We start from the raw sequence: 461373 nt of genomic DNA, 5'->3' as shown, positions 1-461373 counted from the left end.
ATCCGCACCAGCGGCCACAGCGAGCCGGGCACGGGAGGCGCCGAGTATGTCGCGGTGGCCGGCGGCGGGCGGCACCGCCAGCATTCGGCGGATGGCCGCTGGTGGGTGCTCGCACCGGACCAGGTGGTGACCCCTGCCCGCTTCGGCGCGCTTCCCGGCGCCAACGCCCTGGCGGCGCTGCAGCGGGCGGTGAATTTCATCGAGGAGGAACGTGGCCGCGGCGTCCTTGATTTCGAGGGGGGCAGCTACCCCCTGGGCGGCGGCTCGCTGGTCATCGATCCGGTGCGCACCGGGCTGCGCGGGAACGGCGCCCGCCTGACCTTCCAGGGCGGCGGCACGGCGGCGATCACCTGCCGGTCCCGCCCCGATACGCCGCCGTACGGCCATGCGGCCTTTCCCTGGGAGGGATTCACGCTGACCGGCCCGGGACGGGGCGGCAACGTCGACGGCATCCTCTTCGACACGCCCACCCCGCTGCTGAGCAGCCGCGTGCTGGCGAGCGGGCTGGCGATCCACGGCTTCCGCTGCGGGATCCGCATGGCGAACCGCGCCTATGCGCTCAAGCTGGTCGGGCTCGACATCTACGACTGCAGGACCTGCGTGGAGTTCTCCGGCGGGGACGACGCCGGGGAGAACATCTCCTTCGTCTCCTGCCTGCTGTTCAACAGCGAGCTCGCGGTGCTGAACCGGGGCGCCGAGTTGTATTTTTTCGGCTGCTCGCTGGATTACTGCAGCCGCCTGTTCGTCGGCCATGGCACGGTGAGCTTCGTCTGCTGCCATTTCGAGATCTCGCGCCCCACCGCCGCCGGGCAGATCCCCTTCGAACTGACCGATGCGGGCGACCTGACGCTCGACGGCGGCATGCTGATGATCTCGGGCGTGGATTTCGACCGCGGCCCCGCGCACGAGTACATGTTCCTTGCCAGGAACCGGTATTCCGTGGTGCGGCTGCGCAACGTCTCCGCCTGGAACTGGCGCACCACCAGCGGCGCTTTGCTCGGGGGCGCGGGACGGCTGTTCTGCTCGGGGCTGGCCGGGGGCGGCAATAAACAGGTCCCGGCCGTCACCAAGCGCGACAGCGTGCACAACCTGTTCGGCAGCGGCGGATCCTTCGAAACCGCTTCGATCGCCGTCAATTGCTGGCTCACCGGCGGCACGCGGCGGCTGGACCGCCACGGCGTGGCCTGGGCCAACGGCGAGCAGGAGTACGGCCGCGCCAGCCTCTCGATCTCCGACCGCTGCGCAGCGAGCGGCAAGCGCTCGCTGCGCTTCGCCCGCACCGGCGTCGGCGGTGGAACGGAATCGACACTGTTCCTTGCCGCCCCGATCCCACCGCGCTGTTCGGTCGGCCTGGACTTCGCGTGGCGCGTGCCGGTTGCCATCGGCGGCGCCGGCACAGCGGAGCTCTATTTCCAGGCGCTGTTCGCGCGCTTCATCGGCAGCGACGCCGCCGGCCTTCCCATGCTGGGGGAAAGCCTGCTGATCGGCGAGGCCAGCCGCGCCGTCCGCCTCGGCAGCGCCATGCCGGGCTTCGAGCGCATCGCCTTCACCACCACCTATTCCGATCCCACCAGCCCCTGCGACGGCTATGCCCCGGACTGGGCGACGCATGTCCTGCTGACGATGAATCCGGTGAACATGCCGCCGGGCATCGAGATCCATATCGACGACCTGGCCGCGTACGCCCTGTAGACCGTCGCACGCGGCCGCGCCGGGCGTCTACTTCATCAGGGCGTTGGTCTGCGCGACGATCTGCTGCAGGCCAACCTCGGGCGTGATATCGCCCCGCATGACGCTGCCGATGATGTCACGCTGCATCCGCCAGATGCGCACCGAGTCACCGCCCGGATAACCGGCCCAGGGCATCGACCTGTCGGCCTGGAGCGAGGCCGTCCGCGCGTTCGGATGCTCGGCATAATAGGGCGCGAGGTAATCGGGCCCGTTGGCGAGCAGGTTCGTCGGCAGGTAGCCGGTGATGCGCACGATGACGTTCTGCGCCTCGGGGCCGGTGATGAACGTCAGGTATTTCCACGCGGCCACCTGCTTCGCCTTGTCCTGCGTCAGGATCACCGCCGAGTTCCCGCCCGTGGGCACGCCCCCCGTTGCCGTGTTGTCGAGCGGAAAGGTCGCGGTCCTGAGCGGGAAGCGATCGCCCACCAGCCCTTCGATCGTCTGGACATGGGCCGGGGTCGAGAAGATGAACCCCGTCAGCCCCGCGCCGAATTGCTGGCGCGACTGGTCCCAGTCGAGCAGCACCTGTCCGCCCTCGATCACGAACCGGCGGCAATATTGCAGCGCCCGCAGGCCGATCGCGTTATCGAAGGCGACCTTCTTCGTCGCGCCATCCACCAGCGTGCCGTCCTGCTCGAAGATCAGCGCCTGCCACAGCCAGTCATCGGGCCAGCCATTGATGTCATAGCCCATGCCGGCGATCCTGGGATCGAGGGCGTGGATCTTCGCCGCCAGCGCGATCAGCCCGGGAAAGGTGGTGGGCATGTGGTCCGGATCGCCGCCCGCCTTCTTCACCAGATCCGCGTTGATGTACATGATCGGCGAGGACGCATTGACCGGCAGGCCGTACTGCGTCCCATCCACCCGTCCGAGGGCGGCGATCTTCGGGCTGAAGTTCCGGTCGAGAAAGGCCTGGCCGCCCTCGGCCGCGATGAACGGGCCGAGATCGGTGATCTGCCGGCGCGGGGCGAGCGTGTGGACCAGTTCAGCCGTCAGGTTGTAGCCCGAGAAATAGACATCCGGCAGGTTGCCCGTCACGGCCGCGCGCAGCACCTGCTGCTGGCCCTCGGTGTAGCTGGTCGCCGGGGCGAGGAAGTTGATCCGGATGTCGGGATTGGCCTTCATGAAGCTGTCCGCCAGCGGCTGGTGGAACTTCGTGAAGCCCGGCAGGTTGTAGAGCACGTTCAGCGTCACTGCCGGCGCCGCCACACCGGGCCTGGCGAGGCCGAGTCCGGCCAGCCCGAAGGCCAGGCTCCGCACGGCGGCGCGTCGGGTTACAGTCATGTCGGTCTCCAAGGGATTGCAGAAGGAACGGACGGGGGTCACTTGACCCCGGTCATGGTGATGCCCGCGATGAAATGCCGCCGGGCCAGCAGGAAGCACAGCAGCATCGGCGCGGTGATCATCGTGGCGCCCGCCATCAGCGCGCCGTAGTTCGCGCCGGTCTCGGCATCGGAGAAGAACAGCATGCCCAGCGGCGGCGGTGCCATGGCGGTGTCGCTGACCACGATCATCGGCCAGTAGAGATCGTTCCAGTGCGCGACGAAGGAAAAGACCGCGAAGGCCGCGAGCGACGGCAGCGAGCCGCGCAGGACCAGGCGCCAGCAGATCTCGATTTCCGAAAACCCGTCGATCCGGGCGGACTCGATGATCTCCTCGGGATAGCTGCGGAAGGACTGGTGCAGCAGGAAAATTGCGAAGACCGACAGCAGGAAGGGCGCCATCATCGCAAAATAGGTGTTCAGCAGACCGGCCTTGGCGAGGCCGATGAACAGCGGCAGTGCCAGGGCCTGGATCGGCACGCAGAGCGCGGCGATCACCAGGCCAAGGAGGATCCTGCGCCCCGGGAAACGCATCCTGGCCAGCGCATAGGCCGCGGGAACCGCCGTCAGGACCTGCACGACCAGGATGCCGGAACAGACGATCACGCCGTTCAGCATGAATCGCGCCATCGGCACCTGCGCCGCCGCGCGCGCATAGTTCGCGATCGCGTCAAAATGCCTCGGGATCGGCCAGAGCGAGACATTGAACACCTCGGCCGGCGAGCGGATCGAGGTCAGCACCATCCAGTAGAACGGCAGCAGCATGACGCAGGCGCCGAGCGCCAGGACCAGGTGCGGGAGATATCGGCGGAGGGCAGACATCAGTAATGCACCTTCCGGTCCATCAGCAGGGTCTGGCCGATCGAAAGGACCAGCACGATGGCGAGGAAGATCACTGTCAGCGCAGCCGCGTACCCGGTATTGGAATATTCGAACCCTTCCAGGTAGAGCTCGAACAGGAGGGTTTCGGATCCGGAATTCCCCTTGGTGAGCACTGCCACCGTCTCGAACACCTTGAAGGCCGAGATCGAGGTGGTGACGACGACGAACAGCGTCGTCGGCCCGAGCATCGGCCATGTCACGGTGGCGAAGCGGTCGATCGGATGCTTCGCCCCGTCCAGGCGCGCCGCCTCGTGCAGGTCCTTCGGGATCGCGGTCAGCCCCGCCAGGAACAACACCGTGTTGAAGCCCAGCACCTGCCAGATCCCGATCAGCGCCATGGTCGGAATCAGCAGCGCGGGATTGGACAGGAACGCCACCGGCTCGAAGCCCAGCCCCTTGATGGCGGCGTTCACTGGCCCGAGCGAGGGATGCAGCAGGAATTGCCAGACCGTCGCCATCGCGACCAGGGTCGCCGTGACGGGAAGGAAATAGGCAATCTCCCAGAAGGCACGGCTGCGCCGGCGGGCATGGACCAGCAGTGCGATGCCGAGCGCGAGGAAGACCCCGACGGGAATGACGAGCGCGACATAGAGCGCGGTATTGCGCAGCGCGCGCAGGAACACCGCGTCATGGAGGGCCTTGGTGAAGTTGCCGATGCCGACGAAGGCGAAGGACGGCGCGCCCAGGCGGTAATCGGTGGCCGAGAAGCCGGCGAGCACGAGCATCGGGATGATGTAGATTGCCAGCAGCAACAGGACCGCCGGCGCGCAGAACAGCAGCGCGCGCCGGATCATCCGCCGGTCCATGCGCGACAGGCGCGGGCGCGACCGGGGGATGGCGGGCGAGGTGTACCCGGTCGCGCTCATGCCGTGACGCGCTCGCACGGGACGATCTCGCGCCGGAGGCCGTCCGCCCCGAACAGGTGCACCCCATCCGGCGCGAAGCCCAGCAGCAAGGTGCCCTCGGGCGTGGCGCCGACCGGCGCGTCGGCCCCCTGGCGCAGGGTGATCCGCAGGGTTTCGTCCTGCAGCGGGGCGCAGGTGACGAAGCGGTCGGCGCCGTGCGTTTCCATGCGCAGAACGCGGACGGCCATCCCGGTCCGCCCCAGCCGCACGGCCTCCGGCCGGATGCCGAGCTGCGCCGGCCCCGCCCCGCCCGGCGCGCGGAACCCAAGCCCCTGCCCGAAGACAGTGACACGGCCGCATCCGTCGATCTCGACCGGCAGGAGGTTGATCGTCGGCGTGCCGATGAAGCAGGCGACGGTCAGGGTGGCCGGGCGCCGGTACAGCGCGTCGGGAGTGCCGAGCTGCTCGATCCGTCCTTCCACCATCACCGCGATCCGGTCGGACATGGTCATCGCCTCGAGCTGGTCGTGCGTGACATAGACGAAGGTTGCCCCAAGGCGCCGGTGCAGTGCGGACAGCTCCTCGCGCATGTGGGCGCGCAGCTTCGCATCGAGATTCGAGAGCGGCTCGTCCATCAGGAAAGCGGCCGGCGAGCGCACCAGCGCGCGAGCCAGGGCGACGCGCTGGCGCTGCCCGCCCGAAAGCTGCGCCGGCTTGCGGTCGAGCAGATCGGCGATTCGTAGCGTCTCTGCCGCCCCGCGGACGGCGGCGTCGATCTCGCGCAGGGTCTGGGCCGGAGCGACGGCCCGGCCGATCAACGGCAGGCGCGCCGCGAAGGCCAGGCGACGCATCCGCAAGGGCGCGGCGATGTTCTGCCGCACCGTCATATGCGGGTAGAGCGCATAGGACTGGAACACCATGGCGATGTTGCGATCGCTCGGATCGACATCGGTCACGTCCCGCCCGCCGATCGAGACGGTGCCACGATCCGGGGTTTCGAGCCCCGCAATGATCCGCAGCAGGGTGGACTTGCCGCAGCCCGACATGCCGACCAGCGAGAGGAATTCGCCCGGGTGGATGGAAAGCTCGATTCCCCTCAGTACCTGCGTGGAGCCGAAGCTCTTGTCGATTCCAGCCAGATCCACTGATTGAGGCACCATCCGTCGCTCCTTCTGCGAAGCGCGTATGGCGCGCCGACATGGCAGAAGGCGGTCATTGCGATGAATGTGGCGTGACAACGTCAGCGAGGTCTGGTCGGGTTTTCCCTGACCGTTCCGTTACTTGGACGGTGTGGGCGGATAGCCTGGCAATGGAGCCGGCGACGCGTTACCGTCGCCAGGATCCTTCCGGCACACCTTTGTCGCGCTCCGCGGCGGCCAGGGCCCCCAGCAGAGCCTCCCGGTCGAGCGGCATGCAGTAGGCCGGCTTCGCGCGTTCGAAGCGCCAGCTTTCGGCCAACGTGCCGGCATCAACGACGTCGAAGCCGAATTGCTCCAGCAGCCCCGCCGCGACCGCCTTGGCCGCCGGGTCGTCGCCGGCGATCGGCAGGGCGCGCCGCCGTCCCGACTCCAGCACCTGGCCGCCTTTTTCCAGGTCGGTTGCGAGGATGGCGTTGAACGCCTTGACGATGCGCGCATGCGGCAGATGCCGCGCGAGCAGTTCGCTGGTGGTGATGTGGTGGGCGTCCAGTTCCGCGATCGCCCCGTCGCGCGCGGGATAGTAGTTGTTGGCGTCCAGCACGATCCGGCCGGCCAGGGTATCGGCCGGGAGGGTGTGGATCTGGTGCAGCGGAATCGCCACCAACCCTATCTCGCCGAAGCGCGCGGCCTGCGCCACGGTGCCGATCCCCGCCCCGGTGCCTGGGGGGATGCTGGTGAGGGTGTGCGGCCCGCGCGAATTGCTGACCATGACCTCGTGGCCCGCCGCCACGGCAAGCCGCGCCACCGCCCGCCCGATGAATCCCGCGCCGATGATCCCGATCCGCATATGCGTACTCCTGTATGGCACCCGCGATGACCCACAGCGTGATCCCGCGCCAGGGTGTGATAAATCGCCGTCTCGATGCTTCTTTCCCAACCAGGAGTGGGCAATGCCGGACCGGCTCACCAGCATGGCCGTGTTCGTACGGGCGGCCGATCTCGGCTCCTTCGCCGCTGCCGCGGCGGCGCTGGGCATGTCGGCGCAGATGGTGGCCAAACACGTCCAGTTCCTGGAGGACCGGCTCGGCACGCGGCTGCTGAACCGCACGACGCGCCGGCAGAGCCTGACCGAGTTCGGCCGCGCCTATTACCAGCGCTGCCGGCTGATCCTGGCGGAGATCGAGGCCGCCGAGGCGTTGGCGCAGCAGGCCCGCGCCGCGCCGCGCGGCCGCCTGCGTGTCAACGCGCCGGTGACCTTCGGCAGCCACAGCCTGGTGCCGCTGATCACGCGCTACCTGCGCGACCATCCGCAGGTGCAGGTCGACCTGACCTTGTCGGACCGCCTGGTCGATCCCGTCGAGGAAGGCTTCGAGGCGGTGCTGCGGCTCGGGCCGATCGGCGACAGCTCGCTGGTGGCCCGCCCCCTCGCCCCCTATCGCCTGATCGCCTGCGCCGCCCCCGCCTATCTGGCGGAGCATGGGGTGCCGCAGACGCCGGCCGATCTCGCCCGTCACGAATGCCTGGGCTTCGCCTACTGGACCGGCGCGCTGCGCTGCCAGTGGCGGTTCAGCCGCGACGGACACAGCCATGACGTGGGGGTGAGCGGCCGCCTGCAGGTCAATGACTGGAAGGGGTTGCTGCGGGCAGCGCTGGAGGGATTCGGCATCACCCTCGGCCCCGAGGCGGTGCTGACCGAGGAACTGGCCACCGGCCGCCTGCTGCGGGTCCTGCCCGACTACACGGGGCCGTCGCGGCCGATGCACATCCTGTATGCCGCCGACCGGCGCATGACCCCGAAGCTGCGCAGCTTCATCGAGCGGGTGGTCGCGGAATTCGGCGATCCCGCGTCCGGGGTGGCGTGACCAGGCAGCGCCGGCCGGTCAGGCCATCGCCGGAGCCGGCGCTGCCTCCGGCAAGGGGAAGGGAAAGCGTGGCGTGACGGCACAGGCCCGCCGGAACGCCGCGGAGGCCAGACGCGCGTGGAAGGCGGGGTCCTCGGCAAGCCGGCGCAGTGCCGCGGCGGCGGCGTCGAGATCGGGCTCGGCCCAGGTGCTGCCGCGATAGATCGCCGCGCTGTCGCTGACCGGCACCAGCCGGTACGGCACCAGGCAACTGTCCGAGTCATCCATGAAGTCGAGATTGCCCGACCAGCCGGTGGCCACTACCGGCACGCCCCAGGCCATGGCCTCGGCCATCGGCAGGCCATAGCCCTCCGCCCGGTGCAGCGAGAGCAGCACATCGGCCCGGCAATAAAGCCGCGCCAGCGCCGCCGCATCGAGATGGCCCCGCACGACCTCGACATTGCCGCCCTCGAGCAGCCCGGCGAAACGCTGTTCGAACGCCAGCACGTCCTGCGGCCATCCGGTCAGCTTCAGCACCAGCCGCGCGGCGGCGGACGTGCCGAAGGCGGCGCGGAAGGCCCGCAGCGCGCCTTCGGGATTCTTGCGTTCCCAGCTCGATCGGCTGTCGGCCATCACCAGCACGGTGAACGGCGCATCCTCCGCCCGCCGCCGCGCCGCGCGCGCGGGGATATGATGCGGCACGATCTCCACCGGGCAGGCAAGGCCGCGGGCCAGACTTGCCTGCGAGAAGCCACTCGGTGTCCAGATCTCGTGGAAATTGCGTTCGTAGCCCAGCCATTCGGGCGGCGGATCGGGCAGTTCCCAGGCCCAGTAGCCGATGCGCCAGGCAGTGGCGACATGCGGCAGCACGGCCCCGACCAGCACGCCGCTCTGCGGCCCCGCGGAGTGGAAAACATAGGCCGATCCGGGCTGGTGCGGGATCCGGAACAGGGGATTGCGCAGCGCCGGCGTGGCATCGAGCAGCTCGGCCTCGATGCCGCAGGCGCGCAGCGTCGCCCATTGCCGCCGGGCGCCGGAGGTGATGCCGTTGTTCTTGCCCAGTGCGGCAACGACGACGACACGATCGAAGGCGCGCGGCCCGGACCGGCCCCGGAGCAGGCGATGCGTCATCGCCGCGACGCCGCGGCAATACGGCCCGGCCAGGACGCGTGTCACGGCGCGAGTCAGGGCCGGCATCGAGCTTCTCCATCGTGATGCATGCCCGGGCTCTAGAGCATCTCCGCCCCTGCCGATATCGGAGCGGCACGCAAATATGGAGGCCGAGTTTCCCCCGCCCGGCGCCCCCGCGCGCCGGGCGGGCGGGGTCAGGCCAGGCCCCAGACGCCTCCGCCCGCCAGCATCCGCAGCAGGGCCACGGTGTCGCCATAGACGGCGTCGAGCGCCTCCACGGCGGCGGAATAGCCGATCCCGGGCCGGCCGGTCGCCCGGACCGCCGCTGCCAGCTCGGCCATCACCGCGTCATGGGCCTGGAACAGGCGGGCCTCCAGCGCCTCGGCCTCCGCGAGGACCTCGGGATGGTCCTTCGCCTGCTGCAGCGCAGCCACCAGGCCGTCGAACAGGAGATCAAGATCGTTCAGCTCGTTGTTCATTGCAATTGGCGCCCGTCATTGCCGTTACAGTAGAAATCTTTGTCCGTAACAGTATCACGCTCGCACTTGTTGAGCGATGTTTTTCGACGGCGCAGAACAGGCGTCGGCCGCAACTCTGTCCCCGGGCGGGCAGCGCTTCAGTGCCGGCTCAGAACGTAGGCGATGACCAGCACCACCAGCACGACGACCACCGCCCCGGGCAGCGACAGCATGCCCATCACCTTGAAGCCGAACGCATACATCAGGCCACGCCCGAGGCTGCGCAGCATGTCCTCGAACACCGACGGATAGCTGCTGGCAGTGACAAGAAGATTCGCGAGCGTCGCGGTCATGGCTATGGATCTCTCCTCGTTCCGGAAACGGTTCGTCGTCCGGCGCACCATGCCGCACCGGTCGATCCGGGACGATACCGCAACATCCCGGAGCTTGCCCGCCCCCGGATCGGGTGCTACGGTCCGTCCATCACAGAGAACCAAGTTCTGCATATAGAACTTGACTGGAGACAGCCCCCGCCATGCCCTCCCCCTCGTTCCAAGGCATCATCCCGCCGGTGCCCACCATCGTCGATGACACCGGCGCGCTCGACCGGCCGGGCATGGGCCGGCTGCTCGACCACCTGATCGCGGCTGGCGTCGACGGCGTGCTGATCCTCGGCAGCGGCGGCGAGTTCTGCCACATGCCCGCTTCCCTGCGCCGCGAGGTCGCCGCCTTCTGCATCGGCCACGTCGCCGGCCGGACGAAGGTGCTGGTGGGCATCGGCGCGCCGGGCACGCTGGAAACCGTCGAATTCGGCCGCCACGCGCAGGATGCCGGCGCCGACGCGGTGCTGGTGATCAACCCGTACTACGCGCATCTGTCAGAGGCGAACCTGTTCCTGCACTACCAGCAGGTCGCACGTGCGCTCGATCTTCCCGTCCTGCTCTACAACTTCCCCGCCCTCACCGGCCAGGACGTGGGCCCGGAGCTGGCGCTGCGCCTCACCCGCGCCTGCGACAACATCGTCGGCATCAAGGACACGATCGACGTGGTCGCGCATACGCGCCGCCTGATCCTGGAGGTCAAGGGACACCGCCCCGACTTCGCCGTCATCGCCGGCTATGACGAGCACCTGCTCAACACCCTCGCCCTTGGCGGCGACGGCGGCATCCCGGCGACGGCCAATTTCGCGCCGCAGCTCGCCTGCGGGCTGTACAGGGCTTTCCGCGACGGCGACTTCCCCACCGCCTTCGCCGCCCATCGTGCCATCGCCGCCCTCGCGCCAATCTATGAGATCGAGACACCGTTCTTCGCCGTGATCAAGGAGGCGATCCGCCGCACCGGGCTCGACATCTCCGGCGCGGTGCTGCCGCCCGCCCGCCCGCTGACGCCCGAGCTCGCCGCCCGGGTCGGCGAGGTGTTGAAGGCGGCCGGCATCGCCTGAGCCTCCTGCACTTCCAACAACAACCAGACGAAGGTTCCATGCCCAGTCCACAGCCGGTCATCCTGCTGCATGAGCAGGACGACGTCGCCATCGCCCGCGAACCCCTGGCCGAGGGGCAGGTCCTGCCCTCCGGCATCCGGGTCGCCAGCGCCATCCCCTTCGGCCACAAGGTCGCGGTGCGCGCCCGCGCCAAGGGCGAGCCGGTGCGGCGCTACAACCAGATCATCGGCTTCGCCAGCCGCCCCATCGCCCCTGGCGAGCATGTCCATCTGCAGAACCTGGAGATGGGCGACTTCCTGCGCGACTACGCCTTCTGCACCGAGCCGATCACCCTGGCCCCGGCGGCACAGCCGCGCAGCTTCCAGGGCATCGTGCGCCCGGACGGCCGGGTGGCGACACGCAACTATATCGGGCTGATCTCCTCGGTGAACTGCTCGGCCACCGCGGTGCGGCGCATCGCCGACCATTTCCGTGGCGAGGCGCTGAAGGACTTCCCCAATGTCGACGGGGTCGTCTCCATCCCGCAGACCATGGGCTGCGCCGTCGGCAACGACAGCGAGGCGATGGAGATCATGCGCCGCACCATGGGCGGCTATATCCGGCATCCGAACTTCGCTGCGGTGATCGTGGTCGGGCTTGGCTGCGAGAGCAACCAGATCGCCAGCCTCTTCACCGCGCAGGGCCTGGCGGAAGGCAAGCTGCTGCGCAGCATGACCATCCAGGAGACCGGCGGCACCGGCAAGACCATCGCCCGCGGCATCGAGATGGTGAAGGAATTGCTGCCCCTGGCCAATGCCGTGACCCGCGTCAGCGTGCCGGCCAGCGAGCTGGTGGTGGCGCTGGAATGCGGTGGGTCTGACAGTTGCTCGGGCATCTCGGCCAATCCGGTGCTGGGCAACGCCGTCGACCGGCTGGTCGCCCAGGGCGGCACCGCCATCCTCTCGGAAACCCCGGAAATCTACGGGGCCGAGCATCTGCTGACCCGCCGCGCCGTCTCCGAGCCGGTGGGCCGCAAGCTGATCGAGCGCATCCGCTGGTGGGAGGAGTACTGCGCCCGCAGCGGCGCCGAGATGAACAACAACCCCTCCGCCGGCAACAAGGAAGGCGGGCTGACCACCATCCTGGAAAAATCGCTCGGTGCCATCGCCAAGGCCGGCAACAGCGCCCTGGCCGCGGTCTATGAATACGCCGAGCCGGTGACCGCACGCGGCATGGTGTTCATGGACACGCCCGGCTACGACGCGGTGGCGACCACCGGCCAGATCGCCGGCGGGTCGAACCTGATGGTCTTCACCACCGGCCGCGGCTCGGCCTATGGCGGCACCGCGGTGCCTTCCATCAAGCTGGCCAGCAACACCCCGCTGTGGAACCGGCAATCCGAGGACATGGACCTCAATTGCGGCGGCGTGGTCGACGGCACCGCCAGCATCGACGAGCTCGGCGCCGAGCTGTTCGAGATGATGCTGCGCACCGCCTCGGGCGAGAAGACCAAAAGCGAGCTGTTCGGCTACGGCGAACTGGAATTCGCCCCCTGGCACGTCGGCGCCGTCATGTAACGACCCTACGGAACAATACGAGGGCGGAGTTCGAAACCGCCCCCAGGGGGACCCCTCGTGAACAACGTGAACCGGCAAAAGGGCAGGCCATGGGCCAACGTCTGAACGGTCAGAAGCCGACCAACGTCAGATGGGGAATCTTCATCCTCATGCTGATCCTGGGCACGATCAACTACATCGATCGCGCCTCCCTCGCCATCGCCATGCCGCATATCGCGGCCGAATTCAACATCGTCGACGCCCGCGTCACCGGCTGGCTGCACAGCGCCTTCTTCTGGGCCTATGCCCTGATGCAGTTGCCCTGCGGCATCCTCGCCGACAACATCGCCCCGCGCACCCTGATCGTGATCGCGACCATCGTCTGGGGCGCCTTCCAGGGCGTGGGCGGTCTGTGCGGCACCACCTTCACCTTCGCGCTGACCCGCCTCGGCCTCGGCGTCGCCGAAGCGCCGGTGATGCCGGCCGGCACCAAGCTGATGGGCAACTGGCTCACGCCCAACGAGCGCGGCCGCGGCTCCATGCTGCTCGACGGCGGCGCGCCGCTCGGCACCGCCGTGGGCGCGGTGATCCTGACCGCGCTGATCGTCGCCTTCGACTCCTGGCGCATCGCCTTCCTGATCGCCGGCGGCGGCACCATGCTCGCCGGTCTCGCGGCCTACTGGTACATCCGCAGCCGCCCCTCCGAGCACCCGAAGGTGAACGCGGCCGAACTGGCCTGGATCGAGGCCGGCACCCAGCCCTCCGGCAAGGCCGAGAAGTTCCGCCTGCGCGACATCGGCCCCTATCTGCGCCAGCGCAACGTCCTGGCCCTGATCGGCGGCTGGTGCTGCTACAGCACGGTGTTCTACGGGCTGATGACCTGGGCGCCGATGTACCTGCAGCAGGCACACGGCTTCAACCTCAAGGCCATGGGCACCGCCGTCGCGCTGATGTTCTTCCTCTGCTTCGTCGGCCAGCAACTGGGCGGCTACATCGCCGATCGCTGGCGGCGCGCGGGCGGGCGGGCGAATACCGTCTTCCACACCATGTTCGGCATCTCCGCCGTGGTGGCCGGGATCTGCCTGTTCGCGGTGACCCAGGTCAGCAACCAGGCCGCGGTGATCGCCCTGCTCTCGATCGCCCTGTTCCCGCTGCGCTGGGCCAGCATGTACTGGTCGATCCCCGGCCTGCTCGGCGCCCAGTCCAAGGCCGGCACCATCTGCGGCGCCATGAATTTCTGCTCCAACCTCACCGCCGCCGTGGTGCCCATCCTGATCGGCACCATCATCCAGGTCACCGGTTCCTACTACGGCGCGATGATGTTCTTCACCGCCGCCGCCGCCGGCTACCTGCTCTGCTCGCTGGCGCTGAACTTCGACCGCTCCATGGCGGTCAAGCTTCCCGCCACCAACGAACCGGCCGTGCCCCCTGCGGCCGCCGGGAATTGAACCACCTCTTAAAATAAGGAAGGCCAGGGCTCTGCCCTGGACCCGGCAGGGGCCACACGGCCCCTGCACCCCTTTCTTTTCCGCCTCAGGCGGGCTGGCGCTCCTGGGCACGGCGCCAACTGGAGGGGGAACTGCCCATCTGCTGGCGGAACATGTAGGAAAACGCCGAGGGCGTGCTGTAGCCCAGCATGAAGGCGATCTCGGTGATGCTGTTCGTCGTGGTCTGCAACAGATCGATCGCGCGGAACAGGCACAGTCGGTTGCGCCATTCGCGGAAGCCGATGCCCAGCTCGTGCTCAAAGCGCCGCGTCAGCGTCCGCGCCGAGGCGCCGAACTCCCGCCCCCATTCCTCCAGGTCACGCATATCCGAAGGATCGGCGTAAAGCTGGTCGCAGATCTTCTTCAGGATCGGCCCCTTCGGCCAGGGTAGCGACAGGTTGCGCACGGTCTGGCGTGGCAACTGCTCTAGCACCAGCGCCTCGACCCGCCGGATATAGGCGTCCTTGTCACCGTTCCGCTCGATCTCCGACAGTTCCAGGATCAGGCTGCGCAACAGCGGCGTCACCGTGATCGTGGTGATGGAGTTCGGCATCCGCAGATCCGGCCGGTCGGCGATGTAGAGGCTGCGGAATTCCGCCTGCTGCAGCGCGCCGGTGGCATGCGGAATGCCCGCGGGCATCCACATGGCCTGCTCGGGCGGCAGCAGGAAACGGGAATTGTCGTCGAAAACGATCAATGTCCCGGATACCGTATAGGTCAGCTTATGCCATGCATGGGTATGGATATGCACCCGGTGACCCGGACGGATGCACTGAGAGCGAAATAAAATCGCCCGCGGCAGGTGGTCAATGTGAGGCATGTCATCGTAGACCCACTCCCTCGCCAGCCCTGTCATATCCGCACCACATTTGTCCGTTCATCGACAGCGGGCGACGCTTTGTCGAAAGCGCGTCACCTGGGCATCCTATATAACTCTTCGCGAGGTAAACCAAACGCCCATGGTGATGACAATGATAACGAACAAAACCAATCAACCGTAATGTTTTGTTGCACGCGGCGAGTGAATATACTTCGCCTTTTGTAAAGCAAAGTTGCCGGTATCCGGCGACTATAGGTAAGTATTTACCCTAAAATTACTTTGCTTCAGCCGCATATCTGACAAGTATTAGTTAGATGTCGCTGAAAATTCTAATCTGGTATTGCCAATCGCAACTTAGTCGCATGTGCGTTGTAACCGGTTTACGTGCAGACTCCGTTCGATCGGAAAGCGTCATGGCCACCTTCGCCCCACCGGCTGTTCTACGTAAGTCGCATCGCGAAGTACTGTTTTTTACTCTGAACGGCTCCAGTCATGCCGTTTCTTGCTCTTTCCGCGCCGTGCCGGTCATGTTCGTGCTAGGCTCCGCTGCCGCAACGTTGGAACCGGTTTACCTGATCCCCCTGCCGCGCCGGGCAGGCCAGCGGCACGGGCAGGAAATGTTCCGTGCCGGGCAAGCCACACATGGCAGTCACCCCCGGCATGCCGCGTCCCATGGCCGCTCGCCCCTGATGGCGAGCCCGGGACGCACACACCCCGTTTTGCAGATGATTTCATCTTCGGAGGAAGTGGAATGAACGTGATGTCAACGGTTGCGGCGGGGATCGATCCCTGGCGCGACTTCGCCGGCGAAGGCTGGCGGGAGCGTGTGGACGTGCGGGCCTTCATCCAGGCCAACTACACGCCCTATGCCGGCGACGATTCCTTCCTGGCCGGCCCGACCGAGCGCACGCTCGCGGTGTGGAAGAAGCTCGAGCCGCTGCTGGCCGAGGAACGCAAGCGCGGCGTGCTGGACATCTCGGGCGACCGCGGCTCCTCGATCACCGCGCATGACGCGGGCTATATCGACCAGGGGCTGGAGATCATCGTCGGGCTGCAGACCGATGCACCGCTGAAGCGGGCGATCATGCCCAATGGCGGCCTGCGCATGGTCGAGACCGGCATGCAGGCCTACGGCTTCACGCCCGATCCCGTGGTCGCGGAGATCTGGACCAAGTACCGCAAGAGCCACAACCAGGGTGTCTTCGACGTCTACAGCCCCGACGTGCTGGCCGCGCGCAAGTCCGGCGTGGTCACCGGCCTGCCGGATGCCTATGGCCGCGGCCGCATCATCGGCGATTATCGCCGGGTGGCGCTGTATGGCGTGGACTTCCTGCGCCGCGACAAGCAGCGCGAGTTCCACGAGCTGGACAACGTCCCCTTCACCGAAGACGTGATCCGGCTGCGCGAGGAGCTGTCCGAGCAGTGGCGGGCGCTCGACGAGCTGAAGCAGATGGGGGCCAAGTACGGCTGCGACCTGTCGCGCCCGGCGCAGGACGCGCGCGAGGCGGTGCAGTGGACCTATTTCGGCTACCTTGCCGCGGTGAAGGAGCAGAACGGCGCGGCGATGTCGATCGGCCGCATCTCCACCTTCCTCGACATCTACATCCAGCGCGACATCGAGGCCGGCACGCTGACCGAGGCCGCCGCGCAGGAGATGATCGACGACCTGGTGATCAAGCTGCGCATCGTTCGCTTCCTGCGCACGCCGGAATACGACCAGTTGTTCTCGGGCGACCCGACCTGGGTGACGGAGAGCATCGGCGGCATGGGCGAGGACGGACGCTCGCTGGTGACGCGCAACTCCTTCCGCTTCCTGCAGACGCTGTTCAACCTCGGCCCGGCACCGGAGCCCAACCTGACGGTGCTGTGGAGCGCGCAACTGCCGGAGGGGTTCAAGAAGTTCTGCGCCCGCGTCTCGATCGAGACCTCGGCGATCCAGTACGAGAGCGACGACCGCATGCGGCCGTTCTGGGGTGATGACTACGGCATCGCCTGCTGCGTCTCGGCCATGCGCATCGGCAAGCAGATGCAGTTCTTCGGCGCCCGCGCCAACCTGGCCAAGGCGATGCTGTACGCGATCAACGGCGGCGTCGACGAGAAGTCGGGCGCGGTGGTGGCGCGCGGCTTCACCCCGATTACCTCCGACGTGCTCGACTACGACGAGGTGATGGCCAGGCTCGATCCCATGATGGACTGGCTGGCGGCCACCTACGTCAAGGCGTTGAACTGCATCCACTACATGCACGACAAATACGCCTACGAGCGGATCGAGATGGCGCTGCACGACCGCGACATCCTGCGCACCATGGCCTGCGGCATCGCCGGACTGTCGGTGGCGGCGGACTCGCTGTCGGCGATCAAGCACGGCCGCGTCAGCGTGGTGCGCAACGAACAGGGCCTCGCGGTCGACTACAAGCGCGAGGGCGACTACCCGGCCTATGGCAACAACGACGACCGCGCCGACGAGATCGCGGTGTGGCTGGCGCAGACCTTCATGGAAAAGGTCAAGGCGCAGCCGCATTTCTATCGCAACGCGATGCCGACGCAGTCGGTGCTGACCATCACCTCCAACGTGGTGTACGGCAAGAAGACCGGCAACACGCCGGACGGGCGCCGCGCCGGCGAACCCTTCGCGCCGGGGGCCAACCCGATGAACGGGCGCGACATCAAGGGCTTCGTCGCGGCCGGTGCGTCGGTGGCCAAGATCCCTTACGAATGCGCGCTGGACGGCATCTCCTGGACCGCCTCGGCGACCCCGGACGGGCTCGGCCACACGCCGTCGGACCGGATCGCCAACCTCGCCAACTGCCTGGACGGCTTTGCCTGCGCCGGCGGCTTCCATGTCAACGTCAACGTGTTCAATCGCGACACGCTGGTCGACGCCATGGAGCACCCGGAGCTGTATCCGCAACTGACGGTGCGGGTCTCCGGCTACGCGGTGAACTTCGTCAAGCTGACGCGCGAGCAGCAGTTGGACGTGATCAGCCGCACCTTCCACGGCTCCATGTAACCTGCCCCGTGGCGGGAGCTTCGGCTCCCGCCGCACCCGCCCTGGTCCTTCGCGAGTGCCCCATGTTCGACGCCGCCACGCCCGTCCCCTCGCATGCCCATCCCACCGCCGACACCGGCACGGGGTTCCTGCATTCGGTCGAGACTGCCGGCGCAGTGGACGGGCCGGGGCTGCGCTTCATCTTCTTCACCTCGGGCTGCCTGTTCCGCTGCCTCTACTGCCACAATCCCGATACCTGGAAGCTGCACAACGGCCGCGCGGTGACGCTGGACGAGGCGCTGGCGGAGGTGCGGCCCTATGCCGGCTTCCTGCGCTTCGCCGGCGGTGTCACCATCTCCGGCGGCGAGCCAATGCTGCAGGCGGGCTTCGTCGGCGCGCTGACCCGGCGCATCAAGACGGAGCTGCGGCTGCACGTCGCCCTTGATACGCAGGGCTTCCTGCATGATACGCTCGACGATGCCTGGTTCGATCCGATCGACCTCGTGCTGCTGGACATCAAGCACAGTGACCCCGGCCAGTACCGCCGCCTGACCGGGCAGGAGCTGCAGCCGACGCTGGATTTCGCGCAGCGGCTGGTGCGGTTGGGCAAGCGCATGTGGATCCGCTACGTGCTGGTGCCGGGCTGGACCGACGGCGACGACGATATCCTCAAACTCGCCGACTTCCTGGCGAGCCTCGGTCCGGCGGTGGACCGCGTCGAGGTGCTGCCCTTCCACCAGATGGGCGCGCATAAATGGCAGGCGCTCGGCCTAACCTACGAGCTTGCCGACACGCCCACGCCGACCCAGGCCGAGACCGCCCGCGCGGTTGCGCTGTTCGCCGCGCGTGGCCTGCCGGTGCCTGACGCCTCACACTAGCGCGCCGCCAGGCTGGCACGGTCCGGCCTGGCGGCGCCCTCCCCTCCCTATCGTCACGCGCAATGTCATCGACCCGCAGCCCCGGCTGCGGCCGGTCACGCGCAAGGAGTGTCTTGATGTCGACTGATCCGTGCCTGATCCTCGTTCTGAACAGCGGCTCGTCCTCGCTGAAATTCGCCGTGCATGATACCGGCATGCGCACGCCGCTGATCTCCGGCCTCGCCGAGCGCCTGGGCACCGACGGCCCGCGCATCACCTTCAAGGACGTGCAGGGCAAGCGCACCGAGTCCCTGCCCGCCTCCGACCATGCCGCCGCGCTGGACGCGGTGCTGGCCGAACTGACCACGCGCAACTGGATCGACGCCCTCGCCGCGGTCGGCCACCGCGTCGTGCACGGGGGCGAGCGCTTCACCAGTTCCGCCCTAGTCACCCCCGCGGTGCTCGCCGACATCGAGGCGGTCAGCCCGCTCGCGCCGCTGCACAACCCCGCCGCCCTGCTCGGCCTGCGCACCGCGCTGGCGCGGCTGCCCAACATCCCGCATGTCACGGTGTTCGACACCGCCTTCCACCAGAGCATGGCGCCGGAAGCCTATCTCTACGCGGTGCCGACCGAGCTTTATCGCCAGCAGGGCGTGCGTCGCTACGGCTTCCATGGCACCAGCCACCGCTTCGTGGCGCGCGAGACCGTCGCCATGCTGGGGCTGGAACCGGGCAACCACGGCCTGGTGATCGCCCATCTCGGCAACGGCGCCTCCGCCACCGCGGTGCAGGACGGGCATTCCATGGACACCACCATGGGCATGACCCCGCTGGAAGGGCTGGTCATGGGCACACGCAGCGGCGACATCGACGTGGGCGCCGTGCTGCACCTGATGCGCACCGGCGACCGCTCCGCCGCCGACATCGACACCCTGCTCAACAAGCAGAGCGGCCTGCTCGGCGTCTCCGGCCTGACCAATGACTGCCGCGAACTGGAATCCGCCGCCGAGGCCGGTCACCCCGGTGCCCGCCTTGCCCTCGACGTCTTCGTGCATCGCCTCGTGCGCCATATCGGCGGGCTGGCGATGGCGCTGCGGCGCCTGGACGCCATCGTCTTCACCGGCGGCATCGGCGAGAACTCGGCCCGCGTGCGCGCGATGACGGTGGCCCGGCTGCGCCTGCTCGGGCTGGAACTGGATCCGGCCGCCAATGCCGCCATGGTCGGCGGCGCCGGCGGGGTGATCAGCAGCAACGCCGAAGGCCCGCGCGCCGTCGTGGTGCCGACCAACGAAGAGTGGATGATCGCCTGCGACACCGCCGAACTGGCGCGGCGCGCGACTGAAACCGGTTCACTGTGGAATTTCGAGCCGGAGTTGGTGCAAGCCTGAGGCTTCGCGGGGCGCTGCCCCGCCCCCGCCAGGGGGCTTTGCCCCCTGGACCTCCACCAAGGGCCAGAGGCCCTTGGATCCCATTCCTTGCCGCGCAGCGCTTTGGGGGTGCAGGGGCCTTGTGGCCCCTGCCGGGTCGAGGGCAGCGCCCTCGCCTTACTTGCTACGCGGCGGCAGCCGGTGCCGAGAAGACCGTCACTTCCGGAACAGTCCCCTTGAACTTTTCGGCCTCCGCCATGACGGTCTGGCCACAGGTGGCCATCGCCAGCTTCGAACTGGGGATGTCGGGGGTCAGAACGTTGACGTCGCCGTACTTGCACAGCGTGCCGACGACGCCCGGCTCGGCCGGATCGTACCAGCCGCCCTCGTAGACCTGCACCACGCCTGGCATGACGTCGCCGCTGATCCGAACGCCGACCAAGATTTGCCCGCGGCCGTTGAACAGCCGGACGAGATCGCCGTCCTTGATGCCGCGGGCGGCGGCATCGGCCGGGTTCATCAGGCATGGCTCACGCCCGGCGATACGATAGCCGAGGTTCAGCTTGGTGCCGCAAAGCTGCGAGTGCAGCCGGTCGTTCGGATGGGATGCCGCGACATGCAGCGGATACTTCGTGTCCGGACCAGCGAGGCGCTCCAGCGGTTCCATCCAGGCCGGGTGCGGCGGGCAGTCGTCGTAGCCCATCTTCTCGATGTTCCTGGAGAAGATCTCGATCAGCCCCGATGGCGTGCCCAGCGGGTTCAGCAACGGATCCTCGCGGAACTTGGCGTGTCGGACGAATTTGGCATTGGCCGGTGGCACCTCGAACTCGACGATGCCGGCCGTCCAGAACGCATCGAAGTCGGGCATCGGCACGCCGTTCGATTTGCCCTGGTTGTACGCCTTTTCGTAGATCGCACGCACCCAGTCGATCTCGGCCCGGCCTTCGGTGAACTCCCGCTCCTTGCCCAGCCGTTTGGCAACGCCCGCGAAGATGTCGTAGTCGCTGCGGGCCTCGAAGATGGGTTCGATGCCTTTCTTCATCGCCACGATCGCGGTGGCGGAGTAGTCGCCCACCATGCTCACGTCGTTGCGCTCGATGGAAGTTGCCGCCGGCAGGACGATGTCGGCCATCCGGGCCGTCGCCGTCCAGACGACGTCGTGGACGATGAAGGTCTCCAGCTTGCGCCAGGCCTTGACCTGCCGGTTGCGGTCCTGATGGTGGGCGAACGGGTTGCCGCCGCACCAGTAGGCCATCTTGATGTCCGGGTACCGCTCCGTCTTGCCGTTGAACTGGTACTCCTTCCCGGGATTCAGCAGCATGTCCACGACCCGGGCGCAGGGGATCGACGCGACGCCGCCGCTGGTCAGCCAGGGTGCCCCCTGCGCCACCGTTCCGTCGCTGATCACCGTCACGCGCGGCGCCCGGGTGGTCGGGTTGCCGCCGCTGGCGTAGTGGTAGCTGAAGCCGAAGCCGCCCCCCGGCAGCCCGATCTGGCCGAGCATCGCCGCCAGCGTGACGAGCATCCAGTGCGCCTGCTCGCCGTGGTGCTGGCGTTGCAGCGACCAGCCACCGGCCAGCATGGTGCGGCTCTTGGCGAAGCACCGGGCCAGGTCCTTGATCGTCTCGGCCGGCACGCCGCAGATCTTTTCCGCCCAGGCCGCGTCCTTGGGGGTGCCGTCCGACTTCCCGGTCAGGTAGGGCACGAACCGGTCGAAGCCCGTCGTGCAGCTATCGAGGAATGCCTTGTTGTGCAGTTTCTCGGTGTAGAGCGTGTGGGCGATGCCCAGCATCATGGCCACGTCGGTCTGCGGCCGCGGTGACACCAGCTCGGCGCCGAAGAACTTCGCGGTCTCGGTGCGCACGGGGTCGATGCAGATGACCTTCTTGCCCTTGGCCTTGTACGCCTGCATCCCCGGATAGGCGCCGTGCTCGGCGACCGTGTTCGAGATCTGGCAGGTCTTGACCGGATCGGCGCCCCAGAACACCAGCAACTCGGTGTTCTCCGCCACCACGGGCCACGAGGTCTGCTGCTCGTAGACCTCCAGGCTGCCCATCACATGCGGCATGATCACCTGGGCGGCGCCGGTGGAGTAGTCGCCGGAGGACTTCACATAGCCCCCGGTCGTGTTCATCAGCCGGCGCAGCAACGTGCCGGGATGGCCGAGACAGCCCGAGCTGCGCCAGCCATAGGAGCCCGCGAAGATCGAGGTGGGACCATACTTGCCCTGCACCCGCTTGATCTCGTTCGCCACGAGGTCAAGCGCCTTGTCCCAGCTGACGCGGACGAAATCCCCCTTGCCCCGGTCCTCGACCATCGCCCCCGGGCCCTTTTCCAGCCAGGCGCGCCGGACCATCGGGTACTTGATGCGGGTCGGCGAGTAGGTGATGTCCAGCACGCCGTCGAGCATGTGCGTCGGATGCGGATCTTTCTCCCAGGGCTTGATGGCGACGAAACGGCCGTCCTTGATCGTCGCCTTGAAGGCGCCCCAGTGGCTGGCGTTCATGACTTCGCCATTTGCCGGCATCGCGGCCGCGGCGCCCCGGGTCAGCAGCGAAGGCCCGAACATCGACAGCGCCGCGCCCGCGGCGCCGAGCTTCAGGAGCGACCGGCGGCCGACCGCCGTCGTGCGCTCGTCATGGTCAGAGTGCAACATCAGCATTCCTCCAGTGTTTCTTGAGATGCGGCCGGCCAGGCCGCCGCGGCCAATGCGGCCGCCAGCATCGCGGCCCCGGCATAGAAGCCACGACTGTCGCGGACGAGGCAGGCATCGCGGAAGGCAGGCAGCCAATTGCAAAGGGCGGCCAGCAGCTCGGTACGTCGTGGTGACGGCCCGGCTGCCTCAGACAGCTCCGCCATGGCCAGGAACTCGATTGCGATGTGGTCCGATGGCTCGACCACGCCCGGCGCTAGCCGCAGGCCGAGATCCGCAAGCAGGCTGCGCATCCGGGTTTCCGCGGCGCCGAACAGGCGGCCGCCCGGTTCGGTGAACGCCGACTCGTACGGCGGCACCGTCGCCGGCCCGCCCGCACCGGAGAACAGCAGCGTGTGGTCATGCGCCAGCAGCGCGACGCAGGCCGGCGCGACGGGCAAGGCCGCCAGCGCGTCCCGCATGCGCCGCAGGCCGGGCGCCAGCGTTGGGTCGGCGCACAGCGCTTCGATCTCGTCCATGCCGGTCCGGCACGCCTGCAGCGAGGTTGCATCGAGAGGGGCTGCGAACACGCCGGACAGCCAGCGCCAGAGCACCCCGCCCCCGACCAATAGCGGCGTCATCAGTGCACCTTCGCCGAAGCGTCGGCCACGACGTCGCGGGCGTGGAGCTGGAGGTATTTCTGCATCAGCCGGACCTGCTCGTCGTCCAGCGTGATGCGGTCGCGCATGCTGTTGACCGTGCCGATCCACTGATTGGCAAGGAAGTGGTCCGTCGGCGACAGCGCGTGGCAGGTGCCGCAGCTTGAGCCATACATCTCCTCGCCGTAGGCCCAGATCGCACCGAGATCGGCCACCATCCCGCCCTTGCGCACCCAGGCGGTCAGGGTGGCGGGGGTCCAGACCTGGTCCGTATCAGGGTCGGTCATGCTCTCGCCGGCCTGCACGGCTTCGAGGGCCCGCGGTCCCAGGGCGACCGCGAAGATGCGCTTGCCCTGCAGCGCGTAGATCATCCGGTCGGCACCCTGCTGCCGCCATCCCTCGATGCGGACCTGGAGGAAGTCGCCCTCGCTGGCAAGGACCTTCAGGGCCGTCGCCGCGATGAAACGACCGTCGGAGGGTGTCTCCTGGTCATCCGGGCGCTGGACGTAGAGAGGCATGGTCGCCAGCGGATAGAGCACATCGCCGGCCCGCGCCGTAGTCTGCGCCGCCGTCGCCTGGAGATCACTGAACATCTGCCGCGCGCCCTGCGACATGTCCGGCAGATGGTGAGCGATCCCTTTGTGGCAGGAAATGCAGGTCTCGCCGTTGGCGAGGCCCTTGGTCATCTGCTCCGCTTTCGGCTTCTGCTTGTGCGGGTCCATCGCCGTGGCGAGGTGGCAGGCGCGGCACTCACGCGAGTCGTTCGCCTGCATGCGCGCCCAGACCTGTTTCGCCATGCGCAGCCGGTTGCGCTCGAACTTTTCCTCGGTGTCGATCGTGCCGCGCCACTCGGCCCACACGTCCTTCACCGCTTGCAATTTGGCCAGCAGCTTCGGGCCGGTCTCGTGCGGCACGTGGCAATCGGCACAGATCGCACGGACGCCCGAGGCGTTGCGATAATGGGGCGAAGCCTGGTACTCCACGTAGGGCTTCTGCATCGTGTGGCAGGAGACGCAGAATTCCAGCGTGCTGGTCCGCTGCAGCGCCACGCCGACGGCACCGCCCGCGACCACCGTTGCCCCGACCGCCACCGCAACGACCGCTGCAGCCCCTCCCAGTCCGATTCTGAAGACCGGCTTCCGCCAAGACCTGCGCAGCCACGCCAGCATCGTTCGTCCCCGTTCGCCGCGCCGTCAGCGCGACGGCCGCTCAGGACTCTGCGTAGCCGGGGTGTGTAAACCGCGTTCGCGGGTTTTGTTAACGGAATGAAAACGAGTGCAAACAAAGCGTTAACAAGAACTTTGTTGCCAGCCACCACCTGGATTGACCCCTTATCAGGGATACTCCGGGTTCAGGCGTCAATATCGATGCTGCCGCGCCCATGCCCCGCACGTCGGCGCAAGCGCCTGGATTCGCGCTTATGGGCACTGAGCCTTCGCCTTCCTTTTTTTCTCCGGATTTTTCACCCCGGACAGACAGATTGAGTCATGCCCAAGGCTGTTCGCCTTTTGCGCACAGGCCGGCGGAGCCGCGCTGCATGATGGTCACACCATCGAAAGATGTCTTTTATCTGTTTACACGCCATTTTATCGTATGTTAGTTTCATTTCCCGATTACGTTTCGTAATGAAGCTCTGCCCGCGCCCAGGCCAGGAAGGAAGTGGCCACCCATGAACGTCGTTCGGTCCACATCCCACGCCGCCGAGGCGTTCAGCCTCGCCGATGCCTGTGCCAAATATCCTGGCTTCCCGAAGCTGATCGCACTGAAGATCGACGTGCAGCGGCGCGGCGTGCATTACACAGACCGGGCGCTGACGCTGGTTGACCCGGCGCGGCACCAGACCCGCAGCCCGGCGATCTTCGGCACGCGCACCGAGACCCTGCAGGTGCTGCTGCCGGATTCGCTGCTGCTGCGCGACGGCACCTCGATCGTCGTCGATCCCGCGCCGCTTGCCGCCAATCCCTATCTCGTCGACCGGATCGACGACCGGCTGTTCCTGGTGGATGGCGGCGAGGTGCTGGAGGAGGTCGAGCTCTGGCACAAGCCGGCCTTCTACGACAAGGTGACCCGCTCCGGCATCCGGATGAGCCTGATCGCCCAGGCCCGGCCGCAACGCATCAACCTCTTCCAGTCGAGCTACTGCTATTTCTGGGCGAATGACGAGGGCGGCTGCCGGTTCTGCGACATCGTCACCTTCCAGAAGCAGCAGCGCGACATCTTCCGCGACCGCCCGGAACGGCCACGCCCGGCCGATCTCGCCGAGACGGTGGCGGAGGCACTGAAGGAAAAAGGGCGCTTCACCACCTTCTGCCTCACCGGCGGATCAGTGCTCAAGGGCGAAGAGGTGTTCGACCTTGAGGTCGCGCAGTACATCGAGACGTTGCGGGCCATCGGTCGCAACTTCGCGACCCGGCGGTTTCCGAGCCAGCTCGTTGCCTCGGCCTTCAACGAGCGCCAGTTGCGACGGCTGTACGAGGAAACGGGGCTGTCGAGCTACACCACCGACCTGGAAGTGCTCGACGAACGCCTGTTCCAGTGGATCAGCCCGGGCAAGGCAAGGGTGCTGGGCTATCGCGAATGGCGCGACCGCCTGGTCCGCGCGGTGGACATCTTCGGGCGCGGCAACGTCAACACCGGCATCGTCGGCGGCGTCGATCTCGCGCGGCCGCATGGCCGGCAGAGCGAGGCGGAGTCGCTCGATGCCACGCTCGACGAGGCCGAATACCTCGCCGAGCGCGGCGTCAGCGTCATCCATACCGTCTGGGTGCCGCGGCCGGGCTCGGCTTTCCGCGACCAGCAGGCACCGTCGCTCGACTACTACATCCAGCTTGCCAGCCGGCTGCACGCGCTGCGGGTGAAGTACCGCCTGCGGGTCGATTTCGACGACTACCGCCGCTGCGGCAACCACCCCGATACCGATCTCGCCCGCCTGCTCTGAGGAACCGGCATGACCACCCCCCTGCCCACCGATCTGCACGCGCTGATCGCCGATCCGGCAACCGTCAAGGTGCTGGTGACCACCGATGCCGAGGCAACGCCGCACGCCGCGGTCACCGATTTCCTCGCCCTCGCCGATGACGGCAGCATCCTCTGTTTCGAGCCGCTCGAATCCTCAAGGAGCAACCGGAATTTGGTGCGGGCCATCTGGTTCGACCGCAAGGTGGCGATCGCGCTGGCAGCCCCGGACGGACGGCGCTTCGAGTTGACCGGACGCCCCCTGCGCAGCCTGATCGCCGGCCCCGTCTTCCAATGCCACTACGAAGCCTTCACCGCCGCGCATCCCGGGGCCGATCTCGCCGCGGTCTGGGTGATCGCCATCGACAGCGTCACCGACCTCGATTTCGACCGTGCCCGGCGGCAGGAAGAAGCCACGCATTTCTTCTTCCGCCATCTCGACCGCATCGCCATCCAGTAGCGCCGCCGAAAGGCCCCTCCAGATGCCCCTGCGCCGCAACTTTCTCGCGGGTGGCCTCGCCACCCTGACCGCCTTCCCGCCCCTGGCCGCCCGGGCCGCGGGCGGAGAGCCCGAGGTGAAGGAATTGCGCTACCAGGGTATGGCAAGCGCCGTCGGCTATCCCGAACTGGCCGAGAATCTCGGCTATCTCGCGCCGCTGCGGCTGCGCTGGGTGGGCAACACCATCAGCGGCCCGCAGGACATCCAGGCGACGGTGACCGGCGATACCGATTTCGGCCAGGCGTTCCACTCCGCGATCCTCAAGCTGATCGGCGTCGGCGCGCCGCTGGTCGCGGTGATCGGCAACACCGGCACCGACGCGAAAAGCTGGAGCGGGCTCTATACGCTGGAGGACAGCCCGGTGCAGGGGCCGCGCGACCTGGTCGGCCGCAAGGTGGGCGTGAACACCTACGGCGCCCACAACGAATTCGTGCTGCAGGAATACCTCCGCCGCGCCGGCCTCGCCCCGGCGGAGATCGCCCAGGTGACGCTGGTGGTGCTGCCGCCATCGAACGCCGAGCAGGCGCTGCGGCTGCGCCAGATCGATGCCGTGTTCCTCTCGCCCATCTTCCGCGAGAAGGCGGCCAGCCGCGGCGGCATCCGCCTGCTGCAATCGGATTTCGAGCTGTTCGGCGAGTTCACCACCGGATCCTATGTGCTCACCCGCCGCTTCATCGCCCGCAACCCCAATGCCGCCCGCGTCTTCGTCAGCGGCACCGCCCGCGCCATCGAATGGGCGCACACGCGCGAACCGGCGGAGGTCGTGGCGCGGCTGGCCGAGATCATCCACCGGCGCAACCGTGGCGGCGAGGACGACAGCGCCGTGCGCTACTGGAAATCGATCGCCCTGGGCGCCAAAGGCGGCGTGCTGGCCGACCGCAACTTCACCCTGTTCCTCGACTGGTTCCGCGCCAACGGCAATGCCGCGGTGGCCCGGCTGAAACCCGCCGAGGTCTACACCAACGCCTTCAATCCCTATGCCGAGGGCACGGACAGGCAGGGATGACCGCCCCCGCGACCAAGCTGCGCTTCGAGCAGGTGACCAAGACCTTCCCCCTGCCCGCCGCCACCGCCGACGGGACCACCCGTTTCGCCGCCCTCGCCCGGCTCTCGCTCGAGGTGCGCGCCGGCGAGATCCTGGCCCTGGTGGGCCCGAGCGGCTGCGGCAAGTCGACGCTGCTCGACCTCGCCGCCGGGCTGACCCGGCCCTGCAGCGGCGCCATCCTGATCGACGGGCAGCCGGTCCAGGGCCCCGGCCCCGATCGCAGCGTCGTCTTCCAGCAATACGCCTTGTTTCCCTGGCTCACCGCCCTGGCCAATGTCGAGTTCGGGCTGGAGGCAGCCGGCGTCGCGCGCGCACACCGGCGGGAGCGGGCGCGGCATTTCCTCGCCCTGGTCGGCCTCGCCGGCTTCGCCGACCGCTATCCGCACCAGCTTTCGGGCGGGATGAAGCAGCGCGTGGCGATCGCCCGCAGCCTCGCCACAGACCCGCAGGTCCTGCTGATGGACGAGCCTTTCGGCGCGCTCGATGCGCAGGTGCGGGAACTGCTGCAGGAAGAGCTGCTGCGGATCTGGCAGGAAACTGGCAAGACCATCGTGTTCATCACCCACAGCATCGACGAGGCGCTGGTGCTCGGCCAGCGCGTCGCGGTGATGGGCGCACGCCCCGGCCGCATCACCGAACTGATCGACATCCCCTTCAGCTTCGCCGAGCGCGTCGGCGATCTGCGCTCGCATCCCCGCTTCGGCGCCCTGCGCCACCATGTCTGGAGCCAACTGCGCCACAACGCCGCCGCGGCGGCCTGAGCAGGGAAGCCACCCATGTCCACCAGCCTCGCCGCCACTGCCGCCCCGGCCCGCAGCGATCGCCTCTGGCCAAGGCTGCGCGCCCTGCTCGGCGGGGCCTTCACCCGCAGCATCGCCGTGCTGACCTTCCTGGCGGTGTGGGAGGTGTTGCCGCGCAGCGGGGCGGTCGACGCGGTGTTCCTGCCGCCGGTTTCGGAAGTTGCCACCACCGCCTGGCAGATGGCGCTGTCCGGAACCCTGGCCACGCATCTCGGCGCCAGCCTGCTGCGCGTGCTGGCCGGGTTCCTGCTCGCCGTCGGCGTCTGCATCCCGGCGGGGCTGGCGATCGGCGCCAGCCGCCGGCTCGCCATGCTGCTCGACCCGGTGATGGAGATCTTCCGCAACACCGCGCCGCTGGCATTGCTGCCGGTGTTCACGCTGATCCTCGGCATCGGCGAGACCTCGAAAGTGGCAATGGTGTTCTACGCCGCGAGCTGGCCGCTGCTGCTGAGCACCATCACCGGCGTGCGCACCGTTGATCCGCTGCTGATCAAGGCGGCACGCTCGCTGGGGCTGCGGCCGGTCGCGCTGTTCCGCAAAGTGGTGCTGCCCGCCTCGGTGCCGACGATCTTCACCGGCATCCGCCTCGCCTCCGGCATGTCCATCCTGGTGCTGATCGCCGCGGAAATGGTGGGCGCCCGGGCCGGGCTTGGCTACCTGGTCAACGCCGCCCAGTTCAATTTCGAAATTCCGCAGATGTACGCAGGGATCCTGCTGCTCTCTCTGCTCGGGGTGACGATCAACGCCCTGCTGGTCAGCATCGAACGCCGGCTGTCGGCGTGGAACCGCGTCTGACGCGGCGGGAACCTTCGCCGATCAAGGAGAATTCCGGCCGGATCATTCACCCTTGGGGTGCGGGCCGAGGCCCAGGACCCGAAGGCGGTTGACAGCCCCCGCCGCCGCATCGTCACGTTCGCCCCAGCCGAACCCGCCGATGCCCAAAAGAGGGGAAACAGATGCTGGGACGACGGACGCTCGCCTCTGCCGCATTGCTGGCCGGCCTCCCGTTTGCGGCGGCGCCGGCACTGGCGCAACCGGACAGGCGGAACCCCTGGATGGTGCTGCCACCGATGCCGGACCTGCCGCCGGCCAGGGTGGCCGGCCGCGTGCCCGTCAACGATATCGAGATGTGGCGGGCCGAATTCGGCCCGGCCGAAGGGCGGCCGGTGGTGGTGCTGCATGGCGGCCTCGCCAGTTCCAACTACTTCGGCAAGGTGATCCCGGATTTCGTGGCCGAGGGCTTCCGCGTCGTCTGCCTCGACAGCCGTGGCCATGGCCGCAGCACCCGCTCGGCACAGCCCTACAGCTACGAGCTGATGGCCTCCGACGTGGTGGCAATGATGGATGCGCTGCGCCTCCCCAGGGCCGATATCGTGGGCTGGAGCGATGGCGCGATCATCGGCCTCGTCATGGCGATCCACCAGCCTGCGCGCCTGCGGCGCGTCTTTGCCTTCGGCGCCAACACCGTGCCGTCCGGGCTGGTGCCGAACTTCGAGAAGACACCGGTGTTCGGGCGCTTCGTCGCGCGCAGCGAGGCGGAGTACAAGGCGCTGTCGCCGACCCCGGATCAATACGACAGCTTCGTGCGGCAGATCAGCCATATGTGGGAGACGCAGCCGAACATCAGCGATGCCCAGTTGCAGGCGATCCGGACACAGATCACCGTTGCCGACGGACGCTACGACGAGGCCATCAGGCAGTCGCACAGCCGCACCATGGCCGCGACCATCCCGGATGCGCGGCTGGTGATCCTGCCGGGCGTCAGCCATTTCGCGATGCTGCAGAACCCACCGCTGTTCGCGCGCGCGGGGCTCGACGCCCTGACGGCAGACTGGGACAGCTAGTACGGCGTTGCCGGGAAATGGGGCTTATCCGCCGCCTCTGATCGAATGGCGGCTGTCGCCCCATAGCGATCCTTCGGCCGTAACCGACATCAGGGGGCTACATCGACGCGGAGGCTGCGTGCCGCTCTTCCAACCAAAGCCGCAGTCCTGCGTCGCGGAAGTCCTTCGCGGTTATAATTGCGCCAGCAAGTAGCGCCGTACGCTCACTCAAGGAGGCCAGCATTCCAACTGTCGGAATGCCGGCACCTGTTGCAGACGCAAGGCCCGGCAGAGAATCCTCGAAGGCAACAGCCTCGTCAGAATCAATGCCAAGCTTCATCAGGGCCGCCAGATATGGAAGCGGATCGGGCTTGCCGCGCTGAACTTCATCTCCCACAACCAATAAATCGAACGATGAAAGTAGATCTGTACCCACAAGGACAGCCTCAACACTGGCACGAGGTGAAGTTGTAACTATAGCACGGCAAATATTTTTGGATTTTGCCCACTCTATTATCTCGCGGGCTCCAGGAATAACTTTAATATCTTTCATATTTTCTCGATATATGGCTTCTTTTTTAGAAGATAATATTGAGCAATATTCTTGCGATGCACTGGGAAAGGCTTCGGCGATAACGAGATCGTTCGAGCGCCCAGCGATACGGGATCTGTAATAAGCCTCATCGACAACCACATCGGCTCCGCTCAACACTTCCGCAAAGGCAGAACGGTGCAGTGCGTCCGAGTCCACCAAGGTGCCGTCCAGATCGAACAACAAGCCAAAGCGTCGCACACCAAACTCCTTGGGGGATGCATTCTTCCAAAGGTCGTCTGCGTCTGCAAACCATCCGTTCCAGTCACTCACTCGCCACGCCCGTCTGATCCAAGGCAGCCGCCATCGGCAGGGAATCAGTCCCACCCGCGCGGGGACGGCTGGCGCGCCTGCGCAAGCAGGCCCAGCGCCTCGGCCACGCCGGGCCGGCGCAACAGCCCGGCACAGGCCTCGAACACCGCGGCATCCGTCGCCGCCGGGCGGGTCAACGGCAAAGGCGGCAGCAGTCCGGCCGGGCGGCCGGCCAGCAGTGCAACCCGGTCGCCCACCCGCACCGCCTCCACCACGTCATGCGTCACCAGCAGCGTCGCCAGATGCCGGCGCCGCACCGCCTCGCGCAGCCGCTGCTGCAACTCCGCCCGCAGGCCGGCGTCCAGCGCGGCGAAGGGCTCATCCAGCAGCAGCACCGCCGGCTCCACCGCCAGCGCCCGCGCGATCGCCACGCGCTGGCGCATGCCACCGGACAAGGCATGCGGCCGCTTCAGCAGATCCTCGTCGCGCAGCCCCAGCTCCCGCAGCAAGGACGCCGCCCGCTCCCGCCGCGCCGGGCGCGGCACACCCAGCGCCTTCAGCCCGAGCGCCGCATTGTCGAGCGCCGAGCGCCAGGGCAGCAGCCGCGGCTCCTGGAACACCACCGCCCGCCGTCCCCGCACGGCGATGCGTCCGGCGCTGACCGGCAGCAACCCGGCGGCGGCGTGCAGCAGGCTGGTCTTGCCGATACCGGACCGGCCCATCAGCACCAGCACCTCGCCCGCGGCGACGCGCAGCGTCACCCCCGAGAGAATCAACGCCCCGCCACGATGCAGGGCCACGCCTTCGAAGCTCAGCACCGCCGCCTGCCTCCCGGGGCCAGCAGCCGCGCCAGCATTGCGTCCAGCGCCAGCAGCAGCACCACCACCAGCACGATCCAGGCCAGCACCAGGTCGGTTTCCAGATAGGCGCGCGCCGTGGCGACCTGACCGCCCACCCCGGCGCCACCGCTCAGTACCTCGGCCATCACCGCCACCTTGAAGGCGAGCCCCAGCGCGGTCGCGAAGGCCGGCGCCAGATGCACCAGCAATTGCGGCAGCGCCAGCTCGGTCGCGCGCTGCCAGGGCCCGAGCGCGAAGACCCGCGCCATCTCGGTCAGGTCCGGGTCACGCGCCCGCGCGCCGTGATAGCCGCCGGCGAACAGCACCGGCAGGCAGGCCAGCGCCACGGTGACACCCGGCGCCAGGCCCTGCGGACCAAACCACAGCAGCGCCAGCACCACCCAGGCGATATGCGGCACGCCCAGGATCACCGTCACCACCGGCCGCAGCGCCGCCCCCAGCGGCGGCAGCGCCCCGGACGCCACCCCGAGCAGCAACCCGGCCAGCCCCCCGGCCGCCAGCCCGCCAAGCGCATCCGCAGCCGTGCGGGCCAGCGCCTCCGGCGTGCCGGGGGCCACCGCCAGCGCCAGCACCCGCCGCGCCACGGCCAGCGGCGAGGGCAGCACCAGCGCGCCGACATCGACATGCACCAGGTGCCAGAGCAGCAGGAACCCGCCGAGCCCCAGCGCCGGAGCGAGCAGGCCGCCCCCAGGCACGCCCCGTGCCGGGATCAAAGGTCCACGCCCCGTGCCGGGATCAAAGGTCGAGGAAGAAGTCGTCGTCGGGCAGCCGGCCGCCGATCGCTTCCGGATGCAGTTCCAGCAGCACGCGGTAGAAATCCATCAGCTCGGCCTTGAGCGTCCGCGCCCCGTACACGCCGATGCTGAAATGCGGCAAGGCCCGGGCAAACAGCGGCGCGCGGATGTCCATGCGCCGCTCGGCCAGCGCCCCGGCCTCGGCCGGATTGGCCTGGGCCCAGGCGGCGGCTTCCGGCAATCCCTGGCGCAGCGCCGCCAGCAATTCGGGCGATTCATCGATCAGCGACTGGTGCAGCGCGATGCCGGCCATCGGAATGCGCGGCTGGCCGAAATGCCGCCCCCATTCCGCCTGCAGGTTGACCGCGCGATGCAGCGTGCGGCCGGCATGCCCGGCCATGGCAATGGCCATGGTGGCCGGCGGCTCGGAGAGCAGCGCGATCGGCGCCCGCCCGGCGATGGCCAGTTGCGCCGCCTCCATCGGGGTCGCAACGTAGTCGATGCCGACGTCGCGGCCCGGCTCCAGCCCCTCGCGCCGCAGCAGGGCGCGGAACACCAGGTCGGGCATGTCGTTGCGGAAGAATGCCGTCACCCGCTGCCCGCGCAGCGCCGCCAGCGAGGTGATCGCGGGATCCTGGGCCACGATGTAGAGGTGCCCCATGCTGATCACCGCCAGCAACCGCACCGGAACGCCGCGATTGGCGAACAGCGCCGGCACATGGTTGGGCGTGCTGAAAAGCCGCGTCCGCCCGGAAGCGACGCCGGCCCGCAATTCATCGGGGTCGCGCCACAGCCGGAAGGTCGCGCCCGGCGCCGAAGGCTGCAACGCACCGGACTCGATCATCCGCACCAGCACGATGGTCGAGGCATTGGGAGCGCCCAGGACCTCGAGCCCGGGCACCGCGGCCGCGCGGGCGGGCCGGGTCGCGCCGGCAATCGCGCCGGCCAGGAAGCCTTGCAACACGTGGCGTCTCTGCACGGAATCCCTCATCGCTGCGAACGCCACAAGACATGACGCATCCGCAGCGTTCGCGCCAGACGGATATAACGGGCCGGATAGAGGGGCGATGGCCCCCGGGCCTTACTGCGGCCCGAGCGCGCGCGAGATGTCGCGGGCCACCGCGCAGACGCGCTCGGCCAGGCGCGGGAAATCGCGACGACGCAGTTGCAGCGTGGTGCCCACCGCCGAGAGCGCGGCGATGACGTTGCCCCGGCCATCGAAGATCGGTGCGGCGACGCAGCGGATATTCGGCAGGTCCTCCTCGTCGTCGACCGCCCAGCCGCGGGCACGCACCTGCGCGAGATGCGCCCGCACCGCCGCGGCATCCGGCAGGGTGTTGGGCATTTTCCGCTCCCAGGTGATGTCCGCCAGCAATTTCTCCTGTTCGGCCTCGGGCCGCCAGGCGAGCAGGACCTTGCCCAGCGAGGACCGGTAGAGCGACAGCCGCTTGCCCACCCAGGTGTGGATCTTGATCGCCTGCTCGCTTTCCACCTTGGCCAGGTAGATCGCGTCACGGCCTTCGAGGATGCCGAGATGGCAGGTCATCTGCACCTCGTGCGCCAGGGCCCGCAGATACGGCAGGGCATCGTGCTCGATCGAGCGCTGGCCGGCGGAAATCGAGCCAAGTTCGCACAGCCTGAGGCCGAGCATGTAGCCCCCGGTCTGCGTGACCTGCAGCGCGCCGAGCTCACAGAGCGCGCTGATCAGTTGATGCGCGCTGCTCTTGGGCAGGCTCAGGGTCTTGTGGATCGCGGTGAAGCTGATGCCGGCCTCGCGCGAAACCAGGTCGAGGATCGCGAACGCCTTGTGCACTGCCGGCGCGCTGCGGCGCTCGGTTTCGGGCTCGGTCTCTGCAACGGACAGGCTCATCGGCGCACGGCATCTTCTGTCATGCGGGATGGTCTAGCCCGCCGGCAGGGGGATGGAAAGCGTTGACCACCAAGGCAAAGCCGACCGTCCCGCACGAAGCATGACAGCCTCGCCGATTTGTGAACACGGTTCCTTATGTTGAACCATGCTCCCGGTGAGCGTCAACTTGCGTCGACATCGACCACCGCCTGGGCGAAGGCCTGCGGGGCTTCCTGGGGCAGGTTGTGGCCGATGCCGCCGGTGACGACACGGTGCGCGTACCGGCCGGTGAACTTGCCTGCGTAGGACGCCGCGTCCGGATGCGGCGCGCCATTGGCGTCCCCCTCGAGCGTGATCGTGGGCACCGTGATGACGGGAAATCCGGCGAGGCGCCGTTCCAGCTCGTCATATTTCGGCTCGCCCGCGACCAGGCCGAGCCGCCACCGGTAATTGTGCACCACGACGGCGACATGGTCCGGATTGTCCAAGGACGCCGCGCTGCGATCGAAGGTGGCGTCGTCGAAGTCCCATCGCGGCGACGCCAGCCGCCAGATCAGCCGGGCGAATTCACGCCGGTAGCGGGCATACCCGTCCCGTCCGCGCTCCGTGGCGAAATAATACTGGTACCACCATTGCAGCTCGGCCTCCGGCGGCAGGGGCATGCGGTTGGCCTCGGGGCTGCCGATCAGATAGCCGCTCACCGACACCAGGCCCTTGCAGCGCTCCGGCCAGAGCGCCGCCACGATGTCGGCGGTCCGCGCCCCCCAGTCATAGCCGGCGAAGATCGCGCGCCCGATGCGAAGCGCATCCATCAGCGCGATCGCATCGACGGCGAGGGCCGCTTGCTGGCCGTTGCGCACCGCCTCGCCGGAGAGGAAGCGCGTCGTGCCGTAGCCGCGCAGATGCGGCACGATCACCCGGTAGCCGGCCAGCGCCAGCAGGGAAGCGACATCGGCGTAACTATGGATGTCGTAGGGCCAGCCGTGCAGCAGCATGACGACCGGTCCACCGGCGGGGCCAACCTCGGCATAGCCGACGGTCAGGACCCCGGCCTCGATCTGCTTGAGGGACACGAAGGAGCGAACCGTCCCCGGCCGGATCGCCGGCAGCCGCATCGCCCCGGTGGCGTCGGCCAGGACACGCCCCGGCCACAGGGTGCCGGCGGCGATGGTCGCGGCCGCGGCACCGAGCAGGCAGCGCCGCAACGGATTGAGTTCCCCGGTCGTCACGCTCCTGCGCATCGGTGCTTTCCCCTCACGTGCTCCCCGGCGACAACGCGACCGGCACCGGCCCGCGCGGCATCGCGGCTCCGCCGGCCTGCTGACAAGCCAGTGAACATGCGTGTCTCCAGCACAGGTTGAAGGATCGTCCTGCCCCGGAACCGCGCCATGCAACGGTCAAAGCCGATTCGACAGGCCTGCCTGAACGTGTAACCTTGTCGCTGTCCGGATTGAGATGGGGGAGGACTGATGCCAAGTCTCGTGTTGCTCCGTCACGGTCAGAGCGTCTGGAACAAGGAAGACCTGTTCACCGGCTGGACGGAGGTCGATCTCAGCGAGCAGGGCGTGGACGAAGCACGCCTGGCCGGCAAGCGCCTCGCCGCCGCGAAATTCGGGTTCGACATCTGCTTCACCTCGGTGCTCAAACGCGCCATCAAGACCCTGCACCTCGCGCTGGAGGAGATGGACCTGCTCTGGCTGCCCGAGCAGAAAAGCTGGCGCCTGAACGAACGCCATTACGGCGCGCTGCAGGGCCTCAACAAGGCCGAAACCGCCCGCAAGCACAGCGCCGAACAGGTCCGGCTGTGGCGGCGCAGCTGGGACGTGCCCCCGCCCCCGCTCGATGACGACGACCCGCGGCATCCGAAGCACGACCCACGCTACGCCGGCCTGACCGCCGCCGAATTGCCGCGAACGGAGAGCCTGAAGGATACGGTCGCGCGCGTGCTGCCCTTCTGGCACGAGACGATCGCCCCGGCGCTGCGCCAGGACCAGCGCGTGCTGATCGCCGCCCACGGCAATTCGCTGCGCGGACTGGTCAAGTATCTGAGCGACATCCCCGACCAGGACATCCCCGGCTTCGAGCTGCCGACCGGCCAGCCGCTGGTCTACGAACTCGATGCCGCGCTGAAGCCGACGAAGCGGTATTTCCTGGACCAGTGAGGCCGGCCACCGGAGGGGCCGCCGTCACGCGGCCCTGACGCTATCGAGGAAGTTGCGCACCGTGGCGCTGAGCCCTTCGGCCTGGCGCGACAATCCGTTGGCGGCGCTCAGCACCTGACGCACCCCGTTGCCGGTCGCCTCAGCCGCCTCACTGACGATACCGATGTTCTGCGTCACCTCGCCGGTGCCGTGCGCCGCCTGCTGCACGTTCTGGGCGATGTCATGCGTCGCCGCGCCCTGCTCGGACACCGCCGCGGCGATCGCCGAGGTGATTCCGCTCACCTCCCCGATCGTGGCAGCGATCGCCTCGATGGCGGCGACGGCCTGGCGGGTCGCTTCCTGGATCTGGGTGATCTGGGCGCCGATCTCGCCGGTGGCACGCGTGGTCTGGCCGGCCAGGTTCTTCACCTCGTTCGCCACCACGGCGAACCCCTTCCCGGCCTCACCGGCCCGCGCCGCCTCGATGGTCGCGTTCAGCGCCAGCAGGTTGGTCTGGCCGGCGATATTGGTGATCAGCCCGACCACGTCGCCGACCTTCTGCGCCGCGTCGGACAGGGCGCGCACGGTCTCCTGCGTGCCGCGCGCCTCCGTCATCGCCTGCCGCGCCATGCTGGCGGACTGTTCCACCCGCCGCGTGATCTCCGCCACCGATCCGGCCAGTTGCTCGGCGGCGGTGGCGACGGTGCGCACGCTGGCACTGGCCTGCCCGCTCGCCGCCGCGACGGAACGGGCGCGATCGCTGGTGCGGCCGGCGATCTGCGACATCTCCCCGGCCGAGCCGTGCAACTGGGTGGCGGAGGCGGCGACCGCGCCGACGATCTCCCCGGCCTGGGCGTCGAAGCGCCGGGTCAGCTCGTCCAGACGGGCGGCCCGCTGCACCTGGGCGGCATTGCGCTGCGCCTCGGCGGCGGCGAGCGCGTCGGCCTGCTGCAACCCGCTGCGGCATTCGGCGATGCCCCGCTCGAGGTCGCCGATCTCGTCGGTCAGCACCACACAGGGCAGGTCAAAAGCATAGTCCCGCCGGGCAAGCTGGCGCATCACACCGGAGAGGCGGACGATGGGGGCGATAACGCGGGCACGGAGCGAAGTGGCGCAAAAAGCCATCAGTGTCGCCCCCAGCAGCAGCATGCCGCCGACGGTCCAGAGCGCGGCCTGGTATTCGGCATCGGCGGCCCGTGCCGCGTCCTCGCCCTGCCCGGCATTCAGCTCGGAATCGCTGTGCAGCGGCTTGTCCACGCCGTCGAGGAACAGGCTGCGCATCTCGCCGTTGAACAGCCGGGTGGCCCCCGCGACATCGCCGACCCGGAGCATGGCCTGCATCCGCTCGCCGAGGGCGCGATAGGACCGCCACCCTGCCTGGATGGCCTCGGCCAGTTGGCGCTCCCCGGGGGAACTGATCAGCGGCTCGTAGGCACGCCAGGCGCTGTCGGCCTTGGCAAGCAGCGCCTCCGCCCGCGCCGGCACGGCCGCCTTCTCGGCTTCGTCCAATGGCAGCAGCGACGAGGCCTGCACCAGCCGGTAGCGCAGCAGCGCCGCCTCGAACTCCCCGAGCTTCTGGACACTGGGCAGGAGGTTGCGGGCAATCACGTCGCTCGCGCCATGCAGGCCGGCACATTGCCAGAGCGCCACCCCACCCAGAGCGGCAAAGACAAGGAAAGTCGTCGCAAAAGTCAGACGAAGCCGGGCAAGGATGGACATGGGGAATTTTTGCTCCAACGGGTCAGTGCGGTTGCAGCAGACCGTCTTGACGATCCAGAGAAGCACATCCTGACCAGCCGGAGGTAATTGGCGGCGCGACAGAATTCAACTGAAAATTGTTCTACCTATATTTCCAAATTCCGAATAATTGCCATCCTCCTGGCCATCGGAACTGCCATGCGAGAAAAAACGGACAGCAACATCACCTCGGCAGCACGCGCAGGCCAGGGCACACAAGCAAAGATCAGCTTCATGCGGTCAAAGTAAAATTATCGACAATGCAAATTAAAATCCGAGGAAATACTTTCGATATTAAATCAGATACCCCCTGCCATCAGGCATTGACCGGCCAGTTTCCCCGCACACGCCTGGGCGGTGATATACGGCGGACGCGTTGCCGCCCGGCGACCATGTCGGCCTCAGCGTCGCCGACACGGCCCCCCGGCCAGGGCTGAGGCCCATGCCATAGCCCGGCAAGCGGGCGGCACCGCCGTCATCGCGCCAGCGTGGCCACCAGCCAGTAGCAAATGGCACCGACCAGCGCCGAGGCCGGCAGGGTCAGCACCCAGGCGACGACAATGCCGCGCGCCACGCCCCAGCGCACCGCCGAGGTCCGCCGTGCCGCCCCGACCCCGATGATCGAGCCGGTCAGGGTATGGGTGGTGGAGACCGGGACGCCAAGCCAGGTGGCGCCGAACAGCGCCAGCGCGCCGCCGGTCTCGGCGCAGAATCCCTGCATCGGCTTCAGATGGGTGATGCGCGTGCCCATGGTCCGCACGATCCGCCATCCGCCCGCCAGCGTGCCCAGCGCCATCGCCGCCTGGCAGGCCAGCACCACCCAGAGCGGCACGTGGAACTCGCCCTGCAACACGCCTTGCGAGAACAGCAGGACGGTGATGATCCCCATGGTCTTCTGCGCGTCGTTGCCGCCATGGCCCAGGCTGAGCAGCGAGGAGGAAACGAACTGCAGCACCCGGAAGCGCCGGTCCACGGCGAAGGGGGTGGTGCGCACCGAGGCCCAGGACACCGCCAGCACCAGCAGCAGCGCCAGCAGGAACCCGGTCACCGGCGACAGCACGATCGCCGAGGCAACGGTGGACAGCCCGCCCCAGATGACCGCACCGGGGCCGGCCTTGGCCATGGCCGCGCCCACCAGTCCGCCGATCAGGGCATGGCTGCTGCTGGACGGGATGCCGAGCAGCCAGGTCAGCACGTTCCAGACGATGGCGCCGGTGAGCGCGCCGAAGATCACCGCCGGGTCGACCAGGCCGCCCGCCACCAGCCCGTTGCCGATGGTGTTGGCGACGTGCAGGCCAAAGAAGAGGAAGGCGATGAAGTTGAAGAACGCGGCCCAGATCACGGCGAAGGACGGCCGCAGCACCCGCGTGGACACCACGGTCGCGATCGAATTGGCCGAATCGTGCAGCCCGTTCAGGAAATCGAAAGCCAAAGCGAGGCCGATCAGGGCAGCCGTCGCGAGCGTCATCCCGGTCACCGCGGCGCCGCCTAGACCTGTTCGATCACGATGCCCTCGATGACGTCGGCCACGTCCTCGCAGCGGTCCACCACCGATTCCACCAGGTCATAGACCTTTTCCACCGTCAGCTTGTGGCCGGCGGAGCTGGTGCCCTCGAACAGCGCGCGCAACCCGGCGTCGAGCAGGTCGTCGGCCTCGCTCTCGGCGGCACGCACCTGGCGCTGCATCTGGCTCAGGCGGCTGACATTGGACTGGATCGCGCCGAGCAACGGCATGGCGTCGCGGATCTCGATGGTGGCGCGCAGCGCGCATTCGGCCATGTCGCGCATCTGCGGGGTGAAGGCGACGTCGTAGCGGCGGATGCGCCGTCCGGCCTCCTTCATCAGGTCGATGGTGTCATCGAGCGCGGTCGACAGGTCCAGGATCTGCGAGCGGTCGAACGGGGTGACGAAACTGCGGTGGATCGCCGTCACCGTCTCGCGGGTGACCTCGTCGGCGGCGTCCTCGAATCGGCACAGCTCGGCATAACAGGCCTCCACGCTGGCCTTGCCGGCCAACATGTCGCGGAAAGCCATGGCGCCGCCCACCACGTTCTCCGAGTGCCGGCAGAACCGTTCGATAAAACGCTCGTCCTGCGGCATCAATGAACGGAAGAGGCGCATCAACATGGCTTTCCCGCGCCGGTGTTCCCGGCCCGGCCTTCTCGAAACAAAATCGCAGCGGCCACTCCCGCCGCGACCGGGGGAATGCACCGCCGCTTCCGGCCGGCAGGCCGGGCGGCCGCCTCATACCATCCCTCACGCGCGCTCCGTAAGGCCCGGGACGCCGCCCGCCGCGCCACCCTGCCACGCGCCGGACCGCCGGAACGGCGTTGCCAGCCCGCCGGTTCCGTGTCCTTCTTGGGGTCGTTGCAGGATGGTGGGGGAAGGGCGCGATGGCGGTCGTCACGTTCTGGGAGAAGCCCGGGTGTGCGGGCAATGCGCGGCAGAAGGCGTTGCTGGAGGCGTCTGGCCACACGGTGCAGGCCAGGGACCTGCGCGCGGAGCACTGGACCGCGGCGACGCTGCGCCGCTTCTTCGGCGCGCGTCCGGTGGCGGCGTGGTTCAACCGGTCCTCGCCGCGGGTGAAGTCGGGCGAGGTGCAGCCGGAGCAACTGGATGAAGCCGCCGCGCTGGCGTTGATGCTGGCCGATCCGCTGCTGATCCGCCGCCCCTTGCTGCAGGTAGGCGAGCGCTGCGAGGCGGGGTTCGACCCGATCCTGGTGGCCGGCTGGATCGGCCTGACCGGCGAGCGGCCCTGGCTTGGGGATGCGTGCCAGCATCCGCAAGGCCCGCCCTGTGCCGAACCGGTCGCGATTACCCCTGCAGGCGAATAAAAGAATTGGCTGGCACAAGAACTTAATGGCGCTCTTACGCAACGCGTTTTCCTGCCAAGACTAGACCGCCATGAAGTGGGTCGATGCCGCTTATATCCCGTTGCGCCTTTTTTGCTATTCTGCAGCTTTTATCGTGTGGGGAATCGTTGGCGCCTGGTTTTTATTTTCCCTGTTTTATTTTGCTGCGCTAGTGAGTGTTTATGCTCAGGCATTCCTGGGGGTGGGCTTAGAAGTTGGTAAGGTAATACTCTTCCTTGCCTTCCTTTTGCTGCCGATCGGAGCGATTGGCGGTGGCGTGGGTGGCCTGTTCTGGATGGCGAAGTTGTGGAAATGCGGCGCTGGATCCGGAAAGACACCGACCTCCAGGTTGAACTGCACCGAAAGACATGGGATCCAAGGGCCTTGTGGCCCTTGGCGGAGGTCCAGGAGGCGGAGCCTCCTGGTCGGGTTTGGGGCAAAGCCCCAATGATCAGGCCGCCAGCAGCGGCGCCAGGTTAGCCCGAACCCGGTCGAGCACCGGCCGGTCGTCCTCGGGAAGCCGGAACGCCTGTCCGGTGATGGTTTCAAACGCCTCGATGTAGACGGCGGCGGTGGCCAGCACGAGGTCTTCCGGAATGGCCGGGATCGGGTCGCGATAGGGGTCGCAGCGTGCGGCCACCCAACTGCGCACGAAATCCTTGTCGAAGCTTTCCGGCCGCTCGCCCGCCGCGAATCGGGCCGCGTAGCTGCCGGCCCGCCAGTAGCGGCTGCTGTCGGGGGTATGGATCTCGTCGGCGAGGACGATGCGGCCTTCCGCGTCGGTGCCGAATTCGTATTTGGTGTCGGCCAGGATCAGGCCGCGTGCCGCCGCCAGTTCCTGTCCCCGCGCGAACAAGGCGAGCGCGTACTCGCTCAATTGTCCCCATTGCGTCGCGCTCAGCAGGCCGCGCCCGACGATGTCGGCCGGCGCGAGCGGCTCGTCATGGCCGCCGTCGAAGGCCTTGCTGGTGGGGGTCAGGATCGGCTGCGGCAGGCGCTGGTTGTCGCGCAGGCCATCGGGCAGGCGGATGCCGTACATCTCCCGCTGCCCGGCCTTATAGAGCGTCAGCACCGAGGTCCCGGTGGTGCCGGCGAGATAGCCGCGCACCACGACTTCCACCGGCAGGATGTCCAGCCGGCGGGCGATGACGACGTTCGGGTCCGGATAGTCCAGCACGTGGTTGGGGCAGATGTCGCGGGTCGCCTCGAACCAGAACCGCGCGGTCTGGGTGAGCACCTGGCCCTTGAACGGCACCGCGCAGAGGATGCGGTCGAAGGCGCTGAGGCGGTCGGAGGCGATGATGACCCGCCGCCCGTCCGGCAGGTCGTAGTTGTCGCGCACCTTGCCGCGATAATGCCGGGGCAGTTCGGGGATGGTGGCGTCGCCGAGGATCCGGAGCGCATGCGCGCGAAGCAGGGTGGGGTCCATGATCCTCGTGATCCTCATGGCACGGCCCGGCGCCGTGCGGGGCGGGCGTCTTAGCAGGTATCGGCGACGGCGGTAATCCGCCCATGGACGCTGAGCCCCCGGCGGTTTTCGCCCCTGGGTTGCCACAACGGCGCCCCTGGGCATCCGTAATATTTGTGCTGTTGAAATAAAGTCACACTCAGGAAGAACGACGCAACCGCGCCACATCTCATAAACAAAAACCAAATTGGTGAAATTTTCCTCGCATTCTGCAATTCAAAATGCCTATGTCATTCGCCGTTATAGTGAATATTTAGGCGCAATCTAAACCCAAGATTGCGAAAATTGACATGGTGTTCCGTGCGGACATTCCCTGATCGATGCGCGCCGCGGCGCCATGCCGTCATCGGGTGCCCACCGCCACGCAAGGTCGTGTCGGCGCTGCTGCTCGCGCTGGCCGCCGGCACCCCCCTGCCCGCCGCCGCCCAGGAGCTCGATCGCGGTGCGCTGGAGCAGCTCTTCGGCGAGCCGGTCACCACCGCCGCCACCGGCAAGCCGCAGCGCGCGAGCGACGTGCCGGCGAACATGGACATCATCACGCGCGACGACATCCGCCGCTCGGGCGCGGGCAACATTCCGGAATTGCTGCGCTTCGTCACCGGCATCGACCTGCGGCGCAGCAGCTTCGCCGATGTCAGCGTGGCGATCCGCGGCAACAACCAGCCGCAGAACGGCCGGTTGCTGGTGCTGCTCAACGGCAGGCAGGTCTATCGCGACGACTACGGCTCGGTCACCTGGCAGACCATCCCGGTGGAGATGGAGGAAATCCGGCAGATCGAGGTGGTCAAGGGACCGGCCTCCGCCCTGTTCGGCTTCAACGCGGTCAGCGGCGTGATCAACATCGTCACCTATGATCCGCTGCAGGACCCGGTGAACGTCCTTGCCGCCCGCACCGGCACCCAGAGCCTCGCCGCGGGCACCGCCATCACCACGGTGCGCGCCTTCGACCGCCTGGGGCTGCGCGTGTCGGCGGGCGGCTATCTGGCGAAGGAATACGACAGGAGCGCGTTGCAGAGCGGCATCGCGGGCCAGCCTCTGTCGCCCCGGCGCGGCGTGCTCAGCGCCGACAGCAAGGTCCGCGTCGCCCCCGGCGTCGAGGTCGGGCTCTATGCCTCGGACACCAGCGCGCAGAATCTCGCCTTCTCCCCCTACGGCATGCTCAGCGCCAATTACTATCGTACCAATGCAGTGCGGGGTTACGTGCAGGCAGACACGCCGATCGGCCTGCTCGATCTCAATGCCTACCGCAACGAGTTGCGCTTCCGCTCGTCCACCAGCGCGATCGCCTGGAACAACGTGGTTTACGTGGTCCAGGCCAGCGACCTGGTGAAGCTCGGCACCGACCACGCGGTGCGCCTCGGCGTCGAGTACCGCAACAACAGCGTCGATTCCGGCTTCGTGCCGGGGGGCGGGTCGTTCGGCGGAGCGGTCGGCTACCAGGTCGTTGCCGGCTCCGCCATGTGGGACTGGCAAATCACGCCGACGCTGTCGCTGACCAACGCCGTCCGGCTCGATCACCTGATGCTGAACAAAAACGGCAACACCACCAGCACCGGCTTCACCTCCGCCTGGTACAACGACATCAGCTTCACGGCGGTCAGCTACAATTCCGGCCTGGTCTACAGGGTGACGGAACTCGACACGGTGCGGCTGACCACCGCCCGCGGCGTCCAGGCCCCGAGCCTGCTGATCCTTGGCGCCACCAACGGCGGCAATCCCGGGGCAACCCCCGCCGTGGTCACCAACTACGAGCTCAGCCACGACCGCAGCCTGCCATTCCTTGGCGCCACGCTGCGTAACTCGATCTTCTACCAGCGCACCGAGGATATCCTGAGCACCGTCTTCGGCGGGCCAACCATCCTCGCGCCGAACGGGCGATCCGCGACGGTGGCGGGCAATATCGGCGCGAGCGACGAGATCGGCTGGGAGATCGGCCTCAAGGGCCGCTCGGAATCGGGCCTGCACTGGAATGTCAGCTACGCGCTGACCTCGGTCACCGACCACACCACGGTCAACAAGGGTCCGCAGCCGAACAGCATCATCGACTACCAGCGTGGCACGCCGGTGCACAACGTCATCGTCGGCGGCGGCTATGCCATCGGCAAGTGGGAATTCGACCTGCAGGCCCGCTGGCAATCGCGCTTCCGCGACTACGCGCCCACCGACGGCATCGGACGCAGCCTGCGACCGGTGATCGTCGCCGATTACCTCACCGCGAACGCCCGCATCGGCTACGCCGTGACCGAGACCCTGACCCTCGCTCTTGCCGTTGCGCAGCTTAACCAGAGCCGGATCGTGCAGACGGCCGGCGGGGTTCCGGTGGAACGGCGCGTCCTGCTCAGCGCCACCGCCCGGTTCTGACAGGCTGCCGCCCACGATGATGCGTCGCGACGACCATCACAATCCCTTGCGCATGAAAACAGAGTATTGCAGCCTCCAAACAATTTATGTTCTGGTTCGCGATAGAGGAACATTCCGGATACCATGAATATTGACAGGCTGATCGGCGGCAACATGAGGATTGAGCATGGTCGGGTCGATGGCTTGCTCGAGCCATTGTCGACCGCATCCTGTGACATGCGACCCCTCGCTGACACCCTGCTTGCAAAACTGAATGTCGCCACGGCCGCCGATAGTGGCCTGGACGAGGCCATCGGCATCTACTTTGGCTGGCGACGCCGGAAATCATGGTTCGGCCGCAATTACTGGGTCGATCCCAATGGTCTCGCCACGCGACGCCTGCCGAAATGGACCAGTGACTTCCATGAAGCGCTGGCGCTGCTGCCGGCAGATCTCAATGTCGATGTCAGCTTCCACCCCGACGGCCGGCTGACGCTCCACAGCCACCAGGACAATCAGGCACCGCGCCGGATCTCCGACACCGCCACCCCGGCCATCAGCATCTGCATCGAGGCGATCCGGCTGCGGGAAGCCGCACGCACCCCCCAGGTCCCCGCCGCCGCCCTGGCCTGAGCGCCCTTCCCTGCGGACGGGCGCGACGGGTTAGCCCCGAATAAGACATCTAATCTCGAAAATATTATCGAATTCTCATCTTGTGACGCTCATGATGTATCCGCCAAATCCGAAAAACGGGAGCGTCAGATGCTGGTAAGTATCAAAAGCTACCAAGTCGCGAACGATCCCTCGGCGGAGTTCACCCGCAACCTCAAGGGAAAGCTGGCCCGGCAGCTGCAGTCCACCCCTGGGTTCCAGGCGATGTACATGGTCACCGACCGGGATGGCCACCTGACCACGATATCGCTGTTCGACGACCAGGACGTGGCGCTGGCCGCCGGGGAGCCGATGTACGAGGTCATCGACGCGGGCTTCGATGCCCAGGCCGCCACCTCGCCCATCGAGACGACCGGCCAGACCGTCCTGTGCATCCACGGGCCGGCCAATATCTAGCCTTTCAATCTCACCGGACGCGCCCGCCCCTCGCGTGATTCGGAACAGCGTATCGGGGACTGGTACCGGCATCACGGCGCGACGGCGTGATCCGCCGCGCCGTAGCGGCAGCAGCCATGACGCCAGCCTCCGACGCGACCGAATGCCCGGGCCAAGCGCCTAATTTTTGCGCAACCCCGCCCGGCATTGCCCCATTGGCTCAAAGAATAGCCAGATCTTGACCAGCCAGGCGACCTGCAGCACATTCCCGTGCAGACATGATGTCGTAAGGGGCATGGCCGCATGCCGTCAGAAGACCGCCTCTCCGCCGGCGACGCGACAGCCAGCGCCGTAACCGGCATCCTCCGTGCCTGGCTTGAACACATCGAGGACGGTGGCGTGCGCGCCGCCTTCATCGGCGAGGCCGACACCGACGTCGCGCCGCGCCCACCCGCCATCAAGGTGTGCGCCTCGGCAGACGAAGCCAGGAACTGGGTCGAAGGCCAGGCCGAGGCTTTCGGCGTGGACGTCGCCTGGACCGACGGCGCCTAGGGCATCATCCGACCGAACGGGTCTGCGCGTCGGATAGAGATGCCTGCCCAAACAAAGAGCCAGAGCATTTCCCGTGAGCCAATGCGAACGGTAAATGCTCCAGGGCGTGACGCGCCCACCTGAACAGACCAGAAAACAAGCAGAAATAATTGCGCGCCCATCCGGCGATTATCAGGGCATGCCCGATAGGCTAATCTGCATGAGCCGGCAGAAGCTCATGAAGGGCACGAAGCCGTACGCCGCATCATCTGGGGGAGACATGTCCAAACATCATATTCCTGGTCCGAAGCCATGGTCTTTGCGCAACCCTGTCGCCGCAGGAGCCGGACCATGACCACGACACCACCGACCGGGCTGCGCAGCTTTGAGAACGAACGGCCAAGCCGCACCGCCAGCGAGAAGACCGGCGCGGTGGAGCCGCAATCACATGCCCCGACAGACAAGCAGGCGCATCGTGCCGAGCTGGAAAAAACCCGCGCGCTCGGCCCCCAGCCCACTGTCGCCAGCGGAGAACTGGTGCCGCCGCTGCCGCTCTCCGACGCGGAGCTGATGGCCGAGGCCGGGCGTGCCTGCACACGCCAGGAAGACGGTTTCGTGCCGATCCAGACCGAGGCCGTGGACGGCCGGGCGCCATGGCAGGCCGAATCGCTGAAAGGCAGCGCCGCCGCGCTTGCAAGTGGGGGCTTCGTCGTCATCCGGCCGGCCGGCGGCCCGGAAGGCGGCTGGGAGACGGTGTTGCTGACCAATGAGGGGCCTGACGGGATCAGCAGCCATGTCCTGCTGTCCCGGCGCTCCCGGCGGGCCATGAACTTCGTCACGCGCCCTGAGACGGAAACGGCACTCCGTCCCGTCCTGGCCGCTGGCGGCGAGTTGCCGGATGAATGGTGCTGGTCATCGCCGCTGCACGATCCGGACGAAACCTGACGTTCCGGCTCTCCGGGACCTTCCCGGAGAGCCACCGCGGCGAGGGATCGCCGCCACGCAGGGCGGGCCTTCGCCGGCCGCAAGGCCGCTCCCGACACATTTGTTCTCACCTGTGCTTTCGTGCCCGTGTGGACCGACGCGGCAACGAGCCGCGCGCGGGCGGGATGTCGCGCCAGACACATGACATCGCAGTTTCAGGGATTACGAAGCACGCGGCCAGGAATGTCCTGTAAGGAACTGTATCAACGGCTGCACAACCGTCGCGCTTTTCAATCGATTGATATGCGTCAAGGCCCGTTGCGCCAATGGGTCTAATTTTGATCGGCAATATATCAACCTGAAAGGCATTGTTATGCAGCATTCGCATGTGCCCCAGCCAGGTGAAATCAAGCGGCGCGCGGCCATGAAACTTTGCGCCGCCCTGGGAGGACTTGGAGCATTGGGAAGCGGAACCGGGGTATTGCAGGCCGCCCCGGCCGCCGGAACCCCCGGCCCGGCCGGTGGGCGGATCGTCACCACCACCTGCACCGTGAACTGCGGCAGTCGCTGCGTGCTGCGCGCCAATGTCGCGGACGGCGCGATCACCCGCATCGATACCGATGCCTCCGGCGATGACACCTATGGCATGCACCAGGTGCGTGCCTGCCTGCGCGGCCGCTCCATGCGCAAGAAGGTCTACGCCCCCGACCGGCTAAAATACCCGATGATCCGCACCGGCAAGCGCGGCGAGGCGCGTTTCCGCCGCGTCTCCTGGGACGAGGCGCTCGATACCATCGCCGCGAAGATGCAGGACATCCGCCAGCGCCACGGCAACGAGGCGTTCTACCTCAATTACGCGACCGGCGCCCTGGGCGGGCTGATGTCGAAATGCTGGCCGCCGGGCATGACACCGGTGGCGCGGCTGATGAATTGCTGGGGTGGCTACCTGAACCACTACAACACGTACAGCACCGGCCAGATCACCACCGGGATGCCCTATCTCTACGGCATCAATCTCGGCAACGCCGCCTCCGACATGGCCAATTCCAAGCTCGTGGTCATGTTCGGCAACAATCCCGCGGCGACGCGCATGAGCGGCGGCGGCATCATCTACGACGTGCTGACGGCGCGGAAGCGCAGCGATGTCCGCCTGATCGTGGTCGATCCCACCTTCACCGACACCGCGGCGATCGCCGACGAGTGGATCCCGATCCGCCCCGGCACCGACGCCGCCCTGGTCGCAGCCATCGCGCATGTGCTGATCGAGGAGCGGATGCTCGACCAGTCCTTCCTCGATACCTATTGCGTCGGCTTCGATGACGCGCACATGCCGGACGGCATTCCGCCCAATTCCTCCTACAAGGCCTATGTGCTGGGCCAGGGACCGGACGGCCAGGCCAAGACGCCCGCCTGGGCGGCGCCGATCTGCGGCATCCCGCCCGAGACGATCATCCGGCTGGCCCGCCAGATCGGCCAGGCCAGGCCCTGCTGCATCAGCCAGGGCTGGGGACCGCAGCGCCATGCCAATGGCGAGGATGCCTGCCGCGCCATCGCGCTGCTCGCGGTGCTGACCGGCAATGTCGGCATCCCGGGCGGCAACACCGGCGCGCGCGAGGGCTCTTTCAGCCTGCCCATCACCCTGTTCCCGACCCTGACCAACCCGGTCAAGGACGCGATCTCGGTGTTCACGTGGACCGACGCCATCCTGCGTGGCCCGGAGATGACCGCACTGCGCGACGGCGTGCGCGGCACCGACCGGCTGAAGGCCCCGATCAAGTTCATCTGGAACTACGCCGGCAACACCCTGGTCAACCAGCACTCCGACATCAACCGCACCGCGGAGATCCTCGCCGACGACACCAAGTGCGAGATGATCGTGGTGATCGACAACTTCATGACACCGAGCGCGCGCTTCGCCGACGTGCTGCTGCCCGGCACCACCAACCTGGAGGAGGACGACTTCGCGCCCTCCGAGGCCGCCAGCGAGATGGCCTATGCGATCTTCGCGCAGCGGGTCATCGAGCCGCTGTTCGAATGCCGCGACATCTACGACATCTGCGCCGACCTCGCCGGCCGGCTCGGGGTGCGGGAACGCTTCACCGAGGGGCGCACGCGCACCGAGTGGCTGCAGTACCTGCTCGACGATTCCCGCAAGAAGCTGCCGGACCTGCCCGCCACGCTGGAGGAAGCGTGGAAACTGGGCATCTTCAAGGTCCGCAATCCGAATCCGCCGCTGGTCGCGCTGAAAGCCTTCCGCGACGACCCGAAGGCCAATCCCCTGGCCACGCCGTCCGGCAAGATCGAGATCTTCTCGAAGCGCCTGTGGGACATCGGTCATAAGTGGGAGCTGCCGCCGGGCGACCGCATTCCCGCCCTGCCGGAATTCACCCACGAACCGGAAGGCTATCTCAGCCCGAAGCGGCAGGACTTCCCGCTGCAGCTGGTGACCTTCCACTACAAGCAGCGCACCCACTCGACCTACGGGAACATTCCCTGGCTCAAGGAAGTCGCGCCGCAGCAATTGTGGATCAACCCGGTCGATGCGCAGGCGCGCGGGCTGCGCCACGGCGAGACGGCGCGCGTCTTCAACGAGCGCGGCACCAGCCTGATCCAGGTGAAGGTGACGCCACGGGTCATGCCCGGCGTGGTGCTGCTGCCCGAAGGCGCCTGGTACACCCCCGACGCCACGGGACGCGACCGCGCCGGCAGCCCGAACGTGCTGACCTCCCAGCACCCGAGCCCGCTGGCCAAGGGCAATCCGCAGCATGCCAGCCTCGTCCAGGTCGCCAGGGCGTAAGGAACCCGCGCCATGATCAAGCATCCGGCGTTTCACATCGACGTGGCGACCTGCACGGGCTGCAAGACCTGCATGATCGCCTGCAAGGACAAGAACGACCTGCCCGAGGGCGTTAAATGGCGCCGCGTCTCCGAATACAGCGGCGGCGACTGGGTCGCGCGCGCCGACGGCACCTTCACCCAGAGCGTCTTCGCCTACTACCTGTCGATCTCCTGCAATCACTGCGACGACCCGATCTGCGTGCGCAACTGCCCGACCACGGCGATGCACAAGGACGCCAACGGCATCGTCAGCGTCGACGCCTCCAAGTGCATCGGCTGCCGCTACTGCGAATGGGCCTGCCCCTATCGCGCGCCGCAGTTCAACGCGGCGCTGGGGGTGATGACCAAATGCGATTTCTGCAAGGACCGCCTGGAACAGGGCGAGAAGCCGGCCTGCGTCGCCGCCTGCCCGGCCCGCTCCCTTACCTTCGGGGAACGCGAGGAGCTGGAACGGCAATGGGGTGAGTCCGTGCCGATCGCGCCATTGCCCGATCCCGCCATCACCCGGCCGAACCTGCTGGTCTCGCCCGGACGGACCGCGCGGCCACTGGGCTCGAAATCCGGCAGGATCGCCAATCCGGAGGAAGTCTAGCCATGTATACGGAAGACTGGCCGCTCGTGGTCTTCACCCTGCTGGTCCAGACGGCGGCGGGGATGGCGGTGGTCGGCGAACTCGCGCGCCTCGCCGGCGGCCCCGGCGCACGGCGCCTGCTGGCGCAGCGGGAAATCGTCGCCCTGGTGCTCGGCGGCATCGGGCTGGCCTTCTCCTTCGCCCATCTGGGCACCCCGGCGCACAGCCCCTTCGCCCTGCTCAATCTCGGGCAATCCTGGCTGAGCCGCGAAATCCTGTGCACCGGGGCCTTCCTCGCCTGCCTCGCCGGCCTGACGCTGGCCCGTCGGTCCGAGGGCCTCGCCGGCCTGGCCGGGCCGCTCGCGCTGCTGGCCGGACTCTCCGGCCTGGCCAGCGTCTTCGCGATGAGCAAGGTGTACGCCATCGTCACCGTGCCGGCCTGGAATTCACCGGCGACGCTGCTCAACTTCGCCGGATCGGCGCTGCTGCTTGGCACCATCGCCATTGGTGCGCTGGTCTCGCTGCACTGGGCCCGCGCCACCGGGCTGGAACTGGGCGCGCCGCTGCTGCGCGTGACCACCGTGCTGCTGCTGGCCCTGGGGCTGGGGCTGGCGGCGAAGGTGGTCGAGATCCCGATGAGCCTGATCGCCGGCGCGGAGACGAATGCCCGCGGCATCTCGGCGCTGTCGGTGGTACTGGGGGATGGGCTGGGGCTGTTCGCGCTGCGGCTGGTGCTGCTGGTCGCCGGCGTGGCGCTGTTCGCCCAGGGGGCCATCCTCAAGCTGCGCAACGGCATGGCGATGGTGCCGATGCTCGGCGCCTGCGCCTTCCTGGTCACCCTGGCGGGAGAGGCGCTCGGACGGCTCGCCTTCTTCCGCATGCACGTGCTCTTCGGCCTGTAGCCGGGCCCGCACCGGAGCGGAACGATGACCGACGCGAACACCCTGTTCGCCCATGGCGCCGCCTGCGGCTTCCTGGCGCGACTGCTCCGCCCCGGCTGCGACCGGGCCCTGCTGCACCGCTGCGCGCAGGACCACATCGCCGAAACCTGGCCACCCGGCACTACGGGCGAGGCAGGCCGCACGGGGCTTGCCCTGCTGGGGCAGGCGCTCGCCTCCCTGGACACGATCACGCTGGAAGCGATCGAGCACGACAACACGCGGCTGTTCCTTGGGCCGGAGGCGCCGGTGCCGATGTGGGAATCGGTGTGGACGACCGAGGAACGGCTGCTGTTCGCCGATTGCACCCATGCGGTCGCGGCCGCCTTCACCGCGGCCGGGCTGGCGCCGCCCGGCGCATGGCGTGAACCCGCAGACCACCTGGCTTTCGAACTCGCCTTCCTCGCGACCCTGCTGACCCGCGCCGGGCAGGCAACCGCGGAGGGCGAACCGGAGCGGGCGCGGCACGACGTCGCCACCGCGGCAGCATTCTTCGCGCAGCATCCGGACCGGTGGGCAAGGTCATGCCTGCACGAGATCAATAAACGGGCAGATACGGATTTTTATCGGGGCGTGGCATTGCTGGGCATCGATACCCTGGACGCCCTGCAGGCCCTCCTCGCCTGCGCGCAAGACGAGAAAAAATAAGGCCAGGGCTCTGCCCTGGACCCGGCAGGGGCCATAAGGCCCCTGCACCCCAAAAGCGCTGCGCGGCATACCATCAGCGGTCCCGGCGCAGCCGACGGGCGAGCAGTTCCGCCTGGAACGACATCAACGACGTCGCCAGGAACCAGGGAACGGTGATCCAGCCCGTCGCCAGGAACCCCGGCGCATTGTCACAGGCCCGCAGCAGGGCGGCGCGGTAACGCACCCTGTCCTCGTCCTCGGGCGTGACGATGCGAATGACCTGCCCGGCCGCCTTGTCCGTAAGCCTCGCCATGCTGACCTCCGCAGAAGAAGAAGGAATCCCGGCAACAGGCCCGGTTGCCTGTTGCCTCGTCCACCACAGCACCGCCAGGACGGCCGGCACGCCCTGCCCCCGCTTGCGACGGGCAACGTGACGGACGAAGATAGCCTAGCGTGTCGGCCGCGGGGGATGCTGCGAGTAGTCATAGAACCCGCGCCCGGTCTTGCGCCCGAGCCAGCCGGCCTCGACGTATTTCACCAGCAGCGGGCAGGGCCGGTACTTGCTGTCGGACAATCCGTCATACAGGACCTGCATGATCGACAGGCAGGTATCCAGCCCGATGAAGTCGGCCAGCTCCAGTGGCCCCATCGGATGGTTGGTGCCCAGCTTCATGCCGCTGTCGATCGAGTTCACATGGCCGACGCCCTCGTACAGGGCATAGACCGCCTCGTTGATCATCGGCACCAGGATGCGGTTGACGATGAAGGCAGGGAAATCCTCGGCCACCGCCGTGGTCTTGCCCAGCCGGTGCGCGAGCGCCATCACCGCCTGGAAGGTCGGCTCGTCGGTGGCGATGCCGCGGATGATCTCCACCAGCTTCATGACCGGTACCGGGTTCATGAAGTGCATGCCGATGAACTTCTCGGGCCGGTCGGTCACCGCGGCCAGCCGCGTGATCGAGATCGACGACGTGTTGGAAGCCACCATCGCCGAGGGCTTCAGATGCGGCACGAGCTGCAGGAAGATCGCCTTCTTCACCTCTTCCCGCTCGGTCGCCGCCTCGATGACGATGTCGCAATCGTCGAACGCGGCGTAGTCGCCGCTGGCCGTGATGCGCGCCAGCGCCGCCGCCTTGTCCTCGGCGCTGATCAGGTTCTTGTGCACCTGCCGGTCGAGATTGCGGCTGATGGTGGCGATGGCCTTGTCCAGGGCCTCGGGCTTGGCATCCAGCATCACCACCGGCAGCCCCGCGACGGCGCAGACATGGGCAATGCCATTGCCCATCTGGCCGGCGCCGATCACGCCAACACTGGCGATGACGGGCGAGTCAAGCAAGACATCAGCAGGAGCAGGCGCAGTTTTCACGTCCACATTCATCAATGTCACTCCAATGGTAAAACAGGACAAGCGCTCTCTTCTACAGCATTGACATTATGCTGCGATCGTCAGCGGCGATGACTTGCAGTCAGACCACGATTGCGATGCGAAAAGGCGTTTTCGCTTGATCGTTTACCTTTGGATACCTGGACGACGGCCGCCCTCGTGATTCGCCCGGTTGATGCCCCGCGCCGGCACACCGCCCCCCGAAGGAACGGCATCGGGCACCCCACAGCCCGGGCACCCGCGCGCAGGCAGACCACCTGCCCCTACGGGCCCGCCCATGCAGGTCGCCCGCGGCGACCCTGGACGGATGCATCAATCGACGAGGACGATCCGTGCCCGGCGACGCGCCAAAAGATCGAGGCCCGCCTCGTCCTGCGCGATCAGCGTCGTGGCTTTCCTTGCCGTCGCCAGCGGCGGCATTGCCTCGTGTCGGCGCCTGAGCGCAGGCTTGCGTGGACAGTATCCAAAAGGTTCGCTCGCCCAGCGGTGCCCATGAACCAGACCGTCATCATATCCCGCTTCATTCATCTCCCCCCTCCAAGGCGTGTCACCGCCGTTTTGTGAAGATACTGACACCAAAGTCCAAGCAACGGCCAAGTCAGGAAATATTTAATGAACGGCAGAAGAATGCATTGAAAAGTAAAACTCCGCGTATGAAAGTTGTTGCGCGAGCGACAACCGTTTTTGTAAAATTGCAAATCCGGTAAATAACCGGGCGTTGCCGCTGCCGCGGAACGCCACCGGCCGCGCCCTGGAATTCGCAGCCACTCCTCGGATTCACGCGGGCCTGTGGCTTAGCAGTACAGTGGTGTGCGTCATCCCCCCCTGGCAGCCCCTGCATTATAACGGTTATATAACGTTTTGATTGCTTGCGGCGGCGCTATTTCCCCCGCAAATTGAATGCCATGCAGCTACGATATCGCATGCCGTGTGACATCCGGTGTCGACGTGAACCAGGCTGTTGCCTGGACGAAGCCGCCCGCCTTCGCCGCATGGCCTCGCATCCCGGGGACCCGCTGATCCGCGATATCCTGCTGCAACTGGCCGACGAGTACGAGGCCGTGGCGCGCGAAGGCGGGGATGTCGCTGGCGAAAGCAACAGCCCAGCCGCCGCCCCCGGTTCCGCCCCCGGGTGACGGGGGTGATCAGTCGGCCACGGCCAGGCGCTGGCGGTCATGGAAATCCCAGAACGACTTCTGGGTCTCTTCGTCCATATGGTCGAAGCCCAGCCGGAGCAGGCCCTCGGCATGGGCGACCACATGGCCCGGCAAGGTCAGGCCGTTCTCCAGGCGCAGCGTCACATGGCTGTCCTTCCTCAGTGCCCCCGCCGCCCCTGCCTGCAGCCGCACCGCGGCCCCACCACAGGAGACGTTGACCATCTGCCCGTGCCGCACCAGCCCGGCCTCGTCGCGGATCTCGGCGGACCCGCCGCAGGGAAACCGCCTGCCATGGCGGGTCGGGCGCTCCTGCCTCTTTGCCGTCCGCCATATCAACCATCCCAGCCCCAGCATGACCGCCCCGCCGATGGCGCCACCCCGCAGATAGAAGCCGACATCGAACCGTGGCAGCCCGCCTCCCACATCGGCCTGTGTCTTGCCTGCCCCCTCCTGGAAGTGGACCCGCCGCCCGGCCTTGAGCTCGGCGAGGAGTTGCTCCGTCGCCTCCAGCAGGGTCCCGATCGCCTGGTCCCAGTCCGCCGCCGGCCGCGCGCCTTGCGGCTCCCCGTGGGGATCATGCTCCCCGCCAGCGGCCGCCGCGATGGCATCGCCGGCGCGCAGAGCATCCCGGCCCCGCATGTCGCCCGCGGACAGCGACGGGTCCGCCTTGATCGCGGCCGTCAGCGCCGCCACCGCGACGTGCAGGTCGCGACGCGCCTGCGCGAGTCTGGCGCGGGCCCCCACGGACGCCTGGGCGGGATCGGGCGTCAGCGTCTGGCGGGCGACGCTTTCCAGCAGTGCCGCCGCCCGCACGCGAGTGGCCAGGGATTCAAGATAATCCAGGGATCCCGGAGGGGCAGCAAAAACCGCTGCGGGTACCCAAACCCCCATCATGACGATGGCCACCAGGAAAAATCCGCGCACGCGCAACATGGGACGTTCGCTCGGCATTATTTGCGAATTCAAAACTAATGCATCAGCAATAATTGCTGATGTGTTTTGTTTTCCTGTAGTAAATATGCAGTGTTTTCAGACACAGTGTCAATGAAGACGCATCGGCTCCGAATGCCACCTGATCCCCACCAATCACATGGCAGCATCGGACGGAAAGCTCAGGTCACGAAGCAGCCCGGTATGGCGCGTTCCCCGGGCGCACCGGCGCCAGGCCGCGGAAGGTCACTGTCTCGCCATAGAAACGGCTGGCCATCAGCGAAACCCGCTCGGCCGAACCGGTGGTGTAGAAGCGCACCGGCCGTGCCCCGATCGCATCAAGATCGGGATGGCGCCGCAGATAAGCGGCCAGGCTGCGCGCGGTGATGTCCGGCTGGGAGAGGATTTCCACACCCGGCAGCGCCTCGGTGAAACAGGGCTGTGCCAGCGGGTAATGCGTGCAGCCGAGCAGGGCGGCATCCGGCACCACGCCCCCCAGGCGCTGCATCAGCTCCGCCGCATAGCCGCGCACCGCGGCGCGGACCGCCTCGGCGGGGGCGGCCCCTTCGATCAGCGGCACCAGCGCCGGACAGGCCTGCTGCACCACCGTGATCTCCGGCGCGCGCTTGCCGATCTCGTGCACGAAGGCACCGCTCTCGACCGTGTGCCGGGTCGCGAACACGGCGATGGTGCGGGGCTCGCCGCGGTGCCGCCCGGCTTCCACCGTCGCCTGCCACGGCATGCCGGTGATGGCCTCGACCATCGGCACCAGCACGCCGATCACCCGGCGGTCCGGATGGGCGCGCGGCAGCCAGGTCTGCTGCAACCGGCGCAAACCGATGGCCGCGGCCGTGTTGCAGGCCACCACCACCAGCCGGCACCCCTGCGCGAACAGCCGCTCCAGCGAGGCGAGCGTGAGCTGGTAGATGTCATCGGGCGCCCGATCGCCATAAGGCGCATGCGCGTGGTCGCCAAGATAGACGAACGCGCGGTCGGGCAGCTCACGCACCAGCGCGCGCAGCACCGTCAGCCCGCCATGTCCGGAATCGAAAACGCCGATCATCGCCTGTCCCGCGCAACCCGGGCGCGTTCATGCAACGCCCGGCACAGCGGCGGAAGCGATGATGCGTCGTGGCTGGTCAGCCTGCGGGCAAGGTCGCGCGAGGCCGGCAAAAGGCCACGCCACAGATTGTCGCGACAGGCGATTATCCCCCGATGACATCGGCATCGAATCGCAAGCAAATCGAACAAAAATCTATCTTTAGTTACAAATCAGCGCTGGAAAATCGCCTCCTGGCAACGGTTTCTCAATTATAGCGTGCAGTGGAATCGTCAACACCAGCACAAGTGATCGCCATCACCTCAATGGGTTTGTTACGAAAACACCACGCGCCGTAAATATTCCATCGTACTACGAAGCGACTGCCCCGGTTTCGCCCACGCCCCCAGGCAGCGCCAGCCCGTTTCCGTGACGGAGGGTTCCAGTGGAGTTACGGTATCAGGTCAGAACGGTGGACAACCTGGACGCCTTCAGATCCATACGCCACGACTGGGATATACTCATTAATAATTCCGGGGATTATTCCTTCACCCAGACTTATCAATATTGTGCGATGGCGGCAGAACATGTCTTCGCCGGCGGTGGAACCGTAGCTGTCCTGTTGGTGTACCAGGATCATCAATTGATGGTTCTCTGGCCTCTTGCCATCCACCGCAAGGGTCCACTGCGGATCGCCCGTGTGCTCACCTGCGGCACCGGCGACGAGTACGGTGGCCCGCTGCTGCACGAAGCGGCGGGGCGGCCGGTCATCGAGCGGATGCTCGAGGCCGTGACGCACCTGCCCGCCGAGGTGCTGCAGGTCCAGGTGCGGCAGGGCACGCTGCTGCAGCAATGCCTGGAAGCGGCGCAGCCGCGGCTGTTGCTGTGGCTGCTGCGCGGGCTCGGCGCCGCCACCGGCTATGTCATCCGCCTGCGCGACGTCCCCCGCTGGGAGGATTTCCTGGCCAGCCTGTCGTCGAACGACCGCGGCAATCTGCGGCGCCGGCGCCGGCTGCTGGAAGCCAGAGGCCAGGTCGAGATCGGCTGGTGCACCACGCCCGGGGACGCCGAGGCGATGCTGACCTGGCTGTTCACCACCAAGCGCGAATGGGCCGAGGATCGCGGCATCCACACCCGCTATCCGCTCGACGACCGGATCAGGGACTTCTTCATCGCGCTGTCGCGCCAGCTCGACCTGGCCACGACCCCCTTCATCACCTTCGTCAAGGTCGACGGCATGCCGGTCGCGGCGTCGCTGAACCTGATCGGGGGCCACAGCCTCGAAGGCTTCGTCACGACCTATGACGAGGCCTTCGCCCGCTATTCGGTGGGCACCCTGCTGCTGGAATTCCTGGCGCACTGGGCCCATGCCAATGGTCGCGACCTCGACATGCGGCCGGCCTTCGGCCACTACAAATCCCGCTGGGCCACGCACGAAGAGCAGTACCGGACGCTGTTCGTCTTCCCTTCCGCCCGCGGCCGGCTGATCCGGATTCCCTATGTCTTCTTCCGGGTGCTGAAGGCCCTGCGCGGGCGCATCAACGAACGCAAGCCGGCGCTGCGGCCGGCACCGGCTTCCTGAGCGGGGCAGGGGCCGGGCCGGCTAGGGTCCGCGCACGCAGCCGCGCACCAGCGGGGCGCAGGCGGCGTCGCGGCCGCCGACGCCATCGCTGTCGCCGGCATAGCGCAGCCCGTCCACCCGCCCCCCCCGCACCGTGGCGATCACCCGGCACGACGCCACCGCCCCCACCGAGACCGAGCCCGCCCCGGCGAGCGTGACCGGCAGCGTGACCGGCAGCAACGCCAGGTCGAGCAGCGGCAGGGTCATGGAACTCGCCGCCTCGGCGCGATCCCATTGCGCGATCACCACCCCGTCCGGCTGCCGGTCGGTCCGGTCGGGCACGCCCATGCAGGATTCCAGCTCGGCGAGGGACCGCCCGGCCGCCCAGTCCCGCGCCTCGCGCGCCTGCCGCGCCGCGCAGCCCGCCAGGGCCGGACCCAGCGCCACGGTCATCAGCAGGGTCATCATCATCGGCAGGGGGGCCATGCCGTCACACTCCCCGATCAGGCCGCCAGCGCCCTGGACGCGCGCTCCAGCGTCGCGAGGTCGAGCCCCTGCGGCGAGACCCCCAGCGTGTCCAGCCAGGACCGCGACACCGTCGCCTCGCAGTTCAGTCCGTAGCGGGCAAGGAAGCTCCAGCTCATGGGCTGCTCCCGACCCCAGGTGATGCACCAGCAATGGTCGGCGTCGTAGCGTCCGACGCAGACGCGGTGCGCGCCCCAGCTCCCCGGGCTGCCATCCGGCCCCTCGCCCACCTCCCACAGCGCCGCCCCTGCCGCGCTGCGCGGCAGGGCCAGGTCAAGCTGCACCGGCCCGAGGAAAGCAACGGCACCGCGCAGTTGCTCCGGCCGCCCCGGATCGATCCAGGCGATGGCGGGCACGTCCTCCCACTGCGCGCCCCAGGCAATGCCGTCGCGCGCCCACAGCGCCGCCGCCATGTCACTGGGGGTGCCCAGGTCGGTCGCGGCGGTGCCGTCATAACCGGCCCAGGCCCGGTACAGCGCCAGCGCCGCGGCCTCGGTGGGGCGGCGCCGGTCCCCCGCCACCACGCCACGCCGGATCTGGATGGCGCGCAGCGCGGCGCAGGGCACGCAATTGCCGAGCCGGTCATTGCCCAGTGCATCGCCATCCAGGGAAATGGCGCGATGCCAGTCGCAGGCGGGCGGCGGACGCAGCCGCAGCGGCCCGGCCTGCGCCCCCAGGCGCGGCAGCGCCGGATGCGGGCGGTGGACCAGCCCGAGCCGGCCGGGGGAGCCGTGCAGCCCCCCCTCCCCCGCGCTCACGGCCGGCCCGCCGGCGCGCCCGCCGTAGAGGCGGGCGTGGTGGGCATGGCGGTGTTCGGGGCGTTGCGGGCGTGCAGGATGTTGGCACCGAGCGCGTTCACCAGCTGATAGAGCGGCAGCCAGCGCGAGCCATCGGCCGGGCGCGGCCACAGCGCGGCGATGATGGCGCTGGCCCCGCAGAGCGTGAGCATGGGAACGCCGTACTCGGCCGGCACGAGGCCGAGCACCGCCGTGACGACGGTGGTGATGTCCATGGTTCTCCTCCAGGAAGCGCCGCCTCGCCGGCGGCGGAGCGTTCACGCGGCGATGTCGGCGAGGCCGGCGGCTGCCATTGCCGCCCACAGCAGGGCCACGCCCGGCCGCCGGCAGACCGCGCCGGCGCTGAAGCGTCCGTCGGCGATGAACTGCCCGGCCGAGTAGTGGGTCGAGCCGGCCCACAGATAGGGCGAGGCCACGCCGCGCAGCCGGTAGCCCATGCCGTTGAAGCGTTCGGCCCGCCACAGCGCCGGCGCCGCCGACCAGTCGTCGAGCCCCCACACCCCGGCCAGCACCAACGCGTCGCGCGCCGAGCTCTCCCAGGTGAAGGGCGGTTGCCCGTCCGGCGGCCGGCCGCACGGCACATGCACCGTGCGCGCGCCGAGCGGGTCGCCGTTATGCAGATGCCGGCCGAAATCGGCCGAGCTTTCCATCTGGTGGATCGCGGCGATCCACCACCAGGGCACGCCACCGCCGATGGCGTCGTAGCGCGCCCGCCCGGCGGCGAGCCCGGTGGCCAGGTCCGCCGCCACCGCCGCCACGCCCACGCGCGGCTGCAGCGTCTGCCAGCGCGCGAGGTACTCGGGCCGCAACGCCGCGAAGGACAGATCCATCGCTCAGCGCCCGCCCCGCCATTGCACCCAGAGCTGCTGCAGCGCCACCAGCGCGGCCGCGACCGCGCCGACGCTGGCGAAGGCCAGCACCACGCCGCGCCGCACGCGCCCGGCCGTGACCATTCCCACCCCCAGATTGGCCAATGCCTCCAGCACCTCCGGCTCCAGCTGCGCCAGGTGGCGCAGGCGGACGAGCTCGGCCGGGCTCAGCCCGGCGGTGGATTCGATGTCGGCCATGACGGCCTCCTTCGGTGGGGAATGGATCGACGTGCCGGGAATGCCGCTCCCTGTCCGGGGCGTCCCCCGCTCCCGCGGATCCGCGCGTCGCAGGGGGCGGCCCGGTCAGGTCCCGGGCGGGTATTCCGGCCGCTCCGGCAGGGTCGCGACCGTGGTGGTGCCCGCGGCGATCGCGCGCAACGCCTCGCGATAGGTCAGCCAGACCGCCGGCACCGCCACGCCGTGCTCGGCGCAGCGCAGCACGGCGATATCGGAGGCGCGCAGCGCCAGCCGCGCCGCCGCGGCAAGGTCGGGACCGGCGGCGGCCGGCGCGGCGAAGCCCGTGCCATCCCACCGCCACCCCTCGCGCACCGCCGCGTCGCAGGCAACCCAGAGCAGCGACGGATGAAAGCGGCCCGCCGGATCCGTGGCCGTGAGCTCACGGACCATGCCGTCCTCGATGCATGCCCACATGTTCACCACTCCACGATGACCAGGCCGTTGGCGCCGCCCGACCCGACGCCACGGATGCCCTGCGGGGCCCCCGCGCCGCCGACGCCGGGCGCCTGCCCGCCGGTCAGCTGCCGTGAGGAGCGATTGGAGGTGCCGAACGGCGTGCCTCCGCCGGTGCCGCCGTAATTGCCGTTGCCGTCGTTGATGACGATGGCGTCGAGGCCGTCGCCACCGATGCAATTGTAGTTGCCGCCGGCGCAGATCCCGCCATTGCCGCCGACCGGGGCGGTGCCGCATTTGCCGCCCGCGCCCCCGGTCGCCGAGATCAGCGCCCCGAAGCTCGAGGCCCCACCATTGCTGCCGTCGGTGCCCGCCGTCGGGTTGTAGCCGCCGGCGCCGACGGTTACCGGCCAGGTGCTGCCCGGCGTCACGGCGAAGACCCCGACCGCGGTGCCGCCGGCACCGCCGCCCGAGCCGAGCGCGATCGGCGCGTCGGTGCCGCCGCCGCCCTGTCCGCCGCCGCCGACCACGGTGACCCGGATGCGGGTGACCCCGTTCGGCACCGTCCAGCTTCCCGAAGCGGTGAAGGCCCGGATGTTGCTGAAGCCCGGCGCGAGCTGCGGCAGCTTGAAGGGGATGAACGGCGCGGCCGGATGGATGGCGATGTTGCCGGCGCCGAGCGCGGCGGTCCCGTACGGGATCGTCACCACATAGAGCGGCACGCAGCCGCTGTCAGCGACCGGCGTCCCCTGCAGGCCCGCCGTGGCCGGCGTACCCGGCCGCGCCGATAGCGCCACCCGCTGCAGCCGTCGCGTCGGCTGCGCCACGCCGTTGTTCCCCGGGCCGCCAAAGGGCAGCGCGGGGTTGGCGGCGTTCAGGTAAGGCAACAGCGCGGGATTCGCGTCGGTCTCGGCGAAGGCGCCCTGGATCAGCACGTTGCACGCCTGCCCGGGTGAAGGAGCGGCCGCGAAGGGACCGATCGTGACCGGCTCGACGTTGATGCCCATGCGCACGATGCCGTCGCCATTGGTCCCCAGACTGGAGAACCCGGCGGCATCGGTGACGCCGAAGGCGGTGAGGCAGCCCTGGCCGATGACGAGGCTCATGCTCGCGGGCGAGGTCGGTGTCGCCCACAGCCCGTCCGCCACGGTCGTGGTGCCGAGGGTGGCGCCGATCAGCGCGCCGAGCGCCTGCAGCGTCGCCACCTGGGGGAACAGCAGGTCGGTTTCCAGGGGCACGGCCCCTGGATAAATGATGGCCCGGTCCATGGATTTCCTCAGTTCCTGATCACGGTCCAGACGCCTGCGCCGGCCGGTGCCATATCGGCGACCGTGGCGAGCAGGTCGGCCGCGGCGGCGCCGCCGCGGGGGATGGTGACGAAGGCCTGGCAGGGCAGCAGCGAGCCCCAGGCGCCGGCCGCGCCATAGCCGATGGCGATCACGCCGCCACCCCAGGCGCCGCAATCCGCCGGCCGCCACGGCTCGATGATCGCCGGGTCCCGGCCGGTGGCCACCAGCAGCTCGGCCGCGAGCCCGGCGCGCGTGCCGCCCTGGCGCAGCAGCCGGCGCCGGATCGCCAGGCGGTAGCTGTCATCGCCCAGGCCCCGGCGCGGCAAGGCGCGGCCGAAGAAGTCATAGGCGATCAGGTCGAGCCAGCCGCCGGAGGCGGTGGCGACGCGCAACTGCGCGCCGGCGAACTGCACCAGGTCGTGGACCAGCGTGCCGCAGGAAGCGGCCGCGGTCAGCAGCGCGTCGCGCAGCACGGCCGCGCCGGCGGGGAACCACGCGGATGGCAGCACCGCCGCCATGCGCGCGACCATGTCGTTCAGGTCCCCGGTCGGCATCAGGACACCGTGACACTGGCGAGGCTGGTGCGGATCACCTGCAAGGGGGTGGCGCCCAGGTCGGCGGTCGCGCCGTTCAGCGTCACCGCGGCGACATTGGCCACGCCGTCGGTGGCGAAGGCGGTGGCGGCGACGCGATAGAACGGCAGCGCGGCACCGGTCGGCAGGGCGTTCACCATGGCGACGATCGCGGCCCGCACGGCGGCGCGCACGGCGGTTGCGTCGTACCCCTCCGTTGCCGTCACCACCAGCGTGATCCGGGCCGTCACCACCGACGGCGCGTAGACCGCGCAGCGCACGCCCAGCGCGCGGTAGCCCTCGATCGCCTCGGCCACCGCGGTGAGCAGCGAGGCCGGCGGCGTGCCGGTGCCATCGTCGACCACGACGAAGAAGAATCCCGGATTGGCCGAACCGTCCGGATTGGCGCCCTCGGTCAGGGTCCAGGTGACGCCCTGCTGCACCGTGGAGATCGCATAGCCCACCGCCGTGCGGGTGGCGCGGGCGAGGCTGGCGATATAGGCGGCGAAGCGCGCGCGCAGCGCCGCATCCGTCTCGGCGTCGGCGCCGCCGGAAAACCCCGCGCCGTTGCTGCAGGAATCGATGCCGGGAAGGCCGGTGGCAAGCGCGGTGACGGTGCCGGCGGCGGCGTTGCCGGCCGCCCCCGCCGCGAGCGCGCGCACGCTGGCGGTCACCGCGGCCACGCCCGCCGCCACCGGATAGCCCCCGGCCGCCACGACATAGGCGGGGTTGGCCGCATCGACGATCACCTCGTAGCCCTGCGAGCCGTCATCGGTGGCCACGCGCGCGCCCACCGGCACCAGCGCGGCGGCATCCGGGGAGAAACGGGCGAAGCTGACCCGCCCGCAGGCGACGGTGGCGGGAAGCCGGGTCATGCCGTAATCGGCAACGAAGCTGTCCACGTCGGCGCCGTTCGCCGTGCTCAGCCGGGCACGGGCGAGCACCTGCAGCACCAGCCCCTGCAGCCACAGCGCCACGGAGGCGAAGGCTTCCAGGATGGCCCGCAGCGCCGAGCCCGGCGCGAGGTCGAGGCTGGCGCGCCCGGTCCGGCCCTGCACCACCGCCGCCTGCGCCGCAACCAGGGTGGTGAAGCCACGTGTGTTCAGCGAATCGCTCATGCCGCCCTCCGTGGCCGGCGGCCAGGGGCGGACTTTCTTCTGTTCGACATGGTCCCTCCGCTGTTTCGGGAACGGCGTCCACCGGCCCTGGGGCATGGCGGGCAGTGCCGGCCACGTCCCCTCCCTCTGCCTGATGATGAGGGGCAGTAATGTTTTGGTGTGATCGTCTTATGTGATTGGCAAATATGTGGTCCAGATTTCAGATTAATTAACCGCATCTATATCAAAACAATAAAGATACAAATTCTATTTGAATCAGCCGCTGGCCCGGACCACGGGGCACGCCTCGCCCCCGCCGATTCCGGCCGGGCGCTGCAACTGAGGCTCCCCGCCAACGGTGGGGAACATCCCCCAGGCCTGGCGGACAACACCCCAGGGATGGGCAGCGTCTCAATTTCAGTAAGCAAGCTCCAAGATTCGAGACGACATGCATGAAAGTATCGAAAATCGGTGCATGTCTCCATCAAGGTTGCAGCCTCTGGCACCTTACACTGCATTATTGTCGACAAGAAACCAAGTATACTCCACCTTAGGTTGCATAACATTCGTTGCCATTCGCAACCTAACGGTACTAATCACCCCCGTTAATCGCCCTTCGCTTGCAGAAGCGTAAAAGAAAGCTATTATCAAATTAGCGTGAATCGCGGGCTCATCCGCATGAGCCGGTCCAGAAGGAGCAAAGCGAGCCATGACATGCGGGGCCTGCACCATCGCCGTGATTGTCGGAGGGATGCAGCGGGTCCACGGAGCCAACGGGGATCCGCCATGCGAGGCAGATCCTTCGCACCGCGCGCTCCGGTCCGTCCCACGACGCATTCGCACTTGCCGCATGGCCCCGAGACCACATCGAGCCCCGGATCCTCGCTTCTTCGCCTGAATCGCCACCCGCCTGGTTCTTCCCCAGCCAGGCCATGTCGGTTCGGCATCGAACAGGCATCCCCCCACAGCTTCCCCTTCGACGCCGAGTGTTTTCCGGATGAGCCCTCAAAGTTCCGCTGATGTGAAGCCAACTCCGGCGACCAGTCGTGGCGGCAGGCGTGGTTGTGGGTGCCCCCGCAATCGGCACGTCCCGCTCCTTGCGGTGACGCTGGCCTGTCTCGCGGCGATGCCGGCCCATGCCACCGATCTGGTCTACGTGCTGCAATCACCGAGCTTCGGCGGCAGCAACGACACCGCGCTGTCCCGGGCGCAGCTCGAGAAAAGCCTGGTCCAGTCCCGCGACGCGGCGCGCGAAGCCGCCGCGAAGGCGGCTGCCGCGGCCGCCACCTCAACGACCACCACCAGCCCGAGCCAGACCTTCGTCAACACGGTGACCGCGCAGATCACCGCCCTGGTGGCACGCAGCATTGCCGACAAGATCGCCGGCTCGAAAGATGGTGACGCCGGCACGGTCGTCGCCAACGGCGCCACCATCACATACGTCAATGCCGATGGTCAGTTGAACGTCACCATGACCACGGCTGAGGGCACCACGACGCTGTCGATACCGACCGGGCAATAAGCTGCGCCATGCGACGACTTCGCTCACTCGTCGGCCCGACAACGGCCTGTGTGCTGATGCTGGCACAGGCGGGCTGCGTTCAGGATCCCTTGCCCTCGGCACAGCCGTTCACACTTGAATCGGAACAGATCCAACTGCCGCCGCCGCCGCACCGAGCACTGACCGTCAGCGTCTACAACTGCATCGACACCACCGGCCAAAGGCGACCAACCGGCTCCTCACAGGAACTCAGCACCGCCGTGCCGATGGACTGCACGCCGTATCTGATCGAAGCGGTCCGCTCCCTCGATAGGGGATACCTGAATCTCGTCGAACGGCAGCACGTGGACGAATTGCTGCGCGAGCGTCAGATCGCCACGCTGGCGCTGAACAACGCCGCCAATGGCACTCCCCCGCGCAAGCTGAACACGCTGCGCGTGGCAGAAATGCTGCTGGTCGGCCAGGTGGTCGCCTATGACCGCGAGACACGACAGGTCTCGGCAGGCGGCGCGTTGGGCGGCATCGGCGGCAACACCACCCTGGTGACCGACCTGATCACCTTCAGCCTGCGTGCCGTAGCCGTGCAGACCGGCGAGGTGCTCGGCCAGACCATGGTTACCAAATCGGTCACCTCGCTGAAGGTCGGCGGGCACCTGACCAAGATCTTCACCACCAACGTAATGGAAGCGGAACTCGGCGGCGCCGGCAACGAGCCGGTCGGGCTTGCCCTGCGGGTCGCCGTGCGTGGCGCCCTGGCCCAGCTGATCAACCGCGGCATCCAGGACAAGTGGTGGAGCTAACCCGACGGTCGGGCACGCAGGAGGCCCGGCTGTCGTCCAGAAAGGAGACAGCTTATGCGTAGGTTCATGTTCACTCTGGCGGCCTCGACCGCGGCCATGGCGATCGCCGTGCCGGCCTTCGCCCAGAACACCACCGAGGGCAACGCCAACAGCATCTACATCGACGCCGCCAGCAATAGCGCCGGATCGGTGAACACGCTGTTTATCCAGCAGGACAGCACTGCTCCGTCCAACACCGTGGCCGGCAAAACCGGCACCGGGGAGAGCACCGCGGCGAGCCTCGGCGCCGGCACGCCCTTCGGCGTCCGCGGTGACTGGAACAAGGTCAGCATCACTCAGAACAAGGCGAACAACACCTTGGCTGGCACGATCAAGGTCAAGAACGGCACCGGCAGCAAATTCGTCGGCACCTATACGACCGCCAGCACCGACAGCACCAAGGCCTCCAAGAATACGCACTTCGTCGACATTTCCGCCGACCAGACCTTCACCGGTGTCGTCAACGGTCAGTCGGTCGACAACATCGCCGTCAACGTCACCAATACCGACGCGACCGCGGCCGCGAAGCCGAACGTCATCAAGGACACGATCGCGGTCAATGGCAGCCTCGCCTACGGCCTGACCGTCAACGGCGCCGGCAACACCATCACCAACAATGTTACCAACACCTATGCGTCGAGCGGAGAAGGCGCCAGCTCCGGCGACACCGTGCTGAGCCTGAACGTGACCGGCAGCGACAACACCGTCACCAACAGCGTCTACGGCAGCGGTGGCAACAAGAAGGTGGCCGTCACCCTCGCCAGCAGCGGCAACTTCGTAACCAACAACTTCGGCGCCTCCGGGGCCACCGTGAACGGCGACCAGACCTCGATCCTGACCGCCGACGGCACCAGCAAGATCGACTACTCGCTGTCGTCGACCGCCGGCAACACCTATGCCAAGGTCGCCCTGAACGATGTGCGCGGCGCCAGCGGCGCCACGGGCAAGATCCAGGTGACGCAAAGCGCGACAGGCGCCTACCTGGACCTGACCGTCAACAGCGGCGGCGACACCAATACGCTGGGCACCACCCTCGCCAACAACAGCGGCATTGTCGTGACGCAGGCAAGCGCGAATGCGACCTATGTCGGCACCGTGACCGGCAACGGCGCCGGCTACACCGTGAGCATCGCCCAGTAACCGGGTGCCCGCTCATCCTTCCACCACCCTGGCCGCGGTTCCTCCGCGGCCAGGCCCCGGTGGGGTCGGCATCCTGGCGGGCGCCCTCCTGGCGCTCGCCCTCGTCGCCCCGGCGCACGCCGCCACGCTGCTCGCCTGCCGCACCCTCGACCTCGCGGCACCGGTGATGTCGTCGCTGAAGATCCCGGCTGGCACGCTGTTCCGCGACGACGGCCGCGCCGACGATCCGCTGGCACAATTCAACGGCGACAAATGGCAACTCCGGCTGGAGACCATCCTGGACGCCGAGATCGCCCCGCTCGATGAATGCATCCGCGTCCCGGTGCGCATCACCAGCGATTCCTCGGTGAAATCCGTCTCGCTCGGCGATAACCGTCGCTTCGTCTATGCCGGCTCCAGCCAGATCCTCGACGCATTGCCGCCGTCGGAGGAACTGATGACGGTGAAGGGCAAAGTGCTCGACACCGTGCCGTAACGCCCGGCCGCCGGCATCGTGCCGGCGCGTCGGCTACGCCTCCGCGGCGACGGAAAAGCCCAGCAGCACCGCCTCCCCGGTCTGCGCGTCCTGGTACTGGATGCCGATCGCCACGATGCCCGGGCTCGGCCGCGTCACCGTCACCACCGGCGGCGGATCCTGTGCTACCGCGTCCTCCTGCAGCATCTGCGTCAGCACGATCGCCTGCAGCGCCGCATCGCCGGTCAGCGCGCCGATCTGGCCCGGCAGCCCGGCGCCGTACTCGGGCTGCCAGATATACTCCCCGGGCGTGGTCAGCAGGCGGCGCAGCACGCGTTGCCGCCCCGCTTCCGACCCGCTCGCCAGCAGCAGGTCGCCGCCGGGGGCCATGGCGAAATCGCCGGACCAGACATGGGACAGATCCGCCATCAGGGCACCGTGCGGTTGGTGATGTCGCTGGTCACCGTGGCGGGGCCGGGCTCCACCCAGGGCACCGGATGGCCATGCGCGTTGTAGGCGTCACGCAGGTAGCCAAAGGTGTGATGCGCCCCGTCATGGTCGGCGATCTCGCCGGAAACCAGCAGGTCGCCGATGACATGCGTGGTCGGCGCGGTGATGGTCACCCCCGCCGGCCCGTCCACGCGCACCGCCTCGGCGCCGGTCACCTGCACCACCCGCGCGTTGATCTCCGCGGTGCCGCCGTTCAGCAGCCGGATGCGCGCACCCGACTGGTGCACCAGCCACGCCTCCCCGGCCGGCACCGCCGGCGGCCGGTCCTGCAAATTCGGCAAATGCCCGGTTACCATGCCGGTGCCGACCGCGCCGCCCAGGAAGGACACCGCCACCTGCGTCCCCGGCACCGGGCCGCAATACAGCCCCCAGCCATTGCCGGCCCAGGCCGGCGACAGCGCCAGCCACTGGCTTTCGGTGCCGTCCTCGCCGAACAGCACCTTCACCGCGTGGCGGTCGGGGTCGTAGCTGGTGACCACGGCGGCGCGCGGCTGCGCCAGCCCGCGCACCGCCCGCTCCGCCTCGCGCCGGATCAGGTTCAGCAGATCGTCCATGGTGCCCCTACAGCGTGACCTGGTTGCGCGGGCTGCTGTTCTTGCAGCGCAGGCTCATGCGCGAGCCGCAGTCGAAGCTGAACTCGCGATCCATCTCGACGATGAAGTAATCCTGGTCGAAGGCGGTGCCGGTGCCGGACAGGCGCAGCCTGCGCCGCACCGTCAGCCCCGGCACCGCCGGCAGCCCCTGCAGCAGCAACGTGCGCTCGTGCCGGCTCAGCTCCGCGAGCTTCTTCTCGGCAAGCTGCTCGGCCTGCACGCGCGTCAGTCCTGGCACGGTAAAGACGTAGCTGTGCGGTGGCAGGTTCTGCGAGCGCATGCGCTCCACCGGCCGGCGGATGCGGGTGCCGCGCCGCGTCACCGTGATCGCCGCCTTCTGCTCGTGGTTCCAGGACCGCACCGTGACCTGGATGTCGCGCGCGAGCGTCAGGTTGCGCTCCAGCGCGATCACCGGCGCGTTCGCGCGCATCGTGCCCTCGACCGCATCGGCCGGGTTGTACAGGATGCCCAGCGGCGGCAACTCCACCGCCGGCGGCTCGCGCACATGCAGCGTGCGGTCGCTCACCCACACATCCAGCCCCTCGCGCTCGACGAGCCAGGTCAGCAGCGTCCATTCCGACACTGCATCGCTCATCTGCACGTGCTCGCCCTTGTAGTAGTCGCCGGCCTTGACGGTGGTCTCGGTCACGTCCGCTTCCAGGCCGCGCCGTTCGGCGAGCATGTGCGCGATCTGCGACAGCGTCTGGTTGGGAAATTTCTCGCTGGTGCGGGTGTCGATCAGCAGGCTGGCGTAGTCGCGTCCGCGCAGCACGATGGTGCCCTGCTCCAGCCCGACCGCCACCTGGTCGACCAGGCCGCGGATGATCGTCGCCGGCTGCGTCCGGCCCTCCAGCCAGGCCAGCAATTCCAGGTCGATCGCGTCGGTATCGGCCCAGTACGCCGGGCCGTGGCCGCGCGGCAGCGCCGAACTCGCCAGGTGAGCGCTGAACAGATCCGCCGACCAGTAGTTGTTGCTGGCAACGGAGAAGCGCAGCAACCCCGGCACGAACTGGCCGTTGACCCGCATGGCGATGCGCGGCGCCCGCACATCCGGTGCGGGGATCACCAGGATGCCGCTCATGGCAGGCCGAGGATGCCATCGGTGGTCTGTCCTTCGCCGGCCGGGGCGGGGATGCGCAGCGTCACTACGCCGGTCAGCATCGGATCCCACAGCCCGTTCAGCCGGGCGATGCGATCCCATTGCGTCGCATCGCCGAGTTCCTCGGCGGCAATCCGGAACAGGTTGCCGCCGGCCACAGTGATCGTTTTCGCGCTCATCCGCTTGCTCCGAGAAGGCCAGGGCTCTGCCCTGGACCCGGCAGGGGCCAGCAGGCCTCTGCACCCCAATCGCGCTGCGCAGCAGAAAATGGGTTCCAAGGGCGGAGCCCTTGGTCGGTCCAGGGCGAAGCCCTGGTGGGGCGCGGGGCGACGCCCCGCCGCTGCCGGGCCTTACCCATTGCGGCCTTCCCGCACCCGGCGTTCGGCGTTGTCGGTGGCGTTGCGCACGCTGTCGAGGATGATGCCACGCAGTTCGCCCACGCCGCCCGCAAGCGACGTCGTGCCGCCCTTGACCTTCCCGGCCACCGAGCCGCTCGCCACGGCATCCTCCGCCACCTCGGCGATGCTGCGGCTGACCGCCAGCACCGCGGCGCTGCTTTCCGCCACGTTGCGGGCGATTTCCTGCGTGGCCGTGGCCTGCTCGGCCACCGCGGCGGCGATGGTGTCCGAGACCTGTGCCATGCGGTCAATCGCCCTGGTGATCTCGGCGACGGCGCTCACCGCTGCCCCGGTGGCGCCCTGGATATCGGTCACCTGTCGCGAGATTTCCTCGGTGGAGCGGCTGGTCTGCACCGCGAGGTTCTTCACTTCGACCGCCACCACCGCGAAGCCGCGCCCCGCCTCGCCAGCGCGCGCCGCCTCGATGGTGGCGTTCAGCGCCAGCAGGTTGGTCTGGCGGGCCACGTCGCCGATCAGGTTGACCACCGCGCTGATCTGCCCGGCCATCTCTGAAAGCGAATGGATCCGCTCCTGCGCCTGCCCGGCGCTGTGCACCGCCTCCTGCGCGAGCTGAGAGGCGCGTTGCACCTGGGTGGAAATTTCGCGCACCGAGCCGCTGAGCTGCTGGCTGGCCGCGTCAACGCGATTGGTGTTGCTCTCCGCGCGCTGCGCCGCCTCGGCGACGCGCGCGGCATTGCCGCTGACGCGCTCGGCTGCCTGTGCCATCACCCCCGCTTCGCCGGCCATGGCGTCGGTCTGCTGGCCCAGCCGCTCCATGGCAGCGCTGGCGTCGCGCTCGATGGTCTGTGCCATCTCCCGCACCGCGTCGCGACGCTGCAGCACCGCTTCCTGCTCCAGTTCGTTCCGGACGGAAGCATCGTAGCCCATGCGCGCGCGCATCGTGCGCAGCAGGCGGATGATGCTCCAGAATTCACGCGCCGACGGCATGGTGATCGGCCGGGTGAAATCGCCCTGGGCAATGTGGGTGAAATAGCTCTCGAGCTCGCGCAACGGCCGCCCGACCGTCCTCAGCAGCATCCAGCCCAACGCCACCGCGGCGGCGCAGCAAGCCAGGACGATGCCGATCACGCTCCAGAACTGGCCGTTAAAGGCAGCTTCGGCGGTATCGTACACGTCCTTGACCTGACGCACCTGGAACGCCTCCAGGGCTTCGGCCGCTTTCGCCGTCGAGCGGAACAGGGGCAGCAACTGGCGCTCGACCAGATCCTGGGCAGCGGTGAAATCTCCCACCTCGCCCAGCGCCATCACCCGCGCCACGCCGTCGCGGTTGAAGGCTTCACGCCGGGTGGCGAATTCATCGGCGAGTCGGCGCTCCTCCGCGTGCATGCCATGCGCGGCGAAGCTGCGCCAGGCGGCCTCGCCACGTTCATTCAGCTCGCGAAGAATCCGGATCCGTTCCGAGGGCGTCCGGCCGCCATGGCCCTCGCGGTCATAGGCCAGCGCCATGGCGTTGCGCATGGTGTCATGGATGTTCTTCTCGATCGCGGTGACCTGGACGATGCCGCCGACTTCTTCATGGAACACGCCCGACAACGCCTGATTGGACTGCGTGATGCCGTGCAACCCGAGCCATCCCACCAGGACCAGCGCCAGGGTCAGCAACCCGAAGCTGCCGCCAATCCGACCACTGAGGCTTAAGAAGGCCGTACGCAACGCCGCCATCAAACCCCGGCGCAGGATCTGGCCGTCGTTCAGATCGATCCCCTGGCCGGTGCCACCGCGCAGGGCGGCATAGGCGGCCTCGGCGCCGGCAATTTCCTCGCGGGCCGGCCGGCTGCGGATCGAAATGTAGCCGACGACACGCCCTGCCTCGATGATCGGCGCGACGTTGGCTCGTACCCAGTAGAAATCCCCGCTCTTGGTGCGGTTCTTGACCAACCCTTCCCACGGACGGCCGGCCTTGATGGTGGCCCACAGATTGGCGAAGGCCTCCTTGGGCATGTGCGGATGGCGCACCAGATTGTGCGGCTGACCGATCAGTTCGTCGCGGGAAAAGCCACTCACCTGCTGGAAGGCACGGTTCACGAACGTAATGCGGCCCGTCGTGTCCGTGCTCGAAACCAGCGGCGCATCCGCGGGAACCTCGATTTCCCGATTCGTGACCGGTTCGTTCAGACGCATGTCATCATTCCCAGCCCGCTCTGTCCCAGGCCACTTGCAACCAAAAGTCAACAAGCGATGTACCTAGCTAAATCCGCAGACCAAATACAAACCAAATCCACATTCCAACATTACCAAACATGATTGCCAGGAAATAAATATCTATAATCCATTTTATTTTCTGTTTTCATATTTTCCAGCAGGCCCTGGCATGACGGAGAGCGGCGTGGCTTCATCCGCCCGCCTCCAGATTGGCCCGCATCCGGCTGAACACGCCGCCGGCCTGCACCCCCGCAGCCGCCTCCTGGAAGGCGTTGCCGCTGGCCACCAGCCCCGCCCCCATCGCCTGCGGATCGCCACCGGCCTCCACGCCGCCCACCGACCCCGCCATCGTCTCCGCCGCCATGCTGGCGGTGGCCGCGACCGAAACCGCCATGGTGACGGCTGACAGCACGCCGCCAAGCCCGGAGCGGGTCGCCGTCCCCAGGCTCCCCGCCGCCGCCTGCGCCATCAGGACCGCCGCCAGGGCGTCGTTCACCGCGGCGGCACCGACCCCGAGCATCTCGGCCAGCGACAGGTCGGCCCCGAACAGGCTGTCCAGCCCGCTCGCCACCGCGGTCCAGGCGCGTGCCTTCAGGTCCTGCACCACCGTGCATTCGATGGCATAGGCGATCTCGTAGAACCGCTCGAACCGCCAGACGAAGCGCGTCACCACCACGCGGTAGCGGAAGGTCCAGTAGGACAGGATCACCGGCCGGCCGGACCGGCGCATCACGTCCAGCATGGCCACGCGGAAACTGGCATCGGCACCGCGGAAGCGGCCTCGCCAGCGGATCGCGTCGTCATCGGGGCCCAGTGCGTCGATGACGCGGGCGCCGCCGATGAAGCGGTGCAGCACGACGTGATGCGTGCCGCCGCCATTGATCGCCTCCGGCACGGTGAAGTCGTCGATGAACGACATCCCGCCGAGGGTCAGATAAGTGTCCGCCATGGGATCGGCTGCCTCCGCGCCTTGTTGCGCCGCCACGCCTTGCCGCGGGAACCGGCCGCCCCCGCTCAGGCCGCCGTCAGCATGTTGCGCCGTCCGTCGAAGCTGCCGGTGCCGGAAAGCGGCCCGTCGCCGAGGCGTGCCAGGGTACGGGCCAGTTCGTGTCCGTCCACGGCCAGCGTCACGTTCAGCACCAGGTCCCGGCCGGAGCCGGCACCGGACGCCGCCTGGTCGCGGCCACCGGCTTCGCCCTCGCGCGGCCGTGCCCGCTCGCCATCCGGCTCCGCGAGGCCACGCCACCGCAGGGCCTCGGCATCGGGCCGGGCGAAAGGCAGCCCCGCGGGTGCCACCACGCCCGGGAGGAGATGGTCGATCCCACCGGGATGCCCTGCTGCGGCGACGCCGGCGACCGGCACTGCGTCCGCCCCTCCCCCAATGCCGGGCCGCAGACCGAACCGGGTCAGCGCCGATGCCATGCCGGCCAGCGCGGTCCCGATCGATGCCTCGTGTCGCGGCACTCCGGCAGCGGCGGAAACGCGGCCATCCCCGATCATCGCCGGTCGCGGCGGCACCAGCGGCAGGCCGGTGCCCCTGCGGGGCAAAGCCCCCCCCCGCTCCGGACGCCGCGCGACAAATTCTTCGCCGACATGCAGCGGCCGCGGCAACGGCCACGATGCCGGCATCTCATGCCGCACGCCGTCACGAAGGTCGCCCCTGCTCCCGGCGATGCCATCGACCAGGCTCCCGGCCGGGGTCGCCGTCTCCGGCTGCCCACGCCCCTGCGCCAGCCGCGTCGCCTGCACCACCTCGCGCAACGCCGTGATCATGTCGCCCATGCCGCCACCAGCCGGGCTGTCCGCCTTCGCCTCCGCCGCCCCTCCCTCGCCGGCGCCACGCCACGGGCGAGGCGCCGCCATCATTGGCCCCATGTCATCGAAGAGGCCGGGCCGTGGCGGCGGCTCGGCCCGGTCGGGCAGCCCCCGCAGCATCCGCGCCAGCAAGGCCGGCGCATCCGGCATCGCGGCGCCAGCCACGGGCGCGGCACTGCCGGCACCGGCGATGCTCCGACCCGTCCGTTGCGGGTCCGGCGCGAACGGCAGCGCGCCGCCGATGGCATCGGTCGCGACGCGAACCTCCCCGCCGGCCACCGCGGTGCCGCGCCACGCCACCTGCTGTCGCGCCAGGCTCTCCCGTTGCGTCTCCAGGCTGCGCAGCAGCGCCAGCGCCGCCGGCCCGGGCGTCACCCCGGCCACCCCGGCCCAGGCCGCGCGGAACCGGCCCAGGGCCGCCGTCGCTGCGCCCGCCCCCTGCTGAACCCCGAGCAGGTCGCGGCCGATGCCGCTCAACACGTCCGGCGCGTTGCTCTCCAGGTTCAGCATCACGCCGATGCGGAAGGCTTCCAGCATGCGCGCCCCCTGCCAGGCCGCCGCCATGGCGGCCGAATGTTTGATTACAGCAACGGTGTCGTGTCAGCGTGGCGGCAGCAGCCCGGCGACGAGGCGTCGGGCGATGTCGGCGGCAAGACGCGGCGCCATCTCCGCCGCTGCCGGCCCGAGGAAGGGCCGTGCCGGGACGGCACCGGCCGCTTCGAAGGAACCGAATTCGCGCGCCACCGCCAGTTCGGCGGCATCCCGGGCAGGTCGCGGCCTGCCCGCGTCATGGCCCCCGCTCTCGGGGATACCGACAATGGCCGCACCTCCCTGCACCCGGATGCGGATGACCTCGGCAAGATCGACGGGCGGTTCGGGCGGACCGCCCGGTTCCAGGTCGGGCGGGGCGGAACCGAGCGCCGTGCCGGCCCGCTCCCGCAGCGTCAGCGCGGCCTCGCGCAGGACTGTCTCGATGGCGGGCCCCAACTCCCGCAGACCGTGATGGAGCCTGTCCACGAAGGCGGGAATGGTGGCTTCGGACATGTCCCGGTCATCCCTGGTTGCGCCACACGCCATCGTTAATGGCCAACACCGAAATCCCGCCGCACCGGTTTGATCGGCACACCGCGAGGGCGTAAATGCGAAATATATAACAATGAAACTCCCTGATTTCTGCAAAATCACACAAGAGCTTGATTTGCATCAATCGATGCAAATGCGCTTTGGTATTTATGTCTGATCTATCCGGTTAAAGAAAAATATCAGTACTACTTTTATTGGTATTTATCGATCAAATACCGACCCAGGCTTTTTCCTGACACACGAACTCAGCGTCGCATCTGCCCAGTTATGGGAACCAACAAAACCCAAGGGGGTGAAGCCATGCCGGTCAATCTGGTACTGCAAAACTATGGCCGCAACGCCGGCGGCTGGACCAGCTTCGATACGTTTCCGCGCGTGCTCGGCGACGTGAACGGCGACGGTCGCGCCGACATCGTCGGCTTCGGCGAGGCCGGCGTCTATGTCTCCCTCGGCCAGCGCAACGGCACCTATGGCCAGCCTAATCTCGTGCTGCAGAATTTCGCCCATGGCGCCGGCGGCTGGACCAGCTTCAACACCTTCCCGCGCGCGGTCGGCGACGTGAACGGCGACGGCCGCGCCGACATCGTCGGCTTCGGTGACGCCGGCGTCTATGTCTCCCTCGGCCAGCGCAACGGCAGCTTCGGCCAGCCTAATCTCGTGCTGCAGAATTTCGGCCACAACGCCGGCGGCTGGACCAGCTTCGACACCTTCCCCCGCGTGCTTGGCGACGTGAACGGCGACGGCCGCGCCGACATCGTCGGCTTCGGTGACGCCGGCACCTATGTCTCTCTCGGCCAGCGTAACGGGACCTTCGCCCAGCCCAACCTTGTGCTGCAGAACTTCGGCCGCAACGCCGGCGGCTGGACCAGCTTCAACACCTTCCCCCGCGCGGTCGGCGACGTGAACGGCGACGGCCGTGCCGATGTCGTCGGCTTCGGCGAGGCCGGCACCTATGTCGCCCTCGGCCAGCGCGACGGCAGCCTCGCCCAGCCCAACCTCGTGCTGCAGAACTTTGCCCATGGCGCCGGCGGCTGGACCAGCCAGGATCTGTTCCCGCGCACGGTCGGCGACGTGAACAACGACGGCCGCGCCGACATCGTCGGCTTCGGCGAAGCCGGCACCTATGTCGCCCTCGGCCAGCGCAACGGGACCTTCGCCCAGCCCCGCCTCGTGCTGCAGAATTTCGCCCACGGCGCCGGCGGCTGGACCAGCTTCAACACCTTCCCCCGCGCCGTTGGCGACGTGAACGGCAATGGCCGGGATGACCTGGTCGGCTTCGGTGACGCGGGCGTCTACGTGGCCCTCAGCCGCCCGCCGCTCACCTTCGGCTGACGCCGACGGGACCAGGGGGGCGGTCAGCCGGCCTCGGCCAGCCGCATCGCTTCCCAATCCCACCTGCCGCCCTTACCGCCCGGATCGCCCTGTTCGGCGAACACCACCAGATGGGCGATCCGTTCGAAAGGTTCCAGTGCGAAGGCCACATCGTAGGGGACGCCGCGTCGCACCAGTGCCAGGCACTGGCGAAACTCGGCGTCCTGCGTCAGTTTTTTGCCCGGGCCTCGATCTCGGCGAATTCCGCCTCGATGCGCGCGAGATTGGCGGCGTTGATCCGGTCGATGATATCGTCGCCGACGCGCCCGATCATCGCCTCGATCTCGCGTTCACCCTCGGGCACCGGCACCGGCTCGCCGTTGACGCGACGGATGCAGGCCACCGCCATGGCGAGCTGCATCCATAGCGGGTTGGCCTGCCGCTCCGCCGGAAGGCCGCGATAGAAGTGCATCCGCTCGCGCACGCCCAGGCGGCGGGCGGCGTGCACCACCATCCGCCCGCCAGCGTCGCGGTACTCGTCCCATCCCGCCGGCACCGGCGCCTGCGTTCGTGGCGCGTCCTCCGCCGCCATCGGCGCGGCGCCGGGCGCGGCCGGGTCCTCGATCGTCACCCGCGCCATGCTCAGGACACCTTCAGGCAACGCGAGAACGCCACAGAGACGGTCTGCGTCACCTTCTCGTCGCCGGTCCACTTGCCCGCATCCGTCAGTTTCACCGCGCCCTTGGTGAAGCGGTACTGCGAAACGGACCCGTCGGGATTGGTGACGGTCTGCTGCAGGTAGACGCTCGCTGAGGGCCGGCCGAGATAGTAATCGTTCTCGGCCTGCACGGCGTAGTCCATCAGGTCGGGGCCGCCGCGCTCGACGGTGAAGGTGCCGGTCCAGCCGGCCGGCAGTTCCGCCGTCAGGTGGGTGCCGTCCAGTTGCACCCATTTCAGCGTGCGGAAATCCGGTCGGAAATCGGCCGAGGCCAGCACCGGCCAGGTCACCACGGAGCCGCTGTTCTCGTCCACGAACACCAGCTTGATGTCGCGGCCGACGCTGTATCCCGCTACAGGCATGCGCTTTCTCCCCCTACGCTGCGACCGGCGCGCGCGTGATCTGCACCGACTGGCCGGCTTCCAGATTGACCAGCAGGTTCAGGATGACGCTCAGATACTGCACCTTCAGGTCGATCTGCTCGAAGCCCAGCGCCACCCGGTCGGGCGGGTTGTTGCTGTCATCCAGCGTCAGCGACCAGGGCTGCGGCCCGTTCGGATAATCGCCGGAGGCATTGCCGATGATGCCCTGCTGCCACAACGAGGCCAGGAACTGATCCAGCTTGGCCAGCGCCGCCCGGCGCTGCTCGCCCGATTGCAGCCGGCCGATCTCGCTGCCCATCGCCTGGTTCAGCGTGGGGGCGAGGAAATTGGTCAGCCGGCTGTAGTTGTCGCCGTTGGTCCCGGTGTTGGAACCGGCGTTGCAGCCGAAGGCCAGGGTGTAGGCGCGCTGCCCGCCGGGGCCGGGGGTGACGATCACGCCGATGCCGGCCTGGCGCAGCGCCAGCAGGTCGGCCTGGGCGTAGACCTGGTTGGCTGCCGTCTTCTGCGTGCCGACGATACCGGCGAGCGGCTTGTTCAGCCCCGAGTGCTGCGGCGAGAGATTCGCCAGTCGCCCGGCCACGAAGCCCTGCGGGCTGATTGCGCGCGTCACGGCGCTGACGGTATCGGACCAGTAGCACCAGTCGCCGTGCAGCACCTTCACCGCGTAGCTGTCCACGTTGGCCGCGGCGGTGGCGGCGACGGCGGTGCCGATCGCCGTGCCGGCGGGGTGCGCCAGCACGGCGTACATGCCCTCGGCCAGCGCGAAGGCGGCGACGTTGGCCCAGTGCGTGGTGTCGGTCAGGTCGCAGGGATCGAGCAGGGCGGTACCGCAGCCGCGCGTGGCGTAGATGCCGCTGCGGTTCGCGCCGGTGCCGTCGCTGCCGACGATACTCGCGGCGGTGACGCCATCGGCGCCGTCGGTGCCGCCGACCATGCCGGTCAGGCTGCCGCTGCCGCCATTGGCGGTGCTGCCGGCGGCGGGCGCGATCGCGGTGCGGCTGCCGACCTGGGCGAACACGATCTGGCTCGGCCCGCGGTTCGGTCCCTGGCCATGGTTCACCGCGTCGGCGAGATTGCTCCAGAACGCTGCCGGCGTGGGTGCCGCGACGTTGTCGAACACCTCGGGGACCATGCCGGGCAACGAGACGGTCAGCTTCCAGCTTCCCGCCCGCGTGCCGGGAGAAAGGGTGACGATGGTATTGTTGCCGTAGCTGCCGGTGTACAGCGACGGCAGCGCCAGGCTCGAGGTCGATGGCGAGCCGGCCTCATAGTTGAAGACGCAGACGGCGACCGTGTCGGTACCATCGGTGACGCGCACGCAGCGGAAATCGTTGGCGCCCTGCTGGTAGGCCGCGGCCACGTGCGTGCCCATGTCGAAGGGGCGGTTCTTCAGCGGCCCGAACTTCGCCGCGTAGTCGGCATAGCTGCCGACGATGGCCGGGCTGTTGACCGGTCCCCAGCTCGCGGTGCCGACGAAGGCCACGCCGTTCGACGGCACGCCGAGGATCGGCGAGATTGCCGGCGGCACGATCTGGACGATGACGCCCGGGACCTGCACGGCGGCGAGGTTGATGGCGCCCTGCTGCACGATCATGTCTCAGCCCTCCGCGACCGGCACCGCCGGCGTCTCCGCCGGGGCCGCCGTCTTCACCACATGCGCCGCGTCTTCGTCGCCGAGGATCCGCGCCACCGTGGCGGGATCTGTGATCTTGTCGCCCTTCTTCCAGTCGCCGAACGGCTCGCGCACGAACAGGTGGTAGGCCATCATTCGCTCCGGATTGTTGTGGTCAGGCCGTGGTGGCGTCGGTGATCAGGCCGAGCCCGGCCAGTGCCGCGACCAGCGATGTCAGCGCCGCGTTACCGCCGCGCGTGCCGCTGACCGTGGGCCGCCGCCCGCCGGCCGCGCCGTAGAAGCCCAGGCTCCGCGCCGCCGCGCCAAGGCAAACGTCGCCGCCCGCCTCCAGCCGCGCCGGCACCCGCACGGCGCCCGCGCCCTTGGGGACAAGCAGGATGTCGATATCCGTGTCCGCGCCGTCCGCCGTCAGCCCGACCGGCGCCCCGGCCGGCCCGGGTGTCAGCGTCGCGCCGTTGACCGCGCCGGCGACCTGCCGCACCGTCGCCAGCACGGCGCCATCGGCATTGGCGAACACCACGCCCGCATCCTCGAAGCGCAGGCTGACCGCGTTGGCCGCGTCGGCGACGGTGCTGCCGATGCGCGGACCTTCCGCGTCGTCGGCATCGTGCCATTGCAGCACATGGCCGCGCGCCAGCCGTGCCGCGTAGCCGGTCCCGCCATGGTCGGTCAGCGCCTGCGCCCCGAACACGATTCCGGCGCGGAACCGCGCGCCGTTGTCCTTGATGCCGATGGCGAAGCTCGCGTCCGCGGCGCCCGCGTGCTCGCCGCCAGAGGCGATCCACAACCCGGCCGTGCTGCCCGGGCCCTCGCCCGTGCCCCAGGACAGCGGCTGGCCCGGCGAGGCGGCCGGCGCGGCCACGCCGCCGAGTGTCACCGCGTCGATCTCGCGGCCGAAGGTCAGCCCGCCCGCCCCCGGCTGCGCCTGCGCTTCGTCATAGCCGGCATAGACCGTGACGTGCCGTCCCGAGCTGTCAGGCAGGTCGTCGTTGATGGCGAAGCTCGCCGTGCCGATGGTGGTCTGCAGCGAGCCATAGGCGTTGCTCAGGTCAGAGGCGCGCGACCCCGTGGTCAGCGCGATCTGCCCCTTCGGCGAGAGGATGGCGGTCTGCGCCCCGCCGACCGGCCAGGAGAGCTGGTACGCCGCCTGCCCGCTGAGCCAGTCCGGCGGCCCCGCCATCTCCGCGAGACTTCGCGCCGCCCCGCCACTCGCCGGCGTCACCACGGCCTGCGACAGATCCACCCCGGCGAAGCCGGCGGCCCGGATCGCCGCCACCACCCGCGCCGCGAAGGCGGCAATCGGCACCAATGTGTAGGCTGAGACGCCGCCGCTCATGGTTCCTCCATCCGCTGTCCGCCCATCGCTCATGGCGTGCCCACCAGGTCGCCACCCGCGTCCACCAGCACCGCGCCGGCCGCATCGGTCAGCACCGCGCTGGCGGCGCCGGTGCAGCCCCAGCGCACCGAGCCGCCCGGTGCGGTGAGCACGCCGCCGATGGCGCCGATCCGCCAGGCCTGGCGGATCTCCACGCTGTCGTATTCCACCTGCACCAGGAGGCGGCGCTCATAGGCGAGCGCCGCCTGGCCCCGGTCGGTGTCCGCCTCGCCGCCCACCCGCAGCAGGCCGGTGGTGCCGTCCGGCAGTGCCAGGCGCGGCGAGCGGGCCAGCGCCAGCCGCGCCACCAATCCCACCCGGTCGCGCAGTGCCGGCGTCGGTGCGTAGATCGTGGCGCAGAAGCCCTGCAGTTGCCGCAGCAGCGGCAAGGCCAGGGTGCCGGCACCGACGCAGCGCACCGCGAGCACGCCGGTGCCGGGCAGGTCCAGCACGCATCCTGCCGCCGCGACCCCGGGACAGACCTCCGCCACCAGTCGCGCCAGCGCCGCCGCCACCGACTCCGGCGTATCCGCCGCCACCGGTGCGTACGCATGGACCACGCCGTCCAGGATCAGCAGCACTGGCCAGCCCGGCGTGACACTGCCGCCGAAGGTGACGCGGCGTTCCTCCACCACCGCCGTCAGCGTCGGCTCGCCAAGGCGCAGCACCTGCTCCCCGGCCAGCGACACCGGCACGGCGCGGCCGACGCCCTCGCGGGCCTTGACGCCGACATTGACGATGCCGGCACGCAGGTCCGCATCCAGCCCGGCCGCCGCGGGAAAGCCCGGGAAGCACCGCACCACCGGGTCTGCGGCCAGCGCGCAGGCGGCGGCCACCAGCCCGGCCAGGGCGGTCTCGACCTCCATCAATGACGCCATCAGCTCGTGGCCTCCGTTGCCAGCAGCCGCCAGCCATCGGTCCGTTCCGCCGAGGTCACCACCGCGCGCCCCCCGCCCGCGCGCAGGATCACATCGGCGGAGCGCAGGGTGACGCCCGGCCAGGGTGGCAACAGCACCGCCCAGGCCCCGAGCGAGTCATTGCCCGGCAGGTCGACGCGCCCGCCGCCGCCACGCGCCCCGCGCAGCATCGCGGCGGGCCAGCCCGCCATCAGCAGCGTCTCCCCGGACGCGGTATTGCCGCCATAGGCATCCGGCCCGGCGGCCGCGACCTGAGCCGGCCGTTTCAGGCTCAGCACGTCGTTGCAACGCACGCACAGCGCGCCCCCGAGCGGCACCATCTGCCAGATGAAGTAGGTCCCGGCCGGGCCAGCCAGGTAATCGCCCGGCCGAACCAGCGCGAGATCCATGACGCCGTCGAACCACGGGTCCTGCGGGCTGTTCGGCGTGCCGAACCGGCTACCCTTGGGCCTGAACGCCGCCGGCAGCACCCCGATCGGGGCGTCCAGCGGGTCGAGCGGGTCGGCCGGGCGAAACAGCGCGTGGTTGCGTCCGATCACGGCGGCGCCACGCGCGGCACCATGCGCCAGCCGCGCCGCCAGCTTGTTGCCATCCATCGCCTTATATCCAGGTTGTGCGCCCGACGCGGCTACGTGGCCCGGGCCGGGGGCCTGTTACTCGCGATACCAGCTCCCCGCCGTCGCATCCCAGCGGATGCGCAGGCCGGTATAGGCCGCAAGTGTGGTGCCGTTCGTCCAGCCGTTGACCGCGGGTGAGAAGGTCAGGGCGGTGATCGCTCCGGCGTAGTTCACGAACTGAATGCTCTGACCATCCGCCAGCGGCGCGGGCAGCGTCACAGTGGAAGCAGCGACAGTGCTGCTCTGGGTGAAGCGGACCAGCGACGTGTTGGCGGGAACGGTGTAGCTGGAACCAAGAGACTGTCGCACGCCGCTGTTGTCGATCAAGGCACCGACCGAAAGTACTGGCGCTCCGGAACTGCCGGCGACTCCCAGTACGGTTCCGTTGCTGTTCAACAGCACCTGCCCGGCCGAACTCGCCGCCGTGAAGCTGGCGCCGAGCGTCGCCGTTCCGACCGCAGTGGGAGCCCCTGCGGAGAAGGTGACGGCCGGGGGAACAGAATAGCCGCCGCCAGCGCCTCCCACCGTCACGCCGTTCACGCCCCACAACACCGATGTCAGGTTGACGACCAATCCCGTGCCGCCCCCGCCTGTGGTGGGTGTCGCGGTTTCCTGCATGACCGCAGGGCTGCATAATCCGGTACCGGAGCCCGTCAACTGGGTGACAACGCCGCCGCTTTGCACAACGTGAAATGCAGGTTGTGTCGTGCAGTTCGGTGAAGCCAGCGTGATGTCGGCTCCGGTATAGCCGGAACCGCCGGACACGATGGTCGGCGTGGCTCCATATATCGATACTTTCGATACGTAGGCTGTGGCCTGGGATCCGCCGTCAGGCGGAGGCGCGATGGTCACCGAGGGCGGCGACAGCTTGTAGCCCCCCTTGTTGCTGCTCTGCACCGTCACACCGGTCACCGAACCTGTCGATATGATCTGGCTCGCGACCAGCGGCGACGGCAGCGACGCGTTCGACAACGTGCCGGAAAAATACGTCGTTCCGCCGATGCGCAGGGTGCCGTTGAAGTTCTTCGACAGGTTCCAGTAGTTGCTGCCGGGCAGATACACATCCTGGTTGCTGCTCCACCGCGCAGAATCGGCGAACACCACCACGCCTGGATTCAGGAACTGGCCGATTTCGAGCGAGCCGCCAACCAGAGATGCCGAAGTAATGTTGGTATCCAGCTTGAAGATGCTGTTCGTCGCCTGGTTGATGTGATCGCGGTAACGGAACCCGATCAGGGTCGGCGTCGGATCCGGCCCCGAAATCAGGAAAGTGTCGCTCGGGGATGTTTCGAAATGGACATCCATGTCAAGTTGTCTGTTGCCGGTGCCGCCGGTCCACAGCACGGCGCCGTACCCACTGCCCGAGAAGTTGGAGATGTAGCTGCTGATCCAGCGATGCCGTCCCGACCCGGAAATCCACAGCGGCGTGCACCCGCCCGACGCTGATACCCAACTGTTCTCAACGAGATTTTCGTTAAAACTGTTCACTCCATCGGCCGGCATCGACGGCGAGACGCCGAAGTGGTTCGTGCCATCCTCGATGAATGCGTAACAATTGTTCCCAGCATACGTGTTGTGGAAATATACATGCGCGAAGCTGGTCACCTCTGATGAATAATTATAGAACGCCGCCAGAGAAAAGCTGCCGGTGACGTGGATGTTGTCGAATCGGTTGCTGTCGGCGGGCTTCCCGTTGCCAGACAGGCCGATCTGGATGCCGATTGTCGGCGTGCTGAGCGAACTGCCGTAAACCGACAGATCACGGACGGTAACGTTCTGCATGCCGAGTGCGTTGATCACGGGCGCCCCGGCAGTGGCGCCGAACAGCGTGGTGCCGGCGCCGTCGATCAGCGTGCCGAACGTCGACAGGTTCGTCAGGTCGAGCGTCGAGCGCACCACGCAAGCTCCGCCCGGAAAGACCAACCGGGCGGAAACGCCGATTCCGGCGTTGCTGTAGGTTCGTGCCCGCAGTGCCATGATTGCGGACTGGATCGCCGCTGCGTCATCGGTGCTTCCATCGCACCTGGCGCCGAAATCCTTGACGTTGACGACATCCGCCGCACGCGCGGCCATTGTCCGTGCCGCCGTCGCGCCGGTCGCCGTCACCGCGGCGGCACCTGCGTCGGTCCCCGACAGCGCCCCGCCCGAGATGGTGCCAGTGAGCGTTCCGCCCGTCGCCGGCAGCGCGGCATTCGCCTTCGCCTGCGCCGCCGCCGCCGCGTTGGATGCCGCCGTCTCGGCCGCCTGCGCCCGCGTCTTTTCGCTGGCGAGGGCCGAGGCCGTGGCCGCCCCGGTGATGCGGGAATCATCACCGGCCGCGACGGTGCCGGCGCTGGTGCCGACGTTCAGCCGCGCCGCGCCGCCCAGGCCGAGATTGGCCCGCGCCGCCGCAGTATCGGCCAAGTCGCCGAGATTCGCCGCCCGCTGCACCGCAGCCGCCTCGGCCGCCTGTGCCCGCGCCTGTTCGGCCGACAGCGCCGCGGCCGGCGCCGCTGTCGCCGCGCGCTCCGTCGTGGTGCGCAGCGAGGTGCCGTCCACCGTGAGGTTCGGCACCTCGCCCGTGCTGTTGGCACCGTGGATCGTCAACTGGTCGAGACTGGTGGTGATCTCGCCCGCGCCGGCGGCGGCCGGCAGCAGGGCGAGAGGAACGGCCAGGATCAGGCGACGCATATCAGATTCCCATTCAGCCAGAGAGAACCAGAGGCCAGCCCGTCGGGGCTGGTCGGAAGATTGGACTCCACGGCAGGTTGCGGCACCACATTGATGTAGGAGCCGTTGCGCCAGAACGCGCCGGGGGCCAGCCCGTCGGGGCTGGTCGGCAGTTCGTCGCCGCTGGCCAGGCCCAGCGCGACCGCGATCATGGTGCCGTCGATGTAGACGGACCCCGAGGCCGTCGGAGCGACGGCGATGTAGGTGCCGTTGGCGAACAGCGCGCCGGGGGGCGCGCAGCCGAGCGATTGCGGCAGGCATGTCACCGCCGGCCGCGACGGCACCGTGACGGGCGCCGCCGCGGGGGTGGCGTCCACGTGCAGCGGCGTTGCCACGTCAAGCCGCCGCCCGTCGCCGGCGAGAATGGTCCACACCAGCGTCTGGTCGGAATTGGCCTCGCCGCCGCCCAGGCGCAGCGTCACCGAATCCGATGTCAGGGACAGCGACATCAGCGCCAGCGAGGTCGGCTTCACCGTCACCGCGACCCGCGCCGCGGCGACACTTGTCCCCCCGATCCAGGCCGACAGATCCAGCGTGTGGTCATCGATCGTTCCCGGGGCCTTGTCCGGCCAGCACAGCGGCGACCTCTCCCCGGACAACACGATCCCTGCCTTCGGCAGCGTCAATGTCGGCATCCGATGCCCCTTCACGCGTTTGTGGATTCGGACATGGCCTATCCCCGGACCAGCCTGTTGCCCGTCGCCAGACCCGATCCGGGCGGAAAGCCGAGGAACCGGCACAGATCCAGCCGCAGAGCCGTGAACAGGGCGCGCCGCTCGGCGATCTCGTTCGGGTTGCGGTTCCATGCCGCCGCCGCCGCGGTGTCCAGTGTCGCGGCCGCATCCTGGATGTCGCGCTCGCGCGCCGCGAGGCTGGCCAGGAAGAAGCCGGCGAGCCGCGCCTCCTCCTCGGCGGAAAGGTGCGCGAGCCGGTATTCAAGCGACATCCCCATGCCGGAGGCACCCGAATAAGCCGGCTCCCCCCACGGCCGCGAGGCCGCGTCACCGGCCACCGAATAGCCCATGTAGTGGCGGACATCGGCGAGCTGTTGTGCGGTCAGCGTCATCGCACCTGCCTCCATCCGGCGGCGAGATGGGCGTGCAGCGTCGCCGGATGCACCAGCAGCCGCCCACCTGCCTTCGCCACCTCCACCAGGCCGGTCGGCGGATCGGGTGCCCGCTCCGGCCCGGCCTCCTCCGGACGGAGGCCGGACGAAGCCGCCTCCGCCGGTGGTGCCTTCCGCCTGCCGCGCCTGCTGCCGCCCTCACAAGCGGCCATGGCTCACCCGATCAGGATGGCGGTGTGGTTCGGCTTGAGGTTCGCCACCCCCCAGGCGATCGCGACATGGTAGCTGGTCTGCCGGAACTGCCGGTATTCGCTGACCTCGAAGGCAAGTCCCGAGACCGGGTCCTGCACTGTCATCACATCCTCGGCCATGTCGCCGTTTTCCGGCCGCGCCGGCATGCGGGTGATCAGTTGCACCGCCGAGCGCGAGAAAGCCACGTTCGGCGTGTAGTTCGCCCCCACCGTCACCGCATTGCCGGTCGGAATGGTGACCAGCGCGCCCGGGGCGCCGATGCCGATCGTGCCGGGGGCGGCGATGCCGGCATTGACCACGTATTTGTTCACGGTGTCGGCGGCGAAGGTCACGATGTCGCCGGCATTCACCGTGCCGGTGCCACTGGCCAGCGCGATGCTGCCCACGCCCGGGGCGGTCGCGCCGGAGGTGACGTAGCCCGAGCCGGTGCCCTTCGCCACCAGTTGGATGGCGTTGGAGTTGTGCAGTTCGAAGCCCTCGAGCGGCAGTTCGGTGATCGCGCCGTGGCGCAGCAGCGCGGCGGATCCGGCCTCGCTGACCTTCAGCAGCAGCGACTGCCGCCCGCGCAGGTTGGCGACCGCGGCCGAGCCGAGCACGAGCTGCAGGTCGGTCTGCGGCGCACCGTTGTCGTCGAGGACCTTGCGCAGTTGTGCAAGATCGGAAAGATCGGAGGCGGTGGCGAAGGGGGCGGTGCCGGCGTTGCCCCAGGCACGCGAGGCGCCCTGGTAGGCGGCGGTGAACAGGTCGGCCTCGATCAGGTTGACCAGGGTGCGGAACGCCTGCTGGAACTGTTGCCCGAGCACCGTGCGGAACATCCCGCTCGAAGCGAGGCCGAGTTGTTCCTCGCCGTTCCAGCGGATCGGCACGTGCTTGGACCGGCTGATGGTCATGGCGACCGATCCGATGGTCTGGTCGCCGGTATTCGGCGGCATCACCGCCGGCGTGTTGTCCGCCGCTGCCTGCGCCTGCGTCACCGGCACCAGGATCGACTGGTTGAGCGCGGCGCGCTCGGCCGAGACGTTGCGGGTGACGGCGGGGATGAACCCGACCATTTCGCGCGAGACGACGTCGAGTGCCTCGTAGATGGTCGGGATCAGGTTGGTCAGGGTATTGGCCAAGTCTGCCTCCAAGCAGCAGGGAAAATATCGGGTTCCAAGGGCTTCGCCCTTGGTGGAGGTCCAGGAGGCAAAGCCTCCTGGTGGGGCGCGGGGCAACGCCCCGCCAACGGCATCAGTCGACGATCGTGCAGTCCCGTGCCGCCGCGATCTTTGCGGCCGGGGCCAATGCGTCGAACTGTGCGCGGGTCATGCTGTGCCGTCCGGACGCGGAAGGACCGGCGGCGGCGGCCCCTCCCCCGGACGCGCCGCTTCCCTTGAGGATGCTGTCGCGATGCGGATACGCGTCCACCAGCGTTTCCAGCGCCTCGTCGAAATCCGCCGGCTCGCCCGGCCGGGCGCGCGAGAAGATCCGGTTGCCGCTGCGGTCGGTGGCGACGATCCGCCCCTCTTCCAGCGCGAAAGCCGTGCCGAAGGCGGCGCGCGCGAGGTCGGCCGGGATCGCCAGCCGCTCGGCGATGAAGCGGGAGCGGCCGAAGGCGCCGCCGATCTTCTCGTCCACCAGCGCCGCGCGCAGCGTGTCGCGCTCGCCGACCACCGGCCGGTAGGCGGCTTCGACGGCCTTGACCGCCTCGGCCCGCACCCGCTCCGCCTCGCCGGCGTCGATCAGCTTCTTGGCATCGAGGTTGCGCAGCGTCTGCAGCGCCCGGCGTGCCGTGTCGGCGTCCTCAATGCCGTCGAAGTGCCGCAGCCGCGTCTCGGCCGCCTCGGCGCGTTCCTTCAGCCCGCGTGCCTCGCCGTTCAGCCGCGAGATGGTCGCGAGCGTCGCCGCGTAATCGAAGGCGACTTCCTTGCCGTCCTCGGCCAGGAAGACCGGCCTGCCGTCGGACACGACCACGTGCCCGGCATCGTCCAGTTTCAGCTTCATGGATTGCTTTCACGGCCATGCGGCCGGTTATCGTGCCTGCGCCTGTGCCCGTGCGATTTCCGTCGCGACCTCGATATCGGGCGAGAGGATGCCGCGGCGCTTCAGTTCCCCCAGCAGCGTCTGGTGGCTCAGCGCGCCGGCGGACTGCATCTGGAACAGCAGGCTGGCGCTCGCCTCCGCCAGTGTCGCCGCGCCGAAGTCGCGATAGATGCTGACGTGCCCGCCATCTTTCTCGCCCACCCACCGCGCCATCAGGGCCAGGGCGGTATCGAGGCTGTCCTCCACCGCCTGCATGATGCGCTGCAGGTCGCACATGCCCTGCTCGTTATCGGCGATGGTCTGTGCCTCGGTGGTGTTGCCTGGCCTGATCACCAGCAATTCGGCGCCGGTCTGCCGCATCCGGTCCTCGAGATCCAGCAGCGAGCGCCGCCCGGCCTCGATTGCCGCGCCCGAATGCTCGACATAGCGCAGTTCGGCGGTTTCCGACCCGGTCTGGATCAGTGAATTCGCCCCGACGGTGATCTGCGCATCCCCCAACCCGCGCGCAAACAACAGCGGCACTCGAGCAACGTGCAGGATGGTCTGCTGGTCGGACTTGTTCTGCCAGTGCTCGACATTGGCGTGCGCCAGTTCCAGCATCGGCGGCGCGCCGAGCATGAACCCGCGCCGCCGCCCGTAGACCGGCACGAAGGGGATCACCGGCAGGGTGGTCGTGCCCTCTTCGTGGATCCGCCAGGCTTCGGCGCCGTCCACCACCTGCCGGCGGTACACCGCCCAGCGCCCGGGCTCCAGCACCCGCACCTGCTCCACTTCGCGCGCGGTGAACGGCCCATCCTCCTCCTCCACGCATTCCAGCAGCCGCAACTGGGCAAGCTGCGTCGCCGCGCCATGTGCCCGGGTGCGCCAGCCCAGGATGCTGCCAGGGCGGACATGCACCATGTAGGGCCGGATCCCGGCCGCCCGTTCCTCCGCCACGCTGCGCGCCCCGCGATTCGGCGGGCAATCCACCAGGATGCCGCACAGGCCGTGCGAGAGCGCGTTGACGCAGATCTCGGCGGCAAAGCTGTGCAGGTTGCGTCCCTGCAGGTCGACGTCCTCCAGCCAGGGTCGCAGCCGCTGCGGCACGTCCTCGCCGATGGTCAGCGGCTTGCCGAAGGGCTTGCCGGCCAGCACGGAAACGGTGCGGGCATAGGCCGGGAACAGCGTCGCGCTGGCCAGCCGCGCCTGGTAGCTGGCGTCGTCCTCGGCCGGCCATTGCGGCAGATAGCGCCGTCCGGCCCGCCGCATCGCGCGGGTGCCGCCCAGCAGGGTGTCGACCAGCCCCCAGTCCGCCGCCATTTCCGCGACCTGGGCGGAGGGCATGCGGACATCGGAAGCCGGACCCGGGTCAGGAGCTGAGCTCATGCGTCCTCACATGCGATCATCGCCGCCGGCGCGGTATTTCCTTGCCAGTACGCAAGCAACCCGGGCGGGCGGTCTTGTCATGGAACTGCAACGGACGCGCGGCGGCCCCGCGCGGAAGGCGTTGCACGCGCCCCCTGCGCCTCGTTATGGGACGGCTCGAAGCCGCGTACGACCGCGGCGTCAAGGAGATCGGTGATGTCGTCCCGCCTTGCTCGCACCCTGCCCTGGCGCCTGGCCCTGCTGGCCGCCACCTGCCTCGCGGTCAGCCTCGGCGCCAGCGCCGCCGAGCCGCCCAAGGCCGCGCCCGACAAGCCCGCCGCCGACCAGCCGGCGAAGCCGAAGGCGCGCCCGGTCCAGGTGACCGAGGAAATGACCGGCGCCGGCATCGTCTCCAGCGGCGTGGAACTGCCGCCGCCGCCGCCGGTGACCGGCACGCGCGCGAATCCGGTGCCCTCCTGGGGCAAGCCGCTGCCCTGGCCGATCATCATCGCCGACCGGCGCAACAACCGGCTGCTGGAAGTCACGCCCGACAAGCGCATTGTCTGGGAGTTCCCCTCGCCGTTGCTGAAGATCTACCGCGGTAACGACGACGTGAATTTCTCCACGGATGGCAAGACGCTGGTGGTCAATGAAGAGGACAACTACGACATCCACTTCATCGACTACGAAACCCGCCGCCTGACCTGGAGCTACGGCGTGCCGGATACCCGCGGCACCGGCGAGGGCCTGCTGAACTACCCCGACGACGCCCGCCTGCTGCCGGACGGCCGCATGGTCGTCGCCGATATCCGCAACTGCCGCCTGCTGTTCATCGATCCGAAAACCTCGAAGACCCTGACGCAATGGGGCAAGCCCGGCGTCTGCCGGCACGACCCGCCGAACACCTTCGTCTACCCGAACGACATCAATTATTACGAAAACGGCGACCTGCTGGTCACCGAGATCACCGATGCCTGGATTACCCGCCTCGCCCCCGACGGCCATGTCGTCTGGAGCGTCCGCGGACCGCATCTGCGCTATCCCTCGGACGCCCGCGCCGCCAGCGACGGCAACATCATCGTCGCCGACTTCGTCAAGCCGGGCGGCATCGTGATCTTCAACCCGGCCACCAAAAAGATCGTCTGGGAATACCGGGTGACCGAGGAAGGCGAGAAGATGCTCGACCATCCCTCGCTCGCGGTCGAACTGCCCACCGGCGATATCCTGGTCAACGACGACCACCGCGAGCGCGTGCTGGTCATCGACCGCCAGACCAAGGAATTCATCTGGCAATACGGCGTCACCGATCAGCGCGGGCACGCGCCCGGATACCTTTGGTACCCGGACAGCGTCGAACTCGACGTGTTTCACGACTGGAAGGCGGCCCTCGCCGGCAAGTAAAGCGCAAGGCCAGGGCTCTGCCCTGGACCCGGCAGGGGCCACAAGGCCCCTGCACCCCACTCTCGCTGCGCGGCTTTTCTATAGCCGAAACGGCCGCACCGTTGCCGGCGCGGGGGCCGTTAGCAGCATCCCGAAGGCCCGCGACAACGCATCCACCTGATCGTCGTGGCGGCCGGAGGGAAAGTCGCGCAGCTCCTCCATCAAGGGCCGGTTCCACGCCGCCCGCTGCAGCACCACGTTACCGGCGTTCACCTGCGCCGCCAGCGGGCCAGCCCGGGTTTCCTTCCCCCCCGTCTCCGGCGTCACCGCGACACTGAAGCCGGCCAGCCGGCGTACCAGGTATTGCGCCGCCCACTTGCCGGCCTGCCCTGGGTCCTGCGGCAGGCCGACGGTGACGCCTTGCCCGTCCTGCCCGGCCGTGCCGAGGATCGCCGCCTCCACCGCGTCGGGGCCGCCCCGCCCACGCACCACATCCAGCACCGCAAAGCGGCCATCGCCGAGTCGCGCCAGCTTCACCCCGACCGTCCAGTCGGGATCCCGCCCCGCGCCTTCGGCGGTCGCCGCCAGATCCCAGGCACGCACGACCCGTGCTCCCTCCGGCACCATGTCCAGCAATTGCAACCGCTCGACCTTGAACAGCATCCCCTCCGGCGCCCGCGGCTCCTGCTGGTACAGCGCCCACCAGGCGCGCATGTCGCCCGACGCCTCGTACTCGGCCCGTACCCGCTTCAGTTCAGCGGCATAGCCGTAGCCATCATCGCCCCAGAGCGGCGCCCCCGGCACGCGGCCCAGCGGGTCGTCGGCCTCGGCCAGCGCCGGCAGCCGCACCACGCGCCAGTCATCGGGCTGGTGCAGCAGCAGCCGCCCGGCGAGGTCGTCCTCGTGCCAGCGCGTCATCACCAGCGCGACCCGCCCGCCCGGACGCAACCGCGTGCGCACGTCGTTCAGCCACCATTGCCATGCCTTCTCGCGCAGCGTCGCACTGTCGGCCTCCTCGCGCGAGGTCACCGGATCGTCGATCACGATGACATCGGCGCGAAAGCCGGTGATGGCGCTGCCCACCCCGGCGGCGAGGTACTGCCCGCCATTCGTCGTCCGCCATCGCGCCGCCGGATGCGTCGCCGCCCCCACGCCGAGGCAGTTCGCATGCGCGCGCAGATAGCCCTGCACCTCGATCGAGAACGCCTCGGCCAGCAACGAGGTATTGGAGGCGCCAATGACGGCGAGCCGCTCCGCCTGGGCGAACATCCACGGCGTGAACAGCCTGGAGGCATAGAAACTCTTGCCCGAGCCCGGCGGCATGAACACCATCAGCCGGCCTCCAGGGCTGCGGAACAGCAATTCCAGTTCGTGGATCAGCAACAGATGATGCGCGGCCGGAACGTGTCCGATGGCGGCAAGCGCATGGCGGCACCAGGCTTCAAGGCTGCGTCGTGTCTCTCTCCGGGCCAGCAGCGTCTCCGCGGCGTCCCGTGGCGATGGCAAGGAGTTGTGCATCGGTCAGGCTGTCCGGGTCCATGTCCTCGGCCGAGCCGATGTCCACCCGATCGCCGTACAGCTTCGGCTTGAGCCGTCCGGCGCGCCATTTCAGCGCGTCCAGCAGCAGCCGCTTGGCCTGGGCGTTGTCGGGACGGACGCCGCGCGCCTCGTCGAGGATCTCGTCGGCCAGCGTATCCGCCTGGTCCTCGCGGGCGCGGGCATAGCGGCGCCGGAACTCCGGGGTCTCGGCCAGCCACCGCCGCACCAGGGTGGCACTCGGCGCGCCCGCGACCGCGCAGATCCGGCGCAGGCTGGCCCCTTCGGCGATCCGCTCGCAGATCAGCGCGGCCACGGCCGCGTCATAGGCCATCCAGGGTGCGGCTGCGCCCTCTCCCGCGCGCAGCCGCGCCAGTTCGTCGGCGAACCCGTCCAGCGGATCGAAGCCGGCAGGCGTTTCCGGCACCGCCTCGGCCGGCGGCGAAGCGTCGCCCCGGGGTTGCGCGGCATGGCGTCGTTCGGTCATGGCTCGGACCCGGCTGCATCAGGTCGTCCGGCAGATGGCCGGACATGAAAACGCCCGGCAGCCAGTGATGACTGCCGGGCGCGCTACGTTGCGATTTTGCCCTTTATGCCACGGATTTCCGTGGCAGTCCAGCAGGCCTTGTTAGAAATTCAAACATGTTGCAAATCCGCCACAAGCGGCACGGCACCATCAGCGGGCCGCCTCCTCGCGCTCCATACGCGCGAGCAGGTCGTCCCTGGCGGAATCGCAGTGCTCCTGCGCCATCTGCACTGCCAGCACCGGGTCGCGGGCACGGATGGCCTGCACCATGGCCCGATGCTGCCGAATGATGTCGGCGACGCGGTTCTCTCCGAAGCCGAAGCGGTTGCGGATGCCGATCACCAGCTCCCAGCCGCGGTCGAGGATATCCGCCGCTTCCGGATTGTCGGCGATGCGGGCGATGCAGCGGTGGAAACGCAGATTGGCCTCGACCATGCGCTCCATCGCCTGCACCGCGGCCGCGGTCTCATAGGCAAGGGCCAGTTGCTCCAGCGTGTCCAGCTCCGCCTCCGTCGCCTTCAGCGTGGCGTTGCGCACCAGCAGGGTCTCGATGGCGGCGCGGGTGTCGTGCATGTCGGTGACGAATTTGCGGCTGACGCCGCGCAGCACGGCGCCCTTGTGTGATTCGATGATGACCAGCCGGTCGCCCTCGAGCTGGCGCAGCGCGTCGCGCACCGGGATGTGGCTGACGCCGTAGCGCGCGCTCAGCTCGGCCACGCGCAGCCTCTCGCCGGGCCGGATGGCGCCGCTCAGGATATCGCGACGGATGGCCTGCTCGATCCGTGTGGACATGGTGCCCACCACCCCGTTCGCCGCCGTGGACTCCGTCACTTTCCCCTCCCCTGCACGCACCCGCCGGATATCCGGAAACCGGACATAGCCCGGAACTTTGTCGCTTGCCATTCGCTATCATATATAATATCGAATTTGAAGGCGCCACAAAGGCGACCTGCCGCCCGCAAAGACGGACCGGCCATCAACAAGACAGGGAACGTTCAGGTGCCGAGCAACCTGGAATCCTGGCCGACTGGCCGCGGCATCGCCATCAACCGCCGCCTGATTCTGGCAACCGCCAGGCTGACCCTGGCCACGGCTTCGCCCACACGACCCGAAACACCGCGTCGCGCATGATGTCCTCGCCCAGTGCGGTGCAGCAGCAACGCGACGAGATCGCCATCAAGCAACTCCGCTGCCGCGGCCTCCGCGCGCACATGACCGTCGGCTCCCATGCCGACAGGGCGCAACGACGCGCCCAACCTGCCCGGCAAGCCCAGGTTCAACGACATCTGGCTCGCCGCCTGAGCGCGGCGGGTCGCAAGAACAAGGAGGATTCCCATGCAACGACGCCAGGCGCTGCAAGCTCTGGCCAGCCTCGGGACCCTGCCGCTGCTGCCGGCGGTGGCAGGGGCGCAGACAGCCGCGCCGCGGCGCGGTGGCATCCTGAAAGTAGCCGCCCCCTTCAACCCGTCCACGCTGGACCCGGTGACCGGTGGCACCGGCTCCGACCACATGCTGCTCTACCCGATCTTCGACACGCTGGTGGATTTCGTGCCGGAGACCCTGGAAGCGCGCCCGGGTCTCGCCACCGCCTGGGAGTTTCTCGATCCGCGCCGGCTGGTGCTGACGCTGCGCCAGGGGGTGCGCTTCCATGACGGCACCCCCTTCGATGCCGCCGCAGTCAAGGTCAATCTCGACCGTGCCCGTGGTGACGACCGCTCCGCCGTGCGCGGCGACCTCGCCTCGCTGCAAGCGATCGAGGTGCTGGACGCGCACCGCGTCGTCCTGCTGCTCAGCCGCCCCGACACCGCCCTGCCGCTGATCCTCGCCGACCGCGCCGGCATGATGTCCTCGCCCAAGGCGATGCAGGAACGCGGCCGGCAATATGACCGCGCCCCGGTCGGCACCGGCCCGTTCCGCTTCGTCCGCTGGAACGACAACGACATCGTCGAGCTGGTGCGCAACGAGGATTACTGGAACAAGGGCCTGCCCTATCTCGACGGCATCACCTACCGCATCATCACCGACCTCAACACCGGGCTGCGGTCGGTGATCGCCGGCGAGACCCATTTCGCCTACCGCCTGAACCCGCAGCAGAAGCTGGTGGCTGACCGCATGGGCAAGCGCGTGCGGATCAGCAGCACCCCGACCATCGCCGACTATCACCTGCTGTTCAATTACGGCCATGCCCCGCTGAACGACCGGCGGGTGCGCCAGGCGATCAATTACGCAATCGACCGCGACGGCTTCAACAAGGCGGCGCTGCTCGGCCTCGGCGTGCCGGCGCAGACCATGCTGCCGCCGGGCTACTGGGCGCATGACCCGTCGTTCGATCATTTCTACACTCATGACCCTGACCGTGCCCGCGCATTGCTGCGCGAAGCCGGCCATCCCGACGGCGTCGACATCCAGTTCTTCGGCTATTCCGACCAGGCCTCGCAGCAGCGGCACGAGATCATCATCGAGCAGTTGCGCCGCGCCGGCATCCGCGCGCACATGACCGTCGGCTCCTCGGCAGACATGTACCAGCGCTTCATGGTGCGCGGCGAGGGCGACATGCTGCTGGCGCTGTGGACCGGCCGGCCCGATCCGAGCCAGCCTTTCGTGCTGGTCTATGGTGCGGACGGCTTCAACAATGCCGGCAAGGTGCCGCCGCCGCCGGAGATGGCGCAGGCCCAGGCGGACTCGCAGTCCAGCGCCGCCCCGGCCGCGCGCAAGGCGGCCTTCGCCCGGCTGGAACGCGCCGCGCTGGAACACGCGCTGTCCTGCGAGCTGGCCTTCGTGCCGGGCATCGAAGCCTTCTCGCCATCGGTGCGCAACTACACGCCCAACCTGCTCGGCAAGCCGAAGTTCAACGAGATCTTCCTGGCCGACTGAGCCACCGCCCTCTCCACGACCATCGAGCCCGAGATGAAAATCGTCAAAGTCGAAGACCTGCACGCCGATGCCGGCTGGCGGACCACCTCCTTCCTGAAGATCACCACAGCGGACGGCATCGTCGGCTGGTCCGAGTACAGCGAGAATGTCGGCAATGCCGGCCTGACCGCGACCATCCGGGCCATGGCCGAGAAACTGCCCGGCCAGAATCCGATGCGGCTGGAATGGATCATGGCGCAGCTCTACACCCATGCCGTGCCGGCCTGGTCGGGCATCAACCAGCAGGCCATGGCCGCGATCGGCAACGCGCTGCTCGACATCAAGGGCAAGGCCCTGGGGGTTCCGGTGCATGCGCTGTTCGGCGGCGCGCTGCGCGACCGTCTGCCGGTCTACTGGTCGCATTGCGGCAGCTACCGCGTGCGCTTCCCGGAATTCTGCGGCGTGACGCCGGTGCGCGACTATGACGGGCTGCAACGCCTCGCCGAGGAAGTCCGCCAGCGTGGCTTCCGCGCGCTCAAGACTAACATCATGATGCTGGAACCCGATGGCAGCATCGGCAATTTCCGTCCCGGCTTCGGCTCCATGCCCGGCTTCCCGGAGCTGAACCCGCAGCCGTCGGTCATGCGATCGCTGCAGCGGCAGCTCGAGGCAATGCGCGCCGGTGCCGGCCCGGATGTCGAGATCATGCTCGACGCCAATTTCCATTTCCGCACCGAGGGCTATCTGCAGCTCGTGCGCACGGTGGAACCCTTCAACCTCGCCTGGCTGGAACTCGACATCTACGACGCGGACTCCCTGGCGCTGCTGCGGCGCGAGGCGGGCTTTCCGATCGCCAGCGGCGAATCCCTCTACACCCGCCGCGGCTACCGTCCCTTCCTCGACGCCTATGCCATGGATGTCGCCATCGTCGACGTTCTCTGGAACGGCTTCCTCGAATCCATGAAGATCGCGGCGATGGCGGATGCCTACGAGGTGAACGTCGCGCCGCACAACTTCTATGGCCACCTCGCCGACCACATCAGCGCGCATTTCGCCGCCGCCACGCCCAACCTGCGCATCCTGGAAATGGACATCGACGACGTGCCCTGGAAGAGCGAGTTCGTCACCCATCCTCCGGTCATCGAGAACGGCGCGTTCGTGCTGCCCGACCGGCCGGGCTGGGGCACCGATGTCGATGAGACCGCGGTGCGCCGCCGCCCACCCCGCCATTGAGGTGTCCGCCCATGCCGGACACGCCATTGCTGGAGCTGCGCGACCTCAGCATCCAATTCCGCACCGGTCGCGGCGACGTCCAGGTGACGCACCGCACCTCCTTCAGCGTCGGCCGTGGCGAGATGGTCGGCCTGGTCGGCGAGAGCGGTTGCGGCAAGACCGTGACCGGGCTTGCCATCATGGGATTGCTGCCGCGGGCTTCCACCCGGCTTGAAGGCCGGATCCTGCTGGAGGGGCAGGATCTGGTCAGCCTGCCGGAACGCGCGATGCGCCGGCTGCGTGGCCGGCGCATCAGCATGATCTTCCAGGAGCCGATGAGCGCGCTCGATCCGGTCTTCACCATCGGCCAGCAGATCACGGAAACGCTGCGCTCGCATCACGCGATCAGCCAGGCCGAGGCGCGCAACCGCGCCATCGAGGCGCTGGCGCGCGTCGGCATCCCGGAGCCGGCGCTGCGCTATGACGCCTATCCGCACCAGCTCTCCGGCGGTATGCGCCAGCGTGCCATGATCGCGATCGCCCTGGTCTGCGAGCCGCAGATCCTGATTGCCGACGAGCCGACCACCGCGCTCGACGTCACCGTGCAGGCGCAGATCGTCGACGTGCTGGGCGAACTCTGTGCCCGGCTCGGCATGGCGCTGGTGTTCATCACCCATGACCTCGGCCTGGTGTCGCAGACATGCTCGCGGCTGGTGACCATGTATGCCGGGGAGGTGGTGGAGGAAGGCCGCGTCGACGACATTCTGGTGCGGCCACGCCACCCGTACAGCTCCGGCCTGCTCCGTTCGCTGCCGGCGCTGACCCGGCGCAAGGCGGCGCTGCCGGCCATTCCGGGGCGTGTGCCGCAGCAGGGGGAGATGCCGGATGGCTGCCGTTTCCGCCCGCGCTGCGGGCACGCGCGGCCGGCCTGCCTCACGCCGCAGGCGCTGCGCGACGCCGGTTCCTCCGGCGGCCGGACGCGCTGCTGCCGGGCCGAGGAACTGGCCCTGCCTGGCGTGCTGACCGCGGAGCATGCCGCATGAGCACCGTCCCCATCCTCGAAGCTGTCGATCTCGGCGTGCATTTCCGCCTCGGCCGTGGCCGTCTGCTGCGCGCCGTCGACGGCGTCAGCCTGGTGGTGCGGGCCGGCGAAACCTTCGGCGTCATCGGCGAATCCGGTTCCGGCAAGACGACGCTGGGCCGGGCGCTGGTCTGCCTGGAGCGCCCGGCCGCCGGCCGGGTGCGGCATGGCGGCGTCGATCCCTTTGCCCTGACGCCGCGTGCCCTGCGCCGCCACCGGCGCGACTACCAGGTCATCTTCCAGGACCCGAACGCGGCGCTCGACCCGCGCATGAGCATCCTGCGCTCGGTGCAGGAGCCGCTCGATGTCGCGCGGGAACTGCCACGCGCGCAGCGGGAGGGGCGGGCGCTGGCCATGCTGGAGCGTGTCGGCCTCGGCAGCGAATTCGCCGACCGCTACCCGCACGAGCTGTCGGGCGGGCAGAAACAGCGCGTCTGCATTGCCCGCGCGCTGACGCTGCAGCCCTCCGTCATCGTCTGCGACGAGGCGGTAGCGGCGCTCGACGTCTCGATTCAGGCCGACATCCTGAACCTGCTCGCCGGGCTGCAGCGCGAATTCGGCCTGACCTATCTGTTCATCACGCATAATCTCGGCGTGGTCGCGCATGTCAGCGACCGCATCGCGGTGATGTATCTCGGCCGGCTGGTGGAGCAGGCGGAGACCGAGGCGCTGATGGCCCGCCCGCTGCATCCCTACACGGAAGCGCTGCTCTCGTCCGAGCCGGTCGCCCTGCCCTCGCATCTGCGCCGGCAACACCGCGTGGTGCTGCAAGGCGAGTTGCCGAGCCCGGTCTCGCCCCCCTCCGGCTGCCGCTTCCGCACCCGCTGCGCCTACGCCGCCGCGCGCTGTACGGCCGAGGAACCGGCCTGGCGCGAGGTGCGCCCCGGCCACTGGGCCGCCTGCCACTTCGCCGGAACCTTGCCGGAAGGCGCGCGGCCGCATCCCGTGGAGGTCCCCGCATGAGCCGGCGATCCCTGCTGCTGATCGGCTCGCGCCTGCTGCAGGTGCTGCCGGTCATCATCCTCGCCACCGTTGTCATCTTCGGCCTGTTGCAGTTGGTGCCCGGCGATCCCGCCGCCGTCATCGCCGGCGAGAACGCGACGGCCGAGCGCATCGACAGCATCCGCCGCATGCTCGGCCTCGACCGGCCGCTCTGGGAGCAATACGCGGTCTGGCTGGCCCATGCATTGCAGGGCGATCTCTCGACCTCGCTGATCACCGGCCAGCCTGTGGCGGATGAAGTGCTGCGGCGCCTGCCCAACACGCTGCTGATCACCGTGCTGGCGCTGCTGCTGGCGGTGCTGATCGGGGTGCCGCTCGGCATCCTGGCGGCAACGCGGGTGGATGGGCCGCTCGATCGCTGCGTCACCAGCCTCGCCTCGCTCGGCGTCGCCGTGCCGAATTTCTGGCTGGCCATGCTCCTGGTGGGCACGTTCGCCCTCCACTTCGGCTGGTTTCCCACCACCGGCGCCGCCCCGCTCGCCGAGGATCCGATGCGTGCCCTCGCCCACGCCGCCTTGCCGGCGATGGCGCTGGCGGCCGGCGGCATCGCCGAGATCACGCGCCAATTGCGTAGCGCGCTGATCGAGGTGCTGTCCTCGCAATACGTGCGCACGCTGCATGCCAAGGGCCTTTCCTGGGGCCGCATTCTCTGGCTGCACGGGCTGAAGAACGTCTCGCTCACCCTGCTCACCGTCATCGGGCTGGTGTTCAACCGCGCCCTTGGCGCCACCGTCGCCATCGAGGCGGTCTTCGCCATCCCCGGCACCGGCTCGCTGGTCGTCGCCTCCGCCACCAACAAGGACTTCCCGGTAGTGCAGGGCGTCGTCTTCGCGCTGGTGCTGATCGTCATCGGGCTGAACCTGATGATCGATCTTCTCTATTCGTTGCTCGATCCCCGGGTGAACCGCCGATGAGCCTCGCCATGGTCACTTCCTCGCCCCGCGCGCCGGTCCGGCGCTCCGGGCTGCGCCGCGTCCTCCGCTGGCTGCGCGACGACCTGCGCGCCAGCATCGCCCTGCTCTACCTGGCGCTGCTCGTCGCGTTGTCCCTGCTCGCGCCCTGGGTAGCGCCGCATTCGCCGGTGGTGCAGAGCCTGGACATGCTGATGCCGCCGGATGCCACGCATTGGCTGGGCACCGACGATCTCGGCCGCGACGTGTTCAGCCGGCTGATCTACGGCGCGCCGATGACGCTCTATGCCAGCTTCCTCGCGGTCAGCGTCGGCGCGGCGATCGGCCTGCCGGTCGGCATCCTGGCCGGCTGGCTGGGCGGCTGGGTCGATGCGCTGACCAGCCGCTTCATCGACGCCCTGCTGTCCTTCCCCAGCATCGTGCTGGCCATCGCCGTCACCGGCGCGCTGGGGATCGGCCTGACCAACAGCATGATCGCGGTCGGCATCGTCTTCTCGCCCGGCATCGCCCGGCTGATCCGGGTGCAGACAATCATCGTTCGCGACGAGCTGTACGTGGACGCCGCCCGCTGCTTCGGCATGGCGCCCTGGCGGCTGGTGCTGCGGCACGTGTTGCCCAACGCCATCCAGCCCTGCATCGTTCAGGTCACGCTGATGCTGGCCACCGCCCTGCTGTCCGAGGCCAGCCTGAGCTTCCTTGGCCTCGGCGTGCAGCCACCGCAGCCGAGCTGGGGACAGATGCTGGCACGCTCCTACACCTACATGGAAATTGCTCCGGAGCAGATGTACGCACCCGGCCTTGCCATCCTGTTCACCGCCCTTGCCTTCAATGCTCTCGGCGAATCGCTGCGCGCCGTGCTGGATCCGACGCGGCGGCACAGGTAGGAAGGCCAGGGCTCCGCCCTGGACCTGCAAGGGGCCACAAGGCCCCTTGACCCCAAATGCGCTGCGCGGCACAGCAACCGTCGGCCCGTAGGGTCGATCACCCCCACGGCTGGTACCTCATGCCGGAGACCGTGATGAAGTTGTCCCCGTGCTGCAGCGAGCTGAATCCCGCCGGCTGCACCCCCGCCCCGAGCGCGCCGTTCTCCCCGCCATGGGCGGCGTCGGCCGGCACGTGGTCGCTGCTGCGCCACATCTCCCGGCCGTCCACCTTCATCACCAGCAGGTCCTGCCGCCAGTCCAGCTCGTAGACATGGCGCTGCGTCACATCGACCCCGCCCAGCCTGTGCACGGCGGTGCGGTCGCCGCCATCCACGCCTTTCCAGTGCACGGTGCTGTAGGCGGTTCCGTCCCCTCCCACTTCCACGAAATCGAGTTCGGGTCCCGGCCAGGCATTGCTGGCCGGCCAAAGACAGACGAAGCCGCCGGGGATGGCGGCATGGAACTGCACCTCCACTTCGTAGCAGCCATAGCCTTGGGCACTGGCGGTGCCGGCCGGGGCCTGCATGATCCCGCTGGGCCGGAAGCCATCCCCAACCCAGGAGGAAACGATCACCTGCCCGTGGGCGGTGTCGTCCCAGACATGCCCCCAACTATGCCCGACCGGAGCCAGGCTCCTGGTGAAATCCGTGCGCCACCCTGCCCCTGACGTGATCGCGACCTGGCTCGATTGAACGGACATTCCGTGCCTCCACCCCGCAGCCGGGCCGGGTGGCGCACCCTGCGCCCCTGCAACGACCAGCTGGTTGCGTCCGCAGAACGCCACGGTCGTTGACGGCTCGCATTGAACACGATCATTGCGGAATGATCTGGATCAGATGCTATGATTTCCCAGGAACAAACACTTCTCGTCATGGTTGCAAATGGCCAGGCAATACGACGATTGTGACGCCACCGCCGGGCCTCGTGCCTGCCCTTCTCCCGCAACCGCAACAACCGTAGGGCGGATAAGCGCAGCGCAATCCGCCGTCGCAGCGTATCGCAAGATAATGTCGCGCTCGGCGCCTCAGCCCCGTCGCAGGCTCACCCCGACCGCCAGCAGCACCAGCGTGACCACGCCGAGCAGCAAACAGGACACCGCCGCAAGCGTCGGTCCGGCCTGCATCAGCATGTCGTTCCACATCTGCCGCGGCAGCGTGGTGAGGGCGCCGCCGTTGACGAACAGTGCGATGGTCAGGTCGTCGAAGGAGGTGATGAAGGCGAAGAGGAAAGCCGAGACCACCCCGCCGCGGATCAGTGGCAGGGTCACGTGGCGCAGCACCCGCCAGGGCGGTGCCCCCAGCGTCGCCGCCGCCTGGTCAAGCCGGACATCATGTGCCGCAAGCGTCGCCATCAGCGTCACCACGACGAACGGCAATGCCAGTACCACATGCCCCAGCGCCAGCCCAAGCCAGCTTCCCACCAGCCCGATGCGGCCGTACAGGTAGAACAGCGCCACCGCGATGATGATGCGCGGCACGATCATCGGCGAGAGGATCACCGCCAGCACCAGGCCGCGGCCGGGCAGCGGGAAACGCACCAGCGCCAGCGCCGCGGCCCCGCCGAGCAGCAGGGCGATCAGCGCGGCCACGGTGGCGAGGCTCAGCGAGTTCAGTGTCGCCGTCAGCCACACCGGGGACGCAAGGTAAGCGGTGTACCAGCGCAGCGAGAACCCCTGCGGCGGCACCTGCAGCACCGGCCCCGACGACACCGAGGCGGCCAGCAGCGCCAGCATCGGCAGCAGCAGGAAGCCCAGCAGCGCCAGCACCGCGCCGTGCCGCAGCCAGCCCCCCAGCCGCGGCCAGTCCGGCAGCCGCGCGCACAGATCGCCCAGCCCCCCGCACAGCGCCCGCGCCACCACGCCGCTGCCCGCCCGCCCGCCGCGCCCGGGCTGGTCGCTCAGCGCATCCGTGCCGGTCAGGCGGTTGAACGCGACCACCACGCCCAGCGTGGTCAGCAGCAGCACCACCGACAGCGCCGCGGCGAACGGCCAGTTCAGCAATTCCTGCAACTGGGTGATGATCACCTGGCTGACCATGGTCTCGCGCGCGCCGCCGAGCAGCGCGGTCATGATGAAGAACCCGAGCGAGGAGACGAACACCAGCAGCGCCGCCGCGGCGACGCCGGGCAGCGACAGCGGCAGCCACACGCGCCAGAAGCGCTGTGCCGGGCCGGCGCCCAGTACGTTGGCGGCGCGCAGCAGGCCGGGATCGATCCGGCGCATCACCGGCAGCATGGTCAGCACCGCCAGCGGCACCTGCACCTGCACCATGCCGGCCAGCGCCGCGCCGAGGTTGTACAGCAGCCGCAGCGGCACCTCGGTGATGCCGGCGGCCAGCAGCGCCTGGTTCACCGGCCCGTAGCGCCCGAGCACGATCACCCAGGCGAGGCTGCGCACCAGGAAGCTGGTCCAGAATGCCAGCAGCACGCAGAACAGCAAACGCTGTCCCGGCCGCGCCGGTGCCACGGCGATGGCATGCGCCAGCGGATAGGCGCCCAGCAGGCTCAGCAGCGTGGTCCACAGCGCGATCCGGAACGTCACGCCCAGCACCGCGAGGAAGGCCGGCGTATCGGCGATGCGCCGGAAATTCTCCAGTCCCCAGCCGCCATCCGGCGTACGCAGCCCCAGTGCCAGCAACTCGCCGACCGGATAGAGGAACCACACGGCCAGGAACAGCAGGCAGGGCAGCAGCGCGCCCCAGCCGCGCAACGGCGCGGGGATCATGCCTCGGCCCCGGCCAGCACCACCGCATCGGCCTCGTCCCAGCACAGCGTCACCGCCGTGCCCGGCGCCACCGGCGTGGCGCCGTCCGGTCGGGTCAGCAGTACCGTGCCGGCATCGGGCAGGCGCAGACGGATGCGCTCCAGCCCACCGGCGAAGGTGATGTCCTCCACCATGGCCGGGCCGTGCGCTGTCCCCGGCGGCGCCTGCGTGGTCAGGCGCAGCCGTTCCGGGCGCAGCATCCAGGTGACCTTGCGGCCGGGCGGCTCCGCCGCTTCGGGCAGGCGCAGCATGCCGAACACCGGATGCCGCACCATCCCCTCCGCCGCCACCTCGCCGCTGAAGATATTCGAATCCCCCAGGAACTGCGCGGCAAACACCGAGTTCGGCCGCCGGTACAGCTCCGCCGGCGTACCGAGCTGGGCGATGCGTGCATGGTTCATCAGGCAGATCCGGTCCGACAGCGACAGCGCCTCTTCCTGGTCATGCGTGACGTACAGGATGGTCGGCCCCAACTCGGCATGCAGCCGCCGGATCTCCTGCTGGATGGATTCGCGCAGCCGCCGGTCCAGCGCCCCCAGCGGCTCGTCCATCAGAATCACCGGCGGGCGGTACACCAGGCAGCGCGCCAGCGCGATGCGCTGCTGCTGCCCGCCCGACAACTGCCCCGGCAGGCGCGCGGCGAGCTGCGGCAACTGCACCAGTTCCAGCGCCGCCTGCACCGCGCGCGTGATGTCCTGCTGCGGCCAGCGGCGCATGCGCAGCGGGAAGGCGACGTTCTCGAACACGCTCAGATGCGGGAACAGGGCGTAGTTCTGGAACACCATGCCGATGTTGCGCCGGTGCGGCGGCAGCGTGGTGACGCGCTGCCCGTCGATCGCGATCTCGCCGGCGCTGGGCGCCACCAGCCCGGCGACGATCGACAGCAGCGTGGTCTTGCCCGATCCCGACGGCCCCAGCAGCGTCAGGAACTCGCCGCTCCGCACTTCCAGGTCGGTGGGCTGCAGCGCCACCTGCGGCCCATAGCGCTTGCTGATCCCGGCCAGATGCAGCGTGGCGCCGGTCTTCCGCTCCGACATGCAGGGCTTATTTCAGCAGCCAGGTGGTGTAGCGGTCGAACACGCGGTCCTTGTTGGCGCCCCACCAGTCGTCGTTGACCAGGATCAGGCCGGAGAAATGCGACGGCGCGGTCGGCAGGTCCTCGGCCCGCTTCGCCGGGATGAAGTCATAGGCGCCGGGATTGGTCGGGCCGTAGCTCAGCGTCTTCGTGTACAGCGCCTGCTGCTTCGCCCGCGCCGAGTACTGGATGAAGCGCCGTGCCGCGTCGGCGCGCGGAGTGCCACGCGGGATCGCCCAGCCTTCCAACCCGTAGAAGCCTTGCTGCCAGATCAATTGCACCGGCGCGCCGGTATCCACCGCCGCCTGCGCGCGCGCATTCGATGTGAACAGCAGGTCGACCTCGCCGCTCTGCAGCAACTGGGTGGTCTGCGGATAGCTCGCCCACCAGACGTCGATATGGTCCTTCACCTGGTCCAGCTTGCGGAAGGCCCGGTCCACGTCGAGCGGATACAGCTTGTCCGGCGCCACGCCATCGGCCAGCAGCGCCGTCTCCAGCGTGAAGATCGGCTGCTTGGGCAGCGCCCGCCGCCCGGGGAAGCCCTTCACGTCGTAGAAATCCGCCCAGCTCCGCGGCAGGCGCTTGCCGAAATGGTCAGTGCGCGCGGCCAGCACGGTGCCGTAGACATTGGTCCCCGCCCAGAAGGGCTGGCGGGCCTGCGGGATCAGCTGCTGCAGGTCGGGGCTGTTCCAGTCGAGCGGCTCCAGCAGGTTGCGCTCTGCCAGCAGCTTCACCGACTGGATGCTGACCGAGACCACGTCCCAGATATAGGACCGGGTCTCGACGATGGCCTTGACCTGGCTGGTCGGCTCGGCGTCGCGGGTGATGTTGCGGACGGTGATGCCGCTTTCCTGCTCGAACGGCCGGTAGAAGGCCTCTGCCCAGGCGGTGCTGTAGACCCCGCCCGGATCGGCGACGGTGATCGTCTCGGCGGCATGGCCCCGCCCGGCAACGCCGGCGAGCGCCCCGGCAGCGGCTCCGCCCAGGGCGGCACGGCGGGAAAGGATGGGCATGGTCTCGATCCTTGAGCTTCAGCGCGGGGGAAAGGCAAAGGGCCGCAGCCCGGCATGGAACCAGTGCACCAGGCTGACGGCATCGAAGACGGGGATGCCGAAGCGCTCGGTGATGGCGGCCGAGAACGGCGTGAGGTTGGTGCATTCGCTGACGATGGCGCCGATCGAGGGATCGGCGGCGAGCAGTTCCCCGGCGGCCTGCAGCACTTCCTCGCGCCATGTCTCGTACGGCACCGAATCGTCGCCGGCGGCGATCGCCCGGCGGAACTCCGATCCCGGCGGCAGCCCGCCGATTGGGGTGGCCGGATCGGCGCCGACCGCCTCCAGATGCGCCGCCGACAGCGCCTCGGCGGCATAGGTCAGCACGCCGACGCGCTTTCCGCCGGGCAGGGTGCGCCCGACCACCGGCACCTGCAGCAGGGCGCTGGTGGCGACCGGCACGCTGCTGCAGGCGGCGAGTTCGCGCTGGTACAGCGCCAGGAAGCCGCAAGTGGTGGTGATGCCGTCGACGCCGGCCTCGATCAGCTCCTGCATGCCCTGTTTGAAGGCGTCGAGCAGGCGGAAATCCTGCAGTTGCGTCATGTCCCTGGGCAGGGCGCCGCGGACGATGCGGTACTGCACCGGGAAGGGCCAGGTCTCGGCATTACCGATATCGCCGACGAAACGGCGGAAATAGGTCTCGACCATCAATATGCCGATCGTCACGCCGTAATAGGTGCGACGCCGACGCCCCCCGCCCTGCGCGGGAAGTCCGGGGGATGTCGTCATGTCAGGGCCCGTGTGTTGCATGCGGCCCGGCCGGTCTCTGCCGGCCGGGCGGGGTATCAGCGATGCGAGGCGTGGGCCTCGCTGTTGGCACGGATGCCAAGCCCGCTGTTGAGCCGGTTGGTCAGGTTGAAATAGGCGGTGACGGTTGCCGCCTCCAGGATGCCGGCCTCCGGCACCCCGGCCTGGCGCAGCGCGTCCAGGTCCGCCGGCACGATCTCCGCCGCGGCGCGGGTGATCTTCACCGCGTAGTCCGCCAGCGCCCGTTCCCGCGTGGTCAGGCTGGCGCGGCGGTAGTTCACCGCGACGGTGTCGACCCATTCGGCCGCGGCCCCTTGCCCGCGCAGCGCCGCCGCATGGGCAAAGACGCAGGCGTCGCAACGGTTCTCGGCGCTGACCACCAGGGCGATCACCTCGCGCTCACGCGGCGAGAGCACGCCGTCGGGGTCGCGGACCACCGCATCGCCGAGCGCCGTCAGCGCCGCCAGCACCGTGGGCTTCGCCGACAGCACGTGCTGCTGGTGACGGACATATCCGATCTTGGCCGAAGTCGCGGCGAAGACCTCCCGTACGGTCGGGTGATCCACCGTCACGGGCAGATCGAGCCACGACACCGGCGTGGCGGGTGGGGCAAGGTCACGGGACATCGGATTTCCTCTTTCTCCGGCCGGCGCCCGGCCGAAGCCAGCGACACGGCGTGGCCGCGATCACGATGATCGTGACAACCACCGCAAGGCATAAATCACGGAACATTTCCGTATGTCAATCCCTATTGGAGTTGCAATTGTGCGCGTGCCGTAAATTTAACTATCGTCGAATGTTAATTTCGTCAGGAACGCTCTGCCTCGGACATTTTTTCTCCTCACCGCATCGCTGGATTTCCGCAGGGATGACACGAAGGGAACTTCGCTGCACAATTCACCTTATATTTTCGTGTGTCATTTAATGATTCACGTAATGCACTTTCGTCGTATTATATTTAACTATAATTTTTAGTTATTTAACGGCAACCGACGTCGGCCTGCCGCGTGCCGTGGTCAACCGGATGCCGTCCCGGTCACCGGGCAGGTGCGGGCGAAGGGAACGCTCGACGACCTGCACATCGGACGCTGAACGGCGCGGCCTTGCGTCGTTCCTGTCGATCGGCAGGAACGACGCCGCACAGTGACAAGTGCAATATCGAAAATAAAAAAGCAGCAACTTGATTATTTAAATCATGATGTGCAATTAATGACATACCGATCGCATGCAATATCGAAATCATGTCACATCCCACGATTGACCAACCGGCGCTCCGCCGGCCTTCGCTTGTGCCGGCGCCCCGGGCCATCGCCGGTCGCCGGCAGCGTTTCGTCACCCGGATCCTGGCCGCCGCCGCGGTGGTGATCGCCGTTTCCTTCGGCGGGCTCGGCCTGTGGACCTACACCCTCACCAGCGAGGCCCTGCTCTCGGAGATCGACGCCGAGATCGCATCGACCGGCGCCGCCACCGCCGATGGCGTCCGCAAATGGTTCGAGGGCCGTTTCCTGCTGGTCCGCAGCCTCGCCGATGACGTCACCACGGCCGCCGATGCGCCGGAGACGATTCACCGCCTGGTCACCCGCGGTGTGCTGACCGAGAGCTTCTCCTCGGCCTATTTCGGCGACCAGGCCAGTGGTGCTTTCATCACCTCCAACACCCGCCCCCGCCCCGCCGGCTACGATCCCCGCAAGCGCCCCTGGTACGACGCCGCCCTCAAGACAGGGGGACTGACCCTCACCCGCCCCTATGTCGACGCGACCACCGGCAAGCTGGTGGTGACCCTGGCCCGGCCGGTCACGACGGCCCGGGGCCTCGCCGGCGTGGTCGGCGCCGATCTTTTCCTCGACGGGCTGCAGGATTTCCTTCGTTCCCTGACCCTCGGCGGCAAGGGGTTCGTCTCGCTGGTCGATGCCGACGGCACCGTGCTGGTCCATCCCGACGCCGCGAAGATCCTCAAGCCCGGCGACGCGGTGCCCACCGCCCGCGCTGAAACCGATATCAGGCAGGAGACCGGCGCCACCATTACCCGGTACTACCCGGTCGACGGGCTTTCCTCGGCGCGCTGGTACGTCGGGGTGTCGCTGCCGGCGGACCAGGTCTTCGCCCCGCTGCGCCGGCTCGCCCTCGTGTTGGTGGCCGCCGTGGTGGCAACGGCGGCGGTAGTCCTGGCCGGGCTCGGCCTGCTGATCCTGCGCATGGTCTCGCGCCCGGTCGCGGGTATGACCCGGGCCATGGTGGAGCTCAGCGACGGCCGGCTGCAGGCCGCCATTCCCGGCCTCGGCCGCCGCGACGAGATCGGTGAGATGGCGCGCGCCCTGCTGGTCTTCCGCGACCACATGCAGGAGGCCGCCCGCCTCGGCGCCGCGCAGGACCAGGCGCGCGCCCACGCGTCGGCCGAGAAGCAGGCGGCCCTGGCGCGCATGGCCGACACGATCGAGGCCGAGGCCGGCACGGCGCTCGCCCTGGTGACGCGGCGCAGCGACGACATGGCGCGGATCGCCGACGAGCTGCACGCCAGCGCCGCCCGCACCGGTGGCTTCGCCCAGGATGCCGCCGCGGCGGCCACCCAGGCGCTGGCGAACGTGCAGATGGTGGCCAGCGCCGCCGAGCAGCTCTCCGCCTCGATCCGCGAGATCGGCACCCAGGTGGGCCAGTCGAGCGCCGTGGTCGGCCGCGCCGTGGCGGCAAGCGGCGAGACCCGCGCCACCATCGGCACGCTCGACGAGCAGGTAGCGCGCATCGGCACGGTGGCCGGGCTGATCACGGAGATCGCCACGCGCACCAACCTGCTTGCCCTCAATGCCAGCATCGAGGCCGCCCGCGCCGGCACCGCCGGGCGTGGCTTCGCCGTGGTGGCGAACGAGGTCAAGCAGCTCGCCGCCCAGACCGCCCGCGCCACCGAGGAGATCACCCACCGCCTCGCCGAGGTGCGCGCCGCCACCGACGCCTCCATCGCCGCAGTCGGCCGGATCGAGCGCACCATCGCTGAGGTCAGCGGCATCGCCGGCTCGATCGCCGCCGCGGTTGAGCAACAGGGCGCGGCCACTGCCGAGATCGCCCGCAACGTGACGCAGACCGCCGCCGCGGCGCAGGAAGTGGCCGGACGCATCGGCGCGGTGTCCTCCGAAGCCGAGGGCACCGATCGCCGCTCCGCCGCCGTGCGCGCCGACAGCGCCGCCCTCACCGAAGCGGTGGGCGACCTGCAGCGTGCGGTGGTTCGGGCTGTGCGAACCTCCACCGCCGAGATCGACCGCCGGCTCACGTCACGGCTGCCGGTGGACCTGCCATGCCGCGTTGACGCCCCCGGCCAGACCCGGCAGGCCGCGCGCCTGATCGACATCTCGCCGCAAGGGGCGCGCATCGCCGACGGGCCAGCACTGCCGCCGGGCACGCAGGGCAGCCTGTTCCTCGATGCCCTCGGCCTGTCCCTGCCCTTCGTGGTGGTCGATGTCGGCAAGGACGAGCTCGGCGTCTCGCTCCGCCCGGACGCCACCGCCACGGCGAAGCTGGAGCGGCTGATCGTCGGGCTGGTCCCACGCCGCGTGGCCTGAGGAAGGATATGGCAGGGCGGGGGCCATCCCCCTCAACGGATAAGCGGAGCGCAATCCGCCATCGCCCCGCCTGTGCTCCAGGTCACAGCGTCATCGCCCGGCTGCTGCGATGGTCCGGGCCGTCCAGGAAACCGCCCACTGGACAGGACCATCGCCCAGGAGCCGCCGGAGCACATCCGGCGGCTCGCAGGCGGCCCCGCGCCGGCTACTGCACGGTGTAGCCGCGTCCCTGCATGCAGGCGGCCATTGCCCGGTTGAAGGCGGTGCCGGCCTGCTGCTGCTGGGCGGCCGCCTGCCGCCTTGCGCCGCGCTGGGCCGCGGCCCCGCCGACCGCCCCGGCGGCGGCGCCCTTGCCGGCATCGTTGCCGGTGATCGCCGCGGCGGTCGCCCCCGCCGCCGCCCCACGCGCCCGCCCGCCCACCGGCGGCGCCGGCTGCGCCCCCGGCCCCCCGCCGCTCTGCTGCGAGGCCCAGTTCCGGCAGGCCGCCTGGTCCTGGCTGATCCGCTCCGGCGATTGCCCGCTGGCGGGATAGAACACCGGGGCCTGTGCCGCCGCGCCGGCCGTGGAGGCAACCAGCAGGATCAGGGCAATCGGCGTCAGCCGCGGCATGGCACGCTCCTCCGCACACGCCGGCATCCGGCACCGGCGACATCATTCGATTATAAATAAATTGAAATCATACTCATGCGGTCAATGCAAATTACTGGCAAATGACCAATGCATATATCCAGTACAATTTGCATGCGCAGTATTGCACGCCAGCAGGACAGCACTTCCCCCACCCCCCTGCCGGGGGCGTCAGGCGCCGATCCCTCTCCGCGGCAAAATTGATGAACAACCGAAAAACACCATCGCTCCCGATCCAATCCGGATCTATAATAAAATAATAATTTGGTTCAGTTACTTATTCCTCCTGAACACCAAGCCTGGAACAGGCACAATGACACTCCGCACACGGATTCTGATCGGCTTCGGCACGGCGTTCCTCGCCTGCCTTGGCCTCGGTCTTGTCTCGCTCTACCAGACACACCGGCTCAACGACGTGGCCGCGCGCTTCGGCGCCGGGCTGCTGCCGCATGTCAGCGTGCTCGCCGACCTGCGCGCCGAGCTGAACGAACACAACCGCCTGCTGCTGCGCCACGTCATCACCGACGATGCCCAGGCCAAGGCGGCGCTCGAGCCGCAGCTCGCCGACGAGGTCGGGCTGATCGACAATTTCTTCGCCGGCGCTTCCGCCACCTTCACCGCCGAGCAGCAGCGCCGGTTGCTGGACATCGCGCGCCTTGCCTGGGGGCAGTACCGCGACTCCATCCCGGCGGTGCTGGACTCCTCCCGCACCGGCCGCCGGAGCGACGCCGATGCCGCCCTGCAGGGAAGCACCAACGCCGCCTACCAGAAGTTCCTCGACAGCGTGAACACCATGCGCCAGATGATCGTGCTGGAAGCCTGGACCGGTGTCGGCACCACCCGCAGCACTTATCAACTCGGGCTGTGGCTGATGCTCGGGGCCATGCTGGCCTGCGCGGCGATCTGCGCCGGTGGCGGCATTCTCTCCATTGCCAGCATCTGCCGCCCGGTGCTTGCGCTCGCCCGGCAGATGCGCCAGGTCGCCGCGCGCGAACTGGACATCACCGTGGTCGGCTGCACCCGCCGCGACGAGATCGGCGCCATGGCGCAGGCGCTGGAGCAGTTCCGCCAGGACCTGCAGGCGGCCGAACGCAACGCCGCCCAGCGCGAGGCGGAACGCAGCGCCCGCGAACGCCGCCAGGCCGCGATGGACCGCCACACGCATGATTTCGGCACCGCCGTCTCCGGCGTGATGGCCGGCCTCTCCGGTGCGGCCGAGGACATGCGCAAGGCGGCGGCCTCCATGGCCGAGGCGGCCGCCGGCGTGCGCGAACATGCCAGCGGCACCGCGCGGGAAGCCGAGACCTCCTCCGGGCAACTGACCGCGGTCGCCGCCGCCATCGAGCAGATGACCGCCAGCGTCGACGAGATCTCCCGCCAGGTCACGACCGCGGCCCAGGTGGCGCGTGACGCGGTCGGCCGCGCCGATGCCAGCCAGGAAACCATGAAGGGACTGGCCGAGGCGACCGCGCGCATCGGCGAAGTGGTCAGCCTGATCAGCGGCATCGCCGGCCAGACCAACCTGCTGGCCCTGAACGCCACCATCGAGGCGGCACGGGCCGGCGAGGCCGGGCGCGGCTTTGCCGTTGTTGCCGGCGAGGTGAAGGCCCTGGCGCGGCAGACCGCGACTGCCACGCATGAAATCGGCAGCCAGATCGAGGCGGTGCGCACCGCCACCGGTGGCTCGATCGCCGCCATGGCCGATGTCGCCGCCATCATCGGCCGGCTCGATCAGGTGACCGCGGTGATCGCCGCCGCGGTGGAGGAACAGAGCGCGGCGACGCGGCAGATCGCCGCCGACCTGCACACCGTCACCCTCGCCAGCACCCACACGACGGGCGCGATGCGGCAGGTGGTCGGCATGTCCGACGAGGCCGGCACCGTCAGCCGCCAGGTGCTCGATGCCGCCAACGGCATCGGCGAGGAAGCCGACAAGCTGCGCATCGAGGTCGACCACTTCCTCGCCACGGTGCGCGACGAGGACGGCGAACGCCGTGGCGACGAACGCGTCGCCGGCAGCGGCGCCAGGGTGACGCTTTCCACCGCCGGCCGCGCGCCGATCCAGGTGGAACTCCGCGACATCTCGCGCGCCGGCGCGGCCGTGCTGAGCGCCTGGGTGCCGCACCCCGGCACCGAGGTCGGACTCGATCTGCCCGGCGCGGGCGGGGCGATCGCGGGACGGGCCGTGCGCTCGGACTCCGGCGTGCTGGGACTGGTGTTCCGTCAGGACGCCGAGAACCTGGCCCGGCTCGACCGTGCCATCGCAGCCCTCGGCACCACCCGCCTGGCGGCCTGAAGGGTCAAAAAGAAAGGCCAGGGTGCTGCCCTGGACCCGGCAGGGGCCACAAGGCCCCTGCACACCAAAAGCGCTGCGCGGCAAAGCAACTGTCGCAACCGTGGGGCGGGTCAGCGCGCCGCCATCCGCCATCGCAACGCTCCGCCGTCACCCTTGATTTTGTAATTGCGATTAATTCTCATTTGCGCTAGACGATCCACCATCCCCTTCCCTCCAGATGGATCGCAGCGAAGCAACCAGACCATGAGCGTGAACGTGATCTTCGGTTCCGACGGTGGTGCCACCGAGGCGGTCGCCTCCCGCATTGCCAGGCGCCTCCAGGGCCGGGCCATCGACATCAAGGCGGCGACGCCGGACGATTTCGAGAATTGCAGCCTGCTGGTTCTCGGGTCCCCGACCTATGGCAACGGCGACCTGCAATCCGACTGGGAAGCCCATCTCGACAAGCTGACCGGCGCCAATCTCGTCGGACGGCGCGTGGCGCTGTTCGGCACGGGCGACCAGGTGACCTATCCGGACAGCTTCGTCGATGCCATGGGCATCCTGTACGACCACGTGGTCAACCGTGGTGCCACGGTGGTGGGCTTCACCGAAACCAAGGGCTACGACTACACTGCCTCGCTCGCCGAGCGTGACGGTCGCTTCGTCGGCCTCGCCCTCGACCAGGACAGCCAGGCCTCCCGCTCCGAAAAGAGGATCAGCGCATGGATCGAGAGCCTGGGCTGAACACCGCAACGATGGGCATCTTTGCCCATCACCTCTACGAACTGTCGAAGGGGTTGCGCCCGCTGATCCTGATGACGCTGACCCCGGAGGAAGCGGCGCCCATCGTCGCCCGCCTCGTTGCCACCGCCACACCGCATCACGTGCACGAGGCCTGCCCGTCCAAGGTCAACGTGCTGTTCGGGCGCCCGGCGGCGGTGCTGGCGGCGCGGCGCTTCCTCACCACCCAGTTGTGCAACCTCTCCGCCGAGCATGATTTCATGCTCGGCATCCTGCTTGGCTATGACTGCGAACAGCAATGCCTGCGCTACCTGGCGCGGACCAAGGCGGATGCCGCCCAGCCCTGGGTTGTGCCCGAAGCGGACACGCTCCGGCCCGCCGCCTGATGGCGCCGCGTTATTGGCCCTTGCCAGGCGCCCAGGTCTCGGTACTGACCTTCTTGTCGCCCTTCTCCGCCCAGAATCCGTCGTACCCGCCGTCATCGCGGGCAACATAGACCGCGATATAGGTCGACCCGCTGGCGCTGTAGGTGACGGCCAGGATGTTGCCGTCGCCGATGGCATAGCCATCGAAGGACTCGCCGGCGATCTTCTGCCGCACGCGCCATGTGCCGTCCCCGGCCTGTGTGACCGTGACCGTCCCGTCATAGGACGACTGGTCGTGGCTGTTGGTGCCGTGCACGCTGTATGTGCCGGCGCCCTTGGCCCATGCCAGCGCCGGAAGCACGAGCAGCGCCATGACCGCTGCAAGACGCATCGAATACCGCAATACAACCTCCCGCCGAGACTCCGGTCGCACTTTGTCGACGACCTGGCGGCGACGGGAATACGCAAGACCCCGGCGGTCCGGTGAAATCAATACTCCCTCGCAAATAACCCGCGCGCCGCCTCAGGCACTGGCGAGGAAGCGGCCACGCAGCCAGGCGCCGATCAGGTTGATCAGGCTCACCACCCCCAGGATCACCAGGATCAGGGCCATGGCCTCGCGGTATTCGAACAGGTGGAAGGCGGTCACCAGCTCCAGGCCGATGCCGCCCGCCCCCACCACGCCCAGCACCGTGGCGGCGCGGACATTGTGCTCCCAGCGATACAGCGTCACGTCGGCGATGCGCGGCAGGATCTGCGGCAGCACGGTGAAGCGCAGCACCGCGAGGCGCGATCCGCCATGGCTGCGCAGTGCGTCGCCCGGCATCGGGTCCACATGCTCGATGATCTCGGCGTAGAACTTGCCCAGCATGCCGGTGGAATGGCAGGCCAGCGCCAGCAATCCGGGCAACGGCCCGAAGCCCACGGCGGCGACGAACAGCACGCCCCACACCACGCCGGGGATCGAGCGGATGGTGTTCAGCATCAGCCGCACCGCCGCGCCGGCGATCCTGTGGCCGCTGCCCCGCGCGGCGATGGCGCCGAGCGGGGCAGCGGCGACGGTGGCGATCACCGTGCCGCAGATACTCATCGCCAGGGTCTCGGCCAGCGGCCGGCCCCAGGACCGCCAGCGCGAGAAATCCGGCGGCAGCGAATCCGCAAGCAGTGCCCACAGCGTCGGCAAGGCGTCGCGGTAGCGGGCGAAATTCAGGGCATCGGCATAGAAGAACGCCGCGACGATCACCGCCCCGCCCAGCAGCGCGCCGCCATAGCCCCGCAGCGCCCGCCGCCCTCCTTCGGCAAGCACCGCCTCCATCAGCCCGGAGGCGTCGGCCGGCTGGCGCGCCCCGCTCATTGCGGGGCGGGGACCGCGTCGGGGCTGTCCTTGCGGATTGCCTCGATCCAGATGCGCACGCGATCCACGTCGGAATCGACGGCGGGGATGAAGGCTTCGGCGTTGAACACCTGCAGCGCCGCCGGATCGGTCACGCCGATGAAGGCCCGACGCACCTCCTCGCGCAGCTTCGGGTCCAACCCTTCGCGGAAGGTCCACATGTATTCCGGGATCGGCGCCGATTCGGCCAGCACGCGGACCTTGCCCGCATCCAGTCGTCCCTCGCGGATCAGCCGGTTGTAGATCGGCAGCGACAGCCCACCGGCATCGGCGCGGCCATTGGCCACCGCCAGCGCCACCGCGTCATGCGCGCCGAGCACGCGCAGCGTGTAGTCGCGCCCGGCCACCAGCCCGGCCTCGACCAGTTGGTAGCGCGGCACCCAGGTGCCGGAGGTGGAGGCCGGGTCGCCGAAGGCCACTTCCTTGCCGCGCAGATCGCCGAGCGTGCGCGTGCTGCTGCCCGCCGGCACGATGATCACCGCCTGGAAGGTCGGGCCGACCAAGGCATGCGAGGGCCGTGCGAAAGGGATCAGCTTCGCGCGCCGACTTTGCAGGATGTAGGTCACCGGCCCCAGATAGGCGATGTCGAGCCGGCCGAAACGCAAGGCCTCGCTGGTGGCGGCGTAGTTGGCGCCGACCACCAGTTCGACCGGCAGTTCCAGCCGCTTCTCCAGGTAAAGCCGCAGCGGCTCGTTCAGCCGCATCACCGTCGGTGCCGATTCGGTCGGCAACAGGCCGATGGTCAGTTTCCGGGGGCGGTCGGCGGCGCCGGCGGTGCCGGTGGCAAGCGTCACGGCACCGGCGAAGACCCCGGCGAGGGCAGCACGACGGGAGAGAACGGGCATGCAGGCTCCTTTCGGTTCAATCGGCGCGCGCGGGCCGCACGGCATGGAAGATGCGTCCGCGCCCGTCCTGGTCGAAGGCGGCAGGGGTGCCTTCGAAGACCACGCGCCCCTCGGCAAGACCGACGATGCGGTCGGCCAGCGCGCGGGCGGTTTCGATCTGGTGCAGCACGATCACCACGGTCAGCCGGCGCCGGTGCACGGCCTCGCGGAAATCCCGTGTCAACTGCGCGATCAATGTGGGATCGACCGAGGCGAAGGGCTCGTCGGCCAGCAGCAGGTCCGGCTCGCGCACCAGTGCCCGCGCCAGCCCGACGCGCTGCCGTTCGCCGCCGGACAGCCGCGAGACGGGACGGTTCGCGAGCCCCAGCATGCCGACCGCGTCCAGCGCCTCGGCGGCGCGCCGGCGCAGGTCGCGGGGCCAGGGCAGCAGGGACAGCGGATGGCGCTGGTCAGCCACGCCGAGCAGCACGTTGTCGAGCGCGGACAGCCGGTCGATCAGCGCGTGGTTCTGGAACACCGTGGCGATGCGGCGGCGGTGCCGGCGCCAGCTTTCCGCATCGCCCAGCGGACCGATGCCGGCGGCGCCGATCTCGCCTTCCGCCGGCGGCACCAGCCCGTTCAGCGTGCGCAGCAGCGTGGTCTTGCCGGCGCCGGACCGCCCGACCACCGCGGTGATCGCGCCCGCGGGCACGCGCAAGGTGATGTCCTGCAGCACGGTGTGGCCGCCCAGCGCCACCGCCACCCGGTCCAGCCACACCGCCGGCCCGATCGTGCCTGTCGATGCAGGGACGCCGGAAGCCGGCTCAGAGCCGGCTGACGAGGGCATCGACATCTCCGGCCGCGGGCGGCGGCGGCAGGACACGGCCCGGCGTGCCCACATAGAGGAATCCGACGATCCGCTCTGTCTGCGAAAGCCCGAGTTCGCGCTGCAGCAGCGTGTCGTACATGAACCAGCCGGACCGCCAGATCGCGCCGTAGCCGAGCGCCTGCGCCGCCATCTGCAGCGCCATCACCGCGCAGCCCGCGGTGAGTTCCTGGTCATAGGCCGGGACATCGGGATCGGGACGCGGCGACGCCACCACGGTGATCACCATCGGCGCGCGCAGCGGCATGCGCGGCGCGCGGCGCACCACCTCCTCCGGCTTGCCCGCGGCCACGGCGGCGCGTTCCATGATCGCGCCAAGCCGTTGCAGTCCCTCACCCTCGGCGATGACGAAGCGATAGGGCCGCAAGCGCTTGTGATCGGGCACGCGCACCGCCGCCTGCAGCATCAGGCGCAGCGCCGCCGCATCCGGTGCGGGCGCCACCAGCGCGGCGCAGGACTGGCGCTCCAGCAGGAAGCGCAGGCGATCGGGGATGGACTCGGCAACAGCTTCGGTCATGTCGGGATCCTTGCATGCACCCTCCCCGCCGCGGGCAGAGACGGCGATGCGTTGGCCCAAGGCTGTGGCAGAAGCGTTATGTCCAAGTGTATATTGCGATCGATTGCCCTGACAATCCCTTTGTCGCCGCCCCGGCAAGGAACCCTGGCCGCGACATCCCCCGGCCATGCCATGCGGGCACGGGGGAATGCCACGGCCAGGGGCCGCTTACCTCATCTCAGACGGGCGTGCTCGCCCGCTGCACGTCCATGTAGACGCGGTAATGCGCATCGCCGCCGGTGAAGTCGCGAGAGAAGGCGCCACCGGGCTCCTGGGCGCCGCTGAGCCGGGTGGAACCGATATAGTCGTTGCGATCGTACCAGTGGTCGCCATCATCCTCGTAGAGGCTGAGCGTGGCCGCGCCGCCCTGCCCGAACGGGATCGCATCCAGGTAATCCAGCCGGATGGACTGGCCCTGGCTCATGTCGCCCGACCAGATCCTGGTGCCGTTGAACAGCAGATAGGGCTCGTCCTGGCTGATCTCGTTCTGGTCGATGCACTCGATGGAGATGGGTTTCAGGAAGTACATCGTGGACATCTCGTTTTTCCCCCTTGTCGGTGAACGTGCTCACACGCGCTGCGTGTGGTGCCCATACAAGCGGGACGCCGGCCGGCCGTCTGTGCCGCAGGTCACATCCCCACGGAGGATGCCGCTTGCCCGGGGCCGGGCGCGGCTTCGCCCCCGGCCTGCCGCACCCAGGTCACGAAATCGTCCACCTCCATCGGGCGGCCGAACAGGTAGCCCTGTGCCTCGTCGCAACCGACCGAAGCGAGATAGTCGCGCACCCCGACGCTTTCCACGCCTTCCGCGACCACGTGGTAGCCAAGGTCATGGCCCAGCGAGATCATCGCCGCCACCAGGGCGCGCCGGCGCGCATCGCCCATCAGGTCGCGCATGAAGGACTGGTCGATCTTGACCACGCTGGCCGGCAGGCGCTGCAGATACGCCAGGCTGCTGTAGCCGGTGCCGAAATCGTCGATGGCCAGGCGGATGCCGCCATCGGCCAGCGCCTGCAGCGCCGCGAGCGCGCGCCCTGCATCCTGCATGACCGCGCTTTCGGTGACTTCCAGTTCCAGGCATTCGGCGGGCAGGCGGTGCCGCACCAGCCCGTCCAGCACTGTCGCGGCGAACTCTCCCTCGACGAGGTTGACGGTGGAGATGTTGACCGAGATCTGCAGGGTGATGCCGCCGTCGCGCCAGGTGCGCAGTTGGCGCATCGCCGCCGCCAGCACCCAGCCCGTGGCGGGGTGGACCATGGCGGTACGCTCCACCAGCGGCATGAACTCGCCCGGCGAGACCTCGCCCAACTCGGGATGGCGCCAACGCAGCAATGCCTCGGCGCCGAGGCAGCGCCCGGACGCAAGGTCGATGCGCGGCTGGTAGACGAGGCGCAACTGGCCGGGCCGCGTGACTGCCTGGGCGAAATCCTGCAGCAGGCGGAAGCGGCGTCGGTGCGCCTTGTCCTGTTCCTGGGAATAGAGGCCGGTCCGCTGCCCCGTCAGGCGGGCATCCTCGGCCGCGCCGTGGGCGATGCGCAACACGTCGCGCGGGATCACCTTCCCCAGATGGAAGGGCGCGATGCCTGCCACCGCGTCCGTCATCAGCCCGGGCCCGACATCGCCGCCGAGCACGACGAGGGTGGCGTCGAGCCCGGCGGCGATCCGCGTCGCGTCGGCCCCGGGCGGGGCAAGGAACAGGAACTGGGTCGGACCGACGTGATAGATCCGCTTTTCCGCCCCCATCGCCGCGCGCAGGACGCGGGCCGCGCGCAGGATGGCCTCGTCGACATGGGCCGAGCCCATGACGCGCAGGGTCGCGCTCAGGCGCTCGGGGCCGGCCAGGTCGACCAGCACCACCATCCGCGGCTCATCGGCCGGGCGGTCGCGGGCGAGGTCCTCCAGGTCCTCAATGAACTGGTTGCGGTTCGGCAGGCCGCTCAACGGATCGACGCGGCCGAAGGCGTGCTGCAGCTCGATCTGCGCCATGACCATCGCCGCCAGGTCGCCCAGCGCCGCCATCTCCGCGCCGCTGGCCTGGCGCGGCTCGATGCCGAGCACGCACATCGCCCCCAGGCAATGGCCTTCCCGCGTGATCAGCGGGGCGGCGGCGTAGAAGCGCACGCCGGTGCCGGCAAGATAGCTGTCGCGGTACCAGGGATCGTCCAGCAGGTCCGGGATCACCAGCACGCCGGAGCTCTCGGCGACCTGGGCGCAGGGGGCGCGATCGCGCGGGATCTGGGTATGGCTGACCCCGACGCGGGACTTGAACCATTGCCGGTCGAGATCGGTCAGCGACACGGCGGCGATCGGCAGGTCGAACAACCGGGCCGCCATGCGGGTGATGCGGTCGAATGCCTCGCTGGGCGGCGTGTCCAGCAGGTCGAGCTGCCGCAACGCGTCCAGCCGCGCTTCCTCCTTCGCATCCTGCATCGAACCCCCGCTGCTTCCACTTATTGAAGAGATCCGATTTCTAGGCAAAACCAACCGCCACCGCAAGTATTTGCCGAATCCGAAATCTGCAATGATCGAAGAATCATTCAATAATCACTGCGATTACCTTTGTAATGATTGCTTGGTGTAAATTGAAATCTTCCTCAGCCTGCATGCGTCCGCATGCAGACCTGCTCACGCCGGCTTGACTCCAGGGATGCCCTCCGGGCCGGCAGAAGCTGGCCTCCGCGCCGGCGGCGGGCCCGGGCCGGGTCACCGTCGCATGCCGGATCGATCCGATGGCGCCAGGGCGCCGTCGCAACAACAGGAGGCGGGTTTGACGAAGAAGATGATCCTGATGCTCGTCGGCGATTTCGCCGAGGATTACGAGACCATGGTACCGTTCCAGGCGCTGCAGATGGTCGGGCTGACCGTGCATGCCGTCTGCCCCGGCAAGCAGGCGGGCGACCACATCGCCACCGCCATTCATGATTTCGAAGGTCACCAGACCTACACCGAGAAGCCCGGCCATCGCTTCACGCTGAATGCCGGTTTCGACACCGTCTCCGCCGACCAGTATGACGGGCTGGTGATCCCGGGTGGCCGGGCGCCGGAATATCTGCGCCTCGACCCGCGCGTGCTGTCGCTGATCCGTGCCTTCGCCGAGGCCAACAAGCCGATCGCCGCGGTCTGCCATGGCCCGCAGTTGCTGGCGGCGGCCGGGGTGATCGGCGGCCGCACGGTCTCGGCCTATCCGGCCTGCGCGCCGGAAGTTGCGCTGGCCGGCGGCCGCTACGCCGAGATCGCGATCGACGGGGCGGTGGCGGATGGCAACCTGATCACCGCCCCGGCCTGGCCCGCCCATCCGGCCTGGCTGGCCCGGTTCATCGCCGCGCTGGGCGTGCGCATCAGCCTCGGCTGACGCCGCCCGCCTCGCTCCTTCATCGCCCCCCAGGGCCGGAGGCACGCAGTTGCCTCCGGCCTTTTTCGTTGCTCTGCGGCCCCTCCGCTGTCGGACCTCACTCCCGACCGCCCCATGCCGCATCGCACAATAATTCCCAGCGAAACCGCCTTTTCGGGCAACAAGAAAGTCCTTGACGCAACTTTCAGGCAGGCGCTGAATGATCGGTATACAAACAAGTGTTCGCATTCCGAACATCGGAACGGGGTGCGGTTCGGGTCTCCAACCCGAAGGGACGGGCCAGCATGGTTGAGAACGGCAAGAATCTGGTGCAGTCGGCAGCGAAGGTGTTCGCCGTGCTGCGCGCCTTCGACCCGACACTGCCGGAACTGACCATCAGCGAGGTGGCCGCGCGTGCCGGGCTCGACCGCGGCACCGCGTTCCGGCTGATCCACACCCTGGTTTCGCTCGGCTATCTCTGTGCCGTGCCCACCAGCAAGCGGTTCAGGCTCACCCTGAAATGCCTGGAACTCGGCTATCTGGCGCTGGCCTCGCAGGATCTTCCCGCGCATGCGGCACCGCTGCTGCGCGAATGCGTGCCCGCCCTCGCCGATGCCGGCTCGCTCGCGATCCTCGACGGCCCCGACGTCGTCTATCTCGAACGCGTGCAATCAGGGCAGATGCGCCAGGACATCGACCGCCGCCCCGGACGGCGCATCCCCGTCTATGCCGCGGCGATCGGTCAGGTCCAGCTCGCCTACCTGCCGCAGCCGCGCCAGGTCGCGCTGCTGGAAAGCGTCGAGCGGGTCAAGCTGTCGGAGCGCACCCTCACCGATCTCGACGCGCTGCTGGCACGGCTGCGCGACATCCGTGCCCGGGGCTACGCCGTCTCCGATGGCGAGAACGCCTATGGGCTGCGTACCGTCGCCGCCCCGGTGCTCGATGCCACCGGCTCGCCGATCGCGGGCATCAGCTTCACCATCGACGCGGCGCGGGCGCCGCTCGCCGAATTCGTCGCCGCCGCCCTGCCGGCGGCGCAGCGCATCGCCGGCGAGCTCAGCACCGCCGTGCGGCTTTCAGCCGGCGCGATCTCCGTCGGCGCCACCTCGTGACAAAGGAACTGCCCCTCCGATGAACCCCTTCAAGCGTGACCTCGGCCGGCGCCAGCAGCTTGGCCTGTTCTCCACCCTCGCCAGCACCGAGCTGGTAGAGCTGTTCTCCGGCTGCGGTTTCGACTGGATCCTGATCGACACCGAGCATTCGCCGAACGAGCTGCCCAACGTGATCTCGCAGTTGCGCGCGCTGAACGGCACCGGGGTCAGCCCGATCGTGCGGCCGGCCTGGTCGGACATGGTGCTGGTCAAGCGCGTGCTCGATGCCGGCGCCCGCTCGCTGCTGTTCCCCTATGTGCAGTCGGCCGAGGAAGCCGCGCTGGCGGTCAGCTACACGCGCTATCCGCCGCAGGGCGTGCGCGGCGTCTCCGGTGCCTCGCGGGCCGCCCGCTACGGGCTCGACACCGGCTATCTCCGCGGCGCCGCCGACGACATCTGCGTGCTGGTGCAGATCGAAAACGAAGCCGGCCTGCGCAACCTGGAAGCCATCGCCGCGGTCGAAGGCGTGGACGGTGTCTTCATTGGCCCCTCCGACCTCGCCGCCTCGCTGGGCCATCTCGGCAACGCCCAGCATCCGGAGGTGCAGGCCGCGATCGACGACGCCTTCCGCCGCCTGCGCGCGGTCGGCAAGCCTTGCGGCTACCTGACCACCAACGAGGCCGAGGCGGCGCGCCGCGTCGCCGAGGGTGTCGACTTCATCGCGGTGGCCACCGACACCTCGATCATCACCCGCGCCGCCTCGGCGCTGACCCAGCGGATGCGGCAGGGCTGAATGCATCTCCGTCTCGTCGCCGATGACCTGACGGGGGCGCTGGACAGCGCGGCGTGCTTCGCCGCGCGGGCGGGGCAGGTGGCGGTGTTCTGGGCGCCGCCCGCAGGCGCCCTCCCCGCCAGCGCTGCGCTCGATATCGCCACGCGCGAGCAGGACAAGAAGGCGACCGCCGCGACGGCGGCCGCCTTCGCCGCCGCCCTCGCGCCGACGCCCGACACCGTCGCCTTCTGGAAGCTCGACAGCCTGTTGCGTGGCCATGGGGCCACCGGCCTCGCCGCCGGCCTGCAGAAGCTGCGCCCGGCGCATTGCCTGATCGCCCCCGCCTTTCCCTTCCAGGGGCGCATCACCCGCGCCGGCCAGCAATACGCCCGTGACGGTGCCGGCTGGCGGCCCGTCGGCGAGCCATTGCACGACACCCTGGCCCGGCATGGCATCGTCGTCACCCTGGTCCGGCCCGGCGATACGGTGCCGCCGGGGGTCAGCCTGTGGGATGCCGAGACCGAGGACGACCTGCACCAGATCGCCACCGCCGGCCGCGCTTTGTCCGGGCCGGTGCTCTGGAGCGGCAGCGGCGGCCTCGCGGCCCTGCTCGCCGGCGCGCCGGCCGATCTCGACGGGCCGTTTCCCGCGCCGCTGCTGGGCCTGTTCGGTTCGGACCATCCGGTCACCGCCGCGCAACTGCGGGAAGCAAGGGCGCATCATCTTCCGCTCGCCGGCGGCGACGCGGCCAGTGCGGCGGGCCTTGCCGCGCGCCTCACCGCCACCGGCACCGCGCTGGCCAGCTTCGATCTGCCCGCAGGCACCGACCGCGTCGCCGCCGCCGCCTGGATCGACCGCGAACTCTCGGCATTGCTGCCGCGGCTCGCCCCGCCCCGCACCCTGGTGGTCGCGGGCGGCGAGACGCTGCGGGCGATCTGCACCGCGCTCGGCGCCACCCATCTCGAGGTCCGCGGCCAGCTCCAGCCCGGCGTGCCGTGCTCGATCATGCGTGGCGGCGCCTGGGATGGCGTGGTTGTGGTGTCGAAATCCGGGGCCTTCGGCGCCCCCGACCTGCTGCGCCGCATCGCCGACAACATCGAACAAAACAGCAAGGAACCGGGGGCATGAAGCCACATCTCGCCATCACCATGGGTGATCCGGCCGGCGTCGGGCCGGAGATCATCGTCAAGGCCTGCGCGCACCTGCGCCCCCGCATCGAGGCCGGCGACCTGCGCCTGCTCGTCATCGGCAGCACGCCGGCGCTGCGGGCGGCGCAGGCGCAGCTCGACCTCGGCATCGACATCCCCGAAATCACCGAGGATGAAGCCTGGCCCGCGCTCGCCTGCCTGCAGGCGGGGCCGGAAGGCAACCCGATCCTGCCCGGCGTGCTCAACGAGGATGGCGGCCGCTTCGCCTATCTCGCCATCGAGCGCGCGGTGCGCCTCACCGAGGCCGGCCGCACCGGCGGGCTGGTGACCGCGCCCTTGAACAAGGAGGCGCTGAACAAGGCCGGGTACCACTATGCCGGCCACACCGACATGCTTGCCGCGCTGACCGGTGCCTCCGGTTCGGTGATGATGCTGGCGCACGGCAACATGCGGGTCAGCCACGTCACCACGCATGTCGCGCTGCAGGACGTGCCGAAGAAGCTCACGCCGCAGCGGCTGCGCTACGTCCTCGATCTTACCCACCGCGCGCTGAAGGACCTCGGTGTCGCCCGCGCCCGCATCGCCGTGGCGGCGCTCAACCCGCATGCCGGCGAGGGCGGTCTGTTCGGCCGCGAGGACATCGAGGTCAGCACCCCCACCATCGCCGCCTGCGTCGCCGAGGGCATGGACGTGGTCGGGCCGGTGCCCGGCGACACCGTCTTCGTCAAGCTGCGCGCCGGCCAGTTCGACGCGGTGGTGGCGATGTACCACGACCAGGGGCACATCCCGGTCAAGCTGCTCGGCTTCAACGTCGATCCGGCCACCGGCACCTGGGAAGCGCTGAGCGGCGTCAACATCACGCTCGGCCTGCCGATCATCCGCACCTCGGTCGACCATGGCACCGCCTTCGACATCGCCGGCCGTGGCATCGCCAACGAACTGAGCCTGGTCGAGGCGATCGACTACGCCGAGCGCCTCGCCGCCGCCCGCCTCGTCGCCTGACGCGCATCTCCAGCGGATCCCCCCCGATGCAAGACCTTCTTCGCCCCATCGAGATCCTCCGCCCCACCACCCTTGCCTTCGGCCCCGGCACGCTTGCCGGCATCGCCGGCTGGGCGCGGGCGCGCAGCTGCGCCCGCCCGCTCGTCATCGCCGATGCCTTCAATGTCAGCCGTGTCGCCGCCCTCGGACTTAGCCCGGACATCGCCGTGTTCGGCGAGGTCCGCCCGGAACCCGACGTGCCCAACCTGGAAGCGGCCCTGGCGGCGGCCGCTTCAGTGCAGCCCGACCTGGTGATCGGCTTCGGTGGCGGCAGCGCCATGGACCTCGCCAAGCTGGTCGCGGTGCTGCACGGCAGCGATCAGGCCCTGACCGACGTGGTCGGCGCCGAACGCGTGCGCGGTCGCGCCTGTGCGCTGGTGCAGGTGCCCACCACCGCGGGCACCGGCAGCGAGGCCGGCACCCGCGCCCTGGTCACCGCCCCGGCCACCCGCAACAAGCTCGCGGTGCAGAGCACGCACATGCTTGCCGACCTTGCCGTGGTCGACCCGGAGCTGACGCTCTCGGTACCGCCCGCCGTCACCGCCGCCACCGGCGTCGATGCGCTGGCGCATTGCGTCGAGGCGTACACGAACCGCCGCGCCCATCCGCTGATCGACCTCTACGCGCTGGAAGGCGTGCGCCTGGTCGGCCGCTTCCTGCCGCGCGCCATCGCCGACGGATCGGACCTCGAGGCACGCAGCGGCCTCGCTTTGGCCTCGCTCTATGGCGGCTATTGCCTCGGCCCGGTGAACACCGCCGCCGGCCATGCCGTCGCCTATCCGCTCGGCACCCGCCACCACATCGCCCACGGCGCCGCCAACGCGCTGATCTTCCCGCATGTGCTGGCCTTCAACGCCCCTGCCGTGCCGGAACGCACCGCCGCGATCCTCGCCGCTCTGGGCCTGCCGGCGGTCACGTCCGAGCGGGACGTGTTCGACGTCGCCCATCAATTCTGCGCCTCGCTGGGCGTGGAGATGCGTCTTTCCCGCCTCGGCGTGCCGGAAGCCGATCTCGGTGCGATGGCCGACGAGGCGCATGCCATTCGCCGGCTGCTCGACAACAACCCGCGCGAGCTCAGCCGCGACCAGATCCTGAACATCTACCGCGCCGCCTGCTGACCAATTTCGTCGTGGGCACGCGACGCAACGACCCTTAACCAAGAAAGCCCGTTCAAGATGAGCGAGTTTGGCAGCATCGACACGGCGATCATCGTCGCGATGATCATCGCCTACATCTTATTCACCTCCTGGCTCACGGTGCGGCTGCGCAGCCGCACCAGCGCGCAGTTCATGGTAGCCGGCCGCGCCCTGCCCGCCGCGGTCATCGGCATCCTGCTGATGTCGGAATTCGTCGGCGCGAAATCAACCGTCGGCACCGCGCAGGAAGCCTTCAATTCCGGCATTGCATCGGCCTGGTCGGTGATCGGTGCCTCGATCGGCTTCCTGCTGTTCGGCCTGTTCTTCGTGCGCAAGCTGTACGGCTCAGGCGAGTACACGATCTCCGCGGCGATCGCGCAGAAATACGGCCGCTCGACCATGCTGACTGTCTCGATCATCATGATCTATGCGCTGCTGCTGGTGAACGTCGGCAACTACATCAGCGGCGCCGCGGCCATCTCCACGGTGATGAAGATCAACCTGCCGGTGGCCATGTGCATCATCGCCGCGGTCAGCACCTTCTACTTCGTCTTCGGCGGCCTGAAGGGCGTTGCCTATGTCACGCTGCTGCACACCGGCATCAAGGTGGTCGGCGTTGGGCTGATCCTCGGCGTCGCGCTCTATGCCACCGGCGGCATCCAGCCGATGATGGACCAGATGCCGGCGCATTACTTCACCTGGGACGGCAAGATCGGCCCGGCGACGATCATCGCCTGGACCTTCGGCACGGTTGGCGCCATCTTCTCCACCCAGTTCATCGTGCAGGCGATCTCTGGCTCGGCCAGCGCCAATGACGCGCGCCGCTCCTGCCTCTATGCCGCCGCCCTCTGCTTCCCGCTCGGCGTCGCGCTCGCCTTGATCGGCGTCGCCGCGAAATACCTGCACCCTGGCATCAACAGCCTCTATGCGCTGCCGGTGTTCCTGCAGGGCATGAACCCGATCCTTGCCGGCGTCGTCGCCGTCGGCCTGATCGCCTCGGTCTTCGTCAGCGTCTGCACCGTGGCCCTGGCCATCGCCTCGCTGATCGTGCGTGACTTCTACGTGCCCCGCTTCAAGCCCACCCCGGAGCAGGAGCTGCGCGCCACCCGCTGGATCTCGCTGGTCATTGGCGTGGTGCCGCTGGTCTTCGTCTTCGCCGTGCCTGCCATCCTCAAGCTGTCCTTCTTCACCCGGGCGCTGCGCCTGTCGATCTCGATCGTCGCCCTGATCGGCTTCTACCTGCCGGCCTTCCGCAGCAACCGCGGTGCCACGCTCGGCCTGATTGCCGCCGCCGTCGCCACCACGGTCTGGTATGCACTTGGCAACCCCTTCGGCATCGACAACATGTATGTTGCCGCCGTCACCCCGATCCTGGTGATGGGCCTGGAATGGGCCCTCGGCTGGCAGAACAAGGCAGCCATCGAAGCCGTGCGCTGACCCACCCACGGTCCCGCCGGGTCGCCCCGCCGGCGGGACCACTCTCCCCGGGTCCATCCCCCCAACGAGGAACGTCGTGACCAGCCCCGCCCCCATCGACCCCGCCATTGCCGCCGCCCTCGCCGCGCGCACCGGCCACATCGCCCCCGCCGCCACCGATCCCGCCCGGGAAGAAGCCTACCTTCCCTCGCCCTGCGTGCAGAACCACGCCGCCAACATCACGCCGCTGCCCAACGGCGACCTCGCCTGCGTCTGGTTCGGCGGCACGCAGGAAGGCATCCCCGACATCTCGGTCTGGTTCTCCCGCCTTCCCGCCGGCACCGATCACTGGACGCCGGCGGTGAAGCTCTCCGACGACCCGGGCCGTTCGGAACAGAACCCGCTGCTCTTCCCCGCCCCGGACGGGCAACTCTGGCTGCTGTGGACGGCGCAGATTTCCGGCAACCAGGACACCGCCATCGTGCGCCGCCGCCTCTCCACCGACAACGGCGAGAGCTGGGGCCCGATCGAGACGCTGTTCGGCCCGCGCGAAGGCTCCGGCACCTTCATCCGCCAGCCCGTCGTCGTGCTCGACAGCGGCGAGTGGCTGTTGCCGGTGTTCTATTGCAACGGCCGTTCCGGCGTGAAATGGGTCGGCGACTTCGACACCAGTGCGGTGAAGATCTCCGCCGATGGCGGCCGGACCTGGACCGAGGCCGAGGTGCCGGCCAGCACCGGCTGCGTGCACATGAACATCGACAAGCTGGCCGACGGCTCGCTGCTGGCGCTGTTCCGCAGCCGCTGGGCCGACAACATCTATCTCAGCCGCTCGCATGACCACGGCCGGAGCTGGACGCCACCGGTGCCGACCGAACTGCCGAACAACAATTCCTCGATCCAGTTCACCGCCCTGGCCAACGGGCATCTCGCGCTGGTCTTCAACAATTCCAGCGCCGCCGATGCGGTGGCGCGCCGCATCTCGCTTTATGACGATATCGGCGAGGACGACACCCAGGCCGCCCCGGCCGAGCCGCCCACGCATCGCACGGCCTTCTGGGGCGCGCCGCGGGCGCCGCTGACGCTGGCGATTTCCGAAGACGGCGGCGCCACCTGGCCGCATCGCCGCGACCTCGAAACCGGTGACGGCTACTGCCTGACCAACAACTCGCGGGAATCCCTCAACCGCGAATTCTCCTACCCCTCGATCAAGCAGGGTTCTGACGGCAAGCTGCACATCGCCTTCACCTATTTCCGGCAGACCATCAAATACATCCGCCTCGCCGAGGACTGGAGCCACGGCAAGTGACCGCCCCGCCGCCCCGGCACGCCCTGGTCACCGGTGCCAGTTCCGGCATCGGGCTCGCGATCGCGCAGCGCCTGCTGCGCGAGGGCTGGGCGGTCACCGGTCTCAGCCGCCGCCCGCCCGACCTCGTCGATCCGCGCTTCACCCATCGCGCCTTCGACCTGCTCGACGGCGACATCGCCAGCCTCGGTGATCTCCGGCCGGATGCGCTGGTGCATGCGGCCGGGGTGCTGCGCGTCGGCCGGCTGGGTGAACTGGACCACGCGGCCGGGGCGGCGATGTGGCACCTGCACGTCGATGTCGCCACCCGCCTCGCCGATGCGCTGGCCCCCCATTTGCCGGACGGCGGGCGAATCGTGCTGATCGGCAGCCGCGTCGCCAATGGCGCGCCCGGCCGCAGCCAGTATGCCGCCACCAAGGCGGCGCTGCTCGGCCTCGCCCGCTCCTGGGGTGCCGAACTGGCGCCGCGCGGCATCACCGTCAACGTGGTCGCCCCGGGCGCCACCGACACGCCGATGCTGCACGATCCCGCCCGCGCCGGCGTTGCCCCGCGCCGCCCGCCGATCGGCCGCTTCGTGCAACCGGAGGAGATCGCCGCGCTGACCGCCTTCCTGCTCTCCCCCGAGGCCGGCGCCATCACCGGCCAGCAGATCGTCGTCTGCGGCGGAGCCTCTCTCTCCACCTGAAATCGCGTATGCTGTCCGGGCTCGGGGGGATCTCCCCCGAGCCCAGACACCATCCGAAAGAGGGCGCCTCCTGATGCCGACTCTCGCTGAGATCATCACCCACGGCGAAGACCGGCTGCTGCATCATCTCACCCGCAACGGCAAGGTGCGGGGCTACATGCAGTTCTCCGCCCCGTTCGAGGAAGCCTGGCTCGCCTCGATGCGCGGCCTCTCCGCGGCGTTGCTGCGGGCTTTGCGGGAAGGGCGCCAGCTTTCCCCGCTGACGGCCGATACGGTACCGGGGCGTGACCCCGTTGCCTGGTACGGCATCGAAGCCGGCAGCCGCCACCGCGCCCGCGGCATTCCGCTGGCGATGTTCCTCGGCAATCTCAAGAGCTACCGCCGTTCCTACCAGGACCTGCTCGACGAAGCCGGCCTCGAACGCGAGGATCTGGAATCGTACCGTCGCATCATCGATAATTATTTCGATCGCATTGAAATCGGTGTCTGCGAGGAATGGACCGGACAGACCTGCGATGCGGCCCTTGATCAGCTCCGCATCCGCAACCGCGCCCTGACCGAGGAAAAAAGCAAGTACCTGACCATCTTCGAAAGCCTGAAGGACCCGGTCATCCTGCTCGACGTCGCCGGCGAGGTCGAGAACATGAACTGCGCGGCGACCAGCCTGTTCGCCGAACGCTCCGCACCCGGCATGGTCTATTACAGCCAGGAACAGGTTCGGTTACCGCCCGGGCTGCTCGACATCGACCTGCCCGTGCGTGAGCAGCAGTTGCAGACCAATCTCGGCCCCCGCTGGTTCGAGATCAAGTCGCAGCGCCTGCTCGATGTCAGCGAGCGCGTCATCGGCACGGTGATGATCCTGAGCGATGTCACGGAATACCGCCGTGCCTGCGAGGAAGCCCGCGCCGCCGACCGCGCCAAGTCGATCTTCCTCGCCACCATGAGCCACGAGATCCGTACCCCCTTGCACGGCATCCTCGGACTCGCGGAGCTGCTCGGCCACAGCGACCTCTCCGCCGGGGACCGGGCCCGGCTGGATGCGATCACCCAGTCGGGGGAACTGCTCTCCTCGGTGATCTCCGACATCCTGGACTACTCGAAGATCGAGGCCGACGTGCTCGATGTCGAGGAGATCTCTTTCCCGGTGGCCGATGTAGCGGAGAGCGTGCTCGGCCTGATGCGGCCGCTGGCGGCGCGCAAGCCGCGGCTGCGCCTGCTCGCCACCCTGCCGCCCTTGCCCGTGGTCATCGGCGATCCGGGCAAGCTGCGGCAGATCCTGATCAACTTCATCGGCAACGCCATCAAGTTCACCGACCAGGGCAGCGTCAGCCTCGCCATCGAGGAAATCGCCGGTGCGGATGACACCTGCCGGCTGCGCTTCACCATCACCGACACCGGCATCGGCGTCGAGGAATCCAAGCTCGCGACGATCTTCGATCCTTTCACCCAGTCGGACAGCTCGGTGGCACGCCGCTACGGCGGCAGCGGCCTGGGCCTGGCGATCTGCCGGCGCCTGATCGAGCGACTGGGCGGCGAGCTGGACGTGAGCAGCCGCCCCGGTCAGGGCAGTTGCTTCTGGTTCACCCTGCCGTACCGCCGCGTAGAAGAAGCCGGCGCCCCGGCACGTCCGGTCACCGCTGCTGTGCCCTCCCCCTGCGCCGGGCGGGCACTGAACGTGCTGGTGGTGGAGGACAACGAGGTGAATGCGATGGTCGCGACCGGCCTGCTCCATACCGCCGGCCACAACGCCACCGTGGCGACGGGGGGCGAGGCCGCCCTCGCCGCCCTGGCCGCGCATGACTACGATCTTGTGCTGATGGATCTCTATCTGCCGAACATGCACGGCATCGAGGTCACGCGCCGGATCCGCGCGCTGGCGGATCCGCGCAAGCGCAGGGTGCCGATTGTCGCGCTGTCGGCGCAGGTAGTGCAGACCGACGTGCAGGCCTGCCTCGATGCAGGCATGGACATGTTCATCGGCAAGCCGTTCCGGCGCGTCGACCTCGACCGGGCCATTGCCTTCGCCTGCGGCCGCGTGGTGCCGCCCGGGCCGCCGCGCCCGCCCGCACCGGTGCCGCTGCACGAGCAGGCCGCGGATCTCGGGCTGGGCAGTGCGCAGCGGCTGCTGGCCCTCTATCGCCAAACCACGCCGGCAACCCTGGCGGCGCTGGCGGATGCCCTCGCCACCGAGGACACCGCTGCCGTCCGGGACCTCAGCCATAAGCTGAAGGGTGGCGCCAGCTATGTCGGCTGCAGTGCCGTGTTCGATCTCGCCGAGGCCACCGGCGCCGCGGCCCGGCGCGGCGATCTGAACGGACTCGCCGGACGCGTCGCCGCGCTGCGGCAGGCCTTGCCCAGGATACTTGATGCACTCGATGCGCAACTGAAGGAAGACCAGGGCGCTGCCCTGGACCCGGCAGGGGCCACAAGGCCCCTGCACCCCAATAGCGCTGCGCGGCTTGGCACAATGGCCCGATGACGTATGGCGAACATAGTCCGCCAACGCAAGGCAATCTCCAACAACCTGTGACGCTAACGAGGCACGTAAACCGCATAGCCTCGTGGTGGGGCCCAGAGGTCGGTCCATCCGTCGGAGCCGGTCCGCTTTGGCATGGGCTGGCCCAAATCCTGGCCACGCCACGCCGCCGGCCGCAGATCGGTGTCCAACCACTTCGTCTGTACTGATGCGCCGTTCCAAGTCCCTCGGTTGTTTAAAACAAACACAAGTCCAGGCTTTTCGCCATACCCCAAACGCTGCATGATATAAAGATCATCATCTACATATAAAATATGAACATCTCCTGCCGCGTAATCTTCATGAATTCGTACCAAGGCATCGATTCCACTCACCTCTCCTGGCAATGCAAGCCCCCAATTATAGTAATCTTGCCAGAAAATGGTAGGATATCCTCGCTGCGTTAGAATGAATGCATATGCCAGCATCTTGTCGTGTATGATGGGATCGTTCCGGACCACATCGTGGTTCTCCACGAAGGTGACGGCCAGGTCCGCGCCGTCTGAGCGGCCGATGAGGACGGTTCCCGGATCGGTCAGTCGTCTAAGGCTGAAGCCATATGTCTGGCACAGATCTCTAAGGCGATAGCGCAACGGGAAGTCAAAGGCACGCACGGGATTGTCCGACCACGTGTTGGCCTCGGTGAGCCAGTCATCAATGGTCCGGCTTTCGTCCCAGCACTCACCGACAGAGAATGGCTTGAACGGTTGCGTTCCGCGCAAGCCCCTGAGTTCCTGGATGGCGCGAACCATCCAGGGTCCGTAGCCTTTGACGAAGTCGAAGCGGAATCCGTCAAAGCCGACGGTGTTGATCATCCATTCCGCGCACTCAAGCAAGGCCGTATAGACGGCAGGGTTCCGATGGCAGAGGTCCGGCATGCCTCCGAATTGACCTTGGTCCCAGCTCTCGTAGCGCGATGGGTGGAAGCTCTCGCTGTTGCGCGGGAACTTGCCGCTTTTCGGCGTAAACAATGTCCAGCGGCTAACCCCATCCACAGCGCTGACCTCCTGGGCGTCCGCGCCGCTGCAATGGTCGATGACGAAGTCCGCATAGACCTGCATTCCAGCCCCGTGGGCCGTGTCGATCAGTGCGGCCAGTTCGTCCCTTGTACCGAACCAGGTTGCGACCGAACCTTTCTGGTTGAATTCCCCGAGATCGAAATAATCGTACGGATCGTACCCCATCGAGGTATTGGAGGCAGCTTTATTGGCGGGCGGTAGCCAGAGCGCGGTAAAACCCGCCGCGGCGAGCGCTGGAACCCGTTGTTTGACAAGCTTCCACCAAGCGAACGCCTGACCTTCGAGAACCGGACAGTCCCAATAGAACGCCTGCATCATAACGCCCATTGACGCTTCCTCTTTTGCTATCATCTCGCGTTCAATAGAGAACGATAGCAGACAGAAGCGGACACCAAGATCACGACGATGCAATCTGCGACAGCGAGGTGCGGCGCAATCAGAATTCCTACGTGCCGACATTCCCCGCCCACGAATTAAGAATTTCTGCGTCGCGTCGCTAACGTAGAAATTCTTAATTCGTTCTCCGCACCATTCTCAAATATGTGAAGACCTGGGTGCTGGCCGGGACCGGCAGGGGCCACAAATCCACCTTGCTCCGCTTCGCGACCCAAGCGCAGTTCGTACCTCCCCGCTCAGGTCACTTGCGCCGCGAACAGGTAGCCCAGCCCATATTCCGTGGTGATGAAGCCCGGCTGCCCCGGCCCGGGATCGAGCTTGCGCCGCAGCCGCCCAATCAGCACGTCGACGGTGCGATCATTGGGATCGAGGTCGCGCCCGCTCATCGCGTCCAGCAGTGCATTGCGGCTCATGATGCGGCCGGCATTGTTGACCAACGCGGCCAGCAGGTCGAACTCGGCATGGGTCAGCCGCACCTGCCGTCCGTCCGGGGCGATCAACTGGTGCCCGGCCAGATTGAGCTGCCAGCCGGCGAAGCGGCGGATCTCGTCGCGGTGCGGCGATGCGGCCTCGCCGCTGCCATGGGTGCGCCGCAGCACGCTGTGCGCACGCGCCAGCAGCTCGCGGGGTGAGAACGGCTTGGTGACGTAGTCGTCCGCCCCCAACTCCAGCCCGACCACGCGGTCCGCTTCCTCGGCGCGGCTGGTCACCAGGATCACCGGCACGTTCGACTGAGCGCGGAGATCGCGCATCAGCGCCAGCCCGTCCCCGTCGGGCAGGCGGATATCCAGCAGCACCAGGTCGATCCGCTCCCGCCGCAGGATGCGGCGCAGGGCCTCGGCAGTCCCGGCGCGATGCACCACGAAGCCGGCATTCTCGAAATAGTCCGCCATTGCGGCAAGGACCACCGGTTCGTCGTCGACGATGCAGACATTGATGCGTGACGGCGCGGCAGGATCAGGCGATTTCATGTATCGTTTACAATTCGTTTAAGGTTCGACCAATTCTGTTCATATTAGAACGAATTTGTCTTTACATCGCCATGGCATTGCTTGTGCCGGCGGTTCTCCCGTCCCGCCGCTTGAGGAAATGCAAGATGGACCAGTCACCATCCAGGTCAAGAACAGCCATCAAGGGTGCCGTCAGCGTCGCGGCCATCGGCGTGGCCGGATTCCTGATCCTCACCTCGCCATGGACGTGGTCGCTGACCCACCCGCGCCGTGATGTCGCCGGGCCGGGCCCGGCCGATTTGCAGAACGGCCGTAAGCTGTTCCTCGCGGCGGATTGCGCCACCTGCCACGCCACCCCCGGCCAGGACAACATGCTGCGGCTCGGCGGCGGGCGCGTGCTGGAAACCGCCTTCGGTACGTTCCACATGCCGAACATATCTCCCGACCCGAGGGACGGCATCGGTGGCTGGAGCTCCGAGCAGTTCATCCGCGCGGTGCGGGAAGGGGTCGGCCCGGACGGGGCGTGGCCGGACGGCCGGAACCTGTATCCATCCTTTCCCTACACCTCCTATCAGCGCATGACGGCGAACGACCTGCGCGACATGTTCGCCTACATCAAGACGCTCGAACCGGTCGCGGGCAAGGCGCCGGAGCACGAGCTGAAATTCCCCTTCAACCTGCGCCGGGGCGTGGGCATCTGGCGGCTTGCCTTCCTCGATGGCCAGCCCCTCCCGCCCGCCGCGCCCTCTCCCGCCGCCGGGGCCGATGCGGTGCTGGCGCGGGGCCGTTATCTCGTCGAGGGCCCGGCGCATTGCGCCGAATGCCATTCGCCGCGCACGCCGCTCGGCAACGTGCAGGCGTCGTTGCGCTACGGCGGCAGCCCCAACCCGGAAGGCACCGGCTACGTCCCCAACATCACGCCGGATGAAACCGGCATCGGCTTCTGGTCGGCCAATGCCATCGCCGATTACCTGGCCACCGGCCTCAGCCCGATCGGCAAGCGCGCCGGCGGAGAGATGGCCGAGATCGTCGCCAACACCGCGCAACTGCCGGAAGCGGACCGGCATGCCATGGCGGTGTACCTGAAGACCATTCCCGCGGTGGACCGGCCTGGCCCCGGCGTGCCGGAACCCAACCGCACCGGCAAGGTGGTGATGCTGCCGGCCAGCTTCACCAGCGCCACCCGCGCCGCCCCGCTGCCCACCTCCGACGCCCGCGCCATCGCCGAGGCCAAGGACGTCTATGTCGCCGACACCAGCAATCTCTACCTCGACGCCGCCCGGCTCGGCACGGCGGGGGCGGAGGACGGCAAGGTGCTCGGCGCCGCCCGGCTCGCCGTGCTCGGGCGTGACGGTGACCGGCTGCAGGTGCGGCTCGCCGGCTGGCAGGTCGAAGGCGTGGACTCGGTCTTCTACGCCCGGCAGGGCCAGCGCATCATGCAGGCCGTGCTCGGCCCGGCTGCCATCGCCAAGGTGGCGCGCGGGGCCTCGATGCAGGATCCCGACACCCACCAGACCTGGACGCGCGCCGAGCTGACCTTCTGGATCGACGGCGGCAAGCTCAATGCGCAGCTACCGGCGCTGTGGGGCTACAGCGCCCGCCTGTTCAACACCGCCTGCGCCGCCTGCCATACGCTGCCCTCGCCGCAGCATTACCTGGCGAACCAGTGGATCGGCACGCTGGGCGCGATGAAGCGCTTCACCTCGCTCAGTGACGGCCAGTACCGGCTGCTGCTGGCCTATCTGCAGAACCACGCCAAGGACACCGCCGCGGCGGCGCCGGCGCCATGAGCGATACGATCCAGCCCTCCCTGGAGTTCGGCGCGCTCATCGCCGACTGGCTGGGCCATCTCTTCATCGCCCCGCCCGATCCGGTGCGGGTGGCGGGGCTGCAGCGCCACGCCACGAACGGGGGGCTCGCCGATCTCGCGGCCGGCCTCGGCTGCCCGGCGGCGGGCCAGAGGATGGCGGCCATGCTCGGGGTCGGCCCCGCCGCCACGGTGGCCCCCGCCCTGGCGCGATGCCATGCGCGGCTGTTCGACGGCGTGGCCGGCCGCAACACGATCCCGCCCTACGAGAGCGCCTGGACCGGCGAGGGCGGGCGGTTGTTCCAGGCGCCCACCGAAGAGATGGCGGCGGTGCTGCGGCGCCTCGATCTCGCGGTGTCCGCGGAGTGCGGCGAGCCGCCCGACCATCTCGGCATCGAGCTGTTCGCGCTCGCGGCGGCCCTGCGCCAGGGTGATGCCGGCATGGCCGCAGACCTGCAACGCCGACTCGCCACCTGGGTGCCGGCCTTCGCCGGCCAGGTACAGGCCGCCGATCCCGATGGCTTCCATGCCGCGGCCTGCACCCTGCTGGCCGCCTTCCTCTCCTCCCTGTCCGACAGCCTGCATGCGGCGATGCCCGTCAGGCCGACCGCTTTCGAAGGGACACCCTCCTGATGTCCAGCCCAGTTCCCGAAGTGACCTCGTCCGCCCTCTCGCGGCGCGGGCTGCTGCGCGGCGCCACCGCACTCGCCGCCTTGGGCGCCACCGGCGCGCCCTATCTGACCCGGGGGGCACGCGCGGCCGGCGGCACGCAGGAAATCCTCTCCGCGTGCCACTGGGGCGTGTTCCGGGCCAGGGTGCAGGATGGCCGTGCGGTCGGCATCCGCCCGTGGGAGGAAGACCCCTGGCCCTCGGCGCAATTGCGGGGGGTGCTGGATTCGATCTACTCGCCCAGCCGCATCAAGTACCCGATGGTGCGACGGGCCTGGCTGGAAAAGGGGCCGGGCGCGGACCCGGCCGGCCGCGGCACCGACGATTTCGTGCGCGTCAGCTGGGACCAGGCGATCGACCTGGTGGCGAAGGAACTGGTGCGGGTGCGGGAAACCCATGGCCCGAGCGCGATCTTCGGCGGCTCCTATGGCTGGAAGAGTCCGGGCAAGCTGCACAACTGCCAGACCCTGCTGCGCCGGATGCTGAAGCTGAACGGTGGCTTCACCAATGCCGCCGGCGACTACTCCACCGGCGCGGCGCAGGTGATCCTGCCCTACGTCACCGGCTCGATCGAGGTGTATGAACAATGCACCACCTGGCCGAACGTGGTGGAGAACACCGAGCTGATGGTGTTCTGGGGCGCCAACCCGATGAATTGTTCGCAGATCGGCTGGCACATCGGCGACCACGGCGCCTTCGTCGGTGTGCAGAAGCTGAGGGAGAAAGGCACCAAGGTCATCTGCATCGACCCGGTGCGGACGGAAACCTGTGAATTCCTCGGCGGCGAATGGCTGGCGCCGCGCCCGCAGACCGATGTCGCGCTGATGCTCGGCATCGCCCATACGCTGCAGGCCGAGAAGCTGCACGACCAGGCCTTCCTCGACAAGTACACCACCGGCTTCGCGCCGTTCCTCGCCTATCTCACCGGCGCCTCGGACGGCGTGCCCAAGACCGCCGAATGGGCCTCGGCGATCTGCGACATCCCGGCCGCGACCATCCGTGACCTGGCGCGGCGCTTCGCCAGCCACCGCACCATGCTGGCGCTGGGCTATTCCACGCAGCGCCAGCACCATGGCGAACAGGCGCCGTGGATGCTGGTGACGCTGGCGGCGATGCTCGGCCAGATCGGCCTGCCGGGCGGCGGCTACGGGCTGAGTTACCACTACGCCAGCGGCGGCGCGCCGATGCACACCTCGCCCAACGTGGCAGCCGTCACCGACGAGATCGGCGGCGGCACGCAGGGTGGCGCGGACTGGCTCGGCACGGGCGGCGAGGCGGTGATCCCGGTATCGCGCCTGGTGGAGACGCTGCTCAATCCGGGCAAGGTGATGGATTTCAACGGGGCGAAGATCAAGCTGCCGCTGATCAAGCTGGCCTACTGGGCCGGCGGCAACCCGTTCTCGCACCAGCAGGACCGCAACGAGATGGTGCGTGCCTGGCAGAAGCTCGACACCTTCATCGTGCACGACGTCCAGTGGACCGCCTCGGCGCGCCACGCCGACATCGTGCTGCCGGCCACCACCTCCTATGAACGCAACGACATCGAGCAGCTCGGCGACTACGCGCTCAGCCACATCGTGCCGATGAAGCAGGTCGTGGCCCCGGTGTTCGAGGCGCGCAACGACTATGACATCTTCGCCGCCATCGCCGAGCGCTGGGGCAAGGGGCGGCTGTTCACCCAGGGCCGCACGGAGATGGAGTGGATCCGCTACTTCTACGAAGGCGCCAAGATCGAATCCCGTGCCAAGGGCATGGAGATGCCGATCTTCGACGTGTTCTGGTCGAACAACCAGGCGCTCGCCTTCCCGCTCAGCGAAGAGCAGCGGGATTTCGTCCGCCATGCCGCCTTCCGCGCCGACCCGCTGCTCAACGCGCTCGGCACGGCCTCGGGCAAGATCGAGATCTACTCGAAGAACATCGAGAAGATGGGGTATGACGACTGCCCGCCGCACCCGACCTGGATGGAGCCGGTCGAGCGCCTTGGCGGGCCGACCACGAAATATCCGCTGGCCATCGCCGCCAACCACCCGATCCTGCGGCTGCACTCGCAGCTCTGCGGCACCGTGCTGCGCAAATCCTATGAAGTGGCGGGGCGGGAGCCGTGCTGGATGCACCCGCGCGACGCCACTGAGCGCGGCCTCGCCGATGGCGATGTCGTGCGGGTCTTCAACGATCGCGGGCAGATCCTGGCGGGGGTGAAGATCACCGAGGTCATGCGCCCCGGCGTCATCCGCATCAGCGAAGGTGGCTGGTACGATCCGGTCGATGCGCGCACCCCGGGCAGCCTGTGCAGCTATGGCGACGTCAACAACCTGACGACGGGCATTGCCACCTCACGGCTCAGCCAGGGCAATTGCGGCCAGACCGCGATGGCGGAGGTGGAAAAATACACCGGCCCGCTGCCTCGCGTGACGGTGTTCCAGGCGCCCGCCGCCGGCTGATCTGATCCGCGGGTCCACCGCACGGGGCGGCCGGCGTGATGCCGGCCGCCCCGCTCTGTTTCGGTCAGTCCGTCTCCGTCCCCAGCAACGCCTCGATCCGCTCGACGATGCCCTTGATGCGGATCGGCTTGTGCAGCAGGGAGAAGCTGCTCTCCTCCGTCCCGCCCGCCCGCAGCGCGGCGTCGTCGCCCGAGTACCCGGTCAGCAGCACGGCCGGCAGGCCGGGGCGGATATCGTGTGCCGCGCGGATCAGGGTGATCCCGTCCATGCCCGGCATGGCGAAGTCGGTCATCAGCACGTCCACCGCCTCGCCCGCGGCCAGCAGCGAGAGCGCCTCGTTGCCGCTGGCGGCGACCAGCACGCTGAAGCCCTCCTGCTCCAGGTATTCCGCCAGCACTTCCCGCACCAGGTCCTCGTCGTCCACCACCAGCAGCCGGGAGGAGGAGCGGGCCTTGCCAGGCGCTGGCATCGTCGCTTCCGGCCGCGGCATGGCGCCGGCCTCCGCCACCGGCAGCCACAGCGTCACCGTGGTGCCCTCGCCCGGTTTCGTGTCGATCTGCAGCGCCCCGCCGGACTGCTCGGCGAAGCCGCGGGCCATCGGCAGGCCGAGTCCGGTGCCGATGCCCAGGGGCTTGGTGGTGAAGAACGGCTCGCCCGCCCGCGCCAGCGTGGCCGCGTCCATGCCGGTGCCGGTATCGGTGACGGCCAGGCGCAGATAGCGTCCCGGCCGCATGCCGGCGGGCCGGTTCCCCGCCCCTTCCATCGACACCATCTCGGTCTCGGCGGCCAGGGTCAGGCTGCCGCCCTTGGGCATGGCGTCGCGGGCATTGGTGGCAAGGTTGATCAGCGCCGTCTCCAGTTGTTCCCGGTCAGCCAGCAGCGGCGGCAGGTCGGGCCTGACCTCGATTCGCACGGTGATGCCGCTGCCCAGGGAATGGGTCAGCGTCTCGCGCACCTCACCCAGCATCGTGGTCACGTCCAGCCGCTCGGCGCGCAGGTCGCTGCGCTGGCCCAGGGCGAGCAGGCGGTTGGTGATGGCGGCGCCGCGCTTGGCCGCGTCATTGGCCAGCGTCGCCAGGCGGCGCACGCTCGCCTCGTTGGCCGGCTGGCGATCGATCAGCGTGGTCGCCCCCTCGACCGCCTGCAGCACGTTGTTGAAATCCAGCGCGATGCCGCCCGCCAGTTGCCCGAGCGCCTGCATGCGGCGGGACTGCGCGTCATTGGCGTGCGCCTCCGCCTCGCCTTGCAGCCGCGCCCGCTCCGCCGCCAGTTCCTGCTGCCCGGCGCGGCGCAGCATCAGCACGGTGCCGACCAGCAGGATCGCGCCGAGCAACGCCACCAGGCTCCAGAGCTGCACCGCGCGGGTCCATCCGGCCAGCACGGCGGCCTGGTCGCTCGCGTATTCGACGACGATGCCGAGCGCGGGGAAGGATTGCCGGGCCTGGATGCGCATCACCCCGTCCACCGGGGAAGGCCCGGTCCAGGTCCCCTCCGGCCGTTCCCGGAAGGCAGCGGCCAGCCGGCCCGCGACCTCCGGCCCGTTGGCGGTGGACACGCCCGCCTGCGCCAGCGGGGTGCCGTCGGTGCGATAGAGCCCGATCCGCTGCCCCTCGCCCTGCGGCATCATGGAGGTCCAGTGCTCCATGAAGGAGGCGGGATAGATCGCCGCCAGCACCAGCCCGTCGAACCGGCCGTCCGCGCCGGCGCGGCGGCGGCCCAGGTTGAACGCCAGGATACCGTCGACCCGCCCGGTATAGGCGGCGCTGACGAACCATTCGGCCCCTTGCCGCGCCGCCTGGAAATAATCCCGGTCGATGCGGGTCCTGCGGTCGACCAGTTCGGGGCGGTTGGCCGCGGCGATCAGCCCATCCGGCCCGATCACCCAGATCGCGCCCATCTGCGGCTCCTGCGCGATCGAGCGGGCCAGGTAGTCGCGCAGCCAGGGCGCCGAGCGGATCTCCTGGTCGGTGGCGCCGCGCAGCCGGTCCTCCACCTGCGCCAGCACCAGCCGGTGCGTCTCCAGCACCTTGCGCGCGTGCTCGCCCAGTGCCGTCACCGACCGCCCGGCCATCTCCTGGGCGCGGTTCAACGCCGCCTCGCGCGTGGTCATGGCGGCGACCGCCACGATCGCAAAGGGAATGATTACCGCCGCGGCGATGGCCAGGCCCAGCCATCCGCCCGACCGCCCCAGGGAGGCCGCCAGGCGCCTCCCCGCTCCGCCTGCCTCAGCCATTACCTGACATCCTTGCCGTGACCGGTACGATTGCGGCCATCTCGCTGCTCCACCTCAGTGTCACTCCCGGTGCGTCCGGGTTCCATTCCGTGTCCCGTTGCCGTTCCGGCCGGGTCCACCGATGCGCGCAGGCCGGCACCTTGTCTCCTGCTGGCCTGTGCGCCAGGGTGGGAAACAATGACAGCACGCAATCATCGGAAACGAAACGCCGGATCTTCATACGATAAATAGCGAAATAGATAAATCCGCTTAACAAACTGACAAGTTGACGAATTTTCTGACCGGGTTCATCTGTTGTATTTCATATCCCAATACTTCAGTGCGCTTCCACCTCACAGTTATTATACTTCTCCAAGCTCGACCAGAACTCCATGCCGAAGGGTCCGCTTCGTCTTGTTCAACTCGCCGTGTGGCATGCGCATCTTCGCATCACGTCTCCTTTCCAGGGCGCAGGGCCGATCAGGGCGGCGGCGCACCGGCCCGGCCGCGCATGGCCCCTAGCCCGGTCGCCCCGGACGGCCGGACGGCGGCGCGCGCGCAGGCCCTGCGCGCGTCGTCTTCCACGCTGCGCTGGCTGCGCCTGTCGATCACCGGGGCGCTGATCGTTCCGGCCTGCGTCTTCGCCATCACCGCCTGGACGACGCGGCAGGCAACCATTGCGGTGGCGCAGGACGCGATCCGGCGGGAGACGGTGATCCTGGCCGAGCACGCCCTCAAAGTGTTCGAAACCGAGCAATTGCTGCTGGCGCAGGCCGCCGAGCGCGTCGCCGGCATGAGCTGGGAGGAGATCCGGGCCGCCCCGTGGCTGCAGGACTATCTGGCGCGGTCGATCCGCAGCATGCCGCATATCGGGGCGATCTGGCTGATCGGACCGGACGGGCGGATCGCCGCGGCCGACCGCCCCGCGCTGCTCGACGAGAAGTCGCGCGAGGACCGCGATTATTTCCAGGCGATACGACAGGGGAGCGACTGGTTCGTCAGCCGCCCCTATATCGGGCGGGTCGACGGCCGGCTCGCCATCAACGTGGCCGCGCCCCGGCGCACCGCGGACGGACACTTCGACGGGCTGATCCTGGCGGCGACCTATCCGGAATTCTTCATCAAGTACTGGGAAACCGCCGCCCCGCCGCGCGAGCACCGCTACGCCCTCTACCGCGCCGACGGGGCGCTGCTGGTGCAGTCGGACGGCGAGATGCGGCCGCTGTCGCCGGAGGTCGAGCAACGCTTTGCCGCCTCCTTCCGCGCCGAGCCGAACGGCCTGTGGATCAGCTCCTCGCTTTTCGACGGCGTCACGCGCATCCGCGGGCGCACCTCGCTGCCCCGCTTCGGCATCGTCGTCACCGACGGGATCAGCCTCGACGCCGTGCTGGAGGAATGGCGGCAGACCACCGGGGCCTATGCCGCCGTGGCCGGGATCTCCGCCGCCGCGCTGATCTGCATCAGCATGCTCGCCCTGCGCTCGGTCCGGCGCGAGCGGGGCGCGGCGCTGCGCCAGTTCGAGACCGAGGCGGCGCTGCACGCCCGCGACGCGCTTTATGCCGGTATTTTCGAGAAGGCGGTGGACGGCATCTTCGTGCTCGCGGTCGGGCCGGACCAGCGCATCGTCTACGAGACGGTCAATCCCTCGCTGGAACGCCAGCTCGGCCGGCGCGCCGGCGACCTCGCCGGCCGCACGCCGGAGGAGGTGCACGCCCCGACCGAGGCGGCCTGCCTGGCCGCGCGCTACCGCGAATGCGTCGCCGGCGGCAAGGCGATGTCCTTCAGTATCGTGCTGATGCTGCACGAGCACCGCACCGTCTGGCAGATCTGCCTGACGCCGATCCGCGACGAGAGCCACCACACCGTGCGCGTCGTCGGCACCACCTCCGACATCACCCGCCAGACCGAGCTCGAGGAAAAGCTGCGCAACGCCCAGCGGCTGGAATCGATCAGCCAGCTCACGGCGGGGATCGCGCACGATTTCAACAACCTGCTGATGGTGATGACGGGCAATCTCGGCCGGCTGGAGGACGCGACGCTGGAGGCGGGGCAACGGCGCTGGGTCGATTCGATCCAGCGCGCGGTGAACCGGGCGGCGACGCTGACGCGGCATCTGCTGACCTTCGGGCGGCGGCAGATGCTGCGCCCGGAGCCGCAGCAGGTTTCCGCCCTGCTCGAGGACCTGCGCAGCCTGATCGAGGGCGCGGTCAACCAGGGCATCACGCTGCGCTACCACGCCAGTGCCGCCGCCCGCACCGCGATCTGCAGCGTCGACCGGGCGGAGCTGGAGCTCGCGGTGCTGAACATCGCCCTCAATGCGCAGCACGCCATGCCGCAGGGGGGCAGCTTCGTCATCCGCTCCGACATCCTGCGCATCGACGCGCTGCACCCGCATGCGGAGCTGGCCGGCGGCAGCTATCTGCGCATCCGCTTCTCCGACAGCGGGCATGGGATGGACGAGGAGGTGCGGACCCGTGCCTTCGAGCCGTTCTTCACCACGCGGGACGTGGGGCAAGGCTCCGGTCTGGGGCTTTGCCAGGTCTACGGCTTCGCCAAGCAGTCAGGCGGCCATGCCGAGCTGGAAAGTGCCCCCGGCCGCGGCACCACCGTCCTGCTCTACCTGCCCGTTGCTGCGCAGTCGCTCCGCCTGCCCGGGCCGCTCCGGGCCATGGCCGAGGCCAGCTTCCGTCCCGATTCGCGGGGCATCTCGTCATAAGCCTCGGCGGACGCGTGGGTTTTGCCCTGCTCACGGGTATCAGCCTCCAGAACCCGGATTGGCGTGCATGCCCGTCGCCCTTGCCCTTCGATGTTGTTTCGAGAGCCCTGTGTCTTGTCCCGCCCCCCAGCCACGCCAGGACCGCGACCGCGCCGCCGCGCCGGACGAGACGCTGCTCGCCTGGGCGGCGGCCGGCGACCGGCTGGCCTTCGACGAACTGACGCTGCGGCACCTGTCGCGTGTCTACAGCATCGTCCACCGCATCGTCCGCGACCCGGCGGTGGCGGAGGAAACCGCGCAGGAGGTGATGTTCCGCGCCTGGCAGCACGCCGCCCGCTTCGATCCCGGGCGGGCGCGCTTCACCACCTGGCTGCACCGGATCGCGGTGAACCTGGCGCTCAACCGCGCCCGCGCGCCGCTGCTGCAGCCGCTGGAGACGGTGGCGGAACTGGCCGACACCGCCGCGGGACCGGAGGACACCCTCGCGGCCAAGGAAAACCGCCTACGATTGCATGCGGGACTCCGGCGGCTGCCGGCCCGCCAGCGCGCCGCCCTCGCGTTGTTCTACGACCAGGCGCTGAGCGGCGCGGAAGCGGCGGCGGCGCTCTCGGTCTCGCCCCGCGCCCTGGAAGGGCTGCTGCGCCGGGCCCGGCGTTTCCTCGTCGGGCAGATGCGCGACGAGGATGGCTGATGCCGCTCCGGGGACTCATGCTGCCGTCCGGTCGCGCGGACCGGGCGCCCGGACCAAGGATGCGCGCCGCGCCCCGGCGGTTCTGCTGGTGGCAGCGGTGCCAGGAAAGACAACCGCCCATGCGCATACGCCGTTTCGTCACCCTGCTGGAAACCCATGGCGCCGACCTGACGCGCTGGCCGTCCCGGGACGTGCCGTCCGCCCGGGCCTTGCTCGCCGGCTCGGCCGAGGCGCGGCGGCGCCTGCGCGCGGCGGCAGCGCTGGACGCGGCGCTGGCCGGGACCGTCGCGGTCCCGGATGCCGCCACGCTGCAGCGCATGCGCGCCGGCGTCGCCCTCCGCATCGCCCGCTCGCCGCTGCCGGCGCCGTCCGCCGGGGCTCTGGCGGAGTGGCTGCAGCCGCTGTGGCAGATCGGCTGCGGCGCGGTGGTCACGCTGGCGCTGTGCGTGCTCTGGCTGGCCTGGGACGGTCACGATGGCCGGACCGACCTGCTCGCCTCCCCCTCGGCCTTCGTGCTGGCCGGGACCCCGTTCTGATGCGCCCGCGCAGTTCCGTTGTCCTGGCCGTGCTGCTCGGGGCCTCGCTCGCGCTCAACGTGGTGCTCGGCGGGATGATGCTGCGCCGCGGTGCCGAACCGCCGCCCGATCCGGGACGGCTGCAGGCGCGCATCGAATCGCTGCTTTCCCCCGCCGACCGCGCCGCCTTTCATGCCGCCATGCAGCCGGTGGCGCCCGACCTCGCACAGTTCCGCCGGACGCTGCGCGAACAGGGCGCCACCATCAAGGCCGCCCTGGAACAGGATTCCTTCGACGCCGAGGCGCAGCGCGAGCGCATGGCCGCGCACCGGCAAAACTGGGCGACGTTCAGCCTGCGGTTCGACGACGCCCTGAGCCGGGCCATGGCGGCAATCTCGCCCGAAGGCCGCCGCCGCATCGCCGCGGACATGCCCGCCCCCCCGCCCGAGGACAGTGACAGGTCGCGTCCATGATCCGGCGTCATCGCCTTCACCAATCATTCCCCCCGCGCATGCCACCCCCCGCGCCGGCCAACGGGTCCGACACCGGCCCCAGCGCGGGGGCCGAGCGCGGCCTGGGCGGCACCGGCCGGAACGGCGCGATGCCGCCCGGTGCCCCCGTGCGCGGCCCTGACCCGGCATCCGGGTCCGGGGAAAGCCCCGCATAGATCCGTCCCGGCAGCGGCACCGCTGCTTCGCCCCTGGCCACATGGTCCCGCGCGCGCCAACCGGCGCCGCCCGGCGCAACGGCTGTGTCGCCCTCCTCCCCCGGCCCCCGACGATTTCGCAAGATGCTTCTCATCGCCTGGAAAATGCTCGCGGGTGACCGCGCGAAATATCTCGGCATCGTGCTCGCCCTCGGCTTCACCACGCTGCTGGTCGCACAGCAGGGCGCGACCATGCTGCACATCCTCTCCCGGACCACCGTGTTCATCGACAGCATCGGCGGCGTGGACATGTGGGTCACCGACAGCCACGCCCAATATGTCGATGACATCAAGGCGCTGTCGGACATCCAGGTGCAGCGGGTGCGCAGCATCCCCGGCATCGCCTGGGCGGTGCCGATGTATCGCGGCAGCATCCGCGCCCGCATGCCCGACGGCAATTACCAGAACTGCCAGTTCATCGGCGTGGACGACGCCACGCTGATCGGCCGCCCGGCAGAGATGCTGCAAGGCCGTTTCGAGGACCTGCGCATCGCCGACAGCATCCTGGTGGACATCGACGCCGCCGGCGACCGGCTGGCCCATGTCGAACCCGACGGCACCCGTCGCCCCCTGCGCGTCGGCGACACGCTGGAACTGAACGACCATCTCGCCCGTGTCGTCGGCATCTATCGCGGCGAGCCGAACTTCCAGTCGCAGCCGGTGATCTACACCACCTACGAGCGCGCCAAATCCTTCGTCCCCAGCGAGCGCAAGCTGCTCTCCTTCATCCTCGCCGGGCTGCAGCCGGGGACGGATGTGGCGCGGGTGCAGGACGACCTTTTCCGCAGCGCCGGCCTGCGTGGCCGCACCACCGGGCAATTCTCGCGGGAATCGCTGTGGTGGTTCATCCGCAACACCGGCATCCTGGTCAGCTTCGGCCTCTCCACGCTGCTGGCCTTCCTGATCGGCGGCGGCATCGCCGGTCAGACCTTCGCCAACTTCATGCTCGACAACCAGCGCCATTTCGCCGTGCTGCGGGCGATGGGCGCGCCAACGCGCACGCTGGTGGGCATGGTGGTGCTGCAGGCCCTGGCGGTCACGCTGATCGGCTATGGGCTCGGCACCGGCGGCGTGGCGCTGCTGGCCATCCTCGGCCCGAAGACCGGACCGCAGGTCGAGCTGAGCTGGCCGCTGCTCGGCGCCACCGCCTTCGCCGTCGTCTTCGTGGGCGCCGCCGCCGGCACGCTCGGCCTGCGCCGCGTGCTGCGCCTCGATCCCGCCGAGGTGTTCAAGTGACGCCGCCGCCACCGGCCGTGTGCTGCCGCGCGCTGACCCGGAGCTATCACGCCGCTGCCGGGGTGGTGCCGGCGCTGCGCGGCGTCGATCTCGAAGTGGCGCCAGGCGAGGTGATGTTCCTGGTCGGCCCCTCCGGCTGCGGCAAGACCACGCTGATTTCCATCGTGGCCGGGGTGATGACCCCCGATGGCGGCAGTTGCGCCGTACTTGGCCGCGACCTCGCCACCCTCGGCGGCGGCGCCGGCGCGGCGTTCCGCCGCCGCCATGTCGGCTTCGTCTTCCAGGCCTTCAATCTGGTGCCGACGCTGACCGCCGCCGAGAATGTCGGCGTGCCGCTGCTGCTCAACGGCGCCGGGCAAGCCGCCGCGATCCGGGGGGCGACCGAGGCGCTCGCCGCCGTCGGCCTCGCCGACCGTGCCGGGCAACTGCCGCGGGAGCTGTCCGGCGGGCAGCAGCAACGCGTCGCCATCGCCCGCGCCCTGGTGCACCGCCCCCGGCTGCTGGTCTGCGACGAGCCGACCAGCGCCCTCGATCACAGGACAGGACAGGAGATCATGGAACTGCTCCGCGGCCTCGCCGGACGGCATGGCAGCACCTTGCTGGTGGTGACGCATGACCACCGCATCTTCGGCTTCGCCGACCGCATCGCGGAAATGGACGACGGCCGCATCGTCACGGTCAGGACCGGCGCGGCATGATCCGGCTGAGCCACGTCCTGCTGCCGCTCGGCGCCGCCGCCGGCCTCGGCCTCGGCATCACCGCGGTGCTGCAGGCGCACCAGCCGCCGCGCCCGGCCCCGCCGCTCACCGAACCGGCCGCCGCGCCCTTCGCCAGCTATATCGGCGGCTCCGGCCAGGTGGAGCCGCCCGGCCGCATGGTTGCCATCGGCGCCCAGGTCGGCGGCGTGGCGCTGGAGGTGCCGGTGCGCCCCGGCGAGCAGGTGCCGGCCGGGGCCACGCTGATCCGCCTCGACGACCGCGTCGCCCGCGCCACCCGCGACCAGAAGGCCGCCGACCTCGCCATCACCCGCGCCCAGGTCACGGAAGCCGCGGTGGCGCTGGCCGATTACCGCCAGCAACTGCGCAACGCCGAGGCGGTGTCCGACCGCCGTGCCGTCAGCGCCGAGGACCTCGCCAAGCGCCGCTACGCCGCCCAGCTCTACGAGGCCAAACTCGCCACCGCGCGCGCGCAGGTCATCTCCGCCGAAACCGCCCTGGCCGAAGCCGAGGCCGAACTGCAGCGCCTGACCATCACCGCCCCCTTCGCCGCGACGGTGCTGCAGGTGAACATCCGCCCCGGCGAATACGTCTCCGCCGCGGCGCTCGACACGCCCCTGATCCGGCTCGGCCGGCCCGGCCGGCTGCACCTGCGGGTGCAGGTGGACGAGAACGACGCCTGGCGCTTCCACGACGGCGCCACCGGCCGCGCCACCCTGCGCGGCAACCGCGACCTCTCCTCGACACTGCGCTACGTGCTGACGGAACCCTACGTCACGCCGAAGACCTCGCTGACCAGCGACAGCACGGAACGGGTGGATACCCGCGTGCTGGAAGCGGTGTTCGAGATCGAGGATGAGACCCTGCCGGTGCGCGTGGGGCAGGTGCTGGACGTCTTCATCGAGGCGCCCCCTTTGCGCAACGCGGTGGCTCAGGCGAAGCCATGAAGACAGGAAGGAAGGCGAGGGCTCTGCCCTCGACCCGGCAGGGGCCACAGGGCCCCCTTGGTCCGCTTCGCGGCCCAAGCCCATTCGCGCTGCGCGGCACAGAATGGGATCCAAGGGCCTTCGACCCTTGGTGGAGGTCCAGGAGGCAAAGCCTCCTGGCAGGGCTCGGGGCAGCGCCCCGACTGGGCCTCGTGGTGCTGCTCGCCGCGGGCTGCACCCTCGGCCCCGACCACCAGCCGCCGGAGATGCTGCTCCCCGCCGCTTGGTCCGGCCCCCTCGCCACTTCCCCGACCGCGGTCGCGCAGGGCGCCTGGTGGCAGCGTTTCCACGACCCGGTCCTGGACGGGTTGATCACCCGGTCGCTCGCCGCCAATCCCGACGTCGCCAAGGCGCAGGCCTCGTTGCGCGCGGCGCGCGCCAGCCTCGCGCAGCAGCGGGCGGGGCTGTGGCCGAGCCTGGACGCCTCGGCCAGCGTCACCGAGCAACGTAGTTCCCTGGCCGCCTCCGGCTATGGCAGCGGCGCGCGCACCTATGGCACCTGGACCGCCGGCTTCGATGCCGATTTCGAGCTGGACGTGTTCGGCGGCCAGCGCCGCACCATCGAATCCGCGCGCGCTACCGCCGAGGCCGCCGCGGCGGAACGCGATGCCACGGTGCTCAGCCTGATCGGCGATGTCGCCAACGCCTATGTGCAGGTGCGCGGCTATCAGGCGCAGCTGGAGGTGGCGCGGCAGACCCTGGCGACGCGGCGCGACACCGCGGCGCTGACACGGGGCCGGGCCCGGGCCGGGCTGGTCTCCGAGCTGGATGCGGTGAAGGCGGAGGCGGAGGCGGAAAGCGCCGAGGCCGCCATTCCGCCGCTTGAACAAAGTCTTGCCGGGCAGGTGCATGGGCTGGCCGTGCTCACCGGGGCGGCGCCAGGGGAGTTGACCGGCCTGATGGCCCCGGTGCGGCCGGTTCCCACCCTGGGGGGGGCCATCGTTGCCGATGCCCCGGCCACGTTGCTGGTGCGCCGGCCTGACATCCGCGCCGCCGAGCGCCGGCTCGCCGCTGCCAACGCTGCCATCGGCGCGGCGGAAGCCGACCGCTATCCGGCGGTCAGCCTCGCCGGGGCGATCGGGCTGAACGCCGCGCGACTGGGCAACGTGACGGATGTCTCCAGCCGCGTCTGGTCGGTGGCGCCGCAGGTTTCGCTGCCGGTCTTCGATGCCGGCAAGCGCGCCGCGGTGGTGGCCGAACGCGAGGCCGAGCGCGACGAAGCCCTGGCAAGCTGGCGGGCGACGGTGCTGACGGCGCTGAAGGAAGTCGAGAACGCCCTGGTCGGGCTGGACCGCGAAGCCGCGCACAACGCCCGGCTGCGCCGCAGCGTGCGTGCCTGGCAGGACGCGGCGCAGCTGGCCCGTGCGCAGTACCGGGCCGGGTTGTCCAACTTCCTCGACGTCCTGGACGCCGAACGCTCGCTGTCGGAGGCGCAGGACACGCTGGCACAGAGCGACACCGCCCTGGCGACCCAGGCGATCGCGCTGTTCAAGGCGCTGGGCGGCGGCTGGGAGAGCGCGACATGAGACGGCGGCGCTGGTTCCCGGTACTTGCCCTTGGCGCGCTGCTCATGGCCGGCGTCACCGGCTATGGATGGTTCTGGCTGGACAACCGCTGCGGCGCCCCCGCCATCACCGCCCTGCTGGCCCGCAAGCTGCGCCAGCCGGGCCAGGAAGCCGGGGTGGTGATCGCCGAACAACGCCTGGCGACCGGGCAGTTCTGGAAGAATCCCTATCGGTGCGAGGCGGCGTTCGTCTTCTATCGGGTCACGGCATCGTTGCCGCAGACCGCCTGGCAACACATCACCTACCGGGTGAACAGCTTTGCCGAGGTCCTGGGGGTCGATCTTGTCGAAGATTGACCCCGGGGAACCCGCCCTGGCCGCAGAAAGCGGGGGCGTCCGCATTCCGGACACCATCCGTCCGCGTTCCGGACATTGCCGGCCGGGGCTCGACCGGCTCCAGGCCTGCCATCGCCTCTTTGCGCCACGCGGCATTTGCCTGCGCCCCGCGCCATGCGGGGGTGGCGCGGCTTTTGCACACCCGGTCCATTCTCTTGTCGGACGCCTGTCATGATGCATTTCCGGCCCGCCCCCGCCGGCCGTCCCCCGATCTTCCTGCACACCGGCTGGCGCAGCCGCGGCACCTGGGTGTGGTCGGCGCTGTGCCACGAGCCGGAGGTGATGGGGTTCAACGAGCCGCTGCACGAGGCGCTGGCCAGCCTGGCGCCGCCGGTCATCGCCGCCGTGCATCCCGATGCCTGGCACGGCGGCGACGCGGCGCTGGCCCGCAGTTGGAACGAGGTCACCGGGCTGTTGCGACCCGACCTGACCGGCGTGCCCGGCTTTCACGCCGACTTCGCCACCGAGCACGCCTTCGCCGGGGCAGATGCGGTGCAACCGGAGCTGGAAGCCTATCTCCATGGGCTGCTCGCCCATGCGACCGGGGTCGGGCGGGTGCCGGTGGTCAAGTCCTGCCGCACCCTCGGCCGGGTGGCCTGGATGCAGGCCCGCTTCCCGGAAGCGGTGCATGTCGTGCTGCTGCGCCGGCCGGACGCGCAATGGGCCTCGGCGCGGCGGGAGATGGAGGTGCACGACAACCCTTATTTCATCGAGATGCCACTGCTCATGCTGGCGCGCAACGCCGAGGCGCCGGTGGTGGCCCGGGCCTGCCAGGTGCTGCGTGTCCCCCTGCCCCGGCCCTTGTGCCAGGCCGACCGGGCGCGTGCCGCCGCCGCCTGCCGGCGCGTGGTGGCGGAGCTCTCCCGCGAGGACCGCTATCGCGGCTTCCTGGCCTTCTGGGTGGCCTCGGCGGTCGCGGCGCTGGCGACGGACAGCCTGCTGGTCGATGCCGACATGCTGGTCTGGTCGATGCCCTATCGCCAGGAGATCGCCGCGGCGATGGCGCTGTGCGCGGGCGCGGCCTTCAGGCTGGGCAGGACGTCGGATGGCAACACCCCGGTGCCGCCGCTCGATCCCGAGGAACTGACGGCGCAGCGGGCGGCGCTGACGCTGCTGCAGGAATACCGAGCCACGCTGCGGCCGGACGGCTACGTGGCCGCCTGGAACATGCTGGCCGCCCCGCTGGTCGGTCCGGCACCGCTTGCCATGGCGCCGCTGCCCGCGGGTGAGCCGCCCGGCCAGGACGGGCACGCCGCGTCACCCTTCGCCTCATGGACGCTGCGCTGGCTGCATCGTCCCTGGCTGCGGCGGGAAGGCCGCGCCGCCCCCGCCGCGGAGTAGCGCGGCGCTCCACCGTCCCTCCTTACGCGCCTGCCAGCGCGCCGAGCACGTCGGCCAGCACGCATGCCCCGGCCAGCGCATCCTCGGGTGTCACGTTCTCGGCCTCGTTGTGGCTGATGCCGCCGGCGCAGGGGATGAAGATCATGCCGGCCGGGCAGATTCTGCCGAGGAAGGCGGCGTCGTGGAAGGCGCCCGAGGGCAGCCGGTGCACGGCCAGTCCCAGTGCCCGGGCCCGCGCCTCGATCAGCGCGGCGATGCCCGGGTCGAAGGGCGCGGGCGGCATCGTCATCGTCTCCTCGATCCGCAGCGCGCAGGGCGGCGCCGCCGCGGCGCAGGCGGTGGCGATGCGCCCGGCCCGCGCCTCCAGCTCGGCGGCGTCGGGATGGCGCAGGTCGATCGAAAACCGCGCCAGGCTCGCCACCGAGTTCGGCACGTTCGGCGCCACGGTCAGCCGCCCGACGGTGAAGCGCAGCCGGTCCGCGGGATCGGCCATCGCATCGTTGAGCGCCGCGATGCAGCGCAGCGCCGCCTGCAGCGCGTCCTGCCGCGCCGCCAGCGGCGTGGTGCCGGCATGCGCCGTCCGCCCGCTCAGGGTGACATCGAACCAGCGCGCCCCGGCGACCCCGGTCACGACCCCGATCGGCGCGCCGAGTTGTTCCAGCACCGGCCCCTGCTCGATATGCGCCTCGACATAGGCGTGCACCGGGGCGTGCACCGGCGCCGCCGCCCGGCGGGGCACGCCCGCGAAGGCATCGCGTGTCGCCGCCAGCGCCTGGGCCAGTGGCACACCGTCATTGCCCTGCGCGCCCGCCAGCGCCTCCGCCGCCAGGGCGCCGACGAAGACCTGCGAGCCCATTGCGCCGGGGCGGAAACGACTGCCTTCCTCGTTGGACCAGGCCACCAGCTCGACCGGCCGCTCGGTGGTGATGCCGGAATCGTCCAGCGCCTCCAGCGCCTCGAAGCCGGCGAGCACGCCATAGGTGCCGTCGAAACGGCCGCCCTGCGGCTGGGAATCCAGGTGGCTGCCGACCAGCACCGGGGCGAGGTCGTCGCGCCGGCCCGGCCGCCGGATGAACAGGTTGGCGATGCCGTCCAGGCTCGCCGCGTAGCCGCGCGCCCGCGCCCAGCCCAGCAGCGCCTGGCGCGCCGCGATCTCGGCCGCGGTGAAGGCCTGGCGGTCGATGCCGCCGCCCGGGGTCGCGCCGAAGCGCGCCATCTCCGCCTGGTGCCGCCACAGGCGCTCACCGCGGACGAACGAACTGGCCTGCATGGCGTCCCCTCAGTAGGTCGGCGGCGAATTGAGCCAGAGCACCACGGCCTCGCCGCTGCCGGGATTGGAATAGCCATGCGGCTCGCGCGAGGGGAAGAACGCCGCGTCCCCCGCCCCCAGCCGGTGCGTCTCGGGACCGAGTTCCAGGTCGATCTCGCCGGCGAGCACGAAGATGAACTCGTCGCCGTCATGCACGATCTGCCCGTCCGAGCGCCCGCCGGGGGCGACGTGGTGCAGGTTGACCTGGAACACGTCCTCCCCGCCCTGGCCGGAGAGCATCTCCAGCCGGATGCCGTCGCCGCCGCGGATATGCGGGGCGGCGAGGAAGCGCCGTGTCCCCGCCCGCACGATGCGCGAGGCCCCGCCGGCCTGGGTGGGCACCAGCGTGCGGATATTGACGCCGAGCGCATGCGCGATCCGGTGCAGCATGTTCAGCGAGGCCTGGGTATGGCCGGTCTCCAGCTTGGAGAGGAAGCTGACCGTGCAGTCGCAGTCCCGCGCCACCACGGCCAGCGTCTTGCCCGCCCGCTTGCGGACCTGGCGGATCAGCCGCCCGGTCTCAGCGTCCTGCCCGTCCATGCTTCCTCAATGCCAGCCCCGCGATGAAATACATGATGCAGTAGACCACCACACGGTACATCAGCGGCGAGCCGGGCGGAATGCAGATGAACGACAGCGCGTTGGCGCCGAGCTTTCCGGTCTCGTGGGCGAGCCGGATCACCTCGTAGTCGGTCAGGCCGATCGGCTCGGCGAGGTCGCCGAGGATGTCGCCCGGCGCGGGGCCCGAGCCGCCCATCACGTCGAGGTCGAAATGCGCGTAGACCGCTTCGGTGCCCTCGAAGGCTTTCGGCAGCAGGTCCACCGTGCCCTGGATGCCGAGTTCCGTGCGCAACCGCCAGGAGGAGACGAAGGTCGCGCCGGCATCGAGGAAGCCGCGCACGATCTCCTTGTATTCCAGCATGCCGCGCTCACCGATCTCGACGAGCTTCGAGGGATCGAAGTTCTTCAGGTCGCGATAGGTCACGTCCTTCCAGTTGCCCGACCCGGCCACGCGGGGATCCATCGAGAAGCGGTCGTACTTCATCGAATCCCAATGGGTATCCAGGCTGACCATGCCGACCTTGCCGCTGGTGTGCTCGGAGACCGGCTTGGCGATGGCGAAGGAGCCGCAGGGCGAATTCTGGCCGATCACGATCGGCACCGCGCCGGCGTCGAGCGCGTCGTTGACCTTGGCCTCCACCGCCGCCTGCGAGGCGAGGATGATGTCAACCGTGCCCTCGGTGTTGGCGCGCTCGGGGATGGCCGCGTCGCCGTAGTCGACGACGCGCATGTTCTCGAAGACGTCGAGGTTGAAATCCTGGATGTAGCCGGTGCGGTAGCGGATGGATTGCTGCCGCACCCGTTTGCAGGAAGCCAGCCACTCCGCCTTATCGACGCCGAAATACTGGTTGCCCCAGCCGGCGACGTAGGGTGCGCCGATGATCACCACGTCGGCGCCCTCGAGGTCCTTGCGGTCGAGCGCATGCGGCACGCCGAAGAAGGTGGGGGTGTCCTCGGCCAGGCGGGGGAACATCTTGCCGGCGACGAAGCTGCCGCGGGTGAACTCGGACCAGTCGGGATACTTGAAGGACACGCGAGCCTTCCTTTCCGGAACGGGCGGGAGCCGCCCGGCTCCCGCAATGGCCTCAGCAAATGGAGGAGGACAAGTCGTAGGGCGGATAAGCGCAGCGCAATCCGCCGCACCCTCCGCCACTGCTGCGGTATCAGTTCCCCCCGGCGGGCGGGCGCGGCCATGCCACGAAGTTCGGTGCATCGATAAACCGCGTGCCGACATCCAACCCGCGTGTCATGTCGTCCCAGCGGCCCGAGGACAGCAGCACCTCGATGCCGGTATTGATGACGTTCGCCAGCTCGGCATTGCCGCGACGCACGCTCCAGGCGATCGGGGTGAAGTTGTAGGGCTTGCCGGCGAACAGGTTGCGCACGGAAGGCTGGCGGGTGACGAAGCGGTCGATGGTGAAGGCGTCCTCGATGGAGACGTCGGCGCGGCCGGCCGCGACCTCGACGAAGCCCGCGGTCAGGTTGCCGGTGGCCAGCGTGATCACCTGTGCCTTGGGCATGTTGCGCCGCGCGTAGTCCTCGGCCGAGCCGCCCTGCACCACCGCGATCTTCACGCCCGGCGCATTGATGTCCTCCAGCGTCTTGAAGCGCGTATCGTTGGTGCGCACCACCGCGCCGTAGCCGAGGTAGAAGATCGGCCGGGTGAACTGCACCACCATGGCGCGCTGGACCGTGGCGAAGGTGCCGGCGATGGACAGGTCGAACTGGCCCGACTGCAGCCCGGCGACGAAATTGCCCCAGGTGGTCTCGATGAACACGGGCTTCACCCCCATCATGCGCGCGATCTCGCGGGCGCCATCGATGGAGAAGCCGCCCAGCTCGCCGGAGACGGGGTCCTTGATCACCGAGGGCGGCGCGGGGATGTAGCCGATGCGGATCTCGCCGCGGCTGACGATGTCCTGCAGTGTCTGCGACGCCGCCGGTTGCGGCGCGGTCGCGATCGCGGCAGCCGCCAGCAGGCACGCGGCGGCGAGCCGCATGATCCAGCTCATGGGCATGGTCGGGGTGTCTCCTCTGGTCAGTGCAGCACGCGGGCCAGGAAATCGCGTGTGCGGGTCTGCGTCGGGTTGGAAAAGATCAGTTCTGGCGGGCCGGATTCGACGACCCGGCCGCCATCCATGAAGACCACGCGGTTGGCGACCTCGCGGGCGAAGCCCATCTCGTGCGTCACCACCAGCATGGTCATGCCCTCGGCCGCCAGCTCGCGCATCGTCTCCAGCACCTCGCCCACCAGCTCCGGATCAAGGGCCGAGGTCGGCTCGTCGAACAGCATGATGCGCGGGCGCATCGCCAAAGCGCGGGCGATCGCCGCGCGCTGCTGCTGCCCGCCCGAGAGCGATGCCGGGCGGGCGTCACGCTTGTCGCCCAGGTTCACCTTGCCGAGCAGCGTCTCGGCATAGGCATAGGCAGTGTCACGGCTTTGCCCGAGCACCTGGATCGGCCCCTCGACGATATTCTCGATGACCGTCTTGTGCGGAAACAGGTTGAAGCTCTGGAACACCATGCCGATATGCCGCCGCACCGCGCGGATCGCCGCGTCCGGGGCGCGCACCCGCCGCCCGCGCCGCTCGGCGTAGCCGACCAGGGCACCGTCGAAGACGATCTCGCCCGCATCATAGGGTTCGAGGAAGTTGATGCATTTCAGCAGTGTGCTCTTGCCCGAGCCGCTCGGCCCGATGATCGCCACCACCTCGTGCGGCGCCACGGCAAGGTCGACGCCGGCGAGCACCTGGTGCGGCCCGTAGCTCTTGGAAACGCCGCGGAGTTCGAGGATATGGGTCATGGCCTCAACGCGCGGCGCGCAGCCGCTTCTCGAGTTGGCGGGAAGCGAGGATGACGGGATAGGTGATCAGGAAGAACACCACGGCCAGCGCGCTGTAGACTTCCAGCGGGCGGTAGATGGCGGCGATCAGGTTGTTCGATTCGTGCAGCAGCTCGTAGACCGCGATCGAGGAGCCGAGCGTGGTCAGCTTCATCAGGTTGGCGAATTCGTTGATGAAGGGCGGGATCATCTTCTGCACCGCCTGCGGCAGGATGATCCGCCGCAGTGCCTGTCCCTCCGACATGCCGAGCGCGTAGGCGGCGGCGAACTGGCCGCGATCGACCGCATTGATGCCGGCGCGGAAGATCTCGGCGACATAGGCGCCGGCATGCACCCCGAGCGCCACGATCATCGTCGTCTGGCCGGGCAGTTGCAGGCCGGTCAGGATCGGCAGGCAGTAATAGATCCAGACGATCTGCACCAGCGCCGGCGTGCCGCGGATCAGTTCGATATAGGCGGTGGCGAGCAATCGCAACGAGCCGAAACGGGATTCCTTGGCGATCCCCGCGGGCAGGCCGATCGCCAGGGCGAGGCAGGCCGAACCGATGGTGATCTGCAACGTGACCAACCCGCCACGAACGAAGATCGGCCAGTATTTGGCCAGCTCGGCAAAATGCCACTCGTATCCCACGGGGAACCTGCTGCGGCTTGGGGCCGGACCGGGGCCGGCGTGAAGTTGAGTATCACTCAACATATCTACGGGCATGGCGGCGTTTTGAGCAAGGGAGAAAGCTGAGAAATTTATGCCCTTTTTATAAGCGGAATTCTGCTTATTCTTTAATCGTCATGTGGCCCGCCACGGGCAGGGCGGATCAGTGCAGCGCCATCCGCCATCGCAATGTTCGGCATGATGGTCGGGTGCGGGACAACGTCCCGCCAACACGGCCTGTCGGAACGCCTATGTCCCCTGCGGGCGCCCGGTCCGGCCGAGCACCCCTTCCAGCCGTGCCGCGAGTTCGGCCGCGCCGATCGGCTTGCGCAGCACCGTGAGCGGCCCGCCCGTTCCCTCGTGTCCCGGCTCGCCCAGTTCGAGGTATCCCGTCAGCACCAGCGCCGGCAGCGCCGACCATCGCGCCCGCGCCTGGCGGATCAGCGACATCCCGTCCATGCCCGGCATGGACAGATCCGTGACCAGCACGTCCACTGCCTCGCCCGCCTCCAGCAGGGCCAGTGCCTCGGCACCGCTCTGCGCCACCAGCACCGCGAAGCCTGAATCTTCCAGGCCTGCGGCCAGGGTTTCGCGCAACATCTCCTCGTCATCCACCAGCAGCACCCGCGGCGTGAGCGGGGCGGTGGGGCGTGGCCCGTGCGCTGCCGGCAGCCGGCCTTCCCGCGTCTCCTCCGGCGCCACCGGCAGCCAGAGCGTGACGGTGGTGCCGTGGCCGGGCGTGCTGGCGATGGCGAGCCCGCCCCCGCTCTGCTCGGCGAATCCCTTCGCCATCGACAGCCCGAGCCCGGTGCCGGTGCCGATCGGCTTGGTGGTGAAGAACGGATCGGTGGCCCGCGCCAGCGTCGCCGCATCCATGCCGGTGCCGACGTCGCTGACCGCGAGGCGGACATAGCGCCCGGGCCGCAGCGGCACCGGACACGTCCACCCGGTCGTAATCGTGTCGACTGCGGCGGCCAGGGTCAGCGCGCCACCCAGCGGCATGGCGTCGCGCGCATTGGTACCGAGATTGACCAGCGCCGTTTCCAGCTCGGCCTTGTCCACGACCACCGCGGGCAGCATCGGATGCAGGTCGAGCCGCACCGTGACCTGGCTGCCGAGCGTATGGGCCAGCACGTCGCGAATGGCGTCGAGCATGGCCACCGGATCGATCCGCTCGGGGCGGACACTGCTGCGCTGGGCAAAGGACAGCAGGCGGCCGGTGATGACCGAGCCGCGCCCGGCCGCGCCGGCGGCGATGCGCGCGAACCTGCGCACGCTGGCGACATCGCCGGCGCGGGCCTCGATCAGGCCCAGCCCGCCCTGCACCGCCTGCAGGATGTTGTTGAACTCGTGCGCGACCCCGGCGGCGATCTGTCCCAGCGCCTGCATGTGCTGGGCGTGCTTGGCCCGCTCCTGTACCGCCTCCCGCGCCGCGATCTCGTCGCGCACCCGCTCTTCCAGGGTCCGGTTCAGTTCGGCCAGCGCCTCGTCCGCGCGCAGCCGCTCGGTGATGTCGCGTGCCGTGACGACCGAGCCGACGATGCGACCCTGCCCGTCGCGGATCGGGGCCAGGTTGTAGCTGCCGACCCAGCTCTCCCATGTATCCTTGCGCCGCAGCCGGTAGACGACGCCCACGGCTGTCTCCCCGCGCAGCGCCCGCGACACCGCCCACTGCTCCAGCGGGACCGGATCACCGCCTTCCAGGAAGACCTCCAGGAAGGCCGGATACGCCGCGAGCGTGCGGGCGCACTCGTCCTTGCACGCAAAGCGGTGGAATGTCGCGAAGGCATCGTTGAAATGGATGAAATTGCCGTCGGTGTCGGAAATGAACACGGCATCGGTCATGGCGGCCAGCGCCGCCTCCAGCGTCGCCCGGCTCTCCAGCAGCGCCGCCTCGGCCAGCTTGCGCGCGGTGATGTCCTGCACCGTGCCGCGCAGCCCGACCACACGCCCGGCGGCGTCCTGCACCACCTCGCCGCGGGTCGTCACCCAGATCGGCTCGCCGCTGCGCAACGCCGGCACATCCAGCGCATATCCCTCCCCCGTCGCCAGCGCCCGCTGCATCGCCGCGTTGATCCGTTGCCAGATCTCCGGCGGAAAGAAGCTCCCCCATTGCTCGCGGAAGCCCGGCATCGTCTGCGTGGCCGGATCCAGCCCGAAGATGCGCAACAGCTCGTCTGATCCGCTGGTGGCGTCGCTCGCTGCGTCCCAGTGCCAACTGCCGATATGGGCGACGCGCTGGGCCTCGCGGAACTCGGCCTCCCGCTTCGCCCGCGCCGCCACGGCGATGCGCCGCTCGCGCAGGGCGGTGACCAGCAGGGTGGCGGTGGTGTCGGCCTCGCGCAGGCCCAGCGAGGGTATGTCCTTCGCCATCACCCGCTCCATCAGCGGCAGGTTGGCGAGCGCGCGCACCGGGGCGGCGATGCGCGACGCCGCAAGCCGGGCCAGTCCCAGCGCCGCCAGCAGTGCCAGCGCGAAGCAGCCGCAGGTCGCGCCCAGCTCCTGCCACAGCGGGGCCAGGAATTCCGTGCGCGGCACGCCGACGCCCACGCTCCAGCCGGAGGGGCCGGGACGGCTCCAGGCCGAGAGCAGCTTGGTGCCATCGAGCGAGGTCGATTCCCCCGTGCCCTCGTCGCTGCCGAGCAGTTGCGGCAGGAAGGAGGGCGGCGCCTGCACCCCCACGAAGCGATCCGGATCCGGCTGGCGCGCCATGATCACGCCGCTGCGGTCAAAGACGGCTACGGTCCAGCTCGCTGGCGGGCGCTGCCGCCGGATCGCCCCGTGGAAGGCGCCCGGCGAGGGAATCATGCTGAGCACCAGCCCCACGCTGCCGTCGGGGCGGTGGACCGGCACGTCGATGGCCACGCGCGGCGGCCGCGCCGGCACGGGGGCGAACACGTCGGACACCGCGGGCTCGCCGGTGGCGAAGACGCGCCGCAAGGTCGTCGTCTCCTCCCGCACCGGCAACGGCACGCCCGGCGGCAGCACCAGATCCATCAACACCTGCCCGTCCTCGCGCAACAGCAGGATGTTGCCGCCTGGATCCTCGCGCCGCTGCATTGCCTCGGCCAGTTCCCGGAATGCCGCCAGGTCGCCGACCGCCAGCGAACGGGATCCGGCGAGCGTCCGCAGGGCGGCGATGCGCGCGCCCAGCTCGCCTTCGACGGCAAGGGCGAGGCCACGCGCCACCTCCTGCGTCCGCTGCGCCGCTATGGCACGGTCGGTCTGGTAGTCGATGCCGGCCATCACCCCCACCAGCAGCACCATCGGCAACAGGGCGGCGATGACAAGCAGGGAGAGACGCATCCGCAGCGAGGGTGCGGCGCCACCCATGGCGTCAAATCTTCCCAAGGCCGACCTCCCACCCCGGGCCCGCCGCGCAGGACGGATCCGGGCGCATGGATGGCCTCCAGCCCTAGCCAAATCGGCGCATCTTCTCCAGCATTCTCTAAACTTCCTTGCGTCCGCTCAAGTTTCCAGACTTCGCACGCCTGGCCTGACACGGGCTGGCCGGGTCCGCTGCCGCCCCGTCTCGCTCAAGGAAAAGTGCTCGATTCCACCGACGAATCCTGCAAATAGGTGCGCCCCCGCAGCGGCTGCCGGGCACAACGCGACGCTCACCCTCCGGCAGCGGGCGTTGAACGTCCGGGGCGATATCGTACGTCCTGACATGCGCGCAGCTTAACCCGCTGCAGGGCAAAGCCGCCTGTTCTGGCAGGCGGTACATCACTCCCCTCACCCGCCGGGCATATGGAAACGCACGAGGCAGTGGAGGTGATGCGTCGTGGTCGACGGGGCGAAAATTCCCCATCCACTTCGACATCAAGTCTTATTGGTTGATACTATCAAAGCATCCGAATCGAACATAATATCAGAAACGTACGACAATCCAGTGCCACAGCCCAAGAGAATACCATGTCAACTCAGAGGTTCTTGCTCACCGTTTCCGTCATTGTGACTGCGGCTATGTTGCCGTTCGTTTCCCCCGTCTCCGGGCAGGGCCTGCCCCCGCAGCCCAACCCGATCACCAGCCCGGTCCCGGCCCCGGAGATCGCGACCCTCCACGCCAAGATCACCGCCATTGATCCCCAGACGCGTGCCATCGGCCTCGCGGGGGCCAGTGGCCAGCGCGTCACCGTGACCGCGGGCTCGGCGGTCGATCTCAGCCAGCTCCAGGTCGGTGATATCGTCGATGCGCAGTACTACCGGTCCGTCGCGTTCGAGGTCTGGCCTCCCGGCGTGGCAGCCCCGCAGGACGAGATCGAGCGGGTCGTCGCCCGCGAGGTCAGTGCACCGAGCGGCGAAGCCCTGCAGTTGGCCAGGATCAGCGTGGTCGTGGTCGGCATCGACCTGGCGGCGCACAGCATTGATGTTGTCGATCCCTCGGGCGGCACCGTGCGCACCGTCGTGGTCACCAATCCCGCGCGGATCGCCCTGCTGTCGAAGCTCAAGGTCGGCGAGACGGTGACGGCGGTGGTCAGCCAGGCGCTGGCGGTGAAGGTCACGGCGGCGAAGCCGGCCGCCCCGATCGTCATCTGGGGCGAGAACAACAATCCCGAAACCCCGAGTGGCGGCGGCCGCTGATCGCCACACGGCTCACCAGGGTGGGTGATGCGCGCCGGCACGTCATGGCCGGCGCGCATCACCTGCCCGAACAAGATCTTGTCCGTCCCGGGCCAATCACTTTCCCGGTCCCGGGGCTGTCGTTCGTGCCTGCCGGCATCATGGTGAATGCGCATCCACGCAGGAGATGACGCATGTTCACCAGGGTCGCAGGCATGATCCTCGCTGCCGCCCTCATGGCCGCGCCCGCCTCCGCCCAGGACGGTGCCGACCGTGAGGCGAAGATCACGCAGATCTTCGCTCACACCTTGCCGAACCTGCCGGGCAAGAGCGTCAAGGGCGTGCTGGTCGAATACGGGCCGGGTGGTCACTCGGCCGCGCACACGCACGCCCCCTCGGCCTTCATCGCCGCCACCGTCCTCGACGGCGCGATCCGCAGCAAGGTCGGCGACGCGCCCGAGGCCGTCTATCGCAAGGGCGACACCTTCTTCGAAACGCCAGGGGCGCATCACGCCGTCAGCGCCAACGCGAGCGCCACCGCCCCCGCCCGTCTCCTCGCCGTGTTCGTGGTCAACACCGACGAGACCGTGCTGACCATCCCCGACAGGGAATAGAAACCAGCAGGAGACACCCGATGTCGTCGCCCCGTCTCAACCCCGCCAGGGTCGCGCCCGACGCCTACCAGGCCGTCATGGGGCTGGAGACCTACGTCAAGAACAGCGGCCTGGAGCCGCGGCTGATCCACCTGGTCAAGCTGTGCGCCTCGCAGATCAACGGCTGCGCCTTCTGCGTCGACATGCATGTCAAGGAAGCGCGCCGTGACGGCCTGACCGAGCAGTGGATCAACCTGCTCTGCGTCTGGCGGGCATCACCACTCTACGACACGCGCGAGCGGGCCTTGCTCGCCTGGGTGGAAAGCGTCACCGAGATCGCCCGGACCGGGATTCCGGATGCCGACTACGCGGCGCTGGCCGGGCATTTCAGCGCCGAGGACATCGTCAGGCTGACGGTTGCCATCGGCGCCATCAATGTCTGGAACCGGATCGCCGTCGGCTTCCGCTTCCGCCACCCGATCGACAAGGCGGCCTGAGCGGCGCGCAGCAGGCGGGTCAGCGCAGCGGATCGGGAGGGAAACCACGCACGGTTTCCCCGCCGATCCGCTGCCTCATTCATGCCCGGCTCCCGCAGGCGATCGACCCGGCGTCCCGGCGCAGGCGCTCAGGAGGCCTGCCTGGGCAGCTCGGTTTCCCGGGCATCGCGCTTAACAGGGTCGTCTTCCCAGGCCATTTCGCGCCCGTGTTTCTCGCAGAAATCCACCACGGACTCGATGAGCTGTACAAACGCCGTCCACATGCACCTGTCCCCCTGTCCTTGAAGTGCAGAAGCAGGATAATCCTGGCTTGCACGCACAAGCGGACGTCATTGTGCCGGACAGGCATGCGAAATCGCTGCATTGCAGCAAACATCACCCCATCTCGCATCAATTATAAATACGGAACAATTCTAAATCACAACAAGATTTCCGATCCCTTCCGAGTATTGTATTTGTTTCGTAATATCCATGCGCACGCCGCATTCAGCCCTGCGGGCCGGTGCTCCGGCGGCGGCCGCCGTCTGTTGCCGCCACAGCCGGGCGAAGGCGTCGGCCGGCAGGGCGGGCGCGAACAGGAAGCCCTGCCCCAGCCGGCAGCCCAGCCCTTCGAGCCAGGCGGCCTGCGGCTCGGTCTCGTGCCCGGCGCAGCTCCGTCTCCAGGTCCAGGCGGTGCTGCGCGGCGGCGCTGAGCCGGGCATCGAACAGCGCGTGGCAGCCCTTGCCGTCGTGCTTGGCCGTGTACATCGCCAAATCGGCCTTGCGCAGCAACTCGTCGACGCTGTCCTCTCCCGGATGGCTGATGGCGATGCCGATGCTGCTGCCCACGGACAGGGTGGGGCCCTCGAAGCCCATCGGCTCGCGCAGCGAGGCGATCAGCCGCGCGGCCAGGCGCTGCACCTGCGCGGGCGCGGTGACGTCGCCGAGCAGCACGGTGAACCCGTCGCCGCCGAGGCGGGCCGCGAGATCGCCGGCCCGCAGCTCCGCCCGCAGCCGGGCCGCGACGGTGTGCAGCACCCGGTCGCCCCAGTCATGGCCGAGGCTGTCGTTGATGAACTTGAAGTTGTCGAGATCGAGGAACAGCACGCCGATCGAGCGCCCCCCCGGCATCGGCCGCCGCAAGCGCCTGCTGCAGGCGTTCCTTGAAGCAGGCGCGGTTGGCGAGCCCGGTCAGCGGATCGGTGAAGGCGAACGTGGTGAGTTCGCGCTCGTAGGTCCGGCGTTCCGTCACGTCGTGGCAGGTGGCGACGATGCCGCCGACCGCGGACTCGTCGAGGAGGTTGGTGACGATCAGCTGAAGTCGCGCCAGGTGCCGCACTCGCGCCGCAGCCGCAGCGCCTGCGTCATGGTGCAGCCGGCCTGGGCGCGGACCCCGGCGAGCAGATCCCGCGCCGCCGCGGCATCCTCCGGGTGCACCCGCTGCAGCAGGGTCTGGCCGCGCAACTGCTCGGGCGGCACCGCCCAGAGCGCCTCCGCGGCCGGGCTCGCGTACTGGATCGTGCCGTCGGCGGCGAGGATGGCGATGACATCGGAGACGCTGCGGACCAGCGCGCGGAAGCGTTCATGGCTGTCGCGCACCGCGCCATAGAGGCGAGCGTTCTCCAGCGAGGCGGCGACCTGCCCGGCATAGAGCGCGGCCGCCTGCAGCGCCCCGGAGCTGAACGGCGCGGCGGCGCGGCGCAGGCCCAGCAGCAGGCCGGCGCTCTGGCCTTCGCCTCCCAGCGTCACCGCGAAGCCGGCCAGCAGCGGCGTCGCCGCGGGCAGGGCCACGCCGAGCCCCCGCGCGGCCGCGCGCACGTCGCGGCTGCTCCAGCTTTCGCCCGTCATCGCCGCGCGCAGCCGTTCGGCGAATTCGGTCCAGGCCGCCATGGAATCGGGCGCCACGGGTTCAAAGCCATCCGCGGCGAGGCATTCCAGCCGTCCGCGCGGCGGGGCCAGCAGCAGCGCCCCGCGGATGTCATGGCTGCCGGGCATCGGCAGCCAGACCATCGCCTCCACCCCGAGCGCGCGCAGTTGCGCCTCCACCCGCGCGTCCGCGGCCGCGTCCACCAGCACCGGCGCCTGGGTGCGCATCACCGTCGCGAGATGGCCCTCCGCCGCATCCGACATCGGCAGGGACACGCTATCCTCGGGCAGGCCGATCGCCGCCAGCGGCGCCATGGTGCCGGTGCCGGCGGGATCGAGCAGGGCGACGATATCGGCCGAGAACAGTTCCGACAGCGTCGAGAGCGCCTTGTCGAACAGATCCCCGGGCGGCTGACGCCGACGCCTGCCAGCAGTCTTGCCGTCATGCCTCGGGGTCCTTCCGCCGTAGCCGATGCGAGGACGCACCTATCCGGAAACGACATGTCCTGTCAGGACGTTTCCTGCACTCCGAAAAACCGACGCGCCGCCCCTGCGTCGTCGGGAAAATTTATGGATTTCAAAGGTAAAGCAGGCATAGGGCGGATCAGCGCGGCGCCATCCGCCATCGCAAGCCCGCCCACCGTCACCAGATCGCCAGGAGGTGAAGGCGGCCTTCGAACGGCCGCCCTGGCCGGGGACAAGGTCCCCGGCGGCCTCAGGCAAGCAGGCCGGTATTCGCGACCTGCCCGCCGCGGTCGACCGCGGCATAGGATTTCAGCGCCTGATCGAGTTCCTGCGTCATCCGTTGCGTGGCCAGTTGGTCATTGCTCGTGCCGGGGTCGAAGATGATGCCGTGGGCGCCTTCAGCGGCCGTGTTGACCACCCCCCCCGCATCCTGATGCTTCGGCGACGGCTCCACCTCGGCGGTCGCCTCGGCCTCATCCTCCCGCGCCGCCCCGTTGCTGCGCGCGACGGCGCTACCCTGGGCGGAGGCCACGGTGGGGTCCCGCGTCTCCTCGACCGGCTCCTCCGTGCGCGGCGGCGACGACACCGTCGCTGTCGCGGCTTCGGCCGCCCCGGGGTCATTGGCATTGTCCGGCGCGGTCGTCTCAGGCGACTGCGCGGCCTGCTGACGCTCCCGCGTGACGCTGACGGTGGCGTCGCCAGTGTCGTTTGGATCCGAGGTGGAAGCGGAGGTGGATGCGTAAGCAGAGGCGGCGGCGGCAGCGGCAGCCGGTGTGTCGGCAACGGTGGCAGCCTGGGCCTGGCTGTCCTTGGGTACCGAGCGCATGCTGCTCAGCAGCGGCTGCAAATCGGGCGCAAACCGCGCGACGATGCTCCGCCCATCCCCGATCGCGGCAACGGACGAAACCCGCGCCGCCGTGTGGGCGGTGGCGCTGCGCTGGCCATCGACGCGTCTCCGGGGCGCAACCGGGGTCGTGCCGGATTGTGCCAGGGCCTGGGAAGACCAGCCGACGGAGTGTCCCTGAACCGAGACCATATGTGGGGACCTGCGAACTTTCATGCCGGTATCGAGATACTTCTGCATCCGATCCGGTTGGTTTCGCCACCTTGGGTGGCGACGGGTGATTCAGGGGAATATTACAACCGCAAAACCGAAAACTCCAGTATTTTCCCGTTCCGGTTGCGGCTTCGATTACGATTATATGGCCCGGGCCGCCCCCCGAGCCGTCGCCTTGCCCTGCCCGGCCCCTCCGCCTGCGTCCGGCGCCGCGGGCCGCTCTCGCCCAAACACCGCGTCACCTTCGGGGGTGGCATGGGCACGCAGGAATGTTTCGACAACGAAATTTGCCAGCGCTGCCTGCTCGCGTGCCGACACGCGGCGGGTCACGCCGCACAGCGTCGCCTTGCACGGCCCGGCCTCACACATGGCGCCGAATTGCTGCGCCAGCCACGCCGGATCGGCCGGATGCAACCGGCCGGCCTCGATCTGCGCCTGAATCCAGGCGGCGATCCGCCCCAGCCCCCGCTGTGGTCCATGGGCAAAGAAGGTGCGCCCCAGCTCGGGGAAGCGCCCCGCCTCGGCGATCACCATCCGGTACGAGGCGACCGCCTCCGGCAGCAGCAGGAAGCGGATCACCGCGCGCGCCAGTTCGCCCAGGATCTCCCGCGGGCTGCCCTTGCCGTCCAGGATCGACAGCACCGGCACCACGTGCTTCTCGCCGACGCTGTGCACGACCGCGCCGAACAGCGCCTCCTTGGTGGGAAAGTAGCCATACAACGTGCTCTTGGAGCCGCCGACCGCGGCGGCGATGGCGGCCATGGAGGTGGCAGCATAGCCGTGCTGCAGGAAGGCGGCGCGGGCGATCTGCAGAATCTCGTCACGTTTCCTGTCGGTGCGGACTCGCAATCCTTAATGCCTCCCGGAATTCGTTAACTGGACCGTACAGTACGGTTTATTGACAATCGTGCCAAGAGCATTTCATAACGCCATCTGTGCGTTATGGCTGTTTGAAAGAGGCCCCTCCCATGCCGCGACCGCCGGCTCAGAATGCCGCGCCTGCCCTCCTCCGCGGACTGCGGCTGCCGGGTACGGTACCCCTCCTCGCCCCGCTCGCCCTCATGCTGGCCCTGGCCGGCTGCAAGGAGCAGCAGACCCAGGCCCATGGCGCCGCGGCCCAGGGGCCGGCGCCGGTCGGGGTGGTGACGCTGCAAAGTCAGCCGGTCTCGATCACCACCGACCTGCCCGGCCGCACCAATGCCTACCAGGTCGCCGATGTACGGCCGCAGGTCGGTGGCATCGTGCAGAGCCGGCTGTTCACCGAAGGCCGCGACGTCAAGGCAGGTCAGCAGCTCTATCAGATCGATCCGGCTCCCTATCGCGCCAGCCTTGCCTCTGCCCGTGCCACGCTGGCAAAGGCGGAAGCCTCCGTCACCTCCGCCCGCCTCACCGTCAACCGCTACCGGCCGCTGGCGCAGGCGCGCGCGGTCAGCCCGCTCGATTACGACAACGCCATGGCCACGCTGCGGGAAGCCGAGGCCGATGTCGCCTCCGCCCAGGCCGCGGTGCAGACGGCCCAGATCAATCTCGACTACACCCGGATGATGGCGCCGATCTCCGGCCGCACCAGCCGCTCCTCCGTCACCCCGGGCGCGCTGGTCACCGCGAGCCAGACCACCACGCTGGTCACCATCACCCAGCTCGACCCGATCTACGTGGACGTGACCCAGCCGAGCAGCGTGCTGTTGCGGCTGCGGCGCGAATGGGCGGCAGGCCAGCTGCGCCGCAGCGGCGAGGATCAGGCCCCGGTGAAATTGTTCCTCGAGGACGGCAGCGAATATCCGCATGTCGGCCGACTGCAGTTCTCCGAGGTCAGCGTCGACCAGGGCACCGGCTCGGTCACGCTGCGCCTGGTGTTCCCAAATCCCGACGCGCTGCTGCTACCCGGCATGTTCGTCCGCGCGCAGATCGAGGAGGGCGTCAACGACCATGCCCTGCTGGTGCCGCAGCAGGCGGTGACGCGCAACACGCAGGGCGAGGCAACCGCCCTGGTGGTGGACCAGGACCAGAAGGTGGCGCAACGCATCCTGAAGGTCGACCGCAGCATCGGCAATGCCTGGCTGGTCACCTCCGGCCTCGCCGCCGGCGACAAGGTGATCGTCGACGGCGTGCAGCGCATCCGCCCGGGCGCGCAGGTCACGCCGCAGGACGTCGCGGCGTCCAAGGCCGCGTCCGCCTCCGCCGCTCCCGCGACCCGCTGAGGCACCGCCATGGCCCGCTTCTTCATCGACCGCCCGATCTTCGCCTGGGTGTTGGCCATCGTGCTCATGCTGGCCGGCGCGCTGGCCATCAACACCCTGCCGGTCGCCCAGTACCCCTCGATCGCGCCGCCGCAGATCGGCATCACCGTCACCTATCCCGGCGCCTCGGCCGAGACGGTGCAGAACACGGTCGTGCAGGTCATCGAGCAGCAGATGAGCGGCCTTGACGGGCTGCTCTACTTCTCATCGCAGAGCAACAAGGACGGCAGCATCAGCATCAACCTGAGCTTTGCCCAGGGCACCGACCCGGACACGGCCCAGGTGCAGGTGCAGAACAAGCTCTCGCTCGCCCAGCCCCGCCTGCCCCAGGCGGTGCAGCAGCAGGGCATCCGCGTCGCCAAGGCCACCACCAACTTCCTGATGGTGATCGGCTTCATTTCCAAAGATGGCAGCATGGACGGCAATGCCATCGCCGACTACATCGCTTCCTACATCCAGGACCCGCTCAGCCGTACCCCGGGCGTGGGCGACTACCAGTTGTTCGGCGCGCAGCGGGCCATGCGCATCTGGCTCGATCCGGTCAAGCTGAACAACTACGCCCTCACCACCAGCGACGTCACCACGGCGATCGCGGCGCAGAACGTGCAGATCGCCTCGGGCGAGCTCGGCGCCCTGCCGCAACAGGACGGGCAGCAGCTGAATGCCACCATCATCGGGCCGTCCTACCTGCAGACCCCCGGGGAATTCGGTGCCATCCTGCTCAAGGTGAACGCCAACGGCTCGCAGGTGCGCCTGCGCGACGTGGCGCGCATCGAACTCGGCAGCGAGAGCTACAGCACCACCTCTGTCTACAACGGCCAGCCGTCCTCGGCGCTGGCGGTCAAGCTGGCCAGCGGCGCCAACGCGCTGCAGGCCGCGGCCAATGTCCGCGCCACGCTGGAGCGCCTGCGGCCGAGCTACCCGCAAGGGCTGGAGGTGGTCTACCCCTACGACACCACCCCCTTCGTCAGCCTCTCCATCGAGGAAGTGGTCCGCACCCTGTTCGAGGCGATCCTGCTCGTCTTCCTGGTGATGTACCTTTTCCTCCAGAATTTCCGCGCGACGCTGATCCCGACGCTGGCGGTGCCGGTGGTGCTGCTCGGCACCTTCGGGGTGCTCTGGGCGGTCGGCTTCACCATCAACACGCTCACCATGTTCGCCATGGTGCTGGCGATCGGCCTGCTGGTGGACGATGCCATCGTCGTGGTCGAGAACGTCGAACGGGTGATGGAGGAAGACAAGCTGTCGCCGCTGGAGGCGACCCGCCGGTCCATGGACCAGATCAGCGGCGCGCTGGTCGGCATCGCCCTGGTGCTCTCGGCGGTGTTCCTGCCGATGGCCTTCCTGGGCGGTTCCTCGGGCGTCATCTACCGGCAATTCTCGATCACCATCGTCAGTGCCATGGCGCTGTCGGTGCTGACCGCCCTGATCTTCACCCCCGCCCTCTGCGCCACCCTTCTCAAGGCGCCGAAGCACGGCCACGGGCCGAAGCGCGGCCTGTTCGGCTGGTTCAACCGTTTCCTGGCCGGCGGCACCCAGGTCTATGGCGGCGGCGTGCGGCACATGCTCAACCGCCGGCTGCGCTGGCTGGTGGTCTACGGGCTGGTGGTCGGCGGCATGGTCTTCCTGTTCCTGCGCCTGCCCACCTCGTTCCTGCCCAACGAGGACCAGGGGATGATGTTCGTCCAGGTCACCGCCCCGCCGGGCGCCGCCGCCGGCCGCACCAACCGCGCCCTGGAAGAAGTCTCCAACTACCTGCTGCACGAGGAAGCCAGCACCGTCAAATCCGTGCTGACCGTCGCCGGCTTCAGCTTCGGCGGCCGTGGCCAGAACGCCGGCATCGCCTTCATCAGCCTGAAGGACTGGAAAGAGCGCAGCACGCCGCAGCAGAGCGTGAACGCCCTGGCCGGGCGCTTCATGCGCCGCTTCGGCGGCTACCGGGACGCCATGATCTTCGCCTTCCCCCCACCGCCCATCATCGAACTGGGCAATGCCACCGGCTTCGACTTCCAGTTGGTGGACCAGGCCGGGCTCGGCCACGACACGCTGATGTCCGCGCGCAACCAGTTGCTCGGCATGGCGGCGCAAAACCCCCTGCTGGCCGCCGTCCGTCCCAACGGCCTGGATGACGAGCCGCAGTACCGGCTGGTGATCGACTGGGAACGCGCCTCCGCCCAGGGCCTGACCGTCTCCGATATCAACAACACGGTCTCGGCCGCGCTCGCCTCCACCTACGTCAACGACTTCCTCGATCGCGGCCGCATCAAGCGCGTCTACGTCCAGGGCGACATCTCCGCGCGCATGCAGCCCTCCGACCTCGACAAATGGTATGTCCGCAACAGCAGCGGGCAGATGGTGCCGTTCTCCGCCTTCGCCACCGCGCGCTGGGGCCATGGCTCGCCGAAGCTGGAACGCTACAACGGCGTCCCCTCGATGGAGATCCTCGGCACCCCGGCCCCGGGCCAGAGCACCGGCACCGCCATGGCCGAGATGGAACGGCTGGCATCGCGCCTGCCCACCGGCATCGGCTACGAATGGACCGGCCTGTCCTACGAGGAACAGCAGGCGGGCTCGAAGACGTTTGCCCTCTACGCGCTGTCGCTGCTGGTGGTCTTTCTCTGCCTCGCCGCGCTCTATGAAAGCTGGGCGATCCCGGTGGCGGTGCTGCTCGCCGCTCCGCTCGGCGTCGCCGGCGCGGTGCTGGCCACCTGGAGCCGCGGCCTGGAGAACGACATCTATTTCCAGGTCTCGCTGCTCACCACCATCGGCCTGACCGCGAAGAACGCCATCCTGATCGTCGAGTTCGCCAAGGCCGGCTTCGACCGCGGCGAGGATCTGGTCGCCGCCACGCTGGAGGCGGCCCGCCAGCGCCTGCGCCCGATCCTGATGACCTCGCTGGCCTTCATGCTCGGCGTGCTGCCGCTGGCGATCTCCAACGGCGCCGGCTCGGGCGGGCAGAACGCCATCGGCACCGGCGTGATCGGCGGCATGCTCGCCGGCACCCTGCTCGCCATCCTTTTCGTGCCGCTCTTTTTCGTCCTGGTGCTGAAACTTTTCCGCACCAGGCCCGCCGCGCAGCCACAGGACAGCGCGGCTCATCCGGCCCTGGGGCAGTGATCCATGCAACTCCGAACCTTCGTCCTGCCCCTGGCCGTGGCCCTCGCCGGCTGCAGCCTCGACCCCACCTATGAACGCCCCGCCGCCCCGATCCCCACCGCCTGGCCCACCGGTCCCGCCTATCCGGCCCTGGGGATCCCGGCCGCCGACGCACCCGCCCCCGATGCGATCGGCTGGCGCGACTTCTTCGCCGACCCGGCGTTGCAGAAACTGATCACCCTGGCCCTGCAGAACAATCGCGACCTGCGCGTCGCCATCCTGAACGTGGCGGCGCAGGAGACCCAGGTGCGGGTCCAGCGCTCAGCCCTGTTCCCCACGGTCAACGCCACCGCCTCGGAATCCGCCTCGCTGGCGCCGTACAGCTCCGCCCCCAACAATGTCACCACCCGTAGCTTCAGCGCGGGCATCGGCACCACTGCCTTCGAGCTCGACCTGTTCGGCCGCGTCCGCAGCCTGACCCGCCAGGCCTTCGAAACCTACCTTGGTCTGGAGGAAACCCGCCGCTCCACCCAGCTCAGCCTGGTGGCGCAGGTCGCCAACGCCTACCTGATCTGGCTCGCCGACCAGGAACTGCTCGACCTCACCCGCAAGACGCTCGAAAGCCAGGAACGATCCTATCGCCTGACCCAGCAGACCTACGACCAGGGCACCGCCACCACGCTGGCGCTGCGCCAGGCCCAGACCTCGGTGGAAACCGCACGCGCCAATCTCGCGCTCTACACGCGCCAGTTGGCCCAGGACCGCAATGCCCTGGAACTGCTGGTCGCCGGCCCGATCCCGGAAGAAACCCTGCGCTCGCGCCCGCTGCAGGCCACCCGCCTGCTGACGGAACTCCCCTCCGGCCTGCCCTCCGAGATGCTGCTGCGCCGCCCGGACGTGCTGGCGGCGGAACACAACCTGAAGGCCGCGAATGCCAGCATCGGCGCCGCCCGCGCCGCCTTCTTCCCCAGCATCTCGCTGACCGCCTCAGGCGGAACCTCCAGCCTGCAACTGTCGAAGCTGTTCCAGGGCGGCACCGGCGCCTGGAGCTTCGCGCCCCAGATCACCCTGCCGATCTTCACCGGCGGGGCCAACACGGCCAATCTGGACTACGCGAAGCTGCAGAAGGACATCAACGTCGCCCAGTACGAGAAGGCGATCCAGACCGCCTTCAGCGAAGTCGCCGACGCGCTCGCCGCCCGCGGCACCTACGACCAGCAGATCCAGGCCCAGCAAGCCCTGGTCGCCGCCTATGCCGATGCCTACCGGCTTTCCGAGATGCGGGTCCGTGCCGGGGTTGATACCTACCTCACCCAGCTCGATTCCCAGCGCTCGCTCTATTCCGCCCAGCAGTCACTGATCACGATGCAATCGCAGCGACTGCAGAATCTCGTCACGCTCTACAAGACACTTGGCGGCGGCTGGCAGGAACGCACCGTGCTCGCAGAGCAGAAGTCGCAGAAGTAAAGACGAGGGCTCCGCCCTCGACCCGGCAGGGGCCACAAGGCCCCTGCACCCCAGTCTCGCTGCGCGGCGGGACTCAGAACACCACGTGCGACGCGGTCCCGTGCAGCGGAATCACCGTGTAGGAATCAAGCTGCCTGGAGTGCGGCAGGCTGAACGTCAGGCCGTCGTTGCGGCTGATCCCCTCCGTGCTGATCCGCACCGGCCCGTACGGCGGCGTCATCTGCACATGCGGCAGCAGCAGGTTGAAATGGATCGATCCCAGGTCGAAGTTCGGCTGGGTGAGCACACTCACCACCGTGCCCAGGCCCGGGGTCTCGGTGACGTCGATCTGGTTGCCGGTGAAGCTCAGCGTGCGGCGGCCGTCCGCATAGGTGAAGTGCGGCCGGCCGTCGAAGCCGGACGTGCTGTACAGGACGCGCAGCCCCCCCCCTGACAGATTGAACTGGTTCGGCGTGATGACCTCGTCCGGACGCGGCGATGTCGCCGGCCGGGCATTCGTCTGCGGCATGATCCTTCACTCCTGGTTGCGGGGCGGGATCCGACCCATCCCGCCCGCCCGTGTGAAGCATCGCACACTATCGCATACATCCACGAACCCAAGACACAGGTCGCGGCGTCGCCCTCTCAGGCCGCGCGCTTCTGGCGCATGTACTCGCCGATGGCCTTGTCCTGCTTCTGGATATGCTCCTTGAACCATCCGGCGGCGAATTCGAAGAAGGCGCTGCCTGCTTCCGGCCGTCCGCTCCGCAGCGCCTCCCCGCGCGCGGCCAGGTCACGCAGGAAGCGCTCGTGGACCGCGCGATGTTCCACCAGGCCCGGATAGCCGACCCGCGCCATCAGCGCCTCTTCCTGGGTGAAGTGCTGCCGCATCGAGGAATCCAGCACCTGCAGCATCTCCATCGCGCCGGCGCCGCCCTCGCCGTCGATCATCCGGGTGAAGTAGCTGTTCATCTGCTCAAGGATCTCGCGATGGTGCCGGTCCACCTCGCGATCGCCCACCAACAGGGTGTCGTCCCAGTTGGCCAGCCGCAGCTTGTCCTTGTCGGACCGGACCTGATCGAGGAAGCGCGTCACCTCGCTCTTCAGCCGCACGGCGAGCTGCGCCAGCTCGCTCGCCGCGCCGTCGATCTGCCCGGCCGCGCCGCCGGTCTCCCGCGCCGCCACCTCGACATCGCCGATGCTGTGCGAGACCACCTGGGTGCCGCCGGCGGCCTGCTCGACATTGCGCGCGATCTCGCCGGTCGCCGCCGTCTGCTCCTGCACCGCCGCCGCCACCGAGCCGCTGATCTCGCTCATTTCGCCGATCACCCCGGTGATGGAACCGATCGCCTTCACCGCGTCGGCGGTGCCGCTCTGCACCAGCGCGATCTTGGTGGCGATCTCGTCGGTGGCCCGGGCGGTCTGGCCGGCCAACCCCTTCACCTCGCTCGCCACCACGGCGAAGCCGCGCCCGGCCTCGCCCGCACGCGCCGCCTCGATGGTGGCATTCAGCGCCAGCAGGTTGGTCTGCGAGGCGATGTTGTTGATCAGCGCGACGATCTCGCCGATGCTGGTGACGTTTTCGGACAGCTTGCGGATCATCTCGCTGGTGGTCTTCGCGGCGTCGTCGGCGCGGCGTGCCACCACCTGCGTGCGGTCCACCTGGCCGGTGATCTCGCGGATCGAGGACGCCAGTTCCTCCGTGGCAGCGGCGACCGTCTGCACGTTGGCCGAAGCATCCCGTGCGGCGCCGGCCACCGCGGTTGCCTGCCGGCTGGTTGCGTCCGCGGTGGCGGCCATCTGCTTCGAAGACGCCTGCAGCTCGACCGTCGCCGACGTCACCCCCTCGATCACCGAACCGACCTGGGATTCGAAACTGTCGGCCATCTTGCGCAGGGCCAGCCGCCGCTCCTCGGCGGCCCGGCGCTTCTGCGCCTCCTGCTCGGCGCGCATGCGCTCGTTGGCGATGATCTGCTCCTTGAATACGGCCATGGCCTTGGCCATCTCGCCGATCTCGTCGCCGCTGCCCTGCCCCGGGATCTCCACCGAGGTGTCACCGTTGGCCAGGTGCCGCATGGCTTTGGTCATGCCCACCACCGGCCGCGCGATCAGGCCGCCGATCCACCAGGCGCAGGCGGTGCCGAGTGCGATCCCGGCCACGGCGAGCCACAGCGACAGTTGCTGGACAGAGCTGATGGTCTCGAAGGCCTGGATCTCGATTGCGTGCTCGTCCTCGACCCCGCTGTCGCGGATGAAGGTGGTATCCTCGCTGAACCGCGCTGCGACCTCGGCACTTGCCTTGACAAGGTCGAAGGTGGAGGTCGCCAGCGTGGCGACACGCTCGAAGGCGGACTCGTAGCTGGGCGCCAGCGTGGCCACGTCGCCGAACGGCCCGGCCAGCGCCCCGCCTTTGGCCCGGTGCCCGAGCCGATCGAGCATCCCGCGCAAGCCGGCGAATTCCTGCCGGGCCTTGGGAACGAAGCCGGCATCGCGCCGGCCGATCATCTGGTTGGCATAGAGCCGGGCCAGCAGCCCGTGCTCGGCGATGGCGACCGCGCTGGCGACCAAAGCGGGGTCGTTGCTCGCCACGGCGGCCTCGCGCAGCGCCGCCGCCTGGGCGGAGAACCGGCCGCCGGTCGGGTCCAGCACCTCCGCGACCAGCCGGTCCTGCTCGCGCCGCTGGCGGCGGATGGTGTCGAAGTTCCGCATATAGGCTTCGAAGCGCTCGGAGAGGTCGCGCGTGCGCTGCAGGCGTTCGGGGCTGCGGATCACCTCCAGGGCGTCGCGGATCTGGCCGCGCATGGACTGGGCGATCTGCTCGCTCCGGTCCGCGTCGGCCTCGATGCCCGTCAGGGCGTATTCGCGGACGAACCGGCGCAGCTCGACCGCATCGCGGTCGAGCCGGCGGGCGATGGCCACGACCCTGACCCGCTGGCGGTAGACCTCGAACTGATCCTTGACCTGGGAAAACCCGCGCGCGGCAAGTCCCGACACGGCAACCAGCAACACCAGCACCACGGCAAAGCCGGCGATGATCTTGAGCTTGATCCCGAGCGCTTTCACGAAAGCAAACATGGATTCTCCTGGGACCGATGCCTGCACAATCGGTCATTTGCTTCGGGTGAAATCCGGTGGAGGTATCGGGCCCCGGTAGCCCATGCGCCCGAAGGATGGAGAATTCTAATACTTCTTCAACGTGAAAGAGAAGAAAATCTCAGCATGCACACGCAAAAGGCGTATGCCGTTACTGAATAACGGACGGCATTTCAAATATCACGTTGTCCAAACCCAGAATTATTTTAGTGTCAGGGCGTGGCCCCGGACAGCCCGGCCAGCGGGCAGGCAGCGGCCAGCGAGCGCAGCCGCGCGATCCGCGCGGCCGTCACCTCCGGCGCGTCGTCGGTCGCGCCCCGCTCCGTCTCGCCCGCCATGCGTGACAACGCCACCAGCCCGAACGCCGCCGCCGCGCTCTTGAGCGAATGCGCCTCCCGCAGCAGCGCCTCGCGCTCGCCGCGATCGAGCAGCTCCGTCATCTTCGTCAGCCGCGCCTCCATCTCGGCAAGGAACTGGTCGCGGATCATCGCATAGGTTTCCTTGCCCAGTTCCGCGATCATCTCGCGCACGGGACGGGGATCGAAGCCGGCCGCCTCTCCTGCCGGCGCCGTGCCCTTGGACGGGGCGGGATCCGCCGGCACGCCATCCGTCAGCCCGGCGGACAGGCGGGGCGCGTGCCGGGCCAGCATCGCCTGCAACGCCGCCAGCCGTACCGGCTTGGCCAGGAAGTCGTCCATCCCGACGTCCCGGCAATGCTGCTGGTCCCCCGGCAGGGCGTTGGCAGTCAGGGCGATGATGGGCAGGCCCGCGGCAACGCCCGGCATGGCGCGGATCGCGCGGGTGGCGCCGAGCCCGTCCAGGCCGGGCATCATCATGTCCATCAGCACCAGGTCGAAGCCGCCGCGGTGCATCGCCTCCACCACCGCGTGCCCGTCCGCGGCCACTTCCACCCTGTGGCCCAGGCGATCGAGCATGGCGGTGGTGACAAGCTGGTTGGTCTGGTCGTCCTCCGCCAGCAGGATGCGCAGCCCGGCCAGTCGCGGAGGCAGCGGCGAGGCGACCACCGCCCCCGCTGCCTCGCTCGCCCTGGCGTCCGGGGCAAGCGGCAGGCGCAGGCGGACGCGGAAGCAACTGCCCTCGCCGGGCCGGCTGTCCACGACGATGTCCCCGCCCATGCGCTCCAGCAGCCGGGCACAGATGACGAGACCGAGCCCGCTGCCGCCGAAGCGGCGGGAGATCGAGCCGTCCACCTGGGAGAATTCCTGGAACAGCAGGGGCAGTGCCTCCGGTGCGATGCCGATGCCGCTGTCACGCACCGTGAACGTCAGTTCCGCCTGCCCGTCGGCAACCACCGCCGGCGCGAGGCCGAGCGTCACGCCGCCCGAGGCGGTGAACTTGATGGCGTTGCCGAGCAGGTTCAGCAGCACCTGGCGCAGCCGCCCGGGATCGCCGAGCACCGCCGGCGGCGGGGCCGGCGGCAGTTCCAGCGTCCAGCCCAGCCCCTTTTCCGCCGCGCGCGCCTCCAGCATGCGGAACGTGCCCTCCGCCACGGCATCCGGCCGGAAGGGGATGCATTCGAACGGCATCTGCCCGGCATCGAGGCGGGAGAAATCGAGGATGTCGTCAACCAGCCGCAGCAGATGGTCGGCCGAGGCCTGCAGCCGGTCCACCCACAGCAATTGCTGCGCATCCAGCATCGTGCCCTGCAGCAGTTCCGCCAGCCCGATCACCCCGTTGATCGGGGTGCGGATCTCGTGGCTCATCGTCGCCAGGAAGCTGGCACGGGCGCGCAGCCCGGCCTCGGCGGCGTCGCGCGCCGCTTCCAGCGCCACCACGGCGCGGTGGCGGCTGGTCACGTCGGTGAAGATGCGGACGATGCCGCCCTCCGGCAGAAGGACGGTACGCACCTTCAGCACCGAGCCGTCCGGCCGCGCGTATTCCTCAGCCCGTTCCTGGCCGGTCATGGCGTCGGCCATCGACGTCGGGGGGGACTCCGGGTCCAGGTCGACGTCGCCGCGCGCCACCAGCCATTCGCGCAACTCCGCCCAGTCCGTGTCCGTCCCGGCCAGCTCCGCGGGCAACCCCAGCAGCTCCGCCGTGCGGCGATTGGTGACCAGCACGCGCCCGTCCGCCCCGGTGATCTGCATGCCCTGGCTGGTCGTCACCAGCATCGCGTCGAGCATCCGCATGGCCTCCCGCTGACGCCGCTGCAGCCCGTGCGAGACCATCAGGATGGCCAGGATCAGCAGGCTCACCCCGCCGGCGCCGCCGAGCACGAGGCCCTGCCGCTCGCGGAAATCCTGCAGCACCTTCGCTTCCGCCCGCCGCACCGTGACCCCGAGCGGCCGGTCGGCGATGCGGCGGAAGGCCAGCAGGCTCGCCTCGCCGCGGATCATCCCTTCGATGGTCCCGGCGTCCTCCGCCTGGGTGCGGGCCACGATCTCCGGGTGCTGAACCGGCTGGCCGATGCGGCTGGCCAGGTGCGGGCCGGTGGCCCGGGTGATGCCGTCGAAGCCGAACAGCACGATGGAGGATCCGTCCGCCGTTCCGACCGCCTCGTAGAAGCGCGACAACGCTTCCACGTCCACCGAGACGACGATGACGCCGCCGAACCCGCCGCCGGGGGCGCTGAAACGTCGGGTGAACTGCAGCGTCCATCGCCCGGTGGCGCGGCCGAACACCGGCTTGCTGATGAACAGCTCGTCGCGCTCGGTGCCGAGATGCACGCGGAAATGCTCGCGGTCGGACAGGTCCATGCGGCCGCCGAACCGGCCGACATTGGTCGCGCGCAGCATCCCGTCCGGACCGATCAGGCCGACCTGCACGATCAGCTCGTTGCGGAAGGAGGCGGTCTGCGCCCAGCCCGCCAGGTCGAAGCCCTCGCCCTGGCTCTCCAGCAGCGAGCGCAGCAGCAGGATGGTACGGTCGATGTTCTCGATGTCGCTGCGCACCTGGTGTTCCAGGATGCGCGCCAGCGTCGCCAGCTCCTCCCGCTGCGCCGCCACCAGCTCCGCCCGGCTCTGGCGCAGGTGCAGCGCCGCCGCGCCCCAGACCAGCGCCAGCGCCAGCCCGGCCAGCAGCAGCCAGGCCGGCGGCGGGCAGTGGCGGCGCAACGCTGCCATCAGGGCGGTAAGGCGGCGGCGGCGCCCCGGCATCGCCGCGCTACCGCATCACGCAGACCAGGGTCAGGTCGTCGTCAAGCCCGGCATCGGCACGGATCGCGCCGGCCAGCCGCTCCAGCGCCAGCGGGGCGGATCCGGTGCGCAGCGCCTCGGTGCACAGGCACTGCGCCCCCTCCTCACCGAGCAGGCTGCCGCCCTGTCCCGGCGCCTCGGCCTCGCTCAGCGCGTCGCTGTAGAGCAGCAGCGCCTCCCCCGCCATCCAGGACGCGGTGCGGGTCTCGTAGCGGGCGTCCTGGGTGATGCCCAGCGGCAGGCCGCTGCCGTCCAGCAGGCGCGTCGCCGCGCCGTTGCCGATCACCGGGCTGGTATAGCCCGCGGCGGCGTAGTCGATGCGGTCGCGCGCCACGTCGAGCACCGCGTAGAACATGGTGGCGAACTGCCCGGCCGCGAGCAGCGGCCGCAGCTTGCGGTTCAGGCTTTCCAGGAAGCGGCCGGGATCGGCATGGTCGGTCATGCCCTGCCACAGCAGGGTATGGATGCGGAAGGCGTTGATGGCGGCGATGGTGCCGTGCCCGACCACGTCCAGCGCGAACAGGCCGAACCGCTCGGCATCGATCGGCCAGGCTCCCCACAGATCGCCCGCGAGTTCGGTGGACGGGGCGAAGCGCGACGCCAGCGAGACCCCGTACTGCCCCTCGATCTGCGCCAGCAGCGCGGTGCCAGGCAGCAACGTCTCCTGCATCTGTCGCGCCGCCGCCAGCTCGGCGGTGGTGCGCTCGTTCAGCTCGCGCAGGCTGCGGATCAGCATCCGGTTCTGCAGGTGGCTGGTGATGCGCGCGATCAGCTCGGCCGAGTTGATCGGCTTGAGGATCAGATCGGTGGCGCCGGCGGCGAAGATGCGCGCCCGTTCGTCGGCCTGTTCCAGCCCGGTCATCGCCAGCACCGGCAGGTCGCTCCAGCGCCGGTCGCGCCGCAGCGCGCGGCAGGTGGCGAAGCCGTCCAGCACCGGCATCAGGATGTCGAGCAGGACAAGGTCGGGCGTCCGCTCCTCCAGCGCCGCCAGCGCCTGCTGCCCGTCCTCGGCGACGATGAGGTCCTCAAACCCCGCCCGGCGCAGATGCGCGGTGATGATGGTGCGGTTGGTCGGCCCGTCCTCCACCACGAGGATCGGGCATGCGGTCATGTTCGTCATGGTCGGGCAGGGTCGCATCGGCTGTCGTCGTCGGAAGGGGAAAGCCGGAACCGCATCGCCAGCGTGCGCGTCTCCTGGCGCCATTCGCAGTGCTCGCTCAGCATGCGGATCAGCAGCAGGCCGCGCCCGTGTGGCCGCGTCGCCGGCACGGCCGGGGCCGGGCCGGCGGGGACGAAGCCCTCGCCGCAATCGGACACCTCGACCCCGATCCGGTCCGGCGCATCCCGCACCACCAGCACCGTCACTGCCCGCGCCGCGAGCCGGGGGATCTGCAACCGCCTCTCGACCAGTTCGAGGAATGCCCCCAGCCCTTCCAGGCTGCCGCGCCCGGCGCTGGAAATGCCGAGATTGCCGTGCACCACGGCGTTGACCACTGCCTCGTGCAGGGCGATGTGGATGTCCTCGGCCGGTGCCTCCGCCAGGTGCAGGCGCCGGCGCAACGCGTCGCGCAGCACGGCGGCGATGCCGATCCGCCACGCCGTGCCGGTCTGCAGCGCCAGCGCCAGCTCGGCGCGCTCCGGCAGGCGCGGCGGCGGCAGGCAACCCGGTTCCACGAACCGCCCGGCGGGGGCCAGCAGTGCGGCGAGGATGGAGGCCTCGTCCGGTGTGCTCGCCTCGTTGCCGGCGACGGACCCACTCACGGACGGATGCCGAACAGCAGGTCGAATTTCGAGACACTGAGGATGCGGGCGACCTGGGCGCGCGCGCCGCGCAGGATGACGGCGCGGCCGTGCTTCTGCGCCGCCTCCCGCGCCAGCAGCAGCATCCCGAGCCCGGCGGAATCGATGTATTCGATCCCGCCCAGGTCCAGCGTCACCGCCTGCCCGCCGGGCCGGTCGACATGCTCGGTCACCACGGTGCGGAAGGCGGCATGCGCGGCGAATGTCAGCTTCCCCGAAAGCGACACTTCCGTGCCCTCCGGCCGAATATTGACCTTGATATCCATGATCGGTCCCTCGGGGTGGCTCCGCCTCCGGCATGAAGCGGCTAGAACAACTCGACGGTCTCGGCGGTGTCGCGGTGCTGTTCGGGCGGAGCCCTGCCGTCGCGCAGCCACCCGCCGAAGCGGTGCTGCACGTCGCTCAGGCTGCAGGCCGCCAGCACCTGCGCCACGCAGGCCGCGTCGATGGCGGATCCAGGCCCGCCCGGCAGCAGCGCCGCCCCCTCCTGCTGCAGCCGCGCCGTGGCCTCGCGCAGGGCCCCGATGACGCCGATGACGTTCTGCAGCCGGTTGCGCATGCGCTCGGTGAACAGCATGGCGGTGCCGAAGGCGTCGATCTCGGCGCTGATGGTGGCGGCGGACTGGCTCATGTCGTGCATCAGCGCCGCCACGTCCGCCCGCCGCTTCTGCAGCCCCACGAGCATGATGTCGAGCTGCCCCTTGGTGGTCAGGCTCTCGCTCATGTCGACGGTGGCGACCTCAGCCAGGCGCTGGCGGCTCGTGGTCAGCACCGCGGTGATGGCATTGATTTCCGTCCGCATCGAGGATGCCAGCGCGCTGGTCGAGACCGAAAGCTCGCGCACCTCGTTGGCGACCACGGCGAAGCCGCGCCCCGCCTCGCCCGCCCGTGCCGCCTCGATGGTGGCGTTGAAGGACAGCATCCGCGTGGTGCGGTTGACCTGCTCGATGTCGCGCACGCAGGCATCGGCGCGACTGAGATGGGTGGCGACGTCGTCCAGCGCGTAGACCATCGCCATGGATTGCTTCGACATCTCCAGCACCCGCTCGACCACCCCGGCGAGCGAGCGCTCCACCATGCGGATCAGGTCGCCGATCTCGATGGTCTGATCCCCGGCATCGATGCTGTCCACCAGCCGCAGGGTGCGGTCCAGCCGGCTGGTCTGCGCCCGGGCATTGTCGGAGAGGCGGTTGAAGGATTCGATCAGCACGGTGACGTTGCCGTCGACTTCCTCGGTGGTGCCGCCGAGTTCGGCGCACAGCGCCTGGAAGGCGCGGCGCTGCGTCTCGCCGAGCATGGACCAGCGGGCGAGCACCGCCTCGGCCTGCGCCCGGGCGGCGTCGGCCTCGCCGCGGCCGGGAGGGGGCGCCGGCATCGACGCCGCGTCGCTGAACTGGTCTCGCAAAGCCACGCCCCTGCGTCTCCATCGAAGAAGTGACCGCCAGGCTTCCGCCGTAACCAGGGCACCGGTCCGGGCTGGAGACCGGGACGGCAAAAGTCGAGCGTCTCACACAGTCCGCAACTATAAGTTGTTATGTTTCTATCCTCATGTGGCTGACGGAGCAAGATAAAACAAGGCATGAAAAATTTGGATTGACCTGCAATGAATACCTGCGGTCATCCAGTAACGGCCGGCACCGAATTGGCATCAACCCGGCGCATGGCCACTTGTTGACGGTCTGCACCCGTCCCGCCCTGGCACAATCCTCCTTGCCGCGCGGCCGGCGTGGACATCGGGAAGGAAAGGGGAAAAGTGGAACTTGATATTCTCCTGCGCGGGCAGTCGAACGCGTATCTGATGGTCGGCAACGAGTTCGGCGGCGCCGGCGGCCGGACCCTGGTGACCGAGGTCGAGCGCCTGCTGGGCTTCGACGGCCGCGCCGACCAGGTGCATCTGCTCGCCAACACCTACACGCCGGGGGAGAAGACGATCAGCGGCGAAACCGCCTTCGTCGGCGACTGGGTCGGAAAGGGCACCGACAGCGCCTGGCAGGTGCTGCCGCCCGAGCAGGAACTGCTCACCTACATCACGCGCCACGCGCATCCGCTGGCGACCGAGACGGCGATCCTGTGGCTGCACAGCGAGTACGACACCTGGCGCGACCGCGACCTGACCGCGACGGAATGGGAAAGCGCCGTGCGTGCCGATGCCGGCTGGGTGCGCCAGGCGCTGGGCAAGGATGCTGCGCACAGCCCCTACGCGTTCGTCAGTGCCATCCCCTTCCGTGACGCCTCCGACACCGTCACCGAGGCGATCCGCCAGGGCATGGAGGATCTCGCCGCCGACCCGTCCTTCAACGCCCTGGTCGGTGCCCACGCGCTTGATGTCGACATGAACTACACCTTTCCGCACGAGGTCCGGCGCGGCGAGTACGGCCTTGCGCACATGTCCCGCCAGGACACGGTGCAGACGGCGCTGCGCCTCGCCCGCGCGCTGGCGGAGAAATGGGCCGTCTATGCCCGTCCCGGCTCGCCGGTGGCGCTGGCCGGCGGCGACATCGACGCCACCGGCCCCTGCGTCGTCAGCGCCACGGCGCAGGATGCGCGCACGCTGCTGGTCGGGGTGGCGCAGGACCACTCCGCGGGCTTCGCCCCGCTCGACGCGCAGGCGGCGGAGGGGATCGGCTGGACCGTGCGCACATGGAGGCGCGTCATCTCCGCCGACCGTGTGGAGGTGCTGGCGCCCGATCGGCTGCGCATCCATTTCGCCGCCGACCTGCCCGCCGACGGGGTGCTCTGCTACGGCTACGGCCACCGCCGCCTCGCCCCCGACAACCAGCCCGGCGAGGGCAACGGGATCTACGACCGCGACGGCATGCCGCTCTGGGCGCCGGCGAATTATGTGCGCATCACCCCCGCCCCTTCCCTCGCCCGGGTGGCGGCCCCGGCCAGGACGGCGATGCGCTTCCTCGGTGCCGCCACCGCCCCGGTGGCCAGGACGGGCGGGCAGGCGCCGGGCCTCGCCGAGGCGATCGCGGCGGCACAGGATGCCGGCCCGTCGGGCTTTGCCTTCCGGGCGCCGCCATGACGGCGCAAGGGCGAAGGCCCTGTGCGTCTGCCCCCAGGCTCAGGGCCAGCGTCGCCGGCCGAGCCAGGACTGCGCCGCCGCCAGCATCGCCCTGCTCCGCCGTCGCGGGGCCGGAGCAGGAGCGACGGCGCGGAGGGCGGGTGGCGTCCCCCGCGGAGGCGGTGCCATCGGTGGCTGCGGTGGGGGATCGGGCGGATCGAGCCAGTCCGGTGTGGTCCCGGGCATCTCCCCCGCCAGCACCCATTTGCCGAACCGTGACAGGCGCTGCCCGCCCCCGGCATCCGTCGCGGACGGACCATCCGTCGCTGTGTCCCCCGGGGCGTCCCCCGGGACGGACTCCGCCACACCCGGCGCGGCAACGGCACGGCCTGTCCTGCGACCCTGCCGCAACGCCCCCCAGGGATCGCGGAAAAACGCCAGCTTCGGGCGGCCGCACACCGCATCCAGCGTGGGCAGCCGCTCCAGCGGCAGGGCGCAGAGCTCGCGGAACGCCGCCACCGGCCGCGCCAGGCCGGGCAGCATCTCCATCGCCGCCAATGCCGGCGAGGCGGCGGGATCGGCGTAGTCCGACCGGCGCAGGATGAAGGCGTCCTCCTGCACCTGTGGGTCGAACTGCACCAGCAGGTCAGGGCAGAGCTCCAGCGCGTGCAGGCTCAGTTCCAGCGCGATCAGCGCGAAGCGGTCGAGATGCGGGGCGAAATCACCGCTTCCCCGACGCGGCGACTGGAAATCCCGGTGCCCCAGGTCGGCCGGCTCGCGGCAGGGCATGCCGGGCACGAACATGCCGTCATAGTCGACGAAGCGCAGCCGGCCGGCGGCATCGACCAGGATGTTGCGCGGCTGCACGTCGCCATGCGCGTAGCCGTACCGCTTCTGCTCCAGCGCGAAGTCCAGCACCTGCCCGCGCAGCCGCCGCAGCGCCGCGCGATCGGCACGATGCGCGCGGACGAAGTCGAGCAGGGTCGGCCCCTCGATCCATTCCATGCGGATCACCGGCAGCGCCGCCCGGCCCTGCCGCAGCCCCTGCGCGAGGAAGGTGAAGGGCACGAAGAAGCGCGATCCCAGCCGCTCAAGGAAAGCCGAGATCGCCGCGTAGCGCGCGAACAGGTCCGGGATCTCGCGGGTGAAGCAACGCACGGCGATGTCGGGGCCGGGGCCGGCGAAGCGGTAGGTCAGCGCCGAGGCGCCGGAGACCGGCACCGGCAGGCCCAGCGCGTCGGTGACGGCGACGCGGCGGGTGATCTCCGCGTCGGTGAAGCAGAGGCCGGGGACCTGCACCAGTTCGTTGTAATCGGCGGCGGCGGGGAACCTCATTGCGGCTGCAACGCCAGCAGGGTGCAGTCATCGCGGGCCAGCCGGCCGGCTGCGGTTTCCTCCGCGACCAGGGCGGCGAAGCCGGCCGCGTCGGGCAGGCCGGCCAGGCGCCCGAGCCGCTCCGCCCGTGCCGCCCCCTCCCCTGCCGCCACCCAGGCGGCGAGGGCATCGGTGACGGCGAGCAGCCGCGTGCCTGCCCATCCCTCGGCCGGTGGCGGCAGCAGCCTGCGCCCCGTGGCGAAGGCGTCCGCCGTGTCGGGAAAGGCGCCGTGGCCGGCATGGCTGCACGGCAGCACCGGCGCGCCGGCGAAATCCTCCGGGTCGAGGCGTGGATGCATCGCCATTTCTCCCTCCGGTCCCATCACGAACAGCACGGTGTCGCCGATCGCCTCGACCACCAGCCCCTCTCCGGTGAAGTGGAACCCCAGGAAGGTGGCGTAGCTGCCCTGGTGAAAGGCGTGCCAGGCCGACCAGTCGGCCGGATCGGGGGTGTTGCGGGCGTGGAAATAGCGCCGTGCCGCCTCCAGCCAGTCCGGTCCGGGCGTGGGATCGAGCACGAACTGCCGGCACAGCGCCCGCGCCCAGCCGCGCGCCGCATATGAGGTCGAGGCGCCATCGCCCAGCGCGTAGCGCCGCAGCCCGCGATGCAGGCAGACCGCGTCCTCGGAGGGGCACAGGCTGTCCTTGCGGGTGCGGAAGACGCGGCAGCGCGGGGCCGGCGGGGCAGGATCGGGCTTGGATGCGGCGGCGCCGGACATGGTCGATCTCCGCGTTGTCATTGCCGGGCATCAGGTTCAATCCCCGGTGCCTGAACCTTGCGGAAGCACAAGATGCCGACTCTCCAGGAATCCCCGGTCTTTCCGACCCTCGCCACCGATCGCCTGGCGCTTCGCGCGCTCGGCCCCGACGATCTCGATGCCTATCATGCGCTCATGCAGTTGCCGGAGACGACGCGGTTCTCGAACTGGCCGGACAGTCCCGGCCGCGATCATATGGAAGGCTACATCAAAAGGCGGATAGAGAATTTCGCGAGCGGACAGGGATGTTCCTGGGCCATCGATGACCGTCCCTCCGGCCGGTTCATCGGCTGCATCCGGTTCAATTATTTCATCAAGGACTGGAAATGCGGCGAGGTCGGCTACGAGCTGCACCCCGATTTCTGGAATCGCGGCCTGATGACCGAGGCGCTGCGGGCCATCGTCGCCTGCGGCCACACCGTGTTTGGCCTGCACCGCATCGATGCCTGGACTCTGCCGGGGAATCCGGCCTCCGACCATGTCCTGCAGAAGGCGGGGTTCCGTTACGAAGGGACCCTGCGTGGCCGCGGCTGGTGGAAGGGATCGTTTCACGACTTCCGGATCTTCGGGCGAATCGTCGGCGATCCAGCGCGCTGAGAGCACCCGATACAGTTGAAATCATTCCGCACCTCCCTCAATATCGCGAAGGCTTCAAACGGGAGGAAAACGCCATGTCACGTGGCCCTGGCCTTGTACTGGTGCTCAACTGCGGAAGCTCTTCTCTCAAGTTCGCTCTGCACGAGATCGGCGTTCGCGCACCATCCTTGAGCGGCCTGGCCGAAAGACTTGGCGAGGACCACGCAACCATTACCGTAAAAGATGGAAATACCAAAACCACCCGCCAATTGCCAAACGCCACCCATGCGGTCGCTCTCGACGACGTGCTCAACGTATTGGCGCAACATGGATGGCTGGACCGGCTCTCGGCCGTGGGCCACCGGGTGGCACATGGCGGCGAACGCTTTGCCGCCTCGGTGATCATCACCCCGCAGGTCATCGCCGACATCGAGGCCGCCAGCCACCTCGCCCCGCTGCACAACCCCGCGGCGCTGCTCGGCATCCGCGTGGCGCTGCAACGGCTGCCCGGGATCCCGCATGCCGCGGTGTTCGACACCGCCTTCCACCAGACCATGCCCCGGGCCGCCTACATGTATGCGCTGCCGATGTGGGCCTATCGCGACCATGGGGTGCGCCGCTACGGCTTTCATGGCACCAGCCATCGTTTCGTGGCGCAGGAAGCCGTGCGGATGCTTGATCTCGACCCGCACGACCATGGCATGGTCATCGCCCATCTCGGCAACGGCTCTTCCGCCACCGCCGTCGTCAATGGCCGGAGCGTCGATACCACCATGGGCCTGACCCCGCTGGAGGGCCTGGTGATGGGCAGCCGGTCCGGCGACGTGGACCCCGGCGCGCTGGTCTACCTGATGCGCAGCAATGGCTGGACGGTCGACGAGCTGGACACGATCCTGAACCGGCAGAGTGGCCTGTTTGGCCTGTCGGAGCTGTCGCATGACTGCCGGGAGCTGACGCAGGCGGCCGCTTCCGGCGATGACGGGGCGACGATGGCGATCGAGGTGCTGGTGCACCGCCTGGCCCGTGCCATCGGCGGGCTGGCGACGTCGCTGCAGCGGCTCGACGCGGTGGTATTCACCGGCGGCATCGGCGAGAACGCCGCGGGCATCCGCGAGATGGCGCTGCGGCGGCTCGCGCCGCTCGGGCTGGACATCGACCCCGATGCCAATTCCCTGGCCGTGGGGGGTGTCTCCGGCCTGATCAGCGCCGGCAGCAGGCCGGCCGCCCTGGTGGTCAACACCAACGAGGAGTGGATGATCGCCTGCGACACCGCGGAGCTGGCGCAGCAGCAGCAGACCGCCGCCGTAGCCTGACGCCTGACGTCAGGGGCACCGGATGAACCGTCACGAATGCAGGAACTTTCCGGCAGCGGCCGTCAATCACCTTGAGCCCCCTCACACGGTGTGGGACGGTACTTCCCTGTATGGCGACATGACAACCGCATCGGGGTTGCCGCCCCCCCTCGCCGAAGGAGGGCAATCATGGAATTCGTACCTGCGGTCAGACAGGCTTTTCAGCGGTACGTGGACCTGAAGGGGCGTGCGTCCCGCTCGGAGTACTGGTGGTTCATCCTGTTCACCGTGCTGGTGTCCTTCATCTGCGGTATCCTGGACATGGTGCTGGATTCGGTGATTGGCACCGGTGACCTGTTGTTGCCTCTGGGCACGATCGCCCTGTTGGTGCCCAGCATCACCGTGGCCGTCCGCCGCCTGCATGACCTCGACAGGTCGGGCTGGTGGGTGCTGCTGGGCCTGATACCGGTGATCGGCGAGATCATTCTGATCGTCTGGTTCGCGACCCCGGGCAGCCCTGGTCCCAACCGCTACGGCGGCGATCCTCTGGGCGGGCAAAAGCCGGTGCCGGCATAGAACAAAAAGCCGGAGCATGCCGAACCTTACGCCATCTGGCGAAGGGACCAGACACTGCCTGCAGCCGCGACGGCGAGGCCGGGTGAGGCAAGCGCGGCGCGATCTACTCGCACTGCAGTCTGTCCCGGTTTTCCAGCCAGTCTGACTGCAACGTCGAGGCACGATGCATCCCGCAAAAGCAGGGCTGTGCGCCGGACGGCCATGCTGCAGGCCACGCTCCGCCGGCACGCCGCCGCGCCTCCCGGCGCGGGGCGTCGAGCGCCGGGAAGCGCCGGGGATAAGGCGCGACCGCGCTGTCCGACAGGTTGTTCTGCCCCATGATCCTGGTGACCACCGAAAAATACGAGGGTGTCCATAGCGTGACGTTCGGCAGGCTGACGAACTCGCCCTGCGTCCCGCGCGAAGGGTCGAACAGATGATGGCGGTGCTGACGGGGATCGAAGAGCGAGAACCGGACGTCGGGCCGTTGCGTGCCCAGCGCAGCCTCGTGCGTCGCGACATAGGCAGTCACCATCTTCGCCAGGCTCAGCCCTTGCTCACAGGCCATGGCGTCGATGGTCTTGCTGGCATGGTCGCCCGTCAGACGGAGACCGAATTGCTCGTAGGCGTCGAAGCCGACGCCGCGGGTGCGCAGTTCGACCGTGTGGACAAGATATTCCTGCTGGCGGGCGAACCAGTAATCTTCAAGCTCCAGCGAGGACATGTTGTCGAGGGCACGCCGATCCGTTTGCCGGCAACTGCGGTAGATGGTGGTCTTGGCAGAGCAGTGAAAATGGTCCGCCACCCGTAGCGAGGGCACGTGCTTCACGAGACCGACGCGGATCGCCTGCTTGGTTGCCTCGCCCAGCCTGCCCGGATCATCGCTGGCGGTGAACAGGTTTCCCGCGACACGCCCTTCCAGGCCGCCGCCGATCTGCTGGCCGTCGGCGCCGGTGGCGTAGCGGCTGTCGATGCACTTCAACACGATTTCAGCCGGTGCCTGGCCTTCCCGGGCCATTTCCAGTTTGCCCTTCAGGGCCGCCCGGCCCAGCCTGGAGGTCTCCCGCAAACTCGCCGCTGCCGCCTGGGCCATGCTCCGCAGGGCGGCTTTGAGCAAGAACCAGCGAAACGACGCCGAGGCCTGATGCGCGCTGCGTTCCGCCGCATCGATGATGCCCCCGACGGTTTCGTCACGGTGGTTGATGGTCTGGCCGCCGACCATCAGGTGCCCGGCGACATGCCACAATTCAGGAGATAAGTTCTCGAAGGCTTGTTCTATCTTGCGCAGGGTCTTGTGCTCAAACAGCCCGATGAACCAGCGGTCGGCCACGGCGAGTCCGGCGTCTATCGACATGGTGCGCTTCCGTCCTGAGGCGGCGTTCCGCGCAGCCATCCCGCGCGCATGGCCGGCCAGCCACCGGCCTCGTTTGAACCGCCCGCGCGACGAATGTCGTTGACGGAAATCAATTGAATGGCCGTGCGCCCCCCTGGCCCCCCACCTCCGGTCAGCCTGCATCTCCCGCGGCCCTCGCGGGCGCATCGACGTGGCGTCAGCGATCGGCCGCCGCCAGCCGGGGCCGGGTGCCGATCCGGAAGAAGCGCACCACGTCCTCGATCCCGGCATTGTAGACATAGCCGCGGCAGCCCGGCGCGAGCTGCATCTGCGCCTCCTCGCCACGGCGCCGGAATTCCTCGGGCAGCACGCTGCTCATGCGGAACAGCATGCGCGCATAGGAATCCGGCAGCGCCTTCTCCTCGGTGGGGAAGCGGATGGGGGTGCCGCCCTCGCCGGAGACATGCAGGTTCAGCAGCAGCACGGTGCCGTCATCGGTGCCGCGCGCGGTGATGCGGCCCGCCGCCGCCTCCACCGCCGCCTCGTCGCCGTCGGTCGCCTCGCCGTCGGTCACATGCAGCACCGTGGGCGGAAAGGATCGCGGATATTTTTCGCACCATTCGGCCACCATCTCCGCCGCCGTCTCCAACCCCTGGCACATCGGGGTGTTGCCGGAAGCGGCCGGGTCGAACCAGACCGGGAAGCGCACCTCGGTCTCCACCAGCCCGCCGGCGCCGTCCGGCACCTGCTTGCGCCGGGTCTCGACCCGCATCGGGCTGCGGCCGAGCGCGCTGACCGGGGAGATGTGCACGCCCGCCAGCGCGCCCCCGAGCGCGGGCCGCACCTCGTTGCCGGCGTAGGACAGCACCCCGACGTAGAAATAATCCAGGATGCCCTCGGGCTTGCGGCAAGCGGTGACCAGTTCCATCAGGCTGCGGTTGAGCACGTCCGCCAGCAGCCCCGCCTTGGTGACGCCCTCGCCCGTGGCACCGCTGAAGCGATCAGCCATCGACGCCGACTGGTCGAGCACGAGCACGATGCAGGTCGGGTTGGTCCGACTGATTTCGGCTGCGTACGGCATCCCCTCGTCTCTCCCTCACTGGAGCTGTTGCACCATCACCCGGCCGTTCAGGCTTTCGCCGGCGATGCTGGCGTGGACGCGCAGGCAGGCCAGCACGTCTCCGGGTGCGGCGCCCGCGTCGATGCCACAATCATCGGCGGCGAAGTCGCGTACCTGCCGGACGGAAAGGCCGGAAAGGTCGCGCAGGCATGCCCCGCGCACCCGCCGCTCGGCCTCGAACAACCGGGCGCGCAGGCGCCCTTGCAGCAGGCACCAGCGCGATCGCCGGTCAGGCAGAGGGAAGGCCCACAACGAGTGGATCGCCTCGTCCAGGTCCAGCAGTTGCTTCAGCGCCGCCACGGCATCCCCATGCCGCCTGGCCTGGCGCCAGGCCGCGAAGCTGCCGAGCACGGCCCCGACGTAGCGCGGGTTCACTGCCTCCGGCCCGAAGCGGTTGACCGGCCGGAACACCTGCCAGGCCTGCGGGTCGTTCTCGGCAAGCCAGAGGAAGATGCTGGTAATGCGCCCGACCAGGTCATCTCCCGTCCCGGGCACCTCCCCGCCGAGCCGCCGGTCGAGCCCTGCCGCCTGCGCCAGCCGCACTCCCGACCGCCCCGGAGAGGCGCCCAGGATGGTTTCGTCCTTGTCATACGGCAGTTCCAGCCACGATGCGGCGGCGCCGGCTTCCCCGGTTGCGGCGGCCCAGCGCTCGCGCCAGGCGACGGCGGCCGGCAGCGGGATCTTGAACAGTGCCAATCCGATCGCCTGCCAGAACTGGGGGGTGTCCGGATCGGCCAGGGCCTCGGCGCGCAGCCGGCCGCCGACCTCCCGGTCCGCGGCCATGCGCGCAGCCAGCTCCCACAGCCGCGCCGAGGCCTGCGGCAGGGCCGGCGCCGGCAGCGCCGCCGCGGCGTCGCCGGTGGGCGGCAGGATGCGCCGCAGCTCGCGCAGCAAGGTCTCGCAGGCGCCGCGGCCGGGATCGGCGGGATCGGCGTGCTGCAGCAGCAATTCCAACAGGGAGATGGCATTGCGGAAAATCAACCCTGCCGCCGCGGCCAGGGACGAGTTCCTGATGACGAGCAGGAGGCGCAGTCCTTCGAAGGCGGTCACCGGAGCCTGCCCGTAAGGCAAGGGCTTCGCCCTTGACCGACCAAGGGCCACAAGGCCCTTGGATCCCAGTCTCGCTGCGCGGCACAGAAATTATGGGTTCCAAGGGCGAAGCCCTTGGTCGGTCCAGGGCGAAGCCCTGGTCGGGTGCGGGGTGAAACCCCGCCGGATGGGGACCGCATGGGAAACTGCAGGATGGCGGTTCAGCGGCGTCGCGGGGGTCTGGCACTCACGCCACGTGGTCCGGGCTGGAATCGCCAGGCTGTGTCAAGGACGCAAGCAAATCCTCACCGGTTCGTCTCAGGGTGGATGATGGTTTCAATCGTATCACGGCCCTGATCCGGCCAGGATGGCGTCATCGCCAGGGACCATCACGTTTTCGCGGCCCCGAGCCAACCCAGGGTCGCATCATTCACCCAGGAAACTGTCGCATGGGATAGTGACGCTGACCATCAATGCCTTGCGCTGGCAAGCCTTCCCGGCGGCCTGCGCCGGGAAGGAGCCGATCAGGAACAGCGTCAGGTGTGCCGTCTTGTGCTGTTATATGCTGCTATGTTTTGCGCCTGGCTGGCTTGGCGCGAATTCTGCAGCAGGCGCTTAGACCCGTTAATACGCCGCCGAAATTCCTGCGAACACCCCCGCGGCAATCGCGGCCGAGATGGGGCCAGCGCTGCTTGCGACAGTAGAGGTAATACCCCGGGTCAGGGAAACGGCAGCATGAGCCCCGTTCGCAGAGGCTGTCACTGACCCCCAAACGGAAGCAGACGCCCCACCTCCCGCGACGCTCTCCAGATCGGTGTCGTTGAGTTCTATCATTTTGTCATACATGGTTTGTTGGCTCCCTAAGATTGCCGTCCGGGACTCCCACGCGCGCAGGTACCCGTGATCATGCCGGCCGCGTCCGTCACATGCCCTTGCGCCCGGCGCGTTACGCCGTCGCCAAGGCGCGTGCTCCCGTCAGTCCGCCGCGGCCCGTGCCTTGCGCCGACGAGGTCGTCCTTCCCGGCGGCCAGCGCCGGGAAGGAGCCGAAAAAGAACGCCGTTAAATCCGTTAGTACGCCACCGCGGCCGATCCGGACCTCGACCCGGAAGACGCAACCGAGGCGCCAGGGGCGCTGACTGCCAAAGTGTTGGTGGCGGTGAAGGTACGGGTAGCGGCAAAATGAGGCCCACCGGCGTTTGAGTCAGCCGCCGCACCGGCGCGAGCCCATGCAAAACCACCGGAGACGGAGACGAGTTCGGCGTCGCTCAGCTCGATCAGTTCATGAGACATGACTTGCTCCTAACTGGTTGATTGATTGTAATCTGGAACTACACGGCATCGCGCTCCGGAACAACACAGCATCGTACCTTGCACGATATATGTGTCACTGGCGCGCATACTGTGACCTCACGGTTGGAGCTTTCATATCCACTCCGTCTGGTCGCTGGGAATTTGGCAAAAATGACCAGCATGATCTAGAGATCCAAAGGATACTCTCACCGTACCATTTGTACTAGAACCTATGTTCCCCGGCGGCTGCTTAGGTTGATTTTCTGAAACGCACAATCCTCTTATACGAGATAGTAAAATAGAACAAACTGGATAATGGATATTTTGACGACTGGTGTGGTGCCCGGAGTGGATTTCGATTGACCTCGGGCAAGACTTGCCGCTGCAACTGTTCGATGGATGCAGGCGGCTAGCGTCAACTCTCGAAGCGAAACGTCATTGCGCTCCCGCTGGCCCAGGAAGCCCATCATGCGCGCGAGACCGCCGACTCGCAGGCCGAGAAGGCCCCTCGCCCTGCGGAAGCGGCTTCCGGCGCTGGAGCGCTGACCTGGCCTGGACAGCGACAACCGCAGCAAGCCACCGTCCAGTGGCTGGCTGAAGAAGCAACCCGAACGGGTGCGTATTGACGCAAGCGATCAAGCCACCGGAGCAACGGGCAGCCGGGCCAACCCGGCACGACCTTGCAGCCAGTGGCGAACCTGAACGAGGCAGCCGATCACCTGCCGCCACGCGATGAAGGAAGACTGCAGCACGGCGTTGCGCCCGATTAACACCACCTGCGCGAATTCCAGGCACTGACCGGGATCGAGCGCGAAGACCGGCCGCGCCGGATGCAACTACGCCAAGCGCAGAGGTAGCGCCGCAAGATGGTGAAGGGCGAGAAGTCCCTGGGCAGCAGGCGCCACTGGCAGTCGGATCGGACGATGGGATGAAGAGAGCGTTCACCAGCCTTCCACAGGCTGGCTTCGCGGGTCCGCCCGCCCCTGCCAGCAGCCACAGTGGCGCGATCACCGCCATTCGGCCCCGGTGGTGGCGCTGGTGTAGCGCAGGCCGCCACGCCGATATTCGGGTCGCGTGATATTCGGTCCAGGCCATCGCGACATCTCCCCGTCTTTGCGAGACCGAGAGAATGGTGGTCGCCGACATCACGCCCCCCGGCGCACCGGTCAACCAGCCCCACCAGAAAAGATTGGAATGGCTCATTTTATCATTGCAACATCATTCCAGGTCAATCTCCGGACGGGTCCTGATGTTCCAATCGGCAGGATGGGTGTCATGAACAAAAATGCTCTTCCAAATCAGCGCCCTATGTCATACTCGTTAACCATAATGCGCGCTTCGGCGCCAGAAGGCATGATGCATGACCAAGCCCCCCTCTCTGCCCTATGATACTTACTTTGCTTTGCTTGAAAAACCGGAACTCCGGCAAATCGGCTTGACGCGCTATGGCATCAGGCACCGTACTCCACTTTTTTCTCAAAGCATATACTTTTCCAGTTCTGGAGCTTTTTTTAAAAACCAAGAGGAAGCCTACATTCACTGGCTGACCGTAGGCCGACGTGAAGGATACGAGTGGGCGCCTGGACGTGATACATTACTCAAGATAATCTTAAAAGCAAAAGATGAACCTTACTTAATTGACGCATGGATCGCTCATCATGCAGCTATTGTTGGGTTTGATAACATCATTATACTTGATTGCGGCTCTCAAGATCCCACCTATATCGCAAAATTAAAAAGTTATTCCTCAAAAATTATGATTTTTGATTATCGTCGCCATTACGATGACATACATAACCCCTCGGCCAATGCCGATTTTTTCCGTTTGCTTGCGGCAAACTGCCGTTACCTGACCATCCTTGATGCCGATGAATTTCTATTCGCGCGGGTCGGCGGCTTATTTTCAAGCCAGTTTGTCAAACAGGTTCTGCGCAATCGTAATTTACCAATGTTTTGCGGCATCTGGGTCACCGCAATCAATGGATCGGATGGTCCTGAAAATATCTGTAGCATCGATACATCCACTAAAGAGCTTTTTGGTGGAACCATAGCCGGTAAGGCGATAGCCCGTCATGACATTATTTTTTCAATTGGTCATCTCGGTCATAACTTACATGTTCCACAGGTCTTGCCATTCATTAATGGCGATTCATTCGGGGAAATTTTTGTACTACATTTAAGAAATTTACCGCAACACGTGATGCGCGAGCGTGCATTGCAACATCTTATTGGAAAAGGTGTCGTAAATACTAAAAAAGGCCCGGAGCAGGAAGCAAGAATTGCCCTTTTAGCCGAAGCAGGAGATACGCCAGCGGATGTGAAAAGGTACGCTCAAGCCTATCTGCGGATGGCGGGCGAACCGCCCGCCATTGCGGAAAAAGGCACTGATCGCGCAGCACTTATCAATTCCACCTCAGGACAATGCCTGCCTTCTCTCGCGACGGCTCTGGCGAAGATGAACTGGGGGGCAATTCTGGAAGAACGCCGCATAAAGTTGAGGGGGGCAGCATGATCCACGGCGCCATCGATTACGCTGGCATGAATGGCAGGAGCGTCACGCTGAGTGGTTGGGCGCGGCATGTTGGTTCAGAAGGCGCGCGGCCCGTAGATAAATTTACGCTTGCCGGTCGAGATGATATCGCAATCAACACCACCGACCGCGACATCAACGGCACCCCCGGTTGCGGCTTCAGACTTGTCCTCCCCTCCGTAGAAGACCTCGCGGCCTTGTGGTGGGGCGGCCTGTCCTTGAACGCTGAAGCGGCCGGCGAAGTGCTGACGCTCCGTTTTTGGGACCGTCGCGAGGAAACCGTTCTAGAAATTATCACCCTTCATCTTGTAGGTCGCCTGAAAGGCAAAGTAGATTTGGCAACGCTCCAGGATGCCCAAAATGCCAAGCGTGCACGTGAGGCGATCAGGTCATTCCTGGATACCACATCGACCACGCAGGCACAGGAAAGCATCATTGTACAACGTGGTGCCACCAGCCACGACAGCGAAGTTACCATTGGCCGAGATGGTTTCTTATTTCTCGTCGGAGGCTCCAATAATGTATTGAGCCAATATACTAATTCCGAAGATTCTCCCACAACGAAGCGGTGGTTGACCACGATACGGGCGCGGCAAGATTACTGCGCGACCCGCGGCATCCAATTCTTCCAAATGATTATTCCAGAAAAACAATCCATAATGCCAGAGTTCTTTCCAACCCGGTTGGAAACGCCAACAAAACTCCTCACAGCCATTACGCACGATTTAAAATCAGAGCCATTTTTCATCGACTGCTGGAGCATTCTTCGAGATCTAATCATCAAACGTGGAATTCATCCATTCCGAAAAGTGGATAGCCACCTCTCTTATTTTGGAGCCGAAGAAATAATAAGAAAATTTTGTGAAAAAATTGGATTGCAAAAAGATATTTTTTGTAAAAATTTTTTCGAGCAATCACGCAGCGGAGATCTTGGCAAAAAATTCTTCCAAGGCGACATGTTAGAGCACCAATTAGCTCCCGCCGAAGACTGGGAGTTTGCCCTCGATACACCGGAGCTGACCTATATTGACACTCCTAAACAAGGGCATGGGGATACTGTGATGGAATGGCGTGCTCGCTGTCCGTTATCTCCTCAGACATTGCTCATTTTTGGAAATTCCATGTTCGAACGCGGGGGCGCCCCCGAGGGGCTCTCTTGGTGGATGAGTCGTATTTTTGCCCGCACTCGATTCGTCTGGTCGGGCAATATGCAGGAAAAACACATCGAAGAATTTTCACCAGGCATGATAATTTGTCAAACTGTTGAACGATTCTGCCTGAGTGTTCCACAGAAATAATCTTCGCTAATTCTGATTTCCCTGGAAACGCCCCGGCCTGGCTGCCACAGATGCCGCGGCATCTGTGGCAGCCAGGCCATGTGGTTGGCCGCGGTGCGTGTCAACGTAGTTGCCGCTTGTCTCTCGTAACGAATATTCCCCTATCCCGACTGTGCTGACGGTGCGTGGTTCGGATGTGGCTCACCTCCAACCAGGGCTGAGCCTGCCACGGGGCTCGCTGCGGGGAAGGTCCGGTGCTCGCCGTTCTCGCCATGCTCGCAGTGCTGCGCGTGGCTCCGAGCGGCTCTGCTCCTCTCTTCCCCTTCGCTGCGCGCCGTGGCCGGGGCACTGCCAGGTCGGGACGGGAAAGCAGGTGCACCGATCGAGTGATTGCTCACGGGGTTGGCGGGAGGGGGTTGCGCTGGGCGCTGAGATGTGAATCAAAATCCGGATGCCGACACCTCCTCGCATCCGGCTGACCGAGGCTGAAAAGGACGCACTGCTGCTGGAGCAGGCGGCGCTGATTGAGCGCATGGCGGCGCGGATCGCCGAGTTGGAAGCGCTGGTTGGCAAACCGCGGAAGACGTCGTCGAATTCCAGCCTTCCGCCGTCCCAGGATGGCCCGGGGCGCAAGAACCGGGAGCGGAAGCAGTCGCGCAAACCCCGCCCCTCGCGACCGGGGGCGGCGCGGCCCCTGGCGGACACCCCCGATCAGACGGAACGCTGCCTGGTCGAGGCCTGCCCGCACTGCGGAACGGCCGTGGCCGAGACGGCGCAGCAGTGCCGCGAGCGCTACGACCACGTCGACCTTCCTGTCGTCCGCCCGCAGGTGACGCGGGTCGAAGTGTTCGGCGGACGGTGTCGCGGTTGCGGCCGGCGCTATCGCGCCCCGACGCCGGCGGGCATGCCACCGGGCACGCCGTTCGGACCGGGGATCCACGCCCTGCTGGCCTACCTGCACCACAGCCACCACGTCGGCTTCGAGCGCCTGTCGCGGATGTGCCAGGAGCTGTTCGGGCTTTCCATCTCGGAAGGGGCGATCGCCAATGCCTTCCGCCGGATGGCAGGCAAGCTCGACACGGCTTGCGCGGCCATCAAGGCGAAGCTGCTGCAGGCCCGCGTCATCGCCTCGGACGAGACCACCACCCGCATCGACGGCGTCACCCATTGGCAGTGGGTGTTCGTCTCCGAGCAGGCGATCCTGCACGAGATCGCGCCAGGGCGGGGACGCGCCGTGGCCGAGGCGGTGCTCGATGGCCACCGGCCCGAGGTATGGGTTTCAGATCGCTACGCCGGGCAGCAGGAACTGGGCCAGACCCATCAGGTCTGCCTCGCCCACGTCCTGCGTGACGTGCAATACGCCATCGACTGCGGCGACACGGTGTGCGCTCCGAAGATCCGCGACCATCTGCGCTGGGCGATCCGGATCGGCAAGCGTCGACCATCCCTCAAGGACAGCACGCTCGCCGTCTACGCCGGCCAGGCCGAGCGGCGCCTGGATCGCCTGCTCGGCATACCGGCCGCTCATCCGGCCGGACGCGAATTGCAGCGGCAGATCAAAGCCTGGCGAAACAAGTTCTTCGTCTTCCTGCATGACCGGCGCGTTCCGCCGACCAACAACATTAGCGAGCAGGAAATCCGGCCCTCCGTGGTGTTCCGCAAGGTCACCAACGGGTTCCGCTCAGCCTGGGGTGCCAAGGTCCACGCCGGCTACCGATCGGTCACCGGGACGGCCCGCCTGAAAGGAACCACCGCTCTCAACGCCGTCCGCGCTCTCATCGACGGTTCGTTCGCCATCGCCTGAACCCAGCGTCAGCCAACCCGGTGAGCAATTACGTTCAGCCCGCCCGTGAAGTACTATCCCTTGAAGGCTGCCACCCTGCGTTCTTGCCTTCTTCCTGAACATCGATCATTTCATTGCCGCCACTTCTTGTCAATTTTGCAACAGAACTCGTCTTGTTGTGAGGCGAATAGATCTGCATCGTTCCAAATATCCATTCCGATAGACCGGCGCGGTCGAAGAACGCGGCGACCGCGAGGCACCCGATCACCGTCACCACGGTTACAACGACCGCATAGAGAATGCCTGTCGGGTCAACAAGCAGGAACAGCTTACCTAACGGCTTCATCAGCAACACGAACAAGGAATGACAGAGCAATATGATCAACGTATTTCGCCCGAGCCACGCGAAAAATCTGGCGGCATGACCTCCAACCACGCTGCTGAGCGCTGCAAGAGTGGCGACAGCCGCAAGGCACCAGGCGATTTTAATGAAGGAGAATGAAAATATTTCCGAAGGCGCCACCAAGAGGATCGAAATGATCCCGAAGAGGCCAACCCCGAACGAGGCGGGTATGGGGGCGCGGTTAAGGGCAAACGTCATGCCAAGCAGGAAATAGGGAACCGCCGAAAACCAGAGCAGGCCAGCATGACACGCCAGCGCGAGCAGAACCACGGCAATGACGATCCAGCTTCCGGCCGGAAGATAAAACCTAACGTTTGCAAACCATGCACAAATAAAACAAAATTGGACAACGATTAAAGTATATATGAACCAATACGCACCACGAGGATGCTGTGCGTGCAAGAACAGAATCTGAAATATCTCGATAGTCGATGAAGGTGGCGGGTTGTTTGAATGTAACCCAAGATCGCGCGCCGCCAGCAAGCCAAGCAGATATATAGTGACGAACAGCAGATACGGGATCACCAGCCGGCGCCCCAGCCGCACGATGCGATCCTTGAAATCACCATCAACTTTAAAAAAATATCCTGAAATGAACAAAAAAGCCGGCATATGAAAAGTATATATCCACGAAACAAGCTCATTCTGAACTGCCGCCATTGACCCGATGTGGGTCAGATGACCATAGACCATCAGTACAATAGCGACTCCACGAACGAAGTCGGGAGCGGCCTGCCGGGCCGCGATGCCAGCAGGGGTCTCTGTGTGGAATGGGGTCATCTTGCCTCCTTTTGTACATGTCGCATGATCGGTATCGAGTTCCCGGAACGGCTTTCCATAGTGAGCTGGCCCCGGGGTCCCGGACAGTTTGTCAGCCTGGGGCAGCTTGGCCCGGGTCGCAGCAACCCGCGGCCGCCCGGAAGCCCGCATGGGCCTCGGCCGGGGTTCGCCTGCCGAGTGCCGAATGAGAACGTGCAGCATTGTCGGAGCCGATCCAGCTCGCCAGCCCGGCGCGTACCTCGTTGCCGGCTTCGACCGCGTTCAGGCAGCCGCACTCATGCTTCAGCGACCGCCCAGGCCGCTCGATGAAAGCACTGTTGACCCGGCGGTTCCAGCCCATCCCAACGACCAGAGAAAGGAGCCCACGCCACATGGCAACGCAAGCAATGACAGCACACCAAACCTGGCCCATCCGATCGATCACCTCGTTGCGCAGCAGATAAGGCCAGATCTTGTGCTCCGGATGGGACATTGTCGTCTTCAGCCACTGATGCACCGCGATCAGGCTCATCTGCCGTACCCACTTGCGGCCAATCATATGGCTCAGGCGCCGCAGATGTCGCGCCATCTGGCGGCTGAAATACCATGGCGTCCCCAGGAACTGTGCATCGATCAGCCGCATCAACTCCAGATTCGGGAAACCCTCACCCTCCCCCCCCCGCAGTAGGCTGACCGGCTAATCGAGACCAACGCGCATGGCTGTACCATCGACAGCCGCGGATGCTTAGGCTCGATCATCTCTCGCCTCCGGCTGATGTCCCCGTGCCTGGCCACCAGTTGCGCCACCATCAACTCGCCACGGATCGTGTTCAGAGCCACCGTCGCCCTTATCCAACTGCCCGCGATCCAGGGATCAACTCAGTCCCGGGCGGCCTTTCCCAATCTCAAGACAGTCCCGCCCAGGCAGGCAGGTTTTGCTTACGAAGTGCCCTTCCGCATGCTCCCGATGACGGCAATGGGCGGCAGTTCTGCCAGCGCCCCCGCGGACAGCCTGTGCAAATCAAGATGATCATTGCGATTGTCACGCAGCCGAAGTTGCCTGACGGCCTCGATGATCTCTGCGATGCGTACGCCTTTCGGGCAGCGGGTATTGCAGGTCAGGCAGGACACGCACATCCAAATCGCCTCTGAACCAAGAAGCTCATCCTCGAGGCCGAGTTGCACAAACCGGATCATCTGGTGAGGAAGGATGTCCATGTATTTCGCCATGGGGCATCCCGCTGAGCACTTGCCGCATTGATAGCAGGCCAGAATTTGCTGATGACTCATGCGTTCGATTGTCTCGATGAAAATCTTCGCTCTGGCACCATCTCCGCCGATCTTCACGCTCATGGCGCTGCTCCTGCCGTGATCATGGGCGTGTCCTCCGCTCCTGAGGCGTGAACCTGCTGCGCAGCATGGAGTGCAGCGCGGGGATGTTGCCGAGGCGCGCGAGCTGCTGAATCTTTACGTCCTCCGGCGTGTAGGACGGCAGAATCAGCGGCGAGATGATGTCCGTCTCGATGCCTTCCCGCTTGAGTTCGCGCGCGTGCTCGGCGACATGATCCAGCCTGAGCTTGCCGAGCTTCGCCGTCCTGGCGTATTCGGTAGCGTTCTGCCCGGCGCGTCGGCCGAAGACATTATAGTCAAGCACGGAGTTTCCCATCAGCCGGTTGCGCCCATGGACACCCCCCGATGCCTCGCCGGCGACATAGAGGCCAGGGATGTTGGTCTCGCAGCGTTCGTTGATCGCGATGCCACCGTTCTGATAATGCAGCGACGGATAGATCAGCATCGGCTCTTCCACGATGTCGATGCCGAAGCGGTTGAACTGGCGGCACATGCCGGGGAAATGGCGGCGTATGTAGCCTTCGCCGTGAATCATGTCGATGATTGGAGAATCGAGCCAGATGCCGGTGCGGCCGACATACGTGTCGATACCGTTGTTGCGGTCGTGGCTGCACTCGCGGATTATTGCAGCGCTTTCGACATCGCGTGGCTCGCGCGGGAAGACAAACAGTTCGCCGAACTTGTTGAGAGGCTGTCCCCCCGCACCGCGGATTTTTTCAGTGATGAGAAAGCCTGCAATCTGTTCGGGGAACACTGCGCCGGTCGGATGGTACTGTACGGAGTCCATGAACTTGAGCTTGGCGCCGGCACGGTAAGCTATCACGAGACCATCGCCCGTGGCCCCATAATGGTTGGTGGTAGCGAAGCCGCGGATGTGAAGGCGCCCGAAACCACCTGTCGCAATGACCGTGGCCTTGGCCCGCACGATCAGGAACTGCTCGGTATCGAGACTGTAGAGGACAGCGCCTGCACAATGGCCGTTGTCGTCGAGAATCAGCTCAACAGCAGGTTCGAACTCACGAATGGAAATCAAATCGGGACGGTTGCGCACTTCGTCCATTAGCGTGCGCATGATCATGGCGCCGATATAATCCCGACAAGAAACCATACGCCTGCGCGATGTGCCGCCGCCGTGCAGCACCTGCATACTGCCATCGCGCTCCTTGTCCCAGATGACGCCCAGGTTCTCCAGTTCCCGTACGATCCCGGGTGCATCCTCGGTCAGCACGCGCACGAGCGCCGGGTCGTTCTCGAAGTGACCGCCGCCCATGGCGTCGAGATAATGACGCGTCGGCGAATCCGTACGCGAGATGGCGGCCTGCATACCCCCTTCGGACATCATCGTATTGGCGTCGCCCAGACGTAGCTTGGTGGCGATAAGCGATTTCATGCCTTGGCGTGCGGCCGAGATAGCGGCCCAGCATCCTGCACCGCCGCCGCCGATAACGAGGAGGTCGGTTTCGTAATCGGGTTCCCTCAGACCCAGCTCCAGGAGCTTCGGACGGATCATGGAGTGCGCTTCCAGGAGAACGGCGACCTCCGTCGTCATCTCCTCCCCTTTGTTGGGGCCGACCCGAACCGCCCGCTTCGCTCCCTTTGAATAATCCGGATGGTACTTTGCCAGAACGTCTTCCCGTTCCTCTGCGGTCATCGGCGGGAAAACAGGCTCGCCCGTCAGCGCCAGCTCCAGCCGCTTGTGCCGCGTCTGCGCGACCTTCTTCACATAGCCGGCCAGATAGTCAGGATACATGTCCCACTCCCAGAAGCGGCCAATGCGGAATCGTCGTTGTCATCGTCAGGAAAGGGGCGCGCAGGTCGTCGACGGCTTGCTCAACGCTCGATATCGCGCGCGTAATACAACTTGGCCAAAGCAGATTTGTCCATCGCCTCAAGGCTCCTGTATTCGACGTCGTATTTGCCGGACTGGATCTCTTCGATTCTGTCGTTGAGCTCATTACTCTTTTTACGCAAGTACCTCCCGGTGAGGCGCTTGGAAAGGATCCCGACTTCGTGTTGAATAATTTCTGCAGGACAACGCAAGGCGCAAAGACCACAGCCGACGCAATCGAACGCAATGTCCGCAACTGCAGCAACATCGCCGCGCAGAGCCGCCTGGATATAGTCCATCACCGGCAAGCCTTGTGGACAGGCTTTGGTGCAGGTGCCGCAGGCGACGCAGCGAAACGTGACAGGATAGACCTGCAGAATCGCAGTGACATCGGGGGTCAGCTTTTCGAGATCATAGACTGCCTTTTCCATCGGCACGGACGGGATCTGCGTGAGCGACATTCCTTCCTTGACGAGGGTGGTGCAGGCCAGGCCGGTATGGAGCTTGTAGTCGCCCGGCAGGCGGTAAATGGTACCGCAAGCTCCGCAGAAGCCTTCGCGGCAGCCCGCGCCACGGATGATCTGGTGCCCGGCATATTCGATGGCGCGCATGATCGTGGCGTGTTCAGGCACGACATGTCTCTTGCCGTTGATGTACACATTCACCATGTGCGCGCCAACGTGCTCGCGCTTGCCACTTTCCTCTTGCAGATGGCTTTCCTGTCTCATCCCTAATTCCCATCATGGCTTCGCGGAGCACCATTTTTGCGCAAGGTCACGATTGTGATGATATCAGAATATAGATTTATTAGATTGAAATTCATGCCGCATCAGACGTCACCGACACAGGCATTGGAATTCGAGCGCGCCGAACAAATAAATCATCATAGGAATAATATGCACATGATCATTGCGATTACGTCTAACAATCAATATTCCTGCGGCACCCCCTTGAGTTGCGCCCATGAATAGACCGGCCCACTCGTGCAGACATAATTCCTCCCAACATTGCAGCGTCCGCATTTTCCGATTCCACACTTCATCTTATTCTCGATTGTTGTGTAGATTTGCTCACCTTTGAATCCCATCTTAAGTAAGTTGCCAATCACGGACTTGATCATGATGGGCGGGCCGCAAGTGATGGCGATGGTGTTTTCCGCCTTCTGTGGTTTGGCCATCACGTTGGCGGGCACAAAGCCGCAATAGCCTTCCCAGCCATCTTCCGGTGAGTCGATCGAGAGGTGTACGTCGGCCTCACCGCGCAGCTTCTCCAACTCGGCCGCGTACATGATGTCACGCGAGGTGCGCCCGCCGTAGAAGACGGTGATCTTGCCAAACTCACTGTGTTTCGTTACCGCGGTCTGGATCACAGGCCAGATCGGGGCCAAACCACAACCGCCGCCGATGAAGACGAGATTGCGCCCTTTCCAATCGGCGACCGGAAACCTGTTGCCGTAAGGGCCGCGCACGCCGATGACGTCGCCGACCGCCATGTCGTGGATGGCCGCGGTGACCCGGCCCGAGCGCATGATCGAGAACTGCTTGTATTCCGTGATCATCGGTGCCGAAGCGATCGAGATCATCGATTCGCCCTTGCCGAAGACCGAGATCATGGCGCACTGGCCGGGCTCGTGATCGAAGCCGCGGCCGTCCACGAACTCTACACGGAAAGTCCTGATCGCGCGCGCTCCCGGCACCTCCTCCCTGATATGCGTGATGCGTGCAAGGCGCGGGAAGTAGGGATTCTCGCTCATGGCCGCACCTCGTCTTGCATGGCCTTTGCGACCTGGACGATGTCTATCCCGACCGGACAATACGTGATGCAGCGGCCGCAACCGGTGCATTGCTGCATCTCGTGATTCTCAACGAAGTACAAAAGCTTGTGGCAAATCCTTTGTCTCAGCCGCCCCCCCGTGTCCTCGCGCGGATTGTGGCCCGACGAGTGCATGGTGAAATCCGGGAACTGACAGTTGTCCCACGTCCTCACGCGCATGCCGGCCAACGGCGATTTGCTCGTAACCTCATCGTTGATGTCGAAACAATGGCAACTCGGGCAGAGATAGGTGCACACGCCGCAACTGATGCAGGCCTGGGCGAGCTTGTCCCAGAGCGGGGAATCAAAGTTGAGCTTCAGCGCCGCAGCCACCGCCTCCATCGACGACAGGGACCGCTGCGGGTGCTCGAGCGCAATCGCGTGGGCATCCGCAACATCCGCCCTGTCGGGTGCTTTGGCGTCTTCGAACAGATCGCCGGCACGGCCGAGCATGTCCCGTGCCCTGACCGTGAGCGCCTTAACATGATAGCGCCCGTCAAGCTCGGTCATCAGGACATCGAGGCCGTCTTCGGAATGGGGCAAGCCCCCGACCGAGACGCAGAAGCAGTTTGGCGAAGGCGGGGTACGACATGCGAGGCCAACGAGGATGACGTTGTCACGCCTCGCCTGGTAATAGGGATCCGGGAAACCGCCTTTGAATACCCTGTCGTTGCGAACCATTGCCCTGCCGTCGCAAGGGCGCACGCCGAGCAACACCACCGGCTCGAGTTCGGGCTCCGCCTCCGTAAGCTCCGGCGCCCTGCCCGTCTCGATCCGGAAGTGGTAGAGCACCTCGCACTGCGGGAACACAAACGCCTTCGCCGACTGAACGGTGTTCGGGAAATCCAGAGCCACTTTTGAACCGGGCCGCACCCTCGTGAACTCCCAGGTATTCTCGACGCAGCCGGGAGCCCAGACCTTCGCGCAATCGTGCAGGGTTGCAATCCATCGCTGGAGTCCGTCTTTTCTCAATATCACTTCCATCAGTCTATCTCACGAAATCATCGGGATCGCCGTCACGGAAGGACGAGATGAGCGAAGCCAGATCCGCGTCGAGTCCGGGCGCGTATTGAAATGCTTCGTAGGCTTCGCGTTCGAGCATGGTGTTAAGCAGGCGGAGCGGAATGTTCATTGGACATACACGCTCGCATTCGCCGCAATCGGTGCAGCGACCTGCGAGGTGCATGGAGCGTACCATATGGTACATCGCGTTTTCGGACGGGGTCGCAGAACGGTTGATCCAGGAAACGCGATTGGCTTTATCGTCGGCCGTTGTCGTTGGGCCGATGATAAAGCTCGTGCTATCGACGACACATTCGTCGCAATAACACATAGGGCAGACGGCGCGGCAGGCGTAGCACCGGATGCAACGCTCAAAATGAGCGTTCCAGTATGCCGAGCGCTCTTCCCTGCTTTTGCTCGCGAAAGCCGTGACCGCCGCGAAGCGGGGACCGTAAGGGCGCTCATCGATCTTCTCGCCAAACAGAAAATCGGCGTCGAGTGGATAAGCCCTGGTGCATTCAAGACAGCGGTCGGCGAGCACTTCCTTTGCGGGCAAAGTGGCACTGCCGTCGGCGTATGAGACCGTTACGCCACGGGGGCCATCAAAATGCACTGCCGTGGCCGTCTTTCCGTGCAGCGTCCGGCCAAGCTTGCGCATGTCCACCATGCCACCAGCCCCACAGGAGACACCGAGCACAATCACCTCGCCCCGCTTGATATAATTTTCCTGAAGCAGAACAGTGATGGCGCGGCTGTCGCAGCCTTTGGCTACAATACCGAGCGGCAGTCCGCAGGATTGCCGCGCCTGCCTTATCCGCTTCTTCTCGTTCACGAGGTAAAGCGCGAGGTTCCCGACGCAAGTCGGATCAAAGACGAGCGTCGCCGTCTCCTCAGGGGAGGTCATGAAAGCCGGTTCGGCCAGGCATCCCGCGGTGCCACGCCGATAACCGAGCACGGTGCGCGCCTTTCCGCTCTGCAGGAGATCCCTGGCGCATGCCCTGATGGCTTGGGGTGCGATCATCGCTGTTTCGCCGTCACCGTGGCCCGGGGGCCAAGTGCCTTCAGGTCGGTCACGAAATCGCCGATGACACGGGCGAATTTGACGCCCTCGGCCGCGGAGACCCAGGACATGCGGAAACGGTCAGGCTCAACCCCCACGAACTGCAGGAGTTTCTGTACCAGAAAGATGCGGCGCCGCGCGTAGTAATTGCCTTTTTGGTAATGACAGTCGCCAGGATGGCATCCGGAGACGAGCACGCCATCGGCGCCCTTGTTGAACGCGGAGAAGATATAGATCGGCGATACCGAACCCGAGCACATCACCTGGATCGGCACCGCGTTCGCCGGATATTTCAGACGCGACACGCCAGCGAGATCACTTCCAGCCGACGAGCACCACTTGCACAGGAAGGCGACAACCTTCGGCTCGAATTCGTGGGCGTGGCATCTTGCAACAGCCGCATCCTGCACCTTGCTCATCCTCCCATGCAGGCTTCGAGCATCTCGAAGACTTGCAACTGCGTCACATTCTTCACATCGATTGCCGCACGCACGCAGGTGCCGACGCAGGTCCCACAACCTTCGCACAGCACCTCGTTCACCCGTGCCCGGCCCTCGACGAGCGTGATGGCTTCGAACGGGCAAACCTCGACGCACATCTCGCAGCCGGTGCAATGCGACTGGCGTACCTTCGCCACGACCGGGCTGTGCTCCAGTTCCGGCTTGGAGAGAAGCGCAATGATCTTGGAGGCCGCCGCGCTTGCCTGGCAGACCGTCTCCGGGATGTCCTTCGGCGATTGGGCTGCGCCGACGAGAAAGACGCCTCCGGTCACGCTCTCCACCGGGCGAAGCTTGGGATGCGCTTCGGCGAGGAAGCCGTCTTTGTCGCATCCGATCTTCAAGGTCCTGGCGACCTCGGTCGTGCCCTTTGACGGCACCATCGCCTGGGCCAGCACCACCATATCGGCGTCGATCTCAACATTCCTCCCGGCGAGGGTGTCGACGCCCAGGACTTTGAGCTTGCCTTTCGCCTGGTAGATTCTTGAAACACGTCCGCGCAGGTAGACCACGCCATCGCGTTCCATCGCGCGTTGGACGAATTCCTCATACCCTTTCCCGCCGGAGCGGATGTCGATGTAGAAGATGTAGGCTTGGCCGTCGGGCACATGATGCTTGTAAAGCGTGGCGTGCTTGGCGGTGTACATACAGCAGATCTTGGAGCAATAGACGCAATGCAGTTCGGGATCGCGTGAGCCCGAGCACTGGACGAAGACGACGGTCTTTGGCTCTTTGTGGTCCGAAGGTCGGAGCACTTGCCCCCCTGTCGGACCAGATGCCGAGCACATCCGTTCGAACTGGATGCCATCCAGCACATCCGGCCACTTCCCGCGGCCGTAATCGGCCATGTTGGCCTTATCGTAGAGATCGAAGCCTGTCGCTACGACGATGGCACCAACGTCGACCTCGGTGTCCTTCGGCTTGGCATCGAGGTCAATGGCCTCTGCTTCACACACGTTGGCGCATTTGCCACAGACGATGGGATTAAGGCCCAGACAGCTAGTCGGATCGAGAGTATAGCTCGCAGGAATCGCCTGCGCGAAAGGGATGAAAATGGCACGACGGTCGCTCAGGCCTACGTCGTACTCGTTTGGAACGACAACAGGACAGACAGCCGCGCAGTCATCGCAAAGCTTGCACCTCTCGGGGTCAACGTATTGCGCCTTGGTGTGCAACCTGACCCTGAAATTGCCGACGAAGCCCGACACTGATGTGACCTCGCTCAATGTCATCAGCGTGATCTTCGGGTGCTTCGAGACCTCCACCATTTTTGGCGTGAGAATGCACTGCGAGCAGTCGAGCGTCGGGAATGTCTCCGACAACTGGATCATGTGGCCACCGACACTTGGCTGCTTTTCGACAAGCACGACCTCGAGCCCCGCATTGGCGATATCGAGCGCGCTCTGGATACCGGCGATGCCGCCGCCAACAACCATGACCTTGCGCGTGACTGGTAGACCGATGGGGGTCAGGGGCTCATTGCGGCGCGCCCGCTCGACCGCGGAGCGCGTGATCCTGATCGCCTTGACAGTGGCCTCGTTCCTGTCCGTGTGAACCCACGCGCATTGCTCGCGGATGTTCGCTATTTCACATTGGAAAGAGTTCAGGCCGCCCCGCGCAGAGGCGTCGCGGAACGTCTTTTCATGAAGGTTTGCCGAGCAGCACGCGATAACGATGCTATCGAGGTTATGCTCCTTGATGGCGTTGATGACGGATTGCTGCCCCGGATCCGAGCACATGTAGACGTAGTCGTTCGAGAAGATCACGCCCGCGTCACGCGAGATTTCCCCCGCCACGCGCTTGACATCCACGGTTGCCGCGATGTTGGTTCCGCAATGGCACACGAAGACTCCGGCGCGCCGTATCAATGGACTGCTCCCGCTTTCCTGGAAGCGGTGTCCGCGCCATGCTGGTAGCCTTTGTCGAATGCCTCGATATTCGCGGCAAGGAAACGGTCGGGGACGAGTCCTGGCAGTGCCTTTTTCATGGCCTCGGGCGACACGGCCGCGGTGACGGCGGTGAAGAACCCGAGCACGACGAGGTTGGCAAACAGCCGATTGCCGAGTTCCTCGGCGAAGCGGGTCGCGGGGATGCTATGGAGCACGACACGTTTCGCTTCGACTTTCGCTTTCACCAGGTCCTGTTCGATGATCAGGACGCCACCGTCAGAGAGGCCCGGCTCGTACGTGTCGTAGGCTTCCTGGGACAGCGCAATCAGCACGCCTGGAGCCGTGCAGTAGGGGTAGAGAACCCGCCTGTCCGAGATGATAAGCTGCGACTGGCAGGCGCCACCACGAGCCTCCGGCCCGAAGCTCTGCGTCATGGTGGCGAATCTGTCATCGTGCAGCGCGACCGCGGCGCCCGTGATCAAAGCGCAGCGAACGATGCCCTGGCCGCCAAATCCGGAAAATTTGATCTCCCACATAGCTAGTCATCCGCTTTGCATGCGTCGAGCCCGACATCCTTGCTAGCGGACAACCGCGCCCTTTCCTGCTCCACCTCTTTCTCAAGCGTGTTCCTGCCATACATCTGGTAGCTGTCGCCAAAGACTCTTATGTAATGTTCGTTCACGGCATCGAGGAAAGTGGGCCTTTGCCGATCGACAAACTTGCCCAAGGTGATCTGGCCCTGGAAGCTGATGCCGACTGAGCGTGTATCCGCGCCATGCTGGACGTTGGCCTTCTCCTTGTAATAGTCCATCGCATCCAACCCGTCGCCAAGTTTGTTACGACGCTGATAGAGTGTGGAGCACGGCGCAACGACCTCGATGAAAGAGAAGCCCCGGTGCTTCAGCGCCTTGCCGAAGGTCTGCGTGATGTTGTGGGCGTGAAGTGCGGTCCAGCGGGCCACAAAAGTCGCGCCGGAGGCGTCCGCCAGGAAGGGCAGGCTGAACGGTGTTTCGTAATTGCCGTGCGGCGTCGTCGAAGCATTCGCCGAGGTCGGGGTCGTCGGCGTCACCTGTCCACCCGTCATGCCATAGGTAAAATTGTTTACGCAAATGACCATAAGGTCCATGTTGCGTCGAGCCGCGTGAATCAGATGATTGCCGCCAATGCTGGCGAGATCGCCGTCGCCGCTAATCACCACGACTTTCAGATCGGGGTTAGCCAGTTTCAGGCCAGTTGCGAAGGGGATCGCGCGACCATGCGTGGTGTGGAAGGAGTCGAACTTCACATAGCCAGCGACGCGCCCCGAGCAGCCAATGCCGGAAACCACTGCGATTTTGTCTCGATCCAGGGTGCTCGCCTTGACTGCCTCGATGAAGCAGGTGACGACCGTTCCGATTCCACAGCCGGGACACCAGATATGGGGCATCCGCTCCATGCGGAGATACTCCGCCATGGGGTTTTGCTCACGGAAGGTCTTCTCGTCCGTCACATATTCGGGGACCTGGTCGCCAGCGTTCATCGTTTCGCGCCCTCCTTGATGGCGGCGAGAATTTCCTCGGGGTCGTGGACAGCGCCGCCGCAGGAATTGACGCCAATCACCCGGCACCTGCCCGCCGCGCAGCGTTCGACCTCAAGGATGACCTGGCCATAATTCAACTCCGCCACCACGATGGCTCTCACGGCGTGGGCAACATCGCGGATCTTCGTCTCGCAGAACGGCCACACCGTGATGAGCCGGAGCATGCCGACCTTAATGCCAGACATCCTGGCCTGCTGGATGGCGCGAATGGCGATACGCGAGGAAATTCCGTAGGACACCACCACAACATCCGCATCGTTCAGGCCATCCTCTTCAGTACGGATGATCTTGTCTGCATTGGACGCGATCTTCTCGACGAGATGCGTAACAACCCTCTTGTTCATTTCCGGCGTCAGCGCCGGATAGCCGCGCTCGTTGTGGGTGAGACCGGTTGTGTGGAAGCGGTAGCCGTCACCAGCCTTGACCATCGGGGCGATCGTCCTGCCGTTGAAGTCGTACGGCCGATAGTTCTCCTTCGGTCCCGTGTACCAGTTCCGCTCGACAATACGAATGTCCTCCGCCGGCGGGATGACCACCTTCTCGTGCATGTGGCCGACTGTCTCGTCAGTCATGATGAAGACGGGAACGCGATAGGTTTCCGATAGGTTAAAGGCATCTATGACGAGATCAAAACACTCCTGTGGAGAGTCCGGTACGAGCGCGATGATGCGATAATCGCCGTGCGAGCCCCAGCGCACCTGCATCATGTCCTGCTGGGCAGTGAGCGTCGGCAGCCCGGTCGATGGGCCGGTGCGCTGCACGTTGGCGACGACCATTGGCGTTTCCATCATGCAAGCCAGGCCGAAGGTCTCCATCATGAGTGAGAAGCCGGGACCGGACGTGACCGTCATCACTTTCTGACCGCCCCAAACCGCACCGACATTTGCCGTGATCGACGCGATCTCGTCTTCCATCTGGATGAAAAGCCCGCCGACCTCCGGGCAGCGCTCGGCGAAGCGCTCGGCCGTCTCGGTTGAGGGCGTGATCGGATAGCCCGCGAAGAATCGGCAGCCTGCGGCGAGCGCACCTTCCGCGAGCGCATGGTCACCGTCCATGAAGTGGCGGCCGGTCAAAACGCCCCTCGGATCTGCTGGAACCGTCTTGGGGAATTCGACCACGCGTCCATCCTTCATCTCTGATCGGTCGTCACGAAAATTGCGAACTCTGGGCAAACCTTCTCACAAAACTTGCAATCTCGGCACTCTTCCGCGGCCTTCACCCTGGGTGGATGATAGCCCTTCGCGTTGTAGGCCCTGGACATTTCCAACGCAGCGGTTGGGCAATATTCGACGCAAAATCCACATCCTTTGCACCAGTTCGGGTTTATCGTTATTCTGCCATACGCCTTCCTGAGCTTTCCGAAAGACATCGCGATCCCCTAGAGAAGCCCCCTCTCCGCCAGGACAGGTCTGGGAGAGTTATAGTGCAGATCTAGCTTCAGGACGGACTCCGCGCAGCCGAATGCGATTGCCATGAGCTGGGTGAAATAGACGATCGGGATTGCCTCGAAATCGGGATACATGCTGCGGGTGATTTCCTGGCGGTGGTCCAGGTTGAAGGCACAGAGCGGGCAGCTGACTGCGACCATCTCGGCCCCCTGCTCCCTCGCGTCCGACAAGATTCGATAGGTGCGATCAGCGACGACCTTCGGCTTGTCGACGGTCTGATAGGCTCCACAGCATTCCGTTTTATAAGACCACTCGATCGTTGTTCCGCCGAGCATGCGGACCAGTTCGTCGAGAAGCACCGGATCCTCGACATTGTCGAAGGCAATCGAGCGCGGCCGGACCAGGAGGCAACCATAATAGGAAGCGACCCGCAATCCTTTCAGTGGCTTTCCGACCATGTCGGAGATGAGTTTCGTCCCGGCTTTGAGTTCGCGAAGAATTTCGAGCGTGTGAACGACTTCAACATCGCCTTCGTAATCAACCGCTTCATCTGCCATGAAAACGTTCATACGCTTCAAGAGCGCCGGATCGGCTTTGACACGGTCATTGGCACGCTTCAATGTGTTGTAGCACATTGAGCACGCCGTCATGACACGGGAGGCATTGGCCTCCTTAACGCGAATCATGGTTCGTACCGGTGCGAGCTGGCGCATTGCATCATCTTCGGACAGCGATAGGACGGTGCCGCAGCAATTCCAGCGCTCAAGCTCCTCGATCTCGACGCCAAGCTTCTTCATGGAGAAGAGGATCGACTCTTCAAAGTTTCCAGCACGGTTCTTCATCGTGCAGCCAGGATAGTAGCTCAGCTTCATGGCGGAACTGCCTCATGATTGAGGGATAGGCTACGATGGCAGATAACGGATGCCGGTCGTTGGCAATTCGGAAACGTTGCTTGAAGCCGGGATTGGAAGTGCGGTTATGGACAGTGCGGCGAACCCGCAGCATACGATTAGCCCCACAACGGGTTCGGCACGTCTGCTGCGCCGGGTTCATTCGGCGGTCCGCCAACAAGCTGGCTGTGTCTTCAGTGATCGCTGCCTTGCCTCGATTCCCGGCACGCTGCTGCTTGGCGTAGCTCATCATCCAAAGGGTCCGACCGACCACATGACCGTCACGCGCCATTACTGCAGTTCGTAGCTTGGATGATGGCACCACACAGATCGAAATCGCCGCCTTCTCCCCCTGGAATGCGTGCATGGTCTTTTGGATGCGCCCGGTGGTGACTTGAGCCCCCTTGGCTTTGCCATTCCAAAGATGCCAGTACGGCCAAGTGACTTTCGTCATGCTTGATGTCGTCACCTCTCGCCATGTTGGTGTGTTGGCGGAACTGCCTTCTCCTCCGCTGCGGCGGAACCGCACTAGCAGCAAGATCACCTGGTCAAACAGGGGAGCGTTCGGATGCCGGTGATGGTTCTCCAGGTCACAGGCGCCGCCGCAGGAGGGGCAGGTTCGGCGCTCCACGGCACTTTCCCCGGCCAGGCCAGCGCCTACATCACACTGAACGGCAACCGGAAGTTTCTTTCCCTTGCCCAAGCTCAGGCTCAGATTGGCGATGTCACGAAGCTCAACCGGCCTGGCGATTTTTATCACATCCGCGCCTCGGTCATCGCTATCAGCTCCAGCCTTCACCGGCCGAACAGCCCATGCCACCGGCGCCATCCCACCGCGAGAATCGCAGCCTTGATTATCGCTCGATCCGCCCCATCCCCAGCCTGGAGACAAAACCAGCCGGCAGGGAGCGGCATCGAGTCCGCAGGCCGGATACGTCTGAATAAAAGGCGACTCTGCCGCCAGCGGCACACCATCAGCGTCATTTTCGATTCCGGCGTCGGCAACGAGTCTGCGGACGTCGGCGAATTCCGTGTCCATGGTGCTGCCGCCCCACTATAAACCGGATCGACGACGTTCATTGTGTCACAAATGTAAGTGATTTCCGATTCAAAAGTTTCGGCGAAATTTCTACGAAATCGATCTATCTATGGTTTATGGGGCGTTGATATCTGCCAAGTCGCCGGCGTTTTTTAGGGAGAATCTGGGGGCATCCGAATGGGAGCGACGGCTCTGTCTGCCATGGTTCTGTTGCAAAATCGGAGGACGTGTTGAGCATCCCCGCGCAGGAAGCAATCTCCGGCCGGCAATCTGGAACGTAAGCGTCCGCTCATCGGCGTGTTGCGCGGGCGGCGGCGATCCGCCATGGCAGCAGTTCGGCGATGCGGTTGATTGGGTGACCGTCGGCGATCCTGGTCAGGATGTCCGTGAGATAGCCTTCAGGGTTGAGACCGTTGAGCTTCGCGGTTTGCACGATAGTATATCGTCGCGCAGCCCCAGCACGAGTTGCTTCAGCTCGGACACTTCGCCCCGCAGCGCCTGTGGCAGACGGGACTCACCCGGGCAAGTTCAGAGAACTGAACAGCCTTGTCCCCCTCCCAGTGTCCCGGCACCGCCCGGTCGGCCACCTCTGCCGGACGTTTGCTGATCATGATCTCGGGGGTGACGTGCGACTGGCCCCGTCCGCGGCTGCGCGCCCGTGGCACGCGGAGCGCCCGCCCCGTTCGCAGGCAAGCGGTCAGCTCGCGCCGCAACGCGCCGCGGCCTTGCACGTAGAGCGCCTGGTGGATGGCCTCGTGGCTGATGCGCATTGTCTCGTCACCAGGAAAGTCGAGCCGCAGCCGTTGGGAAATCTGCTCGGGGCTCCACGCTCTTGCCCAACGGCGGTGCTGCCTGGGCCCGTGCCGACGCCCCTTCCAGGGTACGACCGGCCCGCAAAACGCGGCCCCGACCGGGCCAGCAACTTCGCCTGCCAATCACTGCGCCGTCGTGGCCCGATACTCCAGACCACCGCCGCGCGTCGCGGCATTGCGTCGCACGAATTTCAAGGCATGGACGCACCGGATCCTGCGGAACCGCTTCATCGGCAATCTGCGCAAGCATCGTCCCACCAGCGATATCGAGGACGCGCCGCTTTCCGTGGTTGGAGTATCCGGAGGCCATGACGGCAAGATCGAACTGAAGGAGGCGCAGCGCCTGCTGGGCTATCTCCCGTCCGACCAGCGCGAGGGTCTCCTTCTCATCGTGCTGGAGGGCATGTCGTACGGGGAAACGGTAGAGATAGCCGATTGCGTGGTCGGCACGATGAAGAGCTGCGTCTTCCGTGCCCGCCGGCAACTGCAAGCCTGACTCTGCGACGATCCGCCCTGGGCTGTCCCGGCCGGCGCCGGACCCGGCAGGGCGGCGGACACGGGCAGGATCCCGGTCCGCCCGATGGCCGCGGGCTTGCCTGTCCGGGCATCGATGACCGGCGCCGGGGAATATTCGCAGTGACACACTTCACTCTCGTACGGCACAGCGGCTACGCGGTCGGAGCCGATCCGGCACTCGACGAGGCGGTCAAGGTCCGCGAACTGAACATCCACCAGATCTACATGATCCGCACCGCCGGCGGCGCGCTGTTCGGAAGCTAAGCGTGAGCAGGCCCGCCTGCCCCCCCCGCGGCCGCGCGGCGCGGGGGAGTTCAGGCACGCGGCCACTTCTCGTCGCTGCGTCTCGGCGGGGCGGAGATCTACGTCTCGCCTTCGGATCCGCCGCGGCTCTGATCCTGGTGGCTCTCGTCGGCGGCGCAGGCGTGCCCGCACCCGCCCCCCAGGACGCCTCCGCCGGGGGCGCGGTACCGACCTCCGATCGCACGCGGCGACCGGCCGCAGGCCGCAACCCTCATCACAGCGCCAGCGCCAGCGCCTCCCAATCGCCGCGCCTGAAGTCGATCACCTGGAAAGCACCGCTGTCGGCCCAGAGAACGCACAGCACTTTCGTGCCGGCATGCCAGACCTTGAACCCGTACGGCAGGTCCGGCACGGTATGCTGTTCCTGCAAGGCGTGGCGGTATCCCGGAGAGGACGCCTCTTCCGGCGAGAGGTCTTTGAACGGGGTCCAGTGCTCGAACACCCATTCCCCGGTCCGGAGCGCGATCACCCGGACAGCATCGCGCTGCACCTCCAGCGTGCCATCCCTGCGGACGCGCGGCAGAAGGTGATCGCGGATCGCCAGGGCCGGGCCGTTCCCGGTGGACACGAGCCTCAGGGTCACACGTTTCTCTCCACAAAAGGCCATGAGCCAAACGCGCCGGATATGACGCCGCTTCGTTCACCCCATGATCGGCCCGGCAGGGCCGATCCGCCAGTGACGAAAGCGCCCGGCGCGCATTCCTGCTGCTCGTCCCGCCACGGAGGCAGACACTGACACTCGACCAGATCCTCGTCTTCGCCCTCCTGGCCGGGATCATGGGGCTGTTCATCTGGAACCGGCTCCGCTACGACCTCGTCGCCCTGCTGGGTCTGCTCGCCGCGATGGCGGCCGGCATCGTGCCGCCGGAGAAGGCGTTCGCCGGTTTCGGCGACCAGGTCGTGGTCATCGTCGCCTCCGCGCTCGTGCTCAGCGCGGCGGTCGGCAAGTCCGGCCTGATCGGCCGGCTGATCCGCCGCATCGAGCCGCGGCTGCGAACCACCGGCGCGCGCGTGGCCACGCTGACAACGGGCGTGACGGTTCTGTCGGCGCTCATGAAGAACATCGGGGCGCTGGCGGTCTTTCTGCCCCTTGCCGTGCAGGTGGCAAGGCGCAGCGGCACGTCCCCGTCCATGCTGCTGATGCCCATGGCGTTCGGCTCGCTGGTGGGCGGCATCGTGACACTGGTCGGCACCTCGCCCAATATCATCGTCTCGCGCGTGCGCGCGGAGCTGACCGGCCAGCCATTCACGATGTTCGACTTCACGCCGGTGGGCCTCGGAGTGACCGGCGCCGCGCTGGCCTTCCTTGCGTTCGGCTGGCGGTTGCTGCCGCATGGGCGCAGCGGCCAGGCGCCGTCCTCGGCCGCCTTCCAGGTGGAGCCGTACCTGTCCGAGGCGCGCCTGCCCGGGGATTCGCCGCTCGTCGGCAGGACCGTCGCCGAGCTGGAGGCGCGCGGCGAGGGCGACGTGACGGTGATCGCGATCGTCCGCGAGGGCGACCGCCGCTACGTGCCGGCCAGGCACTGGACGCTCTTCGCCGGCGACCTGCTCGTGCTCCGGAGCGACCCGCACGCCCTGTCGCGGATCGTGGCGGAGACCGGGCTGCACCTCGCCAGCACCGGGACCGGCCTGGCCGGGAGACTGTCCGGCGGCAATGCCGGCGTGGTGGAGGCCGTGGTCATGCCCGGTTCCGCCCTGGTCGGATGCTCGCCCGAGGAACTGCGGTTGCGCGAGGCGCATGGCGTGAACCTCCTCGCCATCGCACGCCACGGACAGCAGATCGCGACGCGGCTGCGCCAGCTCCGGTTCCAGGCCGGCGACGTGCTGGTGCTGCAGGGCGCTGCCGACCTCCTGCCGGGCGCCCTCGGCGGGCTTGGCTGCCTGCCGCTCGCGGACCGCGCCACGAAACTGGGAGAGCCGCGGTCGGACGTCCTGCCGCTGCTCCTGCTCACCCTTACCATGGCCGCCGTCGCGCTGGGGCTCGCCCCGGTGGCGACCGCGTTCTTCGGCGCCGCCGTCCTGGCCGTACTGTCCGGCATCCTCACCCTGCGCGAGGCGTACGCGGCGCTGGACCTGCCGATCCTCGTGCTGCTGGCGTGCCTGATCCCGGTCAGCGACGCGGTCGCCGACACGGGCGGGGCCGGGCTGATCGCGGGGGGCCTCGCCGCCGCGGCCGGCACGCTTCCGCCGGCCACGGCGGTGGCGCTGATGCTGATCGCGGCCATGGCGCTGACGCCGTTCCTCAACAATGCGGCGACGGCCCTGACCATGGCGCCGATCGCGGCGAGCCTTGCCGGGCGGCTGGGCCTTGATCCGGATCCTTTCCTCATGGCGGTGGCGATCGGCTGCGCGTGCGATTTCCTGACCCCGATCGGGCACCAGTGCAACACGCTCGTCATGGGTCCCGGCGGGTACCGCTTCGGCGATTACTGGCGTCTTGGGCTCCCGCTCTCGATCATCGTCGCCGTGGTCGCGACCCTGCTGATCCCTGTCTTCTGGCCGCTGCGGCAGGACCACGCCGGGCACGACCGGGCGCGATGGGCGTGGGCGTGGCCTGGCGGCCATCATACCGCCGGAGGATTTCCGCCGTGACCGTCATCGTCTCCGTCAAGATCAACGACGGCATCGTCATGGCAGCCGACAGCGCGGGCACCATGGGGAGCGGCCAGATCTACGCCCACGCGAACAAGATCACGAACCTCTGCGAGCGCCTGCCCATTGGGGCGATGTCCACCGGCGCGGGCGGCATCGGCAGCGAGTCCGTCGAGACGCTGCTGAAGGATCTGCGGTGGCGCTTCGCGGGGCGCGACCCGGCCCGTGCGCAGTGGCGGCTGGATGCCACGAGCTACACCCTGGAGCACGTGGCCGCGCAAGTGCGGGCCTTCCTGTTCGAGGAGAAGGCGGCGCGCTGTCCGGAGCCGACGAACCTCCAGTTGCGCGTCTGCGGCTACTCCGCCGGCCGGCCCCTGGCCGAGGTCTGGGAAGTGAGCATGACCGGACCGGATTGCCCGCCGCCGCGGCGAATCATGGATGAGACCAGCTTCGGGGTCATGTGGGACGGCCAGTACGAGGCGCTCAACCGCCTCATTCTCGGCCTGGGCCTGGATATCGGCGGCGCGCTCGTCAGGCACGGCGTGCCGTCGCGGGATGCCGCCCCCCTCCAGGAGAAGCTGGTCCGTGACCTTTACGCCACGCTCTCGGTGCCAGCGATGCCGATCCAGGATGCGATCGACCTGGCCCGCTTCCTCGTCGAGACCACGATCGGCTTCGTCCGCTTCGCCGTTCACCTGCCGAAATCCGTCGGCGGCGCCGTCGACATCGCCGCCATCACCAAGCACGAGGGCTTCCGCTGGGTGCAGCGGAAGAGCTTCTATCCGCCGGGAATGCGCCAGGAGGGGTGATGGATTCTGTTGCGAATTTCACGGCGGAATCCCGCCGGGGCATGATCGCCCGGGACGAAGGGACGGCTCTCGCAACCAGGGCGTGGCACCGGAACGCGATGGCGGATCAGTCGAATTCGGAATATGTTCGCATCTGCATCCGGCTCGACATGGCTTGTCGCGTCTTATCGGCGTTCCGTCCTGCTGCTCGCCGCCGCGTCGAAAGGGGCACTGCGCGCCATCGCCGTTCCCCGCCCGCATGCCGGAACCGATCACCCGTAAATAATAATTTCCTTTGCGTCTCTCTATGTGCGAAGGTGTGATTGGCCTTTTAAACAAGCCCGTCGTGCTTGCCGGCGGGGCCATTCCGGCAATGGCCAGCGCGCAGGACAGCAAACCCGCCCGTCCTCCGGGGGTCGGAACGGCCCCTATCCACCACGGGATAGCTTCACCAGCTTTCGCCCGGCGGAATGGAGGTCAGCGCTTCCGGTGGCCCGTAATGGAACTGACGAGCTATTGGCCAGGGGTCGCATGAATACAGAGCCCAAGGGCGCCGGAGCCCCTGTTCAACCGCCCAGGGATGGCCTGATCGTCGGCGTGGGGGCTTCGGCGGGGGGGCTTGACGCCTTCAAGGCGTTCTTCGCCAGGATGCCGGCCGACACCGGCATGGCCTTCATCCTGGTCCAGCACCTCGACCCGTCCTACCAGAGCTCCCTGGGGGCGATCGTCGGCGGCTATACCGCGATGCCAGTGCAGGTCGCCGAGGACGGGGCGGCGATCCTGCCCAACCACGTCTATATCATCCCACCCGACGCCATCCTCACCGTGGACGGCAGTCGCCTGCACGTCACCGCGCCGGCGCCGCAGGCGGCCCGCCGCACCTCGGTCGACATTTTTCTCGCCTCGCTGGCCGAGGACCAGGGGATGAACGCCGTCGGCATCATCCTGTCCGGCTTCGGCAGTGACGGCGCGCGGGGCGTGGCGGCGATCAAGGAGCACGGCGGCCTGACCCTCAGCCAGGCCGAGTTCGACCACCACGCCAAGAGCGGCATGCCGCGGAGCGCCGCCCTGGGCGGCTTCGTCGACCATGTGCTCGCGGTCGAGGACATGCCGGCCGCCCTGCTGGAGTACCTCCACCACCGCGCGAACAGCGACGCCGCCAAGGGTCCGGACGGCATCCGCCAGGACCTGCCAGGCCACCTGACGACGATCTGCGCGGTGCTGCACGCCCGGCTCGGCCACGATTTCAGCCAGTACAAGGTCGGGACGCTGATGCGCCGCATCCAGCGCCGGATGCACGTGCTCCATGCCGACGAGGTTCCCGCCTATGTCGAATTGCTGCGGACGCAGCCCAACGAGGCGGACCTGCTGTTCCACGAGATCCTCATCAGCGTCACGCGCTTCTTTCGCGATCCGCCGGCCTTCGGCGCCCTCGAAACCCAGGTCCTTTCCGGACTGTTGACAAATCCGGGCACGGCCGACCCCGTCCGGGTCTGGGTGGCCGGGTGCGCCACGGGCGAGGAAGCCTATTCGATCGCCATTCTCCTGAGGGAGGGCCTGCTCCGTACGGCGTCCAACCGTCCGGTGCAGATCTTTGCGACCGACATGGATGAACTGGCGATCCAGACCGCCCGGGCCGGCCTTTATCCCACCACGATCGCCGCCGACCTCTCCCCCGAACGCCTGGAACAGCACTTCGTCAAGGAAGACGGCCATTACCGGGTGGCCAAGACCATCCGGGAAATGTGCCTGTTCTCGGTCCACGACATCGCCAGGGACCCCCCGTTCTCAAAAATCGACCTGGTGTCCTGCCGCAACATGCTGATTTATTTCACCCCGGAGTTGCAGCACCGGATCTTCGCAACCTTTCACTACGCCCTGCGGCCGGGCGGGCACCTGCTGCTCGGGACGTCGGAAAGCATCGCCGTCCAGTCCCGCCTGTTCGCGCCGGTCGACAAGCGCCAGCGTCTCTATCTCCGCCGGGACACGGCCGCGAGCTTTCCGCCCGTCTCGGTCTCCCGTTCGCCGGAACACCTGATGCCTGCCAAACGCGCTCCCCGTCCCGCCGACAGCGACATCGACCGGCGGGCCGCCCGCGCCATCGCCCGGTACGCTCCCGCGTATCTCGTGGTCGACCGGCACCACGAGATCCTGCGTTTTTCCGGGCAGACCGGGAAATACCTCGAGCCCGCCGCCGGCGCCGCCAGCCTCAACCTGTTCCAGCTCCTGCATACGGACCTGCGGCCGGTCGTGCGCGCCGCCCTCAACCAGGCCACGGAGACGGAATCGCGCGTCCTGCGCGACGGCGTCACGATCATGGCCGGCGGCCAGCATGTGGCCCTCACCGTGATCGTCGAACCCCTTCCCGATCCGACCGGCAAAGGCGGCCTTTTCCTGGTCGCCTTCCAGGAGGCGCCGGCGGCTCCCGTGTCCGCCCGGACGGCGCCCGCGGACGAGCGCGGCCAGGACCGCGACACCGCTGCCGACGCCCTGATGCAGGAATTGCTGGAAACCCGGGAACGACTTCGCAACACCACGGAGGAGCTGGAGGCGGCCAACGAAGAGCTGCAATCCAGCAACGAGGAGTACCTCTCGGTCAACGAGGAGCTGCAATCCACCAACGAGGAGCTGGAGACCTCCAAGGAGGAACTGCAATCGGTCAACGAGGAGCTTCAGACCATCAACGCGGAGCTGAACATCAGGAACGACACCCTGGCGCGCTCCAACAGCGACCTGGCGAACCTGTTCGACAGCACATCCATCGCGACGCTTTTCCTCGACAAGGATCTGCGCATCCGGCGCTTCACGCCGCGCCTGCTGGAAATCTTCAAGCTGCGCGAAGGCGACGAGGGCAGGCCGATCAGCGACATCGTCAGCCGGCTGGCCAATGGCGGCCTGGGACAGGACGTGCAACAGGTGCTGCGCAGCCTGATCCCCATCGAGCGCGAGGTCACGATCGCCGATGACGCCGTGAGTTACCTGATGCAGGTGCGGCCATACCGCGACATCAACGACGTCATCGACGGCACCGTCATCACCTTCGTCGACATCTCCGAGCGCAAGCGCCACGAGCGGGCGCGCGCACGGCTCGCGGCGATTGTCGAATCGTCGCAGGATGCGATCCTTAGCACCGACCTGGATGGCACGATCACGAGCTGGAATCCGGGCGCGGAGATGCTCTGCGGATACACTGCCGCCGAGGCGATCGGGCAACCCCTGTCCGTCCTGCTGGCGGGATCCCTGCCCGCCGACTGGCCGCACATGATGGCCAGGCTGGAGAAGGGTGAGCCGATCGCCGGGTTCGAGAGCGTGCGGACCACCAAGGGCGGCCGCACGTTCGATGTCTCCATCACGATCTCACCGGTCAGGGAAGTCAATGGAAAGCTTGGCGGCGCGTCGGTGGTGATGCGCGACATCAGCGAACGCAAGGCGGCCGAACACAAGACGACCTTGTTGCTCGGCGAGCTTGACCATCGCGTGAAGAACATCCTGGCGATCGTGTCCTCCCTGGTCACGCAGATGCAGAAGGCGGGCCTGCCGCCGGAGGTGTTCGCCGCCGAGCTCAGGGGACGCATCCAATCGATCGCGCAGGCGCACGGACTGCTGTCGAAGGCCGAGCGGGACGGCATGTCGCTGGGTACGATCCTGAAGACGGAACTGGCCCCGTACCATCGCCCCGAAGGCGACATCACCCTTGCCGGGCCCGACATCGGCCTGACGCCGAAAGCGGGCCTGGCAGTGGCGCTGGCGGTGCACGAACTGGCCACCAATGCCGCCAAGTACGGCGCTCTCTCCCTCGCCTCCGGCCATCTGGCCGTCATCTGGAAGGTTGAGGATGACGGTGACAGGCCGAGGCTGCTTCTGACCTGGACCGAGGCCGGTGGACCGCCGGTGCAACCGCCGGCGAAGCGGGGCTTTGGGACAACCTTGATCGAGCGCGCCCTGACCATGGGATTTGATGCTGTCGTACGCCGGGAGTTCCCGGAATCCGGCCTTCGGTGCGCCATCGAGATCCCGTTGACGGAAGACGTGGGCAAGGTTCGCCGCGCTGCTGACACAGGGGGAACGTCTGATGGGCATTGATGGTCTGGCGGGATGCCGGGTCCTGGTCGTGGAAGACGAGCCGCTCCTGGCGATCGAGCTCGAGGGGTTGCTCCAGGAGTTCGGGTGCGTGGTCGTGGGGCCGGTCAGCAGCCTGGCCAGGGCGCTGCAACTGGCGCAGGACGGGTCGTTTGACGTGGCTTTGCTCGACGTCGTCATCCGCGGCGGCGATGTCTACCCGGTCGCCGATCTGCTCATCGCCCGCGGCATTCCGTTCGCGCTCGCCAGCGGCTACAGCAAATCGGCATTCCCCGAACGTCTTCGTCAGTATCCACGGCTGCTGAAACCGTTCACGCGGAGTGATATGGCTGACACGCTGACGCTCCTGCGGGGAGCCCTTTCCGTCTCCTGAGCGGCTCCCGCCCGTATGTCCATTCCGAAGCCGTTCCCGCATCATTCTGGACGGGCGTGGGCAAAACGCACGTCCGTGTCCGGACTCCAGCTTACGCGCGCTTCGGCCTCGGCAGGTTATTTGATGCGCACAAATCTGAAAGCGCCACGGCGCCGTCAGCCATCAACTGCGACGGATACAAGGGGTGATGTCGGTTCGGATAAAGTCGTCGCCCACGAACAGGAGGGGGCAGTCACGTTGCCGGGCAAGGGCGTATGCGAAGCAGTCTCCGTAGTTCAGTCCGGCCGGATGATGCAGACCCCTTCCCCATCGCGAATACGCCTCCGCCACCCTGACGGCATCGGCCTGTGTGACCGAGGCCACCTGGCACTCCAGGCCATTGACAAGCTTTGCCATCAGATCGCCAACCTCACGACGCCGGGAGACGATGAGCGCTTCCGCAAGCGTCCCGGCCGAAATCAGGATGGCATCTTCGGTGGCCAGCACCTCACTGCATGCTTCGGCATCGGGTTCGTCGAGCACGACCGCCATGAGCGCTGAGGTGTCCACCACGATCACTGAGGCAGTCCGTCGATGTCATAGAGAAAGTCCTGGCTGCGGGCGGCCCCCGGCCCTGGACTGCCCTGCATCCGTCCGGCGGTCCGCACGGCACGCAGCAGATCGCGGCGTTCCGCTTCGGTCGGCCGCGCAGGCAGCGGAACAAGCCGGACGACCGGACGACCGTGTCGGGTCAGGACGATCTCCTCACCGCTCTCGGCGCGCTTCACCAGATCGGTAAGCAAGCCCTTTGCCTCGCTGACCGGCACTTCCATCTTTATCTTGTGCCCCCGCGTCGTGGAGGAATTCACAATGGACCATTCGTTGGTCCATAATCAAGCGCCCCCCGCGATAAGCGGTCGACTGGCGGCACACTTCCAAGAAGTGCGGTGCACTCCGCGCAGCCGACGCTTTCTGGCTGTCCGCCGACTCATTAAGCCCTTTCCCGTGTAAACACCTCCCGTCGAGAAGGTGTATGGCATCCCATATCGTTATTGCGACCTTTGGCTCCCTTGGCGACCTGCACCCTTACCTCGCATTGGGCGCGGGGCTGCAGATGCGCGGCCACACCGTCACGATCGCCATCAGTTCGGCACACCGGGCGCGGGTGGAAGCGGCGGGACTCATGTGGCGGCGCATGCGGCCCGAAATGCCGGACGACCCTGTGCTCGAAGCGGAAATCATGGACCCCCGGACCGGATCCGAGGTCCTGTTCCGCCGCGTGGTTGCACCGGCGGTTGCCGACAGCTACACGGATCTGCGGGAGGCCACACGGGCAGCCGATCTCCTGGTTTCGACACCGCTGTCCATCGCCGCCCCGTTGCTCGCCGAAACCGCAGGGCTGCCCTGGGCATCGGCGCTGCTCCAGCCGATGGGCTTCTTTTCGGCCCATGACTTTCCGGTGTTGTCCGGGGCCCCACGCCTGACCGCCGCCCTGCGCCCCTTTGGGCACCGTGTCGGGGCACAGATGCGACGAGTTGTCCAGGAGGCGGCGGAGCCATGGAGCGAACCGCTGCGCGTGCTGCGCCGGAACCTTGGCTTGCCTCTTCCCGGGCCGGACCCGCTGTTCGAGGGGCAGCATTCGCCCACGCTGATCCTGGCGATGTTTTCCCAGCTGCTGGCATACCCCCAGCCGGACTGGCCGCCACATGTCCACATCACCGGCCCGCTCTTCTGGGACGAGACCGCAGTGATGGGACAGCCACGCCCGGATCTCGATCGATTCCTCGCCGCCGGCCCGCCCCCCATCGTGTTCACCCTCGGCTCGGCCGCGGTGAACGCTGCCGGCCGGTTCTATGCAAACAGCCTGGCCGCCGCCATGGCGCTCAGACGGAGAGCGCTGTTTCTGGTGGGGACGGCTCCTTCCAACCTCGCCCAGTTGCCGGACCCGTTGCCGGAGGGAATGCTCGCTCTGCCTTACGTGCCGCACGCGCGGGTGTTCGCGGCGGCCGAGGCGATCGTGCATCAGGGTGGCAGCGGCACGCTGGCCGAGGCACTGCGTGCCGGGCGTCCCATGCTGGTCGTCCCCTTCGGTCATGACCAGCCTGACAACGCGGCGCGTGCGAAACGCCTGGGCGTTGCACGCGTCGTGCCGGCTGCGGGCTACACCGTCGCCGCCGCCGTGAAGGCATTGCGCCGCTTGTTGATGAGTAAGGACGCGGCGGAACGCGCTGCCGCTGTCGGGCGAGAGGTGCGGTCCGAGGACGGCGTGGGCCGCGCCTGCAGCCTGATCGAGGCCATCCTGCAAGGTGAGCGACGCTCCGTTCCCAAATAAGTTTGCAGTCCTGAACAGCCCAATCCTGGAGGTCCTGGCACGTGCCACACCGCCAAAGTGCCGGTCCAGCGGCAGCCAGAACGCCTCTGCAATACCAACCCCGCCCTGCCCGGCCGCAGGCAGGCCGCTGCTACATCAGGCGCATTCCGGACAGGTCATTCGCGAAACAGGTCGTGCCACGGCTCAGCATCTCAACGGGTTTGAACGGCCGCGACGTCAAGCCACATTGGTCGCTGTCACCTTCGATCCTGTCCGGCGCCTGGCTGTTGCCACGCCGTTTCGGTGCGCGGCCATCCGGTGATGGTGTTGCCGGAAGATGGCGAGACCGTCGCCCCGCCGCAGCAGGACATCTGGGAGACCTCCGAGGAGCTGCGGCAGATGGTCGGGAACCTGATGCAGCGCGGAGTACGCGCCATTCCCGTCAGGTCCGGCCAATGCGGGCGGAGATTTCGCTCCGGTGACAGCGATTGGAGGTCGACGTCAGGCCCTCGCTTCTGCTGCACTCCTGCATGGAGAGAAGGATGCAGGCGCGCGTTGGAATACTCCAAAACTTTAGTCTATCTGGTACACGGCATGTGGGGAAGAGGGCTGTTCCGTGTGGGCCCGGGGAAAGAGCCGCGCTGGTTTGAAAAGAACTCCGCGTTCTTCCGGCAACTAACAGCCAAACTCGGGGGCGAGTCATCTTCGTTGGAGGTCGTCCCGTTCAACTGGAGCGGGGCGAACTCCCTGGTGGACCGCTACGAAGCGGCGGCGGAGCTGGCGTCCCGGATCGAGAAGGATCTGCCTCCCCTGGTGAGGACCCGGGTGATAATTTTGGGCCACAGCCACGGCGGCAACATCGCCCTGATGGCGAGCCACATGCTCCGGGGCAGCCCCGGCCGCGGGGCGGTATCTGTCGACGTGGTTACGCTGGCCACGCCGTTCGTGCGGCTGGTCCCCGCGCAGGCGACGAGGCGGTCGGAAAACGGGCCGACCATACTCGGCGTAACCGTCGCGGCCCACCTCGTAGTCTTCCACCTGTGGCATCTCGAGCCAGTGCGGCATGCCGTGTCGTACCTGTGCATGACGCTCCCCAAGGCGCTGCTTGGCCCGACCTTATTGCTGTCTTTCACCCTGCTGGCCCTGCTCGTCGACTTGGCCTGCGTGCCGTTCATCGGCCTTCCCAGGTCGGGTTCGTCGATTGCCGGCACGCGGCTCCAGAGATATGCAGTGCGGCGACGTGACCGCCTCCTCGCGCACTGCCCCCAAACGCCCGTCGGGGAGGGATCGAGGCTGCTGGTGGTCAGGGGGTTCAACGACGAGGCGAACATGGCTCTCGTCGCAGGCTCCATAGGCAACTGGCTTTCCTCCTGGGTCCACTGCATCGGCGGGGTCACGGTCATCCAGCTCATGGCACCCAGAAAATGGCCCCTCTTCCTGCTCGCCGCCGCCGCACTGCTGCTGGGGCCAATGCTTGACTGGGTCGAGCTTGTTCCGTGGCATCTCGCCGCCCCGATTCTGGGGGAGCCCGTCGTAACCGCGTTCTGCTTGATGCTGGCCGCCGGGCCGCTGAAGTGCGTTTATGGACGCGAGATGTTCTTCTGGTCGAACCTCGTGGAGGTCTCCGCGGATTCCGTCCCCGATGTAAGCGGCGCCGTAGACGTGGTGACGTTGCTACCGATCTTCCAGCAAGACGACCCACTGCTGCGGAAGTGGCGAACCCGGCACAGCATCCATGAGAGCAAGGTGTGCGTTGACGCCTTGGTCGACTGGATCTTGATGGGTTCCGTTGCAAATTCCCGGTGCGATTGGAACGAGGTATGATCGCCGGCGGCGAAGGGGGCTGAGGAGTTGGTGGTGGCACGTTTCAAGGGACGGCATTTCACGGCCGACGTGATCATCAGGGCGGTGCGCTGGTACTTGATGTTTCCGGTGAGCTATCGCGACCTCGAGTTGATGCTGGCGGATCGTGCCGTTGAGGTCGACCACACCACCATTTTCCGCTGGATCCAGGCTTATGCGCCCGAGTTCGAAAAGCGGTTGCGGCCGTATCTGCGCCCGTGCACCGGTTCCTGACGGGTCGACGAGACCTACCTGAAGGTCAAAGGTCGCTGGACATACCTCTATCGCGCGGTCGACAGCCGGGGCCAGACCATCGACTTCCTGCTCTCTGCGAGACGGGATGCGGCGGCGGCGAAGCGATTCTTCCGCAAGGCCCTCGGTCAGCCGCACACCGTGAACCCGCGTACGATCACCGTTGACAAGAATGCGGCCTATCCCAAAGCCGTTGCCGAGATGAAGGCAGCGGGTGAGCTGTGGTGGCGATCACGGCTACGGCAATGCAAATATCTGACGAATATCGTCGAACAGGATCATCAGCGGATCAAACGGCTGACCACACCTGGGCTCGGCTTCGGCAGTTTTCGAACAGCACGACGAACGCTGGCAGGCTACGAGGCGATGGCAATGATGAGGAAAGGGCAGGTTCGCAGGATCGACGGTCGGGACATGAAGGCACAGGCTGCCTTCATTGCCAGTCTGTTCAACATCGCTGCCTGAACCCCGCGGCATCCAGAGCAGCACTCGACCCGTTCACAGCGTTTGCAACACAACCAAACTTGCCACCAGCAGCTCCTCAGTCCCCTTCGCCGCCGGTGGTCATACCCCGTTCCAATTGCATCAGGAATTTGCAACGGCCCCCCTCAGCGGATCCGGGCTCCGGCCGCCCCCTTTCGCCACCGCGCCAGTCGCTCCAGGACGGTGAAGAAGGCGGGCACGAACAGCACGGCCAGGAAGGTCGAGGCCAGCATGCCGCTGACCACCGCCACGCCGATCGAGGCCCGCGCGCCGGCGCCGGCCCCGGAGGCGAAGACCAGCGGCAACATGCCGAAGATGAAGGCGAAGGAGGTCATCAGGATGGGCCGGAAGCGCAGCCGCGCCGCCTCCACCGCCGCCTCCGCGACCTCCATGCCCCCGGCGCATTTCTCGCGGGCATATTCCACCACCAGGATGGCGTTCTTGGCGGCGAGGGCGATCAGCAGCACGAGGCCGATCTGCGTGTACAGGTCGTTCGGCATGCCGGTGGCGCCGAGGGCGGCCACGGTGCCAAGCAGGGAGATCGGCACGGCGAAGATGACTGCCAGCGGCTGCAGCCAGCTTTCGTACTGTCCTGCCAGCACGAAATAGACCAGTAGCAGCGCGACGGCGAACACGTAGTAGACTTGATTGCCCACTGCCTGTTCCTGATCTGGACTTTGGCGCTTTTGGTGTGTGGTGGTGGGGCCGCCCGCATGGATTTGGGCCTATTTGCGTTTGAAGCGGACGCGATCCATCGCCCCCGTGGCGACGGCGGCGCGATAGACGCCGATCGCGAAACGCGGGTCCCCAGCAAGGGTGTCCCCCTGGAGGCGCGTCAACGCAGGTGCCCTGGTGAACACCTCTTCCATTAGTTCCGTACGTGTCATCAGGTCCGGGAGGAGCGGCACGATGATACGGGCGGTCATCGCGAAGCTCTCGGGCTGCAGGAGACGCGCAGCCATCTCCATTCCCAGTGGCGCGTTCTTCTCCATGGCCTCGTCGATCAGCCAGGTCTCCTTGTCCCGCAGCAGATCGCGCAGGATCAGGCCTGTGACCGGGTGTCGCCGCTCGATGCGCCAGAGCGAGAAACATGCCCGGCGCATCGCCGCGAGCACGATCGCCTCGTCGGAGTCGGACGTGAACCGTGCGACCCGGGCATAGCGGTCGAGCGGATGTGAACGGCCCAGCCTGGGCAAGTAGATGGCCAGATCCTCCGGCAGCGTCAGCTCGTTGTCGTTTTCGAGCACCACCGCCTTGCCTTCAGTCAGGTCGAGCCGCCTGGCCCAGTCCAGCAGCACGTCGTGGGCGATGATGTCCAGGACGGCTGCGTGCTGTTCCTTGCTGATCTGACGCAGGCGGCGGTAGCGAGCGAGGACCCCGGAGCGGATCATCGGTGGCGACCCTGGCGCTGACGCCGGGCTGGCAGGGGGCTGTCGCGAGGGCAGACGAGAGAGCCAGCGGCGCAGCGGCCCTGCTGACGATCCGACCATTTCCCATCCTCCCTCCCGAGGAGAGGCACAGTACGGCCTCACGGGGGAGAGCGTCATGGCGAAGATCGACGCGTCCGGCAACGTCCGGGTTATGGAGATGTGGCTGCTGCCGTTCGCGGCGATGTTCACGCAGCCGTCGTGGCTGAACGCGGGGGCGCTGGCGACGGGAGCGCTGCTGTGCCTGAACCGGCGGACGGTGTGCGCGGCCCTGCGGGCGGTGGATGGCGCCGCCGACAAGGGGTTCAGCCGCTTCCACCGCTTCCTCTCGCGGGCGGACTGGTCGGGCCTGCAAGGTGCCAGGATCCTGCTTGGTCTGCTGCAGACGGCGTTCGTGCCGGAGGGCGAGCCACTGGTGATCGCCGTGGACGATTCGGTCGAACGTCGGCGCGGCGCCATGATCCGCGACAAAGGCATCTACCGCGATGCCGTGCGGTCGAGCCGCGGCTTCTTCGTCAAGGTTGCGGGCCTGCGGTGGCTGTCACTGCAGGTGGTGGCCAGGCCCGGCTTCGCCAGGCGTACCTGGGGGTTGCCGTTCCTGACGGTTCTGAGCCGCTCGGAACGGGCCGATGTCAGGCGGCAGCGCCGACACCAGACGCTGCCGGAGAAGGCGACCTGGGCCATGCGGCTGGTCGCCCGCTGGTGCCCGGGCCGACGGCTGGTGATGGTAGGCGACGGCGCCTACGCCAGCCTGGACCTCTTCTGGACACTGCGCGACTGCGCGGTGTGCGTGGCGCGCTGCCGCATGGACGCACGCTTCTTCAACCCGCCGCCGCCACGCCGGAAAGGCCAGAAAGGCAGGTCGCGCGTCGTCGGCACCCGGCAACTGACGCCGCGCACGCGGGCGGTGCGGAAGGCCACGAAGTGGGAGCGCATGACCGTGCCGGGGTGGCGGACGAAGGATGGGAAGGCGGAGCGGGAGGTCGATGTCGCGACCGGCACGGCGCTGTGGAGCGCGCACGGCAAGACCATGCCGGTGCGCTGGGTCCTGACCAGGGACCCGGCTGGACGCGCCGAGACGCGCGCCTTCGTCTGCTCCGATCCGGAGCAGTCAGCGTTGCAGATCCTGACATGGTACGCGATGCGCTGGGCGGTCGAGCCTACTTTCCAAGAGGCCCGGCGCCACCTCGGGTTCGAGACCCAGCGCCAGTGGTCGGATCGGGCGATCCACCGAAGCACGCCGTTGCTGCTCGGCCTGTTCTCGCTGGTGACGCTGTGGGCCGCCGACATGGCCGCGCGGACCGGCCAACTCGCGGTGCTCGGCGCTGCCTGGTACAGAAAGCCGGACCCAACGTTCGCGGATTGCCTCGCCGCCGTTAGACGCGTGCTGTGGGCAGAGGAGGCAGTGAACCCCATCCTGTGGCGGGACGATTATCCGACTTGGCGGGCGCGCGCACGAACCGCGGAAAATCCAAGACCCCTGCAGCAGCGCTTGGCCGAGCTGATGTCCTATGCGGCTTGATGTCCCTCGAAAGGGCCAAAGTCGAGCTGATAGGACATGCCCGTCCACGCGGTATCCATTGATGGCGGCAGCGACCGGGCAGCGATCTCCTGCATCAGCGTCATGGCCTCGCCCGAGCTGAAGCCGCTCGCCGGACTGCCGACCACGGTGGCAGCGGGATAGAGGTTGTAGAGGGTGATAAGCGTGGGACCGACCTCGTCGCGGATGCTGGCCAGGGTCCCAAGCGGCACCATCTGTCCGCCCGCCCCCTTGACCTTCAGCTTCAGCACATCTCCCGGCCGCAGGCGGAACGGGGCGTCGGCCTGCACATAGACCTGGAAGACGTTGTTGAATTTGGTGAACTGGTTAACGTAGGTGGAACCGAGATAGGATTCGACCGCGGAGAACACCTGACCGACGGTGACCCCGAGCGTCTCCGCCTTCACCCGGTCCACCACCAGCCGCAATTGCTTGGTGTCACCCTTGAAGGTGGCGGCCACGTGGGCGAGGCCGGTCTGCGTCGCGGCGTTTTCGGCCAGTTGCCCAGCGGCGCTCTGCAGCGCCAGAAAGTCGGAGCTGCCGTCCTTCATCTCCACCATCATGGTGAAGCCGTTGCTGTTGCCCACACCCTGGATCGGGGGCGGCAGCAGGATCTGCGCCGTGGCCGTCGGCAGGTCCGCCAGCGCCGCGCGCACGCGCCCGGTAATGGCATCGATGCCCAGCTCCGCGGTCTTGCGTTCGCTCCAGTCCCTGAGCACAACATAGAGCATGCCGGCATTGTAGAGCGTGGCGTTGTTGTCGAGTGGGGAGATGCCGGAGACGCCGATCACGTCCTCGACCCCCGCGACCTTGCGGACCTGCCCGACCGCCTCGGCCACCACCGCCTCGGTGCGCCGGGCGGAAGCGGCATCGGGCAGGTTCAGGCTGATGATGAAATAGCCCTGGTCCTCGTTGGGCAGGAAAGCGGTCGGTACTTGCGTGAGCCCCCAGATGGCGCAGCCGATCAGGGCGAAGCCGGCCAGCGTGGTCAGCAGACTGACCGCCACCAGGCGACGCATCAGCGCGGCATAGACGGCCTCGGCGCGCGCGTAGGCGGCGTTGAAGCCGCGATAGAACAAGTTGCGCCGGCCCGGTGGGGGCGGCGGGCGCAGCCACAGGGCACATTGCGTAGGCTTCAACGTCACCGCGTTCACCGCGGAGATCAACGCGGTCGCGGCGATGACGAGGGCGAACTGCTGGTACATCCGGCCGGTCAGCCCCGGCAGGGTGGCGGCCGGGATGAACACCGCCATCAGCACCAGCGTGATGCCGATGACCGGGCCGAACAGCTCGGACATTGCCTTCACCGCCGCCTCGCGGCTCGACAACCCAGCCTCCATGTGGCGCGACACGCCCTCGACGATGACGATGGCGTCGTCCACCACGATGCCGATGGCAAGTACCAGCGCGAACAGGGTGGTGGTGTTGACCGAGAACCCCAGCAGCCACATCGCCGCGAAGGCCCCGACTTTCGTAGACCTCGTGGACGGAGGCGCTGACGAACTTCGTGCTGTCGAAGGAGACCTTGTACTGTAATTGCTCACCGGGTTGGCTGACGCTGGGTTCAGGCGATGGCGAACGAACCGTCGATGAGAGCGCGGACGGCGTTGAGAGCGGTGGTTCCTTTCAGGCGGGCCGTCCCGGTGACCGATCGGTAGCCGGCGTGGACCTTGGCACCCCAGGCTGAGCGGAACCCGTTGGTGACCTTGCGGAACACCACGGAGGGCCGGATTTCCTGCTCGCTAATGTTGTTGGTCGGCGGAACGCGCCGGTCATGCAGGAAGACGAAGAACTTGTTTCGCCAGGCTTTGATCTGCCGCTGCAATTCGCGTCCGGCCGGATGAGCGGCCGGTATGCCGAGCAGGCGATCCAGGCGCCGCTCGGCCTGGCCGGCGTAGACGGCGAGCGTGCTGTCCTTGAGGGATGGTCGACGCTTGCCGATCCGGATCGCCCAGCGCAGATGGTCGCGGATCTTCGGAGCGCACACCGTGTCGCCGCAGTCGATGGCGTATTGCACGTCACGCAGGACGTGGGCGAGGCAGACCTGATGGGTCTGGCCCAGTTCCTGCTGCCCGGCGTAGCGATCTGAAACCCATACCTCGGGCCGGTGGCCATCGAGCACCGCCTCGGCCACGGCGCGTCCCCGCCCTGGCGCGATCTCGTGCAGGATCGCCTGCTCGGAGACGAACACCCACTGCCAATGGGTGACGCCGTCGATGCGGGTGGTGGTCTCGTCCGAGGCGATGACGCGGGCCTGCAGCAGCTTCGCCTTGATGGCCGCGCAAGCCGTGTCGAGCTTGCCTGCCATCCGGCGGAAGGCATTGGCGATCGCCCCTTCCGAGATGGAAAGCCCGAACAGCTCCTGGCACATCCGCGACAGGCGCTCGAAGCCGACGTGGTGGCTGTGGTGCAGGTAGGCCAGCAGGGCGTGGATCCCCGGTCCGAACGGCGTGCCCGGTGGCATGCCCGCCGGCGTCGGGGCGCGATAGCGCCGGCCGCAACCGCGACACCGTCCGCCGAACACTTCGACCCGCGTCACCTGCGGGCGGACGACAGGAAGGTCGACGTGGTCGTAGCGCTCGCGGCACTGCTGCGCCGTCTCGGCCACGGCCGTTCCGCAGTGCGGGCAGGCCTCGACCAGGCAGCGTTCCGTCTGATCGGGGGTGTCCGCCAGGGGCCGCGCCGCCCCCGGTCGCGAGGGGCGGGGTTTGCGCGACTGCTTCCGCTCCCGGTTCTTGCGCCCCGGGCCATCCTGGGACGGCGGAAGGCTGGAATTCGACGACGTCTTCCGCGGTTTGCCAACCAGCGCTTCCAACTCGGCGATCCGCGCCGCCATGCGCTCAATCAGCGCCGCCTGCTCCAGCAGCAGTGCGTCCTTTTCAGCCTCGGTCAGCCGGATGCGAGGAGGTGTCGGCATCCGGATTTTGATTCACATCTCAGCGCCCAGCGCAACCCCCTCCCGCCAACCCCGTGAGCAATCACCCTTGATCCGCCGCCGGTCCTGCCGGGTGTCGGCGACACTGCCGCCGCGCGGCTCGCCCAGCCCGGCCATGGCGTCGCGCTTCCAGCGCTCCAGGTCCGCCACGTAGAGCCCGTGCTCCCGGCACCAGGCGCTGCGGCTCGCCTCGTCCAGCGACGCCGTGGCGATCACCGCTTCCAGCCGCGCCGCCGACGTCCATCGTTCCGCACCACCCGGCCCCGCGCCAGGTTCGGCCAACGCCGTCGCCCGCCACCGCTCCAGCGTCGCCACGCTCACGCCCACCTCACGCGACACCGCCTCCGCCGCCGCGCTCTCCGGCGGCAGCAGTCGTGCCACCACCCGTCGCTTGTACGCCTCTCCGTATCGAGCCAATGCCCTCGTCCCGCGCCCCCATCGCCTCATCCTATCCAGGCGGCAACTTCAGTGACACAGGGGGGCAGCATGGCGGGCTTGCAGACCGGCCCGCGTGGCCCCGTCCCGGGGACCGGACGATTCCTCACGGCGGCCCAGGAAACGGAGGTCCGCAAGCTGATCTGCCGCAGCACGCCGGACGCCTATGGCCTGCCGTTTGCGCTGTGGAGCCGGGCGGCCGTGGCGGTCCTGATCGAGCAGAGCTGCCGAGTGCGCCTGGCGGTGCGCACGATGAGCATCTACCTGGCGCGCTGGAACTTCACCGCACAGAAGCCGCTGCGGCGCGCCTATGAGCAGCGACCCGGGCAGGTCCGGCACTGGCTGGAGAAGGAATATCCAGCCATCCATGACAAGGCGCGGCGGCAGAAAGGCGCGATCTTCCGGGGCGACGAGACTGGCCTGCGGTCAGATGACGTGCGTGGTCGTGGCTATGCCCCGTGCGGCAAGACGTCCGTGGTGCGCCCCTGCCACAAGCGGGCCAATGTCGGCCTGATCTCGGCGATGACCAACAAGGGCGAACTGCGCTGGATGGTGCTCGACCGTGGCATCACCGCCGCCCTGCTGATCACCTTCCTTGAGCGCCTGATCCGCGATACCGGGGGCAAGGTGTTCCTCATCCTCGACCGTCTGCCCGTCCACCGCGGCCGGGCTGTGCAGGACTGGCTGGCGGGACGGCGTTCCCAGATCGAGGTGTTCCACCTGCCCGCCTACAGCCCAGAGCTCAATCCGGACGAGGGATTGAACGCCGACATCAAGCAGGCCATTCCGCGCAAGGTACCGACCCGCAGCCGGGAGGCGCTGAAACGCAACCTCATCGGCCACATGCGCAGGCTTTCCAGGCTGCCAGCCCGCATCCGAAGCTACTTCCGCCACCCCACATTCCGCTACGCCGCCTGATCCAAGACATCCCAAGCCGGATCATTAAGCTACAGGAGTCGTTGGCGACATCAAACCACGCAGATAATTCAGCTCCTCAATAACCGCCGCACGGAAACGCATTATCGTTAGATCCTCGGATTCATTGCGATCGTACATTTGAAAGTACTGTTGTGTCCTGGAGTATTTATTTGGATCTCCAGGGGGTTTTGATGCTGATCCACGTCTTTGTTTTTCCGCAAACTCCTCAGAAGATTTTACAATGTAATGATTTACCAGCGCCCCCTTCCACCTTGGCGGATAAACGAACGTGCATCCTTCGACGTCCACTGTCTCGCCCTGGGCGTCCACGTAAAAATGCCTGGTCTTATCGAGGACCCAGCCATGTATATGGACACGAGCCCCGTCCCGCAGGATTGTCGCAGGCCCAAGCGTCTTGATATGGGCATTGACGTGAATGTCGGGCGTTCCACAGCGCGTGAATCGGTCCATCACAAGATCATCCGACGCATGCAAGCAACCGGATGAACCAAAAATTTTCCAGTTCAGCGCAATTGGCATCCCCCGACTACCGGCCCGAGAAATCAAATCCCGGACAGAATCGTAACTCTCAAGTACAAGAAACTCATCTGCATCTAAAAAAGCGAACCAATCTGCATTTATGGTTGCAGCCGCATGTTCATAAGCAAGTATCTGAGGCCCATTACGGCTATCATTCGATGGATCACTCCAAAAACGATATTCTATGACACCTGATTCCATAAGTCTTTTGCATAAAGCACTAGTATTATCTGTACTTTCATTATCATATATAACAATTTTATCGAAACCGATTGCGCGGTGATATGCAACCCATTCAAGTATATATCGGCCTTCATTCCGCATTATTGCGACAATGGCAGATACCATTTTATCATTTTTTGTGTTCATTTACTGTTGCGCCTCAAGTGTCCAAGCGAAAGCAAACCCAGCGAAGATTAGTTATTTTCCTTACCATAGACAGCGGATCGATCCAAAATTCTGTGCAGTTTCGAAAATGCCTGACACCCGGCGACACATCAGCTTTCGGCAAAAACAGGCAGGCGCTCTCGGATAGAAAGCTCACCCGACAGAATAAAAAATCCGTCGCCCCCTCATCTGGCACGCCCATATATCATCCCTCAATCGACACGTGCCGCGAAACGCACGAGATGCATTGGTTGCGAATTCGTACCAAAGCCCTGCCGGACCGGCGCCAGGCTGGCAATGCCGACACAATGAAAGCCGAATCCGGGCCGATCGCACAGGCGCGCATGCTTCAGGCGAACACGTAGCAGGCGTTCACGCGGTCGATGCTAACGACACTCCCCCCGACGCGAGCAGCGCCGGTCATGACATGGTGGCCGATGAAGCCTGCAGCGTCAGTGAGGATGACACACATGGCACCCACCCTTACCAGAAAGGCCCTCACATGGGAAAGGGGCACACGGAAGACAGGAACCCATAGGGGCACACCAACGCCATGATTCGAAGTCAAAAAATAACAATATTCTGAAACGTTATCGATATATTTATCAGTTATTATAAGTTTTATTGGCTATGGTCGGAAATTTCCAAAATAATTTTAATAAATATATAACCAATCTCGTAATATATAAGTATTTTATGAACATATATTTTGCAGGACTTTACAGACCATGCTTTGCTTCGATGGCACCAACGGCCATTGACACCGCATGAACCCGGCATCGATGGTTGCCGGGTTCATGCCACCCGCGCCCCGGGATCAAACACTTTTAACGTGATTTTTATGCACAATCCAATTATAAACTATATAAAAAAGTAAATTAGCGCCCAGGCGTTGTTCCAGCCCCCCCCCGCCGGCCTCACCATCCCCCCAACGGACCGACCTGCCGCAGCGCCGCCTGCTGCGCGCCGCGGCGGGCATGGTGGCACCGCCGCCCGGCTCTCCCCGCGCAAGAAGGTCACGATCCTCCGGGAGCCATCCGCGCCCCGCAGCGCTGTCATCGACCCGGCCCAGCACGAGGGGGTGTTCGAGAAGCACGGGCCGGTGATCGAGACGCCACAGGACCTGTGGGGCACAGCAGATGTGGGGCACAGCAGATCAGCACGGCCGCCCGTAACCGGGGCATAACCCCGGGCGGTGGCTGATTTTGGGCCTTCCCCGAAGCGGCCAAGTACGATTCGCTGGGGCGATGTCAGCGCCTCCTAATCCCTCTGAGATGCCGCGCGCCGAGCTGGAAGCCGAAGTGACGGCCCTGCGAGGCGAGGTGGCTGAACTGAAGCAGTTGGTGCTGGCGCTCCGGGACGAGATTGCCCGGCTGAAGGGGCTGAAGGGCCGGCCGGTGATCAAGCCGAGCGGCATGGAGAAGGCGACCGAGGCGAAGCGCGCTGGCAAGCGGAGCAAGCGCCGTGGCCGCGGCCCGGTGACGCCACGGGTGACAGTTGAAACCCAGGTGATCCGGGTGACGGCGCCGGCGGGGTCGCAGTTCAAGGGCTACGAATCCTACCAGATGCAGGATCTGGTACTCACGGCGCGGGTGGTGCGCTATCGGCGCGAACGCTGGGTGACCCCGGCGGGCGAGACGATCGTGGCGCCGCTGCCCGAGGGCATCCGCGGCCATTTCGGGCCGGAGCTGCGCCGCTATGTGCTGATGCAGTATCACCAGGGCCAGGTTACCGTGGAGCGGCTGGTGGCTCAGTTGCAGGCGGTCGGGGTCAGCATCTCCAAGCGGCAGGTCATGCGGCTGCTGATCGAGGGGCAGGACGCGTTTCTGACCGAGACCCGGGAGGTGCTGCGGGCGGGACTGGAGACGGCGTCCTGGATCACGGTGGACGACACCGGAGCGCGCCACCGCGGTGCCAATGCGGTGTGCACGCAGATCGGCAACGACGATTTTGCCTGGTTCGGCACCACCGGCAGCAAGAGCCGGATGAACTTCCTCGAGCTGCTGTGCGCCGGCCACACGGATTACGTGATCAACCAGGCGGCGCTGGAATACATGCGCGAGCATAACCTGGCCGGACCGACGATCCAGCAACTGGTCGGACATCCGCAGCGGCAGTTTACCGATGAGGCTGCGTGGCAGCACCATCTGGAGCAACTGGGCATCACCGGCCTCCAGGTGACTCCCGACCCGGTGCGTGTGGCCACCGAGGGGGCGCTCCGGGGTGCCATCGCCGCGCATGGATTTCTCAATGAGGCGGTGATCGTCAGTGACGACGCTGGCCAGTTCAACGTCGGCCAGCACGCCCTGTGTTGGATCCATGCCGAGCGGCTGGTGCACAAGCTGGAGACGTTCACCGACCAACAGCGCGCCGCCCAGCAGATCGTCCGCAGTCTGATCTGGTGGTACTATGCCGATCTGAAGGCCTACCGCCGCGATCCAACCCCACGCCGGCGCAGCGAGCTACGAGCCCACTTCGATCGTATCTTCCTGCGCACCACCGGCTTTGCCACGCTCGATCGCCTGCTGCAGCGGCTGCACGCCAACAAGGCCGAGTTGCTGATGGTGCTCGATCACCCCGAGATCCCGCTCCACACCAACGGGTCGGAGAACGACATCCGCTGCCAGGTGACCAAGCGCCAGGTCAGCGGCGGCACCAAGACCGACACCGGGCGCAACTGCCGCGACGCCTTCCTCGGGCTCGGAAAGACCTACAAGAAGCTCTGCGTCTCCTTCTGGGACTATCTCGGCGCCAGGCTCGGCGTGCCCAACGCGCCAGTCATTCCCCCCCTCGCTGACCTCATCCGCTGCCGCGGTCAGCCTGCCTGATCAGCCTGCTACCCGCGGTTTTGCCCCGGTTACGGCCGCCCTGACCAATCCGATGAAGCTACTGTGTGAATGGCATCTGATGAAGCATGGGGTGGCGTCGGATTCCCGCACCTGGAAGCGGTATCCCGCCGCCGTGCCCACCATCGAGAAGAACGAGATCCTGGCCTTCACCGATGGCGCCCCGAATGCCTCTTACGTGATCGGGCGCAGCAACGGCAGGGTATTCCACCATTGCCGCCAATGGCAGAGACGAGCCTCGCCAGTATGCTTGCTGCGTGCTCGCGATCAGCGGATGGCTGCTGCGCGACAACCTCCTGCCACTCGCCCTCGCAACCGCCACGATCCCACGCACTGAAGCGGTATCATGTAGCACAAGCCACCGCTGGCCGGTTCGCGTTCTGAGATCGGCTATCTACTCTCGTCCCACTGGTATGCGGAAGGAGAGTGGCGGTGGCCGAGCAGCATGTCATCCGTGTATTGCGTGACAAGCGCTCCGAGTTGGCGGGGCTGGTGAAAGGCCTGGAGCGGGAGCTGGGCGAGCACCGCGCTGCCCTGATGCATCTCGATGTCACCATGCGGCTGTTCGATCCGGAAACCCGGCCCGAGGAGATCGGCCCTCGACAGCGGCGGCGATGCAATGCCTGGTTCCGCCCTGGTGAATGCCTTCGGCTGATCTACGACGTGCTGCGCGATGCGCCGCAGCCGATGACGACGCGCGAGGTGGTCGAGCGGATGACGGAGCTGAAGAGCATTTCGCTCAGCGACGATTGCCAGCACGCCTTGATCCAGAAGACCGTTCTGGCATCGCTCAACCGCGCCAAGGACACGATCGAGCGGGTCGAGACCGCCGGCGTGGTCAGATGGCGGGTACGTCAGGCCGCCCGGGAACGCTGCCAATAGCCGCAGAAGTCGATCGATGGCCGGCCCCGCAAAGCCAGGCGGACCACCCCATGCACCTGCTCGCCGTTGCTGACGCGCCGCGCGTCTTCCCGCCAGGCGGCTTCCTGGGCATAGCGGAGGAGATACGGCCCGGCGATGTGGTGGTGGTGCCCCAGCTCGCTGCGGCGCAGACGGGAAAAATAGGACTCCGCGCCGTTGGTGCAGGCGCCCCCGATGCTATAGCCCTCCTGGTGGTTGACACGCCGCATCGGAAAGTGGGCATGCAGCCTGTTCCAGGCCGGGCTCTCGTCGGCATGCAGCTCGGTGGCTTGGGCGATCCGCTGGGAAATGATCGGCAGCACAGCTTCCTCGGCCGGCACCACCTGCACCAGCGTGGGGCCGCGGCGTTCGCGCATCACCACGACGACCTGGCGCTTGCCCGACTGGTTCTCGGCGAGTCGCCGGTCGACCCGGTTCGCCGCTAGATTGGCTGGCCGGACATGGCCGCCGAAATAGGCGCCGTCGAGCTCGACCTCACGTCCTGCACCGCCGATGCGCAACGCCTTCGTGCTGGACGCCATTGCCTCGCGCATTTTGTGCGCCAGGACGAATGCCGTCTTGTACTGGACATCGAGCTCACGGGAGAGCGCGAGCATGCTGTGGCCCTTGACCTCGTTGCAGAACGCGACGACGGCCAGCAGATAGGTGCGCAACGGCAGCTTGTGGTGCGCAAACAGCGTCCCCGAAGTAATGGAGAAATCGCCGCGGCACGCTTTGCAACGCCAGCGCGGCCGGTCCGGTGATCTCGGGCAGGCGTAGCAGATCATGCAGCCGCAGCCAGGGCAGACCGGCTTGCCGTCGGTTTCAGGCCAGCGGAGGCGCACGAACACGTTCACCACGCCGCTATCCGACATGCGCATGACCTTCGCCGTACTGAGCGAGCGTGCCGCCGCGGAAAGCAGGAAATGTTGCGCCATGGCCAGCCACCTGCAATGATCCCAACCCTTTCCTGCCAGAAGCCCGGCAGGAGTACAAGGCTGATTTCGCTCGTGGCGGCAGCTCCATAATGCCGCACTGAAGCAGCGGGGTCTCGTGGCCGTCGGCAGTCAGCCGCAGACGGCTCACCAAAGCGGTGTGATCGGCGACGATGGTGATTCAAGCGAATCTCCACCGCCCCCTGGCCCGGCGCCTCATCCCAACCAGTCCACCCTATCTGCACGAGCCGGGCCGGCTGTTTCCATCCCCTCCCGGCTGATCAGTCGGCACCCGCCGCACAAGCCTTCTCCCGAAGCCCGGCAAACTGGCGCAGCCAAATGCATCGCAGAATTGCAAGATCATTGCCATAATTCAACGGTTACATCGTAATAGTATAACTTAAATATTCGAATTAACCTCACGGTCAATAGGTCAAATATCTGTGATTGAACTTGTAATGTTTGAGATTTTGCAGAGAAAGCTTTAGACTGTATAAGGGTATTCATCTATACCCACACGGCGCGCCCGGTGAGTTTCCGAAATGACTGGCGCGGAAGACATCGTGATATGGTCATTGCCTCACATCTGGTGTAGAGGCCTCTGAAATAAATCCTTTCAACATGATCCGCTGATTGCTCTGTGGATTATTTTTGCAAACGATTGGCTGAACGAGGCTGCTTATCACCGCAAGAAAACATGGCAATTTCTTCCTTAAAAGGAATGCCTGCGTTGTTTGAAACCAAGCGTGGACGAATATGGGACATTTGACGGGCGCCACCGGCACGCTTCCCGCCCCCGCGTCCTCGGGTACCGCCCCCAGGGTCTCTCTGTTCCGTCCCGAATCAATCGAGGCACACAGAACGGACTGGCTCGGTCAGCCTTCGGTCGGGCTCGGGGTGCCTGGCTTCCTGTCCAGCTTCGGTTCCATCGTCCTGGTCGCCGCGGCGACCGCCTTCGTGGCGTTCGGGACGCATGCCCGCCGCGTGGAGCTGCATGGCGTGATGCTTCCGGGCGCGGGGTTGATGCAGATCCCGACGCCCGCCGCCGGCAGCGTGGAATCGCTCGCCGTCCATGACGGGGCGAAGGTCGAAGCCGGCACGCCGTTGCTGGTCATCAACACAGATACCACCACCAGCAAGGGCCAGACCCAGCAGCAGATCCTGCAGGCGCTGGCCAATGAGCGTGCCGCGCTGATCAACCAGATCGCCCGCAGGATGTTGCTGCGCGACCAGCGCGGCACGGAACTGCAGGGCAGGATGGAGAACCTGCAGGCACAGATCCGCCAGACCAGGGCGCAAATCGTCATGCAGGAAGAATTCGTCCGCACCACAACCCTGGAATACGAGAGCGCCATACGCTACCAGCACCAACAGATCGTCACCGCGAACGAAAGGCTGTCCCGGCAGGCAAGCTGGATGCAGGCCCGCGAGCAGTTGGAACGTTCGCGCGGGGAATTGCTCCGCCTCGATGGCCAGTTGATCGAGACGCAGGCCGCACTGGCAAGCAACGACCTGCAGGCGAACAACGACACCGACGCAATGCGTTCCAAGATCTCGGACATCGACCAGCAGCTCCTCAACACGGAAATGCGCCGCTCGATCGAGATCCGCGCGCCCAGGCCCGGCACGGTCACGGCGATCGCCGCCCGCATTGGCCAGACCGTGCCGGCCGGCACGCGCCTGCTCACTCTCCTCCCCACCCAGAGCGCGATGCAGGCCGAGCTGCTGGCCCCGAGTTCCGCGATCGGCTTTCTTCGTCCCGGCCAGACGGTGAAGCTGCGCTACACCGCATTTCCCTACCAGCGCTTCGGCGAGTACGCCGGCACAGTCACCGAGGTGTCCCGCGCGGCCCTGCAGCCCGAGGAACTCCGCACGATCATGCCTGGCCTGTCCCCGGGCGAGCCGGGGAAAACTTACTTCCGGGTGGTCGTCGCGCCGGCCCGCCAGGACGTGACGGTCGGTGGACACCCGCAGCCGCTGCAGGCCAGCATGCAGGTCGACGCCACCGTGCTGCTCGAAGAGCGCCCGCTCTATCAATTGATCCTGCAACCTCTCTACGACCTGCGCGGAAGCTGAGATGAGCATCGCAGGAGACCTGCTCGATGCCGCCATCCTCCGCGGTGGCCGCACCCCCGTCGTGCGCCAGACCGAAGCGGCCGAATGCGGCCTGGCCTGCCTTGCCATGATCGCGGCCCACCATGGCCACCGCATCGACCTCGCGGCCTTGCGGCGAAGCTACAACGTCTCGTTGAAGGGCATGACGCTGCTCGACGTCGTTCACCTTGCGAGGCGCCTGCACCTGGCCACCCGCGCGCTGCGGCTCGACCTCGATGGCCTGTCGCGCCTGCGCCTGCCCTGCATATTGCACTGGGATCATAGCCATTTCGTCGTGCTGACGCATGTCGGCCGCAACTCCGTCACCATCAACGACCCGGCGACCGGCCGGCGCAAGGTCCCGCTTCCCGAAGTCTCCCGCCGCTTCACCGGCGTCGCGCTGGAAGCCTGGGCAACCGAAGGGTTCGAGCGCAAGACCGAACGCGCCCGCATTCGTGTCTTCGACCTGTTGCGACGCACCCGCGGCTTCGCCCGCGCCGCTACGCAGATCCTCGTGATGTCGGTGTTCCTCGAGTTCGCGGTCATCCTCGTGCCGATCGTCTTCCAGCTCGTGCTGGACGATGTCATCGTGGCCGACGACAGGAAGCTGCTCGTCACGGTTGCAATCGGGCTCGGGCTGGTCCTGATGTTCCGCACCCTGGTGGGCTTCGTGCGCTCCTGGTGCATCGCCGCCACCGGCGCGCGACTGACGCTGCAATGGAAGAGCAGCCTGTTCCGCCACATGCTGGACCTGCCGCTCGACTTCTTCGAACGGCGCCATGTCGGCGACATCGCCTCGCGCTTCGGCTCGCTCGATGCCATCGAGAGGACCCTCACGACCGGCCCGGTCTCGGCGTTGGTGGATGGTGTCATGTCGGTCGCCCTGGTCGCGATGATGTGGCTGTACGAGCCGATGCTCGCCGTTATCGCGATCGGCGTCATGGGGACCTACGCCCTGATGCGCATGGTCGCCTACCGGTTCTACCGCGTCGCCAACGAGCAGGCGATCGTGACCGCGGCCCAGGAAAACACGCATTTCCTGGAAACCGTGCGCGGCATGGCGAGCGTCAAGGCACTCACCATCAGCGAACGCCGGCAGATCAGTTGGCACAACTACCTGGTGGACCAGATCAGCGCCCATCTGCGCGTGGAGAAGCTTGACATCGTCTTCGGCAGCGCCAGCACGCTGCTGTTCGGCCTGGACCGCATCATCATCATCGTCCTGGGCGCACAGGCCGTCATGGCCGGGTCGATGACGGTCGGCATGCTGGTTGCCTTCCTGGCCTACAAGGATCAGTTCTCACAGCGTGTCGCCACCCTGCTCGACACCCTGGTGCACATCAGCGTACTGAGCGTGCACGGCGAGCGCGTGGCCGACATTGCCCTGACCACGCCCGAGGAATCATCACGGACAGCACCTGCTCCGGTTGCCGGCCAGGCCATCGCCGCCGCGCCGCAGGCGGCGCTCAGTGCGCGCGGCATCAGCTTCCGCTACGGCGACAACGAAAGGCCGGTATTGAGCGCGTTCGACATCGATGTCGCCGCGGGCGAATGCGTCGCCATTGTCGGTCCGTCGGGGGCTGGCAAGACCACCCTGCTCAAGATCCTCGCCGGCCTGCTGCGGCCTTCGGGCGGGGCCGTGTTGCTGGACGGCGTGCCGGTGCAGGCGCTCGGGCTCGAGCGATATCGCTCGCAGATCGGGTGCGTGCTGCAGAACGACCGCCTGTTCGCCGGCACCATCGCCGACAACATCGCGGCGTTCAGCCCGGCCTACGATCCCGACCGGATTGCCAGGACCGCGCGGCTGGCCGCCATTCACGAGGAAATCCTGCGCATGCCGATGGGCTATGAAACGCTTGTCGGCGACATGGGCAGCTCGCTGTCGGGGGGGCAGATGCAGCGCATCGTGCTGGCGCGGGCGCTCTACCGCAATCCCCGCATCCTGTTGCTCGACGAGGCGACCAGCCATCTCGACGAGGAGAACGAGCGCAGCATCAATGCCGCCATCCGTTCCCTCACGATCGCCCGTGTGATCGTCGCGCACCGGCGCTCGACCATCGACATGGCGGATCGCATCGTCACGGTCTGGCCGGAAGGCCTCGCCGCGCCACAGCGGGCAGCAACCGACGGCACGATGGCATCCGCCTGACCGCCGCCCGCAGGCCACGCGAGCCTCAGACTGATGTCGCGATGGCCGGATGCATATGCAATTCGGGCAGCCACCCCAAAAGGGAATGGTACCCCCTGTAACTTGAAAGCAACGGGACAGTTTTTGGTCAGGCAGAAGCCATTTTTAGCCGACATTATCCATGATATCGGTTCATCTCAGGATCATATTACACGCACATTTGTAGCCCGTTATGTAGTTACTATTCTAAGTGATCCTGCGTATACTGTTTACTACCAATGCTGCTGTCAATATTCGGAATCTGCCCTAAGCATCCGTCTGTAACCATCTGAAAAGCAGAGCTGGCAGCCGTGAAAACCAGTGCAAATCTGATGCCGGCAAACTTGTTTAATTTGGATCGGGTCCGGACCGCCAGGACATCCGTGCCGGCGGCACGTATCCTTGTCATCAGCGATATTCGCATTCTGCGTGACGCGGTTGCCTCCGACCTTGCGAGCCGCGATGGCATAGAGGTGATCGGGGCGGCGAGCAGCGGCGATGGGCCGCGGCGCGCCGCAGAGGAACGCGTGAACCTCGTCCTGCTTGACGCTAATATCGCTGGTGGCGCTGCGTTCGCGCAGGGGCTGCGACGACATGTGCCTGGTTTGCGCATCGTGCTGTTCGCGGTGCTCGAGGGAGGGATCGATCTCGTCGGTTGGGCGCGGACCTCCATCAACGGCGTCGTGGCACGCGACGATTCGGCAGCCGACCTTTTCGCTGCGGTGAAAGGCGCCCTCAGGGGAGAAGTCTTCTGTTCGACCAAGCTCACTGGCATCCTGTTTGCCCACGTTGCCGCACTGGCGGACCGCCAGGGCGCCGGCCAGGCCACTGCCGCGCTGACCGGGCGGGAAAGCGAAATCATGCTGCTCGTCGAACAAGGTTTGTCCAACAGGGAAATCGCCGGGCGGATTGGAATCGGCACGGCGACCGTCAGGAACCACTTGCATCGCACCTTCACCAAGCTTGGTGCACGCAGCCGGAGTGAAGCCGTGGCCCGTTTGCGCCAGAGGCACGGATAGATGGCAAGAGTGCGCGTCACGGCCACGGCATTTTTCGAATCATTCCGCCCCACCGCTCGCGGCAGGGCAGGTTTTTGTTGTCCTGAATTTTCGTGGGCAGACACTCAGGCCCGCAATTCGATCGCGCTGCCGCCCTCGGCCGGATGCAGCACGATGAAGGACCCGCTGCCGTGCCGGCCCGAGAACCGCAGATGCGCCACGGTGGCCTGGCCGGCCCGCACGGCCAGTACGCCGCCGTGGCCATCGCCGCTGTAGCTGACCGAAGAAACGTTGACGCCGGGCAGCGCGATCCGGTCGCGGTGCAGTCCGCCGACATTGCCCGTCGAGGCGGTGAAGTTCTCGATCAGGCCGTCGAAGCCTCCGGGATCACCCAGCGTGAGCGTGCCGTGTGAATCGCTGCCGTCGGCGGCCCGGAAATCGATGATCTGCCCGTCCCCGACCGGTCCGTCGAGCGTGAGCCCCGCCCCTTGCCGCGGCCCGATCGTGCTCAGCGAGAGCGGCGGGCTGAACGCTATCCTGCCGTCACCGAGCACGGCGAGGTCAATCCTCACCGTCCCCCCGCTCTCGATCAGGCCGCTGTTCCACAGTTGCGCGGTCGGCGAGGCGCCCCGCACGGCCAACGTCGAGGGCCGGGCGAAGCCGTGGCCTGGCCGCACCGCCAGGGTGCCGCCATTGACCAGGACCTGATCGCCTTGCGGCCGCGCCGTCCCCGTCGCCGGCGCGGGGCCGACCGTGATGGTCAGGCTGGTCGGGTCCCCCATGGTGGAAAAGCCCGGCGCAGCCTCCGCGGCGATCGTGCCGAGGTTGAGGGTGATGCCCTCGGTCCGGATGGCAGCACGGGTGCCGTGGGGGGCATCGCTCTCCCTGCCGCGGGGCGGCTGGTTGCCCAGTTCGATGGTGGTGTTAGCGGAGACCACCGAGTTGCCGAACCACAGCGTCGGTGCCGGGGGCGAGGCCGGCGCATGCGTCGCCCCCACGGGCGCGGCCGCCAGGTTGACCTGCAACCCGGAGAGCGAATCCCGGCGGGCATCGACCGTGCCGGTCGGGATCCACAGCGTGTCCCCCGACGCCGGCACGCCGGGCGGGGTCCAGTTCGACCGGGTCGTGAACACACCGTTGCCGCCGATCCAACTGCGGATGGTGGACATCGCTCCTCCCCATGGTTGGCGGCTTCCGGCCGCCCGACTGTTCCGCCTACACGCGTAGTCATTTGCGGCCAGGATCCGGCATCACAAAGTCGTTTCAGCCGCCCCCCTGCACGCGCACGACAGGACACCGGGAAAATTAACCGAACATCCAACGTTGATCTTGCCATACCACGTCATTTTGTCGCTTTAATTCTGACATCACGTGTGCAGGAGTCACCCCATGCCGCCCGACAGCCTCACTCCCGCCGTCCCGCCACTCTCCGAAGCGCTCGACCGCGCCGCCGCCCTGCTGCGGGCGCGCTACGGCGCCGCCGACGCCCCGGCGGTCCCCCGCTGGAACGACGTGCTGGACTCGCTGCTGGCGCATCGCTCGGTGCGCGCCTTCCTGCCGACGCCGCTGCCCGAGGGCGCGCTCGACCTGCTGCTGGCGGCGGCGCAGTCGGCGGCCTCGTCGTCCAACCTGCAGGCCTGGAGCGTGGTGGCGGTGCAGGATCCGGCCCGCAAGGCGCGGCTGGCCGCGCTCGCCGGCGGGCAGGCGCATATCGAGCAGGCGCCGCTGTTCCTGGTCTGGCTGGCCGACCTTGATCGCCTTGCCCGCATCGCCACCGCCGAAGGGTCCGAGATCGAGGGCATCGCCTACCTGGAACTGCTGGTGGTCGGCATCGTCGATGCGGCGCTGGCGGCGCAGAACGCGGTGGTGGCGCTGGAATCGCTCGATCTCGGCGCGGTCTATATCGGCGCCATCCGCAACAACACCGAGGCGGTCGCCGCCGAGCTCGGCCTGCCGCCGCGGGTGCTGCCGGTGGTGGGGCTCAGCATCGGTCATCCCGACCCGGCGGCCGCCGGCGCGGTCAAGCCGCGCCTCGCGCCCTCGGCGGTGCTGCACCACGAGACCTATCGCCAGGACGGCCAGGACGAGGCCGTGGCGCGCTACAACGACGTGCTGGCCGGGTTCCAGCGCGAGCAGGGACTGCCGGAGGAACGCTGGAGCCGCAAGGTGGCGGAGCGGGTGCGCACCCCCACGGTGCTGGCTGGCCGCCATCGGCTGCGGCAGGCACTCGGCACGCTGGGTTTCGAACTGCGCTGAATTGCGGGGCGCTGCCCCGCCCCCGGCAGGGGCTCCGCCCCTGCACCTGGCCAAGGGCTTCGCCCTTGGAACCCACTCTGTGCCGCGCAGCGCGAATGGGATCCAAGGGCCTTGTGGCCCTTGGCAGGTCCAGGGCAGCGCCCTGGCCTTCCTTAACTTCCAGGCCGCCGCATCAGCGCAATCAGCGGCAGCGGCAGCAGTGCCGCCACTGTCAGCAGCCGCCAGGTATCGCTGGCGGCGATCACCGCGGCGGCGTGCCCGATCATCCCCTCCAGCAGCCACGGCCCGGTGGCACTGCCGGGCCCGAGCAGCCGGGCGGTGGCGCTGCCGTCCTGCAGCAGGCGGTTGAACGGCGTGACATGGGCTGCCAGCTCCGCGTGCGACACCTGGGCCATGCGGGCCAGCACCACGGCGGTGACCGACACGCCCACGGCATTGCCGGTGTTGCGGAACAGCGCGATCAGGCCGGCGGCGTCACCACGCCAGTGCGGGGCCAGTGTCGCATAGGCCAGCACCGAGAGCGGGTTGGAACTCAGGCCGGTGGCGAAGCCCTGCAGCGCCAGGGTGGCCGCCAGGCGCGTGCCCTCGATCTCCGGTGTCCACTGGCTCATCTCGTGCACCGACCACGCCAGCAGCAGCACGCCCAGCGCCATCAGCCGGCGCTGATCGACGCGGCGGCCGAGCCAGCCGGCCAGCAGCATCCCCGCCATGGTGCCGAGGCCACGCGGCATCATCGCCAGCCCCGCCGCCTCCACCGGGTAGCCGGCAAGTTTCTGCAGGTAGCCGGCCAGCAGGGCGGTGCTCGCCAGCAGCACGGTGCCGTTGAGGAAGGTCGCCAGCAGCGCCATCACCAGGTTGGTGTCGCGGAACATCGCCGGCGGCAGGAAGGGCCGGGGCGCGGTCAGCATGTGCACGCCGAACAGGTAGAAGCCCAGCACCGCCAGCATCGCCTCCGCCATGATCTCCGGGGCGGCAAACCAGTCGAGCCCCTCGCCGCGGTCGAGCAGCAGTTGCAGCGCGCCGATCCCCAGCGCCAGCGCCAGGAAGCCCGTCCAGTCGAAGCCGCGCGCGGGATCGGGCCGGTCGGGTGGCATGACGGCGACCAGCCCCAGCATGGCCAGCACGCCCACCGGCAGGTTGACGTAGAACACCCAGCGCCAGTCGCCCAGTCCGGTCAGCCAGCCGCCCAGCACCGGGCCGAGCACCGGTCCCACCATCACGCCGATACCCCAGACCGCCATCGCCTCGGCGCGGCGCTCCATCGGGAAGGTGTCGAGCATGGTGGCCTGCGACAGCGGCACGAAGGCGGCGCCGAAGATCCCCTGCAGCAGCCGGAACGCCACCATCTGCCCGAGCGTCTGCGCCGCCCCGCACAGCATCGAGGCCAGGGTGAAGCCGGCGAGGCAGGTGATGAACAGCCGCCGCCGCCCCAGCCGCGCCGCCAGCCATCCGACCGGCGCGGTCATCACCGCCGCGGCGATGACGTAGGAGGTCAGCACCCAGGTGATCTGGTCGCTGCCGGCCATCAGCCCGGCCTGCATGTAGGGCAGCGCCACGTTGGTGATGGTGGAATCGAGCCCCTGCATCAGCGTCGCCAGCACGGTGCAGCCACCGAGCAGCACCGGATGGCGCGGCGCGGGGCCGGCGTTCACGGAGGGGCGGCGGCGCCCTGCGCGAGCCGGGCCGGCCGCCGGGCGGGGGGGTCGATTTCCACCACCGCGCTCATGCCGGCGCGCAGTTCCGGGGCATCGGGCTGGGGATCGAGCCGCACCCACAGCGGGATGCGCTGCACCACCCGCACCCAGTTGGCCGAGGCGTTCTGTGGCGGCAGCAGGGTGAACTCGGAGAAGCTGCCGGGGGCGATGCCCTCGACGGTGCCGTTCCAGACCCGGCCGGGATAGGCGTCGACGCGCACGCGGGCGGGATCGCCGGTGCGGATCGGGGCAAGGTCGGTCTCGCGCGGGCTGGCCTCGATCCAGGCATCGTCGGTGGCGATCAGGCCGAAGGCGGCGGCGGCCGGGGCAAGGGCCATGCCAGGCTGCAGCGCATCGACCTGGGTCGCCACGGCGGCGAAGGGGGCGCGCACCACGCTGTGCTCGCGCTGGCGTTCCGCTTCCTGCACCTGGGCCAGGGCGTGGCGGTACTCGGGCGTGCGCGCAGCCGGGATGTCGGGATCGCCGCCAAGCCGGGCCAGCAGCGTCGCGGCCTGCAGCTTCAGGCTTTCCAGCGCCGCCCGTCCGGCGGAGCGCCGGAACTGCGCCGCGTCGCGGCCGGCGGCGTCGCCCGGCTCCGGCGGGGCGGTCCGTTCCTGCCCGGCCTGCTCGGCGGCGAGCATGGCCTCCTGCGCGGCGATGTCGCGCAGCAGACGCTGATAGTCCTGCCGGGTCGCCTCGATCTGCTGCCCGACCTGCGCGAGGGTGGCGCGCGCGGCATCAAGGGCGATGTCGAAGGGCCGCGGGTCGAGGCGGAACAGCACGTCCCCCGCGGCGACCCGGCTGCCGTTGCGCACCTCGACGCTCTGCACGATGCCGCCGACATCGGTGCTGACGGCGACCTTGCGGGCGCGGACATAGGCGTTGTCGATGGTGACGCCGTGCCCGCCGGCCAGCCAGGTGGCCACGGCGGCGGCCATCGCGGCGAGGCCGCCCAGCGTCAGCCAGGCGCGCAGGCGCGGGCGGGCACGCCGCCAGGGCAGCGCCGGGGCGGGCTGACGGGGAACGGCCAGGCAGTCATCGGCGGTGGCGTCCGACATCAGGCCGGCTCCGTCTCGGCGGGCTGGCGGTCGCGGGCGCGCAGCCGGGCGAGCACCCGTCCCTTCATCCGCGCCAGCGTCTCCGCCATGGTGGCCAGGGCCTCGGGGTCGAAGCCCTCGGTCAGGTGCTCGAACATGGCGGCGCGCTCGGCCAGCATGGCGGCGATCAGCGGATGCGCCGGCGCGAGCAGGTGCAGCCGCCAGATGCGGCGGTCGGAGGGATCGGGGCGGCGCTCCAGCAGGCCGCGCTCCTCCAGCCGGTCGACCAGCCGGGCGACGCTGATCGGCTCCACCTCCAGCAATTCGGCGAGTTCCTTCTGCGACAGCCCCTGCTGGCGATCGAGCCAGAACAGGATCGCCCATTGCGCCCGGGTCAGCCCGTGCCGGCTGGCGCGGCGCTCGGTGTCGAGGCGCAGGTGACGGGCGAGGTCATGCAGCAGCAGCAACAGGTCGGGCTGATTGCTCATAATGCTGATGATAACGACGTCTATAATAACGTCATTAATTTTAACGTCGCGGCATTATGCCGGAAACGCGCATCAGATATGTTTTTTACGAATGAAACGCCCGGCCCGGACACGATGTCCGGGCCGCGCGCGATGGGGCCGGGAACGCTACGCCAGCTTGCGACATTCCTCGGCGCAGGCCTGGCACGCCTCGGCGCAATCGCGGCAGGTCGCGTGATGCTCGGCATGCCGCCGGCATTCGCGCTCGCAGTCCTCGCAGATCGGGATCGCCACCCTGGCCAGGGCCGGAAGATGCGGCGACGCGCTGGCCGCGAGCTTCTGCAGGGCCGCGCAGACCGCCACCAACTGGTCGACGCTGCGCGCGCAGCCGGCCAGGGAGGTGTCACCGGTGGCCAGCACCTCGAGGCAATGCGTCAGGCAGAGTTCTCCGGTCCTGACGCAATCGGCGGCGGAGGCGATGATCCTCTGATGCGGGATCGCCCCGCCCGCGTGCGCGGCATGCTCGTGTCCGGCGTGGTTGTCCTGGGCGAAAGCCGGGCTGCAGATGGCTCCCGCCAGGACAGCCAATCCTAGCCGACGATTCATGGCGTCCTCTCCATACGAACGGCTTCATACGGGCGGGACCTGTCAGCCCGCCGGGATAATTCCGCGCACTCCGCCGTGAGGACGTCAAGCGACGCCAAAATGACCTTCCGCCGCGTGGTTTTATAGAACAACTGGCGTTTTTGGTTTTATTTCCCCTCCCCTGGGGTCGGCTGCCCCCGCTCGCGCCCGAGCGCCTTCAGCCCGCCGATGAAGCTGCGCAGCGCGCCGCGCAGGGGGTCGAACAACGGATTGACCTTCTCCTGCAGCACCACCTCGCCGAGCAGTTTCAGCCCCACCGCCATGGCCGCGGCGGTGTCCGGCGGCAGGCCGGTGAGGCGGCGCGAGCGCTCGACGATGGCGAGGATGTCGTCGTGATTGCTGACCTCGAAGGACAGTGGCGGGCGCACGGCCTCCTCCGGGCGCGGCGTGCCGGTGGGGGTGACGGTGATGCGGTAGGTGTAGGCTCTGGTGCTCATGGGTCGTTGGGTCCTGTCGAAAGGGATCGGGTCAGGCGCACAGCAGCAGTTCGCCGGCCGGTGCGGCCTCCGCCGGCTCGATGTGGATGGAGATCACGGCCTCGCCGAATTCCGCCCGCAGCGCCGCCTCGATGCGTTCGCAGAAGCCGTGCGCCTCGCGCACCGGCAGGTCGGGGGGCACCAGCAGCTCGAACTCGGCGAACACCGAGGCGCCACTGCGGCGGCTGCGGATCGCCCGGGCGCGCAGGGCGCCGCCGCCATGCGCCGCGACCAGCTCGCCGATCCGCCGGGTCACCGCCGGATCGGCACGGTCCATCAGCGCGCCGAGCGCCTCGCCGGCCATGCCGAGGCCGGTGGCGCCGATATGCAGCGCCACCGCCGCCGCCACCAGCCGGTCGGCCGCCGCCCAGCCGGTCAGCGTCACCAGGGCGAATCCCGCCAGCACCCCGCCCGAGGTCCAGACATCGGTCCACAGGTGCCGCCCGCTCGCCGTCACCGCCGGGGACTGCCAGCGCCCGCCGGCCGCGGTCAGCCAGGCGGCCCAGGCGGCGTTCAGCGCGGTGCCGAGGCCGTTCAGCCACGCGCCCCGGCCTCCTGCCTCCGGTTGCCACCCGGCGGCGGAGGGCACGATCACCGCGTGCAGGATGGCGCCGGCGGCGGCCAGCACCATCAGCGCCTCGACGATCGCCGAGACATGCTCGGCCTTGCGGTAGCCGTAGGGATGGCAGGCGTCGGGCGGGCGCTGGCTGATCCGCACGGCCAGCAGCGCCACGCCGGCCCCGGCGACGTTGACGCAGCATTCCAGCGCATCGGCCTGCAGGGCGAGGCTGCCGGTCTGCCGGGCCGCCAGGAACTTCAGCGCGGCGACGACGAGGCTGACGCCAAGGCTGCCCCACGCGACCTTGAGGAGAGGATGCATCGCGGATGGCTCCTGCCGGCGATCCTGGCGCGCGGCCTACCGGGCCGGCCCGAGGATCTCGGCGGCAGCCCGTTCGAGGATGCGGGCGATGCGGCGGGCCTCCTCGGGGCCGCAGCCGCGCTTGCGCATCAGGGCGTGCTTGAGCGCATGGCGGGCGCGGTGGAGTTCCTCGGCCGATTGCGGATCGGCGTCGCCGACGCCGGCGAAGGCCTCGCGCACCTCGCCCATCCGCCCGCCGATGCGCGCCAGCAGATCCAGGATCAGGGTCACCTCGTCGCGATGCGCCTGCAGATGCGCCTGGCCGGCCTCGGTCAGGGTGTAGAGCTTGCGGTTGCCTTCCGGGGTGGTGACGGCGTGGCCGCTTTCCTCCAGGTAGGTCAACGCCGGATAGATCATGCCGGGGCTCGGGGCATAGAAGCCGCCGGAGCGCTCCTCCAGCGTGCGGATCAGGTCGTAGCCATGGGCGGGACGCTCGGCGAGCAGGGCCAGCAGCACGAGCTGCAGGTCGGCGGCGCTGAGCTTGCGTCCGCCGGGAAAGCCGTCGCCGCCGCCCATGAAGCCGCGGCCGAAGCCCCCTGCCCCGTGGCCGAAGCGGCCGCGCCCGTGCTGGCGGCCGATGGCGTGGATTGAACGAAAGCCGAACATGGTGGTTTTTCTTTCAAAGAATATATCTAAAGATATGTCATCCGACTGATATGTCAAGCCACGGTCGCGCTTCCGGCAACCAGGCCGCCAGCCACGATGCGACGGCAAGGTCCGGGCCGCGAGAGAGGCGCAGGATCAGGCAAGGTCGCCTTATTGCGGTACGTAGATCTCTGCGCTCCCAATGCGCAGGCTCGAGAAATAGCCGGGCGCACGAGGGGGGGATCCGTCCGCAAGATTGACCCGGTCCTGTGCGGCCTGCGCCGCCGCGAGTGTCGTGAACACAACGCCACCCGCCGCCCGTACCAGGTAGCTCTGCTGGCCGCTGAGTTCATGCACCTCGACGGCGTCGTCGAGCGCGGGATTGGCCGCCAGCGCATAGCCGCTGTGTCGAACCAGTGTGTACTCGGTCACGGTTGTTGCTCCGTTTCCAGCGCCTGCCCGATCCGAGGCACCGCAGACATCTGCGGGGGAGCCGGCGCCCAGCTTTCGTAGTCTCCGTCCGCCGCTGCCCGCTGGCCGCCCATGGAATCGTGGCCCGGGGGACGATAGGCAGACGCCGTGCCCGTGGCATTGCGAAGATGGGGCCTTTGCCAGGGATAGCGGGGCATCTCCGTCAGCGGCGCATCGGTCGTATGGTGCAGCCAGGCATGCCACTCCGCCGGGACGGAAGATGCCTCCGCATCACGTGGGTACAAGACCCACCGGCGGCGCCGGACGCCGCGGCCGCGAGACCATCGCTCGATGAAGTAGCGGTTCCCCTCGGCGTCGCGACCGATTTCCGTTCCCCTGAGATACATGAACACTCTCATGCCGATCCGCATGTCGACTCACTCCCGTTGGCGCCCTGCGCGCCGATGATGATGGTGGCCTCGCACCTGGGCCGCCTGCTGCACGCGCATGCCGGAGTGCCCGCGCGGCGGGCGGAGCGGTCAGGTGGCGTCGAAGCCCGGCTGCATGGACGGCCGTGTCGTCGGACGTCGGACCGCCACCTCCGCAAAGGTCACCATCCGGCCGGCATCGTCATCCCAGAGAACGTACCGGGACGCGCGGAGACCATCCTTCAACGTGAGCACGCGCGCGCCGTCGAATGCCGGATGCGCCTGGTGACATTCCTCCAGCCGGTAGTTCGGCACCCTGGGCACCAGGTGGTGGACATGGTGGAAGCCGATGCTGCCCGTGAACCACTGCAGCACCCGCGGCAGGCGGAGGAAGGAGCTGCTGCGGATCGCTGCGCTCACCGGGTCCCACTCGGCATGGTGGGCCCAGTATGCCCCTTCGAACCGGTGCTGCAGCGAGAACAGCCAGACCCCGACGATGCTCGCCGGGATCATCACCGTGAACAGCACCAGGGCGACCGGCGCGAAGCCAAGCAGCAAGCCAAGGCCGCCGTAGAAAAGAAGGAGTGACAGATTCGTCAGGTGCACGCTGCGGCGCTCGTTCCGCCAGGCGGCGGGGGTGTCGAAGGGCACGCGGTAGAGGACGAGAAAGATGAAGGGCGGCAGCAGCAGCAGCGCCACCGCGGGGTGGCACAGCAGGCGGTGCCACCGCCGTCCCCGCGGGCTGAGAGCGGCGTATTCGGCGACGGTCAGGCAGGTCGAGTAGATGTCGCTTCCACGACCGTCGCGACGGTCGAGATCGTTCCACGTGCCGTGGTGTTGCGCGTGCTGGCGGCGCCAGTGCGCGTAAGGCGTGAACGTGAAGAGCGAGCAGAGCCGCCCGATCGCGTCATTGGCAAACCGGGACGACAGGAAGGAGCCATGGCCGCAGTCATGCTGGATGATGAAGGTCCGCACCGTCAGCCCCACGGCAGGCAGGGTCAGCAGCGGCACCAGCCACCACCAGCCGGCGGCCAGGCCGATATGCATGGCGGCCAGGAGCGCCACCAGCGGCAGCACGGTCGTGGCAAGCTGGGCCATGGCAGCGCGCGGCAGTGACTGCTGGAAACAAAGGGCGGCCGCGCGAAGATCGTCTGCGGGGCGGCGGAGAGTCGCGGTTGCCGGATGGAGCATGGGAATGTGTGGTGCTTCCTGCTGGGACATCGCGTGCGGACACGGAAATCGCGTCCGCGCGCATTGCGACGGCCCCCCGCTCTCCTTCGCTGCTAGGGTTTCAAGTCCCTTCGCCGCTATGGCTTCTTCGCGGGCGTCGCCTGTGCGCGCACTGCCGCGAACGTGGAGGTGAACGCGGAGGTGGACGGGACGACCTTCACTTTCGGTTGCTTTGGCTTCTTCGGCTCGCGGCTGCTTCGCTTCTGGCCCTTGGCCATGACTCTCTCCTGATGATGGACGCCCGCGTTTCGAGGCATCGCGCCGTGATCGCGAGCGAAGGCAGGTGCGCCCGTCTACCGGAGGTGGGGGGACGATCCTGGAAATAACAGTCCGGGAGCCAGCAACATTCCGTGCTCTCCGGCCGTCGCGGGGGTCGACCGGCCACCCATGCGCCCCATGCCGGGGCGAACGGCAAATGCCCTACAGGAGGCAGTTATTTCCGTGAAACGATGCCAATCGGACGATGCCGTCCTGATCGAGGATGAAGGTGGTCTCGCAGCCACGCCAGCCGAAGCCGGGGCTCGCGAGCACGTTCGAGAGGAAGCTGACGGCCAGGCCACCGCCCGGAAGCGGCGCCATTCGCATCGGGGCGCCCCAGCCCAGATACAGCCGGGTCGCGTCCTGCCCGATGAAGCCATCCACGTGCCGCTGGTAGCTGGCCTGCGTTGCGCAGCCTGTCGCCGACAACACGAGGCCGGCGAGGAGCCATCGTCTCATTCTCCCCTCCATGGAATCCGGGCCCTTCGCGCAAGGCCGGCGAGGCTGCCTTCCGCACGGGCCCGGAGACCGGGCGGGACCGGATCCGTGCGGGCTGCCTCACCGGGTGGCCGTGCCCGTTTCAGCCCTGGCGGATGACGCCAGGCGGCGTCCAGGATCCGTCCAGGATCGACGGCGGCGCCTGGTCCGGCCAGTACATGCGCAGCATCAGCACGAACCCGCCCGCCGGCGCGGGCAGCCAGTTGGCTTCCTTGTCGGGCCCGGGCGAGGCATGCTGGATCAACAGGTCGAGCGACCCGTCCGCGTTGAAGCGCGGGGTCTGGCGCAGGCTGATGGAATAGCGATTCAGCGTGTTGGGAACGAAGAAAAGCTGCTCGTCGTACATCGTCAGCGACCAGAACCCCTTCGCCGGCGGGGCCGCGCCCTTGGGGAAATGCAGCACGTAGCTGTTCGCGCCGTTATAGGCTTTGCCGTCCGCGTCCACCTTCGACACCGGATAGACCGCGTCCTGCGGCAGGTTGGCGCCGAGCCCGATCATGGCCACCAGGGCACGCTGCAGGTAGTCGGTGCCGTACTGCCCGGTCTTCGTGGTGAAGATCCAGCCCTTGACGTTCTGCATGTCGCCGCCGCTGAAGCGGAAATGCAGCTTGATGCGGTCGAGTGCCAGTTGCGGCACCCGGCTGGCGAAATCGACATTGAACCGGGACCGGTCGAGATCCTGGCCGGGCACGATGCCAAGCTGCGCCAGCGTCGGCAGGATGGGCGCATCCGCCGCCGCCGGCGGGTTGTCCTTCAGCAGCCGGGCGAGCAGGGTGAAATAGGTCGCCGCATCCAGCCGGTTCACCTGCGTGCGCACCGGCGTCTTCATGTCGATCGCCGGATCCACCTGCCCCGGCGGCGGCGTCCATTCCTTGCCCCAGGCGCTCAGCGGCACCAGCTGGCAGGCATCCTGCAACGCATGTACGGCGGCATAATCCTCCGGCGTGCCGCTGCAGTAGATCCGGCCGAGGACCCACACCAGGCTGGTGGGTGACTTGTATTCCACCACGCCCGGCGGCAGGCTGCCCCGCCAGCCAGGACCGGTGATCGCGTAGGTCTGCGCGCCGGTGCCGGTGGTGCGGCTGCCCGGCGACTGGAACACGTTGGTCCAGGCGTCCAGCAGCGGGAACAGGAAATAGCGGCCCTGCATGTCGGGCAGGCTGAGCACCCAGGGCTCCTTGCCGACATCGACGAAGGCCGTGGTGTAGAGCGTGTCGGCATTGGGCGCGGTGATGTCGCGGAACGAAGCGTCCGGATACTGGCGCAGCCGGATGAACTGCCCCATCGGCCCACGCGTGCCGGCCGGCGCCACGACATTGGTGATCACCCGCCGTGTCATCTCCAGCGTGACCAGCGAATACCCATAGATATAGGCGTTGATGGCGGGCAGGAATTCCTCCAGCCCCTCGACATCGGCGAGCAGCGTACTGTCCCAGTTCGCCTGCGCCGGACGAAACGCCGCGGCGCCGAACAACAGGCCGAGACCCAGGTCCCGACGGGTGATGCGCATGCGCATGTTCCTCCCAGGCGGCATCATGCCACGATCCCTCGCCATCGCGGGCCGAAGCCCGGCGGCGGATCGTCGGGGGACAGCAAGCCGCCCGGTGCCTTGCGCCCCCCCGATCCAACCAACGCGTCAGCCAGGGCGGACGCCACAAGCCGCCCGGCCCCACACGGCCGCCCCCCACACCGGAGGGCGGCCTGCGCCGGTCAGAACCAGCTCTTCTCGGCGGGCTGGATGGAAACGGCCAGCGCCTCGCTCACCACCGCGGTGATCGCGTCGCCCACCTTCAGTTCCGGCAGCAACGCGATCCGCGCCGGATCAGTGACGATGACGGTGCGGACGGCGCCACCGCTCGGGTCCACCACATCGACGCTGTGCGCCGGGATGTCGATGCCGACCACGATCACGCTGAGCCGGGTCAGCACCAGCGCATCCCCACCCGGCGTTGTCACCTTGCGCGCGGCGGCGGCGACGATCTCGCTTTCCGGCACCGGCTCGCCCGGCGAGGACAACAGGAACGACACCGAGCGATAGTACTTGGCGTTGACGGTGTCACCCTGCTTGAGCCGGTTCAGATCCACCAGCGGACCGGCCTTCAGCGTCACGCTCTGGCCATTGGCGCCGGTCAGCGTCACGGCACGGGTCGACGGATTGATGGCGCTGATCTTCGCGTGGATCGTCACCGCCTCGGGCGAGGGGACCGGGCTGGTGATCGCGCCCGGCTGCGGCGGCACCCCCTGCGCGGAGACGGGCGCGGCAAGCAGCGGCAAGGCCGCTGCCGCCGCGACGACGGTCAGGATCGAAAGACGACGTGACATGGTGTTCCTCCTCATCGGCCAGTGACATCGGGACATCCGGGCCGGACGGCCCGGACGATGTGCGCGCCGGCCCCCACCGGCCCGCAGCGCGAGCGGAACCTTCCGGCGCTCGATACCGCATGTAGCGCAGAAATGGAAACCGATCGTTTTCCACAATCAGCAAGAGGCACGGTCACGTTCCGTGACAACCTGCGCCGGGATTGCCCCTGGGGGACGCCATGCAACCAGGGCGCTTCGTTACACATATAAAATATGAATCGCGCGCATTCCCCTGCGCGGAATATGCGCTTGCGCGCGACATGCGGGCGCGGCGGCGCCGCCTGCCCGTCCAGTCGCGCAAAGGAACTTCGCCATTGCGCTCCCGCTGCATTATGATCCGTCCCGAGGATTCGCGGGGACATCACCAACATGAGCCAGGCCGCGGATGCCGACTCGTCACAGGCCCGGGTCACCGTCCGACAGCGCCCTTCGGCGATCTGGCTGGTGCCGCTGGTGGCGGTGCTGATCGCCGCATGGTTGGTATGGACCACGCTGTCCAGCCGCGGGCCGCTGATCACAATCACCTTCGAAAGCGCCGAGGGCCTGCAGGCTGGCCAGTCGCAAGTGAAATACAAGGACGTGGTGATGGGCACGGTGCAGAGCGTCACGGTTGCACCCGATCTCACCCACGTCACCGTCATCGCGCGCATGACGCCGGAAGCCGAACCGCTGCTGAACGAGCGCGCAAAATTCTGGGTGGTGCGCCCACGTCTTTCCGCCGGCGCGATCTCCGGGCTGGAGACGCTGCTCTCCGGCTCCTACATCGCCATCCTGCCCTCGGCCGAGAAAGGCCGCGCCCAGCGCAGCTTCACCGGGCTCGAGGATCCGCCGGTGCTGCAGACCACCGTGCCCGGCCACACCTTCCTGTTGAAGGCCACCCGGATCGGCTCGATCAGCGCCGGCTCGCCGCTGTTCTTCCGTGGCCTGACCGTGGGCGAGGTGCTGGGCTGGGATGTCGCCGACATGGCCGAGAGCGTCACCATCCACGCGTTCGTGCGCGCGCCCTATGACCGCTACGTGCACGAGGAAACGCGGTTCTGGAACGCCTCCGGCATCAGCCTGCAATTTGGCGGCGACGGCGTACGTCTGCGCATCGAATCCCTGCGCGCGGTGCTGCTCGGCGGCATCGCCTTCGAGACGCCCTCCCGCCCCACCAGCCCCCGCGTGACCGCGCAGGATGCCGTGTTCCCGCTCTTCGCCGACGAGGCCGCCGCCGAGGGGGCCGGCTACAGTCGCCGCATCCAGGGCGTCGCCTATTTCCCCGGTGCCGTCGATGGACTCGCCAAGGGTGCGCCGGTGACGCTGCGCGGCATCCGCATCGGCGAGGTGACCGGCCTCTCGCTCGAATACGACCGCGCCAGCGATTCGCTGCGCGTGCCGGTGCATTTCGAGATAGAGCCGGAACGCATCGCCGACAGCGCCGAGGCCGCCGGGCGCGGCCCGCTCGCCAACCTCACCCGGCTGGTGGGACAGGGCCTGCGTGCGCAACTGCAGACCACCAACCTGCTCACCGGGCAGAAATCCATTGCCTTCACCTTCGTCGCCGACGCGCCACCCGCCGAAGTGAAGATCGAGAACGGTGCCTTCGTGGTACCCACCGTTCCCGACCAGATCGCCGGCATCGTCGAGGCGGCCCAGGGCCTGATCGGCAAGCTGGAGAAAGTGCCCTTCGACCGGATCGGCGAGAACATCAACGCCACCCTCGCCGGCACCAGCACGCTGGTCAACAGCGAGGCGCTGCGCCAGACCCTGATCTCCTTGCAGGGGACAGTCGGCGCGGCACAGACCTTCATGAAGGGGCTGGACAGCGCCGCGGCGCCGGCGCTGCAGCGCCTGCCCGGAATCGCCGCTGGGCTGCAGGAATCCGTCACCCGGCTGAACCGGCTGATGCTCGGCATCGACACCGGCTATGGCGAGAACTCGCGCATCTACCGCAACATCGACCGCCTGCTGGCGCAGCTCAACGACACCGCGCAGGCCGTGCGGGTGCTGTCCGACATCCTCGCCCGCCATCCCGAGGCGATCCTGCGCGGTCGCCCCGATGTGGGAGTGACCAAATGATCCGCCGCCGCCTGCCCGCTTTGCTGCTGTTCCTGTCGTTGCTCGGCGGCTGCCTGGCCTCGCCCAATCCCACGCTCTACACGCTTGCCCCGGTGCAGGGGACGCCGCTTCAGGGTGTGGCGCCGAAAACGGTGGGGCTGCGCAGCGTCAGCCTCGCCCGCTACCTGGAACGCCCGCAGATCGTGCTCTCCTCCACCGGCTACCAGCTGATGCTGGCCGACAACGACTGGTGGGGCGAGCCGCTCGGGGCGATGCTCAACCGCGTCCTGGTGGAGGAATTGTCGCAGCGCCTGCCTGGCAGTTCGGTGCTGGCCGAGGCGGGCGCCATCACCGCCATGCCGGAAGCGACGGTGGAGGTGAACCTGCTGCGCCTGGACGCCGACCAGGACGGCACCGTGGTGCTGCGCGCCCAGTACGGCATCACCCCCGCGCGTGGCCCCGGCCTCACCCGCGACGTCGAGATCCGGGTGCCCCCGCCCTCGCCCGGCATCCGCGGCCAGGTCGCGGCGCGGAGCGTCGCGGTGGGGCAACTGGCCGACCGCATCGCCGCCTCGCTGGCGGGACGCTGAGGCGGCGGCGGTGCGCGCGCAGCCGCTGCCCTCCGACCCGCCGCGGCCGCCCGCCTCCGGCCCTGTCAGTTCCTGGCACGAATGCCATGGCTGCGGTGCTTTCCAACTGGTGCCGCCACTCGGCGCCGGGATGACCGCACGCTGCTGGCGGTGCGACCGGGTGCTGCGACGCGGCCACCGCGATCCGCTTGGCCATGGCGCCGCCCTGGCCGCGGCGGCGCTGGTGCTGCTGGGCGTGGTCGCCACCATGACGATGATGACGGTTTCCACGGTCGGCATCTCCCACCAGGCGGACCTGCTCGGCGGGCCGATGGAGCTGTGGCGCCGCGGCATGTGGGAACTGGCGCTGGTGGTCGGCTTCACCACGCTGGTCGCTCCCTTTGCCCTGCTGGCCGGGCTGCTCACGGTGCTGCTGCTGCTGCGCCGGCAACGCCCGCCACGCCAGTTGCGCCTGCTGTTCCGCGCGGTGCTGTGGCTCACGCCCTGGTCGATGATCGAGGTGTTCCTGCTCGGCGCCTTCGTCGCCTACACCAAGCTGCAGGACCTGGTGCAGATCGGCATCGGCCCGGCATTGTTCGCCCTGGGTGTGCTGACCTTCGTCATGACCTGGCTCGACAGCGAGCTGTCGCCGCCGGCGATCTGGGAGGAGATGCAGCGCCGGGGCGTCGCCGATCCGCCCCTGCCCGCCCCGGGCGCCCGTCCGGCCCTGCCCGCCGACCCGGTCAGTTGCCATGTCTGCGGCCATGTGCAGCCGGCGCCGCAGGAGCACGGCCACGCCACCTGCCGGCGCTGCGACGCCGCCCTGCATCGCCGCAAGCCCAACGGCATCGCCCGTGCCTGGGCGCTCTGCCTCGCGGCGCTGATCTGCTACGTGCCGGCGAATTACTACCCGGTGCTGACGGTGATGCAGCTTGGCGCCGGCGCGCCGAGCACCATCCTGGGCGGCGTGGTGGAACTGGTGGCGGCGCGGATGTGGCCGCTGGCGGCGCTGGTCTTCGCCGCCAGCATCGCCGTGCCGGTGCTCAAGCTGACGGCGCTGATGTTCATGCTCGCCTGCACGCAGCTCGGCGCGGCGCGCTGGCTGGTCGAGCGCACGCGGCTCTATGGCATCGTGCTGGGCATCGGCCGCTGGTCGATGGTGGACATCTACATGGAATCGCTGCTGGGGGCGCTGGTGCAGTTCGGCCGGGTGGTGACGATCGAGCCGGGCGTCGGCGCCGTCGCCTTCTGTGCCGTCGTCATCCTCACCATGCTCGCCGCCGAGAGCTTCGATCCGCGCCTGATGTGGGATGCCGCCGCCGCCGCGGATCGGCGCGGGCGGGCGGCGGAACCGCTGCCGCCCTGAGCCCCGGCGCCTTGCGCGCCCGCGCCCCTGGCATACCCCGGATTGTTGACAATGTTCAAGCCGAACGTCATAACCGCCCCGGCTAATCGTGCATTTGCGCCAACATTGTCGACACCGTGCAAAAGACCGTACCAGTGCCAAATGACCGCGCCGTCGAGGGCGAGACGCTCGCCGACCACGTCCTGAGGCAGATCCAGGCGGCGATCGTCAAAGGCGACATGGCGCCGGGGAGCAAGATCTCCGAGCCGGAACTGGCGCGCGCCTATGGGATCAGCCGCGGCCCGCTGCGCGAGGCGCTGCACCGCCTGGAGGGCCAGAAGCTGCTGGTGCGGGTACCCCACGTAGGCGCGCGCGTGGTCTCGCTGAGCCGGCAGGAACTGGGCGAGCTCTACCAGATCCGTGAATTGCTCGAAGGCCAGGCCTGCCGGCTGGCGGCGGAACGCATGCTGCCCGAGCAGGTCGAGGCCCTGCGCGGCGTGCTGCGCGAGCACGAGCGCGACGAAGCCTTCCAGGCCGGCCGAGGCTATTATCAACAGGAAGGCGATTTCGACTTCCATTATCGCATCGTCCAGGGGAGCGGGAACCGCATGCTGATCCGCCTGCTCTGCGATGACCTGTATCAGCTCGCCCGCATGTACCGCATCCAGTACTCGGCCACGCCGAACCGCCCCGCGCAGGCCTTTGCCGAACATCATCGCATCCTCGACGCCATCGCCGAGGGTGACGGCGAACTGGCGGAGATGCTGATGCGGCGTCACATCCGCACCTCCCGTCTCAATATCGAACAACAAATCCTGTAGAAAGCCAGCACATGAACACGCAATATCGTAAATCCCTTCCCGGCACCGGGCTGGATTATTTCGACGCGCGTGCCGCCGTCGAGGCGATCGCGCCGGGCGCCTATGACACCCTGCCGTATACCTCCCGGGTGCTGGCCGAGAACCTGGTGCGCCGCTGCGATCCCGCGCTGCTCACCGACGCACTCCGGCAGTTGGTCGAGCGCAAGCGTGACCTCGACTTCCCGTGGTATCCGGCCCGGGTGGTCTGCCACGACATCCTCGGCCAGACCGCGCTGGTCGATCTTGCCGGCCTGCGTGACGCGATCGCCGACAAGGGCGGTGATCCGGCCAAGGTCAACCCGGTGGTGCCGGTGCAGCTCATCGTCGATCACTCGCTGGCGGTGGAGCATGGCGGCTTCGAGAAGGATGCCTTCGCCAAAAACCGCGCCATCGAGGACCGCCGCAACGAGGACCGCTTCCACTTCATCGAGTGGACCAAGCAGGCGTTCGAGAACGTCGATGTCGTGCCGCCCGGCAACGGCATCATGCACCAGATCAACCTGGAGCGGATGTCGCCGGTGATCCACGCCATTGATGGCGTCGCCTTCCCCGACACGCTGGTCGGCACCGACAGCCACACGCCGCACGTGGATGCCCTGGGCGTCATCGCCATCGGCGTCGGCGGCCTGGAAGCCGAGAACGTCATGCTCGGCCGCGCCTCCTGGATGCGCCTGCCCGACATCATCGGCGTCGAGCTGACCGGCCGTCCCCAACCCGGCATCACCGCCACCGACATCGTGCTGACGCTGACCGAGTTCCTGCGCAAGGAGCGGGTCGTCGGCGCCTACCTGGAATTCCACGGCGAGGGCGCCGCCAGCCTGACCCTGGGCGACCGCGCCACCATCTCCAACATGGCGCCGGAATACGGCGCGACGGCGGCGATGTTCGCGATCGACGCGCAGACCATCGCCTATCTGCGCCTCACCGGCCGCGAGGATGCCCAGGTCAGGCTGGTGGAAACCTATGCCCGCACCGCCGGGCTGTGGTCGGACACGCTGGCGGGCGCACAATATGAACGCTTGCTGCGCTTCGACCTGTCGAGCGTCGTGCGCACGCTGGCCGGCCCGTCCAACCCGCATCGCCGCCTGCCGGTCTCCGACCTCGCCACCCGTGGCATCGCCGCAGCCTGGAAAGAAGAGCCGGGCCTGCTGCCCGACGGCGCGGTGATCATCGCCGCCATCACCAGCTGTACCAATACCTCCAACCCGCGCAACGTGATCGCCGCTGGCCTGCTGGCGCGCAACGCCAACCGTGCCGGCCTCGCCCGCAAGCCCTGGGTGAAATCCTCGCTGGCGCCGGGGTCGAAGGCGGTGGCGCTGTACCTGGACGAGGCGGGCCTGACCGCGGAGCTGGAACAGCTCGGCTTCGGCATCGTCGCCTTCGCCTGCACCACCTGCAACGGCATGTCCGGTGCGCTGGACCCGAAGATCCAGCAGGAGATCATCGACCGCGACCTGTATGCCACTGCGGTGCTGTCGGGGAACCGCAACTTCGACGGACGCATCCACCCCTACGCGAAGCAGGCCTTCCTTGCCTCGCCGCCGCTGGTGGTGGCCTATGCCATCGCCGGCACCATCCGCTTCGACATCGAGCGGGACGTGCTGGGCGTCGATGCGAACGGCCAGGAAATCCGCCTGAAGGATATCTGGCCGAGCGACGCGGAAATCGACGCCGTGGTCGCGGCGGCGGTGAAGCCCGAGCATTTCCGCAATGTCTACGCGCCGATGTTCGGCGATCGGGGCGCACGCCAGGCGGTCAGCCCGCTGTACGACTGGCGCCCGCAGAGCACCTACATCCGCCGCCCGCCCTACTGGGAAGGCGCGCTGGCCGGCGAGCGCACGCTGCGCGGCCTGCGCCCGCTCGCGGTGCTGGGCGACAACATCACCACCGACCACCTGTCGCCGTCCAATGCCATCCTGCCGAACAGCGCCGCCGGCGAATACCTGGCGAAGATGGGGCTGCCGGAAGAAGACTACAATTCCTACGCCACCCATCGCGGCGACCACCTGACGGCGCAGCGCGCGACCTTCGCCAACCCGACCCTGCTGAACGAGATGGTGCGCAATCCGGACGGCAGCGTGAAGAAGGGCTCGCTGGCGCGCGTGGAACCGGAGGGCAAGGTGCTGCGCATGTGGGAAGCGATCGAGACCTACATGGACCGCAAGCAGCCGCTGATCATCGTGGCGGGCGCGGATTACGGCCAGGGCTCCTCGCGTGACTGGGCGGCCAAGGGCGTGCGCCTGGCCGGCGTCGAGGCGATCGTCGCCGAGGGCTTCGAGCGCATTCACCGCACCAACCTGATCGGCATGGGCGTGCTGCCGCTCGAGTTCAAGCCTGGGGTCAACCGGCTGACGCTGGGGCTCGACGGCACCGAGACCTATGACGTGACGGGCGAGCGCACGCCGCGCGCCGACCTGACGCTGGTGATCCATCGTCGCGACGGCAGCACCGTCGAGGTGCCGGTCACCTGCCGCCTGGACACCGCCGAGGAGGTGTCGATCTACAACGCCGGCGGCGTGCTGCAGCGCTTCGCGCAGGACTTCCTGGAAGCGGCGGCGGCCCCGCAAGGTGGCCGCCAGGCCGGCTGAGGCAGCCCTCACGACAGGCGAAGGCACCTTCTCCGGTGCCTTCGCCGGCGCGACGTTCCCTTCATCGGCATTCCCAGGATTCGACCATGGCCCACGCTCCCCAGATCAAGGTTCCCGCCACCTACATGCGCGGTGGCACCAGCAAGGGCGTTTTCTTCGCGTTGGATGACCTGCCCGAGGCGGCCCGGGTTCCCGGTCCGGCCCGTGACCGGCTGCTGATGCGCGTCATCGGCAGCCCCGATCCCTATGGCAAGCAGATCGACGGCATGGGGGGCGCCACCTCCAGCACCAGCAAGACCGTGATCCTGAGCCGCAGCACCAGGGCCGATCACGATGTCGATTACCTGTTCGGGCAGGTGTCCATCGACAAGGCGTTCGTCGACTGGAGCGGCAATTGCGGCAACCTCTCCGCCGCGGTCGGCCCCTTCGCGATCCGCAACGGCCTGGTTGAACCGGCCCGCGTGCCGCAGGACGGGATCGCGGTCATCCGCATCTGGCAGGCCAATATCGGCAAGACCATCGTCGCGCACGTGCCGATGACGGGCGGCGAGGTGCAGGAAACCGGCGATTTCGAACTGGATGGCGTGACCTTCCCGGCCGCCGAGATCCAGTTGGAATTCCTCGATCCGGCCGAGGAAGGCGACGGCGGCGCCCTGTTCCCGACCGGGAAGCTGGTGGACACGCTGGAAGTGCCGGGCATCGGCACGTTCAAGGCGACCATGATCAATTCCGGCATTCCCACGATCTTCCTGGAAGCCCAGGCGCTCGGCTACACCGGCACCGAACTGCAGGACGACATCAACAACGATGCGGCGGCGCTGGCCCGGCTGGAGACGATCCGCGCCCACGGGGCGCTGAAGATGGGGCTGATCTCCCGGCTGGAGGAAGCCGCGTCACGCCAGCACACGCCGAAGATCGCCTTCGTTGCCGCGCCGAAGGACTACACGGCTTCCAGTGGCAAGAAGATCAGTGCGAACGACATCGACCTGCTGGTCCGGGCGGTGTCGATGGGCAAGCTGCACCATGCCATGATGGGCACGGCCTCGGTCGCCATCGCCACGGCGGCCGCGGTGACCGGCACGCTGGTGAATCTGGCCGCGGGTGGCGGCGAGCGGGAAACCGTGTGCTTCGGGCATCCGTCGGGCACCTTGCGCGTCGGCTCGAAGGCGCAACTGGTGAACGGCGAATGGGCGGTCAGCAAGGCCATCATGAGCCGCAGCGCCCGCGTGCTGATGCAGGGCTGGGTGCACGTGCCGTTCGCCGGGTGAGAACCGGCCAAAGGGCGGTCCCTGCCTCCGGGACCGCCCTTTGGCTCTTTTGCAGGACGCGTGGACGAGGAACAGCACAGTGACCGCAGCCGGCAGTACCGCCACTCCTTCGAACTGGCTCACCGACATTGCGTCCACTGCCCCGGCGCGCCTGCTGATCGACGCCCCCGGCGCCCGCAGCGTGACCTATGCACAGGCCGAGGAAACGACGCTGCGCCTCGCGACCGCGTTGCGACAGATGGGGCTCGTCCCGGGAGATCGGGTGGCCGTGCAGGTCAGGAAATCGCCCGAGGCGTTCCTGCTCTATCTCGCCTGCCTGAGAGGCGGCTATGTCTTCGTGCCGCTCAACACCGCCTATACCCTGGCTGAACTCGACTATTTCCTCAGGGATGCGGAGCCGGGCCTCTTCGTGTGCAGGCCGGAGCAAAAGGCAGAATCGGAACCGCTCTGCAAAGCGGCGGGGGTGGAGCGTCTCGAAACGCTCGGTATCGCAGCGGACGGATCGCTGTTTGATTTTGCACGGGACCTCAAGGGCGATCCCGCCTGCCTGTTCGACGGCCAGCCCGATACGCTGGCCGCCCTGCTCTACACCTCGGGCACGACAGGCCGGTCCAAGGGAGCGATGCTCACGCATCGCAACCTCGCCTCCAACGCCGCCGCGCTGGTGGAGGCCTGGCGCTTCACCGGCGACGACAAGGTCCTGCACGTCCTGCCGATATTCCATACCCATGGCCTGTTCATTGCCGGGAATACCGTGCTTGCCGCCGGGGCCGGCATGATTTTCCCCGACCATTCCGACCCGGCCCATGTCATTGCCGAAATGAAACGCGCGACCGTCTTCATGGGTGTTCCCACCCATTACACGCGGCTGCTCGCCAGCCCCGCGCTCACCAGGGATGCCACGTCCTCCATCCGGCTGTTCGTGTCCGGTTCGGCACCGCTCCGACCCGAAACACACCGGGAGTTCGAGGCGCGCACGGGTCATCGCATCCTGGAACGATACGCAATGACCGAAACCGTCGTCATCACTTCGAACCCGCATGACGGCGAACGGCGCCCGGGCGCCGTGGGCTTTCCCCTTCCCGGCGTGAGCGTGCGGCTTTCCGATCCCGCGAGCGGTGCGGTCCTCAGTGGCGGCGAAGCGGTCGGGATGATCGAGGTGGCCGGTCCCGGCCGCTTCGTTGGGTACTGGCGCAATCCCGAAAAGACCGCGGAGGACATCCGCGAGGACGGCTTCTTCCGGACCGGCGACCTCGGCCGGATCGACGAGGACGGCTATCTCCATATCGTCGGCCGGGCCAAGGACCTGATCATCTCAGGCGGCTACAATGTCTATCCCAAGGAAGTCGAAAGCGAACTGGACCAATTGCCGGGAATCCGCGAGGCCACCGTGGTCGGCCTGCCCCATCCCGATTTTGGCGAGGGCGTGACCGCGTTCGTCATTCCGCTCCCTGGCGCGCATCCGGTCGAAGCGGACCTGTTGTCACAACTCGGCAAACGCCTTGCCAACTACAAGCAGCCGAAGCGCATCCTGTTCGTCGACGAGTTTCCCCGCAACGCTTTGGGCAAGATCCAGAAGAACGTGCTGCGGGACACCCATCGGGATCTCTACGAGGTCCGAACACGGACGTGACGAAGGAAACCCGTCCGCATCACGTTGGGGCTTCGCCCCAAACCCGACCAGGAGGCTTTGCCTCCTGGACCTCCACCAAGGGCTTCGCCCTTGGAACCCATTCCGTGCCGCGCAGCGCTGATAGGGTGCAGGGGTCCCCTGACCCCTGCTGGGTCCAGGGCAAAGCCCTGGCCTTCCTTCCTCAAGATTCTGGCTTGCTGCCATAGAACACGCGTCGCGGCGAGCCGTTGATGTCGCCGTTGAAAAGCCCCGCCCCCTGACCGATGGTGATGCCCGCCAGGTGAAACCATGGGGAGAGGGTCGTGCCTCACGTCATCGTCAAACTCTACGCGGGCCGGTCGGACCAGCAGAAGGCCAGGATCGCCGAGGAAGTAACCAAGGCCATCGTCGCCAGCGCCGGCTGCGGCGAGGCCGCCGTTTCGGTCAGCATCGAGGAATTCGCCCCGGAAGACTGGGGCGAGCAGGTCTACCGGCCCGACATCCTCGAACGCCCGGACACGCTCTACAAGAAGCCCGGCTACAGCCCGCCCTGACACGCGGCGGGTCTGGTGTCATTCGGTAAATGTTTCAGAAATCGAGTACGAAATATCCTTGACATCCACGCCCTCCGGTTTCAACATTCCCCCATAACAAAAGGAGGAGGTCGCAATCGACGAAGTAACTCCACCTGAATACTTGTGGTTGTCGCTCGCCTTGGCAGCGGCAATGATCCATCAAAGTCCAAGTCTGGCCCGGGACATGCACCCCAGGGCGTGAAGCAACCCTTCACACAAGACCCCCGTTGCCGCCATGGGCGCACGGGGGTCGATGCGTCAGGTCTGCGCGTAGCCGACGTAGTCATTGCCGGTGGCGGGGTTCGTGCCGGTGAAGAAATGGGCGCCCGGCACCTCGAGAAAGCCCTGCTGCACATGCTGCAGCGTGTAGGCCAGCCGTGCGCCGTCGAAGAGCTGCAGCGCACCGAAGTGGGTTCCGTAGATCAAGGGCTGGATTTCGTCGGGAACGAAGGTGACCCGATCGAAATGAACGCCCTTGAGCTCGATTCGGTTCTGCGTCGTGCCGGGATGGCTGGCGTCCGGGGCTGCGGGCAGGCTGACGGCGATCCCGCCCTGGAAACGCATCGGCGGCGGCGCGTCGAGGACCAGCTTCGTGACGGTGCCGCCGGCGCCGCCGCCGTCCAGCCTGAACCAGGACGTGCCGGGATCACCGCGGACCTCCACGGTGCCGCTGCTGCCACGCGGGGTGGTGGCGCCCGGCGCGGTGCCGGCGATCTCGACATTGGCGCGGGTGACATGGGTGACATCCAGCACCGCCCGGCCGGATGCCCCCGCCCCCGTCCCGACCCTGACGGCGGAATTGGCGTTGCCCCCACCGTCGAGGGTCTTGCGAACATCGAGCGTGCCCGACGCCACGCTCAGGGTCGCGCCGTCCGTGGTGCCGGACCGCAGGCTGAGATTGCCGACGGTGAACGGCGCGCGATGGCCACCGGCGAAGGTCACGTCCACGCCCGGCGCGATGGCCACGTTCAGGTCGGCGCCGCCGCGCGGCACCTGCCGGCCCGCCCAGGTGCGCGGGTCGAACCAGGCGCCGTCCCTGACCGCCACCGCAAGCCGCGAGGCCGGCCGGTGCCTGTCCGTCTCCAACACGGAGGCCGAGGCGGTATTTCCCATGCGGATATCTCCAGGAACAAGGATTATCAACGCATCCGATAATCTGCACTATGCGAATCCACAGATTATCCTGCAGTTACTTCTGGAGATACTTCACACGATCTGTCCAGACAAAGCCGCGACATGACCGGCGCGACAGGCGGGGCGCCCCCGCCCGCCCTCACGCCGCCGACTGCAGCCGCAGCGCCGCGATCGCCTTGAAATGGTGCAACCCCAGCCGGTACGAACGCATGATGCTCGCCACCGGCTTCGGCGGCACGCTGCATCCCGGCGATCCGAACGGCGGTGGGGCCGGACGCAAGGCGATCCATGCCCAGTTGGACAATTCCCTCCGCCGCCTCCGCACCGATTACGTCGATTTCTGCTGACAGCACCAATGGGATCCGCACACGCCGCCCGAGAAGACGTTATCGATGCCGAACGATCTTGTCGGTGCCGGCCTGGCAGGTGGCCGAGGCGGTGACGCTGGCGCGGCTGGGAAGCGCCCTGCGCCTTGCAGGTGGAATACTCGTTGCTGGCCCGCACCGCCGAAGGCGGCCAGTTCGGGGTGGCGCGGGCCTATGGGCTCAGCATCGTGCCCTGGAGCCCGCTGGCCTCCGGCCCCCTCTCGGGATCAACGGCGTGACCTCGACGCCGTTCCGCCGAGGCCGCCCAACAACGGCGGTCACTTGTAATTTTTGCGGTTTTGATTCAAATTCCACACAACTCACTGTAGGTTCCCCGTCCCGGGCCCCTGCCGCCCGATGCCGCGAAAGGGAACGAACATGCCTGATGCCGTGCGCGCCCGTGCCATCGCCTTGTCCCTGATGCTCGCCACCGCCCTCGCCGCCCCGCTGGCGGCGCAGGAAGCCGCAAGCGGCTGGAACGAGTTCGCCCTCATCCAGAGCGGGGCGAACAGCCGGCCGGGCCCCCGCCAGTTGCCCGCCCGCAGCATCCCGGTGCCGCAGGCCGGGGTCAGCCCCGGGCAGCAGGCGGTGATCGCCGCGCCGTACCCGCCGGGCTGGAACGCCGCCCCGAGGACGGTGGCCGAATGGCAGGATCTGGTGGTGCGCAATGCCGCCCCTACCCTCGCCGCCTTGCCGGGCCTGCGCGAGCAGTTGGGCGTCACCTCGGAGCCGGTGACCATCGCCGGGGTGAAGGCGTTCGTCGTGCAGCCGCGCGTGCTGCCTGCCGTCAACCGCGACCGGGTGCTGCTGCACCTGCATGGCGGCGGCTACGTGTTCGGCCCCGGCGAGGCGGGCACGCGCGAGGCGGTGCTGCTGGCGGCGCATGGCGGGTTCAAGGTGGTGTCGGTGGATTACCGCATGCCGCCCGAAGCACCCTATCCGGCGGCGCTGGACGATTCCGTCGCGGTCTACCGGGACCTGCTGAAGACCACGTCGGCCCGGCGCATCGGCGTGTTCGGCACCTCCACCGGCGGTGGCCTGACGCTCGCCCTGGTGCTGCGGGCGAAGGCCGAGGGATTACCGCTGCCCGCCGCCATCGCCCCCGGCACGCCCTGGTCGGACCTGACCGAGACCGGCGACAGTTATTTCGTCAACGAATTCGCCGATAACCTGCTGGTGTCCTGGAAGGGCTGGCTCGGCCATGCCGCCGCGCTCTATGCCAACGGCCATGACCTGCGCGATCCGTACCTGTCGCCGGTCTATGGCGACTTCACCGGCTTCCCGCCCGCCATCCTGACCTCGGGCACGCGCGACCTGTTCCTCTCCAACACCGTGCGCGTCCACCGCAAGCTGCGCCAGGCCGGCGTGGAGGCGGACCTGCATGTCTTCGAAGGCCAGTCCCACGCGCAGTACTACGCCGATCCGTCCGCGCCGGAGACCATCGAATACCATGCCGAGGTGGCACGGTTCCTCGACGCCCACCTCGCCCGCTAGCGCCCTGATTGAAAGGGGCACCTTGCTTCTTCGCCTTGCCAATCAGGCGTGGTGTCCACCGGCGCGTCCAACACCCGGCAAGCGGTATCCACGCCTGCATCAAGGCGCTTGACGCCGATCCCGCGTCTTGCCGCCGGATCAGGCCCGTCGCTGATATCCCTGCCGCCATCGGACGCTTTTGCCGGCGCACACCCCAGGTCACATCTTTGTGCATTACGAAACGTAACAGGGACAAAGCCCGGCGGTAGCGGATTTAGGCCTTCCCCAAAACGCCCAGGTACGATTCGCTAGGGTTACGTTGACGTTTCCCAATCCATCCAAAATGTTTCGCGCAGAAAAGGCGAACGATCCGAAGCGCACTGGCAAAGAGGGCAGGCACCGCGTGGGAAGAGGCTGCTCCGCGATGACCAGGGCCATTGCGGAGCGGATCGGAATGAAGCCGTCCCCTCCTGCTGTCCTTCATGCGCGCGGTCAGCCGGCCCGGCCGAGCAGGGTGTGTTCGCCACTGGAAAGGATATCACGTGAAAGCAGTCATGGCGGGTCAGCCGATCCCTCTGCATCAGAAGGCAAAATCCTGGATCGAGACTTACAAGCACCACCGCCGGGCCGCGACCGGGCACGTGGGTAACGATATTTCCTATCACCTGGAGCTCATCGGCCATCTGAATCGTTACGTTGGGGTCAATGTATCATCTGCCCGCATCCTCGATCTCGGCTGCGGGCAGAAGGCCGTTCAGACGGCCCTCTTCCACGCCGATGGGGCCACGGTCAGCGGCATCGACGCGGAAATTGCCACTTTCAGCTTCGGGCCGCGCACCTTCCTTCGCGCGCTGGCCAGTCACGGGCCAGAGCGTGCGTTCAAGTCGCTCGCCCGCCACATCCTGTTCGATGGCGCCTACACCCGCGACCTCTTCGAAAAATATGGAAAGCCCGCTTCCTACGACGGCATCGATGTACGTGTCATGGACGCCACCGCAATGGCATTCGACGATGCCACCTTCGACCTCGTCAGCTCGAAAGCCGTCCTCGAACACATCAACGACGTTCCCGCCGCCTTGCGGGAGGTGAACCGTGTCCTCAAGCCAGGCGGCATAGCAATCATCAACGCCCACCTGTTTTCGAGTCTCTCCGGAGGGCATTGCCTGGCATGGGCCGATCCGGACCGAAGCCCTCCTCAGAACGTTGCTCCCTGGGACCACCTGCGGGAGAACAGGCATCCGCCGGGTGTGTATCTCAACCGGATGAAGCTGCCTGAATACAGGGCTGCCTTCGACGCGGCCCTTTGTGTCGTGGACGAGGCTGTCGTCCTGGAAGGAGAGCGGCACCTCCTGAAGGATATCGAGATTGAACTGGCGGCCAAAGGCTACACACGGGAAGACCTCCTGACGCGGGAGGTGCGCTTCATTGCGCGCAAGCGGCAATGACCGCGGGACGCACATCCCTGTGCGCAAATCATGTTGGTCCTGACCCGGGTTGCATCGATGCCGCCCTGGTGTCAGGGGGAACTGGCGTTTCCGCCATCCGGCCCGTGCCGCGGTAAGGCCGGGTCTTCCGATCGCGGCAGCACCAGGATCGCGGCGTCCGGCGTCGCCTCGCCGCGCAATGCCCCGGCGAGATCGGCGACGATCCGCTCGGCGATGCCGTTCCGGTAATGGTGCGGGTCCCAGTAATTGTCGTCATCCAGCGTGATCGGGCCCGGGATCATGAAGTCCACCACGGCAAGGTTGGGCAGGCTGCGCCCGAGTGCCGCGACGCGGCGCTTGCACTCGGTCTGCAGCGCCAGGGCCGGCCCGGGCGCCTGCGCGATGAGGCGGTGGTTGTAGGGTACGAAGAACAGCAGCTTGAGCGTCCGCTCCGGCACCGCGGCAAGCGCCGCGCGCAGCCGGTCCACCCCCGGCAGCGCCCAGGACGCCGGCGCGGCGGCATCGTCCTTCGGCATGTCCCATGGCAGCGCCTCCCGCAGCCGGACCGCCGCGCGCGCCCGGTCGTACTGCGCGTCGGGTGGCACGAACCGGGTGTAGCCGTCGCGACCATAGACACGCGGCGCCAGGCCGGTCCATTGCGCAAAGGCCTGCCCGGCCTTCTCCAACGTGTACATGTCGAACATGTGCTGGTAATCGCCCCAGCGCCCCGGCCAGGATTCGTCATAGAGCCACTCGGGGAAACGCCGGAACGTGTATCTGGCATCCACCGGCGGGGTCACGCACCATTCCCGGTCCAGTCCGATCGCGATCACGCGTGGCCGGGGATGGTGTCGCAGGAACAGCGCCAGCAGCCGCGCCTGTTCGTAGGAAGTGGCGCTGTTCATCGAGAGATTGGCGAAGCGCGCGCCGAAGACGGGGTTCAGCGCCGCCGGCCGCAGCAGGCGACTGGTGGAAGTGCCGAACAGCGCACTGTCGAAGCGGGGATCCCGGGCGAGCGCGGGGAAAGCGTAGCGGGCATTGCCGTCCACCGGGCCACGGTCGAACCAGGGCAGCGACAGCGGCAGGTTGCCATAGGGATCGACGCCCATGATGAACAGCCAGGCCAGCGCGGCCGCACCGCCGGCGGTAGCCAACAGCGTGCGCCAGAAGCGACGCCACGCCCGCTCAGAACTGGAAGTAGATGAAGGCATTCTGCAAACGTCCCCCGGCCAACAGCAGCAATGCCACCGCCGCGATCCCGACCGGAACCGCGAGCCAGGGCGAAGGCCGCAGCCACCGCCCGAGCGCCACCTGCCCGCTGGTCGGCCCGAGCAACGCCATCGCCGCCCCTGCCGCCAGCATCCAGCCATCCGGGAATTTCACCGCCCCGGCTCCACCGCCGCCCGCCAGCCCCTGCACCATGTGCCAGGCGGTGGCGAAGTCGGGCGCGCGGAACGGCACCAAGGCCACCACCACGAAGGCCAGCGTCAGCCCCCATCCCAGGCCCCATGGCAGGCGCAGCCCCGTCCGGCGCCATGCCCCATGCAGCGCCAGCGCCATCCCGTGCAGCCCGCCCCAGGCGACGAAGGTCCAGTTGGCGCCATGCCACAACCCGCCCAGCAGCATGGTGACCACGAGATTGGCTGCCTGCCGCGCCGCCCCCCGCCGGTTACCGCCTAGCGGCACGTAGAGGTAGTCGCGCAGGAAGCGAGACAGCGTCATGTGCCAGCGCCGCCAGAAGTCGCGGATCGAGCCCGCCCGGTACGGCGCGTCGAAATTCTGCGGCAGCACCAGGCCGAACATCAGCGCAAGCCCGATCGCCATGTCGGAATAGCCGGAGAAGTCGAAGTAGATCTGCAGCGCGTAGCCCCACGCCCCCGCCCAGGCCTGCGCCGCGTTCGGCACCGCACTGGCCGCGCCGGCGAAGACCTGGTCCACCCCCGGCGCCAGCGTGTCGGCGATCCACAGCTTCTTGGCCATGCCGATCAGGAACAGCACCAGCCCGCGCGACAGCCGCTCCCACATCCCCGGCCGCCGCGGATCGGCGCGAAGCTGGGGAATGATCTCGTTGTGCCGCACCAGCGGGCCCGCGATCAACTGCGGGAAGAAACTGACGAACAGGCAGAAATCGACGAAGCCGTAGACGTGCCGGTCCCCTCGTCGCAGGTCGATCAGGTAGGAGATCTTCTGGAAGACGAAGAAGCTGATGCCAAGCGGCAGCGTGAGCGCGAGCGGCGTCCAGCCCGCCCCCACGAGCCATGTGATGTTGCTGCCGATGAAATCGGCATATTTGAACCAGCCCAGCGCGCCGAGATTGAGCGCCATGCCGAGCAGCGGCAGCGCCACCCAGGGATAGCGCAGATACAGCCGGCCGATGCCCCAGGTGGCCACGGCAAGTCCCGCCAGCAAGGGCAGGAAGCGCAGGTCCCACCAGGCATAGAAGGCCAGCGACGCCGCGATCAGCAGCCCCTCGCGCGCCCGCTGCCAGCCGGCCAGCGCGTAGTACAGCGCCAGCACCGGCGGCAGGAAGCCGAGGATGAAGATCTGCGAATGGAAAAGCACTCTGTCCCGTCCCGGCGGAAGGATCGGACGCCGCCGCTCAGCGCTCGGCGTGGAACATCCCGCGCCGCCAGCGCCAGTCCGGCCGGCGGAAGCGGATGTGCCGGAACCCCAGATCGCGCAGCAGCGCCTCCATGCAGGCGCGGTTGGGGGCCCACCAGTTGGTCGGATCGCCGTCGAGTTCCGCGCCCGGGTAGAACCGCATGAACGGCCGCCGGCTGAACGGCGCGACGATGCGGCTTTCCACCACCAGCACCTCTTTCGCCAGTGTCGCCACCTGTTCCAGCGCGGCGAAGGGATGGCGCAGGTGATAGAACAGGCCACAAAACAGCACGATATCGAACCGGCCCACCCGCTCCTCGGTCAATGCCTCGACCGGCGCGTCCAGCACCTCGATCTGTGGCGCGAGCCGGCTGCGCGCCAGGTCCAAAGCGCGTCGGTCGCCCCAGCCCTCGTGCCAGACATAATGGTCGGTCGCCAGCACGCGCGCGGCCCCCCGCCGGACCGCCTCGATGCTGTAGGCGCCGTCCCAGCAGCCGATGTCCAGCACCGACCTGCCCGCGAGCGGCCGGTCGAAGATCAGCTTCGCCATGCGGCGGATCTTCGGGGCCTTGATCACGCCCGGACTGAGCACGCCGTTGCCGAAATCGATCTGGTGGAACCAACGCAGGGCATTGACCTGCCGCGTGAAATCGCCATCGGCATCGACATCCATGACGTCTTCCCGTTCCGCTGAGCCAGCCTTGCCGCGATACACGCGACCCGGCATTCCGGCACATCAACAAACGGTATGAATGCCGGGGCGAAACGGCGGCCACGGCCCGGCGCCGCCGGACAAATGCGGGCGCAGGGGCTTCACCCTGCGCCCGGCAAGGTCAGGCCGTCCCGTTGCAATCGAAGGGATATCCGGCCTGCAGGCACATCAATCAGTCCGGAATCATGCCGCACGAATGCCGGAAAGGAAGCCGTTCACCGCCTGCCGCAGTTGCGTGGTCTGGGCCGCGATCTCATCGGACAGGGTCCGCACGTGGCCCGCGGTCTTGCGCGAATCGTCGGCCGCCTCCCCCACGCCGGCGACGATCCTGGAAACGTCGCGTGCCGCGGCCGCGGTCTGCTGGACATTGCGCGCGATCTCCGTGGTCGTGGCGCTCTGCTCCTCGATGGCCGTGGCAATGCCGGTCGTGATCTCCCTGGACTGGGTAATGACCTCGCCGATGGCACGGATGCCCGACGCGGTTTCCGCGGTCACGCGCTGGATGTCCGCGACCTTCGCCGCGATCTCGGTGGTGGCCTTGGCGGTCTGCCCCGCGAGGTTCTTGACCTCGGCCGCCACCACGGCGAAGCCGCGCCCCGCCTCGCCGGCCCGGGCGGCCTCGATGGTGGCGTTGAGCGCGAGCAGGTTGGTCTGGCCGGCGATCGAGGAGATCAGCTCGACGATGGCGCCGATCTCCTGGGCTGCCGTGGTCAGGCCCTGCACCTGGGCATTCGCCTGCCCGGCAGACTGCACCGCTTCCGTCGCGATCCGGGTCGAGGTTCCCACCTGCTTGGAAATCTCGCCGATCGAGGCGGACAATTCCTCGGCCGCCGAAGCGATGGTCTGGACAGCGGTGTTGGCCTCGGCCGACGCGGCCGAGCCGCTGGCCGCCTGCCCGTGGGTCCGCTCGGCCACCGTGGTCATGCTCTCGGCGGCGCCCCCCATCCGGTCCGCGGCGGCCGCGAGCCCTTCGACCACGCCACGCACCTTGGCCTCCAACTCGTTGGCCAGGGCCGCCAGCGCGGTCTTGCGCTCGGCCTCGGTCCTGGCCTGGGCGGCGATGCGGTCCTGCTGCGCCTGCTTCAGGTCGGACGCGGTCTTGCACAGCGCCACCGCCAGCGTGCGGGTTTCGTCGTTCTGCGTGACCTCCAGCCGCTCATCCAGCCGCCCGGCGGCGATGCCTTCGGCGAAGCGCGCACTGGCCTGGATGGGGCGGGCGATGCCACCGGCAACCAGCCACATGCCCCCGACCGCCGCCGCCACCAGCAGCAGCGACACGGTCAGCTGCATGGCGATGTCGCTGGCGCTGCGCGCGCTCAGCTTCGCCTCCAGCGCGGCGGCCTCGGCCATCACCACCTGACGCGGCACGGTGATCAGCACCGCCCATGGCGTCTTCGCGCGTCCCAGGGTGATCGGCGACAGCGCCCGGAAACTGTCGCTGCCCGGATCCAGCGCTACGCTCTGGCGGCTGCCGCGGATGGTGTCGAGGTCTTCCTGCCAGGTGGAGGTATACGACCGGAAAGAGCCGCCGACGGCGGCGGGATGCGCGCTCGCGGCGACCACCAGCCCCTTGTCGGTGACGATGGAGACGGACGCCTTGCCGTCGTAGAGCTTGCTGCTGACCTCCTCGGCAAGCTTCTGCACGAAGGCAAGGTCGAAATCCGCCCCGGCGACGCCGCGGAACCGGCCGTCCACCATGATCGGCACCGACATCGTGGCGAGATAGACGCTCTTGCCCTGCACCACATAGGGCAGCGGGCCGAGGATGCTTTCCCCGTTCCCCTCCATCGGCCCGATATACCAGCCACCCTTCATCACGCCGTTCGGATGCAGGTCGCGGCTGTCGTATTCGACCAGGGGCTGGATCGCGACGCGCCCGCCGGCATCGCGGGTCCAGTACGGCAGGAAGCGTCCGGTGGCATCGGAGCCGACATCGTGCCGATTGCGGAAGCCGGCGTCGTTGCCGTCGAGGGCGTTGGGTTCCCAGGCGCTGTAGGTGCCGTTGAAGCGCGGGTTGCCCTTGAGCACGTTGAGCAGCATGGCGTTGAACTGCGTGCGTCGCAAATCCGGCCGGGTGCCGCCCTGCTCCGGCACCTGCGCCAGCGCCTCGAAGCTGCGCGCCATGTCCCGGGCCGCGTCGAAGGCGGTGTCCAGTTCGGACCGGATGATCCCGGCCTGGGTCGCGGCGAAGCCGGCCAGCCGGTCCCGGGTGGTCGCGTCGAGCAGGCGGTTCACGCGCTCGGCCACGTAGTCGCGGGTGCTGTAGGCGGACCACGTCCCGTAGCCGAGCAAGGCCGCGGTCGTCGCGAGAACGGCCGCCGCCGAGAAAACCGCGATCTTGCGCTGGATACTTGAAAGCAGCATGCCCGCCAACCTGTCAGTGAAAGTTAACTACCGGCACATAACATAGTTAATCAACTTTCAGTTGATATTATAGACAGGACTGCAGATTGTCTGCACTGAAGTGCATATCTTTTTTCTTGATTGCGACTCGCCACATAAAGCGGCACCGCCTGCATCAGCCGGGCAGCACCAGTTCATCCTGCAGGAAATCGAGGAAGCTGCGCACGCGCAGGGCGAGGCGATCCTGCGCGGAATACACGGCATGGATGTCCTCGCCGTCGCCCGGATGATAGGGCGCCAGGATCTCCACCAACCGCCCCGCGCGCAAATCCGCCGCCACATGGAAATGGCCAAGCCGGGCGATGCCCCCGCCGGCGACCGCCATCATCCGCACCACCTCGCCCGAATTGCCCAGGAAGTTGCCTTCGACGGGACGATGCATCGTGCGGCGGGCGATCTGGAACGGCCAGCCATCCACCGAGCGGCGAAAGCTGAACTGCAGGCAACTGTGCCCGTCCAGGTCCATCGGCGTCCGCGGCGTGCCCCGTGCCGCCAGATAGGCCGGGCTCGCCACCACCACCATCCGGCTGTGCCCGAGCTTCTTCGCGTGCAGCCTGGTTTCCCGCAGCTTACCGATGCGAATCGCGATGTCTGCGCGTGCCTCGACCAGGTCGACCACCTCGTCCGACAACGCCAGATCGAGCGTGACCTTCGGGCAGCGTGCGATGAAGCGCGGCAGAATTGGCAGCAGGCACTGCGTCCCGAATGGCACCGAGGCGTTGATGCGCAGTAGCCCGCTCGGGCCTTCCCGCTCATGGCCCAGGCCGCGCTCGGCCGCCTCGATCTCCGCCAGCAATCCGGACATGCGGTCGCGATACCGCTCGCCCTCCGGCGTCAGCGCCAGCGAACGGGTGGTCCGGCGCAGCAGCACGACCCCGAGCCGCTGTTCCAGCCGGGCGATGCCGCGGCTGACGGCCGAGGAGGTCAGCCGCAACAGCTTCGCCGCGGCGGCGAAGCTGCCGGCCCGTGCGGCGGTCAGGAAGATCTCGATGTCGCCGAGGCGGTTGTCCATGCGCAATTCGTGACTCGGAATCACTTCTGAAATGCAGCCGCGCATGCTAATCACCAATCAGGCTGCCGCATATCTCCTTGCCGGAGATTTGCAAGGAGCCGCCCCATGGATCTGCAACTGCACGGCAAGACCGCCCTGGTGACGGGATCGACGGCGGGCATCGGCCTTGCCATCGCCCGGCGGCTGGCGGCGGAAGGCGTGGATGTCGTCATCACCGGCCGCAGCCAGGAGAAGCTGGATGCCGCTGCCGCCGAGATTGCGGCCGTCGGCCAGGTGCGCCCGGTCCTCGCCGACCCGGCCACCGCCGCCGGCGCGGCCGCGCTGGTCGCGGCGGTGCCGGAGGTTGACATCCTGGTCAACAACCTCGGCATCTACGAAGCGAAGCCCTTCGTGGAGATCAGCGACGAGGACTGGCACCGTTTCTTCGAGGTCAACGTCGTCAGCGGCGCGCGCCTGGCCCGCCACTATTTCCCGCGCATGCTCGCGCGCGATTGGGGCCGGATCATCTTCATCGCCAGCGAGAGCGGCCTGCTGCCGCCCGCCGAGATGGTGCATTACGGCATGACCAAGACCGCGCAGCTTGCCATCGCCCGTGGTCTTGCCGAACAGACGCGCGGCACTGGCGTCACCGTGAACTCGGTGATGCCAGGCCCGACGCGCTCCGAGGGGATCGTCGAATTCATCCGCTCGGTCGTCGACAACAAGGACGCCCCCGAGGCCGAGCGCGAAGCGGAATTCTTCCGCAAGATGCGGCCGCTGTCGCTGATCCGTCGCCTGATCGAAGCGGACGAGATCGGCGCCATCGTCACGTATCTGGCCAGTCCGTTGGCGGCGGTCACCAACGGTGCCGCGGTGCGGGCCGAAGGCGGTATCGTCCCCACCATCGCCTGAACAAATGTAGGGCGGATCAGCGCAGCGCAATCCGCCGTCGGGGCTTCGCCCCAAACCCCACCAGGAGGCTTCGCATCCTGGACCTCCACCAAGGGCTTCGCCCTTGGATCCCATTCTTTGCCGCGCAGCGAGACTGGGGTGCAGGGGCCTTATGGCCCCTGCCGGGTCAAGGGCAGAGCCCTTGCCTTACGCCACCAATTCCGCCAGCGAAGCTTCCAGAATATCGAGCCCCTCGATGAGCTGCGCTTCCGGAATCGTCAACGGCGGCAGGAAGCGGATGGCATTGCCCCACACGCCGCAGGAGAGGATCAGCAGCCCCTTCTCCGCCGCGCGCGCCACCAGTTTCTTCGTCAGCTCCGGTGCCGGTTCCCGTGTCACCCGGTCCTTCACCAGTTCCATCGCCAGCATCGCGCCGAGCCCACGCACGTCGCCGATGCAGGAGAACTCATTGCGCTGTGCCATCGCCCGCAGCCGCCCGCCGATGATTCCGCCGAGCGTGCCGGCGCGTTCCACCAGCTTCTCCTCGGCGATGACGTCCAGCACCGCGAGCCCGGCCGCGCAGGACATCGGGTTGCCGCCATAGGTGCCGCCGATCGCCCCCACCTTCGGCTTGTCCATCACCTCGGCGCGGCCGATCACGCCGGAGATCGGGAAGCCGCCGCCCAGGCTCTTGGCCACGGTCATCAGGTCGGGCGCGACGCCGGAATGCTCCACCGCGAACAGCTTGCCGGTGCGTCCGAAGCCGGTCTGGATCTCATCGACGATCAACAGGATGCCGTGCCGGTCGCAAACCTTGCGCAGCGCCTGCATGAAGTCCGCGGGCGCGGGATTGAAGCCGCCCTCGCCCTGCACCGGCTCGATGATGATGGCGGCCACGCGTGCCGGGTCGATATCGGCGCGGAACAGCGTGTCCAGCGCCTGCAGCGACTGTTCCACCGAAACGCCGTGATAGGCGTCGGGGAACGGCACATGGTAGATCTCGCCGGGCAGCGGGGCCACGCCCAGCTTGTACGGCGCCACCTTGCCGGTCAGTGCCACGGTCAGCAGGGTGCGGCCGTGGAAGGCGCCGGTGAAGGCCACCACCCCCGGCCGGCCGGTGGCGATGCGCGCGATCTTAACGGCGTTCTCCACCGCCTCGGCGCCGGTGGTGACGAACAGCGTGCGCTTCTCGCCCGGCCCCGGCATCAGCCCGTTCAGCTTCTCGGCCAGCGCCACGTAGGGCTCGTAGGGCGTCACCTGGATGCAGACATGCGCGAAATGATCGAGCTGTTCACGCACCGCCGCCACCACCTTCGGATGGCGGTGCCCGGTCGCCACCGCGGCGATGCCGCTGGCAAAGTCGATGTAGCGCTTGCCGTCGGCGTCCCAGATCTCGGCGTTCTGCGCGCGTGCCGCATAGATCGGCAGGTTGGTGGACAGGCCCGCCGGCACCGCGCGCTCACGCCGCGTCTGCAGGCTCAGATTGGCATTCATGATCTCGCGTCGTCCTCAGGTGACAAGGAAAACTCTCAAGCGGCCTCGAATCCGTCGAGGAAACTCGCCAGGTTCTGCTTCAGGTCGGCGACCGCATAGCCACCTTCCTGCACCAGTACGGTCGGCAGGTCCATTGCGGCAACGGCACGGCCGATGCGCGCAAAGCCGGGCGTGCTGACGCGGAAGCCCTGGTACGGATCGCCCTCGTACGGATCCAGGCCCAACGACAGCACCAGCACTTCCGGCCCATAGGCGCGGATCGCCGCGATCAGGGCAGCGATGGCATCCAGCACCGCGTCCTCGCTGCTGCCGACCGGCAGCGGCAAGTTCAGATTGGTACCCAGCCCCCGCCCCACGCCACGCTCATGCGCATAGCCGGCCAGGAATGGATAGAACACCGCCGGATCGACATGCACCGAGGCGAAAAACACGTCGTCGCGATCGTAGAAGATCTCCTGCGTCCCATTGCCATGGTGCAGGTCCACATCCAGGATCGCCACGCGCGGCCGCCGCCCCTGCGCCGGCAACAGCGACAGCACCTCCTGCGCCGCGATCGCCGCGTTGTTGAGATAGCAGAACCCGCCGACACGCTCGCGGCCGGCATGATGGCCCGGCGGACGGCACAGAGCGTAGGCACTGCGCGCCTCGCCACGTCCCACCAACCTTGCCGCAGCCACCGCGACATTGGCCGAAGACGCCACCGCCGCCCAGGTGCCGGCCCCGATCGGTGCGGCGAGATCGAAGGAATGATAGCCGGCCTGCCCCATGATATCAGTTGGATAGCCGCTCATCCCCGGCCCTTGGAACACGTTGGGAATCACCACCTCGCTGAAATCCGGCCGCGCCGTCCAGCGCGCATGCACCGTTTCCAGATAAGTCAGCAATTCCGGCGTGTGTACCGCCGCCCGCGGCGCCGAACCGGCGTCCGGCGCCACCGTCAGCGGATTGCCGCGCTTCCGTAGCATCGCCAAAATCGCATCGGCCCGCTCAGGCAACTCCGGCATCGGCACCATCTGGCCACGCTTGAAGAAAGCCGCCGGACGATGCAACACCGCATCAGGGTGATGGAACGCTGGAATCATCAGATCCTCCACGGCACCGTCGGGGCGTTGCCCCGAACCCCACCAGGAGGCTTTGCCTCCTGGACCTCCACCAAGGGCAAAGCCCTTGGATCCCATTACGCTGTCGCGAGCACCGCATCACACAATACCTGGCAGCCGATCGCAGCATGCCCCGGCTCGATGTTCTCGGCAGGATGATGGCTCACCCCACCCTCGCAGGGAATGAACACCATCGCCGTCGGCACCACCCTTGCCATGTAAACGGCATCATGGCCGGCCCCGGACACGATATCCGACGCCACCACGCCACGCGCCGCCGCCGCCGCGCGCACCCGCCCGACCAGCACCGGATCAAACGGCGTCACCGGAAAACTCCAGAAATCCTTCAGCGCCACCGCGATGCCATCCCGGCTCAATCCGTCGCAAACGGCACGCAAATCCGCCTCCATGCGATCGAGCGCCGCCTCCTGCTCATGCCGCAGGTCAATGGTCAGGAAAGCACGGCCCGGAATGACATTCCGCGAATGCGGCGCCACGTCGAGAATGCCCACCATCCCACTGCCGCCATGCGCCTTGCCGATGCGCTCCACCTCCAACACCAGCTTCGCCCCGGCCACCAGGGCATCCCGACGCAATTCCATCGGCGTTGGCCCGGCATGCGCCTCGCGCCCGGTCACCACCGCCTCGAACCAGCGCTGTCCCTGCGCGCCGGTGACCACGCCCACTTCATGGCCGCGGGCCTCCAGCACCGGCCCCTGCTCGATATGCGCCTCGAAATAGGCGGCAACCGGATGCGCCGCCAACGCCGCCGGCGCGCTGCCGCGCCAGCCCAGCCGCTTCAGTTCGTCCTCCAGCCGCGCCCCGTCCTGCGCCACTGCATCCAGCACCGCGCACTCGGGGAAGACCCCGGCGAACACCCCCGATCCCATCATCGGCGGCGAGAACCGCGCGCCTTCCTCGTTCATCCACACCGCGATCTCGATCGGATGGCGCGTGGCGACACGGGCCGCGTTGAGCGCGCGCACCACTTCCAGCGCCGCCAACACGCCATAGATACCATCGAAGCGCCCGCCGCTGGGCTGGGTGTCGAGATGGCTGCCCATCAGCACCGGCGGCAGCGTCGCATCACCACCAGGCCGGCGCACGAACAGATTGCCTACCGCATCGGTGTGCAACACGCAGCCTTCCGCCGCACACCAGCCGGCGAACAGCGCGCGCCCGGCGGCATCAGCATCGGTCAGCGCCTCGCGCCGGCTGCCGCCTTCCGGCGTGGCGCCAACCCGCGCCATGTCCATCAGCGACTGCCACAGCCGCGCCCCGTCGATCGCCACCGTCGCGTTCCCGTTCGTCGCCATCTCGTCCTGCCTTCCTCGTCCCGTTCAGTCGCCGTGGCTGCGGCCGCGCAGATCGGCCAACGCGTGCACCATGCGCAGCGTCGGCACTTCCACCGCCAGCCGCTCCGCCAGCTCGATCACCGCCCCTAGCATCGCCGCCAGCTCCAGTTGCTGCCCGGCCAGATGGTCCTGCAGCATGGACGTGCGGAACGCCCCGATCGCCGCCGCCGCCTCGATGCGCGCCTCGATCGACATCACCGGCGCAATCCCCAGGCGCTCACCCACCGCTTGCGTCTCCATCATCATCCGCCGCGCCAGCGCGCAGACCGGCAGGTCGGCACAGATCGCCTCCTGCGTCGCCCCCGTCAGCACGCTCAGCGGATTGAAGGCGGCATTGCCGAGCAGCTTGGTCCAGACATGCGCGCGGATATCCTCGACCGCGTCACCCTCCAGCCCACCAGCGCGGAACGCCAGGGCGATCTCCGCGGCCGAGAGCCGGCCAGCGCGGGACCGCGCGCCCCCGCCCGCCCCCGGCTCGCCGAACATGCAATCCCCCCCGCGCACGTGATGGATGCGCCCGATGCCGGTGCGCTCCACCGCGACATAGGTAACACCGCCGATCACTTGCGCGAATGGAATCGCCGCAGCAAGCCCGCCATCCACGTCCAACGCGGCCAGCCGCTCGCCGCCCGCCAGCTTGGGGCGGCCGTACAGGAACCACCAGGGCACGCCGTTGAGCACCGGCACGATCGCGGTGCGCGGCCCGGTCAACTGCGACACCGTGCCGAGCACCCCCGGCAGTGCGTACGCCTTGACGCACAGCACCACCGCGTCCTGCGGCCCGACCGAGAGCGGATCGTCGGTGACCGCCACGGCATGCCGCGTGACCTGCCCCTGTGGCGAGGTCAGTTCAATGCCCTGGTCGCGGATCGCCCGCACCACGAGGCTGCGGCGGGCGATCAGCGTCACCTGGTGGCAGGCGGCGAGCCGCGCCGCGAACAGGCAACCGACCGCGCCGGCGCCGACGATGGCGATGCGCATCGCCCGTCCTTTCATCCCGCCGTGCCGGACGCCGCGTCCTGCACCTGATCCAGTCCGCGCGGAATCTGCCAGTCCCGCCCTGGCACCGCGTCCAGCAGCAATTGCGTGTAGGGATCGGTTGGCCGCGACAACACCTCGGCGGCCGGGCCGTATTCGACGATGCGGCCGCGATGCATGACGCCGACGGTGTCGCAGATTTCCGCGGCGATGCGCAAATCGTGGGTGATGAACAGCATGGCGAGGTTGAAGCGGCGGCGGATGTCGTCCAGCAACCGCAGCACCTGCGATTGCACCGAGGCATCCAGCGCCGAGACCGGCTCATCGGCGATCAGCAGCGCCGGCCGCACCGCCAGTGCGCGAGCGATCGAGATGCGCTGGCGCTGCCCGCCGGAGAATTCGTGCGGATAGCGCGCCGCCGCCGCCGCCGGCAGCCCGACCAGTTCCAGCAGCTCGCGGGCACGGGCGCGCGCCACCTCCGCCGCCTCGCCGAAGGCGATCGGCCCCTGGGCGATGATGTCGCCGACGCGGTGGCGCGGATTGAGCGAGGCGTACGGGTCCTGGAACACCATCTGCACGTCGCGGCGGAACGGCTTGAAGCGGCGCCGGTCGAGCCCCAGCAGGTCGGTGCCCTTGAACCACATGCGCCCGCCATCGGGCCGCACCAGCCCGACCACGGTGCGCGCCAGCGTCGACTTGCCGGAGCCGGATTCACCCACCAGCCCGACGGTTTCGCCGGGATGGATGGTCAGGTTGATGTCGTCGGCCACCACCAGTTCCCGCCCGCCGCGGCCGCGATAGGCCTTGCGGATGCCGTCGGCGGCCAGTAGCGCCTCGCCCTGCCGCTCGAACGGCGGACGGGGCGCGCCATGCCCCGGCAGGGAAGCGATCAGCTTGCGCGTGTAGGGGTGCTGCGGCCGGTTCAGGACCTCCTCGGCGCGACCAAGTTCCACCAGATGCCCGTGCTGCATCACCGCGACGCGGTCGGCGATCTCCGCGACCACGCCGAAATCATGGGTGATGAACATCACCGCCATGCGCCGCGTCCGCTGGATGTCGCGGATCAGCTCCAGGATCTGCTTCTGCGTGGTGACATCAAGGGCGGTGGTCGGCTCGTCGGCGATCAGCAGGTCCGGCTCCAGCGCCAGTGCCATGGCGATCATCACCCGCTGGCGCTGCCCGCCGGACAGCCGGAACGGATAGCTGCGCCTGATCGCCTCGGGATCGGGCAGGCCGACCGCGGCGATCAGTTCCAGCACCCGCTCGCGCCGCTGCGCGCGGTCGAGGAGCGTGTGGATTTCCAGCACTTCCTCGATCTGCGCGCCGACGCGCATCAACGGATTGAGCGCGGTCATCGGCTCCTGGAAGATCATGCCGATGCGCTGGCCACGCAGCGCGCGCTGCTCCGCCTCGGTCATCGCCAGCACGTTCTGTCCGTGCAGCAGGATTGCCCCGGCGGCGACGCGCAGCGCCGGCTTCGGCAGCAGCCCCATGATGGCATGCCCGGTCACCGACTTGCCGGATCCGGATTCGCCAACCACGCACAGGATCTCGCGCGGGAAGATGTCGAAGGAAACGCCCTCGACGGCGAAGGCCCGGTCGCCGCCCTCGGGCAGCGCCACGGTCAGGCCGCGGATCTCCAGCAACGGCACGGCGGCGGCGGGGTCGGCCATCTCAGCTCCTCCCATCCTGCACACGCGGGGTGCGGCGCAGGCGCGGATTGAAGGCGTCGTTCAGTCCTTCGCCGATCAGGTTCAGCGCCAGCACGGTCAGCAGGATGGCGATGCCGGGGAAGAAGCTCATCCACCACGCCTGGCGCAGCACGGTGCGGGCGCTGCCGATCATGAAGCCCCAGCTCATGGCGTTGGGATCGCCGAGGCCGAGGAAGCTCAACGAGCTTTCCAGCAGGATCGCCGTCGCCACCATCAGCGACGCGGACACGATGATCGGCGAGAGGCTGTTGGGCAGGATCTGGCGCAGGATGATGGTGGTGTTGGATTGCCCGCTGGTGATCGCCGCCTGCACGAATTCGCGGGACCGCAGCGACAGGAATTCCCCGCGCACCAGCCGTGCCAGCGGCGGCCAGCTCACCAGCGCGATAGCGCCGACGATGGACACCAGGCTCGGGGTGAAGATCGCCACCGTCACCACCACCAGCACGAAATTCGGGATGGTCTGGAACAGCTCGGTGAAGTGCATCAGCACCGAATCCACCGTGCCGCCGTAATAGCCGGCGACCGCGCCGACCAGCACGCCGACCAGCAGCGCGGCGGCCGTCGCGGTGATGCCCACCAGCAGCGACACCCGCGCGCCATGGGCGATCCCGGAGGCGATGTCGCGGCCGAGCGTGTCGGTGCCCAGCCAGGAGTCCGGATCGAAGGGCGGGGTGAAGGGGGCGCCGGCCATGTCCCAGGGATCGCCCGGAAACAGGACATCGGCGAAGGTGGCCAGCAGCAGCACCAGGACCAGGATGGCCAGCCCGACCACCGCCCCACGGTTGCGCGCGAAGGCGCGGATGAAATCCATTGACATCAGGCCAGCTCGACGCGCGGATCGACCAGCGAATAGAGCAGGTCGGTCAGGATGTTGAACACGATCACCAGCACCGAGGTGACGAAGAACACGCCCAGCAGCACCTGATAGTCGCGCTGCAGCACGGCATCGAAGGTCAGCCGCCCGAGCCCGGGCCAGGCGAACACCGTCTCCACCAGGATCGAGCCGCCGACCAGTTGCCCGGCCTGGATGCCGGCCATGGTGATCACCGGCAGCAGCGCGTTGCGCAGCACGTGCCGCACCACGATCTTGCCCTCGCTCTGCCCCTTGGCACGTGCCGTCTTGACGAAATCCAGCGTGCTGACCTCCAGCACGGAGGCGCGGGTCAGGCGCGCATACACCGCCATGTAGAACAGCCCGAGCGTGAGCACCGGCAGCGCCATGTGGCTGGTGATGTCGGCCAGCCGCGCCATGCCGGCCAGCCCCGCCCCCACCGTCTCGAAGCCGAAGGCCGGCAGCCAGCCCAGCTGCACCGAGAACAGCAGCACCAGCATCAGCCCGATCCAGTAGATCGGTGTGGCGTAGAACAGCAGCGCCAGCACGGTGATGGCGGTATCAGCCAGCCGCCCGACATGCAGCGCCGCCAGCGTGCCGAGCAGGATCCCACCGGCCAGGGCCAGCAGGAAGGCGGTCAGGGTCAGCGCCACCGTGGCGGCGAGCCGGTCGCTCAGCAGATCCCAGACCGGCCGTTGCTGCCGATAGGAAAAGCCGAGATCCCCCTGCAGCACATGCCCGACATAGGTGCCGAGCTGCTGCAGCAGCGGCTGGTCAAGCCCGAACTGGTGGCGCAGTTGCTCCAGGAACAGCGGATCCGCCGCCCCGGCCTCGCCGGCCATCACCGTTGCCGGGTCGCCCGGGGCGGCGTGGATCAGCAGGAAGTTCAGCACGACGACGACGCCGAGCACGAACGCCGCCTTCAGCAGGCGACGGCAGATGAATGCCACGGTTCCGGGCATGGCGGGCGGCTCCTTTGCGCGCGGGGGTGGCCGGGGCACGTCGCCGTGCCCCACCTCCCGAAGCCTGTTGGCTCAGGAAGCGTCCAGCCAGGCGTCGGCGTAGGTTTCGTTGACGCCGATCGCGGTGGTGATGGCGTTGTGCAGGCGCCGGCTCTGGATTGTCGGGAATTCCAGTTCCAGCAGCCAGGCCACCGGCACGTCCTCGACCAGGATCTTCTGGAGGCGCGAATAAAGCGCCTGGCGCTTGGCGGGATCGACCTCCCGCGCCGCCTGCTCGAACAGCGTGTCCACCTCGGGGTTGGAATACCCCATGGTATTGGTGAACATCACGCCCTTGCGGATGTTGCTGGAGAGATAGGTGCGCGCCACCCCGATCGCCGGATCGGCGTACTGGTAGAGCATGTTGGCGGTGATGTCGAAATCCCAGTTGGCCTCGCGCCGTCCCCAGCCGGCGGCGTCGGTGCTCTCCAGGGTGATGGCGATGCCCACCCGGCCGAGCGCCTGCTTGATGTACTCGCCCAGGCGCAGCCAGGTCTCGCCATAGGGCAGCGGCATGAACTTCAGGCTGGCCCGCACGCCCTTCGCATCCGGCTTCAGCCCCATCTCGTCCAGCAGGGCCTTCGCCTTCGCCGGGTCGTAGGGATACTTGCGGACGTTGGGATCGTAGAACTTCGTCACCGAGTTGATCGGCCCGGTCGCCACCCGGCCCAGCCCGAACCAGATCTTGTCGCGGATGAACTGGCGGTCGAGCGCGTACATGATCGCCTGGCGGAAGCGCTTGTCATCGAGCGGCTTCACCCGCGTGTTCAGCTCCAGCCACATCAGCGGGGCGACAAACTCGTAGCCCTTCTTCGTCATCTGCAGCTTCGGGTTCTTCACCAGCCGCGGCACGTCGAAGGGCTCGATGTCGGTGAACTGCGACTGCATCACCTCGCCGGTCTCCAGCGCGAGCGCCCGGGAAGCGGCATCGGGGATGATCCTGAAATAGATGTCCTTCAGGTAGGGCTTGCCCTTCTGCCAGTACTCGGGGAAGGCCACCAGGTGGATATGGCTGCCCTTCACCCATTCGTCGAAACGGAACGGCCCGGTGCCGATCGGCGTCGCGTTCTTCGGATTGGCGCGGAAATCGGTGCCTTCGTAGATATGCGCCGGCATGAGCGGCGCGTTCGAGACCTCGAAGCACTGCAGGAAGGCCGGGAACGGTTCGCTCAGGCGGAACACCACGGTGGTGTCGTCGATCGCCTCGATGCTGCTGCAGCGGCCGAACAAAGCGCGGGCGCGCGGGTGGGTCTCCATCAGGAAAGTCTTGAAGGTGAACACCACGTCGCGCGCGGAGAACGGCGCGCCGTCATGCCACTTCACGCCGTCCTGGAGGTGGAAGGTGTAGGTCAGCCCGTCGGCCGACACCTCCCAGGCGCGCGCGAGGCTTGGCTTGGGGTTCAGCTCGAAATCGTAGGTCAGCAGGCTTTCGTAGATCTTGCCGGCGACGGTCTGGGTCGGCGCCTGCTGGTTCAGCCCCATCACCAGCAGCGGCGGCTCCGGCTGGATGATGGCGTTCAGCGTGCCGCCGCGCACCGGCGTGGCCGGCGCGGGGGCTGGCGCCGCCGTCGCCGGGCCGTCCGGGGGCAGGGCCACCGCGGCACAGCCTGCGGCGAGCAGCCATCGGCGCGAAAGGAGTGGCTGGGAGGTCATGTCGGGCTCTTCCCTGTGTCTCGTTGCCGTTCGGTCGTTGCGCCGCCCGCCGTGCCATGCCGTGCCATCCCCGGGCAGCGCGTGCGGATCGCGGGGACGGCCGGGCCTCACGCGATCGGCTCGACGCCACACCAGCGCGCCATGAACAGCGCCAGCACCGTGGTCACCTCGCGCAGGCTGGCCAGCGACACCGATTCATCGACGGTATGGATGGAGCTTGCCTCCGGGCCGTAGCAGGTGGCCGGCGTGTCGCCGTACAGGGCGAAGAACCGGGCATCGGTGGTGCAGGTGCAGGCCAGCTCGGCGGCGTCGCGCCCGCACACGGCGCGATGCGCCTCCCCGAGCACCTGCAGCACCGCCGCGCCCGGATCGATCTCGAAGCCGGCGGCCTGAAAGCCAGCCCAGCGCACCGTGGCGGCGCAGCCGGCCAGCGCCGGGTCAGTGGCGATCGCCTCGGCGACGCAGCGTTCGACGCGCCCGCGCACCTCGGCCAGGTCCTCACCGGGATAGAAGCCCAGGCGCCAGTGCATGGCGCAGGATTCCGGCACCGAGGAGGTCCACTCGCCGCCTTCGATGCGCCCGAGGTTGAAATTGACCGGATGGGCGTGGGCGGCGTAGCGGGGGTGGCGGGCGGCGGGTTCGTTCCAGGCGGCCTCCAGCCGGCGCAGATGCGCGGCCACGCTGAAGGCGGCATCGATCGCGCTGGTGCCCTGGCCGCGGTCGATCATGTGGGCGGCGCGGCCGCGCACCTCGACCTGCATCCACATCACCCCGAGCTGGGCCGTCATCAGCGTCTGGTTGAACGGCTCAGGGATGACCGCGGCCTCGGCGCGGTAGCCGCGCTGCAGGCAGGCAAGCGCGCCGTTGCCGGTGCATTCCTCCTCGATCACCGATTGCAGATAGACCGGTGCCGCCGGCGCCAGCCCCAGGCTGCGCAGCGCCTTGAAGGCCATGGTATAGGCGACGATCCCCGCCTTCATGTCGCCGGCGCCACGACCGTACAGCCGTCCCTCGCGCACAACCGGCTCGAAGGGCGGCGTGGTCCAGCGCGCCGCCTCGCCGGGCGGCACCACGTCGATATGGCCGTTGAGGATCAGCGACCGGCCGCGCGCCGCGCGCGGGCGGTGCACGCCCACGACATTGAGCCGGCCATCATAGGAAATCAGCGAGGGTGACCAGCCCGGCATCCCCTGCAGCGCCGCCTCGTCGATGGCGAAGGTGTCCACCTCCAGCCCGAGCCCGGCGAAGGTTCCGGCCATGATCTTCTGCGCACCGGCTTCCTGGCCGAGCAGCGAGGGCTCGCGCACCAGCGCCGAGAGCAACGCCACGGCCTCGTCCTGCAGCGCCTCCACCGCGGCGGTGAGGCCCCGCACCAGGGAAGCGTCGTCCTCGTCGATGGCCTGCATCATCGCCCTCCGTTGCGCGGGCGAAGCGGCCCCGCCCGAAGGGAAGCAAAGGGCGAGTGCGCCGGCTTGACAAATTGCGAGTGCTGATTGTCCTTATTAATTCTATTTATGCGTGACATGACATCTCCCCGCCCCTCGCCCTTCATCCCCGGCTGGCCCGCCGAAAATTTGGGCAGACCCAGGGACTGGCCGGGTGCCGTCCCTGGGGTGTGCGGGTTTTGGGCAGCCAGCCTAATCCGTGCTTATGCGGAGCCGCGGTGATGCCCAACCATCTGCCGACCGACCCGGAGCGCCTGGGGCGCGAGCTCGACTGGAACCTGCTGCGAACCTTCATGATGGTGGTGCAGGAAGGCAGCATCACCAACGCGGCGCTGCGGCTGTGCCTGACCCAACCGGCGGTCAGCCTGGCGCTGAAGCGGCTGGAGCAGCGGCTCGGCCGGCGGCTGATCGAGCGCGGCGGCGGCAAGTTCGAGCTGACCGATGCCGGGCGCAGCATCTACCGCGAGGTGCGCGACATCTACGGCAGCATCACCCGCTTCGGCTCGCTGGTCTCCGGCACGCGCGAGGAGATGTCGGGGCATGTGCGGCTGCTGATGATCAGCCGGGTGCAGACCCGCTACCTCGACCAGGCGATGCAGGAATTCCACCAGATGCACCCGCAGGTCACGTTCCGCGTCGAGGTCATGGCCACCGCCGACGTGCATGTCGGGCTGCAGCAGAAGATGGGCTCGCTTGGCATCTGCCTGATGCGCTCGCCGGTGCCGGGGCTGGAAGCCGAGGTGCTGGTGCGCCAGACCTACCGCCTCTATTGCGGCGCGCCGCACCCGCTGTTCGCGCGGCCGGGCCTGCGCATCGCCGATCTGCGGCAGGAGAACTTCGTCTCCTTCGTCTCCGACCAGATCGACGGCATGCTCTCCCCACTCGCGCTGTTCCGCGCGCGCGAGGGTTTCGCCGGGCGGGTGATCGCGTCCTCCTCCAACCTCGACGAGGTGCGGCGGATGATCGTCTGCGGCCTGGGCATCGGCCCGCTGCCCGAACACATCGCCGCCGCCGATGTCGCCGCCGGGCTGCTGCGGGAATTGCCGCCCGCCGACGGGGTGGCGCCGGTGGACATTTTCGTGGCGTGGAATCCTGCCGCGCGCGCCACCCAGGCGGAAATCGCGTTCCGCCGCCACCTGCTCAGCAAGATCGAACACATCCCGATCCCCGAGCGGCTCCCCGGCTGAGCCGCCACGCGGCGCCGGGACCACCGTGCCGCGAGAATTTAACACGATAATTTAGTTAAATATGTAACGTACATTTTTGTTTTGTGTAATTGCTAAGCCCCCATCTTATTCCACTGGCGCCCTGGAGCCAGTCGATGTCCGGGCCGCGCGAATTTCGTTCCATCCAACGAAAGCCTCGGAGAAGAGCTGCATGCGGACCATTCTGCTGGCCGGCGTCGCCGTGCTCGGCGTCGTGCCGGCCACTCTTTCGCCCGCGAGGGCCCAGCTCCAGACGGAATATCCCTACACCCCGCCCGCGGGCACGACGCCGGTCGCCACGCCGGGGGTCGGGACGGCGATATCGAACTACACGACCAATCCCCCGCTCACGACGTCCAACGCCACCGTGCGGCTGGCCGGCCGCCTGGGCGCGATCTACGCCGCCGTCAGCGACAGCGGCCGCAACAACCCCTCGCTCAACGGCTCGAAGCTCGCGAACTACCAGTTCTACGAATATGCCCGCCTCTATCCCAGCTTCGACGCCGTCGCCGGGAACGGCCTGAAATACGGCGCTTTCCTCGAAATCCGCGCGGACAATCCCGCCGCCGCGGGTGGGGCGGCCACCGGCCCGAGCATCTCCGCCTCCAACAACACGCGGGGCGCTTTATATTACCGGCGCGAAACGGGCTACTTCGGCACCGACACGCTCGGCTATCTCCGCTACGGTGCGACCGACCAACCGACCGCGCTGTTCATCACCGGCACGATGGAAAATTTCAACAGCGGCGGCTGGAACGGCGACACGTCCTTCTTCACCGGCAACACGGTGCCGACCTGGCCGTTCGAAGACGTCGGCAATCTCTACACCACCACCAAGGTGGTCTATGTGTCGCCGAAATTCTCCAACCTGCTCGATTTCGGCATTTCCTACGAGCCCGGCACCGGCGGCGCCGGTGGCGCCACCAACGGCAACTGCCCGGTCGCGCAGACCGGGTGCGATGCCCTCTCCTCCAGCCCGACCGCGAGCGATGCCGCCCGCCGCCGCAACACCATCGATGCCGTGCTGCGCGCCCGCACCGCCATCGGCCAGGTCGGCGTCGCGGCGACCCTCGGCACCATCCAGTCGGGCAACATCCAGTACAACGGCACCACGCCCCCCTCGGTCGGCCCCTACGACGGCCTCAACGTCATCGATGTCGGCCTGCAGGCAACCTATGGCGGCTTCGCGGTCGGCGGCCATTTCCTCAGCGGCCGGGTCAATGGCCAATGGGCCCTGGTCCCATCCGGGGGGCGCGATGCCGTGGCCTATGTCGCCGGCGCATCCTATGCGTTCGGTCCCGCCATCGTCGGCGTGCAGTTCTTCAACTACCAGAGCGCGGGCGCCTGGACCCGACAGGCCAGCGGCGTGGCCCGCAGCCGCAACGAGTACGGCATCGCCACGGGCGGCACCCTGACCGTGGCCCCTGGTGTCTTCGTCTTCCTGGGCTACCTCTACGGCCACCGCCACCAGGCCGGCGTGGACCTGCTGACCGGCGCCACCGGCGTCAGCAGCAACAACAACACGCGGGCGCAGGCCATCTCGCTCGCCACGCAGTTCCGCTGGTAGGCGCCGAAATGCACGGTATCCGCGGCCGCATCACCCGTTTCGGATCACTGGCCTCCGCCCGCGGGCAAGGGTGTCCGGCCATGTGCGGCTGTCGATGATCGGCCGGGTGCAGACCCGCCCCCCGAGCAGGCGATGCAGGGCGTCCACCCGCTGCACCCGTAGGCCACGTTCCGCGTCAAATTCACGGCCATCGCCGGCGCACGGCCAGGAAGCCGAGGCGCCGGTGCGCCAGGCCTGCCGCCTGCGCTGCGGCACGGCAGGGCACGCCGCGTCCGTCGTCTGCCGCGGACAGGGCCGCCTGGCATAGGGGCCGCCTGGCATGGGCTCCGGCTGTGCGCCAGCCGGGCGGCCTCCCGGTTGAGTCGGCGCGGAATCGTAATAAACTGTATCTGTACGTTAAATTTAGAACATACTTTTTTTGTTTGTGAAACAAAAAGGCGATCCGCATAATCTCCAGGCGTTCCGGAGATAATCGAAGTTCCACGTCCAGTTCCACGTCCGGCACGCACCCTTTCCGTCCTATCCTGAAAAGCCTCGGAGAAGAGCTGCATGCGGACCATCCTGCTGGCCGGCGTCGCCGTGCTCGGCGTCGTGCCAGTCACCCTTTCGCCCGCCAGGGCCCAGCTCCAGACTCAGTATCCCTACACGCCGCCGACGGGTGCGACGCCCGTCTCCACCCCGGGCGCAGGGACCGCCGTACCGACCTACACGACCAATCCTCCGCTCGCGCCATCCAACGTCACCGTGCGCCTCGCCGGCCGCCTGACCACGGTGTTCGCCGCTGCCAGCGACAGCGGCCGCAACAATCCCTCGCTCAATGGCTCGAAGACCGCGAGCTACCAGTTCTACGAATATGCCCGTCTCTACCCCAGCTTCGACGCCGTCGCGGCGAATGGCCTGAAATTCGGCGCCTTCCTCGAAATCCGCCAGGACAACGCGGTCGCGGCGGGCGGGGCGGCCGGCGGCACCAGCATCTCCGCTTCAAACAACGCGCGTGGGGCCTTGTACTTCCGGCGCGAAACGGGCTACTTCGGCACCGACCAGCTCGGTTTCCTCCGCTTCGGCGCCACCGACCAGCCAACCTCGCTGTTCATCACCGGCACCTCGGAAAACTTCAACGCCGGCGGCTGGAACGGCGACACCGCCTTCTTCTCCGGCAACACGATCCCGACCTGGCCGTTCGAGGATGTCGGCAATCTCTTCACCACCACCAAGCTGGTCTACGTCTCGCCGAAATTCAGCGATGTCGTCGATTTCGGCATTTCCTACGAGCCCAATACCGGCGCCTGCCCGGTCGCGCAGACCGGGTGCGACGCCTTGTCCTCCAGCCCGACCGCCAGCGATGCCGCCCGCCGCCGCAACACCATCGATGCCGTGCTGCGGGCCCGCAGCGCCATCGGCCCGGTCGGCATTGCCGCCACCCTGGGCACCATCCAGTCGGGCAACGTGCAGTACAACGGCACGACGACGCCCTCGGTCGGCCCCTATGACGGCCTGAGCATCATCGACGTGGGCCTGCAGGCAACCTATGGCGGCTTTGCGGTCGGCGGCCATTTCCTCAGCGGGCGGGTCAACGGCCAATGGGCCCTGGTTCCCTCTGCCGGCCGCGACGCCGTGGCCTACGTCGTCGGCGGGTCCTACGCTTTCGGCCCGGCCATCGTCGGCGTGCAGGTCTTCAACTACCAGAGCGCCGGGGCCTGGACGCCGCAGCGCGTCGGCGTCGCGCGCAGCCGCAACGAGTACGGCATCGCTGCCGGTGGCACCCTGACCGTGGCCCCCGGTGCCTATCTGTTTCTGTCATATCTTTACGGCCACCGCCACCAGGCCGGCGTCGACCTGCTGACCGGCGCCACCGGCGTCTCCAGCAACAACAACACGCGGGCCCAGGCCATCTCGCTCGCCACGCAGTTCCGCTGGTAGGGATCGACCGATGTCGTCCTTTGCCCGACCTCACCCACGATCCCCTCTCCCCGCCTTTCCGACCTTTCGTCGCTGTTGTCGCTTTAACGCCTGTCCGGCCTGTCGCTGAGGCTCTTTCCGGCCTGCGCGCGCCGCCTCGTCGGACGAGGCCCCCCTTCCCCCCGGATCCGTGCAACCGTGCTCTGACATGATGGGTCGGCGCATCGGCTGAACCTGCCCGCGGCGCAGTGCATTGCCCATGGGTCGGACCAATCGTAGACGGCACCGGTGCCGGCGCCGTCCACCCTGTCAGGCGGCCGCCCGCGCCCGTGCCGGGCGGCCGGTGGGCGCGCAGGAAAGGGCGGTCAAAAAAGGCGGGACGGGCTCGGGAATATTCGGAAAACAGTGGCCGATGCCGCCGCGAAGTGCCGCATGGGCGTGGCGGGGAAGGATCTGCCTGGCCTGTGGGCGGCGCCTTTCCGTCCTGGCCGGGAAATATCTTGCCTCTGCCTCGGAGGGGCCTGCCGGGCCCTGGTCCGGGGTGGGGTGCCCCTGATGGAACGGGGGCTTCGGTGCGCACCGGAATTGCCCGGGCGGTCAGGAAAACGTCTCGCCTCTCACGGGCTCGTTGTTGCCGACGCCCGGCGTTTCAGCACCGGCCGGCGACGACGCCATGGGCAGCGATCGAAACGGTTGCAGCCGCAGACGTCAGAAGACCGGCTCTGGTTCACGGAGCGACACGCCATTCGCCGCCTGCTTCTGGTACTCCTCCGCAACCCGCATCAGGTAGGGGCTCAGTGACGGATCCTGGATGTATTCAGCCGTCCAGCGATAACGCGCCGCGCGTTCCAGCGCCGTTTCGGACACAGGCGCACTGTCCATGGAGTCGGCGAAGTGCAAACCATTTTCCATCATGGATCGTTGCTCCTCGTGATTTCGTACGAAAGTAATTTTTATTTACTCATTTTATTACTCTGCCCCTGCGTGAGGGAACCTGGAGCAGCATCACGTTCCTGGCAACCAGATGACGAAAATACGGTCTGATGGTTCGAGCACATGCAGTGGGTGCATGGCATGCGCGCTGCGAACCTGATGCCCCGGCGCCCCGATGCAGGGCGGGCCATCCCTTGCGACCTCAAAACCAGAATATGACAGTATCGAAAGAATCGCTGCCAGCGGCGCCAGGTTCAACAGCCCGTGACAGTTTTCGGCAAAAGCCCGAACGCCCCGCTGGATTGATTTGGATCAACGTCATCCATACCTGGTGGCATTTGCTTCCGCCGAGGACATTTCCAGGAGGGCATGCCGATGTCGATGCCGCGCTGCGCCGCCAGCAACCCGGATCCGGGGGAATGGATTCCCTACGCCTGGATCGAAGCCGTCGACCAGGACTGGATCTTTATCGCCACCGAGGAGAACGTGGCCTGCTTCCGGCGCGAGGAGCTTCCCTGCGGCTGGGGCACCTGCTTCAGGGCACCGTCGGGAAACCTCATTCTGGCGCAGGAAATCGACAGCCGTGGCAGCCCTGCCGACACCTGCCTCGACGAGGTGAACCAACTCGACTGGCCGCTGGCCGATGCACCGGCGCGGGCGCAGGCGATGATGCAGTTGCTGCGGGCAAGCCCGGCCCGGGTACGGGAACGCCGCTCCGCCGCCACGACGACGGCGCGGGCAAGCCGGCGCGCGGAGCCGGCGGCGCAGGCGCTCTTGCGCGTCGCGCCACAGGCAGCCCCTCCCGTCACCTGACACATGCCCTGGCTGTGCACGTGCATGGCGTTCTGCTTCCACGCGCCGGTTCGCAGGCTCCGAGGCGATGACAGGGATGTCGCGCCGGGTCCCGGTCTCACCGGGCCCCGGCCTCAGGCGAGGCGGCCGAAATCGACCTCCACGATGCCGGAGGCGGCAAGCCCGGACAGCGGGATCAGCGAGGGATTGTAGCTGCTGCCCCAGGGATTGCCGAGCTGAACCATGGTGGCACCGTTGACCGTCTTCAATCCCTCGAACATGTAGGCGTGCCCGCCCACCAGCCCGTAGGGCAGGTGGGCGGACGCGGCCGTTCCCATCACTACCAGTTCACCAGAGCTGAGGGCGCTCTGCAGCCGTGCGAGCGTGACGGACCTGGCGGCCATCGCGGTCGCGGGCTGGCCGGTCAGCTCCTGCATCGCCGTCACCGGGCTGCCGCCATTGGCGATGGCGCCGTAGCTGCCGCACAAGGTCGCCACCGCCTTTTCCAGTACCTGCGGCCAGATTTCCTTCATCCCGTTGGCCACACACTGGTTTGTGCCGTTGTTGACCGAATAGGACGGGAAGCTGTTGGTCACCGTGACCGCCACGGCCTGGGACGCGCCGCTGCTCAGGGGCCGGTAGAGCGTGACTGTCTCGGTGCCGTTGGCGTTGCCGTGGATCATCCTCTGGATCGCGTCCGGATGCCACAGCGCCAGCTCGCCGATCGAGGCGAGCAGGAAGCAATCGCCGATGCTGCCCTGGTGAAGGTCGTTGACGCTGATGGCCGTCGTGTCGCCTGCTTCCTGCAGAAACAGCGTCGGCGTGGGCGCCGCCGTGCGGATGGGCGTCAGCGACCAGGTCCAGGTGATGATGCCGCCGAACGTATCCGGCTGTCCCGCGACATGCCCCGGCCCGACCGCATCCAGCACCGAAGGCATGGTGCCGTCATCGTTGTCGTCCAAGGGATTCCTGAGCTGCTTCCGCGGATCGGTCCTGGTCGCCATCGAAGAAATTCCGTTTTACATTCAAAACATCGTCACCCGCGACAGACATGAGCGGATCATGATCTTCCCACGATCCATCAACCCGAACGCGATTTAATCGAATCTATACAACTATAAATATTGAAAAGCCATGACAATCTTGGGGCGACGCAACAATGCCGCTCATCATTTATTTTTACTTAGCATGAATCATTCATTGCAGCGTTGCCGTCGCCCGTGACCGCACCGGTGCGCTCGTCCCCTGCGCGGCTGGCAATACACCGGCACACCCTGTCGCTCCCAACACGTGATTTTCCCAGGGGCAGTCCTCAGGAGCTGCATCATAAGAACCACAGTATCCCGCATTGCGGCAGAAACCTCGATTGATTGCCGCGCCAACACACACAGACAATCCAGTTAGTGACTATTGGTTGTATAAGTCCTTGTAAATAACATGTTGATTTAAATCAATGCGGCATCTTGAGCAGAAAATACTCTGAAATGCGCAAGCCGCCGTTCAGAGAGGCGGTGCAGCACGGGAGATCGTCAATGAACGCAATGCTGCTGCTGACGACCAGCGGAGCGCTGGTCTTTCTGACATCCTACCCCACCATCACCGATGCGGCGCTGCTCGAGAGGCTGCAGCGCAAGGGGATCGGCAAGTTCATCAGCTTCGAGATTCCGATCGAGCTTGTCCGGCAACGTTATGGCGGTCATTTCGCCGTCGTCGCGCAAACCCTCGACGAGGTCAACGGCCTGCGCATGCTCGATCTCGACGGCCAGCGCGCCTTCAAGCTGTTCCGCTTCGATGAGCTGCAGGGCCCGATCGTGCAGGACGGCGCCGCAGCGGAGCTGATGGCGGTCGCCTAGACCACCGTCGGATTTGTCACTGACTGGAACGACAAGGTTTCAATAATGAACAACAGGGTCGAACGGACAGGCCCCCCACGACCCGCGTAACCAACCACAGCATCAGCAGCATCCGGCTTTCGTCATCCCACCCGGGAAGCGGTCAGACAGGTTCCTTTTGCCTGATCGCCGGTGCTGATCATCCATGCAGCCGCCGCGCCAATCGCACCACTGGGGTCGCGTGGAACCTGTCTGACCGTACTTCCGACACCACCTGCAAGGAATGACGCCATGCAACGCCGCCGCGCCGATGCATGGCCTTGCGGTGCCGTCATGTCCTGCGTGCCGGGCATCGACGCCACGGCGTAGGTAAAAAAGCAATGAAACTTACCGACACTCCGTGTATATGACGCAAGGCGATATTCTATTTATTTCAATGTCGCACTTGTTGCTTTTTGCGGATTAATGTTCCAGCGGCACGCCAATGCGCGACAACGGTCCCGTCACGGGGCACGAGATCATCCTGACCGACGGCGAGCTGCTGGTTTCGCGCACCGACACCACCGGCCGCATCACCTTCGTCAACAAAGCCTTTGTCGATATCAGCGGCTTCCCTATGGTCGGCTCGGCTGACCGGGTCTGCACCGAGGCCCGCAGCGTCGCCGCTGCCGCCACGCAGGCCCAGGCCAATGTGCAGGTGGTCGCCGCCGCCACCGAGCAACTCACTAGCTCGATCCAGGAAATCAGCGTCCGGCTCCGCCAGTCCACCACGCTGACGCAACGCGCCGTGGCTTCGGGGCAACGGACGCAGGAAACCATCCGCTCGCTCGCGAACGCGGCCGGGCGGGTTGGCGAGGTGGTGAAGCTGATCAACGACATCGCCACCCAGACCAACCTGCTGGCCCTCAACGCCACCATCGAGGCCGCCCGCGCCGGTGCAATGGGCCGCGGCTTCGCCGTGGTGGCGAACGAAGTGAAGCAACTCGCCACGCAGACCGCCCGCTCGACCGAGGAAATCACCCGTCAGATCACGGAGATCCAGCAGGCAATGGGCAGCGCCGTGAACGCGGTTGCGGACATCGGGGGCACCATCGGCGAGATCGACCACATCTGCGGCTCCATCGCTGCGGCCATGGAGGAACAGACGGCGGCGACCCTGGAGATCAACCGTAACGCCACAGAAACATCGCCGGATCGGCACCGTCTCCGAGGAAGCCGACCAGACCGGCTCGCAGGCCGTGCAGGTGCGGCACGGCTCCAGCGAGGTCGCCGACAACATCGCGGCACTCCGGCACAGCCTGGTCAGCGTGGTGCGCAGCACGGCGGAACGGGCGGCCTGACCGTCGTCGGCGGCGACGATGGGCCAGGACGTGATTCCACGGATGGGGAATAAGGTCTATACTGCAGGAAAAGGCGTTCAGAACGCAGCGATAATGACTGCAGGGAAACTCCAATGGATGCCATCGAGTCCACGCTGTTCGATACGACCCCGGCACTTCGAACCCGGTGGATCTGCCTGCTGGCCAGCGCGGCCACCGCGGTGCGCGTCGAGCGCAGCGGCAGCAGCACCGGCGCCGATCTCGACGCCGCGCATGCCGCGCTTGACCGGGCCATGCTGGCCCTCGCCAGCGCCCCCATCCGCACACGCGAGGACATGCGCGTGCTGGCACGGGCGGTGCGCGACGCGGAAAGCCTGACCGTCGGCGAGGATGCCTCGCGCGCGCTGCTGAATGCCCTGCTGATCGCGACGATCGAAGGGCCCTGACCGGCGGGGCGTTGCCCCGCACCCACCAGGAGGCTTCGCCTCCTGGACCTCCACCAAGGGCCGAAGGCCCTTGGATCCCATTCTTTGCCGCGCAGCGCACCCGGGGTGCAGGGGCCTCCTGGCCCCTGCCGGGTCCAGGGCAGAGCCCTGGCCTTCCTTACCCTTCCCCGTCCTGCCCCAGTGTCGCCAGGAAGGCCTGTGCTTCTTCCCGCCGCTCGAACACGTGCGGGGCGATGTCGCGCTGGGTGAAGGCCTCGCCCAGCTTGGCGCGCAGGAAGGCGCTGGTGGCGTAGCGGGTGATCCTGGTGAAGTAGTGTTCCAGGAAGTAGCGGTCCATCTCGGCGTAAGCGTCGTACATTTCCTCGTTGATGCGGAAGCGGTCGTAATTGATCACCACCCCGACCCGTCGTCCGGCGGCGCGGCAGCGCTGTTCGCAGATTGTCCAGATCGCCTGCACATCCTCGGCGACGCGCACGTACATCCCCTCGAAATTGAGGAACAGGATATTGCGCTCGGCGTCATAGCTCACCCGTTCGGGCAATGAAAGGTTCAGCAGCTCCGCTTCCAGGTTCATCGGGTCGGCGCTGAAGATGCGCGGGTCCATGACGCCGACTTCGCCGATGATCGGGCGGAATTCCATGTGCGGCAGGATGTCGCGGTCGATGTCGATGCCTGGCGCGACCTCGATCAGGGCCAGCCCGCCGCGCACCCGGCGGAACACGCAGCGTTCGGTCACGTAGTAGACCGGCTTGCCGCGGTCATAGGCGTATTGCCCGTTGAAGGTCACCTGCTCGACCTGCACGCGGAACTTGCGCTGCCGGCCTTCGCGCAGGATGCGCAACTGCCCGCCCTCCACCGCGATCTCCAGCCCGGCGCCGGTGAAGGTGCTGACAAACACCACCAGGCGTGCGTTCTGGCTGATATTGATGAACCCGCCTGCCCCGGTCAGCCTGCCGCCGAAGCGGCTGACATTAACATTGCCCGCCGCGTCGCATTCGGCCATGCCCAGGCAGGCCATGTCGAGCCCGCCGCCATCGTAGAAGTCGAATTGCTGGTTCTCGTCGATCACCGCGTCCATGTTGATGCCGGTGCCGAAATCACCACCGCTTGAGGGGATGCCGCCGATCACCCCGGATTCCACCGTCAGCGTCAGCAGGTGGGAGATACGCTCCTCGTGCGCGACGGCGGCCACGCCTTCGGGCATGCCGATGCCAAGGTTGATGATGCCGTTCGGCGGCAGTTCGAAGGCGGCGCGGCGGGCGATGATCTTGCGCTCGTCGAGCGGGGCCGACACCACGCTTGCCTGCGGCACGCGGAATTCGCCGGCATAGGCGGGGTTGTAGGCGGTGGCGACGGTCTGGCGGTGCTGCTCGGGGGGGGCGAGCACGATGCAGTCGACCAGGATGCCGGGCACCTTCACCTGGCGCGGCGGCAGCGATCCGCGCTCGGCGATGCGCTCGACCTGGGCGATGACGATGCCGTTGCTGTTCTTGGTGGCCATCGCCATGGCGAGGTTGCTGAGCGTCAGCGCCTCGCGCTCCATGGTGATGTTGCCGAAGGTGTCGGCGGTGCTGCCGCGGATGAAGGCGACGTTGACGCGGCCGACCTTGTAGAAAAGCCATTCCTCGCCATCAACCTCGACGAGCTGGACGATATCCTTGGTGGTGCCGGCATTGACCCGTCCGCCGCCGTAACGCGGATCGACGAAGGTATGCAGCCCGACCTTGGAGAAGGTGCCGGGCTTGCCGCCGGCGAGGTCGCGGAACAACTGGCAGATGATGCCCTGCGGGAGGTTGTAGGCCTGGATCCTGTTGCCGAGCGCGAGGTTGCCGACCTTGGGCATGCGGGCCCAGTGCCCGGCCACCACCCGCCGCAGCAATCCCTCGTGCCCGAGATGGTTGAGTCCCATCTCGTGGCCGTCGCCCTGGCCGGCGCCGGCGAACAGGGTCAGGTTGCGCGGCGCGCCGGTGGCGAGGAAGCGCCGCTCCAGCGCCACCAGCAGCGCCTCGGCGAAGCCGGTGCCGACGAATCCGGTGCTGGCCAGTGTATCGCCATCGCGGATCAGGGCGATTGCTTCGTCGGCAGTCACGATCTTGCTGCGCACTGTCTTGCTCCCTGGCCGGAAGCCGGGCGCACGGGACCAGGCCAGTGCTCCGGCTGTCACAGGCGGTCCTCGTCGCGTGCTGCCAGTCTACGTGCATCCACGGCCGCGTTTCAAAGCCCGTTGCCATCCTGGGCCGTTCAGGCCGCGCAAAACGCCCCGTCGCCAGCGGAACGGTTGAACGACGCATCGGGTTTGGTGAAGCCGGCGCGATGCAGGACCATCGCGCCGGCGCACAGCCGGCCGCCGGATCAGAACAACTGCAGCTCGCCGCTATAGAGATGGCGGCGCCTGCCCACTGGCTCCGCCACATCGCCCGCCTGCTGCTCCGCCAATGCGATCATGCCGGCGATGCAGTCACTTGCCTCGGCGGAAATCCCCTGCTCGACAAAGCGCAGATGCAACCTGCCATCGCCTCCCACCCAGCGGACTTCGAAGCCCACCCGGGCCCCCTTGCCGCCGTGGTGGAACAGGATCTCGCCCCGGCTGCCCTCCTGCAAGCCGGGCACGTCGCCGATGCTGCCACCGCCCCTGGAAATGTCGTACAGTTGTGTTTTAACGTGCCCGCCCCACGCATCCACCACCGTGGAAGGCAGGTTGACCGGGAAGCGGGGATCGCTGCGGCGGTCCGCGTCGGAAATCGAGGTGCGGATCATATAGACGAACGCCGCCTCGAGATCCCTGACGCAGTCCGCAACGGTGGAGCTTCCCGTCCGCATCGCCTCTATCTGCATGCTGGCATCGGTCGCATCGCAGGTGACCCGGTCGATACGCTCGAAGACCCGGCGCGCGGCCGTGGCGGTCTCGGCAGCGCCCTGCGCGATCGCCTTGGTCGTGACCGCCTGTTCCTCCGCCACCGCGGCGACGGCCACGGCAACTTCGGCAGTGGTCATGATGCTCTGGCCGATCGCCTCGGCCGCCTCCACCGCCGCGCGGCTGGCGGCCTGGATGCCCTCGACCTGGCGGCGGATCTCGTCGGTCGAGCTCGCGGTCCGGGTCGCGAGGCTCTTCACCTCGGAAGCGACCACGGCGAAGCCGCGCCCGGCCGCCCCGGCGCGGGCCGCCTCGATGGTCGCGTTCAGCGCGAGCAGGTTGGTCTTTCCCGCGATCTCGCTGATCAGCGCGACCACCGTGTCGATCTCCTCGGCGAGTTGGCAGAGCGAGCGGATCCGCTCCTGCACCACGGCGCTGCCCTCCGCGGCGCTGCGGGCGCGGGCGCTGACCTCGCCCATCCGCGTGGAGATCTCGCGGATGGAGGTGCTGAGCTGCTCCGTCGCTGCCCCGACCGCCTGGGCATTGACCAGCGCGATCCCGGCCGCGGTGTTGACCTCGGTCGCGTGCTCGGTGACCCGTGCGGACACCGCGGCGACGCTGTCGGCGCCGATGCTCATCTCGGTGGTCTGCTCGGTGACCTGCCGCATGGCGCGGTAGGTTTCCGCCTCGATCTTGTCGACAATGGTGCGGATCGCCTGCCGCCGTGCCTCCCCCAGTTCCCGCCGGCCTTCGGAGTGGACGTGGAAGGCATAGGCCTGGCGGGCCTTCAGGGCGCGCAACTGGCTTGCGACCATACGGAACTCGCGGGCTGCCGGCAACGCGACGCGATGCCCGTAGCGATTGGCCATGATCGCTTCGAAATCCGAATGAATGCCCGCCAGCGGACGGCGCACCGCCATGATCAGCGACCAGCCGAACCCGCAGACCAGCAGGACGGACCCCCCGACCAGCAGCAGCACCAGCAGGATGTGCCCGCCGAAGCCTGCCGTCGATTGTTCGTAATTCTGGCCGGCGAGGCGCAGCTCCATCTGCATCAGATCCTGCAACGTCGCGATGGCCGGCCCGGCGGCGGATGTGGCCTGGCGCACGAGGCCCGCAGTGGCGGCGCCTGCGCCCGGCCGCAGCGCCAGGGCTGCCCCCTCGGCCTGGCGGTAGGCGGCCAACCCGGCGGCGAAGCGCTCCAGCAGCGGCTGCAGTTCCGGCTGGCGTGCCGCGCCACGATAGGCCTGCCAGGTGCGCTCGACCCGCTCGGTGATGGAACGCAGCCGCTCCTGGCGCTGCATGATGGCATCGGCCTGCCTGGCAGCGACCTCTTCCTCGAGGCGGGTCAGTTCCGTCAGGCTTTCCTGCAGGCCGGCCAGGATCTCGCCGAGCCGTCCCATCCCCCCCATCCCGTCCTCGTAGATGGCGCGGAGTGTCGCCTGCTTGCTGCGCATGTCCTGCATGGCCAGTACGCCGAGGGCAACCAGGGTCAGGATGACGGCGCTGACGACGCAGAGCAGCCGTCCCAGCACGCTGGCCCAGAACGACGCCAACCGGCGCTGCCATGAAACCTCGGTGATCTCGCCGTCAAGCAGTTGCAAGCCGGTGACGTCGCCGGCACGCAGCCGGGCATAGGCCGCCTCGGCACGGGCCACCTCGGCACGGTTGGGCCTCTCGAGGATGGAGATGTATCCGACCACCTCGCCGCCCTCGATCATCGGGGTGACGGTGACGCAGCCCCAGTAATAATCGCCGTTCCTGGTGCGGTTCTTGACCATTCCCTCCCAGGGGCGCCCGACCTTGACTGTCTGCCAGAGGTCGGCGAAGGCGGCGCCCGGCATGTCCGGGTGTCGGACGATGTTGTGCGGCAGGCCGACCAGTTCCTGCGCGTTGAACCCGGATATCCGGGTGAAAGGCTCGTTGACGAAGACGATGCGCCCGTCGGTATCAGTGTAGGAAACGAGGCTTTCGCCCTCGGGAACCTCGACTTCATGACTGGTGATGGACTCGTTCAGGCGCATCGGCACGGACTCTCCTCGGCATGGCTGACGTGTGGCGGAAAACAGGCTCGGCTTTCCCGATACCTGCGAGGGCGAGTGACCAGGGCACCTGGCGGCAGTTTCCCTGCCAGTGCGAAATTCGTCGCAATTAAAACGAGTTCGCAACGCCAGATAGGCGTTTTTCCGCCACTTACAAGAAACCTGCCCAAAGAATTATAGAAGATTTCTGTATGTTAGCTTTATAATGATAGCGTTGGATAAATATTTCGTCGCAATTTGCATCTATTTTGAAATGGCTCATTTTTGGAATTTATTCCTAAATTTCGTTGCCAACTCTCGTGCACCGACGCGGCGGCAGCGCCGCCGCGCCCACGGCTGCCGCCATGCCCGGGATCATCCCGCGCCGGTCCATCCGCATCCTCCTCCGGTTTGGTGTTGTTGCCGTCATCGGTCTTCGCGTGGCCGCCGGATCGCGCCACCGCCCAGCGGTATCACGTCGCCAGGGAAGATGGGGCGATGACGCGGCGGAACAGGACCATGCCGCGCGACAACGCGCCCGGAGGCCGGAAGACTCCGGATCCGTCGTGCCGTCGCGCCCGGGGGATGTCCGCTACGGCCTCACTTTTCCAGGATGTCCACCCGCGCCCAGTCGAGCCCCGGATCGAAGCGCCGGATCGCCTGCGCCCGCGTGGCGGTGTCGGGGCCGAGATCCTTCTGGAACACCACCCCGTCCTGGTCGACCTGGAAGGTCATGATCCCGGAGGCGCCATAGACCGCCGGCCAGGCCACCAACGCGAAGCCGTCGACCAGCTTCCCATCCTTCAGGTAGCTCCGCGCCCCGCCCGGCGCGTTCGGCCCCTGCGCGGTCAGGATGCGGTACTGGTAGCCTTCGTAGACCATCTGTGGCCCCGGCCGCTCCGGCCCCGGATAGCCCTGCGCCATCGCCTCCGCCACCACCGGGGCGAGCGGGCTTTCCGGCACATTGTCGTCCGATGGCCAATACAACCCGTCGTAATTGCCCGGGGAGCTGACCAGGCGCTGTGCATATGCCCCGGTACCGGTCACCTCCTGGAACAACCGGTGATACGCGGCCTGGGCGTCGACATAGGCCAGGCAGAAGCGGATGGCGGCGATCTCGTTGCGACCGATGCGGCGGTTGACGATCTCCTGCGCGCCGGCGGTGGCGTCGAAGCGCCATTGCCCGTCCCGCCGCACCAGCGGGATCGGCAGCGGCCAGCCCTGCGGGCCAACCTGCAGCAGCAGGCGGTCCTCCCCCGCCGCCACCAGGGCATGCCGTTCGGCATAGGCGTCCAGGAAACGCCGCGCCTCCTCGCGGTCGCGGACCGCGTCGCCGGACCGCACCAGCGTCTCGCTGCCCGGCCCCAGCAGCGCGCCCAGCGCGGCCGGATCATGCCCCTGCAACGCCGCCACCAGCGCGCCCACGGCGTCTTCCGGCGCTGCGAAGCCGGGCTGCGGGGCGGCCCGGGCGATGCCGGCCACGGCGGGCGGCACGGTCGCCACCAGCAAGGCCAGCGCCGCGCCCCGCAGCGCCGCGCCCCTGCGCCCGGCCCCGCTACCGGCCACGGAAACCTCCCCGGCCACCCTCGCGGGCCGGGCCGCCGCCGCGCTGGGAGCCACCCCCCTGGAAGCTCTGGGCGCCGCGCTGGCTATAGGCGGCGGCACGCCCGCCTTCGGGCAGGCCGCTGAAGGCGGGCGGTCCCTGGGGGGGTCTCTGCTGCGCTCTCTGCTGCGCTCTCTGGGGCGCTCCCTGGACCGGGCGCGGTGCCGGCGCCCGATCGCCCCCCGGCGGCAGGCGCCCGTCCTGGAATCCCGGCCGGCTGGCCGCAGTGGGGGGTGGCGCCGGCGGCCGCGCCGCCGGGCGGCTGCCCGGGCTCAGGTTCGGCCGTGGCCCCGCCTCCGGCCGTGGCGGCGCCGGCCGCGGCGGAGGACGATTCACCGCGCTGGCCGGCACGCCGACATTGGGACGCCCGACCGCATTGGGCGGCAGCCCGGCGTTGCGCACCGGCGCCCCGACCGGCCCGGCCGGCGGGCGCTGCAGCGCGTAGGCACGGCTGGAAGAGCGGTTCAGTGTCGGGCTCCAGGTATTGGAAACCGCCCGCTGCCGGTTCACGTTGATGGTGTTCCAGCGGTTGACGTTGATGTTGACGTCGCCGCGCGACCAGTTCGGACGCGACCAGCCCCACAGCCCCGCGGTAATGGCGACCCCGGCGCCGAACGCCAGCCCGCTCAGCAGTGCCGTGCCGGCGACATAGCCCGGCGCCGGCGCCGCCGCCACGGGCGGATAGGCCGGATAGGGCCAGGTGCCGTAGACCACGGCGGGGTTGTAGCTCGGCACGTAGACGACCTGCGGATCGGCGGGCTCGATGATGATGGTCTGCGGGCTGCTGGCCGCCACCACGTCCGAGGCCGGCTCCAGCCGCACCACCTGCTGCGGCGAGCTCTGCAACTGCCCCTGGGCCTGCGCCTGCCGGCGCAGCCGCTGCACGCTGTCCATCACCTCGCGCTGCTGGGTGGCGAAGGCGTAGCCAAGTTGCTGGGTCCATTCCAGGTTGCCGTTCAACTGCGACAGCACCTGCGGGAACGGCACCAGCGACTTGACGCTGGGGTCCCAGGCCAGTGGCGCCAGGGCCTGCGCCAGTGCGTCGCCGCCGAGCGCCGCATGCGCCGGGTCCTCGCGCCAGCGCGCCGCCTCCACCACCTGCAGCGGGAACGTCGCCGCCATCAGCACCTGCGTCAGCAACTGGTCGGGATAGAGTGCCACCGGCGCCAGCAGCGCGTCGAGCTGCTGCACGCTGAATGCCTCGGCCCCGGCGGGTTGCTGCACGGCCGCCGGCTGCGCCGCCACCGGCGGCACACAGGGGGGCAGGACGATCGAAACGGCCAGGCCAGCGACCAGCCAGGCCCGCGAAACCTCGAGGCACTTCGCCATGTCGTTTCGTCTCCGCGACCGATGCGGTCCACCCGCAAGGAGGACGCCAGAGGGAGAACCGGGCGTCCGTGATATTACGGATTGAATTAGTTGCTGGCAAGTTACCCGGGCGTCGTCCTGCCCCTGCCAAGGGCCGCTCCCCTGGTGCGCTGCGCGACACCGAAGAGGTGCAGAATGAGCGGGAATTCAACGGCGGATCGGCGCAGCGCCGTGGCGGGAACGGCCAGGTGGGGACAGGGGCCTGAGGCCCCCTGTCAGGCGCGGGGGCCGGAGCAGGCCGCCGGCTCAGGAGCCAAGGATGACAGTTTCGATCCAGTTCGGGTTACCGCCGGTCGCGGTTTCCGCACGACGGCTCAGCTCCCCCGTCTGCGGGTCGATCGCGTAGCTGACGACGCTGTGAGATTGCTGGCCGGCGCACAGCAGGAAGCGCCCGCCGGGCTCGATCGCGAAGCCGCGCGGCCCGGTGGGGGCGGCGACGGTGCCGGTCATCTCCAACTGGCCGGAAGCGGGATCGACCCGGAATGCCGCCAGCAGATTGTTGGCCCGCTCGCTGGCATAGAGGAAGCGGCCGTCGGGTGTGAGATGGATGTCCGCCGCGGCGGGCGCGGCCTGGGCGCCGGACGGCAGCAACGGGATGGTCTGGATCTCGCGCAGGTCTCCGCTCGCCGGGTCGACGGCATAGGCGCTGATGCTGCCGCCGGTGTCGTTGACCGCATAAAGCACGGAGCCGTCCCGCCCGAAGCACAGGTGGCGCGGGTTCGTCCCCGGGGCGGTGGCGATCCCATCCGGCGTGGCGGGACTGAGCCGGCCGGCCCCGGCGTCGAAATGGTAATGCAGGATGCGGTCGCCGCTGATCAGTGTGGCATAGGCGTGGTGGTTGGTGGGATCGGTCAGCAGGCAGTGCAGGTGCCCGGGCTGGGGGATCACCTGGCGGGCCGGCGTGCGCACCACGCCCTGCGTGCCGATCGGCAGCACCGCCAGCAGGTTGCCGCCATAGGAAGCCGCGAGCAGATGCCGCCCGCCGCGGTCGGTGGCGATCCAGGGCATCGACTCCGGCAACCTGGCCGTGTCCAGCAGATGCAGCCCGCCGGTGCTGGCATCGATGGCGAAGCTGGCCACCGGGAAGGGCGGGCTGCGCAGCGCGGCATAGAGGATCCGCCCGTCCGGGCTGATGGCGAGCGGCAAACTGGGCGATGGGGAATCGGTGCCGGGCACGGCGAAGGCGCCGATCCGTCCCAGCGTCCCGGATGCCTGGTCAAGGCGGAAGACGTCGATCTCGCGCACTTCGGCACAGGCCACGAAGCAGATGATGTTCATCCCCCCAGCATAAGCTCATCCCCAACCGGACGCATCGGCAAACATCGTTGCTACATCTGTGGAATTTTCATCTCGCAATCGTTTCCGGCAGCAACGCGACGGATCTTGCTGCACCGCAGCGGCCGGGAATGGCCTGCTCGCCCCGCGCCGCGAGGCAGGAAATAGGCCAAGCCGCGACAGGCCGGGCCGCCGCCCCGGAGCGGGACGGCGGACGCATGGCAATGAAGTTGGGGAAAATGCGTCAGGCCGGCTGTGCAAGTCCGGCGGTCAGCACCCGGTCCCACTCGGAGCGGGACAGGTGGAGGGTCCGACGCCGATAGGAAAAGCAGATCTCAACCGAGGCGGACCCGCTTCCAATCGGGTCCGGAACAAATGCGACGCCGTCGGGAATTGCGACCACGCCGTCGTCGGTAGCGATCTCACACGCTTCGAAACGATAGGGCACGCCTCCGAATCCGCTCACGCCTGGCTCCTTCGTCTGGCTTGGCACTCTCGGGCATGGACGAATCCTCCTCGCCGTTCGCTGGTGCGAACGGATATTAGTTCCGCCTGCTCCTAATACGACTATTCCGCGCCTCATTCAATGCGATACTGTATGGTTATTGTGCATGGCACAATTAACCGACTGATTGACGGCCGGCGTGCGCACATCGAAACAAAACCTCCCGGCCGGAGCCGGGCGGTCTCAGAACCGCACGCGCTCGGCGCGCCGGCCGATGGCGCGGCCGATGACGGTGCCGATCTCATAGGCAAGCCGGCGGTCGTCGCGGTCACGCCGCGTGCATTGCAGCGAGGCGGTCCAGGCGACCGGCTGGGCCGGATCCGGCCGCACATCTGCGCGCAGCATCAGCGTCACCGGGCCCGTGGCGCGCGGCTCGCCGCCGAGCCGGCCCTTCTCCGGCGCCTGCCGGTCGATGCCGCCGCCCATCCAACTGAAGCCGGGGCTCGCCTCGACCGTCGGCGCGGCCGCCGGCGCAGCGGCGCCGGTGAAGGTCGCGATGATGCTCAACTGTGCGGAGGGCCGCCCTGCCACCGCCACGCCGGCATGCCGCAACCCTGCCCGGAACCGCTCCGCGAGGTCCCGGTTGCGCGGCGAATCGTCGCGCACGAGCAGCCCCACCACCAGCGGCCGGGGCAAGGGCCGCAGCAGCGTCGCCGAATAACTTCCCGTGCAGCTCTGCAGGGCCCAGGCCGGCTGCGCCAGCCAGGATCCCAGAACCAGCACCAGGGCACCGGCGAATTCCACCTTCCTGCTCATCGGGACTGCCTTCCGCTCAACATGGCTGCACGGCATCGTATCGCATCGTCGCGCCCGGGCGAGGTGCAGCGGCACGCCCGGCCGCCGCACAACCATGGCTCCATTCTGGACGGCGCATCCCGCAACTGATAATCATGGGGACGTGATGCCTGGCCGGACGGCAAGGCCGCGGCATTTTGTTTAGCCGCCTCGTACCACTGTCCTAGGATCCCGCAAAAACCGCAGCGGAGAACAGGATGAAAAAGAAGAAGAACGGCAGCGCGAAGGTCGACCTTCCTCCGGAGATCGTGGCGGCGAAGGATCCCGCCCCCTCGCAGGAAGCGGCCGGGACGCAGCCGGACGGCAAGCTCGGCAACCGCGCCTACGCGCGCGAACTCGCCCGGCTGCACGAGGAACTGGTGAAGTTGCAGCTCTGGGTGGCTGCGAAGAAGCTCAAGGTGGTGGTGGTCTTCGAAGGTCGCGACGGCGCCGGCAAGGGCGGCACCATCAAGGCGATCACCGAGCGGGTCAGCCCGCGCATCTTCCGCGTCATCGCCCTGCCCGCGCCGACCGAGCGGGAGAAGTCGCAGATGTACATCCAGCGCTACCTGCCGCATTTGCCCGCGGGCGGCGAGGTGGTGATCTTCGACCGCTCCTGGTACAACCGTGCCGGTGTCGAGCGCGTGATGGGCTTCTGCACCGAACAGCAGTCCGAGGAATTCCTCGCCGCGGTGCCGGCCGTGGAGCAGGCGATGATCCGGTCCGGCATCATCCTGCTCAAATACTGGCTGGACGTCAGCATGGAGGAACAGGAACGCCGGATGCAGGCGCGCATCCAGGACGGGCGGAAGATCTGGAAGCTCTCGCCGATGGACCTGGAATCCTTCAGCCGCTGGTACGACTATTCCCGCGCCCGCGATGCCATGTTCGCCGCCTCCGACACCGCCTGGGCGCCGTGGTGGGTGGTGCGCTCCGACGACAAGAAGCGGGCGCGGCTCAACGTGATCTCGCACCTGCTCTCGCACATCCCCTACGAGACCCTGCCGCGCGAGAAGATCACGCTGCCGAAACGCAGGAAGCCGGGCGACTACAAGGAGCCCGACTACCCCTACCACTACATCGCGGAAAAATTCTGATCCCGCCGGGCCGCTCAGCCCCGCCCGCGCAGCTCCCGGAAGAACGCCCGCATTTCCTCGGCCAGGGCTGCGGGCTGTTCCATCGCCGCGAAATGCCCCCCCTGGCTGCGCAGGCTCCAGCGGCGGATATCGGCGAACAGGCGGTCCGCCACGGAGCGTGGCGGATGCAGGATCTCGCGTGGAAAGGACGCATAGCCGAGCGGCACCTCGACGCGCCGCCCCGGCGGCACCAGAGGCGGGCCATGCAACCGGTCGTAGTACGGCCAGAACGAGGCGCCGATGCAGCCGGTGAACCAGTAGAGCGAGATATCCGCGAGCATCCGGTCGCGATCGACCGCACGCGTGGGATCGCCGTCGCTATCCGTCCAGCTACGGAACTTCTCGACGAACCAGGAAGCGAGCCCCGCCGGGCTGTCCGTCAGCGCGACGGCCAGGGTCTGTGGCTTTGTCCCCTGGATCTGCTGGTAGCCGGTCTCCTCGCGCAGGAAATGCGCGAGTTCGGCGGCGAACTCACGCTCATCCTCCGTGCCGTCGCGATACAGCGCCGGATCGCGCGGCACCGCGCTCAGGAAATTGAGATGCAGCCCGGTCAGGTGCTTCGGATGATGCAGGCCCAGCGCGGTCGCGATCGCCGATCCCCAGTCGCCGCCCTGCACCCCGAAGCGCGGATGGCCCAGCGCCTCCATCAGCGCGACCATCACCTCGGCCATCGCGACGACGCCGAACCGCTTCTGCCCCGGCCGGAACGACAGCCCATAGCCCGGCAGGGACGGCGCCACCACCGTGAAGGCATCCTCCGGATCGCCGCCGAAACGGGCCGGATCGGTCAGGCGCGGGATGATGTCGAAGAACTCGAACACCGAGCCCGGCCAGCCGTGCAGCAGCAGCAGCGGCATCGGCCGTGGCCCGCGCCCCGGCACGTGCAGCGCGTGCACGTCGATGCCGTGCAGGGGCAGCGTGACCTGGGGGAAGGCATTCAGCCGCGCCTCCTCGGCACGCCAGTCGAAGCCGTCACGCCAATAGACGATCAGGTCCCGCAGGTACTCGACATCGGTGCCATATGCCCAGGCCGCGTCCGGTGCCTGGTCCGGCAGCCGCGTGGCCGCGAGCCGTGCCCGCAACTGCGCGATCTCCGCGTCGGGCACGTGCAGGGTGAAGGCGTGTGGCGTCATCGAACATCCCCCGTCTTGAGTGTCCCGGTGCCGGTAACGCACCGGGCCGGAGCCCGGTCACGCGGGGCTGGCCAGGAAGGCATGGTTCTGCCCGTCGCTGCCGGTGGCGGACCCGACGATCCAGCCGGCGTTGTTGATGTCGTTCACGCCCGGCCTGGCGCCACTGGCGGTGGTGATGTCGGTGATGACGCCTTGCCGTTCCACGAAGGCGTGCGGCGGCGTAAGACCATAGCTTCCCACCACGTCCCGCTGGTCATCAAGCGCCGTGATGGACAGCGGCCGGAACGCGTCGGCGGGAGGGGCGAGGCTGGTGGCGCTGCCATCGCCGGCGACGATGAAGGCCATGTTGAAGCTCGATGCCCCTGGCGCCATCTTCACGTTCACGCCGATCTCGCCGTGGTTGTTGATGCCGGCGGCGAACATGTACGTGCCCCCCGGCGCGGTGCTGGGCCTGTCGACGAAGCCGGGCAGGCTGACGGTGGTGAACCGCCCGCCCGCTGCGCGGAACACCTCCTGGCGGATGCTGTGCCCGGCCGGGATCGCCGCCGCCCCCACGATCTCTCCGGAATCGTTGATGTCGTCCAGGTATGTGTCGGTAGCGCCGGGGGCGTCGATCCGGGTGAACCGGCCATTCTCGTACAGGAAGCCGTGCCCGACGCCGGCGGCGTCCTGGTAACTGCCGACGATCTGGCCGGATGCGTTGATCCCGCTCGCGGTGGTGCTGCCGGCGCCGGGAACATCGAGGGTGGTGATACGGCCATCGGCCAGCAGGAACCCATGGCCATGGCCCGCGGCGTCACGGTAGCCGCCGACGACCTGGGCCTGGCCGTTCAGGCCGTATCCCCACGACGCGACGGCGCCGGGCACATCAACAGGCGAGAATACATAGGTCATCTCGCTCCCCCTTTGTCATGTCAAAGCGCAGGCCAAAGCAGTATATCACAGAAGATCGGTGGCCTTTCCGGCAGCGGCCACCGGACCCACGGAATGTAGAGCATCGCCATGGCGGATGAGTTGCCAACCGACCGGCCGCCGCCGGGGACGCCGGGACTGGTCGGGCTGATCGAGCGCAGCGTCGTGCTGCTGCTGGTGCTCGGGCTGCTGGTCGGCGTCGGCGCGGTACTGTGGCCCTTCACCACCGCCATCCTGTTCGGCGCGACCCTCGCCGTCGCCGCCTGGCCGCTGCGCCACGCCCTGGTCTCGCGTGGGCTGCGCCCGGGGCTGGTGGCAACGCTGCTGCTGCTGCTCGCCATCATCCTCGTCGTGCTGCCGGTGCTGGCGATGGCGCCGGTGGTGAGCGACCAACTGGTGCGGGGCAGCCAGGTCATCCGGGAGTATTTCGCCACCGCCCCTCCTCCGCCCGCCTGGCTCACCGGCCTGCCTTTGCTCGGCGACCGGCTCGCGCGGATCTGGAACGAGCTGGCCAGGGCCGGCGGCAACCTCGCCACCGCGCTTGCGCCCTACTCCGCGACACTGCAGCAGGCCCTGCTGGGCGCCGCCCGCGCGCTCACCGCCAGCGTGGTGCAGATCGCCCTGTCGCTGGTGGTGGCAACGATGTTCTGGATCAATGGCGCCACGCTGGCACAGGACCTGCGCGAGATCCTGCTGCGCCTTGGCGGGCCAACCGCGGCAGAGGCGCTGCAGGCCGCCGCCGGCGCGGTGCGCAGCGTCGCCTACGGCGTGATCGGCACCGCCGCGGCGCAGGCGGCGCTGCTGGCGCTTGGCCTCGCGCTGGCCGGCGTGCCAGGGGCGACCTCGCTCGGCTTCATCGGCCTGCTGCTGGCGCTCAGCCAGATCGGCGGCCCGCTGCTGGCGCTGATCTGGGGCGGCGCGGCATGGTGGCTGTTCGGCCAGGGCGAGCACGGATGGGGCATCTTCATGATCGCCTGGGGACTCCTGGTCAGCACCGTGGACAATTTTCTCAAGCCCTGGCTGATCGGGCTGGGCGTGCACATGCCAATGTCACTGACCATCCTGGGCGTGTTCGGCGGCTTCATCGCCTTCGGCTTCCTCGGGCTGTTCATCGGCCCGACCCTGATCGCCGTTGCCTTCATCCTGCTGCAGGCATGGCGCGCGGAGACGCCGCGGTAAGCGCGGGGCGCTGCCCCGCCCCCGCCAGGGCTCCGCCCTGGACCTGCCAAGGGCTTCGCCCTTGGATCCCATTCTGTGCCGCGCAGCGCCCTGGCCTTCTTCACGAAACCATCACACCTGCCGCCGCAACCATGCGGCAAGCACTGCGACGTGATGGTCGATCTCCCCCGCATGGGCGCGTGTCAGCAGGGCGTGCTGCGCGCCGGCAATGGTCACCGCCGCATCCACCGCCACCAGCCGCCCGGCCGCGACATCGGCCGCGGCCAGGATGGTCGGCGCCACCACCAGCCCACCGCCGGCGATGGCCGCCTCGTAGGCGGTGTAGAAATGCGCGAACTCCTGCCGCTTCACCCCGATCCGGCCGACGCCCGCCGCCGCCAGCCAGCGATCGAGGTCGCCCAGCCGGGTGCGGCTCTCGACCATGGGCGCCGCCTCAAGCGCCCGTTCGCGGAACCCTTCGGCCAGCAGTGACGGCGCGACATAGGCGGTCAGGCGTTCCTGGAACAGCAATTCGCGGCCATAGCCTTCGGGCACGAAGCCGTCACGGCGGATCGCCGCGTCATGCGGCATCGCCAGCCAGTCGTCGCCGGTATGGGTGGGCTGCACCCGCAGCCGCAACCCCGGCGTGTCGCGTTCCAGTTGCGGCAACAGCGGCAGCAGCCAGTTCACCGACAGGCTGGCCGGCACCAGCACGCGCAATTCGCGCGCCGGCAGATGCGTCACCATGATCTCGCCGATGCCGTTCTGGATCGTTTCCATCCCGGCGGTAACGGCGACGGCCAGGCGCCGCCCGGCCGGCGTCATCGGCGTGATGGCGCGCCACTCGCCCTCGAACAGGCGCACGCCGAGCCATTGCTCCAGCGCCCGCAACTGCTTGGTGATAGCGCCGGTGGTGACGTTCAGCTCGGCCGCCGCGGCGGCGCGGTTGCCCAGCCGGGCCACGGCCTCGAAGGCGGCAATCATGCGCAGGGGCGGCAGCGGCATGCGGGTCATTGTCGCAGTTTCACGAAGGTCCTGTTGCAAATCCAAGACACGCGGAAATTTCCTCCGATGCGGGCGGAAGCGAAGTCGCTCGCGCCGAGGCGAGCCTAGCCCGTAAAGCCTGCGCACGGAATCACGGAGATCGCCCCACGATGCAGGCCCTTGCAGTAACGAAACTCGAGGTCAACGGCCGCGCCTATGCGCCGCCGCCCCAGCCCGTGGCGGTGATCTGCATCGATGGCTGCGATCCGGAGTACCTGGCCGTAGGACTGGAAGCGAGGGAACTGCCCTTCTTCGCGCACTGCACCAGGCGGGGCCACGGCGGCACGGCGCTGGCGGCGATGCCGACCTTCACCAACCCGAACAACCTCTCGCTGGTGACCGGCGTGCCGCCGGCGGTGCACGGCGTCTCCGGCAATTTCTATCTCGACCGGGCCAGCGGCGAGACGGTGATGATCACCGGCGACGCCGAGCTGCGCGTTCCCACCATCCTCGCCGCCATGGCCGGCGCCGGCGTGCCGACCGCGGTCATCACCGCCAAGGACAAGCTGCGCGCAGCGCTGGCCAAGGGATTGCCGATCGGCGACACCGCCATCGCCGCCTCGGCCCAGCATGCCGCCGCCGCGCGCCGGGCGAGCCACGGCATCGACGACCTCGCCGCCCTGCTCGGCCGGGAGGAACCGGACCAGTATTCGGCGGATCTTTCCCTCTTCGTGCTGGATGCCGGGCTGGCATTGCTGCGGCAGGGCCGCGCGCGGCTGCTCTATCTGTCGCTGTCGGACTACGTGCAGCATCGCCACGCCCCGGACAGTCCCGAGGCGCGCGGCTTCATGCGCGCGGTGGATGCAAGGCTGGGCGCGCTGGTCGAAGCGGGCTGCCTGGTCGCGGCCACCGCCGACCATGGCATGAGCGACATGGCCCGCGCCGACGGCAGCCCGGACGTGGTCTTCATCGGCGACCTGCTGGACGCCCGTTTCGGCGCCGGCACCACGACGGTGATCTGCCCGATCACCGATCCCTTCGTGCGCCATCACGGTGCGCTGGGCGGGCTGGTACGGGTGCATCTGCTGGCCGGCGCCCCATCCGCAGCAACGGTGATCGACGCCTTGCGCGCGGAGCCGCGCCTGGGGGAAGTGCTGCACGGCGCCGAGGCCTGCGCCCGCTATGACCTCGCCCCGGAAATGGAAGGCGACGTCACCGTGATCGCCCGTGCCGGGGTGGCCCTGGGCAGCCGCGCCGCCGAGCACGATCTCGGCCAGTTGGACGGCGTCCGGCTGCGGTCGCATGGCGGGCTGGCGGAACAGAAGGTGCCCTTCGTGCTCTCCGCGCCGCTCGACCCGGCGTGGCTGGTGGTACGGCAAGTGCTGCGCAATTACGACATCTTCGATGCCGCGCTGAACGGGGTCGCCCGATGACGCGACGCGCCGTTGTCGTGGTACTGGACGGGTTGCGGCGCGACCTGCTCAGCCGCGAGGCCACGCCGGCACTCGCCGACTTTGCCGATGTAGCTACGCATTTCACCGAACACCGCAGCGTCTTCCCCTCGGCCACGCGCTGCGCCTCGGCCAGCTTCGCCACCGGCTGCTTCCCGGCCCGGCACGGGCTGCAGGGCAACACGGTAGCGCTGATGGAACAGGACGGGCTGGTGGTGCACGATGTCGGCCCGCCCGGCTTCATGGCACAGTGGCGCCGCCTCCGCGGCCGCACCCTGGCGGTGCCCACCCTGGCCGAGCGCCTCGCCCGCGCCGGCCGCGAGGCGATGCTGTTCAGCAATGTCTCGCCCGGCGCCGCGCTGGCGCATGATCCGGACGGGTTCGGCTGGGTGTTCCACCGCGCCTGCTCGCACGCCCCCGGGCCGCGCGCGCTGCGAGGCGCGGACGCAGTCGCCGACATCACCCCCGACTGTGACGGGGACACGCGGCTGACCGACCGTTTCATCACCCAGGCCGTGGCAGGCAATGCGGCGCTCGGCGTGCTCTGGCTCGGCGAGCCTGATCATACGCAGCACGAAGCCCCGCTCGGTGCGCCCGCCTGCCGCGCCGCCATCGCCGCCGCCGATGCCTGCTTCGCCCGGGTGCGCGACGCGGTGCAGGCACGCCGCGCCGCCGGCGAGGACATCCTGCTGATCGCCTGCTCCGATCATGGCCACCAGACCGTCACCGAGGTGATCGACATCGACGGCGCCCTGGAAGCGGCGGGGCTAGGCGATAGCGTGGCCGTCGCCGCCAACGGCACCGCCGTGCTGGTCTACCTCCATCCCGCCCGGGCCGCCCGCACGGAGGCCGTCATCGCCTTCCTGCGCGCGCAACCCTGGGCTGGCGAGGTGGTGGCCGGCACCGATCTCGCACGCATTGGCCAGGCGCCGGCGGAGCACCTGCTCTGCGCCGTCTCGCTCCGCGCCGACGACTTGCCGAACGCCTTCGGCGTGCCCGGCCGTGCCGCCGCCGCGCGCCCCACCCGCGGCAAGCCGGACCGGCTGGGCTGCGGCCAGCATGGCGGGCTCGGCCGCTTCGAGCAGATGCCCTTCCTGATGATCGACGGCCCCGGCTTCCACGCGGGCAAGGCGACGCGTCGCCCGAGCCGCATCGTCGATCTGGCCCCCACCATCCTGCGCCATCTCGGCCTGCCGGAAACAGGCTGCGACGGCCATGCGCTGCAACACCAGGAGCTGTGATGACCCTGTCCCTGCCCCGTCGCGCCGCCCTGCGCGGCGTTGCCGCCCTGCCTTTCGCCGGCCATGCCGCCGTCGCCCAGCCCGCGGCGGCGCCGCGCCGCGGCGGCGTGCTGAAATATGCGACGCTCGGCCTCGACACGTCGGACCCGCATCGCCACACCGGCGCGATCGGCGTGCAGCAGGCCTATGTCGAAGGGTTGACCAGCCTCACCGCCAGTGGCGGCGTCGAGCCGATGCTGGCCGAAGCCTTCGAGGTTTCGCCCGATGGCCGTGTCTACACCTTCCGCATCCGCCAGGACGTGCGCTTCCACAACGGCGACATCCTGACCGCCGCCGACGTGGTGGCGAACATGGAACGCATCCGCACGAAGATCCGCGGCGGCTGGCTGACCACTGCCATGCACCAGGCCGAGGCGATCGAGGCTCCCGATGCGCGCACCGTGGTGCTGCGGCTGAAGGAACCCTTCGCGCCGCTGCTGAACCTGGCGTCTGAACTGTGGATTCTCTCGCCGAAATCGCCGGGCTGGGAGGAGACCATCACCCAACCGATCGGCACCGGGCCGTTCACCTTCGGTGAATGGCAGCCCAAGGTCCGCTTCTACGCCCCAGCCTTCCCCGGCTACTGGCAGGTGGGCAAGCCCTATCTGGCTGCTGTCGAATTCGATCTGCGCGAGGTGGCTGATCCCGGCCTCGCCCTGCGCGCGGGCGACCTGCACGTGGCGGCGGTCACGCGCGACCGGCTGCGGCCGCTGCTGCGCGACGCTGCGCTGCATGCACGGCCGATCCGCGACACCACCTGGTATTTCGTCTCCTTCAACAACCGCCGCCCGGCGAAGCCCTTCGACGACGCGCGCGTGCGCCGCGCCATCGGCCATGCCATCGACAAGCGCGCGGTGATGAATTTCGTCGCCGGTCGCGACGCCATCGTCACCAACCAGATGGTCATCCCCGGCAACATCCATTTCGACCAGGCGACCCACGACGCCGACATCTTTGCAAAGCCCGATCCGCAGCGTGCCCGTGCCCTGCTGCGCGAGGCCGGCGTCGATCCGGCGAAGCGCCGGCTCGACGTGATCTCCTGGCAGGGCGCCTGGCCGCAGGCCGTGGTGCAGATGATCAAGGCGCTCGGCTTCGAGGTGAACCACGTCGCCCTGGACGACATCGGCGCGCAGCGGCGCCTTGGCCAGTACGACTGGGACATCGCACTGTTCGAATCCGGCCCGCGCGCCGACATCTTCCTGCGCTACGTGCGCCTGATGAGCGACGGGCCGAACCCGGTGCTGTGGGGCGGCATCCAGGACGAGGTGCTGGACGGGCTGATCGACAAGGCCGTCGCCGAGCCCGACCAGGCGCGGCGGGTGGCGAACTACCTCGCCGCCTGGAAGCGGGTCATGGCGCAGGATTACTTCTACGTTCTCGGCCACGAGCAATCGGTGATCGTCAACCGCGACGAGGTGCAGGGCTGGGAGCCGGGCTTCACCTGGTCGCCGCACTGGGCCAGCGGCGGAATCGCCCGTACCTGGCTGAAGGCGTGATGAGCGGCGCCGTCCTCCTGCCGGCGCGGATGGCCCTGCCATCGGCCCGGCTCGCCCTCGGCGCCGCGCTGGTGCTGCTGGCGCTGCTGCCGGGCCTGGCACGGCTGGGACTGGCATGGCTGGGATCGGGCGGCGCCGACCCGCTGGGCCAGGACCTGCTGGCCTTGAACCTTCCGCCCGGGACCGGACACGTTCTCGGCACCGACCACCTCGGCCGCGATGTGCTGGCACGGCTGACCGCCGGCACCTGGCTGACCCTGTCCACCGGCCTGGGCGGGACGCTGCTGGCGACCCTGCCCGGTGCCGCGCTGGGGCTGCTGGCACTGACCCTGGGCGGGGTGGTGCGCGCCGCCACCTTCGCCGCCTTCGACCTGCTGCGCGTGCTGCCCGGCATCCTGCTGGCGCTGCTGACCGCGGTGGTGCTGGGCAACGGCAGCTTTCCGGTAATGCTGGCGCTCGGCCTCTCCTACGCGCCGCTTTTCGCCGAGCTGGTGCGGGCGGCGCATGCGCGCGAGATGGCGTCGGACTATGTTGCCGCCGCGCAGGTCTTCGGCCAGGGCAGGCTGACCGTGCTGGGACGGCACGTGCTGCCGAACCTGCTGGGGCCGGTGGTGACGCTGGCGGTCATCGTGCTGCCCCGCTGCATCGTCACCGAATCGGTGCTGTCCTTTCTCGGCCTTGGCACCGCGCCCGACCAGCCGAGCTGGGGCCGCATGATCGCCGATGCCAGCGGCTTCGCCGAGGACGCGCCGCATGCGGTGCTGGCGCCGATGCTGGCGCTGTCGCTGCTGACACTGGGCCTGTCCCTGCTTGGCGAATCGGCCCGCCGCCACTTCGATCCGCTGCGGCGGGAGGCCGCACCATGACCCGGTACTGGCCCGTGCTCGCGGGGCTGCTGCGCGCGCTGGCGCTGATCTCCGCCATCGTCGTCATCGTCTTCCTGCTGATCCGCGCCGTGCCCGGCGATGCCGTGGACGTGCTCGCGGCGCAAGGCGACCTGACGGCGCGGCAACAGGCGGCGCTGCGCACCGAACTTGGCCTCGATGCGACGCTGGCGGGGCAGTTGCGACGCTGGGTCGCGCATGCGGCCACGGGCGATCTCGGTCAGTCGCTGCGCTTCGGCCGGCCGGTGGCGGCGATGGTGACGCAGGCGCTGCCCACCACGCTGGGTTTCGCCGCCGCCGCCTTCGCCTTCGGCTTCGCGCTGGCGCTGCTGCTGGCGGTCGGGGCGCTGCTGGCGCCGCGCTCACCGCTGCCGGCGCTGGTCGAGGCGGTCAATCTCTGGTCCATCGCGGTGCCGACTTTCGTCGCCGGCATCGTCGCCATCCTGGTGTTCTCGATCTGGCTCGGCTGGCTGCCGGTGATCGGCAACCTGCCAGTGCCCATCGTGGTGCTCGGCCTCGACATCGCCGGCCAGCTCGCCAAACCGCTGCTGGAGGAACTGCGCGAGGCCCGCCTCGCCCCGCATGTCCGCGCCGCCCATGCGCGCGGGCTGCATCCGCTGCGCATCGTCCTGCGCCACGTGCTGCCGGCGGCCTTGCCGGTGCTGCTGGCGCTCGCCTCGGTCAGCCTGGCCTCGCTGATCGGCGGCACCCTCACCATGGAGGCGCTGTTCGGCCTGCCCGGCCTGGGCTCCCTGGTGCTGAACGCGGTGAACGGCCGCGACTATCCGGTGCTGCAGGCGGTGATCATCGTGCTCGCCCTCGGCGTCGTCCTGGTCAACGCGGTGGCCGACCTGGCGCGCCGCCTCATCGATCCCCGCGTGAGGGCATGATGTCCGCTTTGCTGCGCCTCTCAGGCCTGACCATCGGCCTGCCCGGCCGCGCGCCACTGGTGCGCGATATCTCCTTCGACCTTGCCGCCGGCGAGGTGCTCGGCCTGGTCGGCGAATCCGGCAGTGGCAAGTCGCTCACCGTCTCGGCGCTGATCGGGCTGCTGCCGCCGGCGATGCGCCGCGCCGGCAGCGCCCGCTTCGACGGGCAGGAGCTGTTCACCCTGGCGCCGCGCGCGTGGCGGCGTCTGCGTGGCCGGCGCATCGCCATGGTGTTCCAGGACCCGATGGCGGTGCTCAACCCCTTCATGACCATCGGCGCCCAGATCGAGGAAGTGCTGCGCGCGCATCATCCGTTCCGTGGCGCCGCCCTGCGTGCCCGCGCGGCGGCGCTGCTGACCGAGGTCGGGCTCGACATCACCCTGGCCGGGCGGCACGCGCATGCGCTCTCCGGCGGACAGCAGCAACGCGTGGTGATCGCGCTCGCCCTGGCCGGCGATCCCTGCCTGCTGCTGGCCGACGAGCCGACCACCGCGCTCGATACCGTGGTGCAGGCACAGATCCTGGCGCTGCTGCGCGACCTGGTGTCACGCCGCGGCCTCGCGATGATCTTCATCTCGCACGACCTCGCGGTGGTGGCACGCATCGCCGACCGCGTCGGCATCATGCACCGGGGCGAGCTGCTGGAACTCGGCGCCACCGATCGCCTGCTCGCGCACCCGGAACATCCCTACAGCCGTGCCCTGGTGACGGCGCGCCACGCGCTGCGGCCCTGGCCAGACCAGCCCGCCGCCGCGCCGGTGCTGCGCCTGCGCGGCCTGCACGTCGCCTATCGCAGTGGCTGGCTGCCCGGTCGCGCCCGGAAGGTGGTGCATGGCATCGACCTGGACATTCCCGCCGGCGGCGTGCTCAGCCTCATCGGTGCCTCCGGCAGCGGCAAGAGCAGCGTTGCCCGCGCCCTGGTCGGGCTCGCGCCGGCCCACGCCGCGCTGGCAGAGGTGAACGGACGCCCCCTGCCCTTCGGTCTCGCCGGCCGGCGCAAGGCCGCCGCGCAGCAAGTGCAGATCGTCTTCCAGAACCCGCCGGCCTCGCTGAACCCGCGCCTGAGCGTCGCCGCGATGCTGGCCGAGGCAGTGTCGCGCCAGCGCCTGACCCGTGCCGAGGTACTCGCCCGCATGGGCGCGGTGCTACGCGAGGTCGGCCTGGACGAAAGCCACCTGACGCGCTTGCCGCACCAGCTCTCCGGCGGTCAGCAACAGCGCATCGCCATCGCCCGCGCCCTGCTCGCCGGGCCATCTCTGTTAATCTGCGACGAAATCCTCTCGGCCCTGGACGCCAACGTGCAGGTCCAGATCATTGACCTGCTGCGTGGCCTGCGCGAGCGGCGTGGCCTCGCGCTGCTGTTCATCGGCCATGACCTTTCGGTGGTGCGCACCCTTGGCGGCGAGGTCGCGGTCATGGACGCCGGCACCATCGTCGAACGAGGCGCGGCGGCGGATGTGTTGTCCAGGCCGTGCCATGCGTTCACTCGCCGGCTGCTGGCGGCAGAACCGTACCGGGATTCTGCCGCGCAGCGCGAATGGGGTGCAGGGGCCGTGTGGCCCCTGCCGGGTCCAGGGCAGAGCCCTGGCCTTCTTCCTGTCTGAAGTTCAGGCTTCGGCGGCGACCGGCGCCACCGGTTCGACGTCCGGCAGGCGTTCCACCTTGCCGACGACGAAGATGTAGGAAAGTGCCCCGATCAGCGCCATGGCGCCGACATAGGTCAGCCCGAGCGAGAAATTCCCGCCCTGCACCAGGAAGCCGATGATGATCGGCACGGTGATGGCGGAGAGGTTGCCCATGAAATTGAACACCCCGCCGGTCAGCCCGATCAGCCGTTGCGGCGCCAGTGCCGAGACCAGCGACCAGGTGATCGAGGCCAGGCCGTTGCCGAAAAACGCCAACGTCAGGAAGGCGATGACCAGCGCCGGGGCGTCAACATAGTTGCAGCCGATGATGCTGATCGAAAGCAGCAGGCCGGTGACGATCGGCACCTTGCGCGCGGTGCCGAGCGAGGCGCCGCGACGGATCAGGAAATCCGAGATCAGGCCCGAGCACAGCACGCCGAGGAACGCCGCCAGGAACGGCAGGGAGGCGAGGAACCCGGCCTTGACGTAGCTCATGCCCCGATACTGCACGAGATAGGTCGGGAACCAGGTCAGGAAGAACCACAGCGTCGAGGTGACGGCGTACTGGCCGATATAGACGCCCCAGAGTTTGCGCGAGCCGAGTACGCGGCCGAAATCGGCCAACGCGAAGGCCGGGCGCGGTGCACCGGTCTTGCGCGCGCTGAGATCGACCAATCCGCCGCCCTGGCGGATCAGCGTGATCTCGGCCTCGTTGGTGAAGCGGAACTGCCGCGGCTCGCGGTAGACCAGGAACCAGAACACGCCCCAGACCAGCCCGGCGCAGCCGGTGGCGACGAATACCATGTGCCAGCCGATCTCGGACTGGATCCACAGCAGCACCGGCGTCAGGAAGGCAAGCCCCACGAACTGGCCGGAAGTGTAGAAGCCGATCGCGGTGGCGCGGCCGCTCTCGGGGAACCAGGCGGTGACGACACGGTTGTTGATCGGGTAGGACGGCGCTTCCAGCACACCGATCGCGAAGCGGATGGCGATCAGCCCGACGACGCTGCCGGCGAAGCCGAGCATGACCGTGGCCACCGACCACAGCAGGATCAGCACTGTGTACAGCACCCGCGGCGGCACGCGGTCCACCAGCCAGCCGCCGGGAATCTGGCAGAGCGCGTACGACCAGCCGAAGGCGGAGAGCACGAAGCCCATGTGCACCGGGTCGATGCCCAGTTCCTTGCTCATCACCGGCGCGGTGATGGAAAGGTTGCTGCGGTCGAGGTAGTTGATCACCACGGTGATGAACAGCAGTACCATGATGAAGTAGCGCGAGCGGGTCGGCGCGGTGCCGGCCGGGAGGGAGTCGTTCATCGCCGTCTCACCACTCCGCGAAGCTGCCGTCGGCATGGCGCCAGACCGGGTTGCGCCAGCGATGCCCGATGGCGGCCTGGCGCTTTACGAAGTCCTCGTTGATCTCGATGCCCAGGCCCGGCCCCTGCGGGATCGCCACATGGCCGTCGTGATAGGCGAAGACCGAGGGATCGACCAGGTAGTCGAGCAGGTCGTTGGTGCGGTTGTAGTGGATGCCCAGGCTTTGTTCCTGGATGAAGGCGTTGTAGCATACCGCGTCGAGCTGCAGGTTGGCGGCCAGCGCGATCGGCCCAAGCGGGCAATGCAGTGCCAGCGCGATGTCGTACGCCTCGGCCATGGCCGCGATCTTGCGCGTCTCGGTGATGCCGCCGGCGTGCGAGGGATCGGGCTGGATGATGTCGACGTAGCCCTCGTGCAGGATGCGCTTGAAGTCCCAGCGCGAGAACAGCCGCTCGCCCAGCGCGATCGGGGTGCTGGTGTGGTTGGCGATTTCCTTCAGCGCCTCCGCGTGCTCGCTCAGCACCGGCTCCTCGATGAAGGTCAGCTTGAAGGGCTCCAGTTCCTTGGCCAGCACCTTGGCCATTGGCCGGTGCACGCGGCCGTGGAAGTCGACGGCGATGCCGAAATGCGGGCCCATCGCCTCGCGGATCGCGCCGACGCGCTCCAGCACGGCGTCGATCCTGGCGTGGCTGTCGATGAACTGCAGTTCCTCGGTGCCATTCATCTTGATGGCGGTGAAGCCGCGTGCCGCCACCTCGCGCGCCGCGTTGGCGGTGTCGGCCGGACGGTCGCCGCCGATCCAGGAATAGACGCGGATGCGGTCACGCAACTGCCCGCCCAGCAACTGGTGCACCGGCTGGCCGAGCGCCTTGCCCTTGATGTCCCACAGCGCCTGGTCGATGCCGGCGATCGCGCTCATGTGGATGCCGCCGCCGCGATAGAAGCCGGCGCGGTACATGATCGTCCAGTGATCCTCGATGCGGAACGGATCCTTGCCGACCAGGTAGTCGGACAGCTCGTCCACCGCCGCGGCCACGGTGTGGGCGCGGCCTTCCAGCACGGGCTCGCCCCAGCCGGTGATGCCGGCATCGGTTTCGATCTTCAGGAACAGCCATCGCGGCGGCACCACGTAGGTGGTGAGCCGGGTGATCTTCATGGCCATGGTCCGGGTCCCTTGCGTGTGGGTCGTCAGGCGGCGGGCGCCGCCCGCAGGCTTTGCCAGGACGCGACGAAGGCGCGGGCGCGGGCGGCGACCGCGGCTGCATCGAATCCGGGCTGATACAGTGCCGAGCCGAGGCCGAAACCGGCGGCCCCGGCGGCGAGATAGGGATGCATGGTGTCCGGCGTGATGCCGCCCACCGGCAGGAAGGCGGTGCCTTTCGGAAAGACGCTGCGCAGGGCCTTCAGCACCGGCGGGCCCATCAGTTCGGCCGGGAACAGCTTCAGCGCGTCGGCGCCGGCCGCGAGGGCAGCGAAGCCTTCGGTGGGGGTGGCGATGCCGGGGGTGCAGGCCATCCCCGCGGCCTTGGCGGCGCGGATCACCGCGGTATCGGCATGCGGCATGACGGCGATGCGCCCGCCCGCCGCCGCCACCGCCGCCGCGTCCTCCGGACGGGTGACGGTGCCGGCGCCGACCAGCACGCTCTCGCCGAAGATCCGGTGCAGCCGGGCGATGCTCTCCAGCGGGCGCGGCGAATTCAGCGGCACCTCGATGATGGCGAAGCCCGCATCGGCCAGGGCCTGTCCGATCGGCTCCACCTCCTCCGGGGTGACGCCGCGCAGGATGGCGATCAGCGGCAGGCGGTCCATGTAGGTCTGCAACGACATCGGCAGGTCACTCCTGGCAGGATGCGGAAGGGGCGACGAGCCCGGCGTCGCGGGCGATGCGCCACAGCCCGGACGTGGCGGTGTCGCCGAGGACGATCGGATCGGGACCGCCGAACAGGGCGATCGCCCGCGCATAGCGGTCGCACAGCGCGGCATCGCCCACCAGCGCCAGCGGCCCGGCGGTCTCCGGCGGCGCAGCCAGGGCGGTGCGCAATTCGTCGCCGATCAACAATCCCGAGAGGTAATCAAGGCTTTCCGCCGCGCGCAACGCGCCCGCCAGCACCAGCGCGCGGGCCGAGAACAGCAGCGGCGCGATACCGCCCGGCGCATCGCGCGCGGCGAGCAGGCCGCGGGCGAAGGCAGCGGCGGCGGCCTCGGCTTCGGGCGCGCCCTCTCCCGCGGCGAGGCGGCCGAGGATGGAATGGCCGCGCAGCACCGCGAACAGCTCGCCGGTCATGTAGGTGGTGAAGTGCCGGATGCGGCCGTCGGTGACGGTGACCCATTTCGAATGGGTGCCGGGCAGCACGATGCGGCAGGAGGCGTGCAGCTCAGCGCGCAGTGCCAGCGCCCCGGCGATCTGCGTCTCTTCCCCGCGCATGACATTGGGCGTCGCGCCCCATTGCGCGACGCCGGGCACCAGCAGCAGCCGCGTGCCCGGCACCGCGACCAAGGCGTGGGCGAGTTCGCCGGCGCCGGCGGGGCATTCCAGGTAGGGCGCCTCCACCCAGCCCTGGGCGCTGCCGATCATGCCGCTCGCCAGCGCCGGCAGCTCCGGCCAGCGCGCCTGCCACGCCGCCGTGACCGTGGCGAAGGCGCCGGCGAAATCGCCTGCCTGGACCTGCATGATTCCCCATGGCCCGGCCCGGCGGTCGAGCACCGCGCCATCCGGCCCGAGCAGGTAGGCGCGCAGCGACGACGTGCCCCAGTCGAGCGCGACCAGGGACGGGGCGACGAGGTTCGTCATCACGCCGCGTCCTGTCCGGTGGTGCCCACTTTCCAGCCAAGCTCGCGGGACACCGCGCGGGCGGCGGCGATGACATCGGGAACCAGGCTTTGCATGCGGGCCTCGGACATGTAGGGCGCGGCACTGGCCACGCTGATGGCGGCGACGATGCCGCCCCCGGCATCGCGCACCGGGGCGGCGACGCAATGGATGCCGATCTCGTTCTCGGCGAGATCGATGGTGGCGCCGGCGGCGCGGTAGCCTTCCATGCGCGCACGGTATTCCGGCCAGGGCAGCGGCGTGCCGCGGCTGCCCGGATGGTGCAGCCCGACATCGTACAGCCGGCGCCATTCGGCCGCGTCCATGTCGAGCATCAGCGCCTTGCCGACGCCGGTCAGCGCGATCGGCATGCGATGGCCGACGCGGCTGCGCATCTCCAGGCCGCGCTGTCCCGGCAGCTTGTCGAGATAGAGCACCTCGCTGCCTTCGGGGATGCCCAGATGCACCGTGTCCTCCGTCCGCGCGGCCAGGGCTTCCAGATGCGGCCGGGCGATGGCGGCGAGCGGCATCTGTTCGCGCGCCTGGAAGCCGAACTGGATCAGCTTGGGGCCGAGCACGTAGCCCCGGCCCGGGTCGTTGCGCAGGTAGCCGGCCTGCAGCAGCGCGCTGGCCAGGCGCTGGGTGGTGCTGCGGGTGCAGCCGATCGCGCCGCCGATGGAAGCCAGGGTGCGCGCCCCGGCGGCGACCGCCTCGATCACCGCGAGGCCACGGAACAATGTCTGCGCGCCGGGGATGGTTTTGTCGTCCATCGGTCATGCCTCCGTGCGAACCCTAGCCGGGCCCGAAGCCGTGTCAATATGTGAGATATTAACCCATATTATGGGTTAGTCACGTGTCATTCCGTCCGGGCACGCGGTCATGGAACGGGTGGATGGCCCCGGCCTGTGGCTCTTTCAGCGGCAGGCCGAGGGGGTGCGGAACGAGGCAAGGCAATCCTGCACCCGCATATAGGCGGCGAATTGCGGGTACAGCAGCCAGCCGCCGGCCAGCAGCAACAGCAGGAAGCCGATCGTCAGCACCCCGACCAGGTCGATCGGCCGGTGCCGTCCGGGCTGCCCGCGCGCCGGGCGCCCGGCCGCCGTGTCCTCCTCGCCGGTCGTGGCGGGATCGCGGTCACGCGATGGGGGCTGGTCCTGCATGGCGGGTCCTCATGTCTTCAGTCGCAAGGGCATGTGCAGGGCTGACCAGCGCAGCGCAATCCGCCATCGCAGGCCGCCGCGGCCTCCTGGCAATTTCCCGTGCCAGGCCTTATTTGTTGCAGATGCAAAGCAGAACGACCCGGGATGCGCCGGCCGGGCAGGGCCGCGGCTGGCCGGCCTTTTCTCCGTTCCCGGCGACATTCCGCGGGACCGGGCCGGACGGACCATTGTCCGAAGAGCAGCGGGTGCAACTGCTGGCACCGCTGCTGGACCATGTCGCCTCGCTGATCCTCGCCCATCTCGCCTCCGTCCTGCTCGGCTGCATCGGGGTGGCCCGGATCGAGGCGGCCTGGCCGGCATGGTTCCTTGCCGGCAATCTCATCCTGATCCTCGCCCGGCTGCTGACGCTGCGGCGGCTGCAGCGGTTGCGGGCGAGCCCCGCGGGTGGCCGCCCGCGCGACATGCTGGCGGCCAGCCGCCCTTATTTCGCCGTCGGCCTGGTGTGGGTCGGCCTCAACGGCCTGTTCGGCAGCCTGTGCCTGCTGGGCTCCGAGGACGAGGTGATGCGGCTGCTTGCGATCGCGCAGGCCTTCGGCATCGCCGGCGGCACTGCCTCGCGCGCCGCCGGCACGCCGCGCTACGCGTTGCTGCAGATCGTTGGATGGCTGCTGCCGGTGGTCGCGGGCACCGCCATCTCCGGCCCGGACTACTGGGGCATCACCCTGCTTGCGCTGCTCTACGCCGCCGTGCTCGATCTCATCGTCCGGAGGCATTTCCGGCACATGCTCGCCCTGATCGCCGCCGAGCGCGCCAAGGACGCGCTGGCGGGGCGGCTGGCGGTGGCGCTCGGCAACATGAAGCAGGGACTGGCGCTGTACGACGCCGCAGGGCGGCTGCAACTGGTCAACCGCCGCTTCCACGAGGCCTTCGGCCTGGCCCCGGACGACCTCGTCCCCGGCATGACCGAAGCCGAGGTAACCGCGCGCTGCGGCGTGCCCGGGCAGGACGCGCCGGCCGCCCCCGGACCAGGATCCGGGCCCGGCCGGCCCGAGGGCCGGCTGGCCACGCATGACGGCCGCGTCGTCGCCCTGGCGTGCGAGGCGCTGGAGGATGGCGGCTGGGTGGTGACCTGCGAGGACGTCACCGGACGCTGCCGCGACGAGGCCCGCATCGCCCACATGGCGCGCCACGACAGCCTCACCGGCCTGCCCAACCGCGCCCTGTTCGCCGAGCGCATGGAACAGGCGGTGGCGCGGCTTGGTGGGGGCGAGCCCTTCGTGCTGCTGTATCTCGACCTCGACGGGTTCAAGGCGGTCAACGACACGCTCGGCCACGCCACCGGCGACCGGCTGCTCTGCCTGGTCGCCGGGCGCATCAGCGCCTGCCTGCGCGAGGCCGACACCGTGGCCCGGCTCGGCGGCGACGAGTTCGCGATCCTGATGCCCGGCGTGAAATGCCCCGCGGCGACGGAGCTGATCGCGCACCTGCTGATCCGCGTGATCGGGCTGCCCTGCGGCATCGACGGGCGGCAGCTTGTGGTCGGCGCCAGCATCGGCGCCGCCTTCGCCCCCGCCGGCGCCGCCAGCCCGGACAGTCTGATGCGGCAGGCCGACATGGCGCTGTACCGGGCCAAGGAGAGCGGGCGCGGCTGCTACCGTCGCTTCGAGCCGGAGATGGAGCGGCGCCTGCGGGTGCGGCAGAGCCTGGAGGCCGACCTGCGCGGCGCCCTCGGCCGCGGCGAGTTCGAACTGCACTACCAGCCGATCGTCAGCCTCACGACCCCGCCGGAGGTCTGCTTCGAGGCGCTGCTGCGCTGGCGCCGCCCCGGGCGTGACCTGGTGCCGCCCGGCAGCTTCATCAGTGTGCTCGAGGAAACCGGGCTGATCGCCCCGGTCGGCGCCTGGGCATTGCGCACCGCCTGCGCCGATGCCGCGGGCTGGCCTGCTTCGGTGCGGGTCGCCGTCAATGTCTCGCCCGCGCAGTTCCGCAGCGGGACGCTGGTGGCGGAGGTCGAGGCGGCGCTGGCGGAATCGCGGCTGCCGGCGGCGCGGCTGGACCTCGAGATCACCGAGGCGGCGATCCTCACCGACGACGCCGCCATCCTCGCCACCCTGCACCGGCTGCGCGCCTCCGGGATCCGGGTGGCGCTGGATGATTTCGGCACCGGCTATTCCTCGCTGAGCTACCTGCGCCACTTCCCGCTCGACAAGCTCAAGATCGACCGGTCCTTCGTCGTCGGCCTCGACAGCTCGCACGCCTCGGCCTCGATCGTGCGGGCCATCGTCACCCTGGCCCGCAGCCTGGGCCTGGTCAGCATCGCCGAGGGCGTGGAGACGCCGGAGCAGTTGCACCACCTGCGCCGGCTCGGCTGTGACGAGATCCAGGGCCATCTCTTCGCCGCGCCGCGCCCGAACGAGGAAGTGCCGGCGATGCTGCGGCGGATCCACGAATACACACTTCTGGAGACATGGATCCACCTGTCGAGGCCTTATGGCCGCGCCCAGGAATAAATAATAAATCGATAATATTCCCATATCGCCCGTTAAAAATCTGGCTTTCACGCGAATTTGCATGACGATCTTCAACAAACAGGCGATCTTTCCTTGCGACGACTCCAGAAGACGGATTAATCGCCCAACAAATTTCCCCGAGTGGATTGCCCAGGGCCCGACGAACCGCAATGCCAGCCGTCCCTTCGTTCCCACTGGCATTCTGGTTCCACGGGCCGCGGCCGCCACCGCCCGATGCCGTGCAGGTGCAGCTCGCCCTGCCGCTGCTGCAGCGCACCGCCTCGCTGGTGCTGGCGCATTTCGCCCTGCTGCTGCTCTGCGGCATCGCCGTGGCCCGGATCGACGCCGCCTGGCCCTGGCTGTTCCTGGTCGCCAACCTCGCCGCCGTGACGGCGCGGCTGGTGGTGCTGCGGCGCCTGCGGGCCAGCCACGAGGCCGGGCTGCCGCGTGGCATCCTCGCCGCCACCCGTGATTATTGCCTGGTCGGCGGGCTCTGGGCGGGGCTCGGCGGCGGCTTCAGCTATCTCGGCATCACCCAGGAGGGCGACGAGCCGCTGCGGCTGCTGGTGACGGTGGTGGCGCTCGCCACCGCCAGCGGCGCCGGCTCGCGCAACGCCGCCACCCCGCGCTTCGCCCTGCTGCAGGTGGTCGCCTGGCTGCTGCCGCTCGCCCTTGGCGCGGCCGAGGTCGGCTGCTGGAGCATCGCCGGGCTGGTGCTGCTCTACATCATCGCCCTGGCCTCGCTGATCCAGCGGCATTTCGGCGACCTGCTCGCGTTGGCCTCGGTTGCGCGCGCCAAGGACGCGCTGGCGGGGCGGCTCGCGGTGACGCTCGGCAACATGAAGCAGGGGCTGGCGCTGTACGACGCGGAAGGGCGGCTGCAACTGGTCAACCGCCGCTTCCACGACGCCTTCGCCCTGCCCCCGGACAGCCTCTCGCCCGGCATGACGGAAGCCGAGGTGGCGGCGCGCTGCGAGGTGCAGGCCGAGGACTGGGTCGGGGCCGGAGCCTCCGGGCCGGGCTGGGCGGAGGGGCTGCTGACCACGCGCGCCGGCCGCGCCGTCGCGGTGTCGCGCCAGGCGCTGGCCGATGGCGGCTGGGTGGTCACCTGCGAGGACGTCACCGAGCGCCGCCGCGACGAGGCGCGCATCACCCACATGGCCCGCCACGACAGCCTCACCGGCCTGCCCAACCGCGCCATGTTCCGCGAGCGGATGGAAGCCGCGGTGGCGCGGCTGGGCCGCGGCGAGCCGTTCGTGCTGCTGTGCCTCGACCTCGACGGGTTCAAGGCGGTCAACGACACGCGCGGCCACGCCACCGGCGACCGGCTGCTCTGCATGGTCGCCGAGCGCATCCAGGCCTGCCTGCGCGAGATCGACACCGTGGCCCGGCTCGGCGGCGACGAATTCGCCATCCTGCTGCCGCGCGCGCAATGCCATGCCGACGTGGAGCTGATCGCGACGCGGCTGATCGGCACGGTCGGCGCCCCCTATCCGATCGACGGCCGGCAGGCGGTGATCGGCGTCAGCATCGGCGCCGCCTTCGCCCCCGCGGATGGCAGCCTGCCGGACCGGCTGATGCGCCAGGCCGATCTCGCGCTGTATCGCGCCAAGGAAAGCGGGCGCGGCCGCTTCTGCCGCTTCGAGCCGGAGATGGAGCAGCGCCTGCAGGCGCGGCGCAGCCTGGAGGCGGAGCTGCGCGGTGCCCTCGACCGTGGCGAGTTCGAACTGCACTACCAGCCGATCGTCGCGGTGGAAACGACCCGGGTGGTGCGGCTGGAGGCGCTGCTGCGCTGGCGCCATCCCGTGCGGGGCCTGCTCGCCCCCGAGGGCTTCATCGCGGCACTCGAGGATGCCGGCCTGAGCGGCACGGTGAGCGAGTGGGTGCTGCGCCGGGCCTGTGCCGATGCGATGCTCTGGCCCGACGGCCTCGGCGTCGCCGTGCACTGCGCGCTCGCCCGGTTCCGCGGCGACGCCCTCGCCGGCAGCATCGCCGCCGCGCTCAGGGAGACCGGGCTGGCGCCGGCGCGGCTGGAGCTGGAGGTCACCGAGGCCGTCATCGGCGGCGGTGACGCGGGCGTCGCGGCGGCGCTCGGGCGGATCCGCGGCCTGGGGGTGCGGGTGGCGCTGGATGATTTCGGCACCGGCACCTTCTCGCTCGGCACGCTGCACACCCTTCCGCTCGACCGGGTCAAGATCGACCGCAGCTTCGTCGGCAGCCTCGGCACCTCCAACGTCGCCGAATCGATCATGCAGGCCATCGTCACCCTGGCCCGCAGCCTCGATTTCGGCACCACCGCCGAGGGTGTCGACACCGCCGAGCAGTTGCGCCACGTCCGCCGGATCGGCTGCGACGAGGCGCAGGGCCATGTCTTCAGCGCCCCCTGCCCGGGCGCGGACGTGCCTGCCATGCTGCGCGGCATCGCCGCGCGGCTGGAGGACGTGGCGCCGGAACGCGGCTGAGCGCAACCATTGCGACAAAGGGAGCGCGCCTTTCATGGCCGCCTACTCGTGTTCGCTTGAACGTCGGCGGGGGTGATCTCGACGGTCGCTGTCATACCCGCAGCCAGTTCAACGCCTGAAGGCACTCGATCGATATGGATGCGGACCGGTATGCGCTGGGCAAGGCGCACCCAGGAAAATGTCGCCGCTACATTGGGCAGGCCGAGATGACCCGGCGCGTCGTTGCTGTTCTCGATACCGCGACCGATACTTTCGACATGGCCAGTCGCTGGCTGATCAAAGCCCATCAGCATGATCTGCGCTGGGTTTCCAACGCGGATTTTCTGAATTTTAGTCTCCTCAAAATAACCGGTGATCCAGAATCTGGACGCATCGAGGATAGCGACCCTGGTCGTGCCCGCCGTTGCATAGTCGCCGGGCCGAAGCCTCAAATTGGTGACATATCCATCGATCGGTGAACGGATCGTCGAGCGGGCAAGATCGAGTTTCGCCAGCTCAAGTGTTGCCACTGCGGCCTGATAGGCAGCGCTGGCCACCGCTGCCGCCCCGCCGGATTGCTGGACGGCTTCCTGTGAAACAACATCCTTGAGTTGGCGCTGCCGCCGTGCGGTCGCCTGACGAACGATCATATCCTGACGTCTCGCTTCGACGTCAGCCTCCGCCAGTGCCACTGCCAGCCGAAGCCGCTCGGGGTCGATCTCGTAGAGAATGTCACCCCGTTTAACATACTGATTATCGGCCACAGGCACGGAGCGGATCGTACCGGAGACTTCCGGCGCGATCTGCACGACATCCACGCCGACCCTGCCATCGCGGGTCCAGGGCGCTCGCTCGTAACGGCCCCACGCCTGCACGGCGACAAAGGTGGATAAAAATACGACGCAAAGGGTCAGGGCATATCGGCCGAGCAGGGACAGAAAAGGTTTCACGACAATCGTCCGATCAGTGGCAGGTACTGCATGAGCAGACCGCAGATGATGAGAAAGGTGGCGATTTCGACGAGTGGCCGATAAGCGAACAGGCGGGAGATGCCGGTAGCGGCGAAGCAGCGCATCGTTGCGATGGTGGCGATCAGCGCGATGAACGCGAGGACCACCAGACCGGGGATGAAGACGCCTCCGAAATTAAAATCAACGATCATGAGCCGGATGCGCCTCCCTTTACCGTTCCACCGGAGCCGAGTGCGAAACGGAGGTCGATGAGCAGATCGAATACCCGCGACCGGCTTTTGTATGAGCTGTCCATCATCATCGCCATCAATGTCTCAATGCGCTGATCGAGGTCGATAAAATCGGCAGGCGTTGTCGGACTCCTGACGCTGAAGTACACGGTGATCGCGGAAAGAAGGTCGCCTGTTGCAGCGCCGGCCTCGCCCTTTGTCTGCGGGATCGTCTTGCGAAGCTGACCGGCGACATACCCGATGCGAAGATGGCGCAGGGTATCGTCAAGGACGTTTGCACATGTTTTCCCGGACGCCCGCAGCCTCGGCAACAGCAGCGCCGTTCGGTCGATCATCAGGCTTGTCCAGCGCGCTTCGTTTGGTGCGCCGCCCAGAGCGCGGCGACCAACATCCCGTCGACTGAGGTGAAGCAGCCGATTGATCGCGACGTGCACCGGCACGGTCTGGAACAGAGACATGCTGACCGCCCCGAAACCGACCGCCGCAAAGAGCGCGATCACGGTGTTGAGGCAGGCGGCGAAGTCACCAGTGTAATTGGTACCCAGTCCCGAGAGGATCGGAATGGTGAGAGTGATGCCCATCGCCATGAACGTCGTCGGCAGCCGCGCCTGCAGAGAGCCAGCCAACAGGAATGCCGGGGCAAGGACCGCGACAAGAACTGCGAAGTTCGTTACCTGGGGAAGGATGGCGAAGCTGTAGACGAGGCTGATCAGCACCCCGTAGATAGAACCGACGATATATTTGACGACAAATGGCACAGGCGCGTCGAAGCTGCCGAACAAGGTGCAGCATACGCCGAGAATGGAGACTGCCGTTCCGCCCTCCGGCCAGGCCGACCATATCCAGAAGGCGCAGCCGCTGAGGATACCGACGATGCAGCCCAGCGCTGCGCGGGCCGCCATCCATGGATCACGGTGATAGACGTACCCCCTTGCACGTTTCGGCCCGTGAAGCGACGCCGTTTTTCGTGGGCGCCAACTGGCGTTCATGCTCTGCCTGAGCCTGTCGCAGTCATGAAGCAGGCCAATCATTTCGGCCAGATGGCCGGCCAGATTGGCGCCAACACTGTCGCCCAGGGTTGCCGCATCTGTGCCCAAATGTTTCTGGACCGATCGTGCGCGCCCAATCAGCCGAGTTGCCGCCGTCTCCCCATCATCCGCCTCAGTGGTTGCGATCCAGGCCCGGACATCACCAACCAATGTGGTCAGGTCATCAGCCGTATCGCCGTCACCCATGCCGAGAAAATGTACCCGGTCTTCGATTTCAGCCGTGAGGGGAAGCAGCCTGGCGAGACGATCGTGGATCAGTTGCAATGTCCCGCGCCGTGGCGTCACAGATGCGGGATCATATGGCAGATGCGTCGCAAGCCCCTGCAGCGTCAGGAGGTCAACAGCAAGCTGGTGACGATCTTTACGGTTTTCTTCCGGCGTTCCCGTCAGCGCGTCGCCCGCAAGCCGGCGAGCGTCCTGCAGCGTCGCCGACAGCCTGCCGGTAAAGTGGCCCGTCATCGGCTTCGGCAGGACGTAGCGATGGATCAGAACCGCGCAGAGAATCCCGATGGAAATTTCCTGAACGCGCAGAGAGGCAGTGTCGAAAATCGCACTGGGATCAAGCACGCCCGGAAAACCGATCAGGCTCGCCGTATAGCCAGCAAGAACGAAGGCATAGGCTCGCGGCGTGCGATCAAGCAGCGAGAAAAACAGGCACAGACCAATCCAGCCAGCGAGGATAACGCTGCACACGATTGGATCGTTCACGAAATTCGGAACGATCGCTACCGTCGCTATCGCGCCAATGAACGTGCCGGCAAAGCGATACACGCCACGACTGAATGATGCTCCGGCGGATGTCTGAGAGACGATGTAGACTGTAACGATGGCCCAGAACGGCTTGGGCAGCCCTATTCGTAGCGAAAGATAATAGGCCAGCATCGCGGCGGCGAAACTCTTCGCCGAAAAGAGGATCGCGTCCGCATCCACCTTCATGGCGGGCGTGCGAAGGAAGTTCGGTCCCGCCTGCAGCACTGCTGCACAGGTCCTGGTCAAGCGGGTACTTACGGGCAGCATCGCGTTCATGCCGCCAGTTGTGACTGACTTGCAAAAGCAAATAAATTCGATATTATGCCATAAAATCCCTAAAAACGGCCATTCTCATGCCGGTGTTGCGATCTGCCGTTAGCGTTTTTGATCCCGACCTCACCTTTCTGCCTGCGGTCGCCCATAAGCTCGATTTCTCCGAGCATGAGGCTGAAGTGCCTTTGCATGTGCATCGCAAGGGGCAGTTGATCCTGGCCCTGCACGGAGCCGTCACCTGCACTGCGGGCAATGAAATCTGGATCGTACCCCCCAATTGCGGGGTATGGATTCCGGGCGGTGTGCCGCACAGCGCCCGCGCAACTGCAAATGCGCGGCTCAACTATCTGTTCGTGGAGCCGGAAGCAGCAAAACTGCCTGAGAACAGTTGCACACTTTCGATTTCATCAATGATCCGGGAAATGGTCGAGCGCCTTGCCCGCGAGCGTGCGGATTACATTGCCGGCAGCCATGCCGCCCGGATTGCGCGCGTGCTACTGGACGAACTCGCGGAAATGCCACGTGAGCGGTTCAATCTGCCGATTTCCGGTCATCCAAAGATCCGGGCGATCGCCGATGCTCTGACAGCGGAGCCCTCGAACCGAAGCACCTTGAGCGATTGGGCGAAGCGGGTCGCGATGAGTGACAGATCATTGGCGCGGCTGTTGATCCGCGAGACAGGGCTGACGTTCGGACGCTGGCGACAGCAACTGCACCTCGTTGTCGCCCTTCGTGAGCTGGCGAGTGGCGAGACGGTGCAGAATGTTGCAGCCGGACTCGGGTACGAATCAGTGAACGCATTTATTACAATGTTCAAGAAGGCGCTAGGACGCACCCCCGCTCAGTACTTTGCGCAACGTAGTACCCCCACGCACCCAGCCTGAAAAAATAAGGCTATCTTACGCTGTCTATCTCTGTAACAAACAGGCGTTCTGCCGCCCGTTCAAAGATCAATGCTCTGGCGGTATTCCAGGATCGAATATCCGGTCGCATCGGCGATGGTGAGCCGGTCTCCTCCGACCCGGTAGCGGGCGGCGCTTTCCAGCAGGCCGAGGTAATCCCTCTCCTGGGTCATGACCCCCTCCGGGCCGGTGCAATAGATCCTTGTGCTGATGGCCGGGCCGATGTCCAGTTCCCTGGCCGAGCGTTCATAGGACGCCGAATAGGAATTGCACCCGGCCGTCCCGCTCACCCGCCCGTCCCTGAACGCCGCGGTGATCCTGGTGCCGTCCAGCACGGGATGCCCGCCATACGACACCAGCAGCCAGCGATGGTTCTCAAGGCCGTCCCGAAGCAGGCTGAATTCGTCCTGTGACAATTTATCCCCCATCGGTGCTTATTTTATTATAATCGGTCCACTTACTGTAATAATCTATTCAATTTAACTCAAGCCCCCACGATTTCTGGTGCAGGGCGGATCAGCGCAGCACATCCGGCATTGTTTCTCCACCAACGCAAGGCGGTCGCCGCGCGGCACGTTGCGATGCATCCGGGTTTGCCGGCAGCCGCAAGGGCTGACCGGCATTACGCCGCGCGCACCTCGACCAGGAAGCGGCCAACCTCGCCACGCAGCTTCTCGGCCTGGTGCGACAGGTCGGTCGCGCCTTCCAGCACCTGCCCCGCCGCCGCGCCGACCTCACCGGAGGCCTGCGTGACGGAGTCGATGGTACGCGAGACCCCCTGGGTGCCTTGCGCCGCCTGCATCACGTTGCTCGCGATCTCGCGCGTGGCCGAGCCCTGCTGCTCCACCGCCTCGGCGATGCCGGCGGCGATTTCGTTGATGCGGTCGATGGTCTGGCCGATTCCGGCAATGGCTTCGACCGCCTGTCCGGTCGCCTTCTGCACCCCTTCGATCTGGCCGCGGATCTTCTCGGTGGCGCGGGTGGTCTGCGAGGCCAGGTTCTTCACTTCGCTCGCCACCACCGCGAAGCCCCGGCCCGCGTCCCCCGCACGTGCCGCCTCGATGGTGGCATTCAGCGCCAGCAGGTTGGTCTGCCCGGCGATGCTGCTGATCAGCCCCACGACCTCGCCGATGCTCTGCGTGACCTCGGCGAGCCCGCGCATGATGGCATCGGTGCGCGTCGCCTCTTCCACCGCGCCGCGGGCGATCCGCGAGGATTCCGTGACCCGCCGCGCGATCTCGGAAACCGAGGCGGAGAGTTGCTCGGCGGCGGAGGCCACCGTCTGCACGTTGGCGGAAGCCTGCGTCGAGGCGGTGGCAACGGCGCCCGCCTGCCGGGTGGTCTGCTCGGCGGTGCCGGCCATCGTCCTGGCCGCCAGCTGCATCTGGGTGGCAGCGGAAGCGACCGCATCGACGATGCCGCCGACATTGGCCTGGAAACCGTCGGCAAGCCGGCCGCGCTCGATCTTCCGGGCCGCCTCCATCTCGGCCTTGCGCGCGGCGGCCTCGGCCTCGATGCGTTTCATCTCCAGCGCATTGTCCTTGAACACCTGCACGGCCGCGGCCATCTCGCCGACCTCGTCGTGCCTGTCCGTGCCCGGCACGGTGACGGACAACTCGCCCTTCGCCAGGCGCTGCATGATGGCCTTGAGGCTGCCGAGCGAGCGGGTGATGTCGCGATTCACCAGCCATGCCGCCAGCAGGGCGACCAGCAGGATCGCGCCGCTGACCAATCCGATTTTCCGCAGGGCCGTGGCGAACAGGGCGTCGAGGTCGTCGGTATAGGCGCCGGCGATGAAGAAGGCGTCCCAGGGCGCGAAGCGGGCGACGAAGGAGACCTTGTCGAGCGGCTGGGTCTGGCCCGGTTTCGGATAGGGATAATGAATGGTCCCTTCGCTGGAGGTGCGCAGGGCGTCCAGGGCAAGTTCGGCGGTGGTGCGGCCGATCCCCGCTATGGGCGGGGGGGTCATGCCTTCCCGTCCCGGCAAAGCGCCATGGATGATCACGAGATTCCCGGAGCTGAGGAGCGAAAGGTAGCCGTCGCCACCGTCGAACCGCATCGCATGGATGACCTGGCGCATCTGGTCGATCGCCTGCGGCCGGGTCAGGTGCCCGGCCACGACACGGTCCTCCAGCGCGCGGGCCAACGTGACAGCCGAATGCACGACCGCGCGGAGCTTGTCCGTACGGTCGTCGATCATTTGCTGACGCAGCATCGAACTGCTCAGGGCGACGATGGCGATCATCGCCAGGACCGAGAGCCCCAGCAGCAAGGCCAGTTTGGCAGGAATTTTCAGGCGATGAAGGGTCATGCTGACACCGGAAGAGATCAACGGCTTTTCGGGAAGGCGGTGAAACAAGGCCGTCATTCGCAACAACAGGCAGGAAGTCATCTTGATGGCGACATAGCCGCGTCCGGTCACTTACTTGCATGATGCACGCGCACCAGCAAGATTATAATCAACCAAATGGCGTTAAATGTTCATTTTAATTTAATATTCTGCTGAGCGCTCCGGATTTTTGTTGCGCATTATTATTAGAATTGGCGAGAGAATGTCCGAATGGCGGCAGGGATACCCGCGCCCTGCGGCCCGTCTCAGAAATCGGCGCGCAGCGACAGGTAGACGCGGCGTTCGACCAGGGTGCCGATGCCCTGCGCCTGGCGCGCCTGCAGCACGTCGTCGCCTTCCAGCGCCACGATCAGCTTCGGCGTGATGCGATAGGCGACGCGGGCCGAGGCGGAGACGCAATCCTTCACCGTCACCAGGGCGATTCCCGTCGCCGACATGCGGTAGCCGGCGGCCGAGCTGCCATAGCGCGCGAACAGGTCAGCCTCCCAGTTCCCGTGCGTCCAGCCGACATGCGCGGTGGCGATGTGGCGGGGCGATGCGCGCTGGTACTCGATATAGGCCGGCATCAGGCGGCCAGAGGTAAAGGCGCCCCGATATTTCAGCCCGACCTCCAGCTGCGGGCCGGGATGCGTCGTGACCCCGACTTCCACACCCGCGACATGGGAGGTGCCGAGGCTGACGGGCACGAGGGTCGGCACGGCGACGGCAGGCGGCAGCACGAGTGCCTGTCCGTCGAGCGTGCTGCTCAGGGCACGGTTGGCCTGGGTGAACGCCGTCAGGTCCAGATCGGTCGCGAGCCGTTCCAGGCGGCGGCGATAGCCGATCTCGTAGTCGTCCACCACCGTGGTCGGCGCGAAGGGCGAGCCGCCCGAGACGAAGCTCCCGAAATTCACCCGCATGCCCAGATCCAGCAGCGTCGGTGGCTGGATGCCGCGTGCGGCCGACAGGCGCACGCTGTCCAGCGGGCCCGGCTTCCAGACCAGCGCGGCATTCCATGCCAGCGTGCCGAAGCCGCGCCGGTTGTAGTCGGCATCCGAAAACGGCTGGCCCGGCCCGTCATATCCGCGGCCGTGCAGCCAGAGCCGGTCGTAGCGCAACGCCACCGTCGATTCGAGGCTGTCGGCGAGCGCCCAGTTCCACATGCCGCCGACCGAGGCGACCTGGTAGCCGACCCCGACCGGGCTGCCGGACACCAGGCCGCCGGCGAAGGTCCAGGCGGCGCTTTCCTGCAGCTCGTTGCGCCGGTACTGCACGAAGGGCCGCAGCGTATGCGCAGCCCCCACCTTGATCGTGTCGCTCAGCTCGATCACGGTGGTGCCCTGCTGCCAGGCCGGGGTGCCGGCGATCCGGTAGCCGAAGCCGTTGTGGTAGACCGAGGCGTCGATCAGCCCCTGCCCCGTATCGGCGGTGATGCGCCCGCGCAGGCTCCAGACCTCCGCCTGGTTGCGGCTGATGAAATTGGTGTCCACCTGTCCCGTCCGGGTAGTGACGTAGCTGGCGTCGAGCCCGGCCCGGACAGCCCCGCCCAGGCCGAACGTGGCCGTGCTCGCCACCTGCGCATTGGCGGGATCGACGCGGTCATCGGCGGATGCATAGCCGTGCGCGAACCGGTCCTGCCGCCGCAGCCCGGTGGAGATGCGCAATCCCCCGTTGCCCGGCAGCGGCGTCGTGGCCACGCCCGACAGCTCGCCATAGGCGCCGCTGCCGCCGCGCAGAACGACGGTGTTCACCCGGTCATAGCCGGGATCCCAGGTGACGATGTTGATCACGCCGGCGGCGGCGTTGAAACCGAACAGGGCGCTGTTCGGCCCGCGCACCACCTCGATCTGCCGGATCTCCGAAAGCTGCACCGGAATCGCCGACCACAGGGTGCGGCCGTAATCGTCCAGGTAGACCTGCCGCCCGTCCACCAGCACCAGCAGCCGCGGCACGTTCGGCGTGGCGTAGCCGCGCACCCCGACCGCATAATCGTCCGGGGTGAAGCGCATGACATCGAGCGTGGTGTACCGCGCCAGCACGCCGGGGATGTCGTGCGCGCCGGAGCGGCGGATCTGCGCGGCGGTGATGATGTCCATGGCCACCGGCACGTCGGAGGCGCGCTGCGGCTTGCCGGTGGCGCTGGTGGTGACCGGCTCGCCGAACAATTGCTCCAGCGCGCTGCGGTCGAGCCCCTGGGCGGCGGCGAGGCCGGGCGCGCCGGTGAGGACCAGCAGGGCGGCGAGCAGCAGGGGGGCGCGCATCGCTCAGCGCTCCTGGATCAGCATGCGGAAGGCGGAGGCGAATTCGAGCCCGGCCCGCTGCGCGGCGGCACGGCTGACCAGGATCTCGACACGCGGCTGGCTGCGCAGGGCGACCACCGCCTGGGCGGCGTCGACGCTGGCGGGGTCGGGGCTGACGATGAGCACGCCGCGCCCGGCGAGCGCCGCGGCCAGCGCGCCGGCCTGCGACAGGGCAGCCTCGGTCAGCAGCAGCGCGGGCGGGGCGGCCCGGCTGGCCTCCTCCAGCGTGAGCAGGCGTGGCCGCAGCACCAGGTTGCCGGCGCGAACGCCGCCCGGGACGGTGGCGACGAGTTGCTCGGCCTCGGCGCGGCCGGCGGCGGACTGCGCCGGATAGACAATGCCGATCTCGACATCGCCGCCCGGCGGGTGGGCCAGGAACCCCATGACGCGGGCGATCAGTTGCAGATCGCGCGGTCCCGTTGCCGCCGGCACGGCCGTGCCGAGACAGGTCAGGGCCAGGGCCAGGGCCAGGGCCAGGGCCGGGCCAAGGACAGCCCCCCGGCAGCGGCGGGAGACGGAGCCGGGGGCGGCTGGTCGTTGCGGGAAGGTCCTCACGTGGCACCGTGCCAGGATTCGCGCCCCCGTGGGCACGGGAGCATCCAATATTGCCCGGCGCCATATGGACCAGGAAGTTTTCAGGCACCACGTATTTCAACCATTGATCGTAAAATCCTCCCGCGAGTTGCATTTGTGCTGCAATATTTTTGCCAAATTGCACCGATTTTGCCCGTGCATTTATCTACGAAATACTTTTGACTCTCGCGACAAACTTCACCTTAAAGTTGAATTACTTCCGATTTCGGCCTAATCACTGCCGCCCCCTGGCCGAGGAGCCCTTCATGCCGCTTCGCCTTCCCGCCTCCATCGGCGCGCGCGTGACCGCCGCGCTGCTCGTGCTCGGCGGGGTCGCCCTGGGTGGCGCGGGCGCGACCTACCTCGCCATGGCGGCCCAGGCGGAACGGGTCGCCGCCCTGACCCGGGCCGAGGACGGGCCGATGCTGGTCGAGCGCCTGCGCGCCGCGGTCTACGCGGTGGTGATGGAAAGCCGCGGCCTCTACATCGCCCGCGATGCCCGCCAGGCCACGGGCTTCGCGAAGAACCTGAACGGCCACCTCGCCGGGATCGAGGCCGACTGGCGACGGCTGCAGGCGGTACTGCCGGCGACGGAACGGGCGCGGACCGCCGGGCTGGGCGGGGCGATCGGCGATTTCGTGCGCCTGCGCACCGAGCTCGCGCGCATCGGCGTCGAGCAGGGCGCCGCCGCCGCCGACCGGCTCGGCAACAACGACGCCAACCGCTCGGTGCGCGAGGCCTTCAGCCGTGGCCTCGACGAGCTCGCCCGGGTCACCGATGCGGCGGTCAAGCGGCTGGAGGAAGAAACGATTACCGCCGGCCACACCCTGGCGCTGACGCTGCTGGCGACGACGGGGCCGGCGGTGCTGGGGGTGCTGGGGGTCACGCTGTGGCTGATCCGCCGCGGCATCTCGCTGCCGCTGCGCCGCCTCGCCGGCGCGATCGACGAGATGGCGCAGGGCAAGCTCGACGAGGTCGTGCTGCCGCCGCCCGGCCGCGACGAGGCCGGCCACATCGCCGCTGCCGCCGCGGTGTTCCTCCGCCAGCTCCGCCGCAGCCGCGAGCTGGAGGCCGAGGCCGCCGCGCAGCGCGGCACCGCGGCGCGGCGGCAGAGCGCGATGGACCGCCACACCCAGGATTTCGGCACCTCGATCTCCGGGGTGATGGGCGCGCTCGCCGGCTCGGCCGGGTCGATGCACGCGGCCGCCGAAACCATGGCCCGCGCCGCCGCCGAGATGCGCAGCCAGGCCGGCCTGACCGCCGAGGGCGCCGGGCACGCGGCGCAGCGGCTCGGCGCCATGGCCGGGGCGATCGGCGAGCTGACCGGCAGCATCGCCCAGGTCTCGCGCGAGGCCGCCACGGCCGCGCAGGTGGCCGGCGCGGCCGTGCAACGCGCCGAGGCCAGCCAGGAGAAGATGCGCAGCCTCGCCGAGGTCACCACGCGCATCGGCGAGGTGACCGGGATGATCAGCACCATCGCCGGCCAGACCAACCTGCTGGCGCTGAACGCCACCATCGAGGCGGCGCGCGCCGGGGACGCCGGGCGCGGCTTCGCCGTGGTGGCCGGCGAGGTGAAGGCGCTGGCCACCCAGACCGCGCGGGCCACGCAGGAGATCAGCGGCCAGATCGAGGCGGTGCGTGGCGCCACCGCCGAATCGGTCGCGGTGATGAGCGATGTCGCGCAGATCATCGGCCGCATGCAGGAAGTGGCCACGGTGATCGCCGCCGCGGTGGCGCAGCAGGACGCCGCCGCCCGCGACATCGCCGCCAGCGTGCAGGCCGTCTCCGCCAGCGCCCACCAGACCACCGAGGCAATGCAGGCCGTGGCCGGCATGGCCGAGGAAGTGGGCGGCGTCAGCCGGCAGGTGCTGGGTTCGGCCGGCGGCATCGGCGAGGAAACCACGCGGCTGCGCGGCGAGCTCGACCAGTTCCTGGCCGCGGTGCGCGACGAGGGCGGCGAGCGCCGCCGCTACGAACGCCTGCCCGGCAATGGCGCGGTGGCGAAGCTGCACGCCGAGGGCCGCGCCGCCGCCTCGGCGACGATCCAGGACATCTCGCGCGGCGGCATCGCGGTGCTCTGCGACTGGACGCTCGCAGGGGGGGCGGAGGTGGTGCTCGACCTGCCCGGCGCCGGCGGCCCGGTGGCCACGCGCGTGGTGCGCGCGACCGGCACCGTGCTGATGCTGGTCTTCCGCCAGGACAGCGAGACGCTGGGGCGGGTCGACCGCGCCCTCGCCGCGATCACCGGCCTGCGCGGCGCCGCCTGAGCCGCGCGCGACCCGAGGGGGCAGCTGCTCAGGGAACGCTGTCGAGCACCCTGCCCCGGGTGGTCATCACCGCTTCCGATGCCTCCGGCGCGTCGAGCATCAGGCTCGATCCGGCATAGACGAAACGCCGGTTGTCGCCGACCGCGACCGACTTGATCGATGAATCGCTGGTGATGCGCACCCGCACGCGCACACATGAGGCCAAAGGCGGGATCACGACCGGCTCGATCGTCTCCAGGCGCAGTTGCCACCGGTCGCCGCTGAACGCCGCCACCGGGTCGTCCGCCCGGCCGTCGTCGCGGTACAGCGACCCGGCCGGGATGGTCAGCGGCGCCATGATCGGGGCCGCGAGATCGACCTCACGGCACACCAGCAGCGTGGCCGCGTGCACCGGGACGGCGACGAGGAAGGCCGCGCCGGCGAGTGCCGGCGCGACACATCTCCGCCAGCCCGACCGCTGCAGCACGGCGGACGGGCACGGGGAGGCAGCGGAAGGCCGCATCTACTGGGTGATGTTGACGGTGTAGCCGGTCGCGGCGGCGGTGACGTTGGCGTTCAGGTAGGCATTGCTCGTGGCCTGGGTGACCAGCACGCCAGCGCCGCCGGCAAGCGTCGTGCCGGCACTGTACGTGTTTCCGTTCACGGTCAGGATCGCATTTGCACCTGTTCCGCTTTGCACGACGCGGACGACCGCCGCGCCCGACGCGCCGGCGACGCCGTTCAGGGTCACGGACGCCGCCGTCCCCGCCGCCGAGGAGGTCAACCCGTAATCGACCTGGCTGGTTGAATCAGCCGTGAGCGTCGACGACTGGCTACCCGAAACTGCACCAAAATCATTTGATACAGTGTTATTGTTGCTCGCGGTTGTCACGCTGACGGTCTTGGCCCCAGGGCCGGTGGAGGTTGTCGAGACGGTGTTGGTGTTCCCCCCAATGGTTCCGGAGATGTTGATCGAGTCGGCGCCGCTGATCGCATGATTAATAGTATTTGAAGAACCAGTGTATGTAACAGCGTATGTCAGATTATTGGCAGAAGCTGCCCGCAAACTCAGGTTATTTGTTATGGCATTGCTATCGCCAGTGATAGTTAGAGCATAATAAACATCATTAGGTGAACTCAGTGTGCTGGTAATATTATTGCCGGTTCCGTTCACACTGAGGGCATAGTTGACATTGGCCGTTGCCGTCAGGCTTTCGGTAATCGTATTGTCGGAAACCCCTGTATTTGTCACGCTGGCGGTGGCAGCGGCGGCGGAGGGCGCACCAGCCGCCATTCCCTGAACGGTTCCGCCGGAATTAATCGCGATCGTATGGACGTTGTTCCCGACCAAACTCGCATGCGTGGCATAGGTCGCCTGGAACTTGTTGGCAGCGCCACTGGCGGACTTGATCGAGCCGTACAGGTTGTTGGCCCCTCCGCCGCCATTGGAGGTCTGTGTGATCGAAACGCTGTCCCACGGTCCCTTCACATGGAACGAGCCCGTCCCCGATGAGTCGATCTGGATCGAATTGGAATTGCCGGTGCCGCCCTGGGTAATGGCCAGCGTCTTGACTTTACCGCCGGCGCTCGTGGCATCGATGTCGATATAGTTGCTGGCGCCCGCGGTGCCGGCAAGGGTCGCGAGGGCTGTCGATGTCGCCAGGATCTGCATGAAGCTACGCAAGTCTTGATGCTCCTTTTGCCTGCAGATCCTTTCCGGCGTTCACGACACGCGCCGGCGGCAGCCGTTCTGCGGAAGCTGTCCGTGTTAACTCCACCAGCCGTCGTGAATGCCGCGATTGATCAGCTGGGCGAGCGCCCCGCGCGTCGCCTCGCGCAGCGCGAGCCCGACCGGTTCGTTGCCCGATCCGCCCAGTTCGAAATCGACGATCGAGGTTGAAAAAATCTTCACGCTGTGGCCGCCGACGACCAGCGACGTGATGGACTTGGTGGCCGAGCTCTGGCCGAGCACTTCCCCGGACTGCACCGCCACGGCGCGCAGGCTGAAGGTGATCAGGTCGGTGACGATCGTGCCGGTCCCGCCGATGCCGGCGAAGGCAAGGCCGCCGGAGGCCTGGCGGGTGGACCGGTCATAGGCGACGACCTGCCCGACCAGCAGCACCTCGGCTACCTTCAGCGTGTTCAGCTTGCGCGCCACCACGGCGCTCGCCCCCGCTGCCGCCGCGGCCTCCTGTGCCGCGTTGTTCAGCGCGAGCGTCGCGATCTGCCGCTCGCGCAGCAGCTCGTCCACGTGCTGGCGCTCGACCAGGCTCAGGTAGCCGGGCGAGAGCGACCGTACCGCGTCGATCAGATAGGGCGCGCAGTCCTGCGGCACCGCGGCACTGAGTTCCTGGACGCTTTGCGAGGGGCGTCGCTGCCCGCTGGTATCGATGCAGTTGTAGATGGTCGCCGTCAGCGGGCGCGGCGGCGGCGGGGGCAGCGGGATGTTCTCGGACTGCGTCGTCTCGGCCGAGGCCGACGGCAGCGGATCCATGGTGCAGCCGGCCTGTGCGAGCAGGCACAGCAGGGCCGCCGCCCAGCGGGTCATCCGGGGACCGCGCTGCATGGCCCTAGCTTCCGCTCGGGATGGTGAGCGTGGTCGAACCGGTCGGCGAACTGATGGTGACGCTGAGCTGGCCGTCCGAGTTGACGTAGGTGATGGCGACGTTGCCCGTCGAGATCGTGCCGGCGTCCCCCTGCTTCGAGTTCGCGATCCTGTCGGCGATGTTGTGGGCGACCAGGCCGGTCAGCTGCGAGGTCAGCGCGCTGATCAGCGGTGCGTAGGGATCGGCGGCGGTGGCCTTGGCCGCGGCCGCCTTCGCCGCCGCCGCTGCCGCCGCCCGCTGCGTCGCGATCAGCGAGGCCTGGGCCTGTGCCATCTGGTAGGGCACGGTGTTGCTGCCGCCGAAATTCGGCGACATGAGCCCGTAATGCAGCTCGGTCGCGTGCAGCTTCGGCACCGCCACGCCGAAGCCGACCGCAACGGCGATGCCCCAACAGGCCAGCCGCAGCCTCGAGCGCCCGGCACGGGCCTGGTTCGTGGTAGCCGGCACCGGGGAGGCATGGGCAAGGGCTGACGCGGCAATGATCTGGCGAATCCACGCCAGTCCGCTTCCGGGACTGACCGTGGCAATCATTGAAGCATTCATTACGTGCTCTTCTGAACATGTAGCCGGATGGGTGTGTACTGGATGAATCTCACTGATCCACGCCCAGGACCTCATGCGAACACATTCGTGACATTTACAGTCACGCATGGTCCACGATGAACAACCATGACGCACTTACCTTCTAAGTTTTTTATGCGTTTTGGTTGTGAACAGATTTGTCATATTTTGCTTTGGATACATGACCATTTTTGACGAGTGCGCATGTTTTTGCGCTGCCTCGGCATGGTACGAATTTCCATATATTGCTGACGGCGAATCAGCATCATTTGCCGTTATTTATGTTTGTTTCTTCTCCGGCATGGCCGGCGGTCGCCTCCCGGCCGCCCCCTCAGGCCGCCAGGTCCGGGCCGGACGCCCTGATCACGCGGGAGATCCATTGCCGCGCCGCCGCGTTCGTCTCGCCTTCGACGAAGCGCAGGTGCAGGGCGCTTCTGGCGCCGATGCCGCGCACCTCGAACCCCGCCCGGGCCTCTGCGCTCGCGCCGGTGAAGACCAGGGCGCCGCGCTCGCCCACGGCGAAGCCATCCACCCCCTGGACTTTGGCGCCGGAAGACGACAGGTCGACCAGCCGGGCCTCGGTGCGGCGTCCGTCGCCGGCCAGCACGAGGCAGGGCGCATCGACCGGGACGCGCCGCTCCAGCCGGCGGTTGGCATCGTCGATGGAACTGCGAACCACCCGGATGACGCCCTGCTCCAGCTCCCCGACGCAGCCGGCCACCACGTGGGCACCACGGCACATGGCCTCGGCGAGGGTCCCGGCCTCGGCGGCGTCATGCGACACTTCGGCGATGTTGGTAGAGACGTGGCGCACCGCCGTGGCGGTCTCCGAGGCGTTGCGGGCGATCTCGCGCGTCGCGGCCGCCTGCTGCTCGACCGCTGCCGCCACGGTGACCGCAACCTCGGCGGTGGCCTGGATGCTCCCGCCGATCTCCTCGACCGCCGCCACCGCAGCGCTGCTGGCCGCCTGGATGTCGCTCACCTGGCGCCGGATCTCCTCGGTCGAGCGGGCCGTCTGGGTCGCCAGGCCCTTGACCTCGGCGGCGACCACGGCGAAGCCGCGCCCCGCCTCTCCCGCCCGCGCCGCCTCGATGGTCGCGTTCAGGGCCAGCAGGTTGGTCTTGCCGGCGATGTCGGTGATCAGCCCGACCACCGCGCCGATCCCCGCCGCGAGCTCCGACAGCGCGCTGATGCGCTCACGCACCAGGCGGCTGCACTGCGCGGCGGTGCCGGCCCGTGTGCTGGCCTGGGCGACCTGTGCCGAGATCTCCTGGATCGAGGCGGTCAGTTGCTCCGTCGCCGCCCCCACCGCCTGGGCGTTGACCAGCGCCTGCTCGGCGGCTGTGGCAACGGCGCGGGCATTGCCGTCGACCCGTGACGCGACCACGGCGACCGCCGTGGCACTCTGGCATATCTCCCCGGTCTGCCCCGAGATCTGCTGCATCGCCTGGGTATTGGCCTGCTCGATCCGGATGGCCATCTCCTGCACGGTGGCGCGGCGCGCCGCCGCCAGTTGCCGCAGGTTCTCCCGCTCGGCATGCCGGGTATAGGCCAGCCTTGCCTTCATCGCCCGCAGCATGCGTGCGACGGTCCAGAATTCCGGCGCCCCCGGCAGTTCGATGCGGTGGGCGTAGTCATCCGCCGCGATTGCCTCGAAATGCCCGACGATCTGCCGCAACGGATGCTTCACCGCGGTCAGCAGCGACCAGCCCAGCAAGCAGACCAGCGCCGCGGCCATCAGCATCGTCCCCCCGATCAGCCACAGGCGACGCGTGAAATCCTGGCCGGCGGCCTGGTACTCCTCGTTCGCCACCCGCGTCTGCAGCGCCAGCAGCCGGTGCAGCGTGTCCACCGCCGGCTCGGCGCCGCTGATCCCGTGCTCGGCGGGCCGCACGGTCGCCGCCGCCTCGCCACCGCGCAGCCGCAGCACCGGCTCCAGCACATCCCGGCGAAAGGCCGCGAGCTGTGCGACGAACTGCGCCGCCAGCCCGGCCTCCTCCGGGGTCAGGTAGGTCGCCATGTAGTCCTTCCAGACCCGGTCGATGCGCACCGAAATCTGGCGCATCTGCTCCTGCCGCCGCTCTGCGCGCCCGGACGGCCCGGAGGCCAGGTCGCCGTCGAGCTGCACCATCGCGGTCATGGTTTCGCGGACACCTTCAAGGATGTCGGCGAGCTGCGCCGCCGGCACGGTGCGGTCCTCGTAGACGGTGCGCAGCGCCGCGTTGACGCCCATCATGCCCTGCACGCCGATCGCGCCGATTCCCAGCAAGGCCAGAAGGACGACGGCGAACACCGCGGCCAGCCGGGTCGTGACGCTCGCCCACCTCTGGGCAAGCCGCGTTCCCCAGCTCACCCGGGCCAGTTCGCCGTCGCGCAGCGCGAGATCCCTGCCGTTGCCGGCACGAATCCTTGCATAGGCGGCCTCGGCCTCCGCCACTGCCGCGCGTGAGGGCCGCTCGCGGATCGAAATGTAGCCGGTGATCCTGCCGTCTTCGACCACCGGCGTGACATTGGCGCGGACCCAGTAGTAGTCGCCACTCTTGGTACGGTTCTTGACCAACCCCTCCCAGGGGCGGCCCGCCTTGATCGTCTTCCAGAGATCGGCGAACGCCTCCTTCGGCATGTGCGGATGCCGCACCAGGTTGTGCGGCTGGCCGATCAGCTCCGGCTCGGAGAACCCGCTCACCTCGACGAAGGCACGGTTGACGAAGACGATGCGCCCGCCGGTGTCGGTGCGCGAGACCAGGGGCTCGTCCTCCGGCAGCAGGATTTCCAGATCGGTAACGGGCTCGTTCAGGCGCATCGTGGCACCCCTTTTCCTTTCAGGCCGGCCCCTGATGGGGATGTCGCGCGCGGCCAGCGCAGGGATACCGGGTGCCACCCAGGCAAAACAATAATTACTTCAATTCAACTTAGAATATTATACTTACTTACAGTTATATTATAAATGAGAACGATATTTCCTTTAAGCGATCACCGCGCACAATCGCCTTTCATCCACGCCGCGCCTCAGCGCAGGCGGGGGAAGGCGCGGCCGGGCATGCGCACCAGTTGCTCGACGAAAGCGGGCCGGCCGAACAGATAACCCTGAGCCACGTCGATATCGGTGGCCTGCAGCAGGTAGCGCGCCTCTTCCTCGGTCTCCACGCCTTCCGCCACCACCACCGTGCCCAGGGCCCGGCCCAGCGCCCCGATCGCCTTCAGCACGCCCTGGCTGCGCGGCCGGTCCTGGATGCGGCGGATGAAGGAACGGTCCACCTTGACCTCGTCGACGGTGATGTCGGCGAGCGTGCCGAGCGAGGAATAGCCGGTGCCGAAATCATCGATGGAAACCCTGACCCCGGCCTCGCGCAGCAGCGGCAGGACCTGCGCCTGGAACTGGCCGGCGGTGATGAAGGCATCCTCGGTCAGCTCCAGCATCAGCCGCTGCGCCCGTCCCGTCGCGGCGATCGCGGCGACGAAGCCGCGCATGAAGCCGGGATCGTTCGCCTGCCGGGCAGAGACGTTGATGCTGATCGTCGTGTCCGCGCCGAAGCGCCGGTCGATCCGCTCCAGCGCGGCAACGGTGTCCTGCAGGGCGAAATGGGTGATCTCGTCGCCGATGCCCAGCTCCATGGCCAGGTCGATGAAGCCGGACGGGGCCATGATCGGCCCCCCGCCATTCACCCAGCGCACCAATGCCTCGAAGCCGATGACCCGGCCGCTGCGAAGCTCGACCTTCGGCTGGAAGGCGAAGCGGAAATGACGGTCGCGCACCGCCAGCCGCAGCTCCTGCTCCAGCTCCATGCGTGCCGTCACCGCCTTGCCCATGCCGGCGTCGAAATAGACGGCGCGGCCCCGGCGCCCCATCTTCGCCCGGTACATCGCCCCGTCGGCATTGCGGCGCAGCGCCTCGTAGTCGCGGCCATGCTCGGGAAAGAGGCTGACGCCCACCGAGGCGGAGGTGAGGATCTCGAAGCCCTCGACCGCGAAAGGCTGCTTGAGCGAGTCCAGGATGCGGTCGATCGCCGCGTACAACTGCTCCGGCTCGGGCAGCGGGTCGAGCAGCAGCACGAACTCGTCGCCGCTGATCCGCGCCAGTGTGTCGGAGGCACGGATCAGCCCGCCGACCCGCCGCGCCACCGCCACCAGCAGCCCGTCGCCGACGGCATGGCTGAAGAAATCGTTGATGTGTTTGAAATTGTCGAGGTCGATGAAAGCCATGGCGCAACCCTGCGCGGGCAGGCGGTGGCGCAGCGCGGCATCCACCCGTTCCTGCAGCAGGGTGCGGTTCGGCAGGCCGGTCAGCGTGTCGAAATAGGCGCGGTGCGCCAGCTCGCGCTCGAAGTGCTTGCGCTCGGTGATATCGAGCGAGGCCGTCAGCAGCAGCGATTCCTCCAGGATGCGCACCGGCTTGCGGGAGGTGAGGAAGGTGCGCTCGCCCTCCGGCCCGGCACTGGTCTCCTCCTCCGTCACCTGCTGCCCGGCGGCGATGATGTCGGCCTCCTGCCGGCTGGCCGCCGCGGCCGGGGCGGGCGCGGCGGCGGCGGCATCGTTGACCAGCACCAGGCGGCCGGCGGCGTCCTTCACCGTCAGGCTGAGCGGCAGCAGGTTCACGATCTCCTGCAGCAGGTTGGCGTTGCGTTGCGCCGCCTGCTCGCTCGTGCGCAGCTGCTCGGTCAGGCGCTGCAGGCGGCGGCTCTCCGCCTCGCTCTGGTTCGCGTGCCGCGCCGCCAGGGCGTGCGAGGCCAGCAGCGCGAATTTCCGCGCCAGCACGACGTCATCCCGGCTGAAACCCGGCGCGTCGAGCGGACGCAGCATGATCAGCAGCCCGCGCCGGTCGCGCATGCGCATCGGCAGATAGAGCGCCGACTGCGCCGCCGACAGCCGGCCGGGCGGCAGGTCGCGCCATTCCTCCAGCTTCGCGTTCTCGAAGGTCACGCTGATGCGCCCGTCCATGACGCGCGCGAACAGGCGACCATTGCGCCAGGGCAGGTCGGCCAGGCTGGCCGGCATGGCGGCGATGCAGTCCAGCCGGCCATCGTTGCCCTCGCCCAGGGCGATGGCCTCGCTGAAGCCGAACACGGCGCTCAGCGCCGCCAGCACGCCGGGGAACGGGTCGCTTCCCGGCTCGATGCGCAACAGCGCCTCCAGCGCGGTCAGCAGCAGGCCGGCCTGCATCACCTCGCGGCGCAATTTGGCATTGTCGCGCTGCAGCCCCGCCAGCGCCTCGCGCAGCGCCTCGGAGCTCTCGGTGTCGTCCTGCGGTGTCAAGGCTCAACGTCCCAAGGCAAGTGCTGCGATCATCAGGTTGCCGTGGACGTTGCGGCCGAGGATCTCGCCCTGCTCGCCGAAGGTGAAGCACCCCAGGAACGGCCTGCCGTCCATCCGCCGCACCACCCCCTGCGCCATGTCGTCCAGCCGCTCGCCCACCGCCAGCATGCAGCCGGCGCAACAGATCACGAACCCCCCGGCCAGGGTGCCGGCGCCGCCCGGCAGCCGCGCCGCCGCCTGCGCCGTTACCCGGCCCACGCGCTCGACCAACCGCTCCCGCTCGCCGCGCATCACGTGGATCCGGCTTCCCTGCGCCACCGTGGCGAAGGTGGTGAGCCCGCCCTCGGCGCTGATGTCCTTGGGATGGACCAGCAGGTATTGCGGCACCCCGCCAGCCTGCACGACCTCTACCGCCAGCGGGTGCATGGTGCTTTCGGTGAGGATGTCCCCCCCCGCCGCCAGCCGCGCGTCCAGCGCATCGCCGAGCCAGCGGCTGTAGACCCGGGCCGCCGGCTCGCCGTCGATCGAGAGGATGTGCCGCCCCGCGCTCGCGGTGACCACGCCGCCGGGGCCGTCGATGTCGAAGCCGACGCCGGTGACGGTGCCGCTCGGCCCCGCCGGCTCGTAGCCGCCCTGGAAGGCCAGGCCGACGCCGCCCGAGGGGATCAGCGCCGCCACCACCAGCCCCCCGGCGAGCGCCCCGTCCGGGCCGATCTGGCGGCACCCGTCCTCCCCCTCGCCCAGCCGGCCCGCAGCGGTGCCGCCGATGATCGGGCAATGCTGGCCGACGGCGCGGCGCAGCCCCGCGATCACCGCCTCCTCCCGCCCCGGCGCCTGCACCACCCAGATCAGCTCCGGCAGCTCGCCCGGGCAGCCGGCCTGCTCCAGCGCGGCATGCAGCAGCGCCTCGGCATCCGCTTCGGCGTCCTCGCCCAGCGGGCCCGCGGCGACGCCGTAATCCCCGCGCGCGTCCTCGATCAGCAGCAGCCCGGCCGAGCCCGGGCCGTGCAGGCCCCGCTCGGTCATCACCCCCTGGCAGGAGGTGCCGCCGATGATCGGGGCGCGGGGAAACTGCCGCCGCAGCGCCGCATGCAGCGTCGCGGCGTCGTGCACGCCGTCATGGAAGGCCACGACCAGCGCGGGAGCGGCGATCCCCGATGCCGCGATCCCGGCCGCGAGCCGGTCGAGCACGACCGGTGTGTCAGGCGCGGCGGCGGCGACGGAGCGAATGCAAAGCAAGGACCGGACCCCGACAGGAACGGGGCCGGGGCGCCGGCCCCACCCCAATGGCGGCCTCGCGAGGCGAAGCCACCCGGCTAAACCGGTTGGCTATTAACACGACATATTCTTATGGTCATGAGAAATAAAACTCCGGAAGGTGAACAACACTACCATAAAAATATGAGCCACCGTACATATCCGAATGCAAAACAAGTTCGACGGCGCACATCATGCCACGGACCGGCAAAATTCACTTCTGGTGAAATTTCATGCGAATATGTTCCACGAATGCATTCTATCCAATTTTCAATTGCTGCAATGGTAAATGCCATAGTATTCTTTTGAAAATATTGCCTCTGTACCGTTGTTGAAAAAGAATGTCATGATCGCGGCCCCACGGTGTCACGGCTTGCTGCGCTTCAGGGGCATGTGGCTTTTTCGAAATGGCTGAACCGGGGCCTGGGCAGAGGCGGTTTTGTGATGCCGGAAAAGCTGACATGGCTTTGGGGCCATTTCCTGCGCCAGGGCGGCCCGGCCGTTCTCGCGCTGGCTCTCGCGCTGGCCGCCTGGCAGGCCCGGGCCGCCGATCTCGCGGAGATCCGGGCGCGGGGGGAGCTGCGCCACCTGGGCATCCGCTACGCCAACTTCGTCACCGGCGAGGGCGACGGCTTCGACGTCGAGCTGGTGCGTGGCTTCGCCCGTGAGATCGGCGTCCGCTACACCCTGGTCTACACCGACTTCTACAGCGTGCTGCGCGACCTGCTCGGCCAGGACGTGGTGAAGCGCGACGGCACCGTCACGCTGGAAGGCAGCCACCCGGTGCGCGGCGACATGATCGCCGCCGGCTTCACCGTGCTGCCCTGGCGCGAGCAGGTGGTGTTGTATTCCAGCCCGACCTTCCCCTCGCAGGTCCTGCTGGTCGCGCCGGCGGCATCCCCCTTCCAGCCGATCAAGGGCGGCCCGGACCTGGCGGCCGACATCGCCGAGACCAGGGCCCTGATCGGCCCCCACAGCCTGCTGGTCATGGAGCGCACCTGCCTCGACCCGGCGAACTATGACCTCAAGGGCAAGGGGCTGGACCTGCGCGCCTACACCCGCAGCACCAACCTCAATGAAATGGTTCCGGCGCTGCTGAACCACGAAGCCGACTTCACCCTGCTCGACGTGCCGGATGCCATGCTCGACCTGCAGAAATGGGCCGGCAGGATCAAGGTCATCGGCCCCATCTCCCCCGTGCAGGACCTGGCCGCCGCCTTCCCCCGCGACGCCCCCGGGCTGCGCGACGCCTTCAACCGCCATCTCGACCACGTGCGCGCCGATGGCCGCTACGATGCCCTGGTGGCCAGGTACTACCCCGGCATCCGGCGCGCCTTTCCCGCCTTCTTCGCCGCAGGGAAGTAGCCGATCCCGGTGCCCCGCATGACCATGAACCGCCTGTTCGCACGCTGGCCCCTGCTGGTCGCCGTCGCGTTCTGCGCCTACGCCTCGGTGCTGCTCTGGAACGGCTTTCGCGCGCAGGCGCAGCTCACCGCCGCGGCCGAAGCCCGCTTCGCCGCCGAGGCCGCGCGGCAGGCGGCCCGCCTGGGCGACTTCCTGGCGGAGCGCCGCAGCGACATCTCGGAACTGGCCGACGCGCACGAGATCGAGGCCTACCTGACCAACAAGGCGCTGGGCATGTCGCTGCGCTATGGCCTGGCGGCCAGCCTCGAGGCGATCGAGCAGCGCCTGCGGCGCTGGCAGGCCAAGACGGTGTTCCGCGGCCAGCAGATCTTCGGCGACATCGCCTTCGTCGACATCGACGGCACCCGGCTGGCCGAGCTGGGCAACGGCGACGTGGCCGTGGCGCTGCCCTCCGGCCTGCTCGGCGGCCCGGTGATCGCGCTCGACCCGGTGTCCCGGCGCATCGGCACGGTGGCACCGGTCCGCCACAAGGGCGCCATCGTCGGCGCGGTGGTGGCGTTCAGTGATCTCGGCATCCTCGCCGGCCATCTCCGCGCCGATCCGGACGCGACCGGGCTGCGCGAGGTGCTGCTGAGCGCGGCGGGGGAAGAACTGGCCGCCGTGCAGGTCACGCCGGCGCTCGACCCGGAGCTGGGCCGCGCCCTCGTCCCCCTGCCCGCGGGCCAGGTCGTGCGCACCGCCGAAGCCGTGCCGCCGCTGCCCCCGGCCGCCCTGCGCGGCATGGTAGTGGTGCGCACGCCGGTGCCGGGCTTCCCGCTGTCGCTGGCCACCCTGGCCCGCGAGCAGGACCTTTATGGCACCATCACCTCGCGCGCCTTCCTGCACGCGCTCAGCGTGCTGCCGCCGCTGGTGCTGCTGGCGGCGCTGATGCTCGACCGGATGCAGCGCCGCAACCTCGCCCTGCAGGCCCGCTACCTCGAAACCGCCCGCCGCCGCGACGAACTGTACACCCGCAACACCGCCCTCTCGCGGGAGATCAGCCGGCGCGAGGCGGTCGAGGCGGCCCTGCGCGAGAGCGAGCAGCGCCTGCGCAAGCTGTTCGACGCGGCGCCCCTGCCGGGCTACCTGGTCGATCCCTCCGACACCGCCATCGTGGACTGCAACGATGCCGCCGCGGCGATGCTGGGCTATACGCGCGATATGCTGCGCCGCATGCGGGTGTCGGACATCGCGCCGGACGCGGAAAGATGCGAGGCGCTGTGGCGCCGTCCCACGCTGATGGGCGAGGCGGTGCAGTTCGAAACCCGCCACCGCACGCGATCGGGGGAGATGCGCGATGTGGTCATCGCCGCCGTTCCGGTCGATATCGGCGGTCGCCGGCTGGCCTGCTCGACGGTGGTCGACATCACCGAACGCAAGCTGGCCGAGGCCCGCATCCTCTATCTCGCGCAGCACGATGCCCTGACCGGCCTGCCCAACCGCATGCTGCTGACCCGGCGCATCGCCGAGGCGACGGCGGCGGGGGAAGGCCAGGGCGGCGGCTTCGTCGTGCTGTCCCTCGACCTCGACGGGTTCAAGGCCATCAACGACACCATGGGGCGGGAGGTCGGCGACACGGTGCTGTGCCGGTTCGCCGAGCGCCTGCGCGCGCTGGTCCGGCCGCAGGACACGGTGGCGCGCACCGGGGGCGATGCGTTCACGATCCTGGTGCGTGACCTCGCGCCATCAGAAACGGCCGAACAGGTCGCCCAACGCCTGCTCGACGGCCTGCCGCTGCCGGTCGATCAGGGCGGCTATGTCTCGTCGCTGTGCGCGAGCATCGGCATCGCGCTCTATCCGGACGACGGCGCCGATGGCCGCACCCTGCTGAAGAACGCCGATACCGCGCTCGACCGCGCCAAGGCCGAGCGGAAGGGCGGGTTCTGCCGCTTCGAGGGCTGGATGGACCGGACGCTGGCGGACCGCCGCGCGCTGGAGCGCGACCTGCGGCTGGCGGTGGAGCGCCGCGAGCTGGAGGTGTTCTTCCAGCCGCAATTCGCCTGCGACAGCCTGCGGGTGGTCGGGTTCGAGGCCCTGATCCGCTGGCGCCACCCCGAGCGGGGCTTCGTCTCGCCGGGCGTGTTCATCCCGCTGGCGGAGGAATGCGGCCTGATCGTGCCGATCGGGCGCATGGTGCTGGAGCAGTCCTGCACCCTGGCGGCCGGGTGGCAGCCGCGCTGCCGGGTGGCGGTCAATCTCTCCCCGGTGCAGTTCCGCGACACCGGCCTGCTGCCCTTGCTGTCGGAGATCCTGCACCGGACCGGCCTGCCGGCCGCGCTGCTGGAGCTGGAGGTCACCGAGGGCGTGCTGATCAAGGACGAGGACCAGGCCCTGGCCACCCTGCGCAGCCTGAAGGATCTGGGGGTGCACATCGCGCTGGATGATTTCGGCACCGGCTATTCCAGCCTCAGCTACCTGCGCCGCTTCCCCTTCGACGGGCTCAAGATCGACAAGTGCTTCGTGCAGGCCCAGCAGCAGGATTCCGGCACCCGCACGATCCTGGAGGCGGTGCTGACCATGAGCCAGCGGCTGAACCTGCGGGTCGTCGCCGAAGGCGTGGAGACGCAGGAGCAACTGGCCATGCTGCGCGAGCAGGGATGCACCGAGTTGCAGGGCTTCCTGCTGGGGCGGCCGATGCCGGCGCACGAGGTGCCGGATTTCCTCGCGCGGGTCACGGTGGAGATGGCCGGACGGGAGGGGGGACGCCATCTCCGGCTTGCCGTCTCGAACGCGATGCCCCTGCCGGCGCCGCGCGCGGCGGGACAGGGGCAGGGCTGAAACCCGGTTCGATCCATCAACGAATCGAGCGCAGGATTCCCCGGGCCGTCGCGCCTGGCGCGGGGGCCGGAACAGGACACTGGCCCGCGGCGCCGGGCCGCTCGCCGGCCAGGTCACGGGCAATGACCTCCGCCGCCTCGCACAGCGGCGCGGGCCGGCCGAACAGGAAGCCCTGCAGTTCGTCGCAGCCTTCCTCGCGCAGGATCTCCATCTGCTCGACGGTCTCCACCCCCTCGGCCAGCACCCGCATGCCCAGGGCGCGGCCCAGACCGGTGACGGCGCGGATGATCGGGATGCCGCCGCGGTCGCGGGGCAGCGTGTGCACGAAGGACTGGTCGACCTTGATCTTGTCGAAGGGAAAGCGCCGCAGGTAGCTGAGGCTGGAATACCCGGTGCCGAAATCGTCCATGCTGATGCGCACGCCCAGCTCGTGCAGCCGCCGCAACACGCCCAGCGTCACCTCGTTGTCCTGCAGCAGCACGGTCTCGGTGATTTCCAGCTCCAGCCGCTGCGGCGCCAGCCCCGCGCCCGCCAGCGCCTGCGCGACCTCCTGCACCAGCCGCGCATTGAGCACCTGCACCGGCGAGAGATTGACCGCCAGCCGCAGATGCGCGGGCCACCCCGCCGCGTCCGCGCAGGCGCGCGCCAGCACCCAACTGCCCAGCGGGCCGATCAGGCCGGTCTCTTCCAGCAGCGGGATGAACTCCCCCGGCGGCACCAGGCCGCGCCCGGGATGGCGCCAGCGCACCAGCGCCTCGAAGCCGGCCAGCGCCAGCGTGCGCGCCTCCACCAGCGGCTGGTAGAAGACCTCGAATTGCTCCGCCGCCAGCGCCGAGCGCAGCTCGGTCTCCAGTTGCCGCCGCTGGCGGATCCCGGCCTCCATCTCCGGCTGGAACAGCCGCCACAGGCCGCGCCCGGCGGCGCGGGCCTGATGCAGGGCGGCATCGGCATGGCACAGCAGCACGTCGGCGCCCGGGTCCGGATCCTCCGCCAGGGCGACGCCGATGCTGGCACCGAGCCCCACCACCTCGCCGCGCAGCGTGAACGGGGCGCGCAGGATCTCAGCCAGCCGCTCCGCCAGCCCCGTCACCGCCTCCGGGCCATCCACCTCCGCCTGCACCAGCGCGAACTCATCCCCGCCCAGCCGCGCCACGAAATCGATGTCACGCGCCACCGCACGCAGGCGCCGCGCCACCAGGCACAGCAACTCGTCGCCGGCCGCCTGGCCCAGCGCGTCGTTGACGCCCTTGAAGCCGTCGAGGTCGAGGCAGAACACGGCGAACCGGCGGCCCTGCCGCGCCTGCGCCCGCGCCGCTTCCAGATGCTCGCGCAGCATCAGCCGGTTCGGCAGCCCGGTCAGCGCGTCGTGCCGCGCCATGTGCGCCAGCCGCTCCTGGGAGCGCCGGCGCTCGGTGATGTCGTCGAAGGTCGCGACCCAGCCCTCGCCGGGGATCACCTGGCGCGACACCTGGATCACCCGCCCGTCGTCCAGCTCGTGCGTGCCGCCGTCCTGCGGCCCGGAGCGCGCCGGATCGGGCGGGGCGAACAGCGGCGCGATGTCCGCGCCGGATGACAACGCCGCGGCAACGCTGCCCACCACCGGGCGGCCAAACATGGCGGCGAAGCGGCGGTTGCAGACCACCAGCCGGTCGTCGCCGTCGAACAGACACAGCCCCTGCGCCATGTTGTCCAGCGCCGCCTGGAAGCGCGCGCTTTCCTGCGACAGCCGCGTCAGCGTCCGGTCGAGCACCCGCAGCGGCAACAGCCGGATGCTGGCCCAGGCCAGCAGGCCCAGCAGCAGGCTGGCGCCGGCGACCCACACGGTGCCGCCCAGCAACGGCCGCAGGCTTGCCTCCACCGCGACCCACCCCACCGTCTCCCCCGCCACCAGGATGGGCGCCTGCCCCCGGCGCAGCGGCGCCCCCAACGCGGTGGTTTCCTGCACGACCACCCGCCCGGCCAGATCCGTCAGGCGCTGGCGCACCGCCAGGTCGCTGCCCGGCGGCAGGGCGATCAGCTCGGCAAGGCGGAGATGCTGGTACTGCCACATGCGCTGATGGACGAAGATGAACTGCGCGGCGCGGGCGGCGCTGAGCTGGGCGCGGAAGGCCAGCGCCTCCCGCAGGGTGATCTCGCCGATGACGTAATGGCCGGCCGGCACCCCGACGGCGATCAGCAGGGCCACCAGCAGGCCCAGGCCGCCGACCAGATCGCGGACCAGCGGGTGGCGCATTCAGGCGCCACCGTCCAGGCAGGCGCCCGCGCGCAGCGCCGCCCGCCCCGCCTCGCTGTGCAGGAACTGCAGGAAACGCCCGACCGCCGGCGCCGCCGGCCGTCGCGCGATCAGGATGAAGTCCCGGCCGTAGCGCCAGTCCCCGGCCTCGAAGCCCGCCAGCGACGGGGTGACGCCGTCGAGCGGCACCAGCCGCAACGCGCGGCCTTCCAGCACCAGTTGCGCGAGGGTGATGCCGGTCAGCGATCCTTCCAGGTGCTCGGCCAGATCGGCATTGTCCTGGTCGGTGGCGGCGACCGGCAGGTCCGGGCGCTGCCGTGCCTGTTCCAGGGCCGCGGCCATGCCGGGGAACAGCGCCGCCAGCACCAGGGTGTCGGTTTCCGTGCGCGGGCGCAGGATCGGCCGCAGCACCGCGCCATCCGGCCAGGCCGGCTTCACCGCGACGAACATCCCGGCGACCGCGCCGGCCGCCAGCCCCGACGGGGCCGGATGGGACGTCGCCAGCACGAAGGGGGTGCGCAGGGTCGCGACCGCGTCCAGCCCGCGCGCCCGCTCGGCGGCGGTCAGCGGCCGCGCCGAGACGACCAGGTCGATCATGCCGTCAGCCGCCGCGGCGATGCTGCCGCCGCTGCCCAGGCTCGGGACCACATCGACCGCGATGCCGCTCTGCGCGGTGAAGGGCCGGCCGAGATGGACCAGCAGCGCCGTCGCGCCCCCGGTGCCGCCGGCCCGCAGCACCTCGGCGCCGGCCGGACCGGCGCAAAGCATCAGTGCGAGCATCATGGCGGAAATCCGGTTTCGAAGCAGCATCGTGGCCGGCTCCCTCATGGATCACGACAAGCCTTATCATCCACCCGTAAAACGGGCGAGAGCTTACGGCCGCCGCATCGGGGTGATTATCTAAGATTGCATACTGGCCCAGGAATATATGAAAATCGGAAATCAAGCTCCCGCCGCGCCTCCCCTTGCTCCACCCTGCCCGGGATCAGGGCGCGATGGCCTCGGCGGCGGCGGCGTGCTCCAGCCGTTGCAGCAGGGCCGGGATCTCCCCGGCCGGCAGCGGCTTGCTGAACAGATAGCCCTGTGCCTCGCCGCAGCCCTCGTGCAGCAGCACCTGGAACTGCCCCTCGGTTTCCACGCCCTCGGCGGTGGTGGTCATGTCGAGACCGGTGCAAAGCCCGGTCACCGCGCGCACGATGGCGTTGCTCTGGCGCGAGCGCTCCAGGTCGCGGGTGAAGGCGCGGTCGATCTTGACCTTGTCGAAGGGGAAGCGCTGCAGGTAGCTCAGGCTGGAATAGCCGGTGCCGAAATCGTCCATGGCGATGCGCACGCCCAGGCCCTTCAACTGCTGCAGCGTGGCCATCGTCGCCTGCGTGTCCTGCAGCATCACCGTCTCGGTGATCTCCAGTTCCAGCCGCGCCGGATCGAGCCCGGTTTCCGCCAGCGCCGAGGCCACCGCGCCGACCAGCCCGCGATGGCCGAACTGCGCGGGCGAGAGGTTCACCGCGACCTTGGGGGTGCCGGGCCAGGTCGTGGCCTCGGCGCAGGCGCGGTGCATCACCCATTCACCCAGCGGCACGATCAGGCCGATTTCCTCGGCCAGCGGAATGAAGGAATCGGGCGGCACCAGGCCCCGCTCGGGATGGCGCCAGCGCAGCAGCGCCTCCAGCCCGCTGACCTGGCGCGAGCGCACATCGACGATCGGCTGGTAGAACACCTCGAACTCGCGCGCCGCCACCGCCCGGCGCAGATCCATCTCCAGCGCGCGGCGCAACTGCATGCGCGCATCCATCTCGGGTTCGAAGAAACGCCAGCAGCCGCGCCCGTCCGCCTTGGCACGGTACAGCGCCATGTCCGCGCCCTTGATCAGGGCATCCGGCTCCAGCCCGTCCGAGGGCGCGACGGCGATGCCGACGCTCGCGCCGATGCAGACCTGGTGGCCGTCCACCTCGAAGGGCTGGCCGATCGCCTCGATGATCCGCCGCGCCAGCGCGGTCGCGTCCTGTGGCAGGTCGACATCCGTCTCGATGACGGCGAACTCGTCCCCGCCCAGCCGCGCCAGCGTGTCGGTCTCGCGCAGCACCGCGCGCAGCCGCTCGGTGACGGCGCGCAGCAAGGCATCCCCCACCGGATGGCCCAGCGTGTCGTTGACCTCCTTGAAGCGGTCGAGGTCGATCAGTTGCACGGCGCAGCCGCGGCCGCGGCGCGCCCGCGCCAGCGCCCTGTCCAGCCGTTCGCGGAACAGCCCCCGGTTGGGCAGGCCGGTCAGGATGTCGTGGTGGGCGAGATGGGCGATATGCGCCTCCGCCTCGCGCCGCTCGGTCACGTCGATGACGACGCCGAGCGCGCGCAGCGGCCGCCCGTCGGGGCCGTATTCGCGGCGGGTGCGTGATTCGAAATGGCGCAGGCTGCCATCCACCGGATGGTGGATGCGATAGGTGCTGGAAGCATCGGTCACCCCGGCCGCCGTGCTGGCGGCGATGCTCTCGCGCAGCCGCTCCCGGTCCTCGGGCAGGATCGGCGCCCACCACTGTTCGGTGGTGAGCGGACCTGGCTGCTGGGGCAGGCCGACCATGGCCCGTGCCTCCGGGCTGCATTCCACCAGGCCGGTGACGAAGTCGTGGCGGAAGGTACCGATGCGGCCGGCCTGCAGGCTGAGCCGCTGCAGCGCCGTGGCCTCGCGGCTGGCGGTGACGTCGATGATGACGCCGAGCGCGGTGAGCGGCCGCCCCGCGGCGTCGAATTCCGGCCGCACGCGCACCTCGAAATGGCGCAGGCTGCCGTCGCCGAGGTGGCGGATGCGGTAGGAGATCACGGCGTCCAGGGCCTCGCGCGCCGCCGGGCTGTCAAGCAGCATCTGTAGCTGTTCACGGTCATCCGGCAGGATCGGGCTCCACCATTCCTCGACGCTGAGCGGCGCCTCGCCCGGCGGCAGGCCGCACATGGCCCGCGCCTCGGGGCTGCACTGCACCAGGCCGGTGACGAAATCGTGGCGGAAGGTGCCGATATGGCCGACCTCCATGCCCAGCCGCAGCAGCGCCTCGCTCGCGCGCAGCCGCTCGGTGGCCTCGCGCGCCTCGGTCACGTCCTCCACGATGGCCATGCAGCGCACCGCCTGCCCCGCCGCATCGCGCGCGGAGACGGAGACGGACAGCCGCGCCCAGACCACGCCGCCGTCCGGGCGCAGGTAGCGCAGCTCCGTCTCCCAGTTGCTGCCGGCGGCGGCGAGGGTGCGCAGCCTCTGCCCCACCTGCGCGCGCTCCGCCGGATGCAGCACGTCGGCCGGGCCGAGGCCGCCGAGCAGTTCCGCCTCGCTGCGCCCGGTGATCGCGCAGTAGCGGCGGTTGACGCGGACGAACCGGCCGGAGGCGATCTCCACTTCGGCGAGGCCGGCCGTGCCGTTGGCGAACACCGCCTCCAGCGCCGCCTCGTGTTCCAGGGCGCGGGCGGCGCGCGCGCGCGCCTCGGCCAGTTCGATGCGTGCCTGCGCCTCGGCCTGCGCCGCCCGCAATTGCTGCACTGCCCGGCGTTGCCGTTCCTGCCGGCCGACCAGCAGCACGCCACCGGCAAGCAACCCTTCCACCAGCAGCACGGCCAGGCCGAGCCGCCCGGCCTCCTGCCGCCAGGGCAGCAGCACCTCCTCGGTGCCACGGGCCACCACGAGGTAGAGCGGCATGCCCTGCAGCCGGCGCGCCCCGATCACCCGGTCGATGCCATCGAGCGGGCTCTCGCGGCGGAGCGTGTCGCCGCTGCTGCGCGCCAGGAACCGCCGCAACTGCTCGTTGTCGGCGATGATGCTGCCGATGCGTTCCTCGATCCACGGATGGCGGACCAGCAGCGTGCCATCCTCGCGGTACAACGTGACCGCGCTCTGCGGGCCGAGTTCCAGGTGGCTGAACGATTCCTCGAAATAGGCGAGCTCGATGGCGGCGACGACCAGGCCGAGGAATTGCCCGTCCGGGGCGCTGATGCGGCGGGAGGCATAGATGTTCCAGCGCCCGTCGGCCTGGCTGAGCAGCGGGGCGCTGAGGAAGGACTGGCGCGCGGGATCATCGCGCAACGCCTGGTAGTACGGACGCTGCACCACCGAGGCGGTCTCCGGCGGCCAGGCGCTGGAGGTGGCGACCACGCTGCCCTCGCTGTCGGCCAGGAACAGACGCCGCACCCGCGGCAGGGCGGCGATGCGCCCGCGCAGGGCCTCGTGCACCTCGCGGCTGCCGAGACGGGCGCGGAACGCCTGCGGCGTGTCGATGCGTTCGGCCCGCGCCCACTCCGCCACCCCGACCTGCAGCAGCTCGATGGTGCGGAAATCGCTTTCCACCCAGTTGGCGACCACCAGGGCCAGGTTCTGCATCTCCCGCCCGGCGTCGCGCAGGGCGGCGTCACGCTGCTGCACCAGGTAGCCCCCGGCCCCGACCGCAATCGCCAGCCCCAGCGCGGCAACGGCAAGCCCGCGCCACAGCATGCGGCGTGGCGCGAGCCACCGTGTCAGGATCGTCCAGGCCTCGACAAGACGGACAGGGTGCATGGGAAGAGCCACATATTACCTCGCAACCGCTGAATACTTCCTCTCATGTCATTGGACAACCAAAGATTGATTTCCTGCTTTCGAAATAATTCGGATCGACAATTTAAGTGAAACCCCAACGATGTCGGTACGATCGCGAGCCCCCGTATTCTTCCATCCCCTGCAACAATGAAGTGTCGAGAGCGGGAATTCCCGTCAGTGCCATGCCGCACCAGGCTGGTGGCGCGGACCGGGAATGAGCCCGTCCACGCCATCGGGACCAGGATCATGAAACTCTATCATCACCCCCTGTCGGGCCATGCGCACCGGGCGCGTCTGTTCGTATCGCTGCTCGGCCTGCCGCATGAGCTGGTCGAGGTCGACCTGAAGGCCGGTGCCCACCGGCAACCCGGGTTCCTCGCGCTCAATCCGTTCGGGCAGGTGCCAGTGCTCGACGACGACGGCGTCGTCATCGCCGATTCGAATGCGATCCTGGTCTATCTCGCCAAGAAGGCAGGGGATGCCAGATGGCTGCCGGAGGACCCGCGCGGCGCGGCCACGGTGCAGCGGTGGCTTTCGGTTGCTGCCGGCGAAGTTGCTTACGGGCCGGCGGCCGCGCGGCTCATCACCGTGTTCGGCGCGCCCTACAATCCCGAAGAGGTGATCGCGCGGTCCCATCTCCTGCTGAGCAGGCTTGAGCAGCAGCTCACCGGCCGCGACTGGCTGGCCGCCGATCACCCGACGATCGCCGATGTCGCGATCTACAGCTATGTGGCGCGCGCGCCGGAAGGCAATGTCGATCTGTCCGGCTATCCCGCCGTGAATGCCCTCCTCCGCCGGATCGAGGCGCTGCCCGGCTTCGTCCCGTTCGCCGAAACTTCTGCTGGTCTCTCGGCAGCGTGATCCGCGACCCGGGGCACGCCGCGCGGCGCGCCCCCCCCTTCACGGCGCAGAGGACACGGGCATGACCGGGACTCTTCCGAAGCTGGCGACCTGGCACGAAGGCGAGACATCTCTTCAGGAAAAGGCCGGCGTCGCCGCCCGCATGGCTGTGGTCGGCAAGCGGGTGGTGCGCGACCATATGCCCGACCAGCATCGCGCGTTCTACGCGCAGCTCCCCTTCATCGTGCTCGGCAGCGTCGATGCCCACGGAGACGCCTGGGCCACCTTCCTCGAAGGCAGGCCAGGTTTCATGTCCTCGCCCGGGCGGACGGTGCTGAACATCGCCGCGCGGCCACATCCCACCGACCCGGCAGCCGCGGGCATGACCGAAGGCGCTGCCATCGGGCTGCTCGGGATCGAGATGCACACCCGTCGCCGCAACCGGATGAACGGGGTTCTGTCGACGACAGGCAACGGGTACCGGGTCGAGGTGGAGCAGAGTTTCGGCAATTGCCCGCGCTACATCCAACTGCGCGATGTCTCGTTCGCGCGTGACCCCGCTGCCGCCTTCACCGGTACCGTCGAGGACATGCCCGCGCCCGACGCGGCGGCACGGGCCATGATCGAAGCCGCGGACACCTTCTTCGTCGCCTCCTATGCCGATCGCGGGGACCGGCGCCAGGTCGACGTCTCGCATCGCGGCGGCAAGGCCGGCTTCGTGCGTGTCGCCGAAGATGGCACGCTCACCATCCCCGACTTCGACGGCAATCTCTTCTTTGCCACGCTCGGCAACATCTGGCTGAACGGCAAGGCTGGCCTCGTCTTCGTCGATTTCGGGACCGGCGATGTGCTGCAGATGACAGGCGATGCCGAGGTGATCCTGGAATCGCCGGAAATAGCCGCCTTCCAGGGCGCCGAGCGGCTGTGGACGTTCCGGGCCCACCGGGTCGTCCGCAGGCAAGGTGCCCTGGCGCTCCGTTGGGCGTTCCGGGAAGATGGCTGGTCTTCCGCCTCGCTGATGACCGGCGACTGGCAGCAGGCTGCCGACCGGCTACGCGCGGCGGCGCTGGCGACGCGCTGGCGGCCCTTCAAGGTCACGAGGATCGTGCAGGAAAGCGCCTCGATCCGTTCCTTCCACCTGCAGCCGAACGACGGGGCGGGACTTCTGCCGCACCAGGCGGGGCAGCATCTGCCCATTCGCGTCACCCTTCCCGGCGCGGACAAGCCGGTCATCCGGACCTACACGATTTCGGTGGCGCCGTCGGACGGGTTCTATCGCATCAGCGTCCGGCGGGACGGCGCGGTGTCCCGGCACCTGCATGACAGGATCGCTGTGGGTGACATCATCGAAGCGCGCGCCCCCGCCGGTGATTTCACCATCGACGCCCGCGAGCAGCGGCCGGCCGTCCTGCTTGCCGGCGGTGTCGGGATAACGCCGATGCTCGCGATGCTGCGGCATGTCGTCCATGAGGGCCTGCGCAGGCAGCGAATCCGGCCAACCATCCTCTTCCAGGCCGCGCGCTCGAAGGCGGATCGACCGTTTGACCGGGAACTCGCCGACCTCGTGGGCACCGCGCAAGGGGCGGTGAGGCTCGTCAGGGTGCTCAGTGACCCCGCCGATGCACAGGAGGGCGCCGACTATGATGCATCCGGCCGCATCGACATGGCGTTGCTCACGCGCTTCCTGCCGTTCAACGATTATGACTTCTATCTTTGTGGGCCGCCCGCTTTCACCCAGGCGCTCTACGACGGGCTACGGGACACCAGCATTGCCGACGCCAGGATCCATGCCGAAGCATTCGGGCCCTCGTCGCTGAAGCGAACAGCCGATCGTGGCGTCGCGGTGCCGGCACGCCGGCCGCCGTCCACGAAGCCGGTAGCGGTGGCGTTCATGAACTCGCTCAAGGAAGCACGCTGGACGCCGGGCGCCGGCACATTGCTTGAGCTTGCGGAGGCGCGCGGACTGACCCCCGAGTTCAGTTGCCGCGAGGGCCAGTGCGGCACCTGCCGGACCAGGCTGCTCAAGGGCGCGGTGACCTACCTGAAGGAACCGACCGCCACGGTCGCGGAAGACGAGATCCTCATCTGCTGCGCGGCCCCCGCCCGACAGGAGGCCGGGGACGAAGATCAACTCCAGCTCGCGCTCTGACGCGCAGCCTTCATGGCGTCCATTGCCGCATCAACCCCGGGCTGTCTATGAGGAGTCCCTGGCCGCGCAGCAAAAGGGAACGCAGATGGATCGGTGGCAGGCGATGCGGATCTTTGTGAAGGTCGCCGAGACGGAAAGCTTCACCGAGACCGCGCGCCACATGCACATGAGTGCTCCCGCCGTGACGCGCGCCGTGGCGGCGCTTGAGGATATGATCGGCGCCCGGCTTTTCGTTCGCACCACCCGTTCGGTGAAGATGACCGAAGCAGGAGCACGCTATCTCGACGACTGCCGGCGGATACTGTCGGACATCGCCGAAGCTGAGGCAGCCGCGGCCGGTTCCTATGCCACGCCGTCCGGGACACTGGCCGTCACGGCCTCGGCGCTGTTCGGACAGATGCACGTGTTGCCGATCATAACCGAATATCTGAACACGTACCCGACCATGCGCGCCAGGGCCTTCTTCGTCGATCGCCCGGTCAACATCGTTGAAGAGGGCATCGATGTTGCCGTGCGGATCGGCCACCTGCCCGACTCGGGCTTTACCGCCATCAAGGTCGGCACGGTCCGACGCGTCGTCTGCGGCTCCCCGGCCTATTTCGAGAAGCATGGTGTTCCGGCGACACCCGCCGATCTCAGGAACCATCGCATCGCCGCCTCCACGAGTGCGTGGGCCTCGCCTGAATGGCGGTTCGCCCGGGATCAGCGGGTGACCATCACCCCCATCCTCCAGTGCAACACCAACGAGGCGGTGATCGCGACCGCCAAGGGCGGATGGGGCCTGACCAGGGTGCTTCACTACCAGATCGGACCGGCACTGCTCGCAGGCGACCTGGAGATCGTGCTCGCCGAGTACGAGGAACCGCCGCTCCCCATCCACGTGCTTCACCCCGAAGGCCGCCACGCCCCGGCCAAGGTCAGGACCTTCGTCGACCTGGTGGTGTCGCGTCTGCGCGCCAACCGCCTTCTCAACTGAGTGCGGACAGGGTGGCGGGGCGTTGCCCCGCGCCCCACCAGGAGGCTTCGCCTCCTGGACCTCCACCAAGGGCGTCGCCCTTGGAACCCATTTCGTGCCGCGCAGCGCGAATGGGGTGCAGGGGCCTTGTGGCCCCTGCCGGGTCCAGGGCAGAGCCCTGGCCTTCCCTTGCTACGCCGCCGCCCGTTCCGGCACCGGCAGGTTGAGCCATTCCCGATAGAATGCCTCGATATCCGGCTCGAAGTCATGGATCACCGGGTACCACGGCGTCGGGGCCTCCACGTCGTGCAGCGTGCCGCATTCCGGGCAGAAATATTCCCGGTACACCTGCCAGTCCCCACTCGGCGCCATCAGCCGCGGATAGATTTCCTCCAGCGCCTCCGGGGTATCGCGGACGTTGATCAGCGCGTGCAGTTTCCAGTTCTCGCGCTGGTCGCAGAAATCGTGGCCGCATTCGCAACGGATGGTCCATTGCTTCGTCGCCGCCACCTGCACGCAGTAAAGCTTCGGCCCATAGGGCAGGATGATGCGGTCCTTCCAGGGTACGCGTTCCTGCAGGATGTCCACATAGGTGCTGAACCGGCCGGGATCCTTGGCATCGGCGAGCATCTTGTGCAGGGTATCGGGATCGATGCTGCCGTCGATCAGTTCGGCGATCTTGTTGCGCGGGTAGGCCATGGCGTTGCTTCCTTGATGCTGCGGGTCATTCCTCGACGAAGCGGACCGGCCGCACGTCGGGCAGTTCGGACAGGTCCATGGCGTAGCGCGCGCCGTAGGCGGGCACGCCGATCTCCTCCTCGATCAGGGTCCAGTCTTCCGGCAGCTTCCAGAAGCTGCGGAACTGCTGCTCGAAGCGCGGGCCGAGCCGGAAGGAAGAAGCGAACATCTGCAGCACCTGCGGCCCGGCTTCTTTCCGCAGGATGCGCGCCCGCTCCTCCGCCATCCATTCGCCGACCGGCCGTGCCCGTGCCACCCGCTCCCGGCGGATCTGCGCGCGGCGCGCCGCGGTGGCGGTCTCGTCCACGATCCAGGTGCCGTCCTCCTGCTTCGCCGCCACCACGCCGTAGACGCGTTCGGCGAAGCGCGGCAGCAGGTAGCCGCCGTCGAGGTCAGCCTTCACCCGCGCCGGCTCGCGGTCGAGCGGATCGCCGAAGCCCGGCCCACCGCGCAGGTAGTTCAGGTACAGGTCGTAATCGGCGAACATCTCCTCGGTGGTGATCGCCTGTTTGTCGCGCTTGATCAGCGCCTCCGGCAACAGCCCGTCATAGTCCGGGTTCTCGGGATCGCTGTCGCCGCCGAGGGGGATCGGCTTGCCGCTCTCGATCAGTTCCTTCAGCTTCGTCCGGTGCGCCGCGAACCGGTAGCCCGAGGCCGCCGGATAGCCGCCCATCAGCCCCCAGTCAGAGGTGATGTGGCCGTTGCCCATGAAGAACATGGTCCAGTCCTTGGCGTTCCAGACCATGCGCAGGCTTTCGAAGCCGCAACCGCCGCGGTACTTGCCGTAACCACCGGAATTGGCCTTCACCTGCCGCCCCAGATACAGCAGCGGCTCGGCCAGTTCCCAGATCTCCATGTCGCCCATGTCGCCTTCGGGATTCCAGATGGCGGCGGCATGATCGAGCCCATCCTTCATGGCACAGGCGCCGGTGCCCTCGGCGGCGGATTCGAAGCTGTTGACCGCGTGCACCTCGTCGTACTGGTTGAAGCCGCCACCCTGCAGCCAGTTCGAGGTATTGGCGTTGCCGGCGTTGACTTCCTCCAGGTAGCCGCGGCCGAAATAGGACCGGCTCAGCCCGCGCCACAGGGCGCTCCAGGCGGAGACCAGGAAGTGCCAGGAATAGGCGAAGGCGACGCGGCGATCGTCGGGGTTCATCCAGGTGCCCTTGGGCAGCCGGAACTCGGTGCCGTAGGCGGCGCCGTCGTTGATCAGCTCGGTCGGAATCAGGGTCTGCGTCATCATCACCCAGATGCCGGAGGTGAAGCTGACCTGATGGGCGTTGTAGGTGTGCCAGCCCCAGCGGCTCGACCCCTCGAAATCCAGTCGCCAGGTGCCGTCCTTGCGGATCGTCACCTCCGAGGGCGCGTGCATGATGGTGTCCAGCTTGGCGAAGGACGAGGGCACGCGCACGTCCTCGTGGCTGTACGGCACGTCGACGAAGCCGACCTGCCGGTAGGTGCCCGGGATGGTCATCGCCTTGATGCGCGCCTGCAGCCCGAGCCTGCCGTGCTCGACGGCTTCGTAGGCGAACTTCCAGAAGGCGTCGATGCCTTCGTCGGCGATCACTTCGGCCACCAGCTTGCGGATCATGTGGCAGCCGGCGATGCGGGTGCGCTCGTCGAGCATCCAGTAGCGGGTGGTGCGCACCATGCGCTGGCTCTCGTGCAGCCAGTCGCGCCAGAGCGTGTCGTTGCTGCCGACCTTGCGGCAGGTGATGGAATAGCCGTCGCCGAAGCGCTGCACCTGCCCGGTACACATGGATCCCGGCCCGACCGCGCCGGTGTCGATCACGTGGGTCACGCCGCCGACCCAGGCCACCAGCTCGCCCTCATGGAAGATCGGCACGATGGTGTGGATGTCGCAGGGATGCACGTTGCCGGTCAGGCAGTCATTGTTGCAGAAGATGTCGCCGTCGGCGACGCCCGGGTTCTCCTCCCATTCGTTCTCGATCATGTACTTGATGGCGGCACCCATGGTGCCGACATGGATGATGATGCCGGTCGAGGTCAGGATGCAGTCGCCGGCCGCGTTGTACAGGGTGAAGCACAGCTCCCCTTCCTGCTCCACGATCGGCGAGGCGGCGATCTTCTTGGCGGTCTCGCGCGCATCCACCACGCCCGCGCGCAGCCGCGAGAACAGCTTGTTGTACAGGATGGGCTGGCGCTCGCGCAGTTCCAGCCGTTCCAGCCCGGCATAATGGCGGGTGTGCCGGGTGGCTGCCATGATACGGTCGCGATGCGCCTTCAGCCGCTCGCCGCCACGCACGATGCCCCGGGCCTGGACAGCCAGGCTGTCCGGTCGCACGTCGATGTTCATGATGGTGTTTCCCCGTTCTTGCCTTAAGGCGGCTCAGACTTCGCGCAGGTGGAACAGCCGGTGCTGATCCAGCCGCGTCTCGAACCCGTCCGGCACCACGAAGGTGGTAGCGTCGGATTCGATGATGGCCGGACCGGCGATGCGGTTGCCGGGCAGCAGCGCCTCCATGCGCCAGATCTGCGCGTCCACCCAGCGCTGCTTGCGATAGAATTTCCGCGTCCCCAGCCGCGCCGTCTCCGGCGGGGTTTCGCCGGCCAGCGCTTCGGTGGGGATCTTCGGCTTCACGATCGGCACGGCGCCGCGCATGATCGCGCCGGTCACGGAATACCCCAGCTCCGGCGAGCGCGCCGCCGCGGCATAGACGCGGCCATAAGTGTCGTTGAAGGTCTCGACCAGCCGGTCCCAGTCCGCCGCCCCGTCCAGCCGCGCCACCGGCGCGTCGATCTCCAGGTCATTGAGCTGGCCGCGATACTGCATGCGGTAGCCGGGCTGCAGCGTCACCTGCTCCGGGGCGTAGCCGTTCAGCCGGAACTCCTCCAGCACGTTGCGGGTCAGTTCGGTCCAGGCCGCCTGCAGCGTCGCCGCCGCGGCTTCGCGCTCGGCCTCCGAGGCGTCGGGGGCGAGGTTGATGTCGAGGCTTTTGTCGTAGCGGTACTCGAAGGCCGCCGCGGCGCAGCCGAAGGCGGAGAAGCCGGCGGCCCAGGCCGGCACGATGACATCCTCGAAGCCGAGCCCTTCGGTGTAGCCATAGGCATGCACCGGCCCCGCCCCGCCATAGGAGAAGCAGACGAAGCTTTGCGGGCTGTAGCCCTTGCCGGAGATCATCGCCCGCAGGTAGTTGCGCAGTTCGCTGTCGAGCAGTTCCACCACGCCCGCCGCCGCGTCTTCCACCGACAGCCCGAGCGGCTCCGCAATCTGGGTGCGGATGGCATCGACGGAGCGTTGCCGGCTCAGCTTCACCTGCCCGCCGAGGAAATTGTCCGGGTTCAGGTAGCCCAGCACCATGTGGCAGTCGGAGACGGTGACGGTGTCGATGCCGCTTTCCTCCCAGCAGACGCCGACGCGGTACCCCGCGCTGTCGGGGCCGAGCCGGATCGCCTTGGTGTAGGCATCGAGCCGCACGAAGCTGCCCGCCCCCGCCCCCACCGAATCCATCGCCACCAGCGGCAGCGACAGCACCAGCCGCGCCATGTCGGGATCGTTGCGGATGGTCAGCTCGCCCTGGGTGATCAGCGCGATGTCGAAGGACGTGCCGCCGATATCGGAACAGGCGATGTTGGAATAGCCCAGCGTCTCGCCCAGGTACTTGGCGCCGATCACCCCGCCGATCGGCCCGGAGACGATGGTGCGGGCCAGTTCCTTGGCCTTCCAGGAAATGGTGCCGCCATGCGTCGCCATCACCCGGAAATCGAATTTCGTCCCGTGTTCCTTGAAGCTGTCGGAGATGCGCCGCAGCGTCTGGCGCGAGGGTTCGGCGGCATAGGCTTCCAGGATGGTGGTGTTGGTGCGGTGGCTTTCCTTGCGCACCGGGTAGTAATCGGCCGAGGCGAAGACCGGAATGGATTTCCCGGACGCCGCCACTTCCTCCGCCACCAGGTCGCGCACACGCCGCTCATGCGTGGGATTCTTGTAGGAATGCAGCAGGCTGATGACGATGCCCTCGACGCCGGCTGCAATCAGCTCGCGCGCCGCCTGCCGCGCCGTCTCCTCGCGCAGCGGGATCACCACCTTGCCCATCATGTCGATGCGCTCGACCACGCCGCGCGTCAGATGGCGCGGCACCAGCGGCGGATCGTAGCGATGGGTGTTGAGGTGGATGCGGTCCTCGTAGGCATAGCCAAGGTAGCATTGCAGCGCCCGGCCCATGCGGTGGAAATCCTCCACCCCGCGATTGACGATCAGGCCGCAGCGCAGTCCCTTGCGCTGCACCACCCGGTTGAGCATCGCGGTTCCGGAATAGACGCCGGTCTGCAATTGCTGCAGCGCGGCATCGAGCGGCATCTGCCATGCGGCAAGCCCGTCCTCGCTGGAGCGCAGCAGGCCGATCGCCTCGTTCTCGGGCGTGCTCTGGGCCTTGCCGACGACGAAATCGCCTTCGGCATCGACGAAGAACGTGTCGGTCATGGTGCCGCCGGCATCGATGCCGAGCACCTGGATGTTGCGTGGCAGGACGTTCACGCCGTTTTCTCCCCTGGTTCGCGCCGGCTTGTCGCCGGATCACACGGGGAACAACACAGCATGTCCCGTGCCAACCCCGGCGGCCGGGGATGAATCCCGGCGGATCAGGCAACTCCGTGTCCCAAGGGCGCTTGCGGCCCGTCCGGGTACGTCCGCGGATGGGACAGACCGTCGCGGATCGAGACGTACGACGCACGGGCAAGGCCCCCCATGGAGATGCGTCCGCAGCGCCATGCCGCATCGAGGCACTCACGGTATATTTGCGGATTTGCAAATTATTCCGTAATTGACCGTGAAATTTGGCATAACGTAACATCGCCGGCACGCCCGGGGAGATGGAACCGCTGCAGTGCGGTCTTCCTGGCAATGATGCAAACACGCCGATGGCCGGGCCATCGGAGAAGCCGGGGAAAGGCTGCGATGTTTCTGATCACACCCAATTCGGATGACGCGCTGGCGTGCCCGGAGCCGGAGCGGCCGCTGCTGGTGGTGCTGGCCGATCTCGATGCGGCCGATCCCTGCGTCAGGCGCACCGCCGTGCGAGAAATCGCCAGGCATTCGGATGCGACGACGGCGATCCCTTTACTTTCGGTTGCATTGAGAGGGGAAACTGTCCGATATGTTCAGCATGCGGTGTTGAGCGCTCTGATCGAACTGGCAACACCTGCGGCCATCGATGTCCTGATCGGGGTTCTTTCGTACGAAGATGCGTGGATGCGCAATACGGCAGCGATGGGGTTGGAAGAAATCGGCGAGCCGGCCGCGCCCCGCGTGCGCGCGCTGCTGAGTGCCCCCGATCCGGATCTGCGCATCGCCGGCATGACGACGCTTGCCGGCATGCGGCATCCCCCCGCCATTGGCTGGATCATCGAGGCGATCCGATCCGACCCCGATGTGAATGTCTGCGCTGCCGGCGTGGAAGCCCTGGAACGGATCGGCACCGCGACGGCCATTCCGGATTTGCGTGCGCTGGCCCGGCGTTTTCCCCACGATTCCTACATCGGCTTTGCAGTCGATATCGTCTGTGAACGCCTGGAGACTGCCCCATGAACGCCGTGCCGTCCCGCCACATCCTGTTCTCCCACACCCCGCCCGAGCACGGTTCCCTCTCGCGGGAGATCCTGCTGGTCGACGATTCACCGACCCTGCTGATGAGCATCACCTCGGTGCTTGAACGCAACGGTTATGCCGTGACCCGCGCCGCCTCCGCCGAGGACGGGCTGGCGCAGATGCGGACGCATGGCTTCGGGCTGGTGATCGCCGACTACCACATGCCCGGCATGAACGGCGTGGAGATGATCCGGCAGGCACGCCGGCTGCCCGCCATGCGCTTCACCCCCATCCTGCTGCTGAGCAATGATTCCGGGCACGCCGCGCGCGCCGAGGCAAGGGCGGCCGGGGCCACCGGCTGGCTGCTCAAGCCGGTCTCGGCGGCGGACCTGATGCAGGTGCTGGGCCAGGTCATCCCCGACCGCGGCTGACGCGACGGGCGTCCCCGTTCAATCCGCTTCCAGCCCGAGTTCCTGCAGCCGCCGGTACAGCGTCGACCGCGCGATCCCCAGTTGCCGCGCGGCGCGGGTGAGGTTGCCATGGCAGGCCCGCACCGCCGCGAGAATGGCGGCGCGCTCGGTCGCCTTCAGGCTGGCGGGCGCCGCTTCCGGTCCGGGCATCGGCGCCGGCGCATCCAGCGCAGTGCCGGGCAGCAATTCGGTCGGCACGTCGCCGGCGCCAAGGCAGGGATGCTCGGCGGCCACCACCATGGCCTCGATCACGTTGCGCAACTGCCGCACATTGCCCGGCCACCAATAATCCCGCAGCAACGCCAGCGCGTCCTCGCCCAGCTCCGGCGCCGGCCGTCCCAGCCGCGCCGCCGCCAGCCGGCAATAATGCACGGCCAGCGCCGGCACATCGTCGCGCCGCTCGCGCAGCGGCGGGATCGCCAGCCGCAGCGTTGCCAGCCGGTAATACAGGTCCTGGCGGAACCGCCCCGCCGCCACCTCGGCGGCAAGGTTGCGGTTGGTCATGGAGACGATGCGCACCCGTACCTTGCGCCCCTCGTTGCTGCCGATCGGATAGACGACGCCATCCTCCAGCACGCGCAACAGGAAGGCCTGCAGTTCCAGCGGCATCTCGCCGATCTCGTCCAGACACAGCAACCCGTCCTGCGCCGCCTCGATGCGGCCGGCATGGCCCTTGCTGCGCGCGCCGGTGAAGGCGCCCTCCGCATAGCCGAACAATTCGCTGGCGATCAGCTCGCGCGGCAGGCCGCCGCAATTGATCGGCACGAAGGCGCCGCGACGGGCGGCGCTGTCCTGGTGGATGGCGCGGGCGAACAGTTCCTTGCCAACCCCGGTCTCGCCCTCGATCAGCACCGGCGCGTCGGAAGCGGCGAAGCGGCGGGCGCGCTCGATCACCGCGCGCAGCGCCGGGCTCTGGCCGAGGATCGCCTCGAAGCCCGCCGCCTCCGGCCGGGCGGCTGCGGCGGGGGCGGTGGAGGCGGCGGGCGGGCGACGGCGGCTACGCAGCACCAGCACCGCGCCCAGTGCCCGGCCCTCGTGCTGCACCAGCTCCACCGTTCCCCCCGGCAGCAGCCGCGCCAACAGCTCCGGCCAGTGCTCGCAGGGCGATCCCGCCAGCGCCGGCAGGGTGCGCCCCTGCAGCAGGCCGGGATGCAGCCGCTCCAGCCCCGGCAGGGCGTGTTCGGTGGCATGCACGACGATACCGCGTGGATCGACGGCCAGCAATTCGTCGGCCAGCCAGTCCGGGCGCCGCCGCACCAGGCTCTGCAGCAGCCGGTCATGCTCGGCGCGGATGGCGCGTTCCAGCATCGCCTCGATGTGCTGCCCGGCCATCACCGCATGCGCCAGGCTCTGCGGGTGGAAGGAACTGGCCGGGCCGGAGATGTCGAGGATGCCCAGCAACTGCCCGTCGAGCGGGTGGTGGATCGGGGTGGCGGCGCAGGTCCAGCGCTGCACCTCGTCGCAGAAATGCTCGGCGGCGTGGATCTGCACTGGTTCGCCGGAGGCCAGGGCGGTGCCGATGGCGTTGGTGCCGATGGCGGCCTCGGTCCACAGCCCGCCCTGCTGCAGGTGGATGCGCCGGCCGAACTCCAGCACACGCGGATCGCCGCTGGCCTCGATGATGGTGCCGGCGGCGTCGGTCAGCAGCACCATGGCGTTGGCATCGGCCAGAAAGGTACGGGCCTTGGCGAGCGCCGGGCGGGCCGCCTGCAGCAGGCTCGCCCCGGCGGTGCGGCGGCGGAACAGCTCGGGTTCGCCGAGCAGCGGGGCGTGGTGGCGGCTGGCCTGGATGCGGTGCTGCTGAGAGCGCCGCCAGGACTCAAGCACCACCGGCCGCAGCGCGGGCGGCGGGTGCCGCCCCTGCATGAAGGCTTCCCAGGCCAGGCGAAGCTGGCGCTCGTTCATCCCCCCGGCCTCCATCACGCGACGGCGGCGATCCTTGCCCGCGGCAACCACGGAGGGAGTTCGGGCCGGTGGCAACACGGCCCGGGCCGGTCGCGCCGCGTGCGCGCCGTGCCCTCGTTTCCTCCCGGGTTGGTCTTGTGGCCATGCCCGAGAGGTGATGATAGGGAAGCGTGGTTGCGGCTTGCAAGCCGTTGCGTCCCCTGATGCGGCGGGATCAGGCCGCCCTGACCCCGGCGAGGAAGGTATTGACCTCGCCGCTGAGGCTTTCGGTCTGCCGCGACAGGTCGCCCGCCGCCGTGAGCACGGCGCGGGCGCCCTCGCCGGTTTGCTGTGCGGCGCCATCGACCGCGGTGATGTTGCGCGTCACCTCGCCGGTGCCGGCGGCCGCCTGCTGGACGTTGCGGGCGATCTCGCGGGTGGCCGCGCCCTGTTCCTCGACCGCGGCGGCGATGGCCGCGGTGGTGGCGCTGACCTCGCTGATGGTCGTGGTGATGGTCTTGATCGCCACCACCGCCTCGCGGGTGGAAGCCTGGATCTGGCCGATCTGCCCGGCGATCTCCTCGGTGGCCTTGGCGGTCTGGCCGGCCAGCGTCTTGACTTCCGATGCGACCACGGCGAAGCCACGCCCAGCCTCGCCCGCGCGCGCCGCCTCGATGGTCGCGTTCAGCGCCAGCAGGTTGGTCTGGCCGGCGATGCCGGTGATCAGGCCGATCACCTGGCCGATGCGCTCGGCCTCGTTGGCCAGGGACTGGACGATGGCCTCGGTCTGCCGGGCATCGCCCGCGACCTTGTCCGCCGCCGCCGCGGACTGGTCGATCTGGCGGGTGATCTCGGCTACCGAGGACACCAGTTCCTCGACCGCCGCCGCGACGGTCTGCACGTTGCCGCTGGCCTTGTCCGCGGCCTCGGTCACCGCCGTCGCGCGCTCCGCGGTCTGGCTGGCGGTGCCGGACATGGCCTGCGCCGTCTCCCGCAGTTCGGTCGCCGCCGATGCCAGCACGCCGACCATCTGCCCGACCCGGGCCTCGAAGCCGCGGGTCAGCTCGGCGAGCCGGGTCGCCCGCCCGGCCTTGGCCTCGGCGTCCTTCACCTGTGCCGCCGCCATGGCGTCGGCGTCCTTCAGCGCGGTGCGGCATTCGTCGAAGGCGCGCGCGAGGTCGCCGGTCTCGTCGGGACGGTGCAGCCCCGGCAACGCGAAACCGTAGTCGCGGCGCGCGAGGCTGCGGGTGACGGTGATGGCGTGCAGCAGCGGCACGACGACATTGCCGTTCAGCCAGCCCGAGGTCAGCACCGCAAACAGGGTCGCCAGCACGGTCATGCCGCCGATCAGCCATGCGGCCTGGGTGAAGGCATCCTCGGCCGTCGTGGCACCGCTCTTCGACTGGCGCTGGTTGTAGGCGACATCGGCCTGCAGGGCCTCACGGAGCTTCATGAAGGTCGGGAAGATCTCGACGGTCAGGATGCGGGCGGCGGTGTCGCGGTCCAGTCCGGGGGCGTCCAGCTTCGCGCTCTCCGCCCGGTAGGCCCGCCAGGCCTCGTCGATGGCCGGGAGCAGCACCCGCGTCTCCTCCCCGGGATCGACCAGGGACTGGTAGTCCCGCCGCGCCGCCTCGATATCGGCCAGCGCCTCCGTCATGCGCCCGCGGAGCGTCGGCCTGTCGGCCTCGGTGGCGATGATCAGCGAGCCCTGCACGGAACGGAACCGTGTCACCGCCTCGATCAGTCGCCCGATCGTCTCCATGCTCGGCAGGCGGTTCCTGGCGAGATCCGCGCTGGCCGCGCGCATCTGCAAGGCCTCGTACAGCGCGGTGCCGCCGACCATGAGCACCATCAGCAACAGGCCCGCGAACGCGAGGCGCACCTTGGAACCAAGAGCAATCGAGGATCGGGTCGTCATGAGTCCATGCCCGTTGTCAGTTCAGCACGTGCAGTGCTGAAACAATTGTCAGATGAATACTTGACATGAGATAGTATCAGCCCGCCACAACCAGAGGTATAACTAAAATCACCAAACTGACGAATTCCGCGCAATTCGGGACACCGTGCAACAGGCCAGCCTGTGCCGTCGTGCATGGCCAGGCCGATCTGAATGCATCACGAGAAAGGATGACATTCCGATCATAGTAATTTCCGACACTAAAATAAGCAAAAAGCCACTTCTCAAAACATAACAATTGATGTGGTTCATTTGTCGTCCTGCCGGGCCATAAAGGCGGCCTCGGACCACTATCGTATGTGGAAAGGCCGCAAAGACGGCCAGCCGAGTTGGCACAGGGAGATTACGATGCAACTGCATGCGACCGAGTTTGATCTTCTGCCCAGCCAGCCGAAGGTTTTCGGCACGCCCCCTCGCCTGCCCGCCACGGCCCGTCTCTCCCGGCAGGCGGCCGACATCCATCCGATCGTGCTGAACCCGGTGCCCTGCACGAGTTTCGCCGACTACCGGCATCTCGACATCAGCATCGATGCCGCGAACGCGTCCTGCTGGTGCTACATGCAGCCGGAGGGCCGCCCGATCTTCTCGGCGGACCTGCTGGGCGAGATCCTGCGGATGCAGGCGCAGTTGCGTCGCCTGGGCAATGTCGGCCTGCGCAACTTCATCATGGCCTCGCGCGCGCCCGGCATCTTCAATCTCGGCGGCGACCTTGCGATGTTCGCCCACGCGATCCGCACCGGCGACCGTGCCGGCCTGCGCCGCTACGGGCATGATTGCGTGCATGCGATCCACGAGAACACCCAGGCCTTCGGCGGCGGCGCCGTCACCATTGCGCTGGTGCAGGGCGATGCGCTCGGCGGCGGCTTCGAAACCGCGCTGGCCTTCGACATCATCGTCGCCGAGCGCCATGCCAGCTTCGGCTTTCCCGAATGCCTGTTCAACCTCTTTCCCGGCATGGGCGCCTACAGCTACCTCGCGCGCCGCATCGCCCCCGCCATCGCCGAGCGGATCATCCTCAGCGGGCGCACCTACACCGCGACCGAGCTGCACGAGCTGGGCGTCGTGGACCTGGTGGTGGACAGCGGCCGCGGCGAGCAGGCGGTGCGCGAGCTGATCGAGCGGCAGGAGCGCCGCCATGCCGCGCACCGGGCGATCTATGCCACTCGCCGGCGGATCAACACGGTGCCGTTGCAGGAGCTGCTCGACATCGTCGAGATGTGGGTGGATGCGGCGTTACAGCTCGGGGCAGCGGACCTGCGCAAGATGGAACGGCTCGTCGCCTTCCAGAACCGGCGCATCCGGCAGGCCGCGTGAGCCAATGGCGTCATGACGCAGGGCGGACGCATGTCCGCCAACGCAAGCCGGCACCCTCGCGATGGCGGATTGCGCTGCGCTGATCCGCCCTACATTTGCTGAAGTTCCCGTGCCGCGCAGCGCTATTGGGGTGCAGGGGCCTTGTGGCCCCTGCCGGGTCCAGGGCAGCGCCCTGGCCTTCCTTCCTCTTCAGTCCAGCAGCACCTCGCGCACCTTCGCCGCGAGATCGGAGCGGCGATAGGGCTTGGCCAGCAACGGATGCTGGGGGGCGTTTTCGCGGCTTTCCATGGCGGTCCCGGGTGCGTAGCCGGTGGTGAGCAGCACCTTGATGTCCGGTCGCAACCGCCGTGCCGCCTCGGCCAGTTCGGTGCCGCTCAGTCCCTGCGGCATCACCTCGTCGGTGAACAGCAGGTCGATCGCGGCGTCGCCCTGCAGGAAGTCCAGTGCCGCCGGGCCACTTTCGGCGGCCAGCACGTCGTAGCCCAGCGAGACCAGTTGCCGGATCACCACGCTGCGCAGGGCCGCATTGTCGTCGACGACCAGGATGCGCCGCAGTGAAGCGGCCGGTGCGGGCGGGGCCAGGCGCGGTCCCTCGCGCGGGCCCGGCACCGCTTCCGCCGCGGCGCGCGGCAGCAGCAGGCGCACCTGTGTCCCCTCGCCCAGGGCGCTGCTGATCTTCAGGTTGCCCCCGCATTGCCGGGCGAAGCCGTAGATCGTCGACAGCCCCATGCCGGTGCCGGCACCATGCGGCTTGGTGGTGAAGAACGGGTCGAGCGCGTGTTCCAGCACCTCGGGTGCCATGCCGCAGCCGGTATCGGCGACGGTCAGGGTCACGTATTCGCCCGCCGGCAGATCCGCCGCACGGGCGGCCTCGGCCTGCAGGGCAAGGTTGGCGGTGGCGATGCGCAACACGCCACCGCGCGGCATGGCGTCGCGGGCGTTGATGGCGAGGTTCAGCACCGCATCCTGCACCTGCGCGGGATCGGTTTCGGCGATCCACAGCCCGGGGGCGCGATCGAGCTCGATGCGGATGGCTTCGCCGAGGCTGCGCTCCAGCAGGTTCACCGTGTCCGACACCACCGCGTTCAGGTCGACCGCCTGGCTCGCCAGCGGCTGCTTGCGCGCAAACGCCAGCAGGCGGCGCACCATCTCGCTGCCGTGCAGTGCCGCGCTGACGATCTCCCCGGCCGGCCGCGCCACCATGGGGTCACGGAGGTCCGCGAGCGTCTCCGCCGCCAGGGTGATGACGCTGAGCAGGTTGTTGAAGTCGTGGGCGATGCCGCCGGTCAGTTTGCCGATCGCCTCCAGGCGGTTGGCCTGGCGCAGCGCCGCCTCCATCACGCGCCGTTCGGTGATGTCCTCGGTGATGGCGAGCACCATCGGCGTGGTACCGCCCGGGTCCTCGAACCGGGTGAGCGACATGCGCAGCCAGACCTTGCGCCCGGCGCGCGTGAGCATGCAGATGTCGCGGGTATCGGTGGGCGCTGCCTCGGCTGCGCCGGGCGCGGGCAGCGCGATCTCGGGGCCGGGGGCGAGCAGTTCGAACAGCGACCGCCCGGCAAGTTCCGCCTCGCTGGTGCCGAGCACGCGGGCGAAGGCGTTGTTGGCCTGGACGATGCGGTGGCAGCGCGCCGTCAGCACGGCGATGCCGAGCGGGCTGGTGGTGAAGATCTGCCGCAACTGGCGTTCGGATTTCTGCAGCGCCGCCTCGACCCTGCGCCGGTCGCTGATGTGCTGGGCGATGACCAGGAAATAGGGTTCCTCCAGCCGGTCATGCACCATGGAGACGGTCGCCGCCACTTCCACCCGCCGCCCGTCGGCGCCGAGATAGACGCGGTCACCGGAATAGCTGTCGATTTCCCCGCGCGCGATGCGCCGCAGTTGCAGCAACACTTCCTCACGCTGCGCCGGCAGCACCAGGTCCTGCACCGAGCGGCCGATGATCTCGTGGCGGCGATAGCCGAGGGCGGTGGAGACATAGCGGTTGACCCGCAGCACCTGCCCGCCCGGGGAGATGTGCAGGATGCCGACCGCGGCTTCCTCGAAGGTGGAGCGCAGCCGGGCCTCGGTGCGCTTGCGGGCGGTGATGTCGACAACGGTGCAGTGCAGCAGCCGGCCGGTGTTGGTCTCGACCGGGGCCGCCGCCACCAGCACGTCGCGCAGTTCGCCCGCGCTGGTGCGGTGGCGGGTCTCGAACTGTCCGCCCTGCCCTGGCGGCGGCCGCGGATCCCCTGTCTCGGTCTCGATATCCGCCAGCCGCATCGTGCACAGGGTCGGCTGGTCGTACCCCAGCATGGCCGCAGCGGCAGCGTTGCAGGCGACGATGCACCCGCTGTCCGGCTCGACCAGGTAGCTGGCCAGTGGCGCGCCGTCGAACAGGCGTCGCTGCTGCGACTCGGTGTCCAGTGGCAGTGGGCGGCCGGTACGCGCCGTGCCGACCATCCGGCCGAATACCGCGGCAAGGCGGCCGAACGCAGCCCGGCCCGCCGGTCGCTGGGCGGGCGCCACGGCCACCCGCCCTCCCGGGCCGGCGACGATGGCAAGGAACGCCAGCAATTGAGCTGAAAAGCTTCGCATGCCTGTATTTGCCTGTCCCCACCCGACGCGGGCCACCCACATGATAAGCTGTTGACGTGTCATTGATGATAAAATATGGCATATAACTTTGCAAACAATATTACTTATAATGGATAATTGACTTATACTTGGTATTTTTGGTCGGATAACCAAAATTCGAGTGTTAAATACAGATCAACATCCCGAAACGGGCGGAGTGCCAACGGTTGATTTCCCTTCCTGGATTTCGCCACAGTCGCAGGCCGGGCAATAATCACCGAAAATAATAGTATTATTTATCATCACATAATATTGAACTTCCTGTCCGCCATTGCCTGTGACGGGCGCAGCAAAACTTCACCTGTAGTGATTGTTGTTGGGCGTTGACACCGTACGCCCCGCGTTGAATCTTCCGCCCCCTTTCACCGGCTGCCCAGGAGCATTTCCCGTGTCTTCCGCCCTGACGGCGGCCGATCCGGCCGCGCTTGCCTCGCTCTGGACCGATCTCGACCCGGCGATGCGCCTGGCCTCGTTGCGCCGCGCCCTGCCGGGGCGGCTGGTGCTGACCACCTCCTTCGGCGCCGAGGACCAGGTGCTGACCCACCTGATCGCCACGACGGGGCTGCAGGTCACGCTGGTCACCCTTGATACCGGCCGGCTGTTCGCGCAGACCTACGAGGTCTGGGCGGAAACCGAACGCCGCTACGGCCTGCGCGTGCAGGCCGTCTGCCCAGATGCGGGCGCCCTGGAGGACCTGGTCGCGGCCCAGGGCATCAACGGCTTCTACGACTCCCCCGCCGCGCGCCACGCCTGCTGCGGCGTGCGCAAGCTCGCCCCGCTGCGCCGCGCCCTGCATGGCGCCGCTGGCTGGATCACCGGCCTGCGTGCCGACCAGTCCGGCCACCGCAGCGAACTGCCCTTCCTCGAACGCGATCCCGTACACGGGCTGCTGAAGGCCAATCCACTGCGCGACTGGACGCGCGCCCGCGTGGACGAATTCCTCGCCCACCACGCCGTGCCCGTGAACAAGCTGCACGCGCAGGGCTATGCCTCAATCGGCTGCGCCCCCTGCACCCGCGCCATCGCCCCCGGCGAACCCGAACGCGCCGGGCGCTGGTGGTGGGAACAGGACAGCGCCCGGGAATGCGGCCTGCATGTCGGCCCCGATGGCCGCCTCGCCCGCACCCGGCGGGAGAGCGTGGCATGAAGCTGCTGAGCCACCTGGAACGGCTGGAAGCCGAGAGCATCCACATCCTGCGCGAGGTGGTCGCCACCTGCGAGCACCCCGTGCTGCTCTATTCCATCGGCAAGGATTCCGCCGTGCTGCTGCACCTCGCGCGCAAGGCCTTCCATCCCGCCCGCCTGCCCTTCCCGCTGCTGCATGTGGATACCACCTGGAAGTTCCGCGACATGATCGCCTTCCGCGACCGCCAGGCCGCGGCGCTGGGCTGCGAGCTGATCGTGCACGTCAACCCGGACGGCCTCGCCGCCGGGGTCAATCCCTTCGATTCCGGACCGGAACTGCACACCCGCGTCATGAAGACGCAGGCGCTGCGCCAGGCGCTGGACCATCACCGCTTCGACGCCGCCATCGGCGGCGCCCGCCGCGACGAGGAAAGGTCGCGCGCCAAGGAGCGCGTGTTCTCCCTGCGCAGCGCCGAGCATCGTTGGGACCCGAAGGCGCAACGGCCAGAGCCCTGGCACCGCTTCAATACCCGCCGCCGCCCCGGCGAGAGCTTCCGCGTCTTCCCGCTCTCCAACTGGACCGAGGCGGATGTCTGGGACTACATCGCCCGCGAAGGCATCGAGGTGGTGCCTTTGTATTTCGCCGCCCCCCGTCCGGTGGTGCGGCGTGACGGCATGCTGGTGATGCGCGACGACGACCGCATGGCGCTGCGCCCGGGCGAGCGGATCGAGACGCGGATGGTGCGCTTCCGCAGCCTCGGCTGCTACCCGCTCACCGGCGCGATCGAGAGCACGGCGACCACGCTTCCCGCCATCATCGCCGAGATGCGCGCGGCCCACGTTTCCGAGCGCCAGGGCCGGCTGATCGACCACGACGGCGGCGCCTCGATGGAAATGAAGAAGCAGGAAGGGTATTTCTGATGGACGCCCTGCCCCCCGATGCGGCGCTGCTGGAGGACGCCCTTCCCGTCGCCGGGCTGCCGGCGCGCCCGGTCTCGCTGCTGCGCTTCCTCACCTGCGGCTCGGTCGATGACGGCAAGTCGACGCTGATCGGCCGGCTGCTGCACGATGCCGGGCTGGTGCCCTCCGACCAGATGGCGACGCTGGAAAAGGACTCCCGCCGCTGGGGCACCACCGGCGGGGATCTGGATTTCGCGCTGCTGGTGGACGGCCTGTCCGCCGAGCGCGAGCAGGGCATCACCATCGACGTCGCCTATCGTTACTTCGCCACGCGCCGGCGCGCCTTCATCGTCGCCGACACCCCCGGCCACCAGCAATACACGCGCAACATGGCGACCGGTGCCGCCGGCGCCGACCTCGCCGTGATCCTGGTCGATGCGCGCCGCGGCATCCAGCCGCAGACCCGCCGCCACGCCTTCATCGCCGGCATGCTGCGCGTGCCGCACCTGGTGCTGGCGGTCAACAAGATGGATCTCGTCGGCTTCGACGAAGCCGCCTTCGAGGCCATCGTCGCCGAGTTCCGCCGCGTCGTCGCCCCGCTCGGCTTCGCCTCGGTCATCGCCATCCCGCTCTGCGCGCGCGAGGGCGACAACCTGGTCCGGCCTTCCGTGCGCATGGGCTGGTACGATGGCCCCACCCTGCTCGGCTACCTTGAAACCATCGAGCCGACGCACGCCGAGGAAGCGACGCTGTCGCCGCGCCTGCCAGTGCAATGGGTGAACCGGCGCAGCGCCGGCTTCCGCGGCTATGCCGGCACGCTCGTGCGCGGCAGCGTCCATCCCGGCCAGCGCGTGCGCGTGCTGCCGGGCGGCCATGCCGCCACGGTGGCACGCATCGTCGGCGGCGACGGGGACGTTGCCGACGCCGTCGCCGGGCAGGCGGTGACGCTGACCCTGCAGGAAGACATCGACATCTCCCGCGGCGACGTCATCATCGGCGCCGAGGACGGGCTGCGGCCACGGCGGGAACTGACCGCACGCCTGCTGTGGATGGACGACACCCCGCTCGGTCGTGGCGGCGAATACGAGATCCGCCTCGCCACCGCCACTGCGGGCGCACGCGTCACCGTCCTGCACCATGCGATCGACATCCACTCCTTCGAACAGATGCCGGCGGACGGGCTGGAGGCGAACGGCATCGGCCTTGTCACGCTGAAGCTCGACCGCAGCATCGCCGCCGCGCGCTACGAGGAAGACCGGGAACTCGGCGGCTTCATCCTGGTGGACCGCGACAGCAACGCCACCGTGGCCCTGGGCATGGTGATGGACGACGCGCCGGCCCCGCCGCTGCGCGAATGGCACTGGCGCAGCCTGGCCAAGGGCGTCACCTGGCGCATCACTGGCTCGATCGACACCTTCCTGCTGAGCTGGCTGATCACCGGCCACCTGAAGCTCGCGGGCGGTATCGCCGGGGCGGAGGTGTTCACCAAGATCGGTCTGTTCTACCTGCACGAACGTGCCTGGGCGACCCTGTCCTGGGGCAAGACCGGCGGCACGCTGCTGGGCAATTTCCGCATGCTGGAGCTGGTGACAGTGAAGATGCGCGCCATCAGCGCAAGGCCAGGACTTCGCCCTGGACCCAGCAGGGGTCAGGAGAGCCCTGCACCCCATTAGCGCTGCGCGGCTCAGCGAATGTAGGGCGGATAAGCGCAGCGCAATCCGCCATCGCCGCACTCCACGAGGTGGCTGGCTTGCGATGGCGGACTGCGTCCGCCCTACATCAGCTTGGCTCAGTGGCGCATCAGCACCGGCAGCTCCGCGTGCTCCAGCACGTAGCGGGTGGTGCCGCCGAGCAGCAATTCGCGGATCTGCGTGTGGGCGAAGGCTCCCATCACCAGCAGGTCGGCCTCCAGCGCGCGCGTCTCGCGCAGCAGCACCTGCCCGAAGGGCTCCGCGCCCAGGTCGAGCGGGTGCAGCGTGGCGTTCACCTCGTGCTCGGCCAGCACCGCCGGCAGGCCGGGCACGATGGTTCCCGGCCGCTGGCCGGTGATCACCTGCACCACTTGCGCGCCGGCGAGCAGCCGCAGCGCCGGCAGCACCGCCTTGACCGCGCGGGTATCGTCGCGCCAGGCGATCGCCACGCGATGGCCGAAACTGTCCACCGGCCCGACCGGCGGCACCACCAGCAGCGGCCGCTCGGTCTGGAACAGCGCCGCACGGAACGCCTGGCGCGTCGCGACATCGTCATCGGCTTCGGGCCGGGCCATGACGATCAGATCGGCCCGGCGGCCCTGGGCGCGAATGGTGGCACCGACATCGATCCCGGCCGCGACCCGCTCGGCAGCGGCCATCTCCGCCAGCGGCACGGGGAAGGTGATGATGCGGGCCCCGCCGGTCAGCGCGGCCAGTCGCCCGGCCGCCCCGAGCAGTCTCTCGGTCCGCTCCGGGGCCGCCGTGATGACCAGGATGACTTCCGACGTCGGCATGGCTTTGCCTCCTTGGGATAAGCGCGCGTCGTCGCTGCGTGCGTCTTGCGGCCGTTCCTCGGTTCTGGCCTCCTCGCCGGGGCGTCGCTGCCTCAACCACTGCCGGCGCGGGCGACGATGCGAACCGGCACGACCTCCGCCGCGCGGGCGCGGTTCAGCTCGGCCCGGATCTCGGCCACCAGCGCGGGATTGGCCCGGCGCAACTGGCTGACCCGCAGGGCCGCGGCCAAACCCGGCATGGGGCGGATTTCCCAGCGTTCGAGAAACAGCAGATCTGCCCGCGAGGCCGCGTCGTTCAGGTGGATCAGCGCCCGTCGCACCGCCATGGTCAGAGGGCGATGCAGCACCGAGGGATCCGCATCGTCGCTTCGTGTGGACCGGTCCGGGCCGCTGGCCCGTCCATACCTGATCTCTCCGGCGTCCTGCATGGTTCCACGCCGCCTGAGAAGGCCATCCGAACTGTGGCAAGCACCAAGATGCGGCCGGCGTGGCCGTCCTGCGATCTGGGAAGAATTCTTAGTAGGAATACTTAAGTAAGCATCACAGGCCGGTGGTCAGCACCATGCGGAAGCGGGCTTCGTTGCGCATCATCCGGTCATAGGCCTCGCCTGCGCGTTCCAGCGGCATCGTCTCGATGGTCGGGCGCACGCCGGAGAACGCGCTGAAGGCCAGGGTATCCTGGGAATCGATCGAACTTCCCGAGGCATGGCCCACGACGGAGCGGCTGCCACCGATCAGGTCCAGCGCCGGGACCTCGATCGGGTCCATCCCCACGCCGACGACGATCAGCCGGCCACGCACCGCGAGCCCCGGGATCACGGCGCTCATCGCCTTGCCGCTGGTCACGGTCGCGAGGATCGTCTTCGCCCCGCCCAGCCGTGCCAGCTCGGCCGCCACATCCTGCGACCGGCTGTCGAGATAGACATGCGCGCCGAGTTGCCGCGCCAGGGGTTCCTTGTCCTGGCCGCGGGCGATGGCGACGGTGCGGAATCCCATCTTCGCGGCGAACTGCACGCCAAGATGCCCGAGCCCGCCGATGCCGAGAATGGCGACGAGATCGCCGGGTCGCGCCCCGCTTTCGCGCAGCGCATGGAAGGTGGTCACGCCGGCGCACAGCAGCGGGGCGGCCTCGACCGGCGAAAGCTCGTCGGGGATCAGCGCGAGCGCGTCGGCGGGCGCGATCATCGCCTCGGCATAGCCCCCGTCATAGGTGACGCCGGGGATGCGCAGGTTGCGGCAATCCACGAGATCGCCGCGGCGGCACGGCTCGCAGCGGCCGCAATGGCCCCCGAACCAGCCGACGCCGACCCGCGTGCCCACCTCCCAGCCGATGACACCCGCACCGATCGCGTCGATCACCCCGGCGATCTCGTGCCCCGGCACGATCGGATAGGGCACCGAGGGAAACAGGCCCTCCTTGCCGATCGAATCGCTGTGGCAGACGCCGCAGGCCTGCACCCTGACGCGCACCTCTCCCGGCCCGGGCTCCGGCAATTCGCGCTCCACCAGCTCGAACGGGCCGCCTTTTGTCGCCACCTGCACAACCCGCATCCTCGGCATCGCGGCCTCCCTGCATCCGTGATGGGCGGTTCGTGTGTTGGAATCCCGAACAGGAGGGGGCGTACCCGATCCGCAACCCTCAACATCGTGTGAGATGACGGAATGACGGTGCGGCGCGGTCACTGCATCCGGAGCAAAGGATCCCCGCGCTTGACGGAGCCTGCCGCCCTTGGTAGCGCTTTTTCCTTATATATCCTTGATCCGCAATAAAAAGCAGACAACGAAAGGGAGCGGGCGGTGACAAGGACTGCATCCCTGGCGACGGCTGCGGCACTGCCTCTTGTCGCAGGCGGCATGGTTCTTGCGGCGCAGGACAAGTACGCCGTGCAGGTGCCGGATGGACTGTCCTTCTCCGAGTTCAGGGGATACGAAGGCTGGCGGACCATCGCCGTCAGCCAGGCCGGCGACGTGATCGATGTGATCCTCGGCAATCCCGTGATGATCGACGCCTACCAGGCCGGCAGTCCGGGCAACGGCAAGCCTTTCCCCGATGGCGCCCGGATGGCGAAGATCCATTGGACGGCGAAGCGGAGCGAGGACGCCCCCGCTCCGACGATCGTGCCGGATGTCCTGAAGAACATCGACTTCATGGTGAAGGACAGCCGGCGTTTCCCGGACAGCGGCGGATGGGGATACGCCCAGTTCAACTACGCGCCCGCCTCAGATACCTTCTCACCCGAGGGGAGCGGGGCCGGTTGCGGGGCCGCGTGCCACACGATCGCCCGGGCAAAGGACTTCGTCTTCACGGCCTACCCGAAGCGGTGAACGGCTCCGGCGGGCCGCGGGCGCGGCACCACCGTGCGGGACAGGTCTCCCACGTCCGGGGCTCACGCGACAGTGCCGCGGGCCGGATGTAGCATGCGACCGGCAATGCAAGTGGAGCACGGGCAGGATGGGTCACCCCCCAGCCACTGCCGGTATCCTCGGCAGGTGGGACTGGGATGCCGCGACCGGACGACTGGTCTGCTTCGGCTGGCCGGCAGCCACGCGTGGTGCCCGACTGCCCACCCGGCTGCTGGCCGCGATCCACCCGCAGGATCGCCCGGCCGTGCTGGCGGCGGTGGCCCGGGCCATGCGGCGGGGCAGCGGCTTCGCCGTGACCTGCCGGCTGGCCGCCCCCGCCGCCGGCGGGGGGACGCGGGCGCAACTGCACGGCAGCCGGATCCGGGCCCCCGGCGGCGGCTGGCGCGGCGGCTGGGGCATGCTGCTCGCCCCGGACGAAACCCCGCCGCGCCGGCCCGACCTGCGCGCCGCCGCGGCGCGCAACCTCGCCGCCGCCAGGCTGCGCGCGGCCGAGGCGCAGTTCCGCGAGCTGTTCGACGCCGTGCCGGTGGCGCTGGCCCTGATCGACCCGCAGACGCAAAGCTGCGTTGCCTGCAATGATCTCGCCCAGGCCTGGCGCGACCCGCCGCCCGGCGCCGCCGCGCCGCCGGCACGCAGGCTGACGGCGACCGCCCAGGCCCGCTTCGAGACCCGGCGGCGCAACGACGCGGGCGACCTGCGCGACATCCTCACCTTCGACGCGCCGCTGCGGCTGAAGGGCCAGGACCTGATCTGCAGCGCCCGCATCGACGTCACCGAATGGCACGCGCAGGAACGCGAGCGGCAGCTCCTGGCCCGGCAGCAGGCGGCGATCCTGGACGCGCTGCCGGCCCATGTGGTGTTGCTGGACGCCGCCGGCGTCATCGTCGCGGTCAACGCTGCCTGGCGCCGCTTCGCCGGCGTACAGGCCCCTGACGGCGGCACCGGGGACGGTTTCATCGGCGCCAGCTACCTCGCTGCCTGCCGCCCGGCCATGGCGGCGGGCGACACCGTCGCCGCCGCGGTCGCCGAGGGCCTGCCGGAGATCCTGGCGGGGCGGCGCGACCGGCTGGAGATCGCCTATCCCTGCGACCTGCCGGGCGGGGAGCGGCAATGGTTCCTGATGGTGGCGGTGCCGGTGCTGGCCGGGCAGGAGCCGGCGGGGGCGGTGGTGATGCACAGCGACATCACCGCGCAGGTCCGCGCCCAGCTCGCGGTCGAGGAGCGCGAGGCGCGGCTGGCCTCGATCCTGCGCACGGTGCCGGACGCGATGCTGGTGGTCGACGACCACGGCATCATCGAAGCCTTCAGCTCCGCCGCCGAACGGACCTTCGGCTGGACCGCCGCCGAGGTGCTGGGCCGCAACGTCGCGATGCTGATGCCCGACCCCGACCGCGCGGCGCATGACGGCTTCATCGCCCGCTATGTCGGCACCGGCGAGCGGCGCATCATCGGCCTGCCGCGTGTCGTCGCCGGGCAGCGTCGCAACGGCGCGGTCTTCCCGATCGAGCTGTCGATCGGCGAGCTGCAAATCGGCGAGCGCCGCCTGTTCACCGGCTTCGCCCGCGACCTGACGGAATGGCGCGCCGCCCAGGCCCGGCTGCAGGAACTGCAGGCCGAATTGCTGCACGTCGCCCGGCTCAGCGAGACCGGCGCCATGGCCTCGGCGCTGGCGCACGAGCTGAACCAGCCGCTGACCTCGGCGATCAGCGCCCTGCGCGCGGCGCGGCGGCTGCTTGCCACCGACCTCGGCGCGCCGCAGGACGCGGCGGAGGCGCGCGAAGCGGTGGACCTCGCCGCCGAGCAGGCCCTGCGGGCCGGGCGCATCATCCAGCACCTGCGCGAATTCGTCTCCCGCGGCCAGAGCGAGCGTTCGCTGGAAAACCTGGCGCAACTGGTGGGCAATGCCGGGGCGCTGGCGCTGGCCGGCACGCGGCACGGCGGCGTGCACGTCACCTACGCGCTCGACCCGCGCCTGCCGCCTGTGCTGGTGAACCGGGTGCAGATCCAGCAGGTGCTGTTCAACCTGCTGCGCAATGCCGTGCAGGCGCTGATGGAGGACGCCGCCCCTGAACTCGCCGCGCCGCGCCCGTGCGAACTGACCGTCAGCGCCAGGCGCGCCGATGCGGACAGCGTCGAGGTCGCGGTCGCCGACACCGGCCCGGGCCTGGCGCCGATGATCGTCGAGCACCTGTTCGAGCCCTTCGTCACCACCAAGCCGGATGGCATGGGGGTGGGCCTGTCGATCTGCCTCTCGATCATCGAGGCGCATGGCGGCCGGCTCTGGGCCGAGCCCAATCCCGGTGGCGGCACCGTGTTCCGCTTCACCCTGCCCACCGCCGCCCCCGACGCGGTGCCGGCCGCGGGAGGTGCGCGTGACCACGCCGCCGGATGAGGCATCCCCCGCGCCGCGCGCCCCCACCGTGCACATCATCGACGACGACGAGGCGGTGCTCCGCGGCATCGGCCTGCTGCTGCGCTCGGTGCGCATTCCCACGGTGGGGCACCTGTCCGGGCTTGCCTTCCTCGATGCGCTGCCGGCGCAGGACGATGTCATCGGCTGCGTGCTGACCGATCTGCGCATGCCCGGCCTCGATGGCATCGGGCTGCTGCGGCGGCTGCGGGAGCGGCGCTTCCGCCGGCCGGTCATCGTCATGACGGCACATGGCGACATCTCCACCGCGGTGCGGGCGATGAAGGAAGGTGCCACGGACTTCATCGAGAAGCCCTTCGACGAAGATATCCTGCTGGCGGCGATCGAGGCGGCGCTGCGGGCCCGGCCGGCCGCCCCGGCCGAGCCCGCGCCCCCGGAGCCGGAGGCCGCCCGTGCCGCCGCACGCATCGCCGCACTCTCGCCGCGCGAGCGCGACGTGCTGGCGCTGCTGGTGGCGGGCAAGCCGAACAAGACCATCGCGCATGATCTGGGGCTCAGCCCGCGCACGGTGGAGGTCCACCGGGCGCGGCTGATGGCGCGGCTGGGGGTGCACAGCCTGGCCGAGGCGGTGCGGCTGGCGTTGCTGGCCGAACACGGGTGATCACCCGGCGCCTGCCAGGGCATCGCTGATCGCCTGCACGATGCTGTCCTGCAGCAGCGGCTTCTGCAGCACGGCGGCCGCGCCCGCCGCGCCGGCGCGGCGGCGCAGCTCCAGGCTGGCCCAGTCGGCGAGCAGCACGACCGGGACGGTCACGGCCACCGCCGCCAGGTCCTGCAGCAGCCGCAACCCGTCGGTGCCGCCGGGCAGGTGGTGATCGACCAGCAGGCAGCAGCGTCGCCGCGCCGCCGGTGTTGCCACGAGGCTTTTCAGCACGGCCGTGGACGAGGCGAAGTCCTGCGTCGCCAGTCCGCTCGCGCGCAGCAGCAGGGCGAGCGAGCGGCGCAGGGCCGCGTCGTCGCTGACCACGAGCACGAGGCTGGCCTCTGCACTGTGCACGTCACCGCCCCCGGGGTCCGGAGCGTCATCCGACCTTGCGCCATTCTGCGCGGGACGGGCGCATGCCGCAGTTCGCAAGGACGCTGAGGACGATTACGTACGGGGGGCGGCGGGACAGGCGGGTCAGAACAGCTCGACCTCGCCGCAACAGAGGCTGGTGCAGGCTTCGTCCGACAGCGGTTGAGGCCATGTCCAGGTCAGGGACCGCCGTCCTGCCGGCAGGTCCCGCCCGGCCGTGCGTCCGCGGCAAGGTGAACCGTCACGCCGGTGCCCGCGGGCACCACCGGCGAGGCTGTGCCGAAATAGCGGCCGCGCTGCGGCCCCTCGCCGTCGCGCGGCAGCCCGCCGATGCCGCCCGACACCAGGCTGCCCGCCTTCTCCGCGGCCATCGGCACGCCGCAGCCCTGGCGCTGGAGCACCGGCGCCTGCAGGAAGCGGCTGGAAAGTTCCATGAGGTTACCGGTCACGTTCTCCTGCAGCGCTTCGATGGCGATATTGCCGCCGTTGCCGCCCGCCTGCCGGCCGAGCTCCGCGCCGATGCTGACATCCGGCCCGGCCAATTTCCCGCTGTCGCCTATTGGCAGAATCACTTCCCAGACAGTGTCGTGTCATGGTTGCGCCGCCCCGGCCGGGACAGGATGACCACGGCGCGAGCCCGACACGTGACAGACCTCCCGACGATGCGCATCCGCCGTCCGGGGCGCGGCGGCGCTACGCCTCCGCCTGCCTGAGGAGAGGCCACAGAGCCTGCCAGCGTTTGGCATGCAGCCGCGCCGCGTAGACAGAGCGCCTGGCCTGGGCGAAGGGCGGGGTCGGTCTCAGGACCAGGTTCAGGAGATCGTCCAGGCCGTAGGGGGCCGCAATCTCGAAGCCTTCCAGGCCGTCGCGCCTGACCGCGACCGCCGTCGCCGTCTCGGGCCAGAACCGCATGGCGTCGCGGACCGAGGCATAGGGCGCATCACCGTTGCGCCCGTGCATGCGCGCCTGGTTGCGGACCGACCAGACGATGCCCGGCTCCACCGCCCGGAGCAGCGCTTCATGCCGTTCGTCCTCGCGCGGGTCGTCCCGTCGGAGATCATGCCAGACGACATCGACATCGCCGGCCAGCGGCGAGGCGGTGCGCCGGTGCAGCCGGTCCCAGACGGCATTCCTGACGAACCCGGCTCCGATCCAGCAATCCGGCAGGCGGAGATCGCGCACCACGCCGAGGATATGCCAGCGCAGCGGGTCCGCCCTGATGATGCGCTCGACTCTGCTGGCTGCCTCCATGGCGGCATTCTATGGAACCCGCCGCGACCGGGAAATGGCGGTCCCGCATCGCCCCCGTCCTGTCCCCGACCGGATCCCGGCCGTAATATCCCCCCATGTCCCTTCGCGCCCTTCGCACGCTCATCGCCATCGCGCGGCACGGCACCTTCGCCCGGGCGGGCGAGGCCATCGGCCTGACCCAATCGGCCGTCAGCCTGCACGTGAAGGCGCTGGAAGAGGAATTCGGCACCCGGCTCTTCGATCGCTCGCGCCGCCAGCCGGTGCTGACCGAACCCGGCCGCAAGCTGGTGGCCCAGGCCGAGGACCTGCTCGGGCTCTATGACCGCATTCCCGAAGCGCTCAGCGACGACGGCGCCCTGACCGGCCGGCTGCGCCTGGGGGCGATCCAGACCGCGCTGGCCGGGCCGCTCCCCGACGCCCTGGTGGCGCTGCGCCGGGCGCATCCACGGCTGCGGGTGCATGTCTCCTCGGGCATGTCGGCCGAGCTGGCGCGGCTGGTGGTGGGTGGCGAGCTCGACGCCGCCATCACCACCGAGCCGGTGCGCCCGCACCCGGCCGAGCTCACCTGGACACCGCTCTACGAAGACCAGTTCTGGGTCCTCGCCCCCCCGGAACAGCAGGGACGCGCCCTGCCGCAGATGCTGGCGGAGCTGCCCTTCATCCAGTTCGACCCGCAGACCTGGGCCGGGCGGATGATCGCGCGCGAGCTGCGCCGCCAGGGGCTGCAGGTGCAGCAGGGCATGTCGCTCGACAACCGCGAGGTCATCCTGCGCATGGTTGCCGGCGGGCTGGGCGTGGCGGTGGTGCCGATCCCGGCCGAGATGGTGCCGGAGCTGCCCCCGCTCTGCCGCCTGCCGTTCGGCCGACCGCAGTTGCGGCGCCGGGTGGTGCTGCTGCAACGCCGGGAACGCCCGGCCCGGCGCCTCGCCACGGCGGTCGGCGAGGCGGTGGCCCGAACCATGAGGAAAACTTGAGCTAACCCCGAGGATTCAGAATTTTTCCTCGACCTTGCGGTCGCCTAGGGTCGCCGCGATCCAATCCTGCGAGCGCGCCGTGCCCCCCATCCCTGTCTTCGCCCACCGATCCGCCGTCTTCGCCCGGGGTGCCCGGCCGTGACCGGCGCCGTGATCCTGGCGCTGCTGCCGGTGATCCTGCTGATCGGGCTCGGGGCATGGCTGCGCCGCAGCGGCTTCCTCGCCGCGGGGTTCTGGCCCCAGGCCGAGCGGCTTTGCTACTTCGTGCTGCTGCCGGCGCTGTTCGTCCACGGCCTTTCGACCGCGCCGCTGCACGCCCTGCCGGTCGGGGTGATGGCAGTCACCCTGATCGGCGCCATCCTCGTCGTGGCGGGGCTGGTGCTGGCGGCGCATCGCCTGCGGCCGATCGACGGCCCCGCCTTCACCTCGGTGTTCCAGGGCAGCATCCGCTTCAACAACTACGCCGCGGTGACCGTCGCGGCGGGGCTGTTCGGCGCCCAGGGCATCGCGCTGGCCGCCCTCTGCAACGCCGCCATGGTGCCGACCGTCAACGTGCTCTGCATCCTGGTGTTCGCGCGCTACGGCCAGGCGCGGCTGGACCTGGGGGGCGTGCTGCGCCAGATCGCCACCAACCCCCTGATCCTCGGCTGCGCGGGCGGCATGCTGCTGCAGTTCGGCGGCCTTGCCCTGCCACCGGGGCTCGACCAGGCGCTGCGGGCGCTGGGCGCGGCCTCGCTGCCGCTCGGGCTGCTCTGCGTCGGCGCGGCGCTCGATTTCGGCTCGGTGCGGTCCTGGGTCAGGCCGGTCGCCGGCTCCGCCGCCGTCAGGTTCCTGGTCATGCCCGGCGTGACCCTGGCGATCGGCTCGGCGCTCGGCCTCGGCGGCGAGGCGCTGGTGGTGGCATTGCTGGTGCAGGCCATGCCGACCGCCTCTTCCGCCTATATCCTGGCCCGCCAGCTCGGCGGCGACGCCCCGCTGATGGCCGGCATCACCGCCAGCCAGACCGCGCTCGCCGCCCTCGCCGTGCCCGCGGTGTTGACCGTGCTGGCGCCATGAGGACTTCGCCGGTTTCCTGGCAATAAATAATGCGAAACTTCATGTCTTCAGCAAGAATACTTACCGTAGATTCCGACAGGAACCGCGCCATTCGCCAAACGTAGACACAGTCGTGACTGTGACTGGCGTGTCATCCTCCCTGTTTCCGGGCCGGCGGGCCAGGCATCAGCCTGGCCCGCCTGTCTGCGCCGGTATGGGATGAAATCCCGCCCCTATTTCCAGCCGGCGGTTCGCTCGCAGGACTTCCGCTCGGCAGGATGACTCTTTTCCCACTCCGTGATGGACCTGGTTTCGTTGTCGCCCATTTTGTTGTTCATGCAGGCGCAATAGGCCATGACCACCGAGTCCGCGGCACCGCCCTTGTTATCGGCGATGCATTGATTGACCCAGCGGGCATCGTCGGCATCCGCCCTGGCCGGATGCCCGGGCACAAGCGGGGCCACCAGCACCAATAAACATCCGATAATTTTTTGCATTATTTCCTCTCATAAACAGAATATTAGCAAAAACCTTAGCCACCGGGCCAGACCATGACAAGACAAGATAGAAATTTGCTAGTTCTATACTTTTGCAGTTCATCTGAATAAGCATCCTTCCGTCGGCTGGCGAGCAGGCACCTGCCCCAACAAGCGCGGCGCCGGACAGCGGTTGCGACCGGCGCGGGCTTCGTGCTGATATCGCGCCATTGCGGGCTCGGGCCGATGCGCAAGGCGGTGGTGTCCGGCATCGGCTGCCTCAGCCCGGTTCCGGTCCCATGGCGTGCGCAGCCAGGCCCACCCCGTCGCCTTGACCAACCAAGAAACCGACCGACCAAGAAACCAGGGTGGAAAACGTCCATGGATGTCACCGCGACTCTCCCCGCGCCTGCCTTCCTGTCACGAGAACGTATCGTTGCGCCTTCGAACTTCAATCGCTGGCTGGTGCCGCCGGCGGCGCTGGCAATTCACCTTTGCATCGGCATGGCCTATGGCTTCTCGGTGTTCTGGCTGCCGCTGTCGCGCGCCGTCGGCATCACCGAGCCGATCGCCTGCCCCAGGGACATGGGGTTCCTGGCTGAGATCGTCGCCACCGGCTGCGACTGGAAAATTTCCCAGCTCGGCTGGATGTATACGCTGTTCTTCGTCTTCCTCGGCTCCTCGGCGGCGATCTGGGGCGGCTGGCTGGAACGGGCCGGCCCACGCAAGGCGGGTGTGGTCTCGGCGCTGTGCTGGTGCGGTGGCCTGCTGATCTCGGCGCTCGGGGTGGCCACCCATCAGCTCTGGCTGATGTGGCTCGGCTCCGGGGTGATCGGCGGCATCGGGCTTGGGCTCGGCTACATCTCGCCGGTGTCCACGCTGATCAAGTGGTTCCCCGACCGGCGCGGCATGGCCACCGGCATGGCGATCATGGGCTTCGGCGGCGGCGCGATGATCGGCGCGCCACTCGCCGACATGCTGATGCGCTCTTTCGCCACCCCCCATTCGGTGGGGGTGTGGGAAACCTTCGTCGTCATGGCGGCGATCTACTTCGTGTTCATGATGGGCGGCGCGCTCGGCTACCGGGTGCCGGCCGAGGGCTGGAAGCCGGCCGGCTGGACGCCGCCCGACCCGGCCACGCAGAACGGCTTCATCACCACCCGCCACGTGCATCTCGACGTGGCCTGGAAGACGCGGCAGTTCTGGCTGGTCTGGGGCGTGCTGTGCCTGAACGTGACGGCGGGCATCGGCATCCTCGGCATGGCCTCGCCGCTGCTGCAGGAAGTGTTCGGTGGCCGGCTGATCGGCATCGAGGCCGGCTTCAGCGAGCTGACGCCCGCGCAGAAAGGCCAGATCGCCGCGGTGGCCGCGGGGTTCACCGGGCTGCTGTCGCTGTTCAACATCGGCGGGCGCTTCTTCTGGGCCTCGCTGTCCGACCGGATCGGCCGCAAGGCGACCTATTTCGCCTTCTTCCTGCTCGGCATGGCGCTCTATGCCTCGGTGCCCCTCGCCGCCCGCGCCGGCGCGCTCGCGCTGTTCGTCGGCATCTTCTGCGTGATCCTGTCGATGTACGGCGGCGGCTTCGCCACCGTGCCGGCCTATCTCGCCGACATGTTCGGGACCAGGATGGTGGGGGCGATCCATGGCCGCCTGCTGACGGCGTGGTCGACGGCGGGCGTGCTCGGCCCGGTGCTGGTGAACTACATCCGCGAATACCAGCTCGACCACGGCGTCGCCCGGCAGGATGTCTATTCGATCACCATGTACATCCTGGCCGGGCTGCTCGCGCTGGGCGCGCTCTGCAACTGGCTGGTGACGCCGGTGGCCGAGAAGCATCACATGACCGAGCCGGAAGCGGCCGCCGAGAAGCGGATCGCCGACGACACGCACCAGCATTTCGTCGCCGATGTCGCGGCCCTCGGCGGGCAGGTGGTGCATTCGTGGAAAGTGACGCTGGCCTGGGCGGTGGTGTGGATTCCGCTCGCCTGGGGGATCTGGATCACGCTGCAGAAGGCGCTGCTGCTGTTCCGGTAAGCCGCGCAGCGAGACTGGGGTGCAGGGGCCTTGTGGCCCCTGCCGGGTCAAGGGCGGAGCCCTTGCCTTCCCTTGGGGCTTCGCCCCAAACCCCACCAGGAGGCTTTGCCTCCTGGACCTCCACCAAGGGCCACAAGGCCCTTGGATCCCATTCCTTTTCCCCGCGTCAGGCGGCGCGCACACCGGCGATGAAGCCGCCCACCTGGCTCGCCAGTTTCTCGGCATCCCGCGACAGCCCGTCGGCCACTTCGCGCACCTGCTGCGACGCCACGCCGGTCTCGCCGACGGCACGGCTGACGCCGGTGATGTTGCGCGTCACCTCGCCGGTGCCGTTGGCGGCCTGCTGCACGCTGCGCGAGATCTCGGCGGTGGCCGCGCCCTGTTCCTTCACCGCGACCGCGATCGTGCCGGTGATGTCGTTGACCTGCCCGATGATGCGGGCGATGCCGCCGATCGCGGTGACCGCGTCCTGCGTCGCCGCCTGGATGCGCCCGATCTGCGCGCCGATCTCCTCGGTCGCCCGCGCCGTCTGCGCCGCCAGGCTCTTCACCTCGGTCGCCACCACCGCGAAGCCACGGCCGGCCTCGCCCGCCCGTGCCGCCTCGATCGTCGCATTCAGCGCCAGCAAATTGGTCTGCCCGGCGATACTGGTGATCAGCCCGACCACGTCGCCGATCTTCTGCGCCCCTTCGGCCAGCGCGCGCACGGTGGCATCGGTGCGCTGCGCCTCCTCCACCGCCTGGTGCGCGATCGCGGTGGATTGCTCGACCTGCCGCGTGATTTCACCGATCGAGGCCGACAACTCCTCGGTCGCCGAGGCCACGGTCTGCACGCTGGCGGCGGCTTCATGCGCGCCGGCGGCGACCAGTTCGGCCTGTGACCCGGTCTGCTCCGCCGTGTGCGTCATCTGCGTCGCCGTGCTCGCCATCTCGGTGGCGCAGGCGGAAAGATGGTGCACCAGTTCGGCGGAGTGCCGCTCGAAATCCTGCACCAGTGTCTCGACCTTCGCCGCACGCCGCTCCCGCGCCGCCCGCGCCTCTGCCTGCTCGGCGGCAAGGCGGTCGGCGGTGCGCATGCCATCGCGGAACACCTCCACGGCCTGCGCCATCGCCCCCATCTCATCGCTACGCGCGGTACCGGGGATGGTGGCATCCAGTTCCCGCCGCGCCAGAAGCCGCATCGCCCCGGTCAGCGCCACCACCGGTCCGGCGATGTCGCGGTCGATGACCAGCCCCACCCCGAGGCACAGCAGCACCGTCACGCCAAGCGCCACCAGGATGCCCAGGCTGACCGAGGATTCCGTCGCCTGCACCTCCGCGGTCGCGCGCCGGCCGTTCTCCACCTCAAAGGTAAGCGCCGCATCGACGGCCGCACGCAGCGCCCTGGCCGCCGGGTTCATGTCGCGCAGGAGAAAGGTCCGCGCCTCCTTCGGGTCGGCGAGCGCGGCGAAGCGGCCGGACTGCGCCGCATACTCGTTCCAGGCGGCATCGAGCGCGGCCGCCAGCCGGGCTCTTTCGCCGGATTTGCCCAGGACCACATAGCCTCTCAGCATGTCCACAAGGCTGCCGCGTACCTTCAGGGTCTCCTCGGCCCTGGCACGGCGCTCCGCGTCCGTGTCGGTCATCAGTTCCTGCTTCTGATAGGACCGGAAGGTCTCGGCGAGCTGGGCCACCTTGCCGATGGCCTGGGAGCTGGGCAGGCCGTCGCTGCCAAGCTGCGCGCTGACCTCACTGACGGAGGCCAGGCCGTGCAGGGCAAACCACCCCTGCACGCCGGCACACAGCACCACCGCGGCAAATGCCGCGATGACCTTGGAGCGGATGCTGAAACGATCGAGTATGCTGTTCATTGCGTTCCGTCAGCGTGGCGACCCGCGAGCGGGATCGTGCAAGCCGTTCCCATGTGCAAGGCCTGCGTCATGAAGGCTCAGGCGGCGCGCACCCCGGCGATGAAGCCGCTCACCTGGCCCGCGAGTTTCTCGGCTTCGCGCGACAGCCCGTCGGCCACTTCGCGCACCTGCTGCGACGCCTCGCCGGTTTCGCCGACGGCGCGGCTGACACCGGCGATGTTGCGCGTCACCTCGCCGGTGCCATTGGCGGCCTGCTGCACGCTGCGCGAGATCTCGGCGGTGGCCGCGCCCTGTTCCTTCACCGCGACCGCGATCGTGCCGGTGATGCTGTTGACCTGATCGATGGTGCGGGCGATGCCGCCGATCGCGGTGACCGCGTCCTGCGTCGCTGCCTGGATGCGCGCGATCTGCGCGCCGATCTCCTCGGTCGCCCGTGCCGTCTGCGCCGCCAGGCTCTTCACCTCGGTCGCCACCACGGCAAACCCCTTGCCGGCGTCGCCCGCGCGTGCCGCCTCGATGGTCGCGTTCAGCGCCAGCAGATTGGTCTGGCCGGCGATACTGGTGATCAGCCCGACCACGTCGCCAATCTTCTGCGCCGATTCGGCCAGCGCGCGCACGGTGGTGTCAGTACGCTGCGCCTCCTCCACCGCCTGATGCGCGATCGCGGTAGATTGTTCGACCTGCCGCGTGATCTCGCCGATCGAGGCGGAGAGTTCCTCGGTGGCCGAAGCCACGGTGTGCACGCTGCCGGCGGCCGCCTGCGCGCCCGCGGCGACCAGGCCGGCCTGCGCCCCGGTCTGCTCCGCCGACTGCGTCATCTGCCGCGCCGTGGCCGCCATCTCGGTGGCCGAGGCGGAGAGATGATGCACCAGTTCCGCGGAGTGCCGCTCGAAATCCTGCACCAGCGCCTCGACCTTCGCGGTGCGCCGCTCCCGCGCCGCCCGTGCCTCGGCCTGCTCGGCGGCGAGGCGGTCGGCGGTGATCATGTTCTCCTTGAACACCTGCACCGCCTGCGCCATCGCCCCCATCTCGTCAGCGCGCGTGGTGCCGGGGATGACGGTTTCCAGCGCCCGCTGCGCCAGAAGCCGCATCGCCGCGGTCAGCGCGACCACCGGCCCGGCGACGCCGCGATCGATGAACAGCCCAACGCCGAGGCACAGCAGCATGGTCACGCCAAGCGCGGCCAGGATGCCGGCTTCGGCGCCAAAGCTGGCCGACCGGCTCTCCGCGGCGGCGCGCCTGCCATCGGTGACCTGGAAGGCCACCGTGGCATCCACGGCGGCCCGCAGCGTGTCCATGGGGCCGAGCATGTCGCGCAGCATGTAGATGCGTGCCGCCTCCGGATCGGCGATCGTGCCGAGGCGATCGGTCAGGTCCCCGTAGCTCCGCCAGGCGGCTTCGAGCGCGGTGTACAGCCGCCGTTCCTCCGCACCGACGACGAGTTTCTCATAGTCGCGCAGTGCCGCGGCGAGATCCTGGCGCAGTTGTGCCGTCTTCGCCGCGCGTGCCTGCTGCTCGGCCGGCGAGGTCGCCAGGAAGGCCAGGCCCTGGTAGCTGCGCAGGCGCTCCACCAGTACCGCGACCCGGCCAGCCGCCAGGGCGCTCGGCAGCATGTTCTCGGACAGATCCGTGGTGATGCCGCTCATTTTCTCGATGCCGAACCAGGAGATTCCCCCCTGTCCCGCAGTGCAGAGAAGAATCGCCGCGACCACGGCAATCACCTTGGCGCGGATATTCAGACGATCGAGGATGCTGGTCATTGCGGTCCGACATTGGTAGCAGCGATCGAACATCGCACCGATCGCCGCCCTGCTCTGGCAGCCATTTTTAGAATCAAAACCAAATCCTTAATAGCTCTTTCTGAACATCACTCGCAATAATCAAAATATTTTATTCAATCTGTTAAATATTATCCGATCGAATATTATCACACAACACCGCCGCCGCGCCGGAGGGCTCAGCCTTCCTGTCCGGCTGGCGGCCGATGCGCCATCCAGGGCCGCTCCGCGCGCGTTTGCGGCGCCAGGCCAAGCGGGGCGCGTTCGCCTCCGGCCGGTTCCGCCGCCCCCGCCGGCGTGCCGCGAACATGGCCCAGCAGCCACGCGTACAGCTCGGGATCGTCATAGGTCCGCGTCCAGGAATCATGCCCCACGCCGGGATACAGCGTGCACCGGGCCTCCCCGCCAAGCTCACGGAACGCCCCCACCAGCCGCAGCGTCTCTTCCACCGGCACCACCTCGTCCTGCTCGCCGTGGAAGCACCACACTGGCAGACGCGCCATGCGCCGCAGCCGCCCGGGGAAATCCAGCCGCTCGTCGCCGCCGCCGCAGATCGGCGCCACCGCGGCGAAATGCTCCGGGTGGCTGCTGGCAAAGGCCCAGCACCCGTATCCCCCCATGCTCAACCCGGTCAGGTAGACACGGTCCGGATCGACCAGGAAGGCCCGCTTCACGTACGACACCAGCGCGTCCAGCGCGGGCAGCAGCATCGACCAGTCGAGGTTGGGTGGGCATTGCGGCACGATGGTGAGGAAAGGCAGTTCCGGCTGGCGGGCCAGCCGCTCCGGCAGGCCGGTCCTGACGACCGCCGCCAAATCCTCGCCCCGTTCGCCCGATCCGTGCAGGAACAGGATCATCGGCCAGGCCTCGGCGTCGCGGTGGTCGGAATAGCCGGTCGGCAGGAAGGCCCGGAACGGCAGCCGCACCGGAATGGTGGTGTGGAATTCGTGATCGTGGCTTTCCATCGTCCCGCTCCGCGCCTCTCCCGATGTACCGGGCGAACAACCCGCCCTGCCTTTCGCGGCAGGGGCGGACCTCGCCGGCGGGTGCCCACCCACCCTCTCGGACGATACGATCCCACCGCCCGGCTTTCCAGCCATCGTCGGCGTCTCCCCCGATATCGGCCCCCGCAACGGTTATGGGTTGAACCATCGCCAGGCAAAATCGCTCCAGGCAACCATGCGGGACCGGAACAGCCGGTGCGACAATGCTTGCAATCCGGCATTTCCTGAGATATACGCTGCGCCCTTCTCAGGAGAGCCCCGTGCTCAATCGGACCTTCGCCAGCAAAGCGCAGCGGATACGGGCGGCCATGATGCCGTCGCCGTTCCCGCATGCCTGCCTGCTGGCCGAGGTCCCCTGTGTCCGAGAACACGTCTCCCGCTGACTCCCCCGAATCCGCTGACGACGACTGGATGGACTGCGACATCGCGGTCCGGGAGGCCGAGACCGTGCGCGAGGATATCGAAGAGCGCGAGCCGACATCCGAGATCGATCCCGTCGAAATCGCCGTCGAGGCCATGCTGCGACGCGCCCTGGCAGCCGGGGCCCCGGCCCTGGAACAGGCGGCGACGCAGCCCGGGGCGGTGGTCGTGCTGCGGGTTCCCGCCTTCTGGCCCGCGCAGATCGCCTGGGGCTGGCGGCGTTTCGTGCTCGGGCACAGCAAATCCGCCATCACCGGGCGCGGGGGGCGGCTGCACGAATGCATCCGCACGGAAGCCCCTGCTCCGGCCACGACCTCGGGCCGCCGCCGTTTCGAGGACGACGAGGAAGCGCTGGCAAAGCGGATCTGGCGCGGACACGGCGCGCTCGGCGTGAGCCCCGACCTTGCCTGGCTGCCGCCGGCGCTGGTGCAGGCGGCCGACCGCATCGTCGAAATCCCGCCGCCCGACGCGGACATTCTGCGGCAGGTGGCCGTGCGCCTCTGCGGGGAGCCTGCCCCGCAACCGGACGAGGCCGTGGCGGCCGAGGTGAAGCCAGAGATGCTGCAGCTCGCCTGCCGGCCGTCGCAGTCGGCGCGGGAGTATCTCGACCGCCTCGCCCGCCTCGTCGTCGCCGCGCGCCCGGCGCCGCCGCCCGCGCCGCGCTGGACATTGGACACCCTGCCTTTGGCGCCCGAGGTCGAAGCCGTGGCGCGGCGCATGGTCACGGAGCTCGACGCCTTCCGCCACGGCCTGTTGCCGTGGTCCGAGGTCGACCGCGGCGCACTGCTGTCGGGGCCGCCCGGCTGCGGCAAGACCACCTTCGCCCAGGCCCTCGCCGCCAGCGCCGGCGTGCCGCTCGTTGTCGGCAGCTATGCACTCTGGGAATCGGGACAGGACGGCACCGGGCGCTACACGGAGATCATCCCCCGCCTCCGCCGCACCTTCGCCGACGCGCGGGCCTGCGCGCCCTGCATCCTGTTCATCGAGGAACTGGACTCGATCATGGGGCGCGGCAAGGCGGGGCACAACGAATCCTGGTTCCGTTCCATCAACAACGCCCTGCTCGCGGAGATGGACGGCATCGGTGGCCGCGAGGGCATCATCGTCATCGCCGCGACCAACTTCCCCGACGACATCGACCCGGCGCTGCGCCGCGCCGGCCGGCTCGACCGCGAGCTGGTGCTGCGCCTGCCGGACGCGGCCCAGCTGGCGCGCATCCTGGCGGCGCACCTGCCGGGGCTGACGCCCGCCGCGCTGCAACCGGCCGCCAGTGCCGCGCTCGGCGGCTCGGGCGCCGATTGCGAGCGCTGGGCCCGTGGCGCGCGCCGCCGGGCGCGGCAGGCGGGGCGGCCGGTCGAAGTCGAAGACGTCATCACGGAAATCCGCGATGGCGCCGGGCGGCATCCGCCCGCGGTGCTGCGCCGCGTCGCCTTCCACGAGGCCGGGCACGCCGTGGCCGCCTGCGTGCTGCGCTCGGGCAGCGTGGTGTCGGCCACCGTCCGCCGCAACGGCGGCACCAGCGGCGGCGTCGCCGTGCAACGTGACCGCGCACCGGCCACGCGCGGCGAGATCGAGGCGGTGATCATGGAACTCCTGGCCGGCCGCGCGGCCGAGGAACTGGTGCTCGGCGAGCCCAGCTCGGGCAGCGGCGGGCCGGCCGGGTCCGACCTCGCCGCGGCGACATCCCTGGCGGCGGCGCTGGAATTCTCGCTGGGCCTGGGCGAGACGCTGGTGTGGCGCGGCGACCCCGAGCCACGGGAACTGGCCTCATTGCTCGCCTTCCACCACGATGCCGCCGAACGGCTGGAACAGCGGCTGCGCAGCGCGCTGGCGGATGCCCGGACGATGCTGGCACGGCACCGGGCCGAACTGGAAGCCGTGGCCGCGGCGCTCATCGACCGCGAGACGCTCTCCGGCGCCGAGGTCACGTCCATCATCGCCGCGGCGCGGAAACCCCAGGGCACCGACAGCGAGCGTGCGGCGTTTCGTCCTGTCGGCCTCCCCGAGCTTCACCCCCCTCAGTGCCCCCTGCCGCCGTGCGTCAGCCCGGAGCAGCGGGGGACGGGGAACGCCTCGTGATCCTGTTCATCGACATCGAGGCTTCGTCCCTGAACGCCGACAGCCATCCGATCGAGCTTGGCTGGTGCGGGGTCGACGGCAGGGGGGAATCGCATCTCATCAAGCCGCCGCGCGCCTGGAAGGACTGGTCTGTCGCGTCCGAGTACGTGCATGGACTCTCGCGGCGGCAATTGCGCACCGAGGGCAGGCCGCCCCAGGACGTGGCCCGTCGCGCCGTCGAGGTCCTCGGGCAGCCGGAGGTGACCGTCTACAGCGACGCGCCCCCCTTCGACGGCAGATGGCTGGACGTGCTGCTGGTCAGATGCGGCTACCCTCCTGGCTGCGTTGCCATCCGCGACGTGCACCACGCCTACGTGATCGCCTGCCTGCCGCTGCTGGCGGCCTTGCCCCCGGACGACGCCGCCGACCGCGCGGCGGCCGAGGCAGAGATCCGCGCCGTCGCCGCCCGCCTCATTGCCGAGGCAGAGGAAGCGGAGTCCCGCCGGCCGCGGATCCGGCACCGGGCCCTTGCGGATGCCGAGGGGCTGGCCTGGACGTGGCGGGAAATCCGCCGGCTGGCGCTGGCGCATGCCGGTCGCGACGCGTGATCACCTGGACGGGGGAGGACCGAACGCAAGGATTGCCGCGGTGTAGGTCTCGACGACCTGGCTGAAGGGCATGCCGTCCGGCAGGACCAGCACGGCCCTGTGCCGCAGGATCTGTCCCGGGATCTGGAGAGTCGCAGGGGCCTGCCCTCCTTCGGGGATCGCCATGTCCCATCCCTCCGGAAGAGGCCGCCACAGCAGGTCCGCCGAGAGCGTCCGGCGCTGGAAGTGCAGTGGCTGCACCACATGGCCGAATGCCTCGTCGGTGGTCTCCAGGCGCCGGTTCATCTCGGCGGTGAGCCTGCCCGGCACGTACCAATTATCAGCCTCGGAGAGGATGTGATCGCCGCAGCGCAGCCGGACATGCCGATAGCGGACAGTGTCGGCATCCGCCACGTTCAGCAGCCGTCGCTGTTCCTCGTCCGGCGTCTTCTCCACATCCCGCACGCGCTCGGCGACGATGCGGGCCGGGGAGGCGAGCCGATGGGTCCGGCACCAACGCTCGAGAGTAAGGGTTGCACTGTCGTGGCTGAGCAGATCGGCATTCAGGGTCTGCAGCACCGCCAGGGCCTCCAGCCGCGCCACGAACGTATCCGGCCACGCGACATTTTCCTTGCAGACCGCATCATTCGGCGCCGCAGCGGTGACCATCAGGAGTGCCACGCCGGCAGCCTTGCGCAAGTGAGGGAAATGCATGCCGTGCCTTTTTCTCCTGCACCATCCTTGCCGTTCCGTCGAAGGTTCATTGCTGCAGAACTGACACGATGGGATCCGGAACCTCGATGACGGGGGCAAAGCCAGGTGCCGATCATAACGAGGTCTTCGCTCTCCTGGATAGGTGGCCCGACGTACGAGCCTCCCTGCCCTGGCCCGGCCGGCTGCCTTTTCCTCCCGGCAGCGTGACCCCGTCCGCCGGAACCATCGCCGGTGTCATGCGCCGTGGTGCCAATACGTCCCGGTCGCGACACGCCGCGCACCGCCCGGAGGAGACCAGCCCCCATGCCGGAGACCACCACAGCCCCCGACCGGCTCGCCCCGGTGATGATACCGGTTACACTGTCCATCAACGGCCAGGATCACCGGCTGGTGCTGGACACGCGCACCACCCTGCTGGACGCCTTGCGCGAGCAGTTGCATCTCGACGGCACCAAGAAGGGCTGCGACCACGGCCAGTGCGGCGCCTGCACCGTGCTGGTCGAAGGCACGCGCATCAATGCCTGCCTCGCCCTTGCCGTCATGCACGCGGGCGAGCGCATCACCACGGTCGAGGGCCTGGGCGGGCCGACCGCGTTGCATCCGCTGCAGCAGGCCTTCATCGACCACGACGCCTTCCAGTGCGGCTACTGCACGCCCGGCCAGCTTTGTTCGGCGCTGGGCATGCTGGCCGAGCTGCGCGCCGGCGTGCCCAGCCACGCCGCCGCCGACATCGCCGCCGCGCCGACACCGGACGAGGCTGAGATCCGCGAGCGCATGAGCGGCAATCTCTGCCGCTGCGGCGCCTATCCGCACATCGTCTCCGCCATCCGCGCCGTCGCCGGGACACGCTGAGCCATGCTGCCCTTCACCTACGAACGCCCGGCCACGCCCGCGGCGGCGATCGCCGCCTGCGCGACCGCCCAGGGCGCCCGCTACATCGCCGGCGGCACCAACCTGATCGACCTGATGAAGCTGCAGGTGGAGACGCCCGCGCACCTGATCGACATCTCCCGCCTGCCGCTCGATGGCATTGACCCGACCCCGGAGGGCGGCCTTTGCATCGGCTCGCTGGCCTCCAACACCGAGCTTGCCGCGCATGCGCGGGTGCGGCGGGACTATCCGGTGCTGGCCGAGGCGATCGTGGCGGGCGCCTCCGGCCAGTTGCGCAACAAGGCCAGCACCGGCGGCAACCTGCTGCAGCGGACGCGCTGCGCGTATTTCTACGACACTGCCCGCCCCTGCAACAAACGCGCGCCCGGCAGCGGCTGCGGCGCCATCGGCGGGCACAATCGCGGCCATGCCATCCTCGGCGCGACCGAACATTGCATCGCCACGCATCCGAGCGACATGGCGGTGGCACTGCAGGCGCTCGATGCGACGGTGCGCGTGCAGGGGCCGGATGGGACACGGACGCTGACGCTGGACCAGCTCTACCGCATGCCGGGCGACACGCCGCATCTGGAAACCACCCTGGCGCCAGGCGAGCTGATCACCGCGATCCTGCTGCCGCCGCCCCCGGCTGGACGCATGCACTACCGCAAGGTGCGCGACCGCGCCTCCTACGCCTTCGCGCTGGTCTCGGTCGCCGCCGTGCTGGGCCTCGACGACGGCGTGGTGCGCAGCATCCGCCTCGCCGCCGGCGGGGTCGCGCACAAGCCCTGGCGCTTCCGCAACGCCGAGGCGGCCTTGCAGGACCAGCCGGCCACCGCGGCGAATTTCCGCCACGCCGCCGGCATCGCGCTGGAAGGCGCCCGCGGCTGGGGCGGCAACGACTTCAAGCCGGAGCTGCTGCGCCGCACCATCCGCGCCACGCTCACCGGCCTTGCAGCCCAGCCCGAGGGGGCCTGATCCATGCCGATCGCCGATTTCATCACTGAGAATCGGGGCGGCCATGTCGGCCTGTCCGCGCCGCGCGCCGACGGCCCCGCCAAGGTCACCGGCCAGGCCCGCTACGCCGCCGAGCACCATCCGCACGGGCTGCTGCATGGCTTTCCGGTGCTGACCATCCTGCCCGCCGGCCGCATCCGTGCCATCAACACGCGGGAGGCGGAGCGCGCCCCGGGCGTGGTCGCGGTGGTGACGCGCGCGAATGCTCCGGACATGGCGCCCTTCGTCGAAACCGATGATATCCAGGTCAAGTTCATCGGGCCGAAGCCAGTGCTCGATCGCGACGAGGTGCTGTTCCACGGCCAGTCGGTGGCGCTGGTGCTGGCCGAAAGCTTCGAGGCCGCGCGCGCCGCCGCCGCCCTCGTCACCGTCGAGGCCGAACCCGCAGACGCAGCACTGTCCTTTGCCGACGCCCTCCCCTCCGCCTACCGGCCGAACCTGGTCAATGGCGGCGCCCCGCCCGACACCGCGGAGGGCGATTTCGTCACCGCCTTCGCCGCCGCGCCGGTGCAACTGGACACCACCTACACCACCCCCTACGAGCACAACAACCCGATCGAGCCGCATGCCGCCGTGGCGGAATGGCGTGACGGGCGGCTGATCGTGCAGGACTGCAACCAGGGCCCCTGGGCCTGCGCGCAGGCGCTCGCCGCCACCTTCAAACTGCCGCCCGACCGGGTGCAGGTGATCAGCCGCTTCATCGGCGGCGGCTTCGGGTCGAAATACGGTGCCCATCCGCATGCGGTGCTGGCCGCGATCGGCGCGCGCGTCAGCGGCCGGCCCTGCAAGGTGGCGCTGACCCGCCAGCAGGTGTTCACCGGCCACGGTCATCGCAGCGCCACCCGCCAGCGCCTGCGCCTCGGCGCGCAGCGCGACGGGCACCTCGTCGCCATCGCCCATGACACCTGGGTGCAGACCTCGCGCCACGACGAGATGGTCGAGCAATCAGGCGTGATCTCGCGCATCATGTATGCGGCGCCGCATCGCCGGACCACGCACCGCGTCGTGCGCCTGAACACGCCGACGCCGTCCTGGATGCGCGCCCCCGGCGAGGCGCCGGGCAGCTTCGCCCTGGAAAGCGCGATGGACGAACTCGCGCACGCGCTGGACATGGACCCGATCGCGCTGCGCCTGGCCAACGAACCCGACCACGACCCGGAGAGCGGCCTGCCCTGGTCCAGCCGTTCCTTGCGGGCGTGCCTGCAACAAGGGGCGGAGCGCTTCGGCTGGCAGCGCCGCGGCGCGCCCGGCAGCCGGCGCGAGGGACGCTGGCGGGTCGGGCTGGGCGTGGCCTCGGCGACCTATCCGGTGCTGCACATGCCGGCCTCGGCGCGGCTGACCATGCATCCGGACGGATCCGCAAAGGTCGAGCTGGCAGCAACGGATATCGGCACCGGCACCTATACGATCCTGCGCCAGCTCGCCGCCGCGGCGCTGGGCCTCGCGCCCGGACAGGTGGAGGTGGCGCTCGGCGATAGCGACCTGCCGATGACCATGGGCTCGGGCGGCTCCTTCGGCGCGAGCAGTGCCGGCTCGGCGCTGGCCGGCGCCGCCACTGCGCTGCGTGCGCAACTCGCCGACCTGGCCCGGCAGGACCCCGCCTCGCCCCTGCATGGGCTGAATTCCGACGCGCTGGCCTTCGCCGACGGCAGGATCAGCCATCGCGACACGCCCGCGCGCGGCGAGGCGCTGGCCACGCTGCTGGCGCGCGCTGCGCCGGAGGGGCTTTCGGTCAGCCACGACCATCACCCCGACACGGCGCAACAGCACTGGTCCATGCACGCCTTCGGCGCTCAGTTCGCCGAGGTGGGCGTGGACGGAGACACCGGGGAAGTGCGGGTGCGGCGCATGCTCGGGGCCTACGGCGCCGGACGCATCCTCAACCCGCGCACCGCCACCTCGCAGATCATCGGCGGCATCACCATGGGCATCGGGCAGGCGCTGATGGAAGAAACACTGCTGGATCCGCGCTGGGGGCAATGGGTCAACCGTGACCTTGGCGAATACCACGTGCCGACCAACGCCGACGTACCAGTGATCGAGGCGCTGTTCGTCGAGGAACACGACGAACATGTCAACGCGCTCGGCGCCAAGGGCATCGGCGAGATCGGCATCGTCGGCGCCGCCGCCGCCATCGCCAACGCCGTGTTCAACGCCACCGGCGTGCGCGTGCGGGACCTGCCGATTACGCTGGAGAAGGTATTGGCACGGTAGCGGCGGGGCGTTGCCCCGCACCCCACCAGGGCTTTGCCCTGGACCGACCAAGGGCTGCGCCCTTGGAACCCATTCCATGCCGCGCAGCGCTCATGGGGTGCAGGGGTCCCCTGACCCCTGCCGGGTCAAGGGCAGAGCCCTTGCCTTGCCTTCAAGCCTCTTCCCGCTCCCGCGCCACTCCGCTGCCGGGCGGATTGAGCCGTGCCAGCAGCGCCCCGACCTCGGCGGCCGGCCGCGGCGGGCTGATGAAGTAGCCCTGCACTTCGGTGCAGCCTTCCTGGCGCAATTGCGCCAGTTGCGCCGCGGTTTCCACGCCCTCGGCGATGGTTTGGATGCCCAGGCTCTCGCCCAGTCCCACGATCGCACGCACGATCACCGCGGCGCAGCCCGGCGGCTCGGCGGGGGCGCCGGCTGGCGGGGCCTGCAGCTCGCGGATGAAGGACTGGTCGATCTTGATCTTGTCGAAGGGGAATCGTCGCAGATAGCTCAACGAGGAATAGCCGGTGCCGAAATCGTCCATGGCGATGCTGACGCCAAGCTCGTGCAGCCGGGTCAGCAGGGACATCACGGTTTCGGTTTCCTGCAGCAGCACGGTCTCGGTGATTTCCAGCTCCAGCCGTGCCGGTGCCAGGCCGCTTTCCTGCAGCGCCTCCCGCACCGTCTCCACCAGGCCCCGGCTGCGGAACTGTACGGGCGAGAGGTTGACCGCCACCTTCACCTCTTCCGGCCAGCCCGCCGCCTCGGCGCAGGCGGTGCGCAGCACCCACTCACCGATCGGCACAATCAGCCCGGTCTGCTCGGCGAGCGGGATGAACTCGGCGGGCGAGACCATGCCGCGGCGGGGGCTGCGCCAGCGCAGCAAGGCCTCGAACCCGGTCACGCGGTTGCGCGCCAGGCTGAACAGGGGCTGGTAGAACAGCTCGAATTCGCGGGCCTGCACGGCCGCGCGCAAATCCGCCTCCAGCCCGCGGCGCAGCTGCAGGTGCTCGTCCATGCCCGGCACGAAAACGCAGGCGCTGCCCCGTTCCTCCTTGGCCTTGTCGAGCGCCACGTCGGCGCGCTTGAGCAGGTCGCCCGGCCGGGTGTCGGGCCCGGCCAAGGCGATGCCGATGCTGGCGCCGATGACGACGGGATGGCCGTCCACCTCGTAGGGAGCGCCGACCCGCTCGATGATGCGTCCGGCCAGGGCGATGGCTGCTTCCGGCGCCTCCAGCTCGCCGACCAGCACGGCGAACTCGTCGCCGCCGAGCCGTGCCACCGGGTCGTGCCCGCGCAGGCAGTGCCGCAGCCGCTCGGCGACCTGGCGCAGCAGGCCGTCGCCCACCGCATGGCCCAGCGTGTCGTTGACGTCCTTGAAATGGTCGAGGTCGAGGCAGAACACGGCGAAGCCCGCACCCGGGCCATGGCCGAGCGCTTCCTCCACGCAGTCGTGGAACATGGCCCGGTTCGCCAGGCCGGTCAGCGCGTCGTGGCGCGCCATGTGGATGATCTGCTGCTCGTTGTGGCGCCGTTCGGTGATGTCCTCCAGCGTGACGACGCAGCCTCCGTCGGCCATCGGCTGGAAGAACAGCTTGACCAGCAGCCCCGGCCGCAGCTCGGCCTCGTGCTGGTGGGGGTGCCGCGACGCCAGCAGCGCCCGGTAGCGGGCACAGGCGGCGTCGGGATCCTCGTCGGGATGGAACCCGTGCCGGAGGCCGGCCGCGCACACCGCCTCGACGCTCATGCCGGGCGCGAGCGCATCCGCGGGCAGGCCGGTGATCTCGAAGAAACGGACATTGGCCAGTTGCAGCCGCAGCTCCCGGTCCCACACCACCAGCCCCTGCAGCATGCTGCCGAGCGCGGCGTCGAACTGCAGGTTGGTGCGCCGCAACGCCGCCTCGCCCTCGCGCCGGGCGAGGATGTTTTCGCGGCAGAGCTCGATGCCGCGCGCCATGTCGCCGATCTCGTCGGCCCGCGTCACGCAGGGCAGGTCGAAGGCGCAGTCGCCCCGGCCGAGCTGGCGCATGATCCGGCTCAGCCGCACGATCCGCGCCGTCACGGTGCGGTTCAGCCACATCGCCGCGAGCAGCGCCGTCAATACCCCAAGCGCCGTGGCGGTGCCCGTCCGCCACAGCACGTCCCGCCCGATGGCGCGCGCCTGCCGGCCGAGCTGCACCGCCATCGCCCGATTGAAGTCCTGGTCGGCATGCACGGCGTCCTGCAGACGCAGATAGGTCTCGCGCAAGTCCCCGGCCTCGAAGGCGATCGCCCGTTCCGTCTCGCCGGCCGCGAGCAGCCCGCGGAACGCGGCGTCCATGTCCAGGAACCGCTGCAACTGTCCGCCGATGTCGTCGGCGAGGCGCTGCTCCTCGCCCTGGCTCACCAGCGGCCTGTAGCCGTTCCAGGCCGCGTCGATCTGCCGGCGGGCCTCGGGGCCACGGGCGCCGGAGACGTTGCCGCCGCCGCCCCCGATCCGGTGCAGATGCGCGATCATGGCGGAGCCCTGGTTGCGACGCAGCCGCGCGATCCCTTCGGCCAGCCGGCCGAGCTGCATCGTCGAGGGCATCCAGTTGTCCACGATCTCGACGGTATGATCGCGCAGCGCCATGGAGGCGCGGATAGCCATGCCGTCGGTGACGGCCAGGATCAGCACCAGGGCGGCGAAGGCAAACGCCAGCTTGCTGCGGATGGACAGCCGGTCGATGAACATGGCGGCCCGCCTAGACGCCCCGCCGCATCCGCCAGGTCCGGGCGGACGGGCGAACCGGCCGACCGCGGAGGCGGCCACGCGGGACGGCGTTGATCCGGACACGGACCAGTGCCGGCAGGCCGAGCCACATGAAATATCCCCTGCACGAAGACTGTTATCCACCGCAACTACAGAGGCACAGGCTGAAAATCAACCAATTGTTAATTTTGAATGTGATAATATTATGCCAACGATTGCTTTGCTGTCGTGCATCAATGCTGTCGCCGCCCGCACCTTCGGCGGATTGTTCTGGGGTACAGCCCTGCGGGCTGGCGGCATCAGCCGCCGGGCCGCGGCTCCGGCAGCGCCGCGGGGTCTCCGGCCAGCACCTCGCTGATCCGGTCGATCAGTTCGGGCACGCTGATCGGCTTGCGCAGCAGCGCGAAGCGCACGCCCGTCTCGCTGCGCATCGCCTGCTGCACGTCCTCGCCGACATAGCCGGTCAGCAGGATCGCCGGCAGGCCGGGGCGGCGCACCTGCGCCTGGTGGATCAGGCCGATGCCGCTCATGCCGGGCATCACCAGGTCGGTGACCATGACATCGACCGTCTCGCCGGCATCCAGCAACGCCAGCGCCTCCCAGCCGCCCTCGGCGAGATGGGCGACGAAACCGGCCTTCTGCAGGCTGGTGCCGACGGTGCGGCGGATCGCGCCTTCGTCGTCGACGAACAGCACCCGCCGCGCCGCCCCCAGCACCTTCATCCCGCCCGGCCGCGGGCTCGCCTGCTCCGGCGCGCGATCGGCCCGCGGCAGCCACAGCGTGACGATGGTGCCCTGGCCGGGGGCGCTTTCGATCAGCAGCGCCCCCCCCGACTGCTCGGCGAAGCCACGCGCCATGGACAGGCCGAGCCCGGTGCCGTGGCCGCGCTGCTTGGTGGTGAAGAAGGGTTCGCAGGCCCGCGTCAGCGTGGTTTCGTCCATGCCCACCCCGGTGTCGCGCAGGGTCAGGCGGACATAGGGGCCGGGATCGAGCCCCATCAGGTGCGCCTGCCCCGCCTGGATCTCCTCGACCGTGGCGACGAAGGTCAGGGTGCCGCCCTCCGGCATGGCGTCGCGGGCGTTGACGGCAAGGTTGATCAGCACCGTCTCCAACTGGCCGCGGTCGGCCAGCAGCGCCGGCAGGTTGGGGCGGATCTCGAAGTGCACCACCACCGGGCTCGCGAGGGTGTGCGCCAGCACGTGGCGCACGTCGCCGAGCAGCGTCACCGGGTCGATCCGCTCGCGGCGCAGGTCGCCGCGATGGGCGAAGGCGAGCAGCCGGCGGGTGATGGCGTTGCCGCGCTCGGCGGCGCCGAAGATCATCTCGGTGTATTCGCGCGCGCCGACATCGCCTTCCAGCTCGCAATCCAGCAGGGTGGTACAGTTCTCCACGATCTGCAGGATGTTGTTGAAGTCATGCGCGACCCCGCCGGCGAGCTGGCCAAGGGCTGCCAGGTTCTCGCTCTGGCGCATCGCCTTCTCGGCGTAGCGGCGTTCCTCGGATTCGCGCAGCAGGGCAGTGGTGCGCTCCTCCACCAGCCGCTCCAGCTCGGCATGGCTGCGCGCCAGCGCCTCGCGCGTCTCCTTGCGCTGGGTGATGTCCTCGGCGGAGACGGCGATCCGCTCGGCATCGATCGCCACCGCCCCGGTGCGGAACCAGCCGCTGATGCCCGCGGCGTTGTAATGAAGTTCCACCTCCCCGCCGCCGCGCCCCTCGGTCAGCATGCGCACGAAGCGGGGGAACAGCAGCGGGTGCTCGCGGCTGTCCGGCAGCCAGGACAGCAGGCGCCGGCCCTGCAATTGCCTGCCGCCGGCCCGCAGCATGCCCAGGCAGGCGGGGTTGGCGTATTCGAACTCGAAATCCGCGACCGCCCCCTGCTCCGCCCGCACCGCGCGCAGGATGGCGAAGGCGACCGGGGAGAGTTCCTGCGAGGCGCGGAAGCGTGCCTCGCTCTCGCGCAGCGCCGCCTCCACGCGATGGCGCGCCGTCACGTCGAACAGCACGCCGGCGGCGCGCACCGGCACGCCCGCCGCGTCGCGCTCGGCCCGGCCGCGCGCGAGCAGCCAGCGTTCGCTGCCATCGCCGGCGGGCCTGGCGGAGCGGAAGGTGAGGTCGAAATGCTCGCCGCCCTCGACGGCGCGCTGCCAGGCCTCGGCCACCATGGCGCGGTCGGCCGGATGCACCGGCTCGACGCAGTCATCGGCGGTGAAATTGGCGCGGTCGATGCCCAGCAGGGCCATGCTCTCCGCCGACCACTGCCCCCGTCCGGTCCGCAGGTCTTCCTCCCAGGTGCCGATCCCGGCGCATTCGGTGGCCAGGCGCAGCCGCGCCTCGCTCGCCGCCAGCGCGGCCTCGGTCGTCTTGCGGCCAGAGATGTCGACCAGAACGTTGACCATGCCCAGCACCCGACCCACCGGATCGCGCAGCGGCGCCGGGTAGGAAATGAAGGCCACGCGCGTCCCGTCGGGCCGCTCGGCGATCGCCTCGTTGCCGCGCAGCGGGCGGCCTTCGCGCATCGCCGCCGCGATCGGGCAGTCGTCATGCGCCATCGGCGTGCCGTCCGGCCGGAACAACCGCCAGGACCCGCACCAGCGGGTGGTGCCGAGCGGCGGGCGCCATCCCCAGAGCGTCACCGCCGCCTCGTTGTAGGCGGTGATCCGCCCCTCGGCGTCGGTCGTGTAGATCGCGACGCTCAACGCCTCGAGCAGCCCGAGATGTGCCGTGACGCTCGCCATCGTGGACGGACCGGGGAGCATGTCCTGCAGCATGGCCTCACCCCTTCGCCTGTGCCCCATCTCCGTGTCCGGCTCCTTGCCATTGCCCCCTTTTCGCGGTCGCGCGCAGACGGCCGCGGCTGCGGCCCCCGGTGCCCCCCGGACATGCTGCTGCTGCCCGGCCCGCCCCCGCGGTCGGAACCGCCCTTCAGTGGCGCGGCCCGACCATCCCCCACAGGTTATGGTGCATAAGAAAATAAACTGACGGTTGTCATAATAACTTCAATAGATCTATACCATTCTTCTCGACAATATTTCAGGTTTTTATATTCAAGCCTGCGTTGTGAAAACTGAAAAGAGACAACCTCTCAAATTAGAATGCTGTCTATATCTGATCATGACGCTCCTGAATACGTGAACACCTCCTTATGATGCTTCCGAACGGAGAGGTGAATTCTGCGCATCCTCTTCCTCTGCCTGTTTCATCACCGCATGTCGGATGCATCGGACCGCGGGGAACGAACCAGGACGTGCAAGGCGGCCAGGGGAAGCGCCATCTGCGCTTTCGCGCGCGGGGGTGGCGGTGCGCGCCCTGCCGGCCCATCTGCGCCTGGGTGGCGCCGGCCTCACACGATGGAGGAACCGGCGCTGATCAGGGGCGCGACCGTCGGGATGCAGTGCAGGGCCGCATCTCCGCCGGCCGCCATGGGCAGGCTCGACTGACCGGCAGGAAGCCGTGGCATATCGGCCGGTTGCGCGATGGTCTCACTGGCCGCTCAGGCGCCCGTCACCAGCCTGCACGGGCAAGACCTGAGGGGAACCCCCAGGCCTGCGTCGCCGGACATGCCGACACAATAAGAAATAAAGATCCATTCGTTAACGCACGAAAATAATCAACGTTTTTCATTCTCCCCAATTATAAGATGATTACGAATATTTTACTATCTTGTATCGGATTGGGAGGGAATAAATTTTTTGAGATTACTTTTTTCTGGTTTATTTTACTCAGTATTTATCAACCTCGGATTCGCGGACCTTGCCCCCCCCTTCCAATCGACACGAATGATGACCCGGCAGGCCATGGCACGCGGCGTCGCGCCCTGCCCGGGTATCAACGAGGCGGAAGCGGGCCGCGCGGCGGCGGCTCGCTCCCGTCAGGCCCTCGCTCCCGTCAGGCCGGCGCGCGATCCCACCCGGCGAAGGTCGGACCTTTCGCCGGGCCGGGTCAGGCAGTGAGCGTGTAGGCGCCCGAGCTCGAGCTATAGCCCCCGACATCGAGGTAGTAATTGCCGCTGCTGCCCGGCGTGAAGTCGATGTGCGAGTTGTTGGTGCCGTTGGAATCGTCGTTGTAGGCCAGTCGCGCCCCCGAATCGTCACGAACCGCGAGGGTCGGGTCCCCAAGGGTGTCGTTCGGCCCGTTCCCGGTCACGTCGAAGCTGTAGTCCCGGCCGGCCTGCAGGAAGACACGGTGCCAGTCCTGGTCGTTCGCGTCCTGGATGTCGCCCCGGATCGTCTGGTTGGGACGGATCGAGCTGTAGGTGGATGTATTGGCCGGCACCTCCCTGGCGAGGACCGTGTAGTCCCCCGTGCTCCTGTTGGCGTAGCCACCGACGTCGAGATAATAGGTGCCGCCGCTGTCCGAACGGTACGTCAGGCGCGAGTCAAGCGGGCTGGCCGGATCGACCGCGGAACCCCGGTCATCGTTGTAGGCCACCTGCGCCCCGGACGCATCGCGCAGCGCCAGCGTCGGATCAAGGAAGGAGTTCGGAGTGTTCGCCTCGAACTGGTACAGCTCGCCGGGACGAAGCTCCACCCTGAACCAGTCATGGTCGCCCGAGTAGTTGATCCTGCTGGAGGTGCTGCCACTGGCACTCGGCGTCCCGGTGACGGAGATGCTGGCATTGGTGGATGTGTCGCCGGGGATCCGATCCCGCAGGAACGGGGGCGGGAACGGGCCAGGAAACGGGCCGGGGAAGGGGCGAGGAACGATCGGCTGGAGAGTCGAAACCATTGTTGCCTCCGGTTTGTTGATGTGTTGATGACGCGCCTTGACGGGCACAGCAGCCACGAAGAATCCAGATGTATTTCTTCGCATTGTATTTTACAGCTTAGCAATATTTCGTTTTTATTTCTCCTGCCTTAGATTGTTTGTTCGTCGTCCACGGTTGTTTCGTGTTCACCAGAATGCCTGGTCGCCGCAGAAGACTAACATTATTGTTAAAATAATAATGATATTCATCAGCCAATATTCTGAATATTGGCCAGTCAACCCCACAGCTTTTCTGAATTCATGCAAGCATAAATCGTGAAAGCGGTCCATTATGGATTTGCTTCACCTGGCACTTGGGACCACAGTGCACAATAGGCCCAGGGTACATGTACGGTGGTATGTGTACCAAAAGATGCCCGACATCCTCCCCTCCAGGCGGCGGGGCCGCTGCCGCACCGCCCTCCGCGGCACCCGTGCCGGGTTGCCGCGTTGCCAGCCGCGCAGAGGAGGGAAGGCGCGATGCGATCCGACTGGAAACTGGCCTTCGCCGCGACGTTGGCCGCGTTCGGGCTCAGCCTGCTGGCCGGTGCGCGCCGCCCCGTGGTGCAACACGGCGATGCTGCCGCCCTGTCCCGGCCCGCCCTGTCCCGGCCGGGGTCCCGCCCGGAGGAAGCCCGGCCGGGCGGCGGGGCCGCGCACCCCGCGCAGATCCCGCCGGCGGGCTGGTGGCAGATCGCGCAGCGCGTGGCGCGGCAATTCTCCGACCACCGCCTCATGACCGAGGCAGCCGGGATCACCTTCTACGCGCTGCTGGCGCTGTTCCCGGCCCTTGCCGCCTTCGTCTCGCTGTACGGGCTGTTCGCCGATCCCGCCACGATCGCCACCCAGGTCGACGCGCTCGCCGGGCTGCTGCCGGGCGGGGGCGTGGAGATCATCACCGGGCAGGTGCGCGCGCTGGCCTCCAGCAGCAACCAGGCGCTCGGCGTCGGGCTGTTGCTCGGGCTGGCCACCTCGCTCTGGAGCGCCAACCAGGGCATGAAGGCGATCTTCGATGCGCTGAACGTCGTCTATGACGAGCGCGAGCGGCGCGGCTATGTGCGCCGGACGCTGGTGTCGCTGGTCTTCACCATGGGCAGCCTGGCCTTCGCCGCGGTGTGCATGGCGGCGATCGTGGCGGTACCGGTGGCGCTCGCCATGATCGATCCCGGCCCGGCGATCACCTGGGCGCTGCGGCTGCTGCGCTGGCCGTTGCTGCTGGGGGTGATGTCGGTGTTCCTGGCCTTCGTCTACCGCTTCGGGCCAAGCCGCGAGCAGGCGCGCTGGCGCTGGGTGTCCTGGGGCAGCGTGCTCGCGGTGCTGGTGTGGATGGCGGGCTCGGCCGGCTTTTCCTGGTACGTGGCGAATTTCGGCGGCTACAACAAGACCTATGGCTCGCTCGGCGCGGCGGTGGGGTTCATGACCTGGATCTGGATCTCCGCCATCGTGGTGCTGCTCGGCGCCGAGGTGAACGCCGAGCTCGAACACCAGACGGCGCGGGACACCACCACCGGCCCGGACCAGCCGCTCGGCACCCGCGGCGCCACCAAGGCAGACACCCTGCCCGGATGAGGCGGATGGCCCCCGGGGGACAGACGCCGCGGCGGGACATGCAGGCGAAGTGATCCCTCCGGCCCGACCGCCGCCCCTCTTGGAACGGCGGCCCGCATGTTACGATGCGGGCCGCCCCCACCTCAGGAGGTCCCCCCGCAATGGCCGCCACGCCACCGCCGCTCACGCAGGAAACCCCGGCCGTCGACTTCCGGCTGCCCGGCACCGATGGCCGGACCTATACGCTCGACGACATCGCCGGCAGGAACGGAACGGTCATCGTCTTCATCTGCAACCACTGCCCCTACGTGAAAGCCGTGATCGATCGCCTGGTCGCGGATGCCCGACAGTTGATGGCCGAGGGCATCGGCTTCGCCACGATCTGCTCCAACGACGCCCGGGCCTATCCCGAGGATTCCTTCGAAGCCATGCATGGCTTCGCGCGCACGCATGAGTTCCCCTTCCCCTACCTGCACGACGCGGACCAGTCGGTGGCTCGCGCCTATGGCGCGGTCTGCACCCCCGACTATTTCGGCTATGACGCAGAGCGCCGGCTGAAATACCGCGGCCGACTGGACGAAGGCCGCACCACCCCGCCCCCGCCCGGCGCCCGCCGCGAATTGCTGGAAGCCATGCGCGCGATCGCGGCGACCGGCACCGCCCCGCCGGGCCAGATCGCCTCGATCGGCTGTTCCATCAAGTGGAAGCCGGCCGCGTAGGCGCCCCCGTCCGCCTGCATTCCCTGCCGCGGCCGCCGCCCCGGCAGGGTCACGCGGCGCGGCAATCGCCCCTGGCTGGAACAGGATCGGGGCGCATGCCGCGCCAGATGCGAAAACGCCGCCTCCTGCGACAGTGAAGCCGGCAACCGTGGCCGGGAAGATGGCAATCCGCCGCCGCTTCTTCCAGACTGCGACGTTCCTGCTCCATTGCCAATGGAATGGATGACGTCATGGGATCCATTGAAGTCCAGCCCACCGTCGCCGTCACCTTCAGGGGACGTGGCGACAAGCCGGTGCCGGTTCACCTGTTCGTCAAGGCCGGCCGGCGGTGGATCGTCGCCAGCGACATCTGCCGCATCCTCGGCATCCGCACCGACACCGTGACCCAGTTGGTGCCCGAGCCGCATCGCAGCCACGCCACCGTGCTGAGCAAGGGCAGCGTGCAGTCGGTGACCACGATCACCGAGCAGGGCTTTGCGCTGCTGGTCGCCCAATCGCCGAAGCTGGCCGCGAAGACCCTGCAGGAATGGATGACCGCGGAGGCACTGCCCTCTGTGCTGAAGGCGCCGAAGCCGAAAGCCCCCGCCACGCAGGGCGAGCTGTTCTGACGTGGCAGGCCCCCCGGTGACCGGCCGCCGGCCCGGGGCAGCCGACCTTTTTCATCAGGTATATGTTGCCCGTTCGTTCAGGAACATTCCACATGAGACGTTCTTGAAACGTTTCAAGATCTTCTGCCGGCGAATGCTTGATGCCGACGCCCAATACCAATGCTCACGGCAGTTTCATCAGGCGATGATACAAACAAGACCCCCCGCATCAAAGCATGCTGCCCCGCTTGTACCCTTTGGTCCACATGTACCTGTGGTAGTCTGATACCTTCCAGGTTTCCCGCATTTGCGGAATCAACAAGCGGATCAGCCGTCTATGCACTCCGCAACGACGGATAACTAACTGATAATATTGCAGATTTCAAGATAATGAAAGAGACCGTCCGGTACCTTTCAGCTCACTTGTATTTTTGTTCGTTCAGTCCGCATCTATGCGTGGCAAGCACCAGCACATAAGCAATCGTCCTTCTCGCAGAGGTCGGGAAGCAGCGAAGAAAAGCGACCTTTCAAACGTCGCTTCATTTCGATAAAGAAATGATCAATCTGGTGAAAACGGGGAAACAAATGCCGGGAACAAACCATCAATATCCGGGCGGTAGCGGGGGCAGTCCCTACGGGGGCGGCGACCAGCAGGGCGGCGGCGGTGGCGGCGGCCCCTCCGGGGGCGGCGGCCAGCAAGGTGGTGGCGGCGGCGGTCCCTACGGGGGCGGCGGCCAGCAAGGTGGCGGCGGCGGCGGTCCCTACGGGGGCGGCGGCCAGCAAGGTGGCGGCGGCGGCGGTCCCTACGGGGGCGGCGGCCAGCAGGGCGGCGGTGGCGGCGGTCCCTACGGAGGCGGCGGCCAGCAAGGCGGCGGCGGGGACCATGCCCCCATCTCTTCCTATGCCCTCAGGCTTCGGTCCATCACCTGCATACGGCCGACCGAATGGGGCGGCGACGAGCCTTATCTGACCTGGAACGGGCAGAGAATCTGGTCGGGATACGGTGTCGAACGCGGCGAAACCAACTGGCTCGGCTATATCCAGCCGCTCAGGTTCGAACGCTCGGGCACGCTCAGCCTGTACGAAAGCGATCGGGGACGGGATGACTATCTCGGTTCCTACACAGTGAATCGCTGGCAGGATCAGGGCGGTTACTTCTCCTTTGACTTCGGGGGCAGCGGCGGGCGTTACCGCGTGGTTGCCGATGTCGTCCATCGTGGCGGCTGGGGCGGCGGCCACGGCGGCAACTGGACCTAGCCGAACCTCGCCGGTTCGTCGGCTCCCTGCAGAGCCGGCGAACCGGCCGCCAGCCCGCCCCGCCTATCCCGCACCGATCACACAGCCGCCGATCGACCTCGCCCCGGGCGGCAACTCCCTTTCGCCGGCCATCATATGTCCGCGACACCCTCCCCCTGCCCACGGTCGTGCCGGGCCAACCGCGTCCGGAAACCGGAAGATCGGGTCGCGTTCACGCGAGGCTCGGCAGAAGGGTAAGGCACATCATGACCAGGAAAGTCGTCATCGCCGGCGGCGGGCTCGGGGGACTGGCCGCGGCGATCGCGCTGCGCCGACAGGGCATCGACGCCGAAGTCTACGAAAAGGCGCGTGACCTCCGCCCGATCGGCGCGGGGCTGTCGGTCGCTCCCAACGGTCTGAAGGCACTGCGGGCGATCGACCCGGCCATCGTCGACGCGCTGCGCCCGCGCGGCAGCGAGGCGGCGTGCTTCCACCTGCGGCGCGCCGGCGGCGAACTGGTCGCCACCACCCCCACGACGCACGAGGAACGCTACGGCGCGCCGGTGTTGAACCTGCTCTGGTCGCGCCTGCAGGAAACCCTGGCCGGCTTCCTGCCCGGGGATGCGATCCATCTCGGCCACAGGCTGGCCGGCTTCACGCAGCAGGCCGACCACGTCGTCACCCGCTTCGAGAACGGCGCCACGGTGAGGGCGGACCTGCTGGTGGGGGCCGACGGCATCCATTCCGCGGTCCGGCGCAGCCTGGTGGACGAAGGCCCGCCCCGCTACGCCGGCCGCCTGTCCTGGCGCGGCGTCGTCGGGCTGGCGCATCCCTCGCTGCGGCCCCGGGACGTCACGATGATCGCCGGCACCGACGGCAAGACCTTCGCGATCTTCGACATCGGCGACGGCCTGACCTTCTGGAGCGCCGGCGCCCTGTCGCCCGAGCCCACGCCCTCCGACAGCGCCGCGGCCGCGAAACAACGGGTCATCGACCTGTTCGCCGGCTGGGCACCGCCGGTCGGGGACCTGCTGGCGGCGACCCCGGCCGGAGATATCGTGGAACGCCCGATCGAGGACCGCACCCCGCTGACACGCTGGAGCCACGGACGGGTCACGCTGCTCGGCGATGCCGCGCACGCCATGGTGCCGGCCCTGGGGCAAGGCGCCAACACGGCCTTCGAGGACGCCCGCGAACTCGCCCGCTACCTGCACCACCATGCCGACCTCACGGCCGCCCTCGCCGCCTACGAGGCCAGCCGCATCCCGCGCACGCAGACCATCCACGCCCGCAGCGCCCTGCAGGGCAACCGCTACTATGAAGCCGACAGCGAGGTCTTCTCGCGCGCCGTGCTGGAACGGGCCAATGCCGACCAGAACGCCTTCGAGGACTGGCTGTACGGCGAGGCTCCGGCCTGATCGGCGGGGCGTTGCCCCGCACCCCACCAGGGCTCCGCCCTGGACCTGCCAAGGGCTTCGCCCTTGGAACCCATTCTGTGCCGCGCAGCGCCCTTGGGGTGCAGGGGTCTCCTGACCCCTGCCGGGTCGAGGGCGGAGCCCTCGCCTTACTTACCCTCCGATCAGCTCCAGCAACTGCTGCTCGGTCAGCCGCCCGGCGGCGTCCGCCCCTTCCAGCAATTCCGCCGCCAAATTCCGCTTATCCCGATGCAACGCCACGATGCCTTCCTCGATGCTGCCCTGCATGACCAGGCGGTAGATCGTCACCGGCCGCGTCTGGCCGATCCGGTGCGCGCGGTCGGACGCCTGGTCCTCGACCGCCGGGTTCCACCACGGATCGAGATGCACCACGTAGTCGGCCGCGGTCAGGTTCAGCCCCGTGCCGCCGGCGCGCAGGCTGATCAGGAACAGCTCGCCCTCGCCCGCCTGGAACGCCGCCACGCGGCGCTCGCGCTCGGCCGCCGGCGTGGCGCCGTCGAGATACTGGTAAGTGACGCCCCGCGCATCCAGCGCCGCCCGCACCAGCGCCAGATGGCCGACGAACTGGCTGAACACCAGAGCGCGGTGACGGCTCGCCCGCAGCTCCTCCACCAGATCGAGGAACGCCGCCAGCTTGGCGCTCCCCACCCCCGCCTGGGCGTCGATCAGGGCGGGGTTGCAGCAGGCCTGCCGCAGCCGGCCGATCTCCGCCAGGATGTGGATCTTGCGCCGCCCCGCCGGCGCCTCCAGCGCGGCGATGGCATCCAGGGCCTGCCGACGCAGCGCCTCGTAGAAGGCGCGCTCCTCGGGCTCCATCTCCACCATCACGGTCTGCTCGGTGCGCGCCGGCAGCTCGGCCAGCACCGCCGCCTTGGTCCGGCGCAGCAGGAAGGGCCGCAGCAACGCCCGCAGCGCCGCCCGCGCCGCCGGATCGCGGTCGCGCCCGATCGGCCCGGCGAAGCGGCGCTGGAACTTTTCGCGCGAGCCGAGCAGCCCCGGGGTGACGAACGCGAACAGGCTCCACAGCTCGTCGAGGTCGTTCTCCACCGGCGTCCCGGTCAGCGCCAGCCGGAACCCCGCCTGCAGCCGCTGGATCGCCTGCGCGCGGCGGGTATCGGCGTTCTTGATCGCCTGCGCCTCGTCGAGCACCACCATCTGCCAGCGCGGCCCGGCCAGCGCCTCCACTTCCTGGTGGAGCAGCCCGTAGCTGCACAGCAGCACCTCGCCCTTGCCCAGCCCCGCCACCAGCGCGGCCCGGTCCGCGGCCCCGGCGAGCCGGTGCACCCGCAGCGTCGGCGCGAAGCGTTCCAGCTCGGCCGCCCAGTTCGGTACCACCGAGGTCGGCGCCACCACCAGACAGGGCCCCTCGGCGGCGCGGTGCAGCATCACCGCGATCGCCTGCACGGTCTTGCCCAGGCCCATGTCGTCGGCGAGGCAGGCGCCGGCCCCCAGCCGGGCCAGCCGCGCCAGCCACACGAATCCTTCTTCCTGGTAGTCGCGCAGCTCTGCCTGCAGGGTCTTCGGCACCGCCGGCGTCCAGGCGCCGGCCTCGCGCAGCCGCGTCACGTGGCGGCGCCAGGCGGCGTCGGCCTCGACCCGGCCCGCCCCCTCCAGCAACCCGTCCACCGCCACGGCGCCGAGCGCGTGCACGCGATGCCCGCCCTTCTCGGCCTCCGCCACCGCGGCGAGCTGGCGCAACTGCGCCTGCAGGCGCTCCGTCAGCGCCAGGAAGCGGCCGTCCTCCAGCGGCACGAAGCGTCCCTGCGCCCGGTCCAGCCGGTCGAGCAGGAAACGCATCTCCACCACCTCGTCCTCGGCCACCGCGACCTCGCCGCCGACCGAGAACCAGTCGCGCACCTGGCGGACCTTGAAGCGCAGTTGCCCGGACTCGACGGGGCTGACGGAGAGTTTGCGGCCCTCCGGCCATTCCAGCAGCACCGCCCCCGCCTGCACCTGCGCCTGCAGCTCCAGCATCAGGTCGAGGCAGGCTTCCAGCCCCTCCACCGTCACCTCGTGGCGCTGCCCGGCACCGCGGTCGCGCAAGGTCGGGCAGGCCTCCACCAGCGCCCGGCGCGCCGCCAGCTCGGCCGCGAGGTCGCGACGCGCCCGGACCTGCGTGCCGCCGATCGGCGCCAGCACCGAATGCCCGCCCAGCCCGGCAACATAGGCCGGGCCCTCGGCGCCGAACGGCCGCACCAGCAGGCGCAGTTGCAGCACCCCGTCGGCCGCCGGATCGCCCTGCGGCAGCAACTGCACCACCGGGGTGACGATGCCCTCGACCGCGGCGCCGTCGACGGCGGCGATCTCGGCGCGGATCGGCAGCGCGGGGTTGGCGCGCCGCACCATCTCCACCACCCGCTCGCGCCCCGCCTTCGGCACCGTCAGGCCGTGCGCCCCCAGGATCTGCCGCAGCTCCAGCAGCTTCTGCGTCACCTCGATCACCCGGTAGCGCTGCGGCGTCTCCGCTTCGAGGAACACGCAAGGTGCCTCGGCGGTGTGCGAGAGAGCGATGCGCAGGCCGCCGCGCTCTTCGCTCACCACCAGCTCGACCGGATAGGCGACCAGCTCGATCGGCACGTGCCGGGTCCGCGCATCGAACACCACCGGATGGCCGACCAGGGCCGGCAGCACGCGGCGTGGCTCGAAATCATAGAAATGATCGCTCTGGTACCAGCCGGCGCTCTCGCGCCGGATGCCGCGTAACGCCCGCCGATCCGCCTCGGTCAGGTAGTCCAGCCTTGGGTCCTGCTCGAACAGCCGCTTCAGCGCCACGGGGCGGCCATCGGTCCAGCCGTCGCGGCCCTTGGCCAACTGCTCCGCCACCTCGACGTGGAGCGTGTCCGGATCGACGAACCAGGCCAGCCGCTTCGCCTTGCGCGCGGCGGGTTGCTTCTCCGGCTTGCCCTCGCCGGCGAACAGCATCTGCCCGAGGCTCTCCAGCGCCCGTTCCCAGGGCGTGCTGACGCACAGCAGCCCGGTGAAGCGCACGCCGATCCCGCCCGAGGTCGCATCGAGATAGGCCACGTACGGGGTGGGATGCGGCGCCACGTCGGCCAGGATCTCGGCATAGATCCGCGCCGGCAGGGCCAGGCTGTCGCGCAGCGCCTCGAAGCGCGCGCCGTACTCGGCGGCGCGGTGCTGGGTGTGCGCGGGATCGACCGCGTGCGCGGCGAGCGCCCAGCACGCATCCGTCAGCGGGTCGGGCGACGAGAAGGTCGGCATGAGGCGCAGTTGCTCGCGGGCCTGCCCTTCCTTGCCCTGTGCCAGCCACAGCAGCGAGCGCAACCCAAGCCACGCCGCGGCGTCCGGCCGGCCTTCGAGCGGCACCGCGTTGATGCCGGCCTCGATCTCGGCATGCAGCGCGGCGTCGTTGGCCCGCAGCAGCGCCATCCCGAAGCACAGGCCGTGCAGGCCGTCGAGGAAGAGCTTGCGCTTGCCGGTCTGCTTGCGACGCAGCTTCAGCGCGGCGCGATAGAGCTCCAGCGCGGCGGCATTGTCGCCGGCGAGGAAGAGCAGCGTTGCCGCGATGCCCTGGTGCACTGGGTCCGGTTCGGCGGCATCCGCCTGCAGCCGCGCCAGCAGGCCGCGCGCCTCTTCCAGCCGCAACGCCATCAGCGCGTAGGCCAGCAGCGCCGTCCGCACCGGCGCCAGCCCCGGCTGGTCCTGGCGCTCGCGATACCGCTCGACCAGGGCCACCATGCCGGGGATCCCCGGCGCACCGCCGAGGCCGGCGGCGATCCGCCCCTCGACCAGCGCCACCTGCAGGGCCGGATCGCGGCTGTCGAGCCAGTCCGGCGCGAACCCGGCCTCGGCAAGCTGGCGGCCCAGCGTCGCGGCCAGGGAGATCTGCGCCCCCGGGTTCATGCGTTCGTACTGCTCGCCGCAGAGCGCGAACTCGGCGGGATCATTGGTGTAGATCGCCAACCGGCCGAGCCGCAGCGGGCGGAGCAGGTCGCTCTCGGTGCGGGTGTAGCCGAAGGAATACGGGCTCGGCGGCGGTGGCGCGAAGGCACGGCGCACCGCCGCGACCAGCGCCGCGCCGCCCGCGCAGGTCACCGCGTCGATCGCCACGGGATGCAGCAGCGCCGGCACGCAGGCGAGATCCTCGGTGAGCATGCGCTGGCGGCGCAGCCGCTCGAGCGCCGCGTTGACCAGCGGGCCATTCCAGGCCCGGCCTTCCGGCGTGCGCAGGTTGCCCCGGGTGAGGCATTCGAAGAAGGTGGTCTTGTTGGTCGGCAGCCCGACCAGTGCCTTCAGCCGCAGCACCATCCGCTCACCGGCCGGAAGGTCGCCGTAGGTCTTCAGCAGCTTCGCCGGGCCTGCCGGGGCACTGGCCGGTTGGCGTTCGGTCCCGGCGGCCGGAAAAAGCCCCGTCTGCGTCATCAAAAGCTCCGTCTGTCCGAAGAGGTCACCGCACCGTGGCCAGCACGGGGCCGGTCGGCCCCGGCCACGCTGCGCAGGGCAGCGTCGGCCTCCGGCCCGCGGCACGGCGCGCGCGATCTTCCGGCTCGATAGGCAGCAGGGCACGGGTGGCGCGGAACGGGTACGGGCCGGGCGTCATGCGCGATAGGTGTCATCGCGCACGCTATCGATCAAGAGAAGCTGTTCCACGCCCACCCTCTACCGCCAGTCCAGAGGGTCGGCCGGCCTGCGCGCGGGGATGACAGCGTGGCCGGGCATGAAAATGAAAAATAGCGACGGCCCGGGCACACGACTGAACAAGGCGCAATTCGCATTCAATAGCCAATTCTCATTCAATAGATTGCGGCATTCGTCACGGAATCGACTTTCATGCAATTGGCTTTGTCTTTGTAGTTGCCAAGGTGATATCTGGATTGCGTTCCCGGTTCCGCGCTTCCCGGAGCGCCCGCAGCCAGAAGGCACGCCGTCATGAGCTTCTTCTCCCGTCTCCGCATCCGCTCGAAGGTGATCCTCGCCTTCGCGGTCGTCCTGCTGGGCACCGTGGCGCTCGGCCTGTTCGCCCGGGAGCGGCTGCAGGTGGTGGACGGGGCGGCGGCGGAACTGCGCAACAACCAGTTGCCGAGCACCCGGCTGCTGGGCGAGCTCGCCCTGGCGGTGCAGCGCTTCCGCCAGATCGAAGGCGCCCTGCTGCTGGCCCCCAAGGGCGAGGCGCGGGAGGCCGAGATCGCCCTGCTGAAAAGCTCACAGGCCAGGATCGATGAATTGATGGCTCGCTACGAGCCGATGGTCGACCCGGGCGAGGAACGCCGCCTGGCCGACGCCGCCAAAGCCGCCCTCGCCACCTACGACGTCGAGCATCGCAAGCTGCTGGAATTCGACCGCCGTGACGACGAGGCAGCCGCCAGCGCCTTCTATCGCGGCGAGCAGCGCGCCGGCATGCGGACCATGCAGGGGGTGCTGCAGCAGTTGATCGACTACAACGTGCGCCAGGCCAACGCGGTCGCGGAGCGCGGCTCCCGGCTGGGCAGTTCGGCGCAGACCTGGATCCTGCTCACCCTGGCCGCCATGCTCAGCCTCTGCGCCGCCGCCGGCTGGTCGCTGATCGCCGGCATTTCCACCCCGATCACCTCGCTGACCGCTTCGATGCGCCGCCTCGCCGCGCACGACTTCAAGGCCGAGATCCCCGGCGCCGGCCGCGGCGACGAGATCGGCGAGATGTCGGCGGCGCTGCGGGTCTTCCGCGACGCGATGGAGGAAGCCGACCGCCTCGCCGCGGGGCAGGCCGCCGACCGCGCCGCCAAGCAGCGGCGGCAGGACGCGATGGACCGGCACACCCAGGATTTCGGTGTCTCCATCTCCGGGGTCATGGAAGGACTGGCCGCCTCCGCCGAGAGCATGCGCAAGGCCGCGCAGAGCATGTCGACGGCGGCGACGACGGTGCACGACGAGGCCAGCGGCACCGCCGACGGCACCGAGAGCACCGCCCACCAGTTGACCTCGGTCGCCGCCGCCATCGAGCAACTGACCAGCAGCGTCGCCGAGATCTCGCGCCAGGTCAGCACCGCTTCCGGCGTGGCGCGCGAGGCGGTGCACCGTGCCGACACCAGCCAGACGACGATGAAGGACCTGGCCGAGGCCACCGTGCGGATCGGCAACGTGGTGGCGCTGATCCAGGACATCGCCGGCCAGACCAACCTGCTTGCGCTCAACGCCACGATCGAGGCGGCGCGCGCCGGGGAAGCCGGCAAGGGCTTCGCCGTGGTGGCGAACGAGGTGAAGAAGCTGGCCGGGCAGACCGCCAAGGCGACCTCGGAGATCGGCGACCAGATCCAGGCCGTCCGCACCGCCGCCGACGGCTCGGTGGGGGCGATGGCGGAGGTCGCCCAGATCGTGCGCCAGATGAACGAGATCTCCGGCGCCATCGCCGCCGCCGTGGAGGAACAGAGCGCCACCACGCGCACCATCGCGGGCAATCTGCAGACGGTCTCGGCGGCCGGGCGGCAGGCCTCGGCGGCGATGCAGCGGGTGGTGAGCGTCGCCGACCAGGCGGGCAGTTCCAGCCGGCAGGTCCTCGCCGCCGCCGGCAGCATCGGCGAGGAAGCCGGCCGGCTGCGCACCGAGGTCGACCAGTTCCTGGCCGCGGTGCGCGACGAAAGCGGCGACCGGCGCCGCTACGAACGCATCCCCGGCAACGGCGCCATGGCCCGGGTCACGGCGGCGGGACACGCCGCCGCGCCCTTCACCATCCAGGACATCTCCCGCGGCGGGGTGGCGGTCAATTGCACCTGGACACTGCCACCCGGCGCCGAGGCGACCGTGGAGCTGCCGGGCCTCGGCCGCCCGGTCGGCTGCCGGGTGGTCCGCTCCGGCAGCGGCGGGCTGGCGCTGGTGTTCCGGCAGGATCCGGCTACGCTGGAACTGGTCGACCGCGCCCTGGCGGGCTTCACCCCCGCCCGCCGCGCCGCCTGAAAGGCCGCGTTACCGGGGCGCCGCGTTACCGGGCCTGCCAGTCAGGCACGCCCGGGAAGCGCACCTGCCCGATCAGCCGGCCGAGTTCCAGCACCACCACGCCGCCGGCCACCGCCACGACGAAGTCCACGGCCCCGTGGAACTCCCAGCCCGACCAGACGAGGCTGGCGAGGATCACGCCCACCACCGCCCAGGCAAGGTTGGGCTCCAGCACCTGGCGCGCGGCAGGGAACGGGACCGGAATCCTGCCCAGCAGCCCGACCAGCAACCATGTGGTGGCGACGACACCGGCAATGAACCAGATAGACAAGGTCAGCAGGAGGTTTTGTCCCAGGGGAGTCGCCGGTTCGACCTGGGCAAACGCAAGGGAAGGAATGGAAAACAGGGCAATTCCTGTCACGAGACGGCGAAGCATGAGCACGATTCCTTTTCATCGGCGTCCTCCGCCTGCCGGCAAGGGCGGCAGAGGGCGAATTGCGGAAAACGGAAATCGGGGCACCTCGTGAAGCCACGCACCGCGTTGTGGACGCGGTGGCGAGGCAGCGCGCATGCTCGGCGGAATAACCACGACAGCGCTTTGATCCTGATCAATTCGATTTAGAATTATCCACACCCATCGGTCCGCAAGAGCGGACCGATGGGCAACGCCCCGCCTTCGCCGCTCAGCCCAACCGGAACCCCGTCGCCAAGGCCTCGATGTTGAGATCGAGGAACTTCCGCGGCGTTTCCTCGCGCAGCACGGTTTCCACCGCCGCCAGCGGGCACGGCGCCGCCGCCGCGATCAAGGTGCCGAGCGCCACGATATTGGCGACGCGTTCGCTGCCCAGCGACCGCGCGAGCGTGGTGAAGGGCAGTTCGCGGATCTCGGCGCCTTCCGCCGCCACCGGCACGGCGCGGGTCGCATCCGCCAGCACCAGCGCGCCCGGCCGCAGCAATGGCAGCGAGGACGGCGCTGCCACCGTATCCAGCAGCACCAGCACGTCGAGGGCGCTGGCCAGCGGGTAATCCACCGGTTCCCCGTTGGCCCCCATCACCACGTCGCAGCGGCTGAGCCCGCCACGCGAGGTCGGCTCGTAGCTCTGCGACAGCGCCACGGTGCGGCCCGCGCGCAGCAACGCCCCCGCGAGGATCTTCGCCGAAAGCTGCAGCCCCTGCCCGCCGCTGCCGGCGAAGCGCAGTTCCAGGGCGCGGGCGCTCATGACGCGCTCCGTTCGGCCAGCATGGCGCGGTAGGTGTCGCCGTATTCCGGCCGGTCGGTGCGCACGAAGACGCCGGTGCGCACGGCGTTGGCGCGGAACGGCCGATCGACGACGTTGCCTTGCGGGTTGCACGGCCCCGGCCCGTAGCTTTCCGGCCGCATCGTGCCTTTCTGGCGCAGGATGATGTCCGGCGCGTCGCCGAGGTCGTTCTTGCGGCCATAGATCTCGGTGCAGTCGGAGATCACCTCGATGAAGGAGAAGCCGCGATGCCCGAGCCCTTCCTCGATCAGCGAGGCGAGCGCGGGCAGTTGCAGGGTCATGCCGCGGCCGACGAAGCCCGCGCCGGCGGCGGCGGCCAGCGTGCAGGCATCGAAGCTGGGTTCGGCATTGCCGTACGGCGTGGTGCTGGTCAGCCGTCCGTCGCCGGTGGTCGGCGAGACCTGGCCGCCGGTCATGCCGTAGATCTCGTTGTTCAGCATCAGGCAGGTCATGTTCAGGTTGCGCCGGCAGGCATGGATCAGGTGGTTGCCGCCGATGGCCAGGCAGTCGCCGTCACCGGTGATCACCACCACTTCCAGATCGGGCCGCGCCAAGGCGAGCCCGGTGGCGAAGGTCAGCGGCCGCCCGTGCGTGGTGTGGAAGGTGTTGGCGTCGATATAGGCGCCGACGCGGCCGGAACAGCCGATGCCGCACACCACCGCCAGCCTGTCCTTGGGCATGCCGCGCGCGTGCACCGCCCAGAGCAGCGCCCGCAGCGCGATGCCGTGGCCGCAGCCCGGGCACATGAAATGCGGCAGCAGGTCCTCGCGCAGATACGCGCGCGGATCGAAGTCCTCGATGCCGGTCATGCCGCGCACTCCGTGATCTTGCCGAGGATCTCGGCGGGGCCGATCGGCTCGCCGGAAAAGCGGTTGAGCCGCACCACCTTGCCCGGTGCCTCGCAGAGCCGCTCGATCTCCAGCGCGAGCTGGCCGGCGTTCATCTCCGCCACCACCACCTTGCGCGCCCGCGCGGCATGGGCCCTGAACGCCTCTTCCGGGAAGGGCCAGAGCGTGACCGGCCGGAACAGCCCGGCACGCAGGCCGCGTCCGCGTGCCTCCTGCACCGCGCGCGCGGCGGCGCGGGCGGCGATGCCGATCGCCACCACCAGCACGTCGGCGTCCTCGGCCTGCAGCGTTTCGTACCGGTCGATCAGGTCGCGGTGACGGTCGAACTTGCCGAGCAGGCGCTGCATCATGCGCGTCACTTCGGCCGGGTTCTGCGTGGGGAAGCCGTGCTCGCCGTGGGTCAGGCCGGTGGTGTGGCAGCGATAGCCATCCCCCGGACGCGGCATCGCCGGCACGCCGTCGCCCGGATCGGCGTAGGGCCGGAATTCCTCGCGCGGGCCGCTGGCCCATTTGCGCTCGACGGTGCGGATGGTTTCGGGCGCCGGCAGGTCGATGGTTTCGACCAGGTGGCCGATGGTCTCGTCGTACAGCACCACCACCGGCGTACGCAGCGCCTCCGACAGATTGAAGGCGCGGATGGTCTCGGCATAGACCTCGCGCACCGAGGCTGGCGCCAGCACCAGGATCGGGTGGTCGCCATGCGTGCCCCAGCGCGCCTGCATGATGTCGCCCTGGGCGGGACGGGTCGGCAGGCCGGTGCTCGGGCCGCCGCGCATGACATCGACGATGACGCAGGGCACTTCGGCCATCGCCGCGTAGCCGAGATTCTCCTGCTTCAGGGAAAAGCCCGGCCCGCTGGTCGCGGTCATCGCCTTGACGCCCCCCATCGCGGCGCCGACCACGGCGCCGAGCGAGGCGATCTCGTCCTCCATCTGGATGAACACCCCGCCGACGCGCGGCAATTCGCGCGACATGTGCTCGGCGATTTCCGAGGAGGGTGTGATCGGGTAGCCGCCATAGAAGCGGCAGCCGGCGGCAATCGCGGCGAGGGCGCAGGCGTGGTTGCCCTGCAGGTTCTGGCGTCCGTTCATTGTCTTCTTCTCATCGGGCCGGGGACGGTGCCGCCTCGTCATGGACGCGGATGGCGAAATCCGGGCAGAGCCATTCGCACAGGTGGCAGCCGGTGCAGGCGCCGTCGCGAACCAGCGCGGCGATGCCGTTGTCATCCAGGCGCAGGCAACGTTCCGGGCACATGCGCACGCAGATGTTGCAGCCCTTGCACCAGGACGCGTTGATCTCGACGCGATGCGCGTGCGTCGCGACCGGTGCCGCGTCCGCCGGCCGCGCCGCCGGCTCGGCCGGGCGGGCGCCGCTTTCCACCCAGTCGCGTCCGGCGCGGAAGGCCTGCAGATTGGGCTCCACCGTGGCCGGCGGCACGAATTGCCGCAGCACCGCAAGCCAGGCCTCGGCGGCGAAGGGCAGCGCCGTCGACAGCGCGCCCAGCAACACCGAATTGGCGAAGCGCGTGTTGCCGAGCCCGGCGGCGATGCGTGTCGCGTCCAGCGCGTAGCCGGTGCCGACCATCTCCAGGATCGCCGCCGGCGCCTGCGGGGCGTAGGCAGACCGCCCGCCCGGCCGGCGGTCGCGGAAGGCGATCGGCGGCACGATCTGCTGCGTGTCGGCGATGAAGGTGCCGCCGTCGCGCTTCAGCGCATCCAGCCAGCGCAAGCCTTCCGCCCATTCCAGCGCCACCAGGATGTCGGCCTCGCCGCGCGGGATCACCGGCGACCAGACCTCGGGGCCGAAGCGGACATGGCTGAACACGCTGCCGCCGCGCTTGGCCATGCCGTGGACTTCGCTTTGCTTGACCTGCAGCCCCTGGCGCTGCGCCAGCGCGGCCAGCACCTTGGACACCATGATGACGCCCTGCCCGCCGACGCCGACGATCAGGACATTGGTGGGACGCTCCGCGCTCATTCCGCGCCTCCTACCGTCAGGGCGGCGTGGATGCCGTCGGCCGGGCAGATCTGCGCGCACAGCGTGCAGCCGATACAGAGTTCCGGATTGATCTTCACCTTGTGCCGTCCGTCCAGCGTCGCCTCGTCCCAGCCGATCGCCGGGCAGCCGAGATTCATGCAGGACTGGCAGGCGGTGCAGTTGGTCAGGTTCACCGCCAGCGACGGCCCCTTGATGCGCACCGGATCGAGCACGCAGGGCCGGTCGGAAATGACGACCGAGACGCCCTTGTACGCCGCCGCCTCGCGGAAGGTCTGGTACATGGTGGCCACGTCATAGGAATCGACGCGGCGGATCCATTTCACCCCGCAGGCGCGCACCATCTGCTCGAAGTCGATGCGCCCCGCCCCCTCGCCGCGCAGGGTGCGGCCGGTGCCGGCATGGTCCTGCCCGCCGGTCATGGCGGTGATGTGGTTGTCGAGGATGATCACCGTGATGTTGGCATCGTTGTAGACGGCGTCGATCAGCGGCGGGATGCCGGCATGCAGGAAGGTGGAATCGCCGATGGTGGCGATGATCGGCCGCGTCTCGGTGCCGGCCCTGGCCATGCCGACCGCATTGGCGATGCTCGATCCCATGGCCACGCACGTATCGATCGAGCGCAGCGGCTCCAGCGCCGCCAGCGTGTAGCAGCCGATATCGCCGGCGACACGGGCCTCGAGCGCGCGGATCGCCATGTAGCTCATGGTATGAGGACAACCCGGACACAGCACCGGCGGCCGCGCCACCGGCTGCACCGGCCAGGGATTGACCTTCGGCCGCGCCGGCAGCACGCCGGCCATCTCCAGCCCCTCGCGCACCGCTTCGGGCGAAAGCTCGCCGGTGCGCGGGAAGAACGCCTTGCCCTCGGCGGCAAGGCCGGCGGCGCGCAGTTCCGTCTCGATCACCGGCTCCAGTTCCTCGACCACCAGCAGCCGGTCGACCGAGGCGGCGAAGTCGCGGATCAGTTCCAGCGGCAGCGGATAGGACACCGCCAGCTTCAGCACGCTCGCGCCGGGCAGCACTTCCTTGATGTAGGCATAGGGCATGCCGGCGGTGACGATGCCCAGCGAGCGGTCGCCCTTCTCCCAGCGATTGAGCTTGCTGGTGGCGAAGAACGCCGCGACTGCCTGCTCGCGCTCGATCAGCTTCGGATGGCGGCCGCGCGCATGCGCCGGGATCATCACGTTCTTCCGCGGATCGTCACGGAACGTCCGTGCCGGCGGCACCTCGCGCGTGCCGAGCCGCACCACCGAGCGCGTGTGCGACAGCCGCGTGGTGCTGCGGATCAGCACCGGGGTGTCGTAGCGCTCGCTCAGCTCGAAGGCGGCGCGGGTGAAGTCCAGCGCCTCCTGCGCGTCGGCGGGCTCCAGGCAGGGCACCATGGCCAGCCGGCAGAACAGCCGCGTGTCCTGCTCGTTCTGCGAGGAATGGATGCCGGGGTCGTCGCAGACCACCAGCACCAGCCCGCCGTTGACGCCGATATAGGTCTGCGACATCAGCGCGTCGGCGGCGACATTCAGGCCGACATGCTTCATCGCCGCCAGCGCCCGCACGCCGGCGAAGCAGGCCCCGGCGGCGACATCCAGCGCCACCTTCTCGTTGGTGGACCATTGCGCCACCAGGTCATCGGTGGGGTAGCGCGCCAGGCTCTCCAGGATCTCGGTGCTCGGCGTACCGGGATAGGCGGCGGCGACGCGCAGTCCCGCCTCCCAGGCCCCGCGCGCGATCGCCTCGTTGCCGGTGAGCGGCCGGGCCGCCTCTTCGCCGCCTTGCGGCGGAGTCTTTGTCTTGGTCACGGCGTTCCGTCTTCCGTTTCTCGTTGGCCGCACAGGCCGCGCGTATCAGTCCTTCGGCCGCATGTCGACGATGCGCTGCGCCTTGCCGACCGAGCGCTCGATCTCGCCCGGCACGGCGACACGCACCTGCACCGAAACACCGATATAGGCCTTGATCGCGTGCGCAAGATTGGCGGCATGGGTCTTGCGCGCCGCATCATCGCTGCCGGCCCCGGCGCGCGGCTCCACCACCACCGCCATGCTGTCGAGATGGTCGCGGCGATACACCTCCAGCACGTAGTGCGGCGACAGCCCGGGCTCGCGCAACACCAGTTCCTCGATCTGGCTGGGGAAGACATTGACGCCGCGGATGATCAGCATGTCGTCGGAGCGGCCGGTCACCTTCTCGATGCGGCGCATGCTGCGCGCGGTGCCGGGCAGCAGCCGCGTCAGGTCGCGGGTGCGATAGCGGATCACCGGCATCGCTTCCTTGGTCAGCGACGTCAGCACCAGTTCGCCCGGCTCGCCATCCGGCACCGGCTCGCCGGTCGCGGGGTCCACCACCTCGGGGTAGAAATGATCCTCCCACAGATGCGGCCCGTCCTTGGTCTCCACGCATTCGCAGGCCACGCCCGGCCCGATCAGCTCGGATAATCCATAAAGATCCAGCGCATCCATGGCGAAGCGTGCCTCGATCTCGCGGCGCATCGCCGCGGTCCAGGGCTCGGCGCCGTGCAGGCCGATGCGCAGCGAGCAACTGCGCGGGTCGATGCCCTGGCGCTCGAACTCGTCGCCGATCGCCAGCATGTAGGAAGGCGTGACCAGGATGATGTCCGGCCGGAAATCGGTGATGAGCTGGACCTGCCGCGCGGTCTGCCCGCCGGAAATCGGTACCACCGTGCAGCCCAGCCGCTCGGCGCCGTAATGCGCGCCCAGGCCCCCGGTGAACAGGCCATAGCCATAGGCCACGTGCACGATGTCGCCCGGCCGTCCGCCGGCGGCACGGATCGAGCGCGCCATCAGGTCGGCCCAGGTATCGACGTCGTTGCGGGTATAGCCGACCACGGTGGGCTTGCCGGTGGTACCCGACGAGGCATGCACCCGCACCACCTGCTCGCGCGGCACCGCGAACATCCCGAACGGGTAGTTCGCGCGCAGGTCGTCCTTGCTGGTGAAGGGGAATTTCCGCAGATCCTCCAGGCTGCGCAGGTCGTCGGGATGGGCGCCGACGCGCTCGAAGGCGGCACGGTAATGCGCGACATTGTCCCAGGCGCGGCGCAGCGTCGCCTGCAACCGGGTGAACTGCAGCGCCGCGATCTCGTCACGGCTCGCGACCTCGATCGGGTCGAGCATCCTGGCGCCCTGGTGGATTGCCGCCATGGTTCGTCCTGTTGTTGTTGGGCGCCGCACCGCGCACAGCACGGCAGCAGCGTCATCCGGAACCAAGGGGCTCCCTCTCCTACTCCGCGTTGCGCACGAGGCCAACGCCCGAGGATATGCAAGCAGAACATGCGTGAATGCCGGACGCGCACGGGCGCAAGATTATTTCGCAGGGAAGGCCAGGGCTTTGCCCTGGACCCAGCAGGGGTCAGGGGACCCCTGCACCCCGGTCTCGCTGCGCGGCACAAGACCGGGTTCCAAGGGCGAAGCCCTTGGCAGGTCCAGGGCAGCGCCCTGGTCGGGTGCGGGGCAACGCCCCGCCGCCGTCGGTGGTGACATCACCGGCTCTTGATTTCTGAGCCACGGCCTTCATCCGACCTTTTAGCCCATTGGCAAAGCGAGCCGTCACCGAGATGGCAAGGACCCGCAAGAGCACGGCCGGCGTGCAGGACTGGCTGCGATGGGCGTTGCTGGCCTGCGTCGGCGTGCCGCTGCTTCTGTTCGCGGGCGCCGCGTGGTTCGACCGTGACCGCCTGCTCGACCAGGCGCACGAAAACACGCAGCGCACCACCGCGATGTTGCGCGAACACGCGCTCAAGGCGATCGAGACGAGTGATTTGCTGGTGCGTCAGCTCGACCTGCGCACCCGGGCCATGTCCTGGGAGGAGATCCGGGCCCAGTCCGGGCTGCTCTCGGTCGAGATGCAGGCCATGCACGCGAGCCTGCCGCAGATTTCGGCCCTGGCGCTCAGCGATGCGCAGGGCCGGCAATGGGCGGTCAGCGTTCCGCTCGGCACGGGGAGCAACGGCTACAACCTGGTGACCGGGCGCGAATTCTGGTCGGCGCAGCAGGACGCCGACCGGGGCACCTTCATCAGCCGCGCCTTCATCGGCAACCAGACGAAGCGGCGCAACTTCGGCATCAGCCGCCGCCGCGCCGCCCCCGACGACAGCTTCAACGGCACGGTCCACGCGGCGGTCGGGGTCGCCTACTTCACCGATTTCTGGAAGGAAGCGGTGGGCGGCAACGCCGGCGCAAGCGTGACGCTGGTGCGCGACGACGGCGAGATCCTGGCACGCCATCCCGAACCCGCCTCCCCCCTGCCCCGGCTGGCCGCGCCGGACAGTTCCCTCATGCGCCACCTGGCGACACAATCGCAGGCCGGAGTCTACCGCGCGCGATCCTCGATCGACGGCACCGACCGCATCCATGCCTATGCCAGGCTCGGCCGCTATCCGCTCGTGGTCGTACACGGCACCGCCGTGGCCACGGTGCAGGCGACCTGGATGCAGCATGTCGTGGTGCTCGGCAGCGTCTGTGCCCTGGCCGCGTTCGCGCTTGCCTTCCTCGTGCTGCTGGCGATGCGGCAGAACCGCCACCTCACCCGCGAACAGGCCCATCGCGCCGCGGCCGAGACCTCCGCGCGGCAGTCGCAGCGCATGGAGCTGCTCGGCCAGCTCACCGCCGGCGTCGCGCATGATGTCTCCAACGTGGTACAGGCGGTCATCGCCGGGGCGGAGCTGATCGAAAAGAGCCAGGACCCGGAGCGGATGCGCTCCCTTGCGCGCATGGTGTGCCAGGCGGGCGAGCGCGGCCAGGTGCTGACGCGGCGCATGCTCGACTTCGCCCGCCGTGACGGCGCCGACGGCGATGACGGGACGGCGGTGACCGATCCGGCCGAGGCGGTCGGCGGGATCAGCGAGCTGATGTCGCGTACCCTCGGCCAGGCGCATCGCCTGCGCTGCGAGATCGAACGACAGGGCCTGCCGACGCTGGTGCGCGGCGGGCGCGGCGGGCTGGAGGTGGGGCTGATGAACCTGGCCGCCAATGCCCGCGACGCGATGCCGGCAGGAGGCGAGATCGTCATCCGCCTCGCCCCCGAACGGGTCGCCGGCCGCCATCCCGCCAGGCTGGTCCCTGGTCTTTACGTGCGGGTGTCGGTCGCAGACACCGGCGAGGGCATGCCACCGAAGGTCCTGGCGCGGGCGGGCGAGGCGTTCTTCACCACCAAGCCGCGCGGCAAGGGAACCGGGCTTGGCCTGTCGAGCGTCCGTGGCTTCGCGGAAAGCGCGGGCGGCGCGCTGCGGATCGAGAGCGAGCCGGGGCGCGGCACCACGGTCACCTTCTGGCTGCCGGCCGCCGCCGAGGACACGCGGGAAGATCCGGCCAGCAACGTCCTGCCGTTGCGGGCGCGCTGAGCGGCGCCGGGTCCGGCCGCCCTTTCAGGACGGGCGGAACAACGGCGGCAGGGGAAAGCCGAGGTCGCGCAGGTTTTCCCCCTGCTGCTGTCGTTCCGCCGCGGCCTCCTGCCTCGGCGATCGGGACTCTTCGCGCGTCCGCGCGCGGCGTTCCCGGTCGGCGGCGATGATCCGGCAGATGCGCTCGCTGTGTTCCCACTCGGCCGTGGACCTGGCCCGAAGCGCCGGGCAGCGTTCCCAGTTCGCCGCGATCGCCGCGTGCAGGCGGGTGAAGCGATCGATCTCGATCCGGAGGCATTCAAGCAGGACGCGCACGCCGAACGGCTTGCAGAGCAGTGGCCTGCGGCGGAATCCCATCGCCTCCGCCCTGCCCTGATCCGCCGTGGTGAAGATCGCCGGGACGAGCAGCCCGGCGACATGCCGCGCCATCTCGAACACCTGTAAGGGGGGAAAGCCGAGATCGGCGATCACGCAATCAACCACTGGGATGCGCGCAAGGACGGCAAGCGCGGAGACAACATCATGCGCGGTGACGATCTCGCGCAGGCCGACATATTTCAGGCTGCTGGACAGCGCCGAGGCAACATCCCGGTCAGGCTCGATGACAACCGCAGTGGTTGCATCCAACATTGCGCACTCCGATGCCGTCGCCTCTCCGGTCGATCCCGTGAAAAATCGATCCCGCCGAAAACAAAAAGTTTAGTCGACCACCTTAAAGTAAACCAATCAGCTCAGATATCTGACTTTAATATTGTTACTTTTTTTCTGGATATCTGCCTGCACTGGTATGCCCCCACGCCCCGTGGGAACTGCCACCGTTTCGCAGCCGCCGGCGAACGGCGCGATGTGATGCGATGTGATGACGGGGGGCCTGCGGTCAGGCCGAACGGCGTTCAAGGCGGCGACACGGATGCATGGCCGCGGAAACGCAAATGGCGGACAGGGCCGAAACCCTGTCCGCCATCAGAGCAGAGACGCCGAGAGGCGTATCTTACTTCGCGGCGACCGTCTTCACCGGACCATTGATCCAGTTGAACTTCGGCTGCGACACGACGGCGAAGTGAACCGCGATCGCGACCACGAGGGCAGCGATCCAGATCACCGGCAGCCAGGTCTTCGGGTTCAGAACCAGCCAGATCTTCCAGTCGTCCTGCGGGTTGGCCATGGGTGTGTTCTCCTCAGCTCAGCTTTAGAACCAGGGCTTCCAGATCCACACCAGCAGGTGCGCGACCGCGGCAACGCCGAGGAAAGCCGAGAAAGTGGTCTTGAACTGGTTGTGGAATTCCTGGGCTTCTTCTTCGGTGAGCCCGGAGAGGCTGTTCGCCATGATCTCAAATCCTCCAATCGGAGCGGTTTAACCTGTGCCGCGACGAGCGCGGCGGTCCTTCGTGGGACACCAGACCCTGGCGACTGCGCCGCCTTGAGCCGGTTCCGTCTGGACCCCGAACGCAGGTGGAGATTAGGTTACAGGGCTTTCATGTGTCAAGCGGCCCTGACGGATTTTTTCGTCAGCTTCTCATGACAACCCGCGTCCGATCAGAGCCGGGTCGAACGGCGTGGTCTGGTAAATCTCGTTGATCCAATTACCAAACAGAAGATGGGCATGGCTGCGCCAGCCATTGACCGGCTGGCGCAACGGGTCATCATCCGGGAAGTAATTACGCGGAACAGGTATTGCCGGATCATGAACGGCGTCACGCCGATATTCATCAGCCAGCGTTCCGGTGTCGTATTCCAGGTGGTTGAACATGTGCAGCAACCGCCGCCGTGGATCCTCGATCAGGCACAGTCCTGTTGCCTCGCTCTCGGCCAGCCGCACCAGGCCGGCGCCGGCGGGAATGTCCTGCGCGCGCATCTCCGTCCAACGTGATACCGGAACGACAAAATCGTCCGAGAAGCCGCGCAGGTACGGCGACGCCGGCACCAGGGTCCGGTGGGGAAAGACGCCGAAGGCCTTCCGCGGCAGTTCGTGCTTCGGCATGCCATGGAAATGCTGCAGTGCCGCCTGGGCGGCCCAGCAGATCGTCAGGCAGCGATGCACGTGGCTCTGCGTCCAGTCGAGGATGGAGCACAGTTCGTCCCAATAGGCCACCTCGGCGAACGGCATCCGCTCGACCGGCGCGCCGGTGATGATGAAGCCGTCGAAGCGGTCCGAGCGGACATCGGCCCAGGGCCGGTAGAAGGACGCCATATGGTCGGCGGAGGTGTTGCGCGCGACGTGGTTGGTGATCCGCACCAGCGTCAGTTCCACCTGTAGCGGCGTGGCGCCGACCAGCCGCGCGACCTGCGTCTCGGTCCTGATCTTGTTCGGCATCAGGTTGAGCAGACCGATCCGCAATGGCCTGATGTCCTGCCGCACGGCGTCGGCCTCGCGCATGACCACGACGCCTTCCGCTTCCAGCGTGCGGCGCGCGGGCAGGTCGTCGGGAATCTTGATCGGCATGGTCGCGTCGGTCCCCTTCGGCTTCGTGGGACAGACGCAGTGGCTTGTGTCCGTTTGGTTGCCGGCCTGGCCACATCCTCCCTCGCGGGAGCGCCACCTTGCCCGGATCGGCAGGTTGGCGTTGGGCGTCGTCCCAACTCTTGATGCAGCACCGATCCTATGGGGTCCGGCGGGCGCTGGCAACGGCCCGTCCCCTCAGCGCAGGGCCGGCTCGCGATCCAGCAGCGCCGCCACCCGCCCGGCCAGGATCTCGGCCTGGATCGGCTTGCGCAGTTGCACGACGTCGCCGTCCCCGCCCCCCTGCGCCACCGGCCCGGCCCCCTCGGTGGCAAAGCCCGTCAGCAGGATCGCCGGCAGCCCCGGCCGGCGCCGCCGTGCCTGCCGGATCAGCTCCGCCCCGTCCATGCCAGGCATGGACAGGTCGGTGATCAGCAGGTCCACCGCCTCCCCCGCCTCCAGCAGCGCCAGCGCCGTGGCCCCCTCCGCCGCGTCCAGCACGGCATGGCCGGCCTCGCGCATTTGTTCGGCGAGCACCTCGCGCACGCCGGCTTCGTCGTCCACCAGCAGCAGCCGCGCCGTCCCCTGCGGGGCGGGCGTCGCCCGCCGCGGCGCCAGTCCCGCGGGGGCCTCCGCCGGCGCCGGTTCCATGCCGGCCGGAAACCACAGCCACACCACGGTGCCGCGGCCGGGCGTGCTGTCGATCTGCAGGCCGCCGCCGCTCTGCTCGGCGAAACCGCGCACCATGGCCAGGCCAAGCCCCGTCCCCTTGCCCAGCGGCTTGGTGGTGAAGAACGGCTCGCTGGCCCGCGCCAGCGTCGCCGCGTCCATGCCCTCGCCGGTATCGGCGACCGAAAGGCGTACATAGGCGCCGGCCTGCAGCGCCACCGGATGGGCGACCGCGTCGTCCGGCGCCACCGTCACAGCCGCGGCCGCCAGGGTCAGCGTGCCCTTCCCCGCCATGGCGTCGCGCGCATTGGCGGCGAGGTTGACCAGCGCGGTTTCCAACTGCGCCTTGTCGGCCAGCAAGGGCGGCAGGCCGGAATCGGTCTCGACCCGCACCGCGATGCCGGCACCGAGCGTATGCGCCAGGATCTCCCGCAACCCGGCCAGCAGGGCGGGCACGTCCACCGCCTCGGCGCGCAACTGCTCCTGGCGGGAGAAGGCGAGCAGGCGATGGGTGATGGCACTGCCGCGCTCGCTGGCGGCGATGATCATGCCGGCGAAGCGGCGCACCCGCTCAATTTCGGTCGGGCGGGCACGGATCAGCGCGGCGCTGCCCTGCACCGCCTGCAGCAGGTTGTTGAAGTCATGCGCCACCCCACCGGCCAGCTTGCCCAGCGCCTCCATGTGCTGCGCATGCGCCAGCCGCGCCTGCGCGGCCTGGCGGGCCTCCGTCTCCTCGCGCACCCGCACTTCCAGGCTGCCGGCCAGGGCGCGGTAGCGGGCCTCGCTCTCGGCCAGCGCCGCCACCGCGCGGCGCTCGGCGTCGATGTCGGCGAGCGCCACCACCGCGCCGGTCACCACGCCGTTGGCGGGATCGCGGATCGGGGCGGCGGTGGAGCGGTACCAGGCCAGGCTGCCGTCACGACGGCGGAAGCGGATCTCCAGCGAGGGCGCCGCCTCGCCCGCCAGCGCGCGCGCCAGCGGGTAGTCCTCCGCCCGCAGCCGGTGCCCCTCCGGGTCGTAGCCCTCCCAGCCGCAGCAGGCCTCCCCCCCGGCGGAAGGACCCGGCGTGACGCGCAGCACTTCCCCGGCACGGCGGTTGCGCATCATGATCCGCCCCGAGGGCGCGTCGACGAGCAGCACGCCCAGCGGCATGTTCTCGAGCACGGTGCGCAACTGCGCTTCCCGCTCGGCGCGGCGGGCCTCGGCCCGGTCGCGCACCGCGCGCGCCTCGGCCAGGCCGCGCGCGGCGGCGTCGACCTCGCGCAGGCCGCTGCCACGGGGCGCGACCGGGGCGGTGGCCAGGCGGTCGATGGCCCCGGCGATCCGGCGCGACTGGTACCAGGCGGCAAGCAGGCCCAGCAGCAGCAGCCCGCCGCCGAGCGCGGAGACGATGGCCAGGGAATGCCACAGCGCCACCCGGGTCAGCGCCTCGGTCGTGCCGAGCAGCACCACCCAGGCGCAACCCGGCACGCGGGTGAAGGCGCCGACCACGCGCTCGCCGTTCAGGTTGACCGAGCGGATGGTGCCGGCCTCGCCGGTGGCGATGCTGCGCTGCATCTCCGGCGTGAGCCTCCGCCCGAGATACTCCGCGATCGCGACGGTGCGCGCCACGATCGCCCGCTGCCCGTCGACCAGGGTGGCGATCGCCCCTTCGCCGGGCAGCTTCTGCTGGGCCAGCACGCGATCAAGCAGCGTGGCGGGAAGCGCCATGTCGAGGGCGTAGAGCACGCGCCCGCCGCGCATCACCGGGACGTCGATGGCGATGATCGGCTGGTCGAGGATGGCAGCGCGGAACAGGTCGGACACCTGCGCACGGCCAGTGGCGAAGACGCGCTCGCTGATGCCCAGGTCGCCGCGGCGCGGCAGGGGCGTGCCGAAGGGCACGTGGGAATTGACCAGCATCTGGCCGGACCGGTCGGAGAGCACGATGCGGGCGTCCTCCGGCCGCGGGACCTGCTGGAGCTGGGCGTGGAAGGCCCGCAGGTCCCCGCTTTCCAGGTGCGGCGAGCTCGCCAGCGTCCACAACATTGCCTGGGCCAGGCCGAGTTCCCGTGCCACCGCCGCCGACAGCGCCCGGGCCTGGTGAAGCGCGTCCCGTTCCGTGGCGGCCGCGTCGAGCTTCCAGAGCAGGACGGCGCCCCCGGCCGACACCGCGATCATCGGCACCACCAGGGCCAGCACCAGGGTGAACAGGCGGGATCGTATGGTTGGCGACGATCGCGGCATAACCCGAAGTAGATGCCGTATAAAGGTAAGTCGCAAGCACCACGATCGGGTGCCATTTAGAAATATATATCGAATAATACTTGCACGGCTTGCCGTGCCTGCCGAAAATTTTTCGCCGCTCCTGCGGTCGCGGGCCAGTCACGTTTTCCATGGATGGAACGGCGGGCAGGGCCGCGCCCCTGCCCGCCATCCGTCGCGAAATCCTGCCGGGCGGGCGTTACTTCGCCGGGACGGTCTTCACCGGGCCGTTGATCCAGTTGAACTTCGGCTGGGCCACGACGGCGAAGTGAACGCTGATCGCGACCACCAGGGCGGCAATCCAGATCACGGGCAGCCAGATCTTCGGGTTCAGAACCAGCCAGATCTTCCAGTCGTCCTGCGGGTTGGCCATGAATGCATTCTCCTCAGATCAGAACCAGGGCTTCCAGGCGAAGACCAGCAGGTGCGCCACCGCGGCCACGCCGAGGAAGGCGGTGAAGGTGGTCTTGAACTGTTCGTGGAATTCCTGGGCTTCCGCGTCGGTCAGCCCGGAGAGGCTGTTTGCCATGGTCTCGGTTCCTCCAGTTTCACCCCTGCCGCGAACCTCGCGGCAGGTCTGCGCGAAACAACCCGAAAGTCGATGACCCAGACCAACCGTGTCACCTGCCGGTTTGTTCCACCAGTTTGAAACAAAACGAGAGTCCCGCCGGTATGTCAATGAATGTTTACATAGACTGATGTCATTTTTTTCTGACATCTGCGTGGTCGCAGGCGACGTGGCGGCATCACAGGTCCGGGCTGCCTGGCGCCCCCAACAGCGCCCAGGCGCGTGTTCCAGGGCGTCTACTTGAACCAGAGCAGCCCATCGAACTCAAAAGGAGAAGGCAACTGAGCGCGTGTCATCCCCGCCCAGGTCACCGACGTGTCGATCGTCCCATTGCCGTCCAGGTCGCCATGCATCGTCACGCCGGTCCAGCCGGCGGCTCCGGCATTGTCCACCCAGGTTGCCTTGCTCACGCCAGGGTGCCAGCCCCAGATGGAAAGTTCCTCTCCGGCTTCCCAGTCGGTGATGGTGGCCCAGGTCGTCGTTCCGCCCCGGCCATCCAGGAAAAACACGTCATGGCCGGCCCCTCCGGTCAGGAAGTTCGATCCCGTGCCGCCATCGAGGACATCGTTGCCGCCTCCGCCATTGGCGGCATCATCGCCACCGAGCAGATTGAAGAAATCGTTGGCATCTCCCCCGGCGACCACCTCGGCCGAGGCCGATCCCAGGAACTGGTATTGCAGGTAAGAAACCGGACCGGAGTATTTCGTTGGCTCTTCATATGATTGCTGGCCGCCACGAATAACCGGGATGACATACTTGCTATCGTCATCAATGACCGTAAAGGTGGCGCTGATCTCCGGTGCAACCCCGTTATGCGGATCCAGGGCGGAACGGTAGAACGAAATCCTGAAGGTTTCGTCTGACTCCTTCAGGGAATCGGCATTCAGCACGACGGAGGCGGTGGTTCCGAAGCCGGACAATGCAAACTGGTCCGCCGGCTCGCCACCAACGACATTCGAGAAAAAATCACTCCAGAAATCCTGGGTCGAGCCGGTAACAGGCTGCACTTCCCAATAAAATGACTTATAGACCGGCGTAACCTGATCAATCTGAAATGATAATGACGCACCGGCACCTTGGGATTTTCCACTTATGGTGCCCTCCATGACGCTTGTTCCAAATGAAGAACTAATTGTGTAGTTCCCATTTTTTGCAATGACCGTGCTCACCGCCGCCTCCCCAACCGAAATACCCTTGATAAAGGGTAAAAATACAATACTATACAGTAATATATTTTCTGATGTTTTGAATGCGAATTAAACTGAGGTCAGCCATGCGGGGGACAGCAGAAGCGCCCCTTTTCGCCAGGCGGCTCTCCGCGCCACGGGGCAGACCGGCATGGAATCGCGCGGGGCCTGGACGCCGGAGAGACTGGCGATCAGGCCCCGTCCGCCCCGGGCAGGCCTTCAGAAGGTTCGGGCGGCGCGGACCAGCGCATGCGCGACCAGCCGGTCGATGAGCTCCGCAGACCCGATGCCGCTCGCCGCCATCGCCCGCGGATACATGCTGATATCGGTGAAGCCGGGGATGGTGTTGATCTCGTTGACCAGCACCCGCGGCTCCGACGTCACGAAGACATCGACGCGGGCCATGCCGTCGCAGCCCGCCACCCGGAACGCCTCGGCCGCCACCCCGCGGATCCGGGCCTCCAGCGCGTCCGGCACCGCCGCCGGCACGATCAGCGCGGCACCGTCGGCGTCGATGTACTTGGCGTCATAGCTGTAGAAGCCGTGGCTCGCCGCCGGCACGATCTCGCCGGGACGGGAGACGAACAGGCCACCTTCAGGGTCTTCCAGCACCGCGCATTCGATTTCGCGACCGCGGATGAATTCCTCGGCCAGCAGCTTGCCGTCATGGCGGAACCCTTCCGCCAGCGCCGCCTCGTACTCCGCTTCCGTCGCCACCTTGCTGACACCGACGGACGATCCCTGCCGGGCCGGCTTGATGAACACCGGCAGTCCCAGCGCCTCCCGCACGTCAGCGAAGCCCGGCACGGCGCCGCGACGAATGGTGAGCGCGCGCGCGACCGGCAGGCCGGCCTCGCGCAGCAGGCGCTTGGTGATGTCCTTGTCGAGCGAGGTCGCCGAGCCGAGGATGCCGCAACCGACCAGCGGCACCCGCGCCACGTCCGCCAGGCCCTGCACCGCGCCGTCCTCGCCAGGCAGGCCGTGCAGCACCGGGAACAGCAGGTCGATCGCCGCCACCTCCCGTGGGGCGCCGCCCTCCGGGATCGCGATCATCCGCCCCGCCCCGCCGGGCACCAGGCAAAATTCCGTTCCGGCCTCGGGGGTTTCCGGCACACCGCCCTCGAACCGGCTCGACAGCCAGCGGCCGTCGCGGGTGACGAACACCGGCACGACCTCGTATTTCGCGGGGTCCAGCGCACGCAGCACATTGGTCGCGGACAGCACCGAGACATCGTGCTCGGCGGAACACCCGCCGAAGAGCACGGCGATGCGCAGCCGGCCCGAGGGATTGGTCATGGCAGTCTCCAACAGATTCCGGTCACTTCATGGGCACCCCCTCCGCTGGCATTGCCGGCCTTGTAGACGCGCGGGCGGCGCCGGGTCATCAGGGACGTTGCAGCAACACCGGCCCCCTGCCCTCCTCACCCAGCCGGTCGGAGGGGTTGCGCAACGGGCAGTCCTCCAGCGAGAGGCAGCCGCAGCCGATGCAGCCGTCCAGGTGGTCGCGCAACCGGGTCAGCCCGTCGATGCGCTCCTGCAGCGCCGTCCGCCAGGAGGCGACCATCTCCCGCACATCCGCCGCCGTCGGGGTCTTCCCGGCCGGGATCGGCTTCAGCAGCCCGGCGATCTCGGTCAGCGAGACGCCCAGCCGTTGCGCCACCCGGATGATGGCGATCCGCCGCAGGATGTCGCGCGCGTAACGGCGCTGGTTGCCGCCACTGCGGCTGGCCGCGATCAGCCCCTTCGCCTCGTAGAAATGCAGCGTGGAAACGGCAACCCCGCTGCGCCGCGCCACCTCGCCCACCGACAGCATCCTCGACGGCGTCGCGGTCCTGGCCACCCGAATGCCCCTTGACCTCAAGTTAAGTTGAGGTTTTATACGAAACGTCGGCTTGCAGGCGCAAGCTCTCCGGCGAAACGACGCCGGAGTGACGTCCGGAGTCGACACATCATGGGTTTGCACAAGACGATCGCCCTGGTCAGCGGGGCCAACCGCGGCATCGGCCTCGCCATCGCCGCCGGACTCGCGCGCCGGGGCGTGCACGTGTTGCTCGGCTGCCGCGACCTGCGCCGCGGCATGGCGGCGGCGGACCGGATGCTGGCGGAGGGGGTGCAATTGCGCCCGGTGCAGCTCGACACCACCGACGACGTCAGCACCGAGGCCCTGGCCGCCCTGGTCAGGCGCGATTACGGCCGGCTCGACATCCTGGTGAACAATGCCGGCATCGCGCTCGATGCCGATCCGTCGCTGCCGGTGGCCGAACGCCTGCAGCGGACCCTGGAGGTCAACGTCATCGGCACCGCCCGGCTGACCGAGGCCATGCTGCCGCTGCTCGCGCAGTCGAAGCGGGGGCGTATCGTCAATGTCTCCTCGGAGCTTGCCTCCTTCGGGCTGCGCACCGACCCGGAGTGGGAATACGCGAAATTTGCCATGCCCACCTACCAGGCTTCGAAGGCGGCGGTGAACGCGCTGACCCTCAGCTATGCCGCGCGGCTGCAGGAGCAGGGGATCAAGGTCAACGCCATCTGCCCGGGCTACACGGCAACCGAGGCCACCAACTTCATGGGGCCGCGCACCCCGGAGCAGGCGGCGGTGGTCGCCATCAACTTCGCCCTGCTCGACGATGAAGGCCCCACCGGCGCCTTTGCCAACGAGGCAGGCGAGCTGCCCTGGTAAGTGACCTTCATGCCGGCGGGCCGGGCCATTTCCCCGGCCCGCCACGCCGCAACGATGCAGCCTGCGGCTTCGTCAGGCAATGTCCGGATCGGCTTTCAGCCGCTGCATGCAATGCGGATCGCATGCAGCGGCCGTGCAGGCTTCAATGCAGGCAAGCTCGATCCGGGCCTGCAGCGTGATCAAGGGCGACTGCTATCGCCTTAATAATAAAATGATTCATTATTGGGTGTTTAACACCACCAAAATATCAGGTGGATCAAGCCACCGCCGAAAGCGGCACGGGGTCCCGGCGTGTTCTTCAATCCGCCCAGACCCTGAATCATGAAATCGAAAAGCTGAATTCGTCGGTGCGCGATTTCCTTCACGGTGTCCGGGCCGCCTGAGCCTGCGGGAACGTTTCGATGATCGGCTGATCAGGACACGGGAAAAATGTACCGGGCATGCGGGTCCGTCGCCGCCGGAATCGCACGGCCCTGACCTGCTATCCTGCCTGGCGGGCGCCCGCACATCGATTCGCCCCGGGCACCCCTTTCGGGAGGTGGCCACATGGCCGACAAGCAGCACGCCTATGCCGTCAGCGTGATCTGGACAGGCAACGAGGGCCAGGGAACCGCCTCGTACCGCGCCTACAGCCGGGCGCACCGGATCTCGGCCGCCGGCAAGCCCGACATCGAAGGGTCCTCGGACCCGGCCTTCCGGGGCGATCCGGCCCGGTGGAATCCCGAGGAACTGCTGCTGGCCTCCCTCTCGGCCTGCCACAAGCTCTGGTATCTCGGCCTCTGTGCCCAGGCCGGGATCGTGGTCACGGCCTATGAAGACAATGCCGAGGGGACGATGCGGGAACAGGCCGATGGCGCGGGGCAATTCACCCGCGTCGTGCTGCGCCCGCGTGTCACGCTCGCCGCTGGCGCGGACCGGGCGAGGGCGGAAGCCCTGCACCACAAGGCGCACGAGATGTGCTTCATCGCACGCTCGGTCAACTTCCCCGTTGAGCACCAGCCGATCTTCGCAGATGCGCCCGGCGCGGACTGATACCGCCCGGCGACAGGTCTGACGTTCGCCGCGCAGCGGCGCGCCCGACCAAGACCATGCCAGCCCCACGCGACTGATCCATCGCCACAAACGAATGGCGGGCAGGGCCACCGCCCTGCCCGCCATCCTGCGGGAAGAATGCCGACGGGCCGTTACTTCGCGGCGACCGTCTTCACCGGACCATTGATCCAGTTGAACTTCGGCTGCGACACGACGGCGAAGTGAACCGCGATCGCGACCACGACGGCGGCGATCCAGATCACCGGCAGCCAGGTCTTCGGGTTCAGAACCAGCCAGATCTTCCAGTCGTCCTGCGGGTTGGCCATGGGTGTGTTCTCCTCAGATCAGAATGCGAATCAGAACCAGGGCTTCCAGATCCACACCAGCAGGTGCGCAACCGCGGCGACGCCGAGGAAGGCCGAGAAGGTGGTCTTGAACTGGTTGTGGAATTCCTGGGCTTCGTCGTCGGTGAGCCCGGAGAGGCTGTTTGCCATTGTCTCACGTCCTTGCAGTTTCAATCGTTGCCGCGATCCCCGCGGCGGGTCGTTGCGGGACAGCCCGCCCGGCGATCACGCCCGGCGCTTGCATCGCCTCGCCTGTCGTCCCGCCCGAAGTTTGGAACGCGGGTGGAAGCTAGATTAACTCGATTTCAGGTGTCAATATGATTTTACGGTTTAAATGGCGTATTTTTATAAAATAAACAAATTTCCATCGTTGATTCTGCAGTCCGCCGCAGGCAGGCCAATGCGTGGCCGGGTGCGGGCCATTGGATATTCTTAATTTCAATAGGAAAAACAGCCACATGGCGGACAAGACCGAGGCCCTGTCCACCACTATGGCGAAGACGCCGGAGCGTCCCTTACTTCGGCGCGGCGACCGGCGCCGAGCCGTTGATCCAGTTGAACTTCGGCTGCGACACGACAGCGAAGTGCACGGCGATCGCGACCACCAGGGCGGCGATCCAGATCACCGGCAGCCAGATCTTCGGGTTCAGAACCAGCCAGATCTTCCAGTCGTCCTGCGGATTGGCCATGGGTATGCTCTCCTCAGCTCAGAACCAGGGCTTCCAGATCCACACCAGCAGGTGCGCAACCGCGGCGACGCCGAGGAAGGCCGAGAAGGTGGTCTTGAACTGTTCGTGGAATTCCTTGGCTTCGTCTTCGGTCAGGCCAGAGAGGCTGTTTGCCATCGTCTTGCGTCCTTACAATTTCACCTTTGCCGCGAACCCGTGACAGGCCTGAGGCGGGATCCCCCGCCCGGCACACGCCCGGCGATCACATCGCCACCCCGGCATCCCGCCGCCGGTTCGAAGCACGGGTGAACGGTAAATTACCATCCATTTATGTGTCAATAACAATTTACATGAAACAAAGCGTATTTTTGTGACATTTCCTCTCCCGACCCGCGGCGCCTCATCCGGGCCAGGAATGCGTAACCATTATGCCAGGGGGACGATCCGCCGGGGAGTCGGCTTTGCGCGCTTCCAGGCCGCACTGGTACCCGATGGCCCCCCTCGCACGGCATTGATCCCGTCGGCGACGGCGTGTCACGCTGCCGATTCATGCAGCAGGAGACGCCGAACCTGGCGAGACCCGCCCGCATCGTCCCGGCATCGGCAACACCACCCGCAGCGGTGTGCGCGGCTGGTTCGCCCGCCTGGGATCAAGGGCAGGCGGGGCATTGCCACGGATGATCCTTTCATGAATGCCATCGGCACCGCCGCCCTGGCCCTGCTGCTGCTTGCGCCGGGCTTCGTCGCCCACGCCGACGGGCCCGCGGGCTTCGTCGGCGCGCAAGGCTGCGCCGGATGCCACCCCGCACAGGCCGCCGCCTGGAAATCCTCGCATCACGCGCAGGCGACGCAGCCTGCCACCGCCGCCACCGTGCTCGGCAATTTCAACGACAGCAGCTTCACCTTGGGCGATGTCACCACGCTCTTCCACCGCGAGGCGGGACGCTTCATGGTGCGCACCGAAGGCGCTAACGGCGCGGTGCAGGATCATCCGGTTGCCTTCACCCTCGGCGTTTATCCGCTGCCGCAATACCTGATTCCCCTGCCCGGCGGCCGGCTGCAGGCACTGGGCATCGCCTGGGACAGCCGCCCCCGCGCGCAGGGCGGGCAGCGCTGGTTCCACCTCTCTCCCGACCATCCGCC

Annotated in this window: 399 protein-coding genes, 4 pseudogenes and 1 riboswitch (2 of these 404 only partly in view); of the genes and pseudogenes, 161 read left to right on the top strand and 242 right to left on the bottom strand. The window is 68.2% G+C overall.

The features are described from left to right. Nucleotides 1-1692 carry the 3' portion of a hypothetical protein gene (locus tag NBY65_RS21440; protein ID WP_150042286.1) on the top strand. The gene continues 168 nt to the left of window position 1, outside the view, so 1692 of the gene's 1860 nt are visible here — the last part of the coding sequence; its start codon lies beyond the left edge, outside the window; the stop codon is at nt 1690-1692. A gap of 27 nt (nt 1693-1719) precedes the next feature. Here NBY65_RS21440 and NBY65_RS21435 read toward each other — a convergent pair whose 3' ends face one another. The 5 genes from NBY65_RS21435 to NBY65_RS21415 all read right to left on the bottom strand — a co-directional run bounded on the left by NBY65_RS21435 (nt 1720) and on the right by NBY65_RS21415 (nt 6766). Next, nucleotides 1720-3015, bottom strand: a complete 1296-nt coding sequence (locus NBY65_RS21435; protein ID WP_150042287.1) for an ABC transporter substrate-binding protein — start codon at nt 3013-3015, stop codon at nt 1720-1722. A gap of 38 nt (nt 3016-3053) precedes the next feature. Further along, nucleotides 3054-3875, bottom strand: coding sequence for a carbohydrate ABC transporter permease (locus NBY65_RS21430; RefSeq protein ID WP_150042288.1), 822 nt, complete (start codon nt 3873-3875; stop codon nt 3054-3056). Further along, nucleotides 3875-4801: a carbohydrate ABC transporter permease gene (locus NBY65_RS21425; RefSeq protein ID WP_150042289.1), complete on the bottom strand. Its 927-nt coding sequence runs from the start codon at nt 4799-4801 to the stop codon at nt 3875-3877. Before NBY65_RS21425 ends, NBY65_RS21430 begins: the two co-directional genes overlap by 1 nt. Further along, nucleotides 4798-5940: an ABC transporter ATP-binding protein gene (locus NBY65_RS21420; RefSeq protein WP_150042290.1), complete on the bottom strand. Its 1143-nt coding sequence runs from the start codon at nt 5938-5940 to the stop codon at nt 4798-4800. The genes NBY65_RS21425 and NBY65_RS21420 overlap by 4 nt, the downstream gene beginning before the upstream one ends. Before the next feature lie 166 nt (nt 5941-6106). Further along, a complete protein-coding gene (locus tag NBY65_RS21415) occupies nt 6107-6766 on the bottom strand; it encodes an NADPH-dependent F420 reductase (protein WP_150042291.1) in 660 nt (219 codons plus the stop codon). A gap of 103 nt (nt 6767-6869) precedes the next feature. Here NBY65_RS21415 and NBY65_RS21410 point away from each other — a divergent pair, with 103 nt between their 5' ends. Then, nucleotides 6870-7781 (top strand): LysR family transcriptional regulator, encoded by a 912-nt coding sequence (locus NBY65_RS21410; protein WP_150042292.1) that lies wholly within the window; start codon nt 6870-6872, stop codon nt 7779-7781. An 18-nt stretch (nt 7782-7799) separates the two neighbouring features. Here the strand turns inward: NBY65_RS21410 and NBY65_RS21405 are convergent, their stop codons facing one another. The 3 genes from NBY65_RS21405 to NBY65_RS21395 form a co-directional block, all read right to left on the bottom strand. Further along, nucleotides 7800-8957 (bottom strand): glycosyltransferase, encoded by a 1158-nt coding sequence (locus NBY65_RS21405; RefSeq protein ID WP_150042293.1) that lies wholly within the window; start codon nt 8955-8957, stop codon nt 7800-7802. A 128-nt stretch (nt 8958-9085) separates the two neighbouring features. Next, nucleotides 9086-9370, bottom strand: coding sequence for a hypothetical protein (locus NBY65_RS21400; protein WP_150042294.1), 285 nt, complete (start codon nt 9368-9370; stop codon nt 9086-9088). A gap of 137 nt (nt 9371-9507) precedes the next feature. Beyond that, nucleotides 9508-9702: a hypothetical protein gene (locus NBY65_RS21395; RefSeq protein ID WP_150042295.1), complete on the bottom strand. Its 195-nt coding sequence runs from the start codon at nt 9700-9702 to the stop codon at nt 9508-9510. 182 nt (nt 9703-9884) lie between these two features. Here NBY65_RS21395 and NBY65_RS21390 point away from each other — a divergent pair, with 182 nt between their 5' ends. The 3 genes from NBY65_RS21390 to NBY65_RS21380 all read left to right on the top strand — a co-directional run bounded on the left by NBY65_RS21390 (nt 9885) and on the right by NBY65_RS21380 (nt 13773). Continuing rightward, nucleotides 9885-10790 (top strand): dihydrodipicolinate synthase family protein, encoded by a 906-nt coding sequence (locus NBY65_RS21390; RefSeq protein ID WP_150042296.1) that lies wholly within the window; start codon nt 9885-9887, stop codon nt 10788-10790. A 38-nt stretch (nt 10791-10828) separates the two neighbouring features. After that, nucleotides 10829-12346: a UxaA family hydrolase gene (locus NBY65_RS21385; RefSeq protein ID WP_150042297.1), complete on the top strand. Its 1518-nt coding sequence runs from the start codon at nt 10829-10831 to the stop codon at nt 12344-12346. Nucleotides 12347-12435: 89 nt separating this feature from the next. Then, complete coding sequence (locus tag NBY65_RS21380; protein ID WP_150042298.1) at nt 12436-13773, top strand: MFS transporter; 1338 nt, start codon at nt 12436-12438, stop codon at nt 13771-13773. A gap of 85 nt (nt 13774-13858) precedes the next feature. On the opposite strand, the gene NBY65_RS21375 is transcribed toward NBY65_RS21380, so the two are convergent. After that, complete coding sequence (locus tag NBY65_RS21375; RefSeq protein ID WP_239002886.1) at nt 13859-14632, bottom strand: AraC family transcriptional regulator; 774 nt, start codon at nt 14630-14632, stop codon at nt 13859-13861. Nucleotides 14633-15045: 413 nt separating this feature from the next. Here NBY65_RS21375 and NBY65_RS21370 point away from each other — a divergent pair, with 413 nt between their 5' ends. The 4 genes from NBY65_RS21370 (at nt 15046) to NBY65_RS21355 (ending at nt 19866) form a co-directional block, all read left to right on the top strand. Then, a complete protein-coding gene (locus tag NBY65_RS21370; RefSeq protein ID WP_150042300.1) occupies nt 15046-15387 on the top strand; it encodes a hypothetical protein in 342 nt (113 codons plus the stop codon). Next, complete coding sequence (gene pflB, locus NBY65_RS21365) at nt 15384-17642, top strand: formate C-acetyltransferase (RefSeq protein WP_408904182.1); 2259 nt, start codon at nt 15384-15386, stop codon at nt 17640-17642. Before NBY65_RS21370 ends, pflB begins: the two co-directional genes overlap by 4 nt. Before the next feature lie 62 nt (nt 17643-17704). Continuing rightward, nucleotides 17705-18499 (top strand): pyruvate formate-lyase-activating protein, encoded by a 795-nt coding sequence (pflA, locus tag NBY65_RS21360; RefSeq protein ID WP_250265713.1) that lies wholly within the window; start codon nt 17705-17707, stop codon nt 18497-18499. Nucleotides 18500-18615: 116 nt separating this feature from the next. Continuing rightward, on the top strand, nt 18616-19866 hold the full coding sequence (locus NBY65_RS21355) for an acetate/propionate family kinase (protein WP_150039642.1): 1251 nt from the start codon (nt 18616-18618) through the stop codon (nt 19864-19866). 163 nt (nt 19867-20029) lie between these two features. Here the strand turns inward: NBY65_RS21355 and torA (NBY65_RS21350) are convergent, their stop codons facing one another. Genes torA (NBY65_RS21350) through NBY65_RS21340 form a run of 3 tightly spaced genes read right to left on the bottom strand, consistent with a single transcriptional unit; the run spans nt 20030 to nt 24305 of the window. Continuing rightward, the gene (torA, locus tag NBY65_RS21350; RefSeq protein ID WP_150039641.1) at nt 20030-22501 is read right to left on the bottom strand and encodes a trimethylamine-N-oxide reductase TorA; all 2472 of its coding nucleotides are present in this window, start codon (nt 22499-22501) and stop codon (nt 20030-20032) included. Beyond that, entirely contained in the window at nt 22501-23118 is a 618-nt protein-coding gene (locus NBY65_RS21345; RefSeq protein WP_150039640.1) for a TorD/DmsD family molecular chaperone, read from the bottom strand. Before NBY65_RS21345 ends, torA (NBY65_RS21350) begins: the two co-directional genes overlap by 1 nt. Further along, nucleotides 23118-24305 carry a NapC/NirT family cytochrome c gene (locus NBY65_RS21340; protein WP_150039639.1) on the bottom strand — a complete coding sequence of 396 codons (1188 nt, stop codon included), beginning with the start codon at nt 24303-24305 and terminating at the stop codon, nt 23118-23120. Before NBY65_RS21340 ends, NBY65_RS21345 begins: the two co-directional genes overlap by 1 nt. Before the next feature lie 500 nt (nt 24306-24805). Here NBY65_RS21340 and NBY65_RS21335 point away from each other — a divergent pair, with 500 nt between their 5' ends. The 6 genes from NBY65_RS21335 (at nt 24806) to NBY65_RS21310 (ending at nt 30279) form a co-directional block, all read left to right on the top strand. Beyond that, complete coding sequence (locus NBY65_RS21335; RefSeq protein WP_150039638.1) at nt 24806-26074, top strand: radical SAM protein; 1269 nt, start codon at nt 24806-24808, stop codon at nt 26072-26074. 9 nt (nt 26075-26083) lie between these two features. Continuing rightward, the gene (locus NBY65_RS21330; protein WP_150039637.1) at nt 26084-26551 is read left to right on the top strand and encodes a hypothetical protein; all 468 of its coding nucleotides are present in this window, start codon (nt 26084-26086) and stop codon (nt 26549-26551) included. 22 nt (nt 26552-26573) lie between these two features. After that, a complete protein-coding gene (locus NBY65_RS21325; RefSeq protein ID WP_150039636.1) occupies nt 26574-27596 on the top strand; it encodes an ABC transporter substrate-binding protein in 1023 nt (340 codons plus the stop codon). Next, a complete protein-coding gene (locus NBY65_RS21320) occupies nt 27593-28396 on the top strand; it encodes an ABC transporter ATP-binding protein (RefSeq protein WP_150039635.1) in 804 nt (267 codons plus the stop codon). The genes NBY65_RS21325 and NBY65_RS21320 overlap by 4 nt, the downstream gene beginning before the upstream one ends. Before the next feature lie 15 nt (nt 28397-28411). Continuing rightward, the gene (locus NBY65_RS21315; protein ID WP_150039634.1) at nt 28412-29230 is read left to right on the top strand and encodes an ABC transporter permease; all 819 of its coding nucleotides are present in this window, start codon (nt 28412-28414) and stop codon (nt 29228-29230) included. 161 nt (nt 29231-29391) lie between these two features. Further along, nucleotides 29392-30279 (top strand): alpha/beta fold hydrolase, encoded by an 888-nt coding sequence (locus NBY65_RS21310; protein ID WP_150039633.1) that lies wholly within the window; start codon nt 29392-29394, stop codon nt 30277-30279. Nucleotides 30280-30376: 97 nt separating this feature from the next. Here NBY65_RS21310 and NBY65_RS21305 read toward each other — a convergent pair whose 3' ends face one another. From NBY65_RS21305 to NBY65_RS21280, 6 genes are all read right to left on the bottom strand, one after another. Continuing rightward, nucleotides 30377-31123: an HAD family hydrolase gene (locus NBY65_RS21305; RefSeq protein ID WP_162530449.1), complete on the bottom strand. Its 747-nt coding sequence runs from the start codon at nt 31121-31123 to the stop codon at nt 30377-30379. A gap of 44 nt (nt 31124-31167) precedes the next feature. Next, a complete protein-coding gene (locus NBY65_RS21300; protein WP_150039631.1) occupies nt 31168-31920 on the bottom strand; it encodes an ABC transporter ATP-binding protein in 753 nt (250 codons plus the stop codon). Then, nucleotides 31914-32657, bottom strand: a complete 744-nt coding sequence (locus tag NBY65_RS21295; protein WP_162530448.1) for an ABC transporter permease — start codon at nt 32655-32657, stop codon at nt 31914-31916. The genes NBY65_RS21300 and NBY65_RS21295 overlap by 7 nt, the downstream gene beginning before the upstream one ends. Nucleotides 32658-32697: 40 nt before the next feature. Then, nucleotides 32698-33675, bottom strand: a complete 978-nt coding sequence (locus NBY65_RS21290; protein ID WP_203330396.1) for an ABC transporter substrate-binding protein — start codon at nt 33673-33675, stop codon at nt 32698-32700. A gap of 102 nt (nt 33676-33777) precedes the next feature. After that, on the bottom strand, nt 33778-34566 hold the full coding sequence (locus NBY65_RS21285; RefSeq protein WP_150039628.1) for an IclR family transcriptional regulator: 789 nt from the start codon (nt 34564-34566) through the stop codon (nt 33778-33780). A gap of 161 nt (nt 34567-34727) precedes the next feature. Next, the gene (locus NBY65_RS21280) at nt 34728-35786 is read right to left on the bottom strand and encodes an alpha/beta fold hydrolase (protein ID WP_150039627.1); all 1059 of its coding nucleotides are present in this window, start codon (nt 35784-35786) and stop codon (nt 34728-34730) included. Between the two features lie 228 nt (nt 35787-36014). Between NBY65_RS21280 and gpmA the strand changes: the two genes are divergently transcribed. Further along, complete coding sequence (gpmA, locus tag NBY65_RS21275; RefSeq protein WP_150039626.1) at nt 36015-36707, top strand: 2,3-diphosphoglycerate-dependent phosphoglycerate mutase; 693 nt, start codon at nt 36015-36017, stop codon at nt 36705-36707. 24 nt (nt 36708-36731) lie between these two features. Here the strand turns inward: gpmA and NBY65_RS21270 are convergent, their stop codons facing one another. The 3 genes from NBY65_RS21270 to NBY65_RS21260 all read right to left on the bottom strand — a co-directional run bounded on the left by NBY65_RS21270 (nt 36732) and on the right by NBY65_RS21260 (nt 40544). Next, nucleotides 36732-38405: a methyl-accepting chemotaxis protein gene (locus NBY65_RS21270; protein ID WP_150039625.1), complete on the bottom strand. Its 1674-nt coding sequence runs from the start codon at nt 38403-38405 to the stop codon at nt 36732-36734. Between the two features lie 493 nt (nt 38406-38898). Further along, the gene (locus NBY65_RS21265) at nt 38899-39891 is read right to left on the bottom strand and encodes an inorganic phosphate transporter (protein ID WP_150039624.1); all 993 of its coding nucleotides are present in this window, start codon (nt 39889-39891) and stop codon (nt 38899-38901) included. 20 nt (nt 39892-39911) lie between these two features. Continuing rightward, a complete protein-coding gene (locus NBY65_RS21260) occupies nt 39912-40544 on the bottom strand; it encodes a DUF47 domain-containing protein (RefSeq protein ID WP_162530447.1) in 633 nt (210 codons plus the stop codon). 272 nt (nt 40545-40816) lie between these two features. On the opposite strand from NBY65_RS21260, the gene NBY65_RS21255 reads away from it, so the two are divergent. Next, nucleotides 40817-41257 carry an ArsC/Spx/MgsR family protein gene (locus NBY65_RS21255; RefSeq protein WP_150039622.1) on the top strand — a complete coding sequence of 147 codons (441 nt, stop codon included), beginning with the start codon at nt 40817-40819 and terminating at the stop codon, nt 41255-41257. 469 nt (nt 41258-41726) lie between these two features. Here the strand turns inward: NBY65_RS21255 and NBY65_RS21250 are convergent, their stop codons facing one another. Continuing rightward, nucleotides 41727-42704 carry a phosphoribosylaminoimidazolesuccinocarboxamide synthase gene (locus NBY65_RS21250; RefSeq protein ID WP_150039621.1) on the bottom strand — a complete coding sequence of 326 codons (978 nt, stop codon included), beginning with the start codon at nt 42702-42704 and terminating at the stop codon, nt 41727-41729. Nucleotides 42705-43115: 411 nt separating this feature from the next. On the opposite strand from NBY65_RS21250, the gene NBY65_RS21245 reads away from it, so the two are divergent. From NBY65_RS21245 to NBY65_RS21205, 9 genes are all read left to right on the top strand, one after another. Next, nucleotides 43116-45104, top strand: a complete 1989-nt coding sequence (locus NBY65_RS21245; protein ID WP_150039620.1) for a TonB-dependent receptor plug domain-containing protein — start codon at nt 43116-43118, stop codon at nt 45102-45104. Between the two features lie 216 nt (nt 45105-45320). After that, nucleotides 45321-45716 (top strand): hypothetical protein, encoded by a 396-nt coding sequence (locus tag NBY65_RS21240; RefSeq protein ID WP_150039619.1) that lies wholly within the window; start codon nt 45321-45323, stop codon nt 45714-45716. A 129-nt stretch (nt 45717-45845) separates the two neighbouring features. Beyond that, complete coding sequence (locus tag NBY65_RS21235) at nt 45846-46151, top strand: hypothetical protein (RefSeq protein WP_150039618.1); 306 nt, start codon at nt 45846-45848, stop codon at nt 46149-46151. Nucleotides 46152-46433: 282 nt separating this feature from the next. After that, a complete protein-coding gene (locus tag NBY65_RS21230) occupies nt 46434-46682 on the top strand; it encodes a hypothetical protein (protein WP_150039617.1) in 249 nt (82 codons plus the stop codon). A 330-nt stretch (nt 46683-47012) separates the two neighbouring features. Then, entirely contained in the window at nt 47013-47606 is a 594-nt protein-coding gene (locus tag NBY65_RS21225; RefSeq protein WP_150039616.1) for a hypothetical protein, read from the top strand. Nucleotides 47607-47958: 352 nt separating this feature from the next. Continuing rightward, entirely contained in the window at nt 47959-50382 is a 2424-nt protein-coding gene (locus NBY65_RS21220) for a DMSO/selenate family reductase complex A subunit (RefSeq protein ID WP_150039615.1), read from the top strand. A gap of 12 nt (nt 50383-50394) precedes the next feature. Then, entirely contained in the window at nt 50395-51015 is a 621-nt protein-coding gene (locus NBY65_RS21215) for a DMSO/selenate family reductase complex B subunit (protein WP_150039614.1), read from the top strand. A gap of 2 nt (nt 51016-51017) precedes the next feature. Continuing rightward, complete coding sequence (locus NBY65_RS21210) at nt 51018-51896, top strand: dimethyl sulfoxide reductase anchor subunit family protein (RefSeq protein ID WP_150039613.1); 879 nt, start codon at nt 51018-51020, stop codon at nt 51894-51896. A 24-nt stretch (nt 51897-51920) separates the two neighbouring features. Beyond that, complete coding sequence (locus NBY65_RS21205) at nt 51921-52580, top strand: TorD/DmsD family molecular chaperone (protein ID WP_150039612.1); 660 nt, start codon at nt 51921-51923, stop codon at nt 52578-52580. 73 nt (nt 52581-52653) lie between these two features. On the opposite strand, the gene NBY65_RS21200 is transcribed toward NBY65_RS21205, so the two are convergent. The 3 genes from NBY65_RS21200 to NBY65_RS21190 form a co-directional block, all read right to left on the bottom strand. After that, on the bottom strand, nt 52654-52872 hold the full coding sequence (locus NBY65_RS21200; RefSeq protein ID WP_150039611.1) for a hypothetical protein: 219 nt from the start codon (nt 52870-52872) through the stop codon (nt 52654-52656). Between the two features lie 135 nt (nt 52873-53007). Next, nucleotides 53008-53937: a 3-hydroxybutyryl-CoA dehydrogenase gene (locus tag NBY65_RS21195; protein ID WP_150039610.1), complete on the bottom strand. Its 930-nt coding sequence runs from the start codon at nt 53935-53937 to the stop codon at nt 53008-53010. Nucleotides 53938-54255: 318 nt separating this feature from the next. Next, nucleotides 54256-54471, bottom strand: a complete 216-nt coding sequence (locus NBY65_RS21190; RefSeq protein ID WP_150039609.1) for a hypothetical protein — start codon at nt 54469-54471, stop codon at nt 54256-54258. Between the two features lie 464 nt (nt 54472-54935). On the opposite strand from NBY65_RS21190, the gene NBY65_RS21185 reads away from it, so the two are divergent. Continuing rightward, entirely contained in the window at nt 54936-55079 is a 144-nt protein-coding gene (locus NBY65_RS21185) for a hypothetical protein (protein WP_162530446.1), read from the top strand. 9 nt (nt 55080-55088) lie between these two features. On the opposite strand, the gene NBY65_RS21180 is transcribed toward NBY65_RS21185, so the two are convergent. Beyond that, the gene (locus NBY65_RS21180; RefSeq protein ID WP_150039608.1) at nt 55089-55913 is read right to left on the bottom strand and encodes a PilZ domain-containing protein; all 825 of its coding nucleotides are present in this window, start codon (nt 55911-55913) and stop codon (nt 55089-55091) included. Between the two features lie 304 nt (nt 55914-56217). Beyond that, the gene (locus NBY65_RS21175; RefSeq protein WP_150039607.1) at nt 56218-57093 is read right to left on the bottom strand and encodes a glutamate racemase; all 876 of its coding nucleotides are present in this window, start codon (nt 57091-57093) and stop codon (nt 56218-56220) included. Between the two features lie 622 nt (nt 57094-57715). Here NBY65_RS21175 and NBY65_RS21170 point away from each other — a divergent pair. Further along, nucleotides 57716-58651, top strand: a complete 936-nt coding sequence (locus tag NBY65_RS21170; protein WP_150039606.1) for a GNAT family N-acetyltransferase — start codon at nt 57716-57718, stop codon at nt 58649-58651. A 21-nt stretch (nt 58652-58672) separates the two neighbouring features. On the opposite strand, the gene NBY65_RS21165 is transcribed toward NBY65_RS21170, so the two are convergent. The 9 genes from NBY65_RS21165 to NBY65_RS21125 all read right to left on the bottom strand — a co-directional run bounded on the left by NBY65_RS21165 (nt 58673) and on the right by NBY65_RS21125 (nt 64430). Beyond that, nucleotides 58673-59116 (bottom strand): hypothetical protein, encoded by a 444-nt coding sequence (locus NBY65_RS21165; RefSeq protein ID WP_162530445.1) that lies wholly within the window; start codon nt 59114-59116, stop codon nt 58673-58675. A 17-nt stretch (nt 59117-59133) separates the two neighbouring features. Next, a complete protein-coding gene (locus NBY65_RS21160; protein ID WP_150039604.1) occupies nt 59134-59913 on the bottom strand; it encodes a hypothetical protein in 780 nt (259 codons plus the stop codon). After that, nucleotides 59910-60167 carry a hypothetical protein gene (locus NBY65_RS21155; RefSeq protein ID WP_150039603.1) on the bottom strand — a complete coding sequence of 86 codons (258 nt, stop codon included), beginning with the start codon at nt 60165-60167 and terminating at the stop codon, nt 59910-59912. The genes NBY65_RS21160 and NBY65_RS21155 overlap by 4 nt, the downstream gene beginning before the upstream one ends. Nucleotides 60168-60209: 42 nt before the next feature. Beyond that, nucleotides 60210-60782 (bottom strand): peptidoglycan-binding protein, encoded by a 573-nt coding sequence (locus NBY65_RS21150; RefSeq protein WP_150039602.1) that lies wholly within the window; start codon nt 60780-60782, stop codon nt 60210-60212. Nucleotides 60783-60785: 3 nt separating this feature from the next. Then, entirely contained in the window at nt 60786-61019 is a 234-nt protein-coding gene (locus NBY65_RS21145) for a hypothetical protein (RefSeq protein WP_150039601.1), read from the bottom strand. A gap of 105 nt (nt 61020-61124) precedes the next feature. Beyond that, entirely contained in the window at nt 61125-61472 is a 348-nt protein-coding gene (locus NBY65_RS21140; RefSeq protein WP_150039600.1) for a hypothetical protein, read from the bottom strand. Nucleotides 61473-61474: 2 nt separating this feature from the next. Continuing rightward, a complete protein-coding gene (locus NBY65_RS21135) occupies nt 61475-62719 on the bottom strand; it encodes a glycine-rich domain-containing protein (RefSeq protein ID WP_150039599.1) in 1245 nt (414 codons plus the stop codon). A gap of 8 nt (nt 62720-62727) precedes the next feature. Beyond that, nucleotides 62728-63294 (bottom strand): hypothetical protein, encoded by a 567-nt coding sequence (locus NBY65_RS21130; RefSeq protein WP_150039598.1) that lies wholly within the window; start codon nt 63292-63294, stop codon nt 62728-62730. Beyond that, nucleotides 63294-64430, bottom strand: coding sequence for a baseplate J/gp47 family protein (locus tag NBY65_RS21125; protein WP_150039597.1), 1137 nt, complete (start codon nt 64428-64430; stop codon nt 63294-63296). Before NBY65_RS21125 ends, NBY65_RS21130 begins: the two co-directional genes overlap by 1 nt. Before the next feature lie 1081 nt (nt 64431-65511). On the opposite strand from NBY65_RS21125, the gene NBY65_RS21120 reads away from it, so the two are divergent. The 4 genes from NBY65_RS21120 (at nt 65512) to NBY65_RS21105 (ending at nt 68364) form a co-directional block, all read left to right on the top strand. Continuing rightward, a complete protein-coding gene (locus NBY65_RS21120) occupies nt 65512-65931 on the top strand; it encodes a curli assembly protein CsgF (protein WP_162530444.1) in 420 nt (139 codons plus the stop codon). Nucleotides 65932-65939: 8 nt separating this feature from the next. Then, a complete protein-coding gene (locus NBY65_RS21115) occupies nt 65940-66710 on the top strand; it encodes a CsgG/HfaB family protein (RefSeq protein ID WP_150039595.1) in 771 nt (256 codons plus the stop codon). 66 nt (nt 66711-66776) lie between these two features. Then, nucleotides 66777-67889 carry a hypothetical protein gene (locus NBY65_RS21110; protein WP_150039594.1) on the top strand — a complete coding sequence of 371 codons (1113 nt, stop codon included), beginning with the start codon at nt 66777-66779 and terminating at the stop codon, nt 67887-67889. Between the two features lie 4 nt (nt 67890-67893). Next, nucleotides 67894-68364 (top strand): hypothetical protein, encoded by a 471-nt coding sequence (locus tag NBY65_RS21105; RefSeq protein WP_162530443.1) that lies wholly within the window; start codon nt 67894-67896, stop codon nt 68362-68364. A 33-nt stretch (nt 68365-68397) separates the two neighbouring features. Here the strand turns inward: NBY65_RS21105 and NBY65_RS21100 are convergent, their stop codons facing one another. From NBY65_RS21100 to NBY65_RS21060, 8 genes are all read right to left on the bottom strand, one after another. Continuing rightward, complete coding sequence (locus tag NBY65_RS21100; protein ID WP_150039592.1) at nt 68398-68772, bottom strand: hypothetical protein; 375 nt, start codon at nt 68770-68772, stop codon at nt 68398-68400. Beyond that, nucleotides 68772-69407, bottom strand: a complete 636-nt coding sequence (locus NBY65_RS21095) for a phage baseplate assembly protein V (protein WP_150039591.1) — start codon at nt 69405-69407, stop codon at nt 68772-68774. Before NBY65_RS21095 ends, NBY65_RS21100 begins: the two co-directional genes overlap by 1 nt. 7 nt (nt 69408-69414) lie before the next feature. Beyond that, complete coding sequence (locus NBY65_RS21090) at nt 69415-70527, bottom strand: hypothetical protein (RefSeq protein ID WP_150039590.1); 1113 nt, start codon at nt 70525-70527, stop codon at nt 69415-69417. Continuing rightward, a complete protein-coding gene (locus NBY65_RS21085; RefSeq protein ID WP_150039589.1) occupies nt 70524-70724 on the bottom strand; it encodes a hypothetical protein in 201 nt (66 codons plus the stop codon). The genes NBY65_RS21090 and NBY65_RS21085 overlap by 4 nt, the downstream gene beginning before the upstream one ends. A 171-nt stretch (nt 70725-70895) precedes the next feature. Beyond that, entirely contained in the window at nt 70896-73085 is a 2190-nt protein-coding gene (locus NBY65_RS21080; RefSeq protein WP_150039588.1) for a methyl-accepting chemotaxis protein, read from the bottom strand. Between the two features lie 211 nt (nt 73086-73296). Further along, nucleotides 73297-74055: a hypothetical protein gene (locus NBY65_RS21075; RefSeq protein WP_150039587.1), complete on the bottom strand. Its 759-nt coding sequence runs from the start codon at nt 74053-74055 to the stop codon at nt 73297-73299. Nucleotides 74056-74120: 65 nt separating this feature from the next. Further along, complete coding sequence (locus tag NBY65_RS21070) at nt 74121-75458, bottom strand: hypothetical protein (protein WP_150039586.1); 1338 nt, start codon at nt 75456-75458, stop codon at nt 74121-74123. A 63-nt stretch (nt 75459-75521) separates the two neighbouring features. Beyond that, nucleotides 75522-75965: a hypothetical protein gene (locus NBY65_RS21060; RefSeq protein WP_150039585.1), complete on the bottom strand. Its 444-nt coding sequence runs from the start codon at nt 75963-75965 to the stop codon at nt 75522-75524. 339 nt (nt 75966-76304) lie between these two features. Here NBY65_RS21060 and NBY65_RS21055 point away from each other — a divergent pair, with 339 nt between their 5' ends. Then, a complete protein-coding gene (locus tag NBY65_RS21055) occupies nt 76305-77336 on the top strand; it encodes an FG-GAP repeat domain-containing protein (protein ID WP_203330395.1) in 1032 nt (343 codons plus the stop codon). A gap of 23 nt (nt 77337-77359) precedes the next feature. On the opposite strand, the gene NBY65_RS21050 is transcribed toward NBY65_RS21055, so the two are convergent. The 15 genes from NBY65_RS21050 to NBY65_RS20980 all read right to left on the bottom strand — a co-directional run bounded on the left by NBY65_RS21050 (nt 77360) and on the right by NBY65_RS20980 (nt 90372). Next, nucleotides 77360-77509 (bottom strand): hypothetical protein, encoded by a 150-nt coding sequence (locus NBY65_RS21050; protein WP_162530442.1) that lies wholly within the window; start codon nt 77507-77509, stop codon nt 77360-77362. Between the two features lie 35 nt (nt 77510-77544). Beyond that, on the bottom strand, nt 77545-77955 hold the full coding sequence (locus tag NBY65_RS21045; protein ID WP_150039583.1) for a hypothetical protein: 411 nt from the start codon (nt 77953-77955) through the stop codon (nt 77545-77547). 2 nt (nt 77956-77957) lie between these two features. After that, nucleotides 77958-78395, bottom strand: coding sequence for a hypothetical protein (locus NBY65_RS21040; RefSeq protein ID WP_150039582.1), 438 nt, complete (start codon nt 78393-78395; stop codon nt 77958-77960). A gap of 13 nt (nt 78396-78408) precedes the next feature. Then, entirely contained in the window at nt 78409-80010 is a 1602-nt protein-coding gene (locus tag NBY65_RS21035; RefSeq protein ID WP_150039581.1) for a phage tail protein, read from the bottom strand. A gap of 3 nt (nt 80011-80013) precedes the next feature. Then, nucleotides 80014-80181 carry a hypothetical protein gene (locus NBY65_RS21030; protein WP_203330394.1) on the bottom strand — a complete coding sequence of 56 codons (168 nt, stop codon included), beginning with the start codon at nt 80179-80181 and terminating at the stop codon, nt 80014-80016. A gap of 22 nt (nt 80182-80203) precedes the next feature. Beyond that, nucleotides 80204-81385, bottom strand: a complete 1182-nt coding sequence (locus NBY65_RS21025) for a hypothetical protein (RefSeq protein WP_162530441.1) — start codon at nt 81383-81385, stop codon at nt 80204-80206. Between the two features lie 29 nt (nt 81386-81414). Further along, on the bottom strand, nt 81415-82302 hold the full coding sequence (locus NBY65_RS21020; RefSeq protein WP_150039580.1) for a hypothetical protein: 888 nt from the start codon (nt 82300-82302) through the stop codon (nt 81415-81417). Further along, the gene (locus NBY65_RS21015; RefSeq protein WP_150039579.1) at nt 82302-82937 is read right to left on the bottom strand and encodes a hypothetical protein; all 636 of its coding nucleotides are present in this window, start codon (nt 82935-82937) and stop codon (nt 82302-82304) included. Before NBY65_RS21015 ends, NBY65_RS21020 begins: the two co-directional genes overlap by 1 nt. Nucleotides 82938-82994: 57 nt before the next feature. Beyond that, nucleotides 82995-85628, bottom strand: coding sequence for a glycosyl hydrolase family 28-related protein (locus NBY65_RS21010; protein WP_150039578.1), 2634 nt, complete (start codon nt 85626-85628; stop codon nt 82995-82997). Beyond that, a complete protein-coding gene (locus tag NBY65_RS21005; protein WP_150039577.1) occupies nt 85616-86302 on the bottom strand; it encodes a phage fiber-tail adaptor protein in 687 nt (228 codons plus the stop codon). Before NBY65_RS21005 ends, NBY65_RS21010 begins: the two co-directional genes overlap by 13 nt. Before the next feature lie 38 nt (nt 86303-86340). Further along, nucleotides 86341-86733: a hypothetical protein gene (locus NBY65_RS21000; RefSeq protein ID WP_150039576.1), complete on the bottom strand. Its 393-nt coding sequence runs from the start codon at nt 86731-86733 to the stop codon at nt 86341-86343. Beyond that, nucleotides 86730-86945, bottom strand: coding sequence for a hypothetical protein (locus NBY65_RS20995; protein ID WP_150039575.1), 216 nt, complete (start codon nt 86943-86945; stop codon nt 86730-86732). The genes NBY65_RS21000 and NBY65_RS20995 overlap by 4 nt, the downstream gene beginning before the upstream one ends. Before the next feature lie 3 nt (nt 86946-86948). After that, the gene (locus tag NBY65_RS20990; RefSeq protein ID WP_150039574.1) at nt 86949-88103 is read right to left on the bottom strand and encodes a P22 phage major capsid protein family protein; all 1155 of its coding nucleotides are present in this window, start codon (nt 88101-88103) and stop codon (nt 86949-86951) included. 112 nt (nt 88104-88215) lie between these two features. Next, nucleotides 88216-88968, bottom strand: a complete 753-nt coding sequence (locus tag NBY65_RS20985) for a DUF6651 domain-containing protein (protein ID WP_150039573.1) — start codon at nt 88966-88968, stop codon at nt 88216-88218. Between the two features lie 27 nt (nt 88969-88995). Further along, nucleotides 88996-90372 carry a DUF4055 domain-containing protein gene (locus NBY65_RS20980; RefSeq protein WP_203330393.1) on the bottom strand — a complete coding sequence of 459 codons (1377 nt, stop codon included), beginning with the start codon at nt 90370-90372 and terminating at the stop codon, nt 88996-88998. A 195-nt stretch (nt 90373-90567) separates the two neighbouring features. Between NBY65_RS20980 and NBY65_RS20975 the strand changes: the two genes are divergently transcribed. Then, nucleotides 90568-91752 (top strand): outer membrane protein assembly factor BamB family protein, encoded by a 1185-nt coding sequence (locus tag NBY65_RS20975; RefSeq protein WP_150039572.1) that lies wholly within the window; start codon nt 90568-90570, stop codon nt 91750-91752. A 78-nt stretch (nt 91753-91830) separates the two neighbouring features. Here the strand turns inward: NBY65_RS20975 and terL are convergent, their stop codons facing one another. The 4 genes from terL to NBY65_RS20955 all read right to left on the bottom strand — a co-directional run bounded on the left by terL (nt 91831) and on the right by NBY65_RS20955 (nt 95079). Then, complete coding sequence (gene terL, locus NBY65_RS20970; protein ID WP_150039571.1) at nt 91831-93249, bottom strand: phage terminase large subunit; 1419 nt, start codon at nt 93247-93249, stop codon at nt 91831-91833. Next, entirely contained in the window at nt 93173-93754 is a 582-nt protein-coding gene (locus NBY65_RS20965) for a terminase small subunit-like protein (protein ID WP_203330392.1), read from the bottom strand. Before NBY65_RS20965 ends, terL begins: the two co-directional genes overlap by 77 nt. A gap of 189 nt (nt 93755-93943) precedes the next feature. Further along, nucleotides 93944-94624, bottom strand: a complete 681-nt coding sequence (locus NBY65_RS20960) for a GntR family transcriptional regulator (RefSeq protein ID WP_162530440.1) — start codon at nt 94622-94624, stop codon at nt 93944-93946. Nucleotides 94625-94788: 164 nt separating this feature from the next. Further along, nucleotides 94789-95079: a hypothetical protein gene (locus NBY65_RS20955; protein ID WP_150039569.1), complete on the bottom strand. Its 291-nt coding sequence runs from the start codon at nt 95077-95079 to the stop codon at nt 94789-94791. A gap of 49 nt (nt 95080-95128) precedes the next feature. Between NBY65_RS20955 and NBY65_RS20950 the strand changes: the two genes are divergently transcribed. Genes NBY65_RS20950 through NBY65_RS20925 form a run of 6 tightly spaced genes read left to right on the top strand, consistent with a single transcriptional unit; the run spans nt 95129 to nt 101736 of the window. After that, nucleotides 95129-96667 carry an ABC transporter substrate-binding protein gene (locus NBY65_RS20950; protein WP_150039568.1) on the top strand — a complete coding sequence of 513 codons (1539 nt, stop codon included), beginning with the start codon at nt 95129-95131 and terminating at the stop codon, nt 96665-96667. A 33-nt stretch (nt 96668-96700) separates the two neighbouring features. After that, a complete protein-coding gene (locus NBY65_RS20945; RefSeq protein WP_150039567.1) occupies nt 96701-97879 on the top strand; it encodes a mandelate racemase/muconate lactonizing enzyme family protein in 1179 nt (392 codons plus the stop codon). Between the two features lie 11 nt (nt 97880-97890). Further along, nucleotides 97891-98901, top strand: coding sequence for an ABC transporter ATP-binding protein (locus tag NBY65_RS20940; RefSeq protein ID WP_150039566.1), 1011 nt, complete (start codon nt 97891-97893; stop codon nt 98899-98901). Then, nucleotides 98898-99902: an ABC transporter ATP-binding protein gene (locus NBY65_RS20935; protein ID WP_150039565.1), complete on the top strand. Its 1005-nt coding sequence runs from the start codon at nt 98898-98900 to the stop codon at nt 99900-99902. Before NBY65_RS20940 ends, NBY65_RS20935 begins: the two co-directional genes overlap by 4 nt. Then, nucleotides 99899-100855, top strand: coding sequence for an ABC transporter permease (locus NBY65_RS20930; RefSeq protein ID WP_150039564.1), 957 nt, complete (start codon nt 99899-99901; stop codon nt 100853-100855). The genes NBY65_RS20935 and NBY65_RS20930 overlap by 4 nt, the downstream gene beginning before the upstream one ends. After that, the gene (locus NBY65_RS20925; protein ID WP_150039563.1) at nt 100852-101736 is read left to right on the top strand and encodes an ABC transporter permease; all 885 of its coding nucleotides are present in this window, start codon (nt 100852-100854) and stop codon (nt 101734-101736) included. Before NBY65_RS20930 ends, NBY65_RS20925 begins: the two co-directional genes overlap by 4 nt. Before the next feature lie 97 nt (nt 101737-101833). Here NBY65_RS20925 and NBY65_RS20920 read toward each other — a convergent pair whose 3' ends face one another. The 6 genes from NBY65_RS20920 to NBY65_RS20895 all read right to left on the bottom strand — a co-directional run bounded on the left by NBY65_RS20920 (nt 101834) and on the right by NBY65_RS20895 (nt 108036). Beyond that, nucleotides 101834-102475, bottom strand: coding sequence for a family 16 glycosylhydrolase (locus NBY65_RS20920; protein ID WP_150039562.1), 642 nt, complete (start codon nt 102473-102475; stop codon nt 101834-101836). Nucleotides 102476-102799: 324 nt separating this feature from the next. Continuing rightward, nucleotides 102800-104497, bottom strand: coding sequence for an ABC transporter permease subunit (locus NBY65_RS20915; RefSeq protein ID WP_150039561.1), 1698 nt, complete (start codon nt 104495-104497; stop codon nt 102800-102802). Beyond that, a complete protein-coding gene (locus NBY65_RS20910) occupies nt 104494-105573 on the bottom strand; it encodes an ABC transporter ATP-binding protein (protein ID WP_150039560.1) in 1080 nt (359 codons plus the stop codon). Before NBY65_RS20910 ends, NBY65_RS20915 begins: the two co-directional genes overlap by 4 nt. Nucleotides 105574-105580: 7 nt before the next feature. Further along, nucleotides 105581-106624 (bottom strand): ABC transporter substrate-binding protein, encoded by a 1044-nt coding sequence (locus NBY65_RS20905; RefSeq protein WP_150039559.1) that lies wholly within the window; start codon nt 106622-106624, stop codon nt 105581-105583. 18 nt (nt 106625-106642) lie between these two features. Further along, nucleotides 106643-107392: an aspartate/glutamate racemase family protein gene (locus NBY65_RS20900; RefSeq protein WP_150039558.1), complete on the bottom strand. Its 750-nt coding sequence runs from the start codon at nt 107390-107392 to the stop codon at nt 106643-106645. 56 nt (nt 107393-107448) lie between these two features. Next, complete coding sequence (locus NBY65_RS20895) at nt 107449-108036, bottom strand: peroxidase-related enzyme (RefSeq protein ID WP_150039557.1); 588 nt, start codon at nt 108034-108036, stop codon at nt 107449-107451. A gap of 615 nt (nt 108037-108651) precedes the next feature. Here NBY65_RS20895 and NBY65_RS20890 point away from each other — a divergent pair. Continuing rightward, on the top strand, nt 108652-110961 hold the full coding sequence (locus tag NBY65_RS20890) for a methyl-accepting chemotaxis protein (protein ID WP_150039556.1): 2310 nt from the start codon (nt 108652-108654) through the stop codon (nt 110959-110961). Nucleotides 110962-111166: 205 nt separating this feature from the next. Here the strand turns inward: NBY65_RS20890 and NBY65_RS20885 are convergent, their stop codons facing one another. Further along, nucleotides 111167-111571, bottom strand: coding sequence for a glycine zipper family protein (locus NBY65_RS20885; RefSeq protein ID WP_162530439.1), 405 nt, complete (start codon nt 111569-111571; stop codon nt 111167-111169). A gap of 331 nt (nt 111572-111902) precedes the next feature. On the opposite strand from NBY65_RS20885, the gene NBY65_RS20880 reads away from it, so the two are divergent. The 3 genes from NBY65_RS20880 to NBY65_RS20870 all read left to right on the top strand — a co-directional run bounded on the left by NBY65_RS20880 (nt 111903) and on the right by NBY65_RS20870 (nt 114994). Continuing rightward, the gene (locus tag NBY65_RS20880) at nt 111903-113885 is read left to right on the top strand and encodes a methyl-accepting chemotaxis protein (RefSeq protein WP_162530438.1); all 1983 of its coding nucleotides are present in this window, start codon (nt 111903-111905) and stop codon (nt 113883-113885) included. A 243-nt stretch (nt 113886-114128) separates the two neighbouring features. Next, entirely contained in the window at nt 114129-114611 is a 483-nt protein-coding gene (gene fldA, locus NBY65_RS20875; protein ID WP_150039553.1) for a flavodoxin FldA, read from the top strand. Beyond that, nucleotides 114590-114994 (top strand): DUF2023 family protein, encoded by a 405-nt coding sequence (locus NBY65_RS20870; protein WP_150039552.1) that lies wholly within the window; start codon nt 114590-114592, stop codon nt 114992-114994. The genes fldA and NBY65_RS20870 overlap by 22 nt, the downstream gene beginning before the upstream one ends. Nucleotides 114995-115004: 10 nt before the next feature. Here NBY65_RS20870 and NBY65_RS20865 read toward each other — a convergent pair whose 3' ends face one another. The 7 genes from NBY65_RS20865 to NBY65_RS20835 form a co-directional block, all read right to left on the bottom strand. Next, complete coding sequence (locus NBY65_RS20865; protein ID WP_150039551.1) at nt 115005-115346, bottom strand: hypothetical protein; 342 nt, start codon at nt 115344-115346, stop codon at nt 115005-115007. A 150-nt stretch (nt 115347-115496) separates the two neighbouring features. Continuing rightward, the gene (phnE, locus tag NBY65_RS20860) at nt 115497-116327 is read right to left on the bottom strand and encodes a phosphonate ABC transporter, permease protein PhnE (protein ID WP_203330391.1); all 831 of its coding nucleotides are present in this window, start codon (nt 116325-116327) and stop codon (nt 115497-115499) included. Beyond that, on the bottom strand, nt 116324-117211 hold the full coding sequence (gene phnD / locus NBY65_RS20855; protein ID WP_150039550.1) for a phosphate/phosphite/phosphonate ABC transporter substrate-binding protein: 888 nt from the start codon (nt 117209-117211) through the stop codon (nt 116324-116326). The genes phnE and phnD overlap by 4 nt, the downstream gene beginning before the upstream one ends. Nucleotides 117212-117227: 16 nt before the next feature. Continuing rightward, the gene (locus NBY65_RS20850) at nt 117228-118037 is read right to left on the bottom strand and encodes a phosphonate ABC transporter ATP-binding protein (RefSeq protein WP_150039549.1); all 810 of its coding nucleotides are present in this window, start codon (nt 118035-118037) and stop codon (nt 117228-117230) included. Then, complete coding sequence (locus tag NBY65_RS20845) at nt 118015-118593, bottom strand: nitroreductase family protein (protein ID WP_150039548.1); 579 nt, start codon at nt 118591-118593, stop codon at nt 118015-118017. Before NBY65_RS20845 ends, NBY65_RS20850 begins: the two co-directional genes overlap by 23 nt. Before the next feature lie 217 nt (nt 118594-118810). Then, complete coding sequence (locus NBY65_RS20840) at nt 118811-119170, bottom strand: hypothetical protein (protein WP_150039547.1); 360 nt, start codon at nt 119168-119170, stop codon at nt 118811-118813. Nucleotides 119171-119262: 92 nt separating this feature from the next. Further along, entirely contained in the window at nt 119263-121062 is a 1800-nt protein-coding gene (locus tag NBY65_RS20835) for a putative bifunctional diguanylate cyclase/phosphodiesterase (protein ID WP_150039546.1), read from the bottom strand. A gap of 349 nt (nt 121063-121411) precedes the next feature. Here NBY65_RS20835 and NBY65_RS20830 point away from each other — a divergent pair, with 349 nt between their 5' ends. From NBY65_RS20830 to NBY65_RS20785, 10 genes are all read left to right on the top strand, one after another. Beyond that, a complete protein-coding gene (locus NBY65_RS20830; protein WP_239002694.1) occupies nt 121412-121984 on the top strand; it encodes a DJ-1/PfpI family protein in 573 nt (190 codons plus the stop codon). Between the two features lie 284 nt (nt 121985-122268). Next, nucleotides 122269-123075: an IclR family transcriptional regulator gene (locus tag NBY65_RS20825; protein WP_150039544.1), complete on the top strand. Its 807-nt coding sequence runs from the start codon at nt 122269-122271 to the stop codon at nt 123073-123075. Between the two features lie 19 nt (nt 123076-123094). After that, on the top strand, nt 123095-123847 hold the full coding sequence (locus tag NBY65_RS20820; protein ID WP_150039543.1) for an HpcH/HpaI aldolase family protein: 753 nt from the start codon (nt 123095-123097) through the stop codon (nt 123845-123847). Next, complete coding sequence (locus NBY65_RS20815; RefSeq protein WP_150039542.1) at nt 123848-124954, top strand: four-carbon acid sugar kinase family protein; 1107 nt, start codon at nt 123848-123850, stop codon at nt 124952-124954. Further along, nucleotides 124951-125976 (top strand): 4-hydroxythreonine-4-phosphate dehydrogenase PdxA, encoded by a 1026-nt coding sequence (pdxA, locus tag NBY65_RS20810; RefSeq protein ID WP_150039541.1) that lies wholly within the window; start codon nt 124951-124953, stop codon nt 125974-125976. Before NBY65_RS20815 ends, pdxA begins: the two co-directional genes overlap by 4 nt. A 26-nt stretch (nt 125977-126002) precedes the next feature. Further along, entirely contained in the window at nt 126003-127133 is a 1131-nt protein-coding gene (locus NBY65_RS20805; RefSeq protein ID WP_150039540.1) for an iron-containing alcohol dehydrogenase, read from the top strand. A 57-nt stretch (nt 127134-127190) separates the two neighbouring features. Continuing rightward, nucleotides 127191-128588, top strand: a complete 1398-nt coding sequence (locus NBY65_RS20800) for a sodium:solute symporter family protein (RefSeq protein ID WP_150039539.1) — start codon at nt 127191-127193, stop codon at nt 128586-128588. A gap of 76 nt (nt 128589-128664) precedes the next feature. After that, nucleotides 128665-129873: a sialidase family protein gene (locus NBY65_RS20795; protein ID WP_239002692.1), complete on the top strand. Its 1209-nt coding sequence runs from the start codon at nt 128665-128667 to the stop codon at nt 129871-129873. After that, nucleotides 129870-130556, top strand: coding sequence for an SDR family NAD(P)-dependent oxidoreductase (locus NBY65_RS20790; protein ID WP_150039538.1), 687 nt, complete (start codon nt 129870-129872; stop codon nt 130554-130556). The genes NBY65_RS20795 and NBY65_RS20790 overlap by 4 nt, the downstream gene beginning before the upstream one ends. Before the next feature lie 73 nt (nt 130557-130629). Further along, complete coding sequence (locus tag NBY65_RS20785) at nt 130630-133035, top strand: ATP-binding protein (RefSeq protein WP_150039537.1); 2406 nt, start codon at nt 130630-130632, stop codon at nt 133033-133035. Between the two features lie 53 nt (nt 133036-133088). Here the strand turns inward: NBY65_RS20785 and NBY65_RS20780 are convergent, their stop codons facing one another. Together NBY65_RS20780 and NBY65_RS20775 are read right to left on the bottom strand one after the other, a co-directional pair. Continuing rightward, nucleotides 133089-134417, bottom strand: coding sequence for an alpha-amylase domain-containing protein (locus NBY65_RS20780; RefSeq protein ID WP_150039536.1), 1329 nt, complete (start codon nt 134415-134417; stop codon nt 133089-133091). A gap of 305 nt (nt 134418-134722) precedes the next feature. Next, nucleotides 134723-135457: a response regulator transcription factor gene (locus tag NBY65_RS20775; RefSeq protein ID WP_150039535.1), complete on the bottom strand. Its 735-nt coding sequence runs from the start codon at nt 135455-135457 to the stop codon at nt 134723-134725. 125 nt (nt 135458-135582) lie between these two features. Here NBY65_RS20775 and NBY65_RS33900 point away from each other — a divergent pair, with 125 nt between their 5' ends. Genes NBY65_RS33900 through torA (NBY65_RS20755) form a run of 3 tightly spaced genes read left to right on the top strand, consistent with a single transcriptional unit; the run spans nt 135583 to nt 140353 of the window. Next, nucleotides 135583-137226 (top strand): c-type cytochrome, encoded by a 1644-nt coding sequence (locus tag NBY65_RS33900; RefSeq protein ID WP_150039534.1) that lies wholly within the window; start codon nt 135583-135585, stop codon nt 137224-137226. After that, nucleotides 137223-137876, top strand: a complete 654-nt coding sequence (locus NBY65_RS20760; RefSeq protein ID WP_150039533.1) for a TorD/DmsD family molecular chaperone — start codon at nt 137223-137225, stop codon at nt 137874-137876. The genes NBY65_RS33900 and NBY65_RS20760 overlap by 4 nt, the downstream gene beginning before the upstream one ends. Continuing rightward, a complete protein-coding gene (torA, locus tag NBY65_RS20755; RefSeq protein WP_150039532.1) occupies nt 137876-140353 on the top strand; it encodes a trimethylamine-N-oxide reductase TorA in 2478 nt (825 codons plus the stop codon). The genes NBY65_RS20760 and torA (NBY65_RS20755) overlap by 1 nt, the downstream gene beginning before the upstream one ends. 64 nt (nt 140354-140417) lie before the next feature. Here the strand turns inward: torA (NBY65_RS20755) and NBY65_RS20750 are convergent, their stop codons facing one another. After that, nucleotides 140418-142586: a response regulator gene (locus NBY65_RS20750; protein WP_150039531.1), complete on the bottom strand. Its 2169-nt coding sequence runs from the start codon at nt 142584-142586 to the stop codon at nt 140418-140420. 490 nt (nt 142587-143076) lie between these two features. On the opposite strand from NBY65_RS20750, the gene NBY65_RS20745 reads away from it, so the two are divergent. From NBY65_RS20745 to NBY65_RS20700, 10 genes are all read left to right on the top strand, one after another. Further along, a complete protein-coding gene (locus NBY65_RS20745) occupies nt 143077-145281 on the top strand; it encodes an ATP-binding protein (protein ID WP_150039530.1) in 2205 nt (734 codons plus the stop codon). A 109-nt stretch (nt 145282-145390) separates the two neighbouring features. Beyond that, nucleotides 145391-145972, top strand: coding sequence for a sigma-70 family RNA polymerase sigma factor (locus NBY65_RS20740; protein WP_250265711.1), 582 nt, complete (start codon nt 145391-145393; stop codon nt 145970-145972). Between the two features lie 119 nt (nt 145973-146091). Next, nucleotides 146092-146508: a hypothetical protein gene (locus NBY65_RS20735; RefSeq protein ID WP_162530437.1), complete on the top strand. Its 417-nt coding sequence runs from the start codon at nt 146092-146094 to the stop codon at nt 146506-146508. Continuing rightward, nucleotides 146508-146960: a periplasmic heavy metal sensor gene (locus tag NBY65_RS20730; protein ID WP_162530436.1), complete on the top strand. Its 453-nt coding sequence runs from the start codon at nt 146508-146510 to the stop codon at nt 146958-146960. Before NBY65_RS20735 ends, NBY65_RS20730 begins: the two co-directional genes overlap by 1 nt. A gap of 317 nt (nt 146961-147277) precedes the next feature. Then, complete coding sequence (locus tag NBY65_RS20725) at nt 147278-148429, top strand: ABC transporter permease (RefSeq protein ID WP_150039527.1); 1152 nt, start codon at nt 147278-147280, stop codon at nt 148427-148429. Next, on the top strand, nt 148426-149127 hold the full coding sequence (locus NBY65_RS20720; RefSeq protein ID WP_150039526.1) for an ABC transporter ATP-binding protein: 702 nt from the start codon (nt 148426-148428) through the stop codon (nt 149125-149127). The genes NBY65_RS20725 and NBY65_RS20720 overlap by 4 nt, the downstream gene beginning before the upstream one ends. After that, nucleotides 149124-150092 (top strand): efflux RND transporter periplasmic adaptor subunit, encoded by a 969-nt coding sequence (locus NBY65_RS20715; RefSeq protein WP_150039525.1) that lies wholly within the window; start codon nt 149124-149126, stop codon nt 150090-150092. The genes NBY65_RS20720 and NBY65_RS20715 overlap by 4 nt, the downstream gene beginning before the upstream one ends. Nucleotides 150093-150283: 191 nt before the next feature. Continuing rightward, the gene (locus NBY65_RS20710; protein WP_162530435.1) at nt 150284-151657 is read left to right on the top strand and encodes an efflux transporter outer membrane subunit; all 1374 of its coding nucleotides are present in this window, start codon (nt 150284-150286) and stop codon (nt 151655-151657) included. Beyond that, nucleotides 151654-151992: a hypothetical protein gene (locus tag NBY65_RS20705; RefSeq protein WP_150039523.1), complete on the top strand. Its 339-nt coding sequence runs from the start codon at nt 151654-151656 to the stop codon at nt 151990-151992. The genes NBY65_RS20710 and NBY65_RS20705 overlap by 4 nt, the downstream gene beginning before the upstream one ends. 210 nt (nt 151993-152202) lie before the next feature. Then, nucleotides 152203-153372 carry a hypothetical protein gene (locus NBY65_RS20700; RefSeq protein ID WP_150039522.1) on the top strand — a complete coding sequence of 390 codons (1170 nt, stop codon included), beginning with the start codon at nt 152203-152205 and terminating at the stop codon, nt 153370-153372. Between the two features lie 22 nt (nt 153373-153394). Here NBY65_RS20700 and NBY65_RS20695 read toward each other — a convergent pair whose 3' ends face one another. From NBY65_RS20695 to NBY65_RS20665, 7 genes are all read right to left on the bottom strand, one after another. Further along, nucleotides 153395-154642: a M20 family metallo-hydrolase gene (locus tag NBY65_RS20695; protein WP_150039521.1), complete on the bottom strand. Its 1248-nt coding sequence runs from the start codon at nt 154640-154642 to the stop codon at nt 153395-153397. A gap of 9 nt (nt 154643-154651) precedes the next feature. Next, nucleotides 154652-155221 carry a helix-turn-helix domain-containing protein gene (locus tag NBY65_RS20690; RefSeq protein ID WP_150039520.1) on the bottom strand — a complete coding sequence of 190 codons (570 nt, stop codon included), beginning with the start codon at nt 155219-155221 and terminating at the stop codon, nt 154652-154654. Further along, nucleotides 155202-156275, bottom strand: a complete 1074-nt coding sequence (locus tag NBY65_RS20685) for an arginase family protein (protein WP_239002691.1) — start codon at nt 156273-156275, stop codon at nt 155202-155204. Before NBY65_RS20685 ends, NBY65_RS20690 begins: the two co-directional genes overlap by 20 nt. A gap of 130 nt (nt 156276-156405) precedes the next feature. Continuing rightward, entirely contained in the window at nt 156406-157260 is an 855-nt protein-coding gene (locus NBY65_RS20680; RefSeq protein WP_239002690.1) for a substrate-binding periplasmic protein, read from the bottom strand. A 20-nt stretch (nt 157261-157280) separates the two neighbouring features. Beyond that, nucleotides 157281-158045, bottom strand: a complete 765-nt coding sequence (locus NBY65_RS20675) for an amino acid ABC transporter ATP-binding protein (RefSeq protein WP_275266250.1) — start codon at nt 158043-158045, stop codon at nt 157281-157283. Nucleotides 158046-158049: 4 nt separating this feature from the next. Next, the gene (locus NBY65_RS20670) at nt 158050-158715 is read right to left on the bottom strand and encodes an amino acid ABC transporter permease (RefSeq protein WP_162530434.1); all 666 of its coding nucleotides are present in this window, start codon (nt 158713-158715) and stop codon (nt 158050-158052) included. 267 nt (nt 158716-158982) lie between these two features. Further along, nucleotides 158983-162084: a response regulator gene (locus tag NBY65_RS20665; RefSeq protein ID WP_150039518.1), complete on the bottom strand. Its 3102-nt coding sequence runs from the start codon at nt 162082-162084 to the stop codon at nt 158983-158985. A 615-nt stretch (nt 162085-162699) separates the two neighbouring features. On the opposite strand from NBY65_RS20665, the gene NBY65_RS20660 reads away from it, so the two are divergent. The 3 genes from NBY65_RS20660 to NBY65_RS20650 all read left to right on the top strand — a co-directional run bounded on the left by NBY65_RS20660 (nt 162700) and on the right by NBY65_RS20650 (nt 164386). Beyond that, a complete protein-coding gene (locus tag NBY65_RS20660; protein ID WP_150039517.1) occupies nt 162700-163317 on the top strand; it encodes a hypothetical protein in 618 nt (205 codons plus the stop codon). A gap of 173 nt (nt 163318-163490) precedes the next feature. Beyond that, nucleotides 163491-163910 (top strand): cupin domain-containing protein, encoded by a 420-nt coding sequence (locus NBY65_RS20655; RefSeq protein ID WP_150039516.1) that lies wholly within the window; start codon nt 163491-163493, stop codon nt 163908-163910. Nucleotides 163911-163930: 20 nt separating this feature from the next. Continuing rightward, entirely contained in the window at nt 163931-164386 is a 456-nt protein-coding gene (locus tag NBY65_RS20650; protein ID WP_150039515.1) for a carboxymuconolactone decarboxylase family protein, read from the top strand. A gap of 128 nt (nt 164387-164514) precedes the next feature. On the opposite strand, the gene NBY65_RS33895 is transcribed toward NBY65_RS20650, so the two are convergent. The 6 genes from NBY65_RS33895 to NBY65_RS20625 all read right to left on the bottom strand — a co-directional run bounded on the left by NBY65_RS33895 (nt 164515) and on the right by NBY65_RS20625 (nt 168602). Next, nucleotides 164515-164649, bottom strand: coding sequence for a hypothetical protein (locus NBY65_RS33895; protein ID WP_275266246.1), 135 nt, complete (start codon nt 164647-164649; stop codon nt 164515-164517). Nucleotides 164650-164872: 223 nt separating this feature from the next. After that, nucleotides 164873-165496 (bottom strand): GGDEF domain-containing protein, encoded by a 624-nt coding sequence (locus NBY65_RS20645; RefSeq protein ID WP_150039514.1) that lies wholly within the window; start codon nt 165494-165496, stop codon nt 164873-164875. Continuing rightward, nucleotides 165417-165704, bottom strand: a complete 288-nt coding sequence (locus NBY65_RS20640; protein ID WP_162530433.1) for a diguanylate cyclase — start codon at nt 165702-165704, stop codon at nt 165417-165419. Before NBY65_RS20640 ends, NBY65_RS20645 begins: the two co-directional genes overlap by 80 nt. Then, the gene (locus tag NBY65_RS20635) at nt 165677-166717 is read right to left on the bottom strand and encodes a PAS domain-containing protein (protein WP_150039512.1); all 1041 of its coding nucleotides are present in this window, start codon (nt 166715-166717) and stop codon (nt 165677-165679) included. Before NBY65_RS20635 ends, NBY65_RS20640 begins: the two co-directional genes overlap by 28 nt. 229 nt (nt 166718-166946) lie before the next feature. Beyond that, on the bottom strand, nt 166947-167780 hold the full coding sequence (locus tag NBY65_RS20630) for a hypothetical protein (RefSeq protein WP_150039511.1): 834 nt from the start codon (nt 167778-167780) through the stop codon (nt 166947-166949). Between the two features lie 114 nt (nt 167781-167894). Then, nucleotides 167895-168602, bottom strand: coding sequence for a TetR/AcrR family transcriptional regulator (locus tag NBY65_RS20625; RefSeq protein ID WP_150039510.1), 708 nt, complete (start codon nt 168600-168602; stop codon nt 167895-167897). Between the two features lie 119 nt (nt 168603-168721). Here NBY65_RS20625 and NBY65_RS20620 point away from each other — a divergent pair, with 119 nt between their 5' ends. From NBY65_RS20620 to NBY65_RS20610, 3 genes are read left to right on the top strand one after another with little or no spacing between them, the layout of a single operon-like run. Continuing rightward, complete coding sequence (locus NBY65_RS20620) at nt 168722-169954, top strand: efflux RND transporter periplasmic adaptor subunit (protein ID WP_162530432.1); 1233 nt, start codon at nt 168722-168724, stop codon at nt 169952-169954. Between the two features lie 9 nt (nt 169955-169963). Beyond that, nucleotides 169964-173110 (top strand): efflux RND transporter permease subunit, encoded by a 3147-nt coding sequence (locus NBY65_RS20615; protein ID WP_150039509.1) that lies wholly within the window; start codon nt 169964-169966, stop codon nt 173108-173110. Nucleotides 173111-173113: 3 nt separating this feature from the next. Beyond that, nucleotides 173114-174556, top strand: coding sequence for an efflux transporter outer membrane subunit (locus tag NBY65_RS20610; RefSeq protein WP_150039508.1), 1443 nt, complete (start codon nt 173114-173116; stop codon nt 174554-174556). 73 nt (nt 174557-174629) lie between these two features. Here the strand turns inward: NBY65_RS20610 and NBY65_RS20605 are convergent, their stop codons facing one another. The 7 genes from NBY65_RS20605 to NBY65_RS20575 all read right to left on the bottom strand — a co-directional run bounded on the left by NBY65_RS20605 (nt 174630) and on the right by NBY65_RS20575 (nt 183994). Then, on the bottom strand, nt 174630-175064 hold the full coding sequence (locus tag NBY65_RS20605) for a hypothetical protein (protein ID WP_150039507.1): 435 nt from the start codon (nt 175062-175064) through the stop codon (nt 174630-174632). Between the two features lie 116 nt (nt 175065-175180). Next, a complete protein-coding gene (locus NBY65_RS20600) occupies nt 175181-177610 on the bottom strand; it encodes a methyl-accepting chemotaxis protein (RefSeq protein ID WP_150039506.1) in 2430 nt (809 codons plus the stop codon). A gap of 230 nt (nt 177611-177840) precedes the next feature. Next, nucleotides 177841-180744 (bottom strand): ATP-binding protein, encoded by a 2904-nt coding sequence (locus NBY65_RS20595; RefSeq protein ID WP_150039505.1) that lies wholly within the window; start codon nt 180742-180744, stop codon nt 177841-177843. A 7-nt stretch (nt 180745-180751) separates the two neighbouring features. Further along, a complete protein-coding gene (locus NBY65_RS20590) occupies nt 180752-181894 on the bottom strand; it encodes a PP2C family protein-serine/threonine phosphatase (RefSeq protein ID WP_162530431.1) in 1143 nt (380 codons plus the stop codon). A gap of 5 nt (nt 181895-181899) precedes the next feature. Beyond that, nucleotides 181900-182544, bottom strand: a complete 645-nt coding sequence (locus tag NBY65_RS20585; protein WP_162530430.1) for an ATP-binding protein — start codon at nt 182542-182544, stop codon at nt 181900-181902. Continuing rightward, nucleotides 182541-182849, bottom strand: a complete 309-nt coding sequence (locus NBY65_RS20580) for an STAS domain-containing protein (protein WP_150039503.1) — start codon at nt 182847-182849, stop codon at nt 182541-182543. The genes NBY65_RS20585 and NBY65_RS20580 overlap by 4 nt, the downstream gene beginning before the upstream one ends. A 41-nt stretch (nt 182850-182890) precedes the next feature. Next, on the bottom strand, nt 182891-183994 hold the full coding sequence (locus NBY65_RS20575; protein ID WP_150039502.1) for a methyl-accepting chemotaxis protein: 1104 nt from the start codon (nt 183992-183994) through the stop codon (nt 182891-182893). A 342-nt stretch (nt 183995-184336) separates the two neighbouring features. On the opposite strand from NBY65_RS20575, the gene NBY65_RS20570 reads away from it, so the two are divergent. Beyond that, the gene (locus tag NBY65_RS20570; RefSeq protein WP_150039501.1) at nt 184337-185611 is read left to right on the top strand and encodes a hypothetical protein; all 1275 of its coding nucleotides are present in this window, start codon (nt 184337-184339) and stop codon (nt 185609-185611) included. 39 nt (nt 185612-185650) lie between these two features. Here the strand turns inward: NBY65_RS20570 and NBY65_RS20565 are convergent, their stop codons facing one another. Both NBY65_RS20565 and NBY65_RS20560 read right to left on the bottom strand, forming a co-directional pair. Then, complete coding sequence (locus NBY65_RS20565; RefSeq protein ID WP_150039500.1) at nt 185651-186925, bottom strand: protein kinase family protein; 1275 nt, start codon at nt 186923-186925, stop codon at nt 185651-185653. Next, on the bottom strand, nt 186922-187683 hold the full coding sequence (locus NBY65_RS20560) for a hypothetical protein (protein WP_150039499.1): 762 nt from the start codon (nt 187681-187683) through the stop codon (nt 186922-186924). The genes NBY65_RS20565 and NBY65_RS20560 overlap by 4 nt, the downstream gene beginning before the upstream one ends. Before the next feature lie 72 nt (nt 187684-187755). Here NBY65_RS20560 and NBY65_RS20555 point away from each other — a divergent pair, with 72 nt between their 5' ends. The 3 genes from NBY65_RS20555 (at nt 187756) to NBY65_RS20545 (ending at nt 190166) form a co-directional block, all read left to right on the top strand. Then, nucleotides 187756-188319, top strand: coding sequence for a GNAT family N-acetyltransferase (locus NBY65_RS20555; protein ID WP_150039498.1), 564 nt, complete (start codon nt 187756-187758; stop codon nt 188317-188319). Nucleotides 188320-188393: 74 nt separating this feature from the next. Further along, on the top strand, nt 188394-189611 hold the full coding sequence (locus NBY65_RS20550) for an acetate/propionate family kinase (RefSeq protein WP_150039497.1): 1218 nt from the start codon (nt 188394-188396) through the stop codon (nt 189609-189611). Between the two features lie 168 nt (nt 189612-189779). Beyond that, nucleotides 189780-190166, top strand: a complete 387-nt coding sequence (locus tag NBY65_RS20545) for a DUF805 domain-containing protein (protein ID WP_150039496.1) — start codon at nt 189780-189782, stop codon at nt 190164-190166. Between the two features lie 103 nt (nt 190167-190269). Here the strand turns inward: NBY65_RS20545 and NBY65_RS20540 are convergent, their stop codons facing one another. The 4 genes from NBY65_RS20540 to NBY65_RS20525 all read right to left on the bottom strand — a co-directional run bounded on the left by NBY65_RS20540 (nt 190270) and on the right by NBY65_RS20525 (nt 195754). After that, nucleotides 190270-191499 (bottom strand): hypothetical protein, encoded by a 1230-nt coding sequence (locus NBY65_RS20540; protein ID WP_150039495.1) that lies wholly within the window; start codon nt 191497-191499, stop codon nt 190270-190272. Nucleotides 191500-191695: 196 nt separating this feature from the next. Continuing rightward, complete coding sequence (locus tag NBY65_RS20535; RefSeq protein WP_150039494.1) at nt 191696-192559, bottom strand: vWA domain-containing protein; 864 nt, start codon at nt 192557-192559, stop codon at nt 191696-191698. A gap of 15 nt (nt 192560-192574) precedes the next feature. After that, nucleotides 192575-193648 (bottom strand): hypothetical protein, encoded by a 1074-nt coding sequence (locus NBY65_RS20530; RefSeq protein ID WP_150039493.1) that lies wholly within the window; start codon nt 193646-193648, stop codon nt 192575-192577. 1905 nt (nt 193649-195553) lie between these two features. Beyond that, nucleotides 195554-195754, bottom strand: coding sequence for a hypothetical protein (locus NBY65_RS20525; RefSeq protein WP_150039492.1), 201 nt, complete (start codon nt 195752-195754; stop codon nt 195554-195556). A 524-nt stretch (nt 195755-196278) separates the two neighbouring features. Between NBY65_RS20525 and NBY65_RS20520 the strand changes: the two genes are divergently transcribed. From NBY65_RS20520 to tnpC (NBY65_RS20510), 3 genes are all read left to right on the top strand, one after another. Next, a complete protein-coding gene (locus tag NBY65_RS20520; protein WP_150039491.1) occupies nt 196279-197430 on the top strand; it encodes a glycosyltransferase family 2 protein in 1152 nt (383 codons plus the stop codon). After that, nucleotides 197427-198746 (top strand): hypothetical protein, encoded by a 1320-nt coding sequence (locus tag NBY65_RS20515; protein WP_150039490.1) that lies wholly within the window; start codon nt 197427-197429, stop codon nt 198744-198746. The genes NBY65_RS20520 and NBY65_RS20515 overlap by 4 nt, the downstream gene beginning before the upstream one ends. Nucleotides 198747-199176: 430 nt before the next feature. Next, nucleotides 199177-200529, top strand: coding sequence for an IS66 family transposase (gene tnpC, locus NBY65_RS20510; RefSeq protein WP_250265707.1), 1353 nt, complete (start codon nt 199177-199179; stop codon nt 200527-200529). Between the two features lie 34 nt (nt 200530-200563). Here tnpC (NBY65_RS20510) and NBY65_RS20505 read toward each other — a convergent pair whose 3' ends face one another. The 18 genes and pseudogenes from NBY65_RS20505 to NBY65_RS20425 form a co-directional block, all read right to left on the bottom strand. Then, nucleotides 200564-201691, bottom strand: a complete 1128-nt coding sequence (locus NBY65_RS20505; RefSeq protein ID WP_162530845.1) for an acyltransferase family protein — start codon at nt 201689-201691, stop codon at nt 200564-200566. A 91-nt stretch (nt 201692-201782) separates the two neighbouring features. Next, nucleotides 201783-202537 (bottom strand): annotated as a pseudogene (locus NBY65_RS20500) (integrase core domain-containing protein). Between the two features lie 72 nt (nt 202538-202609). Continuing rightward, on the bottom strand, nt 202610-203023 hold the full coding sequence (locus NBY65_RS20495; protein ID WP_150045039.1) for a 4Fe-4S dicluster domain-containing protein: 414 nt from the start codon (nt 203021-203023) through the stop codon (nt 202610-202612). A 19-nt stretch (nt 203024-203042) separates the two neighbouring features. Continuing rightward, nucleotides 203043-204770 (bottom strand): FAD-binding protein, encoded by a 1728-nt coding sequence (locus NBY65_RS20490; RefSeq protein ID WP_150045041.1) that lies wholly within the window; start codon nt 204768-204770, stop codon nt 203043-203045. A gap of 80 nt (nt 204771-204850) precedes the next feature. Continuing rightward, a complete protein-coding gene (locus NBY65_RS20485) occupies nt 204851-205576 on the bottom strand; it encodes a 2Fe-2S iron-sulfur cluster binding domain-containing protein (protein ID WP_150045043.1) in 726 nt (241 codons plus the stop codon). Nucleotides 205577-205776: 200 nt separating this feature from the next. Then, complete coding sequence (locus tag NBY65_RS20480; RefSeq protein ID WP_150045055.1) at nt 205777-206601, bottom strand: FAD/NAD(P)-binding protein; 825 nt, start codon at nt 206599-206601, stop codon at nt 205777-205779. Beyond that, a complete protein-coding gene (locus NBY65_RS20475; RefSeq protein ID WP_150045057.1) occupies nt 206598-207644 on the bottom strand; it encodes a 4Fe-4S dicluster domain-containing protein in 1047 nt (348 codons plus the stop codon). The genes NBY65_RS20480 and NBY65_RS20475 overlap by 4 nt, the downstream gene beginning before the upstream one ends. Before the next feature lie 4 nt (nt 207645-207648). Then, nucleotides 207649-208683 carry a 4Fe-4S dicluster domain-containing protein gene (locus NBY65_RS20470; RefSeq protein WP_150045059.1) on the bottom strand — a complete coding sequence of 345 codons (1035 nt, stop codon included), beginning with the start codon at nt 208681-208683 and terminating at the stop codon, nt 207649-207651. Beyond that, on the bottom strand, nt 208680-209141 hold the full coding sequence (locus NBY65_RS20465; RefSeq protein ID WP_150045061.1) for a hydrogenase iron-sulfur subunit: 462 nt from the start codon (nt 209139-209141) through the stop codon (nt 208680-208682). Before NBY65_RS20465 ends, NBY65_RS20470 begins: the two co-directional genes overlap by 4 nt. After that, complete coding sequence (locus NBY65_RS20460) at nt 209138-211084, bottom strand: CoB--CoM heterodisulfide reductase iron-sulfur subunit A family protein (protein ID WP_338110441.1); 1947 nt, start codon at nt 211082-211084, stop codon at nt 209138-209140. Before NBY65_RS20460 ends, NBY65_RS20465 begins: the two co-directional genes overlap by 4 nt. Beyond that, on the bottom strand, nt 211084-211644 hold the full coding sequence (locus NBY65_RS20455) for a 2-oxoacid:acceptor oxidoreductase family protein (RefSeq protein ID WP_150045065.1): 561 nt from the start codon (nt 211642-211644) through the stop codon (nt 211084-211086). Before NBY65_RS20455 ends, NBY65_RS20460 begins: the two co-directional genes overlap by 1 nt. A gap of 2 nt (nt 211645-211646) precedes the next feature. Further along, complete coding sequence (locus NBY65_RS20450) at nt 211647-212627, bottom strand: 2-oxoacid:ferredoxin oxidoreductase subunit beta (protein WP_150045067.1); 981 nt, start codon at nt 212625-212627, stop codon at nt 211647-211649. After that, nucleotides 212624-213805: a 2-oxoacid:acceptor oxidoreductase subunit alpha gene (locus NBY65_RS20445; RefSeq protein WP_250265710.1), complete on the bottom strand. Its 1182-nt coding sequence runs from the start codon at nt 213803-213805 to the stop codon at nt 212624-212626. The genes NBY65_RS20450 and NBY65_RS20445 overlap by 4 nt, the downstream gene beginning before the upstream one ends. 11 nt (nt 213806-213816) lie before the next feature. Next, nucleotides 213817-214056: a 4Fe-4S dicluster domain-containing protein gene (locus NBY65_RS34095; protein WP_150045071.1), complete on the bottom strand. Its 240-nt coding sequence runs from the start codon at nt 214054-214056 to the stop codon at nt 213817-213819. Nucleotides 214057-214065: 9 nt separating this feature from the next. Further along, nucleotides 214066-214947 (bottom strand): CoB--CoM heterodisulfide reductase iron-sulfur subunit B family protein, encoded by an 882-nt coding sequence (locus NBY65_RS20440; RefSeq protein WP_150045073.1) that lies wholly within the window; start codon nt 214945-214947, stop codon nt 214066-214068. Then, nucleotides 214892-216004, bottom strand: coding sequence for a hypothetical protein (locus NBY65_RS20435; RefSeq protein WP_150045074.1), 1113 nt, complete (start codon nt 216002-216004; stop codon nt 214892-214894). Before NBY65_RS20435 ends, NBY65_RS20440 begins: the two co-directional genes overlap by 56 nt. 289 nt (nt 216005-216293) lie before the next feature. Then, nucleotides 216294-216458: pseudogene (locus NBY65_RS20430) on the bottom strand (transposase domain-containing protein); the annotation flags it as partial. Between the two features lie 94 nt (nt 216459-216552). After that, a pseudogene (locus NBY65_RS20425) lies at nt 216553-217002 on the bottom strand (transposase); the annotation flags it as partial. On the opposite strand from NBY65_RS20425, the gene NBY65_RS20420 reads away from it, so the two are divergent. After that, nucleotides 216953-217312, top strand: coding sequence for a sigma factor-like helix-turn-helix DNA-binding protein (locus tag NBY65_RS20420; RefSeq protein ID WP_150045076.1), 360 nt, complete (start codon nt 216953-216955; stop codon nt 217310-217312). The pseudogene NBY65_RS20425 and the gene NBY65_RS20420 sit on opposite strands and share 50 nt — an antisense overlap. 140 nt (nt 217313-217452) lie before the next feature. Beyond that, a complete protein-coding gene (locus tag NBY65_RS20415; protein WP_162530846.1) occupies nt 217453-217596 on the top strand; it encodes a hypothetical protein in 144 nt (47 codons plus the stop codon). Nucleotides 217597-217849: 253 nt separating this feature from the next. Here NBY65_RS20415 and NBY65_RS20410 read toward each other — a convergent pair whose 3' ends face one another. Continuing rightward, the gene (locus NBY65_RS20410) at nt 217850-218218 is read right to left on the bottom strand and encodes a hypothetical protein (RefSeq protein ID WP_150045078.1); all 369 of its coding nucleotides are present in this window, start codon (nt 218216-218218) and stop codon (nt 217850-217852) included. 194 nt (nt 218219-218412) lie between these two features. Between NBY65_RS20410 and NBY65_RS20405 the strand changes: the two genes are divergently transcribed. The 4 genes from NBY65_RS20405 (at nt 218413) to NBY65_RS20390 (ending at nt 225468) form a co-directional block, all read left to right on the top strand. After that, nucleotides 218413-220227 carry an SLC13 family permease gene (locus NBY65_RS20405; RefSeq protein ID WP_239003148.1) on the top strand — a complete coding sequence of 605 codons (1815 nt, stop codon included), beginning with the start codon at nt 218413-218415 and terminating at the stop codon, nt 220225-220227. Next, nucleotides 220224-221036 (top strand): Ntn hydrolase family protein, encoded by an 813-nt coding sequence (locus tag NBY65_RS20400; RefSeq protein ID WP_150045082.1) that lies wholly within the window; start codon nt 220224-220226, stop codon nt 221034-221036. Before NBY65_RS20405 ends, NBY65_RS20400 begins: the two co-directional genes overlap by 4 nt. Nucleotides 221037-221546: 510 nt before the next feature. Then, on the top strand, nt 221547-225098 hold the full coding sequence (locus tag NBY65_RS20395; protein WP_150045084.1) for a CheR family methyltransferase: 3552 nt from the start codon (nt 221547-221549) through the stop codon (nt 225096-225098). Continuing rightward, on the top strand, nt 225088-225468 hold the full coding sequence (locus tag NBY65_RS20390; protein ID WP_150045086.1) for a response regulator: 381 nt from the start codon (nt 225088-225090) through the stop codon (nt 225466-225468). The genes NBY65_RS20395 and NBY65_RS20390 overlap by 11 nt, the downstream gene beginning before the upstream one ends. 162 nt (nt 225469-225630) lie before the next feature. On the opposite strand, the gene NBY65_RS20385 is transcribed toward NBY65_RS20390, so the two are convergent. Both NBY65_RS20385 and NBY65_RS20380 read right to left on the bottom strand, forming a co-directional pair. Continuing rightward, complete coding sequence (locus tag NBY65_RS20385; protein WP_284347522.1) at nt 225631-226017, bottom strand: type II toxin-antitoxin system VapC family toxin; 387 nt, start codon at nt 226015-226017, stop codon at nt 225631-225633. Between the two features lie 5 nt (nt 226018-226022). Continuing rightward, nucleotides 226023-226280: a type II toxin-antitoxin system Phd/YefM family antitoxin gene (locus tag NBY65_RS20380; protein ID WP_150045090.1), complete on the bottom strand. Its 258-nt coding sequence runs from the start codon at nt 226278-226280 to the stop codon at nt 226023-226025. 200 nt (nt 226281-226480) lie between these two features. Here NBY65_RS20380 and NBY65_RS20375 point away from each other — a divergent pair, with 200 nt between their 5' ends. The 3 genes and pseudogenes from NBY65_RS20375 (at nt 226481) to NBY65_RS20365 (ending at nt 230317) form a co-directional block, all read left to right on the top strand. Beyond that, the gene (locus NBY65_RS20375; protein ID WP_150045092.1) at nt 226481-227779 is read left to right on the top strand and encodes a glycosyltransferase; all 1299 of its coding nucleotides are present in this window, start codon (nt 226481-226483) and stop codon (nt 227777-227779) included. A gap of 534 nt (nt 227780-228313) precedes the next feature. Further along, nucleotides 228314-229582, top strand: coding sequence for an esterase/lipase family protein (locus NBY65_RS20370; RefSeq protein WP_162530847.1), 1269 nt, complete (start codon nt 228314-228316; stop codon nt 229580-229582). A gap of 27 nt (nt 229583-229609) precedes the next feature. Further along, a pseudogene (locus tag NBY65_RS20365) lies at nt 229610-230317 on the top strand (IS6 family transposase). A 143-nt stretch (nt 230318-230460) separates the two neighbouring features. Here NBY65_RS20365 and NBY65_RS20360 read toward each other — a convergent pair. Continuing rightward, on the bottom strand, nt 230461-231054 hold the full coding sequence (locus tag NBY65_RS20360) for an efflux RND transporter permease subunit (protein WP_275266338.1): 594 nt from the start codon (nt 231052-231054) through the stop codon (nt 230461-230463). 6 nt (nt 231055-231060) lie between these two features. Further along, the gene (locus NBY65_RS20355; protein ID WP_150045835.1) at nt 231061-231726 is read right to left on the bottom strand and encodes a hypothetical protein; all 666 of its coding nucleotides are present in this window, start codon (nt 231724-231726) and stop codon (nt 231061-231063) included. A gap of 154 nt (nt 231727-231880) precedes the next feature. On the opposite strand from NBY65_RS20355, the gene NBY65_RS20350 reads away from it, so the two are divergent. Beyond that, a complete protein-coding gene (locus NBY65_RS20350; protein ID WP_250265708.1) occupies nt 231881-233284 on the top strand; it encodes an IS701 family transposase in 1404 nt (467 codons plus the stop codon). Here the strand turns inward: NBY65_RS20350 and NBY65_RS20345 are convergent. From NBY65_RS20345 to NBY65_RS20335, 3 genes are read right to left on the bottom strand one after another with little or no spacing between them, the layout of a single operon-like run. Next, the gene (locus NBY65_RS20345) at nt 233272-234846 is read right to left on the bottom strand and encodes an efflux RND transporter permease subunit (RefSeq protein ID WP_275266352.1); all 1575 of its coding nucleotides are present in this window, start codon (nt 234844-234846) and stop codon (nt 233272-233274) included. The genes NBY65_RS20350 and NBY65_RS20345 overlap by 13 nt on opposite strands. 20 nt (nt 234847-234866) lie before the next feature. After that, a complete protein-coding gene (tnpC, locus tag NBY65_RS20340; protein ID WP_250265707.1) occupies nt 234867-236219 on the bottom strand; it encodes an IS66 family transposase in 1353 nt (450 codons plus the stop codon). Nucleotides 236220-236231: 12 nt separating this feature from the next. Continuing rightward, nucleotides 236232-236654, bottom strand: a complete 423-nt coding sequence (locus NBY65_RS20335; RefSeq protein WP_408904181.1) for a hypothetical protein — start codon at nt 236652-236654, stop codon at nt 236232-236234. 69 nt (nt 236655-236723) lie between these two features. Between NBY65_RS20335 and NBY65_RS20330 the strand changes: the two genes are divergently transcribed. Continuing rightward, entirely contained in the window at nt 236724-237590 is an 867-nt protein-coding gene (locus tag NBY65_RS20330; protein ID WP_203330781.1) for an IS630 family transposase, read from the top strand. Nucleotides 237591-237614: 24 nt separating this feature from the next. Here the strand turns inward: NBY65_RS20330 and NBY65_RS20325 are convergent, their stop codons facing one another. Then, nucleotides 237615-238499, bottom strand: a complete 885-nt coding sequence (locus tag NBY65_RS20325; RefSeq protein WP_150045822.1) for a glycosyltransferase family 2 protein — start codon at nt 238497-238499, stop codon at nt 237615-237617. Between the two features lie 1265 nt (nt 238500-239764). Here NBY65_RS20325 and NBY65_RS20320 point away from each other — a divergent pair. Continuing rightward, nucleotides 239765-241345, top strand: a complete 1581-nt coding sequence (locus NBY65_RS20320) for an IS66 family transposase (protein ID WP_250265706.1) — start codon at nt 239765-239767, stop codon at nt 241343-241345. 450 nt (nt 241346-241795) lie between these two features. Next, entirely contained in the window at nt 241796-242245 is a 450-nt protein-coding gene (locus tag NBY65_RS20315; RefSeq protein WP_150045886.1) for a hypothetical protein, read from the top strand. Here NBY65_RS20315 and NBY65_RS20310 read toward each other — a convergent pair. Next, complete coding sequence (locus NBY65_RS20310; RefSeq protein WP_250265683.1) at nt 242218-243201, bottom strand: IS1595 family transposase; 984 nt, start codon at nt 243199-243201, stop codon at nt 242218-242220. The two genes, NBY65_RS20315 and NBY65_RS20310, sit on opposite strands and share 28 nt — an antisense overlap. A 753-nt stretch (nt 243202-243954) precedes the next feature. Here NBY65_RS20310 and NBY65_RS20305 point away from each other — a divergent pair. The 3 genes from NBY65_RS20305 (at nt 243955) to NBY65_RS20295 (ending at nt 248478) form a co-directional block, all read left to right on the top strand. Next, nucleotides 243955-245274: an HlyD family secretion protein gene (locus tag NBY65_RS20305; protein WP_150042866.1), complete on the top strand. Its 1320-nt coding sequence runs from the start codon at nt 243955-243957 to the stop codon at nt 245272-245274. 1 nt (nt 245275) lies between these two features. After that, nucleotides 245276-247441, top strand: a complete 2166-nt coding sequence (locus tag NBY65_RS20300) for a peptidase domain-containing ABC transporter (protein WP_150042867.1) — start codon at nt 245276-245278, stop codon at nt 247439-247441. A gap of 329 nt (nt 247442-247770) precedes the next feature. After that, nucleotides 247771-248478: a LuxR C-terminal-related transcriptional regulator gene (locus NBY65_RS20295; protein ID WP_150042868.1), complete on the top strand. Its 708-nt coding sequence runs from the start codon at nt 247771-247773 to the stop codon at nt 248476-248478. Nucleotides 248479-248582: 104 nt separating this feature from the next. Here the strand turns inward: NBY65_RS20295 and NBY65_RS20290 are convergent, their stop codons facing one another. Continuing rightward, the gene (locus NBY65_RS20290) at nt 248583-249626 is read right to left on the bottom strand and encodes a hypothetical protein (protein WP_150042869.1); all 1044 of its coding nucleotides are present in this window, start codon (nt 249624-249626) and stop codon (nt 248583-248585) included. Between the two features lie 220 nt (nt 249627-249846). On the opposite strand from NBY65_RS20290, the gene NBY65_RS20285 reads away from it, so the two are divergent. Then, nucleotides 249847-250713, top strand: coding sequence for a nitroreductase family protein (locus NBY65_RS20285; RefSeq protein ID WP_150042870.1), 867 nt, complete (start codon nt 249847-249849; stop codon nt 250711-250713). A gap of 152 nt (nt 250714-250865) precedes the next feature. Here the strand turns inward: NBY65_RS20285 and NBY65_RS20280 are convergent, their stop codons facing one another. The 14 genes from NBY65_RS20280 to NBY65_RS20215 all read right to left on the bottom strand — a co-directional run bounded on the left by NBY65_RS20280 (nt 250866) and on the right by NBY65_RS20215 (nt 261683). Next, on the bottom strand, nt 250866-252365 hold the full coding sequence (locus tag NBY65_RS20280; RefSeq protein WP_203330608.1) for a DHA2 family efflux MFS transporter permease subunit: 1500 nt from the start codon (nt 252363-252365) through the stop codon (nt 250866-250868). Beyond that, the gene (locus tag NBY65_RS20275; RefSeq protein WP_150042871.1) at nt 252362-253465 is read right to left on the bottom strand and encodes an HlyD family secretion protein; all 1104 of its coding nucleotides are present in this window, start codon (nt 253463-253465) and stop codon (nt 252362-252364) included. The genes NBY65_RS20280 and NBY65_RS20275 overlap by 4 nt, the downstream gene beginning before the upstream one ends. Continuing rightward, the gene (locus NBY65_RS20270; RefSeq protein ID WP_150042872.1) at nt 253465-253932 is read right to left on the bottom strand and encodes a MarR family winged helix-turn-helix transcriptional regulator; all 468 of its coding nucleotides are present in this window, start codon (nt 253930-253932) and stop codon (nt 253465-253467) included. Before NBY65_RS20270 ends, NBY65_RS20275 begins: the two co-directional genes overlap by 1 nt. Before the next feature lie 147 nt (nt 253933-254079). Further along, complete coding sequence (locus tag NBY65_RS20265) at nt 254080-254517, bottom strand: four-helix bundle copper-binding protein (protein ID WP_150042873.1); 438 nt, start codon at nt 254515-254517, stop codon at nt 254080-254082. Between the two features lie 146 nt (nt 254518-254663). Continuing rightward, nucleotides 254664-254993: a DUF3861 domain-containing protein gene (locus NBY65_RS20260; protein WP_150042874.1), complete on the bottom strand. Its 330-nt coding sequence runs from the start codon at nt 254991-254993 to the stop codon at nt 254664-254666. A gap of 31 nt (nt 254994-255024) precedes the next feature. Then, on the bottom strand, nt 255025-255912 hold the full coding sequence (locus NBY65_RS20255; RefSeq protein ID WP_150042875.1) for a cation diffusion facilitator family transporter: 888 nt from the start codon (nt 255910-255912) through the stop codon (nt 255025-255027). 36 nt (nt 255913-255948) lie between these two features. Next, nucleotides 255949-256557: a PadR family transcriptional regulator gene (locus NBY65_RS20250; RefSeq protein ID WP_150042876.1), complete on the bottom strand. Its 609-nt coding sequence runs from the start codon at nt 256555-256557 to the stop codon at nt 255949-255951. A gap of 150 nt (nt 256558-256707) precedes the next feature. Continuing rightward, the gene (locus tag NBY65_RS20245) at nt 256708-256968 is read right to left on the bottom strand and encodes a hypothetical protein (RefSeq protein WP_150042877.1); all 261 of its coding nucleotides are present in this window, start codon (nt 256966-256968) and stop codon (nt 256708-256710) included. After that, on the bottom strand, nt 256965-257366 hold the full coding sequence (locus NBY65_RS20240) for an NADH:ubiquinone oxidoreductase subunit NDUFA12 (protein ID WP_348539825.1): 402 nt from the start codon (nt 257364-257366) through the stop codon (nt 256965-256967). The genes NBY65_RS20245 and NBY65_RS20240 overlap by 4 nt, the downstream gene beginning before the upstream one ends. Nucleotides 257367-257486: 120 nt before the next feature. Further along, entirely contained in the window at nt 257487-258473 is a 987-nt protein-coding gene (locus NBY65_RS20235; protein WP_162530716.1) for a fatty acid desaturase, read from the bottom strand. A gap of 209 nt (nt 258474-258682) precedes the next feature. Further along, nucleotides 258683-258823, bottom strand: coding sequence for a hypothetical protein (locus tag NBY65_RS20230; RefSeq protein ID WP_203330609.1), 141 nt, complete (start codon nt 258821-258823; stop codon nt 258683-258685). 202 nt (nt 258824-259025) lie between these two features. Further along, nucleotides 259026-259322 (bottom strand): hypothetical protein, encoded by a 297-nt coding sequence (locus NBY65_RS20225; protein WP_150042880.1) that lies wholly within the window; start codon nt 259320-259322, stop codon nt 259026-259028. A 121-nt stretch (nt 259323-259443) separates the two neighbouring features. Then, nucleotides 259444-260871 carry a DUF1254 domain-containing protein gene (locus tag NBY65_RS20220; RefSeq protein WP_150042881.1) on the bottom strand — a complete coding sequence of 476 codons (1428 nt, stop codon included), beginning with the start codon at nt 260869-260871 and terminating at the stop codon, nt 259444-259446. 200 nt (nt 260872-261071) lie between these two features. Beyond that, nucleotides 261072-261683: a hypothetical protein gene (locus tag NBY65_RS20215; RefSeq protein WP_150042882.1), complete on the bottom strand. Its 612-nt coding sequence runs from the start codon at nt 261681-261683 to the stop codon at nt 261072-261074. 408 nt (nt 261684-262091) lie between these two features. Here NBY65_RS20215 and NBY65_RS20210 point away from each other — a divergent pair, with 408 nt between their 5' ends. The 8 genes from NBY65_RS20210 to NBY65_RS20175 all read left to right on the top strand — a co-directional run bounded on the left by NBY65_RS20210 (nt 262092) and on the right by NBY65_RS20175 (nt 272558). Further along, a complete protein-coding gene (locus tag NBY65_RS20210) occupies nt 262092-263783 on the top strand; it encodes a PqiB family protein (protein ID WP_150042883.1) in 1692 nt (563 codons plus the stop codon). Next, nucleotides 263780-264352 carry a PqiC family protein gene (locus NBY65_RS20205; protein WP_150042884.1) on the top strand — a complete coding sequence of 191 codons (573 nt, stop codon included), beginning with the start codon at nt 263780-263782 and terminating at the stop codon, nt 264350-264352. Before NBY65_RS20210 ends, NBY65_RS20205 begins: the two co-directional genes overlap by 4 nt. Nucleotides 264353-264362: 10 nt before the next feature. Further along, nucleotides 264363-265697, top strand: coding sequence for a paraquat-inducible protein A (locus NBY65_RS20200; protein WP_150042885.1), 1335 nt, complete (start codon nt 264363-264365; stop codon nt 265695-265697). Between the two features lie 134 nt (nt 265698-265831). Further along, nucleotides 265832-266497, top strand: coding sequence for a GntR family transcriptional regulator (locus tag NBY65_RS20195; RefSeq protein ID WP_239002930.1), 666 nt, complete (start codon nt 265832-265834; stop codon nt 266495-266497). An 11-nt stretch (nt 266498-266508) separates the two neighbouring features. After that, nucleotides 266509-269124, top strand: a complete 2616-nt coding sequence (gene acnD, locus NBY65_RS20190) for a Fe/S-dependent 2-methylisocitrate dehydratase AcnD (RefSeq protein WP_150042887.1) — start codon at nt 266509-266511, stop codon at nt 269122-269124. A gap of 86 nt (nt 269125-269210) precedes the next feature. Beyond that, entirely contained in the window at nt 269211-270392 is a 1182-nt protein-coding gene (gene prpF / locus NBY65_RS20185) for a 2-methylaconitate cis-trans isomerase PrpF (RefSeq protein WP_150042888.1), read from the top strand. A 79-nt stretch (nt 270393-270471) separates the two neighbouring features. After that, on the top strand, nt 270472-272025 hold the full coding sequence (locus NBY65_RS20180) for a malonate--CoA ligase (protein WP_239002931.1): 1554 nt from the start codon (nt 270472-270474) through the stop codon (nt 272023-272025). Nucleotides 272026-272327: 302 nt separating this feature from the next. Beyond that, nucleotides 272328-272558 (top strand): tautomerase family protein, encoded by a 231-nt coding sequence (locus tag NBY65_RS20175; protein WP_150042889.1) that lies wholly within the window; start codon nt 272328-272330, stop codon nt 272556-272558. A gap of 279 nt (nt 272559-272837) precedes the next feature. Here the strand turns inward: NBY65_RS20175 and NBY65_RS20170 are convergent, their stop codons facing one another. After that, on the bottom strand, nt 272838-273692 hold the full coding sequence (locus NBY65_RS20170; RefSeq protein WP_150042890.1) for a hypothetical protein: 855 nt from the start codon (nt 273690-273692) through the stop codon (nt 272838-272840). Between the two features lie 230 nt (nt 273693-273922). Between NBY65_RS20170 and NBY65_RS20165 the strand changes: the two genes are divergently transcribed. The 4 genes from NBY65_RS20165 (at nt 273923) to NBY65_RS20150 (ending at nt 276996) form a co-directional block, all read left to right on the top strand. Continuing rightward, nucleotides 273923-274060 (top strand): hypothetical protein, encoded by a 138-nt coding sequence (locus NBY65_RS20165; RefSeq protein ID WP_203330610.1) that lies wholly within the window; start codon nt 273923-273925, stop codon nt 274058-274060. Between the two features lie 125 nt (nt 274061-274185). Then, complete coding sequence (locus tag NBY65_RS20160) at nt 274186-274317, top strand: hypothetical protein (RefSeq protein WP_203330611.1); 132 nt, start codon at nt 274186-274188, stop codon at nt 274315-274317. A 139-nt stretch (nt 274318-274456) separates the two neighbouring features. Next, nucleotides 274457-275572 (top strand): alpha/beta hydrolase, encoded by a 1116-nt coding sequence (locus NBY65_RS20155; protein WP_150042891.1) that lies wholly within the window; start codon nt 274457-274459, stop codon nt 275570-275572. A 521-nt stretch (nt 275573-276093) separates the two neighbouring features. Further along, nucleotides 276094-276996: a class I SAM-dependent methyltransferase gene (locus NBY65_RS20150; RefSeq protein ID WP_162530717.1), complete on the top strand. Its 903-nt coding sequence runs from the start codon at nt 276094-276096 to the stop codon at nt 276994-276996. A 71-nt stretch (nt 276997-277067) separates the two neighbouring features. On the opposite strand, the gene NBY65_RS20145 is transcribed toward NBY65_RS20150, so the two are convergent. The 5 genes from NBY65_RS20145 to NBY65_RS20125 all read right to left on the bottom strand — a co-directional run bounded on the left by NBY65_RS20145 (nt 277068) and on the right by NBY65_RS20125 (nt 283703). After that, the gene (locus NBY65_RS20145; protein WP_150042893.1) at nt 277068-278186 is read right to left on the bottom strand and encodes a hypothetical protein; all 1119 of its coding nucleotides are present in this window, start codon (nt 278184-278186) and stop codon (nt 277068-277070) included. Continuing rightward, nucleotides 278161-279537 (bottom strand): MBOAT family O-acyltransferase, encoded by a 1377-nt coding sequence (locus tag NBY65_RS20140; RefSeq protein ID WP_150042894.1) that lies wholly within the window; start codon nt 279535-279537, stop codon nt 278161-278163. The genes NBY65_RS20145 and NBY65_RS20140 overlap by 26 nt, the downstream gene beginning before the upstream one ends. Before the next feature lie 37 nt (nt 279538-279574). Continuing rightward, nucleotides 279575-280249, bottom strand: coding sequence for a methyltransferase domain-containing protein (locus NBY65_RS20135; RefSeq protein WP_162530718.1), 675 nt, complete (start codon nt 280247-280249; stop codon nt 279575-279577). 222 nt (nt 280250-280471) lie between these two features. Beyond that, entirely contained in the window at nt 280472-282652 is a 2181-nt protein-coding gene (locus NBY65_RS20130; protein WP_150042896.1) for a methyl-accepting chemotaxis protein, read from the bottom strand. Nucleotides 282653-282806: 154 nt separating this feature from the next. Further along, entirely contained in the window at nt 282807-283703 is an 897-nt protein-coding gene (locus tag NBY65_RS20125; protein ID WP_150042897.1) for a LysR substrate-binding domain-containing protein, read from the bottom strand. 105 nt (nt 283704-283808) lie between these two features. Here NBY65_RS20125 and NBY65_RS20120 point away from each other — a divergent pair, with 105 nt between their 5' ends. After that, complete coding sequence (locus NBY65_RS20120) at nt 283809-284594, top strand: SDR family NAD(P)-dependent oxidoreductase (RefSeq protein WP_150042898.1); 786 nt, start codon at nt 283809-283811, stop codon at nt 284592-284594. 186 nt (nt 284595-284780) lie between these two features. Here NBY65_RS20120 and gabT read toward each other — a convergent pair whose 3' ends face one another. The 9 genes from gabT to NBY65_RS20075 all read right to left on the bottom strand — a co-directional run bounded on the left by gabT (nt 284781) and on the right by NBY65_RS20075 (nt 296107). After that, complete coding sequence (gene gabT, locus NBY65_RS20115) at nt 284781-286067, bottom strand: 4-aminobutyrate--2-oxoglutarate transaminase (RefSeq protein ID WP_150042899.1); 1287 nt, start codon at nt 286065-286067, stop codon at nt 284781-284783. 35 nt (nt 286068-286102) lie between these two features. Beyond that, nucleotides 286103-287149 carry a histone deacetylase family protein gene (locus NBY65_RS20110; RefSeq protein WP_162530719.1) on the bottom strand — a complete coding sequence of 349 codons (1047 nt, stop codon included), beginning with the start codon at nt 287147-287149 and terminating at the stop codon, nt 286103-286105. Nucleotides 287150-287244: 95 nt separating this feature from the next. Then, complete coding sequence (locus NBY65_RS20105) at nt 287245-288483, bottom strand: Zn-dependent hydrolase (protein ID WP_150042900.1); 1239 nt, start codon at nt 288481-288483, stop codon at nt 287245-287247. 24 nt (nt 288484-288507) lie between these two features. Beyond that, the gene (locus NBY65_RS20100; protein ID WP_162530720.1) at nt 288508-289503 is read right to left on the bottom strand and encodes a ketopantoate reductase family protein; all 996 of its coding nucleotides are present in this window, start codon (nt 289501-289503) and stop codon (nt 288508-288510) included. Between the two features lie 11 nt (nt 289504-289514). Next, nucleotides 289515-291173 (bottom strand): ABC transporter ATP-binding protein, encoded by a 1659-nt coding sequence (locus tag NBY65_RS20095; protein ID WP_150042902.1) that lies wholly within the window; start codon nt 291171-291173, stop codon nt 289515-289517. A 1-nt stretch (nt 291174) separates the two neighbouring features. Then, nucleotides 291175-292032, bottom strand: coding sequence for an ABC transporter permease (locus NBY65_RS20090; RefSeq protein ID WP_456312951.1), 858 nt, complete (start codon nt 292030-292032; stop codon nt 291175-291177). Further along, nucleotides 292032-293009: an ABC transporter permease gene (locus NBY65_RS20085; protein WP_150042903.1), complete on the bottom strand. Its 978-nt coding sequence runs from the start codon at nt 293007-293009 to the stop codon at nt 292032-292034. Before NBY65_RS20085 ends, NBY65_RS20090 begins: the two co-directional genes overlap by 1 nt. Before the next feature lie 72 nt (nt 293010-293081). Next, nucleotides 293082-294701 (bottom strand): ABC transporter substrate-binding protein, encoded by a 1620-nt coding sequence (locus NBY65_RS20080; RefSeq protein WP_150042904.1) that lies wholly within the window; start codon nt 294699-294701, stop codon nt 293082-293084. Between the two features lie 107 nt (nt 294702-294808). Continuing rightward, on the bottom strand, nt 294809-296107 hold the full coding sequence (locus NBY65_RS20075; protein WP_239002932.1) for a M20 family metallopeptidase: 1299 nt from the start codon (nt 296105-296107) through the stop codon (nt 294809-294811). 260 nt (nt 296108-296367) lie between these two features. Between NBY65_RS20075 and NBY65_RS20070 the strand changes: the two genes are divergently transcribed. The 3 genes from NBY65_RS20070 (at nt 296368) to NBY65_RS20060 (ending at nt 300838) form a co-directional block, all read left to right on the top strand. Next, a complete protein-coding gene (locus tag NBY65_RS20070; RefSeq protein ID WP_150042906.1) occupies nt 296368-297333 on the top strand; it encodes a LysR family transcriptional regulator in 966 nt (321 codons plus the stop codon). 190 nt (nt 297334-297523) lie between these two features. Beyond that, a complete protein-coding gene (locus NBY65_RS20065; RefSeq protein WP_150042907.1) occupies nt 297524-298918 on the top strand; it encodes a porin in 1395 nt (464 codons plus the stop codon). 549 nt (nt 298919-299467) lie between these two features. Beyond that, a complete protein-coding gene (locus NBY65_RS20060) occupies nt 299468-300838 on the top strand; it encodes a porin (RefSeq protein WP_150042908.1) in 1371 nt (456 codons plus the stop codon). 687 nt (nt 300839-301525) lie between these two features. Here the strand turns inward: NBY65_RS20060 and NBY65_RS20055 are convergent. Continuing rightward, nucleotides 301526-301732, bottom strand: coding sequence for a hypothetical protein (locus tag NBY65_RS20055; RefSeq protein WP_150042909.1), 207 nt, complete (start codon nt 301730-301732; stop codon nt 301526-301528). A 393-nt stretch (nt 301733-302125) separates the two neighbouring features. Here NBY65_RS20055 and NBY65_RS20050 point away from each other — a divergent pair, with 393 nt between their 5' ends. Further along, nucleotides 302126-302563: a hypothetical protein gene (locus tag NBY65_RS20050; RefSeq protein ID WP_150042910.1), complete on the top strand. Its 438-nt coding sequence runs from the start codon at nt 302126-302128 to the stop codon at nt 302561-302563. Nucleotides 302564-302676: 113 nt separating this feature from the next. Here NBY65_RS20050 and NBY65_RS20045 read toward each other — a convergent pair whose 3' ends face one another. Next, nucleotides 302677-303546, bottom strand: a complete 870-nt coding sequence (locus NBY65_RS20045) for a C2 family cysteine protease (RefSeq protein ID WP_150042911.1) — start codon at nt 303544-303546, stop codon at nt 302677-302679. 528 nt (nt 303547-304074) lie between these two features. Between NBY65_RS20045 and NBY65_RS20040 the strand changes: the two genes are divergently transcribed. From NBY65_RS20040 to NBY65_RS20030, 3 genes are all read left to right on the top strand, one after another. Then, complete coding sequence (locus NBY65_RS20040; RefSeq protein ID WP_150042912.1) at nt 304075-304395, top strand: cytosolic protein; 321 nt, start codon at nt 304075-304077, stop codon at nt 304393-304395. Nucleotides 304396-304858: 463 nt separating this feature from the next. Next, the gene (locus tag NBY65_RS33890; RefSeq protein ID WP_150042913.1) at nt 304859-305767 is read left to right on the top strand and encodes a methyl-accepting chemotaxis protein; all 909 of its coding nucleotides are present in this window, start codon (nt 304859-304861) and stop codon (nt 305765-305767) included. A gap of 60 nt (nt 305768-305827) precedes the next feature. Beyond that, a complete protein-coding gene (locus tag NBY65_RS20030; protein ID WP_150042914.1) occupies nt 305828-306139 on the top strand; it encodes a hypothetical protein in 312 nt (103 codons plus the stop codon). A gap of 157 nt (nt 306140-306296) precedes the next feature. Here the strand turns inward: NBY65_RS20030 and NBY65_RS20025 are convergent, their stop codons facing one another. From NBY65_RS20025 to NBY65_RS19995, 7 genes are all read right to left on the bottom strand, one after another. Next, the gene (locus NBY65_RS20025) at nt 306297-308243 is read right to left on the bottom strand and encodes an acyl CoA:acetate/3-ketoacid CoA transferase (protein WP_150042513.1); all 1947 of its coding nucleotides are present in this window, start codon (nt 308241-308243) and stop codon (nt 306297-306299) included. A 248-nt stretch (nt 308244-308491) separates the two neighbouring features. Beyond that, on the bottom strand, nt 308492-311017 hold the full coding sequence (locus tag NBY65_RS20020) for a methyl-accepting chemotaxis protein (protein ID WP_150042514.1): 2526 nt from the start codon (nt 311015-311017) through the stop codon (nt 308492-308494). Between the two features lie 597 nt (nt 311018-311614). Continuing rightward, on the bottom strand, nt 311615-312580 hold the full coding sequence (locus NBY65_RS20015; protein WP_239002904.1) for a DUF2950 domain-containing protein: 966 nt from the start codon (nt 312578-312580) through the stop codon (nt 311615-311617). Then, nucleotides 312570-313946, bottom strand: a complete 1377-nt coding sequence (locus NBY65_RS20010; protein ID WP_150042515.1) for a DUF3300 domain-containing protein — start codon at nt 313944-313946, stop codon at nt 312570-312572. Before NBY65_RS20010 ends, NBY65_RS20015 begins: the two co-directional genes overlap by 11 nt. 285 nt (nt 313947-314231) lie before the next feature. Then, nucleotides 314232-315263, bottom strand: a complete 1032-nt coding sequence (locus NBY65_RS20005; RefSeq protein WP_150042516.1) for a lactonase family protein — start codon at nt 315261-315263, stop codon at nt 314232-314234. Nucleotides 315264-315504: 241 nt separating this feature from the next. After that, the gene (locus tag NBY65_RS20000; protein WP_250265705.1) at nt 315505-315726 is read right to left on the bottom strand and encodes a hypothetical protein; all 222 of its coding nucleotides are present in this window, start codon (nt 315724-315726) and stop codon (nt 315505-315507) included. Nucleotides 315727-315948: 222 nt separating this feature from the next. After that, nucleotides 315949-316521: a hypothetical protein gene (locus NBY65_RS19995; RefSeq protein WP_150042518.1), complete on the bottom strand. Its 573-nt coding sequence runs from the start codon at nt 316519-316521 to the stop codon at nt 315949-315951. Between the two features lie 236 nt (nt 316522-316757). Between NBY65_RS19995 and ppk2 the strand changes: the two genes are divergently transcribed. Beyond that, a complete protein-coding gene (gene ppk2 / locus NBY65_RS19990) occupies nt 316758-317636 on the top strand; it encodes a polyphosphate kinase 2 (RefSeq protein ID WP_150042519.1) in 879 nt (292 codons plus the stop codon). A gap of 14 nt (nt 317637-317650) precedes the next feature. Here ppk2 and NBY65_RS19985 read toward each other — a convergent pair whose 3' ends face one another. Together NBY65_RS19985 and NBY65_RS19980 are read right to left on the bottom strand one after the other, a co-directional pair. Continuing rightward, nucleotides 317651-318808 carry an epoxide hydrolase family protein gene (locus NBY65_RS19985; protein ID WP_150042520.1) on the bottom strand — a complete coding sequence of 386 codons (1158 nt, stop codon included), beginning with the start codon at nt 318806-318808 and terminating at the stop codon, nt 317651-317653. 57 nt (nt 318809-318865) lie between these two features. Next, nucleotides 318866-319702 carry a hypothetical protein gene (locus NBY65_RS19980; protein ID WP_150042555.1) on the bottom strand — a complete coding sequence of 279 codons (837 nt, stop codon included), beginning with the start codon at nt 319700-319702 and terminating at the stop codon, nt 318866-318868. Nucleotides 319703-319810: 108 nt separating this feature from the next. On the opposite strand from NBY65_RS19980, the gene NBY65_RS19975 reads away from it, so the two are divergent. Next, nucleotides 319811-320899: an AI-2E family transporter gene (locus NBY65_RS19975; RefSeq protein ID WP_150042521.1), complete on the top strand. Its 1089-nt coding sequence runs from the start codon at nt 319811-319813 to the stop codon at nt 320897-320899. Nucleotides 320900-321010: 111 nt separating this feature from the next. Here the strand turns inward: NBY65_RS19975 and NBY65_RS19970 are convergent, their stop codons facing one another. Next, nucleotides 321011-321892, bottom strand: a complete 882-nt coding sequence (locus tag NBY65_RS19970; protein ID WP_150042522.1) for a LysR substrate-binding domain-containing protein — start codon at nt 321890-321892, stop codon at nt 321011-321013. 140 nt (nt 321893-322032) lie between these two features. Here NBY65_RS19970 and phnA point away from each other — a divergent pair, with 140 nt between their 5' ends. Genes phnA through nikE form a run of 6 tightly spaced genes read left to right on the top strand, consistent with a single transcriptional unit; the run spans nt 322033 to nt 329506 of the window. Further along, complete coding sequence (gene phnA, locus NBY65_RS19965) at nt 322033-323295, top strand: phosphonoacetate hydrolase (RefSeq protein WP_150042523.1); 1263 nt, start codon at nt 322033-322035, stop codon at nt 323293-323295. Next, the gene (locus NBY65_RS19960) at nt 323292-324554 is read left to right on the top strand and encodes an alkaline phosphatase family protein (protein ID WP_150042524.1); all 1263 of its coding nucleotides are present in this window, start codon (nt 323292-323294) and stop codon (nt 324552-324554) included. Before phnA ends, NBY65_RS19960 begins: the two co-directional genes overlap by 4 nt. Beyond that, on the top strand, nt 324554-326089 hold the full coding sequence (locus NBY65_RS19955; RefSeq protein ID WP_150042525.1) for an ABC transporter substrate-binding protein: 1536 nt from the start codon (nt 324554-324556) through the stop codon (nt 326087-326089). Before NBY65_RS19960 ends, NBY65_RS19955 begins: the two co-directional genes overlap by 1 nt. Then, complete coding sequence (locus NBY65_RS19950; protein ID WP_203330586.1) at nt 326089-326955, top strand: ABC transporter permease; 867 nt, start codon at nt 326089-326091, stop codon at nt 326953-326955. The genes NBY65_RS19955 and NBY65_RS19950 overlap by 1 nt, the downstream gene beginning before the upstream one ends. Then, a complete protein-coding gene (locus NBY65_RS19945; RefSeq protein WP_150042526.1) occupies nt 326952-327863 on the top strand; it encodes an ABC transporter permease in 912 nt (303 codons plus the stop codon). Before NBY65_RS19950 ends, NBY65_RS19945 begins: the two co-directional genes overlap by 4 nt. 8 nt (nt 327864-327871) lie before the next feature. Next, a complete protein-coding gene (gene nikE / locus NBY65_RS19940) occupies nt 327872-329506 on the top strand; it encodes a nickel ABC transporter ATP-binding protein NikE (RefSeq protein ID WP_203330587.1) in 1635 nt (544 codons plus the stop codon). A 3-nt stretch (nt 329507-329509) separates the two neighbouring features. Here the strand turns inward: nikE and NBY65_RS19935 are convergent, their stop codons facing one another. From NBY65_RS19935 to NBY65_RS19910, 6 genes are all read right to left on the bottom strand, one after another. Further along, nucleotides 329510-330844 (bottom strand): MFS transporter, encoded by a 1335-nt coding sequence (locus tag NBY65_RS19935; RefSeq protein WP_150042528.1) that lies wholly within the window; start codon nt 330842-330844, stop codon nt 329510-329512. Between the two features lie 7 nt (nt 330845-330851). Further along, complete coding sequence (gene dgoD / locus NBY65_RS19930) at nt 330852-332006, bottom strand: galactonate dehydratase (protein WP_239002905.1); 1155 nt, start codon at nt 332004-332006, stop codon at nt 330852-330854. Between the two features lie 26 nt (nt 332007-332032). After that, a complete protein-coding gene (locus NBY65_RS19925; protein WP_150042529.1) occupies nt 332033-332671 on the bottom strand; it encodes a 2-dehydro-3-deoxy-6-phosphogalactonate aldolase in 639 nt (212 codons plus the stop codon). Nucleotides 332672-332678: 7 nt separating this feature from the next. Next, nucleotides 332679-333635, bottom strand: coding sequence for a 2-dehydro-3-deoxygalactonokinase (locus NBY65_RS19920; protein ID WP_150042530.1), 957 nt, complete (start codon nt 333633-333635; stop codon nt 332679-332681). After that, nucleotides 333635-334423 carry an IclR family transcriptional regulator gene (locus NBY65_RS19915; protein WP_150042531.1) on the bottom strand — a complete coding sequence of 263 codons (789 nt, stop codon included), beginning with the start codon at nt 334421-334423 and terminating at the stop codon, nt 333635-333637. The genes NBY65_RS19920 and NBY65_RS19915 overlap by 1 nt, the downstream gene beginning before the upstream one ends. A 144-nt stretch (nt 334424-334567) precedes the next feature. Beyond that, nucleotides 334568-334813, bottom strand: coding sequence for a hypothetical protein (locus NBY65_RS19910; RefSeq protein ID WP_162530682.1), 246 nt, complete (start codon nt 334811-334813; stop codon nt 334568-334570). Between the two features lie 227 nt (nt 334814-335040). Here NBY65_RS19910 and NBY65_RS19905 point away from each other — a divergent pair, with 227 nt between their 5' ends. Further along, entirely contained in the window at nt 335041-337323 is a 2283-nt protein-coding gene (locus NBY65_RS19905) for a putative bifunctional diguanylate cyclase/phosphodiesterase (RefSeq protein WP_162530683.1), read from the top strand. A gap of 170 nt (nt 337324-337493) precedes the next feature. Next, nucleotides 337494-339785: a putative bifunctional diguanylate cyclase/phosphodiesterase gene (locus NBY65_RS19900; protein WP_150042533.1), complete on the top strand. Its 2292-nt coding sequence runs from the start codon at nt 337494-337496 to the stop codon at nt 339783-339785. Nucleotides 339786-339817: 32 nt separating this feature from the next. On the opposite strand, the gene NBY65_RS19895 is transcribed toward NBY65_RS19900, so the two are convergent. The 3 genes from NBY65_RS19895 to NBY65_RS19885 are packed head-to-tail and all read right to left on the bottom strand — an operon-like array spanning nt 339818 to nt 343040. Continuing rightward, nucleotides 339818-340714 carry an efflux RND transporter periplasmic adaptor subunit gene (locus NBY65_RS19895; protein ID WP_203330588.1) on the bottom strand — a complete coding sequence of 299 codons (897 nt, stop codon included), beginning with the start codon at nt 340712-340714 and terminating at the stop codon, nt 339818-339820. Beyond that, complete coding sequence (locus NBY65_RS19890; protein WP_150042535.1) at nt 340711-340926, bottom strand: DUF1656 domain-containing protein; 216 nt, start codon at nt 340924-340926, stop codon at nt 340711-340713. Before NBY65_RS19890 ends, NBY65_RS19895 begins: the two co-directional genes overlap by 4 nt. Beyond that, complete coding sequence (locus NBY65_RS19885; protein ID WP_338110428.1) at nt 340923-343040, bottom strand: FUSC family protein; 2118 nt, start codon at nt 343038-343040, stop codon at nt 340923-340925. The genes NBY65_RS19890 and NBY65_RS19885 overlap by 4 nt, the downstream gene beginning before the upstream one ends. A 77-nt stretch (nt 343041-343117) precedes the next feature. Here NBY65_RS19885 and NBY65_RS19880 point away from each other — a divergent pair, with 77 nt between their 5' ends. Then, nucleotides 343118-343921, top strand: a complete 804-nt coding sequence (locus NBY65_RS19880; RefSeq protein ID WP_150042536.1) for an AraC family transcriptional regulator — start codon at nt 343118-343120, stop codon at nt 343919-343921. 59 nt (nt 343922-343980) lie between these two features. Here NBY65_RS19880 and NBY65_RS19875 read toward each other — a convergent pair whose 3' ends face one another. From NBY65_RS19875 to NBY65_RS19860, 4 genes are all read right to left on the bottom strand, one after another. Further along, nucleotides 343981-344355 carry an META domain-containing protein gene (locus tag NBY65_RS19875; protein WP_162530684.1) on the bottom strand — a complete coding sequence of 125 codons (375 nt, stop codon included), beginning with the start codon at nt 344353-344355 and terminating at the stop codon, nt 343981-343983. A 206-nt stretch (nt 344356-344561) separates the two neighbouring features. Then, complete coding sequence (locus NBY65_RS19870; RefSeq protein ID WP_162530685.1) at nt 344562-346250, bottom strand: methyl-accepting chemotaxis protein; 1689 nt, start codon at nt 346248-346250, stop codon at nt 344562-344564. Nucleotides 346251-346534: 284 nt separating this feature from the next. Further along, complete coding sequence (locus NBY65_RS19865; protein ID WP_150042539.1) at nt 346535-348529, bottom strand: TonB-dependent receptor plug domain-containing protein; 1995 nt, start codon at nt 348527-348529, stop codon at nt 346535-346537. A 3-nt stretch (nt 348530-348532) separates the two neighbouring features. Beyond that, on the bottom strand, nt 348533-349123 hold the full coding sequence (locus tag NBY65_RS19860; RefSeq protein WP_150042540.1) for a YfiR/HmsC family protein: 591 nt from the start codon (nt 349121-349123) through the stop codon (nt 348533-348535). A 284-nt stretch (nt 349124-349407) separates the two neighbouring features. Between NBY65_RS19860 and NBY65_RS19855 the strand changes: the two genes are divergently transcribed. Beyond that, a complete protein-coding gene (locus NBY65_RS19855; protein ID WP_150042541.1) occupies nt 349408-351408 on the top strand; it encodes a methyl-accepting chemotaxis protein in 2001 nt (666 codons plus the stop codon). A gap of 28 nt (nt 351409-351436) precedes the next feature. Here the strand turns inward: NBY65_RS19855 and NBY65_RS19850 are convergent, their stop codons facing one another. The 7 genes from NBY65_RS19850 to NBY65_RS19815 all read right to left on the bottom strand — a co-directional run bounded on the left by NBY65_RS19850 (nt 351437) and on the right by NBY65_RS19815 (nt 361046). Beyond that, nucleotides 351437-351910: a hypothetical protein gene (locus tag NBY65_RS19850; RefSeq protein ID WP_150042542.1), complete on the bottom strand. Its 474-nt coding sequence runs from the start codon at nt 351908-351910 to the stop codon at nt 351437-351439. Further along, nucleotides 351911-353071 (bottom strand): beta strand repeat-containing protein, encoded by a 1161-nt coding sequence (locus NBY65_RS19845; protein WP_150042543.1) that lies wholly within the window; start codon nt 353069-353071, stop codon nt 351911-351913. An 84-nt stretch (nt 353072-353155) separates the two neighbouring features. Then, nucleotides 353156-353953: a CsgG/HfaB family protein gene (locus NBY65_RS19840; protein ID WP_150042544.1), complete on the bottom strand. Its 798-nt coding sequence runs from the start codon at nt 353951-353953 to the stop codon at nt 353156-353158. Between the two features lie 4 nt (nt 353954-353957). Next, nucleotides 353958-354536, bottom strand: coding sequence for a curli assembly protein CsgF (locus tag NBY65_RS19835; RefSeq protein WP_162530686.1), 579 nt, complete (start codon nt 354534-354536; stop codon nt 353958-353960). Nucleotides 354537-354885: 349 nt separating this feature from the next. Continuing rightward, on the bottom strand, nt 354886-357357 hold the full coding sequence (locus NBY65_RS19830; protein ID WP_150042546.1) for a methyl-accepting chemotaxis protein: 2472 nt from the start codon (nt 357355-357357) through the stop codon (nt 354886-354888). A gap of 206 nt (nt 357358-357563) precedes the next feature. Next, nucleotides 357564-359807 carry a putative bifunctional diguanylate cyclase/phosphodiesterase gene (locus NBY65_RS19820; RefSeq protein ID WP_203330589.1) on the bottom strand — a complete coding sequence of 748 codons (2244 nt, stop codon included), beginning with the start codon at nt 359805-359807 and terminating at the stop codon, nt 357564-357566. 3 nt (nt 359808-359810) lie between these two features. Next, nucleotides 359811-361046 (bottom strand): FIST signal transduction protein, encoded by a 1236-nt coding sequence (locus NBY65_RS19815; protein ID WP_150042547.1) that lies wholly within the window; start codon nt 361044-361046, stop codon nt 359811-359813. A gap of 462 nt (nt 361047-361508) precedes the next feature. Between NBY65_RS19815 and NBY65_RS19810 the strand changes: the two genes are divergently transcribed. Beyond that, nucleotides 361509-362429 carry a transporter substrate-binding domain-containing protein gene (locus NBY65_RS19810; RefSeq protein ID WP_150042548.1) on the top strand — a complete coding sequence of 307 codons (921 nt, stop codon included), beginning with the start codon at nt 361509-361511 and terminating at the stop codon, nt 362427-362429. An 18-nt stretch (nt 362430-362447) separates the two neighbouring features. Then, the gene (locus tag NBY65_RS19805; protein WP_150042549.1) at nt 362448-365246 is read left to right on the top strand and encodes a putative bifunctional diguanylate cyclase/phosphodiesterase; all 2799 of its coding nucleotides are present in this window, start codon (nt 362448-362450) and stop codon (nt 365244-365246) included. 16 nt (nt 365247-365262) lie between these two features. Here the strand turns inward: NBY65_RS19805 and NBY65_RS19800 are convergent, their stop codons facing one another. The 3 genes from NBY65_RS19800 to NBY65_RS19790 all read right to left on the bottom strand — a co-directional run bounded on the left by NBY65_RS19800 (nt 365263) and on the right by NBY65_RS19790 (nt 372007). Further along, nucleotides 365263-367479, bottom strand: coding sequence for a putative bifunctional diguanylate cyclase/phosphodiesterase (locus tag NBY65_RS19800; protein ID WP_203330590.1), 2217 nt, complete (start codon nt 367477-367479; stop codon nt 365263-365265). Further along, nucleotides 367480-368262 (bottom strand): substrate-binding domain-containing protein, encoded by a 783-nt coding sequence (locus NBY65_RS19795; RefSeq protein WP_162530687.1) that lies wholly within the window; start codon nt 368260-368262, stop codon nt 367480-367482. A gap of 202 nt (nt 368263-368464) precedes the next feature. Continuing rightward, nucleotides 368465-372007: a bifunctional diguanylate cyclase/phosphodiesterase gene (locus NBY65_RS19790; RefSeq protein ID WP_150042551.1), complete on the bottom strand. Its 3543-nt coding sequence runs from the start codon at nt 372005-372007 to the stop codon at nt 368465-368467. Between the two features lie 267 nt (nt 372008-372274). Between NBY65_RS19790 and NBY65_RS19785 the strand changes: the two genes are divergently transcribed. From NBY65_RS19785 to NBY65_RS19775, 3 genes are all read left to right on the top strand, one after another. Continuing rightward, nucleotides 372275-372889, top strand: a complete 615-nt coding sequence (locus NBY65_RS19785; RefSeq protein ID WP_150042552.1) for a glutathione S-transferase family protein — start codon at nt 372275-372277, stop codon at nt 372887-372889. A 142-nt stretch (nt 372890-373031) separates the two neighbouring features. Further along, a complete protein-coding gene (locus tag NBY65_RS19780) occupies nt 373032-375017 on the top strand; it encodes an FAD-binding oxidoreductase (RefSeq protein WP_239002906.1) in 1986 nt (661 codons plus the stop codon). Nucleotides 375018-375102: 85 nt separating this feature from the next. Further along, nucleotides 375103-375993, top strand: coding sequence for a LysR family transcriptional regulator (locus NBY65_RS19775; RefSeq protein ID WP_150042553.1), 891 nt, complete (start codon nt 375103-375105; stop codon nt 375991-375993). 171 nt (nt 375994-376164) lie between these two features. Here NBY65_RS19775 and NBY65_RS19770 read toward each other — a convergent pair whose 3' ends face one another. The 3 genes from NBY65_RS19770 to NBY65_RS19760 are packed head-to-tail and all read right to left on the bottom strand — an operon-like array spanning nt 376165 to nt 381205. Next, a complete protein-coding gene (locus tag NBY65_RS19770; RefSeq protein WP_150044987.1) occupies nt 376165-376671 on the bottom strand; it encodes an acetone carboxylase subunit gamma in 507 nt (168 codons plus the stop codon). Nucleotides 376672-376696: 25 nt separating this feature from the next. Beyond that, nucleotides 376697-379027: a hydantoinase B/oxoprolinase family protein gene (locus NBY65_RS19765; RefSeq protein WP_150044989.1), complete on the bottom strand. Its 2331-nt coding sequence runs from the start codon at nt 379025-379027 to the stop codon at nt 376697-376699. A 33-nt stretch (nt 379028-379060) separates the two neighbouring features. Then, the gene (locus NBY65_RS19760) at nt 379061-381205 is read right to left on the bottom strand and encodes a hydantoinase/oxoprolinase family protein (protein ID WP_150044991.1); all 2145 of its coding nucleotides are present in this window, start codon (nt 381203-381205) and stop codon (nt 379061-379063) included. A 420-nt stretch (nt 381206-381625) separates the two neighbouring features. Here NBY65_RS19760 and NBY65_RS19755 point away from each other — a divergent pair, with 420 nt between their 5' ends. Further along, nucleotides 381626-382255, top strand: coding sequence for a HEAT repeat domain-containing protein (locus tag NBY65_RS19755; protein ID WP_162530841.1), 630 nt, complete (start codon nt 381626-381628; stop codon nt 382253-382255). Beyond that, nucleotides 382252-382686 (top strand): response regulator, encoded by a 435-nt coding sequence (locus tag NBY65_RS19750; protein ID WP_150044995.1) that lies wholly within the window; start codon nt 382252-382254, stop codon nt 382684-382686. Before NBY65_RS19755 ends, NBY65_RS19750 begins: the two co-directional genes overlap by 4 nt. An 18-nt stretch (nt 382687-382704) precedes the next feature. On the opposite strand, the gene NBY65_RS19745 is transcribed toward NBY65_RS19750, so the two are convergent. Both NBY65_RS19745 and NBY65_RS19740 read right to left on the bottom strand, forming a co-directional pair. Further along, complete coding sequence (locus NBY65_RS19745) at nt 382705-384630, bottom strand: sigma-54-dependent Fis family transcriptional regulator (RefSeq protein WP_150044997.1); 1926 nt, start codon at nt 384628-384630, stop codon at nt 382705-382707. Between the two features lie 214 nt (nt 384631-384844). Further along, nucleotides 384845-386527, bottom strand: coding sequence for a methyl-accepting chemotaxis protein (locus tag NBY65_RS19740; RefSeq protein WP_150044999.1), 1683 nt, complete (start codon nt 386525-386527; stop codon nt 384845-384847). A 387-nt stretch (nt 386528-386914) separates the two neighbouring features. On the opposite strand from NBY65_RS19740, the gene NBY65_RS19735 reads away from it, so the two are divergent. Beyond that, nucleotides 386915-387880, top strand: a complete 966-nt coding sequence (locus NBY65_RS19735) for a crotonase/enoyl-CoA hydratase family protein (protein WP_150045001.1) — start codon at nt 386915-386917, stop codon at nt 387878-387880. 189 nt (nt 387881-388069) lie between these two features. Here the strand turns inward: NBY65_RS19735 and NBY65_RS19730 are convergent, their stop codons facing one another. Further along, a complete protein-coding gene (locus NBY65_RS19730; RefSeq protein WP_162530842.1) occupies nt 388070-390457 on the bottom strand; it encodes a PAS domain S-box protein in 2388 nt (795 codons plus the stop codon). Nucleotides 390458-390884: 427 nt separating this feature from the next. Here NBY65_RS19730 and NBY65_RS19725 point away from each other — a divergent pair, with 427 nt between their 5' ends. The 3 genes from NBY65_RS19725 to NBY65_RS19715 are packed head-to-tail and all read left to right on the top strand — an operon-like array spanning nt 390885 to nt 394194. Further along, complete coding sequence (locus tag NBY65_RS19725; protein WP_203330712.1) at nt 390885-391643, top strand: phosphoadenylyl-sulfate reductase; 759 nt, start codon at nt 390885-390887, stop codon at nt 391641-391643. Continuing rightward, nucleotides 391640-392542, top strand: coding sequence for a sulfate adenylyltransferase subunit CysD (gene cysD, locus NBY65_RS19720; RefSeq protein ID WP_150045005.1), 903 nt, complete (start codon nt 391640-391642; stop codon nt 392540-392542). The genes NBY65_RS19725 and cysD overlap by 4 nt, the downstream gene beginning before the upstream one ends. After that, nucleotides 392542-394194 (top strand): GTP-binding protein, encoded by a 1653-nt coding sequence (locus NBY65_RS19715; protein ID WP_150045007.1) that lies wholly within the window; start codon nt 392542-392544, stop codon nt 394192-394194. The genes cysD and NBY65_RS19715 overlap by 1 nt, the downstream gene beginning before the upstream one ends. 116 nt (nt 394195-394310) lie before the next feature. On the opposite strand, the gene NBY65_RS19710 is transcribed toward NBY65_RS19715, so the two are convergent. The 3 genes from NBY65_RS19710 to NBY65_RS19700 all read right to left on the bottom strand — a co-directional run bounded on the left by NBY65_RS19710 (nt 394311) and on the right by NBY65_RS19700 (nt 396566). Beyond that, the gene (locus NBY65_RS19710; RefSeq protein WP_150045009.1) at nt 394311-395006 is read right to left on the bottom strand and encodes a universal stress protein; all 696 of its coding nucleotides are present in this window, start codon (nt 395004-395006) and stop codon (nt 394311-394313) included. Between the two features lie 92 nt (nt 395007-395098). After that, the gene (locus tag NBY65_RS19705; protein WP_150045011.1) at nt 395099-395353 is read right to left on the bottom strand and encodes a hypothetical protein; all 255 of its coding nucleotides are present in this window, start codon (nt 395351-395353) and stop codon (nt 395099-395101) included. Between the two features lie 193 nt (nt 395354-395546). Next, nucleotides 395547-396566, bottom strand: coding sequence for an alcohol dehydrogenase (locus NBY65_RS19700; RefSeq protein WP_150045013.1), 1020 nt, complete (start codon nt 396564-396566; stop codon nt 395547-395549). A gap of 237 nt (nt 396567-396803) precedes the next feature. Here NBY65_RS19700 and NBY65_RS19695 point away from each other — a divergent pair, with 237 nt between their 5' ends. The 3 genes from NBY65_RS19695 to NBY65_RS19685 all read left to right on the top strand — a co-directional run bounded on the left by NBY65_RS19695 (nt 396804) and on the right by NBY65_RS19685 (nt 400402). Beyond that, nucleotides 396804-397331, top strand: coding sequence for a cytochrome P460 family protein (locus NBY65_RS19695; RefSeq protein WP_203330713.1), 528 nt, complete (start codon nt 396804-396806; stop codon nt 397329-397331). Between the two features lie 127 nt (nt 397332-397458). Further along, on the top strand, nt 397459-399762 hold the full coding sequence (locus tag NBY65_RS19690) for a PAS domain-containing sensor histidine kinase (protein ID WP_150045015.1): 2304 nt from the start codon (nt 397459-397461) through the stop codon (nt 399760-399762). Continuing rightward, nucleotides 399743-400402, top strand: a complete 660-nt coding sequence (locus NBY65_RS19685; RefSeq protein ID WP_203330714.1) for a response regulator transcription factor — start codon at nt 399743-399745, stop codon at nt 400400-400402. The genes NBY65_RS19690 and NBY65_RS19685 overlap by 20 nt, the downstream gene beginning before the upstream one ends. On the opposite strand, the gene NBY65_RS19680 is transcribed toward NBY65_RS19685, so the two are convergent. The 3 genes from NBY65_RS19680 to NBY65_RS19670 all read right to left on the bottom strand — a co-directional run bounded on the left by NBY65_RS19680 (nt 400403) and on the right by NBY65_RS19670 (nt 402067). Next, nucleotides 400403-400798, bottom strand: a complete 396-nt coding sequence (locus tag NBY65_RS19680; RefSeq protein ID WP_162530843.1) for a response regulator — start codon at nt 400796-400798, stop codon at nt 400403-400405. A gap of 197 nt (nt 400799-400995) precedes the next feature. Beyond that, on the bottom strand, nt 400996-401358 hold the full coding sequence (locus tag NBY65_RS19675; protein ID WP_150045021.1) for a hypothetical protein: 363 nt from the start codon (nt 401356-401358) through the stop codon (nt 400996-400998). A 151-nt stretch (nt 401359-401509) separates the two neighbouring features. Beyond that, nucleotides 401510-402067: a nucleotidyltransferase family protein gene (locus NBY65_RS19670; protein WP_150045023.1), complete on the bottom strand. Its 558-nt coding sequence runs from the start codon at nt 402065-402067 to the stop codon at nt 401510-401512. Between the two features lie 95 nt (nt 402068-402162). Between NBY65_RS19670 and NBY65_RS19665 the strand changes: the two genes are divergently transcribed. Beyond that, complete coding sequence (locus NBY65_RS19665) at nt 402163-403041, top strand: LysR family transcriptional regulator (RefSeq protein ID WP_150045025.1); 879 nt, start codon at nt 402163-402165, stop codon at nt 403039-403041. 138 nt (nt 403042-403179) lie between these two features. Next, nucleotides 403180-404097, top strand: a complete 918-nt coding sequence (locus NBY65_RS19660; RefSeq protein WP_150045027.1) for an AEC family transporter — start codon at nt 403180-403182, stop codon at nt 404095-404097. Between the two features lie 212 nt (nt 404098-404309). Here the strand turns inward: NBY65_RS19660 and NBY65_RS19655 are convergent, their stop codons facing one another. Continuing rightward, nucleotides 404310-404573 (bottom strand): hypothetical protein, encoded by a 264-nt coding sequence (locus tag NBY65_RS19655; RefSeq protein ID WP_150045029.1) that lies wholly within the window; start codon nt 404571-404573, stop codon nt 404310-404312. A gap of 360 nt (nt 404574-404933) precedes the next feature. Between NBY65_RS19655 and NBY65_RS19650 the strand changes: the two genes are divergently transcribed. Beyond that, nucleotides 404934-406586: an OFA family MFS transporter gene (locus NBY65_RS19650; RefSeq protein WP_150045031.1), complete on the top strand. Its 1653-nt coding sequence runs from the start codon at nt 404934-404936 to the stop codon at nt 406584-406586. 166 nt (nt 406587-406752) lie between these two features. On the opposite strand, the gene NBY65_RS19645 is transcribed toward NBY65_RS19650, so the two are convergent. From NBY65_RS19645 to NBY65_RS19635, 3 genes are all read right to left on the bottom strand, one after another. Further along, nucleotides 406753-408435 (bottom strand): methyl-accepting chemotaxis protein, encoded by a 1683-nt coding sequence (locus NBY65_RS19645; RefSeq protein WP_150045842.1) that lies wholly within the window; start codon nt 408433-408435, stop codon nt 406753-406755. A gap of 77 nt (nt 408436-408512) precedes the next feature. Next, a complete protein-coding gene (locus NBY65_RS19640) occupies nt 408513-410195 on the bottom strand; it encodes a methyl-accepting chemotaxis protein (protein ID WP_250265704.1) in 1683 nt (560 codons plus the stop codon). 197 nt (nt 410196-410392) lie between these two features. Further along, nucleotides 410393-411178, bottom strand: coding sequence for a carboxylesterase family protein (locus tag NBY65_RS19635; RefSeq protein WP_162530813.1), 786 nt, complete (start codon nt 411176-411178; stop codon nt 410393-410395). 450 nt (nt 411179-411628) lie between these two features. On the opposite strand from NBY65_RS19635, the gene NBY65_RS19630 reads away from it, so the two are divergent. Next, nucleotides 411629-413716 (top strand): AAA family ATPase, encoded by a 2088-nt coding sequence (locus tag NBY65_RS19630; RefSeq protein ID WP_162530814.1) that lies wholly within the window; start codon nt 411629-411631, stop codon nt 413714-413716. Continuing rightward, nucleotides 413713-414303 carry a hypothetical protein gene (locus NBY65_RS19625; protein ID WP_150044141.1) on the top strand — a complete coding sequence of 197 codons (591 nt, stop codon included), beginning with the start codon at nt 413713-413715 and terminating at the stop codon, nt 414301-414303. Before NBY65_RS19630 ends, NBY65_RS19625 begins: the two co-directional genes overlap by 4 nt. Here NBY65_RS19625 and NBY65_RS19620 read toward each other — a convergent pair whose 3' ends face one another. After that, nucleotides 414304-414996: a hypothetical protein gene (locus tag NBY65_RS19620; protein WP_150044143.1), complete on the bottom strand. Its 693-nt coding sequence runs from the start codon at nt 414994-414996 to the stop codon at nt 414304-414306. A 303-nt stretch (nt 414997-415299) separates the two neighbouring features. Here NBY65_RS19620 and NBY65_RS19615 point away from each other — a divergent pair, with 303 nt between their 5' ends. The 3 genes from NBY65_RS19615 to NBY65_RS19605 are packed head-to-tail and all read left to right on the top strand — an operon-like array spanning nt 415300 to nt 419097. Next, entirely contained in the window at nt 415300-415848 is a 549-nt protein-coding gene (locus NBY65_RS19615) for a 2Fe-2S iron-sulfur cluster-binding protein (RefSeq protein WP_150044145.1), read from the top strand. Nucleotides 415849-415851: 3 nt separating this feature from the next. Further along, nucleotides 415852-416844: an FAD binding domain-containing protein gene (locus NBY65_RS19610; RefSeq protein WP_150044147.1), complete on the top strand. Its 993-nt coding sequence runs from the start codon at nt 415852-415854 to the stop codon at nt 416842-416844. 3 nt (nt 416845-416847) lie between these two features. Then, entirely contained in the window at nt 416848-419097 is a 2250-nt protein-coding gene (locus NBY65_RS19605; protein ID WP_150044149.1) for a xanthine dehydrogenase family protein molybdopterin-binding subunit, read from the top strand. A 151-nt stretch (nt 419098-419248) separates the two neighbouring features. On the opposite strand, the gene NBY65_RS19600 is transcribed toward NBY65_RS19605, so the two are convergent. The 3 genes from NBY65_RS19600 to NBY65_RS19590 form a co-directional block, all read right to left on the bottom strand. Then, entirely contained in the window at nt 419249-421786 is a 2538-nt protein-coding gene (locus NBY65_RS19600) for an EAL domain-containing protein (protein ID WP_150044151.1), read from the bottom strand. Nucleotides 421787-422103: 317 nt separating this feature from the next. After that, on the bottom strand, nt 422104-424572 hold the full coding sequence (locus NBY65_RS19595; RefSeq protein WP_162530815.1) for a PAS domain-containing protein: 2469 nt from the start codon (nt 424570-424572) through the stop codon (nt 422104-422106). Between the two features lie 1171 nt (nt 424573-425743). After that, a complete protein-coding gene (locus NBY65_RS19590; RefSeq protein ID WP_162530816.1) occupies nt 425744-426529 on the bottom strand; it encodes a pre-peptidase C-terminal domain-containing protein in 786 nt (261 codons plus the stop codon). Between the two features lie 498 nt (nt 426530-427027). On the opposite strand from NBY65_RS19590, the gene NBY65_RS19585 reads away from it, so the two are divergent. The 5 genes from NBY65_RS19585 (at nt 427028) to NBY65_RS19565 (ending at nt 432055) form a co-directional block, all read left to right on the top strand. Then, complete coding sequence (locus NBY65_RS19585; protein ID WP_150044157.1) at nt 427028-428116, top strand: YihY/virulence factor BrkB family protein; 1089 nt, start codon at nt 427028-427030, stop codon at nt 428114-428116. Between the two features lie 140 nt (nt 428117-428256). Beyond that, complete coding sequence (locus NBY65_RS19580; protein WP_150044159.1) at nt 428257-428814, top strand: thioredoxin family protein; 558 nt, start codon at nt 428257-428259, stop codon at nt 428812-428814. A gap of 230 nt (nt 428815-429044) precedes the next feature. Then, nucleotides 429045-429422 (top strand): BRO-N domain-containing protein, encoded by a 378-nt coding sequence (locus NBY65_RS19575; protein ID WP_162530817.1) that lies wholly within the window; start codon nt 429045-429047, stop codon nt 429420-429422. 564 nt (nt 429423-429986) lie between these two features. Then, complete coding sequence (locus tag NBY65_RS33885) at nt 429987-430658, top strand: hypothetical protein (protein ID WP_284347518.1); 672 nt, start codon at nt 429987-429989, stop codon at nt 430656-430658. A gap of 245 nt (nt 430659-430903) precedes the next feature. Next, the gene (locus NBY65_RS19565) at nt 430904-432055 is read left to right on the top strand and encodes an FAD-dependent monooxygenase (RefSeq protein ID WP_150044163.1); all 1152 of its coding nucleotides are present in this window, start codon (nt 430904-430906) and stop codon (nt 432053-432055) included. 150 nt (nt 432056-432205) lie between these two features. Here the strand turns inward: NBY65_RS19565 and NBY65_RS19560 are convergent, their stop codons facing one another. Together NBY65_RS19560 and NBY65_RS19555 are read right to left on the bottom strand one after the other, a co-directional pair. Further along, nucleotides 432206-436456, bottom strand: a complete 4251-nt coding sequence (locus NBY65_RS19560; RefSeq protein ID WP_150044165.1) for a DEAD/DEAH box helicase — start codon at nt 436454-436456, stop codon at nt 432206-432208. 25 nt (nt 436457-436481) lie between these two features. After that, entirely contained in the window at nt 436482-436634 is a 153-nt protein-coding gene (locus tag NBY65_RS19555; protein ID WP_162530818.1) for a hypothetical protein, read from the bottom strand. Nucleotides 436635-436963: 329 nt separating this feature from the next. Between NBY65_RS19555 and NBY65_RS19550 the strand changes: the two genes are divergently transcribed. After that, the gene (locus NBY65_RS19550; RefSeq protein ID WP_150044167.1) at nt 436964-438964 is read left to right on the top strand and encodes a methyl-accepting chemotaxis protein; all 2001 of its coding nucleotides are present in this window, start codon (nt 436964-436966) and stop codon (nt 438962-438964) included. Nucleotides 438965-438989: 25 nt separating this feature from the next. Here the strand turns inward: NBY65_RS19550 and NBY65_RS19545 are convergent, their stop codons facing one another. The 7 genes from NBY65_RS19545 to paaK form a co-directional block, all read right to left on the bottom strand. Beyond that, a complete protein-coding gene (locus tag NBY65_RS19545) occupies nt 438990-439379 on the bottom strand; it encodes a hypothetical protein (RefSeq protein WP_150044168.1) in 390 nt (129 codons plus the stop codon). Between the two features lie 247 nt (nt 439380-439626). Continuing rightward, nucleotides 439627-440163: a 2-oxoacid:acceptor oxidoreductase family protein gene (locus NBY65_RS19540; protein WP_150044170.1), complete on the bottom strand. Its 537-nt coding sequence runs from the start codon at nt 440161-440163 to the stop codon at nt 439627-439629. After that, nucleotides 440160-441011: a thiamine pyrophosphate-dependent enzyme gene (locus tag NBY65_RS19535; RefSeq protein ID WP_150044172.1), complete on the bottom strand. Its 852-nt coding sequence runs from the start codon at nt 441009-441011 to the stop codon at nt 440160-440162. The genes NBY65_RS19540 and NBY65_RS19535 overlap by 4 nt, the downstream gene beginning before the upstream one ends. Next, a complete protein-coding gene (locus NBY65_RS19530) occupies nt 441008-442141 on the bottom strand; it encodes a 2-oxoacid:acceptor oxidoreductase subunit alpha (RefSeq protein WP_150044174.1) in 1134 nt (377 codons plus the stop codon). The genes NBY65_RS19535 and NBY65_RS19530 overlap by 4 nt, the downstream gene beginning before the upstream one ends. Before the next feature lie 10 nt (nt 442142-442151). Beyond that, the gene (locus tag NBY65_RS19525; protein WP_150044176.1) at nt 442152-443027 is read right to left on the bottom strand and encodes a 2-oxoacid:acceptor oxidoreductase family protein; all 876 of its coding nucleotides are present in this window, start codon (nt 443025-443027) and stop codon (nt 442152-442154) included. Further along, a complete protein-coding gene (gene iorA, locus NBY65_RS19520; RefSeq protein WP_150044178.1) occupies nt 443024-444844 on the bottom strand; it encodes an indolepyruvate ferredoxin oxidoreductase subunit alpha in 1821 nt (606 codons plus the stop codon). Before iorA ends, NBY65_RS19525 begins: the two co-directional genes overlap by 4 nt. A 45-nt stretch (nt 444845-444889) precedes the next feature. Next, on the bottom strand, nt 444890-446203 hold the full coding sequence (gene paaK / locus NBY65_RS19515) for a phenylacetate--CoA ligase PaaK (protein ID WP_150044179.1): 1314 nt from the start codon (nt 446201-446203) through the stop codon (nt 444890-444892). Nucleotides 446204-446616: 413 nt separating this feature from the next. Between paaK and NBY65_RS19510 the strand changes: the two genes are divergently transcribed. Next, nucleotides 446617-448401 carry an ATP-binding protein gene (locus tag NBY65_RS19510; protein ID WP_150044181.1) on the top strand — a complete coding sequence of 595 codons (1785 nt, stop codon included), beginning with the start codon at nt 446617-446619 and terminating at the stop codon, nt 448399-448401. A gap of 24 nt (nt 448402-448425) precedes the next feature. Here the strand turns inward: NBY65_RS19510 and NBY65_RS19505 are convergent, their stop codons facing one another. From NBY65_RS19505 to soxR, 10 genes are all read right to left on the bottom strand, one after another. Next, nucleotides 448426-449031 (bottom strand): response regulator, encoded by a 606-nt coding sequence (locus NBY65_RS19505; protein WP_150044183.1) that lies wholly within the window; start codon nt 449029-449031, stop codon nt 448426-448428. 361 nt (nt 449032-449392) lie between these two features. Then, on the bottom strand, nt 449393-449566 hold the full coding sequence (pufA, locus tag NBY65_RS19500) for a light-harvesting antenna LH1, alpha subunit (protein ID WP_150040195.1): 174 nt from the start codon (nt 449564-449566) through the stop codon (nt 449393-449395). Between the two features lie 24 nt (nt 449567-449590). Beyond that, entirely contained in the window at nt 449591-449728 is a 138-nt protein-coding gene (gene pufB / locus NBY65_RS19495; protein WP_150040196.1) for a light-harvesting antenna LH1, beta subunit, read from the bottom strand. Between the two features lie 189 nt (nt 449729-449917). Next, entirely contained in the window at nt 449918-450844 is a 927-nt protein-coding gene (locus tag NBY65_RS19490; RefSeq protein ID WP_150040197.1) for a homoserine O-succinyltransferase, read from the bottom strand. 44 nt (nt 450845-450888) lie between these two features. Next, nucleotides 450889-450996: riboswitch (SAM-I-IV-variant riboswitch) on the bottom strand. A gap of 43 nt (nt 450997-451039) precedes the next feature. Then, nucleotides 451040-453736, bottom strand: a complete 2697-nt coding sequence (locus NBY65_RS33880; RefSeq protein ID WP_150040198.1) for an ATP-binding protein — start codon at nt 453734-453736, stop codon at nt 451040-451042. Between the two features lie 217 nt (nt 453737-453953). After that, complete coding sequence (gene pufA / locus NBY65_RS19470) at nt 453954-454127, bottom strand: light-harvesting antenna LH1, alpha subunit (protein WP_150040199.1); 174 nt, start codon at nt 454125-454127, stop codon at nt 453954-453956. Between the two features lie 18 nt (nt 454128-454145). Further along, on the bottom strand, nt 454146-454283 hold the full coding sequence (gene pufB / locus NBY65_RS19465) for a light-harvesting antenna LH1, beta subunit (protein ID WP_150040200.1): 138 nt from the start codon (nt 454281-454283) through the stop codon (nt 454146-454148). A gap of 275 nt (nt 454284-454558) precedes the next feature. Further along, the gene (locus NBY65_RS33875) at nt 454559-455491 is read right to left on the bottom strand and encodes a hypothetical protein (RefSeq protein WP_150040201.1); all 933 of its coding nucleotides are present in this window, start codon (nt 455489-455491) and stop codon (nt 454559-454561) included. A gap of 237 nt (nt 455492-455728) precedes the next feature. After that, nucleotides 455729-456805, bottom strand: a complete 1077-nt coding sequence (locus tag NBY65_RS19450) for a D-alanine--D-alanine ligase family protein (protein WP_150040202.1) — start codon at nt 456803-456805, stop codon at nt 455729-455731. A gap of 88 nt (nt 456806-456893) precedes the next feature. Further along, the gene (gene soxR / locus NBY65_RS19445) at nt 456894-457349 is read right to left on the bottom strand and encodes a redox-sensitive transcriptional activator SoxR (protein ID WP_456312177.1); all 456 of its coding nucleotides are present in this window, start codon (nt 457347-457349) and stop codon (nt 456894-456896) included. A gap of 111 nt (nt 457350-457460) precedes the next feature. Between soxR and NBY65_RS19440 the strand changes: the two genes are divergently transcribed. Further along, complete coding sequence (locus NBY65_RS19440; RefSeq protein WP_150040203.1) at nt 457461-458186, top strand: SDR family oxidoreductase; 726 nt, start codon at nt 457461-457463, stop codon at nt 458184-458186. A gap of 546 nt (nt 458187-458732) precedes the next feature. Beyond that, nucleotides 458733-459218: an OsmC family protein gene (locus NBY65_RS19435; RefSeq protein ID WP_150040204.1), complete on the top strand. Its 486-nt coding sequence runs from the start codon at nt 458733-458735 to the stop codon at nt 459216-459218. A gap of 152 nt (nt 459219-459370) precedes the next feature. Here the strand turns inward: NBY65_RS19435 and pufA (NBY65_RS19430) are convergent, their stop codons facing one another. The 4 genes from pufA (NBY65_RS19430) to pufB (NBY65_RS19415) form a co-directional block, all read right to left on the bottom strand. Then, complete coding sequence (pufA, locus tag NBY65_RS19430) at nt 459371-459544, bottom strand: light-harvesting antenna LH1, alpha subunit (protein WP_150040205.1); 174 nt, start codon at nt 459542-459544, stop codon at nt 459371-459373. A gap of 30 nt (nt 459545-459574) precedes the next feature. Beyond that, nucleotides 459575-459712 (bottom strand): light-harvesting antenna LH1, beta subunit, encoded by a 138-nt coding sequence (gene pufB, locus NBY65_RS19425; RefSeq protein ID WP_150039467.1) that lies wholly within the window; start codon nt 459710-459712, stop codon nt 459575-459577. Nucleotides 459713-460077: 365 nt separating this feature from the next. Then, on the bottom strand, nt 460078-460251 hold the full coding sequence (gene pufA / locus NBY65_RS19420) for a light-harvesting antenna LH1, alpha subunit (protein WP_150040206.1): 174 nt from the start codon (nt 460249-460251) through the stop codon (nt 460078-460080). An 18-nt stretch (nt 460252-460269) separates the two neighbouring features. Next, nucleotides 460270-460407, bottom strand: a complete 138-nt coding sequence (gene pufB, locus NBY65_RS19415) for a light-harvesting antenna LH1, beta subunit (RefSeq protein WP_150040207.1) — start codon at nt 460405-460407, stop codon at nt 460270-460272. A gap of 511 nt (nt 460408-460918) precedes the next feature. Between pufB (NBY65_RS19415) and NBY65_RS19410 the strand changes: the two genes are divergently transcribed. After that, nucleotides 460919-461373, top strand: partial view of a tetratricopeptide repeat protein gene (locus NBY65_RS19410; RefSeq protein WP_162530489.1) — the 5' portion only. Its footprint extends 1822 nt past the window's final position; only the first 455 of its 2277 coding nucleotides appear in the window; its start codon is at nt 460919-460921; the stop codon falls past the right edge of the window.

It is taken from the genome of Rhodovastum atsumiense (genome assembly GCF_937425535.1).
Taxonomy (GTDB): Bacteria; Pseudomonadota; Alphaproteobacteria; order Acetobacterales; family Acetobacteraceae; genus Rhodovastum; species Rhodovastum atsumiense.
This window is presented reverse-complemented; position numbering and strand designations above follow the sequence as displayed.

Bases quoted from the DNA above. Each gene is read 5' to 3' on its own strand.
- NBY65_RS21415 (WP_150042291.1), bottom strand. From the start codon at position 6,766: ATGCGGATCGGGATCATCGGCGCGGGATTCATCGGGCGGGCGGTGGCG.
- NBY65_RS20380 (WP_150045090.1), bottom strand. From the start codon at position 226,280: ATGGAAGTGCCGGTCAGCGAGGCAAAGGGCTTGCTTACCGATCTGGTG.
- pufB (WP_150040207.1), bottom strand. From the start codon at position 460,407: ATGGCAAACAGCCTCTCTGGCCTGACCGAAGACGAAGCCAAGGAATTC.
- NBY65_RS19920 (WP_150042530.1), bottom strand. From the start codon at position 333,635: ATGACGAACCTCGTCGCCCCGTCCCTGGTCGCGCTCGACTGGGGCACG.
- NBY65_RS19540 (WP_150044170.1), bottom strand. From the start codon at position 440,163: ATGAGCGCCCGCGCCCTGGAACTGCGCTTCGCCGGCAGCGGCGGGCAG.
- gabT (WP_150042899.1), bottom strand. From the start codon at position 286,067: ATGAATGCCAATCTGAGCCTGCAGACGCGGCGTGAGCGCGCGGTGCCG.
- NBY65_RS19935 (WP_150042528.1), bottom strand. From the start codon at position 330,844: ATGAACGACTCCCTCCCGGCCGGCACCGCGCCGACCCGCTCGCGCTAC.
- NBY65_RS21190 (WP_150039609.1), bottom strand. From the start codon at position 54,471: ATGAATGAAGCGGGATATGATGACGGTCTGGTTCATGGGCACCGCTGG.
- NBY65_RS20395 (WP_150045084.1), top strand. From the start codon at position 221,547: ATGAATACAGAGCCCAAGGGCGCCGGAGCCCCTGTTCAACCGCCCAGG.
- NBY65_RS20700 (WP_150039522.1), top strand. From the start codon at position 152,203: ATGATGCATTTCCGGCCCGCCCCCGCCGGCCGTCCCCCGATCTTCCTG.
- acnD (WP_150042887.1), top strand. From the start codon at position 266,509: ATGAACACGCAATATCGTAAATCCCTTCCCGGCACCGGGCTGGATTAT.
- NBY65_RS20540 (WP_150039495.1), bottom strand. From the start codon at position 191,499: ATGTCGATAGACGCCGGACTCGCCGTGGCCGACCGCTGGTTCATCGGG.
- NBY65_RS20215 (WP_150042882.1), bottom strand. From the start codon at position 261,683: ATGTCACGTCGTCTTTCGATCCTGACCGTCGTCGCGGCGGCAGCGGCC.
- NBY65_RS19915 (WP_150042531.1), bottom strand. From the start codon at position 334,423: ATGGACGACAAAACCATCCCCGGCGCGCAGACATTGTTCCGTGGCCTC.
- NBY65_RS21110 (WP_150039594.1), top strand. From the start codon at position 66,777: ATGTTCACTCTGGCGGCCTCGACCGCGGCCATGGCGATCGCCGTGCCG.
- NBY65_RS20480 (WP_150045055.1), bottom strand. From the start codon at position 206,601: ATGAGCGAGAATCCCTACTTCCCGCGCCTTGCACGCATCACGCATATC.
- NBY65_RS20845 (WP_150039548.1), bottom strand. From the start codon at position 118,593: ATGACCGAAGCTGTTGCCGAGTCCATCCCCGATCGCCTGCGCTTCCTG.
- NBY65_RS19855 (WP_150042541.1), top strand. From the start codon at position 349,408: ATGCCGCTTCGCCTTCCCGCCTCCATCGGCGCGCGCGTGACCGCCGCG.
- NBY65_RS21390 (WP_150042296.1), top strand. From the start codon at position 9,885: ATGCCCTCCCCCTCGTTCCAAGGCATCATCCCGCCGGTGCCCACCATC.
- NBY65_RS33885 (WP_284347518.1), top strand. From the start codon at position 429,987: ATGCCGGGAACAAACCATCAATATCCGGGCGGTAGCGGGGGCAGTCCC.
- NBY65_RS21205 (WP_150039612.1), top strand. From the start codon at position 51,921: ATGACCGACGCGAACACCCTGTTCGCCCATGGCGCCGCCTGCGGCTTC.
- NBY65_RS21430 (WP_150042288.1), bottom strand. From the start codon at position 3,875: ATGTCTGCCCTCCGCCGATATCTCCCGCACCTGGTCCTGGCGCTCGGC.
- NBY65_RS20145 (WP_150042893.1), bottom strand. From the start codon at position 278,186: ATGCCTTCATCTACTTCCAGTTCTGAGCGGGCGTGGCGTCGCTTCTGG.
- NBY65_RS21010 (WP_150039578.1), bottom strand. From the start codon at position 85,628: ATGCGTCGCCTGATCCTGGCCGTTCCTCTCGCCCTGCTGCCGGCCGCC.
- NBY65_RS19510 (WP_150044181.1), top strand. From the start codon at position 446,617: ATGGCAAGGACCCGCAAGAGCACGGCCGGCGTGCAGGACTGGCTGCGA.
- NBY65_RS19585 (WP_150044157.1), top strand. From the start codon at position 427,028: ATGCGATCCGACTGGAAACTGGCCTTCGCCGCGACGTTGGCCGCGTTC.
- NBY65_RS20985 (WP_150039573.1), bottom strand. From the start codon at position 88,968: ATGAAGCTGAAACTGGACGATGCCGGGCACGTGGTCGTGTCCGACGGC.
- NBY65_RS21345 (WP_150039640.1), bottom strand. From the start codon at position 23,118: ATGACGCCGCTATTGGTCGGGGGCGGGGTGCTCTGGCGCTGGCTGTCC.
- NBY65_RS20255 (WP_150042875.1), bottom strand. From the start codon at position 255,912: ATGCATCCTCTCCTCAAGGTCGCGTGGGGCAGCCTTGGCGTCAGCCTC.
- NBY65_RS19700 (WP_150045013.1), bottom strand. From the start codon at position 396,566: ATGCCGAGGATGCGGGTTGTGCAGGTGGCGACAAAAGGCGGCCCGTTC.
- NBY65_RS20210 (WP_150042883.1), top strand. From the start codon at position 262,092: ATGAGCCAGGCCGCGGATGCCGACTCGTCACAGGCCCGGGTCACCGTC.
- NBY65_RS19840 (WP_150042544.1), bottom strand. From the start codon at position 353,953: ATGCAGCGCGGTCCCCGGATGACCCGCTGGGCGGCGGCCCTGCTGTGC.
- NBY65_RS21015 (WP_150039579.1), bottom strand. From the start codon at position 82,937: ATGGATGGCAACAAGCTGGCGGCGCGGCTGGCGCATGGTGCCGCGCGT.
- NBY65_RS20935 (WP_150039565.1), top strand. From the start codon at position 98,898: ATGAGCACCGTCCCCATCCTCGAAGCTGTCGATCTCGGCGTGCATTTC.
- NBY65_RS19945 (WP_150042526.1), top strand. From the start codon at position 326,952: ATGACCCGGTACTGGCCCGTGCTCGCGGGGCTGCTGCGCGCGCTGGCG.
- NBY65_RS21170 (WP_150039606.1), top strand. From the start codon at position 57,716: ATGGTTCTCTGGCCTCTTGCCATCCACCGCAAGGGTCCACTGCGGATC.
- NBY65_RS19535 (WP_150044172.1), bottom strand. From the start codon at position 441,011: ATGACCGGCATCGAGGACTTCGATCCGCGCGCGTATCTGCGCGAGGAC.
- NBY65_RS20805 (WP_150039540.1), top strand. From the start codon at position 126,003: ATGCAAGACCTTCTTCGCCCCATCGAGATCCTCCGCCCCACCACCCTT.
- NBY65_RS19960 (WP_150042524.1), top strand. From the start codon at position 323,292: ATGACGCGACGCGCCGTTGTCGTGGTACTGGACGGGTTGCGGCGCGAC.
- torA (WP_150039641.1), bottom strand. From the start codon at position 22,501: ATGTTGCACTCTGACCATGACGAGCGCACGACGGCGGTCGGCCGCCGG.
- NBY65_RS20730 (WP_162530436.1), top strand. From the start codon at position 146,508: ATGCGCCCGCGCAGTTCCGTTGTCCTGGCCGTGCTGCTCGGGGCCTCG.
- NBY65_RS19580 (WP_150044159.1), top strand. From the start codon at position 428,257: ATGGCCGCCACGCCACCGCCGCTCACGCAGGAAACCCCGGCCGTCGAC.
- NBY65_RS21115 (WP_150039595.1), top strand. From the start codon at position 65,940: ATGCGACGACTTCGCTCACTCGTCGGCCCGACAACGGCCTGTGTGCTG.
- NBY65_RS19595 (WP_162530815.1), bottom strand. From the start codon at position 424,572: ATGCTGCAGGACATGCTCCCCGGTCCGTCCACGATGGCGAGCGTCACG.
- NBY65_RS33900 (WP_150039534.1), top strand. From the start codon at position 135,583: ATGGACCAGTCACCATCCAGGTCAAGAACAGCCATCAAGGGTGCCGTC.
- NBY65_RS20095 (WP_150042902.1), bottom strand. From the start codon at position 291,173: ATGGCCGACCCCGCCGCCGCCGTGCCGTTGCTGGAGATCCGCGGCCTG.
- NBY65_RS20830 (WP_239002694.1), top strand. From the start codon at position 121,412: ATGATCCTGATGCTCGTCGGCGATTTCGCCGAGGATTACGAGACCATG.
- NBY65_RS20535 (WP_150039494.1), bottom strand. From the start codon at position 192,559: ATGCCGTACGCAGCCGAAATCAGTCGGACCAACCCGACCTGCATCGTG.
- NBY65_RS20275 (WP_150042871.1), bottom strand. From the start codon at position 253,465: ATGTCGGACGCCACCGCCGATGACTGCCTGGCCGTTCCCCGTCAGCCC.
- pufA (WP_150040199.1), bottom strand. From the start codon at position 454,127: ATGGCCAACCCGCAGGACGACTGGAAGATCTGGCTGGTTCTGAACCCG.
- NBY65_RS21405 (WP_150042293.1), bottom strand. From the start codon at position 8,957: ATGCCGGCCCTGACTCGCGCCGTGACACGCGTCCTGGCCGGGCCGTAT.
- NBY65_RS20825 (WP_150039544.1), top strand. From the start codon at position 122,269: ATGGTTGAGAACGGCAAGAATCTGGTGCAGTCGGCAGCGAAGGTGTTC.
- fldA (WP_150039553.1), top strand. From the start codon at position 114,129: ATGAGCGTGAACGTGATCTTCGGTTCCGACGGTGGTGCCACCGAGGCG.
- NBY65_RS21330 (WP_150039637.1), top strand. From the start codon at position 26,084: ATGACCACCCCCCTGCCCACCGATCTGCACGCGCTGATCGCCGATCCG.
- NBY65_RS19710 (WP_150045009.1), bottom strand. From the start codon at position 395,006: ATGCCGACGTCGGAAGTCATCCTGGTCATCACGGCGGCCCCGGAGCGG.
- NBY65_RS21370 (WP_150042300.1), top strand. From the start codon at position 15,046: ATGGCCACCTTCGCCCCACCGGCTGTTCTACGTAAGTCGCATCGCGAA.
- NBY65_RS19735 (WP_150045001.1), top strand. From the start codon at position 386,915: ATGCAACTGCATGCGACCGAGTTTGATCTTCTGCCCAGCCAGCCGAAG.
- NBY65_RS21260 (WP_162530447.1), bottom strand. From the start codon at position 40,544: ATGCGCCTCTTCCGTTCATTGATGCCGCAGGACGAGCGTTTTATCGAA.
- NBY65_RS19900 (WP_150042533.1), top strand. From the start codon at position 337,494: ATGCCAGCCGTCCCTTCGTTCCCACTGGCATTCTGGTTCCACGGGCCG.
- NBY65_RS19835 (WP_162530686.1), bottom strand. From the start codon at position 354,536: ATGAATGCTTCAATGATTGCCACGGTCAGTCCCGGAAGCGGACTGGCG.
- NBY65_RS19925 (WP_150042529.1), bottom strand. From the start codon at position 332,671: ATGTCGTTGCAGACCTACATGGACCGCCTGCCGCTGATCGCCATCCTG.
- NBY65_RS21340 (WP_150039639.1), bottom strand. From the start codon at position 24,305: ATGCTGGCGTGGCTGCGCAGGTCTTGGCGGAAGCCGGTCTTCAGAATC.
- NBY65_RS19450 (WP_150040202.1), bottom strand. From the start codon at position 456,805: ATGACCAATCCCTCGGGCCGGCTGCGCATCGCCGTGCTCTTCGGCGGG.
- NBY65_RS20085 (WP_150042903.1), bottom strand. From the start codon at position 293,009: ATGCCCGGAACCGTGGCATTCATCTGCCGTCGCCTGCTGAAGGCGGCG.
- NBY65_RS19740 (WP_150044999.1), bottom strand. From the start codon at position 386,527: ATGACGACCCGATCCTCGATTGCTCTTGGTTCCAAGGTGCGCCTCGCG.
- NBY65_RS20880 (WP_162530438.1), top strand. From the start codon at position 111,903: ATGACACTCCGCACACGGATTCTGATCGGCTTCGGCACGGCGTTCCTC.
- NBY65_RS19555 (WP_162530818.1), bottom strand. From the start codon at position 436,634: ATGACGCCCGGCCCGTACCCGTTCCGCGCCACCCGTGCCCTGCTGCCT.
- NBY65_RS19970 (WP_150042522.1), bottom strand. From the start codon at position 321,892: ATGACCCGCATGCCGCTGCCGCCCCTGCGCATGATTGCCGCCTTCGAG.
- NBY65_RS19590 (WP_162530816.1), bottom strand. From the start codon at position 426,529: ATGGTTTCGACTCTCCAGCCGATCGTTCCTCGCCCCTTCCCCGGCCCG.
- NBY65_RS21165 (WP_162530445.1), bottom strand. From the start codon at position 59,116: ATGGCCCCCCTGCCGATGATGATGACCCTGCTGATGACCGTGGCGCTG.
- NBY65_RS21155 (WP_150039603.1), bottom strand. From the start codon at position 60,167: ATGGACATCACCACCGTCGTCACGGCGGTGCTCGGCCTCGTGCCGGCC.
- NBY65_RS19800 (WP_203330590.1), bottom strand. From the start codon at position 367,479: ATGCGCCACCCGCTGGTCCGCGATCTGGTCGGCGGCCTGGGCCTGCTG.
- NBY65_RS20680 (WP_239002690.1), bottom strand. From the start codon at position 157,260: ATGCCCATGAGCTGGATCATGCGGCTCGCCGCCGCGTGCCTGCTGGCG.
- NBY65_RS20945 (WP_150039567.1), top strand. From the start codon at position 96,701: ATGAAAATCGTCAAAGTCGAAGACCTGCACGCCGATGCCGGCTGGCGG.
- NBY65_RS20155 (WP_150042891.1), top strand. From the start codon at position 274,457: ATGCCTGATGCCGTGCGCGCCCGTGCCATCGCCTTGTCCCTGATGCTC.
- NBY65_RS21080 (WP_150039588.1), bottom strand. From the start codon at position 73,085: ATGCGTCTGAACGAACCGGTCACGAATCGGGAAATCGAGGTTCCCGCG.
- NBY65_RS19525 (WP_150044176.1), bottom strand. From the start codon at position 443,027: ATGAGCGCGGAGCGTCCCACCAATGTCCTGATCGTCGGCGTCGGCGGG.
- NBY65_RS20050 (WP_150042910.1), top strand. From the start codon at position 302,126: ATGTCGATGCCGCGCTGCGCCGCCAGCAACCCGGATCCGGGGGAATGG.
- NBY65_RS19830 (WP_150042546.1), bottom strand. From the start codon at position 357,357: ATGCGCCTGAACGAGCCCGTTACCGATCTGGAAATCCTGCTGCCGGAG.
- NBY65_RS21420 (WP_150042290.1), bottom strand. From the start codon at position 5,940: ATGGTGCCTCAATCAGTGGATCTGGCTGGAATCGACAAGAGCTTCGGC.
- torA (WP_150039532.1), top strand. From the start codon at position 137,876: ATGTCCAGCCCAGTTCCCGAAGTGACCTCGTCCGCCCTCTCGCGGCGC.
- NBY65_RS21045 (WP_150039583.1), bottom strand. From the start codon at position 77,955: ATGGCGCGGGTGACGATCGAGGACCCGGCCGCGCCCGGCGCCGCGCCG.
- NBY65_RS20375 (WP_150045092.1), top strand. From the start codon at position 226,481: ATGGCATCCCATATCGTTATTGCGACCTTTGGCTCCCTTGGCGACCTG.
- NBY65_RS20675 (WP_275266250.1), bottom strand. From the start codon at position 158,045: ATGACCCATATCCTCGAACTCCGCGGCGTTTCCAAGAGCTACGGGCCG.
- NBY65_RS20010 (WP_150042515.1), bottom strand. From the start codon at position 313,946: ATGGCGAAGTGCCTCGAGGTTTCGCGGGCCTGGCTGGTCGCTGGCCTG.
- NBY65_RS19645 (WP_150045842.1), bottom strand. From the start codon at position 408,435: ATGAACAGCATACTCGATCGTTTCAGCATCCGCTCCAAGGTCATCGCG.
- NBY65_RS19795 (WP_162530687.1), bottom strand. From the start codon at position 368,262: ATGATGCTCGCACTGATGCTTTGCGCCGGTCCGGCCGGCGCCGAGGTG.
- NBY65_RS21265 (WP_150039624.1), bottom strand. From the start codon at position 39,891: ATGACGCTCGCGACGGCTGCCCTGATCGGCCTCGCTTTGGCTTTCGAT.
- NBY65_RS21025 (WP_162530441.1), bottom strand. From the start codon at position 81,385: ATGAGCGGCGGCGTCTCAGCCTACACATTGGTGCCGATTGCCGCCTTC.
- pufB (WP_150039467.1), bottom strand. From the start codon at position 459,712: ATGGCAAACAGCCTCTCCGGGCTCACCGACGACGAAGCCCAGGAATTC.
- NBY65_RS20350 (WP_250265708.1), top strand. From the start codon at position 231,881: ATGGCGAAGATCGACGCGTCCGGCAACGTCCGGGTTATGGAGATGTGG.
- NBY65_RS21235 (WP_150039618.1), top strand. From the start codon at position 45,846: ATGCTGGTAAGTATCAAAAGCTACCAAGTCGCGAACGATCCCTCGGCG.
- NBY65_RS21030 (WP_203330394.1), bottom strand. From the start codon at position 80,181: ATGGCCTACCACCTGTTCGTGCGCGAGCCGTTCGGCGACTGGAAGAAG.
- NBY65_RS20715 (WP_150039525.1), top strand. From the start codon at position 149,124: ATGATCCGGCTGAGCCACGTCCTGCTGCCGCTCGGCGCCGCCGCCGGC.
- NBY65_RS21095 (WP_150039591.1), bottom strand. From the start codon at position 69,407: ATGGACGATCTGCTGAACCTGATCCGGCGCGAGGCGGAGCGGGCGGTG.
- NBY65_RS20705 (WP_150039523.1), top strand. From the start codon at position 151,654: ATGAGACGGCGGCGCTGGTTCCCGGTACTTGCCCTTGGCGCGCTGCTC.
- NBY65_RS21280 (WP_150039627.1), bottom strand. From the start codon at position 35,786: ATGCGCAGGAGCGTGACGACCGGGGAACTCAATCCGTTGCGGCGCTGC.
- NBY65_RS19435 (WP_150040204.1), top strand. From the start codon at position 458,733: ATGGCCGACAAGCAGCACGCCTATGCCGTCAGCGTGATCTGGACAGGC.
- NBY65_RS20325 (WP_150045822.1), bottom strand. From the start codon at position 238,499: ATGAACACAAAAAATGATAAAATGGTATCTGCCATTGTCGCAATAATG.
- NBY65_RS19530 (WP_150044174.1), bottom strand. From the start codon at position 442,141: ATGAACGGACGCCAGAACCTGCAGGGCAACCACGCCTGCGCCCTCGCC.
- NBY65_RS20925 (WP_150039563.1), top strand. From the start codon at position 100,852: ATGAGCCTCGCCATGGTCACTTCCTCGCCCCGCGCGCCGGTCCGGCGC.
- NBY65_RS21400 (WP_150042294.1), bottom strand. From the start codon at position 9,370: ATGAACAACGAGCTGAACGATCTTGATCTCCTGTTCGACGGCCTGGTG.
- NBY65_RS21090 (WP_150039590.1), bottom strand. From the start codon at position 70,527: ATGAGCGGCATCCTGGTGATCCCCGCACCGGATGTGCGGGCGCCGCGC.
- NBY65_RS20225 (WP_150042880.1), bottom strand. From the start codon at position 259,322: ATGAGACGATGGCTCCTCGCCGGCCTCGTGTTGTCGGCGACAGGCTGC.
- NBY65_RS19560 (WP_150044165.1), bottom strand. From the start codon at position 436,456: ATGACGCAGACGGGGCTTTTTCCGGCCGCCGGGACCGAACGCCAACCG.
- NBY65_RS33880 (WP_150040198.1), bottom strand. From the start codon at position 453,736: ATGCCGCGATCGTCGCCAACCATACGATCCCGCCTGTTCACCCTGGTG.
- ppk2 (WP_150042519.1), top strand. From the start codon at position 316,758: ATGAAAAAGAAGAAGAACGGCAGCGCGAAGGTCGACCTTCCTCCGGAG.
- dgoD (WP_239002905.1), bottom strand. From the start codon at position 332,006: ATGGCCATGAAGATCACCCGGCTCACCACCTACGTGGTGCCGCCGCGA.
- NBY65_RS21225 (WP_150039616.1), top strand. From the start codon at position 47,013: ATGACCACGACACCACCGACCGGGCTGCGCAGCTTTGAGAACGAACGG.
- pufA (WP_150040205.1), bottom strand. From the start codon at position 459,544: ATGGCCAACCCGCAGGACGACTGGAAGATCTGGCTGGTTCTGAACCCG.
- NBY65_RS20120 (WP_150042898.1), top strand. From the start codon at position 283,809: ATGGATCTGCAACTGCACGGCAAGACCGCCCTGGTGACGGGATCGACG.
- NBY65_RS21395 (WP_150042295.1), bottom strand. From the start codon at position 9,702: ATGACCGCGACGCTCGCGAATCTTCTTGTCACTGCCAGCAGCTATCCG.
- NBY65_RS20020 (WP_150042514.1), bottom strand. From the start codon at position 311,017: ATGCGCCTGAACGAGTCCATCACCAGTCATGAAGTCGAGGTTCCCGAG.
- NBY65_RS20940 (WP_150039566.1), top strand. From the start codon at position 97,891: ATGCCGGACACGCCATTGCTGGAGCTGCGCGACCTCAGCATCCAATTC.
- NBY65_RS21140 (WP_150039600.1), bottom strand. From the start codon at position 61,472: ATGTGGGCATGCATCGAGGACGGCATGGTCCGTGAGCTCACGGCCACG.
- NBY65_RS20865 (WP_150039551.1), bottom strand. From the start codon at position 115,346: ATGGCGCTGCTCGTGCTTCCGGCGCTGGCATGGGCCAAGGGCGCCGGC.
- NBY65_RS20920 (WP_150039562.1), bottom strand. From the start codon at position 102,475: ATGTCCGTTCAATCGAGCCAGGTCGCGATCACGTCAGGGGCAGGGTGG.
- NBY65_RS20580 (WP_150039503.1), bottom strand. From the start codon at position 182,849: ATGGATATCAAGGTCAATATTCGGCCGGAGGGCACGGAAGTGTCGCTT.
- NBY65_RS20555 (WP_150039498.1), top strand. From the start codon at position 187,756: ATGCCGACTCTCCAGGAATCCCCGGTCTTTCCGACCCTCGCCACCGAT.
- NBY65_RS20520 (WP_150039491.1), top strand. From the start codon at position 196,279: ATGACCAAGCCCCCCTCTCTGCCCTATGATACTTACTTTGCTTTGCTT.
- NBY65_RS20490 (WP_150045041.1), bottom strand. From the start codon at position 204,770: ATGTATCCTGACTATCTGGCCGGCTATGTGAAGAAGGTCGCGCAGACG.
- pufA (WP_150040195.1), bottom strand. From the start codon at position 449,566: ATGGCCAACCCGCAGGACGACTGGAAGATCTGGCTGGTTCTGAACCCG.
- NBY65_RS20760 (WP_150039533.1), top strand. From the start codon at position 137,223: ATGAGCGATACGATCCAGCCCTCCCTGGAGTTCGGCGCGCTCATCGCC.
- NBY65_RS20550 (WP_150039497.1), top strand. From the start codon at position 188,394: ATGTCACGTGGCCCTGGCCTTGTACTGGTGCTCAACTGCGGAAGCTCT.
- NBY65_RS19665 (WP_150045025.1), top strand. From the start codon at position 402,163: ATGTCCCTTCGCGCCCTTCGCACGCTCATCGCCATCGCGCGGCACGGC.
- NBY65_RS21380 (WP_150042298.1), top strand. From the start codon at position 12,436: ATGGGCCAACGTCTGAACGGTCAGAAGCCGACCAACGTCAGATGGGGA.
- NBY65_RS21335 (WP_150039638.1), top strand. From the start codon at position 24,806: ATGAACGTCGTTCGGTCCACATCCCACGCCGCCGAGGCGTTCAGCCTC.
- NBY65_RS20230 (WP_203330609.1), bottom strand. From the start codon at position 258,823: ATGGCCAAGGGCCAGAAGCGAAGCAGCCGCGAGCCGAAGAAGCCAAAG.
- NBY65_RS20910 (WP_150039560.1), bottom strand. From the start codon at position 105,573: ATGTCGGAGCGGAAGACCGGCGCCACGCTGCATCTGGCCGGGATCAGC.
- NBY65_RS19885 (WP_338110428.1), bottom strand. From the start codon at position 343,040: ATGAACGCGATGCTGCCCGTAAGTACCCGCTTGACCAGGACCTGTGCA.
- NBY65_RS20330 (WP_203330781.1), top strand. From the start codon at position 236,724: ATGGCGGGCTTGCAGACCGGCCCGCGTGGCCCCGTCCCGGGGACCGGA.
- NBY65_RS19640 (WP_250265704.1), bottom strand. From the start codon at position 410,195: ATGACCAGCATCCTCGATCGTCTGAATATCCGCGCCAAGGTGATTGCC.
- NBY65_RS21040 (WP_150039582.1), bottom strand. From the start codon at position 78,395: ATGCCTGTAGCGGGATACAGCGTCGGCCGCGACATCAAGCTGGTGTTC.
- NBY65_RS21310 (WP_150039633.1), top strand. From the start codon at position 29,392: ATGCTGGGACGACGGACGCTCGCCTCTGCCGCATTGCTGGCCGGCCTC.
- NBY65_RS21325 (WP_150039636.1), top strand. From the start codon at position 26,574: ATGCCCCTGCGCCGCAACTTTCTCGCGGGTGGCCTCGCCACCCTGACC.
- NBY65_RS20885 (WP_162530439.1), bottom strand. From the start codon at position 111,571: ATGCCGCGGCTGACGCCGATTGCCCTGATCCTGCTGGTTGCCTCCACG.
- NBY65_RS21060 (WP_150039585.1), bottom strand. From the start codon at position 75,965: ATGTCCGAAGCCACCATTCCCGCCTTCGTGGACAGGCTCCATCACGGT.
- NBY65_RS21255 (WP_150039622.1), top strand. From the start codon at position 40,817: ATGGCGGTCGTCACGTTCTGGGAGAAGCCCGGGTGTGCGGGCAATGCG.
- NBY65_RS20745 (WP_150039530.1), top strand. From the start codon at position 143,077: ATGGCCCCTAGCCCGGTCGCCCCGGACGGCCGGACGGCGGCGCGCGCG.
- NBY65_RS20650 (WP_150039515.1), top strand. From the start codon at position 163,931: ATGTCGTCGCCCCGTCTCAACCCCGCCAGGGTCGCGCCCGACGCCTAC.
- NBY65_RS20955 (WP_150039569.1), bottom strand. From the start codon at position 95,079: ATGTCGTTGAACCTGGGCTTGCCGGGCAGGTTGGGCGCGTCGTTGCGC.
- NBY65_RS20090 (WP_456312951.1), bottom strand. From the start codon at position 292,032: ATGTCAATGGATTTCATCCGCGCCTTCGCGCGCAACCGTGGGGCGGTG.
- NBY65_RS21150 (WP_150039602.1), bottom strand. From the start codon at position 60,782: ATGGATCTGTCCTTCGCGGCGTTGCGGCCCGAGTACCTCGCGCGCTGG.
- NBY65_RS20655 (WP_150039516.1), top strand. From the start codon at position 163,491: ATGTTCACCAGGGTCGCAGGCATGATCCTCGCTGCCGCCCTCATGGCC.
- NBY65_RS21055 (WP_203330395.1), top strand. From the start codon at position 76,305: ATGCCGGTCAATCTGGTACTGCAAAACTATGGCCGCAACGCCGGCGGC.
- NBY65_RS20895 (WP_150039557.1), bottom strand. From the start codon at position 108,036: ATGTCCCGTGACCTTGCCCCACCCGCCACGCCGGTGTCGTGGCTCGAT.
- NBY65_RS20905 (WP_150039559.1), bottom strand. From the start codon at position 106,624: ATGCCCATCCTTTCCCGCCGTGCCGCCCTGGGCGGAGCCGCTGCCGGG.
- pflB (WP_408904182.1), top strand. From the start codon at position 15,384: ATGAACGTGATGTCAACGGTTGCGGCGGGGATCGATCCCTGGCGCGAC.
- NBY65_RS19550 (WP_150044167.1), top strand. From the start codon at position 436,964: ATGAGCTTCTTCTCCCGTCTCCGCATCCGCTCGAAGGTGATCCTCGCC.
- NBY65_RS21250 (WP_150039621.1), bottom strand. From the start codon at position 42,704: ATGGACCCCACCCTGCTTCGCGCGCATGCGCTCCGGATCCTCGGCGAC.
- NBY65_RS20590 (WP_162530431.1), bottom strand. From the start codon at position 181,894: ATGACCGCATGCCCGATCCTCGTGGTGGAGGACGGGCCGACCAACCGC.
- pdxA (WP_150039541.1), top strand. From the start codon at position 124,951: ATGAAGCCACATCTCGCCATCACCATGGGTGATCCGGCCGGCGTCGGG.
- NBY65_RS19790 (WP_150042551.1), bottom strand. From the start codon at position 372,007: ATGCACCCTGTCCGTCTTGTCGAGGCCTGGACGATCCTGACACGGTGG.
- NBY65_RS21230 (WP_150039617.1), top strand. From the start codon at position 46,434: ATGCCGTCAGAAGACCGCCTCTCCGCCGGCGACGCGACAGCCAGCGCC.
- NBY65_RS21005 (WP_150039577.1), bottom strand. From the start codon at position 86,302: ATGCCGACATTGACGCTGCCGAAGGCAGGGATCGTGTTGTCCGGGGAG.
- NBY65_RS20240 (WP_348539825.1), bottom strand. From the start codon at position 257,366: ATGAGAGTGTTCATGTATCTCAGGGGAACGGAAATCGGTCGCGACGCC.
- pufA (WP_150040206.1), bottom strand. From the start codon at position 460,251: ATGGCCAATCCGCAGGACGACTGGAAGATCTGGCTGGTTCTGAACCCG.
- NBY65_RS21020 (WP_150039580.1), bottom strand. From the start codon at position 82,302: ATGGCGTCATTGATGGAGGTCGAGACCGCCCTGGCCGGGCTGGTGGCC.
- NBY65_RS20965 (WP_203330392.1), bottom strand. From the start codon at position 93,754: ATGACCGAACGACGCCATGCCGCGCAACCCCGGGGCGACGCTTCGCCG.
- NBY65_RS19600 (WP_150044151.1), bottom strand. From the start codon at position 421,786: ATGTTCATCGACCGGCTGTCCATCCGCAGCAAGCTGGCGTTTGCCTTC.
- NBY65_RS20285 (WP_150042870.1), top strand. From the start codon at position 249,847: ATGCCGCCCGACAGCCTCACTCCCGCCGTCCCGCCACTCTCCGAAGCG.
- NBY65_RS20435 (WP_150045074.1), bottom strand. From the start codon at position 216,004: ATGGACACGGAATTCGCCGACGTCCGCAGACTCGTTGCCGACGCCGGA.
- NBY65_RS20110 (WP_162530719.1), bottom strand. From the start codon at position 287,149: ATGATTCCAGCGTTCCATCACCCTGATGCGGTGTTGCATCGTCCGGCG.
- NBY65_RS20055 (WP_150042909.1), bottom strand. From the start codon at position 301,732: ATGATGGAAAATGGTTTGCACTTCGCCGACTCCATGGACAGTGCGCCT.
- NBY65_RS19810 (WP_150042548.1), top strand. From the start codon at position 361,509: ATGCCGGAAAAGCTGACATGGCTTTGGGGCCATTTCCTGCGCCAGGGC.
- NBY65_RS20820 (WP_150039543.1), top strand. From the start codon at position 123,095: ATGAACCCCTTCAAGCGTGACCTCGGCCGGCGCCAGCAGCTTGGCCTG.
- NBY65_RS19615 (WP_150044145.1), top strand. From the start codon at position 415,300: ATGCCGGAGACCACCACAGCCCCCGACCGGCTCGCCCCGGTGATGATA.
- NBY65_RS20835 (WP_150039546.1), bottom strand. From the start codon at position 121,062: ATGCAGGATGCGAAGGAGGAAGCGCGGCTGGACGCGTTGCGGCAGCTC.
- NBY65_RS21210 (WP_150039613.1), top strand. From the start codon at position 51,018: ATGTATACGGAAGACTGGCCGCTCGTGGTCTTCACCCTGCTGGTCCAG.
- NBY65_RS20595 (WP_150039505.1), bottom strand. From the start codon at position 180,744: ATGCCGGGGCGCCGCCGCCGCCTTACCGCCCTGATGGCAGCGTTGCGC.
- NBY65_RS19565 (WP_150044163.1), top strand. From the start codon at position 430,904: ATGACCAGGAAAGTCGTCATCGCCGGCGGCGGGCTCGGGGGACTGGCC.
- NBY65_RS20870 (WP_150039552.1), top strand. From the start codon at position 114,590: ATGGATCGAGAGCCTGGGCTGAACACCGCAACGATGGGCATCTTTGCC.
- NBY65_RS20980 (WP_203330393.1), bottom strand. From the start codon at position 90,372: ATGAGCTCAGCTCCTGACCCGGGTCCGGCTTCCGATGTCCGCATGCCC.
- NBY65_RS19635 (WP_162530813.1), bottom strand. From the start codon at position 411,178: ATGGAAAGCCACGATCACGAATTCCACACCACCATTCCGGTGCGGCTG.
- NBY65_RS20310 (WP_250265683.1), bottom strand. From the start codon at position 243,201: ATGGCGCAACATTTCCTGCTTTCCGCGGCGGCACGCTCGCTCAGTACG.
- NBY65_RS20390 (WP_150045086.1), top strand. From the start codon at position 225,088: ATGGGCATTGATGGTCTGGCGGGATGCCGGGTCCTGGTCGTGGAAGAC.
- NBY65_RS20270 (WP_150042872.1), bottom strand. From the start codon at position 253,932: ATGAGCAATCAGCCCGACCTGTTGCTGCTGCTGCATGACCTCGCCCGT.
- NBY65_RS20355 (WP_150045835.1), bottom strand. From the start codon at position 231,726: ATGATCCGCTCCGGGGTCCTCGCTCGCTACCGCCGCCTGCGTCAGATC.
- NBY65_RS19690 (WP_150045015.1), top strand. From the start codon at position 397,459: ATGGGTCACCCCCCAGCCACTGCCGGTATCCTCGGCAGGTGGGACTGG.
- NBY65_RS20750 (WP_150039531.1), bottom strand. From the start codon at position 142,586: ATGGCTGAGGCAGGCGGAGCGGGGAGGCGCCTGGCGGCCTCCCTGGGG.
- NBY65_RS20850 (WP_150039549.1), bottom strand. From the start codon at position 118,037: ATGCCCTCGTCAGCCGGCTCTGAGCCGGCTTCCGGCGTCCCTGCATCG.
- NBY65_RS20515 (WP_150039490.1), top strand. From the start codon at position 197,427: ATGATCCACGGCGCCATCGATTACGCTGGCATGAATGGCAGGAGCGTC.
- NBY65_RS19985 (WP_150042520.1), bottom strand. From the start codon at position 318,808: ATGACGCCACACGCCTTCACCCTGCACGTGCCCGACGCGGAGATCGCG.
- NBY65_RS21000 (WP_150039576.1), bottom strand. From the start codon at position 86,733: ATGACGCTGACCGCACAACAGCTCGCCGATGTCCGCCACTACATGGGC.
- NBY65_RS21145 (WP_150039601.1), bottom strand. From the start codon at position 61,019: ATGGCCGACATCGAATCCACCGCCGGGCTGAGCCCGGCCGAGCTCGTC.
- NBY65_RS20320 (WP_250265706.1), top strand. From the start codon at position 239,765: ATGTCAGCGCCTCCTAATCCCTCTGAGATGCCGCGCGCCGAGCTGGAA.
- NBY65_RS21385 (WP_150042297.1), top strand. From the start codon at position 10,829: ATGCCCAGTCCACAGCCGGTCATCCTGCTGCATGAGCAGGACGACGTC.
- phnE (WP_203330391.1), bottom strand. From the start codon at position 116,327: ATGAGCGGGGCGCGCCAGCCGGCCGACGCCTCCGGGCTGATGGAGGCG.
- NBY65_RS20470 (WP_150045059.1), bottom strand. From the start codon at position 208,683: ATGATCGCACCCCAAGCCATCAGGGCATGCGCCAGGGATCTCCTGCAG.
- NBY65_RS19880 (WP_150042536.1), top strand. From the start codon at position 343,118: ATGCCGGTGTTGCGATCTGCCGTTAGCGTTTTTGATCCCGACCTCACC.
- NBY65_RS20725 (WP_150039527.1), top strand. From the start codon at position 147,278: ATGCTTCTCATCGCCTGGAAAATGCTCGCGGGTGACCGCGCGAAATAT.
- gpmA (WP_150039626.1), top strand. From the start codon at position 36,015: ATGCCAAGTCTCGTGTTGCTCCGTCACGGTCAGAGCGTCTGGAACAAG.
- NBY65_RS20900 (WP_150039558.1), bottom strand. From the start codon at position 107,392: ATGACGACATCCCCCGGACTTCCCGCGCAGGGCGGGGGGCGTCGGCGT.
- NBY65_RS20780 (WP_150039536.1), bottom strand. From the start codon at position 134,417: ATGGGCGTTATGATGCAGGCGTTCTATTGGGACTGTCCGGTTCTCGAA.
- NBY65_RS21435 (WP_150042287.1), bottom strand. From the start codon at position 3,015: ATGACTGTAACCCGACGCGCCGCCGTGCGGAGCCTGGCCTTCGGGCTG.
- NBY65_RS20125 (WP_150042897.1), bottom strand. From the start codon at position 283,703: ATGGACAACCGCCTCGGCGACATCGAGATCTTCCTGACCGCCGCACGG.
- NBY65_RS20600 (WP_150039506.1), bottom strand. From the start codon at position 177,610: ATGTTTGCTTTCGTGAAAGCGCTCGGGATCAAGCTCAAGATCATCGCC.
- pufB (WP_150040196.1), bottom strand. From the start codon at position 449,728: ATGGCGAACAGCCTCTCCGGGCTCACCGAAGAAGAAGCCCAGGAATTC.
- NBY65_RS20105 (WP_150042900.1), bottom strand. From the start codon at position 288,483: ATGGCGACGAACGGGAACGCGACGGTGGCGATCGACGGGGCGCGGCTG.
- NBY65_RS21175 (WP_150039607.1), bottom strand. From the start codon at position 57,093: ATGATCGGCGTTTTCGATTCCGGACATGGCGGGCTGACGGTGCTGCGC.
- NBY65_RS20045 (WP_150042911.1), bottom strand. From the start codon at position 303,546: ATGGCGACCAGGACCGATCCGCGGAAGCAGCTCAGGAATCCCTTGGAC.
- NBY65_RS20005 (WP_150042516.1), bottom strand. From the start codon at position 315,263: ATGAACATCATCTGCTTCGTGGCCTGTGCCGAAGTGCGCGAGATCGAC.
- NBY65_RS20890 (WP_150039556.1), top strand. From the start codon at position 108,652: ATGTCACATCCCACGATTGACCAACCGGCGCTCCGCCGGCCTTCGCTT.
- NBY65_RS19620 (WP_150044143.1), bottom strand. From the start codon at position 414,996: ATGCATTTCCCTCACTTGCGCAAGGCTGCCGGCGTGGCACTCCTGATG.
- NBY65_RS19890 (WP_150042535.1), bottom strand. From the start codon at position 340,926: ATGATCGTTGATTTTAATTTCGGAGGCGTCTTCATCCCCGGTCTGGTG.
- NBY65_RS19865 (WP_150042539.1), bottom strand. From the start codon at position 348,529: ATGCGCGCCCCCCTGCTGCTCGCCGCCCTGCTGGTCCTCACCGGCGCG.
- NBY65_RS19770 (WP_150044987.1), bottom strand. From the start codon at position 376,671: ATGGCCTACCCGCGCAACAAGATCGCCGAACTGATCGACGGCAGCATC.
- NBY65_RS19995 (WP_150042518.1), bottom strand. From the start codon at position 316,521: ATGAGCAGGAAGGTGGAATTCGCCGGTGCCCTGGTGCTGGTTCTGGGA.
- NBY65_RS21200 (WP_150039611.1), bottom strand. From the start codon at position 52,872: ATGGCGAGGCTTACGGACAAGGCGGCCGGGCAGGTCATTCGCATCGTC.
- NBY65_RS20950 (WP_150039568.1), top strand. From the start codon at position 95,129: ATGCAACGACGCCAGGCGCTGCAAGCTCTGGCCAGCCTCGGGACCCTG.
- NBY65_RS19765 (WP_150044989.1), bottom strand. From the start codon at position 379,027: ATGAACATCGACGTGCGACCGGACAGCCTGGCTGTCCAGGCCCGGGGC.
- NBY65_RS20735 (WP_162530437.1), top strand. From the start codon at position 146,092: ATGCGCATACGCCGTTTCGTCACCCTGCTGGAAACCCATGGCGCCGAC.
- NBY65_RS19975 (WP_150042521.1), top strand. From the start codon at position 319,811: ATGGCGGATGAGTTGCCAACCGACCGGCCGCCGCCGGGGACGCCGGGA.
- NBY65_RS20290 (WP_150042869.1), bottom strand. From the start codon at position 249,626: ATGTCCACCATCCGCAGTTGGATCGGCGGCAACGGTGTGTTCACGACC.
- NBY65_RS21195 (WP_150039610.1), bottom strand. From the start codon at position 53,937: ATGAATGTGGACGTGAAAACTGCGCCTGCTCCTGCTGATGTCTTGCTT.
- NBY65_RS33890 (WP_150042913.1), top strand. From the start codon at position 304,859: ATGCGCGACAACGGTCCCGTCACGGGGCACGAGATCATCCTGACCGAC.
- NBY65_RS20130 (WP_150042896.1), bottom strand. From the start codon at position 282,652: ATGCTGCTTTCAAGTATCCAGCGCAAGATCGCGGTTTTCTCGGCGGCG.
- NBY65_RS21320 (WP_150039635.1), top strand. From the start codon at position 27,593: ATGACCGCCCCCGCGACCAAGCTGCGCTTCGAGCAGGTGACCAAGACC.
- NBY65_RS20060 (WP_150042908.1), top strand. From the start codon at position 299,468: ATGCGGACCATCCTGCTGGCCGGCGTCGCCGTGCTCGGCGTCGTGCCA.
- NBY65_RS20205 (WP_150042884.1), top strand. From the start codon at position 263,780: ATGATCCGCCGCCGCCTGCCCGCTTTGCTGCTGTTCCTGTCGTTGCTC.
- NBY65_RS20305 (WP_150042866.1), top strand. From the start codon at position 243,955: ATGGGACATTTGACGGGCGCCACCGGCACGCTTCCCGCCCCCGCGTCC.
- NBY65_RS21410 (WP_150042292.1), top strand. From the start codon at position 6,870: ATGCCGGACCGGCTCACCAGCATGGCCGTGTTCGTACGGGCGGCCGAT.
- NBY65_RS20630 (WP_150039511.1), bottom strand. From the start codon at position 167,780: ATGCAGAAGTATCTCGATACCGGCATGAAAGTTCGCAGGTCCCCACAT.
- NBY65_RS21035 (WP_150039581.1), bottom strand. From the start codon at position 80,010: ATGATCGTGCAGCAGGGCGCCATCAACCTCGCCGCCGTGCAGGTCCCG.
- NBY65_RS20995 (WP_150039575.1), bottom strand. From the start codon at position 86,945: ATGGCCGCTTGTGAGGGCGGCAGCAGGCGCGGCAGGCGGAAGGCACCA.
- NBY65_RS20695 (WP_150039521.1), bottom strand. From the start codon at position 154,642: ATGCAGGCCAGTTCGTTCGTCCGCGGTGAGCGCCTGTGGCGGCACCAG.
- NBY65_RS20785 (WP_150039537.1), top strand. From the start codon at position 130,630: ATGCCGACTCTCGCTGAGATCATCACCCACGGCGAAGACCGGCTGCTG.
- NBY65_RS20235 (WP_162530716.1), bottom strand. From the start codon at position 258,473: ATGGCCCAGCTTGCCACGACCGTGCTGCCGCTGGTGGCGCTCCTGGCC.
- phnA (WP_150042523.1), top strand. From the start codon at position 322,033: ATGCAGGCCCTTGCAGTAACGAAACTCGAGGTCAACGGCCGCGCCTAT.
- NBY65_RS19910 (WP_162530682.1), bottom strand. From the start codon at position 334,813: ATGCAGGACCAGCCCCCATCGCGTGACCGCGATCCCGCCACGACCGGC.
- NBY65_RS19745 (WP_150044997.1), bottom strand. From the start codon at position 384,630: ATGAACGAGCGCCAGCTTCGCCTGGCCTGGGAAGCCTTCATGCAGGGG.
- NBY65_RS19730 (WP_162530842.1), bottom strand. From the start codon at position 390,457: ATGCGAAGCTTTTCAGCTCAATTGCTGGCGTTCCTTGCCATCGTCGCC.
- NBY65_RS20505 (WP_162530845.1), bottom strand. From the start codon at position 201,691: ATGACCCCATTCCACACAGAGACCCCTGCTGGCATCGCGGCCCGGCAG.
- NBY65_RS19650 (WP_150045031.1), top strand. From the start codon at position 404,934: ATGGATGTCACCGCGACTCTCCCCGCGCCTGCCTTCCTGTCACGAGAA.
- NBY65_RS20405 (WP_239003148.1), top strand. From the start codon at position 218,413: ATGGGGCTGTTCATCTGGAACCGGCTCCGCTACGACCTCGTCGCCCTG.
- NBY65_RS19785 (WP_150042552.1), top strand. From the start codon at position 372,275: ATGAAACTCTATCATCACCCCCTGTCGGGCCATGCGCACCGGGCGCGT.
- NBY65_RS20660 (WP_150039517.1), top strand. From the start codon at position 162,700: ATGTTGCCGTTCGTTTCCCCCGTCTCCGGGCAGGGCCTGCCCCCGCAG.
- paaK (WP_150044179.1), bottom strand. From the start codon at position 446,203: ATGGCGGCAATCCACCAGGGCGCCAGGATGCTCGACCCGATCGAGGTC.
- prpF (WP_150042888.1), top strand. From the start codon at position 269,211: ATGGCCCACGCTCCCCAGATCAAGGTTCCCGCCACCTACATGCGCGGT.
- NBY65_RS20465 (WP_150045061.1), bottom strand. From the start codon at position 209,141: ATGAGCAAGGTGCAGGATGCGGCTGTTGCAAGATGCCACGCCCACGAA.
- NBY65_RS20065 (WP_150042907.1), top strand. From the start codon at position 297,524: ATGCGGACCATTCTGCTGGCCGGCGTCGCCGTGCTCGGCGTCGTGCCG.
- NBY65_RS20170 (WP_150042890.1), bottom strand. From the start codon at position 273,692: ATGGGAAATACCGCCTCGGCCTCCGTGTTGGAGACGGACAGGCACCGG.
- NBY65_RS20915 (WP_150039561.1), bottom strand. From the start codon at position 104,497: ATGATCCCCGCGCCGTTGCGCGGCTGGGGCGCGCTGCTGCCCTGCCTG.
- NBY65_RS20165 (WP_203330610.1), top strand. From the start codon at position 273,923: ATGATGCTCGCCACCGGCTTCGGCGGCACGCTGCATCCCGGCGATCCG.
- NBY65_RS21355 (WP_150039642.1), top strand. From the start codon at position 18,616: ATGTCGACTGATCCGTGCCTGATCCTCGTTCTGAACAGCGGCTCGTCC.
- NBY65_RS20450 (WP_150045067.1), bottom strand. From the start codon at position 212,627: ATGAACGCTGGCGACCAGGTCCCCGAATATGTGACGGACGAGAAGACC.
- NBY65_RS19980 (WP_150042555.1), bottom strand. From the start codon at position 319,702: ATGACCTATGTATTCTCGCCTGTTGATGTGCCCGGCGCCGTCGCGTCG.
- NBY65_RS20260 (WP_150042874.1), bottom strand. From the start codon at position 254,993: ATGAGCACCAGAGCCTACACCTACCGCATCACCGTCACCCCCACCGGC.
- NBY65_RS33895 (WP_275266246.1), bottom strand. From the start codon at position 164,649: ATGTGGACGGCGTTTGTACAGCTCATCGAGTCCGTGGTGGATTTCTGC.
- tnpC (WP_250265707.1), top strand. From the start codon at position 199,177: ATGCCGACACCTCCTCGCATCCGGCTGACCGAGGCTGAAAAGGACGCA.
- NBY65_RS19755 (WP_162530841.1), top strand. From the start codon at position 381,626: ATGTTTCTGATCACACCCAATTCGGATGACGCGCTGGCGTGCCCGGAG.
- NBY65_RS20975 (WP_150039572.1), top strand. From the start codon at position 90,568: ATGTCGTCCCGCCTTGCTCGCACCCTGCCCTGGCGCCTGGCCCTGCTG.
- NBY65_RS20300 (WP_150042867.1), top strand. From the start codon at position 245,276: ATGAGCATCGCAGGAGACCTGCTCGATGCCGCCATCCTCCGCGGTGGC.
- NBY65_RS21070 (WP_150039586.1), bottom strand. From the start codon at position 75,458: ATGCTGGAAGCCTTCCGCATCGGCGTGATGCTGAACCTGGAGAGCAAC.
- NBY65_RS20495 (WP_150045039.1), bottom strand. From the start codon at position 203,023: ATGAGCGTGAAGATCGGCGGAGATGGTGCCAGAGCGAAGATTTTCATC.
- NBY65_RS21130 (WP_150039598.1), bottom strand. From the start codon at position 63,294: ATGCCGACCGGGGACCTGAACGACATGGTCGCGCGCATGGCGGCGGTG.
- NBY65_RS21270 (WP_150039625.1), bottom strand. From the start codon at position 38,405: ATGTCCATCCTTGCCCGGCTTCGTCTGACTTTTGCGACGACTTTCCTT.
- NBY65_RS20605 (WP_150039507.1), bottom strand. From the start codon at position 175,064: ATGCCGCAGACGAATGCCCGGCCGGCGACATCGCCGCGTCCGGACGAG.
- NBY65_RS20080 (WP_150042904.1), bottom strand. From the start codon at position 294,701: ATGACCTCCCAGCCACTCCTTTCGCGCCGATGGCTGCTCGCCGCAGGC.
- NBY65_RS20840 (WP_150039547.1), bottom strand. From the start codon at position 119,170: ATGTCCACGATGTACTTCCTGAAACCCATCTCCATCGAGTGCATCGAC.
- NBY65_RS21375 (WP_239002886.1), bottom strand. From the start codon at position 14,632: ATGCCTCACATTGACCACCTGCCGCGGGCGATTTTATTTCGCTCTCAG.
- NBY65_RS20815 (WP_150039542.1), top strand. From the start codon at position 123,848: ATGCATCTCCGTCTCGTCGCCGATGACCTGACGGGGGCGCTGGACAGC.
- NBY65_RS20030 (WP_150042914.1), top strand. From the start codon at position 305,828: ATGGATGCCATCGAGTCCACGCTGTTCGATACGACCCCGGCACTTCGA.
- NBY65_RS19715 (WP_150045007.1), top strand. From the start codon at position 392,542: ATGGACGCCCTGCCCCCCGATGCGGCGCTGCTGGAGGACGCCCTTCCC.
- NBY65_RS20485 (WP_150045043.1), bottom strand. From the start codon at position 205,576: ATGAGACAGGAAAGCCATCTGCAAGAGGAAAGTGGCAAGCGCGAGCAC.
- NBY65_RS20100 (WP_162530720.1), bottom strand. From the start codon at position 289,503: ATGCGCATCGCCATCGTCGGCGCCGGCGCGGTCGGTTGCCTGTTCGCG.
- NBY65_RS19950 (WP_203330586.1), top strand. From the start codon at position 326,089: ATGAGCGGCGCCGTCCTCCTGCCGGCGCGGATGGCCCTGCCATCGGCC.
- NBY65_RS20475 (WP_150045057.1), bottom strand. From the start codon at position 207,644: ATGGAAGTGATATTGAGAAAAGACGGACTCCAGCGATGGATTGCAACC.
- NBY65_RS19655 (WP_150045029.1), bottom strand. From the start codon at position 404,573: ATGCAAAAAATTATCGGATGTTTATTGGTGCTGGTGGCCCCGCTTGTG.
- NBY65_RS20560 (WP_150039499.1), bottom strand. From the start codon at position 187,683: ATGTCCGGCGCCGCCGCATCCAAGCCCGATCCTGCCCCGCCGGCCCCG.
- NBY65_RS19630 (WP_162530814.1), top strand. From the start codon at position 411,629: ATGGACTGCGACATCGCGGTCCGGGAGGCCGAGACCGTGCGCGAGGAT.
- NBY65_RS21215 (WP_150039614.1), top strand. From the start codon at position 50,395: ATGATCAAGCATCCGGCGTTTCACATCGACGTGGCGACCTGCACGGGC.
- NBY65_RS20455 (WP_150045065.1), bottom strand. From the start codon at position 211,644: ATGTGGGAGATCAAATTTTCCGGATTTGGCGGCCAGGGCATCGTTCGC.
- NBY65_RS21185 (WP_162530446.1), top strand. From the start codon at position 54,936: ATGGCCTCGCATCCCGGGGACCCGCTGATCCGCGATATCCTGCTGCAA.
- NBY65_RS21100 (WP_150039592.1), bottom strand. From the start codon at position 68,772: ATGGCGGATCTGTCCCATGTCTGGTCCGGCGATTTCGCCATGGCCCCC.
- NBY65_RS19440 (WP_150040203.1), top strand. From the start codon at position 457,461: ATGGGTTTGCACAAGACGATCGCCCTGGTCAGCGGGGCCAACCGCGGC.
- NBY65_RS19545 (WP_150044168.1), bottom strand. From the start codon at position 439,379: ATGCTTCGCCGTCTCGTGACAGGAATTGCCCTGTTTTCCATTCCTTCC.
- NBY65_RS19850 (WP_150042542.1), bottom strand. From the start codon at position 351,910: ATGCGGCCTTCCGCTGCCTCCCCGTGCCCGTCCGCCGTGCTGCAGCGG.
- NBY65_RS20610 (WP_150039508.1), top strand. From the start codon at position 173,114: ATGCAACTCCGAACCTTCGTCCTGCCCCTGGCCGTGGCCCTCGCCGGC.
- NBY65_RS21135 (WP_150039599.1), bottom strand. From the start codon at position 62,719: ATGGACCGGGCCATCATTTATCCAGGGGCCGTGCCCCTGGAAACCGAC.
- NBY65_RS20070 (WP_150042906.1), top strand. From the start codon at position 296,368: ATGCCCAACCATCTGCCGACCGACCCGGAGCGCCTGGGGCGCGAGCTC.
- NBY65_RS20545 (WP_150039496.1), top strand. From the start codon at position 189,780: ATGGAATTCGTACCTGCGGTCAGACAGGCTTTTCAGCGGTACGTGGAC.
- phnD (WP_150039550.1), bottom strand. From the start codon at position 117,211: ATGCCCGTTCTCTCCCGTCGTGCTGCCCTCGCCGGGGTCTTCGCCGGT.
- NBY65_RS20775 (WP_150039535.1), bottom strand. From the start codon at position 135,457: ATGAAATCGCCTGATCCTGCCGCGCCGTCACGCATCAATGTCTGCATC.
- terL (WP_150039571.1), bottom strand. From the start codon at position 93,249: ATGCACAACTCCTTGCCATCGCCACGGGACGCCGCGGAGACGCTGCTG.
- NBY65_RS34095 (WP_150045071.1), bottom strand. From the start codon at position 214,056: ATGTCTTTCGGAAAGCTCAGGAAGGCGTATGGCAGAATAACGATAAAC.
- NBY65_RS19780 (WP_239002906.1), top strand. From the start codon at position 373,032: ATGGCTGTGGTCGGCAAGCGGGTGGTGCGCGACCATATGCCCGACCAG.
- NBY65_RS20690 (WP_150039520.1), bottom strand. From the start codon at position 155,221: ATGGACGGGCAGGACGCTGAGACCGGGCGGCTGATCCGCCAGGTCCGC.
- NBY65_RS21075 (WP_150039587.1), bottom strand. From the start codon at position 74,055: ATGGCGGACACTTATCTGACCCTCGGCGGGATGTCGTTCATCGACGAC.
- NBY65_RS20265 (WP_150042873.1), bottom strand. From the start codon at position 254,517: ATGAATCGTCGGCTAGGATTGGCTGTCCTGGCGGGAGCCATCTGCAGC.
- NBY65_RS19870 (WP_162530685.1), bottom strand. From the start codon at position 346,250: ATGACCCTTCATCGCCTGAAAATTCCTGCCAAACTGGCCTTGCTGCTG.
- NBY65_RS19605 (WP_150044149.1), top strand. From the start codon at position 416,848: ATGCCGATCGCCGATTTCATCACTGAGAATCGGGGCGGCCATGTCGGC.
- NBY65_RS19775 (WP_150042553.1), top strand. From the start codon at position 375,103: ATGGATCGGTGGCAGGCGATGCGGATCTTTGTGAAGGTCGCCGAGACG.
- NBY65_RS19490 (WP_150040197.1), bottom strand. From the start codon at position 450,844: ATGCCGATCAAGATTCCCGACGACCTGCCCGCGCGCCGCACGCTGGAA.
- NBY65_RS21085 (WP_150039589.1), bottom strand. From the start codon at position 70,724: ATGAGCGCGAAAACGATCACTGTGGCCGGCGGCAACCTGTTCCGGATT.
- NBY65_RS19575 (WP_162530817.1), top strand. From the start codon at position 429,045: ATGGGATCCATTGAAGTCCAGCCCACCGTCGCCGTCACCTTCAGGGGA.
- cysD (WP_150045005.1), top strand. From the start codon at position 391,640: ATGAAGCTGCTGAGCCACCTGGAACGGCTGGAAGCCGAGAGCATCCAC.
- NBY65_RS20800 (WP_150039539.1), top strand. From the start codon at position 127,191: ATGAGCGAGTTTGGCAGCATCGACACGGCGATCATCGTCGCGATGATC.
- NBY65_RS20565 (WP_150039500.1), bottom strand. From the start codon at position 186,925: ATGAGGTTCCCCGCCGCCGCCGATTACAACGAACTGGTGCAGGTCCCC.
- NBY65_RS21425 (WP_150042289.1), bottom strand. From the start codon at position 4,801: ATGAGCGCGACCGGGTACACCTCGCCCGCCATCCCCCGGTCGCGCCCG.
- pflA (WP_250265713.1), top strand. From the start codon at position 17,705: ATGTTCGACGCCGCCACGCCCGTCCCCTCGCATGCCCATCCCACCGCC.
- NBY65_RS19670 (WP_150045023.1), bottom strand. From the start codon at position 402,067: ATGGAGGCAGCCAGCAGAGTCGAGCGCATCATCAGGGCGGACCCGCTG.
- NBY65_RS20930 (WP_150039564.1), top strand. From the start codon at position 99,899: ATGAGCCGGCGATCCCTGCTGCTGATCGGCTCGCGCCTGCTGCAGGTG.
- NBY65_RS20615 (WP_150039509.1), top strand. From the start codon at position 169,964: ATGGCCCGCTTCTTCATCGACCGCCCGATCTTCGCCTGGGTGTTGGCC.
- NBY65_RS20645 (WP_150039514.1), bottom strand. From the start codon at position 165,496: ATGCCGGGGGGGCGCTCGATCGGCGTGCTGTTCCTCGATCTCGACAAC.
- NBY65_RS19505 (WP_150044183.1), bottom strand. From the start codon at position 449,031: ATGTTGGATGCAACCACTGCGGTTGTCATCGAGCCTGACCGGGATGTT.
- tnpC (WP_250265707.1), bottom strand. From the start codon at position 236,219: ATGCCGACACCTCCTCGCATCCGGCTGACCGAGGCTGAAAAGGACGCA.
- NBY65_RS20040 (WP_150042912.1), top strand. From the start codon at position 304,075: ATGAACGCAATGCTGCTGCTGACGACCAGCGGAGCGCTGGTCTTTCTG.
- NBY65_RS20620 (WP_162530432.1), top strand. From the start codon at position 168,722: ATGCCGCGACCGCCGGCTCAGAATGCCGCGCCTGCCCTCCTCCGCGGA.
- NBY65_RS19750 (WP_150044995.1), top strand. From the start codon at position 382,252: ATGAACGCCGTGCCGTCCCGCCACATCCTGTTCTCCCACACCCCGCCC.
- NBY65_RS19955 (WP_150042525.1), top strand. From the start codon at position 324,554: ATGACCCTGTCCCTGCCCCGTCGCGCCGCCCTGCGCGGCGTTGCCGCC.
- NBY65_RS21220 (WP_150039615.1), top strand. From the start codon at position 47,959: ATGCAGCATTCGCATGTGCCCCAGCCAGGTGAAATCAAGCGGCGCGCG.
- NBY65_RS21315 (WP_150039634.1), top strand. From the start codon at position 28,412: ATGTCCACCAGCCTCGCCGCCACTGCCGCCCCGGCCCGCAGCGATCGC.
- NBY65_RS21285 (WP_150039628.1), bottom strand. From the start codon at position 34,566: ATGAGCCTGTCCGTTGCAGAGACCGAGCCCGAAACCGAGCGCCGCAGC.
- NBY65_RS20135 (WP_162530718.1), bottom strand. From the start codon at position 280,249: ATGGATGTCGATGCCGATGGCGATTTCACGCGGCAGGTCAATGCCCTG.
- NBY65_RS20440 (WP_150045073.1), bottom strand. From the start codon at position 214,947: ATGAAGCTGAGCTACTATCCTGGCTGCACGATGAAGAACCGTGCTGGA.
- pufB (WP_150040200.1), bottom strand. From the start codon at position 454,283: ATGGCAAACAGCCTCTCCGGGCTGACCGACGCGGAAGCCCAGGAATTC.
- NBY65_RS20075 (WP_239002932.1), bottom strand. From the start codon at position 296,107: ATGCAGGCCATCGACGAGGACGACGCTTCCCTGGTGCGGGGCCTCACC.
- NBY65_RS21125 (WP_150039597.1), bottom strand. From the start codon at position 64,430: ATGAGCGATTCGCTGAACACACGTGGCTTCACCACCCTGGTTGCGGCG.
- NBY65_RS19610 (WP_150044147.1), top strand. From the start codon at position 415,852: ATGCTGCCCTTCACCTACGAACGCCCGGCCACGCCCGCGGCGGCGATC.
- NBY65_RS20250 (WP_150042876.1), bottom strand. From the start codon at position 256,557: ATGTTCGGCTTTCGTTCAATCCACGCCATCGGCCGCCAGCACGGGCGC.
- NBY65_RS20220 (WP_150042881.1), bottom strand. From the start codon at position 260,871: ATGCGCATCACCCGTCGGGACCTGGGTCTCGGCCTGTTGTTCGGCGCC.
- NBY65_RS19805 (WP_150042549.1), top strand. From the start codon at position 362,448: ATGACCATGAACCGCCTGTTCGCACGCTGGCCCCTGCTGGTCGCCGTC.
- NBY65_RS21240 (WP_150039619.1), top strand. From the start codon at position 45,321: ATGCGACCCCTCGCTGACACCCTGCTTGCAAAACTGAATGTCGCCACG.